424 protein-coding genes, 5 tRNA genes, 1 pseudogene and 1 riboswitch (2 of these 431 only partly in view) are annotated in these 457,219 nt (G+C 60.9%); of the genes and pseudogenes, 168 read left to right on the forward strand and 262 right to left on the reverse strand.

All coding sequences use genetic code 11. The features are described from left to right. Positions 1-428, forward strand: partial view of a DUF2336 domain-containing protein gene (locus ACN0SY_RS03835; RefSeq protein ID WP_417684605.1) — the end only. Its footprint begins 568 nt before the window's first position; only the last 428 of its 996 coding nucleotides appear in the window; its start codon lies off the left edge, out of view; the stop codon is at positions 426-428. Positions 429-458: 30 nt separating this feature from the next. Here the strand turns inward: ACN0SY_RS03835 and ACN0SY_RS03840 are convergent, their stop codons facing one another. The 18 genes from ACN0SY_RS03840 to ACN0SY_RS03925 form a co-directional block, all read right to left on the reverse strand. Continuing rightward, a complete protein-coding gene (locus ACN0SY_RS03840) occupies positions 459-896 on the reverse strand; it encodes a cytochrome c-type biogenesis protein (protein WP_417685869.1) in 438 nt (145 codons plus the stop codon). Between the two features lie 55 nt (positions 897-951). Next, the gene (locus ACN0SY_RS03845) at positions 952-2,940 is read right to left on the reverse strand and encodes a heme lyase CcmF/NrfE family subunit (RefSeq protein WP_417684607.1); all 1,989 of its coding nucleotides are present in this window, start codon (positions 2,938-2,940) and stop codon (positions 952-954) included. Between the two features lie 48 nt (positions 2,941-2,988). Continuing rightward, positions 2,989-3,423, reverse strand: coding sequence for a cytochrome c maturation protein CcmE (gene ccmE / locus ACN0SY_RS03850; RefSeq protein ID WP_417684609.1), 435 nt, complete (start codon positions 3,421-3,423; stop codon positions 2,989-2,991). Positions 3,424-3,461: 38 nt separating this feature from the next. Beyond that, entirely contained in the window at positions 3,462-4,628 is a 1,167-nt protein-coding gene (gene ccmI, locus ACN0SY_RS03855) for a c-type cytochrome biogenesis protein CcmI (protein WP_417684611.1), read from the reverse strand. 108 nt (positions 4,629-4,736) lie between these two features. Further along, positions 4,737-6,224: a hypothetical protein gene (locus ACN0SY_RS03860; protein ID WP_417684613.1), complete on the reverse strand. Its 1,488-nt coding sequence runs from the start codon at positions 6,222-6,224 to the stop codon at positions 4,737-4,739. 241 nt (positions 6,225-6,465) lie between these two features. After that, positions 6,466-6,903: an RT0821/Lpp0805 family surface protein gene (locus ACN0SY_RS03865; RefSeq protein ID WP_417684615.1), complete on the reverse strand. Its 438-nt coding sequence runs from the start codon at positions 6,901-6,903 to the stop codon at positions 6,466-6,468. A gap of 136 nt (positions 6,904-7,039) precedes the next feature. Further along, entirely contained in the window at positions 7,040-8,467 is a 1,428-nt protein-coding gene (locus tag ACN0SY_RS03870) for an ATP-binding protein (RefSeq protein ID WP_417684617.1), read from the reverse strand. Continuing rightward, positions 8,457-9,125, reverse strand: a complete 669-nt coding sequence (locus ACN0SY_RS03875) for a response regulator transcription factor (RefSeq protein WP_417684619.1) — start codon at positions 9,123-9,125, stop codon at positions 8,457-8,459. Before ACN0SY_RS03875 ends, ACN0SY_RS03870 begins: the two co-directional genes overlap by 11 nt. A gap of 68 nt (positions 9,126-9,193) precedes the next feature. After that, the gene (locus ACN0SY_RS03880) at positions 9,194-9,451 is read right to left on the reverse strand and encodes a hypothetical protein (protein ID WP_417684621.1); all 258 of its coding nucleotides are present in this window, start codon (positions 9,449-9,451) and stop codon (positions 9,194-9,196) included. 154 nt (positions 9,452-9,605) lie between these two features. Further along, on the reverse strand, positions 9,606-10,298 hold the full coding sequence (locus tag ACN0SY_RS03885) for a helix-turn-helix transcriptional regulator (protein WP_417685871.1): 693 nt from the start codon (positions 10,296-10,298) through the stop codon (positions 9,606-9,608). 11 nt (positions 10,299-10,309) lie between these two features. Continuing rightward, complete coding sequence (locus tag ACN0SY_RS03890; RefSeq protein WP_417684623.1) at positions 10,310-10,681, reverse strand: VOC family protein; 372 nt, start codon at positions 10,679-10,681, stop codon at positions 10,310-10,312. Positions 10,682-10,786: 105 nt separating this feature from the next. Further along, positions 10,787-10,990, reverse strand: coding sequence for a hypothetical protein (locus ACN0SY_RS03895; RefSeq protein WP_417684625.1), 204 nt, complete (start codon positions 10,988-10,990; stop codon positions 10,787-10,789). Positions 10,991-11,001: 11 nt separating this feature from the next. Beyond that, the gene (locus ACN0SY_RS03900) at positions 11,002-11,928 is read right to left on the reverse strand and encodes a glycoside hydrolase family protein (protein WP_417684627.1); all 927 of its coding nucleotides are present in this window, start codon (positions 11,926-11,928) and stop codon (positions 11,002-11,004) included. Positions 11,929-11,997: 69 nt separating this feature from the next. After that, positions 11,998-12,723, reverse strand: coding sequence for a DUF2793 domain-containing protein (locus tag ACN0SY_RS03905; RefSeq protein ID WP_417684629.1), 726 nt, complete (start codon positions 12,721-12,723; stop codon positions 11,998-12,000). After that, a complete protein-coding gene (locus tag ACN0SY_RS03910; RefSeq protein ID WP_417684631.1) occupies positions 12,716-16,621 on the reverse strand; it encodes a baseplate multidomain protein megatron in 3,906 nt (1,301 codons plus the stop codon). Before ACN0SY_RS03910 ends, ACN0SY_RS03905 begins: the two co-directional genes overlap by 8 nt. Beyond that, complete coding sequence (locus tag ACN0SY_RS03915) at positions 16,609-17,085, reverse strand: NlpC/P60 family protein (RefSeq protein WP_417684632.1); 477 nt, start codon at positions 17,083-17,085, stop codon at positions 16,609-16,611. The genes ACN0SY_RS03910 and ACN0SY_RS03915 overlap by 13 nt, the downstream gene beginning before the upstream one ends. Further along, positions 17,063-17,956, reverse strand: a complete 894-nt coding sequence (locus tag ACN0SY_RS03920) for a DUF2163 domain-containing protein (protein ID WP_417684634.1) — start codon at positions 17,954-17,956, stop codon at positions 17,063-17,065. Before ACN0SY_RS03920 ends, ACN0SY_RS03915 begins: the two co-directional genes overlap by 23 nt. Before the next feature lie 22 nt (positions 17,957-17,978). Then, positions 17,979-18,614, reverse strand: coding sequence for a TIGR02217 family protein (locus ACN0SY_RS03925; RefSeq protein ID WP_417684636.1), 636 nt, complete (start codon positions 18,612-18,614; stop codon positions 17,979-17,981). Positions 18,615-18,706: 92 nt separating this feature from the next. Here ACN0SY_RS03925 and ACN0SY_RS03930 point away from each other — a divergent pair, with 92 nt between their 5' ends. Next, positions 18,707-18,961: a YdcH family protein gene (locus tag ACN0SY_RS03930; RefSeq protein WP_417684638.1), complete on the forward strand. Its 255-nt coding sequence runs from the start codon at positions 18,707-18,709 to the stop codon at positions 18,959-18,961. A 22-nt stretch (positions 18,962-18,983) separates the two neighbouring features. On the opposite strand, the gene ACN0SY_RS03935 is transcribed toward ACN0SY_RS03930, so the two are convergent. From ACN0SY_RS03935 to ACN0SY_RS04000, 14 genes are all read right to left on the reverse strand, one after another. Next, on the reverse strand, positions 18,984-19,589 hold the full coding sequence (locus ACN0SY_RS03935) for a phage tail tape measure protein (RefSeq protein WP_417684640.1): 606 nt from the start codon (positions 19,587-19,589) through the stop codon (positions 18,984-18,986). A gap of 46 nt (positions 19,590-19,635) precedes the next feature. After that, a complete protein-coding gene (locus ACN0SY_RS03940; RefSeq protein WP_417684642.1) occupies positions 19,636-19,794 on the reverse strand; it encodes a phage tail assembly chaperone in 159 nt (52 codons plus the stop codon). Next, on the reverse strand, positions 19,788-20,192 hold the full coding sequence (locus ACN0SY_RS03945; RefSeq protein ID WP_417684644.1) for a gene transfer agent family protein: 405 nt from the start codon (positions 20,190-20,192) through the stop codon (positions 19,788-19,790). Before ACN0SY_RS03945 ends, ACN0SY_RS03940 begins: the two co-directional genes overlap by 7 nt. A gap of 10 nt (positions 20,193-20,202) precedes the next feature. Then, on the reverse strand, positions 20,203-20,616 hold the full coding sequence (locus ACN0SY_RS03950) for a phage major tail protein, TP901-1 family (protein WP_417684645.1): 414 nt from the start codon (positions 20,614-20,616) through the stop codon (positions 20,203-20,205). Between the two features lie 34 nt (positions 20,617-20,650). Then, on the reverse strand, positions 20,651-21,064 hold the full coding sequence (locus ACN0SY_RS03955; protein ID WP_417684646.1) for a DUF3168 domain-containing protein: 414 nt from the start codon (positions 21,062-21,064) through the stop codon (positions 20,651-20,653). Next, entirely contained in the window at positions 21,061-21,381 is a 321-nt protein-coding gene (locus tag ACN0SY_RS03960) for a head-tail adaptor protein (protein WP_417684648.1), read from the reverse strand. Before ACN0SY_RS03960 ends, ACN0SY_RS03955 begins: the two co-directional genes overlap by 4 nt. Then, positions 21,378-21,947 carry a head-tail connector protein gene (locus ACN0SY_RS03965; RefSeq protein ID WP_417684649.1) on the reverse strand — a complete coding sequence of 190 codons (570 nt, stop codon included), beginning with the start codon at positions 21,945-21,947 and terminating at the stop codon, positions 21,378-21,380. Before ACN0SY_RS03965 ends, ACN0SY_RS03960 begins: the two co-directional genes overlap by 4 nt. Positions 21,948-22,029: 82 nt before the next feature. Beyond that, positions 22,030-23,337 carry a phage major capsid protein gene (locus ACN0SY_RS03970; RefSeq protein WP_417684651.1) on the reverse strand — a complete coding sequence of 436 codons (1,308 nt, stop codon included), beginning with the start codon at positions 23,335-23,337 and terminating at the stop codon, positions 22,030-22,032. A gap of 28 nt (positions 23,338-23,365) precedes the next feature. Next, positions 23,366-23,818: an HK97 family phage prohead protease gene (locus ACN0SY_RS03975; RefSeq protein ID WP_417684653.1), complete on the reverse strand. Its 453-nt coding sequence runs from the start codon at positions 23,816-23,818 to the stop codon at positions 23,366-23,368. Beyond that, the gene (locus tag ACN0SY_RS03980; protein WP_417684655.1) at positions 23,815-24,036 is read right to left on the reverse strand and encodes a hypothetical protein; all 222 of its coding nucleotides are present in this window, start codon (positions 24,034-24,036) and stop codon (positions 23,815-23,817) included. Before ACN0SY_RS03980 ends, ACN0SY_RS03975 begins: the two co-directional genes overlap by 4 nt. 130 nt (positions 24,037-24,166) lie before the next feature. After that, positions 24,167-24,439 carry a hypothetical protein gene (locus ACN0SY_RS03985; protein WP_417684657.1) on the reverse strand — a complete coding sequence of 91 codons (273 nt, stop codon included), beginning with the start codon at positions 24,437-24,439 and terminating at the stop codon, positions 24,167-24,169. Beyond that, positions 24,436-25,698, reverse strand: a complete 1,263-nt coding sequence (locus ACN0SY_RS03990) for a phage portal protein (RefSeq protein ID WP_417684659.1) — start codon at positions 25,696-25,698, stop codon at positions 24,436-24,438. The genes ACN0SY_RS03985 and ACN0SY_RS03990 overlap by 4 nt, the downstream gene beginning before the upstream one ends. Positions 25,699-26,007: 309 nt before the next feature. Beyond that, entirely contained in the window at positions 26,008-27,384 is a 1,377-nt protein-coding gene (locus ACN0SY_RS03995; RefSeq protein ID WP_417684661.1) for a DNA-packaging protein, read from the reverse strand. After that, positions 27,305-27,877 carry a hypothetical protein gene (locus ACN0SY_RS04000; protein ID WP_417684662.1) on the reverse strand — a complete coding sequence of 191 codons (573 nt, stop codon included), beginning with the start codon at positions 27,875-27,877 and terminating at the stop codon, positions 27,305-27,307. The genes ACN0SY_RS03995 and ACN0SY_RS04000 overlap by 80 nt, the downstream gene beginning before the upstream one ends. Before the next feature lie 426 nt (positions 27,878-28,303). Here ACN0SY_RS04000 and ACN0SY_RS04005 point away from each other — a divergent pair, with 426 nt between their 5' ends. Then, complete coding sequence (locus ACN0SY_RS04005) at positions 28,304-29,056, forward strand: SDR family NAD(P)-dependent oxidoreductase (RefSeq protein WP_417684664.1); 753 nt, start codon at positions 28,304-28,306, stop codon at positions 29,054-29,056. A gap of 7 nt (positions 29,057-29,063) precedes the next feature. Here the strand turns inward: ACN0SY_RS04005 and ACN0SY_RS04010 are convergent, their stop codons facing one another. Further along, positions 29,064-29,375, reverse strand: coding sequence for a hypothetical protein (locus tag ACN0SY_RS04010; RefSeq protein ID WP_417684666.1), 312 nt, complete (start codon positions 29,373-29,375; stop codon positions 29,064-29,066). A 270-nt stretch (positions 29,376-29,645) separates the two neighbouring features. On the opposite strand from ACN0SY_RS04010, the gene ACN0SY_RS04015 reads away from it, so the two are divergent. The 3 genes from ACN0SY_RS04015 to ACN0SY_RS04025 all read left to right on the forward strand — a co-directional run bounded on the left by ACN0SY_RS04015 (position 29,646) and on the right by ACN0SY_RS04025 (position 33,550). Next, on the forward strand, positions 29,646-31,316 hold the full coding sequence (locus ACN0SY_RS04015; RefSeq protein WP_417684667.1) for an FMN-binding glutamate synthase family protein: 1,671 nt from the start codon (positions 29,646-29,648) through the stop codon (positions 31,314-31,316). A gap of 76 nt (positions 31,317-31,392) precedes the next feature. Beyond that, positions 31,393-31,923: a DUF3833 family protein gene (locus ACN0SY_RS04020; protein ID WP_417684669.1), complete on the forward strand. Its 531-nt coding sequence runs from the start codon at positions 31,393-31,395 to the stop codon at positions 31,921-31,923. Positions 31,924-32,038: 115 nt separating this feature from the next. Then, on the forward strand, positions 32,039-33,550 hold the full coding sequence (locus ACN0SY_RS04025; protein WP_417684671.1) for a transglycosylase SLT domain-containing protein: 1,512 nt from the start codon (positions 32,039-32,041) through the stop codon (positions 33,548-33,550). A 40-nt stretch (positions 33,551-33,590) separates the two neighbouring features. On the opposite strand, the gene ACN0SY_RS04030 is transcribed toward ACN0SY_RS04025, so the two are convergent. Further along, complete coding sequence (locus tag ACN0SY_RS04030; protein WP_417684673.1) at positions 33,591-34,175, reverse strand: NAD(P)H-dependent oxidoreductase; 585 nt, start codon at positions 34,173-34,175, stop codon at positions 33,591-33,593. A 157-nt stretch (positions 34,176-34,332) separates the two neighbouring features. Between ACN0SY_RS04030 and ACN0SY_RS04035 the strand changes: the two genes are divergently transcribed. Beyond that, entirely contained in the window at positions 34,333-34,977 is a 645-nt protein-coding gene (locus ACN0SY_RS04035; RefSeq protein WP_417684674.1) for a TetR/AcrR family transcriptional regulator, read from the forward strand. A 399-nt stretch (positions 34,978-35,376) separates the two neighbouring features. Then, positions 35,377-35,598, forward strand: coding sequence for a hypothetical protein (locus ACN0SY_RS04040; protein ID WP_417684676.1), 222 nt, complete (start codon positions 35,377-35,379; stop codon positions 35,596-35,598). Between the two features lie 105 nt (positions 35,599-35,703). On the opposite strand, the gene ACN0SY_RS04045 is transcribed toward ACN0SY_RS04040, so the two are convergent. After that, complete coding sequence (locus tag ACN0SY_RS04045) at positions 35,704-37,173, reverse strand: methyl-accepting chemotaxis protein (RefSeq protein ID WP_417684678.1); 1,470 nt, start codon at positions 37,171-37,173, stop codon at positions 35,704-35,706. 437 nt (positions 37,174-37,610) lie between these two features. Between ACN0SY_RS04045 and ACN0SY_RS04050 the strand changes: the two genes are divergently transcribed. Continuing rightward, complete coding sequence (locus tag ACN0SY_RS04050) at positions 37,611-39,089, forward strand: methyl-accepting chemotaxis protein (RefSeq protein WP_417684680.1); 1,479 nt, start codon at positions 37,611-37,613, stop codon at positions 39,087-39,089. Positions 39,090-39,131: 42 nt separating this feature from the next. Here ACN0SY_RS04050 and ACN0SY_RS04055 read toward each other — a convergent pair whose 3' ends face one another. Continuing rightward, complete coding sequence (locus ACN0SY_RS04055) at positions 39,132-39,635, reverse strand: YcgN family cysteine cluster protein (protein ID WP_417684681.1); 504 nt, start codon at positions 39,633-39,635, stop codon at positions 39,132-39,134. Between the two features lie 102 nt (positions 39,636-39,737). Between ACN0SY_RS04055 and ACN0SY_RS04060 the strand changes: the two genes are divergently transcribed. The 3 genes from ACN0SY_RS04060 to ACN0SY_RS04070 are packed head-to-tail and all read left to right on the forward strand — an operon-like array spanning position 39,738 to position 43,263. Continuing rightward, the gene (locus tag ACN0SY_RS04060; RefSeq protein ID WP_417684683.1) at positions 39,738-41,966 is read left to right on the forward strand and encodes a transglycosylase domain-containing protein; all 2,229 of its coding nucleotides are present in this window, start codon (positions 39,738-39,740) and stop codon (positions 41,964-41,966) included. Continuing rightward, the gene (locus tag ACN0SY_RS04065; protein ID WP_417684685.1) at positions 41,963-42,706 is read left to right on the forward strand and encodes a DUF1214 domain-containing protein; all 744 of its coding nucleotides are present in this window, start codon (positions 41,963-41,965) and stop codon (positions 42,704-42,706) included. Before ACN0SY_RS04060 ends, ACN0SY_RS04065 begins: the two co-directional genes overlap by 4 nt. Next, positions 42,703-43,263, forward strand: coding sequence for a DUF1254 domain-containing protein (locus tag ACN0SY_RS04070; RefSeq protein WP_417684687.1), 561 nt, complete (start codon positions 42,703-42,705; stop codon positions 43,261-43,263). The genes ACN0SY_RS04065 and ACN0SY_RS04070 overlap by 4 nt, the downstream gene beginning before the upstream one ends. Positions 43,264-43,299: 36 nt before the next feature. On the opposite strand, the gene ACN0SY_RS04075 is transcribed toward ACN0SY_RS04070, so the two are convergent. Beyond that, positions 43,300-44,172 (reverse strand): hypothetical protein, encoded by an 873-nt coding sequence (locus ACN0SY_RS04075; protein ID WP_417684689.1) that lies wholly within the window; start codon positions 44,170-44,172, stop codon positions 43,300-43,302. Positions 44,173-44,288: 116 nt separating this feature from the next. Continuing rightward, a complete protein-coding gene (locus tag ACN0SY_RS04080; RefSeq protein WP_417684690.1) occupies positions 44,289-44,498 on the reverse strand; it encodes a hypothetical protein in 210 nt (69 codons plus the stop codon). A gap of 222 nt (positions 44,499-44,720) precedes the next feature. Here ACN0SY_RS04080 and ACN0SY_RS04085 point away from each other — a divergent pair, with 222 nt between their 5' ends. Continuing rightward, positions 44,721-45,839, forward strand: a complete 1,119-nt coding sequence (locus tag ACN0SY_RS04085) for a DUF2336 domain-containing protein (protein ID WP_417684692.1) — start codon at positions 44,721-44,723, stop codon at positions 45,837-45,839. Between the two features lie 21 nt (positions 45,840-45,860). Here ACN0SY_RS04085 and ACN0SY_RS04090 read toward each other — a convergent pair whose 3' ends face one another. From ACN0SY_RS04090 to ACN0SY_RS04100, 3 genes are all read right to left on the reverse strand, one after another. After that, positions 45,861-46,247 carry a DUF1491 family protein gene (locus tag ACN0SY_RS04090; RefSeq protein WP_417684694.1) on the reverse strand — a complete coding sequence of 129 codons (387 nt, stop codon included), beginning with the start codon at positions 46,245-46,247 and terminating at the stop codon, positions 45,861-45,863. A 63-nt stretch (positions 46,248-46,310) separates the two neighbouring features. Further along, positions 46,311-47,120 (reverse strand): peptidoglycan-binding protein, encoded by an 810-nt coding sequence (locus tag ACN0SY_RS04095; protein WP_417684696.1) that lies wholly within the window; start codon positions 47,118-47,120, stop codon positions 46,311-46,313. A 13-nt stretch (positions 47,121-47,133) separates the two neighbouring features. Then, a complete protein-coding gene (locus tag ACN0SY_RS04100; RefSeq protein WP_417684698.1) occupies positions 47,134-48,957 on the reverse strand; it encodes a sensor histidine kinase in 1,824 nt (607 codons plus the stop codon). 331 nt (positions 48,958-49,288) lie between these two features. On the opposite strand from ACN0SY_RS04100, the gene ACN0SY_RS04105 reads away from it, so the two are divergent. Together ACN0SY_RS04105 and ACN0SY_RS04110 are read left to right on the forward strand one after the other, a co-directional pair. Next, on the forward strand, positions 49,289-49,747 hold the full coding sequence (locus ACN0SY_RS04105; protein WP_417684700.1) for a DUF5330 domain-containing protein: 459 nt from the start codon (positions 49,289-49,291) through the stop codon (positions 49,745-49,747). A 269-nt stretch (positions 49,748-50,016) separates the two neighbouring features. Next, positions 50,017-50,448 carry a SufE family protein gene (locus tag ACN0SY_RS04110; RefSeq protein ID WP_417684701.1) on the forward strand — a complete coding sequence of 144 codons (432 nt, stop codon included), beginning with the start codon at positions 50,017-50,019 and terminating at the stop codon, positions 50,446-50,448. A gap of 19 nt (positions 50,449-50,467) precedes the next feature. Here ACN0SY_RS04110 and ACN0SY_RS04115 read toward each other — a convergent pair whose 3' ends face one another. The 10 genes from ACN0SY_RS04115 to ACN0SY_RS04160 all read right to left on the reverse strand — a co-directional run bounded on the left by ACN0SY_RS04115 (position 50,468) and on the right by ACN0SY_RS04160 (position 58,712). Further along, entirely contained in the window at positions 50,468-51,289 is an 822-nt protein-coding gene (locus ACN0SY_RS04115; RefSeq protein ID WP_417684703.1) for a DUF6456 domain-containing protein, read from the reverse strand. Further along, positions 51,286-51,699, reverse strand: a complete 414-nt coding sequence (locus ACN0SY_RS04120; protein ID WP_417684705.1) for a helix-turn-helix domain-containing protein — start codon at positions 51,697-51,699, stop codon at positions 51,286-51,288. Before ACN0SY_RS04120 ends, ACN0SY_RS04115 begins: the two co-directional genes overlap by 4 nt. Positions 51,700-51,998: 299 nt before the next feature. Then, positions 51,999-52,415: a MucR family transcriptional regulator gene (locus tag ACN0SY_RS04125; protein ID WP_417684707.1), complete on the reverse strand. Its 417-nt coding sequence runs from the start codon at positions 52,413-52,415 to the stop codon at positions 51,999-52,001. A 360-nt stretch (positions 52,416-52,775) separates the two neighbouring features. Continuing rightward, on the reverse strand, positions 52,776-53,120 hold the full coding sequence (mnhG, locus tag ACN0SY_RS04130; RefSeq protein WP_417684709.1) for a monovalent cation/H(+) antiporter subunit G: 345 nt from the start codon (positions 53,118-53,120) through the stop codon (positions 52,776-52,778). After that, the gene (locus ACN0SY_RS04135) at positions 53,117-53,473 is read right to left on the reverse strand and encodes a cation:proton antiporter (RefSeq protein WP_417684711.1); all 357 of its coding nucleotides are present in this window, start codon (positions 53,471-53,473) and stop codon (positions 53,117-53,119) included. The genes mnhG and ACN0SY_RS04135 overlap by 4 nt, the downstream gene beginning before the upstream one ends. Further along, a complete protein-coding gene (locus tag ACN0SY_RS04140; RefSeq protein ID WP_417684713.1) occupies positions 53,470-53,946 on the reverse strand; it encodes a Na+/H+ antiporter subunit E in 477 nt (158 codons plus the stop codon). The genes ACN0SY_RS04135 and ACN0SY_RS04140 overlap by 4 nt, the downstream gene beginning before the upstream one ends. Continuing rightward, the gene (locus tag ACN0SY_RS04145) at positions 53,946-55,529 is read right to left on the reverse strand and encodes a Na+/H+ antiporter subunit D (protein ID WP_417684714.1); all 1,584 of its coding nucleotides are present in this window, start codon (positions 55,527-55,529) and stop codon (positions 53,946-53,948) included. Before ACN0SY_RS04145 ends, ACN0SY_RS04140 begins: the two co-directional genes overlap by 1 nt. Before the next feature lie 5 nt (positions 55,530-55,534). Continuing rightward, entirely contained in the window at positions 55,535-55,912 is a 378-nt protein-coding gene (locus tag ACN0SY_RS04150) for a Na+/H+ antiporter subunit C (RefSeq protein ID WP_417684716.1), read from the reverse strand. Further along, positions 55,912-56,331, reverse strand: coding sequence for a Na(+)/H(+) antiporter subunit B (locus ACN0SY_RS04155; RefSeq protein WP_417684718.1), 420 nt, complete (start codon positions 56,329-56,331; stop codon positions 55,912-55,914). Before ACN0SY_RS04155 ends, ACN0SY_RS04150 begins: the two co-directional genes overlap by 1 nt. Beyond that, the gene (locus ACN0SY_RS04160; RefSeq protein ID WP_417684719.1) at positions 56,331-58,712 is read right to left on the reverse strand and encodes a putative monovalent cation/H+ antiporter subunit A; all 2,382 of its coding nucleotides are present in this window, start codon (positions 58,710-58,712) and stop codon (positions 56,331-56,333) included. The genes ACN0SY_RS04155 and ACN0SY_RS04160 overlap by 1 nt, the downstream gene beginning before the upstream one ends. A gap of 467 nt (positions 58,713-59,179) precedes the next feature. Here ACN0SY_RS04160 and ACN0SY_RS04165 point away from each other — a divergent pair, with 467 nt between their 5' ends. After that, the gene (locus ACN0SY_RS04165) at positions 59,180-60,151 is read left to right on the forward strand and encodes a GGDEF domain-containing protein (protein ID WP_417684721.1); all 972 of its coding nucleotides are present in this window, start codon (positions 59,180-59,182) and stop codon (positions 60,149-60,151) included. Between the two features lie 98 nt (positions 60,152-60,249). Then, complete coding sequence (gene msrB, locus ACN0SY_RS04170; protein WP_417684723.1) at positions 60,250-60,654, forward strand: peptide-methionine (R)-S-oxide reductase MsrB; 405 nt, start codon at positions 60,250-60,252, stop codon at positions 60,652-60,654. 43 nt (positions 60,655-60,697) lie between these two features. On the opposite strand, the gene ACN0SY_RS04175 is transcribed toward msrB, so the two are convergent. Next, entirely contained in the window at positions 60,698-61,090 is a 393-nt protein-coding gene (locus ACN0SY_RS04175; protein WP_417684724.1) for an MAPEG family protein, read from the reverse strand. 109 nt (positions 61,091-61,199) lie between these two features. Here ACN0SY_RS04175 and ACN0SY_RS04180 point away from each other — a divergent pair, with 109 nt between their 5' ends. Then, positions 61,200-62,030 (forward strand): helix-turn-helix domain-containing protein, encoded by an 831-nt coding sequence (locus tag ACN0SY_RS04180; RefSeq protein ID WP_417684725.1) that lies wholly within the window; start codon positions 61,200-61,202, stop codon positions 62,028-62,030. A gap of 128 nt (positions 62,031-62,158) precedes the next feature. Then, the gene (locus ACN0SY_RS04185; protein ID WP_417684727.1) at positions 62,159-63,382 is read left to right on the forward strand and encodes an MFS transporter; all 1,224 of its coding nucleotides are present in this window, start codon (positions 62,159-62,161) and stop codon (positions 63,380-63,382) included. Between the two features lie 24 nt (positions 63,383-63,406). On the opposite strand, the gene ACN0SY_RS04190 is transcribed toward ACN0SY_RS04185, so the two are convergent. Further along, positions 63,407-63,640: a hypothetical protein gene (locus tag ACN0SY_RS04190; protein WP_417684729.1), complete on the reverse strand. Its 234-nt coding sequence runs from the start codon at positions 63,638-63,640 to the stop codon at positions 63,407-63,409. Positions 63,641-63,739: 99 nt separating this feature from the next. Here ACN0SY_RS04190 and ACN0SY_RS04195 point away from each other — a divergent pair, with 99 nt between their 5' ends. The 3 genes from ACN0SY_RS04195 to ACN0SY_RS04205 all read left to right on the forward strand — a co-directional run bounded on the left by ACN0SY_RS04195 (position 63,740) and on the right by ACN0SY_RS04205 (position 67,047). Beyond that, the gene (locus tag ACN0SY_RS04195) at positions 63,740-64,372 is read left to right on the forward strand and encodes a TetR/AcrR family transcriptional regulator (protein WP_417684730.1); all 633 of its coding nucleotides are present in this window, start codon (positions 63,740-63,742) and stop codon (positions 64,370-64,372) included. Positions 64,373-64,430: 58 nt separating this feature from the next. Continuing rightward, the gene (locus tag ACN0SY_RS04200; RefSeq protein WP_417684732.1) at positions 64,431-66,515 is read left to right on the forward strand and encodes a S9 family peptidase; all 2,085 of its coding nucleotides are present in this window, start codon (positions 64,431-64,433) and stop codon (positions 66,513-66,515) included. A 172-nt stretch (positions 66,516-66,687) separates the two neighbouring features. Next, positions 66,688-67,047, forward strand: a complete 360-nt coding sequence (locus tag ACN0SY_RS04205; protein WP_417684734.1) for a hypothetical protein — start codon at positions 66,688-66,690, stop codon at positions 67,045-67,047. A gap of 28 nt (positions 67,048-67,075) precedes the next feature. Here the strand turns inward: ACN0SY_RS04205 and ACN0SY_RS04210 are convergent, their stop codons facing one another. After that, entirely contained in the window at positions 67,076-67,987 is a 912-nt protein-coding gene (locus tag ACN0SY_RS04210; RefSeq protein ID WP_417684736.1) for a LysR family transcriptional regulator, read from the reverse strand. 103 nt (positions 67,988-68,090) lie between these two features. Between ACN0SY_RS04210 and ACN0SY_RS04215 the strand changes: the two genes are divergently transcribed. From ACN0SY_RS04215 to ACN0SY_RS04225, 3 genes are read left to right on the forward strand one after another with little or no spacing between them, the layout of a single operon-like run. Next, entirely contained in the window at positions 68,091-68,405 is a 315-nt protein-coding gene (locus ACN0SY_RS04215) for a putative quinol monooxygenase (protein WP_417684738.1), read from the forward strand. 9 nt (positions 68,406-68,414) lie between these two features. Further along, positions 68,415-68,630 carry a DUF2798 domain-containing protein gene (locus ACN0SY_RS04220; protein ID WP_417684740.1) on the forward strand — a complete coding sequence of 72 codons (216 nt, stop codon included), beginning with the start codon at positions 68,415-68,417 and terminating at the stop codon, positions 68,628-68,630. Between the two features lie 22 nt (positions 68,631-68,652). Further along, positions 68,653-69,027 (forward strand): RidA family protein, encoded by a 375-nt coding sequence (locus ACN0SY_RS04225; RefSeq protein ID WP_417684742.1) that lies wholly within the window; start codon positions 68,653-68,655, stop codon positions 69,025-69,027. Between the two features lie 43 nt (positions 69,028-69,070). On the opposite strand, the gene ACN0SY_RS04230 is transcribed toward ACN0SY_RS04225, so the two are convergent. From ACN0SY_RS04230 to ACN0SY_RS04240, 3 genes are all read right to left on the reverse strand, one after another. Further along, positions 69,071-69,982: a c-type cytochrome gene (locus tag ACN0SY_RS04230; protein ID WP_417684743.1), complete on the reverse strand. Its 912-nt coding sequence runs from the start codon at positions 69,980-69,982 to the stop codon at positions 69,071-69,073. A 17-nt stretch (positions 69,983-69,999) separates the two neighbouring features. Further along, a complete protein-coding gene (locus ACN0SY_RS04235; protein WP_417684745.1) occupies positions 70,000-70,455 on the reverse strand; it encodes a c-type cytochrome in 456 nt (151 codons plus the stop codon). Between the two features lie 276 nt (positions 70,456-70,731). Further along, positions 70,732-71,331 (reverse strand): superoxide dismutase, encoded by a 600-nt coding sequence (locus tag ACN0SY_RS04240; protein ID WP_417684747.1) that lies wholly within the window; start codon positions 71,329-71,331, stop codon positions 70,732-70,734. A gap of 387 nt (positions 71,332-71,718) precedes the next feature. Here ACN0SY_RS04240 and ACN0SY_RS04245 point away from each other — a divergent pair, with 387 nt between their 5' ends. Continuing rightward, positions 71,719-72,336, forward strand: a complete 618-nt coding sequence (locus ACN0SY_RS04245; RefSeq protein WP_417684748.1) for a thermonuclease family protein — start codon at positions 71,719-71,721, stop codon at positions 72,334-72,336. Between the two features lie 43 nt (positions 72,337-72,379). Here the strand turns inward: ACN0SY_RS04245 and ACN0SY_RS04250 are convergent, their stop codons facing one another. Next, entirely contained in the window at positions 72,380-73,063 is a 684-nt protein-coding gene (locus ACN0SY_RS04250) for a hypothetical protein (protein ID WP_417684750.1), read from the reverse strand. A 478-nt stretch (positions 73,064-73,541) separates the two neighbouring features. On the opposite strand from ACN0SY_RS04250, the gene ACN0SY_RS04255 reads away from it, so the two are divergent. Then, entirely contained in the window at positions 73,542-74,960 is a 1,419-nt protein-coding gene (locus tag ACN0SY_RS04255; RefSeq protein WP_417684752.1) for a YbfB/YjiJ family MFS transporter, read from the forward strand. A 5-nt stretch (positions 74,961-74,965) separates the two neighbouring features. On the opposite strand, the gene ACN0SY_RS04260 is transcribed toward ACN0SY_RS04255, so the two are convergent. After that, positions 74,966-75,826: a branched-chain amino acid aminotransferase gene (locus tag ACN0SY_RS04260; RefSeq protein WP_417684754.1), complete on the reverse strand. Its 861-nt coding sequence runs from the start codon at positions 75,824-75,826 to the stop codon at positions 74,966-74,968. 227 nt (positions 75,827-76,053) lie between these two features. Between ACN0SY_RS04260 and ACN0SY_RS04265 the strand changes: the two genes are divergently transcribed. The 4 genes from ACN0SY_RS04265 (at position 76,054) to ACN0SY_RS04280 (ending at position 79,251) form a co-directional block, all read left to right on the forward strand. Then, positions 76,054-77,319: a SulP family inorganic anion transporter gene (locus ACN0SY_RS04265; RefSeq protein WP_417684755.1), complete on the forward strand. Its 1,266-nt coding sequence runs from the start codon at positions 76,054-76,056 to the stop codon at positions 77,317-77,319. Positions 77,320-77,400: 81 nt separating this feature from the next. Continuing rightward, positions 77,401-77,829 carry a VOC family protein gene (locus ACN0SY_RS04270; RefSeq protein WP_417684757.1) on the forward strand — a complete coding sequence of 143 codons (429 nt, stop codon included), beginning with the start codon at positions 77,401-77,403 and terminating at the stop codon, positions 77,827-77,829. 122 nt (positions 77,830-77,951) lie between these two features. Continuing rightward, the gene (locus ACN0SY_RS04275) at positions 77,952-78,614 is read left to right on the forward strand and encodes a haloacid dehalogenase type II (protein WP_417684759.1); all 663 of its coding nucleotides are present in this window, start codon (positions 77,952-77,954) and stop codon (positions 78,612-78,614) included. Between the two features lie 97 nt (positions 78,615-78,711). Next, positions 78,712-79,251: a hypothetical protein gene (locus ACN0SY_RS04280; protein WP_417684760.1), complete on the forward strand. Its 540-nt coding sequence runs from the start codon at positions 78,712-78,714 to the stop codon at positions 79,249-79,251. A 79-nt stretch (positions 79,252-79,330) separates the two neighbouring features. Here the strand turns inward: ACN0SY_RS04280 and ACN0SY_RS04285 are convergent, their stop codons facing one another. From ACN0SY_RS04285 to ACN0SY_RS04295, 3 genes are all read right to left on the reverse strand, one after another. Then, the gene (locus ACN0SY_RS04285; RefSeq protein WP_417684762.1) at positions 79,331-80,089 is read right to left on the reverse strand and encodes a helix-turn-helix transcriptional regulator; all 759 of its coding nucleotides are present in this window, start codon (positions 80,087-80,089) and stop codon (positions 79,331-79,333) included. Positions 80,090-80,490: 401 nt separating this feature from the next. Beyond that, positions 80,491-82,656 carry a methylmalonyl-CoA mutase gene (gene scpA, locus ACN0SY_RS04290; RefSeq protein ID WP_417684764.1) on the reverse strand — a complete coding sequence of 722 codons (2,166 nt, stop codon included), beginning with the start codon at positions 82,654-82,656 and terminating at the stop codon, positions 80,491-80,493. Next, positions 82,653-84,635: a methylmalonyl-CoA mutase subunit beta gene (locus tag ACN0SY_RS04295; RefSeq protein ID WP_417684766.1), complete on the reverse strand. Its 1,983-nt coding sequence runs from the start codon at positions 84,633-84,635 to the stop codon at positions 82,653-82,655. Before ACN0SY_RS04295 ends, scpA begins: the two co-directional genes overlap by 4 nt. A gap of 572 nt (positions 84,636-85,207) precedes the next feature. Here ACN0SY_RS04295 and ACN0SY_RS04300 point away from each other — a divergent pair. Beyond that, a complete protein-coding gene (locus ACN0SY_RS04300) occupies positions 85,208-85,909 on the forward strand; it encodes a LuxR C-terminal-related transcriptional regulator (protein WP_417684768.1) in 702 nt (233 codons plus the stop codon). Positions 85,910-86,420: 511 nt separating this feature from the next. On the opposite strand, the gene ACN0SY_RS04305 is transcribed toward ACN0SY_RS04300, so the two are convergent. Both ACN0SY_RS04305 and ACN0SY_RS04310 read right to left on the reverse strand, forming a co-directional pair. After that, entirely contained in the window at positions 86,421-86,828 is a 408-nt protein-coding gene (locus ACN0SY_RS04305) for a DUF4332 domain-containing protein (RefSeq protein WP_417684770.1), read from the reverse strand. A 45-nt stretch (positions 86,829-86,873) separates the two neighbouring features. Then, the gene (locus tag ACN0SY_RS04310) at positions 86,874-87,263 is read right to left on the reverse strand and encodes a DUF2267 domain-containing protein (RefSeq protein WP_417684772.1); all 390 of its coding nucleotides are present in this window, start codon (positions 87,261-87,263) and stop codon (positions 86,874-86,876) included. A 160-nt stretch (positions 87,264-87,423) separates the two neighbouring features. Between ACN0SY_RS04310 and ACN0SY_RS04315 the strand changes: the two genes are divergently transcribed. The 3 genes from ACN0SY_RS04315 to ACN0SY_RS04325 all read left to right on the forward strand — a co-directional run bounded on the left by ACN0SY_RS04315 (position 87,424) and on the right by ACN0SY_RS04325 (position 91,260). After that, positions 87,424-88,983, forward strand: coding sequence for a helicase HerA-like domain-containing protein (locus tag ACN0SY_RS04315; protein ID WP_417684773.1), 1,560 nt, complete (start codon positions 87,424-87,426; stop codon positions 88,981-88,983). A gap of 203 nt (positions 88,984-89,186) precedes the next feature. Continuing rightward, the gene (locus ACN0SY_RS04320; protein WP_417684775.1) at positions 89,187-90,575 is read left to right on the forward strand and encodes a dipeptidase; all 1,389 of its coding nucleotides are present in this window, start codon (positions 89,187-89,189) and stop codon (positions 90,573-90,575) included. 103 nt (positions 90,576-90,678) lie between these two features. Further along, positions 90,679-91,260, forward strand: coding sequence for a TIGR00730 family Rossman fold protein (locus ACN0SY_RS04325; RefSeq protein ID WP_417684777.1), 582 nt, complete (start codon positions 90,679-90,681; stop codon positions 91,258-91,260). Positions 91,261-91,300: 40 nt separating this feature from the next. Here the strand turns inward: ACN0SY_RS04325 and ACN0SY_RS04330 are convergent, their stop codons facing one another. After that, positions 91,301-91,915: an EF-hand domain-containing protein gene (locus ACN0SY_RS04330; RefSeq protein WP_417684779.1), complete on the reverse strand. Its 615-nt coding sequence runs from the start codon at positions 91,913-91,915 to the stop codon at positions 91,301-91,303. Between the two features lie 306 nt (positions 91,916-92,221). On the opposite strand from ACN0SY_RS04330, the gene ACN0SY_RS04335 reads away from it, so the two are divergent. From ACN0SY_RS04335 to ACN0SY_RS04345, 3 genes are all read left to right on the forward strand, one after another. Continuing rightward, positions 92,222-92,809 (forward strand): DUF1131 family protein, encoded by a 588-nt coding sequence (locus ACN0SY_RS04335; RefSeq protein WP_417684780.1) that lies wholly within the window; start codon positions 92,222-92,224, stop codon positions 92,807-92,809. A 129-nt stretch (positions 92,810-92,938) separates the two neighbouring features. Continuing rightward, on the forward strand, positions 92,939-93,937 hold the full coding sequence (gene meaB / locus ACN0SY_RS04340) for a methylmalonyl Co-A mutase-associated GTPase MeaB (RefSeq protein ID WP_417684782.1): 999 nt from the start codon (positions 92,939-92,941) through the stop codon (positions 93,935-93,937). A gap of 209 nt (positions 93,938-94,146) precedes the next feature. Next, positions 94,147-94,626 (forward strand): YHS domain-containing (seleno)protein, encoded by a 480-nt coding sequence (locus ACN0SY_RS04345; RefSeq protein WP_417684783.1) that lies wholly within the window; start codon positions 94,147-94,149, stop codon positions 94,624-94,626. A gap of 85 nt (positions 94,627-94,711) precedes the next feature. Here the strand turns inward: ACN0SY_RS04345 and ACN0SY_RS04350 are convergent, their stop codons facing one another. Continuing rightward, entirely contained in the window at positions 94,712-95,296 is a 585-nt protein-coding gene (locus ACN0SY_RS04350) for a TetR/AcrR family transcriptional regulator (RefSeq protein WP_417684785.1), read from the reverse strand. A 214-nt stretch (positions 95,297-95,510) separates the two neighbouring features. Here ACN0SY_RS04350 and ACN0SY_RS04355 point away from each other — a divergent pair, with 214 nt between their 5' ends. After that, on the forward strand, positions 95,511-95,981 hold the full coding sequence (locus ACN0SY_RS04355) for a YHS domain-containing (seleno)protein (protein ID WP_417684787.1): 471 nt from the start codon (positions 95,511-95,513) through the stop codon (positions 95,979-95,981). A gap of 185 nt (positions 95,982-96,166) precedes the next feature. Next, complete coding sequence (locus ACN0SY_RS04360; RefSeq protein ID WP_417684788.1) at positions 96,167-96,757, forward strand: peptidase C15; 591 nt, start codon at positions 96,167-96,169, stop codon at positions 96,755-96,757. A 21-nt stretch (positions 96,758-96,778) separates the two neighbouring features. Here the strand turns inward: ACN0SY_RS04360 and ACN0SY_RS04365 are convergent, their stop codons facing one another. After that, positions 96,779-97,045 carry a hypothetical protein gene (locus ACN0SY_RS04365; protein WP_417684790.1) on the reverse strand — a complete coding sequence of 89 codons (267 nt, stop codon included), beginning with the start codon at positions 97,043-97,045 and terminating at the stop codon, positions 96,779-96,781. Between the two features lie 119 nt (positions 97,046-97,164). On the opposite strand from ACN0SY_RS04365, the gene ACN0SY_RS04370 reads away from it, so the two are divergent. Beyond that, a complete protein-coding gene (locus tag ACN0SY_RS04370; protein ID WP_417684791.1) occupies positions 97,165-98,580 on the forward strand; it encodes a TIGR03808 family TAT-translocated repetitive protein in 1,416 nt (471 codons plus the stop codon). 21 nt (positions 98,581-98,601) lie between these two features. Here ACN0SY_RS04370 and ACN0SY_RS04375 read toward each other — a convergent pair whose 3' ends face one another. The 3 genes from ACN0SY_RS04375 to ACN0SY_RS04385 are packed head-to-tail and all read right to left on the reverse strand — an operon-like array spanning position 98,602 to position 101,681. Then, the gene (locus ACN0SY_RS04375) at positions 98,602-99,402 is read right to left on the reverse strand and encodes a dimethylarginine dimethylaminohydrolase family protein (RefSeq protein WP_417684792.1); all 801 of its coding nucleotides are present in this window, start codon (positions 99,400-99,402) and stop codon (positions 98,602-98,604) included. A 27-nt stretch (positions 99,403-99,429) separates the two neighbouring features. After that, positions 99,430-100,470 (reverse strand): asparaginase, encoded by a 1,041-nt coding sequence (locus ACN0SY_RS04380; RefSeq protein ID WP_417684794.1) that lies wholly within the window; start codon positions 100,468-100,470, stop codon positions 99,430-99,432. 35 nt (positions 100,471-100,505) lie between these two features. Beyond that, a complete protein-coding gene (locus ACN0SY_RS04385) occupies positions 100,506-101,681 on the reverse strand; it encodes an aminotransferase (RefSeq protein WP_417684795.1) in 1,176 nt (391 codons plus the stop codon). A gap of 267 nt (positions 101,682-101,948) precedes the next feature. On the opposite strand from ACN0SY_RS04385, the gene ACN0SY_RS04390 reads away from it, so the two are divergent. Further along, a complete protein-coding gene (locus tag ACN0SY_RS04390; protein WP_417684797.1) occupies positions 101,949-102,248 on the forward strand; it encodes a tyrosyl-tRNA synthetase in 300 nt (99 codons plus the stop codon). 456 nt (positions 102,249-102,704) lie between these two features. On the opposite strand, the gene ACN0SY_RS04395 is transcribed toward ACN0SY_RS04390, so the two are convergent. Beyond that, positions 102,705-103,835 (reverse strand): helix-turn-helix transcriptional regulator, encoded by a 1,131-nt coding sequence (locus tag ACN0SY_RS04395; RefSeq protein ID WP_417684798.1) that lies wholly within the window; start codon positions 103,833-103,835, stop codon positions 102,705-102,707. 214 nt (positions 103,836-104,049) lie between these two features. On the opposite strand from ACN0SY_RS04395, the gene ACN0SY_RS04400 reads away from it, so the two are divergent. Further along, a complete protein-coding gene (locus tag ACN0SY_RS04400; RefSeq protein ID WP_417684799.1) occupies positions 104,050-104,826 on the forward strand; it encodes an SDR family oxidoreductase in 777 nt (258 codons plus the stop codon). A gap of 224 nt (positions 104,827-105,050) precedes the next feature. Then, complete coding sequence (locus tag ACN0SY_RS04405) at positions 105,051-106,649, forward strand: SulP family inorganic anion transporter (protein WP_417684801.1); 1,599 nt, start codon at positions 105,051-105,053, stop codon at positions 106,647-106,649. Between the two features lie 76 nt (positions 106,650-106,725). Here the strand turns inward: ACN0SY_RS04405 and ACN0SY_RS04410 are convergent, their stop codons facing one another. The 3 genes from ACN0SY_RS04410 to ACN0SY_RS04420 form a co-directional block, all read right to left on the reverse strand. Continuing rightward, the gene (locus ACN0SY_RS04410) at positions 106,726-107,466 is read right to left on the reverse strand and encodes a DUF5765 domain-containing protein (RefSeq protein ID WP_417684803.1); all 741 of its coding nucleotides are present in this window, start codon (positions 107,464-107,466) and stop codon (positions 106,726-106,728) included. 127 nt (positions 107,467-107,593) lie between these two features. Beyond that, complete coding sequence (locus ACN0SY_RS04415) at positions 107,594-108,223, reverse strand: GNAT family N-acetyltransferase (RefSeq protein WP_417684805.1); 630 nt, start codon at positions 108,221-108,223, stop codon at positions 107,594-107,596. A 551-nt stretch (positions 108,224-108,774) separates the two neighbouring features. Next, on the reverse strand, positions 108,775-109,830 hold the full coding sequence (locus ACN0SY_RS04420) for an EF-hand domain-containing protein (RefSeq protein WP_417684807.1): 1,056 nt from the start codon (positions 109,828-109,830) through the stop codon (positions 108,775-108,777). A 236-nt stretch (positions 109,831-110,066) separates the two neighbouring features. Between ACN0SY_RS04420 and ACN0SY_RS04425 the strand changes: the two genes are divergently transcribed. Both ACN0SY_RS04425 and ACN0SY_RS04430 read left to right on the forward strand, forming a co-directional pair. Next, positions 110,067-110,795 carry a response regulator gene (locus tag ACN0SY_RS04425; protein ID WP_417684808.1) on the forward strand — a complete coding sequence of 243 codons (729 nt, stop codon included), beginning with the start codon at positions 110,067-110,069 and terminating at the stop codon, positions 110,793-110,795. Further along, positions 110,792-112,234 carry an ATP-binding protein gene (locus tag ACN0SY_RS04430; RefSeq protein ID WP_417684810.1) on the forward strand — a complete coding sequence of 481 codons (1,443 nt, stop codon included), beginning with the start codon at positions 110,792-110,794 and terminating at the stop codon, positions 112,232-112,234. Before ACN0SY_RS04425 ends, ACN0SY_RS04430 begins: the two co-directional genes overlap by 4 nt. Before the next feature lie 5 nt (positions 112,235-112,239). On the opposite strand, the gene ACN0SY_RS04435 is transcribed toward ACN0SY_RS04430, so the two are convergent. From ACN0SY_RS04435 to ACN0SY_RS04450, 4 genes are all read right to left on the reverse strand, one after another. After that, positions 112,240-112,959 carry a methyltransferase family protein gene (locus tag ACN0SY_RS04435; protein WP_417684812.1) on the reverse strand — a complete coding sequence of 240 codons (720 nt, stop codon included), beginning with the start codon at positions 112,957-112,959 and terminating at the stop codon, positions 112,240-112,242. A 68-nt stretch (positions 112,960-113,027) separates the two neighbouring features. After that, a complete protein-coding gene (locus ACN0SY_RS04440) occupies positions 113,028-113,378 on the reverse strand; it encodes an antibiotic biosynthesis monooxygenase family protein (protein ID WP_417684814.1) in 351 nt (116 codons plus the stop codon). 2 nt (positions 113,379-113,380) lie between these two features. After that, positions 113,381-114,211 (reverse strand): hypothetical protein, encoded by an 831-nt coding sequence (locus ACN0SY_RS04445; RefSeq protein WP_417684816.1) that lies wholly within the window; start codon positions 114,209-114,211, stop codon positions 113,381-113,383. Between the two features lie 186 nt (positions 114,212-114,397). Continuing rightward, positions 114,398-115,303 (reverse strand): LysR substrate-binding domain-containing protein, encoded by a 906-nt coding sequence (locus ACN0SY_RS04450; protein ID WP_417684818.1) that lies wholly within the window; start codon positions 115,301-115,303, stop codon positions 114,398-114,400. Between the two features lie 87 nt (positions 115,304-115,390). Here ACN0SY_RS04450 and ACN0SY_RS04455 point away from each other — a divergent pair, with 87 nt between their 5' ends. Continuing rightward, positions 115,391-116,317, forward strand: a complete 927-nt coding sequence (locus ACN0SY_RS04455) for a PhzF family phenazine biosynthesis protein (RefSeq protein WP_417684820.1) — start codon at positions 115,391-115,393, stop codon at positions 116,315-116,317. 78 nt (positions 116,318-116,395) lie between these two features. Here the strand turns inward: ACN0SY_RS04455 and ACN0SY_RS04460 are convergent, their stop codons facing one another. Beyond that, positions 116,396-118,558, reverse strand: a complete 2,163-nt coding sequence (locus tag ACN0SY_RS04460; protein ID WP_417684822.1) for a malate synthase G — start codon at positions 118,556-118,558, stop codon at positions 116,396-116,398. Between the two features lie 360 nt (positions 118,559-118,918). Between ACN0SY_RS04460 and ACN0SY_RS04465 the strand changes: the two genes are divergently transcribed. Together ACN0SY_RS04465 and ACN0SY_RS04470 are read left to right on the forward strand one after the other, a co-directional pair. Further along, on the forward strand, positions 118,919-119,839 hold the full coding sequence (locus tag ACN0SY_RS04465) for a DMT family transporter (RefSeq protein ID WP_417684823.1): 921 nt from the start codon (positions 118,919-118,921) through the stop codon (positions 119,837-119,839). A 112-nt stretch (positions 119,840-119,951) separates the two neighbouring features. Continuing rightward, a complete protein-coding gene (locus ACN0SY_RS04470; RefSeq protein ID WP_417684825.1) occupies positions 119,952-122,453 on the forward strand; it encodes a cation:proton antiporter in 2,502 nt (833 codons plus the stop codon). Between the two features lie 41 nt (positions 122,454-122,494). On the opposite strand, the gene ACN0SY_RS04475 is transcribed toward ACN0SY_RS04470, so the two are convergent. The 9 genes from ACN0SY_RS04475 to ACN0SY_RS04515 form a co-directional block, all read right to left on the reverse strand. Then, positions 122,495-122,680 (reverse strand): hypothetical protein, encoded by a 186-nt coding sequence (locus ACN0SY_RS04475; protein ID WP_417684826.1) that lies wholly within the window; start codon positions 122,678-122,680, stop codon positions 122,495-122,497. Positions 122,681-122,750: 70 nt separating this feature from the next. After that, entirely contained in the window at positions 122,751-123,293 is a 543-nt protein-coding gene (locus ACN0SY_RS04480) for an SRPBCC family protein (protein WP_417684828.1), read from the reverse strand. Between the two features lie 33 nt (positions 123,294-123,326). Beyond that, positions 123,327-124,172 carry an XdhC family protein gene (locus ACN0SY_RS04485; RefSeq protein WP_417684830.1) on the reverse strand — a complete coding sequence of 282 codons (846 nt, stop codon included), beginning with the start codon at positions 124,170-124,172 and terminating at the stop codon, positions 123,327-123,329. A 34-nt stretch (positions 124,173-124,206) separates the two neighbouring features. After that, entirely contained in the window at positions 124,207-125,409 is a 1,203-nt protein-coding gene (locus ACN0SY_RS04490; RefSeq protein ID WP_417684832.1) for a vWA domain-containing protein, read from the reverse strand. A 4-nt stretch (positions 125,410-125,413) separates the two neighbouring features. Next, positions 125,414-126,295 carry an AAA family ATPase gene (locus tag ACN0SY_RS04495; protein WP_417684834.1) on the reverse strand — a complete coding sequence of 294 codons (882 nt, stop codon included), beginning with the start codon at positions 126,293-126,295 and terminating at the stop codon, positions 125,414-125,416. 222 nt (positions 126,296-126,517) lie between these two features. Next, complete coding sequence (locus ACN0SY_RS04500) at positions 126,518-128,938, reverse strand: aerobic carbon-monoxide dehydrogenase large subunit (protein WP_417684836.1); 2,421 nt, start codon at positions 128,936-128,938, stop codon at positions 126,518-126,520. Beyond that, positions 128,935-129,444, reverse strand: coding sequence for a (2Fe-2S)-binding protein (locus ACN0SY_RS04505; protein WP_417684837.1), 510 nt, complete (start codon positions 129,442-129,444; stop codon positions 128,935-128,937). The genes ACN0SY_RS04500 and ACN0SY_RS04505 overlap by 4 nt, the downstream gene beginning before the upstream one ends. Before the next feature lie 26 nt (positions 129,445-129,470). Continuing rightward, on the reverse strand, positions 129,471-130,337 hold the full coding sequence (locus ACN0SY_RS04510; protein WP_417684838.1) for an FAD binding domain-containing protein: 867 nt from the start codon (positions 130,335-130,337) through the stop codon (positions 129,471-129,473). 657 nt (positions 130,338-130,994) lie between these two features. Next, on the reverse strand, positions 130,995-132,278 hold the full coding sequence (locus ACN0SY_RS04515) for an MHYT domain-containing protein (RefSeq protein WP_417684840.1): 1,284 nt from the start codon (positions 132,276-132,278) through the stop codon (positions 130,995-130,997). 360 nt (positions 132,279-132,638) lie between these two features. Between ACN0SY_RS04515 and ACN0SY_RS04520 the strand changes: the two genes are divergently transcribed. Continuing rightward, positions 132,639-133,388, forward strand: a complete 750-nt coding sequence (locus tag ACN0SY_RS04520; RefSeq protein ID WP_417684841.1) for an SDR family oxidoreductase — start codon at positions 132,639-132,641, stop codon at positions 133,386-133,388. Between the two features lie 88 nt (positions 133,389-133,476). On the opposite strand, the gene mnmD is transcribed toward ACN0SY_RS04520, so the two are convergent. Beyond that, positions 133,477-134,244 (reverse strand): tRNA (5-methylaminomethyl-2-thiouridine)(34)-methyltransferase MnmD, encoded by a 768-nt coding sequence (gene mnmD, locus ACN0SY_RS04525; protein ID WP_417684843.1) that lies wholly within the window; start codon positions 134,242-134,244, stop codon positions 133,477-133,479. Positions 134,245-134,360: 116 nt separating this feature from the next. Between mnmD and ACN0SY_RS04530 the strand changes: the two genes are divergently transcribed. Next, complete coding sequence (locus tag ACN0SY_RS04530; protein ID WP_417684845.1) at positions 134,361-135,500, forward strand: NAD(P)/FAD-dependent oxidoreductase; 1,140 nt, start codon at positions 134,361-134,363, stop codon at positions 135,498-135,500. 104 nt (positions 135,501-135,604) lie between these two features. Here the strand turns inward: ACN0SY_RS04530 and ACN0SY_RS04535 are convergent, their stop codons facing one another. After that, positions 135,605-135,745, reverse strand: a complete 141-nt coding sequence (locus tag ACN0SY_RS04535; protein WP_417684846.1) for a hypothetical protein — start codon at positions 135,743-135,745, stop codon at positions 135,605-135,607. A gap of 227 nt (positions 135,746-135,972) precedes the next feature. Here ACN0SY_RS04535 and ACN0SY_RS04540 point away from each other — a divergent pair, with 227 nt between their 5' ends. Then, a complete protein-coding gene (locus ACN0SY_RS04540; protein WP_417684848.1) occupies positions 135,973-136,452 on the forward strand; it encodes a YbaK/EbsC family protein in 480 nt (159 codons plus the stop codon). Between the two features lie 4 nt (positions 136,453-136,456). On the opposite strand, the gene ACN0SY_RS04545 is transcribed toward ACN0SY_RS04540, so the two are convergent. The 4 genes from ACN0SY_RS04545 to ACN0SY_RS04560 form a co-directional block, all read right to left on the reverse strand. Continuing rightward, entirely contained in the window at positions 136,457-136,909 is a 453-nt protein-coding gene (locus ACN0SY_RS04545) for a GlcG/HbpS family heme-binding protein (RefSeq protein ID WP_417684849.1), read from the reverse strand. Further along, positions 136,906-137,706, reverse strand: coding sequence for a dioxygenase (locus ACN0SY_RS04550; RefSeq protein WP_417684851.1), 801 nt, complete (start codon positions 137,704-137,706; stop codon positions 136,906-136,908). The genes ACN0SY_RS04545 and ACN0SY_RS04550 overlap by 4 nt, the downstream gene beginning before the upstream one ends. Continuing rightward, positions 137,703-138,683 (reverse strand): glutathione S-transferase family protein, encoded by a 981-nt coding sequence (locus ACN0SY_RS04555; protein ID WP_417684853.1) that lies wholly within the window; start codon positions 138,681-138,683, stop codon positions 137,703-137,705. The genes ACN0SY_RS04550 and ACN0SY_RS04555 overlap by 4 nt, the downstream gene beginning before the upstream one ends. Positions 138,684-138,888: 205 nt before the next feature. After that, positions 138,889-139,560, reverse strand: a complete 672-nt coding sequence (locus tag ACN0SY_RS04560; RefSeq protein ID WP_417684855.1) for a YitT family protein — start codon at positions 139,558-139,560, stop codon at positions 138,889-138,891. A gap of 190 nt (positions 139,561-139,750) precedes the next feature. Between ACN0SY_RS04560 and ACN0SY_RS04565 the strand changes: the two genes are divergently transcribed. Next, entirely contained in the window at positions 139,751-141,148 is a 1,398-nt protein-coding gene (locus ACN0SY_RS04565; protein ID WP_417684857.1) for a multicopper oxidase family protein, read from the forward strand. A 4-nt stretch (positions 141,149-141,152) separates the two neighbouring features. Here ACN0SY_RS04565 and ACN0SY_RS04570 read toward each other — a convergent pair whose 3' ends face one another. The 5 genes from ACN0SY_RS04570 to ACN0SY_RS04590 all read right to left on the reverse strand — a co-directional run bounded on the left by ACN0SY_RS04570 (position 141,153) and on the right by ACN0SY_RS04590 (position 147,872). Further along, on the reverse strand, positions 141,153-141,884 hold the full coding sequence (locus tag ACN0SY_RS04570) for a transporter substrate-binding domain-containing protein (protein WP_417684859.1): 732 nt from the start codon (positions 141,882-141,884) through the stop codon (positions 141,153-141,155). Between the two features lie 37 nt (positions 141,885-141,921). Beyond that, a complete protein-coding gene (locus tag ACN0SY_RS04575; protein ID WP_417684860.1) occupies positions 141,922-143,589 on the reverse strand; it encodes a thiamine pyrophosphate-binding protein in 1,668 nt (555 codons plus the stop codon). Continuing rightward, entirely contained in the window at positions 143,586-144,698 is a 1,113-nt protein-coding gene (locus tag ACN0SY_RS04580; RefSeq protein WP_417684861.1) for a 4-oxalomesaconate tautomerase, read from the reverse strand. The genes ACN0SY_RS04575 and ACN0SY_RS04580 overlap by 4 nt, the downstream gene beginning before the upstream one ends. Continuing rightward, a complete protein-coding gene (locus ACN0SY_RS04585) occupies positions 144,695-146,710 on the reverse strand; it encodes a tripartite tricarboxylate transporter permease (RefSeq protein ID WP_417684863.1) in 2,016 nt (671 codons plus the stop codon). Before ACN0SY_RS04585 ends, ACN0SY_RS04580 begins: the two co-directional genes overlap by 4 nt. A gap of 61 nt (positions 146,711-146,771) precedes the next feature. Continuing rightward, positions 146,772-147,872: a tricarboxylate transporter gene (locus ACN0SY_RS04590; RefSeq protein WP_417684865.1), complete on the reverse strand. Its 1,101-nt coding sequence runs from the start codon at positions 147,870-147,872 to the stop codon at positions 146,772-146,774. Between the two features lie 148 nt (positions 147,873-148,020). On the opposite strand from ACN0SY_RS04590, the gene ACN0SY_RS04595 reads away from it, so the two are divergent. From ACN0SY_RS04595 to ACN0SY_RS04605, 3 genes are all read left to right on the forward strand, one after another. Beyond that, the gene (locus ACN0SY_RS04595; RefSeq protein WP_417684866.1) at positions 148,021-148,689 is read left to right on the forward strand and encodes a response regulator transcription factor; all 669 of its coding nucleotides are present in this window, start codon (positions 148,021-148,023) and stop codon (positions 148,687-148,689) included. Continuing rightward, a complete protein-coding gene (locus ACN0SY_RS04600; protein WP_417684867.1) occupies positions 148,686-150,074 on the forward strand; it encodes a sensor histidine kinase N-terminal domain-containing protein in 1,389 nt (462 codons plus the stop codon). Before ACN0SY_RS04595 ends, ACN0SY_RS04600 begins: the two co-directional genes overlap by 4 nt. Before the next feature lie 146 nt (positions 150,075-150,220). Beyond that, the gene (locus ACN0SY_RS04605) at positions 150,221-151,198 is read left to right on the forward strand and encodes a D-2-hydroxyacid dehydrogenase family protein (protein WP_417684869.1); all 978 of its coding nucleotides are present in this window, start codon (positions 150,221-150,223) and stop codon (positions 151,196-151,198) included. A gap of 12 nt (positions 151,199-151,210) precedes the next feature. Here the strand turns inward: ACN0SY_RS04605 and ACN0SY_RS04610 are convergent, their stop codons facing one another. Then, positions 151,211-152,287 carry an AbrB family transcriptional regulator gene (locus tag ACN0SY_RS04610; protein ID WP_417684871.1) on the reverse strand — a complete coding sequence of 359 codons (1,077 nt, stop codon included), beginning with the start codon at positions 152,285-152,287 and terminating at the stop codon, positions 151,211-151,213. A gap of 367 nt (positions 152,288-152,654) precedes the next feature. Continuing rightward, positions 152,655-152,729: transfer RNA gene (locus ACN0SY_RS04615), tRNA-Gln, on the reverse strand. A 443-nt stretch (positions 152,730-153,172) separates the two neighbouring features. Between ACN0SY_RS04615 and ACN0SY_RS04620 the strand changes: the two genes are divergently transcribed. Then, positions 153,173-153,249, forward strand: a tRNA-Pro gene (locus ACN0SY_RS04620). Positions 153,250-153,612: 363 nt separating this feature from the next. Here ACN0SY_RS04620 and cysG read toward each other — a convergent pair. From cysG to ACN0SY_RS04680, 12 genes are all read right to left on the reverse strand, one after another. After that, positions 153,613-155,142, reverse strand: coding sequence for a siroheme synthase CysG (cysG, locus tag ACN0SY_RS04625; protein WP_417684873.1), 1,530 nt, complete (start codon positions 155,140-155,142; stop codon positions 153,613-153,615). Continuing rightward, positions 155,117-157,807, reverse strand: a complete 2,691-nt coding sequence (locus ACN0SY_RS04630; RefSeq protein ID WP_417684875.1) for a molybdopterin-dependent oxidoreductase — start codon at positions 157,805-157,807, stop codon at positions 155,117-155,119. The genes cysG and ACN0SY_RS04630 overlap by 26 nt, the downstream gene beginning before the upstream one ends. A gap of 86 nt (positions 157,808-157,893) precedes the next feature. After that, positions 157,894-158,337, reverse strand: coding sequence for a cyanase (cynS, locus tag ACN0SY_RS04635; RefSeq protein WP_417684876.1), 444 nt, complete (start codon positions 158,335-158,337; stop codon positions 157,894-157,896). Positions 158,338-158,371: 34 nt separating this feature from the next. Beyond that, on the reverse strand, positions 158,372-160,108 hold the full coding sequence (locus ACN0SY_RS04640) for a protein kinase domain-containing protein (RefSeq protein WP_417684877.1): 1,737 nt from the start codon (positions 160,106-160,108) through the stop codon (positions 158,372-158,374). 60 nt (positions 160,109-160,168) lie between these two features. Then, a complete protein-coding gene (locus ACN0SY_RS04645) occupies positions 160,169-161,014 on the reverse strand; it encodes a formate/nitrite transporter family protein (protein WP_417684879.1) in 846 nt (281 codons plus the stop codon). Between the two features lie 138 nt (positions 161,015-161,152). Further along, positions 161,153-161,479, reverse strand: coding sequence for a nitrite reductase small subunit NirD (nirD, locus tag ACN0SY_RS04650; protein ID WP_417684881.1), 327 nt, complete (start codon positions 161,477-161,479; stop codon positions 161,153-161,155). Further along, on the reverse strand, positions 161,476-163,929 hold the full coding sequence (nirB, locus tag ACN0SY_RS04655) for a nitrite reductase large subunit NirB (RefSeq protein ID WP_417684882.1): 2,454 nt from the start codon (positions 163,927-163,929) through the stop codon (positions 161,476-161,478). The genes nirD and nirB overlap by 4 nt, the downstream gene beginning before the upstream one ends. Before the next feature lie 26 nt (positions 163,930-163,955). Next, entirely contained in the window at positions 163,956-165,719 is a 1,764-nt protein-coding gene (locus ACN0SY_RS04660) for an ABC transporter ATP-binding protein (protein ID WP_417684884.1), read from the reverse strand. A gap of 10 nt (positions 165,720-165,729) precedes the next feature. Next, a complete protein-coding gene (locus ACN0SY_RS04665; RefSeq protein WP_417684886.1) occupies positions 165,730-166,812 on the reverse strand; it encodes an ABC transporter permease in 1,083 nt (360 codons plus the stop codon). Between the two features lie 91 nt (positions 166,813-166,903). Then, the gene (locus tag ACN0SY_RS04670) at positions 166,904-168,271 is read right to left on the reverse strand and encodes a CmpA/NrtA family ABC transporter substrate-binding protein (RefSeq protein ID WP_417685873.1); all 1,368 of its coding nucleotides are present in this window, start codon (positions 168,269-168,271) and stop codon (positions 166,904-166,906) included. A 396-nt stretch (positions 168,272-168,667) separates the two neighbouring features. Continuing rightward, on the reverse strand, positions 168,668-169,828 hold the full coding sequence (locus ACN0SY_RS04675) for a CmpA/NrtA family ABC transporter substrate-binding protein (RefSeq protein WP_417684888.1): 1,161 nt from the start codon (positions 169,826-169,828) through the stop codon (positions 168,668-168,670). A 59-nt stretch (positions 169,829-169,887) separates the two neighbouring features. Next, on the reverse strand, positions 169,888-170,475 hold the full coding sequence (locus ACN0SY_RS04680; protein ID WP_417684890.1) for an ANTAR domain-containing response regulator: 588 nt from the start codon (positions 170,473-170,475) through the stop codon (positions 169,888-169,890). A gap of 267 nt (positions 170,476-170,742) precedes the next feature. On the opposite strand from ACN0SY_RS04680, the gene ACN0SY_RS04685 reads away from it, so the two are divergent. Both ACN0SY_RS04685 and ACN0SY_RS04690 read left to right on the forward strand, forming a co-directional pair. Continuing rightward, positions 170,743-171,690, forward strand: a complete 948-nt coding sequence (locus tag ACN0SY_RS04685; RefSeq protein ID WP_417684892.1) for a 3-hydroxyacyl-CoA dehydrogenase — start codon at positions 170,743-170,745, stop codon at positions 171,688-171,690. Continuing rightward, positions 171,687-172,649 (forward strand): 3-keto-5-aminohexanoate cleavage protein, encoded by a 963-nt coding sequence (locus ACN0SY_RS04690; protein ID WP_417684894.1) that lies wholly within the window; start codon positions 171,687-171,689, stop codon positions 172,647-172,649. The genes ACN0SY_RS04685 and ACN0SY_RS04690 overlap by 4 nt, the downstream gene beginning before the upstream one ends. A gap of 202 nt (positions 172,650-172,851) precedes the next feature. On the opposite strand, the gene ACN0SY_RS04695 is transcribed toward ACN0SY_RS04690, so the two are convergent. The 7 genes from ACN0SY_RS04695 to hmgA form a co-directional block, all read right to left on the reverse strand. Further along, positions 172,852-175,098, reverse strand: coding sequence for an EAL domain-containing protein (locus ACN0SY_RS04695; protein ID WP_417684895.1), 2,247 nt, complete (start codon positions 175,096-175,098; stop codon positions 172,852-172,854). Between the two features lie 189 nt (positions 175,099-175,287). Beyond that, complete coding sequence (locus ACN0SY_RS04700; protein WP_417684897.1) at positions 175,288-175,482, reverse strand: DUF2783 domain-containing protein; 195 nt, start codon at positions 175,480-175,482, stop codon at positions 175,288-175,290. After that, the gene (locus tag ACN0SY_RS04705) at positions 175,479-177,092 is read right to left on the reverse strand and encodes an FAD-dependent oxidoreductase (protein WP_417684898.1); all 1,614 of its coding nucleotides are present in this window, start codon (positions 177,090-177,092) and stop codon (positions 175,479-175,481) included. Before ACN0SY_RS04705 ends, ACN0SY_RS04700 begins: the two co-directional genes overlap by 4 nt. A 62-nt stretch (positions 177,093-177,154) precedes the next feature. Further along, a complete protein-coding gene (locus ACN0SY_RS04710) occupies positions 177,155-178,114 on the reverse strand; it encodes an MBL fold metallo-hydrolase (RefSeq protein WP_417684900.1) in 960 nt (319 codons plus the stop codon). A gap of 61 nt (positions 178,115-178,175) precedes the next feature. After that, positions 178,176-179,192: a fumarylacetoacetate hydrolase family protein gene (locus tag ACN0SY_RS04715; RefSeq protein ID WP_417684902.1), complete on the reverse strand. Its 1,017-nt coding sequence runs from the start codon at positions 179,190-179,192 to the stop codon at positions 178,176-178,178. Continuing rightward, positions 179,189-180,091, reverse strand: a complete 903-nt coding sequence (locus tag ACN0SY_RS04720; RefSeq protein ID WP_417684904.1) for an MBL fold metallo-hydrolase — start codon at positions 180,089-180,091, stop codon at positions 179,189-179,191. The genes ACN0SY_RS04715 and ACN0SY_RS04720 overlap by 4 nt, the downstream gene beginning before the upstream one ends. Beyond that, positions 180,091-181,440 carry a homogentisate 1,2-dioxygenase gene (gene hmgA / locus ACN0SY_RS04725; protein ID WP_417684906.1) on the reverse strand — a complete coding sequence of 450 codons (1,350 nt, stop codon included), beginning with the start codon at positions 181,438-181,440 and terminating at the stop codon, positions 180,091-180,093. Before hmgA ends, ACN0SY_RS04720 begins: the two co-directional genes overlap by 1 nt. Before the next feature lie 219 nt (positions 181,441-181,659). Between hmgA and ACN0SY_RS04730 the strand changes: the two genes are divergently transcribed. Then, on the forward strand, positions 181,660-182,013 hold the full coding sequence (locus ACN0SY_RS04730; RefSeq protein ID WP_417684908.1) for a hypothetical protein: 354 nt from the start codon (positions 181,660-181,662) through the stop codon (positions 182,011-182,013). A gap of 70 nt (positions 182,014-182,083) precedes the next feature. Here the strand turns inward: ACN0SY_RS04730 and ACN0SY_RS04735 are convergent, their stop codons facing one another. Next, a complete protein-coding gene (locus tag ACN0SY_RS04735) occupies positions 182,084-182,554 on the reverse strand; it encodes a DM13 domain-containing protein (RefSeq protein ID WP_417684910.1) in 471 nt (156 codons plus the stop codon). A gap of 132 nt (positions 182,555-182,686) precedes the next feature. Continuing rightward, entirely contained in the window at positions 182,687-184,162 is a 1,476-nt protein-coding gene (locus tag ACN0SY_RS04740; RefSeq protein ID WP_417684912.1) for a helicase HerA domain-containing protein, read from the reverse strand. Between the two features lie 700 nt (positions 184,163-184,862). Here ACN0SY_RS04740 and ACN0SY_RS04745 point away from each other — a divergent pair. Continuing rightward, positions 184,863-186,104, forward strand: a complete 1,242-nt coding sequence (locus ACN0SY_RS04745) for a hypothetical protein (RefSeq protein WP_417684914.1) — start codon at positions 184,863-184,865, stop codon at positions 186,102-186,104. 145 nt (positions 186,105-186,249) lie between these two features. Further along, positions 186,250-186,864: a rhodanese-like domain-containing protein gene (locus ACN0SY_RS04750; RefSeq protein ID WP_417684916.1), complete on the forward strand. Its 615-nt coding sequence runs from the start codon at positions 186,250-186,252 to the stop codon at positions 186,862-186,864. Positions 186,865-186,956: 92 nt separating this feature from the next. Here ACN0SY_RS04750 and ACN0SY_RS04755 read toward each other — a convergent pair whose 3' ends face one another. From ACN0SY_RS04755 to dctP, 7 genes are all read right to left on the reverse strand, one after another. Then, complete coding sequence (locus ACN0SY_RS04755; protein ID WP_417684918.1) at positions 186,957-187,577, reverse strand: nitroreductase family protein; 621 nt, start codon at positions 187,575-187,577, stop codon at positions 186,957-186,959. A gap of 169 nt (positions 187,578-187,746) precedes the next feature. Next, positions 187,747-188,328, reverse strand: a complete 582-nt coding sequence (locus tag ACN0SY_RS04760) for a hypothetical protein (protein WP_417684920.1) — start codon at positions 188,326-188,328, stop codon at positions 187,747-187,749. 117 nt (positions 188,329-188,445) lie between these two features. After that, complete coding sequence (locus ACN0SY_RS04765; protein WP_417684922.1) at positions 188,446-189,957, reverse strand: malonate--CoA ligase; 1,512 nt, start codon at positions 189,955-189,957, stop codon at positions 188,446-188,448. A gap of 2 nt (positions 189,958-189,959) precedes the next feature. After that, positions 189,960-191,318, reverse strand: coding sequence for a malonyl-CoA decarboxylase (locus ACN0SY_RS04770; RefSeq protein WP_417684924.1), 1,359 nt, complete (start codon positions 191,316-191,318; stop codon positions 189,960-189,962). Beyond that, positions 191,315-192,631: a TRAP transporter large permease gene (locus tag ACN0SY_RS04775; RefSeq protein ID WP_417684925.1), complete on the reverse strand. Its 1,317-nt coding sequence runs from the start codon at positions 192,629-192,631 to the stop codon at positions 191,315-191,317. Before ACN0SY_RS04775 ends, ACN0SY_RS04770 begins: the two co-directional genes overlap by 4 nt. Then, complete coding sequence (locus ACN0SY_RS04780) at positions 192,628-193,116, reverse strand: TRAP transporter small permease subunit (RefSeq protein ID WP_417684927.1); 489 nt, start codon at positions 193,114-193,116, stop codon at positions 192,628-192,630. Before ACN0SY_RS04780 ends, ACN0SY_RS04775 begins: the two co-directional genes overlap by 4 nt. Positions 193,117-193,244: 128 nt before the next feature. Continuing rightward, a complete protein-coding gene (gene dctP, locus ACN0SY_RS04785; RefSeq protein ID WP_417684929.1) occupies positions 193,245-194,243 on the reverse strand; it encodes a TRAP transporter substrate-binding protein DctP in 999 nt (332 codons plus the stop codon). A 148-nt stretch (positions 194,244-194,391) separates the two neighbouring features. On the opposite strand from dctP, the gene ACN0SY_RS04790 reads away from it, so the two are divergent. Both ACN0SY_RS04790 and ACN0SY_RS04795 read left to right on the forward strand, forming a co-directional pair. Continuing rightward, complete coding sequence (locus ACN0SY_RS04790) at positions 194,392-195,102, forward strand: GntR family transcriptional regulator (protein ID WP_417684931.1); 711 nt, start codon at positions 194,392-194,394, stop codon at positions 195,100-195,102. Between the two features lie 230 nt (positions 195,103-195,332). Then, positions 195,333-195,818: a hypothetical protein gene (locus ACN0SY_RS04795; protein ID WP_417684933.1), complete on the forward strand. Its 486-nt coding sequence runs from the start codon at positions 195,333-195,335 to the stop codon at positions 195,816-195,818. A 94-nt stretch (positions 195,819-195,912) separates the two neighbouring features. Here the strand turns inward: ACN0SY_RS04795 and ACN0SY_RS04800 are convergent. After that, positions 195,913-196,026, reverse strand: a pseudogene (locus tag ACN0SY_RS04800) (hypothetical protein); the annotation flags it as partial. A 90-nt stretch (positions 196,027-196,116) separates the two neighbouring features. Continuing rightward, complete coding sequence (locus tag ACN0SY_RS04805; protein WP_417684935.1) at positions 196,117-197,109, reverse strand: hypothetical protein; 993 nt, start codon at positions 197,107-197,109, stop codon at positions 196,117-196,119. A gap of 338 nt (positions 197,110-197,447) precedes the next feature. On the opposite strand from ACN0SY_RS04805, the gene trhA reads away from it, so the two are divergent. Beyond that, the gene (trhA, locus tag ACN0SY_RS04810; RefSeq protein ID WP_417684936.1) at positions 197,448-198,101 is read left to right on the forward strand and encodes a PAQR family membrane homeostasis protein TrhA; all 654 of its coding nucleotides are present in this window, start codon (positions 197,448-197,450) and stop codon (positions 198,099-198,101) included. An 82-nt stretch (positions 198,102-198,183) separates the two neighbouring features. Here the strand turns inward: trhA and ACN0SY_RS04815 are convergent, their stop codons facing one another. Next, positions 198,184-198,924: a L,D-transpeptidase gene (locus tag ACN0SY_RS04815; RefSeq protein ID WP_417684938.1), complete on the reverse strand. Its 741-nt coding sequence runs from the start codon at positions 198,922-198,924 to the stop codon at positions 198,184-198,186. A 166-nt stretch (positions 198,925-199,090) separates the two neighbouring features. On the opposite strand from ACN0SY_RS04815, the gene ACN0SY_RS04820 reads away from it, so the two are divergent. Together ACN0SY_RS04820 and ACN0SY_RS04825 are read left to right on the forward strand one after the other, a co-directional pair. Continuing rightward, positions 199,091-200,152: a dipeptidase gene (locus ACN0SY_RS04820; RefSeq protein ID WP_417684940.1), complete on the forward strand. Its 1,062-nt coding sequence runs from the start codon at positions 199,091-199,093 to the stop codon at positions 200,150-200,152. A gap of 558 nt (positions 200,153-200,710) precedes the next feature. After that, on the forward strand, positions 200,711-201,442 hold the full coding sequence (locus ACN0SY_RS04825) for a GntR family transcriptional regulator (protein ID WP_417684942.1): 732 nt from the start codon (positions 200,711-200,713) through the stop codon (positions 201,440-201,442). 105 nt (positions 201,443-201,547) lie between these two features. Here ACN0SY_RS04825 and ACN0SY_RS04830 read toward each other — a convergent pair whose 3' ends face one another. The 5 genes from ACN0SY_RS04830 to ACN0SY_RS04850 all read right to left on the reverse strand — a co-directional run bounded on the left by ACN0SY_RS04830 (position 201,548) and on the right by ACN0SY_RS04850 (position 207,637). Further along, positions 201,548-203,167: an ABC transporter ATP-binding protein gene (locus ACN0SY_RS04830; RefSeq protein WP_417684943.1), complete on the reverse strand. Its 1,620-nt coding sequence runs from the start codon at positions 203,165-203,167 to the stop codon at positions 201,548-201,550. Between the two features lie 10 nt (positions 203,168-203,177). Next, positions 203,178-204,299, reverse strand: coding sequence for an ABC transporter permease subunit (locus tag ACN0SY_RS04835; RefSeq protein WP_417685875.1), 1,122 nt, complete (start codon positions 204,297-204,299; stop codon positions 203,178-203,180). 17 nt (positions 204,300-204,316) lie between these two features. Further along, on the reverse strand, positions 204,317-205,240 hold the full coding sequence (oppB, locus tag ACN0SY_RS04840) for an oligopeptide ABC transporter permease OppB (RefSeq protein ID WP_417684944.1): 924 nt from the start codon (positions 205,238-205,240) through the stop codon (positions 204,317-204,319). A gap of 100 nt (positions 205,241-205,340) precedes the next feature. Next, complete coding sequence (locus ACN0SY_RS04845) at positions 205,341-206,927, reverse strand: peptide ABC transporter substrate-binding protein (protein ID WP_417684946.1); 1,587 nt, start codon at positions 206,925-206,927, stop codon at positions 205,341-205,343. 212 nt (positions 206,928-207,139) lie between these two features. After that, a complete protein-coding gene (locus ACN0SY_RS04850; protein WP_417684948.1) occupies positions 207,140-207,637 on the reverse strand; it encodes a BA14K family protein in 498 nt (165 codons plus the stop codon). Between the two features lie 169 nt (positions 207,638-207,806). Between ACN0SY_RS04850 and ACN0SY_RS04855 the strand changes: the two genes are divergently transcribed. Next, positions 207,807-209,618, forward strand: coding sequence for an ABC-F family ATP-binding cassette domain-containing protein (locus ACN0SY_RS04855; RefSeq protein WP_417684950.1), 1,812 nt, complete (start codon positions 207,807-207,809; stop codon positions 209,616-209,618). A gap of 96 nt (positions 209,619-209,714) precedes the next feature. Then, positions 209,715-210,377 carry a flavodoxin reductase gene (locus tag ACN0SY_RS04860; RefSeq protein ID WP_417684952.1) on the forward strand — a complete coding sequence of 221 codons (663 nt, stop codon included), beginning with the start codon at positions 209,715-209,717 and terminating at the stop codon, positions 210,375-210,377. 24 nt (positions 210,378-210,401) lie between these two features. Here the strand turns inward: ACN0SY_RS04860 and ACN0SY_RS04865 are convergent, their stop codons facing one another. Both ACN0SY_RS04865 and ACN0SY_RS04870 read right to left on the reverse strand, forming a co-directional pair. Further along, entirely contained in the window at positions 210,402-210,935 is a 534-nt protein-coding gene (locus tag ACN0SY_RS04865; protein WP_417684954.1) for an isoprenylcysteine carboxyl methyltransferase family protein, read from the reverse strand. Between the two features lie 112 nt (positions 210,936-211,047). Beyond that, a complete protein-coding gene (locus ACN0SY_RS04870) occupies positions 211,048-212,298 on the reverse strand; it encodes an MFS transporter (protein WP_417684956.1) in 1,251 nt (416 codons plus the stop codon). A gap of 96 nt (positions 212,299-212,394) precedes the next feature. Here ACN0SY_RS04870 and ACN0SY_RS04875 point away from each other — a divergent pair, with 96 nt between their 5' ends. Then, complete coding sequence (locus tag ACN0SY_RS04875; protein WP_417684958.1) at positions 212,395-213,315, forward strand: LysR family transcriptional regulator; 921 nt, start codon at positions 212,395-212,397, stop codon at positions 213,313-213,315. Positions 213,316-213,330: 15 nt separating this feature from the next. On the opposite strand, the gene ACN0SY_RS04880 is transcribed toward ACN0SY_RS04875, so the two are convergent. The 3 genes from ACN0SY_RS04880 to ACN0SY_RS04890 form a co-directional block, all read right to left on the reverse strand. Next, on the reverse strand, positions 213,331-214,926 hold the full coding sequence (locus tag ACN0SY_RS04880) for a peptide chain release factor 3 (protein ID WP_417684960.1): 1,596 nt from the start codon (positions 214,924-214,926) through the stop codon (positions 213,331-213,333). 206 nt (positions 214,927-215,132) lie between these two features. Continuing rightward, the gene (locus tag ACN0SY_RS04885; RefSeq protein ID WP_417684962.1) at positions 215,133-216,827 is read right to left on the reverse strand and encodes an alpha/beta hydrolase; all 1,695 of its coding nucleotides are present in this window, start codon (positions 216,825-216,827) and stop codon (positions 215,133-215,135) included. Between the two features lie 122 nt (positions 216,828-216,949). Then, on the reverse strand, positions 216,950-217,681 hold the full coding sequence (locus ACN0SY_RS04890) for an MBL fold metallo-hydrolase (protein ID WP_417684964.1): 732 nt from the start codon (positions 217,679-217,681) through the stop codon (positions 216,950-216,952). A gap of 98 nt (positions 217,682-217,779) precedes the next feature. On the opposite strand from ACN0SY_RS04890, the gene ACN0SY_RS04895 reads away from it, so the two are divergent. Then, complete coding sequence (locus tag ACN0SY_RS04895; protein WP_417684966.1) at positions 217,780-218,139, forward strand: winged helix-turn-helix transcriptional regulator; 360 nt, start codon at positions 217,780-217,782, stop codon at positions 218,137-218,139. Between the two features lie 62 nt (positions 218,140-218,201). Here the strand turns inward: ACN0SY_RS04895 and ACN0SY_RS04900 are convergent, their stop codons facing one another. Then, positions 218,202-218,906, reverse strand: coding sequence for an AAA family ATPase (locus ACN0SY_RS04900; RefSeq protein WP_417684968.1), 705 nt, complete (start codon positions 218,904-218,906; stop codon positions 218,202-218,204). A 289-nt stretch (positions 218,907-219,195) separates the two neighbouring features. Between ACN0SY_RS04900 and ACN0SY_RS04905 the strand changes: the two genes are divergently transcribed. Next, the gene (locus tag ACN0SY_RS04905) at positions 219,196-220,128 is read left to right on the forward strand and encodes an alpha/beta hydrolase (RefSeq protein WP_417684970.1); all 933 of its coding nucleotides are present in this window, start codon (positions 219,196-219,198) and stop codon (positions 220,126-220,128) included. Between the two features lie 58 nt (positions 220,129-220,186). Here ACN0SY_RS04905 and ACN0SY_RS04910 read toward each other — a convergent pair whose 3' ends face one another. The 5 genes from ACN0SY_RS04910 to ACN0SY_RS04930 all read right to left on the reverse strand — a co-directional run bounded on the left by ACN0SY_RS04910 (position 220,187) and on the right by ACN0SY_RS04930 (position 226,273). Then, on the reverse strand, positions 220,187-220,954 hold the full coding sequence (locus ACN0SY_RS04910) for an ABC transporter permease (protein ID WP_417684972.1): 768 nt from the start codon (positions 220,952-220,954) through the stop codon (positions 220,187-220,189). Continuing rightward, positions 220,951-221,742 carry an ABC transporter ATP-binding protein gene (locus ACN0SY_RS04915; RefSeq protein ID WP_417684974.1) on the reverse strand — a complete coding sequence of 264 codons (792 nt, stop codon included), beginning with the start codon at positions 221,740-221,742 and terminating at the stop codon, positions 220,951-220,953. The genes ACN0SY_RS04910 and ACN0SY_RS04915 overlap by 4 nt, the downstream gene beginning before the upstream one ends. Before the next feature lie 184 nt (positions 221,743-221,926). Then, complete coding sequence (locus ACN0SY_RS04920) at positions 221,927-222,937, reverse strand: ABC transporter substrate-binding protein (RefSeq protein WP_417684976.1); 1,011 nt, start codon at positions 222,935-222,937, stop codon at positions 221,927-221,929. A 347-nt stretch (positions 222,938-223,284) separates the two neighbouring features. After that, positions 223,285-224,409 carry an NADH:flavin oxidoreductase/NADH oxidase gene (locus ACN0SY_RS04925; protein ID WP_417684978.1) on the reverse strand — a complete coding sequence of 375 codons (1,125 nt, stop codon included), beginning with the start codon at positions 224,407-224,409 and terminating at the stop codon, positions 223,285-223,287. 526 nt (positions 224,410-224,935) lie between these two features. Continuing rightward, a complete protein-coding gene (locus tag ACN0SY_RS04930; RefSeq protein ID WP_417671993.1) occupies positions 224,936-226,273 on the reverse strand; it encodes an NAD(P)H-dependent oxidoreductase in 1,338 nt (445 codons plus the stop codon). A gap of 2 nt (positions 226,274-226,275) precedes the next feature. Between ACN0SY_RS04930 and ACN0SY_RS04935 the strand changes: the two genes are divergently transcribed. From ACN0SY_RS04935 to ACN0SY_RS04950, 4 genes are all read left to right on the forward strand, one after another. Continuing rightward, complete coding sequence (locus ACN0SY_RS04935) at positions 226,276-227,763, forward strand: DUF2157 domain-containing protein (RefSeq protein ID WP_417684980.1); 1,488 nt, start codon at positions 226,276-226,278, stop codon at positions 227,761-227,763. Further along, on the forward strand, positions 227,760-228,323 hold the full coding sequence (locus ACN0SY_RS04940; protein WP_417684982.1) for a GDYXXLXY domain-containing protein: 564 nt from the start codon (positions 227,760-227,762) through the stop codon (positions 228,321-228,323). Before ACN0SY_RS04935 ends, ACN0SY_RS04940 begins: the two co-directional genes overlap by 4 nt. Positions 228,324-228,430: 107 nt before the next feature. After that, positions 228,431-229,471 carry a methyltransferase gene (locus ACN0SY_RS04945; protein WP_417684984.1) on the forward strand — a complete coding sequence of 347 codons (1,041 nt, stop codon included), beginning with the start codon at positions 228,431-228,433 and terminating at the stop codon, positions 229,469-229,471. Position 229,472: 1 nt separating this feature from the next. Continuing rightward, the gene (locus ACN0SY_RS04950; RefSeq protein WP_417684986.1) at positions 229,473-230,171 is read left to right on the forward strand and encodes a pseudouridine synthase; all 699 of its coding nucleotides are present in this window, start codon (positions 229,473-229,475) and stop codon (positions 230,169-230,171) included. Between the two features lie 203 nt (positions 230,172-230,374). Here the strand turns inward: ACN0SY_RS04950 and minE are convergent, their stop codons facing one another. From minE to minC, 3 genes are all read right to left on the reverse strand, one after another. Beyond that, positions 230,375-230,647 carry a cell division topological specificity factor MinE gene (minE, locus tag ACN0SY_RS04955; protein ID WP_417684988.1) on the reverse strand — a complete coding sequence of 91 codons (273 nt, stop codon included), beginning with the start codon at positions 230,645-230,647 and terminating at the stop codon, positions 230,375-230,377. Continuing rightward, a complete protein-coding gene (gene minD, locus ACN0SY_RS04960) occupies positions 230,644-231,465 on the reverse strand; it encodes a septum site-determining protein MinD (RefSeq protein WP_417684990.1) in 822 nt (273 codons plus the stop codon). Before minD ends, minE begins: the two co-directional genes overlap by 4 nt. Positions 231,466-231,530: 65 nt before the next feature. Beyond that, a complete protein-coding gene (minC, locus tag ACN0SY_RS04965) occupies positions 231,531-232,271 on the reverse strand; it encodes a septum site-determining protein MinC (RefSeq protein ID WP_417684992.1) in 741 nt (246 codons plus the stop codon). 287 nt (positions 232,272-232,558) lie between these two features. On the opposite strand from minC, the gene ACN0SY_RS04970 reads away from it, so the two are divergent. Beyond that, positions 232,559-233,371 carry an IclR family transcriptional regulator gene (locus tag ACN0SY_RS04970; protein WP_417684994.1) on the forward strand — a complete coding sequence of 271 codons (813 nt, stop codon included), beginning with the start codon at positions 232,559-232,561 and terminating at the stop codon, positions 233,369-233,371. A 21-nt stretch (positions 233,372-233,392) separates the two neighbouring features. Here ACN0SY_RS04970 and ACN0SY_RS04975 read toward each other — a convergent pair whose 3' ends face one another. Then, complete coding sequence (locus tag ACN0SY_RS04975) at positions 233,393-234,136, reverse strand: GntR family transcriptional regulator (protein ID WP_417684996.1); 744 nt, start codon at positions 234,134-234,136, stop codon at positions 233,393-233,395. Between the two features lie 202 nt (positions 234,137-234,338). Between ACN0SY_RS04975 and ACN0SY_RS04980 the strand changes: the two genes are divergently transcribed. From ACN0SY_RS04980 to ACN0SY_RS05020, 9 genes are all read left to right on the forward strand, one after another. Further along, entirely contained in the window at positions 234,339-235,550 is a 1,212-nt protein-coding gene (locus ACN0SY_RS04980; RefSeq protein WP_417684998.1) for an amino acid ABC transporter substrate-binding protein, read from the forward strand. Between the two features lie 76 nt (positions 235,551-235,626). Next, a complete protein-coding gene (locus ACN0SY_RS04985) occupies positions 235,627-236,490 on the forward strand; it encodes a branched-chain amino acid ABC transporter permease (RefSeq protein ID WP_417685000.1) in 864 nt (287 codons plus the stop codon). Beyond that, entirely contained in the window at positions 236,487-237,413 is a 927-nt protein-coding gene (locus ACN0SY_RS04990) for a branched-chain amino acid ABC transporter permease (protein ID WP_417685002.1), read from the forward strand. Before ACN0SY_RS04985 ends, ACN0SY_RS04990 begins: the two co-directional genes overlap by 4 nt. Further along, positions 237,410-238,144, forward strand: a complete 735-nt coding sequence (locus ACN0SY_RS04995) for an ABC transporter ATP-binding protein (protein ID WP_417685004.1) — start codon at positions 237,410-237,412, stop codon at positions 238,142-238,144. The genes ACN0SY_RS04990 and ACN0SY_RS04995 overlap by 4 nt, the downstream gene beginning before the upstream one ends. Next, on the forward strand, positions 238,141-239,337 hold the full coding sequence (locus tag ACN0SY_RS05000; RefSeq protein WP_417685005.1) for an ABC transporter ATP-binding protein: 1,197 nt from the start codon (positions 238,141-238,143) through the stop codon (positions 239,335-239,337). Before ACN0SY_RS04995 ends, ACN0SY_RS05000 begins: the two co-directional genes overlap by 4 nt. A 1-nt stretch (position 239,338) precedes the next feature. Beyond that, a complete protein-coding gene (locus ACN0SY_RS05005; RefSeq protein ID WP_417685007.1) occupies positions 239,339-240,799 on the forward strand; it encodes an aldehyde dehydrogenase family protein in 1,461 nt (486 codons plus the stop codon). 45 nt (positions 240,800-240,844) lie between these two features. Then, positions 240,845-241,654: a coniferyl-alcohol dehydrogenase gene (locus tag ACN0SY_RS05010; RefSeq protein ID WP_417685009.1), complete on the forward strand. Its 810-nt coding sequence runs from the start codon at positions 240,845-240,847 to the stop codon at positions 241,652-241,654. 12 nt (positions 241,655-241,666) lie between these two features. Continuing rightward, positions 241,667-243,280 carry a flotillin family protein gene (locus ACN0SY_RS05015; protein WP_417685011.1) on the forward strand — a complete coding sequence of 538 codons (1,614 nt, stop codon included), beginning with the start codon at positions 241,667-241,669 and terminating at the stop codon, positions 243,278-243,280. 265 nt (positions 243,281-243,545) lie between these two features. Then, a complete protein-coding gene (locus ACN0SY_RS05020; protein WP_417685013.1) occupies positions 243,546-243,890 on the forward strand; it encodes a hypothetical protein in 345 nt (114 codons plus the stop codon). 144 nt (positions 243,891-244,034) lie between these two features. Here ACN0SY_RS05020 and ACN0SY_RS05025 read toward each other — a convergent pair. From ACN0SY_RS05025 to ACN0SY_RS05085, 13 genes are all read right to left on the reverse strand, one after another. Further along, positions 244,035-244,110: transfer RNA gene (locus tag ACN0SY_RS05025), tRNA-Phe, on the reverse strand. Between the two features lie 581 nt (positions 244,111-244,691). Continuing rightward, positions 244,692-245,630, reverse strand: coding sequence for a FecR family protein (locus ACN0SY_RS05030; RefSeq protein WP_417685015.1), 939 nt, complete (start codon positions 245,628-245,630; stop codon positions 244,692-244,694). An 11-nt stretch (positions 245,631-245,641) separates the two neighbouring features. Next, entirely contained in the window at positions 245,642-247,003 is a 1,362-nt protein-coding gene (locus tag ACN0SY_RS05035; protein ID WP_417685016.1) for a hypothetical protein, read from the reverse strand. 199 nt (positions 247,004-247,202) lie between these two features. After that, positions 247,203-248,798 (reverse strand): bifunctional metallophosphatase/5'-nucleotidase, encoded by a 1,596-nt coding sequence (locus ACN0SY_RS05040; protein WP_417685018.1) that lies wholly within the window; start codon positions 248,796-248,798, stop codon positions 247,203-247,205. 372 nt (positions 248,799-249,170) lie between these two features. Beyond that, on the reverse strand, positions 249,171-249,359 hold the full coding sequence (yacG, locus tag ACN0SY_RS05045; RefSeq protein ID WP_417685020.1) for a DNA gyrase inhibitor YacG: 189 nt from the start codon (positions 249,357-249,359) through the stop codon (positions 249,171-249,173). Positions 249,360-249,395: 36 nt separating this feature from the next. After that, positions 249,396-250,022, reverse strand: coding sequence for a Maf-like protein (locus tag ACN0SY_RS05050; protein ID WP_417685022.1), 627 nt, complete (start codon positions 250,020-250,022; stop codon positions 249,396-249,398). Positions 250,023-250,063: 41 nt separating this feature from the next. Then, positions 250,064-250,282, reverse strand: coding sequence for a translation initiation factor IF-1 (gene infA, locus ACN0SY_RS05055; protein WP_006939340.1), 219 nt, complete (start codon positions 250,280-250,282; stop codon positions 250,064-250,066). A 148-nt stretch (positions 250,283-250,430) separates the two neighbouring features. Then, on the reverse strand, positions 250,431-250,883 hold the full coding sequence (locus ACN0SY_RS05060; protein ID WP_417685024.1) for a low molecular weight phosphatase family protein: 453 nt from the start codon (positions 250,881-250,883) through the stop codon (positions 250,431-250,433). A gap of 5 nt (positions 250,884-250,888) precedes the next feature. Further along, a complete protein-coding gene (locus ACN0SY_RS05065) occupies positions 250,889-251,359 on the reverse strand; it encodes a UPF0262 family protein (protein WP_417685025.1) in 471 nt (156 codons plus the stop codon). 41 nt (positions 251,360-251,400) lie between these two features. Next, a complete protein-coding gene (hisD, locus tag ACN0SY_RS05070) occupies positions 251,401-252,696 on the reverse strand; it encodes a histidinol dehydrogenase (protein ID WP_417685027.1) in 1,296 nt (431 codons plus the stop codon). Between the two features lie 46 nt (positions 252,697-252,742). Then, positions 252,743-253,180 carry a DUF2948 family protein gene (locus ACN0SY_RS05075; RefSeq protein WP_417685029.1) on the reverse strand — a complete coding sequence of 146 codons (438 nt, stop codon included), beginning with the start codon at positions 253,178-253,180 and terminating at the stop codon, positions 252,743-252,745. Between the two features lie 144 nt (positions 253,181-253,324). Further along, positions 253,325-254,614, reverse strand: a complete 1,290-nt coding sequence (murA, locus tag ACN0SY_RS05080; RefSeq protein ID WP_417685030.1) for a UDP-N-acetylglucosamine 1-carboxyvinyltransferase — start codon at positions 254,612-254,614, stop codon at positions 253,325-253,327. A 186-nt stretch (positions 254,615-254,800) separates the two neighbouring features. Further along, positions 254,801-254,974, reverse strand: coding sequence for a hypothetical protein (locus ACN0SY_RS05085; RefSeq protein ID WP_417685032.1), 174 nt, complete (start codon positions 254,972-254,974; stop codon positions 254,801-254,803). 434 nt (positions 254,975-255,408) lie between these two features. Here ACN0SY_RS05085 and ACN0SY_RS05090 point away from each other — a divergent pair. The 4 genes from ACN0SY_RS05090 to ACN0SY_RS05105 all read left to right on the forward strand — a co-directional run bounded on the left by ACN0SY_RS05090 (position 255,409) and on the right by ACN0SY_RS05105 (position 260,965). Beyond that, positions 255,409-255,483: transfer RNA gene (locus ACN0SY_RS05090), tRNA-Thr, on the forward strand. A gap of 267 nt (positions 255,484-255,750) precedes the next feature. Further along, on the forward strand, positions 255,751-256,635 hold the full coding sequence (locus tag ACN0SY_RS05095) for a helix-turn-helix domain-containing protein (protein ID WP_417685034.1): 885 nt from the start codon (positions 255,751-255,753) through the stop codon (positions 256,633-256,635). Between the two features lie 196 nt (positions 256,636-256,831). Beyond that, positions 256,832-258,967: a TonB-dependent siderophore receptor gene (locus tag ACN0SY_RS05100; RefSeq protein WP_417685036.1), complete on the forward strand. Its 2,136-nt coding sequence runs from the start codon at positions 256,832-256,834 to the stop codon at positions 258,965-258,967. Between the two features lie 270 nt (positions 258,968-259,237). Then, positions 259,238-260,965, forward strand: coding sequence for an ABC transporter ATP-binding protein (locus ACN0SY_RS05105; protein WP_417685037.1), 1,728 nt, complete (start codon positions 259,238-259,240; stop codon positions 260,963-260,965). A 29-nt stretch (positions 260,966-260,994) separates the two neighbouring features. Here ACN0SY_RS05105 and ACN0SY_RS05110 read toward each other — a convergent pair whose 3' ends face one another. The 4 genes from ACN0SY_RS05110 to ACN0SY_RS05125 are packed head-to-tail and all read right to left on the reverse strand — an operon-like array spanning position 260,995 to position 264,494. Continuing rightward, a complete protein-coding gene (locus tag ACN0SY_RS05110; protein ID WP_417685039.1) occupies positions 260,995-261,834 on the reverse strand; it encodes a metal ABC transporter permease in 840 nt (279 codons plus the stop codon). Further along, the gene (locus ACN0SY_RS05115; RefSeq protein WP_417685041.1) at positions 261,834-262,706 is read right to left on the reverse strand and encodes a metal ABC transporter permease; all 873 of its coding nucleotides are present in this window, start codon (positions 262,704-262,706) and stop codon (positions 261,834-261,836) included. The genes ACN0SY_RS05110 and ACN0SY_RS05115 overlap by 1 nt, the downstream gene beginning before the upstream one ends. Continuing rightward, a complete protein-coding gene (locus ACN0SY_RS05120) occupies positions 262,706-263,581 on the reverse strand; it encodes a manganese/iron ABC transporter ATP-binding protein (protein WP_417685877.1) in 876 nt (291 codons plus the stop codon). The genes ACN0SY_RS05115 and ACN0SY_RS05120 overlap by 1 nt, the downstream gene beginning before the upstream one ends. Before the next feature lie 58 nt (positions 263,582-263,639). After that, positions 263,640-264,494 carry a metal ABC transporter substrate-binding protein gene (locus ACN0SY_RS05125; RefSeq protein WP_417685879.1) on the reverse strand — a complete coding sequence of 285 codons (855 nt, stop codon included), beginning with the start codon at positions 264,492-264,494 and terminating at the stop codon, positions 263,640-263,642. 326 nt (positions 264,495-264,820) lie between these two features. On the opposite strand from ACN0SY_RS05125, the gene ACN0SY_RS05130 reads away from it, so the two are divergent. Both ACN0SY_RS05130 and ACN0SY_RS05135 read left to right on the forward strand, forming a co-directional pair. Further along, a complete protein-coding gene (locus ACN0SY_RS05130) occupies positions 264,821-266,128 on the forward strand; it encodes a UDP-glucose dehydrogenase family protein (RefSeq protein ID WP_417685043.1) in 1,308 nt (435 codons plus the stop codon). Between the two features lie 109 nt (positions 266,129-266,237). Beyond that, positions 266,238-266,930: a sugar transferase gene (locus ACN0SY_RS05135; protein WP_417685044.1), complete on the forward strand. Its 693-nt coding sequence runs from the start codon at positions 266,238-266,240 to the stop codon at positions 266,928-266,930. Positions 266,931-266,972: 42 nt separating this feature from the next. On the opposite strand, the gene aroQ is transcribed toward ACN0SY_RS05135, so the two are convergent. After that, positions 266,973-267,428 carry a type II 3-dehydroquinate dehydratase gene (gene aroQ, locus ACN0SY_RS05140; protein WP_417685046.1) on the reverse strand — a complete coding sequence of 152 codons (456 nt, stop codon included), beginning with the start codon at positions 267,426-267,428 and terminating at the stop codon, positions 266,973-266,975. A 247-nt stretch (positions 267,429-267,675) separates the two neighbouring features. Here aroQ and ACN0SY_RS05145 point away from each other — a divergent pair, with 247 nt between their 5' ends. After that, entirely contained in the window at positions 267,676-268,341 is a 666-nt protein-coding gene (locus ACN0SY_RS05145; protein WP_417685047.1) for a GntR family transcriptional regulator, read from the forward strand. A gap of 108 nt (positions 268,342-268,449) precedes the next feature. Here the strand turns inward: ACN0SY_RS05145 and ACN0SY_RS05150 are convergent, their stop codons facing one another. Then, positions 268,450-268,638, reverse strand: a complete 189-nt coding sequence (locus tag ACN0SY_RS05150) for a hypothetical protein (protein WP_417685049.1) — start codon at positions 268,636-268,638, stop codon at positions 268,450-268,452. Positions 268,639-268,731: 93 nt separating this feature from the next. Further along, positions 268,732-269,268, reverse strand: coding sequence for a response regulator (locus tag ACN0SY_RS05155; protein WP_417685051.1), 537 nt, complete (start codon positions 269,266-269,268; stop codon positions 268,732-268,734). A 330-nt stretch (positions 269,269-269,598) separates the two neighbouring features. Between ACN0SY_RS05155 and hemA the strand changes: the two genes are divergently transcribed. Continuing rightward, the gene (gene hemA, locus ACN0SY_RS05160; protein ID WP_417685053.1) at positions 269,599-270,885 is read left to right on the forward strand and encodes a 5-aminolevulinate synthase; all 1,287 of its coding nucleotides are present in this window, start codon (positions 269,599-269,601) and stop codon (positions 270,883-270,885) included. 178 nt (positions 270,886-271,063) lie between these two features. Then, complete coding sequence (locus tag ACN0SY_RS05165; RefSeq protein WP_417685055.1) at positions 271,064-271,234, forward strand: hypothetical protein; 171 nt, start codon at positions 271,064-271,066, stop codon at positions 271,232-271,234. A gap of 21 nt (positions 271,235-271,255) precedes the next feature. Here the strand turns inward: ACN0SY_RS05165 and ccoS are convergent, their stop codons facing one another. The 9 genes from ccoS to ACN0SY_RS05210 form a co-directional block, all read right to left on the reverse strand. After that, on the reverse strand, positions 271,256-271,444 hold the full coding sequence (ccoS, locus tag ACN0SY_RS05170) for a cbb3-type cytochrome oxidase assembly protein CcoS (RefSeq protein ID WP_417685057.1): 189 nt from the start codon (positions 271,442-271,444) through the stop codon (positions 271,256-271,258). After that, entirely contained in the window at positions 271,445-273,658 is a 2,214-nt protein-coding gene (locus ACN0SY_RS05175; protein WP_417685058.1) for a cation-translocating P-type ATPase, read from the reverse strand. A gap of 27 nt (positions 273,659-273,685) precedes the next feature. Continuing rightward, complete coding sequence (locus tag ACN0SY_RS05180) at positions 273,686-274,198, reverse strand: FixH family protein (RefSeq protein WP_417685060.1); 513 nt, start codon at positions 274,196-274,198, stop codon at positions 273,686-273,688. A 14-nt stretch (positions 274,199-274,212) separates the two neighbouring features. Further along, entirely contained in the window at positions 274,213-275,592 is a 1,380-nt protein-coding gene (ccoG, locus tag ACN0SY_RS05185; RefSeq protein WP_417685881.1) for a cytochrome c oxidase accessory protein CcoG, read from the reverse strand. Positions 275,593-275,813: 221 nt separating this feature from the next. Further along, positions 275,814-276,692 (reverse strand): cytochrome-c oxidase, cbb3-type subunit III, encoded by an 879-nt coding sequence (gene ccoP / locus ACN0SY_RS05190; protein WP_417685062.1) that lies wholly within the window; start codon positions 276,690-276,692, stop codon positions 275,814-275,816. Between the two features lie 3 nt (positions 276,693-276,695). Continuing rightward, positions 276,696-276,851, reverse strand: a complete 156-nt coding sequence (locus ACN0SY_RS05195) for a cbb3-type cytochrome c oxidase subunit 3 (protein ID WP_417685063.1) — start codon at positions 276,849-276,851, stop codon at positions 276,696-276,698. Between the two features lie 4 nt (positions 276,852-276,855). Continuing rightward, complete coding sequence (ccoO, locus tag ACN0SY_RS05200; protein ID WP_417685065.1) at positions 276,856-277,590, reverse strand: cytochrome-c oxidase, cbb3-type subunit II; 735 nt, start codon at positions 277,588-277,590, stop codon at positions 276,856-276,858. 14 nt (positions 277,591-277,604) lie between these two features. Continuing rightward, positions 277,605-279,260 carry a cytochrome-c oxidase, cbb3-type subunit I gene (gene ccoN / locus ACN0SY_RS05205; protein WP_417685067.1) on the reverse strand — a complete coding sequence of 552 codons (1,656 nt, stop codon included), beginning with the start codon at positions 279,258-279,260 and terminating at the stop codon, positions 277,605-277,607. A 209-nt stretch (positions 279,261-279,469) separates the two neighbouring features. Further along, positions 279,470-280,531 (reverse strand): AbrB family transcriptional regulator, encoded by a 1,062-nt coding sequence (locus ACN0SY_RS05210; protein ID WP_417685068.1) that lies wholly within the window; start codon positions 280,529-280,531, stop codon positions 279,470-279,472. Between the two features lie 234 nt (positions 280,532-280,765). On the opposite strand from ACN0SY_RS05210, the gene hemN reads away from it, so the two are divergent. Continuing rightward, positions 280,766-282,124 (forward strand): oxygen-independent coproporphyrinogen III oxidase, encoded by a 1,359-nt coding sequence (gene hemN / locus ACN0SY_RS05215; protein WP_417685070.1) that lies wholly within the window; start codon positions 280,766-280,768, stop codon positions 282,122-282,124. Between the two features lie 147 nt (positions 282,125-282,271). On the opposite strand, the gene ACN0SY_RS05220 is transcribed toward hemN, so the two are convergent. From ACN0SY_RS05220 to mscL, 6 genes are all read right to left on the reverse strand, one after another. Then, the gene (locus ACN0SY_RS05220) at positions 282,272-282,991 is read right to left on the reverse strand and encodes a Crp/Fnr family transcriptional regulator (RefSeq protein WP_417685071.1); all 720 of its coding nucleotides are present in this window, start codon (positions 282,989-282,991) and stop codon (positions 282,272-282,274) included. Positions 282,992-283,288: 297 nt separating this feature from the next. After that, entirely contained in the window at positions 283,289-283,630 is a 342-nt protein-coding gene (locus ACN0SY_RS05225) for a response regulator (protein ID WP_417685073.1), read from the reverse strand. A 132-nt stretch (positions 283,631-283,762) separates the two neighbouring features. Continuing rightward, complete coding sequence (locus tag ACN0SY_RS05230) at positions 283,763-284,365, reverse strand: response regulator transcription factor (protein ID WP_417685075.1); 603 nt, start codon at positions 284,363-284,365, stop codon at positions 283,763-283,765. A gap of 66 nt (positions 284,366-284,431) precedes the next feature. Further along, a complete protein-coding gene (locus tag ACN0SY_RS05235) occupies positions 284,432-285,589 on the reverse strand; it encodes a two-component system sensor histidine kinase NtrB (protein ID WP_417685076.1) in 1,158 nt (385 codons plus the stop codon). Between the two features lie 83 nt (positions 285,590-285,672). Then, positions 285,673-286,845 carry a pyridoxal phosphate-dependent aminotransferase gene (locus ACN0SY_RS05240; protein WP_417685078.1) on the reverse strand — a complete coding sequence of 391 codons (1,173 nt, stop codon included), beginning with the start codon at positions 286,843-286,845 and terminating at the stop codon, positions 285,673-285,675. 160 nt (positions 286,846-287,005) lie between these two features. Beyond that, entirely contained in the window at positions 287,006-287,431 is a 426-nt protein-coding gene (mscL, locus tag ACN0SY_RS05245; RefSeq protein WP_417685883.1) for a large conductance mechanosensitive channel protein MscL, read from the reverse strand. Between the two features lie 244 nt (positions 287,432-287,675). Here mscL and ACN0SY_RS05250 point away from each other — a divergent pair, with 244 nt between their 5' ends. Beyond that, positions 287,676-291,203: a NahK/ErcS family hybrid sensor histidine kinase/response regulator gene (locus ACN0SY_RS05250; RefSeq protein WP_417685080.1), complete on the forward strand. Its 3,528-nt coding sequence runs from the start codon at positions 287,676-287,678 to the stop codon at positions 291,201-291,203. Between the two features lie 106 nt (positions 291,204-291,309). Here the strand turns inward: ACN0SY_RS05250 and ACN0SY_RS05255 are convergent, their stop codons facing one another. Next, positions 291,310-291,993, reverse strand: coding sequence for a response regulator (locus ACN0SY_RS05255; protein WP_417685082.1), 684 nt, complete (start codon positions 291,991-291,993; stop codon positions 291,310-291,312). A 594-nt stretch (positions 291,994-292,587) separates the two neighbouring features. On the opposite strand from ACN0SY_RS05255, the gene ACN0SY_RS05260 reads away from it, so the two are divergent. After that, positions 292,588-292,734, forward strand: a complete 147-nt coding sequence (locus tag ACN0SY_RS05260) for a hypothetical protein (RefSeq protein WP_417685084.1) — start codon at positions 292,588-292,590, stop codon at positions 292,732-292,734. 62 nt (positions 292,735-292,796) lie between these two features. On the opposite strand, the gene ACN0SY_RS05265 is transcribed toward ACN0SY_RS05260, so the two are convergent. Then, positions 292,797-293,264 (reverse strand): secondary thiamine-phosphate synthase enzyme YjbQ, encoded by a 468-nt coding sequence (locus ACN0SY_RS05265; RefSeq protein WP_417685086.1) that lies wholly within the window; start codon positions 293,262-293,264, stop codon positions 292,797-292,799. Positions 293,265-293,643: 379 nt separating this feature from the next. On the opposite strand from ACN0SY_RS05265, the gene ACN0SY_RS05270 reads away from it, so the two are divergent. Then, positions 293,644-294,513, forward strand: coding sequence for an acyl-CoA thioesterase (locus tag ACN0SY_RS05270; RefSeq protein ID WP_417685088.1), 870 nt, complete (start codon positions 293,644-293,646; stop codon positions 294,511-294,513). A 52-nt stretch (positions 294,514-294,565) separates the two neighbouring features. Here ACN0SY_RS05270 and ACN0SY_RS05275 read toward each other — a convergent pair whose 3' ends face one another. The 3 genes from ACN0SY_RS05275 to ACN0SY_RS05285 form a co-directional block, all read right to left on the reverse strand. Further along, positions 294,566-295,357 (reverse strand): hypothetical protein, encoded by a 792-nt coding sequence (locus ACN0SY_RS05275; RefSeq protein ID WP_417685090.1) that lies wholly within the window; start codon positions 295,355-295,357, stop codon positions 294,566-294,568. 162 nt (positions 295,358-295,519) lie between these two features. Continuing rightward, positions 295,520-296,140, reverse strand: a complete 621-nt coding sequence (locus ACN0SY_RS05280; protein WP_417685092.1) for a 2-hydroxychromene-2-carboxylate isomerase — start codon at positions 296,138-296,140, stop codon at positions 295,520-295,522. Positions 296,141-296,195: 55 nt separating this feature from the next. After that, a complete protein-coding gene (locus ACN0SY_RS05285) occupies positions 296,196-297,845 on the reverse strand; it encodes a cisplatin damage response ATP-dependent DNA ligase (protein WP_417685094.1) in 1,650 nt (549 codons plus the stop codon). 265 nt (positions 297,846-298,110) lie between these two features. On the opposite strand from ACN0SY_RS05285, the gene ACN0SY_RS05290 reads away from it, so the two are divergent. Next, a complete protein-coding gene (locus ACN0SY_RS05290; protein WP_417685096.1) occupies positions 298,111-300,216 on the forward strand; it encodes a DEAD/DEAH box helicase in 2,106 nt (701 codons plus the stop codon). A 92-nt stretch (positions 300,217-300,308) separates the two neighbouring features. On the opposite strand, the gene ACN0SY_RS05295 is transcribed toward ACN0SY_RS05290, so the two are convergent. From ACN0SY_RS05295 to ACN0SY_RS05305, 3 genes are read right to left on the reverse strand one after another with little or no spacing between them, the layout of a single operon-like run. Next, positions 300,309-300,737 carry a DUF4440 domain-containing protein gene (locus ACN0SY_RS05295; RefSeq protein WP_417685098.1) on the reverse strand — a complete coding sequence of 143 codons (429 nt, stop codon included), beginning with the start codon at positions 300,735-300,737 and terminating at the stop codon, positions 300,309-300,311. Between the two features lie 26 nt (positions 300,738-300,763). Next, positions 300,764-301,804: a ligase-associated DNA damage response exonuclease gene (locus ACN0SY_RS05300; protein ID WP_417685100.1), complete on the reverse strand. Its 1,041-nt coding sequence runs from the start codon at positions 301,802-301,804 to the stop codon at positions 300,764-300,766. A 58-nt stretch (positions 301,805-301,862) separates the two neighbouring features. Beyond that, a complete protein-coding gene (locus tag ACN0SY_RS05305) occupies positions 301,863-302,795 on the reverse strand; it encodes a DUF4189 domain-containing protein (RefSeq protein WP_417685102.1) in 933 nt (310 codons plus the stop codon). Positions 302,796-302,926: 131 nt separating this feature from the next. On the opposite strand from ACN0SY_RS05305, the gene ACN0SY_RS05310 reads away from it, so the two are divergent. Both ACN0SY_RS05310 and pdeM read left to right on the forward strand, forming a co-directional pair. After that, on the forward strand, positions 302,927-305,437 hold the full coding sequence (locus ACN0SY_RS05310) for a ligase-associated DNA damage response DEXH box helicase (RefSeq protein ID WP_417685104.1): 2,511 nt from the start codon (positions 302,927-302,929) through the stop codon (positions 305,435-305,437). After that, positions 305,434-306,168, forward strand: a complete 735-nt coding sequence (gene pdeM / locus ACN0SY_RS05315) for a ligase-associated DNA damage response endonuclease PdeM (protein ID WP_417685106.1) — start codon at positions 305,434-305,436, stop codon at positions 306,166-306,168. The genes ACN0SY_RS05310 and pdeM overlap by 4 nt, the downstream gene beginning before the upstream one ends. Positions 306,169-306,190: 22 nt before the next feature. Here the strand turns inward: pdeM and ACN0SY_RS05320 are convergent, their stop codons facing one another. The 3 genes from ACN0SY_RS05320 to ACN0SY_RS05330 all read right to left on the reverse strand — a co-directional run bounded on the left by ACN0SY_RS05320 (position 306,191) and on the right by ACN0SY_RS05330 (position 312,128). Continuing rightward, complete coding sequence (locus ACN0SY_RS05320; protein ID WP_417685107.1) at positions 306,191-306,967, reverse strand: TIGR02186 family protein; 777 nt, start codon at positions 306,965-306,967, stop codon at positions 306,191-306,193. Then, a complete protein-coding gene (locus ACN0SY_RS05325) occupies positions 306,964-307,893 on the reverse strand; it encodes a sulfite exporter TauE/SafE family protein (RefSeq protein WP_417685108.1) in 930 nt (309 codons plus the stop codon). Before ACN0SY_RS05325 ends, ACN0SY_RS05320 begins: the two co-directional genes overlap by 4 nt. A gap of 185 nt (positions 307,894-308,078) precedes the next feature. Beyond that, complete coding sequence (locus ACN0SY_RS05330; RefSeq protein WP_417685110.1) at positions 308,079-312,128, reverse strand: peptidoglycan-binding protein; 4,050 nt, start codon at positions 312,126-312,128, stop codon at positions 308,079-308,081. 420 nt (positions 312,129-312,548) lie between these two features. Here ACN0SY_RS05330 and ACN0SY_RS05335 point away from each other — a divergent pair, with 420 nt between their 5' ends. The 9 genes from ACN0SY_RS05335 to ACN0SY_RS05375 all read left to right on the forward strand — a co-directional run bounded on the left by ACN0SY_RS05335 (position 312,549) and on the right by ACN0SY_RS05375 (position 324,678). Beyond that, positions 312,549-313,013 (forward strand): MerR family transcriptional regulator, encoded by a 465-nt coding sequence (locus ACN0SY_RS05335; protein WP_417685112.1) that lies wholly within the window; start codon positions 312,549-312,551, stop codon positions 313,011-313,013. Positions 313,014-313,356: 343 nt separating this feature from the next. Further along, positions 313,357-315,153: an acyl-CoA dehydrogenase C-terminal domain-containing protein gene (locus ACN0SY_RS05340; protein WP_417685113.1), complete on the forward strand. Its 1,797-nt coding sequence runs from the start codon at positions 313,357-313,359 to the stop codon at positions 315,151-315,153. A gap of 137 nt (positions 315,154-315,290) precedes the next feature. Next, on the forward strand, positions 315,291-316,499 hold the full coding sequence (locus ACN0SY_RS05345) for an acetyl-CoA C-acetyltransferase (RefSeq protein ID WP_417685115.1): 1,209 nt from the start codon (positions 315,291-315,293) through the stop codon (positions 316,497-316,499). A 24-nt stretch (positions 316,500-316,523) separates the two neighbouring features. Next, on the forward strand, positions 316,524-318,740 hold the full coding sequence (locus ACN0SY_RS05350; RefSeq protein WP_417685117.1) for a 3-hydroxyacyl-CoA dehydrogenase NAD-binding domain-containing protein: 2,217 nt from the start codon (positions 316,524-316,526) through the stop codon (positions 318,738-318,740). Positions 318,741-318,915: 175 nt separating this feature from the next. Next, positions 318,916-319,929: a helix-turn-helix domain-containing protein gene (locus ACN0SY_RS05355; RefSeq protein WP_417685119.1), complete on the forward strand. Its 1,014-nt coding sequence runs from the start codon at positions 318,916-318,918 to the stop codon at positions 319,927-319,929. Positions 319,930-320,136: 207 nt separating this feature from the next. Next, complete coding sequence (locus ACN0SY_RS05360; RefSeq protein ID WP_417685121.1) at positions 320,137-321,165, forward strand: helix-turn-helix domain-containing protein; 1,029 nt, start codon at positions 320,137-320,139, stop codon at positions 321,163-321,165. A gap of 95 nt (positions 321,166-321,260) precedes the next feature. Next, positions 321,261-322,298, forward strand: coding sequence for a helix-turn-helix domain-containing protein (locus ACN0SY_RS05365; RefSeq protein ID WP_417685123.1), 1,038 nt, complete (start codon positions 321,261-321,263; stop codon positions 322,296-322,298). Between the two features lie 131 nt (positions 322,299-322,429). Beyond that, entirely contained in the window at positions 322,430-323,479 is a 1,050-nt protein-coding gene (locus ACN0SY_RS05370) for an AraC family transcriptional regulator ligand-binding domain-containing protein (protein ID WP_417685124.1), read from the forward strand. A gap of 923 nt (positions 323,480-324,402) precedes the next feature. Then, complete coding sequence (locus ACN0SY_RS05375) at positions 324,403-324,678, forward strand: DUF6460 domain-containing protein (RefSeq protein ID WP_417685126.1); 276 nt, start codon at positions 324,403-324,405, stop codon at positions 324,676-324,678. A 9-nt stretch (positions 324,679-324,687) separates the two neighbouring features. Here ACN0SY_RS05375 and ACN0SY_RS05380 read toward each other — a convergent pair whose 3' ends face one another. Continuing rightward, positions 324,688-325,614, reverse strand: a complete 927-nt coding sequence (locus ACN0SY_RS05380) for a histone deacetylase (RefSeq protein WP_417685128.1) — start codon at positions 325,612-325,614, stop codon at positions 324,688-324,690. A gap of 120 nt (positions 325,615-325,734) precedes the next feature. Here ACN0SY_RS05380 and ACN0SY_RS05385 point away from each other — a divergent pair, with 120 nt between their 5' ends. Continuing rightward, complete coding sequence (locus ACN0SY_RS05385) at positions 325,735-327,063, forward strand: MATE family efflux transporter (RefSeq protein ID WP_417685130.1); 1,329 nt, start codon at positions 325,735-325,737, stop codon at positions 327,061-327,063. A gap of 25 nt (positions 327,064-327,088) precedes the next feature. Here the strand turns inward: ACN0SY_RS05385 and ACN0SY_RS05390 are convergent, their stop codons facing one another. Further along, positions 327,089-328,186: a quinone-dependent dihydroorotate dehydrogenase gene (locus ACN0SY_RS05390; protein WP_417685885.1), complete on the reverse strand. Its 1,098-nt coding sequence runs from the start codon at positions 328,184-328,186 to the stop codon at positions 327,089-327,091. Beyond that, entirely contained in the window at positions 328,186-328,527 is a 342-nt protein-coding gene (locus ACN0SY_RS05395) for a DUF952 domain-containing protein (protein ID WP_417685131.1), read from the reverse strand. Before ACN0SY_RS05395 ends, ACN0SY_RS05390 begins: the two co-directional genes overlap by 1 nt. 219 nt (positions 328,528-328,746) lie before the next feature. Here ACN0SY_RS05395 and ACN0SY_RS05400 point away from each other — a divergent pair, with 219 nt between their 5' ends. Both ACN0SY_RS05400 and ACN0SY_RS05405 read left to right on the forward strand, forming a co-directional pair. Next, on the forward strand, positions 328,747-329,379 hold the full coding sequence (locus tag ACN0SY_RS05400) for a S24 family peptidase (RefSeq protein ID WP_417685133.1): 633 nt from the start codon (positions 328,747-328,749) through the stop codon (positions 329,377-329,379). A gap of 20 nt (positions 329,380-329,399) precedes the next feature. Beyond that, complete coding sequence (locus tag ACN0SY_RS05405) at positions 329,400-330,359, forward strand: thermonuclease family protein (RefSeq protein WP_417685135.1); 960 nt, start codon at positions 329,400-329,402, stop codon at positions 330,357-330,359. Here the strand turns inward: ACN0SY_RS05405 and ACN0SY_RS05410 are convergent. The 3 genes from ACN0SY_RS05410 to ACN0SY_RS05420 are packed head-to-tail and all read right to left on the reverse strand — an operon-like array spanning position 330,313 to position 332,676. Further along, positions 330,313-330,867, reverse strand: a complete 555-nt coding sequence (locus ACN0SY_RS05410) for a YigZ family protein (protein WP_417685137.1) — start codon at positions 330,865-330,867, stop codon at positions 330,313-330,315. The genes ACN0SY_RS05405 and ACN0SY_RS05410 overlap by 47 nt on opposite strands. 9 nt (positions 330,868-330,876) lie before the next feature. After that, positions 330,877-331,563, reverse strand: coding sequence for a DUF2161 domain-containing phosphodiesterase (locus tag ACN0SY_RS05415; protein ID WP_417685139.1), 687 nt, complete (start codon positions 331,561-331,563; stop codon positions 330,877-330,879). Between the two features lie 12 nt (positions 331,564-331,575). Continuing rightward, on the reverse strand, positions 331,576-332,676 hold the full coding sequence (locus tag ACN0SY_RS05420; RefSeq protein WP_417685140.1) for a 2'-deoxycytidine 5'-triphosphate deaminase: 1,101 nt from the start codon (positions 332,674-332,676) through the stop codon (positions 331,576-331,578). A 119-nt stretch (positions 332,677-332,795) separates the two neighbouring features. Next, positions 332,796-332,875: riboswitch (SAM riboswitch) on the forward strand. A 41-nt stretch (positions 332,876-332,916) separates the two neighbouring features. Between ACN0SY_RS05420 and ACN0SY_RS05425 the strand changes: the two genes are divergently transcribed. Next, positions 332,917-334,107, forward strand: coding sequence for an O-succinylhomoserine sulfhydrylase (locus tag ACN0SY_RS05425; protein ID WP_417685142.1), 1,191 nt, complete (start codon positions 332,917-332,919; stop codon positions 334,105-334,107). Between the two features lie 27 nt (positions 334,108-334,134). Here the strand turns inward: ACN0SY_RS05425 and ACN0SY_RS05430 are convergent, their stop codons facing one another. Beyond that, positions 334,135-334,752: a CDP-alcohol phosphatidyltransferase family protein gene (locus ACN0SY_RS05430; protein WP_417685144.1), complete on the reverse strand. Its 618-nt coding sequence runs from the start codon at positions 334,750-334,752 to the stop codon at positions 334,135-334,137. A gap of 158 nt (positions 334,753-334,910) precedes the next feature. On the opposite strand from ACN0SY_RS05430, the gene apaG reads away from it, so the two are divergent. Then, entirely contained in the window at positions 334,911-335,312 is a 402-nt protein-coding gene (gene apaG / locus ACN0SY_RS05435) for a Co2+/Mg2+ efflux protein ApaG (RefSeq protein ID WP_417685146.1), read from the forward strand. Between the two features lie 24 nt (positions 335,313-335,336). On the opposite strand, the gene ACN0SY_RS05440 is transcribed toward apaG, so the two are convergent. Then, complete coding sequence (locus ACN0SY_RS05440; protein ID WP_417685148.1) at positions 335,337-335,750, reverse strand: tellurite resistance TerB family protein; 414 nt, start codon at positions 335,748-335,750, stop codon at positions 335,337-335,339. A gap of 218 nt (positions 335,751-335,968) precedes the next feature. Here ACN0SY_RS05440 and ACN0SY_RS05445 point away from each other — a divergent pair, with 218 nt between their 5' ends. Next, on the forward strand, positions 335,969-337,627 hold the full coding sequence (locus ACN0SY_RS05445; protein WP_417685149.1) for a lysine--tRNA ligase: 1,659 nt from the start codon (positions 335,969-335,971) through the stop codon (positions 337,625-337,627). A gap of 78 nt (positions 337,628-337,705) precedes the next feature. On the opposite strand, the gene ACN0SY_RS05450 is transcribed toward ACN0SY_RS05445, so the two are convergent. Both ACN0SY_RS05450 and ACN0SY_RS05455 read right to left on the reverse strand, forming a co-directional pair. Next, positions 337,706-338,578 (reverse strand): ion transporter, encoded by an 873-nt coding sequence (locus ACN0SY_RS05450; protein ID WP_417685151.1) that lies wholly within the window; start codon positions 338,576-338,578, stop codon positions 337,706-337,708. Between the two features lie 67 nt (positions 338,579-338,645). Further along, a complete protein-coding gene (locus tag ACN0SY_RS05455) occupies positions 338,646-339,440 on the reverse strand; it encodes an ion transporter (protein ID WP_417685887.1) in 795 nt (264 codons plus the stop codon). Between the two features lie 180 nt (positions 339,441-339,620). Between ACN0SY_RS05455 and ACN0SY_RS05460 the strand changes: the two genes are divergently transcribed. Then, positions 339,621-339,694, forward strand: a tRNA-Gly gene (locus tag ACN0SY_RS05460). A gap of 126 nt (positions 339,695-339,820) precedes the next feature. Here the strand turns inward: ACN0SY_RS05460 and ACN0SY_RS05465 are convergent. Further along, the gene (locus ACN0SY_RS05465; RefSeq protein WP_417685153.1) at positions 339,821-341,644 is read right to left on the reverse strand and encodes a glycosyltransferase family 2 protein; all 1,824 of its coding nucleotides are present in this window, start codon (positions 341,642-341,644) and stop codon (positions 339,821-339,823) included. Between the two features lie 158 nt (positions 341,645-341,802). Between ACN0SY_RS05465 and ACN0SY_RS05470 the strand changes: the two genes are divergently transcribed. Then, on the forward strand, positions 341,803-342,606 hold the full coding sequence (locus ACN0SY_RS05470) for a transporter substrate-binding domain-containing protein (protein WP_417685155.1): 804 nt from the start codon (positions 341,803-341,805) through the stop codon (positions 342,604-342,606). On the opposite strand, the gene ACN0SY_RS05475 is transcribed toward ACN0SY_RS05470, so the two are convergent. After that, entirely contained in the window at positions 342,600-343,439 is an 840-nt protein-coding gene (locus tag ACN0SY_RS05475) for a sterol desaturase family protein (RefSeq protein ID WP_417685157.1), read from the reverse strand. The genes ACN0SY_RS05470 and ACN0SY_RS05475 overlap by 7 nt on opposite strands. 119 nt (positions 343,440-343,558) lie before the next feature. Here ACN0SY_RS05475 and ACN0SY_RS05480 point away from each other — a divergent pair, with 119 nt between their 5' ends. Then, entirely contained in the window at positions 343,559-344,203 is a 645-nt protein-coding gene (locus ACN0SY_RS05480) for an alpha/beta family hydrolase (RefSeq protein WP_417685158.1), read from the forward strand. A gap of 24 nt (positions 344,204-344,227) precedes the next feature. Here ACN0SY_RS05480 and ACN0SY_RS05485 read toward each other — a convergent pair whose 3' ends face one another. From ACN0SY_RS05485 to ACN0SY_RS05505, 5 genes are all read right to left on the reverse strand, one after another. Then, positions 344,228-347,626 carry an efflux RND transporter permease subunit gene (locus ACN0SY_RS05485; protein WP_417685160.1) on the reverse strand — a complete coding sequence of 1,133 codons (3,399 nt, stop codon included), beginning with the start codon at positions 347,624-347,626 and terminating at the stop codon, positions 344,228-344,230. Positions 347,627-347,629: 3 nt separating this feature from the next. Beyond that, positions 347,630-349,045, reverse strand: a complete 1,416-nt coding sequence (locus ACN0SY_RS05490; protein WP_417685162.1) for an efflux RND transporter periplasmic adaptor subunit — start codon at positions 349,043-349,045, stop codon at positions 347,630-347,632. Positions 349,046-349,258: 213 nt separating this feature from the next. Continuing rightward, positions 349,259-350,236, reverse strand: coding sequence for an Hsp33 family molecular chaperone (locus ACN0SY_RS05495; RefSeq protein ID WP_417685164.1), 978 nt, complete (start codon positions 350,234-350,236; stop codon positions 349,259-349,261). A 13-nt stretch (positions 350,237-350,249) separates the two neighbouring features. Next, positions 350,250-351,164 (reverse strand): ornithine carbamoyltransferase, encoded by a 915-nt coding sequence (gene argF, locus ACN0SY_RS05500; protein ID WP_417685889.1) that lies wholly within the window; start codon positions 351,162-351,164, stop codon positions 350,250-350,252. A gap of 11 nt (positions 351,165-351,175) precedes the next feature. Next, positions 351,176-352,378: an aspartate aminotransferase family protein gene (locus ACN0SY_RS05505; RefSeq protein ID WP_417685165.1), complete on the reverse strand. Its 1,203-nt coding sequence runs from the start codon at positions 352,376-352,378 to the stop codon at positions 351,176-351,178. A gap of 426 nt (positions 352,379-352,804) precedes the next feature. Here ACN0SY_RS05505 and ACN0SY_RS05510 point away from each other — a divergent pair, with 426 nt between their 5' ends. After that, positions 352,805-353,365 carry a GcrA family cell cycle regulator gene (locus ACN0SY_RS05510; protein WP_417685167.1) on the forward strand — a complete coding sequence of 187 codons (561 nt, stop codon included), beginning with the start codon at positions 352,805-352,807 and terminating at the stop codon, positions 353,363-353,365. 111 nt (positions 353,366-353,476) lie between these two features. Here the strand turns inward: ACN0SY_RS05510 and phoB are convergent, their stop codons facing one another. From phoB to ACN0SY_RS05555, 9 genes are all read right to left on the reverse strand, one after another. Next, on the reverse strand, positions 353,477-354,172 hold the full coding sequence (phoB, locus tag ACN0SY_RS05515; RefSeq protein WP_417685169.1) for a phosphate regulon transcriptional regulator PhoB: 696 nt from the start codon (positions 354,170-354,172) through the stop codon (positions 353,477-353,479). A gap of 43 nt (positions 354,173-354,215) precedes the next feature. Beyond that, positions 354,216-354,926 carry a phosphate signaling complex protein PhoU gene (phoU, locus tag ACN0SY_RS05520; RefSeq protein ID WP_417685171.1) on the reverse strand — a complete coding sequence of 237 codons (711 nt, stop codon included), beginning with the start codon at positions 354,924-354,926 and terminating at the stop codon, positions 354,216-354,218. A gap of 31 nt (positions 354,927-354,957) precedes the next feature. Beyond that, complete coding sequence (gene pstB / locus ACN0SY_RS05525) at positions 354,958-355,746, reverse strand: phosphate ABC transporter ATP-binding protein PstB (protein WP_417685891.1); 789 nt, start codon at positions 355,744-355,746, stop codon at positions 354,958-354,960. 25 nt (positions 355,747-355,771) lie between these two features. Further along, positions 355,772-357,115: a phosphate ABC transporter permease PstA gene (pstA, locus tag ACN0SY_RS05530; RefSeq protein ID WP_417685173.1), complete on the reverse strand. Its 1,344-nt coding sequence runs from the start codon at positions 357,113-357,115 to the stop codon at positions 355,772-355,774. Beyond that, positions 357,115-358,584, reverse strand: coding sequence for a phosphate ABC transporter permease subunit PstC (gene pstC / locus ACN0SY_RS05535; RefSeq protein ID WP_417685175.1), 1,470 nt, complete (start codon positions 358,582-358,584; stop codon positions 357,115-357,117). Before pstC ends, pstA begins: the two co-directional genes overlap by 1 nt. Positions 358,585-358,654: 70 nt before the next feature. Beyond that, a complete protein-coding gene (locus ACN0SY_RS05540) occupies positions 358,655-359,695 on the reverse strand; it encodes a substrate-binding domain-containing protein (RefSeq protein ID WP_417685177.1) in 1,041 nt (346 codons plus the stop codon). A 304-nt stretch (positions 359,696-359,999) separates the two neighbouring features. Beyond that, entirely contained in the window at positions 360,000-360,995 is a 996-nt protein-coding gene (locus ACN0SY_RS05545) for a substrate-binding domain-containing protein (protein WP_417685178.1), read from the reverse strand. A gap of 129 nt (positions 360,996-361,124) precedes the next feature. Further along, entirely contained in the window at positions 361,125-362,438 is a 1,314-nt protein-coding gene (locus ACN0SY_RS05550; RefSeq protein WP_417685180.1) for an ATP-binding protein, read from the reverse strand. A 206-nt stretch (positions 362,439-362,644) separates the two neighbouring features. Beyond that, positions 362,645-363,118, reverse strand: a complete 474-nt coding sequence (locus tag ACN0SY_RS05555; protein ID WP_417685182.1) for an SRPBCC domain-containing protein — start codon at positions 363,116-363,118, stop codon at positions 362,645-362,647. Between the two features lie 266 nt (positions 363,119-363,384). Here ACN0SY_RS05555 and ACN0SY_RS05560 point away from each other — a divergent pair, with 266 nt between their 5' ends. Continuing rightward, positions 363,385-364,290, forward strand: coding sequence for an MBL fold metallo-hydrolase (locus ACN0SY_RS05560; protein WP_417685184.1), 906 nt, complete (start codon positions 363,385-363,387; stop codon positions 364,288-364,290). 24 nt (positions 364,291-364,314) lie between these two features. On the opposite strand, the gene ACN0SY_RS05565 is transcribed toward ACN0SY_RS05560, so the two are convergent. Beyond that, a complete protein-coding gene (locus ACN0SY_RS05565) occupies positions 364,315-365,265 on the reverse strand; it encodes a DUF1499 domain-containing protein (RefSeq protein WP_417685186.1) in 951 nt (316 codons plus the stop codon). A gap of 281 nt (positions 365,266-365,546) precedes the next feature. Here ACN0SY_RS05565 and ACN0SY_RS05570 point away from each other — a divergent pair, with 281 nt between their 5' ends. Further along, positions 365,547-365,681: a hypothetical protein gene (locus ACN0SY_RS05570; RefSeq protein ID WP_417685188.1), complete on the forward strand. Its 135-nt coding sequence runs from the start codon at positions 365,547-365,549 to the stop codon at positions 365,679-365,681. Between the two features lie 148 nt (positions 365,682-365,829). After that, positions 365,830-366,804 (forward strand): magnesium transporter CorA family protein, encoded by a 975-nt coding sequence (locus tag ACN0SY_RS05575; RefSeq protein WP_417685190.1) that lies wholly within the window; start codon positions 365,830-365,832, stop codon positions 366,802-366,804. Positions 366,805-366,814: 10 nt separating this feature from the next. On the opposite strand, the gene ACN0SY_RS05580 is transcribed toward ACN0SY_RS05575, so the two are convergent. The 3 genes from ACN0SY_RS05580 to pdxH form a co-directional block, all read right to left on the reverse strand. Continuing rightward, positions 366,815-367,849: a GlxA family transcriptional regulator gene (locus ACN0SY_RS05580; RefSeq protein WP_417685192.1), complete on the reverse strand. Its 1,035-nt coding sequence runs from the start codon at positions 367,847-367,849 to the stop codon at positions 366,815-366,817. Beyond that, positions 367,846-368,409 carry an isochorismatase family protein gene (locus ACN0SY_RS05585; protein ID WP_417685193.1) on the reverse strand — a complete coding sequence of 188 codons (564 nt, stop codon included), beginning with the start codon at positions 368,407-368,409 and terminating at the stop codon, positions 367,846-367,848. The genes ACN0SY_RS05580 and ACN0SY_RS05585 overlap by 4 nt, the downstream gene beginning before the upstream one ends. Positions 368,410-368,559: 150 nt before the next feature. After that, positions 368,560-369,195 (reverse strand): pyridoxamine 5'-phosphate oxidase, encoded by a 636-nt coding sequence (gene pdxH / locus ACN0SY_RS05590; RefSeq protein WP_417685195.1) that lies wholly within the window; start codon positions 369,193-369,195, stop codon positions 368,560-368,562. An 86-nt stretch (positions 369,196-369,281) separates the two neighbouring features. On the opposite strand from pdxH, the gene ACN0SY_RS05595 reads away from it, so the two are divergent. Then, positions 369,282-369,779: an RT0821/Lpp0805 family surface protein gene (locus tag ACN0SY_RS05595; RefSeq protein ID WP_417685197.1), complete on the forward strand. Its 498-nt coding sequence runs from the start codon at positions 369,282-369,284 to the stop codon at positions 369,777-369,779. Positions 369,780-369,950: 171 nt separating this feature from the next. Continuing rightward, positions 369,951-370,958 (forward strand): DnaJ C-terminal domain-containing protein, encoded by a 1,008-nt coding sequence (locus ACN0SY_RS05600; RefSeq protein WP_417685199.1) that lies wholly within the window; start codon positions 369,951-369,953, stop codon positions 370,956-370,958. 1,572 nt (positions 370,959-372,530) lie between these two features. On the opposite strand, the gene ACN0SY_RS05605 is transcribed toward ACN0SY_RS05600, so the two are convergent. From ACN0SY_RS05605 to ACN0SY_RS05615, 3 genes are read right to left on the reverse strand one after another with little or no spacing between them, the layout of a single operon-like run. After that, positions 372,531-373,394: an SDR family oxidoreductase gene (locus tag ACN0SY_RS05605; protein WP_417685201.1), complete on the reverse strand. Its 864-nt coding sequence runs from the start codon at positions 373,392-373,394 to the stop codon at positions 372,531-372,533. A 21-nt stretch (positions 373,395-373,415) separates the two neighbouring features. Then, positions 373,416-374,159, reverse strand: coding sequence for a crotonase/enoyl-CoA hydratase family protein (locus ACN0SY_RS05610; protein WP_417685203.1), 744 nt, complete (start codon positions 374,157-374,159; stop codon positions 373,416-373,418). 23 nt (positions 374,160-374,182) lie between these two features. Further along, positions 374,183-375,964, reverse strand: coding sequence for an acyl-CoA dehydrogenase (locus tag ACN0SY_RS05615; protein ID WP_417685205.1), 1,782 nt, complete (start codon positions 375,962-375,964; stop codon positions 374,183-374,185). A gap of 212 nt (positions 375,965-376,176) precedes the next feature. On the opposite strand from ACN0SY_RS05615, the gene ACN0SY_RS05620 reads away from it, so the two are divergent. The 18 genes from ACN0SY_RS05620 to ACN0SY_RS05705 all read left to right on the forward strand — a co-directional run bounded on the left by ACN0SY_RS05620 (position 376,177) and on the right by ACN0SY_RS05705 (position 395,735). After that, a complete protein-coding gene (locus ACN0SY_RS05620) occupies positions 376,177-377,172 on the forward strand; it encodes an L-threonylcarbamoyladenylate synthase (RefSeq protein ID WP_417685207.1) in 996 nt (331 codons plus the stop codon). Between the two features lie 437 nt (positions 377,173-377,609). After that, positions 377,610-378,539 (forward strand): histone deacetylase family protein, encoded by a 930-nt coding sequence (locus tag ACN0SY_RS05625; protein ID WP_417685209.1) that lies wholly within the window; start codon positions 377,610-377,612, stop codon positions 378,537-378,539. 117 nt (positions 378,540-378,656) lie between these two features. Further along, the gene (locus ACN0SY_RS05630; protein ID WP_417685211.1) at positions 378,657-378,914 is read left to right on the forward strand and encodes an exodeoxyribonuclease VII small subunit; all 258 of its coding nucleotides are present in this window, start codon (positions 378,657-378,659) and stop codon (positions 378,912-378,914) included. Between the two features lie 122 nt (positions 378,915-379,036). Beyond that, a complete protein-coding gene (locus ACN0SY_RS05635; protein WP_417685213.1) occupies positions 379,037-380,200 on the forward strand; it encodes a helix-turn-helix transcriptional regulator in 1,164 nt (387 codons plus the stop codon). Positions 380,201-380,679: 479 nt separating this feature from the next. Continuing rightward, on the forward strand, positions 380,680-382,599 hold the full coding sequence (gene dxs, locus ACN0SY_RS05640) for a 1-deoxy-D-xylulose-5-phosphate synthase (protein ID WP_417685215.1): 1,920 nt from the start codon (positions 380,680-380,682) through the stop codon (positions 382,597-382,599). Positions 382,600-382,801: 202 nt separating this feature from the next. After that, the gene (locus ACN0SY_RS05645; RefSeq protein ID WP_417685217.1) at positions 382,802-384,190 is read left to right on the forward strand and encodes an MFS transporter; all 1,389 of its coding nucleotides are present in this window, start codon (positions 382,802-382,804) and stop codon (positions 384,188-384,190) included. 55 nt (positions 384,191-384,245) lie between these two features. Further along, entirely contained in the window at positions 384,246-384,644 is a 399-nt protein-coding gene (locus ACN0SY_RS05650; protein ID WP_417685219.1) for a hypothetical protein, read from the forward strand. 56 nt (positions 384,645-384,700) lie between these two features. Then, positions 384,701-385,195 (forward strand): copper chaperone PCu(A)C, encoded by a 495-nt coding sequence (locus ACN0SY_RS05655; protein ID WP_417685220.1) that lies wholly within the window; start codon positions 384,701-384,703, stop codon positions 385,193-385,195. Positions 385,196-385,203: 8 nt separating this feature from the next. After that, a complete protein-coding gene (locus ACN0SY_RS05660; RefSeq protein ID WP_417685221.1) occupies positions 385,204-385,830 on the forward strand; it encodes an SCO family protein in 627 nt (208 codons plus the stop codon). A 25-nt stretch (positions 385,831-385,855) separates the two neighbouring features. After that, a complete protein-coding gene (locus ACN0SY_RS05665) occupies positions 385,856-386,017 on the forward strand; it encodes a hypothetical protein (protein ID WP_417685223.1) in 162 nt (53 codons plus the stop codon). A 45-nt stretch (positions 386,018-386,062) separates the two neighbouring features. Beyond that, entirely contained in the window at positions 386,063-386,803 is a 741-nt protein-coding gene (locus tag ACN0SY_RS05670; RefSeq protein WP_417685225.1) for a TlyA family RNA methyltransferase, read from the forward strand. 90 nt (positions 386,804-386,893) lie between these two features. After that, the gene (locus tag ACN0SY_RS05675) at positions 386,894-388,126 is read left to right on the forward strand and encodes a class I SAM-dependent RNA methyltransferase (protein ID WP_417685227.1); all 1,233 of its coding nucleotides are present in this window, start codon (positions 386,894-386,896) and stop codon (positions 388,124-388,126) included. 3 nt (positions 388,127-388,129) lie between these two features. Further along, positions 388,130-389,260, forward strand: coding sequence for a class I SAM-dependent methyltransferase (locus ACN0SY_RS05680; RefSeq protein WP_417685229.1), 1,131 nt, complete (start codon positions 388,130-388,132; stop codon positions 389,258-389,260). A gap of 66 nt (positions 389,261-389,326) precedes the next feature. Further along, positions 389,327-390,646, forward strand: a complete 1,320-nt coding sequence (ribB, locus tag ACN0SY_RS05685) for a 3,4-dihydroxy-2-butanone-4-phosphate synthase (RefSeq protein ID WP_417685231.1) — start codon at positions 389,327-389,329, stop codon at positions 390,644-390,646. Between the two features lie 182 nt (positions 390,647-390,828). Then, positions 390,829-392,034 carry a multidrug effflux MFS transporter gene (locus tag ACN0SY_RS05690; protein WP_417685233.1) on the forward strand — a complete coding sequence of 402 codons (1,206 nt, stop codon included), beginning with the start codon at positions 390,829-390,831 and terminating at the stop codon, positions 392,032-392,034. A 103-nt stretch (positions 392,035-392,137) separates the two neighbouring features. Next, positions 392,138-392,701, forward strand: coding sequence for a hypothetical protein (locus tag ACN0SY_RS05695; RefSeq protein WP_417685234.1), 564 nt, complete (start codon positions 392,138-392,140; stop codon positions 392,699-392,701). Between the two features lie 179 nt (positions 392,702-392,880). Continuing rightward, a complete protein-coding gene (locus tag ACN0SY_RS05700; protein ID WP_417685236.1) occupies positions 392,881-393,840 on the forward strand; it encodes a TAXI family TRAP transporter solute-binding subunit in 960 nt (319 codons plus the stop codon). Positions 393,841-393,941: 101 nt separating this feature from the next. Beyond that, entirely contained in the window at positions 393,942-395,735 is a 1,794-nt protein-coding gene (locus ACN0SY_RS05705) for a TRAP transporter permease (protein WP_417685238.1), read from the forward strand. A gap of 18 nt (positions 395,736-395,753) precedes the next feature. Here the strand turns inward: ACN0SY_RS05705 and yghX are convergent, their stop codons facing one another. The 5 genes from yghX to fabI form a co-directional block, all read right to left on the reverse strand. Then, complete coding sequence (gene yghX, locus ACN0SY_RS05710; RefSeq protein ID WP_417685240.1) at positions 395,754-396,659, reverse strand: YghX family hydrolase; 906 nt, start codon at positions 396,657-396,659, stop codon at positions 395,754-395,756. A gap of 170 nt (positions 396,660-396,829) precedes the next feature. Next, entirely contained in the window at positions 396,830-397,915 is a 1,086-nt protein-coding gene (gene aroC, locus ACN0SY_RS05715) for a chorismate synthase (RefSeq protein ID WP_417685242.1), read from the reverse strand. Positions 397,916-398,135: 220 nt separating this feature from the next. Further along, complete coding sequence (locus ACN0SY_RS05720; protein ID WP_417685244.1) at positions 398,136-399,323, reverse strand: DUF3095 domain-containing protein; 1,188 nt, start codon at positions 399,321-399,323, stop codon at positions 398,136-398,138. A 117-nt stretch (positions 399,324-399,440) separates the two neighbouring features. Beyond that, complete coding sequence (locus ACN0SY_RS05725; RefSeq protein ID WP_417685245.1) at positions 399,441-400,061, reverse strand: histidine phosphatase family protein; 621 nt, start codon at positions 400,059-400,061, stop codon at positions 399,441-399,443. 153 nt (positions 400,062-400,214) lie between these two features. Further along, positions 400,215-401,033: an enoyl-ACP reductase FabI gene (gene fabI, locus ACN0SY_RS05730; RefSeq protein WP_417685247.1), complete on the reverse strand. Its 819-nt coding sequence runs from the start codon at positions 401,031-401,033 to the stop codon at positions 400,215-400,217. A gap of 172 nt (positions 401,034-401,205) precedes the next feature. Between fabI and ACN0SY_RS05735 the strand changes: the two genes are divergently transcribed. The 3 genes from ACN0SY_RS05735 to dnaA all read left to right on the forward strand — a co-directional run bounded on the left by ACN0SY_RS05735 (position 401,206) and on the right by dnaA (position 405,491). Further along, positions 401,206-402,618 (forward strand): FAD-binding oxidoreductase, encoded by a 1,413-nt coding sequence (locus ACN0SY_RS05735; protein WP_417685249.1) that lies wholly within the window; start codon positions 401,206-401,208, stop codon positions 402,616-402,618. 239 nt (positions 402,619-402,857) lie between these two features. Further along, complete coding sequence (locus ACN0SY_RS05740) at positions 402,858-403,292, forward strand: glyoxalase superfamily protein (RefSeq protein ID WP_417685251.1); 435 nt, start codon at positions 402,858-402,860, stop codon at positions 403,290-403,292. A gap of 723 nt (positions 403,293-404,015) precedes the next feature. Further along, the gene (gene dnaA, locus ACN0SY_RS05745) at positions 404,016-405,491 is read left to right on the forward strand and encodes a chromosomal replication initiator protein DnaA (protein WP_417685253.1); all 1,476 of its coding nucleotides are present in this window, start codon (positions 404,016-404,018) and stop codon (positions 405,489-405,491) included. A 165-nt stretch (positions 405,492-405,656) separates the two neighbouring features. Here dnaA and ACN0SY_RS05750 read toward each other — a convergent pair whose 3' ends face one another. Both ACN0SY_RS05750 and ACN0SY_RS05755 read right to left on the reverse strand, forming a co-directional pair. After that, positions 405,657-406,505: a methyltransferase domain-containing protein gene (locus tag ACN0SY_RS05750; RefSeq protein ID WP_417685255.1), complete on the reverse strand. Its 849-nt coding sequence runs from the start codon at positions 406,503-406,505 to the stop codon at positions 405,657-405,659. Between the two features lie 80 nt (positions 406,506-406,585). Then, positions 406,586-407,323 (reverse strand): SOS response-associated peptidase, encoded by a 738-nt coding sequence (locus ACN0SY_RS05755; protein WP_417685257.1) that lies wholly within the window; start codon positions 407,321-407,323, stop codon positions 406,586-406,588. Between the two features lie 82 nt (positions 407,324-407,405). Here ACN0SY_RS05755 and ACN0SY_RS05760 point away from each other — a divergent pair, with 82 nt between their 5' ends. The 4 genes from ACN0SY_RS05760 (at position 407,406) to ACN0SY_RS05775 (ending at position 409,372) form a co-directional block, all read left to right on the forward strand. After that, the gene (locus tag ACN0SY_RS05760) at positions 407,406-407,915 is read left to right on the forward strand and encodes a hypothetical protein (protein ID WP_417685259.1); all 510 of its coding nucleotides are present in this window, start codon (positions 407,406-407,408) and stop codon (positions 407,913-407,915) included. A 45-nt stretch (positions 407,916-407,960) separates the two neighbouring features. Further along, positions 407,961-408,392 carry an NUDIX hydrolase gene (locus ACN0SY_RS05765; protein ID WP_417685260.1) on the forward strand — a complete coding sequence of 144 codons (432 nt, stop codon included), beginning with the start codon at positions 407,961-407,963 and terminating at the stop codon, positions 408,390-408,392. Positions 408,393-408,462: 70 nt separating this feature from the next. Further along, on the forward strand, positions 408,463-408,882 hold the full coding sequence (locus ACN0SY_RS05770; RefSeq protein WP_417685262.1) for a TIGR02301 family protein: 420 nt from the start codon (positions 408,463-408,465) through the stop codon (positions 408,880-408,882). A gap of 217 nt (positions 408,883-409,099) precedes the next feature. After that, complete coding sequence (locus ACN0SY_RS05775; RefSeq protein ID WP_417685264.1) at positions 409,100-409,372, forward strand: hypothetical protein; 273 nt, start codon at positions 409,100-409,102, stop codon at positions 409,370-409,372. Between the two features lie 42 nt (positions 409,373-409,414). On the opposite strand, the gene ACN0SY_RS05780 is transcribed toward ACN0SY_RS05775, so the two are convergent. Further along, positions 409,415-410,047, reverse strand: coding sequence for a LysE family translocator (locus tag ACN0SY_RS05780; RefSeq protein ID WP_417685266.1), 633 nt, complete (start codon positions 410,045-410,047; stop codon positions 409,415-409,417). Between the two features lie 166 nt (positions 410,048-410,213). On the opposite strand from ACN0SY_RS05780, the gene ACN0SY_RS05785 reads away from it, so the two are divergent. Further along, positions 410,214-410,912, forward strand: coding sequence for a hypothetical protein (locus ACN0SY_RS05785; RefSeq protein ID WP_417685267.1), 699 nt, complete (start codon positions 410,214-410,216; stop codon positions 410,910-410,912). Here the strand turns inward: ACN0SY_RS05785 and ACN0SY_RS05790 are convergent. The 4 genes from ACN0SY_RS05790 to ACN0SY_RS05805 all read right to left on the reverse strand — a co-directional run bounded on the left by ACN0SY_RS05790 (position 410,891) and on the right by ACN0SY_RS05805 (position 415,278). Beyond that, on the reverse strand, positions 410,891-411,574 hold the full coding sequence (locus ACN0SY_RS05790) for a class I SAM-dependent methyltransferase (protein WP_417685268.1): 684 nt from the start codon (positions 411,572-411,574) through the stop codon (positions 410,891-410,893). The genes ACN0SY_RS05785 and ACN0SY_RS05790 overlap by 22 nt on opposite strands. 4 nt (positions 411,575-411,578) lie before the next feature. Next, positions 411,579-412,853, reverse strand: a complete 1,275-nt coding sequence (locus ACN0SY_RS05795; RefSeq protein WP_417685270.1) for a DUF3419 family protein — start codon at positions 412,851-412,853, stop codon at positions 411,579-411,581. A 154-nt stretch (positions 412,854-413,007) separates the two neighbouring features. After that, positions 413,008-414,285: a L,D-transpeptidase gene (locus ACN0SY_RS05800; protein ID WP_417685272.1), complete on the reverse strand. Its 1,278-nt coding sequence runs from the start codon at positions 414,283-414,285 to the stop codon at positions 413,008-413,010. A gap of 195 nt (positions 414,286-414,480) precedes the next feature. Then, the gene (locus tag ACN0SY_RS05805) at positions 414,481-415,278 is read right to left on the reverse strand and encodes a helix-turn-helix domain-containing protein (protein ID WP_417685274.1); all 798 of its coding nucleotides are present in this window, start codon (positions 415,276-415,278) and stop codon (positions 414,481-414,483) included. Positions 415,279-415,463: 185 nt separating this feature from the next. On the opposite strand from ACN0SY_RS05805, the gene ACN0SY_RS05810 reads away from it, so the two are divergent. Further along, positions 415,464-415,667 (forward strand): DUF2061 domain-containing protein, encoded by a 204-nt coding sequence (locus ACN0SY_RS05810; protein ID WP_417685276.1) that lies wholly within the window; start codon positions 415,464-415,466, stop codon positions 415,665-415,667. Positions 415,668-415,736: 69 nt separating this feature from the next. Here ACN0SY_RS05810 and ACN0SY_RS05815 read toward each other — a convergent pair whose 3' ends face one another. Both ACN0SY_RS05815 and ACN0SY_RS05820 read right to left on the reverse strand, forming a co-directional pair. Then, positions 415,737-416,159, reverse strand: a complete 423-nt coding sequence (locus ACN0SY_RS05815) for a VOC family protein (protein WP_417685278.1) — start codon at positions 416,157-416,159, stop codon at positions 415,737-415,739. Between the two features lie 183 nt (positions 416,160-416,342). After that, a complete protein-coding gene (locus tag ACN0SY_RS05820; RefSeq protein WP_417685280.1) occupies positions 416,343-417,677 on the reverse strand; it encodes a dihydroorotase in 1,335 nt (444 codons plus the stop codon). A gap of 197 nt (positions 417,678-417,874) precedes the next feature. Here ACN0SY_RS05820 and ACN0SY_RS05825 point away from each other — a divergent pair, with 197 nt between their 5' ends. From ACN0SY_RS05825 to ACN0SY_RS05850, 6 genes are all read left to right on the forward strand, one after another. Beyond that, positions 417,875-418,774: a YgfZ/GcvT domain-containing protein gene (locus tag ACN0SY_RS05825; RefSeq protein WP_417685282.1), complete on the forward strand. Its 900-nt coding sequence runs from the start codon at positions 417,875-417,877 to the stop codon at positions 418,772-418,774. 32 nt (positions 418,775-418,806) lie between these two features. Then, complete coding sequence (locus ACN0SY_RS05830) at positions 418,807-419,463, forward strand: HD domain-containing protein (protein ID WP_417685284.1); 657 nt, start codon at positions 418,807-418,809, stop codon at positions 419,461-419,463. Positions 419,464-419,539: 76 nt separating this feature from the next. After that, positions 419,540-420,046, forward strand: a complete 507-nt coding sequence (locus tag ACN0SY_RS05835) for a tyrosine phosphatase family protein (protein WP_417685285.1) — start codon at positions 419,540-419,542, stop codon at positions 420,044-420,046. Between the two features lie 27 nt (positions 420,047-420,073). After that, entirely contained in the window at positions 420,074-421,060 is a 987-nt protein-coding gene (locus tag ACN0SY_RS05840; RefSeq protein ID WP_417685286.1) for an NUDIX hydrolase, read from the forward strand. Positions 421,061-421,296: 236 nt separating this feature from the next. Further along, positions 421,297-422,514 (forward strand): cell wall hydrolase, encoded by a 1,218-nt coding sequence (locus tag ACN0SY_RS05845; protein ID WP_417685287.1) that lies wholly within the window; start codon positions 421,297-421,299, stop codon positions 422,512-422,514. Positions 422,515-422,731: 217 nt separating this feature from the next. Continuing rightward, positions 422,732-423,325, forward strand: coding sequence for a HupE/UreJ family protein (locus tag ACN0SY_RS05850; RefSeq protein WP_417685289.1), 594 nt, complete (start codon positions 422,732-422,734; stop codon positions 423,323-423,325). 318 nt (positions 423,326-423,643) lie between these two features. Here the strand turns inward: ACN0SY_RS05850 and nadC are convergent, their stop codons facing one another. The 4 genes from nadC to nadA are packed head-to-tail and all read right to left on the reverse strand — an operon-like array spanning position 423,644 to position 428,062. Then, positions 423,644-424,504, reverse strand: coding sequence for a carboxylating nicotinate-nucleotide diphosphorylase (gene nadC, locus ACN0SY_RS05855; RefSeq protein WP_417685291.1), 861 nt, complete (start codon positions 424,502-424,504; stop codon positions 423,644-423,646). Positions 424,505-424,508: 4 nt separating this feature from the next. Then, the gene (locus ACN0SY_RS05860; protein ID WP_417685293.1) at positions 424,509-426,119 is read right to left on the reverse strand and encodes an L-aspartate oxidase; all 1,611 of its coding nucleotides are present in this window, start codon (positions 426,117-426,119) and stop codon (positions 424,509-424,511) included. Between the two features lie 12 nt (positions 426,120-426,131). Next, positions 426,132-426,962, reverse strand: a complete 831-nt coding sequence (locus tag ACN0SY_RS05865) for a hypothetical protein (protein WP_417685295.1) — start codon at positions 426,960-426,962, stop codon at positions 426,132-426,134. 14 nt (positions 426,963-426,976) lie between these two features. Continuing rightward, positions 426,977-428,062: a quinolinate synthase NadA gene (gene nadA, locus ACN0SY_RS05870; protein WP_417685297.1), complete on the reverse strand. Its 1,086-nt coding sequence runs from the start codon at positions 428,060-428,062 to the stop codon at positions 426,977-426,979. A gap of 379 nt (positions 428,063-428,441) precedes the next feature. Here nadA and ACN0SY_RS05875 point away from each other — a divergent pair, with 379 nt between their 5' ends. From ACN0SY_RS05875 to chrA, 3 genes are all read left to right on the forward strand, one after another. Continuing rightward, positions 428,442-429,680, forward strand: a complete 1,239-nt coding sequence (locus ACN0SY_RS05875) for an MFS transporter (RefSeq protein WP_417685299.1) — start codon at positions 428,442-428,444, stop codon at positions 429,678-429,680. A 136-nt stretch (positions 429,681-429,816) separates the two neighbouring features. After that, complete coding sequence (locus tag ACN0SY_RS05880) at positions 429,817-430,662, forward strand: chromate resistance protein ChrB domain-containing protein (protein WP_417685301.1); 846 nt, start codon at positions 429,817-429,819, stop codon at positions 430,660-430,662. Between the two features lie 23 nt (positions 430,663-430,685). Then, positions 430,686-431,942, forward strand: a complete 1,257-nt coding sequence (gene chrA, locus ACN0SY_RS05885) for a chromate efflux transporter (RefSeq protein ID WP_417685302.1) — start codon at positions 430,686-430,688, stop codon at positions 431,940-431,942. 3 nt (positions 431,943-431,945) lie between these two features. Here chrA and ACN0SY_RS05890 read toward each other — a convergent pair whose 3' ends face one another. Both ACN0SY_RS05890 and glyS read right to left on the reverse strand, forming a co-directional pair. Further along, the gene (locus ACN0SY_RS05890) at positions 431,946-433,190 is read right to left on the reverse strand and encodes an MFS transporter (RefSeq protein ID WP_417685304.1); all 1,245 of its coding nucleotides are present in this window, start codon (positions 433,188-433,190) and stop codon (positions 431,946-431,948) included. Positions 433,191-433,339: 149 nt separating this feature from the next. Next, entirely contained in the window at positions 433,340-435,640 is a 2,301-nt protein-coding gene (gene glyS / locus ACN0SY_RS05895) for a glycine--tRNA ligase subunit beta (protein ID WP_417685306.1), read from the reverse strand. 299 nt (positions 435,641-435,939) lie between these two features. On the opposite strand from glyS, the gene ACN0SY_RS05900 reads away from it, so the two are divergent. Further along, complete coding sequence (locus ACN0SY_RS05900; protein ID WP_417685308.1) at positions 435,940-437,541, forward strand: putative bifunctional diguanylate cyclase/phosphodiesterase; 1,602 nt, start codon at positions 435,940-435,942, stop codon at positions 437,539-437,541. A gap of 20 nt (positions 437,542-437,561) precedes the next feature. On the opposite strand, the gene gltS is transcribed toward ACN0SY_RS05900, so the two are convergent. The 3 genes from gltS to ACN0SY_RS05915 all read right to left on the reverse strand — a co-directional run bounded on the left by gltS (position 437,562) and on the right by ACN0SY_RS05915 (position 440,745). Then, positions 437,562-438,779, reverse strand: coding sequence for a sodium/glutamate symporter (gene gltS, locus ACN0SY_RS05905; RefSeq protein ID WP_417685310.1), 1,218 nt, complete (start codon positions 438,777-438,779; stop codon positions 437,562-437,564). 96 nt (positions 438,780-438,875) lie between these two features. Further along, complete coding sequence (locus ACN0SY_RS05910; protein WP_417685312.1) at positions 438,876-439,829, reverse strand: glycine--tRNA ligase subunit alpha; 954 nt, start codon at positions 439,827-439,829, stop codon at positions 438,876-438,878. A gap of 211 nt (positions 439,830-440,040) precedes the next feature. Beyond that, a complete protein-coding gene (locus ACN0SY_RS05915; protein WP_417685314.1) occupies positions 440,041-440,745 on the reverse strand; it encodes an NIPSNAP family protein in 705 nt (234 codons plus the stop codon). Between the two features lie 100 nt (positions 440,746-440,845). Here ACN0SY_RS05915 and ACN0SY_RS05920 point away from each other — a divergent pair, with 100 nt between their 5' ends. Both ACN0SY_RS05920 and ACN0SY_RS05925 read left to right on the forward strand, forming a co-directional pair. Continuing rightward, entirely contained in the window at positions 440,846-441,454 is a 609-nt protein-coding gene (locus ACN0SY_RS05920; protein WP_417685316.1) for a TetR family transcriptional regulator, read from the forward strand. Between the two features lie 322 nt (positions 441,455-441,776). Further along, entirely contained in the window at positions 441,777-442,859 is a 1,083-nt protein-coding gene (locus ACN0SY_RS05925) for a DUF2778 domain-containing protein (protein ID WP_417685318.1), read from the forward strand. A 102-nt stretch (positions 442,860-442,961) separates the two neighbouring features. Here the strand turns inward: ACN0SY_RS05925 and ACN0SY_RS05930 are convergent, their stop codons facing one another. The 4 genes from ACN0SY_RS05930 to ACN0SY_RS05945 all read right to left on the reverse strand — a co-directional run bounded on the left by ACN0SY_RS05930 (position 442,962) and on the right by ACN0SY_RS05945 (position 445,940). Beyond that, the gene (locus ACN0SY_RS05930; protein ID WP_417685319.1) at positions 442,962-443,147 is read right to left on the reverse strand and encodes a hypothetical protein; all 186 of its coding nucleotides are present in this window, start codon (positions 443,145-443,147) and stop codon (positions 442,962-442,964) included. 79 nt (positions 443,148-443,226) lie between these two features. Further along, complete coding sequence (locus ACN0SY_RS05935; RefSeq protein ID WP_417685321.1) at positions 443,227-444,081, reverse strand: S49 family peptidase; 855 nt, start codon at positions 444,079-444,081, stop codon at positions 443,227-443,229. 103 nt (positions 444,082-444,184) lie between these two features. Further along, the gene (locus ACN0SY_RS05940) at positions 444,185-444,808 is read right to left on the reverse strand and encodes a PilZ domain-containing protein (protein ID WP_417685323.1); all 624 of its coding nucleotides are present in this window, start codon (positions 444,806-444,808) and stop codon (positions 444,185-444,187) included. 187 nt (positions 444,809-444,995) lie between these two features. After that, positions 444,996-445,940 carry a uracil-DNA glycosylase gene (locus tag ACN0SY_RS05945; protein WP_417685325.1) on the reverse strand — a complete coding sequence of 315 codons (945 nt, stop codon included), beginning with the start codon at positions 445,938-445,940 and terminating at the stop codon, positions 444,996-444,998. A 347-nt stretch (positions 445,941-446,287) separates the two neighbouring features. Here ACN0SY_RS05945 and ACN0SY_RS05950 point away from each other — a divergent pair, with 347 nt between their 5' ends. Next, on the forward strand, positions 446,288-447,964 hold the full coding sequence (locus tag ACN0SY_RS05950) for an electron transfer flavoprotein-ubiquinone oxidoreductase (protein ID WP_417685327.1): 1,677 nt from the start codon (positions 446,288-446,290) through the stop codon (positions 447,962-447,964). A 755-nt stretch (positions 447,965-448,719) separates the two neighbouring features. Here ACN0SY_RS05950 and ACN0SY_RS05955 read toward each other — a convergent pair. The 3 genes from ACN0SY_RS05955 to ACN0SY_RS05965 all read right to left on the reverse strand — a co-directional run bounded on the left by ACN0SY_RS05955 (position 448,720) and on the right by ACN0SY_RS05965 (position 454,174). Further along, positions 448,720-450,048, reverse strand: coding sequence for a DEAD/DEAH box helicase (locus ACN0SY_RS05955; RefSeq protein WP_417685329.1), 1,329 nt, complete (start codon positions 450,046-450,048; stop codon positions 448,720-448,722). 356 nt (positions 450,049-450,404) lie between these two features. Further along, complete coding sequence (locus ACN0SY_RS05960; protein WP_417685331.1) at positions 450,405-452,702, reverse strand: NADP-dependent malic enzyme; 2,298 nt, start codon at positions 452,700-452,702, stop codon at positions 450,405-450,407. Between the two features lie 263 nt (positions 452,703-452,965). Further along, positions 452,966-454,174 (reverse strand): PLP-dependent aminotransferase family protein, encoded by a 1,209-nt coding sequence (locus ACN0SY_RS05965; protein ID WP_417685333.1) that lies wholly within the window; start codon positions 454,172-454,174, stop codon positions 452,966-452,968. 279 nt (positions 454,175-454,453) lie between these two features. On the opposite strand from ACN0SY_RS05965, the gene moaB reads away from it, so the two are divergent. Together moaB and ACN0SY_RS05975 are read left to right on the forward strand one after the other, a co-directional pair. After that, the gene (moaB, locus tag ACN0SY_RS05970) at positions 454,454-455,011 is read left to right on the forward strand and encodes a molybdenum cofactor biosynthesis protein B (RefSeq protein WP_417685335.1); all 558 of its coding nucleotides are present in this window, start codon (positions 454,454-454,456) and stop codon (positions 455,009-455,011) included. 129 nt (positions 455,012-455,140) lie between these two features. Next, positions 455,141-456,064, forward strand: a complete 924-nt coding sequence (locus tag ACN0SY_RS05975; RefSeq protein WP_417685337.1) for an MYG1 family protein — start codon at positions 455,141-455,143, stop codon at positions 456,062-456,064. Between the two features lie 12 nt (positions 456,065-456,076). On the opposite strand, the gene ACN0SY_RS05980 is transcribed toward ACN0SY_RS05975, so the two are convergent. After that, on the reverse strand, positions 456,077-457,219 hold the 3' portion of the coding sequence (locus ACN0SY_RS05980; protein ID WP_417685339.1) for a mechanosensitive ion channel family protein. It continues 165 nt past the right edge of the window; 1,143 of the gene's 1,308 nt are visible here — the last part of the coding sequence; its start codon lies off the right edge, out of view — the gene reads right to left on this strand; the stop codon is at positions 456,077-456,079.

Genomic DNA, 457,219 nt, shown 5'->3' on the forward strand with positions numbered 1-457,219 from the left:
CGGACGAGGTGATGACCGGCGAAGAACTGGTCAAGCGGGAGTCGCGCATCGACGTGCGCCAGTGGCTGACCGGAATTCGCCAGGGACATGTCACGCTGAACAAGGCGGTTTCGCAGCTTTGCTTCGAGAAGAACCTCTACGACGTGGTCAGCATTCTTGCTGTCGTGGTCGGGCTTGAGCGGAAGCACGTCGCCAACATGATGATCCGGTACGACTCGACCTGCATCGCCGTCCTTTGCCGTTCGATCGGGATCGCCGACGGCGAATACTCGAGTGTCTGCAAGGCCCGCTGCATGCACCTAAAGTTCCCGACATCGACCGGCAACAAGTGGGTGACCAACTACCACCTTCTTGATCCCAAGGATGCCCAGCGGATGCTCGCCCTGTTCAAGGCGAAGATGAGCGCCCAGGACGCCGACGCAGCCTGATCGTCGGCTGCCCCATCGCCCTTTCCGAGATCAGTTTTCCTTGCCCGACAGCAAGGCATCAAGACGCGCCTGTTCCTCGGCACTGAGCGGCTGCGGCTTGTCCTGCGCCCGTGACAAGGTCGATTGACGACGGCGCAAGGCCGCCATCAGGGCAAAGACGCCGGCAATCAAGGCCACCGGACCTGCGGCCCAGAGAATGATCGTGTGCCAGGCAAACCGCGGTTTCAGAAGTACGAACTCACCGTAGCGGGAGACCAGGTAGTCGATCACCTGCGCATCACTGTCACCGGCGACAAGGCGCTCGCGTACCAGAACACGCAAATCCTTGGCCAAAGGCGCATCGCTGTCATCGATCGACTGGTTCTGACAAACCATGCAGCGCAGGTTGGCAGACAGCTGGCGCGCCCGCTCCTCAAGGACGGGATCATCGAGGATCTCGTCCGGTGCGACGGCCATCGCCGGCGCCATCAAGCCTACGAGAAGAACAAGAAACGCAAAGGCAGTTCTCACGGTCAGATCCCCCCTATTCCGCTGCAGGCGCCGGGGCGTTGCTCCGGCGTGCGGCGGGACGCGGCGCACCGACGCGCAGGCGACGGTCGGCGATCGAGACAAGCCCACCGAAAGCCATGATCATGCAGCCGATCCAGATCAGGGTGACCAGCGGCTTGAAGTAGACGCGCACGTCGATGGCGCCGTCGTCTCGCCCCTCACCGAGGGACAGATACAGCTGCGAGAAGCCGACCGTCATGATACCGGCTTCGGTCGTCGGCATCTGCCTCGCTGTGTAGAGCCGCTTGGACGGCTGCAGTCTGGCGATCACGTTGCCACCTTCGCGCACCGTGAAGTGCCCGACATCCTCGCGGTAGTTGGGTCCCTGCCGGGGAGCCGCACCCTCGAAGGTCATCTCGTATCCGGCGAGTTCGATAACCTCGCCAGCTTTCATGGTCAGCACGCGCTCCTCCTGGAAGGCGGAGGCGGTGACGATGCCGAGAACCGTGACACCGATGCCGAAATGGCCGATGGCAGTTCCCCAGGCCGAACCCGGCAGGCCCTTGAGACGAGACAAGCCCCTGACCAGGCCGACCTCGAACAGCTTGACCCGCGTTGTAAGCTCGGCAAGCGCTCCGGCCATGACCCAGACCGCAAGACCAACCCCGAGCGGGGCCAGGACGCGCTGGTAACCCCAGAGCCAGAAGGTGAAAAGAACGGCAAGGATGGCAAGACCGAAGGCGGCGTAAAGACGCTGGGATGCAGCCAGAAGATCACCGCGCTTCCACGCCAGAACCGGACCGAAGGGTACCGCGATCAGGAGCGGGATCATCAACGGACCGAAGGTCAGGTTGAAGAACGGAGCGCCGACAGAAATCTTGTCTCCGGTCACCGCGTCAAGCGCCAGCGGGTACAGCGTTCCGACAAAGACGGCGGATGCGGCAGCCGTCAGGAAAAGGTTGTTCAGAACCAGCGCACCTTCGCGGCTGATGGGAGCGAACAATCCCCCCTGCTTCAGGGTCGGGGCGCGCCAGGCGTAGAGCGTCAACGAGCCGCCGATGAAGAGACAGAGCAGTACCAGAATGAAGACACCGCGCTCGGGATCCGTCGCAAAGGCATGGACGGAAGTCAGCACCCCCGAGCGCACCAGGAAGGTTCCCAGAAGCGACAATGAGAAAGTGAAGATCGCGAGCAGAACGGTCCAGACCTTCAGCGCGTCACGCTTTTCCATGACGATCGCGGAGTGCAATAGAGCAGTGCCTGCCAGCCAGGGCATGAAGGACGCGTTCTCGACCGGATCCCAGAACCACCAGCCGCCCCAGCCAAGCTCGTAGTAGGCCCAGTAGGATCCCATCGCGATGCCGGCCGTCAGGAACACCCAGGCCAGAAGGGTCCAGGGCCGGACCCAGCGCGCCCATGCCGCATCGATACGCCCGAGAATGAGCGCGGCGACGGCAAATGAGAAGGTGATGGAGAAGCCGACGTAGCCCACATATAGGAGCGGGGGATGGATCGCGAGGCCGATGTCCTGAAGGATCGGGTTGAGGTCATTGCCCTCCATCGGCGCCTGAACGATACGCTCGAAGGGATTGGAGGTGGCAAGAATGAAAAGCACGAAGCCGGCAGTGACCCAGCTCTGGACGGATAGCGTCGCAGCCCGCAGGGAAGCAGGGATGTTCGTTCCGAAAAAGCCGACCAGCGCACCGAAGAAGACAAGTATCAGGACCCAAAGCAGGACCGAGCCCTCATGGTTCCCCCACACGCCGGATATCTTGTAGATCATCGGCTTGGCGGAGTGGGAGTTCTCCCAGACGTTGACGACTGAGAAGTCGGAGGTGACATAGGCGACCGTCAGCGCTGCGAAGGAGATCGCGACCAGAAAGAACATGGCGACGGAAACCGGCGGCGCGATGGCCATCAGCCGGCTGTCTTCCCTGACAGCGCCTACCAGCGGAACAACGGACTGGATGAGCGAGAGCGCGAAGGCCAAAACCAGCGCATAGTGTCCGAGCTCGATGATCATGGTCTCTCCCTGAATTGCTTCCGACGGCGCCGCATCAGCGGGCCCAGGTCAGTTGCCCTGCCAGACGCCCTGCTGCTTGAGTGCCTCGGCCACTTCCTTGGGCACGTAGTTTTCGTCGTGCTTGGCAAGGACGCTGTCCGCCACGAACACCCCGTCCGGCGATATCATGCCCTCGGTCACCACGCCCTGCCCTTCCCGGAACAGGTCGGGCAGGATGCCCTTGTAGGTAACGGCAACAGAGTTGACCGTGTCGGTGACCCGGAATGCGACATTCGCATCGTCAGAGCGGACAACCGTTCCCTCTTCCACAAGACCTCCCAGCCGGATGCGCTGGCCCGGGGGAATCGTTTTTTCGACCACATCGGTCGGACTTTGGAAGAATACGATCTGGTCGTTGAGGGCGTAGAGGATCAAGCCGATCGCCAGGGCAAGCACCGCTCCGGCCGATCCGATCAGGGTCAGGCGACGTTGTTTTCTAGTCATTCTACTCGCGTCCAGCTCCTGTTGCCAAAGAGCCCCCTCTAAGACCCCTTGAGCCCTGCCTGTTCGGCAAGTTGGTCGATCTGCCCCATCGCCTCTGCATCATTTGCATGAATGTCACGTGCCTTGGCAATGGCTGCAATTGCCGCATCCCGCTTGCCGAGGACGGCATAGGCGCGGATCAGTCGAAGCCATTCCTCAAGCGAACCGCCGTTCGCCTCCAGCCGCTCGGCCAGTCCCTTGACCATGCCCTCGATCATCGCTGTACGATCGTCTGCGCTCATGTCGCGGGCAGCGGCAATGTCGTCAGCGCTCGGGCCCGGCGCAGCCGCCTGTCCGGCCGCACCGTCGCCGAGCCGACCTGCCATCTGCCCTCCGCCGAGTTTGCTCAGTTCTGCCTGGGCAACCGGAACCCATGGTTCCGCCGGGTCGGCACCGTCGAGCAAAGACGTCCAGGCCGCAATGGCTTCCCCGGCCTTGCCTTCCTGCCCCAGCGCAAGAGCCAGGAAGAACCGCGGCTTCACGGCCTGCGGATCCATCTGTACCGCGCGTTCGAAGGCTGCGTGAGCATTGGCTGTGACGATGCCGTCATTGGCGACCGTCAGGGCCTCACCGTAGTCGGTCACCAGCTTCACCGACGGCCCGAGAATGCGAATGGCGTTGGCATAGGCATCCGCCGCCGCGGCCGGGTTTCCAACTCTCATGTAGACCGGAGCAAGGACGCTCCAACCCTGGCCGTCCTGCGGATTGTCGGCAAGGTGGCGCTCGACGCGCGCGATGAGTTCGCCAACGGACTGGTTCTCGGGCGGCGCGCTGAGACGGGCCTGCAATGGCGTGTCCGGAAGATCGGGCGATCCGAGATAGAGATAGAGACCAAAGGTTCCGGCCGGCAATGCGAGAACGGCAAGCAGAGTGACCAGGCGAAGCGAAACGCGGCTGCCGCCACGTTCATGCGCCTCGGTTTTGCGTTCGTCAGTCGCAAGAAGTCTGCGGGCGACTTCGGTGCGGGCAGCTTCTGCAGCGTCTTCATCGATCAGGCCTCGATCGAGATCGCGGCTGATTTCGTCGAGCTGTTGACGATAGACGGCGGCATCGGCAAGCCGTTCATCCAGCTGGGTGTCATTGCCTGCCTGGCGACGATTCAGGGGCACGAGCACAGACAAAGCAGCAGCGGCGGTCAAAACCGCAGTAAGGATCCAGAACATCATGGGGCCACTATAGAGCCTTTCGGACTCGGAATGGCAAGCATGACTCGCTGTGACGAGCGGTCGCGGAAAGGTCTGACCGGATGCTCCGGTTCATGGGTTTTTCAGCTGTTACTGGCGCCGGTGCTGCATACGGCCCTTTGCGCCGCCAACCGGGCGAACGGAAGGATCCGGCTCGGTCTCGCCATTGGCGAAGACTTCGGCGATAGCGCTCTGGCGGCTGCGACGCAGTTGCTGCGCATATTCGGTGCCGTAGTAGATTTCACACAACATAATCGCGACATCCACCGCGGCAAGGTGGGCTTCTCGTGGCCTGCCCATCGTCTTGGGCAGATCGGTGATCAGGGACCGCGTCACGATTTCAAGGGTTTGCTCGACTGCCTGACGTGTCCGCTTTCCAATATCGTTGACTGCAAAGGTCCGCGGAGCATTTCGGACCATCACGACAACGCGCAGCGCGCGCACGGCCTCGTCGATGGCCAGGCGATCGTGTTCCAGATTGCCGTCGACATCGAAGGTTGGCACCTGCAGGGATCGGCGCACGGCCCCGTGGGCGTTGCGCAGCTCTCTGTCGACGATCTCCGAGATGTCTTTCTTCGTTTCCGAAAGGCGCTTGTGCCAACGACCGGCATGCGAGAGGTCGAGATCGACTTCGATGCCGTGTACCAGCGAATGATATTCGGCCAGCGCCTGGGAAAAGGCGACCGGGTCCGGATTGTTATTGCGGTGATCGTGGGCCAGCACATTGAGGCGTTCCGCCTCGCTCAGCACAATGTCGACGAACGGTGCGAAGCGGGAGCCGCTGAGGCTCTTGGCGTCATTGGTGCCGGCGAGACGGCCGGCAAAGCCACACAGGGCCGCAGGCGATGTCGCCCGGTCCAGAAGAGCGGCCGCGACCACCGGAACGTGGTCGGGAAACCTGGAAGCGGCCTTTTCGACCATCTTCAGGACGCCCTGACCGGTCATCAGGCGCTCCTCGTCCAGCGCATCGGGAACGGCATCGAGAAAAGGCCTCAGCCAACCCTCGGCCTCGAAAATCTTGTAGATATCCTTCAGGTCGGCAATACCGCGCTCGCCGCCCACCTCCATGGACAAGCGCCGGCGCTCCTTGTCGGAGCTTTCGATCTTGTGCAGGACGCCGCCAAGCGCATCAACCGAGCGCTTGCGCAGGTTGTTGATGAGCGATTCCATCCGCTCTTCGCTGACATTCATATCGTCGGCAGAGTTGAGAACACGCTTTACGTCGCTCGCCAGAACGTCGCGGCCAATCCAGGTCCAGACACGATTGAGAATTACGCGCTCGACACGGCCCTCCTGCTTTTGCGGCAGGTGCTCGTTGATCAGGAATTCATCGAGCGGTGTGAAGAACTTCCGCTGAACCTGGTTGCGTCGAACCAGACCACGGGGCATTTCCTCCGGGAAGGAACCGGTCTTGCGCAAGAGGTCGAGCGAGGCAGCCAGAATCAGCTCGACGTGGTCGTCCGCCGTACCGTCCTCCCGAGCCTTTTCGAGATTGCGGACCAGACTTTCAACCGCGCGAGGAGACAGCTCCTGCAAGTAGTTTCGTATCTTACTTGTTACGATCTTGGTTTCAGCCATTTTCTGCAAACACAACTGCGCAGCCTTAGCCTCGGAAACTAAAGGGATACCTTTAAGCAAAGGTTGAGAAACTCGGGTCTGTTTTAAGAAGCCCGACCGGAAAGGCTTTTTCCCGCATAGGCTTAGTGCAACGCACGCTTGCTACCACGTTGCATCGGCCACACCCCCTGACAATTGAACGGATGTACCCGGAAATTATGACCTGAGGCGCTGCCCTGCCACCATGAAAGGCATCGACACGTCAGCCCAGTGTCTTCCAGCTACCGTCATCCTGGCGGCATGCCGTCCCGCGCGAGCTGAGCGAGTGGCCGTCGAGCACCATGACGTGGGTAAATTCTCGGCAGGCCGTATCGTTGACCTGATAGACAGGGCCGGGCTGGACCTGGCCACTGCGCCCGGTCTTCTCATTCTGCCAAGCCACTGCAACACCTACACCATTTGCCCGCAGAGCACGTTTTTGCGCCTCTGCAACGGCACGGTGATCGGATGCCTCAAGCGCCTGGCCGAAGTCGTTGTCGAGCAGCACGGCAATTGCAGTACTCGCCTCATCCTCGGCAACCGAGCCCGAGCTTGCACCGAACTGGTTGTTCCATGCTCCCGAGGTGCCGCCGGATACGGCAGAGCAACCGCTCAAGGCGGCGCCAAGGACAAGCAGACAGGTCAGTTCCGCCAAGCGCATGGGTTACTCCCGAAAACTTCGGACCGCAGGGTTTACAGTGTTAGCCCTGACGAATCGAATAAACACTATTTGTGGCCGAACTACGCCCCGGCGCTCAAGTTTTTAGTGATGCAGATCACAGTATCGTTAGGGCATGTCAAACGGATGGCAGAACGAGTCTTGCCTTGAGCCCGCCGAGTTCGCTGCGACCGAGTTCCAGCTGCCCGCCGTATACCCCGGCCAGATCTGCAACGATCGACAGGCCAAGGCCTGTCCCGGGTACCGTTTCATCGAGGCGGCGGCCGCGCTTGACGGCTTCAGTGCATTCCTTCTCCGACAGTCCGGGGCCGTCGTCCTCGACCAGAATCTCGAAAAGCGCACGCGCCTGTTCGCCTTGCTGGAGAGGCCCTACCTCGACCCTCACAGCCGAACGGGCCCATTTGCAGGCATTGTCGATCAGGTTGCCGGTCAATTCCTCCAGGTCCTGCTGTTCGCCGCGGAAACGGAGGTCGGCCGGGATATCACCGGCAAATCCGACTGTGCGTTCCCGGTAGATCTTGGACATGGCACGTACGAGACGGCCAAGCACCGGTTCGACCTCGCAGGAGACACCGATCACCCGCCGCTGTGCCGCCATGCGCGCACGCTCAAGGTGATGCTGGATCTGGGTCTGCATGATGGCGGCCTGCTCGGAAACCTTATCGGCCAGAGGCCCCGATGCGGACCGTGCTTCGTTGGAAATGACGCTCAGTGGGGTCTTCAGACCGTGAGCGAGATTGCCGACATGAGTTCTCGAACGCTCGACGATCTCTCGGTTCGAATGAATGAGAGCGTTCAACTCGACCGCAAGCGGCGCGATCTCCACGGGGAGATCCTCATCGATTGCCTCGCTCTCGCCGCGCCGGACCATGCCAAGCGATCGCCGGAGACGCATGAGGGGCCGCAGACCGACACGCACCTGCAGGAAGACCGCACCGACAAGCCCGGCACCGAAGATCAGCAGGGTCATGGCGACCTGCCCGGCAAAGCTTCGGATGTCGGCCCTGAACCCGGCGGTTTCGGCGGCAACGGAGACGACATAGGCACTGCCAGCGATGTCGAAACGCTGCTGGCGCACCCGGATTTCCTCATTGCCGGGGCCCATGGCGAAGGTGCTCCGTTCAGCCTCGGCGTCCCTTTCGAGCGTTCCCTCCACGATCAGCGGATCACCGACAAGCGAGGGAGATGCAAAGAGGACTTCGCCGTCCTCTTGCCTCGCGACCGTCCAGTACCATCCGGACAGCGGCAGGGCAAAACGGGGTTCGCTCAATCCCTTCGGCGCACGAACCGTCTCGTCCGTGCCATTCGCCTCGGGGACCATTTCGGCCAGGATCGACTTTCCGTAAACGTCGAGCTGCGCATCGAAGGCCCGCTCGCTGGCCGCCCGGTAGAGGCCGACGAGGATGAACCCCGCGACAGCCAGGGCAAGAACAGACCAGACCGCGGCAACCGCGACGAGGCGTCCGGCCAGCGATGTCTTTCGCCAGCGCGCCTTTCCGGCTCGCGCCGCCTGTTGGATCTCGACGGGTGCGCTGTCACTCGTCAACGGGATCTCCAAGCCGGTAGCCGAGCCCGCGAATGGTTTCGATCAGGTCGGAGCCGATCTTCTTGCGCAGCCGGCCGACAAAAACCTCGACCGTATTGGAATCACGATCGAAGTCCTGGTCATAAAGGTGCTCGGTCAGTTCCGTGCGGGAAATCACCTTGCCCTGGTGATGCATGAGGTAGGACAGCAGGCGGTACTCGTGCGAGGTCAGCTTGATCGGTGTGCCGTCGTTCGTGACACGGCCGGCACGCAGGTCAAGGCGGATCGGGCCGCAGGTGATCTCGTTCGATGCATGGCCGGCGGCTCTGCGCACCAGCGCACGAACGCGGGCAAGCACCTCCTCCATGTGGAAAGGCTTGGCAACGTAGTCGTCGGCTCCGGCATCGATGCCCGCCACCTTGTCGGACCAGCGGTCGCGCGCCGTCAGGATCAGGACGGGCATGGTGCGGCCGTCGCGGCGCCAGTTTTCCAGGACCGAAAGACCGTCCAGCTTTGGCAGCCCGAGATCGAGAATCACGGCATCGTATGGCTCGGTGTCGCCCAGAAAGTGCCCTTCCTCACCGTCGAGTGCCTTGTCGACAGCATATCCCGCCTCCTCCAGCGCGGCCACGAGCTGGCGGTTCAGGTCGACATCATCTTCAACAACAAGCACGCGCATGGGATTTTCCGAAATGGTTTATCTGGTCATTCGTTGAAGTCAGGCGGGAGCAGTCAGGCATGCAAGATCTAACGACTGGCGTCGAGAACCTTTGTTTGCACCTGACCGCCCACGAGAACGGACAGGCGGTAGACATAACGTCCGCCCTCGATACAGAGCTGCGCCTTGACGATCTCGCCGCCAGCGGCACCTTTCATCGAGCCGAGCGGCGCTGCCTTGCCGCTCGCCACCGCATCGCGCGCCTCTGCCTGCGACAGGCATTGGGCAGCGGCGGGCAAAGGCGCCAAGGCAAGCATCACGATCAGAACCTGGTAAATCCGTTTCACGTCCGTTTGTCCCACTCTCGTCCGGCAAGCCGGACCCCTTCGAACACCGTCAAGGTGCCACGACAATCTGCATGTTGGAACAGGGTTTAGGGGAATTGACCTGAATGGAAGCTGAACCGGACTTTCATCAACGCCTCATTTGGCGGCAGCGCTGTCAGCGATGGTGCCCGCTGTCTTCCATAGTGCGGTAGAAATCCTTGAGCGTGCGTCCGGGTTCAGGCCGGAAAACGGACCCTTCATGCGCAAGATCCTTGACGCGGTCGAGCCGGAACATTCGGAAGTCTTCGCGAAGCTCGCACCAGGCAACCAGGGTCCAGACCTTGCCCCAGAACCACAGACCGAGTGGCCGAATCGTGCGTTCCGATGGGTCTCCGTCCGCATCGCGGTAGGAAATGGTCAGGCGATTGTGCTTGTCGGCCGCCTTTTCCAGAAAGTCGATGCGCTGGCGGATTTCCGGCGTCATTTCCGGGGCTATCGCATGGATCTCGACGCCGCCCATGCGCTCGCGCAGGGGATCGGGCAGCACGGCATCGATCTTGATCAGCGCCTCTTCAGCTGCTCTCGCCATCTCCGCCCCGCCCCAGGCGCGGATGAGCCTTGCGCCGGCGATGAGGGCAACGATCTCGTCGCGCGAGAACATCAGCGGCGGCATGTCGTAGCCCGAACGCAGAATGTAGCCGACCCCGGCCGCTCCATCGATGGGAACGCCCGAGGCCTGGAGGTCCGCGACGTCGCGATAGATCGTGCGCTCGGACACTTCCAGCCATTCGGCCAGTTGCCGCGCGCGGACGAGCCGGCCACCCCGCAAATGCTGTACGATCTGGAAAAGGCGGTCGGCGCGTCGCATCATTCATCTCCTCAGGCGGAGAAAAGTCCGACGGAATTACCGTCCGGGTCAAGGCAGTAGGCAAAGCGGCCGGCCGGAATGGCGATCGGGTCGGAAACCACTTCGCCGCCAGCGCGGGCGAATCGTTCCATCGTGGTTTCCAGCCCATCGGGACAGGCCAGGTGAACGGTAGGCCCGGTGCCGCGTGCGGGCGGTTTGCCCGGATAGATATGACCAGCAACACCGTTCTCGCTTGCCGGGAACATTGCCATAGGATTCGGCCCCATGTCCTCAACCTTGGTCAGGCTGATCTGGAACACTTCGTTATAGAAAGCGATGGCGGCATCGATATCCGTCACCGGAAGCTCGAACCAGACCGCGAAATTGTCAGGCTTGAATGTCATTTCCACTCTCCTCGCAGGAATTCCGACGAGGAGAGTTCTCGCACACCCCTCCTGACAGCATTCTGTCAGGAGGGGTGTCAGGGATTGGAATTTCTCCGGATGGACCTAAGACCGCACCCATCCGGCCGGTCCACGCGTGACATGACGCAGGAGGATATTGGCGGCGCCCATTGCGAGAACCGCAAGGGGGCCACCACTTGCCGTCACCACCGTTCCCGGTTCGACGAGCGACAGGTTTTCCGCGACCTCTGCGCCGAGGGCGAGAAGACCTATGGCGGTGTTGAACAAAAGGGTTTTCCAGCCGGTCATGGCAGCTCCTTTCAGGTTGGGGATCGGGAATGTGTGGGGGCGATGCGCCCGGCGATTTCCGCAAGGGCGGTAGCTACAACGAACCGGATCCTGCCGCGGTGGCGCCAGGCCACCGCCAATGCCAGAAACGCTGCGATCACGAGCACGCCCACCAGCAGCACATGCTGCCAGTCGAAGCCGCTCAGGTGCGCCGTTCCGGAGGCCGCAATGCCGCTGCAGGCAGACAGTCGGTTCGCCTTCACCCTTGAGAGAGCACGGTCGAGTTCCGCCCTTGTGGCAGGACCAGCGATACCGTCGGTGAGCAATGGCGGATGGTTCTTCTGGAATGCAAGGACAGCCTGGCGGGTTCTGGGGCCGAGAATGCCGTCGATCCCGCCCGGCCGGTAGCCGAGGGCGGACAGGCCGGACTGAAGGTCCCGCACCATGCGTTCGCTCAAGCTCGGACCGTGGCCGAAGGACCCGTAGTCTCCGCTGAGCAGCAGCTCCGCCTCTTCCCGGCGGCGGCGGACGAGTCCGGCAAGCCGCTTGCCGCCTGCGGTCACGCCGGTCTTTGCCAGCAGCGCGGCGGCCGCATCGAGATCACCCGCCTTCAGTGCCTTCGCCCAGCGCCAGGACAGCGCCCTCGGCCCCAGATTGTAGACGACGGAGACGCAGGCATCGAAGGCGGCTTGGGGCAAACCGGGCAAGGCCTGCGCAACATAGGGAGCATATTCCTCGTCAAGCAGCTTGAGGAGCAGCCGGTTCGCCGCTTCCCGCGAGATGGTGTCACCGAGTGCCAGCGCTCCGCCATGATGCGCCCGCCACCAGCTTGCGAACATGCGCGAGCCCATGGTGAAGCCGTAGCCGATGGTCAGGACGCCGGCCGGATCTAGATAGGCTCTGGACACGAACCCCTCGTGGGCGGCGATGAACGCCAACCCCTTTTCGCTGATTTGCATGAGATTGCTCCTCATCCGTTCCGGAAAAAGGACGGGAAAGGCGGCAGACTGTGAGAAATTGGGCTGCGCCTACGACGCCGGCACCACCGGGATCAGGCAATGGACGGCAAGCCGGACCGAGCCACCGGTGAAGCTGCCTCCGTTGGCACTCACGCGCACGGGGGTATCAGCATAGAAGGCCGTTGGGCCAATGATTCCCGCGTTTGTTGCTCCGGCCGAAACCCCGAGCGAGCCGCCGAACTTCGAGGGCTCGCCAGCCAGTCCGCAGTCGTACGACGACGCGCCGGTCACCTCCGTGGTGGTGCGGCAGGAGACGCCGAAGACAATGGCCCGATCGGGAATGAGCGCACTGGTTTCGGCATAAGTTCCGGCAAGGGCGGTCAGTTCCTCTTCAAGAACCGCAAGGCGGTTTCCCGCGCCGTGTTCCGAGCGGGCCATCAACCGGTCCGGCGCCATGAGCGGTGCAACCTCGCGCCAGCCACTGTCTGTTGCGACAATCAGGGCCTCCTCGTCGGCGACAAAGGCGACAAGACCGGCGAAGGCGGCGTGGAAGTGCCAGATCCCGTCGCGCCAGAGCGCGATCTGGCCCTCGCGGCCCGACCAGTCGCCGCTCGCCCCTGATGCGACCAGAAAGGCATCGCCCTCGACCGGGATCGGCGCTGCCGCAAGTGATCTCGATTTCAGATGCAGATGCGCCAGAGCGTCGAGGGTCAAAAGCGCCTCATTGTGGGTGACGTGCTTTTGAGCCTGGGCAGCTGCTAGAAGCGGCAGGGCGAACCGGAGGGTGTCAGACATGTCGTGTCGCCTTTCTTTCAAAGCCCCGGCCGGAGGTGGCCGAAAGCTGGCAGACCGAGAAACTGAGGGAGGGAACCTGCGCCCCGAAATCGGCGATCTCATCTGCCGCCGGATAGAGCACCTCGGGCGTTGTCGCTGACAGTGTGCGCAGCACCTCATCGCCCGGCCCCAGGATGTCGATTTCGTAGGCCTCGCTCTCCTCGCCGAGCGGCACCTCGACCTGCTCCCAGCTGTCGCCGCTCCGCCGTGTCTGGCGGGTAAAGCTGATGCGGATGCCCAAGGCCGTCCGCCTCGCCTTCAGATGAACCGGAGCCAGCGCTCTTTCTCCGCGTCCTGAGGCGGCATGGGTGAGCGCAAGGGCCAGCGGGTCATCAACGGCAAGGCCCGCGGGCACCAGACGATAGTGATAAGCACGGCCAAGCTGGTCCCGGCCGACCGGCACCAGGGGAACGGTCTCGGGGTCAAGAAGCACCACGTCCGCCCCAGTCTCGGCGCTGACAAGTCCACCGGCCCTCATCTCCGGCTCCGTTCCCATCTGCGCGCGCAAGAGCGTGGAAAGCCGGTAGGCATTGCTGCCGATCAGCTCTGCATCGCGGAACTGCAGAATTTCATGCCCCCCGCCCTTGCAGCGCACGGCAAGAACGTTGCGGCCGCTCAACACCTCCAGCTCCGGGCGCGACTGCAGCAGGCCGCCGTGAAGCTGTACCTCCAGACAATTCGCCCGGTCCCAGACGGCGACCGGCCCGGCGCCAAGATCGGCAAGCAACTGCCCCATGGTGGCTGGCCGCTCAATCGTTGCCACCGGTTCGAAGCCCGCCCCGGTCACCGATCTGAGCAGCGACAGGGTTCCGGGCCAGGGCTTTGCAAAGCAAGCCATGCGCAAAGGGGCGTCCGGATCTCCTTCGGCCATCGGAGGCAGATCGAGGAAAATGCCATGTGGCAGGCCCGGATCGCTGCCCTGATAGGTCTCCGTGACGGGTTCGGGCACCACCGTGACAGGGGCTTTCGTCGTGCTGACACGTACCGCCTCGACGCGCCGCACTTCCGTGTCCTCGATGCTTTCGACCCGCAGGCGCAGCGGCGGCTCGAACCGCTTGCCGGGGACGCCGGAGAGCGCAAGAACGTCACCCGGCTCGACATCGATACAGCGCGGCGACAGAGAGAATTCCGCGCGCTCGCGTTCGCCCCAGATGCGCGCCAGACGGCGGTCGGCTGCCTGCTGAAGGGCGTGCGGCGACGTTACGATGGCCAGATCCAGCGTTTCGATCTGGCGGCTACCGACCTCCAGACGGCGCGAGGCAGCTACCCGGCGGCGATAATCACTTGCCGCATCCTCGGCCCCAAGGCGTACCTCCGAGGCGAGTTCGGCTTCCTGTGCCCGGGTCCGCGACAGGATCGGGACCTGCACGTCGTCCGGATCGACCAGGTCTGCCGGACCAAGCAGGCGGTCCGGCGTCGTGCTTGCGCTCTCAAGCCTAATCCGGGTTCCAAGATCCGACGCCGTGCCGCCAAAGGCGGTCAGAAGCGGTTCGATCACGTCACGGGCGGCAACCGGTCCGGCAACCGCCATCCCCTCGAGGGAGCCGGAGAGCGACCCGACCGCGACATCGCTCTGCGAGATACCGAAGTCGTCCAGGAGCTGGCGCAGCAGGCCGGACACGGACAGACCGCCCAGCCTGCCATTCAGCCAGTGGCCGAGCCGCCAGTTCGCCCCATCGGCCCAGACGTCCAGATGCCGGGGAAACGCGGGATACGGCCGGGCATCCCAGGTCCAGAGGAACATCCCGGCAGGGTCGACCATGCGCCCGCTGAAGGCCGCCGACCACGGATTGACGCTTTCGACAAAGTCCGGATCCGTATCATCGAAGGCATCCAGCCAGGCTTCGAGACCCCGGCGCTGGATCAGGTCGTCCCTGGTTCCGTCGGAAAAATGGGGAAGTGCGCTTTCGGCGGATTTCAGGTCGATGAAGACGTTCGGCTGATTGCTGCCCTTGTCGACCGCGGGCACACCGAGTTCGGTGAAGCGGATCGGTTTTGATCCGGGCACCCAGGACGTCGCAACGCTCTCCTCCTCACCGCCCACTCGTTCGTGATGATCGTTCGACCACCAGCCGGCAAGATCCCGGGCACGGTAGACCCACGGCTTGCCATAGGCGCCATCCGTGATCGGCGTGCGCTGCCCTGCCCTGCGGTCGGCATCGGAGGCATAGTACCAGTCGAAATACTCGCCGCTCGTGATCGCTGCGCGCAGGAGCTCCGGGTCATGAGGGTCCGTGTTGCCATCCGGATCTCCGGTGCCTCGCATATCCGTCAGGGGCAGGTAGTTGTCGATGCCGACAAAGTCGACAGATGACGACGCCCACAACGGGTCGAGCGGAAACCGCAGCTCGGAAGCCGAAACCTGATGGGCTCCATATTCGGACCAGTCTGCGGCGTAGGAAACGGCGGATGCGCTGCCGAGTACGCTTTTGGCGTCTTCGGCCAGTGCGACGAGTTCGTCCACGAAGGGATAGTCCCCACCTGCCCCTTGCGCCTGGGTCAGTCCGCGAAGCTCCGACCCGATCAGGAAACTGTCGACCCCGCCCGCGGCCAGTGCCAGATGCGCCATATGCAGCACATGGCGGCGGTAGCGCCATTCGGAAGGACCCGAATAGACCACGCTTTCGCCCGAGACCGAGAAACTGGACGGCTCAGCACTGCCGAAGAAGCTTGCCGCTTCGGCATCGGTATCAAGATGCGGAACAATGCGCCCACGCCAGGGATAGGCCGCCTGTTCGCTCCCGCCATGGGGATCGGGAAGCCCGTTTCCTGCCGGAATATCCAGCAGAAGGAAGGGGTAGAGCATCACCTTCAGGCCACGGGCCTTGAGATCCTTGATTGCGGCAATCACGCTGGCATCGGACGGCGTACCGCCATAGGCAGGCTTGCCGTCGACCCGAGACACTTCGGTCGCCGCGGACCGCGCAAGCCCCGCCACCGACCAGGTCGCCCCGCTTGTCGGCTTCTGCCGTTCCTCCACCAGTGGCCGGATGGTGCAGGCACCTGCGCGCAGGTCATCGCCGAACCAGGCTACCACGAGCGCGACGCTTTCGAGGTTCGGACAAAGGGCTTGAAGCTCGTCGAGCGATGCCGCCCAGTCGCTGGCGGCATCCTGCACATGGCGGTTGAGGCTTTGTGTGACGCCCGGTGACGGCGTCGCGCTGACCGCGGTTGGCTGGTAGACGAATTCGCCAGCGCCCGGAATGATCGTCACGGACCGGATCTTGGTCTCAAGCGTCTCAACGGAGCGAAGAACCTCGAAGGTGAGCTGCGGCAGGCGGTTGCCGAAACTCTCCAGAGCGAGATGCTCGAAGACAGCATAGGCAACGCCGCGATAGGCCGGTGCGTCCCCCTGAAGCCCGGCGATCAGCGGATCGGGCAACTGGTCGAGGGCGCCGGTGTAGAGGCGCATGTTGAGACGGGAGGTGTCCAGAAGCTTGCCGTCGGCCCAGATGCGGCCAATTTTCGTGACCGGTCCCTCGCAGAGAGCCACGGCGAAATTCGCGTAATAAGCGTAGGAGCGCACGGTGGTCGTTTGCCCGCCGCCACCCTTGCCGCCCTGGCGCTCCTCGGTAACTTCCTCTTCGAAACGGGTCGCCCAGATCACCTGCCCCGCAAGGCGCACGCGGCCATAGACCCTGGGAAGTGCGGCTCCCTCGTTGGACGCCTGGACCGATAGGTCGGCAAGGCGGCCGGTCTCGAGGGTGCGCGAGGACCCGAAGAGCGACTTGTCGAGCGTGTTGCCCGCGATGGCCCCGGCTGCCTTGCCGAGGATGCCGCCAAGACTGCCGAGGCCGAAGATGCCACCGGCCGCGCCACCCAGCGCCTGCCCGGCAGCCGTCAGGATCAAGGTTGCCATGGACCGGACTCCGGAAAGGAAAAGACATGGGAGATGCGCCGGCGCCAGGCCGGTACAAGCGGACTTTCAACGGTTCCGACCCGCTCGTAGGCGTGGATCAGATGACCGGTACCGGACAGGATCCCGACGTGGCGGGCGGGCAGACCATCGCGCCAGCGGAACAGCAGAACGTCGCCGGGCCGCTCATTGCCTATCGCTCCGGGAACCAGCCACCTGCGGCCGGCCGCAGCAAGGCTGTCCTCCTTGTCCGCGGCCATCCAGTCGGGATGATAGGGCGGCACCTTTTCCGGTTCGGCGCCATAAAGCGCCCGCCAGATCCCGCGCAGCAAGCCGAGGCAATCGCACCCGGCGCCTTGAACGCTGGCCTGATGACGATAGGGCGTACCGAGCCAGAGGCGGGCTTCGTCGAGCACGGCGCAGCGCAACGGCGAAAGCTGCCCGTCACGAAACAAGGGTACCGCCATCGTTCACTCCCGTGTTGCGCGAGGGGTAGGACAGCACGAAGTCGGTGCCGGGCATGTGTGGAAAGCCCTGGAAGTTGAGACTGTTCGAAAACTTGTGGCGGCAGGTGCCGAAGCCTTTGTCGCAGCCTGCCGTCAGGCGAACCGGCGTTCCCGGCTCCAGCCGGCCGGGCGGTTCCTGCCAAAGGCTCACGACAGCATCTGGCGCTTGGCTTCGATGGCCGGAGATCTCGGAGCGAAAACCTTCGTATTCTCCGCCAAGGACTTCGAAACGGCCCCCGGAGAACCAACCCGCATCGAAGCCGGAAAGGCCGTCGAGGAACACCTCTCCCTCACCGGCTGCACCTACAACGGTTCCCGTGCTGTGGTACGCAGGATCGTCAAGGTCTATGCCGCAGCGGGCGTCACCGAAATCTGCATCACAGGAGCGGGAGAACACCCGGCCGCGGCGCACTTCCAGAAGATGGGCAAGACCTCGAAGTTCGGCCTGGAAGGCCTCGCCCTTGCGGCTGACCTCACCGATCCTGGCCCGGCGCAGGAGGAGATGCTGCGTTGGTGCCTGCCAGTTGACAAGGTAGACCTCGACCTCGGCCCCGTCCCAACGTCCTGCCTCCAGATCGTCGTCGGTCAGGCCTTGCGAGGCGAGTACCCCGCTGAGCTCGCCGCCGCCTGTTGCGAGACCCGGCCCGCTCACGTCGCTCGTCGCCGTCACGCCGTTCTCCGGCCGGCAGGCGGCACCGCCGACGGACAGGGTCCGGTCGTGGTCGGTGAACCCGAGCTTCGCGCCATCGGCACGGACGACGATCCAGCAGCGCGCAAGCGTCGTCGCCCCGCCGTCCAGATGGGCGGCGAGTTCTGGACTGAGGGTTTTCATAAACGGTATCCTTTCCGGCGGGTCAGATCCGGATTTCGATCAGGGGAATGGAGGGAATGTCGCCGGCCTCGAAATGGGTCAGGCTGACCTCCATCCGGTCGGTATCGAAACGCACGGGAACATCGAACAGGAAGCCAGCAGTCACCGCAGCGCCATCAGACGGAGCAGCAGCGAAGACGAGCTCACCCGTGACAGGATCGACGGAGACCTCAGGGCCCAGGGCTTGCTCCACGCCGCCGACCGCGGCCTTCAGGGTCAAGGGATCGGGCAGGCGGATCTCGCGGTCATAGGCCTCGGCTCCTGAACCGTAGGTCTTGATCAGAGTAAAACGCGTGCGAATCCCGTCGCCGTGGCCAAGCAGCTGGTCTTCCGCTCCCGGAAGAACGTTGTCGTTCCGGGTCGAATGGTCGAACGGGTCGCGAAAGCGAAAGCCGTAAAGCCTGCCCCTCGCCTTTTCGAACAGTGCAAGGACCGCGCGCAGATCCTGCAGGGACCGGATGCCGGTCGATGCATCATAACGTCGACGGCTGTCGGCCCATCGCGCGTTCCGAGCTTCTCCTCCCGAGGCCAGCAGCACGACATCCGTCCGCCGCTCCGGTCCGCCGAGCGCCCCGAAGGCAACGGCTGCGGGAAAACGGTCATCCAGAAAAGAAGCCATGGAAATTCCTTCCCGATTATCGACCGATTGATCTGCCTCAAGGTGTCTGGAGGCCCCGGTCGCCATGTTGGGTGCATGAAAAGGAGGGACCAATGAGTCACGTACCCCACGAACTGCACGAAGAATTTCCGGACGCCGCAGCGGCCTTGCATGCGCTGAAGACCAGCGACGCTCATTTCGCCAAGCTTTCCGAGGAATATCACGTCATCAATCGCGAAATTCACCGCATCGAGACCGAGATCGAGCCAGCCTCCGACCAGACGCTGGAAGATCTCAAGAAGAAGCGGCTGTCCTTGAAGGACCAGATCGCTGCCATGTTGGCGGCGTGCGAGAGCACCGGCTCCTGAGCCCCTCCTTTTCAGGCCGGTGTTAGAGCCCGCGCCGTCCCCGTCCGACGGCGCGGGCCACCATTGCAGAGACCTGCGCTTCCGAGCGGCGGAAGCTTTCCGCGTCCCGCGTGGTGATATTGAGGTGGACCTGCGGCTGCCCGGCTGATGGTCCGTTTTGCACGCCCAATCGGCCGTCACTGCCGCGCACCAGCGGCAGGATGGCCTCGGCTCCGGCCTCCCCGGCCAGGCCGTAGCCGCCACTGAGTGCCCCCGATCCGCCCGCACCATTGCCGCCAAGACCAAAATAGGTTGGCGAAGCGATGACCCCGCCCTTGGCAAAGGGCGTGACGGAAGCAGATCCGGCCATACCATTCGAGAACGCGGACCCCAGCCCGCCGAAGATCGAACCGACTGCATTACTGGCCAGCGCCTCCAGAGGTTTGAGCGCGGAACCCAGAACCCGCGACGATGTCGTCAGCGCGATTTGGCGGAACACCGTTTCCAGCGATTTGCCGTCGACGAGCGCTGCCTTCAGTCCCCCCGCCAGTGCCGAAGAGAACTGTCCTGCCGAGCGCGTGATTTCCTGCATGCGTGCGGAAAAGGCCTCCAGATCCGCCAGCGGCACGTCAATCCTGTCGTCAGTCATGAGAGGTCCTCTCGATCAATGTAAGGGGCGCATGGAACGCCGCCCATCAGTCGGGAAAGGCATCCATAAGGCGGATCAGTCCCGATCTCGTCAGGCGACTCCTTTGTGCGGAAAGGCCGAGAGCGGAGGCGAGTTCGAAAGGGGTCGCTGCCCAGAATACAGGCGGTGTCCAACCGAGCTGACGGAAGGCCGCCTGCATCAGCATGCGCCATGGAAAGGGGCGGCGGTCGACTTGCCTGCCTCCGCGCGCCCCAAGTCATCTGCCTGTTGCTCCGTATGGTCTTCTTCGTCTTCCCCCACGCCGAAGGTGACCTGTAGCAGATCGGCAGCAATTGCGGCGAAGCCACCTGCACCGCCCACGGAGGTCATGCGTGCGACCTGCTCGTCGGAGACGTCATTGCCAGCTCCGCGCAGGCCCGCGCCAATCACCCTGATCAGATCCAATGCTGCCAGACGTCCAGACGAGAATCTCTCGACGAGGCTCTGCAGGTCGGAACAGGCAAAGGCCGCCTCGAGTTCTGCCAGGGCGCCGAGGGTCAGCACCAGTGTCCACTTGCGCCCGTCGAGGCAGGCGCTGATCTCACCGCGCAAACGGTTTGCCATGGGTGTTCTCCTAGATCGCCGTGAAGGTCAGTTCGCCGGCCGATTCCAGCGCAATCTCGTAGGTCACCTCGCCATCGTGGCGACCGGCGTATTCCAGCGCGGTGATCTGGAACGGCCCTTCCAGGATGCCGAAGTCGGGGACGACCACCTGCCAGGGACGGATGCTTCCTGCGAAGAAGATCTGGCGGACGGCGGCATCGCTTGCCTGATCCCGGAACAGGCCGGATCCGGCAAGCGATGCAGAGCGGGTTCCGGCTGCGGCCAGCAACTCGCGCCATCGCCCGGTGCTGTCGGCATTGGTGATGTCGACGCTCGCAGCGTTGAGTGCAAGGCGCCGGGTGCGGAGCCCGGCAACAGTCTGAAAGCTGCCCGAGGATGCCTCGTCCAGCTTCAACAAAAGGTCACGTCCGGCCTGAGCGGTCATCCCGGCCTCCTTTGCTTGATGTTCAGTGTCAGGATCAGCCCGCCGGTTCGGTCACGGCCCGCAGCGTCAACTCGGCGCGGAAGGTGCGGCCATCGCGCAGGATCTGCGAGGCGACGCCCGAGATCTGCAGGCCGACAAGATGGTGCCCGGGGACAACGGGCGTGTTTTCCATAAGCGCCCTGCCCGCGGTTTCGGCGATGGTCAGCGCCTCGTCCCGGCTTTCGGTTCGCGACAGGGCGACAAGGCGCAGCTCGTGGGCAAGGCCCTCGTCCGGATCGGACAGAAGCGGCTCGGCGCTGATGCCTTCCAGCACGAGAAACGGAAAGCCTTGGCCGCGCGGAGGCTTGTCGAAGATCCGTCCAGGGCCAAGCAATGCCGTCAGCGCGGCACTTGCGGCCAGATGATCGAACAGCCCCTTGCGCAGGGCCAGTTGCGGGGTATCGCTCATGTGCCCTCCTCCTCGGCGAGACAGAAGAGCTCTGTGCCGCGGTCGTCTCCCTGGGCGACGCTGAGCAAGCGGTAGCGCCGCAAACCGGCACTCATGCGCCAGCCGCCGGTGATGTCGTCGCGGTGACGCAGGCGGATCTCGTGGGTCACGACGCCTTCGAGCCTTTCGCCGCGCAGCTCCTCGCGCAGGCGGCTCGGTCGGATCGCGGCGAAATCAGCGCCTGCCGAGAGATAGACAAGCGACGCGGTGCCATCGGCGCCGTGAGTCACCACCGGCTGTTCCAGCGTGACCGGCGTGCGGTATCGCCCGGCGCTCACAGCTTCAGCACCTTGTTGACGGCAAGCAGCCGGTCGAGGCCATGAGGCAAGGAGCCTTGAACGGCCTGTGTTCCGGCCTCGCGGTTTTCGAACCAATGGGCGGCAAGCAGCCGGATCGCCTGTTTCAACGTTACCGGAACATCTTCCGCCGTTTCGCCATAGCCGGCGGTGAAGTCCACCTCCAGCCCGTTGAGGGAGGACGAGGACACGCCTGCTCCGACCTTGACCCGCACCCTCGCCGGGGTGACCGACCTGTCGAGCGCATAGTCGCCGGCGTCGAGCACATGGGCGTTGCCGTCGTGGTCGTAGGCGGTGATCTCGGTGACCGCGATGACCGGTGCGACGGGCAGCTGGATGATCCGCCCGACAGGCCAATGCTCAAGATAGAGCCGCCAGCCTTGCGCGATCAGCGCCCGGCCGGTTTCCCGCTCCACCTGCTGGCGCGCGGCAACGACCAGTTCGCTCAAGAGCGCATCTTCCTGGGGGCCGGTCAGGCGCAGATGGGCGCGCATGTCGGCCACCGTCACCGGCTCCACTCCCGGCGGTGCAATCAGGGTGGAAGTCATCGGATTTCCCTCGCTTTGAAAAGAAAACGCCGGCTCCACGGGGAAGCCGGCGCAAGTTGGGGAGGAAGGCTGGAAGCTGCCCTTAGGCGGAGAAGGTCATCAGCTTGATGGCATCAAAGTCCTGCACCCCGCCGCCGACGCGCTTGGTGGTGTAGAAGAGGACGTAGGGCTTGGCCGAATAAGGATCGCGCAGGATGCGCACGCCCATGCGGTCGACAACGAGGTAGCCGCGACGGAAGTCGCCAAAGGCAATCGCCGGTGCGTCGACGCCGATGTCCGGCATGTCCTCTGCCTCGGTCACGGGGAAGTTCATCAGCGTCGCGGAAGCGCCCGCCCCTGCCGGCGGCTGCCAGAGATAGTTGCCGTCGCCGTCCTTCAGCTTGCGCAGGGCCCCTTGCGTACGCCGGTTCATGACGAAACGGGCGTTCTGGCGATAGCCGCTCTTGAGCGCGTAGATCAGGTCGAGCAGCCTGTCGCCCGGATCGAGCGCCGGGAAGCCGCCCGCCTCGCCGGTCGAAACCGTGCCGAGCGAACCCCACGACCAGCTCGCCTCGGCGACAAGCGGCACGTTCAGGAAGCCGGTCGGCTTGTTCACCCCGTCGCCATTGACGAAGGCTGCGCCCTCCTGTTCGGCAAAGGCGGTTTCCACTTCCTCTGCGATCCAGGCGTCCATGTCGACGGCAGCATCGTCCAGAAGGCTCGCAGACGCCGCAGGCATGGCGTAGAGCTCCATGGCCGGGAAATTCAGCTCGGCCAGGGTCGGGGCGGTGGTCTCGGGCCGCACGGCCGTCTCGCCGACCCAGCCGGTCTGCGGCCCGGCGATGGAGAAGGGCTTCTTGTAGGTCGCGGCAGAGACCTGGCGCACGCCTGCAATCGCGCGGATCGGAGACACCTCAGACAGGCGGCGCATGATCCCCGTCTCGGTTTCCTCCGGCACCAGGTAGCCGCCATCCGGATCCGAAGAGGCACTCATCGCCTTCATCTCGAGCGGCCTGAGCGTCTGTTCGCGGCCGGTGCGCACATAGGCCTCGAAGGCCGCCTTGTGTTCGATGGCCTGGGACGACTGGCCGCGCTCGGGCGTGCCGCTGCGCTGCGGACGGCGGGCCTTCAGGGCAAGGTCGTCGAGACGGCGCTGGGTCTGGTCTAGGGCAGCGTCGAGCCGGTCGAGCTTTTCGAGCGTCAGCACATCGGCGCTGCCGCGTTCCTCGATCTCGGCAAGTCTGGCGTCGTTGACATCCCGGTAGGTCTCGAAGGCACGGAAGAACTCGTCGAAGGTACGGGCGACATCGTCCCCGCCCGCAGACCCCGCCGCGGCAACCGGCGGAGCGCCTGTTCCTGCCTTGGTCTCGAGCGGCGCGCTTTCAAAATGGATCTCGTTGGAAGTGGTCATGAAGATCTCCAGTGTGAGGAAGGCGAATTCAGGACGGACGGCCGGACGGGCCGGTCAGAAGGCGCACCCTTGCGCCGTCCACTTGCGGGAAGGTGACCAGCGACACCTCCCAAAGGTCGATGTCGAAGAGGATGCGGCTATGCCCGCCCCTGCCCCGGCCATCGCTCTGGCGGCGGGCCTTGAGGGCGCGAAAGCCGATGGACAGGCCGGTCAGCGCCCCGGCAGCGACAAGGGCTGCCGCCTCACGTCCGCGCGCGACACCGGGCAGGAGGCGTCCGCGGACTTTCAGGCCGCGCCGGTCTTCGGCCATGTGGGTCCAGATGCCGATCGGAGCCGAGGGGTCGTGCTGCCACAGCATGGCAATGCCCCTGGCCCCCCGGCGCGCGAGCGACCCCTTGAAGGCGCCCGGACGGATGATGTCCCCGGCTCCGTCGCGCTGGCCGAACAGGCTGGCATAGCCCGACAGGAAGAGGCCGCTCATGGTGCCTGCTCCGGGCCTTGTCCGCCTTCACTCACCAGCGTGAGCAGCGTTGCCGAGAAGTCGCTGAAGGTGCGCGTGTGCGGCAGATCGGCTGAGGGGCCGCCCAGCCGGTATCGCCGTCCGGCCGATACGCCCGGGAAGGTTCTCAACCCGTTTTTAAAGCTGAGACCGAACGGACCGGCAAAGTGTCCGGCGGTCGGTGATTGCTCAAATGCCATGACAACTCCTGATGGTTTTTACAATGCGACGCAACTGAGAGAAAAAGCCTCTGACACAGGTGCTTAGGGCGCGGAGTTCAGACCCGTTCAGCCAACTTGAGAGCGTGCTTCCAGGCCTTGAGACGCTGAGTCAGCTTTTCGGGTTTTCCTGAATCTTCTGAATCGCTTGGCCGGAGACGTTGAAAGCCTGCTCAACCGGGTTCACAGTCTGATTCAACTTTGCGCCCAGAAGTCTGTTCAGCCGGGCTACCTCGGCGACGAAATCGGAGAAGCGACGGTTCGAGTGGGTCAGCTCACGCAGGAGCAAGGCCGCCAGCGTGCTGGTGGCAACGGCCCACAGGAACAGCGCCAGATGGGCCAGGTCGCCGCGCTCGATGATCGAGCGGGTGATCTCCTCACTCATCGGCTTGCATCCCGGTTCGTGGGCGCCTCGTCATCGGCCCGTACTCCGTAACCGACAGCCTGGCGCTTTTCGTCTTCGCTCAGGAAGCTGGCCCCATCGACCCGCCGCCACAGCGCTTCGCGCTCGCTCGACAGGGCCTCGATGGCGTCCGCGTCCGGCCGGAGGCTCAGCATCTCGCTCGCGCCGTCCCCGTACGTCGGGCCATAGGCAGGACCGAGCCATGCCGCCAGGCCAGCGGCGGTGCGCTGGACCAGAGGAAGGACGGCGGAGCGCCAGAACGCCCGGTTGGCTTCCTGGAAGTTGGAATAGGTGTTGTCGCCGGGGATGGCGAGCAGCATGGGCGGCACGCCGAAGGCCAGCGCGATCTCGCGCGCCGCCTGGTTCTTGGCCTCAATGAAGTCCATGTCCTTGGGCGTCAGGCCCATGGGCTTCCAGTCGAGCCCGCCCTCAAGCAGCAGGGGCCGGCCCGCATTGCGCGCGCCCTGATAGCCGCTCTCCAGTTCGTTCTTCAGGCGCTCGAACTGGTCTGCCGAAAGATTGACCGCATCGCCCGCGCCATAGACCAGCGCACCGGACGGGCGGGCCGCATTGTCCAGCAGCGCCTTGTTCCAGCTGGCCGCCGCATTATGGATGTCGAGGCTCATCTGCGCCGCCTCAAGCGGAGCAAAGCCATAGTGGTCGTTGAGCGGGTGGAACAGCTTCAGATGCCGGACCGGTGCGATGCCGCCCTCACCCGGATCCGGTTCGGCGGACATTCTTACAGTGCGCCCGCCAACCGTATAGTCAAAGGCCTCGGGCCAGCCTGTGGGACCCGGTACGACCTTGACCCGGTCGGGCCGGAGCGCATGCAGTTCACGCGGGACCGCGTCAACGCTCACCTGTTCCACATAGGCGTTGCCGGCGACCAGCAGGTAGCCGTAGAGGCTTTCCAGAAAGTCGCCTCCAGCCTCAAGCCGGTTTGGCCGTGCGAGCAGCTCCAGAAGCGGATGGGTATCCAGTTCACGCTCGCCCTCGAACAGGGTCAGCGGCACGGAAGCGGCGGCTTCGGATATCATCCTGACGGCCCGGTGAACCACCGGATTGCGGCCATAGCCTTCCCGGGCCAGCGCGCCGTAATCGCGCGGGCTCCAGACCGGCTGGGACGCGCCCTGGATGGCCAGAAGCGCGCCCGTCCGCGACGCTTTTACCTCATTGGGTCCATCGGCCCCGCGCCGTTCAGGCGCGGCCCACAGTGATTCAAGTACCTGCATCAAGCCCATGATCTTTCTCGCCTTTCCGGCTGCCTTCAAAGATTGATTCAAGTGGTCGCGAGAATGCCGCCCCTCACCCTTTGCGGCGCTCCGCCTTCTCCCCCCTTGAGGGGGAGATGCCCCCACACGGGGGCAGAGGGGGGGGGTATAGGCACACCGGAGAACAGCAGCCATCGCCGAATACGAACGGACGCTCCCCCCTCTGTCAGCGATCGCTGACATCTCCCCCTCAAGGGGGGAGAGGGGAGATCGCCGAAAGGGCCACACGAACTTCGTTGCCCCTCTCCCGCCTTGCCTGCAGGAACGTTGAAGCCCCCCTCAGAGCCGCCTGACTTTCGGCACCGCTCTTGGTCCGAGCAGCAGTTCGGACACTGCCCAGACGAGCGCGTCGAGCCGGTCGGGAGAGCGGCCACCGGAAAGACCCGAGGGTCCGAAGTCGACCATCTCGTCCTCCAGTTCCGGCAGGGCGCCGACATGGCGGATGCGGTCCTGGTCGTAGAGCATGGCGACCGGTTCGGCGCGGGAGAACTTGCCACGCGTCGCCCTCACCTGTTTCACCGGCACGGCCGGATCGGCCCCGCGAATGACCTCTGCGACCATCTCGCCGCCCTGGTTGACCTCGGCCACCAGACAGTCGGCGGACAGCCCGTGCCACAGGCCTGTCACCACCGCCGCCCAGTCGGATGGCCTTGCGCGCTCGACAGAGCGGTCTGCCAGCACATAGGCCGTGCCGTCCTCGCCAAGACCGACGGCGACGATGCCGCAAGCGTCGGACTTGCGGCCCGAGGTCGCCGGCGGGTCAATGGCAATGACGATGCGGCTCAGGTGTTCGGGCGCCCTGGTCACGCGCAAGGCCTCCAGCTTCTGCCGGGACCAGAGCGCGTCGGGCCGGTCGTCGATCAGCTCGCCGTCCAGCTCCTGTCGCCCGAGGCGGGTGCCGGCATAGCGCGCCACCACCGCCTCCAGGAACCCCGGTGCCAGGAACGGTGCGTTGGCGCTCGTCGGCGCGTGGGTCACCGCTGTCTCGCCAAGACCGAGCAACCGCTTGAGGAGCGGCGTCGGCTTCGGTGTTGTCGTCACCAGCTGGCGCGGCTCGGTGCCGAGCCTCAGACCGAATTGCAGCATGTCGAAGGTCTCCTGCGCGTAGCGCCACTTGGCCAGCTCGTCGCACCAGGCAATGTCGAATTGCGGTCCGCGCAGGGCCTCCGGATCCTCTGAGGAAAAGGCCTGCGCCACAGCTCCGTTGGGCCATTCCAGCCGCCGCCGGGTCGGGGTCCAGGTGGGCCGTTCGCCCCTTGAGTGCAGGGCCAGCAGTCCGGAGACGCCCTCCACCATGACCTCGCGCACATCGGAGAAGGTCTCGCCGACAAGGGCGATGCGCCCGGCAAATCCCTTCGACGCGCCTGATCCGTTCAGCCAGCCATGGCCCAGCGCCATGGCCTTGATCCATTCGGCCCCGGCCCGCGTCTTGCCCGCGCCGCGCCCGCCCATCAACAGCCAGATGCGCCAGTTGCCATCCGGGGGAAGCTGATGCTCATGGGCGAAGGTCGGCCAATCGGACAAGATGAAGCGCATTTCGGCAGGCGACAGCCCGTCCAGCGCCGTCTCCAGAAGGTCATGGCGGGCACAGTCGGCCAAGGCGCTCCGCAAGCGCCTTGCGCAGCTCGTCGGCGGAAAGCTGTTGGTGGTCGTCATCCTCGCTCCCCGTGTCGCTGCCGGTTTCCGCTGCCTGCGCCTCTGCCTCCGTTTTCAGATCCAGAAGCAAGGTCAAGGTCCGGGCAAGGCTTGCGAGCGTCTTGGCCGTGCGGTCTATATCGGCAAGGCTCGACGCCCCGGCCTCCGCCGTCAGGTCCTTCAGCCGGACCTCCATGCTTTCCACCTGGGCCTCGAAGGCCCGGTAAAGACGGCCGATCATGGCCGCGCGCTCCGCCTGCGGTGTTTCAAGAAGAAGCCTCGGGATCTCGGCAGGGTCGAGACCCCGTTCCTCTCCCGCTGTCGCCACCGGCTCCATCGAAGTGACCGCTTCCAGACCCGGCGCCATATCGATCGCCGGTTCGCGGCCGCGCGCCTCGACATCCCGTTCCAGCGCATCGTAGCTCGGCGGCAGGCCACGCTTTTCGCGTTCGCGCATGGCCCTCGACGCCAACACCATGGATCGCCGGTGGTCGGAAACGGATGGCCGCTTCATGGATCGCCTCCCCGAGAATTAGGTCTCAAGCCCCACAACTTCGCGCCGCGCCGTTCGATGGTGGCTAGCCACCCGCCGGACACGCAAAAGCGCCACAGCCGGGCTATCCCCGGTGCGCCGTCAGAGCACTGCAATGATTTCAGTAACTTGCCGACATGGGGGCAATTTTATGCCCACTGCCTTCGGCCCGTGAGACAATCGTCATTGGGCTCCAGCGGGATCTGCCGGCCATCGCAGCCGACATCCCGTCAGCCGCAGTTTTCCGATCATGGCAAAACCCTACCAGATCAGCGTCACGCTGTCAAGAATAAATTCCTATTTTCTTTAAAAGGTCTTCGAAGCCGGCGTATCATGCCATTGTACCACCCCTTTCCGCCTGCTAGCGTTGCGGCAATTCGGGACGACAAAACAAGCAGTTGGTGGGATATGAGCGAAAAAGTGGCTCTCGTCACCGGTGCCGCGCGCGGGATCGGTCTGGCAACGACGAAACTTCTGATCGAACAGGGCTGGAAGGTCGCCATGGTCGACCGGGACGGCGAGGAACTGAGCCGCGCGGCCACCGGCATCAATGCGGCTGCCCCCTTCGTCTTCGACGTTTCGCACGAGGATCAGGTCGACGAGATGACGGCCGCTGTGGTCGAGCAATTCGGCCGCCTCGACGCCGTGGTCAACAATGCCGGCGTGGCAGATTTCGGCCCGATCGAGGAAACCGATTTCAGGCGCTGGCGCACGATCATGGACACCAACCTCGACGGGGTATTTCTCGTTTCGCAGGCAGCCATACCGCATCTGAAGAAGACCCGCGGCTCGCTGGTCAACATCGGCTCGATCTCGGGACTGAGGGCCTCCACCTTGCGCGTTGCCTACGGCACATCGAAGGCGGCGGTGATCCACCTCACCAAGCAGCAGGCCGCGGAACTTGGAGAATACGGCGTGCGCGCCAATTGCGTCTGTCCCGGCCCGGTGCGCACCAAGCTTGCCATGGCCGTGCATACGCAGGACATCATTGACGCCTATCACGATGCCATACCGCTCAACCGCTACGGCTCCGAACGGGAGATCGCCTCTGTCATCGCCTTCCTGTGTTCGGAGGACGCGAGCTATGTCACCGGACAGGTGATCGCCTCCGACGGCGGCTTCGATTCCACCGGCGTCGGCCTGCCGTCCTTGCGGAAATAGCGGCGCATCAATTGCCTTTCCTGCTCGCAAATAGGCTGTCCCAACTACGAACATCGCCTGCGAGTAGCGTCAAATCCCCCCGTTCCGGTGGAGGCGTCTCTTCCGCAGAGTACTGGTCTAGCATAGCGCCAAATATTTGCACTGCTGCTGGAGAAAAATAGCAGTTGTACAAATTGTCTTGGATGCTTGAATGAACAAACATCGCCGCATCTATAGGCCCACCAGAAACAACTAAAGTATCTGCAAAAGAATTTTGGAGAGCTTCGCTTTCATGAATTTTTTCCGTGTTGCACGGAAACGGGACCATTTTCCAACCCATCGCAACCTCCAAGAAATATGATTGAAGTACACACGTTAAGGGCACAGCAAGTCAACTCACCCACAACATTTCCTGGTTGCCGCCGACGGCAGCGTCGACACCACGGGCAGCTTCGTTCACCAGCCCTCGCCTCAACCGCCATCCACCGGTTTGTGAGGCAACGTGAGGGCCTGAACCCTTTTCGGCTGGCCAAAGTCCTGCGATGACTGGAAGATCTGAAGCCTGTTGCGTTTCCACCAACTGCCAGCCTGCCGGAGCCCGTCCCGCCCGATGCCGCCAGCCCGCTATTTCGTCTTTGGCCTCTGCCTTGCCCTCACCGCGCTTGCCCTGATCCTGACCCTTTCCGTCAGTGGACATTTCCTGCTGCCGTTCCTCGCGCTGTTCGGCTTCTCGGTGGTCGGCATCCGTGACCTGATCCAGAAGCGCCATTCTGTGCTGCGCAACTATCCGCTGATCGGCCATTTCCGCTTCATGTTCGAGGCGATCCGGCCGGAAATGCGGCAGTATTTCTTCGAGAGCAACCAGGACGGCGTTCCCTTTGCCCGCGAGAAGCGCTCGCTGGTCTACGACCGGGCCAAGAACATCGAGGGCAACAAGCCTTTCGGCACGGAATACAACGTCTATGCCAACGACTATGCCTGGGTGAATCACTCCATGGCGCCCAAGGGCGGACCGGGCAAGCCCCATGCGGACCCGCTGTCGGACCAGCGCCTAAGGGTCACCATCGGCGGTCCGGACTGCCTGCAGCCCTATTCCGCTTCGATCTTCAACATCTCGGCCATGAGCTTCGGCTCCCTATCGGCGAATGCCGTTCTGGCGCTGAACACCGGCGCAAAGCGGGGCAACTTTGCCCATGACACGGGCGAAGGCAGCGTGTCACGCTACCACAAGAGGGGCGGCGGCGACCTGATCTGGGAAATCGGCTCGGGCTATTTCGGCTGCCGCGCCGAGGATGGCGGGTTCGATCCGGCCAAGTTCGAAAAGCAGGCCGCCGACCCGCAGGTCAGGATGATCGAGGTGAAGCTGAGCCAGGGCGCAAAGCCCGGACATGGCGGCGTCCTGCCGGCGGCCAAGGTGACCGCGGAAATCGCCGAAGCGCGCGGCATTCCCATGGGCAAGGACTGCATCTCGCCCTCGGCCCATCCGGCCTTTTCCACGCCGACGGAGCTGATGGTCTTCATCGGCGATCTCCGGCGCTTGTCGAAAGGCAAGCCGGTCGGTTTCAAGCTGTGCCTCGGCCACAAGTGGGAGTTCATGGCCATCGTCAAGGCGATGCTGGAGACCCGCATCGTGCCGGATTTCATCGTCGTTGACGGAGCCGAAGGCGGCACCGGTGCGGCGCCGCTGGAATTCACCAACCGGCTCGGCACACCGCTGCGCCAGGGGCTTGCCTTCGTGCACAACACGCTGGTCGGCGCGGGCCTGCGCGATCATGTGAAGATCGGGGCCAGCGGCAAGCTGATCAGCGCCTTCGACATTTCAGAAGCCCTGTGCCTTGGCGCCGATTGGGCAAATTCCGCGCGGGGCTTCATGTTCGCCCTCGGCTGCATCCAGTCGCAGAGCTGCCACACCAATCGCTGCCCGGTCGGGGTCGCGACACAGGACCCTCAACGCCAAAAGGCGCTCGATGTGCCCGACAAGGCAACGCGCGTTGCCAACTTCCACCGCAACACGGTGAAGGCTCTGATGGAATTTGCCGAAGCCTCGGGCCTCGACACGCCAAAGAACTTCCGGCCCGAACACGTCTACCTGCGCGAAGGGCACCGGGCGGTGCTGCCCGCCAGCGCCGCGCTTGACTGGCTCAAACCCGGCGACCTCCTGACCGGCGCCGATATTCCCGGCTTTTCCACCTATTGGGCGATGGCCGATGCAAGGAGTTTTGCCCCGGTCAAGAGCGTCGAGGAAGCCCGCGACGAGCGCCACGGCGTTGCTGGGCGCTAGGCAAGTCTCACCCCGCAGCAGATCCGATTGCCGGCGCTGAGCGTATTCCAGCCAACCGAACAGCTGGAGATGCCCCATGTTCACCCGTCTTGTCCGCCGTCCCCTCGCAGCCCTTGCCATAGCCTTCCCGCTTGCAGCCGGTGCATCCGCTGAAGCCTTCGCCAAGCCATTGGTGCTCGAGGATTTCTTCCGTGGCACGACCATCGGCAAGGGCGTTTTCGAGAGCAAGATCGCCAAGGTCTACCGGCCATTCACGGTCAAGCTCACCGGCACCTGGAACCCGCATACCTTCACGCTGCGCCTGCGCGAGGATTTCTTCTACGAAGACGGTGAACGCGACACCAAGACATGGTTCTTCCAGAAGGTCGCGGAGGACCGCTATATCGGTCAACGAGCCGATGTGCGCGGCCCGGCGATCGTCCGGCGTGATGGCGATGGCGCATTGCGGTTCACCTATGTGGCGGATGTGGAAACCTCCGACGGCTCCATTGCCCTCAGGTTCAACGACACGCTGGAACAGGTGGACGCACGAACCGTTCGCAACCGGGCCGACGTGGTCAAACTTGGTTTTCCGGTCGGAACGGTCGAGCTGACTTTCACCAAGTGAAACTCCCGGAATCGCCCGGCAGCGGCAGAACACCCGCTTGATCCCGTAACGGAAACTGGTCACCATCCCCACGCAGGCCGACAACGCCAGCCGGTGCCTCACGGGGGATAGTGCGATGGTTCAAGCAGCAACGGGAACTGGAATTCGGCCCGGCATCAAGATCGTTCGCACTCTGTCGCTGCGCGCCGTTCCCGCACTGCTGGCGCTTGTGGTCATCGGCTTTTCACTTCCTGCCCTGGCCCTGGACACACGTCAGGCCGACGAATTCGCCGAGGCCCTGAAGAAGCCGTTCTTCGGCGATTTCGACGACATCGCCAAGCGTGGATATGTCCGGGTCCTGGTTCCATTCTCCAAGACCTTCTATTTCATCGACGCGGGCGTTCAGCGCGGGGCGAGCGTCGACCTGATGCGGGAATTCGGAAAGTTCCTGCTGGACCGCCACGGCAAGTCCGTGCGCGACGGCCATATCGTCTTTATTCCGACCTCGCGCGACCGGCTGTTCACCGATCTGGCCGAGGGCCGCGGCGACATTGCGCTTGGCAACCTGACGATCACGGAGGAGCGGCTGAAACTGGCCGAGTTTTCCTTGCCCGTGTTCACGGGCGTGCGCGAGGTTCCCGTCACACGGACCGATACCGAAGCAATCGTCTCACCCGAAGGTCTGTCGGGCAAACGCGTTCACGTGCGCCCCTCCTCCAGCTACTACCAGAGCCTTGAGGCCCTGAACGAAAAGCTTGAAGCCGACGGCAAGGATCCGGTCGAACTCGTCACCGTCAGCGACGTGCTCGAGGACGAAGACCTGCTGGAGCTTCTGGCGGCGGGCGGGATCGACCTCATCATCATGGACGAGCACAAGGCGGACTTCTGGCTTCAGATCCTTGACGGTCTCAAGACCCATGCTGAGGCGGCCGTTCGCAAGGATGGCGAGATCGCCATTGCGGTGCGCAAGAATGCACCGAAGCTTCTTGAGGAAGTCAGCGGTTTTGCCAAGACCGTGAAGAAGGGCACGCTGCTCGGCAACATCATCCTGAAGCGCTACCTCAAGGACACCAAATACATAGAGAAGCTTCAGGCGGAGGATCGCAACGCGAAGTTCGAACAACTCTCCAGCCTTTTCCGGACCTACGGCGAGCAATATGCGATCGACTGGCTGCTGATCTCGGCCCAGTCATTCCAGGAATCGAAGTTCGACCAGTCGGTTCGCAGCAAGGCCGGGGCGGTCGGTCTCATGCAGATCAAACCGTCGACCGCCGCTGACAGGAATATCGGCATCAAGGGCGTCGCCGAGGATGCGGAGAAGAATGTTCATGCCGGAGTGAAGTACCTGCGGTTCCTTGCAGATACCTATTTCAACGACCTGAAGGACGATCCGGCCAACCAGACCTTCTTTGCGCTGGCGGCCTATAACGCAGGACCAAGCCGCTTCGATCGGTTCCGCAAGGAGGCGGAAGAAAAGGGCTACGATCCCAACCTCTGGTTCGGCAACGTGGAGTGGATCGTGGGCGCCCGTGTCAGCCGTGAGCCGGTCCGCTATGTCGGCAACATCTTCAAGTACTACCTCGTCTTTTCGGAAGACCTGAAGCGGGACGACATTGCCGCAGAAGCGGCGCGATCCGTCGCCAGATAGGCAACGGATCGGTGCGTCGTGACTTCAACCTGCAACAGCGTCAGGCGGCTTTGCGGCCCATCGCCTCGACATCGTTCAGCCATCTGGCACGCTGCTCCGGCGTCGACTTGACCATCGAGGCAAATTCCGAATAGCGGTTCGGCGCGATGCCGCAGAACTTCAGGATCTGCCGGTCGGTCTGTTTCTTCACGCCATAGCCATAGAGCCACTTCAGGAAGACGGTCGGGGTATCCGAGGTCAAGAGAACGCGGGAGGAGCGGCCCTTCAGCATCGGCTGCGGCAGATCCTTGCCCGAGACATACTTGAACGCCTTGCCCGGCAGCAGCGCGCGGTCGAACAGGCCCTTAAGCCGTGCCGGCAGTCCTCCCCACCACAGCGGATGGGCCAGAACGAAATGGTCGGACCACACAAGGTCGTCCCAGAACCGCTGCAGGTCCGGTTCCAGCGGCGGTGCCTTCTTGAAGTCCTGGGTCCCGAAATCAGGATCGAAGGACATCTCGGCAAGGCGATGCAGGCGGACTTCGTGGCCTCCGGCGTCGGCTCCCCGGGCATAGCTGCGGATCAGGGCTTCACAAAAACTGCTGTCGGCCGGATGGCCGTCGAGGACAAGGATTTTACGGGACATGTCGTTTCTCCGATTTAAAATTGACCGTGGTCATTTTTTAGTTTCGAAATTCCACCCGTCAAGAAAAAATTGACTTCGGTCAATTTTTATTGATCTCTCTTCCCTTTCGAAGGTGGGCAAGCCATGGCATGACAAGCTGTTCGAACGAGACAGGCGAATGACACGCAAACCGCAACAAAGAACCCTGGTTACCCGTGCGCGCATTCTCAGTGCCGCCGAGAGCCTTTCTGGCGACAACGGCCTTGAGGGCGTCACAGCGGAAGCGATTGCGGAGAAAGCCGGCGTTGCCAAGGGCACCATCTTCGCCCATTTCGGCGACATGGACGGGCTGCAATCCTATCTGCTGCTGGATCGCCTAAGAGACCTGCAGGCCCGTTCGGAAGCGGACGGCGCACCGGCCGAAGTTCTGTCGCCCGACCCGGTTGCGGCACTGATGGAACGGATGATGGCGCTTGTGTCGGTCATCAGCGAAAGCCAGACCATGCTGCGCGTGTTCATGGAGAATATCGGCGTCACAAAGGGCCACTGCGCACCCGACTTCGTCGAGGCGCTCGACGCCCTCGACGGCAAACTGAAGACGCTGCTGGAATTCTGGCAGGCGTCCGAAGATCTCAAACCGGCGCTTCGCCGCGACCGCTCGCCGGAGGAAATGGTCGACGGCCTGATCGCCTTCATGCTCCACGGCGCGATCCTCTACCATTCCCATCAGATCGAGGACCTGTCGATTACGGGCCAGCGCCTGCAGCGCCATGTCGAGGCGTTCTTGCTTGAGCAAGGCCCGAACGCCGGCAAGCAGTCCTGACCTTTCGGAGAGGCAGGTTTGCGGCAGCAAAAGGCACTGCACCACCCTTTGAGCGATGAACGCTGTCTGCACACACCTGAAGCATGCCTCTACGTCACAATTTCAACAGAAACGTTCAGGCTGCCAGAAAACCGATAGTCCACACCGATGGCCTTCTATCAAGCTTTTGAAATTCAAGGTCTAACAGCCCGCCATACCTTGAGATCTTAATGGATTATCAAACGGTTTTATTTGCATTCAATTCATCAGACCGCGTTTTTCGGCCCGATGGGAACACATACCAATCGACAGGTAGACAATTTTAAGTAACTATCTTGGTTGCAAGTTCCCGCTCCTCCCAAGCGTTTCTTGCCCGATCGCCCGTCACATGGCGGGCACCAGAAGAGAAGCAGACCAGACATGATGTACACTGCCTTCGTGGCCGTGTGCCTTGCATCAGTCTCGGTCCAGGACTGCAATAGGGATACCGCGCTCAACTGGATGGTTGCGCCCGGACAATATCATCTTGCCTATTGCATGGCCCATGGACAGAAGTTCGCATCGTCTTCGGGCGTCGTCCGCAAGGGCGAATATGTGAAAGTCTACTGCAAGGCGCCTGACCAGTTCAGGACGGCCGGCTGATCCTCCCCTCCCGGAGGCTCGGCTCCAAGAAAAAAGCCGCCTGACGGGAATGTCAGGCGGCTTTGCTGGTTTTTGAGCATCAGCCAGGGAATTCCCCGGCTTGCATCATGCCAGTTTCGCGGACACCTCACGCACGCGCAGCACCGCATCCTCGACGCTGCTCGTGGATCTGGAAATATCAGCCAGATTACCGGCAATGTTGGAGACGCCGTCCGAAGCCATCTGCATGTTCGACGAGATCTCACGCGTCACCGAGGATTGTTCCTCGACCGCACTGGAGATACTGGAAGAGATGTCGCTCAGCTGGCGAATGATCTCCATGATCGACCCGATTGCCTCTTCCGACTGGTTGGTAGAGTTCTGGACCGACTCGATCTGACCGCGGATATCTTCTGTCGCCTTGCTGGTCTGGGAGGCCAGGCTCTTCACTTCTGAGGCGACCACGGCGAAGCCCTTGCCGGCCTCTCCGGCTCGCGCGGCCTCGATGGTGGCATTGAGGGCAAGCAGGTTCGTCTGGTTGGCAATGCTCTCGATCAGTTCGATGACCTCTCCGATCTTCTGGGAGTCCGAGGCAAGCTGCGCCATGATCTTGCCCGACGCATCCGCCTTTGCCACTGCGGACGACGAAATCTCCATGGCCTGCGACACCTGACGGCTGATTTCACCAATCGATGCGACCAGTTCCTCGGATGCTGCCGCAACCGTCTGCACGCTGTCGGAGGCACTGGCGGATGCCGTGGTGGCGCCTTCCGCCTGATTGTTGGCCCGCACGATCGTGTCGGCCATCTTCGTCAGTTCATCATTGATTTCGCGCTGAATCTGCGTCCTCTGGAGACGGCGCTGAACCTGCTCGGTGATATCGACCGCAAACTTGACGACCTTCGTCACCTTGCCGTTGGCATCAAAGACCGGATTGTAGGTTGCCTGGATCCAGATGACCTTGCCACCCTTGCCGATACGCTTGTACTCGCTGGATTCGAACTGGCCGCCGCCGAGCCGCTTCCAAAAGGCGCTGTACTCTGCGGTGCCGGCCTCTTCGGGGTCCATGAAGATACGGTGATGCTTGCCGCGGATCTCGGCCAGGGAATAGCCGACGGCTCCGAGAAAATTCTCGTTTGCCGTGAGGATCGTCCCATCAGGGGTGAACTCGATCACGGCCTGCGAGCGGTTGATCGCATCCAGCTTGCCCTGGATTTCGGCATCCGTGCGTTTCTGGTCACTGATATCGACTGCGAGCTTGACCACGCCGACGACCTTGCCGCCTGCGCCGATGATCGGGTTATAGGCGCCGCGGATCCAGACATCCTCACCGGACTTCTTGAACCGGCGGAATTCGGCCGATGCCGGATTGCCTGCGCGCAGCGATGCCCAGAAGTCAGCATACTCAGCGCTGTCGCGGTAGGACGGTTCGACGAACATGCCGTGCTTCTTGCCTTTGATCTCATCAAGGGAATACTGCATCAGCTCGAGGAAGTTCTTGTTGGCATCGACGATCGTGCCGTCGGGCTTGAACCGGATCACGGCGAAGGACCGACCGACCGCGTCCCACTGAGCTTCCAGATCGCCGCTAAACATTGAGCTGATTTTCACGTTCGCACCCCACAATGCACAGGTTAGCGGCGAGCGAGAACGCCGCCGCAGCGCGCATCGTAGAACTACGTACTTTACGAGTAATTAATCCGGGAAAACAAAACAGACCGAATACTCTAAAAGCCAAATGACGCTAGCGTTACTTTTTACTACAGTTAAAAATACCTTTTAATTTTACAACTCATCAAATTAACACCGAGATACGACTACAACCCAACGCAATTTCACATGGCAGGCACTCGCAAAAACAACACTGTCAAACAAGTCGATACCGATAAATAAATTCGACAATTTACTCATCCCGTGTCATTTTTTACAGTATTTCAGCAGTCAATACACTGATTCAGATACCTCTGTTTTCATTTATATTTAATTTATGGACGCGAATGATGGTTCCCTAGCGAATCTTTGGAGCCTCCTCCATGTCTTTCTTCAAATCCAGCTCGACGTCGAGCAAGGAAATAATCGACGCCTTGAACCTTTCCCAGGCAGTCATCGAGTTTCTGCCCGACGGGACGATACTGAACGCCAACGACAATTTCCTGACGGCGATGGGCTACACACTTGAGCAAATCAGGGGCAAACACCACCGTTTGTTCATGCCCGACAACGAGAAGGGCAGCTCAGCCTATGCGGCCTTCTGGCAGGACCTGGCACGAGGAAAATTCAAATCCGGACAATTCAAGCGCATCGGGGCGCAGGGCAAGGAAGTCTGGATCGAGGCAACCTACAATCCGATCCTGAATTCCAAGGGCCATGCGTACAAGGTCATCAAGTTCGCGTCAGACGTCACCAAGCAAGTGGCCGAAGCAGCTGAGATGCGCGGCCAGGTCGACGCCATCAACAAGGTGAGTGCTGTCATCTCGTTCGACCTGACTGGCCAAATCCTGGATGCGAACAAGAATTTTCTCGACGCGATGGGATACCGGCTGGAAGACATCAAGGGCAAACATCACGCCATGTTCGTCGATCCCGATTACGCCAAGAGCAACGATTACAAGGCGTTCTGGAAAGATCTCGCAAAGGGGAATTTCAACGCCGGCCAGTTCAAACGGCGCGCCAAGGGCGGACGGGAGGTCTGGATCGAAGCCTCCTACAACCCGATCCTGACGCCCGATGGCGTTCCCTACAAGGTGGTGAAGTTCGCGACCGACATCACCCAGCAGGTTCAGCTGCTGAAGGAACTGGAGCACATCATCGCGAACAACTTCGGCGAGATCGACGGAGCCATCCACACGTCCGAAGAACAGACGCTGTCGGTCGTCAGCGCGGCCGAGCAGACCAGTGGCAATGTGCAGACGATCGCCTCGGCAACAGAAGAGCTCGCGTCTTCGATCAAGGAAATCGCCGAGACCATGTCACGCTCGCGAAAGGCCACAGATGACGCCTCGGAGCGTACCAATGTGGCCGGCGACGCGACCCAGCGACTGACCGGAGCCACTCAGGCCATGACCGGCATCGTCAAGTTGATCCAGGACATCGCCGGCGAGATCAACCTTTTGGCACTCAACGCGACGATCGAGTCGGCGCGTGCCGGCGAGGCGGGCCGAGGCTTTGCCGTTGTCGCAAACGAGGTCAAGAACCTCGCCGGTCAGGCTGCCAAGGCAACGGAGCAGATCACCAACGAGATCGAGAGCATCCAGACGATTTCGGGTGATGTTTCCGAAGCGCTGGAAACGATCGAGCTGGCAGTGGAGACGGTTCGCCAGCAGGTCGCTGCCGCCGCGGCGGCGGTCGAGGAGCAGAGCGTCGTCACCAACAGCATGGCCCATAACATGCACGAAGCGGCAACCTCCGTCGGAACGATTTCCGAGGCGGTTACGAACATCAAGCATTCGGTCGAAGACATCGGCTCGGCGGTCTCCAAGACCCGCGACGCCACTGCAGTTCTCGCCCGCTAAAAGGCCCTGGGACCGGGGCGCCTCCCCGGTTCCGCGGCGCAGTCAGCGCGGCGGTTGACCCGAGCCCGGCGGAACTTCGCCGGGCCACGTTACCACATGGTTCTCGTAGTCCTCGATCTCGATCCCGACCTCCGAGACGGTCCGGTCCTTCACGGAGATACCGGCCTGATGCACGGTATCCGCGTCGCCCGAGACCAATGGGTGCCACCAATAGAGATCCTCGCCATCGCGAACGAGACGATAGGCGCAGGTGGGCGGCAGCCAGGTGAGCGTCTTTACTTCGCCGACCGTGAGCTGGATGCAGTCCGGCACGGTAGCCGCGCGGTTTTCGTAGTCCTTGCAGCGGCAGGAGCTTCCGTCCAGGAGCTCGCAGGCGACATCCGTCCAGACGATATCCCCCGTGTCCCAGTCCTCAAGCTTGTTCAGACAGCAGCGCGCACAGCCGTCGCAAAGGGATTCCCATTCGGTTCTGGACATTTGTTCCAGGGTTTTCACCTTCCAAAAGGGACTAGCTTCTGGATTTTCCGGCGGCACGATTGATTTCATCGGCACTTTCGAGTTCCTTTGGGACATGGGAATGGCGCGGCCTATCACGGTTCCGCGCCCGGCAGCAAGCGGGACCGACCTGTGACGGGCCACGAAGACAGCATGGATCAAGACAAAACGCCGGAGGAAGGCCCTTCCGCGAAGACGTCGGGTCATGCCTCGAATACCCCCTCCCCGCCTTCGACACACGCCATTCCAGCGCGTCCCCGCAGGCGCAGCTTCGGCCAGTTCATGCTCGCGATCGATGCCGGTCTCGACACGATCCTTTGGCGAAGCGGCAGCGCGATCCGGCGCACTCTGGAGGGCTATGACGGTTTTCTGCGGCGCTTTCGCGCCCGTGGCATCTGGCGCGGGCTGTCAGAGCTTTCGTCAGAGGCCTGCACCTGGGGCCTCGTCGGCTTCGTCATCCTTCTCGCCTTTGCACAGCCTGCCATGGAGGCGACCCGCTATTCGGACTGGCGTACCACCGACGACTTTGCGGTCACCTTTGTCGATCGCTTCGGCAAGGAAATCGGCAAGCGCGGCATCGTCCTGAACGACTCGGTGCCGCTGGAGGAAATTCCCGACAGCCTGGTCAAGGCGACGCTGGCGACCGAGGACCGCAGGTTCTTCGTCCACTTCGGCATCGACTTTCTCGGAACCTTCCGCGCCATGGTCGAGAACGCCCGGGCCGGCGGCGTCGTTCAGGGCGGTTCCTCGATCACCCAGCAGCTGGCCAAGAACCTGTTCCTGTCCAACGAGCGTACCCTGGGCCGCAAGATCAAGGAGGCCTATCTCGCGTTCTGGCTGGAAGCGAACCTGACGAAGCAGGAAATCCTGAAGCTCTATCTCGACCGGGCCTATATGGGCGGCGGCGTCTTCGGTGTGACCGCGGCATCGGAATTCTATTTCAACAAGAGCGTTCGCGAACTGACGCTGGCGGAAAGCGCCATGCTGGCCGGGCTCTACAAGGCGCCGACCAAATACGCCCCCCACGTCAATCTTCCCGCCGCCCGTGCACGCGCCAACGAGGTGCTGACCAACATGGTTCAGGCGGGTCTTCTGACAGAAGGCCAGGTGATTGGCGCAAGACGCAATCCGGCCATCGCCGTCGACCGTTCGCAGGACGCGCTGCCAGAATATTTCCTCGACTGGGCGCTGGACGAAGTGAAGAAGCTGGCCCGGCGCATCCCGGCCCTGGCGCGCGACCGCATCGTTACTGTCAGAACAACCCTGGAGCCCGCGCTTCAGCGGCAGGCGGAACAGGCGATTTCGACCACCTTGCGCGACAACGCCCGCGACCGGGATACCAAGGAAGCTGCTTTGACTGCGGTCGCTTCCGACGGTGCCGTTGTCGCAATGGTTGGCGGCAGCTCCTACGGCGAGAGCCAGTTCAACCGCGCCGTCAATGCCTTGCGCCAGCCGGGATCATCGTTCAAGCCCTTCGTCTACATGGCAGCCTTCATGAACGGCTATTCCAAGGACAGTGTCGTTCCGGACCGGCCGCTGTGCATCGGCAACTGGTGCCCGCGCAACTACGGCCGCAGCTACGCCGGTGCGGTCAACCTGAAGCTTGCCCTGACCAAGTCTATCAACACGGTGCCGGTGCGATTGTCCCAGGCGATCGGGCGCAAGGCGATCATCGAGACGGCCCAGGCCATGGGCCTGACCCATGAGCTGGAAGACGTGGTGACCCTGCCGATCGGCTCCTCGGAAGTCTCCGTCATCGACATGGCAGCTTCCTACGCCACCTTTTCCAATGGCGGAATGAAGGCAGCGCCCTACACAATCCTGGAAGTGAAAAACACCAGGGGCGACGTCCTCTACGATCGCGACCGCGACGAGCCGCCGGCTCAGCGGGTGCTCCCAGCCGACAAGGTCGCCGAGATGAACGACATCCTCGTCAACGTCGTCGAGGCTGGCACCGGCCGGCGCGCCCGGATAGATGGCGTGATCGCAGCCGGCAAGACCGGCACCACTTCCGCCTATCGCGATGCCTGGTTCGTCGGCTACACGGGCAATTTCACGGCGGCGGTCTGGTTCGGCAATGACGACTTTTCCTCCACCCGCCGCGTCACCGGAGGCAGCCTGCCCGCCATGGCCTGGCAAAGCTTCATGGACTATGCGCACAAGGATATCGAACTGAAGCCGATGCCCGGGGTCGACGCTTCGGCCGTGCCGCGGCTTGCCAGCCTCAAGGTCGCTGAGGCAACGACAGCCACCGCGCAACCCCGTGTCCTGAAGCAGCAGACAAACGCCGTTCTCAATTCGATCGGTGAGGCCCTTGCCAGACTGTCTCCGCAAGCCTCGCTTGAAACCGGCAGCAGCACCGACGTGGCGGCCGCCCAATGAACGCGGATGCAAACATCAATCGTTCACGGACAACGCCACTGATCAAGCTGGAAACGGTCAGGGAAGGCATGGCAACGGATCTGCCTGTCAGCGAAGCCGACTTCAAGGATTCCGCCCTGCCCCCGATCCTGCGGCCTCAACGGCCCTTGCCCGTGCGCAACATGATCACGGCCGTGGCAGTGCTGTTTGCCGGAGCGCTTCTGGGCATTGCCACCGCCTATGTCGCGATCGAACGGGAAAGGCCGTTTCTGGCCGTCAATATCGGCCCGTGGTCAAGCTACCCAAAGGCAGGCACAGCCGACGCCGATCCCTATTCGGTTGCGATCTACACCCGCAGCGCGCGCGTGCCGCTGGCCAGCGGCGAAGGCCTTGCCCTGTCTGCCCGTTTCGACAGCTCCGGACGCGATCTCGACCCTGGCTGCAGCTACCGGATTTCCGGAACAACGCCAACGGCACGGCTCTGGACCCTGACTGCAAGCGATATCCATGGCCGGTTGCAGAAAAGCGTGGCCGGGCGCGTTCACATTTCAAGCGACACCCTTCTTCGCCGGGATGACGGCAGCTTTTCGGTCACCGCCTCGCGCACCCCTCACTCGGGGAACTGGCTCCCGCTTGGCCAACAGATGGACGGCGATGCGGGGCTCATGTTCACATTCCGCCTCTATGACGCTCCGGTTACAACCGGCTCGGCCCTCGACGGAGCGGTGATGCCTGCCATCGAAAGACTGTCCTGCCCATGAGCCTCTCCCCGCGCCTTGCCTGGACAACCGGCCTTCTGGCGACGCTGTCGATCGCGGTGATCGTGCATGTGCTCGTGGTTCTGACCGTGCCGAAGAATGTCAGCCATTCCGCCTACGGCGATATCGGCGATTTCGGACCGGACAGGGCCTTCAACCTGCTGCCGGAGATCCTGCCCGGCGCCGAGCCCTTGCCCTGGCTCGACCCGGCCATGGCCCATTCCGCGTGCCGTTTCAGCCTCAAGGACGGGCCGGTGCTTTTCACCGCGTCGATCCCCGTGTCCTTCTGGTCCATCGGTCTTTTCAACGCAGCCGGAGAAGCAGTCTACAGCCTCAACAACCGTACCGCCGGATCCGACGTCCTGTCCCTCTTGATGCTGACCCCCGAGCAGCTGTCGATCCTGCGCGAGAACCCGCCACCGGATCTGGAAGACCTGATCGTCATAGAGCTTCCCGAGACGGACGGCTTTGCATTGCTGCGCGCCTTCGTTCCGCAGGAGTGGCAGAAGGGCGAGGTGAACGCAGCGTTGAAGTCAGCCTATTGCGGCGGATTGGGCTAACAACGGCGTAAATTCCCGGAAAAATGAGGCGCTGGCCTATTTCTTCGGTGCCGGCCGCTCGGTTCCCCATCCAGTGAAGATGCGCGACCGCTTGGTCTCCGGCGAACTATCCTGGGTGAAGTCGCCCGTGCAGCCATTTTCCGCGCGCCGCACTTCCTTCTCCAGTGTCTGGATTGCGTTGTTCGCCTTCCAGAGCCGGTCCCCGGACGGGGTCTCGATCTCGAGGCTCTCCAGCGCTTTTTCATAAGCGCGGATGCGGTAACGCAGCGCCTGACCGACCCAGGTGATCATGGTCCGGTTTTCCCACACACGCGCCTTGGCGCCCTCGTACATTTCCTCGGTGGTCAGCGACTTGGCCGACAGGGCACGCAACCGTTCCTTGTCCGCTTCCTGGACCCGGTGGGCGACTTCGCAGAAGGGCCAGACAAGCTTGGCATCGCCTTCCGCATCGCTGGCGACACGGTCGTAGCGGGCATCACTGGACTTGAACCTGTCGGTGCTCAGGAAGATGTAATAGAGATCGACCGGGACACGGCCCTCGACCTCGGGAAGGATACGGGTGCGCGACAGTTCAACCACCGTTCCGCCGATCCAGTCTTTCGCCCAGGGCGGACGGATAAGGCCCCAGCCACGGTCTCGCAGCAGTTCCTCGTCATTTGTCTTGTTGAACTTCGACACCGGGTCGCCGCGGTACCGTGCGGCCAGCTCGCCGGCCGCCGGCATGGCCTGGTCATGAATGACGCTGGGACGGGCCCTGTCGAAATCACCGGTCGGGCGGGTACAGGCGGCAAGACCAGCCGCCATGACGGCAAGGGTGACCGCCTGGCAAAGACGGCCACGCGACCTAAACGAGGCCTGCCTGCTCTCCGGCTGACTCTGACGGACTGTCGGCAATGTCATGCGGCCCATGGGGCGATCCCCGCATCTTGGCACGCAGACCCGGCATCAGGATCGCCTGGTCCGGGCGCACCGGTTACGATGCCGGGCGGCTTTCGAGCAGCAACGATTGCCTCAGTGAGGCAGGCTCAGTCGCACTCGGTCGCGGTCGTCCCGGCTGATCTGCCGATGGTCCCGATTCGTGCGGCCAGATCAAGGCCTTCACGCTCGTATCGCACGCCAGGAAAGAGGATAACCTCGCCTTTGGCGCTGCGGGCACTGCCGCGTTTCTCGGATGCAACTCGCTTCAAGCGGGACATGGGTCTCGGGGCGGATGAAAAATCCAGCAAAGTGCCCATCGTCTCCTCCTTCGTTTCATCTCTGCCGTTTACGCAGGGATGGGACAAACAGGTGACGCAATACTCTTGATGAAATTCAATTAGGGCCGGTCAGGGTTAACAGTTGGCTAACGCTTTGCCTCTAATTTGACCGAAAGAACCGTATTCGTTCGCTCTTATGTAAGTTCTGCGTAGTCGAGAGCCATGATCCCGTTGTTCGTTGCCAGCACGTCCGAGGCCGATATGGCCAAAACTCCCAAGAACAGCCGTGATCATACGCGGGACGAAGTCCTTCTGAGCGCGACCGAGCTGTTTGTCAGCCGGGAATTCCACGACGAGCGGGATGTGACCCTCTACCGCGAGCTGGCACTCAACCTCTTGCCGCAGACAGGCGAAACTGATCGCAGGAAAATTGCCTGCCATCTGGTGCGCCACCCCGACGCGCCCATTGAGGTGTTGAAGGTTCTGGGCCACGACGAAGATCCGCTGACCGCCTATCCGGTGTTGCGCAACACGGCCGATCTGGGTCCGGATATCCTCAAGTGCCAAGCCGAGCGCGGCCCGGACAGCCTTCGCAAGGCCATTGCCGACCGTGCGGACCTGACGGCCGGAATCGCAATCGCCATCGCCCGCAACGGCGGCATCGACGTCATCGAACAATTGCTTTCCCGCCCCGACGTCTTGCTGGACGAGGCCATGGTTTCCGCCCTGTGCGAACGTCCGGAAACGTTGCAGCACTTCGGCGACGAGTTGATTGCCCGCAAGGTGTTGAAAGGCGAACATCTGCTGAATCACTTCCCGCGCCTGGGCAAGGGCCTGCGCCGCGAGGCCATTGCGTCAGCCGAACTTGCCAGCCTGATCCAGATGACCCGGACAGGCACACACAAGGCGGCACGCCCGGTTTTCAAGCAGGATGTCCTGGCAAAGATCGAAACCTGTGCCCTTGCCGATGGAGCGGAAGCGTTTTCCGGTGCCCTGAGCTATGCGCTCGGCTTGCCTGAAGATCTCGTTCGCCGTGCCGTCGAGATCGACACGGGCGAGACGCTGGTCATCTGTCTCAAAGCGCTCGGCGTCACCGAGGCAGTTGCCGGCCGGATCCTGATCCGGCTCATCGGCGCACACACACCGCTCGCACAGATCAGGGATCTTCTCGACATCTTCGTCAATATCTCCCATGGCGCGGCGCTGGTGCTGGTCAACCGCTGGATCGGCGGCAGCAGCGAACGGCAGGCAGACCGGGCGGCCACGGCTGCCCACCTGCCCCTGCATCAGGAAACAGTCTCGCCGCGCCGCACAGGCGGCTTGTCAGGCAATTGGCAGGAAATCGAAGAAATCGAGGAGCTGCTGCGTTTCTCCCGATAAACGCGCGCTGCAGACGGTGTGTCAGAACCTGAAAAGGCTGGCCGCAGGATCGTCCGGCTTGTCCGCCGGCTCGTCCGTTGCCAGCGGCAGGTCGACCGTGCCGTCGCGCGCTTCGATCTCCACCACCCAGTAATCGGGATCCATCCTGGCCTCACGCTCGAGTTTCTGCGTGATCGCATCGCGTTGCGCCTTCGCGAGAACCTGCTCGAACAACCTGCCTTGCGGCTGTTCCATGAACATGGCTTGCGGCGCAGGACCGTAGAAGTCGAAGCTGCCGTCAAGACGATCTACCACGACGAAGATGGCCCCCGCCTCAGGAGCTCCCTTGCGCGAAATCGCGGCAAAGCCGTTTTCCGAGAAGATACGGCGCACAAGTGCGGTGACGAAGAAATCCGATGTAATGCGCATGGAAGCGGGTCCGGGCCGGTCAACGGCGGTGTACGGCGTTGAGCAATAAATCCTGGCTGGAGCCTAGTCGATTTTCTGGCCGCTGACCATTTCCAGGCGCTCGATCACTGCGGGCGACAACTCGCCCGTGATCGGCAGCCCCCTGTCCAGCTGGAAGCGCTGGATGGCCGACGAGGTGTTCGCCCCCATGACGCCGTCAGCACTCAGGGGGCCATAGCCCAGATCGGACAGAAGCTGCTGGATCCGCGCAAGGCGGGTATCGACGGGCTGGGACGGCGGCGTATCGATGGCGGCCGGCGGAATGGGAGCTGTCGAACGCAGACTGCGATCATAGCTGCCGGGCTTCGGCCGGGGCACGACCATTGTCGCCGACGCGCTCTGCGCTTCGGAGCCAGCCTCTGACGGCGCGTAGGTGCCTGTCTCGGTGCCCTGCAACGTCAGCAGCGCAAGGAGACCTTCCGTGGCCTCACCGGTCTCTAGCTGCCCCTGAAGGCGCTCGTAGTGGCGAATTGCTCTCTCGGTCGCCGGTCCCATCAATCCATCGAGCGGACCTTCGTAAAGGCCGTGGCGGCGCAATCCCTTCTGCAGATCCAGCACAAGGGTCGAGATCTGCTGGACCTCGATGCCCCGGCGATCTTCAGGTTCGACGGCAACGGGCCGGTCGCGGGTGGTGAACAGCGGAGCGGGATGACGGCCAGGCTGCAGGCTGACGGCATTGGCGATGATCAGGCAACCGGTGAGCGCCATCACGACGGCGCCGCCGGCCGCGACGGGATTGTCGCGTGCAACACCACCGGCGCGGGCCATCATGCCCTCCGGGTGATCCTCAACCGATGTTTTCCTGCCGCGCGCCATTCGCTTCCTTTCCGTCATTGGCGGGTTCAACTCATGCAGACCGGGCCAGGGCCGAACGCTCCGTGCGCACAGGCGGGCGAGCAGCTACGCCGCGCAAGCCCTCGAGAGCCTCCGCCATTCCGGCCTCTTTCAGCGAACCGGCGGGAAGGCGAACCGACACGGTCGTCCCCTTGCCTGCTTCGCTTTCGACGCTCATCGCACCACCATGCAGCTCGGCAAGACCATTGACGATGGAAAGGCCAAGGCCGCTGCCCTGCAGACCTTGCGCGGAGGCCGTTTCTTCCATGGCATGAACGCGGGTGAAAGGCTGTCCAAGACGGTCGATCATGGCCTCGGGAATACCCTTGCCCTCATCCTTGACTTCCAGAACCTGGAAACAGCCGTCCCTCTTCACGCCAACGCGCACCGTGCTGCCTTCGCTGCTGAACTTGATGGCATTGGAAACCAGATTGATAACGATCTGCTTCAACGCGCGCCGGTCGGCGGGAAGCATCGGCAGTCCAGCCGGATCCGGGAAGGAAAGTGCGACGCCTGCGGCATCGGCAATCGGCACCATCATCGCGCGGCAGCTTTCAAGGCAGGCGCCCAGGTCCACCGGTTCAATCGAAAGATCCATGTGGCCCGTTTCGATGCGAGAAGTGTCGAGAATGTCGTCGACCACCTGCAGAAGATGCTGGCCGGACTGGTGAATGAGCTCGGCATACTCGCGGCTGCGGGCCGGGGTCATGCCGTCTTCCGGGGCTGCGCGCATCATGTCCGAAAAGCCGATGATCGCATTCAGAGGCGTCCGCAGTTCGTGGCTTGCGCTGGCAATGAAACGCGTCTTGGACAGGGAGGCCTCTTCCGCCGTCGCCCTTGCACGGTCAAGCGCTTCGTCCCGGCGCTTGCGGGCTGAGATATCCTGGATGGTCAGATTGATCTGTGCATCGCCGTGACGGAACTGCAGTTCCGCCCAGATGAATTCGGCAGAGCCCTGATCACCGGGCGCATTGGGTCCCTTGCGCAGGCGGACTTCAAAAGCCTCGACGGCCGCCCCGCTGCGCGCATCGGCGAGGCGGGTGAGATAAAGCGGGCGGTCTGCAACATGAACGCGCTGGAACAGCCAGTTTCCACGGGCCTGTCGCGGCGAAACACCGAGGATCCCCTCGCAAGAGCCGCCAATCGCGCGCAACGAACCGTCTTCCTCCATCACGCACAGAAGCGAGGTCGCAGCCTCATTGAGAAGTTTCACCCGGGCATTGCTATCGCGAAGCGCCGCGCGGGCACGCTTCTGGTCAATGGCCAGCCGCCATGCCAGCACCGCCATATAGATGCAAGCGGTGAAGGCTGCAAAGAACGTCGCAGCCGACATGGGAGCAGCAAAGAAACTAGTGAGCGGGCCGACCGCGGCCAGAGCCACGAGCACAGCGGCCACCAGGCCAATTGCACCGACAATGACCTTTCGCGATCCGGACAGGGCCGCTTCCATCGGAACGACCGCGAGCCAGATCAGCGCAAATGACCCAAGACCACCGGTCAGGAGGCAGATTCCACCGAGAAACAGGGCAAATACGGCTGCCGAAAGTGCGTGTGCCGTTTCCAGTTTGCCCGTCTGGGAAAGGAACAGGGCAAGAGGCAACTGGGCCAGCATCCAGGCAAGCGCCAGCGCGACCGGCAGACTGGTCGGGCCGATCAATGCCAGATGCAACGGCAGGACAAGAAGAGCCGTGGCTCCGCTGGCAAAACACCCTGCCAGAAAGGACTTGTGACGCGGCTCGCTCAAGGGGCAGCCGAGCGCCTGCGGGTGCACGAGCTCAGCGAGCTGGGACTGCAGGCCATGAACGAGGCCGCGGATGTTCAACAGGTGGTTACGCACTACACACTTCCAGGTCCGCTTGACGGACGTATGGATCCAACTGATTTGAACTTATTTTGGCGGCGGACCACTTAAGGAACGATAAAGGATAAAATCAAAAGCCCCGGCCACGCGAAAAAATCATGACCGTGCAAGGGCTTGCCGGGAAATCGATAAAATTTGAATCAATCTTTCTGCAAATTCGACTTAAACTTCTGTTTTATTTGACGAAAATCCTCGCAGCGGACTCAACGCGGCCTTCGCATGTCCCTGCTACGGTGCCCTTCATAACAAAAGCAAACCCGCCTGGCGCGGCGAGGTTCGCACTGAAATTGGACTGAAGGGTAGCGACATGTTCTTTCTCTTGAGGACGGCATTCTGGCTAACGCTCGTGCTGGTTCTGATTCCGATCGGATCCGGCAATCAAAGCACTTCAAATGAATCAATCGATCCGGTTGCTGCCTATTTTGCGGCACAGGCGACCGTGAGCGATCTCGGCGGTTTCTGCAGCCGAAATCCGGCTGCATGCGAGACCGGCAGCGAAGCCCTGTCTGCGATCGGGGCCCGCGCACGTGACGGCGCAAGGGTCGTTTACGAGTTTCTGGATACCCAAATCGCAGAGCGCCCGGAGAACGACCTTGCGGCCGCTCCTTCCACCGGCGATCGCGAACTGATTACCGGATCCACTTCCGCGGCCGGCACGCTGACGCCCGGCGACCTGGCGCTGCCATGGAACGGATCGACACAGCCGGCCTTCGCCCCGGCACACGAGATTGGGCCTCTTCCGAAGCCCAACCCTCGCGCAGGCTAGTCCTGGACGAGGGGCCGACCACCGGAAAACGAGACCTCCTTTTCCGACGTGTCGGTTGTTTGCGCCCCGCTTTTCCGCGATTGCACGGCTCCCCGCCAATGCGAAGACGGAATGACGGCAAACACCTGAGCGGATCTTACCGCTACGCCGCGAATGGATAGCTGCCCAATCCATTTGCGGCGTTTCTTTATTCTGCACCGATTTGCAAGTCGGGCTCCGAAGGCTATATCTCTGCGCAAGATCTTTCTTGCATTACCCATCGGGGCCACATGACCACCACGCTCGACGACATCATCGAAACCTTCGAATTCCTCGATGATTGGGAAGACCGCTACAAATACGTCATCGATCTGGGCAAGGAATTGCCTGGTCTGGGCGATACGGAAAAGAACGAGGCGAACAAGGTTCGCGGCTGTGTCTCCCAAGTCTGGCTGGTCACGGAGATCTCAAGTGATGATGCCGGTGAACCCGTCATCACCTACCGCGGTGACAGCGACGCCTTGATCGTTCAGGGCCTTGTCGCCATCGTTCTTGCTCTTTTCTCCGGCAAGACCGCACGGGACATCCTCGCCACGGACGTCGACGGGCTTTTCAAGAAGCTCGGCCTGCAGGAGCATCTGACCCCGCAGCGCTCGAACGGCCTGAAGTCCATGGTCGCGCGCATTCGCGCCGATGCCGAGGCGGCGCTCGCCGCCGCCTGAAACCGGAACCAAATCCTCATCAGACCTGACGCTGTGCCCTGATACGGCCCTGCCCGTCCGGAGCAACCGTGCGCATGCCGTAGCGATCGGCCAGGCTGGATAGAGCGATCTGCAGGACCACCTTGCCAGAGCGCGCAGGCCAGCCCCTCTCCGCCTCGACCTTTTCCAACCCCTTCAGATGACAACAGACATCGACAACGACCGAGGCCAGAACCGGCTCCATCTCAGTCAGGGTGCGGGTGACACGCTGACGCGCCGCAATGACGTCGTCGCCGAGATCTGTGGCGGGGCAAAGTCCGCCGCCCCTTGCCGCGCCGTTTGGCTCGACCCGCCAGCCTCCCGCCAGAGCGGGTTGCAGACGGGCGAAATCATAGTCGGCCCGCAGTCGCTCGCCTGCCTCCACCTGCGCCTTGTCAAGCAGCGCCTTGCCCTTTCGGTCCTTGCGGCTCGCAAGCCATCCGAGCGGGCTCTCCTTCAGATTCACAGCCGAATACACCGCCTCGCCTGCCCCGTCCGCAGGAAAAGGCCGCGCGACGACCTCACGGTGCTGGTCATGGAACCCTTCTCCTGCGCTAAGAAGACGGCGGAGCGCCAACCTGCCTTCACCGCTGAGGACCAGACCATCCCCCTGCTGCCGGACACGCCCGCTTGAGAGCAGATCTCTCACCTCGTCCGCCGCAACCGACCTTCCAAGCTGCTTTCCGCCTCGAACCAGATACCACTCATCAGACCGGCGGCCTTCGGTAATCGACATCAGCATAGTGCCCGGAACCGCCAGCGCCTTCAGCAGGGCCTTCCCGCCGACCACCGGCAAATTCGCGTCCTGATTTGCCGCGCTCATAGCCAGGCTCCGGAAAATGGCATGAAGAAATAGTCGTCCCGCAGGGTGACAAGCTGTTCGATCTCGCAAACCATCAGGTCGTAGATGGGATCCTCCCGCAGCTCCTCGACAGTGCGGCAGGCAAGGGCAACTGTGGTCCGGTCCCGCCGGTAACGCCGGCTGACATCGCCGACGCTCATCCCAAGCTCGACACGTGCCAGATACATCACCAGCCTACGGGCATCGACCACGTGACCGGGAGCACGGTTGGGGGCGTAGAGTTCCTGTGGCTCTATGCCGTAGATCCGAGAGACATAACCTTCTGCCAGATGAAGATGAGCGGCCATCTGGTTGGCCGTCATACGGTCCGGAATTTCCCCCGCGGCCACCACCGCGATGTGATGAACGACCACTTCACGACATTGCCTCATCGCATTCCTCCCACGCTGCAGGAATAAGCCACCAAGTCCCTAGGCTTATTTTCCTACATTGTAGCAATGCAATTTTTAGTAGGGCATAAAATGCAAAACAACCTTAAGAGGGCGCATGCACCTTCACCCAGCATGGAGAGGTAATCGTCTGAACCACAAGGGTTTTTGCGCATCGCGACAAGGCAGCTCTGCCCTTGGGCTGCGTCAGGCAATGTTGCATAAGCAAAAAGGCCACCCGGACGGGTGGCCTTTCAGATTGTAGTGCACCGGCTGCGACAAGCGCGCCAAGAGCAGATGACTTACTTCGAGCGCTTACGCTGCTGGCCGAGGCCCATCTTCTTGGCCAGTTCCGAACGCGCTGCTGCGTAGTTCGGAGCGACCATCGGATAGTCTGTAGGCAGGTCCCACTTTTCCCGGTACTCTTCCGGGGTCATGTCGTAGTGGGTGCGCAGGTGACGCTTGAGCGACTTGAACTTCTTGCCGTCTTCCAGGCAGATGATGTAATCGGCCATGACCGACTTCTTCACAGGAACGGCCGGCTTCAGCGGCTCCGGCTCCGGCTCATGTGCAACCGACGCAGTACGCTGCAGGGCGCCATAAACCTCGTTGATGAGGTTCGGAAGGTCGTTTGACGCCACTGTATTGTTGCTCACATAAGCAGAGACAATATCAGCGGTCAGGTCGATCAGATTGGAATCCACCGGACTGTCGGTCATATTACACCTGTTCTTTATCCTGTTCAGGACACTAGATTGAGTTCGCCTTGCAAGCTGCTTATCACAAATAGCATCGCAAATAACGGATACTTGATCTTGGCACTAATCAAAAATGATTCTACTTGGAAGGCAACGATGCGGACCTTATATCGTTACACTGAGCGGTCCACAACCCCCTCGTCATAACAATTACAGTAAATTTGGCAAATAATGGCCAGTCGGGGAAATATTCTATCTGGTCATGACAACCAGACACTTAATAATGAACTCAATGAATACCACTGCTCCGGCATCTTCGGGCAAGTGACGGGTTAAAGAAGGGGCACCGGCCACCCTGACCGACGCCCCTTTTAAGTGGTTTTACTTAGACGGGCCGAGCACGCCCTTGAGCGCATCGATCTTGGTGTCGGCGCAGGGCCGATATCCCACCGCATAGGCCGCCTTTGCCAGAAGATGTGCAGAAATCGGCGCGGTCAAAAGGAAGAACACCACCCCTGCAACGGCACGGGTGACGACGCCAAGATCTCCGGCATAGACCGCAAGGGCCAGCAGCATGAGCCCCGAGCCGAGCGTGCCTGCCTTGGAGGCCGCATGCATGCGCATGTAGACGTCCTTCAGGCGCAACAGGCCGACAGATGCAACCAGGGCAAAAAGCGCCCCGATGACAAGCATCAGGCCGACAACGATATCCAGAACCGCGCTCATAGGCCTGCCTCCTGGCGTTCGATGCTTTCCTTGACTTCCTGCATGACCGTTTCGTCGCCTGCCGTTCCACGGTTGAGAACGAAGCGGGCAAAGGCGACAGTCGCCAGGAAGCCGACAAGGCCGAGCGTGATGGCGATGTCGATATAGAGGTAATAGTGGGTCAGCACGCCGATGGCGGCGATGAAGCCGATGCCGACTGCGACGAGCATGTCCAGGGCCACAATCCTGTCCGGCAGCGTCGGTCCCTTCACCGTCCGGAAGACGATCAGAAGGAAGGACACGGTCAGGATCGCCAAAGAGACGTGGACGCAAACGTCCAGAAAGTCCTGTGCGAATGCTGCAATGGGGCTCATCGGAACACCTCCAGGATCTTGCGCTCGAAGCCGTTCTTGATGTCGTCGATGGTGGCCTGCGGATCCGGAACATCGATGCAGTGGACGTAGAGGGTCTTGCGATCCTCGGAAACATCGACCGACAGCGTCCCCGGGGTCAGGGTAATCAGGTTGGCAAGCATGGTGATCTCGAAATCCCGGTCAACCGTCAGCGGATAGGCGATGATACCCGGCTGCAGGTTGATCTTCGGCTGGATGACGATCATGGCAACGCGCCAGGCCGACAGAACCAGTTCGTAGATGAACATAAGCGCCAGACCGATGGCGCGACCGGAACGGGTGAAATAGGACCCGGTGCCGACCTGCTCGCGGATCAGGTAGAGCGCCCCCGTCGACAGCACGAAGCCGAACGCCAGGTTCAGGACGGTGAAACTTCCTGTAACCGCGCCCCAGGAGAGCGCCATCAGGATGTTGATGAGAAATAGGCCGGTCATCACATGCCTCCGAAGACAGAACGCAGGTAGCCGAGAGGCTCGATAACGCCGCTTGCGCCGCGCGAGGCGAGCTGAAGCATCCATTCCGGCTGCAGGCCGAAGAAGACGACGAGCGCGGTAAGCACACCGAGCGGCAGCCAGAGTGCCGGAGAGCCGGCGCTCGCGGATGCCACCACCCGCGCGGTCGCAGTGCCGTCGGCCGTTCCTTCCGGACCTCCCCGCCAGAAGGCGTAGATCCAGACACGGCCCATTGCCAGCGTGGTCAGGAAGCCGGACAACAGGATCGCGGAAGCCAGCCAGACGCGGCCATCACCGAAGGCGGCATCCACCAGCATGATCTTCGGCCAGAAACCGGAGAACGGCGGCAAGCCGGAGACGGCGAAGCCGAGCACCAGGAACAGGGCCGCGAATGCCGGGCTGGCAGCATAAAGACCGCCAAGCTCGCGCAGCTGGTAGGAACCTCCGAGAAGTCCCATCAGCCCTGCGGCCATGTAGAGAGCGGTCATGACGATGATTGAATGGACGGCGTAGAAGATCGCGCCTGAAATCGCCAGCGTCGAGCCGACCGCGACGCCGGCCAGCATGGAGCCGATGCCTGCGATCACGAGGTAGCCGAGCAGGCGGCGTACTTCCGACTGTGCCAGCGCGCCCATGGCTCCGGTGATCATGGTTGCAATGGCAATGACCGAGATCAGTTCGGCCATGTAGGCACGCGCCCCAGGAAGCAGCAGGACAAAGACGCGGATCAGCGCGTAGACACCCACCTTGGTCAGAAGGCCGGCAAAGACCGCGGAAACCACCACATTCGGTGTGTGGTAGGACGCCGGCAGCCAGAAATTCACCGGGAAGGCTGCCGCCTTCATGGCAAAGGCCAGCAGGTAGAGCGCGGCGATTGTCGCCAGAGTGCCGGACGCTCCGCCGTTCAATTCGGCGACCTTGCCAGCGATGTCGGCCATGTTCAGAGTGCCGAAGACACCGTAGAGAAGACCGGTCGCGATCAGGAACAGGTTGGTGCCGATCAGGTTCAAGATGCCGTATTTCACCGAACCGTCGAGCTGGATGCGATCGTTGCCGAGCACAAGCAGGCCGTAGGACGAGATCAGCAGCACCTCGAACCAGACGTAGAGGTTGAAGATGTCGCCGGTCAGGAACGCACCGGAAACACCGGTCATCAGCAGCAGCAGGAACGGGTAGAAGCCGTAGCGGCGTCCGGTCTTGCCGACCGTGGCGCTGCCGTAGATGCCCGCGCAGAGCGCAACGATCGAGGCAATCAGCGACAGGGTCGCGCCCATCGCATCGACCGTGAAGGCGATACCGAAGGGAGGCAACCAGTTGCCCATCACCATTGTGATGACGCCCTGGTCGAGGACGCGCGCCAGCAGGCCGATGTTGGCCAGGACGAGAAGCAGAAGGAAGATCAGCCCTACCTTCGGCTGGGCGTCGGTGTTCTTGCGCGTCATCAGGCACAGGGAACCGCCCAGCAGGGTCAGGATCGAGGGAGCGACGACGAGCCAGTCTGCTGCGGAGACCGGAGTGACGGTCATCGCCTGCGACAGGTCGACGGAAACGGAGGAACCGGCCATGGAGATCAGTATCCTTGCGGGGGTGCTTGTTCGTCTTGAGGTTCGGCAACGCGCATTTCATTGGCGTCATCCGTTCCCAGTTCCTGATAGGTGCGGAAGGTCAGCACCAGCAGGTAGGCGAAGAAGGAGAAGGAAATCACGATTGCCGTCAGCACGAGGGCCTGCGGCAGTGGATTGGCGGTCGCGACGGCCGGAGTGTAAAGCTCCTCCGGGATCAGCGGCGGAACCTGCCGTGTCAGGCGGCCGGCCGTGAAGATCATCAGGTTGACCGCATTGCCGAGGATCGCGATGCCGAGGAGCATGCGGACCAGCTGTCTGGACAGCATCAGGTAGACCGAGACGGCGAAGAAAACGCCGATCAGTACGGAAAGACCGGTTTCCATCAGTCGCTCTCCCTTTCTTCCAGCGCAAGGGCAATGGATGCGATGGCTCCCACCACGACGAAATAGACGCCAAGGTCGAAGAGCATGGGCGTCAGCAGATCGACCTGGGTTCCAAACACGTTGAGCGCTGCGAACTGGGTCGTCATGTAGGACTGCTTGAAGATCAGCGACGGCAGACCGGCAAGCGTACCGATGAACAGCCCGAACGCAGCCAGCGACATGGGATGCACGACGATGGCGCGGCGCACGGCCGCGACGCCGCAGGCAATGCCGTAGATGGCCAGCGCGGAGGCGGCGATCAGGCCACCGATGAAACCGCCACCGGGCTCGTTATGTCCGCGCAGCAGAACGAAGATCGAGAACAGGATCATCAGCGCCGCCAGATACGGCGCGATGGTGCGAAAGATGATCGTGCGCATCAGCGTGCCTCCACCGGTTTGGCCAGCGCTTCGTCACCGGCGTTTTCATCCTTTTTCACCTCCGGCTTGGTGCGCACGCGGATCAGCGCAAGCACACAAAGTCCGGCAAGCACCACGACCGAGATTTCGCCCAGCGTATCGAAGCCGCGGAAGTCGACGATGATCACGTTGACGATATTGCGGCCGTGGGCGATTGCCCGGCTGTAGGTGGCGAAGAAGTCGGACAGGCGACTGTCGAACGGCTGCTGGGTGATTGCCATCAGCGTCAGGGCGATGCCCGAGCCGACCGCCGCTGCAATGATGCCCGTGAAGAGGGCAGCACCGCCCGAGCGGTGATCGCGCGGAGCAAGGTTCAGGCGGGTCATGACCAGCGCGAGGATCACGACCGACAGCGTTTCCACCATGAACTGGGTGAAGCTGAGGTCCGGCGCGCCGAAGAGCATGAAGATAACCGCAACTGCAAAGCCCTGGATGCCGAGCGACACGATGGCCGTGAGGCGGGTCTTGGCAATCAGCACGGCGACAAGGCCCAGGAGCGCGATGACCAGAATGCCCCATTCATAGAAGGTGTAGTCGGGCACCGACGGCATGGCCGGGAGGCCGTCCGCTAGGAAGGCCGGGACCAGGACAGCAGCGGCGGTCGCGCCGAAGGTCAGCACCATGTAGGTCTGCATCTTGCCGCCCTGAACGAAGCGGGTAACTGCAGTCGAGAGCCTGACGATGCCGGCGACGAACTGGTCGAACCCTTTGTCCGGACCCCATCCGATGGCCGTCAGGGCACCCGCAATGGCTCCGCGCAGGCGCGCCAGGTTCAGGTAGAGAACGATGCCGAGCGCAACGGTGATGAGCGACAGGATCAGCGGCGCGCTGATGTATCCCGGGATCAGATGCAGTTCGACAGCGGCCGAATGCCCGGTCAGCGAGGACAGCATCGGCGCGATGAACAGCTCTCCGGTGCTGTGCGCCATGAGCGCTGCGGCAAGACCGGCCAGCGACAGGACGACAGGACCTGCAAATAGCAGGACCGGGCCTTCGTGGGCATGCTTCGGCGTTTCCACCTTCGGCCCAAGGAACGGCTTGAGGGCAACCGCCGCAGCAATGACCAGCATCAGGGCGTTACCGACAACAGCGGTCAGGGTCAGAGCAAGCGCTGCGCCCCCTGCCCCCCAGGTACCTTCGTAAAGCACTTCCTTGGCGATGAAGCCGATGAAGGGCGGCAGACCGGACATGGACAGCGCCGCGAGGCAGGCGGCGGCGAAGGTGATCGGCATGGCGCCCTTGAGGCCGCCAAGCTTGGTCACATCGCGGGTACCGGCCTCGTGATCGATCGTTCCGGCGACCATGAAGAGCGCGCCCTTGAACAGGGAGTGTGCCAGAAGATAGAGCACCGCGCCTTCCAGGGCCTTTTCCCAGGATGTGCCCACCAGCATGACGAGGAGGCCCAGCGAGGCGACCGTCGTATAGGCGAGCATAAGCTTCAGATCGGTCTGGCGAACGGCCAGGATGGTGCCGACGATCAGGGTCGTACCGCCGAAGATCGGCAGGACAGTGGTCCAGAGCTCCGTATCGCCAAGGAGCGGATGCATGCGCATCAGGAGATAGACACCAGCCTTTACCATGGTGGCCGAATGCAGGAACGCGGAGACCGGCGTCGGCGCTTCCATGGCGTTGGGAAGCCAGAAATGGAACGGGAACTGGGCCGACTTCGTAAAGGCTCCGCCGAGGACTAGCAGGAAGATCGGCAGAAAAAGCCCGGAGTTCTTGATGATGTCCGGGTTCGCCAAGAGAACCGACATCTCGATCTCGTTGGTCGCACCGATGATCAGGATGAAACCGGCCAGCAGCAGGAGGCCGCCACCGCCGGTAACCACCAGAGCCTGAAGCGCGGCGCGGCGCGAGGCTGCGCGCAGGTGGTCGAAGCCGATCAGCAGGAACGACGTGATCGAGGTCAGTTCCCAGAAAATGAACAGCGTGATCAGATTGTTGCCGGTGACGAGCCCGAGCATCGCGCCCATGAACAGGAACAGGAACGAGAAGAACCTGCCCTGCTGCGGATGGCCTTTCAGGTACCCGCCGGCGTAGAGGATGATGAACGTGCCGATGCCCGAGATCAGCAGCGCAAACAGTGTCGACAGCCCGTCGATATAGAAAGACAGGTTGATGCCGTAGCTCGGCGCCCACTCCCGGAACGGGGTAAAGGTCTGCCCTTCGGAGACGGCGCCGACGTATCCGGCGAAATGAAAGAAGATCCACGCAGGCACCAGCGCAAGCAGCCAGGCCGCGTTGTGCTTCAGATACTTCGTGGCAACAGGCGCGATCGCTGCCGCCGCGAAGGGCGCCAGGACGGCCAGTATTGTTGTGTCTATCGCTTCAGGCGTCATGCTGTCTCGATCGCTTTTTCCGAAATGAACACGTCGGGCGATTTCGGGTAGAATCGGCATAGCAACGCCGATTGGTTAACGGGCTTGTCTTACGTGCCAGACCTTTGACGCGCAAGACCTACTACTTTCAGCTGATGACTGGTACGGCTTGAAGTCTAAAAAAAGCCTTTCCGATGAAGATTTTCCGCTTATCTGAACAGATAGAGACAGCGGCTTGCCTGTCAGCCAGCCAAGGAGCGGGTACGGGTAATCTTGCTGCAAGGGGGAACCCCGTCATGAAAGGAATGAGTCTGCACGCAATGCTTGTTCACTTTCTCAATGCAATCGGAATTCCCAAAAGCTCCACTTGCACCGTTATGATATAGTGTTGGTTATACGAACCTCACGGATTGCCCTCTACGAAACAGCATTACTTTTTCTTTCCTTTTTCCGACTACGGTTGACCAAAGTCTTTTTCGGGATGTGACATGGCACAACGTCAAAGCTACGAGGATGGGGCGAAACAGTCGCCGGATGTGGACTTCCGCGCCCTGATTGAATGCAGCTCGGATGTCATCCTCCAATTTTCGCGCGAGCTGCAGCTTGTCTATGTTTCTCCCTCGGTCACGGACATGCTGGGCTGGTCGCAGAGCGAGGTCTATGACAACTGGATCGACGTCATTTGCGATGCGGACCGGGAGAAACTGTTCGCATCCGGCAGGAAGCTTGCGAACGGGGTCAGCGGCTCGGATCGTCTCAGCTTCCAGGTTACCCGGAAAGACGGCGCGCTCGTGTGGGTCGAAGGCGCATCCCACGTTTTGCAGAACGGCGACGAGGCAATCCGCGGCATCGTCGTGACCCTGCGCGACATATCGGTACAAAAGGACCTTGAGGAGAAACTCGAGGAACTGGCAAGAACCGACAGCCTGACCGGCCTGGCGAACCGGCGCACCTTCGACGAGATCCTTCAGCGCGAATGGGCAATCGCACGGCGCGAAGGACACCCGCTTTCGCTGATCAAGGCCGATCTCGACCATTTCAAGAAACTGAACGACCAGTATGGCCACCATTCGGGCGATGAATGCCTGCAGGCGATAGGACAACTCCTGAGCACCACCGCAAGGCGCCCGGCGGACGTCGTCGCCCGCTATGGCGGCGAGGAGTTCGCGCTCGTGTTGCCGAACACCCATGCCCAAGGGGCACAGACGCTGGCGGCATATCTGCAAAAGGCAGTCGAGGACCTGAACATCCCGAACGAGGGAAATCCTGACCACGGCGCACGTGTAACGGCCTCTTTCGGGGTTGCGACCATCCGCTGGCCGAGCGACCGGACGGCGATCGACTACGACAGGAATCACTCCGACCTGCTGAAAGCCGCCGACTCGGCGCTGTATGCCGCGAAGTCCTCCGGCCGCAACACCTGTTGCAGCACATTGCTCCAGATCAGCACGACCGCGTGATCTCGACCGGACCGCTCAACGCCAAGTGACTTGCCGGACCGGCTCCGGGCTTCTATCTGCTGGGAAGACAATCTCGGCAACGAACCGGAGGAACCCCCATGAGCGCCAGCGGCGACAAGGTGCACAAGAGCCTGAGCGAATGGCATGACCAGCTGACCACCGAACAGTTCTACGTCACGCGGCAGAGCGGGACCGAGCGACCGTTCACCGGCCCCTACTGGAACAGTTTCGAGCACGGCCGCTACGATTGCGTGTGCTGCGGGCAGCCACTGTTTCTTTCCGACACGAAGTTCGATGCAGGGTGCGGCTGGCCGAGTTTTTTCAAGGCCGCCACCCCCGATGCGATCACCGAGATCGAGGACCGGTCCCACGGCATGGTACGCACGGAAATCCGCTGCTCCAAATGTGATGCCCATCTGGGCCATGTCTTCCCGGACGGCCCGCCGCCGACCGGCCTGCGCTACTGCCTGAACGGCCACGCAATGACCTTCACCGCCGAATAGCCGGCGGTGAATAGCGCGCCCTCGCCTTTGACCTGTGAACGGTTCATCCGGCTGCGGTGAGCACCAGCCACATGCAATAGAGGTTCGAGGCGAGACCCAGGGCGAAGAACGGCGAGCGGGCCCATGGCAAGCCGGTCAGGTAGATCCCGACAAAGGCGAGCCTTGCCCAGAAGAAGACCTGCACACTCATCGCCGCTGCTTCCAGATCAACGCCCTCGACCAGATAGGCGAGGACGGAGGGGACGATGAAGAAGGGAAGGTTTTCCTTCATGTTCACGAGCGCGCGTTCCGCCCGGCCCGCAATACGCCCGCGGTCCGGCAGCGTGTCGCGCGACCCGAAGGCGGTTGCAACGCCAATCGCCGGCAACATCGCCAGGGCCGACAGATAAATCTGTAGGAGATAGAGAAGCAGCACGGCGCTGATCCAGAACAGCATTAGGGTTTCCTCCTTCATTCGTGATTTGCACGTGGATGCCCCGAACCCTAGCCTTGCGCGGGTTTCAGGCAATTCCCTCGCAGGGAATGCAATGCGGGGGAGAAACGGCATGACCATCGTGTCTGGCGGCTTCGGCCAAGTCCTGAAGGCCTTGCGGCGCGAACGGGGCCTCAGCCAGGCGGATCTCGCCGACCGGCTCGAGTCGACACAGCGCCACATCTCCTTTCTGGAAACGGGACGCACACAGCCCAGCCGCTTCATGCTGCAACGGATCGAACGATCGCTCGCCCTACCGGTCGCAAAGCGCCTCGTTCTCTACGAGGCGGCCGGTTTCACCAGCCCCTACAGACGGCGGGAGGAAGCCTCTGCGGAAGTGGAGGCAGCGCTTGACCTGATCGAGCGGCAGCTGCTTCGCCATTGGCCGTTTCCCGCTTATGTGCTCAACAAGCGCTGGACGGTGCTGCGCGCCAACACGGCGGGCACGACCTTCCTGTCTGCCATTGCGCCCGACCAGCCCCACCCGGCCAATCTCTTCGAGGTGTTTCTCGATCCGGACTTCCGGCACCGAATTCTCAATTGGGAGCAGACCGCTCCGATCTTCGCAGCCCGGCTGTTCCGGGCGGCCGCGGATGACCCGGATCTGGCAGACCTTCTGGATCAGGCAACCCAGGCGGGCCTGCTTGCCGGATTGCCCGAACACCTTCCCGACGAAATCCCGATCTTCGTTCCGATGCACTTCGAGGGACCTGACGGATCGCGCCTCCAGATGACCTCGATGCTCGGTCAGCTCGCCTCCGTTCAGGATGCGGTTATCGAGGGAATGACGATCGAGCTGGTGGTTCCAATGGACACGGCAACCGAAGCCTGCCTGACAGCGACCCTGGCACAGGCCCCGGAACAGGCCCCTAAACAGGCCGTGGCACTCAGCGCTGCCGAATAGGACCGCACGCATCATGGCGGCGGAAGGAAGCACCCATTCCAACCCTTGATCGGTCGGATCAGCAAGTTTGCTTGGACCGATGACATCGCCGCTGTTAGGTGTGGATCTGTAGCCCCCGGATTCCCGCCATGTCGCCGTCCCGTTCCACCGAAATCATCGACGGTCCCTACGCCTGGTTCCGTCTCGCGATATCGATCCTGCTGTCCACCCTCGGCGGGGCGGGCATGTGGGCGGTCGTGGTGGTGCTGCCGGCGGTTCAGGCGGACTATGGTGTCGACCGGTCGGATGCCTCCATCCCCTACACGCTGACCATGCTGGGCTTTGCCGCGGGCAACGTCCTGATCGGCCGCTGGGTCGACCGTTCGGGCATCTTCAGACCGGTGATCGGATCTGCGCTGGCCCTTGGAGCGGGATTTTCGCTTGCGGCTCTTTCCGCCGACATCCGGACATTCTCGCTGGCGCAGGGGTTTCTCGTCGGCATCGGCACAGCGGCCACCTTCGGGCCGCTGCTTGCCGACCTGTCCCACTTCTTCGAAAAGCGGCGCGGGATTGCCGTGGCGGCCGCGGCCTGCGGCAACTATCTTGCCGGAGTGCTCTGGCCGTCGTTCATCCAGTGGAGTTTCACCTTCACCGACTGGCGCAGCACCTATTTCATGATCGCCGCAATCTGCGTCGCGACAATGGTGCCGCTGAGTTTCTTCCTGAGGCGTCCGCCGCCGATCCGATCGGACCCAGCCCACGGCGCGTCAGCTTCCTTCGGGCTGCGCCAAGCGAATATGTCGCCGCGCGCCTTGCAGGGACTTCTTGTGCTTGCAGGACTCGGCTGCTGCGTCGCGATGTCGATGCCGCAGGTTCACATCGTCGCCTATTGCGTCGATCTGGGCTATGGCGTCGCGCGCGGCGCGGACATGCTTGCGATCATGCTCGGCGCCGGGATTTTCAGCCGCCTTGCCTCGGGACTGCTCGCCGACAGGATCGGCGGGGTGAAGACGCTGCTTGTCGGCTCCGTCGGCCAGTGCCTTGCCCTGTTCCTCTACCTGCCGTTCGACGGGCTTGCCTCGCTCTATCTCGTCTCGCTGATCTTCGGCCTGGCGCAGGGCGGCATCGTGCCCTCCTACGCGGTGATCGTACGCGAATACCTGCCTGCCCGCGAAGCCGGACAGCGGGTCGGCTTCGTCATCATGGCAACGGTTCTGGGGATGGCGCTCGGCGGCTGGATGTCCGGCTGGATCTATGACCTGACAGGCTCTTATGAAGCCGCCTTCGTCAACGGCATCGCCTGGAACTTCCTCAACATCGGCGTGATGGTGCTGATCATGATGCGAGGGCGTGAACGGGCAGCGGCAGCTTGAACTGCCCCCACCCGCACCAAGCGATCAGGCGGCGATAAAGACAAATCGGCCGAAGAACCGGTAAATGACCGGAATGACCATCCAGACCATTGCGACAACAATGATCGGGCACAGGATGGCAGTCCGCTGCCAAACCTCGAATCCGGCGGTCAGCGGCGTCAGAATGTAAAGAACCACGGTCACGAGCGGATAAACGCCAAGGAGCACAAGAGCGGCAAAGCGGAGGCGGGAGAGCCTGGGAGAAGAGGAGGCAGACATGTTCATACCTTTTTGGATCAAATTAATGAAACGGATCGTTTCGTTTAATTAATATGTATCCCTTTCGAACTCGTCAAGTCCCATGATACGTTCCCCTCCATGACCGAAGATTTCCGCCCGCAAGCCGACGCGCCGAGTAAGACGCGCACAAGGCCCCAACGCCGCTCGATCGGTGCACAGCGCAATCCAAGCAGCGCCAGGGCCATCCTCGACGCCGCCGCCGAAATCCTGCGCGAGGACGGCTATCGAGGGTTCTCCATCGAGAAAGTCGCCAAACGTGCCCGCGCCGGGAAGCCGACAGTCTACCGTTGGTGGCCAAGCAAGGCTGCACTGCTGCTGGAGGTCTATCTCTCCCAAAAGGCGGTCGACTACCCGGACACCGGCAACCTTGAGCAGGACATCGTCCAGTTCATACAGGATGTCTTTCGGGTCTGGCGGGAGACCAGAACCGGTGAGATCTTCCGCTCGATGATCGCCGAAGCCCAATCGGATCCGGACGCCAGCAAGGTGCTGGCCGGATACGCAGAAGACCGGCGAAAGACCTTCGGGGCCTTGATCAAGCGGGCCCAGGAACGCGGCGAAGCAGATCCCGATCTAAGCCCTGAAACCGTCGCCGACTGGGTTGCTTCGTGGCTCTGGTCGCACTTGCTGACCAATCGCCTGGACGACACGGAAGAGCAGACCCGCCATGCCGTGCGCGTTCTGATACGCGGGATCTTGAGGCCGGAATAACAGCTCATATTGCTCCCCCCTTGCCTCCTGCCCGCAAAAATCCTACCTCGGTCAGATGATGACAAAACCATTGCCCCCGCGCGCCGAAGCGCGCCCCATCACCCTTGAGACCCATGGCATCACGCGTCAGGACGATTATGCCTGGCTGAGAGCCGAGAACTGGCAGGACGTCATGCGCGATGGCCGCGCCTCGCTTGCCAACGACATCGAGGCCTACCTTGACGCGGAAAACGCCTACCAGGAAGCCATAATGGCGCCGACCAGGGAGCTTCAGGAAAAGCTCTTCGCCGAGATGCGTGGGCGGATCAAGGAAGACGACAGCTCGGTACCCTCCCCCGACGGGCCTTACGCCTATGGCATCAAATATGTGACCGGCGGCCAGCATCCGAAGTACCTGCGCACCAAGCGCGACGGCTCGGATGAGGAGATCATCCTGGACGGCGACAAGGAAGCCGAGGGCAAGGCCTATTTCAAGTTCGGCGGCGCCAGCCATTCGGACGACCACAAGCTGCTGGCCTGGGCCTATGACGACAAGGGCTCGGAGTTCTACAGCCTGCAGATCCGCGATCTGGAGACCGGAAAGGACACGGAGACCGTCATCGAGGACACGGCTGGCGGCGGCATCTTTTCCGCCGACGGCAAGTACCTCTTCTATGTCCGTCTCGACCCGAACCACCGGCCGTCCAAGCTGTTCCGCCACGAGATCGGCACGGACCCCGCGAAGGACGTTCTGGTCTATGAGGAAGAGGACGCGGGCTTTTTCATGGGCGTCGGCCGGACCCAGTCGGGCGACACCATCGTGATCGACATCCACGACCACGAGACGTCCGAAGTGCGCGTGATCCCGGCGCATTCGCCGCTCGATCCGCCGCAGCTGATTGCCGCCCGCGACACGGGCGTCGAATATTCCATCGAGGACAATGGCGACACCTATTACATCCTGACCAACCTTGGCGATGCGGAAGACTTCAAGATCGTAACCGCGCCAAAGGCTACGCCGGGCCGGGAATTCTGGTCCGACCTCGTGCCGCACAAGCCGGGCCGCCTGATCCTCAGCCATGAAGTCTTCAAGACCTTCATGGTGCGGCTCGAGCGGGAAAACAGCCTGCCGCGCATCGTCATCCGGCGTCTGGCGGATAACGTCGAGCACGAGATTTCCTTTGACGAGGAGGCCTATTCGCTCGGCCTCTCCGGAGGCTACGAGTTCGACACCACGGAAATCCGCTTCTCCTATTCGTCCATGACGACGCCGAGCCGGGTCTACGACTACAACGTGGAAACCCGTGAGCGCGTTCTGCGCAAGGAGCAGGAAGTCCCCTCCGGCCACGATCCGGAGCACTATGTCACCCGCCGTCTGCTCGCCAAGGCGGAAGACGGCGAAATGGTGCCGGTGTCCCTGCTCTATCACAAGGACACGCCGCTCGACGGTTCGGCGCCCTGCCTTCTCTATGGCTACGGCTCCTACGGCATTTCGATCCCGGCCAGCTTCAACACCAACGCCCTGTCGCTGGTGGATCGCGGCTTCGTCTATGCCATTGCCCATATCCGTGGCGGCAAGGACAAGGGCTTCGCCTGGTACAAGAAGGGCCGCCGGGAGCAGAAGAAGAACACCTTCACCGACTTCATCGCAGCAGCCCGTCATCTCGACGCCGAGAACTTCACATCTCACGACCGCATCGTGGCGCAGGGTGGCTCGGCCGGTGGCATGCTGATGGGCGCGGTCTCCAACATGGCACCGGACGCCTTTGCCGGCATCATTGCCGAGGTGCCCTTCGTCGACGTGCTTGCAACGATGATGGACGCAACCCTGCCGCTGACCCCGCCGGAATGGCCGGAATGGGGCAACCCCATCGAGGACAGCGAAGCATACAACTACATCGCAAGCTACTCGCCTTACGACAATGTGGAGGCCAAGGCCTATCCGGCGATCTTCGCGGTGGCAGGCCTGACCGATCCGCGAGTGACCTATTGGGAGCCGGCCAAGTGGGTTGCCAAGCTGCGCGCCACCAAGACCTGCGACAACCTCCTCATGCTGAAAACCAACATGGAGGCGGGTCATGGCGGTGCTTCCGGACGCTTCGATCGTCTGAAGGAAGTCGCCTTGGTGCAGGCCTTCGCCCTGAAGGTTGCGGGCAAGGCATAACCCGGCTTGTCTTTTCTGCTGCAAACGAACCCGCGCCCATTGGCGCGGGTTTTTTTGTCGCCTTTGATGCAGCCCCTTGGCAAGACGGCCGAACAGAGCTAGGCCTTGGGACGACCTTAAGGCATTTTGACATGAGCGCGTCGCAGGACGAGCCGTATTTCGGAGACCGACCATGGATTCGAGCACGATCAGCAAGTCCGGCCTCGCGAGGCTCGCTTTTGCAGGCGCCGCCCTGTTGACCCTGACCGCCTGCCAGATCCAGACGCCTGCCGACCTTCTGCTGGCACCGACCTATGACAGCCGGTACGTCCCCGAAACCTACGGAACGAAGTACGCATGCAAGGCCTACCGGGCATCTGGCAAGACGTCCGGATGGCGCGGGATCGTCGGCGGCAAGAAGTATGACTTCGACAAGACGTTGAACGTTTCGCGCGAAGGCTGCTTCGAGACCCAGGCCGAATGCCGGGCGTTCCTGACCTACATGTCGGGCTATGTCGACTTCCCGATCTACAGCCGCTGCCAGCCGATCTGACGTCCCGGACCATTCCGGACCGGCCGCGTCATGCCCTGCCCGGTATGGCTCCCTGCAGGATCGGCTCGCCGGCGACAAACCGTTGCGCGAAATCCCTCAGACATTTCGCGCGGGCATTCAAAAGGCGGCCTGACGGCCAGACCGCATAAAAGATGCGCTCCTGCCCGCGCCAGTTCCTCAACACGCGATGAAGCGCTCCCGAGCGCAGGTCATCGGCCACCTCGCTGACGGGAAGCAGAGAGACCCCGTGCCCGTCCCTCGCCAGCTGGCGGGCCATGCCGATGTCGTCGACGAAAACGGACGGCTGCGGCCGCAGGACCGCTTTGGCACCCGTTTCCTGTTCGCTCATCGTCCAGACCGGCAAGGCGGTTGCCGCGATTGTGCGCAAGGTCTCGAGATCGGCGAGAGACTCCGGAACACCCGCTTCGTCGAGGTAGCCGGGAGCTGCAACAAGGACGGTCGCGACAGTGCCGAGACGCATCTGTGTCAGGCTTGAATCGGGCTGTGGGCCGACCCTCAGCGCGATATCGACCTGACCGTCCAGAATATCCTTGGTCTCGTTGCTAAGCCGAAGGTCCAGCCTGATCTGCGGATAGATGCGCAGGAATTGCGACCACATGGGCTGGAGGATGCCGACCGAGGCGTTGGTGGGCGCAAGCACCGTGAGACGGCCGCCAAGCTGATGCACTTCTTCAGACAGGCTTCGGCTGGTGTCTTCGAATTGGGCAACAAGATCGGCATAGGCGGCATAATACGCCTCTCCCTCGGCCGTCAGGCTGAACTTGCGGGCAGAACGGTGGATCAGGCGGCTTCCGAGGTTCTGCTCGAGTTTCTGCAGACGGCGGGTAACGGTCGCCGGTGGCAGGTTCGTCTTCTCGGCCGCAGCCGACAGCCCCTGGGCACGGACAATCTGAACGAAGAGGCAGATATCGTCGAGCATGATTCCATTTTCGCAATTTTATTATGCGATATACATTATATATTTCAATTTCAGAAATTCATAGCTTCGTCCTCGTTCAAATTGATCTAACGAGGAACAACCAATGGCTAAACTATGGGTCAGCGCGGGCATTGAACTCGCCGAGGGCGCGGATCTTGCGGCAACCGAGGCAGCGCTCGCACGCCTTGCAGAAGAGACCGAACGCAAGGAATCCGGCTGTCTGAAATTCGAAGTGCGCCAGAACCGTGACGAACCGCACAGGTTCGTGCTCTGGGAGTGCTGGGTCGATGACAGCGCCCTGAGCCTGCACTTCGAGATGCCGCACACACAGGCCTATCTTGCCGGCAACCACACCAAGCTGCGTTACATCGAAAAACTTCAGCCCGTCACCGCCCCGGCGGATGCGGAACCTGCCTGAGGTCCGGCAATGAAATACCGGATCGTGTTCTCGGGCCTGATGGCCTTCGTGCTGTCGTTTCTCATGTCCGGCTGGGTCACATGGGTCAATCTCGGCCTCAGTCCGGACTTTCCGGGCCAGTGGCTCGCAGCCTTCCGACTTGCCTGGCCTGCGGCTGCGCTGATCGCCTTTCTGCTCGGCCCCACCATCCAGGGCCTGTCGGCCGCCATCACCAAACGTCTGTAATTGTCACTCACGGAGAAGCTTCATGGCTCCAACACGCATAAACCTTCCCGAACTGGGCCTGCCGGTTGGTCCCTACTCCCACGCGGTGCGCCACGGCGACACGCTCTACACGTCGGGCTTCACGGCCTTCGGCACACCCGCGCAAGGCAGGGACGCAGGCGCGCAGGCAATGGCCATCTTCGATCAGCTCGAAACCATCGCGAAAAGCCAGTCGTCCTCGATGGAAAACCTCGTCAAGGTCACGGTCTTCATCACCGGACCGGAGGTAATCGGCGGCCTGCGTGAGGCGGTCTCCAGGCGCTATGGCGCTCACGTTCCGGCCAGCTCCATGGTGATCGTCAAGGGGTTGTTCTCGCCGGACCTGGCCCTTGAGGTCGAGGCCATCTTCGCGCTTTGACGCAGCGGTGCTGCCCGGTCGCCGGCCGGTCGGCCGGGCACACCTATCGCGGCAGCGCCTTCAGGTAGGTGGCGATTGCTTCCCGGTGCGTTGCGGACAATCTGGCCATGTTCTCCTGGACCGGAACCATCTCGCCGCCGACGCTGTCGTATTCCGGCGTGAAACCACTTTCCAGGTAATAGGCTATGTCGGCAAGGGACCAGCCACCAACGTCGGACGCCGCATCAAGGCCGGGGACTTTGCCCTCCCCCGTCGCTGCGGGTGCACCGGCAAGCCACCGGCTCTTGTCGAGCCCGCCCAGCGCATCGCGCGGGGTGTGGCACTCGCTGCAATGGCCCGGTCCTTCGACCAGATAACGGCCAAGCTGCCAGACCTCCGGATCAACATCCGGTCCGCTGGCGGGAGCCGCGACGACCGGATCGGCGCTGAAGTTCAGGAGCTTCCAGACACCGAGGCCGTGGCGGATGTTGAACGGAAAGCCGAGTTCATGCCCCGGCGCCTTGCCGGCGACTTCCGGAACGGTCTGCAGGAACGCGAAGAGATCGCTCACGTCCTCGGGCTTCATCCGCGCATAGGAGGTATAGGGAAAGGCCGGGTAGTAGTGGCTTCCCTCCGGCGACACGCCTGTCAGCATGGCATTGGCGAAATCCGCCTTCGACCAGCCGCCGATGCCATCATCCCGGTGGCTGGAAATATTGGGCGCGACAAACGTTCCGAACGGCGTTTCAAGCTTTAGTCCGCCGGACAGGCGCAGCTTGTCCTCGCCCTTGGCGCCCGGAGCTGCATGACATGAGGCGCAGCCTCCGGCCCAGAACATGACCTCTCCGCGCTCCGCATCGCCCTCCGGCAGAGCGGTGATTGCCGCATCCGACAGGGGGCGCGGCGCGGTCACGAACCAGCCTGCAGCCGCTCCGGCAAATACCAGGACGCCAAGAGTGGCTGCAAGCTTGTTCACGTCTCTCTTCCCTTTTTCTATTTCTTCACGCGGAAGGCTTCATGGCAGGACTTGCAGTTGCCCATGATCGGGCCAGCCACCGCCTTGAAGGCATCAAGGTCGGCAGGGCCATCCTTGCCCGATGCCGCCATGGCCGCGCCGGTCGCTTCCGCGAACTTCGCAAGCGCAGCCTCGAAACCGGCCGCGTCCGACCAGATCGCCGGCGCAGCGGTCGTGTCTCCCGCATCGGAACCTTCCGGGAAGAAGGCGCCGAAAGAGTGAGCCGCTGCGTTCATGGACGCGATCACAGCCTTTCCAGCCGCCGGCGAATAGGCGATCTCACCCTTCATCATGCCACCGGCGAGGCCTGCGGAAGCCCCTACGGACTGCATGATAGCCTTGCGATGCTCGATGGGGCCACCGGCCGCGATGACGGACGTCGCTGCCAGACCGGCAGCACCGGCCAGTACAAGCGTCAGAACCTGTTTGCGCATTTGTCTCTCCTCTCACTGTCGCCTCAAAAAGCCGACGTTTCAATTGAGACCGATCAGAGAGGTGATTGAAAATCACGGCAGCGTGATGTGCCAAGTGGATCAGTTGACGTACCGTCAATACTCATTGAACAGTGTCTCGTGATTTGTACTGCTCCCGTGCCTTCGGTTGCAATCAGCGCGCAGGCGTTCCGGCCCTGAGTTTCCGGACGCAGGAAAGCAAGAACCCCGGGCCTTCCGGACCGGGGTTCTGCAGCAGATCAGCCGTGAAGCGCGCTATCAGGAAGCGGCTTCGTAGAGCTCCAGGACGTAGTCCCAGTTGATCATGTTGTCGACAAAGGCTTCCAGGTACTTCGGACGCGCGTTGCGATAGTCGATGTAGTAGGAGTGTTCCCAGACGTCGCAGCCGAGGAGCGGCGTTGCGCCGTGGACGAGCGGGTTTTCGCCGTTCGGGGTCTTCATGATCTCCAGCTTGCCATCCTTGAGGGCGAGCCATGCCCAACCGGAGCCGAACTGGGTTGCGCCGGCGTTCAGGAAGTCGGCGCGAAACTTGTCATAGCCGCCCAGGTCGCTGTCGATCTTGGAAGCAAGTGCGCCCGGCAGCTTGTTGCCGCCGCCGTCCTTCTTCATCCACTTCCAGAAATGGACGTGGTTGTAGTGCTGGGCAGCGTTGTTGAAGAGGCCTGCGTTCTTGCCGAAGCTTTCCTTTACGACTTCTTCCAGCGTCTTGCCTTCAAGGCCGCTGTCCTTCAGCAGGTTGTTGCCGTTGGTGACATAGGCCTGATGGTGCTTGTCGTGGTGGTACTCGAGAGTCTCGGCCGACATGTACGGGGCCAGGGCATCATAGGCGTAGGGCAGTTCGGGCAATTCGAAAGACATGGCAAACTCCTTTGGGTCCATTGACCGGCGGTGATCCCGGACACGATAGGTCCTTTTGACGATCTTCCGCTTCGACGCGCAATTTAGGAGCCTCTGCTCCGGACGGCAATGTCCCACGGCCAAAATAAAAAAATATTTTTGTTGTTTTTTTCCGGAACGAATTTCCGGCCGCCGCGTTGGTCGCGTCACACACTCTTCCTGCAAACGTCCATCCACAGACAATGCCGCGAGCGCGCCGGCTTGCGGGGCGACATGGCTTGTCCCCCAAAGGACGGGCCTCCACGCTTGATGGCACCCTGAAGCCCGATTCGAGCCCGTTGCATGCAAAGACGTATTACGCCTTTCAGGCGCAGCCTTTGTGCTGCCGCCGCCTTGATAGCCGTCCATATGGCTTTACCGACCGAACTGGCCGCCGAGGGCAAGGCTGTCCGCGTGATCGACGGTGACACAATCGAGCTGCGCGGAGAAAAAATCCGGCTCGACGGCATCGATGCGCCCGAGCTGGCCCAGACCTGCCTGACGTCCTCAGGCCGGAAATGGCCTTGCGGCAAGGCGGCCCGCGATTATCTCAAACGTCTTGCAGCCACTGGCAAGGTCATCTGCGAGGGCAACGAGACGGACGCCTACGACCGCCGGATCGCAACCTGCCGCGCAGGCGGGCAGAACCTCAACGCGGAGATGATCCGTTCCGGCCACGCCCTTGCCTTCCGCCGCTACTCCACCGCCTATGTCATGGAAGAACAGGCCGCCCGCCTTGCCGGCAAGGGGCTATGGGCCGGTCTTTTCGAGATGCCATGGGACTACCGGGCGCAGAAGTGGCAGGTGGCGGCGCAGAGCGGCCCGGAGAACTGCCCGATCAAGGGCAACATCACCGGCCGCGGCAAGATCTATCACACGCCCTGGTCACCGCACTATGAGCGCACCCGCATCGATGAGAACGCCGGCGAACGCTGGTTCTGCTCGGAGGCCGAGGCCCTGGCTGCCGGTTGGCGCGCGGCGCGGTAATCGTAGATCGAGATATACGTCGGAGAAAAATCATTCCGTGATGCTATTGCATCCCAAACACAGCCGAAAAGTCGCTTATGAAACCAGAAAGCTCACTCTCGACACAGCTTCTGTAAAGAGGGTCCGTGCCGCAGGCACGAGACGCCAGAGCGTAAATCAGTGCATACATGAGATAATATTGAGTACTTTCAGGGGTTGTACTCAAACTCAGCCCGAAGGACTTTCCAACCCCCACGACAGAACAATTCACCTTCACATGAAACGGAGTTGAACCATCAATAATCGTTATTGAGGAAGCAATATATCCTGAATTATTGACATACAAATATGTCCCACACCCCGACGCCCAAGTATCCGAGGATTGCAATTCGGTTACCACCTCATCCGAGAGGCCGAATGATCGTACTTTCTCCCCGTCCAAAACACCATTTGCAACAAGGCCTTCCGATTCAAGAATTATGAGGTTGGCCAATCCTCCAGCGGAGACATTACTTTCATGAAAAGTAGTTATTATATTAAAATACGACTTTATATAGTTACCCAACTTACGATCTTCGATTTCAAATCGTATTGAAATATCTTCGGATCGTTTGAAGAACTCACTTCTCGCGGAGGCATAATCGGTAGCAATAAACAATAACATGGCACTATATACAGCAATAAGCTTACGCATCAGAATAGAACACCCCATTTCCAGTACAAAGCACTTACCTCCAACCGTCGTCATTCCGCGTTTCCGGAAGATGCGGTTGGCCTCGGCAGCGTTTTCACTTTTTGTGACGTAGCGCAGAATCTGTCTCTAAAACCCTAGCAACATTGGGCAATTCAGCAAGCAACCGGAGCACCCGCGAAACGCGAAGAGGGGCGGACGCGTTGCAGGGCTTTTGACGTTTCAGCGTCCCAGACAGGCAAACCCGGAAGCGGATTGCAACCCCAAGCCATTGTCATCCCGGACGAAGGCAAAGCCTGAGAGCCGGGATCGGTGAGCCAAGGTGTTTGAGTAGACCTGACTGGAGCCGAGACTCTCCCGGCGCCCCGGTCCCGGGTCGCGCTTCCCTTGCCCGGGATGGCGAACGAAAGACAAGCGCCGGTTCCATCCATCTGCGGGTTTCCCGGGAGAAACCAGGAAATCCTGCCGAGGACTCGCAATCCGGTTCCGCAAAGCCGTCACCTGTGGCAGACATGGGGTTCCGATCTCTTCCGAGATGCAGCAGGACCCCGCCTTGCCGACCGATCGCTCTTGCCCACCCTTGTCCCTTGCCGTTGGAGGCGCCCTTGCTCTTGCCGCGGCGATGGGGATCGGCCGCTTCGTCTATACGCCGATCCTGCCCGCCATGGCCGGAGCGCTGTCGCTACCGGCATCCGAGGCGGGGCTGATCGCCTCGGCCAATTTCCTCGGCTACCTGGTCGGCGCGCTTGCGGCCTCCGCCGGCGGCCTGCCCGGCAGCCAGAGAAGCTGGTTTCTGGGCGCCCTTACCTTCAGCGCCGCGACCACCTTCGCCATGGGACTGACCGATAGTCTGCCCCTGTTTCTGGTCCTGCGCTTCCTTGGCGGCGCGGCGAGCGCCTTCACGCTGGTCTTTGCCTCCGCCCTTGTGCTGGAGCGGCTGACGGCTAGTGGGCGGTCCGGGCTCTCCGCCCTGCATTTTGCCGGTGTCGGCAGCGGCATTGCCGGATCGGCCATCCTGATTGCGGTTCTGAGCTCCCGCGGCGCTTCCTGGCAGAGCCTCTGGTTCGCCTCTGCCGGGGCCACCGTCGCCCTGTTGGCCGGGGCGGCCCTCCTGATCCCGGGCAAGTCCGGCAAGGAGACAGCGCAGCCAGCCCAGAAGCCGGTGAAACCGGCCGCTTCCCGCGGTACGCCGGTCAATGTTCCCCTTCTCCGCCTGATCCTCGCCTATGGCCTTTTCGGCTTCGGCTACGTGGTGACTGCAACCTTCATCTCGGTCATCGCCAAGTCGGATCCGGCCTTGAGCGGTCTCGCCCAATGGGTCTGGCTGATCGTCGGACTGACAGCCGCTCCCTCGGTCTACCTGTGGAACCGGGTCGCGGTGCGCATTGGCACCTCGGCCGCCTTCTCTCTTGCCTGCATCGTGGAAGCGGCGGGCGTTGCCATGAGCGTCAGCGGCGGGCTCTGGCCCCTCGTTGCCGGGGCAGCGCTCCTTGGCGCCACCTTTATGGGCATCACGGCCCTGGGGCTGACAGAGGCGCGCGCGCTGACGAGAGGCGATCCGCGGCGCATGCTTGCGGTGATGACCGCGAGCTTCGGCCTCGGACAGATGATCGGCCCATGGCTCGCCGGAATTCTCCACGACCGGACAGGCGACTTTGCCGCTGCGTCATATGCTGCGGCGGCGGCCCTCGTATTTGCCGCATTCCTGGGCTATCAAGGACGGAAGACAGTCGCTATCGCCGAAGGAAAAACAGTGTCGGAAGACAACAAGGACAAGGTCGAGAGCTGGCCGCAACTGCGCGAGCAGCTGCTGGCGGAAGGCAAGGGTGAGCTGGTCGAGGCAATCGACACGCTGATCCGCGACAGCCGCCGCGTCGAGGCCGCCGAGGTCTTGCGCCAGCTGGCGAGCGAGCCGGGCCTGACGAAAGGCCCGGACACAAGCACGGTCCACTGACGGCGCTAGCCCTTGTGGGAGTAATCCCAGTAGAGTTCGCGGGCCTTTGCGGCAATCGGACCGGGCTGGATGTCGCGGGTCTCGATGCGGTTCACCGGGACGACCTTGTTGTAGTTCCCGGTCGAGAAGATCTCATCGGCATTCAGGAAATCGGAATAGCCGAGGGTGCGTTCGTGCACCTTGTAACCGGCATTTCGCAGCAGCGCGATGACCCGCTGGCGGGTGATCCCGTTCAGGAAGGTGCCGTTGGGCACCGGAGTATGGACCTCGCCATCCTTGGCCATGAAAAGATTGGCCGAGGTCAGCTCCGCCACGTTGCCGAGCATGTCGCATACAACGGCATTGTCGAAGCCGCGGCCCTTGGCCTCCAGCATCGCGCGGGCGTTGTTCGGGTATAGGCAGCCGGCCTTGGCGTTGACCGGCATGCATTCCATGGTCGGGCGCCGGAACGGCGAGAGGGTTATCGAGTTGGCAGCCCCCTTCGCCGCCATCGGCGCGTCGAACAGGCACATGCAGAAGCGAGTGCTGTCCGGATCGCCGGCAATCACGCCCGGACCGTCGCCTTCCGCCCAGTACATCGGCTTGATGTAGAGCTGCTTGTCGGATGAGAACTTGGCCGCCCCTTCTGTGCAAAGCTCCATCATTTCGCCCACCTGCATGGTCGGCTTCAAGCCCAGCGCAACTGCGGAATCATTGACACGCTGGCAGTGAAGGTCGAGGTCCGGCATGACGCCTTCGAAAAAACGCGCACCGTCGAAAACGCTGGAACCGAGCCAGGCAGCATGCGAGCGCGGCCCCATCATCGGCGGATTTCCCTCGTGCCATGTACCGTCGATCCAGGTCCAGGTCTCGCTCCAGCCGCTCATCGTTTTCTTTTCCTCGCCAGTGATTTGCTGACCGGAGGAAACGCCCTGAGCCCCCGCGCGTCAACACCTGTTCTCGGTTCGACTGAAGTTCGGTCGAAAAATTCCTCCTGCGACTGACCGGTGGAAATCTCTACGCCATATCCCGCTCATTCGTGGAAAAACCTATGCGACAGCACTGCGCAAGATCTTGCTCGTCGGCGCGGGCAAAGACATGGTAACAATTTCCAATGCGCCAGCCCAAGTTGCTCACCACGCTGAAAACCTATTCGACGCAACTGTTTCTCGCCGACCTTCAGGCCGGGGCAACGGTCGCGATGGTGGCCATTCCCCTGAGCCTTGCCATTGCCATCGCCTCCGGGGCCGATCCGGCAACCGGGTTGTTCACTGCCATCGTCGGCGGCTTTTTCATATCCTTGCTCGGCGGCAGCAGGGTACAGATCGGCGGTCCGACCGGTGCCTTCATCGTGGTCGTCTACGGCGTGATCGCCGAGCATGGCTTTGACGGCCTGGTTCTCGCCACCCTGATGGCCGGCGTTCTCCTGGTCATCGGCGGCTACTTCCGGGCGGGAAGCCTGATCGCCTTCGTTCCCGAAGCCGTCGTCAACGGCTTCACCATCGGCATCGGCATCATCATCGGCACCAGCCAGCTGAAGGATTTCCTCGGGCTTTCCGCAGAACGTGTTCCCGCCGAGCTGATCGAAAAGCTCGGGGTTCTCTGGGAAGCAAGGGATACGCTCAACCCGGCCGCCCTTTGCATCGCGCTTGCGACAATGGTGCTGATCATCTCCCTGCGCCGACTTGCCCCGCGCTTCCCCGGGCTGATCGTTGCCGTCGCCGCCGGATCTGCCCTCGTGGCCATGTTCGCTCTGCCGGTCGATACGGTCGGCTCTCGTTTCGGCACCTTGCCCAGCGCCCTTCCCGTCCCCTCGCTCCCGGACATTTCCTGGCCCCGCATGGTGGAACTCTTTCCCTCTGCCCTCGTGATCGCCTTCCTTGCCGGGGTCGAGTCGTTGCTCTCCGCCATGGTGGCGGACCGGATGATCCAGGGGCATCACCGGCCCAACGCGGAACTGACCGCGCAGGGAGTTGCCAACATGGCCTGCGCCCTGTTCGGTGGCCTCCCTGCCACCGGTGCGATTGCGCGCACGGCGACCAATATTCGCGCCGGAGGTCAGACACCGGTCGCCGGGGTCGTTCATGCCCTGGTGATCCTTGCCGTGCTCATGCTGGCAGCGCCCCTTGCCAGCTACCTCGCCATGCCGGCCCTGGCTGCGCTCCTCGTCCTGACGGCCTGGAACATGAGCGAGCCGCACAAATGGCGCGAATATGCCAGTGCGCCCATGGAAGACCGGATGCTGCTGCTTCTGACCCTTGTGCTGACGGTCCTTGTCGACCTGACCGTCGCCATCGGGGTTGGCGTTTCCATCGGACTGGCCTTGCGGCTGCGACAGAAAAAGACCGCGGGAAGCGACTGGACGCCGCCGGAGCGATGATCCTGAACTGCAGACTTGCAGCTGAGGCGTTCTGCGGGCACTCTCCGAGAACAAAACAGGATCATAACTTGGGAGCACAGCGTGGAACAGCGCATCACCATGACGACGCTCGCCGTCGCCGACCTTGCCGAAACCCGCCGTTTCTTCGAGGAGGGACTTGGCGGGAGGCCCGCAGTGGGCGGCAACGAACACGTTGCCTTCTACCAGTTGCCCGGTGCAATTCTCGGGCTCTACGACCGGGCCCATCTGGAAAAGGATCTGGGGCGCTCCCTTCCGAAAGAAACCCTCGGCGGCATGACACTGGCCTGGAACGGGCGCAGCGAAGCCGATGTGGACGAAGTCTACGAACAGGCCGTCAAGGCAGGCGCAGGTCCTCTGACGCGGCCGGAAAAGGTCTTTTGGGGCGGCTACTCTGGCTATCTGGAGATCCCGGGCGGGCATCTGCTTGAGGTGGCCTACAATCCGTTCTGGACGCTCAAGGACGACGGCACGGTGGAACTGCCGTCCTGATCGCTGAGCTTGTGTACACAATTGCCTGATTGCGACCATTGTGCAACGCATCACAGCTTGACGGCGCCGATCCGGCGCTGTCATCTGCTTGCCATGTAAATTCTACCAAGCGGAGACTTCCGATGGCTTACGCCGCTTATGTGTTTGACGCTTATGGCACCTTGTTCGACGTGCACGCGGCGGTACGCAAGCACAGCGAGAAACTCGGTCCCGATGCCAATGAATTCTCCATGGTCTGGCGGCAGAAACAGCTGGAATACTCCTGGGTCCGTGCGCTCATGCATCGGTACAAGGACTTCTGGGAGCTGACAGAGCAGGCGCTCGATACCGCTTATGCGCTCTACCCTTCCGCCGACAAGGCGCTGCGCGACGACCTTCTCAACGCCTACTGGACGCTGGACTGCTATCCGGAAGTGCCCGAGGTCCTGACGCGCCTGAAGTCGACCGGGGCAAAACTGGCCATCCTGTCGAACGGGTCGCCAGCGATGCTGGAAGCGGCGATCAAGGGTGCAGGTCTGACAGACGTCTTTGACGAGGTGTTCTCGGTCGACGACCTGAAGACCTACAAGACGGACGAACGGGTCTACGAGCTGGTCACAACACATTTCCGGATCTATCCGGAGGCCGTGTCCTTCCAGTCGTCCAACCGCTGGGACATTGCCGGTGCGACCGCCTTCGGGTTCCGCACGGTCTGGATGAACCGCGCCGGACTGCCCGACGAATATCCGGATCTGGCACCCGCTGCCGTCCTCAACGACCTGACCGGCCTTCAGGCACTCGGCTAAACGGCCGCCGGGCAGGATTGCGCAAGGTCAATTACGGCGCTGCGCAAATCGGCAACTGTTCCTGAAGATGGGGTGTCCCGTCTTCAGGAGCCTTGCCATGCCGTTCCGCCACACCGGACCCATACGTACGCTGACGACATTCCTGTCCAAGGTCTTCGTATCTCTGATACTGCTTGGACTGTCGGAGCTGCCTGCATCAGCCCAGGGTCCGGATCCGCATCAGATCTACGAGCGCAAATGCGCAGGCTGCCATGAAGCCCACGCGGGCGATTTCGTCCATGACAACGTGACAACCGGGGATGGGAAGGTCATCGGCCGCAGATCCGGGCGCCCGGTTGCCGCGTTCCTGGCACGGGGTCACGGCAAGTTGGCACCGCCGGAGCGGGCCGTGCTGATCGAACACCTTGAGCAGATCGCCAGGTCGGGGGCCCTGTTTCACGACAAGTGTCTTGTCTGCCATGATCGTGCGGTCGTTTTCGCACGGTCCCGTCTGATTGGGCGCCAGGGCAAACTCGTCGGGCGCTACAGTGGCCGCGACGTGCGCGCATTCCTGAGCAATCATGGCCGGGTGACGGCTGAGGAAGCCGACACGCTGACAGCCATACTGGCGTACCAGTTACGAGGCAGCCAGTTCTGAGCAGAACGGAACCGGCCCCTTGAATGAAGTCTTCGGTTCAACGCCCTGCCAAAGTGGCCTTCGGCCCTTCCCCCGGTTGTCAGAACACGACTGAACGCTGCAGGGGAACGAGATTGAGCCGCATGGCCCTGGTCGTCGCCATCAGGCGGTTGGTGACCCCGAGCTTCTTGAAAATATTGGACCAGTGGAAGCGAACGGCTGCCTCCGAGATCTTCAACCGATCCGAGATGTCGACATCCGTCTGCCCCTCGACAGCCCAGCACAGGACTTCGCGTTCCCGGCCTGTCAGGATCGGGATGGCCTCGGCCTTGTGAAAACTCAGGAACCGCTCCTGAAAGATACTGGCCAACAGGTTGAGTTCCGCCAGATCGCTATAGTTCTTGTCCTTGATCGGCTCGGAGCTGGACAGTCCGATACCTGATATTTCGCCGGAACGGCTGATGAACGGAATACCAATCCCGTCGGCCAACCCGGCATCGGCAGCCAGGTTCATCATCGTCAGAACGTTCTCGCCCACATCCGGAGATACGGCTTTGTCGGCAATCATGTGCCGGGTTGCTTCATCCCAGTAGAACGGAGCCCACTTCCGGGTCAGGTAATAGACGACCGGATCAATGTCGAAATACCCCTGCTCTCCGTAGAACTTCATCCAGTCCTCGGGGTAGTTCGTGGTGAAGCCGTGCATCGCCGCATGGTCGATGGAAGGATGATCGGTGATCAGCGTGAAACAGGCATTGTCGTACCCGTAGGTCTGGACAGCCGCGTAGAAAAGTTCAAAGGCCTCTTTACCGGACTGTGACCGCTGTATCGCTTCGAAATGTGTGCCGAGATCGCTCATTCAGCCCCCACCTATCGAATTTGATAGCTATCTTGTCACAACCTACGATGTTAACAAAGAGGTGTATTCGCCGATGGGGCAAAAATCATTTCAGTTTTGTCGATGCGGTCAGTTTTCTGACCGCATCTTTTTTATAAACTTTCGCCGCGAATCACGCAGCGTCCGCCTGGCTCGACGCAGGACCTACGACGCCATCTGCGACATTTTAGGTCGAGCAAATCGCGGCGGGCACTGCCCTTCCCTCGCATAGCCGACCTCGATCAACGCATGCATCGTTGCCATTGCCTCGCGATGACCCGTCACGACCGTGGAACCGGTCTGACTTGCGGGTAGAAATTCTCGCCAACCACCCGACCTAAACAAAGAACCCGGGACCATCGGCGCCGGGTTCTCTTTTCAGACTATTCTGCTGCCTGTGGCGCCTCATACCCCAGCGCCGCATTCAGCTTGGCGATGAGGTCGACAGCGGCTTCCGCAATGACCGTTCCGGGCGGGAAGATTGCCGCAGCGCCGGAGGCATATAGCTCGTCATAGTCCTGCGGCGGCACGACACCACCGACGACGATCATGATATCCGCCCGGCCTTCATCCGCCAGCGCCTTCTTGAGGGCGGGGACAAGCGTCAGATGGCCAGCGGCCAATGACGACACGCCGACGACGTGGACGTCGTTCTCTACCGCCTGGCGTGCCGCTTCTTCGGGTGTCTGGAACAGCGGACCGATGTCGACATCGAAACCAAGGTCGGCGAAGGCGGAGGCAATAACCTTCTGGCCGCGGTCGTGACCGTCCTGGCCCATTTTCGCAACGAGGATACGTGGCCGGCGGCCGTCGTTCTCCTCGAACGCCTCGACCAGTTTCTGAACCTTCTCGATGGATTCGGACATGGCTCCGGCCTCCCGCTTGTAGACGCCGGAAATGGACTTGATCTCTGCCTTGTGTCGGCCGAAGACCTTTTCCATCGCCAGCGAGATCTCACCCACAGTCGCCTTGGCGCGTGCCGCCTTGACCGACAGGTCCAGAAGGTTGCCATCGCCCGTCTCGGCGCATTTGGTCAAAGCGTCGAGAGCTGCCTGGGTTTCGGTCTCGTTGCGTTCGGCTTTCAAACGCTCCAGCTTGGCCAGCTGCTGCGCCCGAACCTCGGCATTGTCCACCTTCAGAACCTCGATCGGCTCTTCATGGCTGGGCTTGAACTTGTTGACGCCGACCACCGTCTGAGCGCCACTGTCGATACGGGCCTGGGTCTTGGCAGCCGCTTCCTCGATGCGAAGCTTCGGAATGCCCTTCTCGATGGCCTTGGCCATGCCGCCGAGCTCTTCCACTTCGCGGATATGGGCCATGGCCTTTTCCGCCAGATCGTTGGTCAGTTTCTCGACATAGAAGGACCCGCCCCAGATATCGATCGGCGCGGTGGTGCCACTCTCCTGCTGCAGAAACAGCTGGGTGTTGCGGGCAATGCGTGCGGAGAAGTCCGTTGGCAAGGCCAGGGCCTCGTCCAGTGCGTTGGTATGCAGCGACTGGGTATGCCCCTGTGTTGCCGCCATGGCCTCCACGCAGGTGCGCACCACGTTGTTGAAGACGTCCTGTGCGGTCAGCGACCATCCGGAAGTCTGCGAGTGGGTGCGCAGCGACAGGGATTTAGGGTTCTTCGGCTGAAAGTTTTCCTGCATCAGCGTCGCCCAGATCAGGCGCGCTGCACGCAGCTTGGCGACTTCCATGAAGAAGTTCATCCCGATAGCCCAGAAGAACGACAGGCGCGGTGCAAACTTGTCGATATCCATGCCTGCGGCCACACCGGCGCGGGCATACTCGATGCCATCGGCAATGGTGTAGGCCAGCTCCAGATCCGCCGTCGCGCCAGCTTCCTGCATGTGGTAGCCGGAGATCGAGATGGAGTTGAAGCGCGGCATGTTCTGGGATGTGTACGAGAAGATATCGGAGATGATCTTCATCGATGACTTGGGCGGGTAGATATAGGTATTGCGGACCATGAACTCCTTCAGAATGTCATTCTGAATGGTGCCCGACAGATCCGCCTGAGCCACGCCCTGTTCTTCCGCCGCCACGATGTAAAGCGCCAGAACGGGCAGAACCGCACCGTTCATGGTCATGGAGACGCTCATCTTGTCCAGCGGGATGCCGGAGAAGAGCGTGCGCATGTCATAGATCGAGTCGATCGCCACGCCCGCCATGCCCACATCGCCGGACACGCGCGGATGATCGCTGTCGTAGCCGCGGTGAGTTGCAAGGTCGAAAGCGACCGATAGCCCCTTCTGCCCGGCCGCCAGGTTGCGACGGTAAAAGGCGTTTGATTCTTCGGCCGTCGAGAAACCCGCATACTGGCGAACGGTCCAGGGCTGCTGGACGTACATGGTCGGGTATGGGCCGCGCAGGAATGGCGGCAGGCCCGGCCAGGTGTCGAGATGCTTCAGATCCGCGATGTCAGCGGCACCGAAGACACCGGGCACCTCTATGCCTTCCGGCGTCATCCAGGGCACGTCGGCACTGGCCTCGGCCTTCGGCATCACGTCCTTGAACGGAACCTTTGCGAAATTCGGGATGCGCGTCATACCGAGACCCCCTCAACCGTTCCAACCCCGGTGCGTGAGTGCGCCTCGCGCAGAAGGTCCAGCAGGTTGCAGCCTGCATATATAAATGTGTCGACACCCGCCTCGCGCAGCGCCGCCTCCTTGTCACCCGGCTTGCCGGCCAGATAAAGATGGTCGGCACCCACTTCCTTGAGGGACCGTGCTGCAGCTTCCGCCTGCTCGGCATAGATCGCATCGGACGAAACAAGACAGGCAGAACGGGCGCCGGAGGCCTTGAATGCCTCGACCAGCGCAGTCAGGTCGGCGACCGCCTCGCCGCCAAGGCTGGAAATGCCGCCGGCAGCAAAGGCGTTGGATGTCCATGTTGCCCTTGCCGTGAATTGGGACAAGCTGCCGAGGCAGGCAAGGAAAATGCCTGGCATGCCACCCACGGCCGTATTGGCCGCTTCGCGAAGCGCCTCGTAGGGCTCCGCGAGACGACTGCAATGCAGCGGCGTCACCACGAGTGCGGGTTCGCTTGCCATGGCGTGCGGCAGCAGGCGGGCAATGTCCTCCCCCTCGGTGAAAGCCTTCTTGAACGCATTGAAACGCTCACCTTCACCCGGAGCACATACTTCCAATGCTTCTCGCAGGCTCTCGATATCGTCCGACGATCGTGAAAGTGTCGCGACCGTCTTTTCGGTGAGCGAAGGAAATTCGCTGACGCCGGTGATCGGGCGCTTGCGCGTTGCGATGTCCTTTTCCCTTGCCGATTGGGTGGCCCGGATGCGCGCTTGAATGGAGCCGGCCTCCAGCGACTTCAAAATGCCGCCGTCAGCTTCCATTTCCTGCAGCAGGGCCCAGGCCTGCTCGGTCATCTGGTCCGTACGCGCTTCAATTGCGCCCGAACCTGCCGACGGGTCGGCAACCATATGCAGACGGCTTTCCTCGACAAGGATCGACTGGGTATTGCGGGCAAGGCGGCGAGCAAATCCGTCGGGCAGACCGATCGAGCCGGTGTGCGGCAGCACCGTCAGGCTATCGGCGCCGCCAACACCGGCGGCGAAGGTGGCAACCGTGTTCCGCAGCAGATTCACCCAAGGATCCACATTCGTCAGCATCCGGAAGGAGGTCTGCATGTGGACCGGCAACGGCGTCTGTTCCAGGCCGCAGGCATCCAGGATGGCGGCCCAGATACGCCGGGCGGCGCGAACCTTTGCGATCGTTCCGACCTGATCGGCTTCGGCGACCAGTGTCACACCCAGATGACGTGTCCAGACGTCCGCGGGCAGGTTGCTGTCGGCCAGCACTCTCAGGATTTCCAGAGCGGAGGCCATGACACAGGCAAGCTCTTCTGACTGCCCGGCGCCTCCCTGGTGCCAGATCCGGCCGTCCCCCGAGAAGAAGCATGAGCGAATACCGCTGTTCTCCAGGGCCCAGATACCGTCGACCCCACGCTTCCACCAGGTGTCAATCGGCACGTTGAAACGGCCGCGGAATGCAAGCGTGGCGACCGGGTCCGCTCCAAGTGCCACGTCAACGCTGGAGGGATCGACCCCCTTTTTTTCAATCAACGCGACAAGCATTGCCAGAAAGGCCGGCCCTGCGTACGCCCCATCTACCCGAATCTTGACCAGGTCCAGAAAGACGCCATCGAGAAGAGCTTCCATGTCTGCCAGCGTCTCGATCTTGAGACCCTGGCCTTCCTGGGCCACATGAGATGTCCCGAAGACGAGGTCGAGCCCCCCTGCTCCGCCGTTCAGGTCTTCCAGAATCTGCTGGTTCGCCTCGCGAGGGTCGGGCACATCGATCCGCTGGAAAATGGTCCAGGGAGCCTGCGCCGCACGAGCCTTTTGCGCAAGAACATCGGGGCGTCCAGGATAAAGTGGCGCGACGGGCAGACCCTCCTCGGTCTTGCGCGTCAGTCGCTCGATCGGAGCGCCCTTCAGCGCCTTTTCTACTGCTGCGTTCCAGTCAGCTTCGCTATTGGACAAAAAGTCCCGCGGTACATTTAGAGTCATATAGACCTCCCGATGGCACGTATTTAGTCCCTTGGACAAAGGCAAGGCAACTCAGCAGATCGGGTAAGAGGGGGGCAATTGAACGCACAGGTTGGTGCGCTTCAATCTCATAGGCGCGAAGAGGTGGATGGTTTGCTCCGATTGCTTCGGACCCGCCGGCGATTTTGCATGAAACCCGCGCTTGCCAGGATCCCGCCCTTGGAATCAGGCCCTGAACCGGCGACGCAATCAGGGCGCGAACACCGCTCGATCATGCCCCGAAGGCAGCGTGAATATTCCCAATGGTATCTTTTGGAAGATTTTGTCCAGTTTATGGCGCCTGATGCCAACTTTCAGGCATAAAAAGAATAGAGCCGGATAATCTTCTAATGTAACTTATACATATTGCCGCATGGGAAACTGACGATGACAGTCAGCACATTCTCGAAATCGGCATTGTAACTTGAGGAGAGGAGGCAAGTTTAATTCAATTTAAAATCCCATCTGCGAGACGGCGTTAACAAGTCATTAAACACAGACGAAGCCTGATCGCCCAATAAGCAATCAAAGATTGCAGATAATGGATGTGCACTATGCTAGATCAAGTTGAACTGAAGAACAAACTGCGCGCAATTGCAGAAGCCAATGCCTCGCACCACGTGCTGGACATTTTGGAATCCAACCTGCGCCGCATGGGCGCGACCCACGTCCTCGTGACCGGGCTCCCCATGCCGAACCGTCCGATCGACAGTCTCGTCCATCGCTTCCGCTGGCCCGACCAGCGCAATGACGGCATCGAAAGCGCCTCCCTCTCCGCAAACGACAGCGCCCTGATGCTGGGTCTTGCCTCCAACCGGGCAAAGGTCTGGACCATCACTGCTGGCGACATGGAGCATTCCGATCTGCTCGCTGCAGCAGGCGAAGGCAGCGAGATCCTGATAGTTCCGGTCACCGAGCTGCATCCCTTCCAGGCATTCGTCTTCGCTGCCGGTCCGTCCATTCAGGCGACCAAGTGGGAACTGAGCGCCCTTGAAGTTCTGTCCGCGGCTGCCTTCTCCCGCCTGCGGGATCTCGGCATCGTATCCGGTCAGCGCCCTGGCGCCCTGTCGACCCGCGAACGTCGCGTTCTTGAACTGACGGCCTTCGGAAAGACGGCAGGCGAGATTGCAGACCTGCTCGATATTTCCCAGCGGACCGTTCATGCACACTTGCAGAACGCAAGCGTGAAGCTCAATGCCTCCAACAAGACCCATACTGTGGTCGAGGCACTGCGCTACGGCCAGATCCGGGTCTGATCCGCGTTAGAAACGGATCGAAAACGCCCTTTCCCAAGGGCGGCACCACGGAAGACTGAACGAACGCCAGATTCGCAAGGACTTCCGATTGGGGGGAAACGATATGCGCCGACGGTTTCGTCGGCGTCAAAAGCCGGGGCCGATCCGGCGAGTTTTCGCGTCCCCATTTGAAGACTTTGGGAGCGCGCCCGGAACACCCCCTCGTTCCGCGGCCGCTTTTCTTCTGGCAGGTTCCATCTCTTCATTTTCCGAGATCTTTATTGGACCGAGAGGTCGGCTGGGCGTGACGTCAGTCAACGAGCGGCCTATCCGTTCACGCAATTTCGCAATTTCCCGCGTGCCGTCAGCCCAGCCAAGTCCAAGTCCTGCGCAGGATGACGGTCCTGCACCGACACAGTAATCTAGTCCCCTCGCGACTTGGCAACGCCAAGCCAAAGAAAAAGCGAGGCCCGAGGACCCCGCTTTGTCATAAGATCTTGCCCGCCGGTAAATCGGCGAGAGTTGCTACTCGTCAGTAGCTCATCATGGGTGGCAGTTCCTTGGCCTGGTCGACCCACTTGGTGACCTGGCTTTCGCTCGGAACCTGACGCACGAGCTTCTTTTCCTCGTTCACTTCAGCCATCTTGGCCGCAAGATTGGCGGCATTGCGATGCTTGAGTTCCTTGACCGTATCGACGCCGGCAGCTTCCAGAAGCTCGGAATATTCCTCGCCGACGCCGCTGATGCGCATAAGGTCGGCCATGTTGGCCCACTTCAGGATGCGGCTTGCGTCAATTCCGGTTTCCTCGGCAAGAGCCTTGCGTCCCTTCGGGTCCTTCGCACGCTCCAGGTAGGCTTCGGTCGTCTTGATGCCGGCAGCGCCAAGCTTTTCGGTGTACGCCGGCCCGATACCTTCAATTTCACTGATCGAATACGCCATGTTCGATGCAACTCCCTAGATTTCCCATAAATCCATTAGGGACAATCAGACGATCTGGCTCAATCCCGGAATTCTGGAAATCACATCGTCCACTACGTCATCCCCTGCTTTTTCTTTAGCATATCCAACAAGCTGACGAACAACACCTTGCACCTGGCCCATTTCGAGCCCGGCCGAGGTCAGTTCGTTCAATGCTGCCATGGCTCCCATGCCGGGAATCATGCCGCCGAGCCCACCCAGGAAACCGCCTTTTCCGGTCTGCGCCTGACGTTCTGCAACGAGTTCCTCTGCACCTGGAAGCGCGTCAAAGATCATGCGCATCTGGTCAGCAGGAGCATCCTTGTTCAGAAAATTGAGGATGATGCCGATCGCCTGGCGGGCAACATCCTCTCCGATACCCGTTGCCGACGCGATACGATTGACAAGCTCGTTCATGAACCACTCCGAATTTCTCACTGGCCGTTGCACCAAGCTTCGACCAAAAATATTACAGGGGCTATACACCTATGGGGGAATTGCGTCGACGGTGACTTGACGTAATGGGAAGCGTCTTGCTTCATCCCGAATTCGAACAAGGACGGGGGCCGGGAAGACATTGGCGAAAACGGACAGCATCTACATCGGCGGCAGCGGCAAAGACGAAACCCTGCTTCTCAAGCTCGCCAACAGGCACGGGCTGATCACCGGTGCCACGGGCACAGGCAAGACAGTGTCCCTGCAGATCCTGGCCGAAGGCTTCTCAAGCGCAGGCGTTCCGGTTTTCTGCGCCGACATCAAGGGCGACCTGTCGGGCATTGCCAAGGCAGGCGTCGAGAAGGACTTCCTCGAAAAACGCGCCAGGGACATCGGGTTTTCGGACAAATACAGTTACGATGCCTTTCCCACGGTATTCTGGGACCTTTACGGCGAACAGGGCCATCCGGTGCGCACGACCATTTCGGAAGTCGGCCCACTTCTTCTGGCGCGGCTGCTTGAACTGAACGACACGCAGGAAGGCGTCCTCAACATCCTGTTCGAACTGGCGGACGACGAAGGCCTCCTGCTGTTGGACCTGAAAGACCTGCGCGCCATGCTGGCCCACGTTTCGGACCGGGCACAGGAGCTTTCCCGCCTTTATGGCAACGTTTCCAAGACGTCCATCGGCGCGATTCAGCGCCGCCTTCTGGTTCTGGAGCGGCAGGGCGGCGACAATCTCTTCGGCGAACCGGCGCTCGACATTCGCGACTTCATGCGCACCACCCAGGACGGTCGCGGCATGATCAACGTGCTCGCCGCCGACAAGCTGATGAACTCGCCAAAGCTTTATGCGGTCTTCCTGCTTTGGCTCCTGTCCGAGTTGTTCGAAGAACTGCCGGAAGTCGGGGACCCGGAAAAGCCCAAGCTCGTGTTCTTCTTCGATGAAGCCCATCTGCTCTTCAACGATGCCCCGAAGGCGCTCGTTGAAAAGGTCGAACAGGTTGTCCGGCTGATCCGTTCCAAGGGCGTCGGCGTCTATTTCGTTACCCAGAACCCGATGGATGTGCCGGAAACGATCCTCGCGCAGCTCGGCAACCGGGTGCAGCACGCACTGCGCGCTTTCACGCCCCGAGACCAGAAAGCGGTTCGGGCGGCGGCCCAAACCTTCCGCCCAAACCCGGACCTCGATACCGAGCGGGTAATCACCGAGCTCGGGGTCGGCGAGGCGCTGGTCTCGACCCTCGAAGGCAAAGGCATCCCGTCCATCGTTCAGCGCACACTGGTGCGCCCGCCCTCGTCCCGCCTTGGCCCGGTGACAGAGGCAGAGCGGCGCGAGCTGATCCAGGCCAGCCCGATCTTCGGCGTCTATGACCGAACTCGCGACCGTCATTCGGCTTGTGAGATGCTGGCCGAACGCGCGGAAAGGGAGCTGCGCAAGGAGGAGCGCCAGCGGGAGGAAGAGGAGCGCCACGCAGAGCAATATGGCGAGCCGCGCCGCACGCGTTCAGGGTTCCAGCTGCCCGATTTCGGCCGTGACGATCGACCGAGACGCGAAAGCCGGAAGACGACCACGAAACGGCGGCAGTCACGCGACACTGTCCTGGAAGCCGGCATGAAATCCGCGGCGCGAAGCCTTGGCTCCTCGCTCGGACGAGCGTTGGTACGCGGACTTCTCGGGTCGCTCAAGCGCGGATTCTAGGCCGTACGGCCCTCTACGGCATCGACTTCCGGCCGGGCGCAGGCGCATCCTGTGTCCGGCCCATCCATGTCCTCCACCGGCGTGCGTTTGGCGCATAGCTTATTGCCCGATTTGCATTTGCACACGGGCGACGGATATGGACAATGACCGCATCTAGCGGGCGGCCAGCCCGAATCCCGAATTTCCAACCTCAAGGATGAGCGATGAGCACCATCGAGAAGGTTCTCTCCCGGATCGACACCGATCTGGACAACAGCCTGTCACGTCTGTTCGACCTGTTGAAGATCAAGAGCATTTCAACCGATCCGGCCTTCAAGGCAGACTGCCAGACCGCCGCGGAGTGGCTGGCAAAGGAACTGACCTCCATCGGCATCGAAGCGTCGGTTCGCGCGACCGCAGGGCATCCGATGGTTGTCGGTCATCGCAAGTCCGGCAAGCCCGGTCCGCACGTGCTGTTCTATGGCCACTATGACGTCCAGCCGGTCGACCCGCTGGATCTTTGGGACACCGACCCGTTCGAGCCGCGTATCGCGACCCGTGCGGACGGCACCAAGATGATCGTTGCCCGCGGCTCCGCGGACGACAAGGGCCAGTTGATGACCTTCGTCGAAGCAGCGCGCGCCTTCATCGCCGAGACCGGCGACCTTCCCGTCGACGTCACGGTGCTGTTCGAGGGTGAGGAAGAATCCGGCTCGCCGTCCCTGCATCCTTTCCTGGAAGCCAACAGGGACGAACTCTCCTGTGACCTCGCGCTCGTCTGCGACACCGGCATGTGGGATGCCGAAACGCCGGCCATCTCCGTGATGCTGCGCGGCATGGTCGGTGACGAGATCGTCGTCAAGGCCGCCGACCGGGATCTGCATTCGGGCAGCTATGGCGGTGCAGCTCAGAACCCTAACCACATCGTCGCCAGCATCATCGCCGGGCTTCACGACGAAAACGGCAGGATCACCCTGCCCGGCTTCTATGACGGCGTTGTCGACATGCCGGAAGAGATCACCGCGATGTGGGACAAGCTGGGCTTCTCCGCGGAGGAATTCCTCGGTGAGATCGGCCTGAAATACATGCGCGGCGAGAAGGGCCGCCAGGCGCTCGAACACATCTGGACGCGTCCGACGGCGGAAGTGAACGGCATGTGGGGTGGCTACCAGGGTGCCGGTTCCAAGACAGTCATCCCGGCCGAGGCACATGCCAAGTTCACTTTCCGCCTCGTCGGCGATCAGGACCCGGACAAGATTCGCGAGGCCTTCCGTGCCTATGTTCGCTCCAAGATTCCGGCCGACTGTACCGTCGACTTCATCGCCAAGGACGGCAGCCCGGCGCTGCGTCTCGACTTCGACATGCCGGCTCTGGAAAAAGGCAAGGCTGCGCTCAAGGCCGAGTGGGGCAAGGATGCTGCGCTCATCGGCATGGGCGGCTCGATCCCGATCGTCGGCGACTTCAAGCGCATGCTCGGCATGGATTCCATGCTGATCGGCTTCGGTCTGGACGACGACCAGATCCATTCACCGAACGAGAAGTACAATCTGACCAGCTTCCACAAGGGCATCCGCTCCTGGGCGCGCGTTCTCGACGAGCTGGCCAAGGACTGAGCAGCAAGCGCATCAGCAAACGACCACTGCCGGGCAGCTCTGACTTGAAAGAGCCGCCGGGCAAATTTCTCATCAGCCACCGGCGTCTTAAAGGACCTTTGGAATGAAATCCGTCTGCGTTTTCTGCGGCTCCAGTTTCGGGACATCGCCCATCTATGCCGATGCGGCGCGCGAAACCGGCCACGCCATCGCCAGCCAGGGTCTCACGCTCGTCTATGGCGGCGCAAAGGTTGGACTGATGGGAACGGTGGCAGATGCGGCCCTGGAAGCGGGCGGCAAGGTCATCGGAGTGCTTCCGACCTCGCTGCAGGAGAAAGAGCTCGCACATGAAGGGCTGAGCGAACTTTACGTCGTCGGGTCAATGCACGAGCGCAAGGCGCTGATGGCCGAAAAATCAGACGCCTTCCTGACGCTTCCCGGCGGGGCGGGAACGATGGAAGAACTGTTCGAAGTCTGGACCTGGGGCCAGCTTGGCCTCCATAGAAAGCCCTGCGGCTTTCTCAATACAGGCGGCTTCTACGATCAGCTCCTGACGTTCCTGGACTTCCAGACCAATGAAGGCTTCATGAAGCCTGTCATGAGGGCGATGGTCCAATCCGCGGCAACACCGGCCGAGCTGCTCGACCTTTTCCGCGCATATCAGCCACCATCGACGCCGAAGTGGATCAAGAAGGAAGAGTCCTGAAATAGAGTCTTCTTCCCATCAGGCGCGTTGACCAGACAGGTCAGTTCCAATTGCGGGACCGGTGTTCCCACGGGCTGACCTGACCATCACCGTTGGTATCGGCCGCCTCATGGTGCGCTTTCGCCCCGGCCAGGAACTCTTCCTTTGAGACCTTGCCGTCGCCATCCTCGTCTATGGCCGCGAACCGGTCGGACTTTTCCTTTTGACGTGCTTCCTGACGCGCCTGGTTCCAGCCATCGCCAGGACCCATGCGGACATACAGGTACTCGTCCAGCGTCAACGCGCCATCATCGTCATAATCCATGGCCGAGAACACGTCGTCGGCGGCGGAGGCCGCTTCCTCGGCGCTGACCATGCCGTCCTCGTTGGCGTCGATCATGGCAAACCGGCCACGGCCGGGAATACCGGCCATCGGACCGCGGGCATGCCATGGCATCATCATGCCGGACCACATGCCATACCCTGGGCCCATCATGCCGTAACCAGGCCCCATCATTCCGTAGCCCGGGGACATCATGCCGTAGCCAGGGCCATAGCCGCGCGGTTGCGCCTGTACCGGGCCATTGCCGGTGCCGCTTTCCTGTGCCTGACCAGTTACGGCCCCAGCCAGGAAGATGATTGCCGTGCCAAAGGCGATGCGTTTGCCGATACCCATCTTCCGCTCCCGAATATGAAGTGACTGCCAACTAAGTGCCCGGCATTCCCTATCCGCGCCATGATCCCGATCAATCGCCGGACTGAAGCTGCCTGACCGAACGGATGCGACGCCATCAGCGGGTCTGAAGGCGCCGAGCAACAGGGCGACGGCAAGCGCAAGAATGCAAAAGACTGTAGCCGCTGCGGAAGGCCCAAGATCCTGTCGACAAACTCGGCCACTGCTTTGCACGTGTTGGAAGCAACTGGTAAGAGCGAGCCCTGTTAACACTGACAGTCCGTTTTCGCTCCCGGAGTTTTCCGTTTCATGCGTTCTTCAATTTCCGGTCTCGTTTGCGCGCTTGCACTTGTCCTTGGCGCCTGTTCTCCGACAGTCGATTATGAAGGTCCCGTCCAGATCGCCCGGACCTCGACGGTCACGCTGGTCGAAATCACCAACAGCGGCGTTGGGGGTGTTACCCCGGAAACGTCCTATGGTGCCAAGTCGATCGAAGCCGCACTCCCGGGCTTCAGCACCGAGAGCATCCAGACCGCGGAAGAGACGACGACCGAGTGGGCACTGGGAGCCTTCAACTCGGACGGTTTTCAGGTTCTCCAGATTTTCAAGGGCGGCAACGGCAAGGTCCGGGCAGTGCACGGCGTGACGCATCACCTGCAGGGCCCCAACGGCGAACGCATTGGCAACACCTTCTACGAGGTCGGCCTCAGCCGGAATGAATGCCGTGTCGGCCGCAACCTCTGGCGCGGAATGGCCATCTGCAAGGCGAAGAATGCGCCGAATGTGGAACTGGTCTTCGCAATACCGCAGTTCCAGGGCCCGTTCGACGAACTGGCGCCGGACATCGCCCTTCAGGACGCGACGCTGCAGCGGATCGTGTGGACGGCCCGCGGCTAAGAGCAGCCTCCGCTCCCTGCCTGGCTTTGGCAGGGTTCTGCTGTTCGAAATGACGGCTGGCAAGTCTAGCCTTCGCCTCAGACAAAGTTCCACCGTGACGGGGGCTGATTCCTTCGCTAAGCCTTGGGCATGACGCAGACAGTTTCCCGACGCCCCCTCGACCCTATTGCCCTTGCGGATGGTATTCGCTCAGGCAACCGCGCCAGCCTTGCTCGTGCGATCACCCTGGTTGAATCGCGAAAGGCGGACCATCGCGCCATCGCACGCCAGCTGGTCCAGGACCTACTGCCGCTCACCGGCAAAGCGCTGAGAGTCGGCATCACGGGGGTTCCAGGTGTCGGAAAGTCGACAACGATCGACCAGTTGGGCTCCAACCTGACCGCTCAGGGCCACAAGGTTGCCGTCCTCGCGGTTGACCCGTCCTCGACCCGGACCGGGGGATCAATTCTGGGCGACAAGACGCGCATGGCGCAGCTTGCCGTCGACTCCAACGCCTTCATTCGCCCCTCACCGTCCGCGGGCACACTTGGCGGGGTCGCTGCAAAGACCCGCGAGACAATGCTCCTGTGCGAGGCGGCCGGGTTCGACGTGATCCTGGTGGAGACCGTCGGCATCGGTCAGTCGGAAACCACGGTCGCCGACATGGTGGATTTCTTTCTCGTGCTCATGCTCCCCGGCGCTGGTGACGAACTGCAAGGCATCAAGAAGGGCGTTCTCGAAATCGCCGACATGATCGCGGTCAACAAGGCGGATGGAGAAGGCGCATTGCGGGCCAGGGCGGCCGCGTCCGACTATCGCGCCGCGCTTCACATCCTGGCGCCGCGTTCCCTGACGTGGAGTCCGCCGGTCGTGACAATTTCCGGGCTCGCCAACGAAGGCCTGCAGGAGATGTGGGCCCAGGTGGAATTGCACCGCGACAAGATGAGCGCAACGGGAGAGTTTCAGAAGCGGCGCGCAGATCAGCAGGTCGCCTGGATGTGGGACCTGTTGCAGCAGCGGATGATGGAGGCCCTGACCGGCAACGCATCAACAGCGGGCAGACTGAAGCAGCTGGAGGCGCAAGTTCGCAACGGCGACACCGCCGTTTCCGTCGCCGTCGAGGAAATCGCGTCGATTATTGGCGTCTGATCCGTCTTTTTTCTTCAACGATTTCAATGCAGTTAACGCCATTCAAGGCGAACTCACTCCAACGTTACCATCAAGTTATTTGTACCGATCTGTTCACCAACCTAGATGAGCACTGCAGGGAAATGCAGCGTGCCCCGGATCCGGCCGGCCGGCGCACCTTCAGCTACCGGCGCAACTTTGTGCAACTTCAGGAATTGAGGACAAATCACATGATCCGTAGCAACTTCATCCGCAATGGACTGGCCGCAATCGCAGTGGCTGCAACGCTCACCACCTCCGCTCTGGCAGCAGGCGTCGACGTCAACGCAACGACCACCGGTCTTGCCCTTCGCGGTTTCGATCCGGTCACCTACTTCAACGGCGGCGCACCGAAGGCCGGCGACTTCACCATCACCGCAGAGTACAAGGGCGCGACCTACCGCTTTACCTCTGAAGCCAACCGCGATGCGTTCAAGGCCGATCCGGCAAAATACGCTCCGCAGTATGGCGGCTACTGCGCAATGGGCACGGCCATGGGCCTGAAGCTGGACGGTGACCCGCATGTCTACAAGATCGTTGACGGCAAGCTCTACCTGAACCTGAGCAAGCAGATTGCCCAGCGCTGGAATGACGACGTTCCGGGCAACATCAAGACTGCCGACACCACCTGGACCAAGATCGAGCACACCGCTCCGGAAGATCTGGACTAAGCGGACTCCAGTCTCCTCTCGGGAGGAAGGCGGGCGCGGCATGTCCACGTCCGTCTCCTTTCGTTTAAGCGAGGGTCCGCTCCGGCTACTTGCCGCTTATCACGCTCCGGATCTGGTTCACGCAGTCATCAGACATGTCCTTCGACAGTCCGGCACGCCCCAAAACCCTAAGCCCGATATAGCTCGACAGGACCCCGCGAGCCGTCCTTTGCGTCCAGTCCGCGTCACGCGAGGGGTCGCTTTCCGCCAACGCCCCGCGAAACGCGGTTTCCAATCGCAGCACCATGCGCTGGAGCTTTTCCTCGGCAGCTGGATCCTCGACTGCCCGATCGACAAGCGCATTGCACAGAAAGCATCCCGTTCTGTCGCCATTGGAAGCGGCAGCCTTCGCGACGTTCTCAAACAGGGCGACGATCCGATCACACCCGGAACCAAGAGACGGATCGGCGAGCCGCTGGACCGTCGGCGTGATTGCGTTCTTGTCGTAGAGATCAAGTGCCTGCAGGTAGACCGAATTCTTGTCTGCGAACGCCTTGTAGAACGATCCCTTCGTGATCTTCATGGCCTTCAGAAGCTCGGCCAGAGACGCTTCCTCATAGCCCTTGCTCCAGAACAGCCGCATCGCTCCGGTCATCGCCTCGTCCAGGTCAAATTCGCGCGGTCGCGCCATCTTCCAAGAACCTCCGCTTCAACCTGCGGCCTATCACAAGGCCCTCACTCGAATGTGTTTTGTACCGATTGGTTCCTAATTTTATACTCCCAATGTCGCCGATGCAACCGCAGGGCTCCGCCCATTTAGGAACCAATCGGTTCCACGCCCTTATGCCTCCACAGCCTTGCATTGGCGACGTCCGCTTTCCAACCCGAACCATTTGGGAGACATCATGAAGAACGTTGTTCGCAGCAGCCTTGCCGCCATCGCCCTGATCGCGGCCTCCATCACCAGCGCATTTGCCGTCGGCCCGGACGTCAACGCCACCACGACGGGTCTTGCGATCCGCGGCGTGGATCCGGTTTCGTATTTCACCGCCGGCGAACCCCAGGAAGGCAAGGTCAATATCACCGCCATTCATAACGGTGCGACATACCGCTTCACCTCGGAAGCAAACCGCGACGCTTTCAAGGCAAATCCGGCCAAGTATGCCCCGCAGTTCGGCGGCTTCTGCGCCTACGGCACGGCAAAAGGCGTGAAAGTCGACGGCAATCCGGAGCTCTGGAAGATCGTCGATGACAAGCTGTACCTGAACCTGTCGAAGGAAGTGGTGAAGCTCTGGAACGAAGACGTCAATGGCTACATTCACGAGGCCAACGACAACTGGACCAAGATCAAGGACGTCGATCCGTCGAAGCTCTGAGATCTCGGTCCTGCAGAATGGCCGGGTGCCCCTCCCGGCCATTCTTGCATCGTCGCGCTGAGGCTTTTCGGCGGACAAGGCGGTCACAGCCGTGAAGTTGTCGTGTCCGGATCTTGCGTTCGAAGTGAAACACGCCCAGTTTGCCTTTCAGCTGACCTCCTTCCGAGCACTCCGGGATCTTTCCTTTGAAGACACTTCTCGTGACCGGCTTCGAGCCCTTTCCCGGCATGCCGGTCAATCCGACGTCCCTGCTTGTCGAGCGCCTGCCCAAGCGCCTTCCCTCCGTAAGGGACGTCGAGTTCCGGTTTGCCCTGTTGCCGACCACATGGTCCGGACGCAAAGAGGTAACCGATGCGCTGCGGAGCACGCTTGCGCCAGCGGCTATCGTGCATCTGGGAGTGGACGGAAGACGCCGGACCATCAATGTGGAGACCCGCGCCGTGAACCGGGCCACGCGAATCCGCCCGGATGCAGATGGCCAGCATGCCGAAACGCCGTTTCTGGATCGGACCGGACCGTCGCAGCGCCAATCCACATTGCCTGCCCGCGCGCTGCAGCAAGCAGCCCTTCGCACCGGAGTTCCGGCACGGTTGTCAGTCGATGCGGGCGATTATCTCTGCAATGCGACGCTCTGGGACAGCATCGCCAGCGGCATTCCCAGCATCTTCATCCATGTTCCGAGCCTCCCCAGGGGCCGGTTCGAGCGACGGCCTTCCCTACAGCGGGTCGAAGCGGGCGTTGCCGCGATCCTCATTGAAACGGCCAGGCGGATCTGAGTTTCAAACACCCGAGTTCACTCAATCGAGCTGATCGCGATGCTCGTGCAGGAAGTGGCGCAAGGCCATGAAGAGCTCGCGCGCGTGCTCTCTGTCGCCCCTTTTCAGGGCTTCGCGAATGTCGTCCTCGATCATCTGACGGATCCGCGCGGGCCCCTTTGCCTGGTGCAGAAGATAATCCCCCAGCGCAATCGCTGCCATTTCCGGGATATGTTCATGCTCGGCGAGTGCCAGAATCTCGCCCTCGTCAAGGCCGCTCATGCCGATGCAGTCGTCTATGGTGATCATCACGCGCCTCCCTGCTGCGTTCGCGAACAATATGACGCAAGGGAAGTAAGATCATTGATCCGGCTCAATAACAGACGCAGGTTTCTGCCGTCCGGCACGGTGTTTGCTCCGTTTCCGCCATGATCAAGCTTCTTTCCAGATACGGGACACACGATCCCCTCTCCACCGCCAAATTGAGCCGCCGAGCGTTCCTTGGCGGGACAGTTGCGGGGTCTGCACTGTTTCTATCCGGGACACCGGGTCAGACCGCGATCCAGCTCGCGGACCTGCGAGGCTCCATGGATGCCAGCGAACTTGGCCTCGTCCCGAATGCTGGCGATGACCAGACCGCAGTCTTCCAGCGAGCGATCAATCGGGCCGTCGAGAACGGCCGTGCACTGTTTCTGCCTGCCGGCAACTACCCGGTCGCCAATCTCCGGTTTCCGTCCGGTACCCTGATCGTCGGCGTTCCCGGGCGTACACGCCTGATCTATCAGGGCGGCGGGGGGCTGCTGGCAACGGCGGAAGGCGTCTCCAACGTCTCGCTGTCAGGCCTCACCTTCGACGGTGCCAACCAGACCATCGGCGATCACACGGAAGGACTGCTTCATTTCGTCGGCGTGCGCGAGATCTCCCTCACCGACTGCGCGGTCTCCGGTTCGTCCAAGAGCGGCATCGTGCTGGATCGTTGCTCCGGCCGCGTCTCGCAATGCTCGGTCACCGGCGCTGCCGAAGCGGCGATCCGGTCGAACGAGGCCATGGGGCTCCAGATCGCAGACAACGTCATCGCTGACTGCGCCAATGGCGGCATCTGGGTACATCGCTGGAAGGAAGGCGAGGACGGTACCATCGTTACCGGCAACCGGATCGAGCGGATCGGGGCGAAATACGGCGGCACTGGCCAATGGGGCAACGGTATCAACGTCTTCCGGGCTCATGGCGTCGTCATCTCCAACAATCGCGTTGCCGATTGCGCCTTTTCTGCCATCCGGTCGAATACCGGTTCGAACGTGCAGATTATCGGCAACTCCTGCCTGAGGTCCGGAGAGGCGGCGATCTATTCCGAATTCGCCTTTCAAGGGGCGCTGATCGCCAACAACATTGTCGACGGCGCGACCACTGGCATTTCCATGGCGAATTTCATGGATGGCGGCCGGCTGGCAATCTGTTCGGGCAACCTGATCCGCAACCTGTCGGCTGAAGGCCCCTACCCGCCGCAGGTGTCCGGCTTCGGCATCGGCATTGCCGCGGAAGCCGATACGACCATCACCGGAAACGTTATCGAGGGAGCGCCGCGTTTCGGCATGCTGCTCGGCTGGGGGCCGTACATGCGCAACATTGTCGCCTCGCAGAACGTACTGCGCGCCTGCGGTACCGGGATTGCCGTGACGGTCGTCGAAGGTGCGGGCTCGGCCGTAATCAGCCAGAACATCGTCCAGGCCTCGCAGAAGGATGCCATCGTCGGCTACCGCTGGCTCGACAAGGCAACGCGCGAGCTTGACGGCACCCGCGACTGGTCGCATCTGCAGGTATCAGACAATCAGGTCTCGGCCTGAGGCGCCTGACCCGCTTTCGGGTCAGGCAAGCGCAAAGCGCAGCGACAGGCAACTGAGGCCACCGTCGACCTTGCGTGCTTCGTGGGTCGGCAGGACAACCGTCCGGAACCCGGCACCCTCGATGGCGCTCAAGGTCTTCGGATAGCCTTCAGGCACAAGAACCACGTCATTCACCCGGATGACATTGGCGGCATACTCCTCGCCTTCCTGCACCACGACGACCTTCCGGTCGCCGAAAAAGCCGCTGTCGACCATGGCCTGCGTCGCCAGGATCACTCCGTCGCCGAGTGTCGAGCAGGCGGTCTTGAAATGCAGAACACCTTCGGGCGTATCAGCCACGCGGGCATTGTAGCCCCAGTCGCCGAGGAGCATGGCAAAGGCCATGGCACCCTCGCGGTCCGTGCGGGCCGACAGACCGATCAGGATCTCGTCATCAAGCATCAGCACATCGCCGCCATCGACGTGGCCGGTCCCCGGTAATTCGACGACCCGATCGAAACGCGCTTCCAGTGCGGAACGGATTTCACTCACCTCGCCTTTGCGGCTGTCGGCGCCCGGACGCAGCAGGATCGCACCATTGGGCAGGCAGAAGGCCGGGTCCTCGACGAAACAGCTGTCCGGATAGTCTTCCAGCGGCGGCAACACGTCGACGGTCAGGCCGGCAGCCCGCAAGGCTTCGACGTAGGCGGCATGTTCAGCGCGAAAAGCCTCTCCACTCGGGTTGCCGGCATCAACCGCCCTCAGGCCATTAGCCACGCTATCGGACGGTGTCCGGGTGATGGCATGGGTGAAGGTCCAGGAAAGACCGTCGCGGTGCGCCATGTCCGGCTCCTTTCGCGCAAGTTCGGATCAGGAAAGAGCGGCCTTGAGGGCGTCGAGGAACTCTGTCGATGGCCGGATCTCCCCAGCCTCGAAGCCGACCCGCGTCTTGACCGGCGGATTGACGAAATCGTCGAGAACCTTGGCCTGCTCGTCGTCCGTCTCCAGCATCACTTCCAAAACCGATGCCATCATGCATTCCGAGCCTCGGGTAGCACCATCATCGCACTTGAGGGCAATACCGACGCCCATCTCCGGGATCGTCGCGCAGAACACGCCCTCGGCACCGGTCTTGACGAAGACCCGGCCCTTGAAGGCCTCCATGACCCTCGTGCAGAAGCGATCCGTTCCGGCGACCATGAAGGGCTCGTTGACGCAGGCCTCGTAAAGGCGTTCGCAGGCTTCTGCGCGAACCGGATCCAGCCCTTCGCCGGTCCCGAATACTGCAAAGGCCCTGGCAAGGCCGGTCAGCGAAACGCCGTAGGTTGGGATCGAACAACCATCAGTGCCGCAGACATCTTCCGTGAGTTCTTCGCCGGTGAAGGCTTCGACCACTGCCTTGATTTCCTGCTGGACCGGATGCGAGGCATCGACATAGCCCTTGGTCTGCGCGCCCAGCACCTTGGCAAGGCCAAGGAAGCCCGCGTGCTTGCCCGAGCAATTGTTGTAGAGCGCGCCGGGTGTCTCGTCGGCACGGATCAGTTCTGCGATGTCCTCGAGCCTTTGCGGCCACTGCGAGCCGCATTCCAGATCGTCCTCGGTCAGGCCAGCCTTCATCAGCATGACCCGTGCCGATTTGACATGAACGGATTCGCCACTGTGCGAGGCGCAGCAAAGCGCCAGTTCGGCATCGTCAAAATCGAGCGCATCGGCCGCGCCGCTCTCGACCAGCGGAATTGCCTGCAGAACCTTGATGGCCGAGCGGGGGAAGACCGGACGGGCGAGATCGCCGATGGCGCAGATTGTCTTGCCCGTTTCGTCGACGACTGCGAGCGCGCCACGATGGCGGCTTTCGACCAGCTGTCCACGCGTGACTTCAACGGTCACCGGGTTGGAAACGGTTTGGCTCATTCGGGGCGCTCCATCGGCACAGGTATGTTCTTTGTTCAGCTGGCAATAGCGGCCGGCCGCATCCACTTGGTGAGCCGGTTCATGGCTTCCTCGATCACGTGATCCTGCTTACAGAAGCAGAAGCGGATGAAATTGGTAGGTGCATCGCCGCCATAGAAAGCAGAGACGGGAACGGCGGCAACGCCTGCTTCCTCGACCATACGCTGGCAGGCCTCGACATCCGTCTCGCCAATGCCAAGTCCAGTGATGTCGCAGGTCAGGAAGTAGGTGGCCGCGCAGGGCAGAACCGTGAAGCCAAGGGCTTCGAGCCCATTGGCCATGAGATCGCGCTTGGCGGCAAGGTCTCCGGCCAGACCGGTGTAATAGTCGTCGTCCTTGGCGAGACCGAAAGCGACCGCCTTCTGCAGGTTCGGCGGTGTCGTGAAGGTCACATACTGGTGCGCCTTGGCGATCGGGTCGATCAGCTTTGGAGCGCCTGTAATGTAGCCGACCTTCCATCCGGTCAACGAGAAGGTCTTGCCCGCCGAACCGATGCGCAGCGTGCGCTCGGCCATGCCGGGATAGGTCATCAGCGGGCGATGGACCTCGCCCTCGAACACCAGATGCTCGTAGACCTCGTCGCAGATCGCATAGACGTCATGCTCAACGCAGAGCCGCGCAATCGCCGAGAGTTCCTCGTCCGAGAAGACCTTGGCCGCCGGGTTCATCGGGTTGTTGATCAAGAGCGCCTTTGTCTTCGGCGAAAAGGCAGCGGCAAGGACGTCCAGATCGAGTGACCACGCCGGCGGCGTCACCCGAAGGCGTACCGGAACACCACCGGCGCGTTTTACCAGCGGCAGGTAGCAGTCATAGAGCGGCTCGATCAGTATGACCTCGTCGCCCTGCTCGACCAGCGCCATGATGCAATCGGTCAAGGCTTCCGTCGCACCCGAAGTGACGACGATCTGGGTCTGCCAGTCGACATCAAGGCCGTAGAAGCGCTTGTTGGCAGTGGCAACCGCCTGCCGCAATTCGGGGAGGCCGAGCATCGGCGGATACTGGTTCGGTCCGTCTACGAGCGCCTTTGCGGCAGCTTCGCGAATGTCCAGCGGTCCGTCGACGTCCGGGAATCCCTGCCCCAGATTGACCGCACCATGGGCCATTGCCAGACGCGACATGGTCTCGAAAATGGTGGTCTCAAGCCCGGTAAAGACAGGATTGGTGGGTTTCATTGAGAGGCTCCCCCGCCGGATCGCTTTCAGTGCATCGCATGCTGCCGATAGATGCACCTGTTCGGATGTCGGGTTTTATCGCCAAGGCCGGGAGGCGTCGAGACGAAAAACGGCTCCCCCCTGCTTCAAGCACGTAAAGACCATACCGTGATGGCCATCACAGTCCGGGAAAGCAAGTCGCCCTAAGGTCAACTCATCGGCGCAGACATCCACACACAAACGCCGAGCGCCCCGCCGAACGGGGCACCAACAGAGAGGACCAGAACCATGTTCAAGAAGATCGCAGCAGCCACCTTGGCCATTGCCGTCATTTCCACCGCAGCCGTTGCAACAACAACCGCACAGGCGGAAGCCAAGAACGGAAAGACTGCGGGAGCTTTCGCTGCAGGCGCCGTAATAGGCCTTGCAGCCGGTGCCATCGTCGGATCACAGGCACAGCCGCGTTACTACAGCCCGCAACCGGTCTATGGTCAGCCACGGCGCGATTGCTACCGTGAGCCCGTCCAACGCTGGAACCCCTACCGGGGCCGCTACGAGGTCGTCAGCTATCGCAAGGTCTGCTACTGATCGCCTTGAATGGCCTTCACAAGACCCCGGCACAATTGCCGGGGTTTTTGCTTCTGCGGATTGAGCACCGGAAGAGTGGCCAGGCTCGGCGCCCCATGACCCAGCCTCAATCATGAAAAAGGAGCGGTCTTTCGACCGCTCCTGATGAAAAAATAATATGTATCAAAGTAACGACTTAAAAGGTCTTGCTTGATGCGGTTCGGCATCCGGACTTCCGCTGAAAATCGGCAGCTACCAGATCCCATGTGGCGGACCGCTTCACCTGCCCCCAACGAGACAAGTCTTGCCAAGGATTTCAGACCGGGCATGGCCCTTACCCCCCTGACAATTCAACTTAGCCGAGCTTTTACTTCTCCGGCATCCCCCAAATGGGGGATGCCGGCCGGAAAAATGCCAAATGGGTTCCTCGATTGCAGGCGAGAAGGGCCATGATGGCTCAAAGCCTTCCGGCGCGAATCAGGCGCCTGAGAGAAAGCAGAAGCGCTCTAGACGAGAAACAAAGGCCTTCTGATTGGCGACCCCAGCCTTGGCCATGGCGGACTTGAGCTGCTTTCGAGCCGTGTCCAGCGCGATCCCGGCCATGAGTGCATGCTGGTCGAGGCTTATACCGCTCGCGATGGATGCAACTACTCGAGATTCCGCGGCGGTGATGCCGAAAAGCTCGCAGAACCGGCTCACTTCATTTTCTCCGATCACCGCGCCATCAGAGAGCGGCGTGATCAGCATGACGATTGCCGGTGCCTTAAGGATGGAGAAACAGGACAGCGCGGCGCGGGCGGTCGTCAGGCGAACGCCATAGGTCTCAAGGGTTACTGGATCGACCGCCAGGAATTCGGTGCTGGTCCGAACGTCTTCACGCATCAGCCGTGCCAACGCCTCCTGCCACCGCGCCTGGGATGCGCGATCCCGAAACACCAGCCCATCCTTTCCGTGACGGAGGAGGCCATCGCGCAGGTAGTTTTCGGAGGTTTCGTTGGCAAAGAGCAGCTTGCGCTGGTCGTTGAGAATCACCACGCCCTTGCCGCTCCGCGACCACAGGTCACCCAGGGCATTTCGCTGGATCTGCAGATCAAGATTGCCCGAATATAGCCTAACGGCGTGTCTCAGATGCGGAAGGAGACGCCGCAACCGTGCCAGCTGGTCGGCGTCGAAGGGATTGGCGTCGTTGCGCGGAGCGACCCCGAAGCCGGCGTAGAGGGTGTCCCCCGACAACAATGAGATTGCCTGGTTGCGCATGCCGCTGACCGACAGCAGCTCGTTATAGATCGCGCCATTCTTCTTTTCGTCCGCTGTCAGCACGTCGTCTTCGAGAAGAATGGTGTTGATCGGCGCCTTGATGATGCGCTCGATCCGCGGATCAACGGCAATGTAGTCGGTTACGTAGCTTGTGTAGGCGAACTCGTCGACGCATTCGTAGTGCATGTCGACCGGAATGGATCCGGGCTTGTCGATCATGATCAGGTTGATTGCGGCCCCGCCGACAAAATCCGAGAGCTTTGCGAGATTTTCTGCCCAAAGGTCGGGGTTCAGGGCAGCGTCAAAGAAGCCGTCAACGATCTCGTCTTCCGTATAAGTGCTGCCAAGCATATGCTCTCCCCGCCGGCTCACTTAACACCTGAAACAACTCCCTACTCAATCATTAGGTCACATTGCATACATCGTCCAGCACAAGTTGAGGAGACTTCCGCCACCTCTACGCTCATCCGCTAGATGGACAAGGCGCGCGGCAGGCTCCAAAAGATAAGCGCTTGGGGCATCACATGACCCGATTCTGTATTAAATGACTTCTTGGGAGGAAGATTTGGATCTTGGTTTAAACGGCCTGCGGGTTCTGGTGACCGCGGGAGCATCAGGAATTGGCCTGCACACCGCACGAGCCTTTGCGCGCGAAGGTGCGCGCGTGCATGTGTGCGACATCGACGGACACGCGCTTGAGGCCTTGCGCGCCAGTGACCCGGCTATCAGCACCAGTGTTTGCGACGTTTCGGATCGCGGACAGGTCGACGCGCTTTTCGCCGATGCGCTATCGGCGCTCGGGGGGCTCGATTGCCTCGTCAACAATGCCGGCATCGCGGGGCCGACCGGCGCGGTTCAGGACATAGCGCCCGAGGATTGGGACCGGTGTATCTCCGTCACCCTTACCGGCCAGTACAACTGCACCCGCCTCGCGGTCGATCACCTCAAGGCCTCGTCCAATCCCTCGATCGTCAACCTGTCCTCGGCGGCAGGCAAGCAGGGCTTCCCCCTGCGCAGCCCCTATTCCGCAGCGAAATGGGGCATTATCGGGTTCACCAAGACTCTCGCTCGTGAGCTCGGCCCGTTCGGCATTCGGTGCAATGCCATCCTGCCTGGCGTTGTTGACGGCGAACGCATGCGCCAGGTGATTTCCGCAAAGGCGGGGGCCGCAGGCAAAACCTTTGAACAGGTCGAGGGCGAGTTCCTGGCCGCCGCCTCGATCAAGGAAATGATCGATCCGGACCAGCTGGCCGACATGATCGTCTTCCTGGCTTCCAACCGCTCGAGAACCACCTCCGGGCAGGCAATCAGCATTGACGCCGACCTGCAGATGCTTGCCTGACATTATCCTTGCCTGCGGCATCTTCAGACTGCCGCAGGTAACGGAAAACCGCGCTTTTCCTGACCCAACCTTGCTGCAATGCGAAACTTTCGGTAGAAGGGCTGAAATTTGATTTGGGTCAAATCCGCGAGCCCCTCCCATATTCGCTTGCGCCGATCCGAAGTCTCGCCAGACAGAAAGACCGACGCCGGAAATCGGCGCAACTGACAAGATTGGAGTTGTCCTTGACCGCACGCGCCGAGGCACTTGCCCCCGTTACATCCACCAAACTGACACCGTCGCGGATCAAGATCGAACTGCTGGCAGGTCTGACGGTCGCCCTCGCCCTCGTACCCGAAGCGGTGGCCTTTGCTTTCGTGGCAGGCGTCAATCCACTGGTCGGTCTCTACGCAGCGTTCTTCATCGGCATCATAACGGCCTGTTTCGGCGGCCGTCCGGGCATGATCTCCGGCGCCACCGGAGCGCTCGCGGTCGTCATGGTCACCCTGGTCGCCCAGCATGGCGTGGAATATCTCTTCGCGACAGTCGTTCTCATGGGTGTGATCCAGGTGGTGGTTGGCCTCATGCGCTGGGGCAAGTTCATCCGGATGGTTCCGCATCCGGTGATGCTCGGCTTCGTCAACGGCCTCGCGATCGTGATCTTCCTGGCGCAGCTCGGCCAGTTCAAGGTTCCTGACGGCGCAGGCGGCCTGACCTGGATGACCGGTTCCGACCTTTACCTGATGCTCGGCCTCGTCGCGTTGACCATGGCAGTCATCTGGTTCCTGCCGCGCCTGACCGGCGCCTTTCCGGCGCCGCTGGCAGGAATTCTTGTCGTTTCGGCCATCGTGCTCACCTTTGGACTCGAGACACGCTCGGTCGGAGACCTGGCCTCGATCGCCGGTGGCCTGCCGGCGTTCCACATTCCGATGGTGCCTCTGACCTGGGAAACCTTCGAGATCATCCTGCCCTACGCCGTCATCCTGTCGGCAATCGGCCTGATCGAATCCCTGCTGACGCTAAATCTCGTTGCCGACCTCACCAACACCAAGGGTGGTGCGTCGCGTGAATGCCTTGCCCAGGGCGCGGCCAATGTAGTGACCGGCTTCTTCGGCGGCATGGGCGGCTGCGCCATGATTGGCCAGTCGATGATCAACGTGAAGTCCGGCGCGCGGACCCGCCTTTCGGGCATTTCCGCAGCTCTCTTCCTGTTGTCCTTCATCCTGTTCGCAGCGCCTCTGATCGAGCAGATCCCGGTCGCCGCACTCGTCGGTGTGATGTTCATGGTGGTGATCGGCACCTTCGCCTGGGCATCGCTGAAGATCATGCACAAGATCCCGCTCACCGATGCACTGGTGATCGTCATCGTCACCTGCGTGACGGTCTATGCCGATCTGGCGGTTGCGGTCGTGGTTGGCGTGATCATCTCCGCCCTCGCCTATGCCTGGAATGCAGCCAGCCGCATCAGCGCCCGTACCGGCATTTCAAAGGAAGGCTGGAAGGTCTACCGCCTCTCCGGCCCCCTGTTCTTCGGCTCCACCACCGGTTTCCAGGATCTGTTCGACATCCAGAACGATCCGGACGACGTCGTCATCGACTTCATCGACAGCCGGGTGGTCGACCACTCCGGCCTGGAGGTCATCGATGCCGTGGCATCGAAGTACGAGGCAGCCGGCAAGCGCCTCCATCTTCGTCACCTGTCAAAGGACTGCCAGCGCCTCCTGGAAAAGGCCGGGAACCTTGTCGAGGTGTCGGTGCTGGAAGATCCGGATTACGAAGTAGCCGTCGACTACGGCAACAAGTTCGACAAGAACGCCGATCCGAAGGCCTCCCCAGCGTCATAATCAGGGACGGTCTCCGAACCGAAAAATCCGGCCGGTGCCCTGCACCGGCCATTTTCGTTTCTTGTATGGCGATAACTCAGGAAGCGGCTTTCCACTTCGCCGGCCAGGCGAACCAGTTCGACACGCTGACAAGATCAAACATCTTCGGCACCAGGGCGATCACCAGGATCCCGATCGAAAAGAGGCACCAGACTGCCGGCATTTCATTGAGGTTGCCGGTCAGGTGGTAGGCGAGGAATGGTCCGACAAGAGTGTGAAAGATGACAAACCGCCAAGAGCCATAGAGCAGCGGCAGGACGAAGGCCGTGGCCAGATAGGTCGGGAAACCGACATTCATGCCGACAAGGTCATCAAAGGGGATGCTGATGCCGTTGAAGGGAATTTCCCAGCCGATATGCCAGCTGCCGGAGACGAGGCAAAGTACCGGCCCGCACAAGGGTTGCCCATCCCGGCACAGGCCCGCCCAGTCCATGGGGTAAAGCTGAACCAGCATGAAGATCGTCGACACAAAGCAGGCGCCGAAAACCCATCCACGCACATTCCGCCTCACTTCATGGGGCACCAGTTCCATGGCCAAGGCGTTTATGAAGAAGGGCTGGAAGGCTATGTGCAGGTAGGATAGCAGCGTCACCGTCTGGTTGACCGGGCTGCCGCAGGCATCCGCATACGAGTAGCCGATTGCCTGTAGCCCCTCCATCACGGTGAAATAGCCGAGCGTCGCGGAGATGGCGGACGGCATGCGCTTGTGCATGGCGTAGAGCGTTGCCGCCGAACCGCTGGCAACCATCGCGAATGTGACGCTCTCGCTCCAGCACATGCCTCAATTCTCCTCCCGCACCGTCCATGTCATACCAGCCATAGCAAACAGTGCCACGAGGCGGAAATGATCTGGCCCAAACAAAAGGACCGGCGAAATGACCGCCGGTCCTTGACTGAGCCTGAGCTCAGGCAACGCGCTTGTAGAGGGGCCGCGAGGCTTTGCGCCCCCGGGCTGTGGCAAGATCCGGCTCGCCAGTGGCGACCAGACAACCGGCAAATCCGGAGAGATAGCCTTCCTGCAGTTCGATCGCCAGAAACCGGTCGCGTTCCAGCGTTCCGGGCATGGTGACGTCTTCGAGCAGGCCGCGGGCAAACCCGAAGCGCTGGTAGTAGGCGTAGTCGCCGACCAGAATGACGGCGCCATGGCCCGCCATTGCTGCCTGGTTGAGCGCATGGCGCATCAGGCGTCCACCAACCTGCTGGCTGCGGCACTCGGTTTCGACGGCGAGCGGGCCGAGCAGGAGCGCGCCCCACCCGTTGCCGTCTTCCACGTTCCACAGACGGACGGTACCGACGAGCTCTTCGTCCTCGTTCAGCGCCGTGAAGGCGAAGGCAGGCAAACGGCCTTCGCGCAGACGCTCTGACGTCTTGGTGAAACGGTCCGGGCCGAAGCTGCGGTCAAGCAGGGCCTCACGGGCACCCACGTGGGCCGGGATTTCAGAAACGATGTCGATGCTGCCGCCGGTCTGACCGGACGGGACACACTGGCCCTCGGCATCGCGCCGTCCGAGAGAATCAAGGTTGCGTTCGCTCATCGGGGGGGGGTCCCCTTCCATTCCAATCACGTCGCAGGGTGCCAGATGCGGATCCGCTGCCACACCGGGATGGAACCGGAGAGCGCGGAGCTTCATATGGCGACGGTTGGGCACAGGGACCGTTGAACTGACGGATTTCCCGGGCTTTCCCGCGTGTGATGCCGTTGATTGGATCGGGAGACCGAACCGCACGTCGGGCAATGATGTAATAAGTGCCTCATCAGTGACCCCGGGGGTTGGAACCCCGGCAGAGACTACAAGGCCCTCTTACGTCGTTGCTTTAAGCCGTCCGGTTTGCTGCGATCCGCCTTGGCGGCGGAGGTGTTTGCAGCGGCCCCTTTTTCAAGTGGACGACCACGGGCACGTGCGAATTTGGGCAAGACGTAGATGCGCCCAATCGCTCTGCGTTTCAAGAAGAAATTGACCTGGACCAGATTTTTTTCGTGCAGTGGTGAATTGCAGCTTTCGCATGGCTTGCGCCTGCAACGGAAAAGAGAAAAGGCCGCCTCGGGCAAAGCGGCCTTTTCCGTCAACTGCCGGTCATGGACCGGTCAGCTGCGTGGACCCCGGTGATGGTCGTTGTCCCTGTGGTGCCGGCCTTCGCCGCCGTGCTTTCCCTTGTCGGCATGACGGCCGCGCCGGAAGTCGGCCTTGGTAATGACGCCATCGCCATTACGGTCCATGCGACTCAGCATGTCGGCGGTATGGGCTGCATGCTCTTCAGCGGTGATCGACAGATCTCCATCCACATCGAGCCGCTGGAACATGCGTACGGCCTGCTTGTCATGCAGCGTCATCCAGATATTGGAGAAGTCGGTCAGCTCGAAACCTCCGGAGTTGTTCGTGTCGGCGGACGCAAAGAGCTGTCCACGCACGCTGTCGAACTCTTCACGAGTGATCTTGCCGTTGTTGTCGGTGTCGAAATGCTCAAACAGGCTGAGCATCATGCCACCGCGCGGACCGCCACCGAAGCCGGGACCACGATGTTCGCCGCGCTCACCGCGCTCCTTGCCGTAGCGACGCTCCCCGCGATCATCATCGTCATCGCCGCGTCGCTTGCCTCCACGCCGGTCGTCATCGTCATCATCGTCGTCAGACATGGAACCTGGTCCCCGGTCGTCGCGCATCGGGCGGCTCAGCCGCTCCAGCTCTCCATTGCCGTCGCGGTCGAGTCGGGAAAAGACCCGATCGCTGAAACCATCGAACTCCGCCGTCGTCACGGTGCCGTCGCCATCTGCATCGAGACGCTGGAAGGCGCGTACCTGACGATCCTTGCTGTTTTCCGCAAAGGCAGCCTTGAATTCGGAGAGGTCAACTGCTCCGCTGCCGTCCTTGTCGTGTTCCGCAAATCGTGTTGAGGCGGCTTCATCGATCTCGGACTGAGTGATGCTGCCGTCGCTGTTGAGGTCGAAGCGCTCGAACATCTTTTTCGCGCCCTTGCGTCCGCCCTTTCCTGCCGGACCGAAACCGGGACCGAAGTCGCCGCCCATTCGATCCGCGTGATGCCCCTTGCCCCAGCCGAATCCATCGGCCTGGGCCGCCGTCACCGCGACGGTTCCGACACTTGCCGCCAAGGCTGCGATAGCAATCGTCTTAAAGGGTTTCATCTTCTGTCAGCTCCTTTGTTGCTGCGTTGACGAGCTGAACATAGGAACCAGTTGTCGCAGAAATACGTGCCAAATCCGGTGCAAGTGTCACCGAATGTGGCGGCGGCGCCTCCAGATACACCTTGATACAAGTTGCCTGCACCGAAGCTGGCGACGCACACTAGCTTTGGTACAGGCCCTTGCGCGATATAGTGGAAACAAGGCGCGCACACGCGAGAACAACATCGGAGATCCGAGTGAACGATCCCAGCCCCCATATCCTTGTCGTCGACGATCACCGCGATATTCGCGAGACGCTTGCACGCTATCTGGTGAAGAACGGTCTGCGCGCGACGAGCGCAGAGAGTGCTGCGCAGGCGAGAAAGGTGCTCAAGGCCGCGTCGATCGACCTTGTCGTCCTGGACATCATGATGCCAGGTGAAGATGGGCTGTCGCTCTGCCGTCACCTGGTGGAGGCCGGCAACCTGCCGGTGATCCTGCTGACCGCGATGGCCGAAGACACCGACCGCGTCATCGGCCTGGAGATCGGTGCGGACGATTATGTCACCAAGCCATTCAACCCGAGGGAACTCCTGGCCCGTATCCGCGCAGTGCTGCGGCGGACCACCGCCGTACCGAAGGAGCGCGATCCGCTGGAGCAGGAAACGCTGCAGTTTGAAGGCTGGACGCTTCAGGTCACAAAGCGGCAGCTGCTCGATCCGGAGGGCATCAGCGTGCCGCTCTCCAGTGGAGAGTTCCAGCTTCTCTGCGCCTTCCTGAAACGGCCGAAGATGGTTCTCAACCGCGACCAGTTGCTGGACCTGACGAGCGGGCGCACTCCCAACGTGTTTGACCGGTCCATCGACAATCAGGTCTCGCGGCTGCGCAGAAAAATAGAGAAGGACCCCAAGAACCCGGAACTCATCAAGACCGTCTGGGGCGGCGGGTACATGTTCAGCGCCGGTGTGGAAGGTTCCGCTGAATGAGCGACATGATCAGAAAGCTGATCAATCGTCTGTCCGCTGCGAGCCTCGGTGCGCAGCTCGTCGGCCTATTGCTTGTGGCGGTGATAGCGGCGCAGACGATCAGCATCTGGGTCTTCCACGATGAGCGACGGTTGGCGATCATCGAGGTCGCCCGCGATAGCATTCTCCAGCGATCCGTTTCGATGGTGCAGCTCCTGGAAGAGACACCTGAAACCTATCACGCCAGGATCCTACAGGCCTCCAGCAGCCATTTCAGCAAGTTCTGGGTCAGCCCCGAACCTGCCGTCGCCACTCCGCCCGGTTCGAAGGGTGAAGAGAAAATGAGCCGATATCTCGGTGCTCAATTTGAACCGCCCCGCGAAGCGCGCGTGGACATCCAGAAGGTCTGGCGGCCAAAGATCAGGGACGACGATGGTGAGCGCCGCCGTCGATGGGACGACGATGATGACGACGAGCAGCTGCGCCCCTGGGAGCGCGAGAAGCTGAAACGGCCATCTCGCGGCAAACTCGAGTTGACCATGTCGATCAGGCTTGCCGACGGGAAATGGCTGAACCTTGCGACCGACTATCGTCCGCCCCCCCGCTCGCTCATTCCGTTGATGACCCAGATGGGCATGACGATCATCGCCATCGTCGTCATCGTCGGTCTGGCGGTCCGGCGCCTTGCCAAGCCGTTGCGCAACCTTGCTGCCGCCGCCGACCGCCTGGGCCGCGGCGAGGATCTGCCGCCCCTTTCGGTGGAGGGCCCTCGCGAGGTGCGCGCCGTCACGACTGCTTTCAACGACATGCAGGCGCGCCTCACCCGGTTCGTCAACGACCGGACCCGGATGCTGGCGGCAATCAGTCATGACCTGAGGACACCCATAACGTCGCTGCGGCTGCGCGCGGAATTCATCGACGATGACGAGAACCGCAACAAGATCATCGAGACCCTCGACGAGATGGCTCAGATGACCGAGGCTACCCTTGCCTTCGCGCGGGACGAGGCGACCCGGGAGGCGGCGGTTCCAACCGACCTTACGAGCCTTGTGGAGAGCATCGCCGCGGACCAGCAGGATCTCGGCCACACCGTGTCCGTAACCGATGGCGACCGGATCGTGCTGACCTGCCGATCCATGTCGTTGAAGCGGGCCTTGCGGAACCTGATCGAGAACGGCATCCGGTATGGCGAGGCGGTCGATGTGCGCCTGCGACAGGACGGGGGCGAGGCGCAGATCCTGATCTCGGACAGGGGGCCGGGCATTCCGGAGGACCGGCTGTCGGACGTCTTTGAACCTTTCGTCCGTCTCGAGGAATCGAGGTCGGAAGAAACCGGCGGCATCGGTCTCGGACTGGCGATCACCCGCTCGATCATCCACGCCCACGGCGGCACTATCGAGCTGAAGAATGGCGCGGACGAGGGCCTGACTGTCGAGGTGCGCCTGCCGCTTGGCAGGTGAGGTTCTCAGTAGATCCCTGGAAACAACCGGTATCTCACAGCATCGGCATAGGAACGGTAACCGGGCAGTTCTTCCTGCAGCGTCCTGTCTTCAAGTTCCGTGCGGACGACGGCGACAAGCAGCGCGACGCCGGCGGGAATGAGCGTCCATGAGGATTCGAGAGCCAGAACAAGGCCCGGGAGCGCCAGAAGGTTTCCGGCGTAGCCCGGATGACGGACGATCCGGTACGGCCCGGTGTCGCAGACGACATGGCCCCGGTCTGTCTGGATGCGCATCATGGTGGAGAAGAAGCGGTTCTCGGCAAAAGCCCACGTTGCAAAGCCGTATCCAAGCGCAATCAGGCAGAGTCCGGCCACCTGGAGCCAGACGGAAAACGAAGGCGACCAGCCGAAGCGGTGATCGAGCCCCGCAACGACGACCAGCGGATAGGAAAGCGTTACCGCCATCAGCGGCGCAAGAACCCGATCCCAGGCTTTGACATCCGGCGACTTGGCGACCTTGGTCCGTTCGGCCATCAGACCCGGGTGACGCCCTTCCGCCCAGATGCGCCCGCCAAGGCCCGCGACGACGATAAGGATGGAAAAGACCCAGGCCTGCCACCAGCCTAGATCGCCGCCGCAAACCAACAGCACCAGCGGGATGGAAAGATAGGCAATGACCGATCCCAGCCATTGGTGGGGCGACGCCCGCTGGTCCGATACCTGGTTTTCGGCCCGCGTTTCCATGATCTGCCTCCTTAGTGACTGCCATGCGGACCGGTGCCGCTGGACCTGAAGGTGCAGATTTCCGCCCTTCAGTCCCTGACGTGAACCGCCAGACTGTCCTTCGGGGCCTCATCCCGCTCGTTCATGCCGTAGTCGCGCATGACGCTTGCTACCCGCAATCGGTAGTCCTTGAAAAAGCTGTTGCGGCCCGCGGTCTGCGCCTTGCGGTGTTCCATCACATTGCGCCACTCATTGAGAGCAGCTTCGTCGCGGAAAAACGAGAGCGACAGCAGTTTTTCCGGGTTGGTCAGGCTTTGAAACCGCTCGACGGAGATGAAGCCGTCGATCTGCTCAACGATCTTGCGCATCTCCGCCGCCATGTCGAGATAGGGCTGCTTTTTGTCCTCGTGGGGAACGACTTCGAAAATCACGGCGATCAAGGTCAGGCCTCCGGCTCGTAGCGCACATATGCGAATTCTGTCCCGTCCGGCGACCAGGACGGCACGTTGATCGTGCCCTGCCCGCCAAACAATTCCATAAGGACGCGGATGTTTCCGCCGTCCATGTCCATTTCCCGAAGCTCCACATCAAGGTCGCGCGGATGCCCTTCGACCCCAGGCGCATAGGACAGGTAGACAATCCTGTCACCCGCCGGCGAGGGATGCGGGAACCAGTTGACGCGTTCATCGGAGGTAATCTGTGTCAGCTCGGCGCCGTCGGTCTCCATGCGCCAGATCTGCATGGACCCGCCCCGGCTGGAATTGAAATAGATCCATCTGCCGCAGGGCGAATAGTCCGGTCCGTCGCTGTGTCCCTTGCCATCGGTCAACCTTCGCTCGGCACCACCGGTGACAGCGATGGTGTAGATGTCGAATGTCCCTTCGCGCTGCGCGCAATAAGCCAACTCCTTTCCGTCTGGCGACCAGCCGTGCCAGTAGGATGGCTCCAGTTCGGTGACACGTTCCGGTGCACCGCCTTCGAACGGAAGGGTGTAGATGGTCGACTTGCCGGAGCGGGACTGGTCGGAGATGACTATCCGCGTCCCGTCCGGAGAGATCCCGTGATCGTTGTTGCAACGGATCGCGTGGCCGGTGTCGATCTCTTCTGGAGCACCCGTGCCATCGACGGGAAGCCGGTAGAGGCGGCCATTGCCATTGATCACAAGCCACCTGCCGTCGGGCGACCAGTTGGGAGCCTCGACCAGATCGTTTGTCTGGTGGACGACACGGCTTTCCCTCGTGCCGATGGTCATGATCTCGACCGAACTTCGCATTTTCCCCTCCCCGCCGCCTTGCGGCAGAGTTCCGGACCAAGCGGCCGGAACGTCCTCTCCTTTGGCAAGTGGTAGAACAAAACCGCAGCGAGATGCCAGGGTTTATGTGTTTGTCGATGTCAGGCCTGGGTCGCGACGTTCAGCGTCAAGTACAGGCTCAGGGCATGACGGAGGCGCTTCGGTTCCTCACGACCGCTTCATCTGGCTCTTGAGCCATCTGGACAGGGCCTGAAACCCTTGTGTTTGTGCCAGCTCCGAGGTCGCAACCAGCCAGTAGCCGGCACGGCTCTTCACCCGCTCTCCAACCTCGACCAGGAAACCGGCGGCCAGGTCATCCTCCACCAGAAGAGTTCGTCCCAACGCCACGCCCATGCCGCTTATGGCCGCCTGAAGTACCAGATCGGTGCGATCGAAGGTTGCCGCTATCTCCGGCTCGGCTTCCTGCCAGCCTCGTGCCCGGAAGTAGCTCTGCCAGTCAAACTCGGTTCCGTCCGCTGCCGCCCGGCGGTCTGCCAAAAAGGCGCAGCCTCCGGGCACGCACATCTCCTGCGACAAAGGTGCATTCAGAAAGCCGGGCCTGGCGACAGGAATGAGCTCGGCCGTGTCCAATCTGACGGAATGAAGCCCCGGGTATGGCCCAACGCCAAACCGGACAGCCGCCTGCGCACTTCCGCTGCGCAGATCGCTTACCGCGTCATCGACGTCCAGCACGAGTTCGAGACCGGCCGCCTCAGCCTGCGCCAATCGGGGTAGAAGCCATTTCATCGCGAGCGAGGACGAAACCGAAAGCCGCAAGGAGCGCGACCGTTGCAAATCCTCCAATTCCCGCAATGCCGCCTCGAAAACCTCAAGGGATCTGGTGGCCGCGGAGCAAAGCACGCTTCCTGTTGCCGTCAAATCCAGACGCCGAGTTGTGCGTTCGAACAGCGGCGCTCCGACCACCTCCTCCAGGGCGCGCACCCGGTGGCTGACAGCGGACTGTTGCAAGCCGAGACGCCCAGCTGCGCGCGTAAAGCTCATCTCCTGGGAAATGACTGCAAGGAGCTCCGCATCCTTGAACAGGCGATGAAGCAGATCGCGATGGTCACTCATGAATTTTTCTCATTCATATATCATTCGAAAAAGCCGACTTAGTCGCCATATCAAGCCAACAAGTTGAAACAATCATTGCAGGTAATCATGACACAGGCTCAAAAAAATATCACCACCCGCGTCGTCAGCAGCTTCATTCCAAGCACACACGCAGCTGGCTCGAATTCGGCTCAAGGAAACCCCGCGGGTGTGGTGCTGGATGCGGACGGGCTGACAGACGGCGAAATGCTGGAAATTGCCGCGAAGATCGGACTTTCGGAAACCGCATTCGTTTCAGCGTCTCGCACGGAAGGCTTCAAGCTCGATTTCTTTACCCCGACGCGCCGTATCGCCCACTGCGGACACGCCACGATCGCGGCCTTCAGCATTCTGGCCGATCTGGGAAAGGTCGAAGACGGATTGACCTCGAAGGAAACAGTTGATGGCCCGCGCAAGATCATCATCCGGAACGGCGAAGCCTTCATGGAACAGCTTGCCCCCAGATACGAGACTTCGGAGGCCTGGTCAGCGCGGAATGTCTCGACGGCAGATGTACTGAACTCTCTTGGATTAGCGGAAGCGGACCTTGCGCCGGGGGCTGCACCGATCGTGGTCAACACGGGAAACCGCTTCATGATCATCGGCGTCAATTCGACCGCCGCCTTGAGGGGACTGCAACCCGACCAGCAGGCGATTGAAAGCATCAGCGAGGCGCTGGACCTGATTGGCTATTATGTCTTCACGCAGGGCGATGCCGCCGCCGGGCACGACGCCGCGACGCGCATGTTCGCACCTCGCTACGGAATTGAGGAGGAATCCGGCACCGGCATGGCCGCCGGCCCACTCGCCTGCTTCCTTCACGACAAGCTCGGCATGGAAAAAGCCGAATTCCTGATCAGTCAGGGCGCTTTCATGACGCCGTCGTCACCTAGCGAGATCAAGGTTTCTCTCGATCTGGATGCCGGTGGGGCCATTGGTGGATTGATGGCAGGCGGCCGCGGCAGGGTGAGCGAGGAAAGGGTCATATCCATCTGACCGGAGAGATGGGCTGGAACGAAAAACACCCCCGCAAATGCTTGCGGGGGTGTTTCCATTTTCTGAGGACGTATACCGTCAGGCGGCATTCTTGGCCTTGAACTCGATGCGGCGGCGATGCAGCACCGGCTCGGTATACCCGTTCGGTTGTTCGGTGCCCTTGAACACCAGATCGCAGGCCGCCTGGAAGCCGACGGAGGCGTCATAGTCCGTAGACATCGGACGATACAGCGGATCTCCGGCATTCTGCTCGTCCACAAGCTTGGCCATGCGCTTCATCGTCTCCATGACCTGTTCCTCGGTGCAAACACCGTGGCGCAGCCAGTTGGCGATGTGCTGGGAGGAAATGCGCAAGGTGGCACGGTCTTCCATCAGGCCGACATTGTTGATGTCCGGAACCTTGGAGCAGCCGACGCCCTGCTCGACCCAGCGCACGACGTAGCCGAGGATACCTTGCGCGTTGTTGTCGAGTTCCGCCTGGATATCGTCCGGGGCCCAGTTCGGACGCTGTGCGACCGGGATCGACAGGATGTCTTCAAGCTTGGCCTTCTCGCGGGACTTCAGCTCACCCTGGCGCTCTGCCACATTGACCTTGTGGTAGTGCAGCGCGTGCAAGGTTGCTGCCGTCGGGGACGGAACCCAGGCCGTGTTGGCGCCGGACATCGGGTGGCCGATCTTCTGCTCCAGCATGGCTTCCATGAGGTCCGGCATGGCCCACATGCCCTTGCCGATCTGGGCATGGCCCGGCAGACCGCAGGCAAGGCCGACGTCAACGTTGTTGTTCTCGTAGGCACCGATCCAGGTGGCGGCCTTCATGTCGCCCTTGCGGATCATCGGACCTGCTTCCATGGAGGTGTGCATCTCGTCGCCGGTGCGATCCAGGAAACCGGTATTGATGAAGAACACCCGGTCCTTTGCGGCACGGATGCACTCCTTGAGGTTGACCGTGGTGCGGCGTTCCTCGTCCATGATGCCCATCTTCAAAGTGTTGCGGGTCATACCAAGCGCGTCCTCGACGCGGTCGAAGAGTTCGACTGCGAAGGCGACTTCTTCGGGCCCGTGCATCTTCGGCTTGACGATATAGACCGAACCGGCGCGGGAGTTTGCCCGGCGACCATTCGGGCCGATGTCATGCAGCGCGATCAGCGACGTGACCATGCCGTCGAGAATACCCTCCGGCACCTCGTTGCCGTCCTTGTCCAGGACCGCGTCGATGGTCATCAGGTGACCGACATTGCGCACCAGCAGGAGCGAACGGCCATGCAGCGTCAGCTGGGAGCCGTCGGGTGCGGTATAGCCACGGTCGCCGTTCATGCGGCGCGTCATCATCTTGCCGCCCTTCTCGAAGCTTTCCTCGAGATCGCCCTTCATCAGGCCCAGCCAGTTGCTGTAGACGACAACCTTGTCCTCGGCATCGACAGCGGCAACAGAATCCTCGCAATCCATGATGGTGGACATTGCGGATTCCAGGATGACGTCGGCGATGTGGGCCTTATCGGTCTTGCCGATCGGATGATTGGCGTCGATGACGACTTCCAGATGAAGGCCGTTTTTGGTCAGGAGGACTTTGGACGGGGAAGCAGCGTCGCCGTCATAGCCTGCCAACTGGGCTGCATCCTTCAACGCGGAGGCGCCGCCGGCGGTCGCAACCTTCAGCGCGCCGCTCTCAACAGACAGGCCCGTTGCGTCGGACCAGGAGCCGCTGGCCAGAGGCGCGGCCTCGTCCAGAACCTTGCGGGCATAGGCAATGACTTCTGCGCCGCGCGCGGGATCGAACCCGCCGCCTGCAGGCTTGGAGCCCATGGCGTCGGTGCCGTAAAGTGCATCGTAGAGCGAGCCCCAGCGTGCGTTGGCAGCGTTGAGCGCATAGCGGGCGTTCATCACCGGAACGACGAGCTGGGCACCGGCGACCTGGCCGATTTCCGGGTCGACATTTGCCGTGCCGACCGAGAAGGCATCGCCTTCCGGGATAAGATAGCCGATTTCAGTGAGAAAGGCCTTGTAGGCGGCCATGTCCGGAGTGCCGGGATTGGCGCGGTGCCAAGCGTCGATCTTCGCCTGGAGGTCGTCGCGCTTTGCAACAAGTGCACGGTTCTTGGGGGCGAGGTCGTGCACAATCGCCGACAGGCCCTTCCAGAAGGCATTCTGGTCAATACCGGTGCCCGGCAGTGCCTTTGTGTTGACGAACTCATAGAGTTCACGGGCAACCTTCAGACCTTCTGCGTCAATCCGCGCCGTCATCTGCGTATCCCCCTCGTGGTGTTCTCGTTTCTGATCGCAGGTTCGAATGCAGCCCCGTGGAGCCTGGACTCCTGGCCGCATTTTTCAAAGTCCCTGTTTTCGCGGCAAGCGACCGTCACGTCAATTCCGAACCCACCTCAATTACTTTTTCCTTAGTGGAAATAATCAAAATTATTTTGTCCTCGAAATATAGTTCGAGTGCCTTATTGTTTGACCTTGCAACTTAAACCGAATTTTGCGAAAGCCGAGGATACACCCATGACGGCGCGCCATTTTCCTTGAAATGTTGCGCCAGACTGGCCTCACCAGCCCCCACTGCAATCTGCCAGATAATCGTTTTTCCGTCTGAAGAGGAAACCCATGTCCACCGTGAAGGCACTTTTTCTTGGCCGGGTCTTCGGAAATCCGTTCTTGCTGCTCACGCTGACCACCTTGATGTGGGGCGGAAATACCGTGGCCGGCCGGCTTGCGATCGGTGAAGTGTCCCCGATGGTCGTGGTGTTCCTGCGATGGCTGATCGTAAGTGTGGTGCTCGTCGCCCTTACCCATCGACAGATCGCAGCCGAGTGGAAAGAAATCCGGCCGAACCTTCGCAAGATGGTCGTGATGGCGACCTTCGGCTTCACCGGTTTCAACATGCTGTTCTACATCGCCGCGCACCAGACGACCGCGGTCAACCTCGGCATCATTCAGGGCTCCATGCCGGTGCTTGTCCTGATCGGCGCCGTGTTCGCATTCGGCGTGCGCGTTCGTTTCCTCCAGATCTGCGGCATCCTGCTGACCCTTGCCGGTGTCGCCACCGTTGCCGCGCAGGGCGATCTCGACATTCTCCTGGCCTTCTCGGTCAACCCCGGCGACGGCATCATGCTGATCGCCAGCCTGTTTTACGCCGGCTATACCCTGTCCCTGCGCAACAGGCCGAAGGTGTCCGGCATCGTATTCTTCACGGTGCTTTCGGTGGCCGCGGCGATCATGACCCTGCCCGGCCTTGCGTTCGAGATCAGCCGGGAGACCGAACAATGGCCAACCACCTTCGGCTGGGGCGTCGTTTTCTATATTGCGCTCTTCCCATCCTGCCTGGCGCAAATCTTCTTCATGCGCGGTGTCGAAATCATCGGGCCAGCCCGTGCAGGCGTCTTTCTCAATCTCGTGCCGATCTTCGCGGCCGTGCTGGCCATCCTGATCCTCGGAGAGCCGTTCCACATCCACCATGCTGTCGCACTGGCGCTGGTCCTTGGCGGCATCTGGCTGTCCGAGAGGAAGAGCACTCCGCGGCCCTGATCTGATAACGTTGAGGCAAGGTTCCGGCAGATCCCGAATTTGCCGGAATTGAGCTGCGAATGAGCCTCTTTGCGGCCTTGGCAAGGCCTCGGCGACACGGCAGATTGGTGTCATGGAAACGCCGATCATCGTGGCAGCCTTCGCCGGGCTGCTCGTCACCATTTCACTTCTGCAACCCCTGGCGCGGCGCTTCGGCGTCGCGCCGAGCGTGTTGCTTGCGTTGGTCGGCACCCTGATCGGCATTGCAGCGACCTACCTGCTCTACACACCGCGCACCGACGTCTTCAACACGATCGCTCTTGTCTTCGTCGATCCACCGATCGATTCGGAAAAGATCCTCTATATTTTCCTTCCGATCCTGCTGTTCCAGACGACACTGACCCTCGATGTCCGCCGGATCTTGGAGGACATCGGGCCAATCCTCGTCATGGCGGTGGTGGCCGTCTTCGTGGCGACATTCTTCATCGGGCTCGCTCTCTATCCGCTGGCCGGGGTGCCCCTGGTTGCCTGCCTGCTGCTTGGTGCCATCGTCGCGACAACGGACCCGGTTGCGGTTGTTGCGATCTTCCGCGACATCGGGGCTCCGGCCCGTCTGGGCCGTATCGTCGAGGGCGAAAGCCTGCTCAACGATGCCGCTGCCATCGTTCTGTTCGTCATCCTTCTCGGGATCCTGACAGGTGACCAATCACCCGACGCGATGAAAGCGGTCTTCGCCTTTCTCAGATCCTTCGCTGGTGGCGTCGTCGTCGGCGTCCTGATGGCACGCGCTTTCGTTATGGTATTGCCGCTCCTGCGCGATCTTCCGCTGGCCCAGGTCACGCTCAGCCTGGCCATGCCCTATCTAGTCTATGTGACCTGCGACCAGTTCGCCGATGTGTCGGCCGTCGTTGCCGTCGTTGTTGCCGGCATCGTCTTCAACCTGCTTGGCCCCTCACGCATCGCGCCGGCACACTGGACCTTCCTGCACGATGTCTGGGAACAGATCGCATTCTGGGCCTCCTCGCTCATCTTCGTGCTTGCCTCGATCCTCATCCCCCGTCTGGTTCAGGGCTTCGCGCCGATAGATTTGCTGCACCTTCTGGTGCTCGTGGTTGCCGCCCTTGTCGCCCGGGCCGTGGTGATCTTTGGCTTGCTACCGGTGCTGTCCACCCTGCGGATGGGGGAAGCTGTCAACAACCGCTACAAGACAGTGATCCTTTGGGGAGGTATGCGCGGCGCCGTCACTCTGACGCTTGCGCTTAGCGTCTCCGAGCACATGGCCCTGTCACCCGAAGTCTCGTCCTTCGTGACAAAGCTCGCGACAGGCTTCGTGCTGTTCACCCTGATGGTCTACGGCACAAGCCTGAAGCCACTTATCCGTCTGCTCAAGCTGAACCAGCTTTCCGCCCGCGATACCGCTCTGCGCAGCCAGTTCCTAGCCCTTGTCCTGTCTGACGTCCGGCTGGAAGTCGAGCACGCTGCCCGGGACTACAAGATCGACAGTGACGTTGCGGGCAAGGTATCTCAGCGGTACCGGGATCGCGCGAAGGCAGCAGCGGAGGCCTCCGGTTCCGTTGATGAGCTGAAAGACAAGGAGAGGGTCATCCTCGGGCTTGTCGCCCTGGCGGATCAGGAGCGGGCTCTCGTGCTTCGGCACTTTCACGAAAAGACACTGTCCAGTCGGTCGGTCTCCCGGCATCTTGCCGCAGCGGGCCGGATCAGCGACCTGACCCGCTCAGAGGGCCGCGCCGGCTACAACAGGGCAGCGCGCCAACCCATGAGGTTCGGACCGGGCTTCCGCCTGGCCCAGTGGCTGCACAGACGCCTGAAGATCGGCAGATTCCTGGCCACGGCTCTTGCCGACCGGTTCGAGTATCTGCTGGTCAGCCGGATCATCTCCGAGGAACTGGTTGCCTTCAACATTCGCCGCATCCGGCCTTTGGTCGGCGAGCGCGTTGGAAGCATCCTCAACGACACCCTCTGTGCACGTCGCGACGAGATTACCCGAGCGATCGAGGCTTTGCGTCTCCAATACCCCGACTATGCCGAGGCTCAGGAAACCCTGTTCCTGACCAAGACCGGCTATCGGCTGGAAGAGACGGCCTATACCGAAGCCCATGCGCATGCGCTTGTCGGGCCTGAACTCTACAACGACCTGATCGGCGAACTTGCCCGCACCCGGGCGCAGGTTTTCGAACGCCCCAAGCTCGACCTGGGTCTCGACACGCTCGACCTTCTCGGCAAGCACAGGCTGTTCAGGGATCTCGATGACAAGCGGATGCGCGCGCTGGAAAAGCTGATGCGGCCACGCTTTGCCACACCGGGAGAGAAGTTGATCACCAAGGGTGAGAAGGGCGACACCGCCTACTTCATTTCGTCAGGTGCTGTCGAGGTGAAAACAGAGACGGACACGTTCCGGCTCGGCCGTGGCGAAATGTTCGGTGAAATTGCCCTGGTAACCGGGCAGCCGCGTAGCGCGGACGTGATCGCCCTTGGCTATTGCCGGCTGCTCGCCCTTTCGGCCTCCGACTACAAGCAGCTACTCGGGAAGGCTCCCCAGATCAAGGAGCACATCGATACGCTGTCCGCCGAGCGGCAGTCGGTCAACGCTGGAAACCAGCATTCAACCGACTGACCAAGGCCGGTATTCCGGAAAAGCTTGCCTGAATTTCCGCCTCACCCTGCGGAGGAACAAATCACCGACAGCGACTTCAGCATGGCCGCGTCTGCTCCAAAGCAGCATGCATGGGCAATGAAGAATGCCGCGGTCATGAGCGAGCCCGTACCAAGAGCTGCTATCAGCCAGGGGTCCGAACGCAGTTCGCTCCAAAGATCCGCCGTTTGAGCGTTCGCAAATGCCATTGTATTTTCCTCCCTCACCATTTGGTGGCGGCCGGCCTCACGGATAGGGAGGCCAGCCTGGTTGTTCCCTTCAGGCGCTTTCTGCCTTCGCGTCCTTCTTGCCGAACATGCCGCCAAGCCAACCTTTCTTTTCCCCGGCGGCAGCGTCTTCGGCAGCTTCATCCGGCTGGCTCGGGGCAACGGTTTCGCCGAAGGTCTTGAAGAACTCACCCGCAAGGCGCTTTGCGGTCGAGTCGATCAGACGCGAGCCAAGCTGGGCAAGCTTGCCGCCGATCTGGGCGTCCACGTCGTAGTAGAGGATGGTGGCATCGGGACCGTCTTCTTCAAGGCGAACCGTCGCTCCACCCTTTGCAAAGCCTGCAACACCACCGGAGCCTTCGCCGACGATCCGGTAGCTCTCGGGCGGGTTGAGATCCTCAAGGGTCACCTTGCCGCCGAACGTTGCCTTTACGGGGCCGACCTTGAGCTTGACCTTGGCCTCCATATCCGTGTCGGAATGCTTGGTCAGTTCCTCGCACCCCGGAATGCACGCCTTGAGGACTTCCGCATCGTTCAGCGCGGCCCAGACGGTTTCACGCGGTGCCTCGATACGTTGGCTGTCTGCCATCTTCATGGGATTGTTCTCCAGTTTTGTTCTGTTTGGTCTTCAGACATAGACGGTTTCGCTTGGGGCGCCGCGTTGTCCCTTGCGGCGCAGACGCAGAATCTCGGCCAGAATGGACAGGGCGATTTCCTCCGGCGTTATCGCACCAAGGTCAAGCCCGGCCGGTGCTTTCACACGGTCCAGATCCACTTCGGACACCCCCTCTGCGATCAGCTTCTCGCGCAGGGTTGCAGCCTTGCGACGGCTGCCGACGAAGGCGACATGCTCGGCGCCGACCGAGACAGCAGCCTTCAGTGCAACCTGGTCTCCCCGGCCCTGCGTCGCGACGATCAGAAACCGCTGCGCGCTCGCCTCGACCGGCAGCGCATAGCCTTCGATCCGCTCATTGGCCTCGGCGAAGGCCCCCTGATCCTCGGCAGGCGCGCAGACAGTCACGTCAAAACCGACGCGCGGCCCCAGATCGGCGAGCGCCACCGCTACAGGGCTCGCACCGAGAATGACAAGGTTCGGGCGTGGCAGAACCGGCTCGATGAAGATGTCCATTGTTCCCTTGCTCGGGCACATGTTCCGCGCGAAGCGGACGCCGTCCTTTTCCTCTCCCGGAGCAACACCGAGATCCTTGAGAAGGTCTTCCGGCTGAATGGAGACAAGCCGGGTCTCGCCATCTTCAAGGGATTCGCGCGCTGCCTTCAGGGTCGCGCCACGTGCGCAGCCTCCACCGATCCAGCCTCCTGCAATCGAGCCGTCCGCGCGGATCACCGCCTTGGCGCCGGCCTTTGCCGCAGTCACTGAAATGGTGCGGACAACCGTCGCCAGCGCGAAGGGTTCCCCTGCCCTGCGCAACCGGTTCATCAGCTCATGCAGGTCTTCCTTTTTCGGATCGGACATTCTTGTGGTTCCAGGCCGGTTCAACATGTCGTCCTCACAGGTTCGCCAGATACGGCTCGAGGGCCGCCAGGCTGTCGAGATTGTGGGCAGGGGCAAAGAGATCGACGTGTGGCAGCGCTGCTGCCATACCACCGGCGGTCGGCTCGTAGCCCTGCCAGCCGATGAGCGGGTTCAGCCAGACAATGCGTTTGCACCGCCGTCGCAACGCCGCCATTTCCTGACCGAGTCTTTCCGGATCGCCAGTGTCATAACCGTCCGACAAGATCATCACGCAGGTGCGCGAATGGATCACGCGCGCCGCATGCCAGCGATTGAACTCGGCCAGCGCCTCGCCGATCTTGGTTCCGCCGCCGACACCTTGCGCCATCAGTCCCATTCGGTCGAGAGCACGTGCAGGGTCCCGTTCGGCCAGCGCGGACGACACATGCACCAGCCGTGTGTGAAACAGGAAGGCCTCTGCCTCGCGGAAATTGTCCAGCATGCCATGGACGAAGCGGGTGAAGACGCCGGTGTAATTGCTCATGGAGCCGGACGCATCGAGCAGGATGACAAGGCGCAGCTGACGTTCGCGCGGGCCCTTTCGCACCAGATCGATCGGTGTGCCGCCATGAGCTATGGAATGGCGAATGGTCCGGCGAAGGTCCAGCCGCGGCCCCTTTCGCTTTTGCCGGTCGCGCCGGGTGAGGCGCACGCGCATGGAATGGGCGAGCTTCTCCGCAAGCTCATGCGCCCGTTCCATGGCATCAGGATCGTTGATCTTGCGAAAGTCTACCTGACCGAGATTCTCGGCAATGCTTGCCCCTTCCCGGCGGGCCTCGGTTTCCTCGTCGCTGTCCTCGTCTTCCTCCGATCCGGGCTTGCGCTCTACGTCCCCGACCATGCCGTCCTGCTTCTGGCCGGCAGCATCCATCAGATCGCGGATCGTCCTGGTGCCCTTCTTCGGGCTCGAGCCGGACGCCTTGATCGCGCCCTTGATGCCTTTGGCGAACCAATAGGCGTCGAAAATCTCGTCAAAGCGCTGCCAATCGGATCGGCGACCGCAGAAAAGCGCCCGCATCGCGCCCTTCAGTTCATGCGGCCGATGAGCCAGCGGTGATTGCAACAGGCGGACCGCATCGTTGGTCTCCGCCAATCCGACCTTGAACCCGCTGTCGCGCAGGGAGCGCACGAAACCGGCAAGACGCATGCGCAGCGCCGCACCGATATCGCTCCGGGTTTCAAGGACAAGCGCCGCCATGATGTCAGGCTACCTTGCCGAGCAGCCTGTCGGTGACTTCGCGGGTCACCTTCGACTGGTCTTCACGTGTCTTGAGGACGCAGGCGAGCGTTTCGAACACAAGCTCGCGCTCGTCATGCAGGTTCTTCGCACCGAGCCCCAGCAGCGCAGCGGCCCAGTCGATTGCCTCCGCTACTCCCGGGACCTTTGCAAGGTCCTCCTTGCGCAGACGACCCATCAGTTCGGCGATCTGCAGCGCCAGTTTTGCATCCAGTCCGTCGACACGGCTGAGCAGGATACGCGCTTCCCGGTCCGGGGTCGGGTAATCGACATAGTGATAGAGGCAGCGGCGGCGCAGGGCATCGGACAGTTCACGCGTTCCGTTCGATGTCAGCACCACACGCGGGATACTGGTCGCCTCGACTGTCCCCAGTTCCGGGATGGAGACCTGATAGTCGGAGAGGATTTCGAGCAGAAATGCTTCGAATTCCTCGTCGGCTCGATCGATTTCATCGATCAGGAGCACCGGCGCCTTGTCCTGACGGATCGCGGCCAGCAACGGGCGCTCCAGCAAATATTTCTCGGAAAACACCGCTTCCTCGATGGCATGGGCACTCTCGCCCGATCCCTCGTGAGCCTTGATGGCCAGAAGCTGGCGCTGATAGTTCCACTCGTAGATCGCATCGGAGCGATCCAGACCTTCATAGCACTGCAGCCGGATCAGGTCGGTGTCGTGCAGTTTGGCGAGGGCCTTTGCTACCTCGGTCTTGCCAACACCCGCTTCCCCTTCCAGAAGAAGAGGCCGCTGTAGCATGTCGGTCAGGACAAGCGCTGTTGCGAGGCCGTCGTCGGCAACATAGCCGGTCTCGGCAAGGGCTTTCGCCAGCGCGTTCTTGTCCAGGGCCATGAGGCGCCCTCCTTGGAAAATCGGATGGTTTGATCTGACCCGCAGGCAAAAGGCCGCATTGGGTTCAGAAGGCCGGGCAGCGTCTGGCGCCGCCCATGCCGACTGTTATTCTTCTATCACGAGCATCAGGGGAAGCTGCTTGTCGACCTGTCCAGCTGCCAGACGGTTTCGACAAGCAGTTCCACTACCGGGTCGTGGGAACCCGGATCTCGCAGCTCGCGATCAGCCGTGAGCGCCCAGTTCCTTGGCTGCCTGCCAGACGCGCCATGCATCATGCGGCATCTGGATGTGCGTCGAACCGAGGAAGCCGAAGGCATCGTTTACCGCGTTGGAGAACGCCGGTACGCCGCCAACGTTCGGGCTTTCACCCACGCCCTTTGCTCCGATCGGGTGATGCGGGCTCGGGGTGACTGTGTAGTCGGTTTCCCAGTGCGGGGTTTCAACCGCGGTCGGCAGGAAGAAGTCCATGAAGGACGCTCCCATGACGTTGCCCATCTCGTCGTAGCGGATCTCCTGACCCATCGCGATGGCGAAGGCTTCCGTCAGACCGCCATGGACCTGACCCTCGATGATCATCGGGTTGATCCGGGTGCCGCAGTCATCCAGCGCATAGAAGCGGCGGATCTTGGACACGCCAGTGTCGACGTCGATGTCCATGACGCAGAAGTAGGCGCCGAACGGATAGGTCATGTTGGGCGGATCGTAGTAGGACACGGCCTCAAGACCCGGCTCCATGTTCGGAGGCGGAGCGTTGTAGGCGGCCCACGCGATTTCCTTCATGGACTTGCGCCGTTCCGGATTGCCCTTCACCTGGAAACCGTCAACGTCCCACTCGAGGTCGTACTCGGACACTTCCAGCATGTGAGCTGCGATCATCTGAGCCTTGTTGCGGATCTTGCGAGCCGCGAGCGCGATGGCCGCACCGGCAACCGGGGTCGAACGGGACCCATAGGTACCAAGACCGTATGGAGCCGTGTCGGTATCGCCTTCCTCGACCATGATGTCATCGGCAGGGATGCCGATTTCCGTCGCGATGATCTGCGCCCACGTCGTTTCGTGCCCCTGGCCCTGGCTCTTGGAGCCCATGCGGGAGATAACCGAGCCCGTCGGATGAACCCGGATTTCCGCGCTGTCGAACATGGCAACACCGAGGATGTCGCAGTTCTTGGACGGACCGGCACCGACGATTTCGGTGAAGAAGCAGACACCGATACCCATGACCTCACGGGTTTCACCGCGCTTGAAGGCTTCCTGTCTGGCCTTCTGCTCTTCACGCAGGCCGCGGTAGTCGATGGCATCCATCGCCTTCTGCATGGCCGTGTGATAGTCGCCGCTGTCGTATTCCCAGCCGAGGGCCGACTGATACGGGAACTGCTCCGGCTTGACGAAGTTCTTCATGCGAAGATCCGCCGGATCCATGCCGAGCTTCTGGGCCAGGATGTCCATGGCTCGCTCGATACAGTAGGCCGCTTCCGTCACACGGAAGGAACAGCGATAGGCGACACCGCCCGGGGCCTTGTTGGTGTAGACGCCGTCGACCGACAGATGGGCGGTCGGGAAGTCGTACGACCCCGTGACGATGTTCATGAAGCCTGCCGGCCACTTGGATGGGTCGGCGCAGGCGTCGAAGCCGCCGTGGTCGGCGAGCACGTGCACTTTCAGTCCTGTGACGGTGCCGTCTTTCTTCGCGGCAATTTCCGTCGTCATGTGATAGTCGCGGGCAAATGACGTGGTGGAGAGGTTCTCCATGCGGTCCTCGACCCATTTCACCGGCTGACCGGTGACGATGGAGGCCACGATGGAACAGATGTAGCCCGGATAAGCTCCAACCTTGTTGCCGAAGCCACCGCCGACATCCGGAGCGATCACATGGATCTTGTGTTCCGGGATGGTGGAGAGCAGCGATGCCACCGTACGGATAACATGTGGTGCCTGGAAGGTGCCATATAGCGTCAGTTCGCCCTTCACCTTGTCCATGGACGCAAGGCACTGGCAGGTTTCCAGCGGCGACGGATGCGTGCGGTGATAGGAGATCATCTCCTTGATCGTCACCTCGGCGTTGTCGAACGCGGACTTGGTGGCATCCTCATCGCCAACAGACCAGTTGAAGATGTGGTTATGGTGCTTGCGCGGACCATGGGCACCTTCGGTCTTGCCTTCAAGGTCCTCACGAAGAACCGGAGCGTCCGGATCCATTGCCTTGAACGGATCGACGAGGACCGGCAGCTCTTCGTATTCGACTTCGACCAGCTGGATCGCATCGTCGGCGATGTAGCGGTCTTCGGCGACTACGAAGGCAACTTCCTGGTTTTGGTAGAGAACCTTGCCGTCGGCGAGAACCATCTGGACGTCGCCTGCGAGCGTCGGCATCCAGGCGAGGTTCACGCCCTTGAGGTCTTCAGCTGTCAGGACCGCAATCACGCCCGGGACCTTGAGAGCCTCGGTCGCGTCGATCTTGACGACCCTGGCATGGGCATAGGGCGAACGGACGAAGTCGCCGTGCAGCATGCCCGGCATCTTGATGTCGTCGACGTATTTGCCCTTGCCCTGAGTGAAGCGGATGTCTTCAACGCGCTTGCGCTTGCAGCCCATACCTTCGAGGGCTGCCTCACGCTGTTCCCGTGTCGGGGTCATGTCATTCATTCTGCAGCCTCCTGGAATTCACGGCCGTTCAGCTTTGCTGCGGCGTACTGGATGGCTTTCACGATGTTCTGGTAGCCGGTGCAGCGGCACAGGTTGCCGGCAATACCGAAGCGGATTTCCTCTTCGGTCGGATCCGGATTTTCCTTCAGAAGCGTGTGCGCGCGGGTGATCATTCCCGGCGTGCAAAAGCCGCACTGGAGGCCATGCATCTGGCGGAAGCCTTCCTGGAGGGCGGAGAGTGTGCCGTCCGGGTTGGCCATGCCTTCAATCGTGGTCAGTTCGGCACCGTTGGCCTGGACCGCGAACAGGGTGCAGGACTTGACGGACATGCCGTTCATTTCAACCGTACACGCACCGCAATGGCTGGTTTCGCAGCCGATATGCGGACCGGTGAGATTCAGGTCCTCGCGCAGGAAATGGATCAGAAGCGTGCGCGGCTCGACAAAGCGCTGCACCTTCTTGCCGTTGACGGTCATCGTCACCGGGACTTGTTCAACTTCACTCATCTCGTTCTGTCTCCCTCGGTCCCGGTTTATTTCTGGGCGCGTTCGGCGGCGCGCGTGAGCGCCCGCTGCATCATGATACCTGCCATCTTGGTCCGGTATTCGGCTGGGCCGCGGCCATCGGAGGCCGGCATGGTGATGGCTTCAGCAGCCGCGACAGCCCTCTTGACCGTCTCCGCATCAAGCGTCGAACCAGTCAGGATGCCGCTCGCCTCTTCCGCGTAGAGCGGCGTGTCGGCAACGTTGGTCAGCGCCACGGAGCAGCTTGCCACCGTGTTGCCGTTCATTGTCAGGACGACAGCAGCTGCAGCGGTGGCGTAGTCGCCTACCTTGCGCTTCAGCTTCTCATAGGCAAAGCCATGACCCGCAGCAGGCGTCGGGATCTTGACGGCAACGACCAACTCTTCCGGCGCGAGCGCCGTGAAATAGGCCGCCTCATAGAATTCGCGGGCCGGAATTTCGCGCTCACCATCGGGCCCTGCGACCAGGTAAGCCGCATCGAGGCACTGCATCAGCGCCGGCATGTCATTGCCGGGATCGCCGTTGGCGACGTTGCCGCCCATTGTGCCCATGTAACGGATCTGTGGATCGGCGATCAGCCGAGAGGTCTCCCGGATAATCGGAAGCTTCGAGGAAAGCAGATCCGAAGCGATCAAATCGGCCTGTGTGGTCATGGCACCGATGACGATGTGAGCGCCGTCTTCGCGGATGCCTTTCAAATCGGCGATGCCGCCAAGGTCGATAAGGTGCTCGGGCGCGGCCATGCGCAACTTCATCATCGGAATGATGCTGTGACCGCCAGCAAGCGGGCGGGCCTCGTCGCCATGTTCGACCAGAAGCGCAACGACTTCCGACACAGACGACGGCCTGTGATAGGTAAATTCTCCGGGGATCATGTGTTCCCTCCCTCACTGCATGCACGTATCGACCAGCGACGCGCGCAAGACTCTCCAAGGTGGTCATCACACATCTTCACAGCCCGAGGCTCACCGGCGCATGAGGATCGGCTCGCGTTTCGATCCGGCGGGTGGGCACTGGGACGGCATTCAACTCCCGGTGCGATAACCGACTCTAGGGTGCAAACCTTTGCATCGCACAAACAACGTCACCTGCACCGAATGTCGGTAGATTTACACGGATCACCGGTTTGATCGCACGAAATGCGTCAATAATATTGACGCATTTCATTGCCGAGATCGACAGCAATCACAGACAAAAATACTAACCATTTCAAATAGCTATAAGCCCATGAAAATGGACTTCGTTCCTAAATCGGGGCAGTTCACGACGGATCAGGCCGCCCTGCACGAATTGTCGCAGCCAACTCGCTTGGACGCACTGCACACACACTCAATAGGTGTAGCGGCAGACAGGAGGCAAATGTTCGAAAGCTGTCGCCGACCGCCAGAAAACCACGGTCCTGCCATCAGGACCGCAGCCAACGGAGAGCGATTCCAAAACCTGGATAGCGGCTGCCAGAATGAGAACATTGCGCCCCGAAGCAACCACAGTGGCGTGCTCTCAGAAACTGCCTGTGTCCCTGCCTGAAGCGACTACTGAGCTGCGACTGCGCCCGAACCCGTAACAATCCGATCGCTACGTTCCGCGAGGCGTCCCTTGATGCGGCTCCAGCGCGATCGACTGACCGGCACATGGTGCGGCTCCATTCCGTCCATAACCAGTAAGCCACTATCGCCCGAGCGCTTGTAGCTGCTGACACGCTGCAGGTTGACGATATGGCTTCTATGAACGCGACTGAACAGCTTGGGGTCCAGTGCCCGCTCGACTTCGCTGATGGCCAACGGGCAGAACAGTGTCCGGTTGCCGTCGAACAGGCGTGTGTAATGCGCGTCTGCCTGCACGGCCACGACATCCGCCGTCGGGATCTGGCATTTCACGCCGTCCCGCTCAACCGGCAGCGTGCGCTTGAAACTTCCTGCAACGCCCTTCTGCCCAGGCGCGGCCTGAAGCCCTTCCGGTGGTCGCTTGTGCGAAGGGACTGCGCCCTCTTCCCCCCACACCGCATCAGCAGGCCCCTCAGCGTCAAGAGAAGTGATCTCCTCACCGGATACACCCATTTCCGCAATTGCGACCTCCGGGACGGCATCATCATTGCCTTCGGCATGGTCTGCAGATCCGGCCGGAACAAGCGTCAAAAGGAAGAGGCCGGAGACGAGGAACGCGACGCACGCCACGACGATTGCGAGCGTTCCCGGAGACACGGACGGTGAATCCGGTGGTCCGGCAACTTCGCGCGGGGTCAGGCCCATACCAGCCATGGCGATGTAATGCATGGCCGAGATCGCAAGCGCCAGGACGATAGCGGAGACAACCATGGGCGGTTGGCGCCCGGAACCGAAACAGAGCCAGAGCGCAAGGCCGGAGGCATTGAAGGCAACGAGAAAGCTCGCCGTTACGTAGACCGGGTCATGGGTCATCACGGACGAGGCATGAAGCGCATACATGCCAAGGTAATGCATGATGCAGATCCCCGCCCCCATGACGAGCGAGGACAATCCGAGACGCAAGGACGAAAGCGCACCGCTGCTGGCGGCAAAAACTGCAATGCCGACCACGAGAACGCTGACGAGAAATGACAAAAGCGTCGGCAAGACAAGGAAGTCGACCGCCACCGGCAACCGCGCCGCCAGCATTCCGACGAAATGCATGGCCCAGATCGCAAGAGCAAGCGTCAACGCGCTGCCGGCCAACAGGAAGCGTCGGCGCGGATCTCTCGCGCGCGCAACCTGAACCGACAGGCTCAGTCCGACGAAACTTCCCTGGAACGCGACCACCAGGGAAAGCGCGACGAGCCATGGCTCGTGCGAAACGGACATGCAGGCTCTCCTCCCTCAGGCAGCTGCATAATGACTGGATCTTAGTGATCAGATCGAGAATAGACGATCGACACGCCAATACCAAGAGACTGCGAAGAAACGGGATTGCTTTCAAGGCGATCGCAATATTTCAGCAAGCCGTTCGGCAAATGCCAGTGGATTGCAGCCATGGTTGGAGAGCACTTGGCTGAACCACGCGATTTCGCCGTTTCGGCGCAATTGATTTTCACCAAACGGTGCTTGCCCAACTTGCAACCGGTGCCTAAGCTCGCGCCCGAAAGTCATATTTCGCTGCTCGTAACCCTCACTTTTCAGGGCGTGACTCGCGACCAGACAGTTCAAATATCAATGGGAGGAACCATGTCAGTCACCGGACAAACCGTTCTCGTGACCGGGGCCAGCTCGGGTATCGGCCGCGCAACGGCTCAAGCATTCCTGAAGGCAGGTGCGAAGGTCGTTCTGACCGGACGGCGCGCCGATCGCCTGGAAGAAGCGGCGAAGGCAGCCGGTGGGGATTCGCTCTGCGTTCCTTGCGATGTGTCGGACGCTGGCCAGGTCGACGCACTCTTCGCCGCGATCAAGGAGCGCTATGGCCGCCTCGATACCTGCTTCAACAATGCAGGCAACAACGTTCCGGCAAAACCGATCGATGAACTCAGCATCGAAGAATGGCAGACCGTTCTGAACGTCAACCTGCACGGCGCCTTCCTGATCGCTCGTGGCGCCTTCGGAATGATGCGCCATCAAAGCCCTCAGGGCGGTCGCATCATCAACAACGGCTCGATCTCTGCACATGCGCCGCGTCCCGGTTCTGTGCCCTACACCACGACGAAACACGCCATAACCGGCCTTACCAAGACGCTGTCGCTCGATGGCCGTGCCTTCGACATTGCCTGTGGTCAGATCGACATCGGCAATGCGGCCTCGGAAATGACAGAACATTTCCAGAAGGGCCTGCCTCAGGCGAATGGCACCATGATGCCCGAGCCTGTCATGGACGTGTCCCACATTGCGGATGCGGTTCTGCACATGGCTGGGCTGCCGCTCTCCGCCAATGTCCAGTTCATGACTATCATGGCAACAAAGATGCCCTTCATTGCGCGCGGGTGAACCCTGCCGCTTTGTTCGCATCCAAATTCCTCACGGACCGTTCCGGTTTTCCAACCGGGACGGTAGCTCGCCGGTAGGCGTTAGGCGCCTAAGCCTTCCACCCAACCACCATCTCGCGCTTGCCGGCAAAGCCCTTTCGCTTCTCGATGTTGAACCCGGCGCCCGAGAGGTTCCGGCGCACCCACCCGGCCGCGGTATAGGTCGCGAGCGTTCCGCCGTTTGCCGTCGAGCGATAGACTTCGACCAGAAGCTCTTCGCCCCAGAGCTCAGGGTTCTTGGAGGGACTGAAACCGTCGAGGAACCAGGCATCAACTCCCTTCCCGGCAGGCAACTGGCGACCGGCATCTGCAAGCAAGGTCCTTGCATCGCCGACACCAATGACAAGATCGACGTCTTGGACGCACCATCTGTTCCAGCCAGGTTCCGGCGACCAGGCACGGAGCAAGGCTTCGGCTTGCGTTTCCAGTTCCGGAAAGGCGCCAAGTGCCCGCGAGAGCTGCTCGGCAGTCATCGGAAAAAGCTCGAAGGACAGAAAGGTCAGCTTCGGCGGTTGCGGCATCTGCTGCATGGCATGCAGCGTGGTCAGAAAATTTAGCCCGGTTCCGAAGCCCAGTTCCGCTATGATGAAATCATCCCCGGCCTGCCACCGCTCGGGCAATCCGTTTCCGGCGAGGAACACGTGCCGCGTCTCGGCGAGGCCTCCTGCACGTGAGAAGTAGGTATCTCCAAATGCAGGCGCTCGTGGAACACCATCCGACAGCCACTCCAATTCCGGAGCACTGACAGCGTTTTCTCCCGCCGACGGCTGCAGGGAAGAAGTAGCCGAGGCGATAATCTCGTCTTGCTTGCGGGACATTGCGGCGATCAGCGCTCTTGATGTTGGTGGCTCATCCTTTTATGCGGGCGCAGGGTCGAGATAAAGAGCGCTCTGCCTGCTTGCCATGCTCACCGGTATTTGCTGAAAGGCCATCCATGCCAGACGCGTTCTCCAATCGTCATGACCTTGCCGTGGTGGGCGGCGGCATCTTCGGATTGTCCATTGCCTATCGTGCACTGAAGGAAGGACTTTCAGTCGTGGTTCTGGAGAAGGACCATATCGGCGCTGGCGCGAGCGGGGGGGTACTCGGTGCCTTGATGCCGCATATGCCAGCCCGGTGGAACCCGAAGAAGGAGTTTCAGTTCCAGTCCCTGATGCGTCTTGAGGCGTTTATTCAGGGCCTTGAAGCGGAAACGGGTCTGTCCACGGGCTACGGGCGTTGTGGCAGAATCCTGCCCCTGACCACGCAGGACAAGTTCGACCATCATCTGGAACGGGCGGCTGAGGCGGATGAGCGGTGGCAGCCTTTAAAGACGGGTTTCACCTATCAGGTCGAGGCGCAGGGAAGCCGTGCTGACTGGCTCAGTCCGAAGGCCGCACCATTCGGCATTGTCTATGAAACTCTTGCCGGACGTGTCGCGCCGCGGGCCTACCTTGCGGCCCTCGCTGCCTTTGTGCGCGAGCATGGGACGCTGATCGAGGGTGCTTGCTTCGAGGCTTTCGACGAAGCGACGGGTGCAATAACGGGCAAGGGCATCGCGTCCGCACTTGCGGCCGGGCGGCTGGTTCTCGCCAGTGGGCCCGAGAGCTTTGATCACCTCAAGAGCCTGACAGGTGAAATGATCGGCCGCGGTGAAAAGGGGCAGGCCCTGATCATGGAAGGTGCCGGGCTTGAAGACCTGCCGGCAATCTATTGCGACGGGCTTTACGTTGTTCCCCATGACGATGGCACGGTCGCGATCGGCAGCACGTCCGATCGCGATTTCGTGGACAGCGCGGTCGATCCTGTGAGAACGGAGGAATTGATCCGCCGGGCGACGGCATTTTGCCCCCGCCTGGAAGGCCGCAAGGTCTTGAGCGTATGGGCGGGCATCCGGCCCAGATGCAACAAGCGCGATGCTCTAGTCGGCAATGTTCCCGGCCACGAACGGGTCTTCGTCGCTACGGGTGGCTTCAAGATTTCCTACGGTATCGCACATCTGATCGCAGACGCTCTCGTCGCGGAGTTGACCGGCAGCACCCCTGCCGTCGATCTGCCGCCAAGCTACCGCCCCGGCTTTCATTTCAAACGGTGAATTGAAGGCTGACCAGGCTCGCGTGGATTTCTTGGGGCCCAGGAATCAGAAAGGCGCCTGATGGGCGCCTGTATCCTGGCCTGACTTGATGCACTGCAAGACCGTCAGAGGGTCGCGACCGCGTAGAGGGCATAGCCGGTCAGAGCGATAGATCCCCAGAACAGCACGTTCTTCACAATCATGAAGCCCGCGCCAGACGTGGACTTACGATCATTCCGGCTCAAATTTTCTGCAATAAACGCCATGAAAACCTCCGGCAGAGACTCAAATCACCACGTCTCTGCTACACGTACCGACACGGTAGGCTCGAAGCGGTTAATTGTCTCTGAACGAGTATGGTTAACCATCTCCTAATCAAAGGGAATTGCCAGAAGCTGCAAGAATGGGGATAACTTGGACTGCCGGAGCGGTTCTTCTGCGGGTCACGCCAGCATGTCCCTTCTCTCCACCACTATTGTCACCGGAGCCACGAATGAGCCTTGAAAGCGTCCGCCGCCACCTCGCAGAAGCTGCCCCTGAGCTTGAGGTGATCGAAACGGCTGACAGCAGCGCTACCGTGGAACTGGCGGCGCAGGCACACGACGTTCGGCCGGCCCAGATCGCCAAGACCCTGTCGTTCCGCCTCAAGGAAGAGGTCTTTCTTGTCGTCGCCCGCGGAGATGCGCGTCTTGACAACAAGAAGGCCAAGACGACTTTCGGCGGAAAGGTGAAAATGCTCGCGCTGGAAGAGGTGCAGGACATCACCGGGCACCCGGTCGGTGGCGTCTGCCCATTCGGTCTCGCAACGCCTCTCAAGGTCTATCTGGATGAAAGCCTGAAGGCTTTCGACGAAGTCATCCCGGCCGCCGGAGCGACCAATGCCGCGGTCCGCATATCGCCTCAGCGCCTGTTCGAGGTCACCGGGGGCACGTGGGTCGACGTCTGTCAGGATCCGGAGACCGTCCCAGCCTGATCCTTCATGGAACGGGTTTGCAGCCGGCTGCCTTGATGGCTGACACGGCGACCGCTTCATCTGCATCGGATGATGACCCGGAAACTCCAACCGCTCCTGCCACCTCGCCGTCGATCATGACCAAAACGCCGCCGGGCTGAGGAATGAACCCGCTTGTTGCCGATGCGGAAATCGCCGCGGCAAAGCGGTCCGGCAGCACTCCGGTTTCAAACAACTGAAACAGTTTTCGGGTCCCGATGCCCATGCCTAATGCCGCTGTGGCCTTCCCCTGTGCGATCTCATGACGGAGCGTTCCGGCTCCGTCATCGACCTGAACCAGCCGGACATTGGCGCCGGCATCCAGGACCACAACCGCCAACGGCCCCAGTCCGAGCCGTCGTCCCTCGGACGCCGCCGCGTCGCAGATCTTGCGAGCGAGGGAGAGTGACACTCCTCGGAACGCGGTCGCAACGGTCATTGCTCTTCGCCTCCGAAAGCCCAGGCGGACATGCCGATGGATCCGTAACTGAAACTTTCGTGCAACTTGCGCGCCGCGTTCCCCGTGCCACCTGCACCGGCCGCAACGAAGAGCGGCAGGAAGTGCTCTGTCGTCGGGTGTGCCTGACGCGCAGCTGGGGCTTCGGCCTCGAAGTCGGCAAGCGTCGCGACATCACCGCTGTCCAGCGTGTCACTCACCCAATCGTCAAAGGATCGTGCCCATTCAGGCACGGAGCTGCCCTCGGGCGCGATCCGCCGCAGGTTATGAACGCTCGCGCCGGACCCTATGATGAGAATGTTCCTTTCCCTCAACGGTTCGAGAGCGTGGCCGAGTGCCACGAGTTCCCTTGCCGACCGCGTTGCATCAAGGGAAATCTGGACAACCGGAATGTCAGCTTCCGGGTAGACCATCAGAAGCGGAACCCAGGCACCGTGGTCCAGCCCCCGCCCCTGGACTTGCGCGATCTCCTGGCCCGCCTCCGCGAGTACCTCTTGAACCTGAGCACTCAGGTCAGCAGTCCCTCTCGCATTGTAGGTCAGGCGGTAGAGTTCGGGTGAGAAGCCGCCAAAATCATGGATCGTTTCCAGCGGGCCGGGAGCCGTCATCCCCAGACCACGGATCATCCAGTGTGCGGAAATGATGACGATCCCGTCTGGGCGCTGGGGAAGCTGCGAAGAAAGCCTCCTGAGAAAATCGGCGGCCGGAATACTGGTCAACGGGAGGTCTGGCGCTCCGTGCGGCAGGAACAGGCTCGGTTGCGGCTTCAGTTCGCTCATGCTTCCGGCTCCAGAACGTGGGTGAGGTAGGAAAGATCCGGCCCTTGCGGAACAATGCCGCTCGGGTTCAGGGCCTTGACTGAATAGTACCCTGCCTTGATGTGGTCGAAGCGCGTTGCGCTCCGGAAAGCAGGCATTGCATAGAGACGCCTGAGATAGGCGGATACAGCGGGGTAGTCCCGGACTTCACGCAAATTGCATTTGAACAAGCCGACGTAGGCCGCATCGAACCGGATGAGGGTCACATAGGCCCGAATATCGACTTCCGTCAGTTGCGCCCCCATCAGGTAGGCACGTCCGTCGGAAAGACGGCGCTCGAGCATAGCCAGAGCGGCGAAGACGTCGTGGACGGCTTCTTCATAAGCCTTCTGGCTTGAGGCGAACCCGGCTCTGTAGACGCCATTGTTGAACGAGCCATAAAGCTTGTCCGAAAGCTCTTCCATTTCTTGGAGAAGCTCATTGGGCCGAAGGTCGACGGAGCTGGTAGCGAGGGCGCCAAAGCCTTCGTTGAGGATGCGCAGGATATCGGCAGATTCGTTATTGACGATCGTCCGCGCCTTCCGATCCCAAAGCACCGGTACAGTTGCCCGGCCGGTGTAGATGGGATCTGCCTCCGTGTAGATGCCATGGATGTGCGACGCACCGACTTCCCTGTCAGGGCCCGTGGCTCCTGGAAAGTCGCCAAACCGCCAGCCTTCGTCCGAGAGCACAGGCTCGACGACAGAGACCGATATGACGTCCTCAAGGCCCTTCAACGATCGGGCGATCAGAGTCCGGCATGCCCATGGACAGATATAGGCGACATAGAGATGGTATCGCCCCATCTCTGCCGCGGTTGCAGGCTGAGCGTCGGGGCCCGGAGAACCATCAGGCGTAATCCAGTGCCGGAAGCTCGATACTTGCCTGACAAAGCGGCCGTCCGCGTCCTTTTTCTGAACCGGATGCCAGTCCGCGCTCCACTTTCCGTCAACGAGCATCGATGCCTCCTCCAGACAGAAGCGACCCGCTCGGGGCCGTTCATTGTCATCTTTGAGAGGAATATGATCGTTTCACCTGACTGCGTAAATATCAGTAAATTGCGACTTATCGTTCATTTATATCGAACAATGACCATGAAATCTTCGCCTGCGGCCCTGAACAGGACCCGCCCTGCCGGTTCCAAACCACGTAGCAGCGCCGGTCTCAATGGGCGACATACCAATCCTTGCGGTGATTGAAGGCGATCAACGCATTCATGACCAGGGCACCAAGCAGGGACGCCAGTAGGGCCACGCTGTCGATGACTAGGAAACTGACAGCGAAAATGACGAGGTCGGCACCAAGCTGAAACCAGCCAGCGCGCAGACCGAACCGGTCCTGAACGTAGAGGGCGAGCATCCCGAGCCCGCCAGCGCTCGCTCCATGACGGAACAGCGCAATCAGGCCGACCCCATTGACGCAACCGGCGAGCGCGGCCGCGGCAAACGGATCCAGGGAGGCAAAGGAAATCACGTTCGGCAGGAGATCCGCGAGCAAGGATATTGCGGTTGCGGAAATAAATGAGCGAATGGCAAATCGAGCGCCCATTCGCCTGAAGGCAAAGACATAAAACGGCAAATTGACCAGGAAGAAGACAGCACCAAAGCTCCACCCGCTCGCATAGGCAATCAGCAACGCAAGACCTGCAGTCTGACCCGTCACCAGCCCCGCCGCGCGCAACAACGACACGCCGAAGGACGTCAGGACAATACCGAACACCTGGCCCTGCAGATTGTCCCATGTCGAATGCAGGACAGAAGAATGGCCGGCTGCCGCCAAGGCTGCCGTTCCAGAGCCGGGTGCCGATGTGGAGTGGGAGTTGGCATGATCGGTCATTTGCCGCGTTGCCTCAGTCGTTTCAATTTGCCTCCCTTCGACAAAGGTAAGCAATACTGCCATATTTGTCCAGTCAATCCCTCATCTGATTCAAAGGTGCGGCAATTCGCATGAATGCCATGGCTGCCGGCAAAACCGGAACCTGATAGTCTTGATTTCAATGACCGACTTCGATTTGAGAGGCGCATATATGGCTGACCAGGCATTTGGCCTTTCCCGCCGGGAATTCATACTGGGCGGAACCGCCGTGGCCGCCTCGTTCGGGCTGGGCGGGGCGCTCGGGCACAAGGCCCGGGCTGCCGATCTCGTTTTGCCGATCAACCGTTTCGACCATGAACTTGTTCCGGGCCGTGTCACCAGGGCCATGATGGGGTTCGGCTTGGGGGGACCAGCCCCAGTATTGCGTCTTCGCCAGGGCAAACCCTTCACTGTTGATGTGGTCAACAACCTCGACGAGGCGAGCATCGTGCATTGGCACGGTCTGCGCATTGCCAATGAAATGGACGGTGTGCCTTATCTCACTCAAAACCCGATCGAGCCGGGAGAGAGCTTCCGCTATACCTTCACGCCGCCGGACGCAGGCACGTTCTGGTACCATCCCCATTGCAACACCCTGGAACAGATGGCCCGTGGCCTGACCGGGATCATGGTCGTCGAGGAAGCCGAAGATCCGGGCTTCGATTCCGACCTGGCGTTCAACATCCGGGATTTCCGCCTTGGCGGAGACGGCCAGTTCACACAGCTTTTCAAGCCGAGGCAGGCAGCGCGCGGCGGAACTCTCGGTACCGTCTCGACGGTCAACTGGGATACGGAGCCGTCCTACGACGTGGAAGCAGGCACGCTGGTCCGTCTGCGCCTTGCCGTGACCGACGTCACGCGCGTGGCGTCCTATTCTGTGCAGGGGGGCGAGAGCAAGGTGATTGCGCTTGATTCAAACCCGCTCGCCGAGCCTCTGCCTGCGAGCGACATTCTCCTGTCGCCGGGCCAGCGGGCGGATATCGCCCTGCGCGTACCGGACCAGGAAGGTGACATCGTTGCCCTTACACGGCAGACGGCCAAGGGACCAAAGGTTCTCGCGCGCCTGCGCGTCGCCGGAACGAGCGCTAAGCGCAGCTTGAGTGAACTGAAACCTCTCGCGGCCAATCCGGTACCCGAGCCTGATCTTCAAAATGCCGAAGTGCTTGAGTTTGTCTTTGGCTGGACACCGGAGGGCGGACCACCGATTCAAAGCATTTGCGGCACGCTCGGCTATACATTCTGGTCGATCAACCGTGTCGCCTGGGAAGGCGACACGCCTGACCCGATAGCTCCGCTGGCCGTCATGAAACGCGGGCGGTCTTATATCCTGAGGCTAAGAAACGAGACCCCGAACGCCCATCCAATTCATCTGCACGGGCTATCGTTCAAGCTGCTTCGCTCCAACAAGCGTGCGCTGCCGCCGCTTGTGACCGACACTGCCCTTCTGCTTGAGGAAGAAACCATGGATGTGGCGCTGGTTGCCGACAATCCCGGCGACTGGGCCTTCCATTGCCATGTCATCGAGCATCAGAAGACAGGCCTCACCGGCTACCTCCGGGTCGAGGCTTGAGCTGTTAAGCCGTCTGCGACGCCACGCTCAGTCCCTCGACCTGATAGGTTTCGATGAGACGTTGGACCGTGCCCTGGGCGATCAGCGTCGCGACCGTCGTCTCGAGCCACTCGAACGCCGCCGCGTTCTTCACCGGCGTTCCCACTGCCTGCTGGACGGCAGTAAACCGTCCGTCCAGTACACGCGCGCCGGTCATTCGGCCAAGATCCTTCGCAAGCCCGGTTCGAAGCCCTGCGAGAGCGTCGCAAGTACCGTCGGCGAAGACCTGGAACGTGTCCTGGTCGGGCGGAACCAGAACCAGTTCGGCATGGCGCACATTGCGTTCAAGCCAAAGACCGTATGCCGAGCGCGCCTTCACCGCGATCCGCCTCCCCGGCGCATCGACTTCGGCAACCGAGCTTAGATCCGAGGCTTCCCGCACAAGGTATGTCGCCTCGATCTCGCTGTAGGCCCGGGTGAAAAGAATGGTCTTCGCCCGCTCCGGCTCCGCGCCGATATTGCCGATATCCCATTCGCCAAGAGCCGCAGCGTCGGCAACATCGCCGGGGCCCTTGTATTTCACCAGTTTGAGCGGAACGCCGAGCCGAGCGGCGATCTCCGCCGCCACGCCCGGAGAGACGCCCACCGGGTCACCGTTTTCGTCCGTGCCGCTGACAAGCAGACGGTTGGACATGTTGATCCCTGCCCGCAAGGCGCCGGTCGGTGCCAACAGATGCCGGATAAGATCCAGGTCCATACCGTCTGTTCCTTTTGTTTCTGCCTAACTGCCCGATCTACTTGCCGGGATGCGCACGCCGGATCACCGGCGAGACGACCTTGTCCGACACGGGAACATCCCAAACAGCTGTAACGCCCGTCTTCGTGAACTGTTCGACCAATTCCGGCAGCTGTGCCAGGTCCGTCACCGTTTCTCCCTGAACGCCGAAGCCTCTCGCGATGGCCGCAAAATCCGGCTTGCCAAAGACTGCACCTGCATCGTCCAGCCCATCGGCACGCATCTTGTGGATCTCGGAGCCATAGGCGCCATCGTTGAACACGACAATGAGGATGTTGAGACCATGGCGTTTCATGGTCTCCAGCTCCTGGATGTGCATGAGCACGCTGCCATCCCCATCGAACATGACAACGGTGCTGTCCGGTCGTGCAGCGGCAACACCCAGCGCAAACGACGTGCCGTTGCCAATGGCGCCGAACTCGCGGATCGTCAGGAATTTTTCCTGCGGGCGCGAGGGCATGTGCGCGAAGAAATAGGAGCAATGGCCCGATGAGTTGACCATTTCCCAGTCGGCTGGAAGCGCCGCTTCCAGTTGCCGGACGGCTTCGCGGGGATCGTGGACACCCGGCTCGATGTCGAAGGCATGGTCGTCGGCTGGTGTCACACGGATACGTTCCGCCAACTCTGCGGTTCGCCACTCAGGCGTCCTATGTGGCAGCCTCGCGGCCAGCGCCTCGACACCCAGCCTGGCGTCAGCGCGCATGTGGTGATCTGCGGCTTTCCGGCCCTGGGAAACAACCACAGGCTCCACGTCGATCTGCAGAACCTTGGCGTTGGGCCAAAGCTTGCCGCCGGCCGCATTATGGTGGGTCAGCGACGCTCCGACGGCGATCACCAGATCCGCCTCGCCGAAGCATTCGAAGGCAACGGTGGACGAAAAGCCCCCAGCGACATTTAGCGAGAACGGGTCATCATGAAAGATACCCCGTGCCGGAAGCGTTGCAGCCAGCAGACCGTCACATTTCTCGGCGAGATCGCGGCAGATCTGACCCGCTCCGGCCTCCACGGCACCAAGGCCGGCCATTATGATGATCCGCCTGGCGTTCTTGATCAGTTCAGCTGCTCTGGCGAGATCGTCGGGATTGGCCGGGATGGGAGAGAGCGTCGGCAGCAGCTCGTGCGAAGGCGCAGGCATCCTGATTTCACCCGGCCACAATTCATTCTGCAGGTCGAAGGGAACGCCGACGACAACCGGACGGCGCTCACGCCGCGCCTGAAGAAAGGCATCCCGGATCTGGGCGGGCATCCGCACAGGCGCATGCAGTGAATGATATGCCGATCCTGTTGCCTCGACGAACGGCTTCTGGTCGATGCCCTGATTGTACCAGGCACTCTTCAAGGGAGCCTCTCCGGCGAAGATCACCAGCGGCAACCGGGCACGAACCGCAGCCGGCAATGCTGTCATCAGCTGGGTCAAGCCAGGCCCGCAGGTCACGGTGGCAACACCGACCTCGCCGCTCTTGCGCGCATAGGCCATTGCCGCCGCTGCTGCGCAGTGCTCGTGCCGGACGTAGATCATCCGGCAGCCTGCCTCAGCCAGACGGGTCGCCCAATTCATGTTGGCGTCACCAAGCAGTGCGAAGCAGGTGTCCACGCCTTCGTTGCGGAACACCTGCGCAAGGACATCGAAAACCCTTGGCTCGTCCTTGTTGAATACGGTGCTCACGTGCCGGCCACCGCAAGTTTGGGGGCACTCAGAACCGCCTCCGGCACCATGACGTCACCGCGTGAGATCAGGCGTGCGGTTCGGATGAGGCCGGCCGCAATAAAGCGCAGGGTGTCGCCCTGGCGTTCATAGGTTACCGTCACCTCCATATCGCCGATTGGGTGTTCGAGAACCACGACGGCCGGGGAAGGAGCGATCGGCCGGGAGATGCCATCCGCCACCGTTCCGGGTGTCAGGGCACAAGCTGCAATACACTGAGACCCGGTGACCGCGAGGCTCGGATGACATTTCCACGGCATGAAGTAGCGGACATTCAGGTGTCCGGCTCCACGCGCCTCGCTGATCAGGCCGAACTTCGGCACGACAGACTTGGTCACGTCACCCAGTCCCATGCGGCGACCGGCTTCCAGGCGAACCGCCTCCATACGGGCAAACAGCGCCTCATTGGCGTTCAGTTCGTCCGCACTTTCATAGCCGGTGATCCCGAAATCCTTGGCCCGTCCAATCACCATCGGCATGGCAACATCGATACATGTGACGTCGTAGCCCTGGATCTGCTCAATGGCCACGCCGGTCGGCAGCATTCCGTCGCAGCGGGACCCGACAACATCGAGGAAATTGAGAGCGACCGGCGCGGACGTGCCGGGCACCCCATCAATCGCTGCCTCACCTTCATAATTCACCCTGCCGTCGGGCGTCTCGACGATTGCCTCGACAAGGGCGCCGGTGTTGACCGCATGGATCTTCACCGAGGTCTTGTCACCTGAAACGGGAACCAGCCCCATCTCAATGGCAGCCGGTCCGACGCCGACCAGGATGTTGCCGCAGGTTGGAGCAAAGTCCACAAGCCGATCCTCGACACTTACCTGCGCGAAGAAATAGTCGATATCTGCATCGGCGCGGGACGAGGGCGAAAGCATCGCGACCTTCGTGGTGACCGCTGTACCGCCGCCGACACCATCGACATTGGTGGCACAGCCTGAGCCTACGACGGCGACCAGAACATTGGACAACTGGTCGAGGTCCTCCGGAAGATCGGAGCGGCGGAAGTATGGGCCACGGGACGTGCCCCCACGCATCAGGAGAAAGGGAATGGCAAGCTGGGTCATGTCAAAGGCCACGGTAGGTTGACGAATTCTTGGAGAAGCCCCGGGGGGAAGTCGCGTCCGATAAGTCCCGCAAGGAAGCAGATGAAGCCGATGCCGCAGGCCGACAGGGCCAGCGACCGGAACCAGGACACGCCGGCCCTGATTTTCAGGAAGGTGACGAAGAAGATGCTCAGCGCGAGGATGAAGCCGATCAGGCTCGACATGACGAGCAGGAAGCCGAACCACGCGAGCGTCGACCAGAGCCCATGAGGTGCACCGCCTTCATCATCGCCGTTCTCATGATCGACGAAGAGGTGATCGGTTTCCGGAACAAGCATCATCCGCACAAGCAGTGCCAGGCATCCGGCAAGGGACACGAGACCGACCGTCACCGGGAAAATCTTGTCACTGACGAGGTCGATAGAGAGGGCATCCACCAGTGCCACTGCCAGATAGGCAGTGATGCACAGGAGAAAGGTCATCGGCGCCCGCTTTGAACCGGCCGGCGTCGCCGAGTTGCCCAGGATATGCTTGCTCTGGCGAATGCCGATCACGACCGATACGACAGTCAGAACAAGAATGATCAGGACGATGGGAGACGCGATATATTCAAGGCCGTTCAGGAAGCCCTGACGGAAACGCGCACCCGCGATCTGGTTCGCCATGTTGGCAAAGTTCTCCGCCTGGTGCGACAGAACGAAGCCGATCAGGAATGCCGGGCGCGACCAATCGAAGCGCCGCAGGAGAATACCGATCACACCCACGCCCATCAGGGTCACCAGATCGCCCAGCGACTGACGCGACTGAAACGCCGCGAAGGCAATCACCATGAACAGGAACGGCGCGATCAGAGTGAAACGGATGGTGGTGAGACGTGCGATCGGGCCTGAGAGCAGGATGCACAGGCCTGCGCCGAAGACGTTTGCAAGGGCCAGCGACCAGACGATGGTATAGGTCACATCCAGTTCGTAGCGGACCATGTGCGGGCCCGCGTCATAGCCCAGAAGCGCCAGTCCACCGAGGAAGACCGCCATACTGCCCGAGCCCGGAATACCGAAGATCAGGGTCGGAACCAGACCGCCGCCTTCCTTGGCATTGTTTGAAGACTCCGGCCCGATCACGCCGCGAATGTCGCCGCTGCCGAACTTGGTCTTGTCCTTCGAGGACTGGACGGTGAAGCCGTAGGCAATCCAGTCGACGACCGACCCGCCGAGACCGGGAATGACGCCCACGAGCACACCGACAACCGAACAGCGGACCGATAGCCAGATATTTGCCGCCCAGTCGCGAACGCCGTCCATCCAGCCCTTTCCGAGGCCGCCGGATTTCGAGATCGCCCGGTCCTGACGCAGCAGGGCAACGATTTCCGGAATTGCGAAGATGCCCAGACCAACGATGACGAGGGAAAAGCCGTCGATCAGATAGGGAATGTCGTATGTCGCCATACGCAGGCTGCCGCCCGCACCCGCCTCGCCGATGGTTCCGACCATGAGACCGAGCCCAGCCGCAACGACGCCCTTGAGCGGGATGCGGCCTGCCAGGATCGCCACCATCGACAGACCAAGCAGCGTGATCATCAGCATTTCGGGAAGACCGAATGCAAGAATGAGCGGACGGGCCACCAGAATGAAGAAGGTCAGGACGAGCGCGCCGAGCAAACCGCCGAAAAGGGACGACGCGAAGGCCGCAGAAAGGGCGCGTGCCGCCTCGCCTTTCTTTGCAAGCGGAAAACCGTCCAAAACCGTTGCCTGGCTGGCGGTAGATCCGGGAATGCCAAGCAGAACCGAGGCAAATGTGTCCGAGGTCGGAACGACAGCAATCAGGCCGACCATCAAGGCAAGACCCGAGACCGGGTCCATGCCGAACATGAAGGGAAGCACGAGGCTGAGCCCCGCGATTCCGCCCAGTCCTGGGAAAACGCCTACCGAGAGCCCGAGTAGTACGCCGAGGACAAGGAACATCAGCTGTTCTGGCTGAAAGATAAGCGAAAGCGCATCGCCGAGAGCCGGCAACGCAGTTGCGAGTAAATCCATGATGGTCCTGCTGGGATAGAAGCTGAGTGGCCCCGCTACGGGAAGCGGGGCCGAGGCCGACTTATTTCAGCGTTACGCCGTAGTCGTCCTTGAGCCAATTAATGACGTAGGTCTTGGCTTCTTTCGGCACGTTGGTCGCGAGGCTCTTGGCCTTTTCCGCGGCCGCGCCGGTCTTTTGCGGGTATGCCCCGAGGGTCGTTGCAGACAGTTCCTTGAAGTCCGGCCGGGACAGGATCTTCTTAAAGGCTGCTTCGTAGGTTTTCACGACTTCATCCGAGGCCGTTCCGGGCAGGAAGACCATCTTCTGAGCCGGGAAACCTGCAATGAAGAAGGCTTTCCAGGCATCCCAGGCGTCACCGGACGTCTCACAGCCGGCAGTTGCTTCGCAAACTTCCTTGAAGGTCGGAATTTCCGGGAAGGTTGGGTCGCGAACGATATTGCCATCGTCGTCCAGGCTGCCCCAGGTCATCATCGGAACGGCGCGCCCGGCCTCGACCATCGGCACGACACTCTTCAGATAGGCCGGAGAGGTCTGGTAGTCGATGTTGGCCTCGCCGCGTTCGAACATGAGGCGTCCCGCGCCACGACCCTCGATCCCGAAAACCGGCTCGACCTTCATGCCAAGCATTTTCCAGGCAAGGTTCGGCACCAGATCAAGCCGGGTAGCGCCCTGGCTGCCCCAGATGAAATCGATTTCCTTCAGGTCATCGGCATCGCCGTCGAATTTGGCTCCGATTTCCGGCGGCAGGTACGCAACACCGCCGACACCCGAGGCAAGAACGACTTTCCAGTCGTTGTATTCGTAGCTTACACGCGGATCATCGAGCAGATACGGAAACTGAGTCGACCCCGACGAACCGAAGATCAGCGTGCCGTCGCCATTGTCCTGACGCTGGAACCAGTTGGCTCCTTTTGTGGAGCCGGCACCCGGCCGGTAGCGGACCACAACCGTTGGATTACCGGGAAGCGCCTCACTCAAAAGAGGAGCGAAGAAGTTCGCCCAGCTGGCCGATCCACCAGATTCGGAGAACGGGATAACGAACTCGACAGTTTTCCCGGAAAGATCGACTTCAGCGCTAGCTGCAGAATTCAGGGAAACCGCCGCGACGCCAGCAAGTAGCCCCGCAGCAACTCGCGTTGCGAATTTCGGAAATACAGGCATTAAATCCTCCCAATGCCTTGGTATTATTATTAATGTTGCAGCACAAAGGCCGAACATCATATGTTGTGCAGCAGTTCCTCAATCCTGTTGCGCCTCCTTCTCTAGCAGCCCAAGCTTTCAGCAGCCTTTCATCGAAAGACAGAAATCCATGCGGATCGTGATCATAGAGGACAACAAGACCCTCGCGCGGGGGTTGAGCCATCGACTCAAGGACGCCGGCCACGCGGTCGAGATGCTACACGATGGCGAGGATGCGAACACTTTCCTGCTGGAAGAGGATGCCGATCTTGTCATCCTGGACATCAATCTGCCGGGTCAAGACGGCTTCGAGGTCTTGAAGAAAATGCGCGCGCGGGGAGACAATACACCGGTACTTCTGCTCAGCGCGCGGGGAGAAACAAAGGACCGGGTGAAAGGGCTGGATCTCGGGGCAGACGACTATCTCGTCAAACCGTTCGAGGCAGACGAACTGGAGGCAAGGGTGCGCGCCCTCTCCCGGCGGCGCAAGTCCTGCGACGCTGTCTTCAGCAGCATTGGCCGTCTTCAGTTCGACAAGGGTGCGCGGCGCCTGTTCCACGACGGTATCGCTCTCGAGTTGCCACGCCGCGAACTGGCAGTCTTCGAGTGTCTTCTGGATCGGCGTGGCCAGCTGGTCCCCAAGAGCATGCTGCTTGACCACGTCTACGGTCTCGACGCGGAGGTGGAGGAAAAGGTCGTCGAGATCTACATCTCACGGCTGCGCAAGCGCCTTGAAGGCTTCGGAGTCACCATCCGCACCGCACGGGGTCTCGGCTACTATCTCGAAGAAGCCAAATGACCACACAGGCCACTTCGCTACGGATACGACTGCTGGTTCTCATCCTGGTCCCCCTTGTCCTGATCTCCACCATTGCGGGATACTGGCGCTTCGAGGTTGCCCGCGGCACCTCCGAATATCTGTTCGACAGGACCCTTGTCGCCGTGACCATGGCGATCTCGCGCGACGTGATCATCAAGGAGGGCGACGCCTTGACGCCGGCGACACTGGACCTGCTGCGCAGCTCCAGTGGCGGCGGCAAGCTCTTCTACCACGTCAACGGTCCAGACGGTGTCTTCGTGACAGGATATGCCTATCCTCCGACCCCGCCGCCCGACGTCAGAGGGCAGGCAAATACGCCGGTTCTCTTCGAGGCGACCTACCGGTCCGAAGGAGTTCGTGTCGCCCGCCTGACCGAATATTTGACGCTCGGCGGCGTGTCGGGCTTTGCCACGGTGACGGTCTGGCAAAACATGGCGGCTCGTGAGGCCTTTGCCCGCAACCTTGCCATCCGTGCAGCGCTCTTGATGGGATCGCTGATCCTGACCGTGGCGGCAGTCGTCTGGTTTGGCATCAGTCTCGGCCTCAGGCCCCTGCAGAACCTCGAGCAGGCCATTTCCATTCGCTCGCCCAGCGACATGGACGTCATCCGCAGGCCGGTGCCGCCTGAAGTTTCAGGGATCGTGAAGACGCTGAACGCCTTGTTCGGGCAGGTTGCGAGCGCCATCGCGTCCCGTGACGTCTTCATATCCAATGCGGCGCATCAACTTCGCAACCCCATCGCGTCGATCCTCACCATGGCAACGGCCGCGCGCGATGCGCACACCGATGAAGACCGCAAGCTCAGGAGCGAGGAGCTGGTGGAGGCGGCGCGGCACGCCAGCCGCCTGACCGAACAGCTTCTGTCCTACGAGCGCGCACGGGGCCCGGTCGGTTCGCGCAAGTTCGTCCCAACTGTTGCCGCCGACCTCGCACGCGATGTCTGCACCCGTAGCGCCAAGGCGGTTCTCGAACGGGATGTCGACTTCACCTTCAAGGACACCTCGGAGGGTGCCCATGTTCTTGCCGATCCCGTCATGCTCGAGGAAGCCCTGCAAAACCTGATCGACAATGCCCTTGCCCATGCGGGACCGAGCCTCAGCTGGATCGAGGTTGTGATCGAGACTGGAGAGAACACGGTTGCAATTCGGGTCACGAACAACGGCGTCAGCCTGAGCGCCGCCGATCTGCAAATCGCATTCGAACGGTTCGGTCAGGTGACGACAAGCGAGGGCACCGGCCTGGGCCTCCCGATCGTGCGCGAAATCATGACACAGCATGGAGGCAGCGTCGAAACGCCCGCAATGGAGAACGGCGCCTGCTTCCGTCTTGTCCTTCCCCGCCATGAATCCCAGGCGCCAGCATGAGCGGCGACTGAGGCTCGCGTGATCAAGGCAAAACCAATCACCCCATCCGGCAATTTATGAGCGTCGGCCGCGAACCGACCTATGCTCCGAACACATCTGAGGCGTACGGCCAACCGCCTACGCGCTCCACCAAAGGGAGGACCCCGGTGAAACTGGCAATTCTGGACGATTTCTTCGACACGCTGCGGACCCTGCCCTGCTTTGACAAGCTGAAGGACCAGGACGTTACGGTGTTCACCGACAATGTGAAGGACGTCAACCTTCTCGCCGAACGGCTGCGCCCGTTCGACGGCGTGGTTCTCTTCCGCGAGCGGACCAAGGTGACGGGCGAACTTCTCGACCAGCTGCCCAACCTGAAGCTTTTGAGCCAGCGCGGTGCATACCCTCACGTCGATGTGGAGGCCTGCACCCGCAATGGAGTGCTCCTGTGTTCCAATCAGCATGGCGGAACGCCCTCCTATGCGGCGGCCGAACATACCTTCGCACTGATTTTGGCCAGTGCCCGGCAGATCCCGGCCCAGATGGCGTCGCTGCGCGCCGGAAACTGGCAGATGGGCATAGGCAAGACACTTCAGGGCCGCAAGATCGGCATCTACGGCTATGGCCGCATCGGCAAGGCCGTTGCCGGCTATGCCAAGGCCTTCGGCATGCAGGTTTCGTTCTGGGCCTCGGAAGCTTCACGAGAACGTGCAAGGCAGGATGGCGAAGCCGTTGCGGAAAGCCGTGAGGCCTTCTTTGCGGAAAATGACGTGGTCACGGTGCACGTGCGGCTGACGCCGACAACCCGCGACCTGATCACCGGGAAAGACCTTGCCCTCATGCGCAACGATGCGATCTTCGTCAACACGTCGCGCGCAGGGCTGGTCGAAAAAGGCGCTCTGCTCGCCGGCCTGAATTCAGGCCGCCCCGGATTTGCCGCTGTCGATGTTTTCGACAGCGAGCCGGTCACCGATCCGAACGACCCGCTGGTGCATCACCCGAACATGGTCGCGACGCCGCATATCGGCTTCGTCACGGAAGACGAATTCGAACTGCAGTTTGCCGACATCTTCGATCAGGTGGTTGCCTACGATCGGGGGGCGCCGATCCACATGATCAACCCGGAAGTCTGGTCCGCGAAATAGCACCCACCCCGCTTACGATCGGTCAGACGAACCTTTATTGGAGCTGGCACCTGCCTTGCCGGCTCCAAGATATCCGGCGAAAATCGGCGCGCAGGTGATCACCAACACCAGCCGTGTCAGGTGGTGCAGAACGACGTAGCCAAGATCCGCACCCGCAATAATCGCCAGAACGGTCATTTCCGCCTGCCCGCCCGGAGAAAACGCCAGAAAGCCTTCCATCGTCGGCGCAAGACCCGACTGGACGACAATCTCGGAAAAGATCACTGCAAGCACCGCAAGCAGCAGGACATAGACCACCCCGGAAACGACGAAGCGCCGGAGTTCTGCCAGTGTCACGCCGACGTAGCCAACACCTATCCCTGTGCCGATGAAGAACTGCGCGAAGAGGATCGCCTCTGCGGGCGGGCGCGCATGGATGAGCCCGGTCAAGGAGCAGATCAGCGCCGCAATCAGGGGGCCGAGAATGCTCGCCCCGAAAAGGCCGATGCGTTCGGCGATCTTCCAGCCTGCGATAGCCGCAACAAGCATGATCGCCAGTTCGTGGATCGGGATGCCGGCGGCCGGCTCGCCGACCGGATTGTCGAGCGAGACCCCCATGGCACCTGACAGGATGACCGGCGCGACACTGACGATCACCAGTACACGTGTTGCATGAACCAGCGACAACGCCCGGATGTCTCCACCGGCCTCCTGGCCGAAAATGACCATGTCCTGCAGGCCGCCCGGCATGGCCGAGTAATAGGCCGTCACCCGGTCGAACCCGCAAAGCCTGTGGAAGTACGGAACGCCGACGGCAGCAATCGCGATCAGGTAGACCGGCACAAGCGCAATCGAGAGCATCATCTGCGGCACCTGGGCAATGACTGCGGGCGTGATGGACGCGCCGACCGCTACTCCAAGGATCGTTCGAGCACCCACGGAAATCTGCCCTGCTCCGCGCAGCCGGAAACCTGCAAGGGCCGCCAGAAGACTTGCAAACATCGGACCGAACAGGAACGGCAGCGGCAAATCGAGCAACCAGAACCCCGCAGCCCCCAGTGCCGAAATGGCAATCGTGATCAATGTTCTTGCAAGAGGTTTTTCAAACATGCCCGGATCGATGCATTGGAGGGTCTGGTTACTCTCGAGCGAGAGTCAAGATTGTGTACTATTGTATACTAATTGCAGCTTTTGTCTAAACCGGATTTGAGCATCGGCCCGCGAATGCGTACTCAGCGCGGGCCAAATCGTTATGCGACCATCGGAAAAATGTGAGCGCGAGCGGCATTCCGGTTGAGGACGAAGCCGGGAAGAGTGGACCATCTCAAATCATTTCGAATAGGCACGACGCGCGGCTTATGACGCGTTTATTGAATATGCCCGGGCCTCGGTCGGTTCGGAGCCTCACGCAGCAAGAACCACTGGCGCGCTCACTGTGCTCGCGGAAACCTATGAACGCAATGTGGGAGGGAGAAACTGGCTGGGGTGGAAGGATTCGAACCTTCGCATGGCGGTACCAAAAACCGCTGCCTTACCGCTTGGCTACACCCCAATGCCGTGGGGACGGTGTATAGCTTTGTGGTCAGGCTTGTGCAAGAGGTCCATCGACTTCAATTGCGCAGGCGCGTGTCTGTTTTCCCCAGCCAAGCGCGTGTCTGCGCAAGACAGCTTTTTGCGGAAACCGCTCCAAGGGAGTTTTTCTCTATCGGTCAGCGGGAGACAGAGTGCCCTTTGTCGAGCTGAAGGTGCTTTGCCGGGCCATACGCGGCCTGATCGACGAGAGAACACAGCCTGCCCGGCGAGGAGCTTCCCAAGCGTGCTCCCATGAATTTCCTGGCGAAATCCGGCTGTGATCCACAGGCATGAAAAAGCTCAAGCTTTTTTCCAAGCGGCCTCTTGCGGGGTGAAAAAAGCGGTGCTACATAGCCGCCACATCAGCGGTGGCACTGCCTCGCTGTTCCCGACAAGCTGAATTGACGCTTGAAAATTTTGGATCGGAGTGTAGCGCAGCCTGGTAGCGCACCTCGTTCGGGACGAGGGGGTCGGAGGTTCGAATCCTCTCACTCCGACCATTCTTTCTTCTCATTTCCTGAACATGTGCCCAAGCAGAAGCCACGGTTTCAATTTGCTCACGTCCTTGCGCATCCGGAGCACCGGTCGGGCGTTTCACGCCCAATGACGGCGAAGTGCACGCGCTCCTTCGAGCGCCAGTCTCCACGTCCAGCCGTCTCCCACGTGCCACTCACCGTCGAGGCTCAAGCACACCTCTACCCCACGGCGAAGTTCACCAAGGCTGCTCCGGACCGTGCAGGCTCCAGCAACAGTGCATCCCATCCTGACACAAGATTGAGCTCTATCTGTGTAGTGCATGGATGGGCGATCCCACTCGCACGGCGCGCTGCCTTTACCTGCCGATCAACCGGAATTGAAACACGTCACGAGTTCGCGGCGAGGGGAACCGGCGCGGTGGTATCCTGCCAATCGGCGCTTTCGACGATTGCGCGCATTTGTGCAGCCGAGACTTGCGCAAACACCTCGCCAATCCCGATCAGGACCGGTTCCGAGGTTTTCAGGCTTTGAACGCCATCCGCAAGGTCTCCAAGCTGTCCCGCCCAACGTTTCTCGCCGGCGCGCGTGATCCCCGCCATGACGACGACCGGCGTCTGGGGAGAACGTCCCTCGCCAATCAGACGTTCGGCAATGCGAGCAGACATGCGCCCACCCATGTAGAAAACGGTGGTCGTTGCCGGATCCGCCAGTGCGCGCCAGTCGACGGCATCCGGCAGATCGCCCCTTCTGGAGTGGCCGGTCACGAAGCGAACGGCCTGGGCATGATCACGGTGGGTCAGGGACACTCCGAGGGAAGCTGCCATGGCGGACGCCGAGGTGATGCCTGGTACCACAGCGACCGGGATACCTTCCGACTTCAGGCGTGCAATCTCCTCACCCGCCCGTCCGAAGACCATCGGATCGCCGGACTTCAGCCGAACGACATTCTTGCCCTTGTGAGCGAGATCCACCATCAGGTTGTTGATGTCTTCCTGGAGGCAGCTCTCGCGCCCTCCCCGCTTGCCGACAAGCATGCGCTTTGCCTCGCGGCGGGCAAGTTCCAGCACTTCATCGGCCACCAGATCGTCAAAGAGAATGACGTCCGCAGCCTGCAGGGCCCGTACAGCCTTGAGCGTCAGATGCTCCGCACCGCCCGGGCCTGCGCCGACAAGCGTGACCTTGCCCTCACCACGCCCTTCCGGTGCGACCGAGGCCTCGATCAGCGATAGCATGTCGCCCTCTGCCTCGGGTGCTTCCCGTTCGGAGAAGGCAAACTCGGTGAAGCGCTCCCAGAAGCGGCGGCGCTGTGGCCCCGGTGCCAGACGTTCCAGCACATGTTCGCGGATCCTTCCGGCAAGACCGGCCCAGCCGGTGAGGCTCAGCGGCAGAAGCGTCTCGATGCGGCGGCGGATTGCCTGACCGAGGATCGGAGCGACGCCGTTTGTCGAGATCCCGATGACCACCGGAGAGCGATTGACGATAGAGCCGAACTGAAACTCGCAGAATGGCGGATTGTCGATAACGTTGACCGGAACACCCGCGGCCCTGGCGGAGCAATAGAACGCCTGTGCCTCGCCGTCGCTGGCCGCATCGCAAATGGCGAGGGCCTTTCCTTCGAAGGCTTTCGCCGACCAGGGATCATCGTGGCGGACAAAACTGCCTTTGACGCTGCCAGACTCAAGCAGCTTTTCCATGGCCGGGTCCAGATCACCTGCGGCGTAGACATGGACCTCGGCGCCGGTTGCCGCCAGAAGCTCTGCTTTCCAGGCAGCGGCATCTGTTCCTCCCGCCAGAAGGACCTTTCGGCCTTCAAGCTGAAAGAAGACCGGCAAACTGGCCAAGGCACCCATTCGAGCCGGACGCGAACGAGTGCGGACAGGAGCCTTGACCTCAACCGGCTTTCGCGATGTCGACATTCTCGATCTCCTTGTCATTTAACGACGCCAGAAGGCTTTTGATTTCTGACCGGCAGGACCCGCAGTTTGTCCCGGCTTTAAGGGTCTGGCCGATTGCCTCGACTGTCACTGCTCCGCCGCGGGCCGCCTCGGCGATCTGGTTGACGCCGATCTGGAAGCATGAACAGACGATTGCGCCGGGGTCCGGCATATCTGCGGGCGGTCGACCGGCGAGAACGCGATATCGGTCAATCGCCGTCTCGGCCTTTGCATCCAGAAGACTGCAAGCCCACTGGCGGGATACTTCCACAGGCGCCGGACCGAAGAAGAATGCTGCTTCGAGGCTGTCGCCGTCCCAGACGGCGTAGCGGCTGATGTTCGAAGCGGCGTCTTCATAGCTGAGAAGGTTGCCCTCGATACCCTCCGCCGCAATCAGGCGCTGCACGAGGCCGGCGAACTCGGCCTCATCGCAACCAGCGAATTCAACCCGCCAGCCACCTGGAGCCGGAGCGATTGCCCAATAGTCGGCCTGAAGGCTCTCAGGCTTTTTCCTGAGAACCGCGAAGCCGAACCAGGCCGTCGAAATCCGTGTCAGGGCGACAGGTGTAAACTTGGATCCCGGCTGCCCCGAGATCAGGTCGATTTCCGGCGCAACGACCGCATCCACTCGGCCCTTGGAGGCAAACTGGTCGGTCCAGTGCATCGGCACGAAGACCGAGCCTTCCTGTGCCTTGTCGGTGACCATGGCGCGCACGACGACACGGCCGTGGGGGCTTTTCACTTCGACCAGTTCCGCATCGTTCAGCCCGATCACGCTCGCATCCTTCGAGTGGATTTCGGCGTAGGGCTCTGCCATGTGGGCAGACAGCCGCGGGGTCTTTCCCGTTCGGGTCATGGTGTGCCAATGGTCGCGGACGCGGCCGGTGTTGAGAACGAAGGGGTACTGGCGTTCACGCTTGCGCGGGGGAACGGCCTCTACCGCCACGAAGCTGGCCTTGCCATCCGGGGTAAAAAAGCCCCCCTCGGCGAAGAAGCGACTTTCAGTGCGCGCTGATGCGGAAACGACCGGCCACTGGACTGGCGGCATGGCATCATAGGAAGCCTCGTCCTGACCACCCAGACCGCCGATGTCGAAGTCGCGCGTTCCATCATTTTCGAAAGCCGAGAGCGCTGCGTGCTCGGCAAAAACCTCTGCAGCGTTGTTGAACTCAAAACCGTTTGCAAAGCCCATACGCTTCGCAACTTCGCACAGGGCCCACCAGTCCGGCCGCGCCTCACCCGGCAGATCGAGAAAGTCTCTCTGACGTGAAATGCGACGCTCGGAGTTTGTGACGGTGCCGTTCTTTTCACCCCAAGCCGCGCCCGGCAGGGCAACATGGGCATAGGGTAGCGTATCGACGGCAGTGGACACGTCAGAGACCACGACAAACGGACAGTGCTTCAGGGCAAGCGCCACTTCGTCTGCGTCGGGAAGGCTGTCGACCGGGTTGGTGGCCATGATCCAGATCGCCTTGATCCGTCCGTCGCGCACGGCACCGAACATGTCTACGGCCTTCAGTCCCTGCCGCTGTGGAATTTCCGGGCTGTCCCAGAAGCGCTGGACAATGCCCCGGTGCTCCGGATTTTCGATGGCCATATGGGCTGCGAGCATATTGGCGAGCCCGCCGACCTCACGCCCGCCCATGGCATTGGGCTGGCCGGTGATGGAAAACGGCCCCATGCCCGGACGGCCAATGCGACCGGTGGCAAGGTGCGTGTTCAAAATAGAATTGACCTTGTCGGTGCCGACGACCGACTGGTTGACGCCCTGGCTATAGACCGTGACCGTCTTCTCGGTGCGTGCAACCATCGAATAGAAGAGAGCAATGTCCTGCGGCGCAAGGCCTGTCTGCTCCGCGATCCTTGTGAAGTTCGGAGCGCCGACCTCCTCGAGAGCTTCCTCGAAACCCTTCGTATGACGCGTGATGTAGCCTCTATCCAGGCAACCGGCCTCCGCAAGGTAGGCCAGCAATCCGTTGAAAAGAGCCACATCCGTATCGGCTCGGAGCGCAAGATGCAGGTCTGCGATTTCGCAGGTAGCCGTCCGGCGCGGATCGACCACCACGACCCGCAGCGCCGGGTTCTTCAGCTTGGCTGCCTCGATGCGCTGGAAGATCACCGGATGGCACCAGGCAAGATTCGACCCGACAAGAATGATCAGGTCTGCCAGTTCCAGGTCTTCGTAGGAACCGGGCACGGTATCCGTCCCGAATGCGCGGCGGTGGCCAGCGACCGACGAGGCCATGCACAGGCGGGAATTGGTATCGATATTGGCCGAGCCGATGTAGCCCTTCATCAGTTTGTTGGCGACATAATAATCCTCGGTCAGGATCTGACCGGAGACGTAGAAGGCGACACTGTCCGGACCGTGCTCGCGGATCGCGTTGGAGAACTTTTCCGCCACAAGGTCCAGCGCCTCATCCCAACCCGCACGCTGCCCGCCGATTTGCGGGAACAGAAGGCGGTCATCGAGGGAAAGCGTCTCGGCCAGGGCCGATCCCTTGGAACACAGACGTCCGAAGTTCGCCGGATGCTCCGGGTCTCCCTTGACCGACACCGAGCCATCCGGCGCAACGGTCGCCAAAACGCCACATCCGACACCGCAGTAGGGACAGGTCGTTCGGGTCACTTTGGCTTGGCTTTCCATCGATCTTCATCCTTCCTGCGTCTTTTCGACGTCATTCGTTGTGCGGTGATGGGTATTTTGCGGTGACGGGGCGGTGCGGGTGCGTCTTACCAGGCGTTGTAGGCGAGGAACTTTCCGCTCATCTTGATCTCGATCCGATCGCCCTTGTCGTACGGCACCTTGTCGACGGACATGTCGAAATCGATCGCGCTCATGATGCCGTCGCCGCCCTTTTCCTGAATCAGTTCCTTGAGCGTCTGCCCATAGACGCCGATGATCTCGTAGAAACGGTAGATGCAAGGGTCGGTCGGGATCGACTGTGAGAAGATCTTGTTCGGGCACTCGGCCAGAACGATCGCAGCTTCCTGCGGCAGCCCCAGATTCAGTGTCAGCGCCTCGGCCTTTTCCTTCGGCAGCGTGTTCATGCCAAGGCAGGCGGATGTCACGAAGACCTCGCTCATGCCGATATCGTCTGCGATCTTCGCCCAGCTCACGCCGGCTGCACGCTTCTTTTCGTAGATCATCTCGGTTACGTCAGCTTTGCTCAGCATTCCCGAAAGCTCCTTATGGCTTTGAATGGCCTTCTCAACCCTGTGTCTGTCGATAGAGAAGGAAGATGATGACGGCGATGAGGACGACGCACACGCTCTGCCAGAAGCGAACCGGGTCGCGCCGGGCAAACGGCGTCATCCGATCGGGGCGCAGCGCCGCATTCGGACGCCGGATGTCCTGCAAGAATTCGCTCAAGGCCTCGTAGCGCTGACCCGGGTCGATGTGGGTCAGGCGTGCAAGGGCGCCGTCGACCCAATCGTGCACACGCGGGGTCAGCGACGACGCTGAGACATAGGTGAGCGCCATCTGCGCCTTGTGGCTTTGCGCCCTGGAGACCGCGCTGCCGTAAGGCAGCTTTCCGGTCAGCATCTCGTAGGCGATGACCCCGAGGGCGAAATAGTCGGACCGTTCCGTTCCGCGATAGCCGAGGAAATACTCCGGAGCCGTGTACTGATGCGTGCCCAGGATTTCTGCATCGTTCAGGCCCGGTGCAACTTCAAGAACGCCCTCGATCAGGACCGAGCCGAAGTCGATGATCTTCACGACCCCGTCGTTGCAGATCATGATGTTTTCCGGGCGCAGATCCTGATGCAGCATTCCGTGGCGGTGGAAGGCGCGCAGACCCTTGGCAACCTGCTCGAGAATGCCGCGAACCATTTCGAGATCCGGCCGGGGGTTGTCGATCATCCACTGGCGAAGCGTGATGCCCTCGACGAACTCGGTCACAACAAACAGGGTCTGACGCTCCCGAGGCGCACTCGCTGCCTTGAGGACATGCGGCGAATTCAGGCGTCGCGCGACCCACTCTTCCATGGCGAAACGGCGCAGGTATTCCGCTTCACCGCGAAGGTCCATCGAAGGAACTTTCAGGGCAACCGTCTCACCCGTTTCCTCGTCGCAGGCCAGGTAGATGTGGCTGCGGCTGCTGGAATGAAGCTCACGCAGGATCTTGTAGCCCTCGAAGACGGACGGAGCCTTCAGGACCGGAGCCGGCGGCAACATGGTTTCGTCTTCAAGGATGCAGGTCGCTTCCGGCTCGGGGAGCTTTTCCACCCGAACGATCTGGATGGTCAGATTGTCATCGCTTCCGGCCTCCAATGCGGCCTCGACAATCTGCTTTGCGGCCTGATCAAGGTTCTCGGCACTCCGGATCAGGCCGACGATGTCGCGCGTCGGGAGAAATTCGTGAACTCCGTCGGAGGTCAGGACGAAGACATCCCCGACCGACAGATCGACCTCCCGGTGGTCTATGTCGAGCGTATGGCCAAGACCCATGGCGCGGCCGAGGTAGCTCTCCGACGCCGAGAAATGAACGCGGTGATCGGTTGTCAGCTGTTCGAGCGCATCACCCGCCACACGCCAGATCCGCGCGTCACCGACGTGAAAAAGATAGGCACGGCGCCCCTTTAAAACCACCGCATCGAATGTGCATACATGCCCACGGTTGGCATCGGAGCCCGGTGCGTTCTGGGCGTGTAGCCAGGAATTGCTGGCGGAAATGACACGATATCCGGCTGTCTTCGCTGTCCAGGCATCGGACGTACAGAAGTAATCGGCCAGGAAGGATTTCACCGCTGTCTCGGCGGCAATGTGGCTGACGTCGCTGGAGGAAATACCGTCGGCCAGAGCCAGGGCGACACCCTTGACAACCAGAGCCTGTCCTTCGGGAACCAAGGCACCATGGAAGTCCTGGTTCTGCGGCTTGCGCCCGGCCGATGAATATTGGCCGATGCTAACGGACAGTCTGGCTTTATGGGGCGTCTTCAGCACTTCGCGTCTCTCCAGCGGTGCGGCCCCGCCCTGATCGGGCGAGGCCAACGGATGTTGCGCTTATTCCGCCGGAACAGCAGCCTTGCCAGCTTCGTAGCCAGCGTTGCGCTTCGGAGAAGTGCGGAAGTGCGTGGCGTAGATCATGCCGCCAACGAAGGTCAGGCCGCCAACGAGGTTGCCGAGGATGACCGGGAACTCGTTGTAGGCGAGATAGTCGAACCAGGTGAACTGGCCGCCGAGCATGATGCCGGACGGGAACAGGAACATGTTCACGATCGAGTGCTCGAAGCCGAGGTAGAAGAACACGAGGATCGGCATCCACATGGCGATGACCTTGCCGGAAACCGACGTGGACATCATGGCCGCGACCACACCGGTGGAGACCATCCAGTTGCACATGACGGCGCGGATGAAGACGGTCAGCATGCCTGCGGCACCTGCCGCTGCATAGCCGATCGTCCGGGATTCACCGATGACGCCGATCTTCTGACCAACAGCATTCGGTTCCTCGCTGAACCCCATTGTGAAGATGATGGCCATAAAGACCGCGGTCGTCATGGCGCCTGCAAAGTTGCCGACGAAAACGAGGCCCCAGTTGCGAAAAACGCCGCCCCAGGTGCAGCCCGGGCGTTTGGCGATGACCGCAAGCGGAGCGAGGGTGAACACGCCGGTCAGGAGGTCGAAACCCAGCAGGTAAAGCATGCAGAAGCCGACCGGGAACAGGAGCGACGCAACAAGGAAGTTGCCTGTATTGACTGCGATGGTGACGGCAAAAGCCGCTGCGAGCGCAAGGATGGCGCCGGCCATATAGGCACGGATCAACGTATCCTTGGTTGCCATGAAGATCTTGGATTCACCGGCATCGATCATCTTGGCCGCGAATTCCTGTGGTGCCACGTATGACATGCTATTCCCCTCTGTTGTGCTCGCCGTGGGCGGCAATTGATCCCCAAGATCCCCGGGCGCTTCCTCGTTCCATGCGGACCGCGTCCTGCTCCTTCTGGAGGTCTTGCGCGCGGTCCGGCAGTAGTTGTTGGCTTGGCCTCAACGAAGCCCAAGCAGAACGGTGTCGCCGTCGAGTTTGACCGGGAATTTCCGGGTGGCGCCTTCGTCGGCGCCTTGCGCCTCGCCCGTTTCGAGGCTGATGACCCAATTGTGCAGCGGACAGGTGACGCAGCCGTCGTGAACGATGCCCTGAGACAAGGGGCCGTTCTTGTGCGGGCACTTGTCCTCAAGGGCGAAGACCTGGTCTTCGACCGTGCGGAAGATCGCGACGGTCATCTCGCCCCATTTGACACAACGCGCGCCCTGGCGAGGGATATCGGTGATCGATCCGATCGGGACCCAGTCCTGAATGGAAACCATGTTCATTCTGCAGCCTCCATCGGCAGCGTCGCCATCGGGTTGAACTCGTGCTTGTCCTTGCCGGACACGCGTTCGGACCAGGGGTCGACCTGTGCAAATTTCTGGGAGAAGACGAAGCGGTCGTAGTAGGCCTTGCGCTTTTCCGCGTCGTCCATGATCTGGCGGCGCACCTCGTCATAGCCGATGCGCTTGGCCCACTTGTAGATGCGCTCCAGGTAGTGCCCCTGTTCGCGGTACATCTGGATGAGGGCGGTGATGTATTCCATCGCCTCCTCTTCCGTCTTCACAAGGCCAAGGACCTCGGTGCCCTTGATGTCGAGACCGGCCGCCCCGGCAAAGTGGATCTCGAACCCGCTGTCGACGCAGATCACGCCTACGTCCTTGCAGGTGGCTTCAGCGCAGTTGCGCGGGCAGCCGGAGACGGCCAACTTGACCTTTGCCGGTGTCCACGAGCCCCACAGGAACCTTTCGAGCTTGATGCCGAGACCCGTGGAGTCCTGGGTGCCGAACCGGCACCAGTCGGACCCGACGCAGGTCTTCACCGTGCGAAGGCCCTTGGCGTAGGCATGGCCCGAGACAAAGCCCGCCTTGCCGAGATCTTCCCAAACACCCGGCAGGTCTTCTTTCTTGATGCCCAGCATGTCGATACGCTGACCGCCCGTGCACTTGACCGAAGGGATGTTGTACTTGTCGACCACATCGGCGATCGCGCGCAGCTCCGTCGAAGAGGTCATGCCACCCCACATGCGTGGGACGACGGAATATGTGCCGTCCTTCTGAATGTTGGCGTGAACGCGCTCGTTGATGAAACGGGACTGATAGTCGTCCGCATATTCATCGGGCCAGTCGCTGACGAGGTAGTAGTTCAGAGCCGGGCGGCACTTGGCGCAGCCGCCGGAGGTCGTCCATTCCAGCGCCTGCATGACGGCCGGAATGGTTTTCAGCTCCTTGGCCTTGATCAGACGACGAACATCGTCGTGGCTGTGATGGGTACAGCCGCACATGGGCTTGACCGCATTCGGGTTGAAGGCATCGCCCAGGGTGACAGCCATCAACTGCTCGACAAGTCCGGTACAGGTGCCACAGGACGCGGAGGCCTTGGTATGCGCCCGCACGTCATCAAGCGACGTCAGCCCCTTTTCCGTGATCGCGGAAACGATCTTGCCCTTGCATACGCCGTTACAGCCACAGATTTCCGCATCATCCGGCAAGGCTGCAACGGCCGCCGTAGGGTCCAGGGGGGCGCCCCCCTGATAGGCTTGGCCGAAAATCAGTGTTTCGCGCATTTCGGAGACATCCGTCCCCTTCTTGAGCAGGTCAAAGAACCACGGACCATCGGCGGTTTCGCCATAAAGGACGGCGCCGATGATCTTGTTGTCCTTCAAAACGAGGCGCTTGTAGACGCCGGCTGCGGCATCGCGCAGAACGATTTCCTCTCGTTCCTCGCCCTCGCCGAAGTCACCGGCCGAGTAGAGGTCGACGCCGGTCACCTTGAGCTTGGTCGCCGTCACGGAACCGGTGTAGGTGGATGCACCGCCGAGAAGATTGTCGGCAATCACACCGGCCATTTCGTAGAGCGGAGCGACCAGACCGTAGCAGGAGCCACGGTGCTCGACGCATTCGCCGAGTGCGAATACATCCGGGTCAGAGGTGCGCATCTCATCCGAGACGAGGATGCCGCGGTTGACGTCGAGGCCGACCTGCTTGGCAAGATCCGCGGACGGGCGGATGCCGACCGCCATGACCACGATGGAGGCCTCGATTTCCGAACCGTCATCGAGGCGGATTGCCTTGACGTTTCCGGCGCCGTCATCAACGATTTCATGGCTGTTCGCCTTGGTGCGAACGTCAATGCCGCGACGCTCGAACTCGGATTCCAGAAGATAACCGGCAGCCGGATCGAGCTGACGTTCCATCAGGGTCGGCATCAGGTGGAGAACGGTGACATCCATGCCCTGCATCTTGAGGCCGGCTGCGGCTTCCAAGCCGAGCAGACCGCCACCGATGACCACCGCGCGGCCGCCCTTCTTGGCGGCTTCCAGCATCTTGTCGACATCGTCGAGATCGCGATAGGTGAGGACGCCATTGAGGTCCTTGCCCGGCAGCGGAATGATGAACGGATTGGAACCGGTCGCGATCACCAGTTGATCATAGTTCGCGGTGATGCCGTTTTCCGATGTGACGGTTTTGGCTTTGCGGTCGATTTCAGCCACGCGAGCAGACTTGTGCAGCGTCACACCGTTCTGCGCATACCAGTCATCGTTGTGCGTGATGATGTCTTCATAGCTCTTTTCTCCGGACAGAACCGGCGACAGCATGAGACGGTTGTAGTTCACCCGCGGCTCTGCATTGAAGATCGTCACGTCATAGGCGTTCGGATCCTTTTCAAACAGGAACTCCAGCATCCGCCCCGGAGCCATGCCGTTTCCGACAATGACGAGTTTTTTCTTTGTCATGGTCCTCTCCCTCTCGGGTCCTTCGCCTACTCGGCGGCCTCAATGGCCGCCTTCTGGCGGGCAAGACGCGCAGCGCGCTTCTCTTGAATGGATTTCAGTTGTTCTTCACTCGGGTCCGCGCCGCCCTCGTAGGCTTCGAGGAAGTCGAGCAGCTCTTCGCGGTAGGCGTAGTAGTCCGGGTGGGCCAGCAGCTCCTTGCGCGAACGCGGCCGCGGCAGGTCCACTTCCATGATGTTGCCGATGCGGGCATTGGGACCGTTCGACATCATCACCACGCGGTCGGCCAGGAGAATGGCTTCGTCCACGTCGTGCGTGACGCAAACAGCCGTAACCTGGGTGCGTTTCCAGACGTCCATCAGAACGTCCTGCAGCTCCCAGCGTGTCAGGCTGTCCAGCATGCCGAATGGCTCGTCGAGCAGGAGAAGCTTCGGCGACAAGGCAAAGGCACGTGCAATGCCGACACGCTGCTTCATGCCGTTTGACATGTCAGCGGCAGAGCGATGCATGGCGTCGCCGAGACCGACCTTGGACAGGTAGTACTCGATGATGTCGCGCTTTTCCTGGCGGCTCGCGTCCGGGTAGACCTTGTCCACGCCGAGCTCGACGTTTTCATAGGCGCTCAGCCAGGGCATCAGGCTCGGGGCCTGAAAGACCACCGCCCGGTCGGGTCCCGCCTGCAAAACGTGCGTGCCATCGAGAACGATCGCGCCCTCGGTGATCGGGTTAAGGCCGGCGACCATCGACAGAACCGTCGACTTGCCGCAGCCGGAATGTCCGATCAGCGTGACGAACTCGCCTTTCTTCATCTTCAGGTCAAAGCCGTCGACGACCGTCAGGGGGCCCGTCGGCGTCGGGTAGACCTTCTTGAGCTGGCTGAAGTCGAGGTAGCGTTCCTCGATGGGAGATTCGGCCGCGCGCAGATAGGCCTCGGGAAGCTTGTCTTCCTTGGCCGAAGGACGCTGGGTGATCGGAACGATATTCGGCAGGATGATGTCCCGCTCCATGTCGGAACCGCGTTCGGCGCCGACCGTCATCAGATACTCGGTAACTTCCCCGCGCAGCTTGATGAAGTCGTCATCGTGGTTGAGTTCGCCGCGGTCGCGCGGGCGGCTGAAATCCACCTTGAACTCCGGGCCGAGCGTTGCCTTGGCGCCGGGCTTCAGCGGAATGATCCGGTCTGCGAGCAGGATCGCCTCATCCACGTCGTTGGTGATGAGGACGATGGTTTTCTTCTCCTGTTCGCAGATCGCAGCGAACTCGTCCTGCAGCTTGGAACGAGTCAAAGCGTCGAGCGCGGAGAGCGGTTCGTCCAGCAGGAGAAGCTCAGGCTGCATCGCGAGGGCGCGGGCAACGGCGACGCGCTGGCGCATGCCGCCGGACAATTCCGCCGGCTTGCGGTCCTTGGCATGGCCGAGCCCGACCATCTCGATGTACTTGTCGGCAATGGCCTTGCGCTCGGCCGCAGGCTTGCCCTTGAAGACGCTGTCCACCGCCAGGGCAACGTTGCCAGACACAGTCAGCCACGGCATCAGGGAATAGGACTGGAAGACGACGCCCCGGTCGGAGCTGGGGCCGTCGATTTCCTTGCCCTTGAATACGATGCCGCCGGTATCGGGTTCGATCAGACCGGCAAGCAGGGAAATCAGCGTCGTCTTGCCGGTGCCGGAGAAGCCGACGATGGCGATGAACTCGCCCTCCTCGACCTTCAGGTTGATATTGTCCAGAACGTCGGTGCGGGTCGCACCTTCGCCGTAGGATTTTGAGACGTTGGAGATCTCAAGAAACGACATGAGCCTCTCCTTACCGGTTCGCCGAGAAGGTGAATGCGCGCTGCAGGGCGAACATCAGGCGGTCAAGGGCGAAACCGATGATGCCGATGGTGAAGACAGCGACCATGATCTTGGCGAGCGACTGGGATGAGCCGTTCTGGAATTCATCCCAGACAAACTTTCCAAGACCCGGGTTCTGGGCCAGCATCTCTGCCGCAATCAGAACCATCCAGCCCACACCCAGGGACAGACGCAGCCCGGTGAAGATGAGCGGCAGGGAAGACGGCAGAACCAGCTTGGTGACGGTCTTCCAGGTCGGCAGCTGGAGCACGCGGCCAACGTTCATCAGATCCTTGTCGACCGACGCAACGCCCAGCGCCGTGTTGATCAGCGTCGGCCACATGGAGCAGAGCGTGACGGTCACCGCGGAAATGAGCAGCGATTTCGTGAGCCATTCCCACGGATCCACATAGGTGGCGGAGATGATCATGGTGACGATGGGGAGCCACGCGAGTGGGGATACCGGCTTGAAGATCTGGATCAGCGGATTGATGGCACCGTTGAACGTGCGGGACAGACCGGACGCAATTCCGAGCGGCACTGCAATCGCGGTTGCGATCAGGAAACCGAGGCCAACCGTGATCAGGGACGTCCCGATCTGGTCGATATAGGTCGGCTTGCCGGTGTATGCGCGCCACTTGACCTTGTCGGTCTTTCCGGCCGCCTCGAGCTTGGCGTTACGCTCGTCCTGGCGCTGGTAGAAGTCCGCCGCCTTTTCACGTTCACGGACATGATCTTCCCAAAGGTTGACCGTCTGGGCCCAGACCTGTGCCGGACCCGGCACGGCACCAAGCGACGTCTGCACCTGCGGCGCGAGAATGCCCCAGGCCAGAAGGAACGCGGCAATACCGATCAACGGAATGATCAGCACCCGCTTCAACTCTCCCATCTGCTCCTTCGGGCTGTCGCCGGCCGCTATCTTCAGGAGGGGAACGAGCCAGGAAAACCCGAGTGCATCGAGCCAGCCGGACGCTTTGTTGATCCGCGTGAACAGGCGTTCGCGCCGGGCGGCACGGGCCATGTCTGCTGAGGCTGCAGTATCGGCATTGGCCATCAATGAATTCCTTCAGTCTGGAAACTTGTTCTTCTTGGACCGTTTCGAGAGTGGCAGCGAAGATTGCCGCCACTCTCGGTGGGACTGCGGCTTAGCCGCCGACCACCTCATTGCCGTCGACGATCTGCTTGCCCTTCAGGCCGATCGGCAGGCTGTCGATGTAGGCGTTGGGAGTACGTCCGTCGTAGGAAATGCCATCGATGATGTCGGTCGCCGGTGTCGGAGCGCGGTAGCCGTCGGTCTCCCAGGGGAAGTCGGCTTCGGCCACGTGACCTTCCTCGACCAGCATCTTCGCGGCCTGAAGATAGATGTCCGGGCGATAGACCGACTTGGCGACTTCGTCATACCAGCTGTCCGGCTGGTACTCTGCGATCTGGCCCCAGCGGCGCATCTGGGTCAGGTACCAGACCGCATCGGAGTAGTATGGATAGGTCGCGAAGTAACGGTAGAAGACGTTGAAGTCGGGGACCTCACGCTTGTCACCCTTCTCGTATTCGAAGGTGCCGGTCATGGAGTTGGCGATGACTTCCTTGTCCGCTCCGACATATTCAGAACGGGACAGGATTTCGACAGCTTCCATGCGGTTGGCGTTGTCGTTCTCGTCCAGCCACTTGGCCGCGCGGATCAGGGCCTTGGTGATGGCAAGCGTCGTGTTCGGATACTGTTCGGTGAACTCCTTGGTCAGGCCGAAGACCTTTTCCGGGTTGTTCTTCCAGATTTCGTAGTCCGTGATGACGGGAACGCCGATACCCTTGAAAACCGCCTGCTGGTTCCACGGCTCACCGACGCAGTAGCCATAGATGGTGCCGGCTTCCAGGGTTGCCGGCATCTGCGGCGGCGGGGTTACCGACAGCAGCGCATCGCCCATGATCTGGCCGGAGATGTCGGTCTTGGAATAGAAGCCCGGATGAATGTCACCGGAGGCCAGCCAGTAGCGCAGTTCGTAGTTGTGCGTGGAGACCGGGAAGACCATGCCCATATTGAAGGGCTTGCCTTCGGATTTGAACTTGTCGACGACCGGCTTCAGTGCAGTCGCCTTGACCGGATGAACCGGCTTGCCGTCGGCCTGCATTTCGAGATGCGGCTTCATCATCTCCCAGATCTCGTTGGAAACGGTAATGCCGTTGCCGTTGAGGTCCATGGAGAACGGGGTAACGATATGTGCCTTGGTGCCGAACCCGATGGTCGCCGCTAGCGGTTGACCGGCGAGCATGTGCGCCCCGTCCAGCTCACCGGTGATCACCCGGTCCAGCAGAACCTTCCAGTTCGCCTGGGGCTCGATCGTGACAAACAGGCCCTCGTCCTCGAAGTAACCCTTCTCGTAAGCAATCGCGAGCGGCGCCATATCCGTCAGCTTGATGAAGCCGAACTTCAGTTCGTCCTTTTCGACGTCCAGCATCTCGGCATGCGCCGGGACAAGCGCTGCGGTGAGGCCGGCGGCAAACATGGTGCCGAGCATCAGGCGGCGTGCGAGATTTACATCAGGTGTTTTCATGGTCACTTGCTGATCCCTCATTCTGGCAAGACCCCGGAGAGGTGGGCCAAGACCGTCTCGTGAAACAAAAAAGCCGCCGAGAAACCGAACCCCGCGGGAGGAGCGAGGGAGGGTTTCATCGGCGGCTTTGCCGTAACGCCCGTCATCGGACGTATTCTCTGGAAGGCCTTCGTTGGCTTTGCGTTCTACATAGCAGGCTTCGTGCCAGTTTGAATGTCTTCTTCTTTCTCTTTTCTTTTCATATATTTACGCCGGTTTCGACATTCTTAAACCCTTCGCATCTGCAGCATTTTCCGGCCCGTTTTATTTGCATTTGCACATGTTTTGGGCTGCTAGACGCGTCGCCCATTTCGTCAGCACTCAACATTTCAGAGAGAAGGCCGAAACATATGCCTCGATGTCACTTGGATCGAAATAGGCATGATCAAAGAAGCGGGCGCGTTCGGGCGCTAGCGGCAATGCCGACAACCCGAGCGCTCGGCGATACAAGTCGGCATCAAAGGTACGACGGACAATGCCCAGATGAGCCGGATCGAAATGCACCTGCCCCCAACGTACCATCTGAGAATAGAACCAGAGACCGTGTTCGGGTTGAGGGCTATGGGCGTGCTCTCCGGAAAAGGTCAGGAACGGCACCGAAATGGGAAGCGCCCCTTGCTCGAGACACAACTCGCCTGTCAACGCCGGCATGCAGAAATCGGGAGGACAGTCGAGCACGTCGGATGCGGACAGCAGATTGGCCAGCTTTTGTGCATTTGCAGGAGCACCGCACCAGGCCGCAGACCTGACAAGGGCGCGAATGAGCCGGTCAAGCAAATCGGGATGGGCATCGGCCCATCGTTCGGAGACACCAAGCACCTTCTCGGGGCTCGCAGGCCAGATCGCCTCCTTGAAGGTCACGATCCTCCCCGCCCCCGATGCCACTGAGACCGTGTTCCACGGCTCACCGACGCAATAGCCGTCGATCTGACCGACAGCCAAAGCATCGGGCATGAGCGGCGGAGGCAGCACGGTAATCTCCACGTCCAGATCCGGGTGTATCCCTGCCGCGGCAAGCCAGTACCTCAGTTCGTAAGCATGGCCCGAAAATGGATGCACAACACCGAACCGCAGCGGAGGCCTTACCTCTGCAGAGCGCGCTTCAATCACCCTCTTGAGTGCGTCCCCGGTGGTTGCCGGATCCCCCTCCTGCCCTGCCCCGGCATCAACCATGGCCCGCCAGATCTCGGTCGATACGGTGATGGCATTGCCACCAAGTCCCAGAGCCATCGGAGCACGCATGGGGACCGCGAGGGAGGTTATGTTCAGCGAGGCCGCGATCGGCATAGGTCCCAGCATATGAGCCACGTCGAAATGTCCGACGGATATGCGGTCGCGAATATTGGCCCAGGAGGTTTCGCGGACAAGCTTCAGCTCGATCCCCTCGGCCTCGGCAAAGCCAAGCTGCGCCGCCGCAATCAGAAGCGCACTGTCGAGGAGCGGGATATATCCGGCAATCACGGTTTCTCGTGCATTCGGCATGGCAGTCAGATCCCGGTCAGGTTCTTGTCTTGAGTCGCTCGGCAATCCTGAAACACATCTCAATCCTCCAGCAGGCCGGCAGCAAGAATGAGCCCCTGCGCGACATCTATGATTTTCCGGCTCTGGTTCATCGCCGTCTTGCGCAACAGGCGATAGGCCTCATCCTCGGTAATGCCTCTCGATTTCATCAGGATCCCCTTCGCCCGGTCGATTGTCTTGCGTTCGGCCAGCTCCATGCGCACCTCCTGCAATTCCCGATTAAGCCGCGAATAGGCCCGGAACCGGCTTATCGCCATGTCGAGGATGGGCTTGACCCGCTCCTTCTTCAGACCGTCGACTACGTAGGCCGATACTCCGGCATCAACTGCCGCCTCGATCGAGCCGCTCTCGGACTTATCGACGAACATGGCAATCGGACGCTGGACAGCCCTGGTAACCTGAAAGATATGCTCGAGCTGATCGCGATTCGGATTTTCCAGATCAATGACGATGACGTCAGGCTCGATTTCCGTAATTCGACGGACAAGACCATCCATCTGGGCGATCACGATCACCTTGTCATGACCGGCGTCACGCAACCCCTGCTCGATAATCGAGGCGCGGATGCGATTGTCGTCGATGACAAGGATTGAAAGTGCTGGTGCCATGGCGTCATTATGGCGTTGCGCTATTTTTGTGCAACGCACATAAATAGGCATGAAGTGCACAGAGAATAGTCAAAATGGTAGGCTGTGCAAATCAACCCGATCTGCGGCCTGAGCTGTTAGAACAAAGCAGATATTTCATCCCTCAAACACATAACTCTTTCATTTTGGAATGAATTTTGGTTCACTTGCTAGAGAGTATTATTGCTGCGCCGTCGAGACGGGGTTTCAACCCGGCCATGACAGGGCAGAATTGGGAGGAATTTTGCGATGCCAAAGATCGCCATTGTGGGCTCGGGCTTTATCGGCCGGGGCTGGGCAATCAGTTATGCGCGGGCAGGCTATGACGTCAGCCTGTGGGATCGGGAAACGAGCGCCCCGGAGGCGGCCATCGGCTATATCGCGGAAGTGCTCGGCGATCTGGCCGCGAACGATTTGCTGAATGGGCAGACGCCGGACGAGGTTCTGCCCCGCCTGTCGGCCGAGGGAGATCTGGCAGCGGCGCTGGACGGTGCGGTGCACGTGCAGGAAAACGTCCCGGAGATCCTTGAGGTCAAACGCGACCTTTATACCCGCCTTGACGATCTGGCGGCACCTACAACCGTTCTCGCAAGCTCCACCTCGGCGCTGCTGCCATCGCGCTTCACCGATCATCTGAAGCACCGCGAACGCTGCCTCGTCGCACACCCGATCAATCCGCCCTACCTGATCAAGGCGGTCGAAGTTGTGCCCGCGCCATGGACCTCCGCTGCGGCAATGGAACAGACCCGCCTGTTGATGCTTGAGGCGGGTCAATCGCCGATCATGATGACCAAGGAGATCGACGGCTTCATCATGAACCGCATGCAAGGGGCCCTGCTGGAGGAGGCATTCCGCCTCGTTGCGGGCGGATATGCCAGCGCTGAGGACGTCGACATCGGCATTCGCGAAGGCCTTGCCGCCCGTTGGGCGTTCATGGGGCCGTTCGAGACGATCGACCTCAATGCCCCTTCCGGTGTGCGTGATTATGTCGGCCGCTACGATGGCATGTTCGCCAACATGTTCGAGCAGATGAAGACCCGCGCCGACTGGTCCGGCGAGGTGCTCGACCGGATCGAGGAAGACAGGCGCCAGCGGCTTCCGGCAGACAAACTGGAAGAGAGACAGAAATGGCGCGACCGCCGCCTGATGGCCCTGGCCGCGCACAAACGTTCAGAGGAGGAGAAAACCGGCAAATGAGCACACAAGCTGAGACAGGTTCCGCCAACACAGTGAAGGGCAAGGTCGTCATTACCTGTGCCATTACCGGCGCAATCCATACGCCGACCATGTCGCCGCACCTGCCGATTACACCGGACGAGATTGTCGATGAGGCTATCAAGGCCGCAGAAGCAGGCGCAGCGGTCCTTCACCTGCATGCGCGAGACCCGGAAACGGGCAAGCCGGACCAAAGCATCGAAGGGTTCGCCAAGTTCCTGCCGCGGATCAAGCAAGCGACGAATGCCGCGCTGAACCTGACCACCGGCGGCAGCCCCTTCATGACCGTGGAGGAGCGGGTGCGGCCGGCGGCGACGTTCAAGCCGGAAGTGGCCTCTCTCAACATGGGCTCGATGAATTTCGGCCTGTTCCACATGGCTGCGAAATACGAGACCTTCAAGTTCGATTGGGAAAAGCCCTTTCTGGAAGCATCGCGGGACCTGGTTTTCCGTAATTCCTTCAAGGATATCGAGTACGTTCTGTCGACCTGCTACGAGAACGGCACCCGCTTCGAGTTCGAATGCTACGACATCTCGCACCTCTACAACCTGGCGCATTTCGTCGACCGCGGGCTGGTGAAGCCGCCCTTCTTCGTCCAGTCGGTCTTCGGACTGCTCGGCGGGATAGGCACACACCCGGAAGACGTACAGCACATGAAGCGGACGGCCGATCGCCTGTTCGGCGATGCCTACCGCTGGTCGGTGCTGGGTGCCGGCTCCGCGCAGCTGCGGATCGCGGCGCAGGCCGCTGCCCTCGGGGGCAATGTGCGCGTCGGCCTGGAAGACAGCCTGTGGGCCGGCAAGGGCAAACTGGCGGAATCGAGTGCCGATCAGGTGAAGATGGTTCGGAAGGTCATCGAGGGCCTAGGCCTTGAGGTCGCCACGCCGGACGAGGCCAGACAGATCCTGTCTCTCAAGGGTGGCGATCAGGTCGCGTTCTGATACCGGATCCATTCGCCGCGCCAAAGCGGATGACTGGCACTCAGGTCATGCAAAAACCCCGGCGCATACGCACCGGGGTTTTCACGTTTGAGAGGACGTGGCGGGTGAGTGAACCTCTAGTCCGGTTCAGCTTGAACCGGTCGCATGCTTGACGTTCCGGTTCTGCGTATCGCGGAGGGCGCGTGCAGTGTTGTCAAAAAGGTCAGATCACGAATGAAATCAGCTCGTCCGAAGCTGCCGACTTGACGAGGCTGTCGTGCAGCTTTGCAGCCTCGACGGCAGAGCCGAAAAGCGAACCCTGCGCCTGGTCACAGCCGATCGCCCGCAGATACTCCGCCTGCCCCACGGTCTCAACACCTGCAGCGATCACGGTCAGATCGAAATTGCGGGACAGTTCGACTATGGAGCGCACGATGAGGGTACTCTGCTGAGAACTCTCCAGCCCCTTGATGAAAGACCGGTCAATCTTGATCGAGTCGATCGGGTAGTCCCGCAAGTGTGTCAGTGACGCAAAGCCGGCACCGAAGTCATCAAGAGCGATCGACACGCCCGCCTCCCGCAGTTCCAGCAGGATCCGGCTGACGCTTTCGGTCTCTTCGTTCAGGAGAACGCTCTCCGTGACCTCCAGACGGATCACACCCGGAGAAATCTTGTGCTCATCAAGTAGCGTCAGGAACCCTGTTGCGAAGTCCTCTGTCTGGAACCAGTACTTGGACGCGTTGATGCTCACACAGCCAGGATCGACTTTCTCGGCTTTCCACTTCGCAAGATCATCGAGCACCAGTTGGAAGACACTGCTATCGACGATGCGGGCACTTTCCGGATCCTTGAAGGCCTCCCAGAAGTCGTCCGGACCAAGCAGCGTATTGTTCGGGGAACTTATGCGCACCAGAGCCTCTGCTCCGCGCAACTGCCTGTTCGTCAGGTCGACGATAGGTTGATAATGCGCCCGGATGCGGTCGGAGCGATAGGCCGACCTTACGACGTCGATGGCCTTCTGACGCGCCCCGAAGATCCGCTTCAGTTCCTGCGTGTAGACCCCGACCCTGCCACGTCCCGAGCGCTTCACGCGGTAAAGCGCCATGTCGGCAAACTTCATCAAGTCTTCAGGCGTCTTGGCATCCATCGGAGCAAAGGCGATCCCGATCGACGCGCTGACATAGGCCGCGGTTTTCTCGAAGGGAATGGCCTCCTTGATCCGCGAGATGATCATGGACCCCAGCTGACGCGGAAGCATGACCTTGTTGCAGCAAACGATGATCGCGAATTCGTCGCCCCCAATGCGGGCGCAGATCGCATCCTCACCTGCAACATCGCGGATGCGGCGCGAAACGACCCGAATGACCTCATCGCCCGCCTGGTGTCCGAGGCTGTCATTGGCCAGCTTGAAGCCGTCCAGATCAATCAGCATCAGGGCGTAGTACGACCCTTCCTCCTTGACCTGCTTCAGGACCCGATCAAGTTCGTTATGGAACCAGTGCCGGTTCCCAAGCCCCGACAGAGCATCGATGTTGGCAGTGCGCCATAGGCCTTGCTCCTGCTCGTATCGCTCGGTGATGTCGTCCATCACACCGATGACCACGCTATCATTGTCGGATCCCGTGTCCACTTCGCCCATGAAGCGAATGCGCCGCCTGTCGCCTTTGGCGGTCATGAAGTCAGCGTCAACGAGAAAACTACCCTTGGACGCAAGGTCGCGCTCGACTGTCTGCAGAACACGGAGACGTTCGTCCTCGGGAAAATACTCCAGAGCCTCGTCGAGTGACGGAGATTTATCAGAGACCGGCAGGCCATGGAGCGCGAAGATCTGGTCCGACCAAACCGTCTCTCGTGTCGCCAGATTGACCCTGAACGCGCCTATTTCCGCCAGAGTCTCGACCTGCTTCAAAAGCCGGTTCTTTCGCGCAACCTCAACGCTGCGTTCCTGCGCCAGCCAGCTTGACTCGTGAGCTACCGACACCGCCTGATAGGATCTCATGAGGCCTTCGACGATATTGGCGAGGGATTTGAGCTGCTCGAGCTGGCTTTGCGTCGGCATCCGCGGCTTCCGGTCAATGACGCACAAGGCGCCCAGAAAGCGCTCACCATCAAGACTGATCGGACATCCTGCGTAAAACCGTATCCACGGGGCTCTGTTGACGAGGGGATTGTCGCAAAAGCGCTGGTCGTACAGTGCATCTTCAACGACCAGAACATCTCCTGAGGCGACAGCGTGGGTGCAGAAGGAAACATTGCGCGACGTGCATTCCGCATCGAGACCCACCGAGGATTTGAACCACTGGTAGTTTTCTTCGACGAGAGAAATCAGCGCGATCGGGCATTCAAAAATTGCCGCGGCAAGCTTTGTTACCGCGTCGAAAGCAGGTTCGCGCTTGGTGTCGATGATATTCAGTGACCGCAGTTCGGCCAACCGCTCCATTTCATTGTCCGGAACCGGAAATTTGCTCATGCACCGAAACGCCCTAGCCTGCCTCAACCAGAAGCCTGACCATACGTAATAATCGATAACAAAAAACAAATTCAGATATTAATATTTATAACACTGCAATTTTTGACGATATCTACTTCAGAAATATATAGTATCCAATCAAAACCACACGATCAGCACTTGATTTCAGACCAGAAAATCTTGAACCCATCAATCCTGGGCGGCTAGCGAGAGGGCCTCCTTGAGGCGAGAATGGTCTCCAACCATATTGGCGAGCACCAGTATCAGCCGGGCGTTGAAGGCATCGCTTTCCTCCTTCGAAAGCCCGTCATGGGCTGAAAGAAGGTCAGCATAGAAATCGTCCGGGCGTTCCAGTCCCTTTGGGGCTTCTTTCGTCATCGTCATTCTGCCGTCTTGCCGATTGCCGTCATGAGCGCGTCTCTCACCGCGCTCTCGTCATAGTCCACCCACCGTGCAGCGACATGCTGGTCCGGGCGCAGGAGATAGACCGCGCCGTCTGCATCGCCAAGGTAGCGCTCGCGCAGGGCATCTGACATTTCGTCTCTGCGCACCGAGATGCCCCGAATTTCGACCCCTTCGATCATGAAAATATCCGGGATATCGCGCCCCAAACCAAGAAGCGTGAAGTCACCGCCCAGGCTCTTCAAAAGCCAATCCTCTCCAAGAGGCGCGTCGGACGCCGGTGCGCCCGGCCGGGTGCGGGAGGGAAGGCCCTTCGCATCAGGTCCGTTCAGCGCCGACCCGTCATAGGTGCTCGGCAAGGAAAGGCGGCCCGAGTTCACTAGCGGCCTTGCAAAGGCATGGTGCTCCGCAAGGTCCAGGACCGCGTTCCGAAAGATGCGGCTCATCTCGGATTTCGGCGTAATGAAATCGGTAGAACGGCTGGAATTCAGAATGTTCTCGTCGGCTGCGAACACACGCTCGGCGTCATAGGTATCAAGCAGGCTTTCGTGTGCCTTGCCGCCGAGAACCAGCTTCAGCTTCCAGGCAAGATTCTCCGCGTCCTGGAAGCCGGAGTTTGCGCCGCGTGCGCCGAAGGGTGAGACCTGGTGGGCGCTGTCGCCGGCAAAGAGAACGCGGCCATGGCGGAACTTCTCCATCCGGCGGCACTGGAACGTGTAGATAGAAACCCACTCAAGATCGAACTCCACCTCCTCGCCCAGCATCTGCCTGAGCCGAGGAATGACTTTCTCCGGTTTCTTCTCGTCTTCCTTGTCGATGTCCCAGCCGAGCTGGAGATCGATCCGCCAGACGCCGTCGGGCTGCTTGTGAAGAAGGGCCGACTGCCCCTTGTTGAAGGGCGGGTCGAACCAGAACCAGCGCTCCGTCGGGAAGTCGGCCTTCATGGTGACGTCAGCGATGAGGAAGTTGTCCTCAAAGACGCGACCGACGAAATCGAGGCCCATCATGCGGCGTGTGGGCGAGCCGGCCCCGTCGCAGGCTATCAGCCAGTCGCAGGTGAGATCATAAGGGCCGTCCGGGGTCTCGACGGTCAGACGATTGCAGCGCTCGACCGCTTCCAAAGCGGTGACCTTGCTGTTGCCACGGATCTCGATGGGCTTGCCTTCGGCCTGCAGTTCCCGGACCCGGTCGACCAGATAGAGCTCGCAATAGTACTGCTGCAGATTGATGAAGGCCGGACGCTTGTGGCCATCCTCGGGCAACAGGTTGAAGTCATAGACCTTGCGGTCGCCAAAGAAGACTTTGCCGAGGTTCCAGACGACGCCCTTGTCGGCATAGGCATCGCCGCAGCCGAGCCGGTCCATGATTTCGAGAGACCGCTTGGAAAAACAGATGGCACGGGAGCCGAAACTGACCTTGTCGTTTTCGTCCAGAACGACCACCGGCACATCCTGCTGTGCCAGATCGATGGCAGCCGCAAGCCCCACGGGCCCGGCGCCAATGACAATCACCGGATGATTGACCGGCGAGACCGCGTCCTGATCGCTCGAGCGCTCATAGGGGTAGAGCGGCGTTTCAAAGATTTTAGACATGGTTCCTCCCGGACAGGCGGCTTCATGCCGCCCGGTCCATCTGTCTTTGCGGCCTCGGGCGTTTAGTCCTGAAGCTTTGCCCACATGTCGGCGTCGCGCTCGGCGGTCCAGATGCGCGGCGTGTCGATGCCCAGCGCCTCGTCGTATGCACGGGCAACGTTGAACGGCAGGCAGTGCTCGTAGATCGCATAGTCCTTGAACTTCGGATCGCATTCGGCGCGGCAGGCATCCCAGGCTTCCTTGAGAGAACCGCCGCCTTGCGCGACACGGGCGACCGGCTTGTAGGTGGAGGTGACGAAGTCGGCAGTGTTGGTCAGAGCCTTGCCGACCATTTCCTTGCCGACCAAGGCATCACCGCGGCCCGGTGCAATCGCCTCGACATCGAAGGAGCGGATCGCTTCCAGCGTCGCCGGCCAGTCGGTGAAATGGCCATCGCCGCAGTAGCAGGCGGAGTGGTATTCGACGATGTCGCCGGTGAACATGACGTTTTCGTCCGGCACGTGGATGACGATGTCACCGGCGGTGTGGGCACGACCAAGGAAGCGCAGGTCGACGCGGCGCTTGCCGAGATAGACGGTCATGCGATCGTTGAAGGTCGTGGTTGGCCAGGTCAGCGGCGGGATCTTGGCGACATCGTCGTAGCCCATGAACAGACGCGGGAAACGCATGAACTCGGACTCGCGGTCTTCCGCACCGCGTTCCACCACCATGGAGCGGGCCTTCTGGCTCATGATGATGTTGGGCGCCTGATAGGCGGCTGCGCCCAGAACACGCACGGCGTGATAATGGGTCAGGACCAGATGGCTGATCGGCTTGTCGGTGACGGAGCGAACTTTCTCGATCACCTTGTTCGCCAGTTCCGGGGTCGCCTGGGCTTCCACGATCATGACGCTGTCATCGCCAATGATGACGCCGGTGTTCGGATCGCCTTCGGCTGTAAAGGCCCAGAGATCCTTGCCGATTTCCTCGAAAGTGATCTTCTTTTCTTCCATGTCGCCCTGGGAGGCGAATTTCTTGCTCATTTGGTGTTCCGTCCAATTTGTCAGGCCTGCCGGCCAATTCAGAGTAGGTTTCAGAGGAGGCTCAAGCTCCCTCGTATTTCTCCACGGCCTGTTCGATCGCACCGAAGATGGAATGGCCGGACTGGTCCATCATCTCGATGCGGACTGTGTCGCCGAACTTCATGAACGGCGTTTTCGGCTCGCCATCGTTGATGGTCTCGATCATGCGGATCTCGGCAATACACGAGTAGCCGACACCGCCCTCAGACACCGGCTTGCCCGGGCCGCCCTCCAGCTTGTTGGAGACGGTGCCGGAACCGATGATCGCACCGGCCCCGAGCGGGCGGGTCTTCGCGGCATGGGCAATCAGCGTCGGGAAGTCGAAAGTCATGTCCACGCCTGCTTCAGCACGGCCAAAGGCCTCTCCGTTGTAATCGACGCGAAGCGGCAGGCTGACCTTGCCGCCGTCCCAGGCATCCCCCAGCTCATCCGGGGTCACCGCCACGGGTGAGAAAGCCGACGATGGCTTGGACTGGAAGAAGCCGAAGCCCTTGCCAAGTTCCGCCGGGATCAGACCGCGCAGGGAAACGTCGTTGACCAGCATGATCATACGGATGGCATCGCGCGCTTGTTCAACGGTCGCGCCCATGGGCACATCGCCCGTGATGACGGCGATCTCGCCTTCCATGTCGATGCCCCAGGCCTCGTCGCCCATGAGGATCGGGTCGCGGGGCGCAAGGAAGCTGTCCGACCCGCCCTGGTACATCAGCGGGTCGGTCCAGAAGCTCGCGGGCATTTCCGCGTTGCGGGCCTTACGGACCAGCTCGACATGATTGACGTACGCAGAGCCGTCGGCCCACTGGTAGGCGCGCGGCAGAGGCGACATGGCGTCATGCTCGTGAAAGCGCAGCGACGGCACCGCGTCGTGACTGAGGCTTTCGGCCAAAACTTCCAGCTTCGGCGCGACCTTCTCCCAGTTGTCTAGAGCTGCCTGCAACGTCGGGGCAATATGGGTTGCCTCGGTGCAACGGGTCAGTTCGCGGTTGACGATGACCAGCTTGCCGTCGCGGCTGCCGTCCTTGAGCGTAGCGAGTTTCATGAGTGTTTCCTCGGTATCGTCAGGCCGTCCTTGCCGACCGTCGTTTGTCCGGCGAACTGCGGCGCACAAGCGTCCAGCCAGTCCTGCTCTGCAAAGCCCGGCAGGTCCGCCGGGATCAGATGATTGAGTACGAGATGACGGGCCCCGGCCAGCGCTGCAATCCTTGCCGCGTCGGGAGCGATTGTATGGCTTGCCATCAGGTGCTGGCGCAGCCTGTCGCCGTTGCCTGTGATTTCCACGATCCGGTCGACCCCGTGCTCCAGCATCGCCTCGTGAACAAGGATGTCGCAGTCCCCGGCGAACTCGGCGAGCGGCGGGAAAAAGGCCGTGTCGGCTCCGAACACGACCGACCAGTTGCCGCTGTCGTCGGACGCATTAAACCGCAGGGCGAAGCAGTCAACGACAGGCGGATGGTCGACCCTGAGAGCCGATACCTTGAGCGCCGCATCGCCAAGCTCGATGTCCCCTTCCCTGATCGACCGGATCTCGACCAGGCCGCGCAGGTCCGGCCTGCCCTCATCCGCAATGCGCAAGTCGATGTCGTAGCGCATGGAGGCAAGGAAACCGTCCCAGTACTCCTGAAGATCAGCCGGTCCGAAGACCGTCACTTTTTTGGAAAGGCCCGTGGTCCAGGCCGTATGGATCAGCGGCCCCAGCTCCAGCACATGATCGGAATGCATGTGCGTGATGAAGATGAGATCCATCTCCTTCAGGCTGACGCCGGCCTCGACGAGGCCTCGGGTCACACCGAGACCGCAGTCGATGACGCACCGCCGCCCCGCAATTTCCAGCAGGGAACTGGTTGGAGACGGGCCGCCCGGCCGGATCGCGGGACCTCCCTTGGATCCGAGGATGACAAGGCGGTCCTGCGTTCCCTCCTGCGCAGATCGATCGCTCATCACTTGTCCCAGTTGCCTTCGAGAGTGCCGTCGAATTTCTTCTCAAGGCTCTCCCAGCAGTCGATGTAATCGTCCTGGAGCAAGGCTTCCTGTGCGGCGAATTTGGTCAGATGCTGCGGAAAGCGGGTCTCGAACATGAAGGACATGGTGTTGTCCAGCTTCTCCGCCTTGAGGTCGGCGTTGGACGCGCCTTCATAGGCGTTCTTGTCCGGGCCGTGGGGCAGCATCATGTTGTGCAGGCTCATGCCGCCCGGCACGAAGCCCTGCGGCTTGGCATCATACTGACCGTAGATGTTGCCCATCAGCTCGGACATGATGTTCTTGTGGTACCAGGGTGGACGGAAGGTGTCCTCGGCCACCATCCAGCGCTCGCGGAAGAGCACGAAGTCGATGTTCGCCGTGCCCGGAACGCCGGAAGGCGCGGTCAGAACGGTGAAGATCGACGGGTCCGGGTGATCGAACAGCACTGCCCCGACCGGGCAGTAGGTTCTCAGATCGTATTTCACCGGCGCGTAGTTGCCGTGCCAGGCGACGATATCAAGCGGCGAATGTCCGATCTTCGTTTCATGAAACTGGCCACACCACTTGATGGTGATCTTGGAGGGGGCTTCGCGCTCCTCGAACCAGGCGACCGGGGTCTTGAAGTCGCGCCGGTTGGCCATGCAGTTGGCGCCGATCGGACCACGGCCCGGCAGTTCGAACTTCTGGCCGTAGTTCTCGCAGACGAACCCACGAGCCGGACCATCGATCAGCTCCACCCGGTAGACAAGGCCGCGCGGGATGATCGCGATTTCCTTCGGCTCCAGATCAATGATGCCGAGTTCGGTGCAGAACCGCAGTCGTCCTTCCTGGGGAACGATGAGCAACTCGCTGTCAGCGGAATAGAAATACTCATCCACCATGGACTGCGTCACCAGGTAGATATGGCTCGCCATGCCGACCTGGGTGTTCACGTCGCCTGCCGTGGTCATGGTGCGCATGCCGGTCAGCCAGGTGAGCGCCTGATCCGTATGCGGCACCGGATCCCAGCGGTACTGGCCGAGGGAAATGACATCCGGATCCACATGCGGCGCAGACTTCCAATAGGGAAGATCAATCTTGGTATAGCGTGTGGAGTGCTTCACCGACGGGCGGATGCGGTAGCACCAGGTCCGCTCGTTCTGATGGCTCGGAGCAGTGAAGGCGGTGCCTGAAAGTTGCTCGGCATAAAGGCCATAAGCGCATTTCTGTGGGCTGTTCATGCCCTGCGGCAGCGCTCCTGGCAGCGCCTCGGTTTCGAAGTCATTGCCGAAACCGGGCATGTATTCGAGCGTATTTTGCCCGGCAATCTGGCTGGCATCCTGGCGCATCTTGTCTCCTCCCGAAACGGGCTACCTGCAAATTAGTTACGTATGTAACTTTCTGTTTGCAACTGGTCAAGCTGGCAATGCGGGCCCGCGTCACTCCGTCTGCGGGCATGGTAACCCATCCCCTTCCCGTCCGCTCAAATTTGGGCGGCGAGCCCACGCACTTGTGAATCGGTACGGGCACTGTTATAAGAACAAAGCAAGAACAAATGAGGTGACGCAATGCTGCCGGCTTCCAGTGAACTCCCTGCTTCCATTGAAGCACCCGCCGTGGGCGAAACGGGTTGCGGCTTCACCCGTATCGGCAGACACGTCCCTCCGTATCTGTTGCATAAGGCGATCTCGGTCCGCTCCGATGATATCGATGACCTGCTGCTGTTCCTGGGCAAGACCAGGGACAAGGCCGAAAGAATTCGGGAAAATGCTCCGGCCGGGAGTTATCTCGACAGTGTCCTGGAGCGTACCATTCATGGAATCGAGCAGGAAATTGCGCAGCTACGGTATCTTCTGGGTAACAAGGATCCCGCAGCCAAGGCCGTAGCTGGGACCGCGCAACGCATGCGGCCGGCAGACTGAGCCTACCCCGCCCGTACCGCGTGCCACCGGGGCTTGGAGCCTGGGCAGACATTTACTGCACCGGCGCGCACTACCGGTATTTCGCCGCCGTGATGAATTCGCCGAAGGCCTCGCACCAGATCACAACAGTCGTGTACCCCTCGATACGGATGCCGTTCGGCACGTCCAGAATAAATCCGTCGAAGGACTTCACATCCCCGATGCGCACGGAGCGGTCTCTCAGCTTCTCGAACTGAGCCTCGTCCTCTACAAAGTCCTCGACGAGATAAAGCTTGTAATCCGGTCCGGGGGCAAGCCGGCCTTCATGCACGATGCGTTCGTTTGAAACGCTGACAGTGCCTTCACCCCAATGCAGGAAATCGCTGCCCTTGAGGTTGCGTGTGAACTCGGCGGCAAACTCGGCCGACTGCGCCGCGCTCCGAAGGGTTGCCTGGTCCGGTGCCTGGGGGGCGGTCAGGATCGGCAGCAGATAGACCCCAAGCGCGAAACCGATGCCGAGCATGGCGCCGTGAGAAACCAGAAGTGCTATGATCCGAAGCATGCGATCCCCCGTGAAGATCTGCCTCCCTCACCGGAGGAAAACAGATGTCTCGCTTCGCATGTCGATCATTGCAAATCAATACATGGTTGACGAGGCCTGAGCCGCTGACTTGCTTGCTTCCTGCGTCAAGCCTCAGGCCGCCGCTTCGTCGCCCGGAGCTGTTTGCCATCCAAGGTCAGTCAACGTCACGATCCGATTGCCGCGCAGATCCGTCGCACAGACAAGGAAACCGCGCTCCTCCATGTGGCTTAGCAGCCATCGCGCCCGGCCCGGGGACCGGGTGCCATAGGCTGTCGCGATCTCGATGTTGCCCGGACATGGTGCCTTGGCGAGCGCTGCCTTGGCCAGCAGCAGGTAGACACCGCGCATGTCCTCGGGAAGTTCGGACGCGATAAGCTCTGCCTTCTGCCATTCGTTGTCGTCGATATCGCCCTTCTCGACGCCCGCGCGGGCAACCGACAGCTTCTCGCGGAAGACCTGAAGGTCCGGCGCACCACCGGGAAGCTTGGAAATGCGGCAACGTACCTGGAAATCCTGATAGAGCGAGGCAATCGGCTGGAAGGCCGCATCAGGCTCATCGAGGATCTCGCCGATGATCCGGTCGATTGTCTCCTCCCGCTCGCCATAGTCCAGAAGGCTGGCGGCCGGTTCCACTGCGGCATCCGCGGCGTGCTCGGCACTGGACAACTGACTCAGCACGTCGGAGGTGGAAAGGACCGGCTCCGGACTGCGCGGCCGCATTGGAATGGCTTCCCCCGGCGCGGGTGTGAAGATGAGATCCTTTGCCTCTTCCACGGGCTTTTCGGGAAGCGGCATCAACTTCGGGCTTCCGCCACGACCGGAGGTCTCCACCGGGCCGATCTTCACCGGAATCGGGCGCCGAGACAAAGCGGGCCCCAGGGCAATGAAATGACCTCGATCCAGATTGCGGAAGGATTCTGCCTGGCGCCGCTCCATGCCGAGGAGATCTGCAGCACGGGCCATGTCGATATCGAGGAAGGTACGCCCCATCAGAAAATTGGAGGCTTCCGCCGCCACGTTCTTGGCAAGCTTTGCCAGGCGTTGTGTCGCGATGATGCCGGCAAGGCCGCGCTTGCGCCCGCGGCACATGAGGTTGGTCATGGCACCCAAGGACCGGCGCCGCGCCTCTTCGCTGACTTCGCCGGCCGCCGCCGGTGCAAATAGCTGCGCCTCGTCCACGACCACCAGCATCGGATACCAGAGGTCCCGGTCCGCATCGAAGAGACCGTCAAGGAATGTGGCTGCCGCCTTCATCTGGCGGTCAGCGTCCAACCCTTCCAGGTTCAGGACAACCGATACCCGGTGCTGACGCACCCGGCCCGCGATCATCTGAAGGTCTTTCTCGGTCCCCACGGCGTCGACGACCACATGACCGTATTTTTCGGCAAGGGAAACGAAGTCGCCTTCCGGATCGATGATCGCTTGCTGGACCCATGGCGCGGATTGTTCCAGAAGCCGGCGCAGAAGATGCGACTTACCGGAACCGGAATTGCCCTGAACCAGCAACCGGGTCGCCAGCAGTTCTTCCAGATCCATTCCAGCGCGCGAACCGCTCGCAACTTCGCCGATATCGATGCTAACCGTCATTCACCAATCCAGAAGACATGTTCAATGTCGAATGTCCTGCGCGCGGATGCATTCGCTCCATTCATTGCACGGAAAAAAGCATGATTCCCGGCTGGCAGCCAAAATTCGAGCGCGAACCGGTGGCCTTTTCCCCCTCATCACAAGGGTTTTCAACAGACCGCCAACTCCTTTGACCGATCTATAGAGCAATATTGCCAAGGGCAAGGGATGTGCGGCAGGAATACAGACCGATGACCCCCGGACGGTTCCATAAAAGAAAAATCCCCACCGCCCGGGGGCAGTGAGGATCTGGGGTCGAATACCTCTCGCAAGAGGCAGGATGGGGCCACGTATTCGACCGTACCGGGATACTGCCTGCATTTTTGCTTTCAGGCTTGGCATCCCCCGCAAGCCGGACCCGCGTTTTCGCGTTTGTGATCCGCTGCGAAAGCATCGTCCTGTGAACTGCCGCCCAAAGGAACGATTGCAACTTTTGATCGTTTCATCTGCAGCGACCTTGGCCTAATGTCATACGTGAAATGGAGTATTTCACGGTATAAACGCCGTGTTTCACCAATCCAACGTCCTGATTTCAAAAGACTTTCCGGACTTTCGGCCTATGAGCAAAAATACGGACATTGATAAGGCACCAAAACCATCGCGGGAATCCGTTGACCAAATCATTGCAAGAATTCGCGAGTCGGCGGAGTTCTCCGGGTCCGTGAGACTGCAGAATTTCCTCACATATATTGTGGATGAGACACTCGCCGGGCGCGGCGAAAAACTGCTCGGCAAAACAATCGCCGCGGATGTCTATAACCGCCTGCCCTCGCAAGATGGCGATCCATCGAACCTCGTGCGGGTGGACGCAAGACGGCTGCGACAGGCGCTTTCTTCCTACTATAAAAGCGTTGGCGTGGACGACCCAATCTGGATCCATGTGGATCCGGGCCAGTATGCCGTCCGCTTCGAAGTCCGACCGGAGAGAGCGGATCCAGGAGGTGCGGCCATAAAATCGCGTTATGGCGCCAGGATTGCCATTTCCCTCGTCGCCTTGGCCGTTGCAGGCGGTTTGGCCCTGTTGGTGATCGATCAACGACCATGGACTGAATCGGACCTCGATTTGTCTCCCCCGAGCCGCTCAGGCGAAGCTGAGCGCGAAGCTCTCATGCTCAAGTCCCCTGCCGCGCTGCAGGCCAGCAATCTCGCAGAACAGGCGCGCGATCTCATCTTCCCCGCGATCGACCCGATCCGGCTACGGGCGACCCGGGACATGTTCGAGCACGCGGTCCGGCTCGACCCACTGCAATTCCGTGCGCATGCTGGCCTGGCACAGGTCATCGGCCTGCAGGCGTTCCGGTTCCCGCCCGGAGAGGAAAAAGCGGCACTGCTGGAACTTGGAATGGAGCACGCAAATCAGGCCCTGCAACTGAACCCGTCTGCTGCGTGGACGCAGTCGGCTCTCGCCTGGATGGCATTCGCGCGCGGTGATGTCGACGAGGCCCGAAGCTATTCGGCCAGGGCGCTTGCGATTGCCCCTGAGGATCTGAGCGTTGTCGACTTCGACTCCCTCATCGCCTTCTTCGGAGGCGATTTCGAGCGCGTGATTTCGGTCGCCAACCCGGCCAACTACTCGGTCAACTCCCCCGGAAGGCACGTGTTCCGGATTTCATATGCGACCGCCAAGTTTCACCTCGGCGATTTTCAGGGCTGCATTTCGGAGTTGAAGCGTGCGGCGGCGGCTGGCAGTCCCGTAGGCCCGATCAGCCATGCCTACCTGATAGCTGCGCACCAGAGGGCCGGACAATCAGCCGATGCCAGACGACTGCTTGAAGAGTTCGAGAAATCCTGGCCAGACAGCAGGTTTCACCTTGCATTGAAGCTTTTGTTCGTGGACGACAATGATCTTGAGGCGCTGCTGTCCGCGCTTCGCGAGGCCGGTTGGAAAGCCCCGGAAAACTGACCCTTTGCGTGTCAGGCGTGTGGGCCAGCATCATGAGCAGACTGTTTCTTTAACCGCGGGCGCTGAAACAATCTTGCCGAAAGACATATTCAATCATATGAATATTGATATTGATTGAGGTCTCATGCTTCACGGGAGGACGCAGATGACACGTTTTCTTTCAGATCTTCGCGAATTTTCGGGTTTCGATCGCTTTCGGATGACGGGCGTCGGCGTCATGGCGCTCGCACTTGCCGTAATCTGTGGACCGGCCCTTGCCGAGGAAGGTTTGAAAATTCAGGGCGATGACACGGTGGTGACCGTCGAAACGGAAGACGGCGCGATCGACATCACGCGCAAGAAAACCGAGGCGGCGCTGATCGGCGGCGTCCTTCAGCCGATGGTGCCTGTTCCGGGAGTGACACCCGTGGGCGAGCTGGAGGTGCTGGAGGCCCTGAAGGCCAAGAGCGCAAAAGTCGTCGACATGCGCACGACGGAATGGCGCACCCAGGCGACCATCCCGGGCAGCATCCATATCCCCTATACCGAGGTTGCCATGCGTCTGGATGAACTGGGCTGCACAGGCGGCCAGGGCGCATGGGAGTGTTCGGCAGCGGACGACATGATCGCCTTCTGCAACGGCCCTGCCTGTCCGCAAAGCCCGACGGCGATCAAGGCGATGGTCCGCGAAGGCTATCCGGTTGAGAAGATCTTCTATTACCGCGGCGGCATGCAGGACTGGATTGTGCTGGGCCTCACGACCGCCGAGGACATGTTCTGAGCCAGTCTTGGCAAATGGTCTTTTGACCCTGACATGCAGAAGGCGCCGTTTCGGCGCCTTCCGTGTATTTGATGCTCTCAATCCCGGCCAGGTCAGCCGGCCTTGAAGCCTCCAGCAAACGCCGTTTTTGAAAGCGGCAGGCGCGGGCTCGGAAGGTCACGCTCCTGCAGGGCTTCTGGCAGCACAGACACATCGCCCCGACGACCCACCGCGAAAGCGATTTCGATCTTGTAGCGCTCCGGCACGTTCAGGGCTGCCGGAATATCGTCATGCATCAGGCCTGCCATGGCATGGGCGTGATACCCGAGGGCCGTTGCCTGGAGAGCCGCCTGGGCCCAGGCAGCGCCTGCGTCGAAGGAGTGGGTCCCGGAAACCAGCGGTTCGGCCCCTTCCTGGTCAACGAGCTTGTCGGAGAACAGGAACACCAGTGCGGATGCGCGCTGCGCCCAATCCTTGTTGAACGGGTTCAGCAGGTCCAGCAGCTTGTCCCAGTTTGCGTCGCCGCGCAGGGCATAGACGAAACGCCAGGGCTGAACGTTGTAGGCGGACGGAGCCCAACGGGCGGCCTCAAGAATGGTCATCAGGTCCGCCTGGGGCATCTGTGAGCCATCATAGGCGCGTGGCGACCAACGCCCGACGAAAAGCGGCTCCACGGGATGCTCGGCGTTACGGTACTCGTCAAGCTTGATGTCATTTGCGACGTGAATGGTCATGGCACTCTCCAATAGCGCGGGAGGCTCGATGCCCCGCTTGTCTCTGTCGTGGTGCCAATGTGATCCTTTTTATCTTGATATCAAGATAGTCCTTCGCGCGTTTCCATGACTACAGTGTTCGCCAATGATGAACAATTACGTACCTCTATCCACCATCTCGCACCGCTGGTCATGGCTTCGGCAAAACGACCTCGTCGTTGCGATCAAAGGTGACGTTCATCTCGATTACCTGCCCGCTCATTTCGGTTGTCACCGAGCGCTTAATGGGTAAGTCGCTGTCGACGGGCAACCAGGTGATCACCGTGGAGACCGCGGGAGGGTCGGTGGTTTCCTGAATATAGGTGAACTTGCGGAGCGTGACGCCGTCCAGGTCTTCCGTTTCGCAAGCGATGTCCTTGATCGTCTCCCTGGTGGCCGCATTTGCAGCCAGGCGGTCTTCCAACCAGTCCGGGGCCCGTGTCCGTGATGGCGACCAGGTCATACCGTCACGCGAGACATATTCCTGATTTCCCAGAACCAACCAATGAACCCCGGTCTCCTTCACCACCTGATAAAAATGGCTGTAATCCTGGTAGAACTGGGTCGAATGCTGGACAACCTGCCCGCCGATAAGCGTCTGCGTTTCCTCACGGTAATTCGACGCCGTTTCCCCGGCCTTCATCATCGCCTGAATGTCGTTCTTGCAGTCTGCGAGCGCAGCTGGGCCTGAAAGGAGCACCGAACCTAAAGCGGCAAAATATAGTCTGATCATCACTTCCCCCATTAACGTAAGGGAAGCCTAGCGCAAATCACGTGCGGCCCGCCATAGTCTCGCGGAGCCGCATCTGACGACGGCATGGTTCATGCCGTCGTCAGAGGGTCTTGGAGGTCAGGCGAAGTCGCCCTTGAATTCGTCGCGCAGGACGTTCTTCTGGATCTTGCCCATGGTATTGCGCGGCAGAGCGTCCAGAACATGCACCTTCTTCGGCTGCTTGAACTTCGCCAGCTTGTCAGCGAGTTCGGAGACAATGCTGTCCTTGTCGAGCTTGGCTCCGCTCTTCGGTGCGACCACTGCCACGACACCCTCGCCGAAGTCCGGATGCGGCACGCCGATGACGGCGCTTTCCGCCACTCCGTCGATCTCGTCCAGAAGCGCTTCCACCTCTGCGGGATAGACGTTGAAGCCGCCCGAGATGATCAGGTCCTTGGAGCGTCCGACGATGGAGATATAGCCCTCGTTGTCGATACGGCCCATGTCGCCTGTGATGAAGTAGAAGTCCGCGCGGAATTCCTCGGCGGTCTTCTCCGGCATGCGCCAGTAACCCCGGAAGACGTTCGGTCCCTTTACCTCGATGATACCGACATCGCCCTGCGGCACCTCGCGACCGGTTTCAGGATCGGCAATGCGCACGCTGACACCCGGCAGCGGATAGCCGACGGTGCCCGGACGGCGGTCGCCGTCATAGGGGTTCGAGGTGTTCATGTTGGTTTCGGTCATGCCGTAACGCTCGAGGATCGCGTGACCGGTTCGCGCGCTGAACTCCTTGTGGGTCTCGGCCGACAGGGGCGCAGAGCCCGAAATGAACAGGCGCATGTGAGCGACCAGCTCACGCGTGAAGGCATCCGACCCGAGCAGACGCGTATAGAAGGTCGGGACACCCATCATTGCCGTTGCCCTCGGCAGCAGCGAAAGGACCGCGTCGAGATCGAATTTCGGAAGGAACAGCATCGACCCGCCGGCCATGAGCAGGCAATTTGTCGCCACGAACAGCCCATGGGTGTGGAAGATCGGAAGGGCGTGCAGGAGCACGTCCTCTGACGTGAAGCGCCAGTAATCGACGAGGGTGCGGGCGTTGGATGCCAGGTTCTCGTGGCTCAGCATCGCGCCCTTGGAACGGCCCGTAGTCCCGGAGGTATAGAGAATGGCGGCAAGATCGTCATCGAGGCGCGGCACATCCTCGAAACTCTTTGCAGCCTTTTCCGCCAGATCCCGCAACGTGCCCTTGGCTTGGGCATCGAGGGTCTGCAGGCTGGCACCCACCTTCTTCGCCGTCTCCGCAAGCGCATCGGCACGCGAAGGGTCACAGACGAACACCGACGGTTCGGCGTCGGTGACGAAATAGTCGATTTCCGCCGGAGTGTAGGCCGTGTTGAGGGGGAGGAAAACGCCCCCTGCCCGTACGGTCGCCAGATAAAGCAGCAGCGCATCGGGCGTCTTTTCCACCTGAACGGCAACGCGGTCACCCGGCTCGACGCCCAGATCGACAAGGGCGTTGGCGTAGCGAGCCGACCAGTCGAGAACATCCGCATAGGTAAAGACCGTGCCGTCCTGCGTTTCCAGGAATGGCTTTTGAAGGTCCGGCATCCTCGACCGGATCTCGGAGAAAAGGTGGTTGGTCATCGTTAACTCGCGGGCGTCAGGTGTTGGGTATCGGGAATAGTCTTGGAAAGCCGGGCGACGGTCGAGCTGGTCGCGACAGTGCCCTGCGCTGCATAAGCTTCGTGATTACGTTCGATGTACTTCAGGTCATAAAGGTAGTTGACCATCATGCCATGGGCCTGGTTCAAACCGTTGGCAGAGAGGTCGCCCTGCCAGTTGACCCGTTCCAGCCGAGCGCCGTTGCCGATATGAAAGCGGGCAACCGGGTCCACGGGCCGGCCTTTCCGGTCCTTCACCTTCGTCAGGTAATGGGCGCAAAGCCCGGGCATGACCTCGGCCAGACGGTCTGCCGTGTCGGTATTCATCGGCCAATCCGGCTGTTTCAACTCCGCAAAGAGTTCGTCCGGCAGCACATCGCGCGCCGGGTTGCTGTCCTCACCCATCGCCTGTCCAAGCCAGCGGGCAAAACCGGGAACCGGGGACAGGGTGACGAAGGTCTTCAGCGAGGGCAACTCACGCCGCAGCTCCTCGACAACCTGCTTGATCAGGAAATTGCCAAAGGAAATGCCGCGCAGGCCCTTCTGGCAATTGGAGATGGAATAGAAAACCGCCGTGGTTGCCTCCCCCGCCGGAAGTTCGTTGCGATCCTCTGCCAGGATCGGGCCGATGGCGCCGGGTATCTCCCGGGTCAGGGCCACTTCGACGAAGATGAGCAAATCATCGACAAGAGCGGGATGGAAGAAGGCGTAGAGCCGGCGGTCTTCCAGGCCGATACGACGGCGCAGGTCGTCCCAGCCGGTGATTTCGTGCACCGCCTCATACTCGATGATCTTTTCCAGGATATTTGCCGGAGTTTGCCAGTCGATGCGGCGCATGACGAGGAAGCCGCGATTGAACCACGACGAGAACAGGTGTTCGAAGTCGCGGTCGACATCGCGAAGGTCCGGGTGCTCCCGCATGAAATCGAGCAGGTCTGATCGCATGGCCACCAGCGCCTTGGTGCCGCCTGCGGCAAGGTTCAGTCGCCTGATCAGCTCCTGCCGCTTCGGTTCCGAGACCGCGTGCAGGCGGCGTAGCAGCATCTGGTCATCGGGGTCCGCGTTGAGAGCTGCGGCCGCCTGGCGGACCTGCTCCACGTCAGCTCCGAAGCTGTCCCGCAGGGTCTGGAAGAACTTAAGCTTCGCGGTCTTGTCCAGCTGCTGATAGCCGGACAGGACTTCTCCGGCGAGCGCAACACCGGACGCCTCGCCGCGCCCCGACAAAAGGGCGTCGCAAAGCTCGGCTATCGGCTTTTCGCCGGGCCGTCCACGGCGGGCCTCTATCAAGGCCCGCCCCTGTTCGGTGATTGACGTCAGAAGTTCGCCGAAGAAGCTCGAGTTCATATGGCCCTGCCCATCAGGAGTTCGGGAAGCCATGTGGCGATGCCCGGGATGAAGCACAGCAACAGGATCCCGACCACCATGCACAGGACGTAAGGGATCGACCCGCGCAGGATCTCGGCCAGCGTGATCTTCGGGGCAATCCCGTTGATCACATATAGGTTCAAACCGACAGGAGGCGTAATCAGACCAATTTCCATGTTGATCGTCAGAACCACGGCAAACCAGTAGGGATCGAACCCGGCCTGCAGGATGATCGGCAGAAGGATGGGCGCGGTCATCAGGATCACGGCAACCGGCGGCAGGAAGAAGCCCGCGAACAGCAGGAACACGTTGATGATGCCCATCAACACCCAGCGGTTGACGTCAAGAGCTGCGATCCACTCCGCAATCGACTGGGTGATGAACAGCGACGACAGGGTGAAGGAAAACAGCTCCGAGGCGCCGATGATCATCATGATCATCACGCTTTCCTTCAAGGTGTCCCGGAACATGGAGGTGACCTTGGTCACGCTCCACATGCGGTAGATCACCACGACCAGGACGATGCAGAACAGCGCACCGACACCGGCAGCTTCGGAGGGCGTCGCCACGCCGCCGTAGAGCACGTAGAGAATGCCGACGATGATCGCCAGGAAGGGAAGAACGCGCGGCAGGGCCTCGAAGCGCTCCTTCATGGTGAAGCGCTCGGTCAGGGCGGACAGGCCGATGCCGCGGCGGTGGCAATCGTAGATCGTCCAGGCCATGAACAGCATGGTCAGCATCAGCCCCGGCAGAAGGCCGGCCAGGAACAGGCGGCCGATCGAGGTTTCCGTGGCGATGCCGTAGACGATCATGGTGATCGACGGCGGGATCAGGATCCCGAGCGTTCCGCCGGCCGCGATGGATCCGGCCGCGATCTCGTTCGGATAACCGCGCTTGGTCATTTCCGGAATGCCCATCTTGCCGATGGCCGCGCAAGTCGCAGGGGACGAGCCGGAAAGAGCGGCGAAGATGGAACAGGCGCCGATGTTTGACAGGACGAGCCCGCCGGGCACCCGGTTCAGCCAGCGGTCGAGGGCCTCGTAGAGGTCCTTGCCGGCCGGCGAAGAGGCAACGGCTGCGCCCATGAGGATGAACATGGGGATCGAAACGAGCCCGAAGGACGCCAGACCGCCGAAAAAGGTCTCGCCGAGGATGGCAAGGCTTCCCGAGCCCTCAACGATGATCAGCGCCATGATGGAGACGAAGCCGAGTGCGAAGGCGATCGGCGTGCCGATGCCCAGAAGCGCAAGCAGGGCCAGAAGGACAACAAGTCCGGTAAACAGCGGGCTCATCGTTCGTCCACTCCCCAGATTTTCATGAGTTCGGCGATATATTGCAGGGTCATCAGGCCGACGCCGACCGGCAGCGGCAGCAACGGGATCCAGAGCGGAAGCGCCCAGACCGTGTCAGTGGTCCAGCCGTAGGACCAGGCTTCCTCGAAATAGGTCCAGCCCGACCACGCGAGCATGGCGCAGAAGACCAGTCCGACCAGGCCGGCCAGGGACTGCATGATCTGCCGCATCGTGCCGTAAAGACGCAGATACAGAAGGTCGACATTCACATGTCCCTTCTCGATCAGCACGAAGGGCGATGCGAGGAAGGTCATGGCGACCAGCGCATAGATGACGAATTCCGTCTGCCAGACCGTCGAGGCGTTCAGGAAGTACCGCATGACCACCATCTGGGTAACAACCAGGATGGCCGAGGCGAGGAGAAGGAGCGAGAGCACCGCAGCAGCGCGGGACAGGGCCGAAACCCAGCGAATATAAGCAGTCATTCAGGAGGTCCGAGATCGGGCGCCCTCAGGCGCGCATGTGCGCCCGGACTTTTATTGTGAAGTCTGGCGGAGATGGTTCGGGCGGCAGCTTCGGCCGCCGCCCTCAACCACATTCGCCAAAGCGGGGATTACTCGACGGCGAGAGCCTTTTCGATCAGCTCCTGGCCGCCCGGAACCTTTTCCGCGAACATCTTGTAGGACGTCTCCTTGGCGATCGCGAGCCAGGCGTCATAGTCCTCGGCAGACATCTCGGCGACTTCGACACCAGCGTTGGAGAAGGCTTCGACCAGCTTGTCGTCAAGGCCCTTCGCCTCACCGGCAAAGTAGTCTTCAGCCACCTTGGCGGCGGCCATCAGGGCGCTCTTCTGGTCGTCGGACAGCTTGTCCCAGCTGCGCTTGGACATGAGGATCGGCTCGTACATGAACCACAGGGCGTTTGCGCCCGGCTTCGTCAGACAGGTGGTCTGTTCGAAGATGCGGTAGGAGACGAAGGAGCCGGACGAGGTGTTGGCTGCATCCAGAACGCCGGTCTGCAGACCGGTGTAGATTTCGGACGACGGCATGGAGGCAATGGAGCCGCCTGCACCGACCAGCATCTGCTCGAATGCCGGACCGGCAGCACGGGTCACCTGACCCTTCATGCTTTCCGGGCTGGTGATGCACTGCTTCTTGGAGGCGAAACCGCCCGCGAGCCATGCGTCGGCCAGAACGACAACACCGGCCTTTTCGATCTCGGCCTTGATGTCATCCATGAACGGCGACTTGTTGAGGCGCGTGGCGCGGTCGTGGTTCCGAACGAGGCCCGGCATCAGGGTCGCGGAGAACATCGGATGACGGCCCGAAGCATAGTCGAGCGGGAATGCGGAGATGTCCAGAACGCCCTTGGTCATGGCGCCCCACTGCTCCTTGGCCTTGAACAGGGACTGACCCGGATAGACCTGGATCTTCAGATCGACGCCGGCCTTTTCGACTTCACGCGCCAGAATCTGGACCATTTCGTCACGGACGTCGCCTTTTCCGCCCGGCCACTGGTGAGAAGCCTTGAGGACGGTTTCGGCCTGCGCCGTCGGAATTGCGGCAGCAAAAGCCACGCCCAGTGCGAGCGCTGTCTTGGCAAAGTAGTTCATGTGTTCCTCCCATGCGCACCTTGTCCCGACTCCCTTCGGGGCGTGCGCTGTGATGGCGTTGGTCGCCTGATGCTAGGCAATCACAGCGCGTGGATGCGAGTCAACGATTTTTGTATACAAGAAAAAGCTTTTTGCATAATTTGATGAAATGACCCAAGGCCAGACAAGAACCCGCAGGGCCCATGCCCTTAAAGAAGAACTGGAAAACGACATTGCCACGGGGCGTTATCCGGCCGGCACCCGGCTGGACGAGGTGACCCTTGCGACACGCTTCGGGGTTTCGCGCACGCCGATCCGTGAGGCATTGATCGAATTGTCAGTGGCCGGACTGGTCGATATCCGGCCCCGGCGCGGGGCCTTCGTCAAGGACACCGGAATCGAGCGCCTGATCGAGATGTTCGAGGTCATGGCCGACCTTGAGGCCATGTGCGGACGGCTTGCGGCGCGCCGGATCACGACCGCCGAGCTTCTCAACCTCAAGCGCGCGCATGACGAGTGCTGCCGCGCCCATGAGGGCGGGGACCCGGACGCGTACTACCAGGCCAACCACACCTTCCACCAGGCGATCTATCGCGCCAGCCACAACACCTTCCTGATCGAGCAGGTGAACCAGCTGCACAACCGGCTGAAGGTCTACCGCCGCCTGCAGCTGCGCGTCCCGAACCGGGTCGCGGGCTCTTTGTCCGAGCACGAACGCATCGTGGCCGCAATCGAGGAGGGCAATGCCGCCGAGGCTGCGGAGCAGCTGCGCCAGCACGTGCTGATCCAGGGCGAACGCTTCAACGACTTCGTCGCCTCGGTCTCCTCGCACCGCCAGGAAAGAGAAGACATCCCACGGCACATCAGCGCTGCTGAGTGAGGGGGCATGGGGGATTGGGCGGCGGGTACCCGCTAGCAAGATTGGGGAAGCGGAGTTCTTGAAGCGGACGTTCGCCATGCGCCGTCTCAATGTTGTTTTCGGTACTGAGCTGCGTTGCGCGACACCGGACAGTCAACGTTCCACCAGATTTCGGCAACCCTACCTTGCAGAAGACACCTCCAAATACAATATGAAATCGGTACGAGGATTGGTCGAGTAGAGGCGGGGCAATGGACGGCTTTTTAAGTTTAATTAGCGATCGCTTTTTCGAAGGATTTTCTCTGCTAATCGCAGTCAGCGCGCTCATTTACGCAGCACTCGCACATCGTGTCGCCAAACAAGCACTAGCAACAGCCAAAACATCTGCCCTGGCAACGCTAAAGTTTAAAGCACATGAGGGACGTGAACGGGCCGAACAGAGTTTTCATTCTCTGCAATCAGCCTGTCACGATACGCGTAGCCAATGGGATCTTCATCATCATCGCCACTCCCCCAAGCTGGGGAGCCTACATTCTCCCCAAGACGATACGCATCACATCTCGGAAATCGAAAGACAAGGACACACGCTGCTAAGGCCACTTGACCTAAGTTTGTCTGAACTGGGGACTATGGACGCTACAGAACTGGAAGACTACATTCAACGGGCGCATCGTATAGCTGCGAGGATTGACCAGCTTCGATTTGAGCTGTCCCCTCCAAAACAGCTGTTTGCGTGATCGGCCTAAAGCAAACCTTCGGAAACTGACTGCAATGTCGCTGCCGTGCTACCCAGCCTCCCCCCCGGGACGGGCTAGAGTGTTCCGAACCGAATCAGGAACACGGGCTGGCTGCGTGTTCTGATTTCATCAGGTCCACCGACACCTTGTTGCCGATGGCACCGTGACGTCTGTGTTCGTTGTAGTCCTTGCGCCAATCCTCTAATTTTCTCCTGCGTCTGCAAGGGTCAGAAATCAGTGCGCATTTCCCAAAACGGATGCAGGTCAACTGCTGGATTGGGCGCGGGTGCCTGATAGGCTAGAGAATTAGTGGATCTGTTACCCATGGCAGAACCTTTCCGTCACCACAAACCAAGCCGGCGTGCCGTTCCCTCGTGTCAATACTAGGAACATAGAAGGTCGTCGGATCGGGATCGATCAGCGAGACGGAAAAAAGTTGCTTGAAGTGTGACGAAGTGATGCTAGATCCCTCAACGAGGGAGAACGGGCTAAACCTTACAGAAAAAAGAATAATCGTAGCACAAACCGCCTCAATACATCGCTCAAGGGATGCCTCGCGAAAATGCGTTTCCCTATCATGTTTGGTTTTATTGTAAGCGTCATACCACAAAAGAGATTGGGTGGGATTTTGCGCTGACCACGTTGCAAACGGGCGTATTGGTGCAACTGTCGGATAAGGTTTTAGGGTCACCTCGTATTCAGAAAGGAAGAGTATATCCTTTAGACTGACATAGTCGGTGGTATTCAGACTTCGACCTCGATTGCCTACCAGTCCCGCATCCCGTGCGTGACGCTGCCAATAATTCTCCACCTCGGTTGCTGCCAAAATTAAAAGCTCTCGAGTCTTGTGGCCGAAACTCCGCAAACCATGTGCATTCGGTTCTACATACAAAAAAAGATCATAAAGGCGCTCGATGAGCAACTGGAGGGCCTGCTCAGCGGAGAGCCTTTCCGGGTCGGTGACACCTAACGCCTCATTCGCATGTGCGGCAAAATAGATTCCTGGCCGCCAAACTCCACGAACAGCGTGACCTGGGTCGCGTCTCATTGGGCGTACATTCTCTGCTGCGAAAGTTGTTCCTGCCCAATCCTCTAAGCCGGTGCTCGTTCTTTGCGAAACAGTCAACCCGCTACTAAGGACGAACAGCCCAGTGTCGCGGCCGTACAGCGAGATTACAAATTCGCCTGCGCGATAAGCATAGCTGCGGGGCTGTTCACGATGAACGGTCGGCACCCACCCTGGTAGATTCGTTGCCCGATTTACAAAAGTAATACTCAATGTGGCGCCCAATCTATTTGTCTCAATCGTTACTCTAACACATACTATTTTGCCTCTAGCATCCTAAACGGCGACTTCTCTAAATTTGAAACAAACAACTTTGATTGACAAAATCCGCACACCTGCCGACGTTGTTCCGACACGCAACACAGTTCCGCTCCCCGCCCCATCAGCGCATTCGCTGCGGCTGCACTGAATGTCGGATAGGGAATGCGTTTCAGGCCGTGGAACGTCCGTCATTCTGAGGGGAACAACGCAGCCCTCTTTCAAAAAGTCTCCCGCCCGCCCTCTTGCTCTTGCCCCGAACGTCAGGCACGATTACATGACCTTGACGTAAGAGGGAGATTGAAGTGGAGCGCGTTCATTCGCTGGCTGAAAAGATCGCTGACGGAACGATTCATGTCATCGGTATCGGACTGGGCATCGCGGCCCTGATCACCCTGATCGCCGTGCAATGGGGCAGCGGCGATGTCGGGCGGCAGGTCTCTGTCTATATCTATGCCGGCTGCCTTTTGACGATGCTGATCTGCTCGGCGCTCTACAACATGCTGGCCAAGGAGAACAAGACCGGCATCCTGCGCCGTCTCGACCATGCGGCCATCTTCCTCATGATTGCCGGCACCTATACGCCGCTTGCCGCCATGATCATCGGCGGCTGGACCGGCGGCATCCTGCTTGCCGTGATCTGGACCGGGGCGCTGACCGGCGCGATCCTCAAGCTGACGCACCTGCAGGGGCTGGAACGCGTCACCGTTCCGCTGTGCCTTGCGCTCGGGTGGGTGGTCGTCTTTGCCTTCAAGCCGCTGATGGACAACGCATCCGATTTCGGTTTCTGGATGATCATCGCCGGCGGGCTGCTCTATACGGCCGGGACGGCTTTTTATGCCTGGAAGCGGCTGCCGTTTCACAACGCCATCTGGCATGCCTTCGTGCTTGCCGCCGCGATCTGCCATTTCTCTGCGGTTCTCAACGACGTGGCTCTCGGCCCGGTCTCGCTTAGCTGATCCCCGCCGAGTGCCACGAATGAAAACGGGCGCCCTTCGGCGCCCGTGTCTTTTTGGCAGAGGCTGCGAAGCTTCAGGCCTGCTACCCGTCCTTGGTCAGAACGATCACCTTGGTATGGAGCGGAACGCGCTTGAACAGGTCGATGACGTCCTGGTGCCACATGCGGATACAGCCGGACGACACGCTCTTGCCGATGCTGCTTGGGTCGTTGGTGCCGTGGATGCGGTAGAGCGTATCCGTCGACCCCTGCCACAGGTCCATGGCACGCGCGCCAAGCGGGTTCTTCAGTCCCGGGGGAAAGCCCTTTTCCCAGTAGCGGCCGAGCGACGGCTTGCGGTCGATCATCTCGCGCGGAGGGCGCCAGAGCGGGTGTTCGCGCTTGACCCGGATCTTGGCCTCGCCCGACCAGGCAAAGCCGGCCTGGCCGACGCCGATGCCGTAGCGCAGGGCCTTGTTGCCGCCAAGCGTCCAGTAGAGAAAATTGTGATAGGGATCGACGATGATCGTCCCCGCATGCTCCCGGGTCTTGTAGTCGACCACCTGCCGCAGGAACTTCGGATCAAAGGCCTTGTAGTTGATCGCCGGCCAGGTGAACTCGCCGTCGGGCAAGGCCGCATAGGCCTTAGCATAGTCGAAATCCGCCGCCGGCAAGGGGTCCTGCCCCGCCAGGCCCGGCATGCCGAGGGTGTTGCAACCGGCGAGGGATACGGCAAGAAGGCAGGCGGATCCGGTCAGGAAGGAGCGCCGCGACAGGACGGACGTCGCGCGCTCTCGCTGGAAGAAGAACTGAGTATCGCCCTGCGGCGGCGAACTGATCGGCATGAAAACTCCGATGAACTGGTGTGAGCCCCGACACGACAGTCATGAGCCATCCGGCCTTGCCTTGGCAAGGGAGTTTCTATCCAATTGACGAAACGCCCCTTCCCTTCATGCGCGTCGTCACGCCAGTGTGGCCCGCGCGCATCAACAAGCCCGAGTATCACAACGAATGACTTCCCCCCTGCCCCGCGTTCCGGTTTTCGACGGCCACAACGACACTTTGCTCAGGCGCGTCATCAATCGCGGGACCGACAAGGACACAAGCTTCTTCGAGCGCTCGGAGCACGGCCATATCGACTTGCCCCGGGCGATCGAAGGCGGATTGGCAGGCGGCCTCTTCGCCATGTTCGTGCCCTCGGACCTGGATCAGGACTTCACCAAGCCCTTCAACCCCAACGACCCGAAGAACTATGCGCCGATCGGGCAGAGCGAAGCGCTCGGGTTCACGATGAAGATGGCCGCAGAAGCCTATCGTCTGGAGCGAGCCTCGGGCGGCAAGATGAAGATCTGCCGGAACGCCGGCGAAATCGAGGACTGCATCGAGACCGGCACACTGGCCGTCTCGCTGCACATTGAAGGCGCAGAGGCGATCGACACCGACTTCGAAGCCCTGGAGGTGCTCCATGGCGCAGGGCTCAGATCCCTTGGCCCGGTCTGGAGCCGCAAGAACGCCTTCGCCGAGGGAGTGCCAATGCACTTCCCGGCCTCGCCCGATATCGGCGACGGCCTGAGCGATGCAGGAGTTGCGCTGGTGCGCGCATGCAATGACCTCGGGATCGTCATCGACCTGTCGCATCTCAACGAGAAGGGTTTCTGGGATGTTGCACGAACCAGCAGCCACCCGCTCGTTGCCAGCCATTCCAACGCCCACGCGATCTGCCCGAATGCGCGCAACCTGACCGACAGGCAACTGGATGCCATTCGCGAGAGCGGCGGCCTCGTCGGCCTGAATTTCCACGTCGCATTCCTGCGCGAAGACGGCCGTCACACGCGCGACACGCCGCTCGACACCCTGATCCGGCATCTGGACCACCTTGTCGAAAAGCTGGGCGAAGACGGGGTGGCGCTGGGATCCGACTTCGACGGCTGCATGACGCCGAAGGCCGTCGCGGATGCCTCCTGCCTCCCGGCGCTTGTGGAGGCGATGACCGCTGCCGGTTTCGGTACGGAACTTGTAAGTAATATCACGCACAGGAACTGGCTGAGACTTATGCGTCACACGCAGATGTGATCACACATTGTCAAAACTCGCGTATTTGTGATTGCATTCATTGGCAGTTTCGGAAAGTTTCGCGTTCGACACGACGCAAAAGTGTTAAACTTCTTCGTGTTGACGCGTTCGCACCAAGTGCGCTCGAAACCATGCCGAATGTTCTTTATCGCAAGGTGGACCGGACCAGGGGCACCTTACGAACCGAAAGGCGAATATCATTGGCGGGTTGTGAGTTCGGGTGTCTTGGGGTGACGCAAAAGTTGTTTGCCGCACCACCGGACAAAGCCGGCCGGAGGCAGGGACCAGGCCCGTATCAGGGATACGGTGAACGGATGGTCCGGCCTAACAAGATGCCGTCACACGGGTAGGACGCGGCCGTTGAGAGGAGACGGCACGGCCCCATCGACATTCAGGAACCTGAAACGTTGCAGCGCGTCCTTCAAGGTTTTCGCGCTTTTGGCGATGTGAGGATCTGACTGGTTTCCGGCAAGCGGCGGCGCTGGCGAGCAATCGCGCGAGCTTCTTCGTATCGGAACCCATCGTTGGGAAGTCGTGCCAGGTTGGGGCAGCTTGCACATGACATTGGCCGAAGTTGAGGGGAATCCGCTCAAGCCACCGAAGGGCGCACGAAAGTCCTGGACCGTTTATCAGGCGTTGAAGCGGCGCATCGTCATCGGCGACATGACGCACAACAGTCCGATGACCGAACAGGCGCTGGCCGGGGACTTTGCCTGTTCGCAAGGAACAATCCGTGAGGCGCTCCTGCAACTCCAGGAAGACGGTCTGGTCGATCGGCGCGGATATCAGGGAACATTCGTGACACGGACCACCGACGAGGAAGCGATCGTCCTCGTGCGTCTGCGCCTGAGCCTGGAATGCGCCGGTATGGAGCGCGCCGTTCCGCTGATGAACGACGAGGGCGAGACACATCTTCGCAGTCTTTCCAACCTCTATCTGGAGTGCCGCGCCCAGCGCGACATCTTCGCATGTGCGGAGGTCGACCGGGCATTCCACATGGCAATCTTTCATATTGCCGACATGCCGATGCTCGAACCGATCCTGAAGCGGACGCTGATCCAGCTGCACAGGTTCACCGTGTCGCGCAATCGTGGCAACATTCTCTGGCGGCCGCTCCAAACCGACCCGCACATGGAGATTGTCGACGCCATGGCTCGACGGAACGCCGAGGAGGCCAAAGCCATCCTCGGCCGCCATATCGGCCTGTCGCTGTCGAACCTTGCCCCGGAAGTGCACAACACCGTCTTCGCCACTTCCCAGCCGGAAGAGCTTTACCGCCAGCTCGCCTGACGCAGTTTCAGCAACTGCGGCTCGATGCTGCGGGCTGCGGGCTGCGAAAAGCCGGTCGATCTTGCTCAAATGCGACGACCGGCTTTCCTCCACTCCCGGACCGGCTCAGGCCATCTGGCGCTGTGTCATGAGCGCCGCCCCGATCAGCTCCCTGGTATAGGAGCTCTGGGGGGCCTCGAAGATGGCCTCCGTCGGGCCTGCCTCCACCACCTTGCCCCTCTGCATCACCATCACCGTGTCGGCAATCGCACGAACGACGGCCAGATCGTGGCTGATGAAGAGATAGGTCAGGCCATGTGCGCTCTGAAGATCGCGCAGGAGATCGACGATCTGCTTCTGGATCGTCCGGTCGAGCGCCGAGGTCGGCTCGTCCAGCACCACCAGGTCAGGCTTCAGCACCATGGTGCGCGCAATGGCGATGCGCTGGCGCTGACCTCCGGAGAATTCGTGTGGATACCGGTTGCGCATGGCAGGGTCGAGGGAGACCTCCTCAAGCGCCTGGCAAGCACGCTGGTCCCGATCCTTCGCGTTCAAGGAGGGCTCATGGACCAGGAGACCTTCGGAAATGATCTGGCCGACGGTCATGCGCGGACTGAGAGACCCAAAGGGATCCTGAAAGACAAGCTGCATGTGGCGTCGAAGCCCGCGCATGGCGGACCGGCCGAAGCCTGAAATATCCTTGCCGTGAAAGACGACACGTCCCGAGGAGGGAAGCAGGTTGAGCACGGCGCGGCCGAGTGTCGACTTGCCCGAGCCGCTTTCCCCGACGATGCCCAGCGTCTGGCCCTGTTTCAGCGAGAAAGTCACATCATCCACCGCCCGAAGGATATGCGGGGCGCTGAACAGTCCGCCGCCCAGGGCGAACTCCACGCGGATCCGCTGAGCTTCCAGCACCATCTTGGAACCATCGCCGACGGCGTCTTTCGAGCCGGTCGGCTCCGCATCGAGCAGCATGCGGGTATAGGGGTGGTCGGGGCTCTCGAAGATCTTTTTCGTCTTGCCGGTTTCGACGACCTCCCCTTCCTTCATCACGTACACCCGGTCGGCGATCTTGCGCACGATTCCCAGGTCATGGGTGATGAAGATGACAGCCATGCCGATGCGCTTCTGGAGGTCTGCCAGCAGATCGAGGATCTGCGCCTGGGTCGTGACGTCGAGCGCAGTGGTTGGTTCGTCCGCGATCAGCACATCCGGGTCATTGGCCAGCGCCATGGCGATCATGACACGCTGACGCTGACCGCCGGAAAGCTCGTAAGGGTAGGATTTGATCTTGCGTTCGGGCTCGGGAATGTTGACGAGTTGAAGCAGCTCCAGCGCCCTCGCCTCGGCCTGTCTCCAGCTCATCCCGCCATGCTCGACCATCGGCTCGGCAAGCTGGCGGCCAATGGTGTAGAGCGGATCCAGCGAAGTCATCGGTTCCTGGAAGATCATGGTGATCTTCTTTCCCCGGACCTTGTTCAGTTGCGACACGCCAAGACCGAGGATGTTGCGACCGCCATAGGTCACTTCCCCGGAAGTGCGGCCGTTGGATGCAAGCAGCCCCATGGCCGCCATCATGGTCTGGCTCTTGCCCGAACCGCTCTCGCCGACGATTGCGACTGTCTCGCCCGGACCGACGCTGATATCGACGCCGCGCACGGCCTTGACCGTACCCGTCGGTGTCTTGAAGTCGACCGTGAGCCCCTTGATATCCAGAACCGGGGCGGTGCTTTCAGTAATGCTCATGTCCATCACCTCACCTGTCCTTGGGGTCCAGTGCATCGCGCAATCCGTCGCCGATGAAATTCAGCGCGAACAGGGTCGACGTCAGGAAAATGGACGGGAAGATGAGCATCCAGGATGCGCCCTGCATGTTTCGCGCACCCTCGGAGATCAGGACGCCCCAGCTGGTCATCGGTTCCTGGACACCCAGTCCGAGGAAGGACAGGAAGCTTTCGAGCAGGATCACCTTTGGGACCAGCAGGGTCATGTAGACCACGACAGGTCCGAGAGTGTTCGGAATGACATGGCGCTTCAGAATGCCGCCGTCGCTGATCCCCATGGCCTCGGCAGCCTGAACGTATTCCTGCCGCTTTATGGTCAGCGTCTGGCCTCGCACGATGCGGGCCATGTCCAGCCACTCGACCGCGCCGACGGCGATGAACATCAGGACGAAGTTCCGGCCAAAGAACACCACGAGCATGATGACGAAGAAGATGAAGGGCAGCGAATAGAGAATGTCGACGACACGCATCATCATCTGGTCGACCCGTCCGCCGAGATATCCCGACGTCGCGCCGTAGATAACGCCGATTGTGATCGCGACGACCGTCGCCAGCAGGCCGATGGTCAGCGACACGCGGCCGGCAATGAAGGTCCGGGTCATCATGTCCCGGCCATTGGCATCGGTGCCGAAATAGAAATGCACGAAGTTGATATCGGCCCTCAGGACGGCCGACTTCTTGTCCTCGGAGAAGTTCTCGATAACTGCGTTCTTGAACATGTCGCCCCGGTCGACATAACGAACGGTCCGCGGATCGATTTCCCGGCCCGACGAGATGTTCGCAATGACGCTGTCACCTTCGCGAACGTAGTCATCGATGGTGACGCGGGCACGCTTGAGCAGACTGCGGAATGCCGGCTCGACCTCGTCTGCGCGTGGATAGGCCTCGAAGCTGGCGGGAACCTTGACGTAATCTCGGTAGACCTTGTCGAAGGGATGCGGTGAGAGCATCGGCCCAAGGATCGAGATCAGCGTGATTGCGGCAAGCACGATCATGCTGGCAACTGCCGCCCGGTTGGCAAGCAGGCGATCGCGCGCATCGTCCCAAAGCGAACGGCCCTTGACCGCGGCGCCGGTTGAAGAAGTGGTCGTCATGGTCATCGCGCGTCTCCTCAATCGTAACGAACCCGCGGATCGAGCACGGCATAAAGCAGATCCACGACGAGGTTGAACAGGATGACGAAACAGGCGACGACGACGACTGTGCCCATGACAAGCGTGTAGTCGCGGTTCAACGCGCCTTGAACGAAGTAGCGGCCAATGCCCGGAATACCGAAGATCGTTTCAACGACAACGGACCCGGTCAAAAGCGCGGCAGCCGCAGGGCCGAGATAGGAAACGACCGGCAGGATCGCTCCGCGCAGCGCATGCACGACAATGACCGTATAGCCCGAAAGCCCATAGGCCCTGGCAGTGCGGACATGGTTGGACCTCAGGGCCTCGATCATGGAACCGCGCGTCAGGCGTGCGACGACGGCGACCTGCGGCAGCGCCAGCGTGACAACAGGCAGAATGACATTGACGAAAGCCCCGCCGTTCCAGCCGCCGACCGGCAACCAGCCGAGCCAGATACCGAAGATGAGGGTCAGGACAGGTGCGACCACGAAGTTCGGAATGGTCACGCCCAGGGTGGCAGCTGCCATCACCGAATAATCGGTTGCCTGGTTCTGGCGAAGCGCTGCGACCACGCCGAGCGTTCCGCCTGCGACAAGGGCCAGGCAGAGCGCGGTCAAACCGAGCTGCATTGAGATCGGCAGGCTTTGGGCGAAGAGCTCATTGATCGAAAAGTCGCGGAAATAGAAGCTCGGACCGAAATCCAGAACGGCAACGCTCTTCAGGTAGATCAGGTACTGGCTCCAGAGAGGCTCGTCCAGATGATAGATCCGGTTGAGGTTTTCCATCACCTTTGCTTCCAGCGGACGCTCAAGGTCGAACGGCCCGCCCGGCGCGATGCGGATCAGGAAGAAGGAAATCGTCACAATGAGGAAGAGGGTCGGGATTGCTCCCAACAATCGCCCGAGCACATAGCGGTGCATGGCCTTGCCCTTGTTCTTACACGGCGGTCTTTCGCCGCCTTGCCTGTCGGTCAAGCAGAAAGACCGGCGATGAGTGCCACCGCCGGTCTTAGTGACTGGGTTATTCGGAAATGCTCATCCAGCGGGTCGGGTGGATGTTGAGGAGGTTGTCCTCAAAGCCCGCGACCTTGTCGGAGACGAGGTTCATGGAACCGTAGTACATGAGCGGGATGAACGGCAGGTCGCGCATGAAGAGGGTTTCGGCCTCTTTCAGGAGCGCTGCACGTTTCTCCAGATCGACAGTGGCTGCTGCATCGTCCATCAGCTTGTCGTATTCCGGGTTGTTGTAGCGGGCGTAGTTGAAGCCCGTATTGTCGCTCTCGACCATGAACAGGAAATTCTGCGGATCGGAATAGTCGCCGATCCAGCCGGCGCGGGCGACGTCGAAGTCCTGACGGTCGCGCAGCATGGCGTAATGGGTCTTGGTGTCGGTGTTGACCAGCGCCACTTCAACACCGAGCGGCTTCCACATGTCGGCGATCGCGACCGCCGTGTTCTTGTGGTTTTCCGAGGTGTTGTAATTGATGGTCAGCTTGAGCGGATTGCTTTCACTGTAGCCGGCGGCCTCGAGGATCTCGCGAGCCTTGTCCTCGCGGTCGATGGCGGACATGTCCTTGTAGTCGGCATAAGCCGGGTCGCCGTAGTTGCCGATGCCCGGCGGGACGAAGGAATAGGCCGCAACCATGGTCGAGCCCCAGATCTCATCGGCGAGGAATTCACGATCGATGGACATGGACAGGGCCTGGCGCACGTCCGGATTGGACAGACCTTCATCCTCGTGGTTCAGCGCGTAATAATAGGTGCCGAGATAAGGCGCCACGCGGAACTGATCGCCCAGCTCCTTGCGCATGAACTCGACCTGCTCGGTCGGTGCATCGTTGTTGGTGTGCAGCTCGCCTGCCTGGAAGCGGCGAAGGGCGGCGCCGCGATCTTCAGTCGGGTAGAAGTAGATCGTGTCGATGCCGACGTTCGCAGCATCATGGAAATTCGGGTTTTTCGTCGCCTTGATGTGCGCATTCGGCACAAACTCGGCCAGCGTGAACGGGCCGTTGGTGACGATGTTCTCGGCCTTGACGAAATCGGTGCCGAATTTTTCGACCGATGCCGGGTGAACAGGAAGACCGGTCTGGTGGCCGAGAAGATCGATGAAATAGGGCGTCGCTGCGGCGAGCGTGATTTCGAGCGTCTTGTCGTCGATGGCCTTGACGCCAAGCTCGTCAACCGGCTTTTCGCCCTTGTTGATCGCTTCGGCGTTCAGGATCGGATAGAGCACGGTCGCATATTTCGCGCCGGTTTCCGGGTTCATGATCCGCTTCAGGGAATAGACGAAGTCACCGGCGACGACCGGATCGCCATTGGACCACTTTGCGTTGTCGCGCAGGGTGAAGGTGTAGACGGTGCCGTCCTCGGAAACCTTCCACTCAGTCGCAACACCGGGAATGATCTTGCCCTCGGCGCTGTAGGCGACCAGGCCTTCATATAGGTCGCGCAGGATGTGCGCTTCGTAGGTGGTGGATGTCTTGTGCTGATCCAGGGTTTCCGGATCTGCGGTGTTGCCGCGATGGTAGACGACTTCCGCCATGGCGGCGACGGATGTGGTCGCGAGAAGCGCTGCAGCAAGCGCGGACATGCGCAAGGATTTCATCATTTCGATCTCCCCTCTTGGTTATTGGTATCGGAAACGATGAGGCACGATTCCACGCTCCTTTTGACTAATCAAGCCTGACGTAACGGCCCCTTCCACAATTAGAGAGAATATCACGATTATTGTGCAATTTACGTCACGACAGCGGGAGGAACTTGCCCAAACCAAGCAAACCGAGAATTTTTATTCCGATTTACTCAACCTGCCATACAACCCTAGCGGCACATCCGCACCCTTCCGCTGTAGGCCAGGTACGTGCCGGTGCGCGGATTGAAAGACTTGTACTTGCGGGCGCAGTAGGCAATCCACTCCGGCGAGAACGGAGCCCCGATGCCGGCGTGGCGTGGCACGACGTATGCGCGCGAGCGATAGGGATAGGGCGGAGGTGCGTAGACGACGGGCGGTGCAGGGTACGGCGGGGGAGCATAGCTGTAGGGTGGCGGATCGTAGTAGACGGGACCACCGTTGTAGCGCGGGCTTGCAAGTGTCGCGCCCAGAAGCGCCGCGGCAGCCAGTCCGACGACACCTGCAACGGCTGCGCCATCTCCGACCCAGACGCCGCCATGGTAGCCGCGATAATGGTGGCGGCCGCCCGCCTCGGCTTCTGCGGTTGCGGCTGCGAGTGAAATCAAGGCGGCACAGGCAATCACGAGAGAGCGCAAGCCAGCTTTTGCCTTCAGGCGTGGAAGGTGTTCAGTCACGATCCCGGTCATAAATTCCCGCTCCCGTATGCCGCTCCCCAGCGCAGGAAAAAGACATTAACGCGAAATCAGGTCGAAATCTGGACCGCCTGCAACGAAAGCGCTTGCACTTGGCCGCCGGATCGTTTTCCTGACGCCAATCGCCCTTCGGCATTCCATCAAGAAGACATATCCGCTTTCCATGGCCCCACCGCTTCTGACCCTTCGCGACATTCACCTGACCTTCGGCGGCACGCCCCTCCTGAGAGGCGCGGAGCTTTCCGTTTCCGAAGGCGAACGCCTGTGCCTTGTCGGGCGCAACGGCTCGGGCAAGTCGACGCTTCTAAAGATCGCGGCCGGGACCGTCGAGCCGGATAGCGGCGAGCGTTTTTTCCAGCCTGGCCGCACGATCCGGTATCTGCCGCAGGAACCGGACCTGTCCGCCTACGCGACGACGCTCGATTATGTCAACGAAGGCCTTGCCCCCGGCGATGATCCCTACAGGGGTCAGTATCTCCTGGACGTGCTTGGCCTCACCGGCAAGGAAGATCCGAAAGCGCTTTCCGGCGGCGAAGCGCGCCGCGCCGCCCTTGCCCGCACGCTTGCCCCCGAGCCGGACATCCTGCTTCTGGACGAGCCGACCAACCACCTCGACCTTCCGGCCATCGAATGGCTTGAAAGCGAGCTCAAGAGCCTCAAGTCCGCCATCGTGCTGATTTCCCACGACCGGCGTTTCCTGGAAAACCTGTCCCGTGCGACGGTCTGGATCGATCGAGGCACCTCGCGGCGCCTAGACAAGGGTTTTGGCCACTTCGAGGCCTGGCGTGACGAGGTCTTTGAACAGGAAGAGATCGACCAGCAGAAGCTTGCCGCGAAGATCAAGCGCGAAGAGCACTGGATGACCTATGGCGTGACGGCGCGGCGCAAGCGCAACATGCGCCGGGTGCGGGAGCTTGCAGATCTGCGCAAGCAGAAGAAGGACCATCGGGGTCCACAAGGCACCGCCAAGCTGGCCGCGACCGATGCAGATGTGTCGGGCAAGCTGGTGATCGAGGCCAAGAATATTGCCAAGAGCTTCGGCGAGCGGGTGATCGTCCGCGACTTTTCCACCCGGATCCAGCGCGGCGACCGGATCGGCCTCGTTGGCGCCAACGGCGCGGGCAAGACGACGCTGTTGAAGATGCTGACCGGCGAACTGACCCCGGACAGCGGCAGCGTCAAGCTCGGTACCAATCTGGAAATGGTCACCCTCGACCAGAAGCGCGAGAACCTCGACCCGAACGACACACTCTCCTCCGTCCTCACCGGTGGACGCGGCGACACGGTCGTCATCGGCGACGAGACCAAGCACGTCATCGGCTACATGAAGGATTTCCTGTTCTCCCCCGAACAGGCGCGCACCCCGGTCGGCGTTCTGTCGGGCGGCGAGCGGGCCCGCGTCATGCTGGCAAGGGCGCTGGCCAACCGCTCCAACCTGATGGTGCTCGACGAGCCGACCAACGACCTGGACCTTGAAACCCTCGACCTGCTTCAGGAACTGCTGGCGGACTATCAGGGCACGGCGCTGATCGTTTCCCACGACCGTGACTTCCTCGACCGGGTCTGCACCTCGGTCATCATGTCGGAGGGCAACGGCAACTGGCAGGAATATGCCGGCGGCTATTCCGACATGCTCGCCCAGCGCGGCGAGGGCGTCACCGCACGCAAGTCCGAGAAACAGTCAGCCGCGCCGAAGAAGGACAAACCTGCCGCGGAAAAGCCCAAACCTTCAGCGAAGTCGAAGCTCTCCTTCACCCAGCAGCATCTCCTCAAGACGCTGCCGGATACGATTGCCGATCTGGAAAAGAAGCTTGCAAAGCTGCAGGGCGAGATGAACGACCCGAAGCTCTATTCCGCCAATCCGGACAAATTCGCCAAACTGACGGCGAAGATCACTGAACTCTCCGAAGAAAAGGACAAGGCCGAGGAGCAGTGGCTGGAGCTGGAAATGCTCAAGGAAGAGATGGAAGGTTAATCGCAGGGTCCAGGACGCCTTGACCTGGACCCTGCATCAAATCGGAACCACGCCGGACCCGAACCGTTTCCTTCGCAAGAAAAGAAGGAGACATACATGCACAAGACGAAGATCCTCGTCATCGAACCGGTCACCCACGACGTCAAGCGTATCCGTCTGGAGCGCCCTGAAGGTTTCGACTACCAGGTTGGCGATGCAACGGAGCTTGCGCTGGACGTCGACGGCTGGCGCGATGAAAAGCGCCCCTTCACCATGACATCACTGCCGGAAGACCCGTATCTGGAATTCACCATCAAGGAATATCCGGACCACGACGGCGTCACCACGCGGCTGCATGACATGAAGCCCGGCGAGACGGTGCTCATCGACGATCCGTTCAAGACCTTCCGGAATAAGGGCAAGGGTGTCTTCATCGCCGGCGGCGCCGGGATCACGCCGTTTCTCGCCATCTTGCGCAAGGAGCGCGAGAAGCACTCTCTCGATGGCTACACGCTGATCTTTGCCAACAAGCGCACCGAGGACATCATCTGCCGGGACGAACTGGCCGGGATGCCCGAGTTGAAGGTTGTCCACGTCCTGTCCGAGGACAAAGAACCCGGCATGCACCATGGCGAGGTCGACGCCGATCTCATTCGCGGCGAGGTGGAGGACTTCGACCAGCGCTTCTATCTCTGCGGCCCGCCGCCCATGATGGAGGCGGTTCAAAAGTCGCTCGACAAGCTTGGCGTGAAGGCCGATGCGGTTGACTTGAGCGACTGAGAGGGACCTACGGGTGAGGCGGGGTCAATCCACCACACCATAGGCAGGAAAATGCTCTCGCATCGCTGCCTCTTCCTGGCGAATGCGCAGGATCAGGACGACGAGATAGACGGGTAGACCGACGATCAACGTTCCCAAGGCCTGTAGAGCGAGGGCAAAGCCGATCAGTTCCGGAATGATATTGAGGAAATAGTTCGGGTGCCGGATGGCGTTGAAGACGCGGTTCGTGACCAGCTGATGGTCCTGCGCGACAATGACCTTAACGGTCCAGAAGCGCCCGAGCACACTGATCACCCAGACGAGCGCCAGCATCGCCAAGGCATAGAGCACCATGCCGAAATAGGTCAGGCCCGTGACGGGAGCACCCTGCCAGACGCTCTCTCCGATCGCGGCCAGATAAAAAGCGATGTGGGTCAGTGCAAGAAGTGTGCTGGTACCAGCGCAATACTCGACCGCGCCGTTGGCCTTCATCCGCTTTTCGTTGCGGATGGACACGAAGAGTGTGAGGAAGCGGAGAACGACTGCAGCGACTATGAAGGCGATCATAAAACTCGGCATTAAAAACCCTTAGGTCCGAGGTGCGGTGTGAATACCTGGCAGGCTGAGCACCCCGTCATCGTTGAGTTTTCATAAAGAAGGGTTCAGCGAACCGCAACCGCGACGCGTAGGATCACGCGTTGCGTGACGCGGTTCCCATGCTCAGAGCCAGGCCGCCAACGGCACACATGGCCGTCAGCGCCGCGACCGCATCCCATCCGCCATGGATCCAGAACCAGCCACCGACCCAGCCCGTGATGCTGGCACCGGCGTAATAGAACAGCAGGTAGAGCGCGGTGGCATGGCTCTTGGCCCGGCTGGCTGCCGCCCCGACGCCGCTGCTTGCCGCAGCGTGACCAATGAAGAAGCCGATGGTGATCAGTGAAACGCCAAGACCGAGGCCCCACAGGGTTTCGATCAGGGTTGCCGCAAGGCCCATCAGCGTAATGGCAAAGCCGGCAATCAGCATGGTCTGCCGGCCCAGACGATCGATCAGCGCGCCGCCATAGGCCGAGGCGAAAATCCCCAGCGCATAGGTGACGAACAACAGGCTGACGCCGATACGGCCAAGCGAATAAGGCGGCTCGACCAGTCGGAAGGTCGAGTAGTTGAAGACCGTCGTGAAGACGCTGGTGAGCATCGTGCCGATCAGATAGAGCCGCAGCAACGCCGGATTGCGCAGATGGCTCATCCAGATGGCAAGGTGCTCGGACAGGCGCGACCGGCTCGGCCGGAAATTGCGCGAGGGCGGCAGCAGGAGCAGAAAACCGACGGAGGTCGCGACGCACAGGATGCCGAGCAGCACCATTGCCGTCTGCCAGGACGAATAGGCCGAGACCAGGCCCATGCCGACCCGCCCGACCATGGCGCCGAACGCCGTGCCCCCGACATAAAGCCCGACCGCGCGGCCAAGGCTTTTCGGGTCGATCTCCTCGGCCAGATAGGTGATCGCGATCGCCGGAACACCGCCAAGAACGAACCCTTCAGCAGCGCGTGCAGCCAGGAGCCAGCCCCAGCCGGCATCGCTTGCTGCGAGGATGTTGAACACGGAGGCCATGACCATGGAGCCAAACATCAGCTTGCGCCGGCTGACGGACTGGGCCAGCGCGCCGCTGATCAGGATGGAGACGGCAAGCATGCCGGTTGTCAGTGACAGGGCGAGCGAAGCGGTGGCGGCATTGACGCCATACTGGGCCGGAAACTCCGGCAGCAAAGGCTGCACGCAATAGATCAGCGAAAAGCTGGCAAAACCGGCAAGGAACAGAGCGATCTTTGCCCTGGTGTAGTCGCGAGAGCCCTGCGTGATCCAGACGTCTTCGCCCGGCGCAAGATCGCGCGGTGCGGGAGGGCAGTTTTCCAGTTCGGCAGGATTGAGCGCGCGCATGCTGAGAGTTTCCTTTCAGCGAGAGAGATAGCGGGCGCGTCTCAATTAATCTAATATATGGATTGATCAAACTTCATATCCAATGAGTATGACGAGATGGAACTGCGCCACATCCGCTATTTTCTCGCCGTGGCCGACGAGGGAAATTTCACTCGCGCGGCGGAAATCCTGGGCATTGCCCAGCCGCCCCTCAGCCAGCAGATCAAGGCGCTGGAGACGGAAATCGGCACCCAATTGTTCCGACGCGTACCGCACGGGGCGGAGCTGACGGAAGCCGGGCGGGCATTCGAGCGCATTGCGCGCACCCTGCCCGGACAGGCAAGCGAGGCGGTTCGGCAGGCGCGCAAGGCAGCGGCAGGCGAGACCGGCCTTCTGCGGCTCGGCTATACCGGAACGGCAGCGCTCAACGGCATCGTGCCCGCCTGTATCCGCGCCTATCGCACAGGCTTTCCGGACGTCGAACTGCAAGTGACGGAGGCGAACTCCCTGGCGCTGGTGCAAGCTCTTCTGGACGACCGGATCGACATGGCGATCCTGCGCCCGTCCACCTCGGACCCCAAGGAACTGACGGAGGAATTCCTCACCGACGAGCCGCTTGTCGCCGCCCTGCCCGGCTCACACCCTCTGGCGCAGAAGGAAGCGCCGATCGACCTGTCCGGGCTTTCCGAAGACCCTTTCATCCTGACACCACACAGCGTCGGCATCGGCCTTCTTGATGCAGTCGTTGACGCCTGCCGGGCAGCGGGCTTTGCCCCTCGCCCGGGTCAGATGGCGTCCCAGATCGTGTCGATCGTGTCGCTGGTGGCCGCGGGGCTCGGCGTTTCGCTGGTGCCGAGGTCCATCGCCCAGGTCAAGGTGGCAGGGGTCGCCTTCCGGCCGCTGACAGGTGCGCCGCGGCTGGTCTCTCTGGCTCTGGCCTATCGCAAGGGCCGTCTCGTGCCCCCGGCCCGCAACTTCCTGCACCTGGCGCGCAAGCAGATCGGCACTGGTATCCAGACCGTCAGCGACAGTGACTGAGGCGGGAGCACCGCCTCACGCGTCGTAGACGATCTCGCGGGTCTCGCGGAATTTCACGTTCGGGTATTTCTCGGTGATGTAGCCGACTTCCCATGCGTTCTTGAACAGGAACACCGGACGGTCGTCGCGGTCCTCGGCGATCGACATGCGGTGGTTCTCGATCATCTTCTGCAAGGTGGCCTGGTCGGTCTCGATCCAGCGGGCGGTGGAGACGTTGACCGGCTCGAAGTCGATCTCCGCTCCGTATTCGGCCTTCAGACGATCGACAACCACGTCGAGCTGCAGGATGCCGACGACGCCCACGATCCAGTTGGAGCCGATGTCCGGCTTGAAGATCTGCACGAGGCCTTCCTCGGCGAGATCCTGCAGACCCTGGCGCATCTGCTTGACCTTCATGGTGTCGCCGAGGCGCACCCGGCGCAGGATTTCCGGCGCGAAGGCCGGCAGGCCGGTGACGTGGATTTCCTCGCCCTCGGTCAGGGTGTCGCCAACGCGCAGCTGGCCGTGGTTCGGTACGCCGATTACGTCGCCCGGGAAGGCTTCCTCTGCAATCTCGCGTTCCTCGGCGAAGAAGAAGATCGGAGCGGTCACGGCGATCTGCTTGCCGGCGCGCACATGCTTCAGCTTCATGCCGCGCTTGAACGTGCCCGAGCACAGGCGCACGAAGGCGATGCGGTCACGGTGCTTCGGATCCATGTTGGCCTGCACCTTGAAGACAAAGCCTGTGACCTTGTCCTCGTCCGGCGAAATGACGCGGCCGCCCGTTGCGTTCTGGGAATGGGGCGGCGGGGCGAAGTCGGCGATGAAGTCGAGCAGTTCCTCGATACCGTAGTCGCGCAGGGCCGAGCCGAAGAAGACCGGCGTCAGATGGCCTTCCAGAAAGCTCTCCTTGTCGAAGGCGGCATAGCCCTCAGCGCCCAGTTCGACGTTTTCGGTGAGTTCGTCCATGATCCGGTCAAAGACCACGTCTGTCAGTTGCGGATCATCGAGGCCGGAGACCTTTTTGGTCTGGCGGAACGGACCGCCGCGCTCGCCCTCAGAGGTGTGAAAAGCCTGCTTTTGCCAGTCGTAGACGCCGAAGAAGTCGGAGCCCATGCCGACCGGCCAGGTCTGCGGGGAAACATCCAGAGCGAGGGCTTCCTGAACCTCGTCGAGGATCTCCAGGGCATGGCGGCCCTCGCGGTCGATCTTGTTGACGAAGGTGATGATCGGAATGTCACGCAGGCGGCAGACCTCGAACAGCTTGCGGGTCTGGGTTTCGATGCCCTTGGCGGCGTCGATGACCATGATGGCCGCATCGACGGCGGTCAGCGTGCGGTAGGTGTCTTCCGAGAAATCCTCGTGGCCCGGCGTGTCGAGCAGGTTGTAGATGATGCCCTTGCGCTCGAACGTCATGACCGAGGACGACACGGAGATGCCGCGTTCCTGCTCGATTTTCATCCAGTCGGATCGGGCGCGGCGGCGCTCGCCGCGGGCACGCACCTGGCCGGCGGCCCGGATCGCGCCGCCCGACAGGAGCAGCTTCTCGGTCAGGGTCGTCTTACCGGCATCCGGGTGCGAAATGATCGCGAAGGTGCGGCGGTTCTTGTAGCTGGCGCCATTGGCGGACATGGATAACTCCTGGATCCATTACGGAACCCGGCGGGCAAAGGGCCTTCAGGCGCAGGCTTCCGTCTTGCTTGCAGCAACTGCCTCGCAAGAGGGGCGCGCCAGATCCATTCTCCCGGGATCGGATGTTTCGTCGTTGGCGCAAGGTTCTAGAGAATGCGTCGTCAAATTGCCAGTGTTTTCCGCCTCTGACGACGGTCCGCGTACCCCTACTTGCCTTCGGCCGCCTTCAAGGCTGCAGAGAGGCTGCAGCCCGCGCCGGGCACGCCTTCACATAGGGTTTTCAGGGCCATTGCCTTTTTTGCATTCCAGGCCTCAGGCTGCGAGACGGCGGCCCAGGCCTCGATATAGTCGCCGGCGGCATAGTTGTGACCGAAGCCGTCCGGCACATGTGTCGCCAGCAGCATGTCGAGCCCGAGCTGCAGCTGGGTGACGACCGGCATGAAGCGCAGCTCGGGCGACACGTCCGGCGCAAGAGGTTCGCGCATCCAGACCGGAGGGCGCCAGAAGGAGTTGGGGTCGAAGAAGACAATGGCATCGGATGCATATTGCAGGAAAGCGATGCGCATCCGCCCCCATGTCTCGCCCTGTTCCTTCGGCGTGACGTATTGCGAGGCAAAGCGGATCACCTCGCCCTCCTCCACCTTGGGCAGGACGTAGGGCGAACCGTCGTTGCGGGCAGCCGTCACCCGCCCCCAGAGATAGGACGGAAAGGGGGAACCGGTCCAAAGGGCTCCGGATATGGGCTCGTTGATCATCTGAAAGATGTCAAAGGCATACATGGACGACCATGCACCGAGGCTAAGGCCATGCATGTAGAGCCGAGGTCGCCCATCCTGCGGCAGGCTGCGCCAGTGACGGTAAATGGTGCGCATGGTGGCGGTTGCCTGATCGAGACCGGTGCGGGTTTCAAAGATCAGCGCCATGGGCGACTGCATGTAGGAATACTGGACGGCAACGGTCGCGATATCGCCATCATGCATGAATTCGAGCGTGTCGTGACCACCGGGATCCAGCCATCCGGTTCCGGTCGGACTTGCGACGACCAGAATCTTCCGGTCAAAGGCGTTCAGGCGCTTGAGTTCCTGAAGCGCAAGCTCGGCGCGCGCCTCTGCGCTGTCGTCTTGCGAGCGGCCGACATAGACGCGGATGGGATCCGTCGCCGGGCGGCCGGTAAACGTGGAGATTTCGGCGGCGCTCGGCGCACGGGTGACGAAGTTGCGCCCCGGCTGACCCATTTTCTCCCAACTGACAAGAGAACCGGGACCGCCGGGCACCCTGCCGTTTCCAGGCGGCGGCGGTGCCGTGTCAAAAAGGTTCTGCGCGGTCTCATAGGTGTTGTCGAGCCCCTGGAGGACCGCCGGAAGAACCCAGTCACGCGATACGATGAAGGCAATGCCAACCAGCAGCACGAGGCCAAGTGTCCCGGCCGCTCGCGGCGCCATGTAGCGGTAGAGGCGGAACCGCAGCCGATCGAAAAGCCACTGGATGACGAAACCCAGCAGATAGAGCACAGTGAAGACGCCCGCCATCAGCAGGACGATGCCGGCCATGGTGACGTCCTCGGCCGGCTCCATTCCGACATGCGCCCGCACCGAATTCTGCCAGTCGGTCACGCGCAGGAGATTGTGAACGAGCAGGACCAATGCCGGGACGAAAATGGCAACGCGAAAGACGAAAAGCCAGGTCCCGCGGGCTTCGGGAAATTCAACCGCTCGCCAGAGGGTCTGGACAAGGCGCCCGAGCATGTAGCCAATGGCAAGAACCAGGCCGGCCAGAAGACCCAGCAGAGCCCATTCACGCGGGACGAGAGACGGCGTGAGCGATGCTGCGGCAAAGACCATTCCCAGCGCCAACGGAAGAGCTGCAGGCTGCGACAGATGTGCAAGGACCGGCACTTTCATTCTCGATCCCCTGACGACATGCCCCTCTGGCTCCCTTTCGTCCCCGGTCAAACTGTTGGTCTTTTCAATGCCTCGCCGTTTTTACGAAGGACCTCGCCTGAACACCAGAAAATTCAGGGGATTCAGGCTCCCGGGCTGGAAAGCCGCCGCAGCCGGGCAATGTGCCCCCGAACCGGGTCGACGCCCAAAGGGCCGCCATGGCCAAGCAGAAACCGTTTAGCTCCAAGGTCGATAAGCCGTCGAAGGGAAGCTGCCACCTGCGCGTGATCTTCCTCGAACGGTGGGCGTTTTGGCCGGTTTCGCAGAACAACGCCGCCAAGCAAGATGCCCGACGCAACGAGGTCGCCGGCAAAGACCGTTCCGTCATCAAGAAGCACAGAAAGGGATCCGGGGGTATGGCCCGGGGTATGGAGAATACGGCCTGCCAATCCGTAGGGGCGCAGGTCCAGCATTTCATCGCCGCTCAGAAGCGTGTCGGCCTCGAACGTTTGGAACGGACTTTCTATGGCCCCGGTCTTGCGGAACAGTCGACCGAAGGTTCCTGTCGGCCTGAGGAGGGGCGGCTTGCCCTGGCAGTACTCCGCGTCGGCCGCATGCAGAACGATCGGGGCACCGGACAATTCCCGGATCCTGACAGCCGCACCGGCATGATCGATATGCCCATGGGTGATGATGGTCAGGCTCACGTCCTTCCAGCTTAGCCCGTTTCGAGCCAACGCTCTTTCGACCTGCACTTCGGCGCCCGGCAGGCCCGTATCGACCAGGACGGCTACGGTTCCGGCGATGATCAGGAACGCATTGACCATGCCGAACGGCATGACGGGAATGACATCGATTGTCGGTGTTACGGGCATTGCAGCAGCTCCAGGCGCATCATAGGGTGTGCCCAGCCCTAACGGCCGAATTGCGGCTGCTCAATTAGGCACTTTTCGGTAACCTGTTGGAGGAGCACATGAAACCAGAGGTTCACGAGCCTTGGGTCATTGATGGCGACCTGGACAGATGCCCAGTGGCCGACACATTGAAGAGCATAAGCGGCAAGCACACGCCGAAGATCATCAACTGCCTTGCCATTCAGCCACAGCACTTCCTGGAACTGACGAGGGTATTTCCCGGCATCAGCCGAAAGGTTCTGACCGAAAGACTTCGGGAGCTGGAGGATGCCGGCCTCGTATCACGTTCGGAAGTCGGAGATGCGCTCAGCCGTGTGCGATACAGCCTGACGCCACGGGGACAAGGCCTCGCACGCATATTGGAACAAATCTACGACTGGGCGCTTCAAGCAGAGGATGGGCAGAGCGAGCACGCATGAAAAAGGCGCGGAGGATCCGCGCCTTTCAAGTCTGTGGTTTTATGGGCTTCGCTGTGGGGAGATCAGGAAGCCTTCTTGAAAACGTCGTACCAGCGCCGCCGCGGCTCGACGCGCACCTTTTCCAGAACCTCGGCCGCAAACAGCGCCGCGTTTTCCTGAGCCTTGTCGAGGTTTGCGATGGTTTTGGAATCCTGGGACCGCAGGCTTCCGCCGAATTCGAACAGATCCCGATAGGCAGCACGTTCGACAATCGGCGTCATCAGGACATCGATGCCCTTGACCGCCAGGAACTCCTGGACCGCCTTGAGAGCGCGCGTGGTCACCGCCGCATTGGTGCGCGTCAGCGCCACGCAATGACTGATGTCGCGTTTGACGATCTTTTCCAGCTTGGAGATCAGAGTCAGGATCTTGGCGCCGCCGCGTGCATCCATGCTTGAGCCCTGGATCGGCACGACCACGAGATCCGACATGGACAGCGCATTCGCGACGACGAGGTTTTCGGTGCCTTCCAGATCGACGATGACATAGTCGCTCTGACCGCTCGCATCCTGAATCTGCTCGACAATCGAGGTCGGCGTGACCTGGCTGATGACCTCGATGTTCTGATGCCGGCCGGGCAGGTCCGCCCAGGTCGAGATCCATTTCTGCGGGTCCGCATCGAAGATGGTCACGGTTTTTCCGCGATCGGCAATTTCGGTCGCCAGCAAAAGAGCTGCAGTTGTCTTTCCCGCCCCGCCCTTGGCATTCGCGAAAGAAATCACTGGCATTACGGTTCTCCTGATCCGGTTATCCGGCCCCTTCTGGACCGTTTATTTGTTAGGATTGTCCGCAGTTTATGGTTACCAATTGATTAACTGGAATTGCAGATTGCGTTTTGCATCAATCGCTTATGGTTTCTCCACGATTTGGCGAAACGCCATGGTTGTTTTTTACGAGCTATGGGCGAGCGCGGAGGCAAGCCAGAGAATTGCCGCGAAACCGGCGGATAGTTCCCCTCGTAATGCGTGGCCCAGATTGCGACGGCCAGTCGGCGGCGTTAGGCTCGGCACAAATGAAATGGACGGTGGAGACATGATGCGTCTGGCGCTAGGGCAGAGGATGATGACGGGAAAACGGGAACTTCTGGCTGCCGGACTGGCCGTACTGATCGGTGCAGGAGTGACGAACAGCGCTCATGCGAACCTGCTGGCTCCCTACAAGGACAACCTGTTCCGCTATCCGAAGATCACCGAAACGCTTTTCGGCGGCGATTTCATCGTTGTCGAATATTCAAAGCAGCGCGACTTGCGCGACCGCGACAAGGTCGACGAGCGCGAGGTCTACGGTCACTATGTCTCCTACAAGCCGCGGCGCAGCCAGAACGACTACGAGCTGAAGGCCAACGGCCGTACGGTGCGCTACATGGGCGTCGGCAAGGCCAAGGGCGGCGCCAATGCGGTCGTCATTTACATCCACGGCCAGGGCGGCAACCGCTTCCAGGGAATGAACGACGTTTCCTTTGGCGGCAACTTCAACCGCATCAAGAACCTGATGGTACGAAACGGCGGCACCTTCCTGTCCGCAGAGTTCGCAGACTTCGGCGTCAAGGGCACGCAGGACATCGCGGCCCTCATCCAGCACCAGAAGCAGCTGTCCCCGCGTGCGAAGGTGGTCGTCGCCTGCGGCTCCATGGGCGGCATAATCTGCTGGAACCTTTTGAAGAACGGTGGCTACGCTTCGATGCTGGACGGCATCATGCTGCTCGGCTCGCCGAAGGATCCCGGCTTCCTGTCGTCCGGAGCCCCCGCCCGCCGCGTCCCGATCTACATGGGCTACGGCAGCGACGACACGGTCTACAACTGGGAAACCCAGGCCAACTTCTTCAAGCAAATCCGGGGGTCGGTATCCGGCTATCCGATCAAGTTCACCCTGTTCGACACAGGCACCCACGGCACCCCGATCCGAATGACCGACTGGCGACTGGTGCTGAACTGGATGTTCTCGCAGTAGGCGGGAACAGCAAAAGGGCGGCTCGGAGCCGCCCTTTCAGTTTCAACATTTTCCTACGTCACGGCCGGTTGGCGCCGCGATGCGCCCAGCCGGTCATGCGCATTTCGAGCCAGGCCATGATCGCGTACATGGCTATGCCGAGCACTGCCAGAGCAACAAGACCGGCCCAGACGAGCGGCACGTTGAACTGCGACTGGGCCGCCAGCATCATGTGGCCGATGCCGGAATTGGCCGCGACCGTTTCGGAAATCACCGAGCCGACGAAGGCCAGCGTGATCGCAACCTTCAACGAGCCGAAGAAGTAGGGCATCGACCGGGGGATCCCGACCTTCAGCATGATGTCCATCTTCTTCGCGCCAAGCGCTCTCAACACGTCCTCCATCTCCGGTTCGATGGTGGCAAGGCCGGTTGCCACGTTCACCACGATCGGGAAGAAGGCGATCAGGAAGGCGGTGAGGACGGCCGGAATGGTGCCGATGCCGAACCAGATCACGAGGATCGGCACAACGGCGACCTTCGGGACCGAGTTGAAGCCGATCATCAGCGGATAAAGACCGGCGTAGATCGCCCGGCTCCAGCCGATGGCAAGGCCCAGTGCCAGACCGCCGACGACGGCCAGCAGGAAGCCCAGGACGGTCGTGAACATGGTCTGGAGAGAGTTCTTCCAGATCGGCGACCAGTATTTGACGATGGCCGCCCAGATATCCGTTGGCGCCGGCAGGATATAGACCGGAAACTCGAAGATCCGGACCGCCAGTTCCCAGATGACAAACAGGCCGATCGACCACAGCCAGGGCGCTGCCTTGATCCATTTTTCGCTGGTCATGCCACTGCCCTCGCATCTGCAATCTGGCCACGCAGGTCGTGGACGATGTCGTTGAACTCTGCCTCATAGGTCAGGTCGATCGGGCGTGGACGCGCAAATTCGATATGCCGTTCGCTGATGATCTTGCCAGGGCGTGCACTCATGACAAAGACCCGGTCGGCGAGATAGACCGCCTCGCGCAGATCATGGGTGACGAGGATCACGGTAAAGCCCTTCTCACCGTGCAGGTCGCGCATCACCTGCCAGAGTTCCTCGCGGGTGAAGGCGTCGAGTGCGCCAAAGGGTTCGTCCAGCATCAGGAGCGCCGGGTCATGAACGAGCGCCCGGCAGAGGTTCGCGCGCTGCTGCATGCCGCCGGAGAGCTGCCAGGGAAACTTGTCGCCGAAGCCCTTGAGCCCGACGAGCTCCAGGAGCGCCTCGGCCTTGTCGATATAGGCGGCCTTTTCGGCTTTCAGTTTCGAGCGGTGCGGCTGGACGATTTCCAGCGGCAGCATGACGTTCTCAAGCGTCGTGCGCCAGGGCAGCATGGAGGGGTTCTGGAACGCCATGCCAGCGATCGAGACCGGTCCGGAGACCTCCTTGCCTGCGACTTCGACGGTGCCGGCCTGCGGGTTGATCAGACCCGTTGCAAGCTTCATCAAGGTGGACTTGCCACAGCCTGACGGTCCCACCACCGCGGCGAATTCGCCCTTCTTGACGCTCATATCGAGGCCATCAAGGGCGAGCGTTCCATCGGCCTTCCCACCATAGGTCAGCCGTACGTCTCTCAGTTCGACAAATCCTGTCACGTGCTATTTCCCATGGCGGATGCCCCACCTTTTCTCGCAATCAGCCACCTCCCTCATCCTGAGGAGCGGTTCGTCAGAACCGCGTCTCGAAGGATGGGCAGATGGCTGAGATTTCTGGCCCATGCTTCGAGAAGGGTCTTTTGCCCCTCCGCGAAACATGGGTTCGCAATTGGAGGTTCTCCGCTTACTTGACCATCCGCTCTTCTACCGGCGGCAGGAAGCTGGCATCAAAGACCTTGTCCGGCGCCGGAGGCGTGTCGCTGACGCCCATGGAAACCTTCAGGAATTCCATGGTCTTGGCGAGCTTGTCCATGTCGACGCCGCCAAAGCCATTGGCCTTGACCGCCGGGGTGGCGATGGAGTCATTGACGGCCATGGTCAGACGCTCGATCTCGATGTCCTTGTCGAGAACTTCGTTGCGCTCCATGACGTGCGGAATGGCTGCTGCCGGGTCGGCAATCGCGTCGAGATAGCCCTTGATCAGAGCCTTGACGAAGCCCTTGACCGCTTCCGGGTTCTCGGCGGCAAAGTCCGAGTTCACCATGACGACGTTGCCGTACATGTCGAGGCCGTTTTCGGCCATCATGATCGGCACGATGTCGTCTTCGGCAACGCCCTGGGCCTTGAGGTTCAGGACGGACGAGAAGGAGAAGCCGAAGATGGCGTCAACCTGGCCCTGGGCGAGCATCGGCTCGCGCACCGGGAAGCCCACGTTTTCGATCTTGATCGTGGAGGTATCAAGACCGGCTTCCTGAGCAAAGGCCGGCCATTGGCCAAAGGCGGCATCTGGCGGTGGCGCACCGAGCGTCTTGCCTTCCAGCGACTTCGGATCTCCGGTGATGCCAAGGCTCTTGCGGCCGATCACGGCAAACGGCGGGCGCTCGTAGGCCATCATCACGGCCTTGACCTTCAGGTCCGGCTGTTCGTCGATCAGCTTGATCAGGGCGTTCACGTCACCGAAGCCCATCTGGTAGGTACCGGTGGCAACGCGCGGAATGGACTCGCGCGAGCCGGCGCCGGAATCGATGGTGACATTCAGGCCTTCAGCCTCGAAGTAGCCCTTGTCGATTGCAATGAAGAACGGCGCGGACGGGCCCTCGAATTTCCAGTCCAGCGTGAACTTGATGTCGGTGGCCGCAAAGGCCGAAGTTGCCGACATGGCGATGGCCGCAGCCATGCCCAGAATGTGACGCATGATAGTCCCCTCTGTTAGGTGATCGTTTGATCACAATTCTTGAGAGGCAACTGCACAAGAAGCAAGCACGATTTAAGTCTGATCAATTCCGTATCATGAAGCTGGCGCAGATTTCATCAGGGCGCCTATGGAGAAGGAATTCCCTTTTCCTTTCAGATCATTGACCCCCAAACACCCTCCTCACCCGGAACAGCTAAAGCGTTTGAACTCCAAATTTTTTTGACCATGAAGCCAAAAATTCGAGCATGGGACAATTGAGCTCGATGCCGCCACAAGTAGCACCAACAGTCGCGGGCACCCGGAAATCGGGCATTTCCGAGTGCATTCCTGTCGGAAAAGGCTAAAGCCTAGTAGCGGCCGGTGCTCTGGCGGCGCTTGTCGAGCCACCAGCCATATTGCGCTGGCCAGGTGGCAAAAGCCTTGTCGTGACCGAGCGCGTCGGCGGCATGCAACGGCCAGTTCGGATCGGACAGGGCTTCGCGGCCAATGGCGACGATATCCGCCTTGCCGCTGGCGACGATCTCCTCGGCCTGTTCGGCGCGGGTGATCAGACCGACGGCTTGGGTCATGATACCGGTCTCGGCCTTGATCCGGTCCGCATAGGGCACCTGGAAGCCGTCGGGCGGCGGAGTGCGCGGTGCAGCCGGTCCGGAAATCCCGCCTGCCGAGCAATCGACCACATCGACGCCGCGTTTCTTCAATTCCCCGGCGAGCCAGACGCTGTCATCCAGGTCCCAGCCGTCCTCGCGGCCATCGACGGACGAAATGCGCACGAACAGCGGCTTGTCGTCGGGCCATGCGGCACGCACTGCATCTGTCACCTCGAACAGGGCCCGCGCCCGGTTCTCCCGGCTGCCGCCATAATCGTCGGTCCGCTTGTTGGCGTGGGGCGACAGGAAGCTGGCCAGCAGATAGCCGTGAGCGGCATGGATTTCGGCAACATCAAAGCCTGCGACGTGAGCGCGGCGCGCCGCGGCGGCAAAGTCGGCGACGGTTTCGGCAATCTCGGCATGGGTCATTTCGGCAGGCACCGGCCAGCCGTCGGCCAGCGGCAAAGCGGACGGTGCAACGATGCGCCACTGGGTCTCGCCCTTGCGCACCTGCTCATCGGTCAGCACCGCATTGCCCTCCCACGGGCGCTGCATCGAGGCCTTGCGACCGGCATGACCAAGCTGGATTGCGGGAACCGAGCCATGAGCGCGCAGAAAGGCGGTGATGCGCGCCAGATGCGCCGCCTGCTCGTCGGACCAGATGCCCAGGCAGCCATGGGTGATGCGTCCGATGCGATTGACGGCAACGGCCTCGGTGAAGATCATCCCGGCGCCTCCTTGCGCATATTTGCCGAGGTGAACCAGATGCCAGTCATTGGCGAAGCCCTCGCCAGCCGAATACTGGCACATGGGCGAAATGGCGATGCGGTTGGGAAGCGTGACACCGCGCAGGGTGAGCGGCGAGAACAGCTGAGAGGTCATGCGGGTTTCCGGTCGATCAGAGGTGCCGGGACGGCGAACTATCGCCGTCCATATCATGCCGTTTTCATTACCAGAGCAGCACGTCCGGGGAAAAGGGCGAAACAGTTTGCCGTGATACGGTCTTGAGGCCACATGCAAAGCGCTGGCGGCCCGCCAATTCCTTCTCCCATCGGGAGAAGCTGGCCTATCAGGCCGGATGAGGGGAGCAAGTGCCTGCGATCCCGCCGGCTTCGCCCCCTCACCCTAAACCCTCTCCCCAAGGGAGAGGGAACCACTTCAAACAAGGCGGGCTCAGTGCCCTCGACGCCTTCCCGGACGGAGCGATAGCGAAGATCCAGGAACCGGCACACCGCAGTCCCGTTCTAGCCGCAGATGTCAGAGGTTCCAGGTCCCGGCTCAAGGCCGGGACGGCATGGATCCCATGGTCAAGCCGTGGGAGGACGATAGAGCCGGTATAGCATTGCCGCCCGCACAAGGCGGGGATGACCGCTGAATATGCCGAAAGGCTCGGCGCTCTATTGCCCCCTCACCCGAAGGCCTTTTCCATGTCGCGGCGGAAGAGGTAGGCCTCTTCGGTCGTGTCGATGGCGACATCGTCCCAGATCAGCATCTGACCCTCAACGACATCGCGCAGGAGCTTGACGTTGTGCGACAGGCCGAGCGGCAGATAGCCGGCGGCAAGTGAGGTGGTCGCCGGGCACTGCTTGCCCCAGACGGTGAAGCCTCCTTCCCCGTCGAGCATCTCGCCGGCCTTCATGGCCTTCTTGGTGGTCGCCACCACATCGGAGTGGAAACCGATCGCCGAACCGGTCGGCTCACCGCGCAGCGCCGCAGAGGCGACCGACAGGCCGAGCTCCATGCCGATCATGTGGGTCGGGCGATAGAGCGAAGCGAACTGGCCGGTATCATCCTCCAGCATGTGATACTCGTTGAAGCACTGGCGGGCATAGTCCGTCTCGGCCTCGATCACCACATAGGTGCCCATGGCAAGATGATGCTCGACGTCGCTGCCATCGCGGTAGAGCGAGGACGTGACTTCCGTCGTGCCGGTCCGGCTCAAGGTGCCGCCGTTCTCCCGCGGCTTGCAGACCGTCGACAGTTCGAACCGGCTGGCCGGGGGGAAGGACAGGCCATCGTCCTGCGGGACCAGACCCGTGGCGTTGCAGACCGCCGTCATCTCGATGCCCGACTTGGTGCCGTCGAGGAAGGAATTGAACATCTTCAGATTGATCTGCTCGGGATGTTCCAGCGCCAGATAGGTGCGCAGCGTGTCCCAGACCGTGTCGGGGGTGAGCTGGTGATAGGACGGCAGGTAGCGCGTACCCTTGCCCGCGCAGACAACCTTGAAGCCGCAGGTGCGCGCCCAGTCCACATGCTCGGCGACAAGAGCCGGCTGATCGCCCCAGGCGAGCGAATAGACCAGCCCGGCCTTCTCCGCCTGCCGCGCGAGCAGCGGCCCGGCGAGGGCGTCTGCCTCCACATTGACCATGACGATGTGGCGGCCGTTGCGGATCGCCGCCTGGCAGTGGCGAATGCCGGCTGCGGGATCGCCCGTGGCATCGATCAGGACGTCCAGCCCATCGGCCTCGATCAGGTCCATGGCATTGTCGGTGATGAAGGTCCGGCCCGACTGGAGCGCGGCGGCAAAGGAGCCCGTGTCGCTCTGCTCTTCCGGCCAGCCGCAGCGCTTCAGCGTTTCACGCAGCCGGTCCGGATTAAGGTCCGCAATGCCCAGCACATGGATGCCGGTCGTCAGGCGGGCCTGTGTCAGGTACATTGAGCCAAACTTGCCCCCGCCGATCAGCCCGACGCGAACGGGACGGCCAGCGTCGGCCCTTTGGCCGAGCATGCGCGATAAATTCATGAATGTCCTCCCAAGGCACCCGGGCGAAAACCCGGAGCGTTGCCACCATCGAACCGGCAACGATTACGGCTGTCAACACGCCATTACCTGCGGTATGTCTGAAGCTGTATCTACGGACGGGAAACGGCCTTAGCCTCGGAATGCTGGATTACTTTTACCACAAACGCCTGCGCCAGGATCTCGAGACCTGGAACGCCAAGGGCTGGGTGACCACCGACGGAGCCTCGCGCATTCTGGCCACGCTCGAGGAGGGCGACGGCCGCTCGCGAATCCCCATGGTGCTGGGCGGAATCGGCGTTGTCTGCATCGCGCTGGCGATCGCCGCCTTCATCGCTGCAAACTGGGACGGCATTCCACGCGTGGCAAAGCTGATCGGCATCGCGCTGTGCGTCGGCGGTGCCCATATGCTGGCCGCCCGGGCCGCCTCCACGGGACGCAGGGGGATCGCCGATCTTGCGACTGCCTTCGCCACCCTGGTCTTCGTCGGCGGCATGGCACTGGTCGGGCAGATCTTCCACCTTCCCTCGGATTGGTCCGGCGGCGCGTTTCTCGTCTGCCTCGGCGCGCTCGCCTCTGCCTGGGTCGCGGGATCAAGGGCTTCGCTTATGGTCGCCGCCTGTGCCGCAATCGCCTGGCAGACCGGGCGCGTAGAATTCGGCGACGCGGTTGCAGCGGAAAGCCTGATCGGCGCTGCCATCACCGCGGTGATCCTTTTGCATCCCGTCGCCTATCCGCATCGGCTCGGCCGCTGGGCTGCCATTGCCCTGCTGCTCGTCACCTATGGCCGCTGGCTGGCGGATACGACACGCACGATTGACCCTGCGGGTGACATCAGCTTTGCCGCCGTCATTCTCGGATATGGCGGCCTTGCGGCCTGCATGGTTCAGGTCGGACAGCTCTGCGATCTCTATGTCAAATGGTCCAGTTCCTACCCGCAGCGTTCTCAAGGCAACTGGTTGATGATGAGCGCGGCGCAGGCCGCCGGCTTTGCGATCCTGGCAACGCTGCTGACAGTGCAACTGGTCGCTGGTGAGGAATTCACCACCTCCCCGCTAGGCGCTGCGCTCCTGACCCCGCCGGTCGCCATCGCGTTTGCGCTGGCACTGGCCATGGCCGCAACGGGCTTGCTGCTCGCGTTCCAGACGCCGAAATCGCGCTGGTTGTTCATTGCGGTGCTGGTTGCCCTTGGTGCGATCGCGCTGTCCCTCGCCTTCAAGAGCATCCTTCTGACGGCGGTCCTGTCGCTTGCCGGGCTGATCGCGATCAGCCTGCTCGGCACGCTCTACAACGTGCCGCTCTGGACCCTTTGCGGCTATGCCGGATTGACGGCGACAATCCTCTACCTTCTCGATGTGACGGTCGGGAGCCTGCTTGGCCAGTCGCTGTTCTTCCTGATCGCGGGCCTGGTTCTTCTGGCCCTTGCCTGGGGCGTGACGCGGCTGATGAAACGCAGCCGGACCCTGAGGGCGCAGGCAGGAGGCAAGACATGACCCGCGGTCCTCTGCTTCGCTCACCCTGGGCCAGATGGGGCCTGCTCGCCGTGATCCAGCTCGGTCTCATCGCCGTGCCGTTTGCTGACCGGCTGGAAGTCCAGATGACGGGGGAAGAGATCCCTCTGGCGACCCGTCCCGTCGATCCGCGAGATCTTCTGCGCGGCGACTATGTCGTCATCAACCTTGATATTCGCCAAATTCCCGAAGCGGCCGCAGCGAGCTTCGGCAAGCCTGTCGCGGGTGAAACCGTCTTCGTTGGCCTGAGGGCCGATGCAGATGGTGTCTACCGTGCAGTGTCAGTCGCAAAAACGCGGGATCTTGCCGGAGAGACGGCGATCAAGGGAACTATCACCTCAGTCGCCTCAACACCGGACGCAGTGCTCACGGTCGACTACGGCATCGATGCCTTCTACCTGGCGGAAGGTAAAGGCAAGGAGATCGAGCGCCTGGATGCCTCACGGGTGCAGCTTGTCGTCTCTCTCGCCCCGGACGGACGGTCCGTGCCGCTGCGCCTCCTGATCGACGGAAAACCTTTCAAATCCGACGCCGCCTTTTGACCTTGGCCGGTGCCGGGTTTAAGAGGGCCAACACCTGAAGCCGGGGCACGATCTCCGGCAGTCCAAACGGCCGGGCGACATCGCTTGGGCCACACGAGAAGATCACCATGGCCGACCCCGTTCTGAAGACCCTTCTGCTGCCCCTCGAGACCGGGACGATCGAGCTTCCCGCCGGCGCGAAGACGCTTTTTCTGCGTGCGCGCATGGACCAGAGCCTGAAAGACGCTGCCTTCGAAATGCTTACCTGCGAACAGAGCTTTGCGCCGGACAGGGATGCGCTGGAGCGCGCGGGTTTCTCAGTCAAACCCGAAGTGACAGACGGCGACTTCGACCTGGTCCTGATCCTTCCGACCCGTCAGAAACAGGAGGCACGGGCCCTTCTGGCGCGGGCCGTGCAAAAGGCGAAGCCCGGCGGCATCGTACTTGCCTGCGCCGCCAACACGGAAGGTGCCAAAACCGCTGAATCCGACCTGAAAAAACTGGCGGGCCTCGAAGGCAACATGTCGAAGAACAAGTGCCGTGTGTTCTGGACCGTGGTGCAGCCGGAAGCAGTGGATGGCGAACTGCTGTCGGAGTGGAGCGCCCTCGATGCGGAGCGCGATGTGCTGGATGGTGCCTACCGCAGCCGTCCCGGCGTCTTCGCCTGGGACCGGATCGACCCGGCCTCGCAGCTCCTGGCGGATCGACTTCCCGAAACACTGTCGGGCAAGGGCGCCGACCTTGGCGCCGGTTTCGGCTTCCTGTCCCGCACCGTCCTCCAGCGCTGCCCGAAGGTGACGGGCATGGACCTTTACGAAGCGGAAAAGCGGGCACTGGACCTGGCGGAAAAGAACCTTGCCGAGTTCAGGGGCAAGCGCCAGCTGAACGGCATCTGGTCCGACGTGACCCGCGGCATTGAAGGGCCATACGACTTCATCGTTTCCAACCCGCCTTTCCATCAGGGCGGCAAGGCCGACCGGGCCGATGTCGGCCAGGGGTTCATACGTGCCGCCGCCTCGGGGCTTCGTTCCGGCGGTTTGTTCTACATGGTCGCCAACCGGCACCTTCCCTACGAACAGACCCTGCGGGACGTTTTCGACCACGTAGAGATGATTGCCGACGAGGGCGGCTACAAGGTCATCAAGGCCATCAAGCGCAAGGGGAAATGACATGCGCCTGGTGAAGCTGATCGCCAATCTCGGCTATGGCAGCCGCAAGGAAATCCAGACCGCGATCCGCCACGGCTGGGTGACGGACCGGGAGGGCAACCGGCTGAAGGCCGACGCGAAGACGGCGCACGAGGACATTCTGTTCGACGACGAGCCGCTCGATCCGGCACCGGGCATGGTCATCCTGATGAACAAGCCGCTCGGCTATACCTGCTCGACCAAGGACCAGGGCCGGCTGGTCTATGACCTGCTGCCGGACCGCTACCGGATGCGCAAGCCGGTGCTGTCCACCATCGGGCGGCTTGACAAGGAAACCTCAGGCGCCCTTCTTCTCACGGACGATGGGACCTTCCTGCACAAGGTTATCTCGCCGAAGTCCGAAGTGCCGAAGATCTACGAGGCCGAGCTCGACCGCCCCCTGACCGGCAAGGAGGCCGAGATTTTCGCCTCCGGCGAGATGATGCTGGAGAACGAAACCAAGCCCCTAAAGCCGGCTGAACTTGAGGTTCTGGACGAAAAGCACGCGCGTCTCACCCTGCACGAGGGCCGCTATCACCAGGTCCGCCGCATGTTCGCCGCGGTTGGCAACCACGTCACCACCCTCACCCGCACCCATGTCGGCGGCCTCGGCCTGCACGGCCTTGGCGAGGGCGAATGGAAGCATCTGACGGAAGAGGAAAAGGCGAAGATTTTCGGGTGAGGCTGGCCCGTCTCACTCCGTCATATCCGAACTTGATCCGGGCATCCAACCCGTGAACTCGGTTCAAGACCGGAGCCAGTCCTGAACGTCATTGAAACGGAAGGAACCCCATGGTCAAGCCATGGGAGAACGACGGCAAGTTCATGTGCCCCTCGCGATGGCACGATCGGCGCCATCGCTTAGATTGATCCGACCATCGGCTGTCAGGCGCTCTTGCGGCTGTCGCTGTCGGGCAGCTCGATGTCGATACCGAGCGTCGTGATATCGCCGGAGCGATCCATCTCGAGGCGAACCGCCTCAGGATCCACGTTGATGTGCTTGGCCACCACGGCGAGGATATCCTCGCGAAGGGACGAGATCAGTTTCGCATCATAGACCGTGTCGCCGCTGCGCTCATGAGCCAGGAGAATCTGCAGCCTGTTCTTGGCAACCGAAGCGCTCTGGCCCCGCTTGCCGAAGAAACTCATGATGTTCATGCAGCCCTCCCCTTGAAGAGCTTGCCGAACAGGCCCTTCTTCTCGGAAGGAATGGTAACGGGAATGTCTTCGCCGAGCAGACGCTGTGTGGCTTCCGAATAGGCCTTTGCCGCCGGAGAATTCTCGTCCGACAGGGTGACGGGAAGACCGACGTTCGAGGCCTTGAGCACGTCCTTGCTCTCCGGGATGACGCCGATCAGCGGCACGGAGAGAATGTCGACCACGTCGTCCACCGACAGCATGTCGCCGAGCTTTGCACGCTCCGCATCGTAGCGGGTGATGAGCAAATGCTTGGGCATGCGGCCGCCGCTTTCCGCAACAACGGTCTTGGCATCGAGCAGGCCGATGATGCGGTCACAGTCACGGACCGAAGACACTTCCGGGTTGGAGACGATGATCGCCTCGTCCGCATAGCGCATGGCTAGGGTCGCGCCGCGTTCGATTCCGGCCGGGCTGTCGCAGACGACCCAGTCGAAATACATGCGCAGCTCGTTGATTACCGAGGCAACGCCCTCGTCGGTCAACGCGTCCTTGTCGCGGGTCTGGGAGGCAGGAAGCAGGTAGAGGTTTTCAAGCTTCTTGTCCCGCACCAGAGCCTGCTTGATCGAGGCCTCGCCGCGCACGACGTTGACCAGGTCGAAGACGACCCGGCGCTCTGCGCCCATGATCAGGTCGAGGTTGCGCAGACCTACGTCGAAATCCACCGCGCAGACCTTGTATCCCTGCTTGGCCAGGGCCGATGCAATGGCGGCGGTGGAAGTCGTCTTGCCGACCCCGCCCTTGCCCGACGTGACCACGATGACAGTGGCTTTGCTCATATGTGCTTTCCTGTTTTCCAAACTTCCGGTGCGACCCCGGAAAACTCAAAGACAGCAGTTGTTGTTCAAGTCAGAGGCTCGAAAATCAGCTTCTCGTTCTCGAAGCGGATCTGGGCCGGCTTGTTCAGAACGTCGCCGGTGAAGTCGTCGGCGATCTGGTAAAGGCCGTTGATGGAGACGAGTTCCGCATCCAGCTTCGTACAGAAGATGCGGGCATTGTCGTCACCCGCCACGCCAGCCAGTGCCCGGCCGCGCAGTGCGCCATAGACATGGATGGAACCGCCGGCAATGACCTCCGCGCCGGACGACACCGAGCCGAGAATGGTCACGTCGCCTTCCGGGTGCATCACGCTCTGGCCAGAGCGGACAGGCTCGGAGATGACGATCGACTGCCCGTCGCGCGGCACCGGCGCTTCGGCGACGTCGTCCGAAGTGATGGTTGCCTCGGGTTCGGTCTTTGCGGCGGCTGGTTTGGGCTGGGTGTCCGCAGCGCCAACAGGCTCGGGAACCTCGACATCGGCGGTCAACCGGCCGCCACCGAAGCTCGGCGGCATACCGGGTTTCAGGCGCGTCCCGGCAATGCCGTCGATACCCATGACGCGAATCGAGCGTTCGTTCAGGCCGGCCAACAGGACTTCCAGATCCTCGATGGGCATCTTCGTGCCACGCACATCCAGAATGATCGGCCGATCAATGAAGAACCCTGGCGACCGGGAGATGATCCGATCAAGCTCGGCAAACCAGTCTTCTGCCGGGATTTCCGGCTTCAGGACGATGGCGATAAAGGACTTACCCTTGAACTTCATGAAGGGGCTCGTGGCGCTTTCGAGGCTGGGGACGACGCGGAACGTTACAGTAGCGCGACAGGTAGCACTCCTGAGGTCGAACATTAGGGCAAACCGCCGTTTTCCACTGATATTGACCGCAAAAACACGGAGGGACATATCAAGAACCTGCAAGGCATCGACGTCGTGCCACTCGGCGGCACACGGAGAAGACGAGCAGGCTCAAGGGCCTAGCCCGGCAAATCGGGACGAGCTAGGCTGTACCGGTGAGCGGCACGCACGATGCGGCTCCGCACGCAGGAAATCCGATGCCCGAACTTTCGAATCGCTCCCTGGACCGGGGAATCGACGTGCTGGAGACACTGGCGCAAAAAGGTGCCTGTTCGCTAGCCGACCTCCACCGCCATACAGGGCTTGCAAAGTCGACCCTGCGCCGGCTTCTCGGCACCTTGATGGAACGGCACATCGTGCGCCAATCCCTGACGGACAAGATGTTCCGTTCCAACGTCATCTTTCCGCCCGGCAGCGACGCACCGCAGGCGCTTGAGCTGGCGATGCTGATAGACCGGGCCATGCCTATCCTCAGCGACCTCACGGCAAGGGTCGGATGGCCGTCGGACATTCACATCCTGTCAGGGTCGCGAATGCGCATCATCGACTCGACCCGCCCGCTCAGCCCGTACCGGCTGAACCATGGCTTCGTGAACCGGGTCATCAATGTCTTCGGCTCCGCCACCGGCTCCGCGTGCCTTGCCGCAATGTCCGACGAGACCGTGGCCGAGCATCACAAGAACACGGCGAACGATGCCACCTGGGGCCTTAAACGGTTCGAAACGGACCTGCAGACCTATCTCAAGCGTCTGCAGGAGGTTCGCAAGACAGGTTACGGTACCCGGCTGTCCAACTATCTCGGCGAGACCGTTCTGGATGACGGCCTGGCTGCGATCGCCGTGCCCATTTTCGTCAACGACTGGCCATCGGGCGCGATCACGCTCATATGGCCAAGGGCGTACAAATCGACAGCAGAGTTCGCGGCCCTCCACCTTGGCGACCTGAAACGGACAGCCGAGCGAATTACCGAGGCCTTCGCCGGAAAGGGCGAACCGCTACCGAAGGGCTGAGAGGCAAGACTGCCCGGGCAACTAGCCGGAGAAAAGCATGGAATAGGTGATGGTCGCGTGGGAATGCTCGCGCATCATCGCTTCGGCGCGTGCTGCATCGCCCTTGCGAATGGCATCGTAAACGACGAGATGCTGTGCGTGACCGATGGTCAGGCGCTGGACTTCCGTGTCGTAGGCATCGCAATTGAAGACCAGGACGCCGAGCTTCAGCAGAGGCAGGCTTTCGAGGCGGTTGTAGGTAAAGGGAATGAAGGAGTTTCCACACTCCTGCATGATGGTTTCGTGAAACAGCCTGTTGCCTTCCTGGTAAAGGTCCACGCCTGTTTCGCACCGTGCAGTCAGGCGCTCGAGGGCCTCGCCGGTGAGACGGAGTGAGCTGCGCAGGATTTCATCGACGCGCGGCTCCAGACCTTTTTGGGCAAGCGAGCGCGCAGCAAGCCCCTCGAGAACACCGCGCACCTCATAGGCTTTCGATGCATCCTCGAAATCGAAGTCGACGACATTATAGCCACGACCCGAACGCTTCTCGATCAGGCCCTCCACTTCAAGGGCGCGCAATGCCAGGCGAACGGGGGTCCGTGACACCTTGAGCAGGCCAGATAAGCCCACCTCGGTGATTTTCTCACCAGCCGGGATTGATCCGTCCATGATCAGACGCCGTAACGTCATCAGCACCCGCTCGTCGGAGCTGGCATTTTCGCCATCAGGTCCTTCCAGGACATCCAGCCCGGAAACGGCCAAAGCATCGGTTTCATTACTTTTCATACTCGAACTATAATTTTTGGATCCATTAAATGTCAACAAATGGATCCACGATTCACCAAAAGCCCTACGTAGTTCGTTAAATTCAGTTTTTTCGGACTTTCGCGGCTTGCCATTCTGGATCCAAAGTGCATTATTCATGGCAGACGCGGCTCCAGTTTTGGGAGACGGAGAGCGCGTCCCGACACACTCAGGGAGGAGTGACATGAACAGACGTAAGATGCTTGCCCGCCTGTCCACGGGCATCGCGGCCGTTAGCACGGCCAGCCTTCTCACCTTTTCCGCTCTGGCCGCCGATGTTGTGAAGATCGGCTCTGTCGCACCGAAGACCGGCCCTCTGGCCGGTGGTTCGACCGTGACCCAGTGGCCGAACGTGGAACTGTGGGTGAAGCAGGTCAACGCCCGCGGCGGCCTGAAGCTCAAGGACGGCCAGAAGAAGATCGAACTTGTCGAATATGACGACAAGACCAACCCGGGCGAGCACATCAAGGCGGTTCAGCGCCTGGCGACCCAGGATGAAGTCGATTTCATCGTCGCACCCTATGGCACCGGCTTCAACATCGCCGCAGCTCCGATCTACGCCAAGTACGGCTACCCGCAGATCGCAGTCAGCGCCATCACCGACAAGATCGGCGAACTGACGGAGCGCTACCCGTCGCTGTTCTTCACGCTCGGCTCCACCACTGCCTTCGTCCAAGGCGTGCGTGACGTTCTGGTCGACCTGCGAGACAAGGGTGAGATCGGCAACAAGGTTGCCATGGTCAACGTCGCCGACGCCTTCGGCATCGAACTTGCCGACGTTGCCCGTCCGCTCCTGACCGAAGCCGGTTTCGAACTCGTCTATGACAAGTCCTACCCGCTCGGCACCCCGGACCTGTCCCCGATCATCAAGGGCGCCAAGGCAGCCAACCCGGATGCCTTCGTTGCTTGGTCCTACCCGCCGGACACGTTCGGCCTTACCGAACAGGCGATCATCGAAGACCTGAACGTCAAGGCCTTCTACACAGCCGTTGCGACCAGCTTCCCGGCCTATGGCGGCAAGTTCGGCTCCAAGATCAACAACAACCTTGGTGCTGGCGGCGTCAACCCCGACACACCGGCCATGAAAACCTACCGCGAGCAGCACAAGGAAATCACCGGCAAGGATGCCGACTACTGGGCATCCGCGAACACCTATGTCTCGCTCCAGATCCTGGAGCAGGCAATCGAGGGCGTCGGTGAACTCGATCGCGCCAAGGTGACCCAGTATATCAAGGACAACACCTTCGATACGATCATGGGCGATATCAAGTTCGAGAACCAGAACTCCGAAAAGTACTGGACCGTGGGTCAGTGGCAGGATGGCGTCTTCCGCGGCGTCGCATCGGTCAACGTCGACGGTGCAGTTCCGGTTCGCCTGAAGGACGGCTGGAAATAAGCCTTCCCGATGCGCAGAAACGAGGCCGGGAGTTCAACTCCCGGCCTCATCCCAATGCTCGAATAGACAGACCCCGATGGATATTCTGATTTCCGGCCTCCTGCTGGGCGGTACCTACGCGCTCGTCGCAATGGGACTGAACCTCCAGTACGGCGTTGCCCGCATCATGAATCTGGCCAATGGCGAGACGCTGGTTCTCGGCGCCCTTGCCGCGTTCTGGATGTTTACGGCCGCCCAGCTCAGCCCTCTTCTGACCATGATCGTGGTCGCCCCCCTCGCCTTCCTGGGCAACTGGCTCATCTACCAGCTCTTGTTGCGCCCGCTGGTCAAGCGCGCCAAGAACCAGGGCCAGCTGGAAGTGGACTCCATCCTGGCGACCTTCGGCATGAGTTTCGCCCTCGTCGGCATCATGGTGTCGATCCACGGCGAGTATTTCACCTATTCCTACCTGGCGAACCCGTTCGATCTCCTCGGCACGACCGTTGCCGTCAACAGGGTCGTCGCCTTTGTAGTCGCTGCCGTCATCGGTGTCGGTCTCGTACTCTGGCTGAATTTCACCCGCCCCGGTACTGCCGTTCGAGCCGTCTCGGTGAGCACGGAAGCAGCCAAGCTCGTCGGCATCAACGTCCCGCGCGTTTCGGCCCTCGCGTTCGCCCTTGGCGGCGCGGTAACCGCAGTCGGCGGAACCCTGATCTCGACCTTCATCACGCTGGATGCCTCCATCGGCGTCATCTTCACCATGAAAGCGCTGATCATCGTCATCATGGGCGGTGTCGGTGACATTCGCGGCTCGATCATTGCCGCTGTCCTGCTCGGTCTGGTGGAGACTGCCGTCGCAACCCTGATCGACCCCGGCCTCACCCTCGTTGCGGCCTACGTGATCTTCCTCGGCATCCTCCTGTTCCGCCCACAGGGCCTGTTCGGAAAGCGTACAACATGACCAACAAAGGCTGGAAAGAGATCGGCCTCATCGCCTGTCTCGTGGTGCTTGCGGCCTTCGTTCCCTTCGTCACGAACGGCTACTGGCTGTCCATCGCCGTAACCGCGATGATGTATATCGCGCTGGCAACCGCATGGACGCTGTTCTCGGGGCCCACCCACTACATTTCCCTGGCAACAGGCGCATTCTTCGGTGTCGGCGGCTATCTCGTCGCCACGGGCATGAGCGACTATGACATCAACTTCTGGGTCATGGCCGCGGTCGCCCCGCTGGTCGCGGTCGTCCTCGCAGCGCTCGTGGGCGCGGCAACCCTTCGCCTTAGCGGCATCTACTTCGTGATCTTCACGCTCGGCCTGGCGGAGATGATCCGCGGCCTGATCTCCTGGATCCAGAACAACTTCCTCGGCTCGCGCGGACTTTACGTCCTCACCGATTTCTCCGAAGAACATATCTACTGGATGCTGCTGGCGGTCGCCGCGGTCGTCTACCTGATCGGCTGGCTGATCGAACGCTCGAAACTGGGCTTTGCCCTGAAGATCATCGGCAACGATGAAGGCGTTGCGAAGCACCTGGGCATCAACACCGCTGCCGCCAAAGTGGTTCTGTTCATGATCACCGGGTATTTCACCGCGCTTGTCGGCGTGATCATGGCGCCGCGCTACTCCTATATCGAGCCGAACCTGGTGTTCTCGCCCGAACTCAGCTTCCTGGTTGTCATCATGGCGCTTCTGGGCGGCACCCAGCGGCTCTGGGGCCCCATCATCGGCGTCATCCCCTTCACGCTCATCTGGGAGGCCATCACCGTGTCCTTTCCCAATGCAACGACGCTCTATCTCGGCCTGTCGTTCCTCCTGATCGTCTATTTCATCCCGAACGGCGTCGTCGGTCTGGTTGAGAAATTCGCAAAGCTGGGGGACGCATGAGCCAGCCCGGACGCACTCTCCTCAAGGTTCAGGGCCTGACCAAGCGCTTTGGCGGCCTGGTTGCGGTCAACAACATGACCTTCGACGTGCATGAGCACGAAGTCATGGGGATCATCGGACCGAATGGTTCAGGGAAAACCACGACCATGAACATGATCTCGGGAGCCTTTGCGCCTTCGAGTGGCTCGATCACTATGAACGGGCAACGGCTTTCGGGCCTTCCCGCGCACAAGATCGCCCATCAGGGCGTGTCGCGCACGTTCCAGCTGGTGCGCGTACTGCCCGGTCTCAGCCTCATCGACAATGTGGTCGCGGGCGCAGCCTTCGGCCATCGCCGCCGCTGGGGTTCTGATGCGGAACATTTCGCGCGCGGCCTCCTGGAACGCATCGGGCTCGGCGAGCACATCCACCTGCCGGTGAATTCGCTGACCTATATCGACCAGAAGCGGCTGGAACTTGCCCGCGCGCTCGCCAGCGAACCTGAAGTGCTGCTGCTGGATGAATGGCTCGCAGGATTGAACCCGACGGAACTGCAGGAAGGCATTGACCTGATTGCAGAGCTGCGCCGGGAAGGCCGTACAATCATCCTCGTCGAACACGTGATGGACGCCATCCGGTCGCTCTGCGACCGCTGCGTCGTCATGAATTCGGGTACCAAGATCGCCGAGGGAACGCCGGCAGACGTCCTGTCCGACCCGGAAGTGATCCGGGCCTATCTGGGAGACGAATGATGCTCGATATCCGCAATCTCTCGGCGGCCTACGGCATGCACCGGGCCCTTGCCGGTGTCTCGATCAATGTCGAGGAAGGCGAGATCGTCGTCATTCTCGGCGCGAATGGCGCGGGAAAGAGTACGCTCCTGCGCGCCATTGCCGGCATGTGTGAAGGACAGGTGGGCGGCGATGTTCTGCTCGATGGCGCGCCTCTGGCAGGTGTGCCGGCTGACGAAATCGTAGAGCGCGGCATCGCCTTCGTTCCGGAAGGGCGCGGCATCTTCGGCGACCTGACCGTGTCGGAAAACCTGATACTCGGCGCCTATTCCAAGCACGCGCGGGCGCGGCAGGACGAAAACCTTGCCCGGGTCTATGAGCTGTTCCCGAAGCTGAGGGAACGCGGCAGTCAGATCGCCCGCACGATGTCCGGCGGCGAACAGCAGATGGTCGCCATCGGCCGCGCCATGATGGCCGACCCGAAGATCCTGATGCTGGACGAGCCGTCGCTCGGCCTGTCTCCCCTGCTTTGCAAGGAACTGTTCCAGAACCTTGCAAAGATTTCGGCGACCGGACTTGGCGTTCTCCTTGTGGAGCAGAATGCCAAGCAGAGCCTTGCCATCGCCGATCGCGGCTACCTGCTGGAAAATGGCGAGATCACCGGCCAGGACAACGCCAAGACACTGCTCAACGATCCGGCGGTGCAGGCCGCCTATCTTGGCGGTGCAGGCGGCGAGACCAAACGCGCAGCCAAACCGGCATCCGAGCCCAAGGGCATTACGGCTGCAAGTTCGGAGAAGGCCTTCGTACGTCCGCGCAGCGGCACGGCGGCCAAGACCTCTTCCGACAGCCTGGCAGGTGAGTCGATCAACGCCCTCGTGGCACGAGCATCTACGGCGCCGCGCCCGGCGACGGCCGCCGCCCCGGCAAAACCCGCGGCGCAAGCTAGTCCTGCGACAGCCTCCGTTCGTTTTACACCCGGAAGCAGCCGCGAACCCTACAGGACGGCGGATGATCCGGAGATCCGGCGCCTGCTGGAAAGCATGGAAGAGGCAGCGAAGTCTGCAAGGAGCGGCGGGTCCGGTTCCTCTTTGCCGCGCACAAGGTCTCATCCGGTGAGCGAGACGCTCCCGGAAATCGAAGTCTACAGGAAGAACCCGCTGGAACATTACCGGCGTGGAGCCTCCGGCAATTTGGAAAAAGTGGAGAAATAAGATGGCCCGCGTATTTGAAGGCTTTTATGCCGGCGGTAGCTGGAAACGTACCGCCAAGACCTTTCAGGATCTGAACCCGGCCAACGATCAGGTCTGGGCCGATGTTGCCGATGCCGACGTGAACGATGTGCGCGCGACGATCCAATCCGCACAGGACGCCTTCCCGGCATGGGCCGAGCTGCCGTTCACCGAGCGCGCCGCCTACATGCTGAAGATCGCCGACGAGATCGAGAAGCGCCAGGGCGACCTGGTCGCCGCCATCCAGGGCGAAGGCGGTGGCTGGTTCGGCAAGGGCATGTTCGAGGCAGGCTATGTCGCCGGTGTCTTCCGTGCCGCCGCCGCGCTCTCCTACGCTCCGATCGGTGAAGTCATGCCGTCCGAACACGGCAAGGTTTCCATGGCCGTCCGTCGTCCGATGGGCGTCGTCACGGTCATCTCTCCGTGGAATTTCCCGGCGCTGCTGACCGCCCGTGGCTTTGCCTTCCCGCTGGTCGCCGGCAACACGATCGTCCTGAAGCCGTCCGAAGAAACCCCCTACTCCGGAGGGATCTTCTTCGCCGAGGTGATGGAGGCCGTCGGCCTGCCGGCCGGCGTCTTCAACGTCGTCACCTGCTCGCGCGAGAACATTGCCGCAATCGGCGACGAGCTGATCGAGAACCCGCTGGTCAAGGGAATCTCCTTCACCGGCTCCACTGCCGTCGGCCGGATGGTCGCCGCGAAGGCGGGCGCACACCTGAAGAAGTGCTGTGTGGAACTGGGCGGCAAGGACAGCCTGATCGTCTGCGAGGACGCGGATCTGGACAAGGCAGCACAGGCAGCCAACTTCGGTTCCTTCATGCACCAGGGCCAGATCTGCATGAGCGTCGAGAAGGTCCTCGTCAACGAGAAGATCTACGACACCTTCCTGGCCAAGTTCGTTGAGCGTGCCGCCAAGCTGAAAATGGGCGACCCGACCACGGACAAGTCCAACATCATCGGCCCGCTGATCAACAACAAGCAGGCAGCCCAGGTGAAGGCGCAGCTCGAAGATGCACTTGCCAAGGGCGCGAAGGCGGTTCTGGGCGGCAACATCAACGGCCGTTTCGTCGAGCCGACGATCCTGACCGGGGTAACACCGGACATGCTGATCTACCAGAACGAGACCTTCGGTCCAGTCGTTCCGGTGATTCCGTTCCGCACCGACGACGAAGCCGTCGCAATCGCCAACGACACCGAATACGGTCTGTCCTCCGGCGTCATGACCGGCGACGAGAAGCGTGGCCTTGAAATCGCTTCGAAGCTGGAAACCGGCATCAGCCACGTGAACTGTTCGTCAGTCAACGACGAGCCACACATCCCGTTCGGCGGTTCCAAGGCGTCCGGCGTCGGCCGTCACGGTGGCCGCTGGTCGATGGAAACCTTCACCGAGACCCGCTGGATCACCCTTGATCGCGGTGGCCGCCACTTCCCGCCGATGTTCTAAGGCGGGAAACTGGAGACAACAGACAGCCGGTTCTGGGAGGACACGATGGCTGAATTGAATTGGACCGGCGGCAAGCTGCTTCAGGACAAGACGATTGTCGTGACCGGCTGTGCCTCCGGGATCGGGTGGGAAACGGCCCGGCTGGTCAAGGCCCTGGGTGGCGATGTGATCGGCATCGACGTGCGCAAGACCGAAGACCATGTCGACGAGCTCTATATTGCCGATTTGTCAGACCGCATGTCGATCAAGGCGCTCATCAATGCCCTGCCGTCCGGGATCGACGGGCTTGCCAATATCGCAGGCCTGCCGCCGACGGCCCCGGCCGAAAAGGTTCTGAAGGTCAATCTCGTAGGCCTGAAGTTCTTCACCGAAGGCCTGATCGGCAAGCTGAACGACGGGGCGTCCATCGTGAACCTTGCCTCTCTGGCCGGCTTCGGCTGGCCCCAGGCGGTGGAAACGATCAAGGCTTCCGAAGATCTGGCTTTCGAGGACGTTGCGGCCTTCATCGCGACCCACAAGGTCGGCAACGAGGGCGGACGCAGCTATTTCTTTTCCAAGGAGGCGTTGATCGCCTGGACCTTGAAGAACCGCTGGACCTGGCGTGAGCGGGATATCCGCATGAACTGCGTCTCGCCAGGACCGGTGGACACACCTATCCTCAAGGATTTCGTCGAAACGCTCGGCGCGCGCGCCGAGGAGGACATGAGGGTCATGGATCGGCCCGGTCGCGCGGAGGATATCGCGCCCGTGGTCGCCTTCCTCCTGTCCGACATGACACACTGGATCAGGGGCACGAACATTCCCGTCGACGGCGGAATGTCCTCGCATGTCCTAACCAATATGCACCGGCTCTGAGGGAGGAGCGCCATGACAACCCTAATCTCTGTCATCATTCTGGCGGCGATTGTCGTTGCTGCCGTGGTGGTGGTCTTCGCAGTCTTCTACCAGCGCTCCACCCGTGAGGTCAGCCTGATCCGCACCGGTATCGGCGGACGCAAGGTGGTGATGGACGGCGGCACGATCGTCCTGCCCTATTTCCACGACATCGCCCGGGTCAACATGCAGACCCTCCGGCTGGAAGTGCACCGCAGCGGCGAAAGCGCACTGATCACCAACGATCGCCTGCGCGTCGATGTGGGCGTGGAATTCTACGTTTCCGTTTCCCCGACCGAGGACGCCATTGCACGGGCTTCCCAGACGCTTGGAACCCGCACATTCAGCGCCGACAAGCTTCGCGACCTGATCGAGGGCAAGCTGATCGACACGCTTCGTGCCGTCGCGGCCCGCATGACCATGGACGAGCTGCATGAAAAACGCGCCGAGTTCGTGCGCGAAGTGACCGCGATGCTCGAAGAGCCGCTTGCGCGCAACGGCCTTGCCCTGGAAAGCGTTTCGCTCACCGCCATGGACCAGACACCGTTCTCGGCGCTGGATGAAAACAACGCCTTCAACGCGGTCGGCATGCGAAAGCTTGCCGAAGTCATTGCGAAGTCGAAGAAGGAACGCGCCGAGATCGACGCGGAGTCCGATGTCGCCGTGCACCGCTCTGCCATGGAAGCCTCCAAGCGCCGTCTTGAAATCGACCTGGAGGAGCAGCAGGCGCAGATCGCACAGGTCCAGGAACTGGAACGTCTGCGCGCGGCCCAGCTTGCCGAGATCGCAGAGCGCAAGGCCGACAGCGAGCGCGCCGTCAACGCTGCCCGTATCAGGATGGAGCAGGATATCCGTTCTGCGGACATCGCCCGCGAGGAAGCCATCCGCGCCGCCGAAATCAAGCAGGCGCAGGCGCTGGAAATGGCCGAGCAGGACCGTGCTATCGCCATTGCCAAGAAGACCCAGGAAGAGAGCAAGGCGGTGACCGCCGCCGATCAGGCCAAGGCCGAAGCCGTGAAGGCTGCTGAAGCCATCGCGACGGCACGCGCTCTTTCCGAAGCTCAGCGCCGCAAGGACGTCGCCGTGCTCGCCGCCCAGCAGGACAGCGAAGTTGCCGGCCAGAAACTCGTCGCGCAGGCCAAGGCCGAGGCCGAAGCGTCTGTTGCGCGGGCCAAGTCCACGCTGGAAGACGCAAAGGCGGAAGCGGAAGCCGCCAAGCTGCGCATCGCCAGCCTGAAGGCTGAAATGGCGGCCAAGGCCGAAGGCCAGAAGGCACTGAATGAGGCGGAGAACGCCTTCAGCGCGGAGATCATCGCGCTCAAGGCCGAGATCGCCAAGCTGGAGGCTTTCCCGAAGATCGTCGAGCAGATGGTCAAGCCTGCAGAAAAGATCGACAGCATCCGCATCAACCACATAACCGGTCTTCCCGGCGTCGGCACCGCATCGGGCGGTTCGGAAGGTGGCTCGTCAAAGACAGCAATCAACCAGGCGCTGGATTCCATCCTCGACATGGCGGTGCAGCTTCCAGCTCTGAAAAAGGTCGGCGAGGAACTCGGTCTTTCGCTCGACCAGAGCTTCAAGGATGTGACCGGCAAACCGAAGTCCTGAGGTCAGAGGCAGCTGGGAAGCGGTTCGCCGCTTCCCTCCCGTCGCTCTCCCCTGGGCACGCCCCCAACCAAAGCGACGGGAAACTGACGCGCGGCACGGTTCTCCCTGCCGCGCTTTTTTTGTTTTGCCCGATCAGAAGCCCCTTTGCCGGGGAACAACTTAACCACAGATGCGTTGATTGCTCGACAACCGACATATTGCAGTGCAAAATATCTTCCAATCCGCCGCCACAGACGCGAGTGGATGCCGCCGGTGAGTAGGTATTATGAGCAATTTCAAGGCAATTCTGGATCTGTTCGGGCTTTCGATCGACGATGCCGCTGCCTATCTGAACGTATCTGCCTCGGATATTGTTCGCTGGTGCGATACGAACGACAGCCCACCCATTGAGGTCTGGCAGTCACTGGTCAAACTGTTCGACAGCATCCGTTTCGCGGCCGAGGACGCTGCGAAGGCCGCCGATCTTGATCATCTTCAGGCGGTCGACCTCAACCGCATATCCTTCGCCGTTCCCGACCAGCTCTCGTCCGAGGCAGGCGCTGTGATGAAGGGTCCGCAACGGGCCATTACCGCCATGGCAGTCGCCTCTCTGGCACGCGTGTTCGTGTAGCCGGGAAATCTTTCCCGAACGATTTCATGCCGCGAGCGCGTGTGTCTTGAAGAAGGATGCAGCAGATCGATATCGACAAAGCGATTGTTTACCGACGGACTTTGCCAACAGTTGAAGCACATCATAAACATGTTCAGGAAAGAGTGGTGCCCGGAGGCGGATTCGAACCACCGACACGCGGATTTTCAATCCGCTGCTCTACCAACTGAGCTATCCGGGCATCAGGCGCTGACCGGAGTGTTCCGTGCGCCGAAAGCTCGGGTCTTATAGAAGCTGGAAACGGGCTTGTCCAGCGCCCCGGCAAAGTTTTTCACCGGGATATCGCAGCTTTTTTCAAGGTAATTGACAGGCGTTGAAAACTCCAGGTTTTCCCTGCTTTTTCAGCCCCCTAGCCTTGGGGACAAGGTCTCCTGAACTGGCCTTTGCCGCCAGAGCAGAAAGCGGACCTGACGCCGGTTCGGTTTTTCCGCCCGGCACGATACCGGTCGCTGTCCAGCTGCCATCACGAATGTTGAAATTTCAGACTACGGAATGCGATCAGCTGGCCGACCCGGTCGAATGAACGCATCGCCAGCCGTTTCCATCAAGGTTCCGGCCCAAGATAGCTCCTCACAGATGTATTGGAACCGTTGTGGGACAGGTTGCCTCCGACCCGGATTGGCACCGTCCCTGAACCTGCCCCAACCAAAGGAGAATGCCTCTCCAGCTTCAGAAATCGGAACTGGAGGCGCTGCAAGACCTTTCGACGCGATCACGCCCGCTTTTCGCTATCGGATGCTCTGCCGGATCTGCAGACGACACTCATTCCTCTGCTTCGCCCGCGTCCATCGTCAGTTTATTCGCTTCGATCACGTCGGTGTTTCTTTCCTGGTTCATCTGCTGAATCTGCAGGAGAGTACTGTCAGTTTCGCCGAATTCGGTTGACCGTACCACGTTGGGGTCGGGCGGTGGCTGAGTGTTGAAAGTCCCGAGCCCGGAATTCGAGCTGCCGAAGCCCGACTGCTGAACTGTTCCGTCTCCCGGCGGGCTGGATTGCCCCCCCGACTGTCCGGGCCTGCTCGAAAGGCTCTGCTGAACGCTGCCCAGATCTGACTGCGTCGTGCGACGGACATTACCACCCGTCGGATCACCGTTGCCGACCTGCAAGGAATAGCCAGGCTGATAGACGCGGTTCGTGGAGCCGTCTGTGCCGGTAAACGTCAGTTCGTCGCCGAAGATCAGGGAAAAAGTTCCACCATTCCCACCGACATTGAGATTTGCGATACCACCGCGAATCCCAATGGTCCCGACAGGCGTATTGATACTGACACCACCGTCCTGCTTTGACAGCCGACCTCCAATGAAGCGGGCAACGCCCTTGCCGAGGGTCGCCACAAGCTTGCCGTTGCCGGCATTGGGGTCATAGACAAACTCATCGATCACGAGGTTCGAGTTGGCGCCCACCGTAAAGGTCGAGCCGTCAACGAGAAGAACCTGGACCAGCCCGGTCGCCTCGGTTTCGATCCGATGCCGGTAAATCACATTGTCGCCCAGAACAAGGGTCTTGCGATTCCCGCCCGGTGGCGTTCCGAAGGCCGAACTGTTTACAGCAGCTGCCACGCCGACCTTTGGCGTCGCTTGCCCGGTTGCCTCTGCATCGACCGGAACGAGGGACAGCAGAAGAGCGGCGCACACGAGGCTTTTTACCGGCCAACTGCGCATCGGCTGCCTCATGAAACGGCTATGGGAAGATCTGGTCATCTTGTCTTCCTTCAAAAACTCTTCATCAGAGAGACCATTGCGGACGCATTGTTGTAGGTCGCAAGGTCATAGTTCGAGGCTTGTCGGCGCAATTCTCCGGTCAGGCCAAGAGCAAGGTCGCCTCTGAACGGAACCTGCAGTGTCACCCGGCCCCACCCTTCGTGATCATGCTGGGCCTGTGTGGCGCTGACGACCGGGTCCGGACCATCGTAGAGGCGGCGGATATATCCGGCTTCCACATCAATCGACCAGGGATATTGCAGCTTCTTGATCGGTGATGCGAACCGGTAGGTGGTTCCGATCCCGCCACCGACCTCCCAGCTCTGTGCCCAGGCGACCTTTGCCTCCTCATAGTCACCAAAGACAAGCACGCGCGCGGTCATCGAGGCCGAGAGCTTGCGCGTGAAAGTCAGAGCCCCGCGCGTGAAATGCCCACTGCGGCCCGAGACATTCGGATGGGAGGCTGTATCGTTGTACCAACGCCGACGAATCTCCAGTTTGGCATTGACAGCTGTGATGGGGTCGATCTGCAGAGCAAAGCGCGCTCCGGCCCCGAGGGCACCTGAATAATTGGCATGGTTCAGGCGGATCCCGTTGGCGATTGCATAAAGACCCAGGCGGGCGTTATCGATCTCAAACCTCTCCAGGTTGATCGACGGTCCTACCGTCAATTCCGCCAGCGCTGTGTCAAGACGACTGACTTCCTTGTAGCGAGCGCCGTAAAAGACGAGATCGGCCTCGAGAAGATCGCCCTGGGTTCCAAGGTCATAGGCCCCATGGACGTTTCCGGCGACAAAGGCACTGGCGTCCTTGCGGCCTGTCGATGTCTCATCCAGAACGAAGGTACTTCCATTCAGTGAAACCTGCCGTGCTCCTGGACCGGCATTAGCATTCGACTGGACGCGAAGACCGGTCACGAGCGTGGCGCTGAAGTCTGCCGGGTTTTCGGCATCGCCAATTGCAGCCAGATAGGTCTGGACCCTGGCTTCGACTTCAGGCGGCACGTCAGGACCTGCCAGTGCCGACGCAAAATAAGTCCGGGCGACATCCGTCGCCCCAAGCCGGAAATAGAGTACCCCCAGCTCAAGCTGCACCCGGGCAAGACCCGGGGAGTAGATCAGTATTCGTTCCAATGTACCGATCGCAGCTTCGTAATCGCCGATCTTGGTCGAAACCAGCGCGTATTCGAACGCGATATCAAGGTTTTCGGGATCGGCAAGCATGACGGTCAGGAGTTGGGCCTGGCGAACACGCAGATCCGTTGGCGAAAACTGTGCAGCACCTTGAGCCAGAGCCGTCGTCGATCCCCCGCCGGTGACGACAATTAGCAACAGGCAAACCAAATGCAGCAGATGGCGAAAAGGCCGTCCCATGCCTTTCTCCAAATCGATTATTTAATAAATAGCACCGCGCGAACGAATTACAGTCTGCCCGACATGGTTAATCGTGGCAAGTCTGGAACCAATGCAGCTCGAGAAGTACAGGTACTATAAACAAACGAAAAACGCACTGCCGAAGCAGCGCGTTTTCCTAAGACTCCTTTGAAACCGACGCGCCTGGACGCCGGATCTCCTAGTTCTCGGAGATGCGGCCGTCGGTGTAGGCAGTGTAACCGCTTGATGCCGCGAGATATTCGGCAACGACATCGGCCAGATCCGGTCCGAAGTCGTAAGCGTTCATGCCGGCAGATGCGAAGATCTTGTATCCGTCGCCGCCGCCACGCATGTAGTTGTTGGACACGACACCGTAGACTTTCTCGGCATCGATCGGCGCCCAGGCGCCGTTTTCCATGACTTCCACGTTGCTGACGCGCTCACCGGCTGGCTTCGACTTCGAGAAGGAGAACTTCAGACCTGCAACCTGCGGAAACCGCCCGCCGCCTTCTTCGACCTGAGAAACACCGTTCTCGAGTGCAGCAATGACGTCCGCCCCCTTGAGCTGGAAGGTCGAGAGCGTGTTCTGGAATGGCAGAACAGTCAGGACCTCACCCATGGTGACTTCACCGGCGTCGATCGATGCACGCAGGCCGCCGCCGTTCTGGATCGCAATCTGGATACCCTGATCCTTTACGCGGGCAAGCATTGCATCGGCAACAAGATTGCCCATCTGGCACTCGGCGGCACGACAGGTACCCCGGTCGCCATCAATAGCGTCAGTGGACTGGGCAACGACCTTCTGACGGATCTCTTCAAGCGGCTCTGCCATCTGCTTGATACGCGCCTTGAGGTCCGCGTTCTCGGCAATGGCGCCGTCGACGATGATCGGTTCGCCGACCGCTTCGGTCACGACACCGTTGTCATCGAAGGTGACATTCAGTTCGCCAAGGAACTTGCCGTAGGCATAGGCCTGCACGATTGCGGTCTTGTTGCCATCCGGCGCGTCAACCCAGGTCGGATACGGTCCCTTTGCCTTGTCCGACGTGTTGGACAAGTAGGTGTTGGAGTGACCGCCGACAATCACGTCGATGCCCGAGACCTTCGAGGCGAGATCCATGTCGACGCCGTATCCGGAATGGCTCAGCACGATGATCTTGTTGATGCCTTCAGCCTCGTATTTCGCAACTTCCGCCTTCACCGCGGCGACCGGATCGGAGAAGCTGATGTTCGGCCCCGGGCTGGACAGTTCATGCGTGTCTGCGGGTGTCAGGCCGATAAGTGCAATCTTCTCACCGCCGCGCTCGATCACGACGGAGGGCTTGAGCACATCTGCCAGCTGCGGCTCCTTGGAGACATCCGCATTCGAAAGCAGGATCGGGAAGCCGACCGCGTCCATGAAGCCGCGCAGGACTTCCGGACCGTCGTCGAACTCGTGGTTGCCGACGGTCATCGCGTCGTAGCCGAGCTGGTTCATCATCTCGGCGGCAGCCTTGCCCTTGTAATAGGTGTAGAAGAGCGAGCCCTGGAACTGATCACCGCCATCGACGAGAATTGCGTTGTTGAACGCTGCCTTGCGCTCCTTGACGATCGTGTCGAGGCGCGCAGAACCGCCGAAACACTTGCCTTCCGCGTTGTCTTCTTCGCTGCAGCCGGAATCGTACTTGTTGATCGGCTCGATACGGCTGTGGAAGTCGTTGGTGTGCAGAATGGTAATCGAATAGTCGGCCAGTGCCGCGCCGGACAGCGCGGTTCCCATGGCCAGCGCCGTCGCGCCAAACAGGAACTTCTTCATCAGTGCCTCGCCTTTGATGCCGGAACGACCGGTTCCGTCTTCGCCCCACCGAATAAGCACATGCGTGCTACGGTTTTTCGTCATTCCAAGAGACGACGCGGCACGGGTCGGACACTTTCGTCACTCGCCGTCTTTCCCGCGCGGACCTTGCCTGACGGTTGTTGCGGAAGCCATTATGACAGTGGAATTTTTTTCATCACAAGCGAAATTTTTTAAATTACTGCATAAACGAGTGGCAGCCGCGCACTCACTCTGCATGAATTGCGCGCGGATGAATTTCCCCACTTTGACTGTGATGAGGCCCTGACCATCAATGCCTCAGATGCGATGGCAACACCGACGACGTTTGAAGCGGCAGCAGGTGGAATCCGGCTACTCGTGATAGCTGTCGCCGTCGGGGTCTTCGATGTCATCGGTTTCGACGACCGGGATCGAATAGCTCTCTGAAAGCCAACGGTTCAGATCGACCTTGGCGCAACGCTCACTGCAGAAGGGGTAGTCCGCCTCTGTGGACAGCTTTGAACAGATGGGACAGGGACGCATAGGGCGTTTGCCGGTCATGTCGGCCTCACTTGTCGATATAGCGCCGTAGCAAGATCAGTTGTCGGCGCGCGCCCAGTTGGCATGCACCGGATAGCCGGCCGCGGACAATAGAGCCACCGTCTCGCTCAAGGGCAGACCGACCACGTTGGGATAGGACCCGACCAGCTTCACGACAAAGCTTCCGGCAAGCCCCTGGATGGCATAGCCTCCGGCCTTTCCCCGCCATTCGCCAGAGGCGATGTAATCGTCGATATCGCGCCGGGTCAGACGCTTGAAGCGAACCCGGGTTTCGACCACCTTCGAGCGCACCCTGCCGTCTGCCGAAACCACTGCGACACCGGTAAACACCCGATGGCCACGGCCCGACAGGAGTGACAGGCAAGCGACCGCCTGGTCCGTCATTTCCGCCTTTGGCAGGCAGCGCCGCCCTACGGCAACGACGGTGTCGGCAGCGATCACGATTGCATCGGTCAGGTCTTCGGACGCCGTGACCAGATCACGAACGGCTGCGGCCTTCGACTTCGCCAGGCGCAAAGCCAGCGATCTTGGCGTTTCCAGCTTGTTGGGAGTTTCGTCCACATCTGCCGGCATCAGGTGATCGGGATCGATCCCGATCTGCTGAAGCAGGGCAAGACGACGCGGTGACGCGGATGCGAGGATCAGTTTGGGAGCCATCGTCATGCCAACCGTGCTCTGCCTGGCCACCTTGCGCCGAAGCCGTATTACTTGAAGCGGTAGGTGATCCGACCCTTGGTCAGATCGTAAGGGGTCATTTCGACCAAAACCTTGTCACCTGCGAGAACACGAATGCGGTTCTTGCGCATGCGCCCTGCAGTGTGGGCAATGATTTCGTGGTCGTTTTCAAGTTTCACGCGGAATGTCGCGTTCGGCAGCAGTTCCGTGACGACGCCCGGAAACTCCAGAGCTTCTTCCTTGGCCATATGGTATCCTGATTAAGGCGTTCAGATGAGCGGCGAACCTAACGGATCACGACACGAAAGTGAACCGTTGTTTGACAGTGATTTCAAACAATCCTGCAACCAATGCAAACGGCGGTATTTCACCGCGCGAAATCGGCGCGCCGGCGGTCTACCCGCTGGGCGGAGCATTCCAGCCGAGGCGCTTCTTTATCCGCATCAAGAGCTGGTCGCGAATACCTCGATAGGCATCCATGATCTGGTCTCGGCTTCCCGTCGCCAGCGTCGGATCCATGGTCGGCCAATATTCGACATCGACCGCCTCGGTGCGTGTCAGCTCGAGTGCCTTGTGGTGCGCTTCGGGCGCAAGGGTGACCACCAGATCAAAACCGGATTCCTGCAGATCCTCGAAGGTCTTTGGCTGATGCTTGCTGGTGTCCATTCCGATTTCGGCCATGACCGCATCGACGAAGGGGTCCGGCTCGCCCTGACGAACGCCGCAGGAGCGGACATAGATCTGGTTAGGGAAAAGACTTCGCGCGATCGCAGCGGCCATGGGAGACCGTACCGCGTTCATACCGCAGGCAAACAATACCGCAGTCGGACGTGCGCCCGGCCCGGTCATTCACCCTATCCTTTCCAATGCAGCGCGTAGACCAGCGTAAAGAGCCGACGCGCCGTTTGCATGTCGACCTCGATCTTGCCTTCCAGACGCTCCATCAGGATAGAGGATCCCTCGTTGTGTACACCACGACGCCCCATGTCGATCGCCTCGATCTGGCTCGGCGTGGCGTGACGGATCGCCTCGTAATAGCTTTCGCAGATAAGGTCGTAGTCCTTTACAATCTTGCGCAGCGGGGTAAGCGAAAGGACGTGGGTCACGACCGTCTCGCCGTTTTCCAGAAGGATCTGAAAGACGAGTTTCTTTTCGACAACCGAGAGGCGCAACACGTATTGACCGGCAGGATGTCCGACCGGCTGGAACCTGTTTTCCTCGATCAGGTCATAGATCGCGACTGCCCGGTCATGCTCGACATCCGGTGTCGAGCGGGCAATGGACGCCTCATCGAGAACCACGTCGACAAGTCGGCTCACGCTCATGTCCCTGTCCTCGACTTCACCCATGCGCCCTGCCCCGATGATTACAGATTAAGTCGTATGGCAACCGAGCGCGCATGACCAGCCAAACCTTCGGCCTCCCCGAGAGCAATTGCCGCCGGCCCGATCTGGCGCAGGTTATCTGCGTTGCATTTGAGGATCGACGTGCGCTTGACGAAGTCCAGTACCGAAAGCCCTGAGGAAAAACGTGCCGAACGTGCCGTCGGCAGGACATGGTTCGAACCGCCGACATAGTCGCCGACCGCTTCCGGCGTATAGCGCCCCAGGAAGACTGCGCCGGCATTGCGGACCTTTTCCAGCATCGCCTCTGGATCGGCAACAGCCAGCTCCAGATGCTCCGCAGCAATACGATTGACCAGCGGCATTGCCCCGTCCAGGTCCTCGACAACGATCACGGCACCGAAATCGCGCCAGCTGGCACCGGCGATCTCTGCTTTAGGCAAGGTCTTGAGCTGGGCCTCGACCGCTTTCTCCACCGCACCTGCAAGCTCGTCGCTATCCGTGATCAGGATCGACTGGGCCACCGCATCGTGTTCGGCTTGGGCAAGGAGATCGGCCGCCAGCCAGTCGGGATCGTTTTCTGCGTCGGCGACGACCAGCACTTCTGACGGGCCAGCGATCATGTCGATCCCGACCGTACCGAAGACACGGCGCTTTGCGGCCGCCACGAAGGCATTTCCAGGCCCGACGATCTTGCTGACCGGAGCAATCGTTTCAGTGCCGTAGGCCAGCGCCGCGACGGCCTGCGCACCGCCGATCTTGTAGATTTCGGATACGCCAGCCAGATGCGCGGCGGCAAGAACCTGCGGGTTCAACTTGCCTTCCGGGCTCGGCACGACCATTGCGATGCGTTCGACACCGGCAACCTTGGCCGGAACCGCATTCATCAGGACCGAGCTCGGGTAGGACGCCAAGCCACCGGGCACATAGAGACCGACCGCTTCCACAGCAGTCCAGCGCGAGCCGAGTTCGACGCCGATCGGGTCGGTGTAGCGGTCATCCTTCGGCATCTGCCGGGCATGATGGGATTCGATGCGATCGCGCGCGAGCTTCAGGGCATCCAGCGTCTTTTGCGGAACCTGTTCCATGGCCGCAGCGATTTCTGCTTCGGTGACGCGCAGCTCAGCCATCGAGGCAACATGCAGCCGGTCGAACCTGGCGGTATATTCCAGAACAGCCGCATCGCCGCGCTTTTGCACATCAGACAGAATATCACGGACGATCACGTCGACATCTTCGGAGACCTCGCGCTTTCCGGACAGCAATGCCTGGAACCGCGCTTCGAAATCCGCATCATTCATCGACAGACGTATGGCCACGCCTTAACTCCTCAACTTCGGATGGCGGCCGTGCCGCCGAGCGCCTTCAATCCAGATCGTGGGACGGCAGGTTCGGTGTGCCCCAGGCAGCACCGAGATCGGCCAGCTGCACTTCGATGCAGTCGACTTCGAGAACGAGCGCGCCGCCACCAGCGAAATCCAGCCTGATCCGGCCGGCAGGCGCAACGTCTTCCTCGAAAGTCACTGCCAGCAAAGACAGAACCGCCCCCTTGGCATCCTGCGTGATGCCTACGGACTTCATGGCGCGCACCTGGGAAACGGCAAGTGCGGCACGCCGACGCTCGTGCTGGCGCGTGCGCTTGTCTGCCAGCTTGTCCCAGACGAACCGGTTCATGGCGAAAACCGCCTTCTGCTCCTTCGGCAGATAGCGGATATCACCCACTGTCAGCACGGCATCCTGCACATGGGCCGAGACAACCTGAAGATCCTCGGCATCCAGAGCTGCAAGTTTCAACTGATCCATCGTGAAAGAATTTTCCCTGTTCGGCAGGCCGGTCGCAGGCGGGAAGCAGGCAAAAATGCGACCCGCGCTTGTTGACCTAACGACTTATCCGGCTTTTGACAATCCGCCAAAGGTGAATTCCGGGATCGACAGCGCTGCGAGAACCTAGCCGGAAATCCGTTCGATCTGGGCGCCGCAGCGGGTCAGCTTGTCTTCCAGGCGCTCGAAACCGCGGTCCAGATGATAGACGCGGCTTACCATCGTCTCACCCTGAGCCGCCAGACCGGCGATCACCAGCGACACGGAAGCGCGCAAGTCGGTCGCCATGACCGGTGCCCCGCGCAGGGTCGAGACGCCATCCACAATGGCGGTGCGCCCATCGATATGGATCTGCGCACCAAGACGCGCCAGCTCCTGCACGTGCATGAAACGGTTCTCGAAAATCGTCTCCGTAATGCGGCTCTGTCCCCCGGCCTTTGTCATCAGAGCCATGAACTGGGCCTGAAGATCGGTCGGGAAGCCCGGAAACGGTTCGGTCGTGATATCGACCGGCTGAATGCCGTTGCCATTCCGGTACACCCGGAGACCTTCCGGCGTCTCGGTAATGTCGGCACCAGTCTGACGCAGCACGCCAAGTGCGCTTTCCAGAAGATCCGCCTTGGCGCCATGAAGCAGGACGTCGCCGCCGGTCATCGCAACGGCCATGGCATAGGTGCCTGTCTCGATGCGGTCTGCCACAACGGCATGATGGGCACCGTGCAGACGCTTGACGCCCTGGATCCGGATCGTCGGCGTTCCAGCCCCCTCGATCCGGGCACCCATCGCAATCAGGCAATTGGCAAGGTCGACGACTTCCGGCTCGCACGCGGCATTGACGATTTCCGTTTCGCCTTCTGCAAGGGTGGCAGCCATCATGATGGTGTGGGTGGCGCCGACCGAAACCTTCGGAAATTCGACCCGGTTGCCCTTGAGCCCACCCGGCGCCCTGACGACCACATAGCCGCCCTCGATTTCGATATTCGCTCCAAGCGCCGTCAGGCCGTCGATGAAGAAATCCACCGGGCGCGTTCCGATCGCGCAGCCGCCGGGGAGCGACACGCGGGCCTCATGCATGCGCGCGACGAGCGGGCCGATGACCCAGAAACTGGCGCGCATCTTGGAGACCAGCTCATAGGGCGCTGTCGTGTCGACGATCTCGCGTGCCGTCAGGTTCAACGTCTGGCCTTCCAGATCGTCCTGGCCGCTGCGCTTGCCGTTGACCGAATAGTCGACGCCATGATTGGAGAGAATCTGTGTCAGCTGAGCCACGTCGCGAAGGCGCGGCACGTTGGAGAGTGTCAGGGTCTCGTCGGTCAGCAGCGATGCGATCATCAACGGCAGGGCTGCGTTTTTCGCGCCCGAGATCGGAATGATGCCGTTGAGCTGGTTGCCCCCGACGACCTTGATGCTATCCATGAAACCCACCCTGACGGTCGACATGGCCGCGCCGATCACATCCCCGGATCATCATCGCACGGCAATCTTCACAAAATCCAAGCCTCGCCATCTACACTCTAGATGTGGCCCATGCAAGGCAGCAGCCCGGCATCACTTGGGCATTTCAGTCCCGCGCCCCCCCTTGCTCTTGCAAAAGGCAGACTGTCACTCGCCAGCCTTGCGCGCCTTGGCAGCGCTCTTGCGCCGGCGAAGATTGGCCCTGAGCGCCTCTGCAAGCCGCTCTTCCTTCGCCCTGCGCCCGTCGTCCGGCTTGGAAACCCGCGCCTGGCGCGCTCCATCAGGCTCATTTGGCCCCTCATCTGGATCCTTGTCGCTCATGGAAACCCTCAAACCTGCTTTTCTGACTCCAGCACCGCCCTTTGCTTTATGACTTGCGGGGAACAATGACAACAGGACGAAATCCGGTTGCGGATACAGTTCAAAGCCGGGAACGCCACAGACTCCCCTACCCTGCTCGGCGTCACCTTTCCACAGCCGGAGCGGATGATTACAGCGACGCTCAAAAGGGCGGAATTGCAAGAGCAGCAAGGCCACTTGTGCCCCACATGCGCAGGCATGAACGGACGTGAAAAATCAGTTTTGAAAAAACAGCAACTTGCCGCTTGCGTGCTCCGGCCAACTATGGCAAAAGCGCCGCATTCCGGTTGGCACCGCCGCCGGAGACACGGCGTCTCGCCGGAAGAAGATCGCTCCTTATGAAGGATCGAACGGTTGCAAGACAACCCGCTTCCGCGCCGCAGACTTCGCCAAGCGCTGCCGTAGCTCAGGGGTAGAGCACTCCCTTGGTAAGGGAGAGGTCGAGAGTTCAAATCTCTCCGGCAGCACCATTTCACAATCATTAGACACTCCCATTCTCATGAAACCGCCGCGTCGGCCCGATGCTTTGTGCCCGTTTGGGCGCAAGTGTATCTGGTGATGGTGCGGCAAGGACCTCTCCTCCCAGGCACGCAAAGTCAGCTCCTGAGTGGCGATTAACCACAGAGTCAGCCTGCACGCATATTTCTTGACTATTTAATTCATGTTTTATAGTGCCTGAGATCTACCTTCCACCATCTAAGGCGCGGCGGCGCAGAGCTTCGATCCGAAACTGCCTCATGAGTTTTCATCCAAAGATGACGAGCCACGTCCACGGCGTGAAGCCCCTGCAGGAGCTCAGCTGGCGCGCATGGCCTGGTGTGCTTGCAGATGTGTGGAACGTGGAGTGCGCCGCAGGTGCCCACGGCAACTATGTCTCCAGGGCGCCACGGCTGTTCGTGCTGCTCGAAACCGATGACCGCGCCTCCATCGAGCTGACAGTCGACCCCGGATCCGGGGACCGAGTGCTGGTTGGACCTGACAATCCGATGTGCTTCATTCCCGCCGGCGTTCCGCTCTGGTCGACCATGGCACGCAAGGGCCGCCTGCGGCATCTCGATCTTCATCTTGATGTCGATGTCTTGAGCGACCGCTTTAAGGATCGGCTAGACCTGTCGGCCCTTCAGGAACCGCAACTGACATTCCAGGATGAGCGCGTGATGATGCTCGCCCGGCTGCTCGCCCTTGAATGCACCTCGCCCAGCGCCCTCGATGAACTTTATGCCGATAGCCTCGTGACCGCGATGCTGACCGTTCTGGGCAATGTTGTCCGCATGCCGAAGCTCGAAAACAGCGGCCTTTCACCAAGGGCCCTGAAACGGGTGCTCGCCCATATCGACGCCAATTGCACCCGCAATATTTCCCTGCAGGAACTTGCCGATCTCGCCGGCCTGTCACCTTCCTATTTTTCGCAGGCCTTCAAGAAGTCCGTCGGCATGCCGCCGCACCGATGGCAGATGAGCCGGCGGGTGGAGACCGTGAAATCGCTTCTGGAGGCAGGCGCGACCAGTCTCCCGGACGCCGCCATTGCCGCCGGTTTTTCGGACCAGTCGCATCTGACCCGTGTGTTCAGGCAGTTCGAGGGCACGACGCCAGCCGCCTGGCAGCGGCGCAGGGACACTTGAACGCAGGCCTCCTGAGCAAACCGGGTGGGCGTGCTGCAAGCGGAAGCCCCAAATCGACCAACGTTTCGTTCAATTGAGCGAAAGATCAGACAATCCCGAGAAAAATACCTGAGATATTGACTCCAATTAATTACTTCGCCGCAAGGTCTTCTCCCGGATCCCAGCGACGACCGTCATATCTCACGAGGAAAACAAGATGAAACGGGGCGTTCTCCACGCCGGCCTTCTTGCCGGCACAGCCATGACATTGGTGTTCGTAACCAGCGCGCTCGCCGAGGAAGCTGCTGACGCGACCAGACTAGAGAAAATCGCGGTCCAGGGCGCGGCGCAGTCGGACAGTCCGACCGGAGCGGTCGACGGGTTCGTTGCCGGAACGACCTATACGGGCGCCAAGACGGCAACTCCGATCACCGAGGTTCCGCAGGCGATTTCCGTCGTCGGCACGAAGGAATTGAGCGTCCGCGGCGCTACCAAGACCGATGAAGCCATGCGCTATACAGCCGGCGTCTTCTCCCAGCCCTACGGCTCGGACAGCGACACCGACTGGTTCTATATTCGCGGCTTCAACGCGACGCAGACCGGGGTCTACCTTGATGGCATGCCGCTGTTTGCCAACGGCTACGGCTCCACGCTCGTTGATCCTTTCACGCTTGAACGCATCGAGGTGCTCAAGGGTGCCGCATCCGTTCTTTATGGCGGCTCCAATCCCGGTGGTCTTGCGAACTATGTTTCCAAGGTTGCCAATGGCGAGCGTATCCGCTTCGTGGAAACCGGTGTCAGCACCAACGCAAACGGTACCGGCTTCCTCGCCTTCGACATTGGTGATGCAATCAACGACAAATACGCCTATCGCGTCACGGGCCGCCTTGAGGGAAGCCGCGAAGACGATGGCTTCGATCCGGGCTTCAAGGGCGTCATCTCGCCCAGCCTGCGCGTCGATCTGACGGATTCGACCCGTTTGACCCTTCTGGCCAATTACACGGCGGTTGACGAGACCCATATCCCGGGGACCTGGCTTCCCTACGAGGGGACAGTTGTCGACGCTCCTTTCGGCCGGATTGATCCCGACTTCAACGCAAGCGAACCGGCGTACGATTATTACACCCGCACCCAGGCCTATTTCGGCTACGAATTCGAGCATGCCTTCGACAACGACTGGACGCTTCGCCACAAGGCCCGTTATGCCCATGTGAATGTCGGTGAACAGCAGGTTCTGGGATACGGAAGCTACGCAAGTACCGGAGTGCTGAACCGTGGCGCGTTCAAGGAGCGCACAAGTGCGGACACTTTCGTCGCCGACACCAGTCTGACAGGTACCTTGCGTACAGGCGCCTTCGAACATGAGCTGCTTGCGGGAACCGATTACAGGTTCTATCGCAACGCCTCGGCCAGCGCCTTTGGTACAGCAGGCACGATCAATGTAGTCAATCCGGTTTACGGAGCCACGACGCCAAGCGCGACACTGGGCGCGGACAAGGTTCTGACCCAGCAGCAGCTCGGGTTCTATGCACAGGACCAGATCCGCTTCGGTGACGGATGGATAACCACCCTCAACGCACGATATGACCGGGTGTGGTCTGAAAACGGGTCGGACAGCGGCTCCGACGGTGCCCTCTCCGGCCGCGCCGGACTTGCCTATGGCTTCGACTTCGGCCTGACCCCTTACGCCAGCATCGCGACCTTCTTCAACCCGGTGATCGGAACAGTCTCCGGAGGCAAGTTTGCCGAGCCGGAAACAGGTACCCAGTATGAAGTCGGGTTGAAGTACCAGCCCAATTTCGTCAATGCCCTGTTCACCGTGGCCCTGTTTGACCTCACCCGCCAGAACGTCACGACCACCCACCCGACCACGAGCGTTGTTTCGCAGACCGGCGAAGTTCGCTCGCGCGGCTTCGAACTGGAAGCAAAGGGCGAAGTGCTGGACAATCTGACGGCGACCGCAGCATTCACTGCATACAACCTCGAGATCACCAAGGATGCAGACAGCTCGCTGATCGGCAAGCGTCCGAAAATCGCCCCGGAAATGCAAGCGTCCTTCTGGCTGGAATATGCCTTTGACGATGCCGTCTTCGCAGGTTCCCTTGAAGGTCTCTCCATCGGCGGCGGTGTTCGCCATGTCGGCGAGACCTACGCCGAGAACGCCAATACCAACAAGGTCAAATCCTCAACGCTGTTCGACGCGCATGTGGGCTACGCCAAGGACAACTGGGGCCTGGACCTCAATGTGAACAACCTCCTCGACACCACCTACGTGGCGGGCTGTGATACCCAGTACTATTGCTACTACGGCGAAGGCCGCACTGTTATGTTGCGGGCTCACGCCACCTGGTAGGTCTTCAAGAACCTGCCGTATCAACGCTGCCAGGCGTAACGGTTCACTCGCAGGGGCGGAGCAAAAAGCTCTGCCCTTGTCGTTGTTTCAATGCGTCCTTCCAGGAAAGCGTTTGCGGCAACGCTGCATTGACACGTCCGGTACACGCGACCAGCATAGAATATTGTCTAAAAGCTTTTGACCACCGCAGCCCTCCGACACCCCACAGAACCTCTCCTGCCGGTAGCAGGCAAGATAGCACCATGCCATTCCTGATCGGATAGCCCGTCGATGTTACGCCGTTTCGCCACCTACTATGCGCCCTATCGCGGGTTGTTCCTGCTCGACTTCGGCTGCGCCATACTCGCAGGCCTTCTTGAGCTTGCCTTTCCGATGGCGGTGAAACTGTTCGTCGACGACCTGCTGCCAACGCAGAGCTGGAGCCTCATAATCCTTGCCGCCGTTGCCCTTCTGGCAATGTATTTCGCGAATACCGCACTGACCGCCGTTGTCGTCTACTGGGGGCACATGCTCGGGATCAATATCGAGACCGATATGCGGCGCAAAGCGTTCGAGCACCTGCAGAAGCTTTCCTTCAGCTTTTTCGACAACCAGAAGACAGGTCACCTGATCGCGCGCGTCACCAAGGACCTGGAGGAGATCGGCGAGGTTGCCCATCACGGGCCCGAGGATCTCTTCATCGCGGTGATGACCTTCCTCGGGGCCTTCGCGCTGATGATGATGGTCAATGTGGAACTGGCTCTCATCACGGCCGTCATCGTACCGATCGTCGCCTGGGTCACGAGCCGTTACGGCGGACGGATGACGCAGAACTGGCGGGCGCTCTACGGCCGCGTCGGAGACTTCAACGTCCGTATCGAGGAAAATGTCGGCGGAATGCGCGTCGTTCAGGCCTTCGCCAACGAAGACCATGAGCGCGGCCTGTTCGCAAAGGACAACGCAAGCTACCGGCAGACCAAGCTTGAGGCCTACAAGATCATGGCAGCCTCCACATCCCTCAGCTACATGAGCATGCGGCTTGTCCAGCTCGTCGTGATGCTTGCGGGCAGCTACATGGTTCTGAACCAGGACCTGAGCTATGGCGGTTTTGTCGGTTTCCTGCTGCTCGTCACGGTTTTCTTTCGCCCGGTGGAAAAGATCAACGCGGTGATCGAGACATATCCAAAGGGCATCGCCGGCTTCCGTCGTTACAGCGACCTTCTTGCCACAGAGCCGGATGTCAAGGATGCGCCAAGTGCTCGTGGCGTGCAGACCTTGCGAGGAGAGATCCGGTATGAAGGCGTCGGGTTCGGCTACTCAAAGGACCGGCCCATTCTCGAGAATGTCAGTCTCGAGATCCCGGCCGGTGCGACCATCGCCTTTGTCGGACCCTCCGGGGCCGGGAAGACGACGCTGTGCTCGCTCCTGCCACGCTTTTATGACGTCACGGGCGGGCGGATCACGATTGACGGCATCGACATTCGCGACATGACACTCGCCTCGCTGCGCCGCCATATCGGAATTGTCCAACAGGATGTCTTTCTTTTCGGCGGGACGCTGCGCGAGAACGTTGCCTATGGCCGCATTGGCGCCAGCGATGAAGAGATCCTGGAGGCGATCCGCCGGGCACGGCTCGACACCGTGGTCTCTGCCCTGCCCGAGGGGCTCGACACGGTTATCGGCGAGCGCGGCGTCAAGCTATCAGGCGGCCAAAAGCAGCGCCTTGCAATCGCGCGCATCTTTCTGAAAGATCCGCCGATCCTCATTCTGGACGAGGCGACATCTGCGCTCGATACACAGACCGAGCGCGAGATCCAGTGCTCGCTTGAAGCCCTGTCGCGGGAGCGCACAACGCTCGTCATCGCACACCGGCTCGCAACGATCCGCAAGGCCGATCGGATCGTGGTCATAGACGAAAAGGGCATCGCGGAAGAAGGAACCCATGAAGACCTTCTGAAGGCCGGGTCCAGGTACCGGCGCATGCATGAAGTGCAGTTTGCCGACGAGCTGTCAGCCTGAGCGATCAGGGCCGGCAACGGCGAGCATTCTTAGCCCGATGCCGGTGCGCCGGAACGCTCTGCATTCCTGATCTGCCGCCAGACGAAGGCTGCAACGAAGGCACCCGTCAGGAGGAGGATGATCGTCGGTGCCGGTGCGCTGTCGATCCAGAAACTTAGATAGACACCGCCAAACATGGCGAACCAGGTGATCAGGACCGCCGTGGCCATCATCGGCAGGAAGCGCCGCGTGATCAGGAACGCTATGGCGCCCGGCGCGATCAGAAGACCAATCGCGAGAATGAGGCCCACGGCCTTGAGGGTTGCGACTATGGTCAGCGACAGGATGGCCAGCAGGCCGTAATGGAGAACCTTGACCGGCAGTCCGATCGCCTTGGCCTGCGCCGGATCGAAGGCGTGAAGGAGAAGGTCCTTCCATTTGGCCGCCAGGATGGCGGCAACCAGGCCGCCGACAATGCCCGCGGTCCAGAGATCTTCAGCCCCGACACCAAGCATGTTGCCGAAGAGAATGTGATCCAGATGCACATTCGTTTCGATCTTGGTGTAGAGCACCATGCCGAAACCGAACATGCCCGAGAACACCACTCCCATGACCGTGTCCTGCTTCACGCGGCTGTTGTCCTTCAGATAGCCGGTCGCAAGGGCGCAGGTCATGCCGGCAGCGAAGGCCCCAACGACCAGCGGTATGTTCAGGATGTAGGCGAGCACCACACCTGGCAGCACGGCATGGCTGACCGCGTCGCCCATGAGCGACCATCCCTTCAGAACCAGGAAACAGGAAAGGATCGCGGTTGCGGGCGCCAGCAGCAGGCCGATCAGAAAGGCGTTCTGCATAAACGGAAACACGAAGGGCAGAAGCAGGTCTTCCATCAGACGCGCCCTTCCCTGGAGTGGCGAATGGCCTCCGCCGCCTTTCGCTTGGCAGCCAGAAGGCCGTGCTTCGGAGCAACGACGAAGACGACCAGGAAGATGGCGGTCTGCAGGCTGATGATGATCCCGCCGGTGGCTCCGTCCAGGAAGAACGACAGGTACGCCCCAGCGAAACTCGTCACCGCGCCGATCGTCACACTGAGCATCAGCAGCTTGGGAAAGCGATCGGTGAGCAGATAGGCCGTCGCCCCCGGCGTCACGACAAGCGCTATGACGAGGAAGGCGCCAACGGTCTGAAGAGCTGCAACGCAGGACGCCGACAGAAGGACGAAAAAGATGAAGCGCAGCCGGTCCGGCTTCAACCCGATGGATCGGGCGTGGCTTTCATCGAAAAAGGCAACCATCAGGTCCTTCCACTTCGCCAGAAGCACTGCCAGTGAGACGAAGCCGATGACGGCCAGCTGCAACGTATCCTCAGGCGTCACGGCGAGAATGTTGCCCATGATGATCGTATTGACGTCGACCGGAACGGGCGACACAGACACCATGAAAAGTCCCAGGCCGAAGAAACTGGTGAAGATGATGCCGATGATCGCATCTTCCTTCAGGCCCGTTCTCTGGTTCAGGAACAGCATGGCGCCCGCAGCAAGACCGCCTGACAGAAACGCCCCGAGAGCGAATGGCAGTCCCAGCATGTAAGCCCCTGCAACGCCCGGCACGATCGAGTGACTGAGCGCGTCGCCAATCAGGGACCAGCCCTTCAGCATAAGATAGGCGGAGAGGAAAGCGCAGACGCCGCCAACGAGAGCGCTGACCCACATGGCATTGGTCATGTATCCGTAGCTGAAGGGCAGCAGAAGTATTTCGAGCATCACTCGTTCGCCTCTGCGGTTTCCCGGTTCTGAGTGCGCGTCATGTCGTCATACATAACCACCGGGCGTTCGTCGTCGGTCAGGATCGTAACCGTGCGTGCGTCGTCGTCATCATGAAGATCCGCCCCACCGAGCACGAAGTGACGGAGCACACCACCGAAGGCATGTTCCAGGTTTTCCTTGGTGAAGGTCGTTTCGGTCGGGCCGTAGTGGAGCACCGTTCCCTTGACGAGAACAGTCTGGTCGCAAAATTCGGGGACGGATCCCAGGTTGTGGGTCGACACCAGCATGACCCGGCCTTCATCGCGCAGCTCCCGCAGAAGCTTGATGATCGCCTCTTCCGTTTGTACGTCGACCCCGGTGAACGGTTCGTCGAGCAGAATGACCTTCCCGTCCTGGGCGAGCGCCCGCGCCAGGAACACGCGCTTGCGCTGGCCGCCGGACAATTCTCCGATCTGGCGTTTGCGAAACTGCGCCATGCCAACGCGTTCCAATGCCCGCCGAACGGCTTCCTTGTCCTTTTGCGAAGGAATGCGGAAGAAGCCCATGTGACCGTATCGGCCCATCATGACGACATCCTCGACCAGCACGGGGAAGGACCAATCGACCTCTTCGGCCTGGGGAACATAGGCAACAATGCCGTCGGCGAGCGCCGCCTTCACCGACTTTCCGAGGATCCTGATGTCACCGGTGGCGAGGGGGAGAAAACCCATGATCGCCTTGAACAAGGTCGACTTTCCGGCACCGTTGACGCCGACCAGCGCGGCAATGGAACCGCGAGGCACAACAAAACTTGCATCGGTCAACGCCGTCACACCATTGCGATAGGTGACCGTAACGTTCGTCGCCAGAAGACCGGCATTTTCAGCATCCATGGTCGCGTCGAGCGTCACGGTCTCAGATCCACTTCAAACTTGTGCGGCACACATACATCTAGTTGCCCTTGGCGGCGGTCAAACCGTCGACAACAGTCTGGGAGGTAACCCGCAGGAGGTCGAGATAGGTCGGAACGGGACCATCCTCCTCCGACAAGCTATCCACGTAGAGGACGCCACCGAACGCGGCTCCTGTTTCACGCGCGACCTGATGAGCCGGATCGTTGTTGACCGTGCTTTCGCAAAAAACGGCGGGAATCCCATTGTTCCGGACCGCGTCTATCACCTTGCGGACCTGTTGCGGCGTCCCTGTCTGGTCGGCATTCATCGGCCAAAGATAGACTTCCTTCAAGCCAAAGTCCCTCGCGAGATAGGAAAATGCGCCTTCACAGCTCGCGAGCCAACGCTGGTCTTCTGGAACCGATGCAACCTTTGCCTTAAGCGGCTCGATCGTATCACGGATACGCTTTTTGTAAGCTTCCGCATTCGACCTGTAGATCTCGGCATTCGCAGGATCCTGCGAGGCCATCGCCGTCGCTATGTTGTCGACGTAGATCAACGCATTTTCCAGCGACATCCATGCATGAGGATTGGGCTTCCCCTCGTAGCTGCCCTCCCGGATGGAAATCGGCTCTACGCCATCCGAAACCGTCGCGGAGGGCACATTGCGGAGATTGCGCAGGAACTGCTCGAACCAAAGCTCGAGATTCATGCCATTCCAGAGCACCAGATCTGCATCACTCGCCCGAATGAGATCCCTTGGCGTCGGCTGGTAGCCATGGATCTCTGCGCCAGGACGCGTCACCGAAACAACCTCCGCCGCATCTCCGGCAACGTTTTGCGCCATATCCGCCAGGACCGTGAACGTCGTCACGACCTTCAGGCGGTCATCGGCGTTGCTAGTTCCCGACATCAAAACGGCGGTCGTGATCACACCTGCTGCAATGGCAACTCTTACACTGCGCATGATTGGCAGAACCTTCTTCACATCCACATACCCGACAATAGACCTATCGGAACTGCTGCAGCGCGTCAATGCAATTAAGAATGATTTGCAACTAGACCATTTACGGCGCTGACCGGAGCACAGATCACGGCAAAATCGCTGATTGAGGGATACGCCCTATGGCATTCGTGCGACGTCATGCTAAAGCAACATCCAACTGTTAGCTGGTGAAATGACCTGAACCCCTTACCTCTGCTCACCTCGTCGAGCCGATAGAATTTGGAATTGATCTCATGCGCGTTGCGATGATTGGAACCGGGTATGTCGGACTTGTGTCCGGCGCCTGCTTTGCGGACTTTGGTCATGTGGTGACCTGCATCGACAAGGATGCCTCCAAGATCGATGCCCTCAATGACGGCCGCATTCCGATCTATGAACCGGGCCTGCAGGAACTGGTTGCAAAGAACGTGGAGGAAGAACGCCTGTTCTTCACCACCGATCCGAGCCAGGCCATCGCCGAAGCCGATGCAGTGTTCATCGCCGTCGGAACGCCGACCCGCCGCGGCGACGGCCATGCCGATCTGTCGTATGTCTACGCGGCTTCCGAAGAGATCGCCGGACTGATCAAGGGCTTCACCGTTATCGTCACCAAGTCCACCGTTCCGGTCGGAACCGGCGACGAGGTCGAGGCCATCATCGCCAAGACCAACCCGGATGCCCAGTTTGCTGTCGTCTCCAATCCTGAGTTTCTGCGCGAAGGCGCGGCCATCAGCGACTTCAAGCGCCCGGACCGGGTCGTCGTCGGCACCGACAACGACAAGGCCGTCGAGGTCATGCGCGAGCTCTACCGTCCGCTCTATCTCAACGAGACGCCGATCATCGTAACGAAGCGCCGCACGTCCGAGCTGATCAAATACGCCGCCAATGCCTTCCTCGCGGTGAAGATCACCTTCATCAACGAGATCGCGGATCTGTGCGAGAAGGTCGGTGCGAACGTCCAGGAAGTCTCCCGCGGCATCGGCCTCGACAACCGCATCGGCTCCAAGTTCCTGCATGCCGGCCCCGGCTACGGCGGATCGTGCTTCCCGAAGGATACGCTTGCGCTGTCAAAGATCGGCCACGACGCCGACGCGACGCTGAAGATCGTCGACAGCGTCATCGAGGTGAATAACGCGCGCAAGAAGAAGATGGCCGACAAGGTGATCGACTTCATGGGGGGCGATGTGAAGGACAAGACCATCGCCCTGCTCGGTCTGGCCTTCAAGCCGAACACTGACGACATGCGTGAGGCGCCGTCCATCGATATCGTCGCCAAGCTGCAGCAGGCGGGTGCGAAGATCCGTGCCTATGACCCGGCCTCCATGGAAGAAGCCTCCCATGTCATGTCGGACGTACTCTTCTGCGACGGCCCTTATCACGCCATCGAGAATGCCGACGCCGTTGTGATCGTCACCGAGTGGGACCAGTTCCGCGCGCTCGATCTGGACCGGGTCAAGACCTTGGTCAAGGCACCGAAGGTCATCGACCTGCGCAACATCTACAAGCCCGACTACATGATCAATCGCGGCTTCGACTACACAAGCGTCGGGCGGGCATACTGACGTTAAGGCATCTTTCTGTCGCCGGTTAACCATCGTTCCAACTTAACCTTTGGTTAACCACCCGAAATCGCTAGAGTTCCGGAAATCTTACAATGTTTCGGAACTCGAGATGTCTCTTGAAAATGATTCCTTCCATGACCGGGTGCACCGGTCTGCAAGAATTGCCGAAACTGCCGACATTCTGCTGCTGCAGGCGCCTCGGCGCCTGACCTTCAAGCGGGGTTTCGATGTCACCGCATCTCTTGCAGCCCTTGCAGCGCTTGGGCCGCTACTGATCGGCATTGCACTCGCGGTGAAATTCACGACACGGGGACCCGTGCTCTTCCGCCAAGACCGTCACGGGCAAGGCGGGAAACTGTTCTCGATCTACAAATTCCGGACAATGTATGCAGACAGATGCGACCAGTCCGGAGTGAACCAGACGGTTTCGTCCGATCCACGGATTACCCCAATCGGGCGCTTCCTGCGCCGGAGCAACTTCGACGAATTACCGCAGCTGCTCAACGTCCTGAAGGGTGACATGTCGCTTGTCGGACCGCGTCCGCACGTGCCGGGGATGTTGGCGGCCGGCGTTCCATACGAGAAGTTCGACCCGCGCTACCAGTCACGCCACAGGGTCAAGCCAGGAATCACCGGGCTTGCCCAGGTGAACGGGTATCGCGGAGAGACGCGCGATCCTCATGCTGCCCGCCAGAGGCTGAATTACGACCTTCGCTACATCGAGACGCAATCCACCCTGCTCGACATCAAGATCATGGGCGGCACTATCGTCCGTGAATTTTTCAACGGCAACGGACACTAGCTGGCAGGACATGCGCGAATAATTTTCGCGCCCTGACCAGGATCAGCCCTGAACGAGCCGAAGGAGCCGATGCAGGGCGAGTTCGTACCCCTGCGTTCCGCAGCCTGCAATGACTCCAGTCGCCGCCAGCGAGACGTAAGAATGGTGACGGAAGCTCTCGCGCTGGTGCACATTGGAGATGTGGACCTCGAAGATCGGCATTTCGCAGGTCTTCAGAGCATCGAGAAGCGCGACAGAAGTATGTGTGTAGGCTGCCGGATTGATGATGATCCCGACCGCCTCTTCGCGCGCCTCGTGGATCCAGTCAATCAGTTGGTACTCGGCATTGCTCTGCAGGAACTTCAGTGTCAGCCCGGCTGCGTCAGTAATCTGGAGGCAGCGCGTCTCGACATCCGCAAGCGTCTCATGGCCGTAGATTTCCGGCTGCCTCTTCCCAAGAAGATTCAGGTTCGGACCATTAAGAATGTAGACCGTCTGCACGTGTACCCCCACCGTCATTTGCGGCCCCTCAAGACCTTCGTCAGCGGTACATCATGCAGGGCAGGAATTCCAGTCCAGCCACTCGAATGAAGCAACGAACAAAAGAATGGGCCCCATCTGGCGCCTGTCTTGTTTTTCGCGCTTCAGATTGGGACCCAAGCGATGGGGTCAAATGCAGTTTTTCATCGTATATTATGCCTTTTATCATATGATCGACGAAATATGTCAAGTTGACACTACCATTTAGTATTAATAAGAATCACGTATGCTGAAAACGCCAGAAAGCGGTTCGGTTGGCGACAAGGTTCTCCGCCGCATCAAGAACGACATCATTTTCGGTCTGCTCAAGCCGGGTCAGAAACTGCGGCTTGAGGCCCTGCGCCAACAGTACGGCGTCAGCGTCACGACCTTGCGTGAAATCCTGAACGGACTGGCGGCAATTGGATTTGTACATGCTGAAGGCCAAAAGGGCTTCGAGGTCGCACCCGTCTCCGTTTCCGATCTCAAGGAAATCGCGGATCTGCGCCTGCTTCTTGAAACTCACGCACTCAAGCTGTCCTTTGCCCATGGAGACATTGACTGGGAAGCGGGCGTCGTCGGTGCCCACTACAAGTTACGTGCAGCGGAAACTCGTCGCCTCACCGGCGACAAGACCATTCAGGAAGATTGGAAACGTGCCGACTGGGAGTTTCACAGGGCTCTGATCCAGGCATGCGGCTCGGCAACCCTGCTTGAAACCCATGCCACGATTTTCGGCAAATTCCTTCGCTACCAGATGCAGACCGACGCGATCCGTGGAAAGGCTGCGGCGGAGGAGCACCTCGCATTGCTCGAGGCGGCCAAGACGCGAGACTTTGAGACTGCCGACAAGCTGCTGAGACAGCACATCATGGCAGGTGTCGAGCATAATCTTTCCACGATGGGAAGCTAGTCTCTTCTCCAGACGAATTCCGGGCGAAACCTACGTCGGGGATTAGGAAAAATTAACCATGTTTCCGTCACCATAGGGTTGAGAGACGGGAGCCGACAGATGAGTGAGCTAAAGCCGATACTGGAAACGCATGATCAGGTGGAGAGCGTGATTTCCGGCCTGCGTCATCTGTCCAATGATATGCTCACCAAGCTGCTTCTTGCCCATTACACCGTCGATCTGGATATGCTGGGCGAGGTCCTTCACGCGCCCTGCTTCGACGATAGCCAGCCTTCGTTCGAAGAAACCTTTGTTCATTCGGTGCTCGAGCCTATAACTGGACGCACAGCCGCGGCGTAAAGCGACCCGCTCCGAAGCGACCGAAAAATTCCGATTGGCCTTTATTTCGGCTTAGCCGATAGAGACAGAACCCGAGTTCTCTCCGCCGCCTTGCTGACCCTGCTGCCCGCCTCCAGGCGCGCCCTGCCAGATTTTCTGACGGTTGCGGATTTCACGTGGCGCCGGGCCGAAATAGGTCGCCGTCTTGATGAAATCACGCGGATGCAGGATCACACTTGAAACGCGCTGGTAAAGTGCCTTGGCCGAAATCGGCTTGGACAGGAGTTCGTGCACGCCCAGGCGCCGGGCCTCGACGATGCGGCTACGCTCGGTGTGAGCCGTGACCATGATGATCGGGATGTAGGCGAACGGATTGTTTGGACTGCGGATCATGCGCACCATGTCAGCGCCATCGAGGATCGGCATGACCCAGTCAAGGATCAGGATATCCGGGTTTGCACGGTCCATGGCCTCCAGCCCCGATGCGCCGTCTTCGGCCTCGACAATACGCCGTGCACCGAAGCCCTGCAGCATGGTGCGCAGGATCGTCCGCATATAGGCACTGTCCTCAACCAGCAAAAAAGTCAGTGAGGCAAGATCAAGACTCACGTGCAAACCTCCATTTCCGGACTAGTCGTGCCATGAAAGTCTGAAAAGAGAGTTATTAGCGCCAAGGTTCTGCCACGCGACACACGACTGGAAACGCTGGTTGGAGGCGTATATATTCAATAAACGACATGTTTTTGGGCCCAACAACGAAAAGGCTTCGGCTTGCGCTTGATCAATTATGATGCAATCCCAAGCTAGTAGCTTGATGCTGACGGAGGCCAAACCCGATCTCGTTTGCGCAGATGACCTGAAACGCGTCAATCTGCCGTTAGACTTTCGGTAGCTTAATGACTAGTGTCCGCCGACAACGCCAGAAACAAGGTTCATGAGATGAACTACGAAGAAACCTTTGAACGCGCCATTGACGCTCTTCGGGACGAAAAGCGCTATCGGGTTTTTGCAGATCTTGAACGTATTGCCGGTAACTTTCCGAAGGCCATCTGGCGCGCAGACAACGGTCTTGAGCGCGAGATCACGGTCTGGTGCTCGAACGACTATCTTGGCATGGGGCAAAACCCTACGGTTATTTCCGCCCTTACCGAAGCCGCTGAGAAGATGGGCGCGGGTGCCGGCGGCACCCGCAATATCTCCGGCACCAACCATCCGCTTGTGCTTCTGGAAAAGGAACTCGCCGACCTTCACGGCAAGGACGCGGCACTGGTCTTCACGTCAGGCTTTGTCTCCAATGAGGCCGCCATCTCGACAATTGCGAAGCTGCTCCCCGACTGTCTTCTGCTGTCCGATCAGCTGAACCACGCATCGATGATCGCTGGCGTGCGCGGTTCGGGTGCAGCCAAGCAGGTCTGGCGGCACAATGATCTTGAACACCTTGAAGATCTTCTGAAGGCTGCAGGCAACGAGCGCGCCAAGCTTATCGTCTTCGAATCCGTCTACTCGATGGACGGCGACGTGGCGCCGATCGAGCGCATCGCCGACCTGGCGGACAAGTATAACGCCATGACCTATATCGACGAGGTCCATGCAGTTGGAATGTACGGCGATCGCGGCGCAGGCATCTGTGAACGCGACGGCGTCATGGACCGCATCGATGTGATCGAAGGCACCATGGCAAAGGCTTTCGGCGTAATGGGCGGCTACATCACTTCCAGCCAGGCCATTATCGACGCCGTGCGCTCCTATGCACCGGGCTTCATCTTCACGACAGCCCTGCCACCGAGCCTTGCGGCAGCGGCCTGCACGTCGATTCGACACCTGAAGACGTCACAGGTCGAACGCCAAGCGCATCAGCGCCAGGCTCAGCGGACCAAGGAAGCGCTCAGCGCCGCCGGACTGCCGGTCATGCCGTCGGAGACGCATATCGTGCCGGTGCTCGTGGCCAATCCGGACCTTTGCAAAAAGGCCAGCGACATGCTGCTCGAGCGTCACGGTATCTATATCCAGCCGATCAACTATCCGACCGTTCCCCGGGGCACGGAGCGTCTGCGCATAACACCGACGCCGCTCCACGACGACGGTCTGATCGATGCGCTTTGTGCAGCACTCGTCGATGTCTGGGACACTCTCGGTCTCCCGAAGGGTACGGTCGATGCCGATTGCAATATCATTGACGCAAACGGCAACATCAGCCAGGCGATTTATCCCGCCGCTGGTGGTTAAGCCATCGGCCTCAATTGCGGCCCATAAGTTCATACAATGGTAAAGTTGCGGCGGATTAACAGAATCCGCCGTTGTTGTTTAACGCCAGTTTCAAGGGTTGCTGTCATTGTGTCGGGATGAAATGCGTTGAAGGCAATGAAGCCTTCCGCCTTCCTCTCACACGAACTCAGACAGATCCATGCAACCGCGACACCTTGCACAGACTAAGGAAGAGCCGATACGGCTTGGCAAGCTTGCGGCAGAGCGCGGGCTGTCACCTTCAATCAAGCGGGAAAACGCGCTTTTGTTTACCGGCCTCGCATTGCTGATCGTCGCAGCCAGCATGGTCGCCGGGACATTGATCGGCTGAGAGGCCCCTCAGGCTCAAGATCTAACGGATTTCCGGGCGTTCGGATCGGTCCGCCGTCTTATGTTCAGGAAGGTCGTCATCTTCCAGAATTCGCCATTTCGCGCCTTCCAGATCGTCGTACTGACCACTCTTGAGTGACCAGAGAAATCCGATCAATCCAAGCAGTCCCAGGAAGAGCGCAATCGGGATGAGGTAGATCAGGACGTCCATTCAACCCTCCTGCTTCAATGCCGTCGCATCGCCTACACGCAATCTGAGAGCATTCGCTGTGACTGCGATTGATGAAGCGGACATGGCAACGGCTGCCATCAGGGGCGTCACAAACCCCGCGACAGCAACAGGGACGGCGATGACATTATAGAGAGCGGAAATCCAGAGGTTTTGCTCGATGGCCCTGCGGGCACGGCCTGCAATTGCAAGCGAGTCGGCGACTGGAGCCAGCTTGTCTCCAAGGAAAACCGCGTCAGAGGCAGCTTGCGAGAGATGCACTGCCGTGACCGGAGACAGCGAGACATGTGCCCGTGCAAGCGCGGGCGCATCGTTCAGGCCGTCCCCCACCATCAGCACCTTCCGGCCATCAGCTGTCAAAGCTTCCAGGTGAGCGATCTTGTCGGCAGGCCTCATACCCGCCTTCCAATGGGTGATGGCAAGTTCCTCGGCGACGTTCCGCACCGCCCCTTCCCTGTCACCCGACAGGATTTCAAGCTGAAAACCGCGTGCCTTCAGTGTCTCGATCACCTTGGCGGCATCCGAACGCAACGTCTGGCGCAAGGGCAGAAGCGCCGCCTTGTTGCTTCCGTACCGCACAGCCATGATCGACGACCCGGGATACCACCTTAGCAAAGCCTCGACATCATTCTCCGGCACGCCGCAGAAGGCCGGACTGCCAAGTTGAAGGCGCTGCCCTTCATGAATTGTCTCGACGCCGGCTCCCGGAGTTTCCCGGACTTCTTCGAAAGGCACGATAGCGCCGCTTGCCTTGACCAGCGCCATCGAAAGCGGGTGACGGCTCGACAGCGCTAGGCGGCCAGCAAGTGCCAGAAGGTCCGCTGCTACGCCCGCCTGGTCAACCAGCATGGGCTCTGCTGTCGTCAGGGTGCCCGTCTTGTCGAAGACAATCGTATCGACGTCCGACAATCGCTCGATGGCGTCTCCGGAATTGAGAAGGATACCGGAGCGAAACAACTGGCCGGATGCCACGACTTGAACCGCGGGAACCGCGAGGCCCAGCGCACAGGGGCAGGTGATGATCAGGACGGAGATCGCGATCACCAGGGCGGGCTGCCACTCGAGCCCCAGCAAAAGCCACGCGAAAAATGTCAGTGCCGCAGCGCCATGGACCAGGGGCGCATATAGTTGGGCAGCTCGGTCTGCGATCCTCACGTATAGAGATTTCGCTTGTGAGGCAGCTTCCAGAAGCCGGTTGACCTCATCCAGCAGCGTCGCACCAGAGGCGACCGTCACCCTCACCGTCAACGTGCCCTCGCCGTTCAACGTGCCTGCGTAGACACGAGTACCGGCGCAAACCGGGTGAAGCACTGTTTCGCCGGTGACCAGGCTCTGGTCGATCTCCGACTTTCCCTCTTCCACAACACCGTCGACCGGAACGCGGTCGCCGGACATGACCAGCACCTTGTCCCCCGGCTGGATCTTCGAGAGGGGCACCTCGCGGACAGAGCCGTCGTCGTTGATACGAGCGGCGACCTCCGCCTTCAGCGCCGCAATATTCTCGGCAAACGACCTCGTGCGGCCACGCATGTTGTGGTCGAGATAGCGTCCGACCAGCAGAAAGAAGAGCAGCATCACCGCGGATTCGAAATAGGCGTGATGGTGATGCTGGATCGTCTGTACCAGCGACAGGGCAACAGCCAGGGTGACCCCGATGACGATCGGGACGTCCATATTCAGCCGACCAGCCTGAAGCGCCCTGAATGCGCTGGCGAAAAACGGTCGTCCGGCGTAGGCGACGGTCGGCAAGGCGATCAGCGCCGACAGCCAATGAAAGAAATCCCGTGTCTCAGGCGTGATGTCGGTGGCATTTCCGGACCAAACCGAAATCGACAGCAGCATGATATTCATGCCCGCAAAGCCTGCCACGGCCATGGCCCTCAAGAGGGTCTTGCCCGTGCGGTCCTGGCGATCCTTTTGGCTCGCAGGATCGAACGGGTGCGCCGTATATCCCAGCCGCGTCAGTTCGGCAACGATCTTGTCAGCATCGGTGGTTTGCTGGTCCCAGTCCACCGCCAGACGCTGGCTGGTCAGGTTGACGCGCGCCTTCACAATGCCGGGAACCCGCGCCAGACCACGTTCGATTTCCCCCATGCATGCCGCACAGGTGATGCCTTCGACGGCAAGATCCATGTGCACCTTGCCGTCGTCCGACGGAGTTACGAAGGCCTCCCAATCGCGGGCGTGTACGCTCACTCTTTCCAATCCCTTTGCCGCAGGCGCCTAGTCTTTCAGGAAGATCCGGTTTTCGGACCGAAACACGCGCTTGTCGCCGCGCTCGGCCTCGATCACGACGTTCCAGTTGCCGGGTTTCAGCCCGCCAGCAGAGCCGGAATAGACCCCACTTTGCCCTTCGTTCAGTTCGACGATCACATCCTCGCCCTCATGAGTGGGATGATTGAGCAACGCCTTGAACGCAAGGCCAGTCAACGGAGCCCCGCCCTTGTCGCGGGCATCGACCTTCACGAAGGCTGTTCCGTCCGCCCCGCGTTCGAGATCCGCTCCGACCTGCCAACCGCGTTCGCTCTGCGCCCTGGCATCGGCAATCTCCTGATTGTAGGCCTGACCGGCCTTATAGGAGCTTTCCACGACAACGCCCGGGAACGAGCCGATGGCAAGCCAGATGAAGATGGCATTTGCCGTGAAGATCACTGCAAAAAACCCGAGCAACCAGAATAGCACCGTCCTGCCGGTGAAGGGCTTCTGCCCGGAATTGGTCATGCCAGAATTCATCATAGTCCCGTCCATAATCATGGCGCCTTGAAATAGTCGTCGGTGGTGACGACTTCGCCCATCACGGATTCCGTCAGGCGGAAGGTGATCTCCGTGCTCTTCGGCATTGTGACACCTGCCGGTGAGGTGACAAGCACCCGGATTTCCCGCGTCGTGTCGGGCCCTACTTCGACTATGGGCCGGCCTGCAAACATGCTGTCGATACCAACAGCCTCGACGGTGGTATCAAGCGGCATGCCTTCGACATGCAGCATGAAGTGCCGTGTGTGCGTACGCTTGTTGAGAAGGCGAACCGTGTAGCCATTGCGGATCGACCCATCGCTCTGAGTCACGAAGATCGGATTGCGGTCGTGAATGACGTTGATGCCTGCGAAATCACGCGTCAGGAGCGCAAAGAGCATGATCGCGCCGACGACCGCGATCACGGCAGCATAGATTACCGTTCGAACACGGACGATTTCGTAGACCGGCTCCTTGCCCTCGATACGACGTTCAATGTTCTCGTCGGTGTCATAGGCAATCAGGCCCTTCGGCTTGCCCACCTTTTCCATGATGTTGTCACAGGCATCGATGCACAGACCGCACTGGATACAGTCGAGCTGCGTGCCCTTGCGGATATCGACCCCCGTCGGGCAAACTTGGAAACACTGATGACAGTCGACGCAGTCCCCGGCGGGCAGGCCCTGAAGTTCCAGCGCCTTGTTCTGCTTGAGCGACCCGCGCGGCTCGCCCCGGTCCCAGCGATAAGTGACGTTGAGCGCCTTTTCGTCGGTAAGCGCAGCCTGGATCCGCGGCCAGGGGCACATGTAGATGCAGACCTGCTCGCGCATGTGCCCGGCAAGAAGGTAGGTCGTCGCGGTCAGGATACCGATCCACATGTATGCGGAAACCGGAGCCTGGAAGGTGGCCAGGTCATAGACCAGCGTCGGAGCGTCGGCGAAATAGAGCACCCAGGCACCGCCGGTCCACCACGCAATCATCAGCCAGAGGAAGTGCTTGAGCGCGCGGCGCGCGACCTTCCCGGCGGTCCAGGGAGCCTTGTCGAGCAGGATTCGGTCGCGCCTGTCTCCTTCGACCTTTCGTTCCACCCAGAGGAAGAGATCGGTCCAGACCGTCTGCGGGCAAAGATAACCGCACCAGATGCGGCCCGCGACAGCGTTCATCAGAAACAGCGCAACGGCTGCAATGATCAGAAGGCCGGTGAGGTAGTAAACCTCCTGCGGCCAGATCTCGATGAAGAAGAAATATCCGCGCCGTCCGGCCAGATCAACAAGGACTGCCTGATCAGGTGCGTTGGGCCCGCGATCATATCGGATGAAAGGCAGGAAGTAGTAGACACCGAGGGTGAGGAAGAGAAGTGTCCACTTGATCTTCCGGAAGGTCCCCTTGACGGCCATCGGATAGATCTTCTTGGCAGAGGCGAACCACTCTTCCGGGTGGTCGGCCTTTTCGGCTTCGGCAACCATGCCGTCCGTCCTTCTTTTAAAGATCCTGCCCCAATAGGATCGAATGCTTTCAAGCGGGCCGAAAGTCTCCACCGGCCCGGCGTGTTTTCAAATTGATCCGGCGCGTGGCTGTTGGCATTGCGCCGGATCAAACCGGAAGATAATTCCGTTGGTTACTGACCGCCCCCGAAGGAGTGGACATAGACCGTCAGCGACTTGATCGTCGCCTCGTCGAGACGGTCGACCCAGGCCGGCATGACGCCGTTCCGAGCGCCATGAACCTGTGCCTTGATGGCGTCGACCGACTTGCCATACAGGTAGGTCGACGCAGTCAGGTTCGGTGCTCCGACTTCCTGGATACCCTTCAGGTCATCGCCGTGACAGGCCGCGCAGTTGTCGGCGTAGATGGTCTCGCCAGCAGCCAGGTCGACATCGGCCTCCGGCTCGAGCCCGGCCTTGGACGCAACGAAGCTTGCAACCTGGGAGATTTCCTCCCGGGTCAGGAGTTCGTCGGTTCCGAATGCCGGCATGTCTCCGATGCGGGCGTCGTCATGACCCGAGCGGATGCCGTAGAGCAACGTCGCATGAATGTCATCGACGGTACCGCCCCAGATCCAGTTGTCGTCCTGAAGGTTCGGATAGCCCGGAGAGCCGATAGCACCCGAACCGTGGCACGGTGCGCAGTTGTCACCGAATGCCGCACGGCCGCTGGCGGTTGCGAACTCCAGAAGTTCCGGCGTCGTCCGGATTTCCTCGAACGAGGCTGCGACCAACTTGTTACCCAGTCCAGAGCGGGCAGCGATGCCCTCTTCGTAAGCGGCAATCGCGTTGGCCCGCTGGCTGTCACCCATCACGCCGGCAGTGTAGCTGGAGATAAGCGGCCATGACGGGTAAACTACCCAGTAGCCTATCGCCCAGACGATACAGGCGTAGAAACTGTAGAGCCACCAGCGCGGAAGCGGGTTGTTCAGCTCCTTGAGGCCGTCCCACTCGTGACCAGTGGTCTCGACGCCCGAGATCTGGTCGATTTCCTTTTTGTGCGTATCCGACATGGATCAATCCTCCCGGAACGGGATCTGGGCAGCATCTTCGAACCCTTTGCGGTTCTTCGGCCAAAGCACATAGGCCAGTACGATGCCAAACAGGATCATGAAGTAGAGCAGGCCCCAAGTCTGAGCGAAGCCTGCGAAGGCGGAATAGGTCTCGTTCATCGCATCACCTCAGGTTTGCCTTGTCGTCATAGATCGAGAAATCGACCATGGTACCGAGCATCTGTAGGTATGCGACAAGAGCATCCATCTCCGTCACCGCCTTGGGATTGCCGTCATAGTCGCGCACGACCGCAGACGGGTACCGTTCCATGAAGGCATCCGCTGCATCCGTGTCAGGCATGGCCTGTCCTAGAATGTCGGCAGAAGCGGAGGCGATCTGCTCTTCGGTGTAAGGCACGCCAACGATGGAATTCGCCGTGAGGTGGTCCCCCATGCCTCTTGTATCGAGCCGGGTTTCGGCCAGAAATGGATAACCGGGCATGATGGAGGTCGGAACGACTGCACGCGGGTCGATCAGGTGTTCCACATGCCAGTCGTCGGAGTACTTTCCGCCGACACGGGCGAGATCCGGACCCGTCCGCTTGGATCCCCACTGGAACGGGTGGTCGTACATGGACTCAGCCGCCAGCGAGAAATGACCGTAGCGCTCCATCTCATCGCGCATCGGGCGGACCATCTGCGAGTGACACAGATAGCAGCCTTCGCGGATGTAGATGTTACGTCCGGCAAGTTCCAGCGGCGTATAGGGACGGACGCCCTCCGTCTCCTCGATGGTGCTCTTCAGATAGAAGAGCGGTGCTATCTCGACCAGGCCGCCGATGGAGACCATGACGAGAATGCCGATCAGGAGAACGAAGGAGTTCTTTTCGAAAATTTGGTGCTTTGACCATAAAGACATTGTCTCTCCTCCCCTTATTCGGCTGCAGCCAGGGAACCGGCAGGCGCGGCTTGGGCTTCTTCAGCCTCGCCGTGGCGTACGGTCATCCAGAGATTGTAGGCCATGATCAGGGCACCGACGACGAACAGGGCGCCGCCCAGAGCACGGATCACATAGAAGGGGTACATCGCTTCAACGGTCTCGATGAACGAGTATTCCAGGAAGCCCAGCGCATCGTAAGCGCGCCACATCAGGCCCTGCATGATCCCAGACACCCACATGGAGGTGATGTAGAGAACGATGCCAAGCGTGGACAGCCAGAAGTGCCAGTTCACCAGCTTGAGCGAGTAGAGGCTCTTCTTGTTCCACAGCCACGGAACCAGGCAGTACAGCGCTCCGAAGGAGATGTAACCGACCCAGCCCAGCGCACCGGAATGCACGTGACCAATGGTCCAGTCTGTGTAGTGGGACAACGAGTTCACCGAACGCAGGCTCATCAGCGGGCCTTCGAAGGTGGACATGCCGTAGAAGGCAACGGACACGACCATCATGCGAAGGACCGGGTCCGTACGCAGCTTGTCCCACGCGCCCGAGAGCGTCATCAGGCCGTTGATCATGCCGCCCCACGAGGGCATCCACAGGATGATCGAGAAGGTTGCACCCAGCGTCGAGGCCCACTGTGGCAAAGCCGTGTAGTGGAGATGGTGGGGACCTGCCCAGATGTAGATGAAGATCAGCGCCCAGAAGTGAACGATGGAGAGGCGGTAGGAATAGACCGGCCGCTCAGCCCTCTTCGGCACGAAGTAGTACATGATGGCAAGGAAGCCGGCAGTCAGGAAGAAGCCCACCGCGTTGTGGCCGTACCACCACTGCACCATCGCATCCTGCACACCGGACCAGACGATGTAGGACTTGGTTCCGAAAACGGAGACCGGAATCGCTAGGTTGTTGGTGATATGCAGCAGCGCGATCGTGACGATGAACGCCAGATAGAACCAGTTCGCCACATAGATATGCGGCTCCTTGCGCTTCCAGATCGTGCCCAGGAACAACAGGAGATAGGCGACCCAAACGATGGTCAGCCACAGGTCGGCGTACCACTCAGGCTCGGCATATTCCTTCGACTGCGTCGCGCCGAGCAGATAGCCCGTGCCTGCAATCAGGATGAAGACGTTGTAACCGATCATCACAAACCAAGGCAGAACCGTGCCCGGCATGCGCACGCGGCAGGTGCGCTGAACGACGTACATCGAGGTCGCCAGCAGAACGTTGCCGCCAAACGCGAAAATCACCGCCGAGGTGTGGAGCGGCCGCAGGCGCCCGAAATTGGTCCAGGGAAGGTCGAAGTTCAGGGCCGGAAATGCCAGCTGAAGCGCGATGATGAGACCGACCGTGAAGCCGGCGATTCCCCAGAACATGGCAGCTATGGAACCGAATTTGACCGGTGCCATGTTGTAGTTGGGCTTGCCATCGATCTCCTGCGGAGACACGACGCCGTCGCCGTCGAAGTAGCTCTTGAAGATGACAAACACACTTCCGGCGGCAATGAATGCGCCGAGCAATGCATGGAATGCCATCACTTGATCGTAGGTTTTGCCTGCTACGATCAGGCAGGCGAATGCCAATAACACGAGGAAGGTGGCGAATAGCCCCTCCTCGAGCGAAATCAATCTGGCCTTGGATTGTGCCATTTTTCGCGCCCCAGTCTTCTCAATCGTTACAAAGTGCCAACGATAAGGGCGACCATGCGCATGACGTCCCCGCGCTGACGTTGATTCAGATCAAGCTATGCCGCCTCCCCCTCCGAAAGATCGTCGACATGAAGCCGCTGCGGCAATTCGCGCAGCAAAAACAGACTGGGATAAAAATTACGCAAGGTCACGTAAAATAGGCAACTTGCTCAATCGTCATCAGTGCGATCAGTCCGACCGAGCAGCAGGCCCGTGACAAAGGGCAGTAGCAGAACCATCCCGATATATCGCGCCAACTGGTGCGCAGCGACGAAGGCCGGATCGAGATCCATCATGAAAGCCAGAAGGGTCATGACCTCAAGTCCGCCTGGTGCATAAGCGAGAAGCACCTGGCCAAACGGGAGGCCGAGAACAGAAGAGAGCAAAAAAGCCAATCCGACAGAAACGGCAAGGCCGACGGAAACCGCGCCGAGGCCGACAAGCAACACTTTCAGGAACACAATGAGTGGCATGGCGGCAAAACGGCTACCAATGAGACAGCCGAGCCCGATGTAACATGGAACGAGCACGGCATCCGGCAATGCCACGGTGACGAGGTTCGTTGCGTTCAGGATCGAACTCATGAAAAACGCACCGGTCATCCAGCCTCCGGGCAACCCGATCCTCACCGCAACAACGCTTGCCACCGTGCATAGGACTGCAAGGACGATTGCCATTGGCAACGGGGTCAGGACCTGCGGCGTGACATCAGCGAGGGGCTGTTGCGCCCCGGACGTAAGGACAAGCGGCAAGATCGCAACGAGAATCAGAAGTCGTGTCGACTGGGCTCCGGCGATTCGCGGCAGATCGGCCCGACGTTCGGATGCCATCGCCATGACGAAGGAAAGCGCCCCGGGGATCGCACCGAAATAGGCCGTCATGCGACTCCAGCCCATGACACTGTGCAGAAAGATGTAGGTGGCCCCGGTCACCATAGCTACCGCACCGATCAAACCCGCCATGGTCCAGGGCCATTGACCAATCCGGTCAACGACCTCCGGCGTCACCCCCGCTCCCATCGATAGGCCCAGTGCGATGAAAAGAGCGTTTCGCACCATGTCGGGCATGCCGACCGGTATCCTCGCAAGCGCCGCAATGGCGACGGCGATCATCGCACCAGACATCCATCCTGCGGGAAAGCCGAACCATTCGAATACGGCCCCGCCAGCTGCTCCTATCAACGCGGTGGCAGCAACAGAGGGCCATTGTGCAGCAAGCTTTGTGACAGGCACTACCGGTTCGCCTCCGCAACGCTCAGGCTGAGGTCCATCTGCCTTGACGGAAGGATGCCACGACAGGCGCCCTCTTCGCAGGAGCGAACTGGAATCCAAATGCCTGGTGACATGTCTCAGCCTCGGAGGGATGGCGGCAGGAGGACAATGCCCACAACGGCGCAAGGAAGGACAAACTTGCGTGTGTTGACATTGCTCAAGGACAGCAGTGATCCGCTCTGACAGAAATCCTGCATGACCGAGAGATCCCTATCCTATGCCATGCGGAACGTTCCGCGCTACACGAGTTATCCGACCGCTCCGCATTTCAATGCCGGGGTCGACGGAAAAACATACGCGGAATGGCTGAGCAAACTCGCCTCGACCGATAGTTTGTCGCTTTACCTCCACGTCCCCTTCTGCAGGGAGCTCTGCCATTATTGCGGCTGCCACACCAAGGCGACGCGGCAGGATGCTCCGCTACAGGAATACGCCAGGACCCTGCTAAAGGAGCTTGAGCTCGTTGGCGATCATCTGCAGTCGCCGGGGCCGGTCAGGCACATTCACTGGGGGGGCGGAACACCAAGTCTCCTTCCCGAGCAAAGCCTCATCGATATTACCGGCATGCTGCGGGTCATCTTCGACTTCGCCCCGGACCTGGAACACGCAATCGAACTGGATCCGCGCTACGTATCCAAGTCGCTCGTCAAGACGTTAGCGTCCATGGGCGTGAATCGGGCGAGCCTCGGAATTCAAGATCTCGACGAGGCGGTTCAGCAGGCAATCGGCCGCGTACAACCCTATTCCGTCGTCAAGACCGCCGTGTCATACCTCAGGAGTGTGGGGCTAACCGACCTGAACTTCGACCTGATGTACGGGCTTCCCCGCCAGACCCTGCAAACCATCCGCGAGACTGTTGCCAGGACCGTCGAATTGCGGCCGCGCAGAATCGCTCTCTTCGGATATGCGCATGTTCCCTGGATGAAGAAGCACCAACGCCTCATCCCCGAACACCAACTTCCGGGCTCATCCGAGCGCATGGAGCTCGCTGCGGCTGCGCGGGAGGACTTGTTGACCGCTGGATATCAGGCGATTGGCCTCGATCATTTCGCACTGCCGGAAGACAGCATGGCAATCGCTTCTTCAAATGGCAGTCTGCGCCGTAACTTCCAGGGTTACACAACCGACCAAGGCGAGCAGCTGATTGGCTTCGGCGTCTCGTCGATCGGCAAACTCAGCCAGGGTTACGTCCAGAACATGTCAGACGTCGGCCATTGGAGGCGGGCGATCGACGCCGGACAACTGCCCGTGGCAAAAGGCATGGCCCTCAGCACCGACGACCTCCTGCGGGGACGTATCATCGAAGTGCTGATGACGGACTACGAGTGCGATCTGGCACAGGTCGCCGCAGCGTTTGGAACAGACCCGGCCGACCTGTCTGGCTCAATCGGCCGTCTGGGTGAGCTGGCTGACGACGGATTGGTCACGGTCGACGGCTGGAAGGTATCGATGACGGAAAAAGGTTTGCCCTTCGTTCGCCTCGCCGCCGCAGCGTTCGATGCTTACCTCGAAGGCAACTCGACCGGAGAAAAACGTCACTCCCTTGCGGTTTGACCGTCTCTCTCGTCGTTCCAGAATTCGTCTGCAAGCCGCAAGTGCGGCACTCACCTCGACAAAGAAAAGCCGGCGCATCTGACATGCGCCGGTTTCCGGGTGAGATGGGATATTGTGCGTTGATCACCCGAAGGAAATGTCCCGCGATCAGTGAACGCCGGTCATCTGGCAAAGGGAACAGATGCGATTGAGGTGGATCTTGTCGGAACGGTCGATCCGGATGACACCCCGGCGCTTGAGATCCGACATGACCCGGCTCACGGTCTCGATGGTCAGGCCAAGAAAATCCGCAATCTCCTGACGCGTCATATGAAGCTGCAAGTCACAGCTGTCGTTATCGCGGCTCGGATCCGGCCCCATGCATGCGACTCCGCCACCACGGTTGGGCACGAGATACATCAGGAAGGACGCAACGCGTTCCAGAGCCGACTTGCGTCCGAGGAGCACAGCATGCTCATGCAGAACCCTCATCTGATGAGTCAGGCAGGATGCCAGACGGCACTGAAGTTCTGCAGACGTTTCGACCTGCTTCAGGTCGACCTCGTGGGTTTCGACGTCGGTCAGCGTCTCTGCCGTGCAGTCATGCTCCTCGGCATATGCCAGACCGAAGATATCACCCGGCCGGAGCACTTCCACAACCTGGCGCCGTCCATCCGGCAGCAGCTTGAACAGCATCACCGTACCGGTTTTCAGCTGGTACAGCCGCTTTGCCTCATCGCCCTCATAGTAGATTACGTCATGCGGCTTGTAGGAAGCATTGCGTGCACCGAGCGGACCGAAGCTTGCGCGGCCCGCAATCGTCGCTTCAATGCCGGACGCCGGCATGTTGCCGAAATGGGAATTGCTGTTGTGTTCGATGTAAGCCATTTGCCCCTCCTTCATCATCGAGGGCGCCAAGGCGAGGACATCCTCACCCTTTCCTGCAGCATGGCTATGTCCCGTCCGACTGCCATCCCCTTGATGTTGATCAAACGCTATCTGGAAGTTTGGCCGCGCAAAATTCGGTCGACTGCGTAAGGCCTACTACATAGTTTCAATGAAAATACGTAAGTACCCGTAGGGGGTTATGACGACCCGCCCAGCAACCAACCTGCTTCGGGCGGCCGGTTTCCATTGGCATTGAGGTAAAGAAAAAAGATCGTGCCCGGCAACGGACTGCCCGTATCAGGACAGATGTTCTGTCAGTGCAGGCAGGGACAGGGGCTTGCGAAGCACCGTCAGGGCAGGCATGTCTGCGATCGTGTGCCGGATGCTTGTCTGCGATCGTCCCGAGATCACAATGACCCTGGGTGGGACAGTCCGCGCCTTCAACATACGGACGATCTCGTCCCCCCCCACTCCGGGGAGGCCCAAATCCACGATGACGGTTTCATCTGAACTTGGCAACGGCGCGTCAAGGAAGGACTCGGCATCAGGATAGCATATCACCTCATACCCCAGCTCACCGAGAACGAGGGCAAGGGCATCCGATACTGCCAGGTCATCTTCAATGATGTGCAAACGCACTGTGACTGTCCGATCTGTAGGTCTTCTCAAACCGGAAAATAACGAAAACCGCGGGCGAATTCTGTACGCAGAAACACCACATCACCAGCCAAGGTTAAGTGGATCGCAGGCGTCCGCCCGGAGTTTGAAGCGTCAGGGCCGTCCCAGAACTATGCGAACCAGGTCGGCGGCATTGCGCGCGCCAAGCTTCTCCATGATCCGCGCGCGGTGAACCTCCACGGTGCGCGGGCTGATTCCAAGTATGCGTCCCGCTTCCTTGTTCGAGGCACCACCAGTAATCTCGTTCAGAACTTCCCGTTCGCGCCGTGTCAAAAGCTCCGCACCCTCGAAGTTCGACGGATCACTTTGCTCCTGGCGCTTCTTCATGGCGTCAATGCCGTCGTTGATCCTCGAAACAACGGTTTCGGCATTGAACGGCTTTTCGATGAAATCAAACGCGCCGTTGCGGATCGCCTCCACCGCCATCGGAATGTCGCCCTGGCCGGAGATGATGAAGATCGGCGCCGGGTACTCCTCGCCGTTCAAAGCCTTGAGGATTTCAATCCCCGAGCGCCCCGGCATGTGGACATCAAGAATGACACAGGCCGGGTGTGTCTTGCTGGCCGACCTGACAAATGCGTCACCGTCGGAAAATGTCTCGACCACGAAGTCTTCCATGCTGAACACCACCGACAAGGCATCGCGGACCGCCGGATCGTCATCGACAATGTAGATGGCTTTAACGTCGCTGGTCATTCTTCAAATCCTCGTTTGGTATTCTTCTGCCCCGTTCGGCATTGTCGTTCAATTATTCGGACCGCGTCAGGATCGCGCACCTGTCTTTGCCGTGGTCTCGACCGGTAATTTCAAAACAAAGGTAGCCCCGCGTTCCTCTCCAGAGGTGTCCAGATAAAGGTCGCCGCCGTGGTTCTGGGCAATCGATCTCGAAATCGCCAGCCCCAGACCCAGCCCCTTCTGTTTTTGGCCGGAGAAGGCCTTGAACAGTTCCGGAACGACTTCCGGCGGAACTCCCGGGCCGGAATCGCTGACACGGAACTCGATAAAGTCTCCGTTGTGGCGAGCCGACAGCGTTACCCTTCGGATCTTCATACCGCTAACGGCCTCACGTGCATTGCGCAGCAAGTTGACCAGAACCTGCCTGATCTGAACGGGATCGACCCCGAGCGTGGGCAAGTCCGGCTCAATGACACAAGCGAACAGCGAATTCCGTTCATTTGTGCCCATTTCGACCAATCCGATGCATGCGTGGGCAAACTCGGCGATGTCGATCTGCTCGCGCTCCGGTTCCTTCTTTTCGACGAGCTGCCGCATGCGCTGGATGATGTCACCGGCGCGCTCAGCTTCCTTGACGGCCTTCTCGATGACGCTCAGCGTCATTTCATCAAGCGCTTCGGTTCGAGCGGCCTTGCGTGAGACTGACTGCAGGTAAAGCAGGATCGCGGTCAGCGGCTGATTGAGCTCGTGCGCAATTGCGGCCCCCATTTCGTCCATCGCGCTGATACGGGTCATATGAACCAACTGCGCCTGGGCCTGGGCGAGACGGTCTTCCACGGACTTGCGCGGCCTGAGATCACGGAGAATGCCGATGAACTGGCGCCCTTCACTCGTCGACGCGTCGCCAACGGACAACTCAACCGGAAACTCGGTGCCGTCCTTGTGACGTCCACGCACCTCGCGGCCGATCCCGATGATCTTTTTGACGCCAGTGTCGAGATAGTGCTGAACGTATCCGTCGTGGGCGACGGCAAAGTCCGCAGGCATTATCTTTGAAACGTTGTTGCCGATGAGCTCTGCGGCCGAATAGCCAAAAAGGGTTTCCGAGGCCTTGTTGAAGGCAAGAACCGTACAATTCTCGTCGATTACAACAATTCCATCGGCCGCAGTGTCGAAGACGCTGGCAAGCCGCGCCTCCGAAACGGTCGATTGTGCCTTGCCTAGTTCATCGACCAATTGGTCCATTCCCCCGCCCGTTGCCCAGCTGGCTGATCATCCTGACTGTCAGGTTTAAGGATTAGTACTTAAAGCGGCAAGAGAGTGTCGCACTATTTGGCGCCTATCCATTGAACAATTCGTCCTATGGCAGCTTCGATGTGGCCCGCATTCCTGGCAAAGCAGAGACGAACATGCTCTGCGCCAGCGACGCCAAAGGCACTGCCCGGAGCAAGGCCGACACCGGTTTCACGAACGAGATCGAGAGCCAGTTGACGTGAGTCGGAAACACCTTCGACGGCAAAGAAGGCGTAGAACGCACCGGAAGGGGCACCAAGGGTGATCCTCGGGCTCTTTCGCAATCCCTCGACCACGATATGACGGCCATGCGCAGCCCGGTCAATCTGCTGGCGCAAGAACGCCTCGCCATGTTCGAGTGCGGCAGTTGCAGCACGCTGACTTGAAACGGGCACACCCGACGTCGAATACTGAATAAGATTTTCCAGCACCTGCCCCATTTCTGGTGGGGCCGATATCCAGCCGATCCGCCAGCCCGTCATCGCCCAATTCTTGGAAAAGGTGTTTACGAAGATGATCCGGTCGGTCTCATCGGCAATGTCATGGAAGGACGGCGCAAGCTTTCCCTCCCCGTAAAAGAAATGACCGTAGACCTCGTCTGCGATGATCCAGATATCGCGTTTGCGGCATTCATCGAGGATCGCCGACAACTCTTCACGTGTCGCCGTCCATCCAGTCGGATTGCAAGGAGAGTTCAATCCGATAGCACGTGTTCTCGGTCCGATCGCATCGAAGAGGGCGTCCAGATCGAGGCGCCAGCTGTCTCCCGAATTGGTCATTGCGACCGGAACGGCTCTTGCACCCAGAACGCCAGCTGCGGCCTCAAGGTTTGGCCAGGCGGGCGCGGGATAAAGAAGTTCATCACCCTCTCCCACCAAGCATTGCAGCGCTATCTGGATGGCCTGCATTCCCGAACCGGTCACGAAGAACTCTTCTGACGAATACGCCCGTCCGAACATCTTGGTGTGGTAGGACGCAAGCGCGTGACGCAGTTCCGGAACGCCTCGCTGGTAGGTGTAGAAGGTTTCACCCCGGTCGAGCGACTGCTTCGCTGCCTCGCAGATGAAGCCCGGCGTCGGCAGATCCCCTTCTCCCGCCCATAGAGGAATCAGGTCCGGATGCTCACGTCCGGCGTTGATGATTTCGACGATTCCGCTTTCCGGGGCAAGGCGTGCCTGCGGACGCAGACTGTCAAGGATCGATGACACGAAGGTCGCTCCGTTGTTCGAGAATTCCGGTGTGCAAGACTATTTCGGCACCAATGGGAAATCAGCCGCCCAGCCGCACAATTCACCGGGTTATGTCTTAGAAAAGCGAAAGGCCGACCAAGCATGTCGCAGGGTCGGCCTTCGATAGAGCGATTTCCGATTACTTTTTGAGAAGGTCCCGGATTTCCTGGAGAAGAACAACCTCCTGCGGCGGCGCGGCCGGAGCCTTCGGGGCTTCTTCCTGCTTCCGGCGCAGATTGTTGACGCCCTTGACGATCATGAACAGTGCGAAGGCGACAATCAGGAACTTGACGACGGCGTTGATGAACAGGCCGATATTCCAGGTGACCGCACCGGCTTCCTTTGCAGCTTCAACCGTCGCATACGGCCCCTCCGGGGTGCCCTGCTTCAGGATCAGAAAGATCTGGGAGAAATCGATATTGCCGAGGATGAGCCCGATCGGCGGCATGATGATGTCGTCCACCATGGACGAAACAATTGCACTGAAGGCGGCACCGATTACGATACCAACGGCCATGTCGACCATGTTGCCTTTGACGGCAAATTCCCTGAATTCCTTGAGCATAGCGATTTCCCCTTTTTCAAGCACCTGAAATGACTTCACGGATACTTCCCGCCAAGCTTTCTTTGCGTCAATCTGCGAGAATGCGCAACTGCAAAGTCTCAGTTCTCTGCCTTGTTCACCGCAAGACCAATAGACAGCTTCAGCCACATGTGATCCGATCTGCCCCATGTAGTCCGAAGACCTTTTCTTGGGACGAGAGCGTCATCCGCCACTCATAAGGCGGTAGGGAGGAAGCTGCGAAGCCATGTTGCACGGATGGCTCGTGATCTTGTCCGCAGTCGGGTACATCCTGCTGCTGTTCGCCATCGCCAGCTATGGCGACCGGATGCCGCGCAAGTTCATGCCCGGCCGCCGTGGCAGGCCTTTCATCTATGCGCTGTCGCTGTCGGTCTACTGCACTTCCTGGACCTTCTATGGGTCAGTCGGCGGCGCAAGCCGTAACGGTATCGAGTTCCTGACGATCTACATTGGCCCGATGATCGTCTTCGCGCTCGGCTATCCGATCCTCCGGCGCATCATCAGACTTGCAAAGGCAGAGCGCATCACATCGATCGCCGACTTCATCGGCGCCAGATACGGAAAGAGCCAGTCCGTCGCGGCAGTGGTCACGATCATCGCAGTCATCGGCATCATCCCCTACATCGCATTGCAGCTGAAGGCTGTCGCCCTTTCGGTGACAACCATGATCGGCCCGATGATGCGGCTGGAAAGTTCAACCTATTTCCCGGTTTTCGATGACATCACGCTTCTGATCGCGATCGGCATGGCGGTGTTCACGTGGCTGTTCGGCACACGCCATATCGATGCCACCGAGCACCAGGAAGGCCTCATGCTGGCCATTGCGGCGGAAGCGATCGTCAAGCTCGTCGCATTTCTTGCAGTGGGTTTCTGGGTCACCTACGCGCTATACGACGGACCGTTCGATCTGGTACGGGCGATCACGGGTGCCCCGGAGGTCTCAGCGGTCTTCGAACAGCCGATGAATTACGGCAACTGGCTCGTCATGACAGTCCTGTCGACGTTCGCGGTCATCCTTCTTCCACGCCAGTTCCATGTAACCGTCACCGAAAACAACTCGGAATCCGAACTGCGCCGCGCTGCCTGGCTCTTCCCTCTTTATCTCGTGCTGATCAACCTGTTCGTGGTTCCCATCGCGGCAGCTGGTCTCCTGCGCTTCGGACAGGACGTTAATCCGGATACCTTTGTTCTTGCACTGCCGATCGACACCGGCCACCCATGGCTTGCGCTCTTTGCCTTCATTGGCGGCCTTTCGGCAGCAACCGCGATGGTCATCGTGGCAACGGTTGCCCTTGCGATCATGATTTCAAACGACATTGTCGTTCCGTTGATCCTGCGCCGGCGCAGCGAGGACGAAATCGTCGCCGTTGGCGGCAAGGACATGAGCCGCCTGCTGCTCAACATCCGTCGAACGGCAATCTTCGCCATCCTTCTCCTGGCCTATGCCTACTACCGAACAGCCGGTGATACAGCGGCACTGGTCTCGATCGGGCTGCTGTCCTTTGCCGCGATAGGCCAGTTCGCGCCAGCCTTCGTTGGTGCGCTTGTGTGGAGACGCGCCACTGCCCGCGGTGCCATTGCAGGCCTCGTGGTCGGTTTCGCTCTTTGGCTCTATACGCTGCTGCTGCCGACCTTCGCCCAGTCGGGCCTCATTTCCAGCGACATTCTCGCCACCGGGCCATTTGGCCTCGAAATGCTGAAACCCCAGTCCTTGCTGGGTATCCAGACCGATCCCTTCATTCACGGGGTGGCATGGAGCCTTCTCAGCAACGTCTTCTTCTTCGTCCTGTTCTCGTTGACACGCCAGCCGGAGCCGGCAGAAAAGCTCCAGGCGAACATCTTCGTGCCTGCGGATCTTGCCCCCGCGCCAAGCCTGCGCCTGTGGCGAACATCGGTGACCGGCGGAGATCTGCAAGCGACCATCGCGCGCTATCTGGGAGAAGAGCGGACCGGCCGGTCGTTCAATCGTTATGCCCGTGAACGCGGGCTGAAGCTTGATCCTGACGCAACGGCGGATGCAAGCCTGCTGCGCTTTTCCGAACAGCTCCTTGCCAGTGCGATCGGCGCGGCATCGTCGCGACTGGTCCTCTCGCTCATGCTCAAGCGGCACGACCCTTCAACGAAGGGAGCGGTAAAGCTCCTGGACGATGCCTCCGCTGCGATCCAGTACAACCGCGACCTGCTGCAAACGGCCCTCGATCAGGTCCGGCAAGGCATCGGGGTGTTCGACCGCGACCTGCGGCTCATATGCTGGAACAGACAGTTTCGCGACCTATTGGGCCTGCCCTCGGAATACGGCCAGGTCGGAACAACCCTCGATGCCATCATCCGCTACAATGCGGAGCGCGGCGAACATGGCGACGGACCGGTCGAAGCTATCGTCTCTGATCGGATCGAACGGCTCGCGGTAACACAGGAAACCTTCCAGGAGCGGCTGGCGTCATCGGGATCGGTTTTGGAGGTGCGCATCAGCCCGATGCCCGACGGCGGCATCGTGACGACGTTCACCGACATCACCGAACGTGTGATGGCGGAAGACGCCCTTGCGCGCGCCAACGAAACGCTCGAAAGGCGCGTGCGTGAGCGTACGGAAGAACTGACACATGTGAACAAACGCCTGGTTCAGGCAACCCATGCCGCTGAAGAGGCGAATATCGGCAAGACGCGTTTTCTGGCTGCGGCCGGTCACGACATTCTGCAACCGCTCAATGCTGCCCGGCTCTACTCCTCCGTGCTCGTCGACAGGCTGAAGGATGGCGAGGCAGGCGGACTGGTCCGCAATGTCGAGGCAGCGCTTGAATCCGTCGAGGACATCATCGGTGCGGTCCTGGATATTTCTCGCCTCGACACCGGCGCGCTCAAACCTGAGCTGACCGTCTTCAGACTGGATGTCCTGCTGAAGGCGCTGGAGACGGAATTCGAACCGGTGGCGCAGGAAAAAGGCCTTCAGCTGCGCTTCGTCCCCACAAGCGCGTCGATCCGATCCGACCGGCGCCTTTTGCGGCGCCTGCTGCAGAACCTCGTATCGAACGCTCTCAAGTACACCACCGACGGCAAGGTGCTCATCGGGTGCCGGAAAAGGAACGGCAACATCATCGTCGAGATCCACGACACCGGGATGGGAATTCCGCCGACAAAACAGAAGTCGATCTTTGAAGAGTTTCACAGGCTCGACGACGGAATGCGCGTTGCAAAAGGACTGGGACTGGGCCTGTCCATCGTCGAACGCATCTCGCACGTTCTGGATCACCCGGTTGAACTTACATCACAGGTAGGTTCGGGATCCTGCTTCCGTGTCGAACTGCCACTGTCGGCGGCCGTTCCGGTCGAGGTCAGCGCTCCGATAGCACCGCCCTCCGCAGGGCAGCTCGACGGCCTGTGCGTTCTTGCGATCGACAATGAGCCCGACATTCTGAACGGCATGCGTCATCTGCTGGAAAACTGGCACTGCGATGTGGTCACCGCCAGGGACGACGTGGAGGCAACCCATAAGCTCACAGAAGCTGGAAAAACCCCTGATGTCGTCGTGATCGACTATCACCTGGACGAAGGTACCGGCATCGACGCCGTCGTGCGCTTGAGATGGAAGTTCGGCGCGAGACTGCCCGCAATTCTCGTGACCGCGGACAGAAGCCGTAGCGTACGTGCGGAGGCGGCCTCGAAATCCATCGACATGTTCAACAAGCCGGTCAAACCAGCCGCACTCCGGGCACATCTGGCGCGCTGCCGGGCAGAACTGTCAGCTGCTGAATAAGCAGCATTTCCCCCAGGCGACACGCCAGCGACCTATCCGCTCTCTTAAAAGCAGAAAAGCCGACCCGCGAGGGCCGGCTTCGAACACCATCGTGAGAGCGCTGACGTCAAGAGGCTGCTTGCTGCTCCCCATCCGAACCGAGCTGCCACTGCCCGGACTCGATCTTGGAAGCCGCGATCACGGCCTGTGTGCGGCTCTCAACGCCGAGCTTCTGCAGGATCGCGGAGACGTGGGCCTTTACCGTTGCCTCGGATACAGACAGCTCATAAGCGATCTGCTTGTTCAGAAGACCTTCCGAAAGCATCATCAGGACGCGCACCTGCTGCGGCGTCAGCGTCGCCAGCCTTTGAACGAGATCGGCACTGCCGTCGTCGGCTCCAAGATCGACTTCCGGCGGCGTCCACATGTTGCCATCCATTACCGCCGAGATTGCCTGACGGATCACGTCGATCCCGTGTGACTTGGGAATGAAACCGGATGCTCCGAATTCGATACAGCGACGAATGGCCTGCGGCTCCTCGTTCGCCGAAACGATCACGACCGGCACCCCGGCATACTGAGCTCTCAAGTACATCAGACCCGAAAAACCACGCATGCCCGGCATGGTAAGATCGAGCAGGATGAGATCGACATCGCCATCTTCCTCGAGCTTCGCCGTTACGTCTTCCAGCGCTCCGGCTTCCTCGATCGAAGCGTCAGGATATTGCATTTCGAGTGTTTGCTTCAGCGCTCCTCGGAAGAGCGGATGATCATCTGCAATGATAAAGCGGAATGCTGTTGAATCCGGCACGCCGGTCTCCTCCCTCTTTGGCCCGCGCCATGGGCCTGCATTTGTCATGCACCTGTCCATCATGACAAGTTTGTCTACACTCTGACAAGACCGGCACACTTGCGAATGCATTATGGCGTTGGGACGCCTACGGTCGTCATGTCACAGTCCATCCCACGGCAGCGCCGATCGTGCAGGCCCGTTTTCGTTCAGAATCGGAGCGACTTTCACAGCTCGAATTCAGTTTTATGAAGAAATTTGTTTGCACTGCAACGACAACATAAGTCAAACCCGCCATTTGGCTAAAGAGGCCTTCATTCTGCCGCTGGCAAATCAATGGCTTCATTCTGAATCCTTGGTCTTGCTGCCGGATCCGTCATTCTTTCTCCAAAAGTGCCGCTGTTATTCTTTCCGTCTGCCAGGATCGAAAGATCCAGAAATCAGCGCCTTCAATCCGCACGACAGTGCAATGCAAAATCAGTAAGAGCACCTCTCAGTTGCAATGTCTTATTCAAAAGTATAATATCTACTAAAGTCGAATTCTCAATAAGCGAGTTTCAATAACGCAGAATTTGCACAAAGGGCCCCATCCCTCAGTCTCGGAGGACCACGGATATGAATATCTGGAGCTTTGCACTGGTTGCCCTGATCCTGGCCGGCGCCACCGCCGGAAAATATGCGAACCCCGGCTTCGCATTTGAAGACAAGTCAACGCTATCCGGTCTGCCGATCACCACGCTGCACACCCCGCCAACGCCCTAGCGATCCAGCGTTACCGGACAGCCGCACTTGCTGGCTTTGTGCTCAGATGCCTTCGTCTGAGGTCACGCCCCGATATAGTGCATCGTGATCGAGCGCTGATGCGGACCAAGGCGGTGCTCTATCATGTAGACCGCCTGCCAGGTCCCGAGATCCATCCGGCCTCCAACGACCGGGATCTGCAAGCTGACGCCCGTAAGCACAGCCTTGATATGTGCAGGCATGTCGTCGCGCCCCTCAAGGTGATGCCGATAGCCAAGATCTTCCGGCGCCAAGCGGCGCAAGGCGTCAATCAGATCCGCCTGAACATCGGGATCGGTATTCTCCTGAACCGTGAGAGAAGCGGACGTGTGACGCACGAAGAGCGTGAGCAGCCCGTCGCCCGCGCCGTTTTCGTGCAGCCAGTCATTGACAGGATCGGTCAACGGCTGGAACCCCTGCCCCGACGTCGAGATCACCAGACGTCCCATCAGTTGACGCAACTGCCCTACGTCGCCGTCGAGCGTCCAGATTCCAACCGGTAGTGTCGCCATGTCGTGGTCGCACTCCCCACAACCTTGCCAGCAATCCTGGCAGCCATAGATCTCGTTCGAACGACCGTGATCGTAAGATCTGACCGGGAGACACACAAGTCGTTCGGCGATTGGGGCCAGGGTCGGATCCGTTTGAACGAACCCGCAGCCTGCAGGCTGCCCGCACCTCCCCCTGCGATCGATGCCGTTAAGGAAAATATGAAGCCAGAGGTAATATTTCCGACCACCTCAATATTAATCATAATATCAAGCAAGATTAGTATGATCGAATCGAGTATATACGAGCAACGATTGGATCTATATCTCGACCGAACGAGCGCTGTGATCTGTTGGATCATTTATACAAACGACATAACGAAAATTACGAGAACGATAAGAAATGACCACTGACACCACACTCTACTCGTTCGTGAACGAATGGGAGTGCGATGAGAACGATCACCTGAATGTGCAGTTCTATTTCGGCCGCTTCGAAGAGGCGGACCGCCAGTTCCAGCTTCTGAGTGGCCTGAGCGAGGCCATTGTCGGGGCGCGCCGTGTGCGGCATGTCCGCTACCACAATGAATTGCGCGCCGGCGATCTGCTGACCGTCAGCTCTTATGCCGCTCTGGATGGCCCGCACATGTTCACAGTTGTGCACGAGATGCGCAACGCAACGACCGGAACACTCGCCGCCACCGCGATCGACGGCTACACGCCTCCGGCGGCGGCTGCAAAGGAAATTCGGCCGCGTTTCAAGAATGTCCTAAGCGACATGAGCGAGGACGCAGCACCTCGCGGACTTCCCGCGAGCCCCGCCAATGCCAAGTTGACCATCGGCAATGTCCTCGCCTCAGGTGCGGAAATCTGCTTTCGCGGTACCGTTCTGCCGCGCCACCTCGGCCCGGATGGACGCGCCGATGACGGCTTCGTACTGGGTGCCTTCACCGATGCAGTGCCCCATGTCTGGCAGCGTACTCCCATGAACCATGCATTCCTCACGGAAAATGGTTATGGGCGGGTCGCGGTCGAAATGAAATTGACGTGGTCAAGCCCGCTCAAGACCGGCGACATGTTCGTGATCGCCAGCGCACCCGTATCGGTCGCGGGCAAGACATTCACCCTGCGCCACCATATGTTCGAGAGCCGCACCCAGCGTCTGGTTGCCATTCTCGATGTGGTCGCCCTCGTAATGGACCTGACCACCCGCAAGGCAGTGGCCCTGCCTGAAGTCGCAATCGGTGAGATCGCCAAGATCTCCATGGGCTAGTCCGAAACCTGTCAGGGCGAATGCCCTGACACAACCCCGGATCAGGACCGGGTTACTTGCCTTCTACCCGATCCATCTCTTCCTTCAGGTCTTTCATCAGGCCAAAGAACCTGCGCATCGCCCGCTCGGAGAACTCCAGCATCTGTTCGAGCTTCTGTTCATCTTCCTCGGTCAAAGCTGCGTCATCGTCCCCGTCAGCTTTCGGACCTGGAAGCTCTGCAAGATCTTCCTGTTTTTCACGCTCGACGGCATCAGGTATCGTCTGCCCGACCGGCGCTTCAGCACTGTCCGGACCACTCCCCGTATCAGTTCCCTGCGCATCGCCTGATCGGGATCGGGTCTGAAGATCGTCGGTAGAGTCGGGAGCTGCCTGATCAGTCGTCCGCTTCTCAGGTGAAGTCGCAGCCCCGTTCTCTGGTTCTTGGTTCACCGAGCCTTTGGTCTGCACATCCGGAGACACTGTGCTCTCCGCCTCCGCTTCCGGCTTGGCGGGATCCTTGCCATCAGCGGGCGCCTGGCGAAGAGCTCCAAGTTCGGACTTCAGGCGTTGCACCTCGTCGGCAAGAGCCGCAATTTCCGCCTGGTAGGCCTCTTCGGCCAGTGGTGCCGGCATGCAGCGCCATATGTCGTTGGTCTTGCGGCAAAAGCTGACGCTGCCGGCCTGCCGGTCGATCCTGAGGATTTCATCGCCCGATTTCACGAGGGCATACCGCTTGTTCTCGGCTGCTGTGGGGTCATCATCCTGTGCAAGTGCTGGCGTTGCCGCCATCGTCGACAATACCAGAACGGCAGCAAAAGCACTTTTGCTCGGCAGCCAGTGGCTCGACCCTCTGTTCTGGATCATGGTACCCATCCTCTTGCTCTGCTCCGCGCGCAACTATCGAGAATTCGCGCGGCTCCGATTAGGGCAAACCTTAGCAGAACCGCTCGGCGAAGATATGTCGAGGACGGCATGAACCGGGTCAAAAGTCTGGATAAACTCGCCAAACCCGGTCCATCAGCTTGCTCACAGCGGCAGGTACGGCTCGCGCCCGCTCGCCAGTGCATCGGCCAGCAGATCTAGCCGGTCCTGCCCCCAGAACGGCTCTCCCTTCAGAACGTAGCAAGGTGAACCGATAACGCCCAGTTCGATCGCGTCGGACTGATCGGAGGAATAAAGCGCGCCGACTTCGTCACCCTTCGCTGCCGTCATTATCGTTTCGGCATCAGCCCCAATCCGGTTCAGAAGATCACGAACCACTTCCGTATCGGCAATATCCAGGTCTTCGACCCAGACCGCCTTGAAGGCCTCGTTTGAGAACCCCAGCGCATTGCCTCCGGCCTCCTGAAGGGCAATCGTGCAGCAATCGGCCAGGCCCGGGTTTGTGGGAAAGAATTTCGGCTTGAAGGTCAGGGGAACCGCGCGCTTGTCTTTCCACCGCTGGAGCTCAATGAAACGATAGGCTTGGCGCGCAGGATGCCGCTTCCCAAGCGGAACGCCGCCCGAAGCGTCAAAAACGCCGCCAAGGTTCACCGGCCGGGCCCGGATCTGAGCTCCATGCTGCTCGGCAATCTCCTGAAACGCCCGGTGCCCGAGGTAGGCCCATGGCGAGATGTGCGTGTAGAAATAGTCGATTACCAGCGTCATTGCCGCTCTCCCAGGATTTTCCAGTGGCCAACGCTTACCTAGTTTGCCTGTCTATTCAAGCGCTTGTGGAGTTCAAAAGAACTTGAAGCGTCTCCAGTCGATCCGCTTCGGAGGGAGGCTTGTCCCAGCGCAGACGGGAAATTCGGGGAAATCGCATGGCAACACCGGACTTGTGCCGGGTCGACCTGTTCAGCCCCTCGAAGGCAATCTCGAGCACGAGGCCGTTGCCTGCCTCGTGCACGACTTCGCGTACCGGACCGAAGCGATTGATCGTGTTGTTTCGCACGAAGCGGTCGATTTCCTTCAGCTCATCATCGGTGAAACCGAAATAGGCCTTGCCGACGGGCACCAACACGTCGCCCTCACCCTCTTCACGCCAGACACCGAATGTGTAGTCGGAGTAAAAGGACGAGCGTTTTCCATGTCCGCGCTGTGCGTAGAGCAGGACAGCGTCGATGAGGAAAGGCTCCCGCTTCCACTTGAACCAAAGGCCCTTCGGTCTGCCAGGAACATACGGCGCATCGCGGCGTTTCAGCATCAAGCCTTCCACGGCTGCGGCATCGCTTTCCGGCAAATGGTCCTGTGGCTTGCTGCGTGCCCCGGCTATCGCCTTCCAGGTCTGGACGGGCACCTGCGGGGACAAGGAGATTTCCGGCTTCGCCAATTGCTCTACGAATGTTTCAAGCCGTGCCCGCCTTTCCATGAAGGGCATGTCACGCAGATCCTCCCCGTCGAGGCTGAGAAGATCATACGCGCGGATGGCGGCAGGCAGTTCCGCAAGCAGTTTCGGCCCGGCGGACTTTCGATTGAGGCGCCGCTGAAGATCCGAGAAGGGCCGGACTTCACCGTCGCAGACCACCAGCAATTCACCGTCGAGCGTGGCGTCGAAATCGAGAAGCCGCGTGACATCGGGAAAGGCCTGTGAAATGTCGTCTCCGGTTCGGGAGTAAAGTCTTGCGACCCGTCTTCCGGCATCGTCAGAACCACTGGCCGCCTGGACCCTGATGCCGTCCCATTTCCATTCAACGAAAAGATCATCCGCGTTTAGGGAGCCGATGTCCTTCTCCTCATCAAGCGGATGAGCGAGCATAGGTGGACGAAATGGCGCCGGGTCGCTGTGCTCGGGGCGTGGCAGACGTCCTTCCGCCCAACCAAGCAACTCAACATAGGGCGGAGACTGGCCATGCCAGACCTCTTCGACGTCATTGGCACTGATGGTTCCGAGACCCGCGACGGCAGATTTTGCCAGACGGGCCGAAACACCGACCCTCAGGCCGCCCGTTACAAGCTTCAGCAAGGCCCAGCGCCCAGTCTCGTCGAGACGATCGAGCCAACCCGAAAGATACCCCACGACGGACACCTTCGATGCCTGCTGCAGCGTTTCCACCACTTCTGCAAACGGGAGATCGACCGTTGCATCCATTGCCTTCGGCCCGGACGGCCACATGAGGGCCACGGTTTCCGACAAGTCACCGACGAAGTCGTACGAGAGTTCGAAGAGATGCGGATCGCACCGTTCGGAGATCATCGCGCGCAAGACTGCCGGTTTGGCATGCCGAAAGCTCAGATCTCCGGTCAGTGCTGCAAGTGCGTAACCGCGACCAGGGTCCGGGGTTCTCGCAAGGTAGTCGCGAACCAGTTGTTCCTTGACACTCCGCCTGCTTTCGAAGGCAAGCCGATCAAGCAATGTCGAAAATGATCGCATTCAGAATTGCCTGTCTCACGGTCCCGGGAAATGATCGCATACTTCCTATATCTGGTTCGCCGCAAACACTGGACAAGTGATGGGCATGCAACCGACAAGCAGTTGAGGCCCAGTTGCAGGGCCAGCTTTAACCCAAGATGAACCGATGTCACGGTTTCGGTGGACCTTGGGAGCGTTCCCGCATATACACGGGGCAAATAGATATGCGCCCGTCGCAAGGCACGAGATGCCTGCCGCGCTGCGTTGTTTCCTTTGAAAGACCTAGATGACCGAATTTACGAACGTCCCTGCGGCGTTGGCTTCCGCTTTAGCTGATCGTGGCTATGAATCGCTCACTCCCGTTCAGGAAGCCGTCCTGAACGATGCGCCCTCCGATGCAGACCTCTTGGTCTCGGCACAGACCGGGTCGGGCAAGACAGTAGCGTTCGGCCTCGCGCTGGCGCCGACGATCCTGGGCGACGAACCCGCACTTGGCCAGGCCGGGGCTCCGATTGCCCTCGCCATCGCACCCACCCGCGAACTGGCCCTGCAGGTCAAGGAAGAGCTGACCTGGCTTTACAAGCAGGCCGGTGCCCAGACAACGTCCTGTGTCGGCGGCATGGATCCGCGGACGGAACGCCGTGCCCTTGAACGCGGCGCGCATATCGTAGTCGGCACGCCGGGCCGCCTGCGCGATCACATCGAGCGCGGCGCACTGGACCTGTCCGAGCTGAAGGCCGTCGTTCTCGATGAAGCCGATGAAATGCTCGACATGGGCTTCCGGGAAGATCTCGAATTCATTCTCGATGCAGCGCCGGCCAGCCGCCGCACGCTGATGTTCTCCGCGACGGTTCCCAAGCCGATCGCCGATCTCGCCAAGCGGTTCCAGAAAGACGCGGTCCGCCTGTCGACCATCAACACCCATGAGCAGCACGGCGACATCGACTATATCGCCCATCCGGTCGCTCCGAATGAGCGCGAGAATGCGATCATCAACGTCCTGCGCCTGCATGAGGCGGAAAAGGCGATCCTGTTCTGCTCGACGCGCGAGGCCGTGAAGCGGCTGACCAGCCGCCTTGCCAACCGCGGCTTTTCCATCGTTTCGCTATCCGGGGAGCTCAGCCAGGAGCAGCGCTCCGCAGCCCTGACGGCCATGAAGAACGGTTCGGCCCGCGTTTGCGTGGCAACCGATGTCGCGGCTCGCGGTATCGACTTGCCGAACCTCGATCTCGTCATTCACGCAGACCTTCCGACGGGCAAGGCTGCGCTGCTGCACCGCTCCGGCCGGACAGGCCGCGCAGGCCGCAAGGGCACCTGCGTGCTGATGGTTCCCTATCCGCGCAGACGTGCTGCCGAACGCACGCTGCACTTCGCCGGCATCAAGGCAACCTGGATTGGTGCGCCCACTGCCGACGACATTCGCGCCAAAGACAAGGAGCGCCTGCTCGCCGATCCGTCCCTGAGTGCCGAATTCGAACCGGAAGAGACCGCAATCGCAGCCGAACTTCTGGAGAAGCATGGCGCCGAGCGCATCGCGGCGGCTTTCGTCAAGTTGCACCAGTCGCGCCTGCCGGCACCGGAAGATGTTTCGGAAGCAACGGAAGACAACATCCGCGGCCGCGGCCCGGGTGAACGCGGAGGCCGTTCGGCCGAGATCCAGGGCAAGTTCGAGAATGGCATCTGGTTCCGGCTGTCGCTCGGACACAAGCACCGTGCCGATCCGCGCTGGCTCCTGCCGATGATCTGCCGCGCCGGACATGTGACCAAGCGCGAAGTCGGTGCGATCAAGATCTTCCAGAACGAGACCCGCTTCGAGATCGACGGTGCCCATGGCGAGCGCTATGCCGAAGTGATTCGCCGCGAGGGATCGGGCGAGAACAACGTCACCATCGAAGTGCTGGATGCTCGTGGCGGCAAGACGCCGCCGCCGCCGTCCTTCAATCGTGAGCGTGGACGGGACAGGGATCGTGAAGGCTTCCGCGAGCGCAAGCCGCGCAGGTCCGCCGATGCAGCGCCTGACTACGAGACGATGGGCGCTGAAGACCGCATCGAAGGCGAAGACACCCGCCGCGGCCCTCGCCGGGACCGCGCACCCCGCGACTTTGCTCCAAAGGGGAAGAAGCGCCGCCGTTTCGACGATGACGAGGCAGCCCCGCATCATCCGGCTTTCGAGCCGCTCGACATGCGAGCGCTCGCCCGTGATCGCAATGGCGAGGACGCTGGTCCGCGCCGCGCGCCGGCAGAGCGCCGCGACGACGACCGCGGCCCGCGTAGCGGCCCAAAGGGAAAGAAGCCGGGCTTTGGCAAGAAGCCGGCCGGCCCGAAAAAGGGCAAGGGCGGAAAGAACAAGCCGTCGCGCGCCGAACGCAAAGCCACGAAAACCAAGGGCTGATTGAAGTCCGCTCGTTGATCAAACGTCAAACAACGCAAAGGAGCGGGGACCCCGGGGTCTCCGCTTCTTTTCTTTCCAGATGTCAGATCAGGCTACTCGTTGATGATCATGGCGATCATCCACTGATCACCATCAAGAAGAAGCTGGTAATGGCAGGTGAACTCGAGCGCCGTTTCGGCGTCTGACGTTTCCTGTGTCCAGTCGAGCGTCACAAGTGCGGCCGAGCCGCTGATATGACTTGAGACGACATGGAAGTCGGAACTGGTCACCCCTTCCTTGTCGAGTGCGGCAAGAAGCGCTTCGATATTCTCCAGCAACTCCTCGTCGTCGCTGAAGACATGCCCCTTGTCATGCTGCCAGATCGTCGCCGGCATGGCGAAGCAGTCGCAAATGCGGTCAGCGTCGAAATCATTGAAACCTGCGAGATAGTCTTCGAAGAGTTGCGCGATCTCTTCCTCGGCAGCACTCTGGCCATTGTCCATGACGACTTCTCCGCCGCCGCTCCGGTTCCCATCAGACATGGCTTGCCCCTTTTTCCAGTCTCGCCCTACGGCGCGCTGACGGCGTCAGCATCTTGCAGTTCCGCAGGTTCCGCGTCCTCGCCGTCATCATAGCCGATCATATTGAGAGGACGCGCCTTTCGTCCATTCATTTGGCACCAATGCACAAGAGCTTCCTCCGCGCCGTGGGTGACCCAGATCTGCTCAGCACCAGTCTGCGCGACAGTAAGACAGAGATCGTCCCAATCGGCATGATCCGACATGATCAAGGGCAACTCGACACCGCGCTGACGGGCTCTTGCACGAACGCGCATCCAGCCGGAGGCCATGGAGGTGACAGTTTCGCCGAACCGGCGCGCCCAGCGGTCGGCCAATTGTCCGGGAGGGCAAAGAACGATCTCTCCGGCCAGCTCGCGACCCCTCGCTCCGACGGCTTCCACCGGGCCGAGGCCGACACCTTCTTCCTGATAATATTCCGTCAGCTTAACGAGTGCGCCGTGGAGATAGATTGTCTTGTCGTAGCCGGCTGCGCGCAGTTCACCGATCACCCGTTGCGCCTTTCCCAGGGCATAGGCGCCGACAAGATGCACCTTGTCCGGAAACAGCAAGAGAGACGCCAGCAGCTTCTTCGCTTCCTCGATCGCGGGGGGATGCTTGAACACCGGCAGGCCGAAGGTCGCTTCGGTGACGAAGGTATCGCACCTGACCAACTCGAAGGGACTGCAGGTCGGATCGCCCTGCCGCTTGTAGTCCCCTGAGACAACGGTTCGCCCGTGGCCATCCTCAAGCAGCACCTGGGCTGAACCGAGCACGTGGCCAGCAGGATGCAGCGACACGTTTATCCCGGAAAGGGAGACGATCTCTCCATAGTCGATCGTCTGGCGTTGCCCGCAGAAATCAGCGCCGTAGCGCAAGGCCATGATGTCCAGCGTTTGCCGGGTGGCCAGGACGGCGCCGTGACCCGACCTTGCATGATCCGCATGACCATGAGTGATAATCGCACGTGCCACCGGTCGCACGGGATCGATGAAGGTGTCGATATCGGGGCAATAGAGGCCTTCCGGGCGAAGGGTCAGCAGATCAGACATGGCCAGAAGTTAAGTAGGCGGGCTGAAAAATCCAGCCCGCCCCGAAACGCTCGTCGTTTTACTGACAGTAGGTGTACTCGATCCGGCAGCCGCGAGCACCAGCATTGGAACAAAAGCCCATGGCGAAGTTCTGTGCCGCCTGCCGGCTTTGGCCAGCACCGAACCAGTTGGCACCCGGCACCACCGCCATCGCGTGGCACTGCGCGTCGGTTACATCCATGATCGAGCATCCTGCACCGCCGCAATACTGTAGCGCAAAGCGCTCCGCCTCACGACGTGTCGGCCCCGCGCCATGACCATAGGCTCCGTTCCGGCCCACCGCGAAGGCCATGAAACCGCGTCCACCTGTCGAGGCTACCGGTTGGGGCGCAGGCGCAGCTGGACGAGCTGTCTGACAGGAACTGTAGATGCCTTGGATCCTTGGACCGTTGGAACACATGATCCCGCCCCACTGATACCCCCGAGCACCATTGTCGAAGACGACTTCGAACCAGTCATAGCCGTCGTAGTGAACGCCGGTGTTGTTCAGGATCGTCAACCAGGTACCTTCGGAAACGCTTCCCGTCTGACGGTAGTTCATGCCCGGGCCGCTGCGTAGCTTGCCTCCCAGGGACTGCCCCACAACGTTGATCTGTTGTCCCTGACCGTAGCCGCCCGCTTGCTGAGCCTGCCCGGAAGCCGGGACCACCTGTTCGCAGGAAAACGACCTGTTGCCCATCTGGAGAGTACCGTAGCCCTGCCTGCGCTGCTCATCGAAGGAAACCCGCTCGCGGTCGTTGCCGTAGAAACCGCCGGGCTTGGCGTCGAGGTAAAATCGGCTTCCAGCGCTTTCGAATTTCGCTCGCCCTTCTTCCGGGATCGTCTCGATGAAAGAGAAAAGTCCGTCTACCTGACAACGGTAGTTCAGGCTCTCTGAAGCAGACGCTGCGGACATGCTGAAAAAGGACGCGACAGCGGCGACAACGGCCGCATTAGCATAGTGAAATCTCAAAGTTCCCTCCAAAGCCGTAAAGGAAGTACGACGTGATGACCGGACAATATGCTGACCCTACGACACTGAATGTGACCGGCAACACATTTCGGAGGCTCGCCAAAAGAAGTTGACCGCCTTAGAACGGATCCATGACGTCAGATCTCCTTCCCTTACGATTCCGGAACTGGTTCGCCGCCCGAGGTTGGAGCGCTCGGCCACACCAGATCGCCTTGCTGGAACATCTCAGGGATGATCGCTCGACACTTCTGATCGCCCCGACCGGCGCAGGCAAGACGCTCGCAGGTTTCCTGCCGAGCCTGGTCGAACTTTCCCTGCGGGAACGACCCAAGCCCGGCACGCCGGGACCGAAGGGAATTCACACGCTCTACATCTCGCCCCTGAAGGCCCTTGCCGTCGACATTGCCCGCAATCTCGACGCACCGGTGAACGAGATGGGCCTCGATATCCGGATCGAGACACGCACCGGCGACACGCCATCGCACAAGCGCCAGCGGCAGAAGTCCGATCCACCGGAAATGTTGCTGACAACGCCGGAACAGATTGCCCTTCTGCTTTCCGACCCGGCGTCCGAGAAGATCTTTTCCTCGTTGCGGACCATCATCCTCGACGAACTGCATGCGCTGGTGACGTCCAAGCGCGGTGACCTGCTCGCCCTTGGTCTTGCCAGGCTCAGGCGCCTGTCGCCGAACCTGCGCATCATCGGGCTCTCGGCGACGGTCGCCGAACCCGATGACCTCAGAGCCTATCTTGTGGACCAGCCCGACCCCACCGCCCGGGCACTCTCCAGTGTGGTGCAGGTTGCCGGCGGCGCGGAACCCGACATCTCGATCCTCGACTCGGATGAAAGACTGCCGTGGTCCGGACACTCCGCCCGCTATGCCCTTGGCGACATGTACCGTCTGATAAAGGAGCACCGGGTGACGCTCCTTTTCGTCAACACGCGATCCCAGGCGGAAGCGATCTTCCAGGATCTGTGGCGGATCAACGAGGACACGCTGCCGATCGCCCTTCATCATGGCTCGCTCGATGTCGGCCAACGACGCAAGGTTGAGGCGGCCATGTCCAGCGGAGAATTGCGGGCCGTCGTTGCTACCTCGTCCCTCGACCTCGGCATCGACTGGGGGGACATCGACCTTGTCGTCAACATAGGGGCTCCGAAGGGCGCAAGCCGGCTTGCCCAGCGCATCGGCCGCGCCAATCACCGCATGGACGAACCCTCCAAGGCGGTTCTGGTACCGGCCAACAGGTTCGAGGTGCTGGAGTGTCAGGCGGCTCTGGCGGCCTCAAAGCGCGGCGATCAGGACACTCCGCCCTTGCGCAAGGGATCACTTGATGTCCTCGCCCAGCATCTCTTGGGCCTGGCATGCGCCAATCCTCTGAATGCGGACGAAACATTCAATGAAATCCGCGCCAGCGAAACGTACCGCCATCTCGACCGGGAGACCTTCGATCGCGTCCTCGATTTCGTTGCGACCGGCGGCTATGCGCTGAAGACCTATGAGCGTTACGCAAGACTGAAGCAGGACAAGGAAGGCAACTGGCGGATCGCAAATCCCAAGGTCGCCCAGCAATACCGCCTGAATGTCGGCACCATTGTCGAAGCCCCCATGTTGAAGGTTCGCCTCGTAAAGTCGAAGGCACAGGGACGGCGAACACCTGTCGGCCGCGGAGGGCGTGTGCTGGGTGAAATCGAGGAGTGGTTTGTCGAGCAGCTCGAAAGCGGCGACACATTCATCTTCGGCGGCGAGATCCTGCGGTTCGAGGCCATCCGGGAGAACGAAGCCTATGTCTCGCGCACCAGGGCGGAGACCCCGATGATCCCGTCCTACATGGGCGGCAAGTTTCCCCTGTCGACCTATCTTGCCAAGAGTGTGCGTCGTTTGCTGGCCACCCCGTCGAGCTGGAAGTTCCTGCCCGACCAGGTTTCCGAGTGGCTGCAACTCCAGGAGCTCAAGTCCCGACTGCCGGCCGAAGACGGCCTTCTCGTCGAGACCTTTCCACGGGCCGGCAAAAACTACATGGTCTGCTACCCGTTCGAAGGGCGGCTGGCGCACCAGACACTCGGTATGCTGCTGACCAAGCGGCTGGAGCGGCTCGGTGCGCGCCCACTCGGTTTTGTTGCCAACGATTACGCCCTGAGCATCTGGGGACTCGGAGACCTGTCGCAGCTGTTCGACAGCGGGCGCATATCTCTGGATGCACTGTTTGAGGAAGACATTCTCGGCGACGACCTCGACGCCTGGCTGGCGGAGTCCAGCCTGATGAAACGGACATTCCGGAACTGCGCCGTCATCGCCGGACTGATCGAACGCCGCCACCCCGGACAGGAAAAAACCGGCAGACAGGTCACGGTCTCATCCGACCTCATTTACGACGTATTGCGGACGCATGAACCCGACCACATCCTTTTGCGCGCCACATGGAACGATGCCGCCGAAGGACTTTTGGATATCTCGCGTCTTGGCGAACTTCTTTCCCGTATCAAGGGTCGAATCACGCATACTCGCCTTAGCCGCGTATCCCCTCTTGCAGTGCCGATCCTTCTGGAGATCGGCCGTGAACCGATTTATGGCGAGGCCATGGAAAGCATCCTAGAAGACGCCGCAGACGACCTGGTGACGGAGGCCCTTGGACAATGAGCCTTCTGCCCCGGCATATGCGCGATTTCATGGTGGTTCCGGTCTGTCACGACATTCAGATCAACGGGCAGACTGTCGGTTTGCATGACAGTGGCGTTCTCTGGTGGCCGGAAGAATCGACGTTAGTGGTGGCCGACCTGCACCTGGAGAAGGGCTCGTCCTACGCAAGACGTGGCGTCATGCTGCCGCCCTACGACACAGGTGCGACGCTGGAGAAACTCGCGGCGGTTATCGACGCGTTCGATCCGGCTCGCGTTATTGCGCTTGGCGACAGTTTTCACGACCGCGACGGCTCAGACCGCCTGCCTCCTGCCTATCGCGCCCTGCTGACGACGCTTCAGCTGAACCGTGACTGGATCTGGATCACCGGCAATCACGACCCGATCGCGCCAGTGCGCCTGTGCGGCGAAGCGATGGACGAAATCACAATCGGCTCGCTGACATTCCGGCATGAACCGTGCGAAGACAGCCGCAAGAGAGCACTTGGAGAGATCTGCGGTCACCTGCATCCGGCCGCAAAGGTTCGTCGCTACGGCCGCTCGATCCGGCGTCCCTGTTTTGCAACCGATGGAACGCGTCTTGTCCTGCCCGCATTCGGCGCACTGACGGGCGGGCTGAATGTGATGGACCGCGCGTTCTCGCCACTGTTCAGCGGCAAACGGTTTTCCACCTTCCTTCTGGGCGACAACCGGCTTTACCCGTTCACCGCCTCGAAGCTGATTGGCGACTGATCCGCGCCTTTCGACCGAACACTCAATCCTTCCGGAAGATCACGCCTGCCAGCCAACCGGTGAAGATTGCCAGCGCGACGGCAATCAATCCGTAGAGAGCCGGGAAGCTGTGCGCCAGATTGTAGGTGAACTGCTCGAAGCCGATCTTGGCAACGGCAAGGTCCGCTTCCTTGAAGCTGAGCACACCACCATCCTGAAACAGATAGCTCTTCACCTTGTAGTTTCCGACCGGGATGTTTGCCGGAAGCGGAACGGTCGTGCGGAACATGGTGTCGGTCAGGAACTCGATCGACTCGGGACGTTCGGAATAAAGACCCTGCTGCTGCCGCAAACGGAGAAATGCCCGGCGGAAATCATCCCGCTCGGACAGGGGAACGCCCGAACGGCCGGACACCGCAAGGTTCAGGTGATGAAGTCCGATTCCGAATTCATCGAGCAGGTCGCGGTCGCCAATCGATCCGACGCTTTTCGTGCTCGCAAGGGCATAGAATGATGGAATCTGCTGAAAGGTCTCATATTCCCGGTTCACCCAGACGCCAAGGAACCGCCCCTTTCGGCGTGTCGTGATGTCCTGAACCGGTCCTTCCACCGTGATAACCAGGTCGTAGGCGCCGGGGCGGGCTATCGTGTTCAGATCGCGCCCGATCTGCCCGAAGACCACGATCTCGGTACCGGTGAAGTTGGACTTGATCGACACCATTTCCGACGACAATGCGGTCACCAAATCCTCGGCCTGTGCCGAACGCCCCGCCAACATCGAGATGATGATCATGCCAAAGAGGGTCAGCAACCGGGTCATGCGCCTGCTCCCTTCATGATCGCGATCGAATAAAGATCATCCGGCGTCAGCAACAGGTCGACGGCAAATCGCAGGCCGACAAGCAGAACGAGGAGGGCAAGCAACAGACGAAGCTGGTCACCGCGCAGGTTCTGGCCCATGCGTGCTCCGAACTGCGCCCCAATCACGCCCCCGACCATCAGCGTGATGGCAAGCACGATATCCACCGTCTGCGACCCGATGGAATGGAAGATCGTCGCGGCCGCCATCGTGAAAAGGATCTGCAGCAAAGAGGTGCCGATCACGACGCTGGTCGGCACACGCAGAAGATAGATCAGCGCCGGCACCATCATGAAGCCACCACCGATGCCCAGCACGGTTCCCAGAAAGCCGATAATGCCTCCGAGCGCCAGAACCGGGATGACGCTGACGTAGAGCCTGGACTGACGGAAGCGCATTTTCAGCGGCAAGCCATGGATCCAGTTATGCTGTCCGGGACGTTTTGCAGTGACGGCAGCCCCTGTCCTTCGCCGGCGAATGGCGCGCAGGGATTCAAACAGCATCAAGCTGCCGATGGCGCCGAGAAAGGTCACGTAGGAGAGCGAAATGACAAGGTCGAGCTGCCCGATGGACTGAAGCACATCGAACAGAATGACGCCGACAAGCGATCCTGTTACGCCGCCGATGAGCAGCATGAAGGCCAGTTTGAAGTCGATCGCCTTTCGCCGCCAGTAGGTCACGACCGCAGAGGCGGAGGAGGCGACGACCTGCGTCGTCACTGTTGCAACCGAAACTGCCGGAGGAATGCCGGAGAAGATCAGCAGAGGCGTAAGAAGAAACCCGCCTCCGATGCCGAAAAGCCCCGAGAGGAAACCCACGGCGCCACCCATTCCGAAGATGACGAACATGTTGACCGGGATTTCGGCTATGGGCAGGTATAATTGCACAGGCAGCGACCGGAGTTGGAGCGCTCTCACAAGCGCCCGCGGATTGCATACTAACGTGGTTTAAGCGCCTCTGGTGAGGGCCTGTCAACCAAAGACACCCTCATCCTCTCAGGGTGACGAAAAACCGCTGCTCCTGCACCAGACGGCAACGCGAAAGCCTGAGTTCCGTCCTCGCCGTCCTGGTATCAGATCGACTGGCTTTCCAGATCCTTTATCAGGCCCGCATCGACCTCACCGGTCTCTGCCCGGCCGAGGCTTCTTTGAAATGCCCTAATGGCGCTGCGTGTACGCGGCCCCATCTGGCCATCCGGTGTGCCGGTCTCAAAACCCAGTTCGTTGAGCTTGGCCTGCGCTTCACGGACCATCGCCTCATAGTCGACGACGTCATCCAGGATGGCCGAAGCATTGGTCGACATACCCGTTGCAGACGCCCAGCCCGGCTCGGTGGCAACCTTGTTGGCAGCCGGATCCGGCGTCTTCAGCTGGAAGCTCTCCACTGCGAGCCGTGCAGCCGCCAGGGTGTCCTGGTCCATCATGTTGGCCACGTCGTCACGCTTCTTGGCGGCATCCCGATCGCCCTGCTCGGCGGCGATCGCAAACCATTTGTAGCTCGCGACGAGATCCTTCTCGACGCCAAGGCCGCGCGCATAAAGGATTCCCAGGTTGAAGAGACTGTCCTTGACACCGAAATTCGCGGCGCTCTCGAACCACTTTGCGGCCTGCGTGAAATCGGGGGCGCCCTCGGCACCTTCGGCATGAAGCACTGCCAGATTGTGCATGGCCTTGGTGTTTCCGGCTTCCGCGGCCTTGGTATACCACTCGCGCGCCAACTGCGGGTCGCGCTCGACGCCCCTGCCCTTTTCGTAAAGGCTTGCCAGACGATACTGCGCCGGAGCCAGGCCCTGTTCCGCGGCCTTCTGGTACCATTTTGCGGCTTCCGAAAGGTTGGCCGGAATGCCCGCACCCTCGGTGAATCTCACGCCAACCAGAAAGGCGGCGGCCGGATTACCGCTGGCTGCTGCGGAGCGAAGGGCCATTGTTCCGACTTCCTCGGGAGGAAGGTTGGCAACAACGCTTGCCGGCATCGCGTCAGGCAATGGCTGAAGATCGCCGCTCTCCGGCGAGGGGACGCCCTCCCCGAAGGAGCTGCTCACGCCGCTGGGCGGGGCAAACGCAAGTGCATCGGTGGCGCCTTCTTCCGGGCCGGTCGCAACCGTCGGGACGCTGGGTCCTTCGGCCAGGTCGCCCAGTCCGGGCTCATCGGTAGATGCTTCGGCCACCAGTTCCCCGGCTTCGTCCGGAGACAGCAAAGGCGTGTCCTCAACCTGCGGCGTCCCGAGATCGGTCAGGGAAATCGCTTCATCTGCCGTCTGGGCGTCTATTGCACTGTCATTTCCACCGTCAGCCAGAACCGGTGCCTGCGGAGCAACCATGACGTTGTCACCGACGCTGTCCGGCATGCTCATGGCAGTCTGTTCAGGCTCGTTCGGAGATGTTCCGACGAGCTTGAAGACCTGCAGCGCGCCGATGGTCAGAACCACTGCTGCGGCCGCAAAAAGCAAGGCGCGGCGACGGCCACCGCCGCCGGTGGCCTGGTCTTCGGGAACCACCGGGCGGTCGCCGGCCAGCAATTCCTCTGCATCTTCCGGGGCGTTCGCGGAGACCTTATCCTCGTCGTGCAAGACGTCGTCGGCATCTTCACCGCGTTGCTTGCCACGCTTGAGAACGCTACGAAGCCAACCGGCGCGCTCTGCGCTGCTGCTTTCCGGATCACGCGGGCGATCTGAAGGCGCCTCGGCCGCAACATCCAGCATCGCGGCTTCCTGGGAAGCTGCCTGCGCTGCGCGGCGCGCTGCGGCGATGAAGTCGGCCTTGCGATCGCGACCCCGTTCAGAGGCACGGTCATCCTCTGCATCGGCCTGGCGCGACCGGCCTAATCCCTTGCCGAAGAAGCCCGCCTCACGCGGCGCGGTGACTTCAGCTGCAGCGCCCGAAACAGGCCTGGAGCCTATCTTTTCAAGCCGCTCAAGACGATCGGTCAGGGACGTCAGGACAGCCTGGACGCCATTGAACGTGTTGACGGTACGCTCTTCTGCGCCCTCTGCGGCGTCGAGAAGCCGACGCAGATCGGACTGCAACCCGTCGATCGCCGCGTCGTAATCGGGGCTGCGACCACCCGGCTTGCCGACGACAGCCTCCTTAGCCGCCTTCTGGGCGATTTCGACAACATCTGCGCGCGTGCTCTTGAGACCATCCTCGATCCTGGCAAGGGCCGTCGTGACGCGTTCCAGTTCATCGCTGCGGCTGGAGGTATTTTCCAGCTGTTCGGCAAGCGCTGCAACCTTCGAACCAAGTTGATCGAGGCGGCTGTCGTCAATGCCCTCGCCGCCACGCGCAACTGCTTCCGCAAGATCGCTGATCCGCTTTTCCAGAGCCTGCGTCGACGCAGGAACGTCGACCGACTTGCGCATTTCCCCGATTTCGACGCGAAGCGCATCGAGGTCTGCCGTTGTCACGCTGTTGGAAGGACGCTCGAGCAGCTTGCTGAGGTCGGAGATACGGGTCTGCAACTCGGCAAAGGCCTTGGCGTCTCCACCGGCCGCCATGGCGGACGCTGCATCAAGCACAGGCGTCGGACGGCTTGCCTTCTTCTCCATGGAGTCAATCTTGGAGGAGATGGACGTAAGCCGCTCCTCGAGCATCGCGAAGGCTTCGTTGTCCGCCTGCGGCTGGATCTTCTCCATCCGGTCGAGGCGTCCGACAATTTCTTCCAGCTTGCTGCCGACGGCACCGTATTTTTCCGGGTTCAGCGGCGAAGCGCGTTCATCGGACATCATGCCGACGATGTCTTCCAGACGCCCCTGAAGACGGTTCAGCATTTCCGCGTCAGGCAGACGCTCTTCCATTGCGGTGATGCGCGTATCAAGACCGCGCTGCTCACGCGCCAGGATTTCCAGATCGTCCAGACGTCCTGAAACGAACTTCATCCGGTCATCGATGCTTTCGACAAGACCGCCGATGTCGATCTGCTCGACAAACGAGCGAACATCGCGCAGCTCGGAACGCAAGGGCTCGATATCGCTGTGATCGCTGCGACCCAGAAGCTCTTCCATCCGATCCGAAATATCGGAAATACGGTCTTCAAGCGCCAGCATGTGCTCGCCGCGCGGCAACGAGGCGAATGCATCCTCGATCTCGTTCAGGCGTGCAGTCACTCCGCGCAGAACCCGCGGGTCGATGGACGCGCGGGTCAACTCATCGAGACGCTGGAGAATGTGGGCGTAGCCATGTTCGAGCGTCTTCAGCGTTCCATCGACATTCGTTCTGCCGACAAGCGACTTGAGTTCGGCGACTTCCTTGCGGATTTCCTTGGCAAGGCGGTCGTCCTTCTGCTCAACGCGCAGTCGCTCGACCATATTCGCCAGCCGGCGCAGTTCCGCATTCTGCTTGCCGACGCGCTCGTGGGTTACCGCCGAATAGCCGCCAATTGCCTCGCGCAGGGAACCCAGTTCATGGCGGAACCTGTCGAAGGCTTCCGCCTGGGGCTTGCGAAGAGCATCAATCCGGCGACCGATATCCTTGTAGGGTGATGGCTGTGCATCTGCGTATGCGGACCGCTCTACCGAAGAGCGTGCGCGACCCGGGGCAGGTTCTGCATAGGCGTAAGCGCCATTGTCGTCGGAATAGTCGTACGCCCGATCATCGCGAGGAGCTTCGTAGCTGTCCTCGTAATGATCGTCATAGCCGGCATACTCGTCCATCGCATCCGGCAGAGCGTCGTAGTTGTCATCATGACCGGTCACTTCCGGCTCAAGCGGACGGGAGACCAGTCCCTCGACTTTTCGGTCCAGGCGCTCAAGTGCCCCCATGACGTCATCGAGGCGGCCCCGATCGGCCACTCCCTTGTCGCGGTCCACACGTGTGACATCCCGAGCAGGCCTTTCGACACGCCGCTCGCGGACGCGGGCGCCGCGTTCTTCACGCGCGCTCAAGAGACGGTCGAGTTCGCTTGCCACCGCTTCCAGCTCGCTGCTGTTGCCGGGGTGCGACTGACGACCACCTAAAGAGGTGGCGGTTCGGGTCAGGCGCTCGATTCTGTCGTCCGGACGCTCACGCCCCAGACCCGAAGACGCACGGCTTCTGCGCGGGGCGGCATCATCAGGATGCTGCTCATCAAGAGGCTGATTGATTCTGCGTCCGCGGCGTCCTGCTTCGCGGTTCTTCCAAGCCGGCATATCTTGACCCTGGCAAAACGATCTTCTGACCGCTGTTCATCAAAGGGCTGCGCCTAGCCAACAAAAAGATACACATAGCGCCGCAGCATTTGCAGAATCTTTGTCCAGTCAGGGTAAACAGCACGTTAATCGGGATTGCCAAATGCGAGACGGGTGAACGTCACCGCCATGAAACCCGGCTGGAACCTTGCGGCAGTTTCGGCCCGCCATTAACGATTTTCCCGAGATATGGCCGCACCGGACTGGACCTTTACCCAAGCGTAAGGTACATGTCCGCAAACGTTTCCCGCCGTCATTAAACTGCGGGTTATCCACATCAACCCTCGCAGAGCGTTCCCCAATGCGCACCGATGCGCGTGCCATGCCCTGTGCAAGAACAGAAAAAGCTGCCCGGTCAAAGGCCGCAGACAAGGTAAACTGATGAGCGAAGCACTCACCATTTTGAACCACGACGAAGTCATCGACGTCGTCAGCGCGAATGACGACACAACGAAGAAGACGCAGTTTTCCATTGGAGATCTGGCCAAGGAATTCAAATGCACTCTTCGCACCCTGCGCTTTTATGAAGACAAAGGCCTCCTGAATCCAAAGCGCGACGGCATGAACCGCGTCTATACCCGCCGTGATCGCGCCCGCCTCAAGCTGGTCCTGATGGGCAAGCGCGTCGGGTTCTCGCTCTCCGAGATCCGGGACATGCTTGATCTTTACGACCTGCGTGACGGGCAGGTAACCCAGCTCCGGGTCGCCCTGTCCCGCTTTAACGGCCAGATCGCGGTCCTGGAAGAACAGCGCCGCGATATCGAACAGGCGATCGAGGAGCTCTCACGCACCGTCGAGATCGTATCCGGCATGCTGAAGCACAAGGAGGCGGAAGGCGAAAGCTGACCGGCCTCGCGGCAATTCGTCTGCCTGCAGTAGAGATAACCTTTTAGCCCGTAGCGGTCAGCTCAGCCGTTGCGGGCTTTTTCGTGCTCCGGCCCTACACTCGGCGCACGGCTTCTGGCTTCAAAACCGGCAAAAATGCCCAAAAAGACCGACTCCGGATCACATTTCGTAACGCTGAAGTACGAAAAACACGCCGAAACGTGGAAAGTTTGCAATTTTTCGGTCACCCTTCCCCTAGGACACTACTTGCCCGCGCTCCGACACGGGCGTATATAGCGCTCAAGGTGACGTTTACGGAAACGTCACGTCAATTAAAGCAAGGCGATCCTTTGGGAGGAATTCCATGCCGAGTTACAGCGCCCCCGTCGAAGACACCCTGTTTCTCCTGAACGACGTTCTGGGATACGAAAAATATTCCGAGCTGCCCGGTTTTGCCGATGCGGCCCCTGACCTCGTTGAAGCGATCCTGCGCGAAGGCGGCAAGTTTGCCGAGGAGGTCGCCCAGCCGATCAATCTCAGCGGCGACCAGGAAGGGTGCAAGCGTTCCGAAGATGGCACGGTTACCCCTCCGAAGGGATTCAAGGAAGCGTATGACGCCTTCTGCGAAAGCGGTTGGGGCACGCTCTCCGCAGATCCGGACTTCGGCGGCCAGGGCCTGCCGCACTCACTTGCTGTTGCATTCAACGAGTATCTGTCTTCGGCAAACATGGCCTTCGCCATGTATCCGGGTCTTACCGCCGGCGCGGTTGCCGCACTCACCCTGCACGGAACCGACGAGCAGAAGCAGACCTACCTGCCCAACATGATTGCCGGCACCTGGACCGGTACCATGAACCTGACCGAGCCCCATTGCGGCACGGACCTTGGCCTCATCCGTTCCAAGGCGGTTCCGCAGGCAGACGGAAGCTACAAGATCTCGGGTACGAAGATCTTCATCTCCGCCGGCGACCACGAGATGTCCGAGAACATCATTCACCTGGTGCTCGCCCGCATCGAGGGCGCGCCGGACGGCACCAAGGGCATTTCGCTCTTTGTTGTCCCGAAGAAGCTGGTCGGCGAAGACGGCTCTGTCGGTGAGCGCAACGGCGTTTCCTGCGGCTCGCTGGAGCACAAGATGGGCATTCACGGAAACGCCACCTGCGTGATGAACTATGACAACGCCACCGGCTGGCTCGTCGGCGAGGAGAACAAGGGCCTGCGCGCCATGTTCACCATGATGAACGAAGCCCGCCTCGGCGTGGCAGTTCAAGGTCTGGCCCAGTCGGAAGTCGCATATCAGAACGCGGTTGCCTACACCAAGGACCGCATCCAGGGCCGCGCCCTGACCGGTCCGAAGGCCGCAGACAAGGCAGCCGACCCGATCATCGTCCATCCGGACGTGCGCCGCACCCTGATGCAGATCCGCTCTTTCAACGAAGCGGCCCGCGCGCTGGTCCTTTGGACCGCTCTGCATGGAGACGTATCCCACCGCTCGCCGGACGAGAAGGCTCGCACTGCCTCCGACGACATGATGGGCCTCATGACGCCGGTCCTTAAGGGCGTGCTGACCGATACCGGCTTTGCAAATGCAGTCAACGCACAGCAGATGTTCGGCGGCCACGGTTACATCGCCGAATGGGGCATGGAGCAATTCGTGCGCGATGCCCGCATCGCCATGATCTATGAAGGCGCCAACGGCATCCAGGCCCTTGACCTGGTGGGCCGCAAGCTGCCGGCAAACGGCGGCCGGGCCGTCATGAGCTTCTTCAACGAAGTCGGGTCCTTCATCAAGGAACATGGCGAAAACGAAGCCATGCAGCCCTATGTCGGACCGCTGAAGACGGGCCTCGACCATCTGCAGCAGGCGACCATGTGGTTCATGAACAACGCCATGAAGAACCCGGACCATGCGGGTGCGGGCTCGGTCGACTACATGCACCTCTTCGGCCTGGTGTCGATGGGCTACATGTGGGCGAAGATCGCAGACACGGTGAACAGCAAGCTTGAGGCAGGCGCCGGAGACAAGGAAGAGTGGCTCAAGACCAAGCTGACCTTCGGCAAGTTCTTCATGGAGCGCACCATGCCGGAGACCGCTGCGCACCTGGCCCGCATCACAAGCGGCGCCGACACCATCATGGCTCTCGACGCGGAAGCGTTTTAACGCGCAGGCCGGCCCGGCGACCGGGCCGGTCAACAACAGCTTTTGAGATAGCATCCGTGGCCTCTTCGACAGGGCCACCCGGTTCAGAGCGCCACAGCGAGCGCACGAAGCGGACAAGAACATTCGAGGAGGACATCATGCCAGAAGCATTTATCTACGATCACGTGCGCACGCCGCGCGGCCGCGGCAAGAAGGACGGCGCACTGCATGAAGTGCCGTCCGTCCGGCTCGCCGCAACTGCTCTTTCCGCCATCCGCGACCGCAACAACCTGGACACCGCACGTGTCGACGACGTTGTTCTGGGCTGCGTCGATCCGGTTGGCGAAGCCGGTGGCGACATCGGGCGCGCAGCGGTCTTTGCCGCAGGTTACGACACTTCCGTTCCGGGCATGCAGATCAACCGCTTCTGCGCCTCCGGCCTCGACGCCGTGAACATGGCCTCCGCTCAGGTCATGTCCGGCCAGCACGGTCTTGTGATTGCCGGCGGCGTGGAAAGCATGAGCCGCGTCGGTCTCGGCGCATCTGGCGGTGCATGGCCGATCGAGCCGCAGGTCGCCATCCCCTCCTACTTCATGCCCCAGGGCGTATCCGCCGACCTGATTGCGTCCAAATACGGTTTCAGCCGTGACGACTGCGACGCCTATGCGGTTGAAAGCCAGAAGCGCGCTGCCAAGTCCTGGGCGGAGGGCCGGTTCAAGAATTCGGTCGTTCCGGTGAAGGACATCAACGGCGTCACCATTCTGGATCGCGACGAGCACATGCGCCCGGAAACGGACATGCAGTCCCTGGCTTCCCTGAATCCGTCGTTCGAGCTGATGGGTGGCATGGGCGGATTCGATGCCGTCGCCGTTCAGGCGCATCCGGAACTTGAGAAGATCACTCACGTCCACCACGCCGGCAATTCTTCCGGCATCGTCGATGGTGCCGCCGCCGTCCTGATCGGTTCGCGCGCGGCCGGGCGCTCCGCCGGTCTCAAGGCCCGCGCCCGCATCAAAGCCTTTGCCAATATCGGCTCCGAGCCGGCACTGATGCTGACCGGTCCGGTGGATGTTACCCAGAAGCTGCTCAAGAACGCCAAGATGGACCTCAAGGACATCGACCTCTTCGAGATCAACGAGGCCTTCGCCTCCGTGGTCCTGCGTTACCAGCAGGCTTTCGACCTCGACCCTGAGACCGTCAACGTCAACGGCGGCGCAATTGCCATGGGGCATCCGCTCGGGGCAACCGGCGCCATGATCCTCGGCACTGTTCTTGACGAACTGGAACGCCGCGACCTCAACACCGCCCTGGTCACTCTTTGCATTGGCGCCGGCATGGGCACGGCGACGATCATCGAGCGCGTCTGAGGCTGAGCGGAGGAGACAGGAAAAATGACTTACAAGAACTTCACCATCGAAACCGACGCCGACGGCATTGCGCTCATCACCTGGGACATGCCGGAAAAGTCGATGAATGTCATCGATCTGTCCGTCATGGAAGATCTCGACAAGCTCGTTGACGATGTCGCAGCTGACAGCGAGATCAAGGGCGCGATCATCACATCCGGCAAGTCCGCCTTTTCGGGTGGCGCAGATCTGACCATGCTGGAAGGCCTGCTTCAGGACTTCCACAAGCAGAAGGCGAAGGATCCGGAAGCTGCCGCAAAGGCGCTGTTCGAGGGCTCGCGCAAACTGTCGCTGATCTACCGGAAGCTGGAGACCTGCGGAAAGCCTTTCGTCGCGACGCTGACAGGTGCCTGCATGGGCGGTGGCACGGAACTCGCGCTCGCCTGTCATGCCCGCGTGGCAGCTGACGACGACGGCTTCAAGATGGGCCTGCCGGAAGTCAAGGTCGGCCTGTTCCCGGGCGCTGGCGGCACTCAGCGCGTCATGCGCATGACCGACGGCCAGCAGGGCATGCAGTTCCTGCTTCAGGGGCGCACCCTGCGCGCGGCACAGGCCAAGTCCATGAAGCTGATAGACGAAGTCGCGTCGCCGAAGAAGCTCGTCGAAGCCGCCAAGAAGCTGCTCGCCGCCGGCGTCGATCCTGTCAAGCCATGGGACAAGAAGGGCTTCAAGCTTCCGAACGGCCAGATCTATTCTCCGGCCGGCTTCCAGTTCTGGCCTGCCGCGAACGCCATCTACCGCCGCGAGACCTTCGACAACTACCCCGGCCCCCGCTACCTGCTGCATGCGGTCGTTGAAGGCCTTCAGCTGCCGATGGACCTCGCCCTTCAGGTAGAGAGCCGCTACTTCGCAAAGGTCCTGCAGACCCCGGAGGCGGCAAACATGATCCGCTCCCTGTTCGTTTCCATGCAGGAGCTGAACAAGGGTGCCCGTCGGCCGGCCGACCAGCGTCCGAACAAGATCAAGAAAGTCGGCATCCTCGGAGCGGGTTTCATGGGCGCAGGCATTGCCTATGTCACCGCCATGGCCGGTATCGACGTCGTTTTGATCGACCAGACCCAGGAAGCCGCCGACAAGGGCAAGGGCTACTCCGACGGCCTTCTGTCGAAGGCAATCCAGCGTGGCCGCTCGACCGAAGACCAGAAGGCAGAGGTTCTGGACCGGATCACCGCGACCACCGAATATGAAGCATTGGGCGACTGCGACCTTGTCATCGAAGCCGTGTTCGAGGACCGCGCGATCAAGAAGACCGTGACGGAGAAGGCCGAAGCGGTGATGAAGCCGCGCGCCATCTACGCCTCGAACACGTCGACGCTGCCGATCACCTCCCTGGCCGAGGCTTCCTCGCGTCCGAAGAACTTCATCGGCATCCACTTCTTCTCGCCGGTCGACAAGATGATGCTGGTCGAAGTGATCATGGGCAAGAAGACGTCGGACCGTGCCCTTGCAATGGCTCTGGACTACATCAAGGCCATCAAGAAGACCCCGATCGTCGTCAACGACAGCCGCGGCTTCTACACCTCGCGGGTCGTGATGACCTATATCCGCGAAGGCCTGATGATGCTCGCAGACGGCGTTCCGGCGGCGATGATCGAGAATGCGGGCAAGATGGCCGGCATGCCCGTCGGCCCGCTGTCACTCGGCGACGAAGTGGCGCTCGACCTTGCCTGGAAGATCGTCTCGGCAACCCGCAAGGACCTTGGCGTCAACTACGTCGAGGGCCCGTTGGACAACATCCTGGAAGAGATGGTCGTCAAGCGGGAACGCTTCGGCCGCAAGAACGCGAAGGGCTTCTACGACTACAAGGGCAAGGAAAAGAGCCTGTGGCCGGGAATTCCGGAAGTGGTCGGAAAGCCGAAGGCCGCCGAGAGCTTCAACATCGACGAGTTGCAGCAGCGCCTTCTCGTGATGCAGGCGCTCGAAACCGCCCGCATCTTCGAGGAAAAGTGCCTGACGGACGTACGTGAGGCAGATGTCGGTTCGATCCTCGGCTTCGGTTTTGCGCCCTATACAGGCGGTACGCTCAGCTACATCGACATGATGGGCACCACCGAATTCGTGGATCTCTGCAAGAAGTTCACGAAAAAGTGGGGACCGCGCTTCAAGCCGAACAAGCTCCTGCGCGACATGGCGAAGACAGGAGAAACCTTCTACGGCAAGTTCCCGCCGAAGGCGGAGGAAGCCAAGGATCAGGCTGCCTGAGCCAGCCCGGCTTGCCGGAAAACTGCAATGCGATGGGTGGTGGTATGATGCCACCACCTGTAAACACATCTTTAACGAGCATTTATTTGCATGACATCCGTCATTCTTGACACTACCCGCCACTTCTGATCACTCTATAATATGAACTGAGAGATCATCGTCAGAGGAGGTGTCGATGAAGCCAGTCAAAGAGTGGGCCCGCGCCGATGCACTGCGAATGTTTCGTGACAGTGCGCCACGCGATCTGCTTGACTGGAATAGCCTCGCGTCCGAGTTCGGCATATCGCCAAGTCTCCTTGATGACCCGGAAGCCATAGTGCCGATAGACCTGCTTTACGCGCTCTTCGACCGCGCCGCCCAGATCATGGATAACGACGCCATCCTGTTCGATCTGTTCCACATGATGGATCTCGGCAACATCAGTTCCTTCGACTATCTCTTTGTCTGCGCTGCAACTATTCGGGATGGATGCATCGCATGGGAACGTTTCAACCAGATCCGCTCGAATGCCTATCACCTTAGCTATTCGGAGGATGATGGCTTCGGAATCCTCGAGTGGAAATACCAGGATCGCCATGGGCCCTGGCGCCAAAACATGTTCGCGAGAATGGGATGGGCCGTGAAGCGGATAGAAATAGCGTTGGACACGCCTCTACCGCCGATCTCGGTGGAGATGAACAGCGCCCCACCCTTCAAGACTTCCGACTTGCAGCGGCGATACGGCAACCGGCTCAAGTTCGACCGGGAACGCAACGCGATTCTCATTCCGAAGACCATGCTCTCGGTCCAGCCGGTCAAGAATGACAACAATCTCTATGCCATCATCCAGCGCTCTGCTCTGGAGGAGCAGGAAAACCTGTCTCACAGAGATTCACCAAGTTCACTTATCGCAAACGCGATAGCTGAATCGTTGAAGACAGGAACCTGCACTCTGGACGAGGTTGCTCAAACCCTTGGAATGTCGTCCCGCACCGTTCAAAGGATACTTGAAGAAGACGGGACATCATTCCGCAGACTGACAGAGGAAATCCGCAGATCTGCCGCAACCCGCTATCTTCGAGACACGCGCCTACCGATCAAGGAAATCGCGTTCCTCTTGGGATTTTCAGAAATCAGCACATTCTCGCGCGCGGTGAAGAACTGGTTCGGGCAATCCCCAAAGGAGTATCGACGCACCTCGGAAGCTTAGTAATTCAACGAGGACTAACCCCAATTTTCATTGCTTTTCGAAATTCTCGAAGCGCAAGGATCGCTGATGCAACATATTGAATACATTAAGCACCTGAATAAACGGTGCATTTTACCCTTTCGCCTACAAACCTCATTTGACGCAATGCTCCCGAACTGAGAGTATTTTCTTCTGATTTGCAAATATTCGCGATCGAAGGGGGAAAGAATGACCGCTGCGCAACGCTGGAGCCGTGCGGACGTCCTTGGCTATCTTCGAAAAATCCTTCCGGATCCCCGCCTGAATTGGCCGAAAATGGCAGCGGACATAGGCTTTGACCTGGAGCAGCTCGACCAGCCTGACGGCAGGATCGAAATGCGTGCACTCAATGCAGTCTTCGAGAAGATTGCGGTGCTTGTCGAAAACGACGCCATGCTTTTCGACCTGTTCTACGACACACCAGCTGCGGAGCTGTCGCTCTACGACTATCTGTTCATCTGCGCCCCGACAATTGGCGATGGGTGCCAGGCATGGCAGCGCTTCATCGGCCTTAGATGCAATGGCGTCCAGCTGAGCTTCACCGAGCTTGACAATGGTGACGGTTGGCTCGACTGGTCGCAAGCGCCCGAAGACGGACCGGAAACCCAGGTCATGTTTTCACGGATGGGCTGGGCGCTCAAGCGTATCGAGCTTGCTCTTGGAGAAACACCCGCTCCTGTGGCGGTTGAATTGGCATCACCCGCACCAAGGCACACATCCAAGCTTCAGGAACGCTACGAAGGCAAGCTTGCGTTCGATGGAACGCGCAATGGGATACTTTTTCCGTCAGCAATCCTGAAGTCGCGCCCAGTCCGAAGCGAGGCAAACCTTTACGCGATAATCCAGAATCGCGCGCATGATGAGATGCGCTTTCAGTCCAACCAGGCTTCCACGGCTGCAAAGGTGGCAGATGCAATCGCCGAGACCATGAAGACCGGAAACAGCACATTGGCCAAGGTTGCATCACAGATCGGAATGTCAGAACGCTCCGTGCAACGCGCACTGGAGGAAGAGGGCACCACGTTTCGCGCACTCACCGAAGAAATCCGCAGATCCGCGGCGGAGCGCTACTTGAAGGAAACGGATCTGCCCATGAAGGAGATCGCGTTTCTTCTCGGCTTCTCCGAGATCAGCACCTTTTCACGAGCGGTAAAAGGCTGGTTCGGAGTCCCGCCCAAGGCGTATCGAAAGACTGGAGACCTGCACGAACCAGCCTAGATTTTTTGCGTATAGGAACGGTCGAAACACCGCCCGCCAAGATTTGACATTTTACGCCAAGTTATTGACCTGAACACACTCCCCCCTAAGATCGAATGGGTCACGAGGAGGGGTGTGTGAAGACATTAGAGGCCGAGCGCTTACGCGCCGATCCGGTTCTGGCGATCGAGAACCGCATCTTGCGGCACGGAAATAGTTGGGACGCGGTTGCCAGGACGATTGGCTTCGAACCCGATCTGCACCGTAGAAAAAACGCACTGTTCCGTTTCGACAAACTCATTGCGCTTTTGAATCATGCGGCCGAGCTTTGTGGCGATGACGCCGAGATTTTTGACGAGACCAGCAATCTGAGCATCGGTACATTTTCGCTACTCGACTACGTGACGATTTGCGCGCCCTCGGTTCGAAGCAGCCTGAAGAACTGGGCACGTTTTCAGAAGGTTCTCAACAGTGCCCTTTCGACGACGTACCATGAAAAAGACGGGTGGGCGTGCGTGGAGTTCAGTCCCTTTTCCCATCTTGGCGCACACGCGCAATTTTCTTACGCGGTGGCAGCAGGCTCGGCTTCCAGATTCATGAGCCTTTCGCCGGCAATCGCGCCGTGCCTTCGGATTGATGTGGATGCGCCACGCCCGGCGAGTGGATCAGCTTTTGTTTCGGCGCTGGGGCCTCGGATCCGCTTTGATTGCGACCGGCTTCGGCTCTACGTTCCCGACACTGTTCTGGACGAACGACCACCACGCGCGGAGCGAAATCTTTATGAGCTGGTTGAGGACGCGGCCATCAAGAGCCTTGCAAGCCAGCAGGGAAGAAACAGTTCGCTCATGCACATATCTGAATTGATCCGACATCACCTGAAAACCGGCACCGCGTCCGTGCAGACCATTGCTGCTCAGCTGAACATGTCAGAGCGATCATTCCAGCGTACCATCACTGCGCATGGAACGACCTTTCGTAAATTGGTCGAGGAAACCCGCAGGGCCCTGGCGGATCACTACCTTACCGAAACCGACTTGCAGATGAAGGAGATTGCATTCCTCCTCGGGTTTTCCGAGATGAGCGCATTTTCCCGCGCGGCGAAGGGGTGGTTCGGGATTGCGCCGAAGTCCTACCGAACCAGGACAGCTCACTGACCTTACAGGATTTGCAAACAGTTTCACTTTGCCGTGACTTCGGCTTTTGGCTCGCATGGAGATGCTAGGCTACCTCGACTGCAATTGTAGAAGGGGCTCAGGTTTCATGAAGCGTTGCGATTGGAACAACGATGCCCTTTGCGTATGAACACGACTGGATCATCGCAAGACCACTGATCCTGTTTGCAGGAGCGGTAACCCGGCGGGGCATAGACTTCGGCCCGGAGTTGACCCAGCTCGGCGTCACCAAGACCGATCTCGGAGATCCTGAGCGGAGATTGCCGGTCCGAACGGTTTTTGCCGCATATGAACGGTTGGCTGAGGCTATCTCGGATGACAGCGCGACATTCGATATATTCGATCATGCTCCCGTCGGGCACGGAAGCCTGATCGACTATGTCTTTCTTTGTGCGGCCAACCTCGAAGAAGGGCTGAAAAACTGGGAACGCTTCTGGCAGGTTCGCAGTAGCTGCGTCCAGATCGGATATGATCGCGCCAATGGGTTCGCGAACGTAGAGATCGTTGTGCCGGACCATTTCGGTCCGAGCAGTCAATTTGCGTTCGGTTTTATCGCCCTGCTCTGCAGCCGCATCGAAGACATCGTCAGCGACACGTACCCGCGCTTCCATGTCGAGACCTCAAGCAAGGCGCCTCAACAAACATCGCATTTCCAGGAAAAGTTGGGCAGCAGGCTACGTTTCGAATGCGAGCGCAACAGGATCCGGATCCCTGAACAGCACCTGCAGCTGATATCGAGTCGTGCGGACCCTTCCCTCTTTAAAATCATCGAGGACGCTGCGCTGGCGCAACTGATCGATTTGCGCGGACGTCACTCACAGGCAAGTCAGATCGCCGCAACGATTAGCCAGGGCCTCAGAACAGGAAATTGCTCGATTGATTACGTCGCCGGCACGCTTGGAATGTCACCTCGCGGACTGCAAAGAAATCTCGAACGCGAAGGAACGAACTACCGTTCGGTTCTGGATGAGGTGAGACGTTCGATCGCGCAACGATATCTGGTCGATACCAACCGACCTATCAATGAGATAGCCCAGCTTCTTGGCTTTTCGGATGTCAGCACCTTCTCTCGAGCCGTCCGGAACTGGTTCGGGATCCCGCCGACTGGCTTTCGTCATCGCCTTCAAACGGCCCCCGGGGCGGGCGGTCTGCGACACCGGTAATGTCCGATTTTCCTGTGGGATGGGGCCCGTGCATATTTTTCGATCCACCCACCGATGTCATTTTCCGTCCCGCCACCGTCTCTGTAGCAACCACATTGAAGGGGCGGCATATTCCTCAAGGCACCTAACAACCTTCGAGGGAACAAATTCGATGTGACACTTGTATTATGTAAAATCCCGTAGGATTGAAAATGTTTCCAGATCTCTAATCATTGACAATTTCCGCCATAGCAGCACTAAACCGCATCCACATGACAAAATGCATTAGCGCCCAGACAGAACAAAAGCTCTGTCCCGGTGCAGTGCTGATATGGAAGAGTATCCTGGAAAGAAAAACGGTACGGGATCGCCGGATTTGGCCTCACTGACGATCCCGCACCTAAAATTTACCTGACGGATCAGCGCGGTGGAGGGAGGAAACCGCCGCCGAACCCTTCGGGCAGGAAACTGGAACGCACGGTCCGCCAACCACGTTCTCCATTCCACGTGCCCGCACCAGGCATTATCCGAACCTTGTGACGCTCTTTTCAGACGTCGGTCGCAGGGATGAATCAGTTACATACGATGGGGCGCGTGCACCTGATTCTTTTCGTTGTGCCCTGCCGCGTCTGACGGCGGCTCGGATCAAAGGCGCTGCGTACAAACCCCGGGAGGAGGGTTTGAAGGTTGCCAGCCCCTTCTTGACGCTAAGTAATAAGCCATTACGACCGTCGTGTAATTGGCATGAGAAAACTCACATTTAACCATTTATGCCAATTTTCCGATTTTTCGTTTGCCTTCGGAATGCCACCTGACCACGCGCGCATCGCGCCTGATTCGAAACCCACTCACTGAGTCATCGCCATTGTATCTGCGCGTGCAAACGCCTAGATACGAACTTGTGACGGACGTCCCGTCGGCCACCCAAGATTTCAGGTGCATGAATGACCGACCAAAGACTTTACCGCTTTCTTGGTGGCTCGCCCGGGCAGGTGATTCTTCGTCTGGTCTTCCTGTCCTTTGTCGTCGGCGTCATCCTGTCCGCTCTCGATCTCGAGCCTCTTCAGATCGTCGACATGGCTGTACGGTTCGTGCAGCGGCTCTGGGAAATGGGCTTCGATGCGCTCGGCAACATCCTGCGCTATTTCGTGATCGGTGCCGTAATCGTGGTACCGATCTGGCTGGTGTCGCGCGTTCTCCAGATGGGTCGGCGCGGTTAGCGCAGAGTTTTACCCTGCCTTTGCCAGTGCACCGGCCTGGAATGCCGTTGCCACTCGATGAAGTGTGACGTGCCTGTCCGCGAGTTCGGCGATATCTTCCGAATAGCCACCACCGATCACGGCTGCGAGTGGCAGCCCTGCGTCTCGCACGCTACGTATGACCAGCTCGTCGCGCCGTCTGAGACCGCCCCGTGACAGGGAAAGCCGCCCGAGCCGATCTCCCTGATATGGGTCGACACCAGCATTGAAGAAGACGATGTCATATCGCGCGGCATCGAGAAGACTCGGCAGGATCTTGGAAAGTCTCTCGAGATAGGCCTCATCTTCCAACGCATCCTCCAGCCCCACATCCAGATCCGACGCGACCTTGCGAACCGGATAGTTCTTCTGGGCATGCATTGAGAAGGTGAAAACCGTGTCATCGCCTGCAAAGATGTCGGCGGTGCCGTCGCCCTGGTGCACGTCAAGATCAATCACCAAAGCCCGCTCGATAACGCCATCGGCCTGCATCACGCGAATCGCAACGGCAACGTCATTGAAGACGCAGAAGCCTGCTCCGTGCGCCTTGCGTGCATGGTGGCTTCCGCCCGCCGTATTACAGGCCATTCCGTGTTTCAGGGCAAGATAGCCTGCGAGGACCGTTCCGCCGGTGGCGCATCTTGCCCGCAAGGCGATGTCCTCCTTCATGGGAAACCCGATTTCCCGGGCGATCCTGTCGGGAACCTGACACGAAAGAACCTGCTCGACATAGGTCGCGTCATGAGCCAGCGCGAGCCATTCGAAAGGCGCCGGCCGCGGTTTATGAAAGCGGCCGCCATCAAGAAGCCCTTCCTCCCGGATCAGGTCGGCAACAGCCCGGAACTTGTCCATCGGGAACCGGTGGCTCTTGTCAAGCTCGGCGCAATAGGCAGGGTGATGAACGATCGGAAGTGTCATGGCCTACAATTATAGAAGAAGGCCAGCCGTCGGCCAGTGTTCCGGTCCCACGGCAATAGCGTTTGACCTTGCGTCGTGAGTGCGCGAAGAAGGCTGACGTCCTTCCGAGCCAGCTCCCCCATGACCGCCAGCACAACTTCCCAGCCATTCTCCGTCACCCATCGCGGCGTTCTTGCCATCGCCGTGCCGATGACCCTCGCCTATCTTTCGACACCGCTCCTCGGGGTCGTCGATACGGCCGTGATCGGGCGTCTGGGCGATGCGGCACTGGTGGGCGGTATCGCAATCGGCGGGGTGATCTTCGACCTCGTCTTCACCACCTTCAATTTCCTGCGCTCGGGAACGACTGGTCTGACGGCCCAGGCGTTCGGCGCAGGCGACCAGTCCGAAATCCGGGCAACCTTCCTGCGGGCCATGATCATCGCGATCGTAGCCGGTCTTGCCGTCGTCCTGTTGCAGGCTCCGCTCCTCGAGATTGGCCTTGCCTTCCTGGGCGGCAGCGAAGAGGTACAAAACGCGACACGGCGGTACTTCGAGATCCGCATCATCAGTGCGCCGCTGCTTCTGGCCAACTACGCGATCCTCGGCTGGTTCCTGGGGCTCGGACGCGCCACGACGGGCTTGATGCTTCAGCTCATACTCAACGGCATCAACATCGTTTTGTCGATCCTCTTCGTCGTCGGCCTCGACTGGAGCATCGAGGGGGTCGCACTGGCCACGGTGCTCAGCGAGCTCGTCGCCGTTATTTGCGGCGTGGGCCTTGTCCTTCATGCGACCAGAGGCACTCCCTGGCCGGCGATGGATGTGGTTCTGGACCGGCGCCTGCTGATGCGGATGATGGCGGTCAATCGCGACATCATGATCCGCTCCTTCTCGCTGCTCTTCGCCTTTGCCTTCTTCACAGCCCGCTCGGCGGACCAGGGCGATGTCATGCTCGCGACAAACGCGATCCTGGAGAAGTTCTTCATCGTCGGCGGCTACTTTCTCGACGGCCTGGCGACCGCCGCAGAACAGCTTTCCGGACGCGCGATCGGTGCGCGATACCGTCCGGCTTTCGACCGGACAATCCACCTCACGGCGATCTGGAGCTTCGTCCTCGCCGGGCTGCTCGCTCTCTTCTACCTCCTGCTCGGGCCATATCTGTTCGATCTCATGACCGTCTCGCCTGACGTGCGCGAGATGGGCCGGATCTACCTGCCCTGGGCCGCGGTCACGCCGCTGTTCGGCGTTCTCGCTTTCCTGATGGATGGTGTTTTCATAGGTGCGACCTGGTCGCGGGACATGCGCAACATGATGCTGTTGTCTCTCGCGGTCTTCATCGCTGCCTACTACGTCCTGTTCCCGCTTATGGGGAACCACGGCCTTTGGCTGGCACTGGAGATCTTCCTCGGCCTCAGAGGCATCAGCCTCGGCCTGATTTGCCGGCGCCGGGCAGACACTGCCTTTTAAGCAGCCCTGCCCGCAGTTCAGCGCGTCAGTCTATGGACGCTGACGCCCAGGCATCCGCATTCATGCCGCGCGCTTCGTCAAGGCTCGACAGGCCATGCTTGTCCAGTTCTCGCGACAGGCCATTCAGGATCTCGCCGATCAGCCCCATGCCCTTGTAGGTGAGCGAGGAATAGAGCTGGATCAGGTTTGCCCCCGCCGTGATCTTGGTCCAGGCGGTCTCCGCGCTGTCGATGCCGCCGACACCGACAATCGGCAGGTCGGGCCCGGCGAGCTTGCGGGCCTTGGCAAGGGCAATGGTCGAACGTCGGAACAGGGGTTTTCCGGAAAGGCCACCCGCCTCGTCGCGGCGCGGATCCGGCTTCAGGCCGGTGCGGGCAATGGTGGTGTTGGACACGATCAACCCGTCGACACCCTTGGCCAGCACTTCCTCGACGATCTCCGCCATCTCCTGATCGCTGACATCGGGCGCGATCTTCAAGAGCACCGGCACCTTGCGGCCCAGGGTCCGGGTCTTCTCATCGCGCGCGGAGATAACGCCGGTCAGCAGCTCCGCCAGCGCATCGCGTGCCTGCAGGTTCCGCAGACCCGGTGTGTTGGGAGAGGAAATGTTGACCGCGAAATAGGACGCCAGATCGGCGAACATCTCGATGCCGGCAACATAGTCGGCGACCCGGTCGGTCGCATCCTTGTTGGCGCCGACATTGATACCAACGATGCCCGTTTGACGGTGGCGGCCTTCGAGACGGGCACGCAAGGCGGCATGGCCCTCATTGTTGAAGCCATAACGATTGATGACGCCCTCGTCGGACGGAAGACGGAAAACGCGCGGCTTCGGATTACCGGGCTGCGCCTTCGGCGTGACGGAGCCTACCTCCGTATAGCCAAAGCCGAGCTTCAGGAGCGCGTCAGGCACTTCGCCGTTCTTGTCGAAACCGGCGGCCATGCCGACCGGATTGGGGAAGTCGAGGTCCCACAGCTTGACCCGCAAGCGCGGATCCTGCCGCACCCGGCAAGCCGGTACGAGGCCGCTCTTCAGGGCCTTGATCGTCACACCATGCGCGGTTTCCGCGTCCATGGCATGCAATCCGGCAATGGCCAGTTTGTCCAGAAGAGGAAAGACCATCATCCGAGCTCCGGAAATCTATGTGCACCGTCCGCATCGAGCGGCAGTTCCCGGACCCAAACAGCCACCTTGGGGTCGAGTGAACCGTAAAGGTGCGGAAACAGGGCCCCGCCGCGCGAGGGTTCCCACTTCATGGTGTCACCGAAGGCATCGGCGTCGAAGGCGGCCAGAAGCAGGTCGGACTGGCCGGCGAAATGCTTGGCTGCCGTTTCGCGCACCTGCTCGGCGGTGGAGAAATGGATGTAGCCATCGGCGAGATCCACCGGGGCGCCCCTGAAGCAGCCTTGTGCTTCGGCTTCCTGCCAGAGCGACCGGGGAAGGATCTTGTAGATCAGTGCCATGAGCCTTCGGTTCTTTCCTGAAATGATGCTGTCGGGTCCCCCGCCGAGGCGGGAAATTTCGGCGGACCCTACTGCCAAGCCCCGGGACCGACAAGGGATCTTCACCGGTCGCATGCGCTCGGCGGCGCAAAACATAGACTTTGACAGAGATTCCTCTGCCGAACATAATCCGCGAGAGGGATTTATTCCTGTCGCCTCACACGAAACGGGAGACAGACCATGCTGTCGCACGCGCAAGTCTGGGCAGCCATTGACGGGCTGGCGCAGCGTAACGGCCTTTCCCCCTCTGGTCTGGCAAAGCGTGCCGGTCTCGATCCAACGACATTCAACCCGTCGAAGCGCTTTGCCTCGGATGGGCGCCCCCGATGGCCGTCCACAGAATCACTGGCAAAGATCCTCGAAGCAACCGGCGAAGCACTCGGACAGTTCGTCGCCGGTATGGGCGCACATGCTGGATCTGAAATGCACCGCGAGCTGCCGATGACAGGCCTCTCGGAAGCCGCCAGCGAAGACACGTTCGACCCCAAGGGCCTGCCCGCGGGCAAATTATGGTCGCAGATGGCCTTCCCTGACCCGTCCATTCGCGGCCAGTTTGCGCTCAAGGTCTCGGGAGACGAGATGCTGCCGCTCTATCGCGACGGCGACGTCATCATCGTCGCAAGAGACATGCCGTTGCGCCGGGGCGACAGGGTCGTCGTCAAGGTCAGACATCGCGCCCTCACCGTCCTGCTCCTCGATCGGCGAACGGAGAGCGGCATGGAGTTCGCAGGCCTCGACCACGATGGGAGGGTAACGCACGTTTCCCATGAGGATATCGACTGGATCGGCCGCATCCTCTGGGCCAGCCAGTAGGGATCCAGAAAGGTCTGCCAATGGCACTCAACCTTCGCCCATTCGCTGTGCCAGCGCTTCTCATCGGCCTTTCAGGCGCAGCCGTTGCATGGCTTCTCATCGCGGAGCCACCTGCGGCACCAGAAGCGGAGCCGAGCGTGCCTGCCGGATCCTTTTCGCTGCGCAGCGGGACAGAAACCTTTTCCGACGCCTCGGGAAACAGCAGCCGCGAAGACACAGTCTCTGCCAACGACGCCGGAGCGGTCCCCCTGCCGAGCGACATTCGCAATGTCTCGCCGGAAGGCATCAGCGCGCCCGTTGTGACAGCGCCGCTGACCCGGATCGAACCATCCGAGCGCTACCTGGAACTGAAGGATCCGCCAGTCGAACCGCTTCCGCCCGGGCCGATCGAACTGAAGCGCCCGCAGGTCGTCGATGCCGGGACGCTGCGCACGAAGGATCTCACGGTTCGGATCGCCCACATTACGGCGCCTTCAGCCGAGGAGACCTGCGTCTCGCGTCGCGGCGGAACGTGGCCGTGCGGCGCGCGCGCCAGAACATCCCTGCGCGGTCTGATCCGGATCTTCACCGTCACCTGTGAAAAGGTTGCGGATCTTGGTCCGCGGGAAATTTCGGCTCTCTGCAGCCGCCGCAACACCGATATCGGGGCGTGGCTGGTTGAATATGGCTGGGCAGACCCTGCCGAAGGCGCTCCTGAAAGTTATAAAGAACTGGCTGCAGCCGCACAGGACAAGAAGATCGGCAAATGGCAAGCGGAGTGGCTGGAAATCCCGCTCAGTGCTGCGGACGGACCCGAAACGCCAGAGGTCGATCTCGAAGGCCTTCTGCCAGAGGGAAGCGACCCTGAGAGCTGGCTGGGATCCGAGACAACCGGCAACCCCTTTGACCTTCCCTCGGACGCCGCCGGCAGCACCGGATCAGATGCCGGAGCGCCTATAGTCGGGCAAGGTCTTCTTCAGCCCCTTCCACCGCCAGACTGACGCCGTCTTCCGTGTAGGTGCGGTCGATCACGTCTAGCCCGAGGTCGGCGATGCGCCGCTCAAGGTCCGAACTGTCGGCAAATGTCGCCGACAGGGTCCGTCTGCCGCGTTTGACGAAGGGAATGAGATTGGCGTTGGCAATCGCGTCGGCCGCCGCGCCCGAGTAGGCCCGCGCAAGCCCTCCGCCGCCAAGCTTCACCCCACCGAAGTAGCGCACCACGATGACGCCCGCCTCGATGAGCCTAGCGCCCTGCAGAACCTTGAGCGTCGGCATGCCCGAGGTGCCGGACGGCTCGCCGTCGTCCTTGCCGCTTTCCTCTATCCTGCCGTCCTCCAGAAGGTGCCGGTGAGCGGTAACGAAGTGGTTCGCCTTGCGGTGTTCCTTTCGCAGCTCCTCCAATCGTGTCTCGAAGGCAGCAAGCGGCACGAGGAACGCCAGAAACCGGGACTTCCGGTCTTCCAGAAAGCCCTGATACTCGGAGGCGATTGTCATGAAAGTCGAGGCCATGGCGCTTGCCTAGCCCTCACCCGGGGCGGGTGGTGCGCCAGCCTGGGCGAAGGCTGCGGCCCCCTTCGGCGTGAGGGCATAGACGCCGCGTTCCACCCGTTCGAACCAACCGTAGTGGTCATCCGCCATCAGCCGTGTGGCCGTACTGACCCCCGTCGACCGCGCCACCTCCGCCCCCTTGCTTGGACCATTTGCATCAAGATGGGCAGCACAGCGCAGCGCGTCCTGACGATAGGCGGTCACAAGTGTCACCCGCGTCGAGCCGCCTGTGTTCGGGTCGCCGACCCGGCGCGCAAATTCGCGCAGCAAGCGGATCTTGCGCGGTTTCATCTTGCGTGGCTTAAAGGTCGCAGGATCCTGATGCACTTCGACCAGCCCGTCTTCAAGGCGTACGGTTATAAGCCCGAGCCCCAGCCGACGAGCCAGCTTCAGATTGTTCTTGAGGGCCGCCTGAAAGCGTTTGCCCTTGTTGCGCGGCACGGCGACATAGACCGCATCGGTGATCGACTGGCGCGCGATGGCCTGGTGAAACAGTCCAAGACTGAACCCGGTCTTGAGTTCCACGATCACCGGATCTTCCGTGCCTTTGCAGGCGACGACATCCGCTGACCCGACTTCCGCCTTCACCTCATAGCCCTGGGCACAGAGATAGGCCTTGATCGGCGGGTAGAGATCGGTTTCGAGGATGTCGGCCACGGGCCTTGCTCCCTAGGCGGAAGCCCGGAAATGCTTGGAGAGCTTCAGCGCCTGCCCCTGGTAGTTGGAGCCGATGCCCTCGCCATAGAGGGTCTTCGGACGCTCGGCCATTTTTTCATAGACGAGACGACCGACCGTCTGGCCGTGTTCGAGGATGAACGGCACGTCATGTGAGCGCACCTCCAGAACCGCACGGGACCCGACACCCCCTGCACCGGAGTGACCGAAACCCGGATCGAAGAACCCGGCATAGTGGACGCGGAATTCACCGACCAGGGCATCGAACGGGACCATCTCGGCAGCAAATTCAGGCGGCACGTGAACAGCTTCCTGGCTGACGAGAATGTAGAATTCGTTGGGATCCAGGATGAGTTCGGCAGCGCCGCGGCGATAAATCGGCTCCCAGAAGTCGAGCGGCTCCTGCGCTCCGGGCTTGTCGACGTCGATCAGTCCGGAGTGGTGCTTGGCGCGATAGCCGACGAGACTCCCCTGCCCCGCGCCCTCAAGGTCAATGGAGAGCTGGACGCCGCCGCCAATGCGCTCGTTGCCACCGCTCATCAAAGTATGAACCTTGTGCACCTCTTCCAGTGCCTCGTCGGAGATGAGAGACACGCCACGGCGAAAGCGGATCTGGCTGAGACGGGATCCGGTGCGCGCCAGAATCGGGAAGGTCAGCGGCGAGATCTCGGCATAGAGAGGGCCGTTGTAGCCGGCCGGCACCGTATCGAAAGCAAGGCCGTGGTCGGTGATGACGCGGGTGAAGACATCAAGACGCCCTGTCGAGCTCTTCGGGTTAGCCGTGGCCGAGATGTCCTGCGGCAAGGCCAGATTTTCGAGCAACGGAACGATGTAAACGCAGCCGGTTTCAAGCACCGCTCCGTCGGTCAGATCCACCCTGTGCAATTTGAGGGTCTCAAGCCGGTCCATGACAGTGCTTTCCGGGCCGGTCAGGAAACTTGCCCGCACACGGTAAGCGGAATGGCCGAGGCGCAGGTCGAGGCTGGCCGGCTGGATCTGCCCGTCAAGCGGCGGTGCCTCGGCGAAGATCGTGCCATCTGCGAACATCTGCTCGATCGTGTGCGCCGGCAAAATGCCTGTCGGTGCTTGCGTCATGACCCATCCCGCGACATGTGTCTTATTTCCTTTGTTTACCGTGCTTAACGGATTGAACCAACGAGGCCAACAGCTTTCCTTGGCGAGATTGACGCATTTGGTTTTTTATCCTATGGACAGGCCGAACTCGTGGTGATTTGGGCCGGCCGGCTTGCAGCCACGTTAAACAAGTAGCTAAAGAGGCCGGGTTGCAAAACCCCGGTCTTGAGGCCGGGTTTTTTGCATTTGGAGCAGCTTTCGATGACCAACGACACCCAGAAGACATGGCGCCCTGCCACCCAGCTCGTGCATGGCGGCACCACCCGCTCGCAGCATGGCGAAACGTCGGAAGCCATGTTCCTGACGCAAGGGTTCGTCTATGACAGTGCCGAGGCCGCCGAGTCCCGCTTCAACGGCGAAAATCCGGGGTTCGTCTATTCCCGCTACGCCAATCCGACCGTGTCCATGTTCGAGGACCGGATCAAGATGCTCGAAGGGGCGGAAGCTGCGCGCGCGACGGCCTCCGGCATGGCAGCGGTCAACCTTGCACTGATGGCCTCGGTCAAGGCAGGTGACCATGTGGTTGCCGCCAAGGCGCTGTTCGGCTCCTGCCGTTACATCTGCGAAACCCTGCTGCCGCGCTTCGGCGTTGAAAGCACACTCGTCGACGGCACCGACATCGAGCAGTGGAAGGCCGCCATTCGCCCGAACACCAAGGCCCTTTTCCTGGAAAGCCCGACCAACCCGACGCTGGAAATCATCGACATTGCCGCGGTCGCAGAGATCGCGCACTCCGTCGGTGCAAGGCTGATCGTCGACAACGTCTTCGCAACGCCGCTGTTCCAATCGCCCCTGGCGCTGGGAGCCGACGTCGTGGTCTACTCCGCAACCAAGCATATCGATGGCCAGGGCCGCTGCCTTGGCGGTGTCGTGCTGTCCGACGAGAAATGGATCGTCGATGAGGTGATGCCCTTCGTCAAGCACACCGGTCCACACATGAGCCCGTTCAGCGCCTGGGTGCTGTTGAAGGGGCTTGAAACCCTGCCGCTCCGGGTTGCCCAGCAGACGTCGAGCGCAGCCAAGATTGCCGATTTCCTTGCCGGTCAGTCCAACGTCACGCGCCTGATCTATCCGGGCCGGAACGACCACCCGCAGGCCGAGATCGCGAAGAAGCAGATGACCGGCGGCTCCACCATGCTGGCCTTCGAGGTTGCCGGCGGCAAGGAAGCGGCATTCCGCGTTCTGAACGCACTTGAGATCGTCAAGATCTCCAACAACCTCGGCGACGCCAAGAGCCTGATCACCCACCCGGCGACCACGACCCACCAGTCGATCGGCGAGGAAGCCCGCGCCGAACTCGACATTTCCGGCGGTCTTCTGCGCCTGTCCGTGGGCCTTGAAGACGCCGACGACCTGATCGAGGACATCGCAAAGGCCCTCAAGGCCGTCTGATCAGCGAACAAACATCCGGGAGGGGTTCTATCGCTTCTCCCGGCTCAGCAACCGCGACACCATCACGACGCGCGCTGCCGCCGAGACGACACACACGGCGGCAAAGCCATAGGCGAGAAGCGCAAAACCTGATGGCCAAAGGCACATGAGGCAGAACAGCGCGATCGTCTCCGCACCTTCAGCAATGCCACTCAGGTAGAACAGCGACTTCTGCCCCTGTGCCGTGGTGACAAACCCGCGCTTCTCGGCAATGACCGCGAAAGCCAGGAAAGCCGATCCGTTGGCATAGAAGCTGAAAAGCAGCACGGCAGCCGCCAGAGCGTTGCCGGCCGGATCCTGAACGGCAAAGGCAAGCGGTATTCCGCCGTAGAAGATAAAATCCAGAACGATGTCGAGATAGCCGCCGAGATCGGTCTTGCCCGTGACACGGGCGACGGCTCCGTCCAGTCCGTCACAAAGGCGGTTCAGAATAACAAAGATCAGGGCCAGATCACTGCGCCCGGCACCGATCAGAGCGCCGGCGACGAGGGCAAATCCAAAGCCCGTGAGGGTGATCTGATTGGCGGATGCACCGCGCGCGGCGAGCCATCGACCGGCCCTGTTCAGCGGCGGGTCGATCAGGGGGCGCAGGCGGGCATCGAACATTAAACGCGAATCCGATCTGGAAAAGCAGGCGGGTCTGCATTAAATGCGGGATCTTGCGGCCAGCTGCAACCACGCGGGTTTCACGCTTGCGTCATGCGCTCTATAAGAACCACGCACATGAACGCCACGCCGCTCAACAACCAACGGGTGATTTGGAATTGTCAGGAACGTATCGCGCCACGACCAACGGCATCGAGGTTTCGGTGGAGCCATACTATCTGGACGACGAATCCGAACCCGATCACGGTCACTTCGTCTGGGCCTATATGGTCGAGATCCATAACGGATCGGATGTGCCCGTCCAGCTTCGAACCCGCTACTGGAAGATCGTCGACGGGCTCGGCCGTGTCGAGGAAGTGCGCGGTACCGGTGTCGTCGGGGAAGAGCCCTGGATCGAGCCGGGCGACACGTTTGACTATTCGTCCTGGTGCCCGCTGAAGACCAACTCCGGCATCATGCAGGGCAGCTACGGCATGGAGCGCGAAGACGGCAGCAGCTTCGATGCCGACATCCCGGCGTTTTCTCTCGACCTTCCGGACGACATTCGCAGCCTGAACTGAGAAAGCCCAGGCCGCAGATCAGCGTCAGCCGCGCTTGAAGCGGGCGATTGCGCCGCGCTCGATGGCGGCGGTGGTCAGCTTGTCGAGGTTGAAGCGGTCACGCAGCAGCTGAAGCACGCGAAGTTCTTCCGGAGAAACTCCCAGATCGGCGGCAGCAACCTCGACGCCAAGCGCATAGGCCGTGTCGTAAAGATGAACCGGAAGAACATCGGCGATCAGCGCGAGAACGTCGCTAAGGCCGGTTTCCGACTGCAGGCGTTCGCCGCACCGCTGCGCCGCCGGCAGAACATTCGCCGCGTCGTAATTGGCAAAGACCGGCAGGCTCTTGGCGATATCGCCGATCTTGGCCAATTCGCTGTCGGTCATGGAATTGTCCGATGCCGACATGATGACCATGACGTAGACGAGTGCTTCCTGAATGCTGATTGTCGTGTCCATACCCAGTATGTGCCCCTTCCCGGCCCGTGATGCTTGGTTTTCATCGTCGCAGCGACAGGTAGACCTTCCAGTCTTTACCTTCAAGGCGCAAGAACGCCATATCTTCGTTGACGCAAGCCCTGACCTTTTCTAGTGTCGCCGCGCTTCCCGCAGGTCGAAGCCGACCTTGCGCGCGAGAAGCTTTCGAATTTCCAAACAAGCAGAACGAACCTCACATCATGACAGACCGATCCCTGCCACCGCTTGACCTTTCGCCAGAACTCGTCGAGGCGGCCCGGACTTCCAAAGCCTGGCCGTTCGAGGAAGCGCGAAAACTGGTCAAACGTGTCGAGAAGCGGGATCCGTCTCGTCCGGTTCTGTTCGAAACCGGCTACGGTCCGTCCGGCCTGCCGCATATCGGTACCTTCGGCGAGGTTGCCCGTACGACCATGGTGCGCACCGCGTTCCGTCTTCTGACAGAGGACAAGATCCCGACACGGCTCTTGTGCTTCTCGGACGACATGGACGGCATGCGCAAGATCCCGGACAACGTTCCGGACAAGGCCGCGCTTGAACCCTACCTGCAGATGCCGCTGACCGTCGTGCCGAACCCGTTTGGCGGCGACTACAAGAGCTTCGGCGATCACAACAACGCCATGCTGCGCCGGTTCCTCGACACCTTCGGCTTCGACTACGAGTTCGCCAGCGCGACCGAGTACTACAAGTCGGGCAAGTTCGACGAGATCCTGCTGACGGCAGTTGAGCGTTACCAGAAGCTCATGGACGTGATGCTGCCGACGCTCGGAGAAGAGCGCCAGGCGACCTACAGCCCGTTCCTGCCGATTTCGCCGATCTCCGGCCGCGTGCTCTATGTTCCGATGAAGGACGTGAACGCCAAGGACGGCACGATCACCTTCGAGGATGAGGACGGCACGGACGTTACCCTGTCCGTCACCGGCGGCAACGTGAAGCTGCAGTGGAAGCCGGACTTCGGTGCCCGCTGGGCAGCTCTCGATGTCGACTTCGAGATGTTCGGCAAGGACCACGGTCCGAACATGGGCCTCTACGACAAGATCTGTAAGGTTCTTGGCGGCACTCCGCCGGAGCACTTCGTCTACGAACTGTTCCTGGCCGACGACGGCTCGAAGATCTCCAAGTCCAAGGGCAACGGCCTGACCATCGACGAGTGGCTGACCTACGCGCCGACCGAGAGCCTGGCGCTCTACATGTTCCAGAAGCCGAAGACCGCGAAGAAGCTCTATTTCGACGTGATCCCGAAGGCGGTCGACGAGTATTTCACCTTCGCTCAGAAATACGCCTCGATGCCGGTGGAGCAGCAGCTGCAGAACCCGGCGTGGCACATCCATTCCGGCAAGGTTCCGGACATTGACCTGCCGGTGCCCTTCGCCATGCTGCTGAACCTCGTGTCCGCATCGAACGCGGAAAACAAGGACGTGCTCTGGGCCTTCATTACCCGCTACGCTCCGGGCGTGACGGCTGAGACCCACCCGCACCTGGACCAGCTCGTCGGCTACGCGATCCGTTACTTCGACGACTTCGTCAAGCCGAACAAGTCGTTCAAGACTCCGGATGATGTGGAACGCGATGCGCTTCAGCAGGTGGACGCAGCGCTTGCCGCCATGCCCGCCGATGCGGACGGTGCCGTCATCCAGAACGCAATCCTCGATGTTGGGCGCAAGATCGAGCGCTATCAGGACCAGAAGAAGAAGAGCCCGGACGGTGGCCCCGGCGTTTCCGTCCTGTGGTTCCAGGCGCTCTACGAAGTCCTGCTCGGTCAGGAAAAGGGCCCTCGCTTCGGCTCCTTCGTGGCACTCTACGGCATTGCCGAGACCCGCGCCCTGATCGCCAAGGCGCTTGCCGGTGAACTGACCGTCTAAGGCACCCGGCGGTGAAGAAACATGAGGAGCGGCGCATTGCGCCGCTCTTTTCATTTCCGCGCCCCCGAATGTCTCAGCTTACCGGCGATAACGATGGCGATAGGAACTCATCTCGTCCTTGAGCCTGCCGATCTCCTTCAGGATCCTGTTCGTTTCCGCGCGAATGAGCAGCCGCTCGGCTTCGGCCTCCACCGCGATTTCCTTCTGCACCATTTCCGTTTCGAGCTGCATAAGGCGCATTTCCGACAGGGCCTCCGCAGCAACCTCTGCCTCGTCCTCAATGGCGATAGCCTCATCGACAAACGGGGCAGTCAGGAGCATGAGAGCGAGAAAAAGGACGAGCAGCCAGGGTAGAACCAGGAATATCCAGATCAACGGATAGTCCCCTGCCAGATGAACCAGCTTCGAAAGCGTCTCCAGGTCGGCGATGACAATCCGGATCAGCGTCTCCATCGCCTTGAGGGGTGTACCGAACTCATTGGCAAGAAGGTCGGCCAGAAGTTCTCCAGCAAGCAGAGACAGGGCCAATAAACCCGCCAGAAGGACAACGGCAGCTCTGGCCAAATCGCGAAAGATACGCTGCCCAAATCGGCCCACGCGAATGACCATGCGGATCCGCTCATGGAACGGGAAGATCCTGATGACGAAGACCAGCCGGATCACCACAAGAACCGGGGTCTGGGTGAGCGCCGCGACGAGCACGACCACCGCGTCGAACACGTTCCAAAGACGGCGCGTGGCCTCAATCCCCTCCAGGGAGAAGCGGAAGGTGATTTCCAGGGCCATCACCGCAAGGATGGTCCAACCCAGAAGGTCCCGCAGATCGGCTAGCTCCCGTGCCACCGCGTCCTGTCGCATCACCGCAAATGCAAACGCGGCCAGAACGACGACAAGATGGCCGACCCGGTCGAGCCGCCGTCTCAGCGGCTCGGGAATCTCGCGGTGCTCCATATATTTGCTCCCCTGACGTCGTTGCCATCAGGGACGCAGTAACCGCGATTTCATGACGCCTGGCGTGTCAGCTCTTTTCCTGGCTGCTGCGGAACTCCGCCAGCTCCGCTCTCAGCGCACGAACTTCGGCCAGGATATGCTCGGCCTCGGTATGGATCGCCTTCCTGTCCTCGTCGGCGGTGTGTTCATGCTCCTCCTGCATCGCCGAGACGATGATACCGATGAAGAGGTTCAGCACCGTGAAGGCCGTCGACAGGATGAAGGGCACGAAGAACAGCCAGGCGTTCGGATAGACTTCCATCACCGGGCGCACGATGCCCATGGACCAGCTTTCCAGGGTCATGACCTGGAACAGCGTGTAGACCGAATGCGCGAGCGTTCCGAACCATTCGGGGAAGGCTTCGCCGTAAAGCTTGGTCGCCATGACGCCAAAGACGTAGAAGACCAGCGCCATCAGGACGACGATAGAGCCCATGCCCGGCAGGGCCGAGATCAGTCCACCGATCACGCGGCGAAGAGAGGGCACAACGGAAATGAGGCGCAAGACGCGCAGGATCCTGAGCGCACGCAGGACTGCGAAAGGACCGCTCGCCGGGACCAGCGCGATCGACACGATGGCGAAGTCGAACAGGCTCCATGGGTCCTTGAAGAAGCGCAACCCGTAGGCGTAGATCCTGAGGGCGATCTCGACCGCAAAAATGGCAAGGATCACGCTGTCGATGGTGGTCAGCAGTCCGCCGGCATAGGCCATGGCGGTCTGCGACGTTTCGAGCCCCAGTGTGATCGCATTGACGACAATGATCGCGACGATGACCATTTCCCACTGCCGCGATGAAATGAGCGTCCTGAGCCTGTCCCGCATGATCCTCTCGTATGCTGCCTTGGGATAGAAATCGAGGGCGAAGTGTTTGCCCGGCCGGAAGATGGCAACTTGGGCGTCCCAGCGCAAGAGCACGGCAGGTGAGGAGAACACGGCGGGCGCAGTATATCGCGCTTGACAGCCGCTGCCGCCGGGCGCAGAAAAGTCGCGTTGCGCGCCTCGGCGGGTGTAGCTCAATGGTAGAGCAGAAGCTTCCCAAGCTTAAGACGAGGGTTCGATTCCCTTCACCCGCTCCAGTATGACTGCTTGCTGGCGCTATCGCCCTTTGGGCTGCTTGAGCGCTTGATGTTTCTTTGCGCTATCGCCCTTCGGGCTGCTTGAGCGCAGTACCCTTTCTCTTGTTCGGCTGAAGCCAGTCAGCCTCAACGCGAACGCCTGTGGCGTGACAGACCGTGCTCCGTCTTGTTCCAGGCATAGGGCGTGAAGATGAATTCCCGCACAGCCCGGTAGAACGCGATGCTCGTGCAGATCCAGTAGACGGGCAGCAGAGCGATGTCGAGGATGCCGGGCCTGTAGCCCCTCCGTCGCCCGGCGATGACTGTCGCAAAGGCAGTGCCGACATAGCCGACCAGCGCGGCCAAGAGGCAGCCCCCCAGAAAAAGGTCGTCGGCGATGCCGGGATCGACGCGCCAGGGCCAAAGGCCCGCAAGATAGCCGGCCGCTGCAAGCATGATGAAAGGATGCAGCGCCATCATGAAGAAGCTGCCCATGATCATCAAGAGCACAGCCGCCATTCGTGCAGCTCCAACCTCGCGGAATGTCCGCCCCGGGTTGCGCATATGGACAAAGAGCGTCTGCAGCCAGCCCTTGTACCACCGCGCTCTCTGGGACACCCAGGCAGGCCATGTGATCGGCGCCTCTTCATAGGTCGAGCTTGGCAGCACTCCGGCAAGGTAGCCGAACCGGGCCAGGCGAATGCCCAGGTCCGCGTCCTCCGTGACATTGTACTTGTCCCAGCCGCCGATACGCTCAAGCACCGAGCGCTTGAAGTGGTTCGAGGTTCCGCCGAGCGGAAACGGCCAGCTTTTCAGGTGGAACCAGGGGATCATCTGATCGAACAGGCAGGCATATTCGAGGGCGAACTGCCGGGAAAAGAAGCTCTCCTGGCAATTGTCGATGGCAAGCCGGGCCTGCAGGCAGGCAAGGTTTTCAGGTCCGAGCGTGAAGAACAGCGCCGCTTTCTTCAACTGGTCCGGTTGCGGCAGGTCTTCTGCATCGAAGACCGTGACGTATTTGCCCTTGGCGGCCTGAAGGCCAAAGGCAAGGGCCCGGGGCTTGGTCTTGGGAAACCCATCCGGGACGATGACGACTTCCATATGGCTGTCGAGCCGGCCCATGAATGCCTGGCGGGTTTCAACATCATCCCGTTCCAGCAGGAACCGGATTTCCAGCCTGTCGCGCGGATAGTCGATCGAGCGCATCGCCGCCAGCAGGTCCGGGACAATTCGGGCCTCGCGATAGAGCGGCACCAATACCGTGTAGGCCGGCCAGAGGATCTCCGCCGATCCAAGCGCATCGGGCAGTTTCATGTCGATCGCTTCGGTTCGGGTCTGCCGCGTGCTTTCAAGACGCGCGAGACCACTGACCAGACAAGCCGCGGCAAAGACGAGGAACAGTCCATACAGCAACCAGGCCCCCGGGATCAGAAAGCCGGCGAAAAAGGCGAGCGCCACGCCCGCCATCGTCGCGAGTTGCACCCGCGACAGTCGCTGGCGGGCGCTGAACTCGGGAAAGCGGGATTCCAGATCCCCTGCCGGCGACTTGAGAACCGTGACCGCCTGACGGATGGCACTGGGTGTTGCAATCCTGATCTGGCCTGCGAGCGAGGGAAAGCGGGCAAGATGCGCCTTAACCGAGGCAAACTGACCGTACTCGGGCGCAATCACGTAGTGAGGCCTGGAGGCGCTGACGCCGACCAGCAACGGACCATTCGCGAGGCTGCCGAAGCCAAGCGGGATATTGTTGACGCTCTGGGGCCTGAAACCCATCTCCGGGACGAAGGGAACACTGCAATGTTCGGCAAGGGCGCTGTAGACCGTTGCCTCACTGACGATCGCCTCGGAAACAAGGTATTCCGATACCGGGACCCCCATTCTGGCGGCTTCATCAATGGCGCACTGCAGGACGCTGGATGCGATGCCGCGCTGGCGCAAAATCTCCAACTCGCCTGGATAGGACTCTTGCACTACCATACCCCCCGAGTCGACAGGTGGCAGCGCATGCACAAGCGAGTACCTAGCCAAGAATGCACTTGAGTACGCGCCTGCCCCCATATCCCCGCGGAGCATTTGGTCACATCGCGATTATGCAATCAACAGTTTTATATATTGCAGCAATCATACTCATGATTGCATTTCCGCACCCCTCCCGTTCGCAGGACGCAACGGCCACGCCGGTGATCCCGAATTTCTGGGATCAGAAAGCCGTCAGCGATCGGCCGGGAAATTTTCCGGAGAAGATCCAGTTTCTGGCGACGGACGGCTTTCCGCCCTTCGTGTTTCGCGACCCCAGCGGCCGCCTGACCGGCTTCAACGTCGACCTTTCACGCGCAATCTGCGTCGAGCTTGGCAGCTCGTGTTCGCTCCGGATCAAGGATTTCGAGGCGCTCGTTCCTGCGCTGATCGAAGAAGAGGGCGATGCCATCATCTCCGGCCTGGCTCCGTCGAAAGACCTGAATGAAAGCCTGCGTTTTTCAGACGACTACCTGAAGCTTCCGGCCCGTTTCGTGGTTCGCCGTGATAACGGCTTCACGTTCAACGAGAACGCATTGTCCGGCGTGCGGGTCGCCGTGGAAGCCGGCTCGCGTCACGAGGCCTTTGCCATGACCTTCTGGCCTGAAGCGCTTCTCCTGACCTACCCGTCGGCCAGCGAAGCGAGAGCGGCGTTGATGAATGGCAATGCCGACGCCCACTTCGGCGACGGCATGTCCTTGTCCTTCTTTCTGAGTGGCGAAGCCGCAAATGGCTGCTGCGAATTTGCCGGCGGCCCCTGGCTGGAGCCGGGTTATTTCGGCACGGGCCTGTCGATCGCGTTCCGCAAGCAGGACACAGACCGGGCGGAAGCCATCGACTATGCGCTGCGCTCGCTTGCCCAGAAAGGCACGTTCAAGGAACTGTACCTGCGCTACTTCCCGATCAGTTTCTATTGATCGGCATCGGACGCGGGGCCACGCCGCGTGGCAAGTGGGCGGAAGGGCAGGACAAGGCTCCAGGACAATCTGCGCGCGCCGCGGGACATGTCTTCGGATAGACCTATTGTCATGCCGAGATGCCCCTTCTCGGGCTGAGCCGTATAGGTTCGGAAGATGCGGTCCCAGATGGCAAGATTGAAGCCATAGTTGCTGTCGGTTTCAGAAGGCTTGGCCGAGTGGTGTACCCGGTGCATGTCCGGCGTCACGATCACGAGCCTCAAGCCCCGATCCAGCCATTGCGGCAGAGCGGCATTGGCATGATTGAACATGGCAGCGCCGTTGAGCACGATTTCGAACACGAGGACCGCCTCCACCGGAGCACCGAGACCGAGGATCACCAGCCCTTTCCAGAGAAACGACAGCAGGATTTCGATGGGATGAAACCTCAGTGCCGTCGTGACATCCACGTCGCCATCGGCGTGGTGGACCTGGTGGATGCGCCAGAGGACGGGGATCTTGTGCGCGGCAAGGTGCTGAAACCAGACGGCAAAATCCAGTACGAGGAAGGCTGCGACACCGGCAAGCGCCCCGGTCCAGTTCTGCCAGTCCAGCAGGTTGAGGAGACCGAAGCCGTTCTCACTCGCCCACAAGGCCAGTCCGACACCGCCGATCGGGAACAGAAGCCGGACCAGCAGCGCATCCAGAATGACAATCGCCCAGTTGGTCGGCCAGCGCGACAGGCGACCGACCGACAGATCCCGGCGCGGTAGAAGAAGTTCGATGGCCGCCATCGTCACGAAGATGCCGCCGAAGAAAAGCAGCCGAAGCGTACCCGGATCAATGTCGTTCATGCGTTGCGTCTCCACCGGCACCATTGCGGTCGGACGCAAAACATATTACGTCCGGCAACCTTGCAGACAGAATGTATGCCAGTTTTCCTTCAAGCCAAGTTGAGACGGATCACCGCACCATGACAGACTTCCTCTGGAGTAAACCGGAGACGCCAGCCGTCGCGACGCTGCTTTTGGCCCATGGCGCGGGAGCTGCCATGGACTCTACCTTCATGAACAAGCTCGCTGCCGCACTTTGCGCGCAAGGGATACAGGTCGCTCGCTTCGAGTTCGCTTATATGGCTGGCCGCCGCACCGGCGGACCGAAGAAACCGCCACCGAAGGCCGACAAGCTGATTGGGGAATTCCAGACCGCCCTGCAGAAAGTCATGAAAGACTGTGACGGGCCGCTTCTGATCGGCGGCAAGTCGATGGGCGGGCGTATCGCGGCGATGCTGGCGGGTGGCTCTTCCCTGCCCTCACGGGTAAAGGGCGTTGCCTGTTTCGGTTACCCGTTCCATCCGACCGGCAAGCCGGAAGCCGAATGGCGCATGGAACCCCTTCTGGAGGCAAAGCGTCCCGTGCAGATCCTGCAGGGCGACCGGGATCCCTTCGGTTTCCAGGCCGAACTCGACGCCATCTCCCTGCCCTCTCATGTTGCCCTTCATTATCTTGAAGACGGCAACCATGACTTCGGGCCACGCGGCAAGTCGCCCGCGACCCTCGACGGAAACATTTCCGAAGCGGCAAAGACCGTCGCTGAATTCGCCTCGAGACTGGCCTGACAATCAACCGCTGCCGCCGAAATGTTATTCGGCGGCAGTCAGGTCCGTTGAGGTCCGGTGGTCCGGCTCTGGCGGACGACGACGCAAGAGGATCAGCCCCGAAATATCGTCGCCGATCTTCAAAAGCGCGGGCACCATCATCAGGACCAGCACGGTTGCCGTTCCCAGACCGAACACGATGGTGATCGCCATCGGCAGCAGAAACTGGGCCTGAAGACTGCTTTCGAACATCAGCGGCAGAAGGCCGCCGATGGTCGTCAGCGACGTCAGGAACACGGCGCGCAGGCGGTCACAGCTCGCCAGGATCGCCGAGGAAGTGACATCCTTGCCTTCCTGCCGCCGCTCCTCGAAACGGGCGACGAGAATGATGGAGTTGTTGACCAGGATACCGGCGAGCCCCAGCAGGCCGATCAGGCTCAGGATCGTGATGTTGAAGCCCATCACATAGTGACCGGTGATCGCCCCGACGATGCCGAAGGGGATGATCGACATGACGATGATCGGACGCGAGTAGCTCGCGAAGATTGCCGCCAGGATGATGTAGATCCCGGCGACTGCCATGGCGACGCCGGTCATAAGGTCACTGAAGGCATTCGACTGTTCCTCCGCCTTGCCCGCGAAGGAATAGGTCAGGCCGTATTTGTCCGCCAATGCCGGCAGATAGGCCTTGCTCAGCTCCTGGATGATCTCGTTGTTGGACGTGACGGTGCTGTCCACGTCGGCGACAACCGTAACCACAGTCTTGCCGTCGCGGCGCAGGATCACCGAGAAGCCCTGCGTATCCGTGAGATCGACAACCTCGGTCAGAGGCACGAATTCTCCCGCATTTGTGCGCAGGCTCATGCGGCGGAGAATTTCGCTGCCACCGTCCTCGAGTTGCTGGCGCACACGCAGGGTGACTTCCTCGTCGCCTTCGGCAAATCGGCGGGCGATCTTGCCCTCGAAGGCGTTACGGATCTGGCGCGCGGCGCTTTCAACGGTGAAGCCCAGCGCCCGCCCGCGCGGTGTCAGTTCGATCAGAAGTTCCGGCTTGCCATAGGGAAGATCATCCGTAACACCGCTGGTGCCCGGGAAGCCCGAGAGTTCTTCCTGCAATTCGAGAGCTGCCGCCTTCATGTCCTGCAGCGAGGCCCCGGTCAGGCGGATATCAAGGTCGCGGCCCGGAGGTCCGCGCCGGGATTCCGCGATGGCGATGCGGGATGCGCCTGCGATCTCCGGCACTTCCTTGCGCCATGCGCGAACGACTTCCGGCGTACGGATGGTGCGTTCTTCTGATGGTGTCAGCTGCACGCTGATCTCGGCGACGTTATCGCCGCGGTTGTTGCCGCTGCGACCCAGGGTGACGTAGCTCGCGACGGTCAGCTTCTGATCCAGGCCTTCGGTCAGTTTCGCTTCTGCCGTCCTCAGAGCAGCCTCGATCTTCCGGACACCTTCGATGGCATCTGCTTCGGGTATCCCGGCATGGAAGAAGATGGAAGCCGACAGGTTCTCAGCTTCCGGAGAGGGGAAGAAGGTGAAGCCGACCCGGCCGCCGCGCATCAGGCCTGTCGCAAGGATGAGACAGGCGATCGCAAGAGCGAAGGTCACATAGCGCCAGCTTACCGCTATGCCGACCAGCCCCTTGAAAGGGTTGTCGCGGATCCAGTCGAAACCGGTATCGAAGCCCCTGCGGAACCAGCCCGGACGATTGTCGGGATTGCGCCGCTGACCACGCATGCGCAGAAGCTGCAGCAGAGCTTCAATGAAGACCGCCACGGCAAAACAGCCAAGGATCAGGACGATCTCGAAACGGAAAACGCCAAGCGTCCCGTGCAGACCGCGCATCGGAACCGCAAGAAAATCGAGATAGGGCGGCACCGCCAGATCCGGCTGGCTCGCCAGACCCGACAGGAACAGCGCCGGGGCTCCGGCAAGGACGACGACCCGCCACCATGTCCAGCCCGGTTTGCTGCCGAGCGAATGCGCCAGGTGTCCGGGCAGGATGAAAAAACACTCCACCAGCGACGCGATCACCACAGAGACGACGACCACCGGCAAGGTGCCCATGATCTGGCCGAGCACATCTCCGACCAGCAGGATCGGCAGGAAGGCGGCAACCGTTGTGGCGCCGGCGGCAAGCACAGGCGCCAGCATGGAATTTGCACCATTGATCGCGGCCTCGTCCGGGCTGTCGCCCATGGACAGGCGGGTCGCCGTATGTTCGCCGACAACGATGGCGTCGTCGACAATCACGCCAAGCATCATGATCAGGGCAAAGAGCGAGATCATGTTGATGCTCTCGCCCGCGAGCCACATGATGCCCAGGGTCGCCATCATCGCCACGGGAATGCCCATTGCCACCCACAGCGCAATACGGGCATTGAGGAACAGGAACAGGATCGCGACGACAAGCACGAGGCCCGAGAGGCCGTTGTCCAGCAACAGGGTGATACGGCCCTTCACGGCATCCGCGCGCACATCGTATTTCAGGATTTCGAGCGTTGGCGGAAGCTGCGGCGTGATCTCGTCAAGATAGGCATCGAGGATCGCGGCCGCCTTGAGGGTATCGGTCGCCTCGACGCGCTTGACCTGGATTTCGATGGCACGGTCGCCGTCGGAAAAGCCTTGCAGGGCGCTACTGTCGTAGTCGCGGAAGACCCGGCCGATATCGGCAATGGTCGTCTTCTCGCCCGACGCAAGGGATTTGACCTCGATATTGCCGAGGTTGTCGGCGGAGCGGCTCTCGGCCATGGCGCGGATCTGGCGCTCGACCGACCCGTCGAGGCTGCCGGCCGGAACGTCTGCCGTGTTCTCATCGACGAGATCGGAGATCTGGCTGACAGTCAGATCCAGCCGGCGCAGTTCACGCTCGGGGATCTCGACGACATATTCCGGGGCCCGGTAACCGCCAAGTTCGACCTTGTCGATGCCGCGCGCCAGCAGGTCGTCACGGATCTGACGGGCGAAGGTCTTCAGGGCCCGTTCGGAAAAGGGGCCGCGAATGGCGAGCGTTGCAACGCTGTCGGTAAAGGCGGAGGCCGTGATGACCGGCGTCTCGGCGTCCTGGGGCAAGGTCGTCACGCCGGAGACGGCCTTTTCGACGTCCGACAATGCGGTCTGCATGTCGGTGCCTTCGAGGAACTCCATCATGATCGTGGCCGCGCCCTCGCGGCCATAGGACACGATCTCGTCCAGTCCGTCGATGAACCGCAGCTCCGGTTCCAGAACCTCCAGGACGTTGGAGACAACGTCCTCCGCACTGGCACCAGACCAGCTCACAGAGACCGTGATGCGGTCGCTCTTTACCGTCGGGAAGAACTGGGTGTTGAGCTTGGACAGGCCGAAGGCGCCGAAGAGCACCATGATGACCATGATCAGGTTGGCCGCATTGGGATGGCGGACGACCGTCTGGAGGAACCCTCTGGGTTCGGCGCGCAGCGGCATGGCTTATTCCTTCCCGCCTGATACGGCCGCCGGAGCATTCCCGGCAGGTTGTGCAGGCTCCTCCGCAGGCTGGCCTATCGGGCGGATCAGCAGGCCGCTACCAGCTTCGGGAATGCGGGTGGACAGGACGCTGTCGCCATCGTTGAGGCCACCTTCCACGATGATCGACCCGGCATCGAAAGCAAGCGCCTTGACCTCACGTTCCTCAAGACGGTTTTCGGCGGTGACCACATAGACACGGCCTTCGCCATAAAACGCGGTTTCGGGAATGCTGAAGCTGTTCGCGTAGGTGCGGTCCGGCACGCGGACCTCGACAAAGGCACCGGGACGCAGCGGCGTCTCGCTGGGCGACGTCTCGATGCGGGCATAGACATCGACACCGCCGCGCGTGCTTGCCACATCTGCGCCGACACGGTCGATCACCGCGGAATAGACAATGGGCTGATTACCGAGATACCAGAGGATCTCCACTTCACGTCCGACTACGCTGCCGCTTTCTGCAACGAGGCGGCCATACTGGTTGTCGGAGAGGGTGAAGCGCGCTTCCAGTTCATCGCGGCTGTAGATCGAGGCAACCACGTCATTGGCGTTGATCAGGCGGCCAACCTGGGCGGCTTCGGAGCGCACGACTGCGTCGAAGGGCGCCTTCAGAACCGTATTGGAGAGTTGGCGCCGCGCATCTTCCTCCCGCCACTCCAGGCGCTTGATGACAGCGTCCTGCTGAACGACTTTCGCCTCTTCGAGGGCAAGGTTGTTGCGGGCCTGTTCCAGGGTCTGCTGGCGCTGTGAGACAAGCAGCTTGCGCTCGTCCACCGTGCGTTCGGTGACCGAACCTCGCGTGAGAAGGTCCTGCGCGCGCTCCAGATCCTTCTGGGCAAAGTCCAACTGCTCCTGGGCGCGGGTGACATTCGCGCTCTGAAGTTCGACACGGCCCCGGCTTTCCACGAGGGCGGCACGAGCCTCTGCCAAGTTGGCGGTCGCCTCGGTCACCGCGCCTTCATACTCGAACCGGTCGATGGCGATCAGCTCGTCGCCCTTGGCGACAATTCCCCCGGCCTTGAGCTCGGGATTGACCGAAACGACCTCACCGGCAACCAGCGCCCTCAGATCGACCTGGCGGCCTGCGGTGACTTCACCATAGACGTTGATGACCGGGGTGTTGTCGCCGATCGTGACTGTCACGATGTCGGCGGCATAGGACTTTTCCGTCACCGGGCGTTTGGGAACGTCCGGCTTGGTGCTGATCAGGTAGTTCATGCCCTTGAAGGCACCGAAGAGCACGATGAGTGCGAGGACGGTTTGAAGGATGACCTTGGCGAGCAGCTTGGCGCGTCCGACGGTCGTCTTGCGTTCGCGCGGCGGCACGAACTCGACTGGAACGGATTTCTCGCTCTCGGGCTTATCGACAGACTGCAACATGAGGATCCTTCGGGACGCACCAATTTGCGCGCATCGCCTCAGGCCGGAGCCGCGGATGTGCTCCTATCCCGGTTTTGCGCGCTGCAACACTACTCAGTATACTCCTAAGCATGCGCGCAAGATCATTGGCAAGTGCCGTTTTGTGTCGTCACGTCGCAGACTTAATGTCCTGCAACATTCAGATACATTTCGGACTACCGGATGTGCTGCTGGTCAGTCAGCGTCGAACTCGTAGGCCGTGCTGCAGAACTCGCATTTGACGACGATCTTGTCGTCGACCTTCATGTCCTCGACTTCCTCGGCCTTGAAGGTGGTGAGGATGCCCTCGACCTTTGCACGCGAGCAGCGGCACTGGTCCTTGATCGGCTGCGGGTCGAACAGACGCACGCCGCGCTCATGGAAGAGGCGGAACAACAGACGCTCGACCGTCACGTCCGGATCGATCAGCTCGTCGTCCTTGACGGTTTCGACCAGAGCCTTGGCCTCGACCCAGGCATCATCCTCGTCAACATGATGGCCGGAGGTGCCTTCCGGGGCATCGCCCGGATGCAGGTCGGCCTGACGCATGCGGTCGGGCGCCTCGGGAAGGAATTGCACCAGCACGCCGCCCGCAGTCCAGCGGTGGCTCGGGCCATCGCCTTCGGATCGGGTCAGAACTTCACCAACGGCCAGGCGTACCTCGGTCGGGATCTGCTCGGAACGGGCAAAGTAGCGCCGCGCGACTTCCTCAAACGAGATGCCATCCAGCTCGACAAGGCCCTGGTACCGCTGCATGTGCCGACCTTGGTCGACGGTCATCGCCAGGTGGCCGCGGCCGAGCAGTTTTTCTGGCGTTGCCTCACCAGCTTCGCTCAATGCATTGACCTGATCGGCGTCGAAGCTGGCACAGGCACGGATCGCATCCGGCGAGGTGAAATCCACCACCAGCATGGAAACCGGACCGTCGCTCTGTGTCTGCAGGGTGAAGCGGCCGTCGAACTTCAGCGAAGTGCCCAGAAGGCTGGTCAGCGCAATAGCTTCGGCCAGAAGACGCGAAACGGGTTCGGGATAGTCATGACGCTCCAGAATGCGGTCGACGACAGGGCCGAGCGCAATCGCCCGGCCGCGTACGTCGAGCCCTTCCACAGCGAAGGGGCGCACGGCGTCCTGCCCTGCGGGGGCAACGCCGTAATCCTCGATATTGAATGCCACGCTTTTAAGCCTTTCACACCGCGCCGAAACACCAGGCAAGAATGCCTTTCTGGGCGTGCAGGCGGTTTTCCGCCTCGTCGAAGACCACCGAGTTCGGGCCGTCCATGACTTCGGAAGTGACTTCCTCGCCGCGGTGGGCGGGCAGGCAGTGCATGAACAGCGCGTCGCCGTTGGCTTCCGACATCAGACGCTTGTTGACCTGATAGGCAGCCAAGAGGTTGTGACGCTGCTCCTCGTCGTCGTCTCCCATGGAGACCCAGCAGTCCGTCACCACGCAATCGGTGCCCTTTACCGCTTCATATGGGTCGTCGGTGACGATAATCGAGCCCCCGTCTGCGCGGGCCTTCTCGATCAGCTCCTTCGGCGGTGCCAGTTCGCCCGGCGTCGCGATGCGGAGTTCGAAGTCGAAGCGCGGAGCTGCATGGACCCAGGACGCCAGAACGTTGTTGCTGTCGCCGGTCCAGGCAACTGACTTGCCCTTGATCGAGCCGCGATGCTCTTCGAAGGTCAAAAGGTCCGCCATGATCTGGCAGGGATGCGAGACCTTGGTCAGCCCATTGATCACGGGAACCGTGGCATTGGCCGCAAGTTCCGTCAGATCCTCGTGGCTGAGGATACGGATCATGACCGCGTCGACGAAACGGGACAGCACCTTTGCGGTGTCGCCAATGGTCTCGCCGCGGCCAAGCTGCATCTCGGCGCCGGTGAGCATCAGCGTCTCGCCGCCGAGTTCGCGCATGCCGACGTCGAAGGAAATGCGGGTACGGGTCGAGGGCTGCTCGAAGATCATCGCCAGCACCTTGCCGGCGAGCGGGCCCTCGCCGCGGCGCACGCCGTTGCGCTCACCCTTCAGACGCTTTGCAGCACCGAGGATGTGGCGCAGCTCGTCGCCTTCGAAGTCGGTAAGGTCGAGAAAATGCCGCGACATGCCGTTGCTGGTCACTCTGCCGCTCCTTCAAGTGTCAATTTCTGTTCAAGCGACAGCGCTGCCGTTTCCAGGCGCGCAACCGCTTCGGAGATTTCCTCTTCGGAAATCGTCAGCGGCGGCATGACGCGCATCACGTTGTCGCCGGCCGGCACGGCCAGAAGGCCGGCTTCACGGGCTGCGCCGACGAATTCGGCGACAGGAACGACGCATTTAAGGCCCAGCATCAGACCGGTTCCGCGCACACTGTCCAGGATCTTCGGATGACTGTCCGCGAGACCGGCCAGCTTCTGCTTGAAGCTGAGGCCCTTCTTCTGGACATCAGCGAGGAAGTCTTCGCCGAGGATCACGTCGAGCACCGCATTGCCGACGGCCATGGCGAGCGGATTGCCGCCGAAGGTCGTGCCATGGGTTCCTGGAACCATTCCGGCAGCCGCCTCTTCGGTGGCAAGGCAGGCGCCCATCGGGAACCCGCCGCCAATACCCTTGGCGATTGCCATGATATCCGGCGTGACACCCGACCATTCATGGGCAAAGAGCTTGCCCGTGCGGCCAACACCCGTCTGGATCTCGTCAAAGATCAGCAGCATGCCTTCATCGTCACAGAGCTTGCGCAGCGCGCGCAGGAATTCCGTCGGGATCTCGCGGATACCGCCCTCGCCCTGCACCGGCTCGATGGCAATGGCTGCGGTCTGCGGCCCGATCACCTTCTTGAGCGCATCCAGATCGCCGGCCGGCACCTGGTCGAACCCGGGAGCCTTGGGGCCGAAGCCTTCAAGATACTTGGCCTGACCACCGGCTGCGATGGTTGCGATCGTGCGGCCATGGAAGGCACCCTCAAAGGTGACGATGTGGAACCGCTCGGGATGGCCACGGTCATACTGATAGCGGCGTGCGGTCTTGATTGCCGCCTCCATCGCCTCCGCACCGGAATTGGTGAAGAACACCTTGTCCGCGAAGGTCGCCGCGCACAGGCGCTCGCCCAGCCGTTCCTGTCCCGGCACCTTGTGCAGGTTGGAAACGTGCCAGAGCTTTTCGGCCTGAGCCTTCAGTTCGGAAACGAGGTGCGGATGGCTGTGGCCGAGAGAATTGACGGCGATGCCGGAACCGCAGTCGAGGAATCGTCGGCCGTCCTTCGTGACGAGCCAGACACCTTCCCCGTGATCGAACTCCAGGCCCGATCTTGCGTATGTTCCAAACAGCGCAGACGCCGACATTTCCTATACTCCTGAAGGAGATCCTTCTCCGTTGAGACCGACACGCGAGGCCGTTTCCGAGGCGGTTGCACCGTGCTCCAAAACGAAACATGCCGCCCGGAGAGGCGGCACGCGCGTATCATTGAGGCTTATACACCCTCTACCCGGTTTGCTGTCAATGCAATTGGCCGGTTTCAGCCAATTCCGCCAACGTTCCCAAGGGGGTGGCTATTCTGGGGAAAAGTGAGTTCATCCCCATCTGAATGCCCCGCCAATCTTGCTTCGACTTTTTCCGATATTGTAGGCTTCAAGCCGTCGGATACGACATCTCGTGCGACAAATCACCTACTGGCACTAGATATGCCACGACTGGCGCGCCTGCGCGTGCCTTAACACCAGGTTAATGCCTCGTGGCTATCGGGCCACAGATAATACGGGGTGCGGCAAATGAGTTGGACGAACGAACGCGTGGAGCTCTTGAAGAAGCTCTGGACCGAAGGCCACAGCGCAAGTCAGATTGCGAACGAGCTTGGCGGCGTCACGCGCAATGCAGTTATCGGCAAGGTGCACCGCCTTGGCCTGTCCGGACGGGCGAAGGCCCCGGCTCCGGCTGCCAAGCCCCGCCGCAGCCGCTCGAGCACCAGCTCTTCGTCCAGCACCCCCAGGGCAGCGGCACAGCCGCAGAGCCAGGGTGCCACGGCACTGAAGATGGAAGCCGCACCGGCACCGGTGGCACAGATCAAGCCCCAGGCCGAACCTGTTGCTGAACTCGTCCCGATGTCCGAGCGTGCGACGATCCTGTCGCTGACCGAGCGCACCTGCAAGTGGCCGATCGGCGATCCGGGCAGCGAAGACTTCTACTTCTGCGGCCGTAACTCCGATCCGGGTGTCCCCTACTGCGCCCATCACTGCAAGATCGCCTACCAGCCGGTCAGCGACCGCCGCCGGGACCGCCGGGCGGCCAACACCGGAACGCTTCCGGCAGCTGCAAGGGTTGCTGCTTCCTGATCGGGAGCAGTCAGAGGCACAAAGACAAAAACCCGCCATTTGGCGGGTTTTTTATTGCGCTGATCCACAAGAGGTAAGCCTCGTCAGCAACCGCGTGGCCATCTTTGGCGATCAGGCGACGGCGAACTGGTCGTTGAACGCGTAGCCGGACCCGCGGACAGTGCGGATCGGATCCTTCGCCTTGCCGCGGTTCAGCGCCTTGCGCAGGCGCCCGACGTGAACGTCGACCGTACGCTCGTCCACATAGACATCATGCCCCCAGACCCCGTCGAGCAACTGCTCGCGGGAGAAGACGCGCCCCGGAGAGGTCATCAGGAACTCCAGCAGGCGAAACTCCGTGGGTCCGAGATGGATTTCCTTGGCGTTTCGACGAACCCGGTGGGTTTCCTTGTCGAGTTCGATATCGCCGGAACGCAGCAGCGAGGATACGACCTCGGGGCTTGCCCGGCGAAGGATGGCCCGCACGCGCGCCATGAGTTCGGGAACGGAGAACGGCTTGACGACATAGTCGTCCGCGCCGGTTGACAGCCCGCGAATGCGCTCGGCCTCTTCACCGCGTGCCGTCAGCATGATCACCGGCAGGCGTTCTGTTTCCTCACGCTGGCGAAGGCGCCGGCACAATTCGATGCCGGACAGGCCCGGCAGCATCCAGTCCAGAAGCAGCAGATCGGGAACGCTTTCCCGCAGGCGGATTTCGGCATCATCGCCGCGGTCGCAAACGTCGACCGTATAGCCTTCGGCTTCCAGATTGTATCTCAGCAGCATGCTGATCGGTTCTTCGTCCTCGACGATCAGGACCTTCGGCATTCCAGTATTCTCCGAGATCTTCCAGGCGTAGCTTCTATTGAGCTCAGCCCTCTTCCGTGTCCGCCACGCCGGTCTCATCCATGCGCGGGCGCTCGTCCATGAGGCGCTCGCCGGTGACCATGTAGTAGACGTTTTCAGCGATGTTGGTGGCGTGATCGCCAATGCGTTCGATGTTCTTCGCGCAGAAGAGCAAATGGGCGCACTGGGTGATGTTGCGCGGATCTTCCATCATGTAGGTCAGCAACTCGCGAAACAGCGACGTGTAGATGGCGTCGACTTCACTGTCGCGGTCACGAACCTTGCGTGCCTCCTCGGCATCGCGGCGGGTATAGGCGTCCAGCACGTCCTTGAGCTGGCTCAGGGCAAGCTCGGTCATGTGCTCGACGCCGATTGCCAGCTTCTTCGACTTCAGATCGCTGTCGATGGCGATGACGCGCTTGGCAACGTTCTTGGCCATGTCGCCGACACGTTCCAGGTCATTTGCGATGCGGCCGGCCGCCATGATCTCGCGCAGGTCCTGGCCCATGGGCTGGCGGCGGGCAATGACGTTGACATTGCGCATCTCGATGTCGAGCAGCAGTTCGTCCAGGCGTGCATCCTTGAGGATCGTGGCCTGTGCCAGTTCCAGGTCCTGGCTGATCAGTGCCGACACCGCATTGGTCACGATGTCCTCGGCGATTCCGCCCATTTCCGCAATCCGGCCGGCAATCGCCGTCAGTTCCTCGTCGTATGCGGATACCGTGTGTTCGCTCATGTGCGTTTCCTTTCCAGCCCCCCGATGGCCATCAGCCGAAGCGGCCCGTGATGTAGTCCTGGGTGCGCTTGTCGTGCGGGTTGGTGAAGATATCCTGCGTGTCGCCCACTTCAACGATGTTGCCGAGGTGGAAGAACGCCGTGCGCTGCGACACGCGTGCCGCCTGCTGCATGGAGTGGGTGACGATCACGATGGTGTAGTTGGCGCGCAGTTCGTCGATCAGTTCCTCGACCTTCGCGGTCGCGATCGGATCGAGCGCCGAACACGGCTCGTCCATCAGGATCACTTCCGGGCTGACCGCGATTGCGCGTGCAATGCAAAGGCGCTGCTGCTGTCCGCCCGAAAGGCCCGTGCCCGGATCATCAAGACGATCCTTGACCTCGTTCCAAAGCCCGGCCTTTTGCAGCGAGGAAGCGACGATCTCGTCGAGTTCGGACTTCTTGCGCGCCAGACCATGGATACGCGGACCATAGGCGATGTTGTCGTAGATCGACTTCGGGAACGGGTTCGGCTTCTGGAACACCATGCCGACCTTTGCGCGCAGCTGCACCGGGTCAACCTTCGGATCGTAGATATCCTCACCGTCGATCAGGATGTCGCCTTCGACGCGGCAGATGTCGATCGTGTCGTTCATGCGGTTGAGGCAGCGCAGGAACGTGGACTTGCCACAGCCCGACGGTCCGATGAACGCCGTTACGGCGCGTGCCTCGACCTCAATGGACACGCCCTTGATGGCGTGGGTGTCACCGTAATAGACGTGGACGTCCTTGGCGGCGATCTTGGTTTCGTTCACGGCTGCGGCCTGGAGACCTGCGGGCATCTGGCTCATTGGTTCGTTTCTTTCCTTACCAGCGGCGCTCGAAGCGGCGGCGTAGCAAAATGGCAATGATGTTCATGGTCATGAGGAACACAAGCAGGATGATGATCCCGCCCCATGCCCGCTCGTAGAAGGCCGGGTCGGCGCGCTTTGCCCATTCATAGATCTGGGCAGGCATGGCCGAGTTCGGTGACATGAAGCCCGCCGCCAATCCGTCCGGGAACTCAGAAGCGATGAAGCCAACCATGCCGATCAGAAGCAGTGGGGCGGTTTCGCCAAGCGCCTGCGCAAGGCCGATGATCGTACCGGTCAGGATGCCAGGCATGGCCAGCGGCAGGACGTGGTGAAACACGGACTGCATCTTCGAGGCACCAATCCCGAGAGCCGCATCACGGATGCTCGGCGGCACCGCCTTCAGCGACGCGCGCGTCGAAATGATGATCGTAGGCAGGGTCATCAGCGTCAGCACCAGGCCACCGACCAGCGGTGCGGACTGAGGCAGATGGGCGAACTGGATGAAAGCCGAAAGACCCAGGATACCGAACACGATGGACGGCACCGCGGCAAGGTTCGAGATATTCACCTCGATCAGGTCGGTAAACCGGTTCTTCGGCGCGAACTCTTCCAGGTAGATCGAGGCGGCAACGCCGATCGGGAGCGACAGGAACAGCACCACCAGCATCATGAAGAAGGAGCCGACCATCGACACGCCGATACCGGCCTGTTCCGGGCGGGAGTCCGAGGCATCGGATCCGAAGACGAAGTCCCAGTTGAAGCGTTTTTCGATCATGCCGCTGTCGCGCAGGCGGTCAACAATATCCAGATGGGCGACATCCAGGTTCTTGTCGTTGACAAGATCCTCGCGCTTCACGCGGCCCTTGAAGTAGCCATCGACACGCGACGAGGCGACGAGATTGAAGGTGGTGTTGCCACCCATGTCCTGCGGATTTGCCAGAACGAAATCGCGCACGGTCGCAGGAGCGCCGGACGACATCATCTTCATCAGATCCTTGTCGTTCATCTCCGTCGCGACGCCATGCGTTGCCATTTCAGCGCGCAAGGCTTCTGTGATCATGTCGCGGTACTTGGACGTCTTGACGATCGACTTTTCCGCCGCCTCGATCTTCGCCTGATCCAGCGGGATCGTGACGGAGACAAAGGTCTGCGAGAAACCGCTCAACCCGTTCGACAGGATCGCGTAGAGAAGTGCGACCAGGAAGAACAGGCCGATGGCGATGGCCGTGACGCCATACATCTTGAAGCGCCACTCGGCCGCATTGCGCTTCTTGGTCAGAGAATCGATCTCCAGAAGCGATTTGGACTTTTTCACCGGGAAACCCTCGGTCTTCGATGTCGCGATAACGTCGGTCATCAGTCGTACTGCTCCCGGTACTTGCGCACGATGTAGAGGGCAAAGACATTCAGGCCCAGCGTGATGATGAAGAGCGTCATGCCGAGCGCGAAGGCAACCAGCGCTTCGGGAGAGGCGAAGTCGGCATCGCCCGTGAGCTGGGAGACGATCTTGGCCGTGACTGTGGTCATCGCCTCGAACGGGTTGAGACTGAGGCGTGCGGCCGCCCCTGCCCCCAGAACCACGATCATCGTTTCACCGATTGCGCGCGAGGCGGCCAACAGGATGGCGCCGACGATGCCCGGCAGTGCTGCGGGAAGAATGACCTGCTTGACCGTTTCGGAATGGGTCGCACCCAGACCGAGGGAGCCGTCGCGCATCGCCTGCGGCACCGCGTTGATGATGTCGTCGGACAGCGAACTTACGAAGGGGATAAGCATGATGCCCATGACGAGGCCCGCGGTCATGACCGCCGTGCCGCCCTTCATCCAGCCAAGCCCCAGCAGGCCGCCCTGTCCGAAGATATCGACCAGCAGCGGTCCGACGGTAAGCAGAGCGAACAGACCGTAGACGATGGTCGGGATGCCGGCGAGAACCTCAAGCAGCGGCTTTGCAACAGCGCGGACCGCCGAACCGGCGTATTCCGACAGGTAGATCGCGGCGAACAGGCCGACCGGAACGGCAACGGCCAGCGCGATCAGCGAAATGTAGAGGGTCGCCCAGATCAGCGGCACGATGCCAAGCTCGGAACCGCCGCCGAAGCTCGGGCTCCAGGTCAGACCGAAGAAGAAGTCTGCCGCCGGGTAGACCTTGAAGAACTCGACTGTGTTGAAGATCAGCGAAAGGGCGATCCCCAGCGTGGTCAGGATGGCAATGGATGCCGCGGCGATGAGAATGCCGAGAACGACCCGCTCGACCGTGTTGCGGGCGCGGAAATCCTTGTGCGAGGCACGAAAGCCGATGACAAAGCCACCGATACCGACAGCCAGAACGAGAACGCTGCGCAGGATCGCGCCGTAGGAAGACATGCCGCGGTAGCGCTGTGCCGCATCCAGCGTTTCTTCCGAAACATCTGAACCGAGGGCGACACCGACCGATCCGAGCAGCGCCCGCACATCCGTTCCGGTGCTGGTCAGAGACCGTGCATCGGCGGCGGACAGGGCGCCTGTCTCGACGGCCATATCAAGACCATCGGCAACACGGCGCACGTCGCTCAGAACCAGGTCGAGGGAGCTTTCGGCAACCGACTCTTCGGAAATGAGCGCCGAGACCGAATTGTTGATCACGACCGGCTGGATGGAGATCCAGAGAAGGAGAACGACGAGGGCCGGGAGCAAGACGCTCAGCGCGGCATTCCAGCCGTAATAGGCCGGGAGGGAATGAAGCTGACGAATATCGCCGCTGGCCGTTCGAAAGGCCCGGCCGCGCCCGGTGACATAGGCAATGGCGGCAAGAGCCAGGATGACAAGAAGAAGAACAGGCAGGGACATCCGACGCTTTTCCGATAAACGGTAAATGGTCGAAGGGGCGGCAAGGCCGCCCCCTCTTGATCACTTTAGCTTAGTTGCTGAGCGTGACTTCGTTTGCAACCGCTTCCTGGGTAGCAGCCAGTTCCGGATCGGAAACCAGGCCGTACTGGGCAAGCGGGCCGTCCGGGCCGGCGAGTTCTTCAGAGACGAAGAACTGAGCGTATTCCTTCAGGCCCGGGATGACACCGATGTGTGCCTTCTTGATGTAGAAGAACAGCGGACGGGAAACCGGATACTCGCCCTTGGCGATGCTCTCGGTGGACGGAACGACGCCAGACATGGTGGCGACCTTCAGCTTGTCGGTGTTGTTCTCGTAGAACGCCAGACCGAAGACGCCGACACCGTTGCTGTTCGCGTCGATGCGAGCCAGGGTCTCGGTGTAGTCGCCGTCAATGTCGACAGACTTGCCGTCGGTACGCACAGCCATACAAGCCTTTTCAGCGTCCTTTTCGGACATGCCGCCGTCGACCATTGCCTTCAGGGCGCCGGTGTCTTCACAGCCCTGAGCCAGGACCTTCTCTTCGAAGACTTCACGGGTGCCGTGCTTGGTGCCCGGGATGAAAGCTGCGATTTCGACAGCCGGAAGTTCGCCGTTGGCGTCAGCCCAGGTGGTGTTCGGGTTGTCAACGAGCTGGCCGTCCTTCAGGACCTTTGCGCCCAGAGCGTTGAACCAATCGGAAGGCGTGAAGGCGTTGAATGCCGGGCCGTCCTTCTGGGAAGCGAAGACGATGCCGTCATAGCCGATGCGGACTTCGATGATGTCCTTGACGCCGGCTTCGGCACAGGCTGCGATTTCCTTGTCCTTGATCTTGCGCGAAGCATTCGCGACGTCGATCGTGTTCTCGCCGACGCCGGCGCAGAACTTCTTCAGGCCAGCAGAAGAACCGCCGGACTCAACGACCGGGGTCGGGAAGTCGGTGTTTTCGCCGAAGGCTTCAGCAACGATGGAAGCGTAGGGCAGAACCGTGGAGGAGCCTGCAACCTGGATCTGGTCGCGAGCCTGAGCGGAACCGGCAACGGCGGTGGCGGCAACTGCCAGAGCAGCGGCGGAAACGAGGGTCTTGAATTTCACTTGACCACTCCCTTTGAATGTCAAGGTTTGTTGTACAGCCGCCCGGCCGTCTTGCCTCGGCGACGGGGCGAACCTAGATCCGATGCATGTGACTTCTATGAAGGTTTCTTATCAGTTTTATGACACTTTAAGGTATTGATTTATATGAATAACATTTACCCGTATCATGCAATCGTGACATTCGCCCCGGCGGATATGTCAAGAAGAATGCGGAATCGGGTTGCTTCCGAACTGCAACCGAGCCCTGTTTGAAGGGCTTGGGGGAAGCCCGCAAACACGCCTTGTCCTTTTCGCGCTTCGCCGCTCAGTTGGTCCCGGTAATATGGGTCTCAAGCTTTGAACGGATGCCGGTGCGGGTTTGCGCGTCCAGAGGGATCAACCCGCGCTGCGCCAGGTAGCCGCCGTCACCCCAGGTCGCTTCGTTTGTAAATTCGCGGAGATAGCCCTCCAGCGCAGGGATCTGAGCGAGGTGCTCTTTCTTGACGTAGAAATAGAGGGGCCTGGAGACAGGATAGGCACCCGAGGCGATGTTGATGAAACTGGGTTCAACACCCTCGATAGATGCCCCTTGAATCTGCGTGGAATTCTGATCGAGGAACGAGTATCCGAAAATGCCAACCGTCATGGGGTTTGCTTCCAGCTTGCCGACGATCAGGTCGTCGTTCTCGCCGGCCTCGATATAGGCGCCGTCCTGACGCAGGTCCGAACAGGAACTGCCGGCAGCCATTGCTGCGCTGGCGCAGCCGACATCCATGACCAGCTCGACAAAGGCATCTCGCGTTCCGGAAGTGGGCGGGGGACCGAACACTTCGATCGGCTCATCGGGCAGATCGGCGGAAATGTCGGACCAGCTCTCGTAGCCGTTTTCAACCATACCCCCGTCAGCCGGAACAATGCGGGACAGGGCAAGAAACAGCTGCTCTCGCGTCAGGTTGAACACGGGGCCGGAACGCGAATTCGCCAGAACGATGCCGTCATAACCGATGATGACCTCGATCGGTGTCACGCCGTTTGCCGTACAGACCTCGCGTTCTTCGGTTTTCATCGGCCGCGAGGCGTTCGTGATATCGGGCGTTGAAGGGCCGGTACCGGCGCAGAACATCCGTATGCCGCCGCCTGTTCCAGTCGATTCCACGACAGGTGTCTTGGCTCCGCTGGCCGCGCCAAAGGTTTCGGCGACCGCAGAGGAAAACGGAAACACGGTCGATGAGCCAACGATCAGGATGCGGTCCCGTGCCTGGCTGGGGAAAGCTGCGAGGCCTGCAAGCGCCAGGACGGAGACGAACAGCTTTGGTTTCATGGCCGGAAGCCTCTCGAATTTCTGAAGTCAACGAAACTGCGAACCTGCTTGGAAGTTCGTAGTTGACCTATTCGTAAAGCGCCATCGCTTCACTTTTGTGACTGAGCGGAACTTTGACCAGACGCCGGTTCAAGCCCGGATCTTCTTCGGAAAATGGACCGTGAAGGTGGCGCCTTCACCTGGAGTGCTTTCGATCTCGAGACGAGCCCGGTGACGATTGAGGATATGCTTGACGATGGCCAATCCGAGGCCTGTCCCCTTCATCGCGCGGCTGGAATCCGCATTGACACGGTAAAAGCGTTCGGTCAGGCGCGGCAGGTGCTCGGCAGGAATACCCTCGCCATAGTCACGGACGGAGAGGTCCCACTGCCCGTTGTCCGCGCCACCGGCTGTCGCATGAACGCCAAGGGTTACCTTGCCGCCGCTGCCGCCATATTTGAGCGCGTTCTCGATCAGGTTTTCGGCGACCTGGATCAGCTCGTCGCGTTCCCCGGTGATGATCGCGCCTGTCTCGGGCATGTCGGTCTCGATGGTGACCCCCATTTCGCGGGCAACCGGGTCAAGCGCATCGCGTGCGTGACCGATGATGTCGACAAGGTCGACCTCGCCAGAGGGTTTCACGTGGGCCTTCAGCTCGATCCGTGACAGGGACAGGATGTCGTCGATCAGGCGGCGCATGCGTCCGGCCTGTTCCTGCATGATTGCAAGGAACCGCTCACGGGCAACCACATCGTCCTTCGCCGGTCCCTGCAGCGTTTCGATGAAGCCTGAAAGGGAGGCAAGTGGCGTGCGCAATTCGTGGCTGGCGTTGGCGACAAAGTCGGTGCGCATACGTTCCAGGCGCCGCTGTTCACTTTGATCCTGAATGACGACCAGCACGAAATCGGGCCGTGTGGCGCTCCCGGGCTCACGCGCAGTACCGGGCATGAAAACCGGAGAAACATAAGCCTCGAACCAGGCTTCGGTCGGAACCTTCTCGGTCCAGCTGATGCGCTCGGCCGTTCCGGACGAACAGACCCGGTCGAACGCTTCCAGAAGCGAGGGAGCCCGCAGGGAAAAGGACAGCGGATCGCCCGGTGTGAGATCTCCGTAGACCTTCAGCGCCGCCTTGTTGATGTAACGGGTGATGCCACGTCCATCGGCCACGAAACAGGGCGAAGGCAACGCATCGACTGTCACCTTCATTCCCGTACCGGGCCACATCCGACGCAATTCGCGCTGCTTGACGACCTCCAGGCGGCGCGAGCGGGTGCGCCGGGGGAAGAGGGCGGCGATAAAAACCATCGACGCGAAGGCTGATCCAGCGACAACGCCGGGAACCGCATAGAAAGCCCAGGCACCGCATGTCAGCACAGCAGCGGCAGCCACCAGCCACCGCGCCTCTCTCAGCCGGCCAAGCGGAGAGCTGGAGGGAAAGGTCGAAGCTTGATGGAGGTCTGTCATGGGCGGGGCGTTTCACACCTTGTAGTCGTTGCGTCTACAACCGTCTGGTTCGACGGCTTACCAATCGCACAAGTCTGCCGCGCACCTTGATAAGTCGGTCGCGGGAGAAGATCAAACGATTGAAGCCGAAGCAGATAGCACATCGACTATGTCAGATAGACGACAGGTCCGCCGGTAGCCCATGTCCGGCAGGATGATGAACGAAGTCAGATGGATTTCGCCGCTTCTTCCAGACGTTTCATGATTGACGGCCAGCCCTCCGGCGAGCACATGAGGTCGTGACAGGCCTGCGCATCATCGCCGTGACGGATGAAATCGGAATGGACGATCTCCACCCGGGTTCCCTCGCCTGCATCGCGCAAGGTGATCATGACCCGGCTGCAGGCGGCGGAATCCATGATCGGCGCGCACCTTGAGGTCAGCTGCCAGGCGAGCCGAACATAGAGCGGTCGCTCAATGGACAGGATCGTGCCCCAGACCTTGCGCTTGCCGGACTGCGAGGTCTCTTCGCAAACGCCACCGGGATGCGGAGCGATGGCTGCCGTTTCGATGACATCGCCGACCGCAGCTGCCGCAATCGGCTGCCACCAGCGCTCGGGGTGGTCCACCAGCAAGGTAAAGACCTTGTCGCGCGGCTTTGGCAGGTAGCATTCGAAGCGGCAAGGTTGGTCGACCGACATGGCAATTCAGTTCCAGATTCTCTCGTTCAACGACGGTGGCGCGGCGACCCGGAACACACATACCGCCCAGTCCCGAATCATAGCCTAAATCCTTTTAATTCGATGAAATCCAATAAACCATGCCCACATCCCTGTGATGGTACTGGAATTTCAGTGACTTTTCCGCCGATCGAATGCACGGCAGGCGACGATGGCCGGACACACGTGCTATGCGAAGGGACGTCACGTCCTCGCGCAGCCCCTGACTGCCGCCAGTGGAGAGAGCCTTGGAGCATAACCGCCAGTTCGATCCGTCCTACGGGATCGCCGTCGAGATTGCCGACGGAATTCGCAGGCTGACCGCGCCCAATCCCGGCCCATTCACCTTCCACGGCACCAATACCTATCTCATAGGCACATCGAAGGTCGCCGTTCTTGATCCCGGTCCTGCGAACGAGGCGCATATCGATACCATCCTCGACGCCTGTGATGGCGCGGCCATCGAGGCAATTCTCGTCAGCCACACACATATGGACCACTCACCGGGCGCAGCTCTCCTGAAAAGGCGGACCGGAGCGCCGGTCATCGGTTGCGGTCCCTATCGCATGGCGCGGGATCTTGGCATTGGCGAGAGCAATCCGATGGATGCAAGCTCCGATCACGCCTATGCGCCGGACCGGCAGCTCGGCGATGGCGAAACCGCCAGCTTGTCCGCAGCGAACTTTCAGGCGATCGAGACACCCGGGCACACGGACAACCATCTCTGTTTTGCGATCGAAGGGTCAGAAATCCTTTTCTCTGCCGACCATGTCATGGCCTGGTCGACATCCATCGTTGCCCCTCCGGACGGCAGCATGCGGGCCTACATGGCCTCGCTCGAGACACTTATGGGGCGCAGCGAGACAACCTATCTGCCCGGACACGGAGCCGAGGTTCGCGATGCCCATGGCTACATGGCCGAATTGAAGGCACACCGGTTGAAGCGTGAAGCCTCTATCCTGTCAGCCCTTGGCCCCACTCCGGCGGCCATACCAGACCTCGTCCTGCGGATCTACGAGGGCCTGGACCCGGTGCTGAGGCCGGCCGCTGCTCTTTCGGTCTTCGCGCACCTTGAAGATCTGGCCGAACGTGGGCTGGTCATGGCAGAGCCAATGACACGGCTCGATGCGCTCTATCGTCTGCCCGGCAGGTGATTGCCGCGCCGATCGGCCTCGCGTCTATTCCTCGATGACGCTGAGGTCTTCGGCGACCGGTTCGTCGGAGCCCTCGACATAGGGCTTGAAGGCTGGCACCGGGATTACAGGAACCTCTTCGAGCGGCTCCGCAGGCTGCAGGCCCGCGGCTTCGATCTCCGTTTCTTCCTCCAGCACTGTCAGGCTTTCGACGTCGCCATAGGTTTGCAGCAGGACTTCGTCCATTTCCCGGTAGAAGGCCCGGATGCGCCCGGCATTGCTGCCAAGATCCTGAAGCGGGTAGCGCGACACCGACCTGATGTCGAAGAGAGCGCCGACCGGATCGGGCCGGATGCGAACGGCGACATCATCAACGAGCCCAAGAATGGGCGAGCGCACCTCGCCCTGGAAACTTGTCGGCGCATCAAGCAGATCGGGCGGCACTTCGGCAACGACCTTCCAGCCGCTGCGGCTGGCGGCGGCAAGTGCGGCAACATGCAGGACTGCCGGCTGGATACGGTACCGGCGCGAGACGATGTCGGAGTTGTCGTGCTCGGGTGCAACCGTTGCCAGACGCTCCATCAGCGGAAGCACCGGCATGTCCTGGCGGCCCGGCGCCCCGGGCGCGGCGATTGCGACGATGCTCGGGGGATCGACAGGATCCGTCGTGACGTCCAGTGCGTTGCCCTGCAGAACCTGGCTGGCGCCGAGCGCGCCTACCGGCAAAAGTGCGACCAGCCCGTAGAACGTTCCGACCACGGCATCGAGCGTTCCCCGCCCGCCCCGCTTCCAGAGATGAACAAGGGCCGTACCGGCGAGCAGGATGGCGGCCAATCCGATCGCCGTTGCGGTCAGGATGGCGAGAATCATCTGGTCGGCTGTCAGGCCGCCGATCCTGTGAAACAGGACGGCCATCAACGCCACAGGCAGGGCAATCGCCCCAACCCTGCGGCTGACCCTGGCAGCTTTCGACCTGTAGAGCGGATAGCGCTTCATGCCTGTTCCGTCCGTCCTCCTTGTCCTCATGCATAGCATCGCACCTAACGGCCCGGAACAAAAAATGCATTCTCTGCCGCATCCACACCGCCGAACGAGCTTCCCAAACGTAACATTCCGTTATCCAATATGATTGGTGCTCGCCCGGTTTGCGGCGCATCATGAACCTGCGTTAACCATGCCTTGCATTCGACGGACGTTGACAAAGACACATGCTGCCAAAGGAAAGTCACAATCAGGATGCATGGGGCGCGAGTAAATTGTCATGATGGACGAAGACAATGTCTAACAAAGCCGCAAGCCCTGCTCCTGCAAAGCCAGCCGCCGCAGCCCTGATCAACCATTACAAGCCTGTCGGCATTGCTGCACTTTCAGCAGCGGCCCTTTGTCTGAAGACGAAGACGGCACGGAAGTAACTCCGGCAACCTGCCCGACCGGCCGCTCCCAACGCTTTCTTGGCAGCGTGCGCAAGGCGGGAAGGATTGCGAAAAAGGCTGCGCCCGCATCCTCGATGTGGCACCGTCGGCATGCGTTGACTTGCATCGTTCGGCCGGAGCCATCTTCATGATCATTGCCTACTGCTCGAGTGCACGAGGTCTCGAGCGCCGGGAGCTTTCCGGCGACGACCAGATCCCGTCGACAGCGGTCTGGATCGACCTTCTGCGCCCGACCGATGAAGAGCTGCACTCGGCCGAGGCATTGATGGGCGCCGAAATTCCGACGCGCGCGGAAATCGCCTCCATCGAGACGTCTGCGCGCCTCTACGATGAACCCGGCGCGATCGTGATGACGGCTCTCCTGCCCATGGCAGTGAAGATGGTCGATCCCGAACTGTCCTCCATGACCTTTGTCCTGTCGGCCAAGAGGCTCGTTACGGTTCGTTATGGCGAACCGCAGTCCGTTGCCCAGTTCGTCAGGCGCCTGAAGAACGACACCGAACTGGACCATGCGGGCCCGTCGATGGCCCTCGGACTGATCGAACAGATCATCGACCGGGCCGCCGATGTCATGGAAGAAGCCTCACGCGGCTTCGACCGCATTTCGGTCAGGGTGTTCGAGGAGGGCATCAGCGCCCGCGGAAAGTCCGTCTACCAGGAAGCGATCCGCGAACAGGGGCGTCTTGGACTTCAGGTGGCCAAGATGCACGACGTTTGCACCAGTCTTGCACGCCTGCTGCTCTATCTGGAAAACCACGGCCGCAAGGTTTCCTTGAGCGACGACCAGGTTGTCGCCTGTCAGAGCTACGGCCGGGATATTCACTCCATCAAGGAGCACGGCGATGCGCTCGACAACAAGCTTTCGTTCCTGCTCGACGCGACGGTCGGCCTCGTCACGCTCGAGCAGAACCAGATCTTCAAGATCTTCTCCGTGCTCGGCGTGATCTTCCTGCCACCGACCCTGATCGCCTCGATTTACGGCATGAACTTCGTCAACATGCCGGAACTGCAATGGCAGGCGGGCTTTCTGTTCTCGATCGGCCTGATGGCCACTTCGATCGTGCTGACCTATGTCTTCCTGCGCTGGAAGCGGCTTCTCTGATCCTTGCCGGTCAGGCCACGTCGCCACGATCCAGTTCCCTGCGCAGGTGCGCGGGCGGCAGCGTGTGCAGGCGGTTCCAGGCCCTGCGGAACTGACGGGTCGAGGAGAACCCTGCCTTTTGGGCGATGTTCTCCATGTCCAGCCGCGATCCCGCCACGAGATCATGTGCCAGTGCGATGCGCATGCGGTTGACATAGTCGGTCACGCTGAGCCCCGTCTGCTGGTTGAATAGACGCGACAGGCTGCGCGGGCTCATGGCGGAAAGATCGGCCAGCGTCGCGACCTGCCAGTCGCGGGAGGGATCGGCCGCGACAGCGTCCTGAACCCGGTGTATGACCGGGTGGATATGGTTGCGCCCTTCCAGCCAGGGCGACAATTGCGGGTCCGCCCCTCCCCGTCTCATGTAGACCACCATGTAGCGAGCGACCGCCAGCGCCACCCCGTGGCCGGTATCGCGCGACACCATGGCCAGCATGAGGTCAATTCCGGCGGTGATTCCCGCGCTCGTCAGGCGTTCGCCATCTTCCACAAAGAGCCGGTTGTCGAGAACACGTGCCCGCGGGGCGCTATCGCGCAGTTTCCCGATCGTGCCGTGATGGGTCGTGCAGTCATGACCATCGAGCAACCCCGCCCGTCCGGCGAGGACAGCGCCAGAACAAATGGTCACGAGCCGGATGCCCGGCCGAATACTGCGCGCCAGCCAATCGACGATTTCCGTCTCAAGGCGTGCATCATCCTTCGGTTCGACGGCCACCGGACCGACATCTGACAGACGCGGCAGCGGCTCATCGGCAGAGCCGGAGATCACCACCACCGCGTCGTCGGGCAATGTCTCCGGAAGAGGCTGCATTCCGGTGACATCGAGGCCGATGGAGCTGCACAGACGCAAAGACGGACTGACATAGCGGACGGCATATTGCAGGTCCGCCTGCTCCATGTTCGCCTTCCGCAGGACCTCGATCGGGCCTGCGACATCGAGCAGAAGCACACGCGGCGGCACGACCACATAGACCGGTACGATGCGTGGACGTGCCGCTCGGGTCATGCCGCGGCCTGTCCGGCAAGCTCGGCGAGGACTTCATCGGCTGCAAGGATCCGGGCGAACCGGCCGGCCAGCACCAGCTGGGTACGCTCGGTGATCTCCGCAGCGCTCCAGGTACGGCCCGAGGCATCGGTCATGGGGAAGGTAAGCGTCGCATCCAGGACAAAGTCGACGGCATAGCCAAGGTCGGAGGCATGGCGGGTCGTGGTCTCGCAGCATTGCTCCGTGCGGATCCCCGAGATGATCAGGCGACGGATGCCGTTCGAAACGAGCCAGAAGTCGAGGCCACTGCCGACGAGGGCACTGTGTCGGCGCTTTCGGAACACGGCATCGGGTTCGAAGTTAAGCGGCGCCATCGTCCTGACGTTGCCCGAGGCTTCGGAAAACGGCCCGGAGTCCTCGACGTGGAAGATCTGCACAACCGGGATCCCGGCGGCCTTCGCGCCATCGATCAGGACTTGCTGGCGCTCAAGATATGCCGCCAGGCCGTCCTCGACGAAATAGGGACGGTGACGGAAGGATTCCTGGACGTCTATGACAATCAGTGCGGTATCAGCGGACATTTTCAGACACTCCGAATGGACTTGACGCGCCCATTCTACGTGCCGGATCATAAGCCGAAATGCCGCTCCAGGACAGATAGGGGACACTTCACGCCAAACGATGCTTCGGCCCTGCCAGACCGGATCGTGCGGGCCAGCCCTCCCCCGCTTTTACGGATAGAGCCGTTCCTTCGACCAGTCCTCGCCGTCCGAACCCCGGGTAAAGACAACCCGGTCGTGCAGACGGAACGGACGGTCGTGCCAGAACTCGATGGAGGTCGGGACCAGGCGCATGCCGGACCAGTGGGCCGGACGCGGGATCTCGCCAATGGCGAACTTGGCGGTGAACTTGGCGACTTCCTTTTCCAGCGCGAACCGGCTTTCGAGCGGACGTGACTGTTTCGACGCCCATGCTCCGATACGGCTGCCGCGGGCGCGCGACTGGTAATACTCGTCCGCTTCCTCATCCGACACCTGGACGATCGGCCCGCGAATGCGGACCTGTCGGCGGAGCGACTTCCAGTGGAAGCACATGGCCGCCTTTCCGGCCGACAGGAGCTCGCGCCCCTTGGCGCTTTCGAAATTTGTGTAAAACACAAAGCCGCGCTCATCGAAGTCCTTGAGCAGGACCATCCGCACATTTGGCAGGCCGTCAGGGTCGACAGTGGCCAAAGCCAGCGCATTCGGATCGTTCAGTTCGCTCGCGGCCGCATCCTCAAACCATTCACGAAACAGCTCGAACGGCTTTGCTGCTTCTGTAAAGTCACCATTTGTTAACTCTTTTGGCGAAGTGTCGGACTTGGTCATCTGTTACCTGTCGAGCGTTCAGAAGGCAGCCTGGCTGCAGAAGTGGTCGGATCGCAATTAGCCTCGGCAATTCGGGATCGCACCACATGTTTCATCGCCACACATATACAGCCCGTCTGACAAAGATCCAGAGCCTTGCCGCGCCTGCCCTGTCGCTGGTCCTGCTTGCTGGCGGTTGTGGTCAGATCAGCATGCCGCTCGGCAGCGCCGACGTCGAGACGCCCCTGGTGCTGACCGGCTCCATTCCCTCGGCAAGCGATGTCGCCTTTGCCGATGTCGGCGAGGACGACCGCAAGATCATCGCGATGACGCTTGATGCCGTGACGGCGGCGGATGGGCCGGAGCCCGCCGCATACAGCGAGAGCGCGGCCGACGAGAACAGTCGCCTGGCCTGGACCAATCAGGAAAGCGGCAACTCGGGCCGCATCAGTGAGATCGACAAGACGGGTCTGGCGGAGACAGGTTGCGTGGCGTTCAAGACAACCGCAAACACCATTGCAGGGCTTAAGATCTATTCCGGTTCGGCCTGCCGCGACATCTCGAGCCGCATGACGATCACGAGCCTCGCGGCGGGCGACGCTTGAACCGCGCTCCAATCCCGGTAAAACAGGCCTGACGGATCCTGACCACTCGGGCAGGCCAGCCCGGGCAAGGGCTTCGGCACTGGAATTTTTTCCTAGCAGCCCCGATATATCGGTCAAGACATGAATTCGCGAGACGGTCCGCCCGTGACCGTCCTGTACTGGTGACAACAAATGCGTGATCCCTATAGCGTCCTCGGTGTTGCGAAGAACGCTTCCGAGACGGACATCAAGAAGGCCTTCCGCAAGCTGGCCAAGAAGTACCATCCGGATCAGAACAAGGATGATCCGAAGGCACAGGCGCAGTTTGCCGAGGTCAACCAGGCCTATGAGATCGTGGGCGACAAGGAAAAGCGCGGCAAGTTCGATCGCGGCGAGATCGACGGACAGGGCAAGCCCCGCTTCCAGTCGCACGGTTTCGAAGGTTTTTCCGACTTCCAGGATTTCGGCAATGCGGGCGGCGCGCGCGGTTTCCGCGGCCAGACCGGCGGTGGCGGCGGCTTCGGTGGCGGCGGCTTCGACGACATCCTGAACGATATCCTGGGTGGTTTCGGCGGTGGCAGGCGTGGCCGTACTGCCGGTGCGGGTGCGGGCGCAGGTCCGCGGCCGGGCGCAGGAGCCGGGGCGAGCGCTGGCCGTGCGACGCCCACCAAGGGCAAGAACGCCGATCTCGTTGCCATGGTCTCGCTTGAAGACCTGATCAACTCGGGCAAGGCGCAGGTGACGTTGCCGAGCGGCAAGACGGTCAACGTCACGATTCCTCCCGGCACGCGTGAGGGCGAGAGCATTCGCCTACGCGGTCAGGGCTTTCCGGGCGAAAACGGCGGCACTGCCGGCGATGCCATGGTGGAAATCCGGTTCAGGAAGCACCCGCTGTTCGAAGTGCGCGGCAACGACCTGGTCCTCGAACTGCCCCTGACGCTCTATGAAGCCGTGCTCGGCGCCAAGGTGCGCACGCCGACCCTGGGCGGCGCCGTCAACCTCAACATTCCCGCCGGTTCTTCCGGCGACAAGACCATGCGCCTGAAGGGCAAGGGACTTCCGACCAAGACCGGCCACGGCGACCTTCTGGTCAAGCTGCAGATCGTTCTGCCGCCGAATGCCGATGGCGAGCTCGAGACCCTGATGAAGGCCTGGCGCGACGTCACACCCTACAAGGCACGCGGCCCGGAATTCGACTGACGCCAAGTATGCCAAAGGCCGCTCCATCGAGCGGCCTTTTTTGTTTTGCCGCTTCATTCGGGAAGGCGCAGGGCAACGCCGCTCCCTCTCCCGTCATCCCGGACGAAGCAAAGCGGAGATCCGGGACCCACTTGCAGGCCCGCTTGCCGAAGCGGCGGGAACGGGTCGGGCACCTGCCGAACGGACATTGCTGACCTGATCCGCTCTGCAAACGAGTAGGCCCCGGATCTCCGGCTGGGCCTTCGTCCGGGGTGACGGTGATAATGCGGAGTATAGCCCCGGCCACACGCTAGGTGCCGTCCCGGACCTGATCCGGGACCAGGAAATTCGGCGGGGCACGCAAAACGAAAAGGTTGCGGCGTAAGGGTTTCCGGATCTCCGGATGTGCCTGCGTCCGGGGAGACGGTGAGAGGAGGCGGAGCGGTGGACGGAAACGCTGCTATCCCCGCTGTTTCTTCGGCAAGCCGTTGAAATCATTACCTCGAAAATCGTTTATCCCCCACACCTCGGAGCTGCCGTTTCATGAATGCCGTTCCTGCCCGCACGGGGCCGACAACGGACCGACCGTTCGTGGGTGGCAGGAACCGGAGATCAGGCGGGCTTGCGGCCTAACGGACCGCAACGCGCGCCAGGGATCGGTGAGACTGCCGCTGGACGCCGGGCTCGGGCGCGCTTCCAGTCGCGGGTCAGGCCTGACATCTGGCAAGGCGGGTGCCCCAAGTCACATCCGCGGCGCAGCAAAGGTGCAGGCCGGTTTGCCGGTTCTTCGGGACAGGTCTTCGGGCAGGCACTCGGCCTTGTCACTTCCCACTTCACTTTCAGCCCCGGCAAGCGCCGGGTGCCTGCCATCCCGTTCGGATCGAGCGGAGCCACACTGCCGGAACGCCGGAGGCAAGCCTCGCGGCGCTATTTGTGCTGGCGTCAGGTCCCCAGCCCCGTGTCTGGAACAAGAGACGGAAGAAACGAGGTTGATGACAAACCTTTCCGGCCTGCCTTCCCGGACGCAGCGAAGCGAAGATCCGGGATCCTCACTCAGCTCAATGCATTGGAAACCAGCATCTATCGATGGGGTCCCGGCTCAAGGCCGGGACTGCGCGGGATAAAGTTTGGAGAGATCTAGGCTTGTCATCATCCTCGAAAGGGTGTTTTCGAGCCTTTGGGGTTGTTCGATAAGAACGCCGTTGCCGAATACGCCCCTCTCCCCCCTTTGAGGGGGAGATGTCAGCGAAAGCTGACAGAGGGGGGGAGACAGTGCCTCTAAAATGAACCGTCCTTCAATACGGAGAGGTCCATACCCCCCTCTGTCTCCTGACGGAGACATCTCCCCCTCAAGGGGGGAGAGGAGAACAAGCGAAACTGCATGGATCACCCACCGATCAAGTCGGGGATGACAGGTACCGGATTGGGCCAACGCTATCCTTCTCCCGCCGGGAGAAGGTGCCCGACGGGCGGACGAGGGGAACGAACAGAAGCCCAGAGATGGGCCTGCCCCTCACCCTCAGGGAGGGGCGACAGAGACGGGGTGAAAACGACCGACCGTCGTAGACAGTAGCCCCCTCTCCTATTTTCTCGTCAGCCCTTCACCGGACCCATGTCGCAGGGCGGGACGCTGTCTTCCGGCACGAAGAAATCGGGTGCCAGCGAAACGCTCGGATCGACCCGGTAGTGGTCGAAGTTGGAGACGCCGCGCGAGGCAAGGAAGGTGTCGTCGATAAGGAACTCACCGGTCAGCTCGCGGGACGGCGTGGAGAAGATCGCGTGGGCGGCATCGGCCAGGATGTCCGGCGTACGGCTCTGCTGCATCATCTGGTCGCCGCCGAGGAGGTTCTTCACCGCCGCTGTCGCGATGGTCGTACGCGGCCACAGCGCATTGACCGCAATGCCCTTCTTGCGCAGTTCGCCGGCAAGGCCGAGCACCACGAGGCTCATGCCGTATTTGGCGATGGAATAGGGCGTATGACCGGCGAACCACTTTTCCTTCATGTCGAGCGGAGGCGACAGCATCAGGATATGCGGGTTATCGGACTTCTCCAGATGCGGGATCGCATGCTTGGAGCAGGCCAGCGTGCCGCGCGTGTTGATCTGGTGCATCAGGTCGAAGCGCTTCATGTCGGTCTGGGAGACCGGCGTCAGCTGGATGGCGCTGGCGTTGTTGACGACGATGTCGAGCCCGCCGAAGGTCTCCGCGGTCTTGTCGATCGCGGCCTTGACCGCCTCGTCGTCGCGCACGTCCAGAACCAGCGGCAACGCCTTGCCGCCGGCGGCCTCGATTTCTTCCGCCGCACTGAAGATCGTGCCTTCAAGCTTCGGATGCGGCTCGGCGGTCTTGGCGGCGATGGCGATGTTGGCGCCGTCGCGGGCTGCACGAAGGGCAATCGCCTTGCCGATGCCGCGCGATGCGCCGGTGATGAAAAGTGTCTTGCCGGACAGGCTCATGGGAAGTCTCCGAAGTATCCGTCAGCCCTTGGGCTTTTTCGACATGAAGGCCTGGAAGGCCGCAATGGTTTCCGGTGAGGACAGGCGCTCGCCGAAGATGCGCGCCTCCTCCTCGATCGTGTCGTTGAGGGCCGTGCGGTCGCCGCGCAGCAGCCGGCGGGAGATGGCCATGGCCTGTGGCGGCTTGGCGGCAATCGCCCTGGCGCATTCCATGGCCGCTGCATCAACGTCCTCGACGACCCAGTTGACGAGGCCAGCCTGCTCGGCCCGCTCCGCGTCGAAGGTCTCGCCGAGGCAAAGAAGTTCGAACGCACGCGCATGGCCCATGATCTGCGGTCCAAGGACGGAGGACCCGGCTTCCGGAACCAGTCCCAGATCGACAAAGGGCGTCTTGAAGATCGCGGACGGGCTGGCAAAGACCATGTCGCAATGCATCAGCAGGGTGGTGCCCACCCCGATGGCCAGACCGTCAACGGCGGCAACGAGCGGCTTCTCGTTGCGGGCGATTGCGCGCAGGAACCGCAGGACCGGCGTGTTGGAAAGGTCGCCGCCGCCTGCGTATTTGAGGAAGTCGGCAATGTCGTTGCCGGCGGTGAAGACGCCGGGCTGACCGCAGATGACATGGCATCGCACGGCATCGTCAGTATTGCCGGTCTCCAGTGCTTCGGCCATGACGGTGTACATGTCGCCGGTCAGGGCGTTCTTCTTGTCGGCACGATCCATCCGGAGGATGGAAACACCCCCCTCCAATGATTTCTGAATCATCGTCGCTCTCCGTTATGGCCCGGTCAGGAGGCCAGGGCTTCCGGGTCGAAAGCCTGAATGGCTTCGGCCGACGTGGTGATGTCCAGCCCGAGGCCCGCGGTCTCGCCCAGGGTCGTCTCGGCGAAGTTGCGGGCCAGAAGTGTCCGTTCCTTCAGGGCGGCAGCGTTATCCGGACCTGAACGCAGAGCACCCTTGGCCAGAAGGGCAGCGCCATAGGTCAGGCCGGAAAGGCGCAAGTAGGGCGTTGCTCCGGCAAGAACATCGGCGACGCGGCCTTCTGCCTGCGCGGTCATGATCCAGGTGGTCACGCGTTCCATCTCGTCGATGGCCATTTTCAGGCGGACGGCGGTTGCACCGAAGTCAGGGCGGTTGGAGGCAGCCACCTCGTCTGCAATCTGGCGCAGTTCGGCAATGAAGCCCTTGACGTGCTCGCCGCCTGAAAGCGGCAGCTTGCGCATGACGAGGTCCATCGACTGGATGGCATTGGTGCCCTCGTAGATGGTCGCAATCCGGCTGTCGCGCAGATGCTGGGCAGCGCCGGTCTCCTCGATGTAGCCCATGCCGCCATGGACCTGGACACCCATCGATGTGACCTCGACACCGAAGTCGGTCGAAATGGCCTTCGCGAACGGCGTCAGCAGGCCGGCGCGTTCGGCCCAGAATGTCTTGTCCTCGGCGCTTTCGGCGACATGGGACATGTCGATTGCATGGGCGCAGGCATAGCAGATCGCACGAGCGACCTGGGTGCGGCTCTTCATGGCCAGCAGCGTGCGCTTGATGTCCGGGTGACGGGCAATCGGGCTCATGCCCTCCTGCGTTTCCCCCGGGGCTCGGCCCTGGCGGCGATCAAGAGCGTAGGCCAATGCCTGCTGATAGGCGCGTTCGGCAACGCCGAGCCCCTGGATGCCGACCGCGAGGCGGGCGTTGTTCATCATCGTGAACATGCAGGCCAGACCGCGGTTTTCCTCGCCGATCAGCCAACCGGCGGCACCGCCTTCGTCGCCATAGACCATGGTGCAGGTCGGCGAACCGTGAATGCCCATCTTGTGCTCGACACCGGCGCAGCGCACATCGTTGCGCGCACCCAGCGAGCCGTCGTCGTTGACGAAGAACTTCGGCACCAGGAACAGTGAAATGCCGCGGGTACCGGCCGGAGCGTCCGGCAGGCGGGCGAGAACCAGATGGACGATGTTGTCCGTCATGTCGTGCTCGCCGTACGTGATGAAAATCTTCTGGCCGGAAATCCTGTAGGTGCCGTCGCCAACCGGCTCGGCCTTGGCCTTCAGGGCGTTCAGGTCTGACCCTGCCTGCGGCTCAGTCAGGTTCATCGTGCCCATCCACTCGCCGGAGACGAGCTTTTCAAGGTATTTGGACTTAAGCTCCTCGGAAGCATGCTTTTCCAGGGCCTCGATGGCACCGATGGTCAGGGTCGGACCGATGGCAAAGGCCATCGACCCGGAGTTCCACATCTCCATTGCAGCCGCGCTGAGCATGGTCGGAAGCCCCTGCCCCCCGGCGTCGACCGGAGCGCTCAGCCCATTCCATCCGCCCTCGATCCAGCTGTGATAGAGTTCCTTCCAGCCCGGAGGGGTTGTGACTGTTCCGTCCTTGAAGGGCGTGCCATGCTTGTCGGCGACCGCATTCATGGGAGCGATTTCCTCGGCCGCGAAACGCCCCGCTTCGCTCAGGATGGCGGAAACGAGATCATCACCGAGATCGGCATGCGCATCGGTTTTCTGCAGGTCGGACAGACCGCAAACCTCTTTCAAGGTGAAGGCGATCTCGTCGGTAGGCGCACGGTACATTCAGGGGCTCCCTCTCGTGTTTCCTCCCTGCCACCTTGACGGGGCAGCGCCGGGGCCGCAAAAGGCCCTGACATATCTTGTTGAGGCGACAATACCGACGTTGACGTTAACGTCAAGCCGTGTCGCAGCGGCATGTGACTGCATTGAAGCGGACCGGTTCAAAGCCCGCCCGCAATGTGGCAGCAGTTGATCAGGGAACGATGGATCTTTCCATGCAACGTTGGACGGTAGATCTGGATCAAGAAGACTGGCGCGACGACCCGCAGGCGCGCGGCGTTGTCGCTGCGATCCTGGCCGGTGAACTGGTGGCAATCCCGACCGAAACGGTCTACGGCCTCGCTGCCGATGCAACGAATGGTCTTGCCTGCGCGAAGATCTATGAAGCCAAGGGCCGCCCGCAGTTCAACCCGCTGATCTCGCACCTGCCGTCCTTCGAGGCGGCCCAGCAACACGGCATATTCGACGAGGATGCCTGCAGGCTTGCCGAAGCGTTCTGGCCCGGCCCGTTGACGATCGTGGTTCCCAAGCAGGCCGGGTCGACGATTTCGGACCTGGCGACTGCTGGTCTCGACACGGTTGCGCTGCGTGTGCCCTCCGGTCCGGTCATGCGCTTTCTGTCAGAGACCAGCGGCGTTCCCCTTGCCGCGCCCAGCGCCAATATCTCGGGCCGCGTCAGCACGACAACGGCCGATGAGGTCGCCCGCGATCTCGAAGGAGCCCTGAGTTTCATCGTCGATGCGGGCCCCTGTCCGGTCGGGATCGAGTCCACGATCGTTGCCTGCGTCGACGGAACACCGCGGCTCTTGCGTCCCGGCGGGTTGGCTCGCGAGGAGATTGAACGGGTGCTAGGACGAGCACTTGAAGGCGCCTCTCCGGCTGCGAACCCGGAAGCCCCACAGGCCCCCGGAATGCTCACGTCCCACTACGCGCCCAACGCCCGGATGCGGCTCAACGCAGATGAAGTTCGCGACGCAGAAGCGCTCCTGTCTTTCGGCGCTCATCCGGTCGGCGCTGCAGAAACGGCTGTGGCAGAGATAAACCTGAGCCCCTCGGGCGATCTGGCCGAAGCCGCGGCAAGGTTGTTCTCGGCCATGCGTGAGCTTGACCGGACGGGCGCGGAAACCATCTGCGTTCAGTCGATCCCAATGACGGGGCTTGGGGAAGCGATCAACGATCGTCTTCAACGAGCCGCTGCTCCGCGTCCGTAAAAGACAACACCGCCAATTTTACTTAGTCCTACTGTCTGCATCTGTCGCAGCTTCATTCGCATTTCGAAGTAGACGCCTCTGGATACGCGTTGAAATCACGTAACTAATGAGCTTTTACACAGATAGATCGGCAACTTTATTGCTCGACGGTCGATCCAAGGCGTCCGAATCGCGTAAGTTAAGATACAGAAATTGAGATGCAGCGGACCTCCCCTCGAGCGCTTTTGCGTTCGCACCTTTCGGGGCCAGATCCAAGAGCGGGTCGGCCCCGTTTCTTTGCCCGGACAGCAATCTTCCCGCTTCAGCAGCTGCCCCTTTTCACCCTCCGTGACCGGGACAACACGTAGCCTGATTGTTTCATTGACACTGCGCACCTGTGCCGCTCTGATGGGCGCAACTTCCCGCCGTGTTCGCGGCAATTCTCCCTGGTGCCTGTCTTGTCCACGCTGCTTCTTCATCATCCGACATACCTCGACCACCTGACTCCGGTGGGTCATCCGGAACGTCCGGACCGCGTCAGGGCCATCGACAGGATTCTTGAACACGAGCGGTTCCAGGCCCTTGAACGGGAGGCAGCCCCCATCGGCCGGCGCGAGGACATCGCCCGCGCCCATCCGATGTCCTATATCGACATGCTGCATAACCTGGCCCCTGACGAAGGCCTGGCCAGGATTGACGCGGACACGACGCTCTCGCCCGGATCCTGGGAAGCGATCCTGCGCGGCGTCGGCGGCGCTTGCCAGGCTGTTGAAGAGGTCATGACCGGCAAGGTAACCAACGCCTTCTCCGCCTCCCGCCCGCCCGGACACCATGCGGAAAAGGACCGGGCCATGGGTTTCTGTTTCTTCAACAATGTCGCGGTCGCCGCGCGCTACGCCCAGCACGTGCACGGCGCCGAACGTGTCGCGATCGTCGATTTCGACGTGCATCATGGCAACGGCACCCAGGATATCTTCTGGGACGACCCGACCGTCATGTATTGCTCGACTCACCAGATGCCGCTTTACCCGGGATCGGGGGCGGCGAACGAAACGGGTTCGGCCAACACGATCGTCAATGTTCCCCTTGCTGCCGGCGACGGCGGCCCGATCTTCATGGAAGCGGTCGAAACGGCAATCCTGCCGCGCCTGGACGCCTTTGCACCCGACCTTGTCATCATTTCCGCGGGCTTCGATGCCCACATGCGCGATCCGCTGGGATCCCTCAATCTTGTCGAGGCCGACTTTGCCTGGGCCACGAAATCCCTGATGGACGTTGCGGACAAGCATTGCAACGGACGTGTCGTTTCGGTTCTGGAAGGCGGGTACGATCTGGAAGGACTCGCCCGGTCCACGGCAGCACACGTGCTGACGCTCATGACGGGCTGACGCGAGCCGCAACATCTGAGGAAAGTCGGCCTCATCGACGCCCTACGGCTTGACCTCGGGGAGAGGGGCCGTAACTGTTGGCACGATATCAAGCCGCCAACCAACCGGGTTTCAACGATGACCAGCTCCGCACCAGCAACAGATGTTTCCGCCCTCTCCTTCGAAGAGGCATTGAAGCAGCTGGAGACGATCGTGCGCGAGCTCGAGCATGGCAATGTGCCCCTGGAGCGCAGCATCGAGATGTACGAGCGAGGAGCCGTCCTGCGCACCCATTGCGACGGCCTTCTGAAAGCTGCGGAAGCCAAGGTCGAGAAGATCCAGCTCGGACAGGACGGACAGCCGAGCGGAGTTTCCGCGCTGGATCCGGAGAGCTGAGGCGGCGGCTGACGCAAATTTCGTCGAATACACCCGATAAAATTAGTTAAAATTACTCATTTCGTTACGGCACCCAGCGTTCTTCGCTTGCATTACGGCGATTTCGGGAAAATCATGCGCGCATGATCAAAATATCGGCCGAGGACGAGTTCAGATTAATTGAACGCGTGCACGAATGTGCGGGCAATCCGTCACTATGGCCAGAGACCTTACGCTGCGCCCACCGAACCTTATGCTGCGATGTGCGCCTGATCGAGGTTGAGCGCGACGGAGAGCATACCGGCAGATATTGCAGTTTCGAGGACGCCGACCTGACCCTGGACTTTCTCAGGGAGCTGCACACCGAGGCCAACCGAACCGCCCTGAACTTCCTGTTGAACGATGCGGCCCTCAACTACCCCTATTGCAAGGTGCAACTGGTCCTGAACAACCCGGACGGTTTTCCATGGCCGAGCGGCGAGGAACCTGAGATCGCGAAATGGCCGGGGCTGATCGCGCCGGTACACCGTACGCCGGACGCGACCATCCTGCTTGCCTGTTTCTGGACGACGGTGGCTATCAACGAAATGAATCCGGACTGGGTCATGAGCCCGTTCCGGCGCTTTGCAAAAGCCGTGTCTTCAGCGCTCGAGATCTCCATCCAAACGGCTATCAGGCAAGACCGGAACAATGCGCTCGAACTGATGATGGATCATCAGAGCGACGCCATGTGCCTCTTGGATGAGGACCTCTCTATCCATTACTCGACACCGTCGTGCCGGGCGATCCTGACTGACGGAGACATCTTCACGGTTGCCGACAATCGCCTGGTTCCCGTGCGCCGTGACCTTGAGGCCGCACTCCAATCGGTTTCTCGATACGTGATGCAACAGCGGCACGGCCAAGACGGATCGCAGCTTCTGAATTCACACCCCCTGCCCGAGCAATCGGTACTCGTTGCCGACAGCGAGAATTCACTGTGCCGAGTGTCCATCCGCGGGCTTACCAATGCGCAGAACGTGCAGGGAATGGGCAACCCCGGCTACATTCTTGTAGAGGTCAAGAAGCCGACCCGCCTCTCGAAGGAAATGCCCCCTCTGCTGCAATCCGCCTTCGGCCTGTCGAAAAGCGAGGCGCGTCTCGCTCTCGATCTTGCGTCGAGCGGCTCCATCACCGACACGCTCGACAATCTTCAAATTACTCGTAATACGGCAAAGACGCACTTGCGCCGGATCTACGAAAAGACCTCTACCCAATCGCAGGTCGAGCTGATCCAGCTGATCCAGAGCCTGAACGGTTTGTTCTAGAGCGTCCGAAAACAGCAGCCCGGCCGTTGTCAGCAGGCTTTCTTTGCTGTGTTCCCTGAAAAGAAAAACGGAAGTTATTTCCGACGCTTGTCCGAATGTCCGGACCATCAACGGAATTCGCCCAAGCCCGCATGATCAAATTGACGGCATGCCCTTGAAACCGGCACACGTTCACAAGACGGATTTATCCAAAAAAAAGGGGCCGTCGAAACGGCCCCAGTTGATCACTGTGCACGTGGCCCCATCGACCACGGTGAAGAATTTATTCCACTTGCAGTTTAAATGCATCACCCAAATGGGTGACTGATATGGTAATTCGGCTGAATTTCGTTATTTTTGACAATGTTTTCCCTTCATATTTCATTAACTTCCGGGATTTCAGACCAGCCCCGGGTGGTTTAATTCCTGCATTTGCACCCTACCTCTGCTTGGTGTAAGCCTGCCCGCCAAACCATGTGATCACTGGAGCTGATTTCCGCGTGACTTCCAAGCCGTCCACCCCTCTTCTCGACCGGATCAATGCTCCGGCCGATCTTCGCATGTTCGAGGAGCAGGATCTGAGGCAGGTCGCCGACGAACTGCGCGCGGAGATGATCGACGCGGTTTCCGTTACGGGCGGTCATCTTGGTGCCGGCCTCGGCGTGGTCGAGCTGACGGTCGCGTTGCATTATGTCTTCAACACTCCGGACGACCGGCTGATCTGGGATGTCGGGCACCAGTGCTACCCGCACAAGATCCTGACCGAGCGGCGTGATCGCATCCGTACCCTGCGCCAGGGCAACGGCCTGTCCGGCTTCACCAAGCGCTCGGAAAGCGTCTACGATCCGTTCGGTGCGGCGCATTCGTCGACGTCGATATCGGCGGGTCTGGGCATGGCGGTCGGCCGTGACCTTGCCGGACGCGACAACAATGTCATTGCGGTGATCGGCGATGGTGCCATGTCCGCCGGCATGGCCTATGAAGCCATGAACAATGCCGGACATCTGGGCTCGCGCCTGATCGTCATCCTCAATGACAACGACATGTCCATTGCGCCACCGGTTGGCGCAATGTCCGCCTATCTGGCCAAGCTGGTGTCGGGCCCGACCTATCAGTCATTGCGCGATGCAGCCAAGAACATCGCCAAGAACCTCCCCAAGCCCTTGCAGGAAAAGGCGGCGCGCGCCGAGGAATTCGCCCGGGGCTTCTGGACCGGCGGCACCTTGTTCGAAGAGCTCGGCTTCTATTATGTCGGCCCGGTCGACGGTCACAATCTCGACCACCTGCTGCCGATCCTGAAGAACGTCCGCGATACCCATCACGGACCGGTCCTGATCCATGCTGTCACCCAGAAGGGCAAGGGATACGCGCCGGCGGAAGGCGCCAAGGACAAGTATCACGGCGTCGCCAAGTTCGACGTTGTCACGGGCAAGCAGGCCAAACCGAAGGCAAACGCCCCAAGCTACACGAATGTCTTCGCCACGTCGCTCGTGCGCGAAGCCCAGGATGACGACAAGGTCGTTGCCATCACCGCCGCCATGCCGGACGGAACGGGCATCGACCTGTTTCAGGAAGCCTATCCGACGCGCACCTTCGATGTCGGCATTGCCGAACAGCACGCAGTGACCTTCGCGGCCGGTCTGGCAACGGAAGGCTACAAGCCCTTCACCGCGATCTATTCGACTTTCCTGCAGCGCGCCTATGACCAGGTGGTGCATGACGTCGCGATCCAGGGTCTGCCGGTGCGTTTCCCGATCGACAGGGCCGGTCTCGTGGGCGCCGATGGCGCGACACACGCAGGTGCTTTCGACACCGCCTACCTTGCCTGCCTTCCCGGCTTTGTGGTGATGGCAGCAGCCGACGAGGTGGAGCTGCGGCACATGGTGGCGACCGCTGTAGCCTATGACGAAGGCCCGATCTCGTTCCGTTATCCGCGCGGAGAAGGCGTTGGGCTGGAACTCCCCGAACGCGGCTCGATCCTCGAAATCGGCAAGGGCAAGATCCGGCGCGAGGGCACCAAGATCGCCCTGCTCTCGTTTGGTGGCCGAATGGCCGAATGCCTGCAGGCAGCCGATGAACTGGACGCCGCCGGCCTGTCCACCACGGTCGCGGACGCACGCTTCGCCAAGCCGCTGGACACAGATCTCCTGACACGGCTTGCCCGCGAGCATGAGGTCCTGATCACGGTCGAGGAAGGCTCTATCGGCGGCTTCGGCAGCCATGTGTTGAGCAAGCTGGCAGAGCTTGGCCTTCTGGACAACGGCCTGAAGGTGCGCACGATGACCCTGCCTGACATTTACCAGGACCAGGACAAGCCGGACGTCATGTACCAGCAGGCCAATCTGACCTGCGATGGCATCATGAAGCAGGTATTCCAGGCTCTCGGCTCGGATGGCGTTACCGGCGTCCAGCGCGCCTGACACCTTTTACCCCTCCTCTCAGGTGCGACATCTACGCGCTCATATGCGACAGTCATGTGCTGGAGGCATGGGGATCTGCACAACCTGGCAAGGTTAGACAATTGACATCGCCTGCCCGGACTGGAAAAGGTGATTTTTGAGCAAGACAGGCGCCGGTCGTTTCCGGCGCTTTTTCTTTCCACCCATGCTGCCGAGGTGCTCGATGGCACAGATGCTGGCCTCCGTATCGGCCCTGCTAATCTCAGTCGCCTTCCTGGTTCTTGGACACGGCTTGCAGTCGACCCTGCTGCCGCTGGTGGCCGAACAGGCGAATTTCAGCAATCTGGCGATCGGTGCCATCTCATCGGCCTATTACATCGGCATGGTGCTGGGCTGCCTCGGATCACCGCATGTGATCATGCGCGCAGGGCACATACGCGCCTTCGCCGCGCTTGTTTCGCTCATGTCTGCCGCGGCGATCCTCCACCCGATCATGACCGACCCTATTTCCTGGTTCGTCATCCGCGCGATTTCCGGCTTCTGCCTCGCCGGCTTCTACATGATCGTGGAGAGCTGGCTGAACGAAAGCGCCACCAACGAAACGCGCGGCGCTGTGATGTCCATCTACGTCGTGGTCCTGTTCGCCTTCCTGATGGTCGGCCAGGTTTCGATTTCGGCAATGGACATCAACTCCTTCATTCCGTTCGCGGTCGCCTCGGTCACGGTAAGCCTTGCGGTCATCCCCGTTGCGCTGACCACCGCCAACCAGCCCGCTCCGATCACCCTGGTCCGCTTTCGCCCGATCAAGCTCTACCAGAACTCCCCTGCAGCGCTCGTCGGCGCTCTCCTCATCGGCGTCGCGAACGGTGCGCTCTGGTCGCTCACCCCGCTCTATGGCTCGGCCATCGGCCTGAGCACCAATGAGTCCGCCTTCTATGCAGCCGCCGTCATTGCAGGCGGGGTTCTTTCGCAATGGCCAGTCGGGCGCCTGTCCGACCGGATCGACCGCCGCCTCGTGATGATGATGCTTGCCAGCAGCACCGCCGTCGTTTCCCTGGTCATCGCCATTCTCGCGCCGCAGGATTTCGGACCCGCCGTCGCCTTCGCCCTGCTGGTGGGGATCTGTTCGCAGCCCGGCTACGCGATCGCCGTCTCCCACGCCTTCGACTATGCCGACCCGGAAGATTTCGTCGAGACCTCCTCGGGCCTGCTTCTGGCCTTCGGCATCGGCTCTGTCGTCGGCCCCTTCATCGCGTCGGTGCTTATGGGACCGGCAGGCCCCTCCGGCCTCTATTACCTTGTAACCGTCGTCAATGTCCTCCTGGTCGCCTTCCTGGTGACGCGCGTGTTTGCTCGCGCAGCGATCTCGCAGGAAGACAAGATGGACTTCGAATATGCGGCAACCGCGCAGGTCGGTACGGTCATTTCTCCCGAGCCTCTCGATGTCGATGCGCCCAACGTCATCCCGCCGGAAGAATTCCCGGCCTATGAGGACGAGATCTACAATCCGGAGGTGGCCGTGGTGACGGAGGAAGTCGTCCAGAGCGACGGTTCCGGCAGCGAGGCTGCGGAAGAACAACCCGCGGCTCCGGATGGCAAATCCGGCGATTGATCCCTGTGGCAAAAGATCCCTCGACCTTGCAGCCGTTTGCCACCATATTCCGGCCATGACTTCGCGCCCGACCCTTTTCGGCATTCTGCGCCACGAACGCCATCCGCTGGCGCTCCTGGCAATGCTGGCGCTTGTCCTGCGGGTCACCGTCATCATGGTCGGCCTGTCGGTCACGCCTGGAGTGGCCGGAGAAGGTCTCGGCATCCTGTGCCAGCCCTCTGTCGAGGAAGGCCAGTCGATCCCGCGCGGCGGCCAGCACGATCCCGCGCATTGCATCTGCGGCCCGGCGTGCCATCACGTCGGCCCCGCATTGGGCACGTGGCCCGTCGAAGATCTTCCGGTCTCCGGTCTTGCGCCCAACGCTATCATCGGCACAGCGGATGACAGCCAGATCCGCTATTCCTGGCTCAAGACAACCGGTCCGATAAGGGCCCCGCCGCGCACATTGACCTGACGCATACCCACGGCCGGACAGACCGGCTGATCGAATACAACAGGATCAATGTACCAATGAAACTTCTGAAGACCCTGGCCGCCGCGGCCATGATGAGCCTTGTCGCTTCCAGCTCCTTCGCATCCGACGTCGCGAAGGGCGACATCACGGTCTCCAAGACCTGGACCCGCGCGACGCCTCCAAAGGCGATGGCAGGCGGCGGCTTTGCCGAAATCACCAATTCCGGCTCTGAAGACGACCGCCTTGTTGCGGCAAGCTCGCCTGCCGCAGGCCGCGTCGAACTGCACGAGATGGCGGTGAACGACGGCGTCATGAAGATGCGCCAGCTGGAAAACGGCATCGAGGTCCCCGCCGGCCAGACGGTTGCCCTGCAGCCAGGCGGTCTCCACATCATGTTCATGGCACTCAACGGCCCGTTCAAGGAAGGCGAAACCGTCCCGGTGACGCTGACGTTCGAAAAGGCCGGCGAGGTTGAAATCGACCTCAAGGTCGAGAAAATCGGCGCCAAGGGCATGGCCCACGGCCAGATGCACCAACACGGCAAGAACTGAGGACGGAAATGTCTGCTCTCAAACTCATTCGATACGGAGCATGGGCGGCAGTTGCCGCCCTTGCCATCGCTGCGGGCGTCATCGTCTCGCTGCAGATGACAAGCAACGACAACGGCGGCTCGCTGATCGAGCCTCTGAGCGCAATTGGCGGCCCCTTCGAGCTGACCAACGGCAACGGCGAGGTCGTCACCGACAAAGACATGACCGGCAAGCCGTCCATCTATCTCTTCGGCTTCACCTTCTGCCCTGACGTCTGTCCGACAACCCTGTCGGAAATGCAGGGCTGGATCATGTCGCTGGGCGAAGATGCAGGCAAACTGAACTATGCCTTCGTTTCCGTCGATCCGGAGCGCGACACTCCGGACGTCATGCGCGACTACGTGGCCGCCTTCGACGAGCGGATCGTCCCGCTGACGGGTTCGCGCGACCAGGTCGACGCCATGCTGAAGGCCTACCGGGTCTATTCCAAGAAGGTACCGCTTGACGATGGCGGCTACACGATGGACCATTCCGCTGCCGTCTACTTGATGGACGCGGACAACAGGTTCGTCGGAACCATCGCTTACGGCGAGGCCGAGGAAAGCGCCCTGAAGAAGCTGAAGCGGCTGATCGAAAAGGCACCGGCATCGAGCTGAGGCCAACGCAAGGAAAGACAGGGCATTGGACGCCGATACGCAACAGCAACCGGTTTCAAACCTTCTCGTCGCGGGCGTCGCCCTCGGCGGGCTCTTGGTGCTTTCGCTGTCGGTCCTGCTCTGGCTTCGCTTCGGCGAGCGGATCTATTTCGACAAGATTGCAGCCGGCATCGCCGGCTGTGTCTGATCCGGCCGCTTTTCAGAACCGGCCGGCTCGGATAAGAGGCGGATCATGAGCAAGCAACGCCTCGACCAGCACCTCGTCGACATCTGTCTTTTCCCAAGCCGCGCACGGGCCCGCGATGCGATCCTGCGCGGAACGGTCAGTGTCAACGGTGCGCCCTGCCTGAAACCGGCGCAGAAGGTCGCGGACGACGCGAAGATCGAGGTTGCCGATCCGGCCGCTGCCTATGTTTCCCGCGCTGCGCTGAAGCTGATCGCAGGGCTCGACGCCTATGGCATTGATGTCTCCGGCAAGACCTGCCTCGACATCGGCGCGTCGACCGGCGGCTTCACACAGGTCCTGCTGGAGCGCGGCGCCGCAAAGGTGCATGCCATCGACGTCGGACATGACCAGCTGCACGAGACCCTTTCCAACGATCCGCGCGTCTATCGCCGCGATGGCCTCAATGCCCGCGAGCTGACCGTTGAGGATCTAAACGGCGATCACCCGCAGGTGCTTGTCTCGGACGTCAGCTTCATATCGCTGAAGCTGGCCCTGCCGCCTGCGCTCGACCTTGCAGCACCCGGCGCGGTTGGAGTGTTCCTGGTCAAGCCGCAGTTCGAGGCGGGCCGCGACAACATCGGCAAGGGCGGTCTGGTGGATCCGGAGATCGCCGAGGCAACGGCTGGCGGCCTCAAGGATTGGCTGGACAGCATCCCGGGCTGGAGCGCGGGAGACCTTGTGCCCTCGCCGGTCAAGGGCGGCGATGGCAATGCCGAATGGCTGCTGCTGGGCCGCAAGGACGGCTGATCGCCGTTCGGGAAACCCTTTCGACAGGATTAGGCGCAATCCTTGCGTCAATTGCTTGCGGTCAAACCCCATCGAGGCTATCGCACTGCCATGAGTGAGACGCGACTTAAGATTTCCGAGCTCGGCCACCGGGGAGATGGCATAGCTTTCACCGATGATGGCCAGGTCTTCGTGCCGGCTGCGCTTCCGGGCGAAGAGGTTCTGGCGCAGGTCGACAGGGGCCGTGCGCAGGACGTGACGATCGTCACCGCCAGCCCCGACCGCATCGAGCCGATCTGCCGGCACTTCGAAGCCTGCGGCGGCTGCACGGTTCAACATCTGGCCGAGACGCCCTATCTGGAATGGAAACGCCAGATGGTGGTGAAGGCTCTTGCCGACCGGGGCATCGAGACCACCGTTCATCCCGTCATCGCCAGCAAGCCCGGAAGCCGCCGCCGCGCCGTGCTGACGGCTGTGCGTGCCGGACGCCACGTCCTTCTCGGCTACCATGAAAAGGCCAGCCACCGGCTCGTCAACATCGCCGAGTGCCCCGTGCTGGTTCCCGAAATCGTGTCTGCCCTGCCCGGCCTGCGCAAGCTGTCCGCGGAGCTGATGCCCAAGAAGGGCGAACTCAGGGTCAACGTCCTGTCGACCACGAACGGCCTTGATGTCGCCTTCGACAATGCCGACCGCAAATACGAGACACGGTTTGCGTCCCTGACCCAGCTTGCCGTGGAGCAGGATCTGGCGCGGCTCACGATCAATGGCGAGACCCTGTTCCAGGTACGCCCGCCCGCGCTCGACATGGGCGGTCTTGCGGTCGTGCCGCCACCGGCCGGTTTCACCCAGGCAACGCTGGAGGCCGAAGAGGCGCTGTCCAGGCTGGTTCTGGACGGCATCGGCAAGGTGAAAAAGGTCGCCGATCTTTTCGCCGGTATCGGAACCTTCGCGCTCAGGATCGCCCGCAGCGCTTCGGTTCATGCGGTCGAAGGCGACGCGGCTGCCATACAGTCGCTCGATCAGGCCTTGCGCGTGCCCAAGGGCCTCAAGAAGGTCACCCACGAACGCCGCGACCTATTTCGCCGCCCGCTGATCAAGGCGGAAATGGAAGGCTATGACGCGGTGGTGTTCGATCCGCCGCGCGCCGGTGCACAGGCCCAGGCCGAACAGATCGCCGCCTCCAAGGTCAAGACGGTCGTTGCTGTGTCCTGCAATCCGGCAACGCTCGCCCGCGACCTCAGGATCCTGATCGACGGCGGCTACACGCTGCAATCGGTCACGCCGGTGGACCAGTTCCTGTTCTCGTCCCATATTGAGTGCGTTGCCACCTTGAAACGGGAGTGAGCCATGCCACAGGCAAGCGCCACGACGGACCGAAGCGAAGATCCCGCCTCCGAGGGCAGGACCAGACGCCGGCGACCGTCCTTGCGACAGCTTGCCGGGCGGGCCGATTACATCTGGCGGCAGGGCAACCGGCTCGCTCTCTACACGCTGCACTCCGAAGCCATGCGGCGCATGAATGCGCAGCTGCAGAAAGATCTGCCCGAGACGCCCAAGCCGGTTCCCGATGGTCCGGTGCCGAGCCAGCGGCGGATGCTCGCCGACATCGCGGCCCTCTTGGCCGCGGATCTGAAGGCGGTCGAGGACGGACTTTACCCGGCCCCGCGCGACGGCAGGATGAGCGTTCGCGAACTGATCGCCACCAGCCGCGCCTTCTTCCGCGATGTCCCGGAAGTTGCCCGCAGACGCGCGACAGGCGCGCACCAGGAGGTGTTCGAGGACCGCGACCGCTTCGGCGACACACTGCCGCGCTACTATCGCCAGAATTTCCATTTCCAGAGTGACGGCTGGCTGTCGGAGGAAAGTGCAAGGCTCTACGACTTCCAGGTCGACGTGCTGTTCTCCGGGGCGACCGCAGCCATGCGACGCCGCGCTCTTGTTCCCTTCGCCGAGATCCTCAAGCGCAAGGACCAGCGCAAACTCGCCTATGCGGATCTTGCCTGCGGCACGGGCGGCCTGCTCGCCCCGGCCCTGGCCGCCTTTCCGCGACTGAAAGGCATCGGCGTGGACCTGTCCGAGCCTTATCTGTCGGTCGCACGCGAAAGGATCGACTGCCGCCGCGCCAGCTTCGTCAACGCCATGGCCGAGCGCCTGCCCTTTGCCGACAACAGCCTCGACGTCCTGTCCTGTGTGTTCCTGTTCCACGAGCTGCCGCCAAAAGTGCGGCGCCAAGTGATCGCGGAAGCGGCCCGGGTCCTGAAGCCCGGAGGCAGCTTCCTCTTTGTCGACAGCCTGCAGAGCGGTGATGTTTCGGACTACGACGGCCTCCTGTCCCTGTTCCCGCAGCTCTTCCACGAGCCCTATTACACGTCCTATCTGACGGAAGACCTCGAGGGGCTCTTTGCGAAAGCCGGCATGACCCGGAGCTATTTCACCCCGGCCTTCGTGTCCCGGGTCGCGGCCTACACGTTGGGTTGAGCTACCTTTTCAGTAATACTGAAATTTGACCTTGTCTCGCGTCCCCATCGGGTCTACATGGGCTTCATGAGACTCGATCATTGGCTTCAGGAGAATGGCGAGAGCCGGAGCGCATTCGCGCGCCGGGCAAATCTGTCTGCTGCCTCCGTCACCGCCCTGTGCAACGACCCCAACGTCTGGGTATCGCGCGACATGGCCCGCAAGATCGCGGAAGCCACCGGTGGTGCCGTCACGCCCAATGATTTTCTAGGTCTGTCCACCACCAAGGAGCATCCTGTGTCCCAGGCACGTGTCGCAGAAGCCATTCGCGCATTCGAGCGCGGTGAAGTCGTGGTCGTCACCGATGACGATGATCGCGAGAACGAAGGCGATCTGATCGTCGCCGCCTCCAAGGTCACGCCCGAGCAGATGGCCTTCATCGTCCGCCACACCTCAGGCATCGTCTGTGCGCCGATGACCGTCGAGGCGGCCCGCCGCCTGCGCCTGGACCCCATGGTCTCGCAGAACGACGCACCGCTCGCCACCGCCTTCACCATCTCAGTCGATTACCGTCACGGACTGACCACGGGCATTTCGGCGGAAGAGCGCTGCTCCACCGTGCGCGGACTTGCAAACCCGAATGCCGGTGCCGACGACTTCGTGCGTCCGGGCCACATCTTCCCGCTGGTCGCCAAGGAAGGCGGCGTCCTGATGCGCTCCGGTCATACGGAAGCCGCCGTGGACCTCTGCCGTCTGGCGGGGCTTGAGGAAGTCGGCGTGATCAGCGAACTGGTCAACGACAACGGCACGGTCAAGCGCGGCGAGGAAGTCGCCGCATTCGCCGCCGAACACGGCCTGAAGATGGTTTCCGTCGCCGACCTGATCGCCTGGCGCCAGCGCACCGAGCGCCTGATCGAGCGGATCAACGAACAGCCGATCGACACCATCGCCGGTCCGGCCTATGCCATGACCTACGCAACGCCCTATGACCCGATGCACCATGTCGCCGTGGTCTATGGCGATATCCTCGACGGCCGGAACGTGCCGGTGCGCCTGCAGCTGGAATCGGTTCTGGACGATGTCTTCGGCCAGACCCAGCCGCTGGATGCGACCATGAAGCTCTTCGCAGAGCGAGGCCGCGGCGTCGTCGTCTACCTGCGCGAAGGCTCGGTTGGCGTCGCCCGCCAGTCCAAGCGCCCGCGTACCGATCTGGAAGCGGCGGAGACCGAAGAACACGGCTCGGCGCAGAACCGGCAGGAACAGTGGCGCGAGATCGGTCTCGGCGCGCAGATCCTGAAGGACCTCGGCGTTACCTCGATCCGGCTTCTGGCCTCGCGCGAGCGCCACTACGTCGGCCTCGAAGGCTTCGACATCAAGATCGAGGCAACCGAGATCCTCGATCACTAAAGGCCGATCCGGCTTATCGTCCGGATCTTCCCGCCCCTTTTTCAGCCCTCGGCATCTCCAATGCCGGGGGCTTTTGCAATCTTGTGCCAGCGCCCTTCTGGGCCTATTCTGAAAGCCCACACCGATTGTTTTCAGGCCACGGTACTTTCGGCCTCCAAACGTCTTTTTTTCAGGAAATCATCATGACCGGCGGATTGTTCAGATCTGCAGCGGTGCTCGGCCTTTTGTCCGCCGTCGGCCCGCTTGCCATCGATATCTATCTCCCTGCCCTGCCCCAGATCGAAGCCGACCTGAACGCCGGCATCGCAGCAACGCAGATGACGCTGACCGCGTTCTTCCTGAGTTTCGGCGTATCGCAGATGGTCTATGGTCCGCTCTCGGATCAGGTCGGACGACGCCTGCCGCTGTTTGCCGGACTGCTGCTGTTCCTTGCCGGATCGCTGAGCTGCGCCTTCGCCGAAACCATCGAGATGCTGATCGCCTCCCGTTTCCTGCAAGGGCTGGGCGCGGCTGCGGTCATGGTCATTCCGCGCGCCATCATTCGCGACATGTTCACCGGATACGAGGCAACCCGGCTGATGGCACTGGTCATGCTGGTGATCAGCGTCTCTCCGATGCTGGCGCCGCTCCTGGGCACCGGGCTGATCGCCATCGGCGGCTGGCATTCGATATTCTTCTTCCTGGCCGCCGCTGCGATCGTCTCGATGCTGCTGACCGGCTTCGCCTTACCGGAAACGCTCAGTCAGGAGCACCGGGTGCGCGTCAACCCGCGCAACATGGCGCATGGGCTGAAGGTCCTGCTGCGCGACCCGACCTTCATGGGCCTGACCCTGATCGGCGGTTGCGGCATGGCCAGCTTCTTCGTCTTCATTGCCAATGCCTCGTTCGTCTACACAGGGCATTTCGGCCTGTCGCTGACCGGCTTCAGCCTCGCCTTTGCCGTCAATGCCATCGGTTTCTTCGCATCCTCTCAGATCGCCGCCCAGCTTGGCCGCCGCTTCGGCATGACACGGGTGGTGGTTCTCGCGGTCATCGGCTTCGCGCTGGTCGAACTGATGCTGCTGACCCTTACCCTTGCCGGCTTCGGCACTCTCACCGTCGTGATGGGGTTCCTGTTCATGGGCAACGCCTGCCTCGGCCTCGTCATCCCGACGACCATGGTCCTGGCGCTCGACCAGCATGGCGACATCGCGGGCCTTGCCTCGTCGCTCGGCGGCACGCTGCAAATGGTGGTCGGCGGCCTGATGATCGCGGCATCGGGCCCATTCTTCGACGGCACGGTAACACCGCTGGTCGGCACGATTGCCTTTTGCGCGGTTTCCGCCTTCGTCCTGATGAAGCTGCTTGGCATCGGGCGGCAGACCCAGGCGGACCCCACCGGGGTCTGAGATCAGGTCTGACACAGCCGTCCCTACCTCCCGGTTTTGACAAATCGGCCAGCACTTGAAACAAGGGACGGGACCGAGACACGACGAGCCCGCATGAGGTTGCATGAGCGACTCCGATCCGAACACCGCCGCTGATCCGTTTTCAGATCTGGAAGCGAAAGGCCCGGCACCTTTCGCAATCGGCTACATCAAGAGCTCCGGCGAGGCCCTTGTCTTCGGCGGAATTCTCTTCGGTGTCGGGTTCCTTGTTCTTGGCCTCTTCGGAGACATGAGGCCGCTGGTCTTCCTCTCCATTGTGCCGCTGGCAGTGTCCTTCTGGCACTATCCAATGATCGATACGAAGGATCCGCAGCTCGGCGCCAATGACGACGGGCTGTTCGTGGAACGGCTCGGGTTCATCGACTGGGCCAGCATCCGCCACATGGAGCTGTCGCGCACCGCAGTGCGCAGCATCGAACTGGTGGCGCTGGAGGTGGACCTCACGCGGCCACTGGCGGAAGCGGTTCACAAGAAGCAGATGTTCCCACTCTGGAAGTCGGCAATGACCCGCAACTGGCGGGCATCGCGGCAGGCCGATGGCACCGACCACCTGACGATCCAACTCAATACGCTGGCCGGAAAGCCGGAACACATTCTCGCCCGGCTGCGGGCCTATCGCCAGGTCTGACCTTGCGCCCTGTGCGGCCTGGCTGCGGCTGAGCAAAATTTACGGCGTTGGCAAGGCCGGTTGCGGTTGAAAATGCAGTTGTGCTGCGTCGGTCTTGGGTGCAACGTACCTCCCATAACTGACATCTCGGTCACGCGAGAGCCCGCCAGACTTTCTTGAAGACACATTGGGAGGAACATATGCTCACCTCGGCACTTCGCCTTGGCATCGCAGCCATTGCAGGCCTTGCTGTCGCCCTGCCGGCAGCTGCGGAAACCCGCATCACTTACAAGTCGGCCAAGTCCGGATCGTCCTACTACCAGATGGGCGTCCAGATCGCCGAGGCCATGAAGGCCGGTACCGACGGCGGTATCATCGTCACCGTCGAGGAAAGCCAGGGCTCGGTCCAGAACGTCATGGAAACCCGCGCCCGCGGTGGCGACTATGTCTTCACCACACCACCGGCCCTTGTCGGTCTCGCCCAGGCAGGCAAGGCCATGTTCGAGGGCAAGTCGAGCCCGAAGTTCGATGAGATCCGGGCGCTCTTCCCGATCCCGTCCCTGACCATGCACTTCGTCATGTCCAAGAGCAGCGGCGTGACGGACTTTGCGGGCATGGAAGGCAAGACGATCCTGCTCGGCAAAGGGTCTTTCGGCGCCACGGAAGGTGAAAAGTACCTCAAGCTCTTCGGCCTTGAAGGCAAGGTGACCCTGGCCGAGGTCGAACTGTCCAACGCGGTGCCCGCCCTGAAGAACGGCCAGATCGACGGCTTCGTCACCGCCGGGTCCTATCCGGCTCCGAACGTCATCGAGGCGGCCGCGTCCACCGACGTCACGGTCCTGTCCCTGAGCGACGACCAGATCACCCAGTCCAAGCGCTCGAAGCTCGTGATCCCGGCCGGCACCTACGCCGGACAGGATGCCGACATCACCACCACGTCCCTGCCGGTTGTCGCCTATACGACCACGGACATGGATGAGGACACGGCCTACACGCTGACCAAGACCTTTTGGGAAACCAAGGTGAAGATGAGCGAGGATGCTCCCTGGTGGAAGGGCGTCGACGAGGCCCTGATGGCGACCATCAGCGGCAAGATCCATCCAGGTGCCCAGCGCTACTACAGCGAAATCGGCTTCACCCTGACCGAAGCCCAGAAGTAACCCGGACCATTTCCGGCCATGATACCCCGGGCATGTTCGTGCCCGGGGTCTTTGTTTCAATGCCCAGCTTCCCGCTCCGCCGCTGACAGATGAGCCAGATCATGACTTCGCCCGAACATAAGCCGGCTCCCTTGTCCCGCGCATTTCTTGCCGCGCTGGCCGCGGTGCTTGTCGTCTTTCATCTGGCGCTGATCTTCTCAGGCCTGGTTCCCAATCTCGTCAGCCGCCCGTTGCACATGGCGCTGGCCCTGCCCTGGATCTTCGTCTTCGGAACGGCGGGTGGAGTGTTCAGCCGCGTTACAGGATATGTCCTTGCTGCCCTTGGAATTGCAGCCTGCGGCTGGATCGCCTGGAATGCCGATCTCCTGATCGACCAATACGGCTTCCTTGAAGGCGATTTCCAGATCGCCGTCGCTGCCATCCTTATCATCACCACCCTTGAAGCGGCCCGGCGCGCGATCAACTGGCCCCTGCCGCTTGTTGCAGCGCTCGCGCTCGCCTACGGACTGTTGGGACAACACATTCCCGGCGAGTTCGGCCATGCGGGAACACCGCTTGCCAGCTTCCTGGGGACCCTGACCGTGGCGGAGGGCGGCCTTTGGGGAAGCCTGACCGGCGTGTCGGTCTCGGTCGTGGCGATCTTCGTCATTTTCGGCGCCGTCCTCAATGCAGGCGAAGCCGGACAGGGCTTCATGAACGTGGCTGCGACCGCTGCCGGCCGCCTGAACGGTGGGGCAGCGAAGGTATCGGTCATTTCCTCCGCGCTGTTCGGATCCATCTCGGGTTCGGCTTCCGCCAACGTGGCTTCAACGGGCGCGATCACCCTGCCCGCGATGACAAGGCTCGGATACCCGAAGCGGCTCGCGGCAGCCGTGGAGGCCGTTGCCTCGTCAGGCGGCCAGATCATGCCGCCCCTGATGGGAGCCGGCGCCTTCGTCATGGTTGAGCTGACCGGCGTTCCCTACACATCGATCATGGCAGCGGCCATTCTTCCCGCCGTACTCTACTTCCTGGCCGTATGGGTCGGGATCAACGCCTATGCCAGCAAGCTGGACCTGAAGGGAATCGAGGACAAGGATCGCCCCGACGCGCGGGCGACGCTGATCACGACCGCCTTTTTCCTGGTGCCCTTCACGGTTCTTCTGTGGGGCATGTTCGGTGCAGGCTACACGCCACAATATGCAGCCTGCCTCGCGATCGTCGCAGGCTTCATCCTTCTCTTCACCAACGCCCGGCTGGGCTTCGACCTCAAGGCAACCGTCTTGCGGATCGAAGAGGCTCTCATCACGGCCGCACGTCAGGTATCGATGATCGCCGCGATCATCCTGTGCGCGTCGCTGATCATCGGGGTGCTGTCGATCACCGGCCTTGGGGTCAAGATCACGTCGCTGATCCTGTCCGCCTCCGGCGGGATGCTCTGGCCGTCGCTGCTTCTCACGGCACTTGCCTGCCTCATCCTGGGCATGGAGGTTCCAACGACGGCAGCCTATGTCATCTGCGTATCGGTGGCAGGACCTGCCCTGACCCAGCTGGGCCTTGCGCCCCTGCAGGCGCATCTCTTCGTCTTCTGGTTCGCGCTTCTGTCGACCATCACGCCGCCTGTCTGCGGCGCGGTCTTCATCGCGTCCGGCATGATCGGGGAGAACTGGCTGAAGGTCGCGGGCACGGCCATGGCTCTCGGGATCGGCCTCTACATCATCCCACTCGGCATGATCGCCAATCCCGCGCTGCTGTCGCTCGCCAGCGAGCCGCTGCCGGCACTTGTTGCCTTCGCACAGGTCGGACTGGGGCTCGGCCTGCTATCCTTCGGCATGATCGGCAAGGGTGGTGCAATGAAAAAGGCCGCCCTCGTGGCGGGCGGCCTTTGCACGGTGTTCCTGCGCCTGGCATTCTAGGCGCCAGGAGCGAAAGCGTCAGCCGAGGTATTTCTTGAACCAGGCGATGGTGCGCTCTTCGGCGAGCCTGGCCATCTTCTCATCGTAGCGCGGCGTCGTGTCGTTATGGAAGCCGTGGTTGGCCTGCTCATAGATATAGGCCTCGTAGGTCTTGCCATTGGCCTTCAGAGCTTCCTCGAAGGCGGGCCAGCCGGCGTTGATGCGTTCATCCAGCTCGCCGAGCTGAATGAGCAGCGGGGCCTGGATCGAGGCGACGTCTTCGGCCTTGGGCTGGCGGCCGTAGAAGGGCACACCCGCGCTCAGCTCCGGATAGGCGACCGCGATCGCATTGACCACGCCGCCGCCGTAGCAAAAACCGACGGCCCCGACCTTGCCGGTCGAACCTTCATGCTTGAGCAGGAACTCAAAGGCTGCGAAGAAGTCGTTCATCAGCTTCTCGCCGTCAACGGTCTTCTGCAGCTCGCGTCCCTGATCGTCATTGCCCGGATAGCCGCCGACTGAGGTCAGGCCGTCGGGGGCCAAGGCGAGAAAGCCTGCCTTTGCCATACGGCGGGCAACATCCTCAATGTAGGGGTTCAGGCCCCGGTTCTCGTGAATGACGAGTACCGCGGGAAGCTTCCCGGTCGCACCCGCCGGCTTGACCAGATAGCCGTTGACCTCGCCATGGCCGTTCGGTGAGGGGTAGGTGATGCGCGCCGTTTCGATGGACGGATCGTCAGGCTGAACTTGCTGGGCAAGGGCATAGTTCGGCGCAAGCTGGTTCAAAAGCATCGCAGCCGTTACACCGCCGACGGCAAACTTGCCGGCACGATCGAGAAACTCGCGGCGGCTGATCTTGCCGTGAGCGTAGAAGTCGTAGAGATCAAGAAGTTCTTGCGGAAAGTCCTTGGCCGTCTTGCGGCGGACCGGAGTCATCTCGTTCATCGTTACCCTCCATCAACGAGGCCTGGAAAATGCCTCGGCGGAGATACTAGAGGGCGGCGTGCAACAATCCAGTGAGGCTGCATGCAAACTTGTAACGAGCTGTAACGAAACGGGCGTCAGGCGCCTGACCTCGCAAAAACGTGATCAGGCGCAGCACCCGTCTGAGGGCGTCAGCCGATCTGACCGCGATGACGCAGGAAATGGTCCGCCAGCACACAGGCGACCATGGCTTCGCCGACCGGCACGGCACGAATGCCGACACAAGGATCATGACGGCCCTTGGTCATGATGTCGACTTCCTCGCCCTTTCGCGTGACCGACTTGCGCTCGGTCAGGATCGACGAGGTCGGCTTGACCGCAAAGCGCGCGACGACCGGATCGCCGTTGGCGATGCCGCCCAGGATGCCGCCCGCATTGTTGGACAGGAACACCGGCTTGCCATCCGCGCCCATGCGCATCTCGTCGGCGTTTTCCTCGCCGGTCAGTTCAGCGGCCTCGAAGCCGTTGCCGATCTCCACGCCCTTGACCGCGTTGATCGACATCAGTGCGGCTGAGATATCCGTGTCGAGCTTGCCGTAGATCGGCGCGCCAAGACCGACAGGCACACCCTCGGCCACGACCTCGATCACGGCACCGACGGACGAGCCGGACTTGCGGATGCCGTCGAGATATTCGGCCCAGAAAGCTGCCGCTTCCTTGTCCGGACAGAAGAACGGGTTGTTGTCGACTTCCGCCCAGTCCCAGTTCTCGCGGTTGATCTTGTGCGGTCCGATCTGCACCAGGGCAGCGCGGATCGTGACGCCGGGGATCACCTTGCGGGCAACCGCACCGGCGGCGACGCGCATGGCCGTCTCACGGGCAGACGAGCGTCCGCCGCCGCGATAGTCGCGGATGCCGTATTTGGCGTCATAGGTGTAGTCGGCATGGCCTGGGCGGTAGCGGTCCTTGATCTCGGAATAGTCCTTGGAACGCTGGTCGGTGTTTTCGACCATGAGCGAGATCGGCGTGCCGGTGGTCTTCTGCACCCCGTCCTCATCGACCATGACGCCGGACAGGATCTTCACCTCGTCCGGCTCGCGCCGCTGGGTGGTGTATTTCGACTGGCCCGGCTTGCGCTTGTCCATGAAGCCCTGGATGTCGGCCTCGGTCAGCGGAATGAGCGGCGGGCAGCCGTCGACGACACATCCGATGGCCGGCCCATGGCTTTCGCCCCAAGTGGTGACGCGAAACAGATGGCCAAAGGAATTGTCTGACATGGTGTGCCTTCCGCTGAGGGCCCGAGCCGGTACCTGGGCATTCTTTAAACTCGGCGCAAGCGATACGGCATGACGCCGCTCTACTCAAGCCCCGACATGGCCTCAAGCGGAGGGTGCGGCCGCGCTTCCCCCTTTACGGCAGACAATTGCCACGCCGACCGGCAAGGACCGGACACCGGTCGCATTCTCGGTCCTCGCAGACAGCAGTGTCAGAACACTGTCAGGCAGCACCCTTCAGGGCCTGACGGTCCTTGAAGTCCTGTGCCGCGAGCGCAAAGCCGCCATTGGCGCCATCAATGAAATGAAGGTGCCGGCTGTCGGAAATGTCGGAGACGAAGCAGGTCATCAGCGCGCTGTCGCTTTCATGCAGACCGAACACCAGTTCGCCTGAGCGATAGGAGCTCTCCAGATAGGCCTTCAGGGCTTCCAACTGTTGCTCGCTGACATCGAGCACCATGCGAAGGCTGTCGTCCAGCTTTCGGTGATCGGTGTTGCGGCACAGCTCGGCAAAATAGCGTTTGGGTTCAAGCGGGCCGATCCGTATCCCTGTCGTCGCCGCCACGATAACCGCCAGAGATTCCAGGAGAGTACGCAGGCCAAACCGGAGCCGATTTCCAGCCTTTGCGACCAAACGGGTTTCAAGCGAAAGGTTTCGGGGCGGAAAGCGGAAACGCAAACGGCTACGTGTTACATGCTGGGCCGCATCGGCTTCGCTGCCAAAGGGATCGAAGCCGACAATTTTCTGGATCTGCTGCCCGACCCTTGCAAGACCTTCCGCTCCGGGCGGTTGAGGCTGCATGATCAGCGCCACGACGCGTCCCCGTTCCGAAGGCAAGGGTTCCCACCTGCAGGACAGGCCGGAAAGGTCGGGCCGGGGCACGGCGGCGGCCTCGATCACGAACGGGCGGCACAGGGTCTCGTCCTTCAGGATCTGGTCGGCCAGTTCCAGACCACCACCGATGACCATGGCGAGATAATTGCCACGCGACAGTTCGTATTTACGGACGAGTACGTCCTTTCCGGCGCTCCTGAGACGGGCGACCGGGATTGCGGCGCCCCGAAGTTGCAGACCGGTTTCATCGGCGGCGATCTGCTGCAACCCTGACAAGGCCTGACGACCGGCTGCGACGGCGCTTGCCGGGACCATCAGCATGGCACCGTCGCCGCCGAATACGAATGGCACATCATCCTTGCCGACAACATTGAGCACCGCCGATATCACCGCGGCGCCAACGAAATTCACGTCCTTGTAGCGACCGGCCGCAATGGCATCGCGAGAGCGCACGATGTCGGCACAAAGAACGACCCAATCTTCCGGCAACGGCTTGTAGTCGCGCAGGGTTCCGACTTCGGCGAAGTCCGAAAAAGCAGCAAGGTCGCGGTAAAATGCGTCACTGGAAATTGTCATGAGTGCGTCCCGATCATGCCCATGCTTACGAAAAGGCAGGACAAATCGATGACGCCCGGCAGCAATACGCCGTTCACGTTCATGTGTCCGGTGCCGATTACATCCGGAAGATGTCCGTCAAATCCAGCTAAATCCGCCCTGACGCCAGATGAAGACCTTGTCCTGCGGAACGTCGAGCTTGGGAACACGAGCGATCTCCATCCCTTCGAGCAGTCCACGCAGAGCCCGGAAGACACCGCCATGGGCGACGACGATGCTGGGGGAAACGACAGTGATCAGCCATTTCCCGATGCGTTCGGTGAGCATCTCGTAGCTCTCACCTGCGGGAGGGGCGAAACCCCATTTGTCTTCGCGGCGTGCCTGGACCAGATCCGGCGCGGTATCGGCCAGTTCTTCAAGCGTGCTGCCTTCCCAGTGACCGAAGGTAATTTCCTTGAGCTGGTCGTCGAGGCGATATCTTCCGGCATCCAGGCCCATGGCAGAGCGAACAAGCTCCATGGTTCTGCGGGTCCGGCCCAGAGGCGAGGATACGAAATCAAAATCTGCCGCGTCGAGACCTTCTGCTGCCAGGAAGCCGCCGAGCCGCTCGCCATTGCCGCGGGCCTGCCCCTCTCCGGTCGCATTCAGCGGAATGTCCTTTTGCCCCTGCATGCGGCCTTCCGCATTCCAGTCGGTCTGGCCGTGGCGAATGAAGATCAGGAATTCGGGATCATGAAGCTTGGGCAGGGAACGGGTCATTGGCATTCGGTGAGCTTTTGGCAGGACACATGTGGTGCTTGTCGCGGGTGCAGCCAAGACTGAAGCCTAGGCGTCAACAAATGATGACGGCCAGCATGGAGGACAACGGCGCTGCAAAAGAAAAGGCCGGCAGAGCGCCGGCCTTTGAATGGATCAGTCCTTGACCACCGATATGTCCGGCGCATCGACCGCCTTCATGCCGACGATGTTGTAGCCGCAGTCGACATGCTGGATCTCGCCGGTGACACCGCGGCCCATGTCGGAAAGAAGGAACAGGGCGCTGTCGCCAACTTCCTCGATGGTGACCGTGCGGCGCAGCGGAGCGTTGTACTCGTTCCACTTCAGAATGTAGCGGAAGTCGCCGATGCCGGAGGCAGCAAGCGTCTTGATCGGGCCGGCGGAAATCGCGTTTACGCGGATCTGCTTCGGGCCGAGGTCCATGGCGAGGTACTTGACGCTGGCTTCAAGCGCCGCCTTGGCAACACCCATGACGTTGTAGTGCGGCATGACCTTTTCCGCGCCGTAGTAGGTCAGCGTCAGGATGGAGCCGCCGTCGTCCATGAGCTTTTCGGCGCGCTGGGTGACAGCGGTCAGCGAATAGACGGAGATGTCCATGGTGCGGTTGAAGTTGTCGGACGTGGTGTCGACATAACGGCCGGTGAGTTCGTCCTTGTCGGAGAAGGCAACGGCGTGGACAAGGAAATCGATCTTGCCCCACTTGTCTTCCAGCGCCTTGAACACCGCGTCGATGCTGGCGGGATCGGTGACATCGCAGTGGCCGGCAACGAACGCACCCAGCTGATCGGCGAGCGGCTCGACGCGCTTCTTCAAGGCGTCTCCCTGATAGGTCAGGGCCAACTCGGCACCTGCATCGCTCAATGCCTTGGCAATGCCCCAGGCGATAGACCGATTGTTTGCCACGCCCATGATCAGTCCGCGTTTGCCGTTCATCAGTCCACGCGTATCCGCCATCTTCATCTCCAGAAGGATTTCAGTAACCACCCTGCACCGGGCTGGCCTCCTATGGCACAGTGCCCAATTTCCTTCAAGACGCCGGGGACGGTAATGAAGCGTCGACGGGAGCAAATCTTGCCACTATGTTACCGGCCAAAATCACCCCCTTCGAAGACGAGGAAATGCGCTCATGGAGCGAAATCCCCATGCCGACCGCTTTGCCGAAATCATCGGCGCCGCGAATGTCCTGACCGCACCGGAAGACAAGGCCCCCTACCTCCGGGAATGGCGCGATCTCTATCAGGGTGTGACTCCGATGGTGCTTCGCCCGGGGTCGACCGGTGAAGTCAGCGCCGTGATGAAATATGCCTACGACAATGACATCAAGATCATTCCGCAGGGCGGCAACACAGGTCTGGTCGGGGGACAGATTCCCTTGGAAACCGGGGACGAAATCGTTCTCTCGCTCGGCCGGATGAACAAGGTCCGGGCCGTCGATCCGGACGGTTTCACCATCACGGTCGACAGCGGCGTCGTGCTCGAAACGCTCCAGAATGAAGCCGAAAAGGTGGATCGTCTTTTCCCGCTCGCCCTCGGTGCGCAGGGCTCCTGTCAGATCGGCGGCAACATTTCCACCAATGCCGGCGGCACCGCCGTCCTGGCCTATGGCAACACCCGCGACCTGGTTCTCGGCCTCGAAGTGGTCATGCCCAACGGCGACATCTGGAACGGCCTGCGAACCCTTCGCAAGGACAATACCGGTTATGATTTGAAACAATTGTTTATCGGTGGCGAGGGTACCCTGGGGATTATTACGGCCGCTGCGCTGAAGCTTTTCCCCAAGCCGAAGAAGCTGGAAGCGGCTTTCATCGGACTGAGCGATCCGCATGCGGCGCTGAAGCTGTTCTCGGCTGCCAAGGCACAAGCCGGCCCCGTACTGACCGGCTTCGAGATCATGCCGCGCGTCGGGCTCGAGTTCTGCGTCTCCCACCTTCAGGGCGCCCGCGACCCGCTGGAAGGGGAGCACGCCTGGTATGTCCTGATGGAACTGTCGAGCGGCTCGGAAGCCTTCCCGGTGCGCGACCTGATGGAATCGATCCTCGGTGAAGCCTTCGAGGCAGGCCTCGTGGAAGACGCGGCTTTCGCACAGGCGATGCAGCAGGTCGCGGACTTCTGGCACATCCGCCATGGGATGTCGGAAGTGCAGAAGGAAGAAGGCGGCTCGATCAAGCACGACGTTTCCGTGCCGGTCGCACTGATCCCGGACTTTCTCGACAAGGCCATTGCCGCCGTTCAGGACTTCGTTCCGGGCTGCCGCCCTGTGCCCTTCGGCCACCTTGGCGACGGCAACATCCATTTCAACGTCAGCCAGCCGATCGGCGCCGACAAGGAAGAGTACCTTGCGAAGTGGGATGCCATGAACGAGATCGTGCACGGCATCGTCCACGAGTTCGGCGGATCGATCTCCGCTGAGCACGGCATTGGCCGCCTGAAACGCGACCTTCTGAAGGGCGTCAAGAGCGAGCTGGAACTGGATCTGATGCGCCGGATCAAGGACGCCTTCGATCCCAAGGGCCTGCTCAATCCGGACCGCGTCCTCTGAACAGGACGCAAGCACGTGGCAATGAAGGACGGGCGGTCTTGACGAAAGGCCGCCCGTTTTCTATTCCACGTCCCGGGTCGAAGGTCCCTGCCGCTCGCGGGCATGATGCTCTTGGTGAATTCCTTTGCTCCCCGCGCATTCGCACAGGGAGGACTGAACTTCAGCCTTTGCTTTTTGCAGGCCGATGGCAATGCGAGCCCCATCCCGGAACGCCTGCATGACAGCGAAAGGCTCGTTCCATGACTGGTTCCTCACAGCTCCCCTCAATCGAGGATCTGAAAGCGCAGGCCAAACGGCTTCGCTCCGCTCTTTCCGACGCCGACAGCCCTCCTCCCAGCCACGGCCAGTCGCTTGACCTGATCGCGCGCCAATACGGTTTTCGCGACTGGAATACGCTGTTTGCCGCTAAGGGCAACAGAGCCGAAAAGACCCTGTCTCTCGGCGCCAGGGTCAAGGGCACCTACCTGCGCCAGGCTTTCAGCGGGCAGATCATTTCGGCAACTGCCCTTGCTCAGAGCAGAACCAGGGTGACAATCCTGTTCGATGAGCCGGTCGATGTCGTCACCTTCGACAGTTTCTCAGCCTTCAGGCACCGGGTCACGGTGACACTCGATGCGGATGGACGCACAAGCGAGACGACGTCGGATGGGCGGCCGCACATGACCATCGCCTAGGCACCTCGGCGAGAGTGAAAAGCACGCGCTGGTTGCGACGGCAGCCAGCGCGCACATGGCTGCCGAACACAGAACGGCCGTTAACCCTCACAGCGCAAAAAAGCAAATCACCGTCATATCTTACGAGGGATTTCCAACCTTGCCGATTCCTCAAAAGAGTTAACGAAGGCAAGGGCAAATCGTCGCTTTTTTCTGCGGTACGCCCCTCAATCACCTTCATACACACCCGGCTTTGGGTGAAAATACCGCAACGTCATGCGTCATTTGTGACAAGGCATGAGCCGCCATGGCTGGCGCATGCTCGTAAATTGTTCGGATATTTAACTTTTTTTTTGATTTCGTGAAAAAACCTGTTCAATACTTAGAAATCGTAAACAACAATGGTTGACAGGATAAGTTAACGAAAGAGGAGCCAGCACCGGAATTTATATCAAGGCGAAAAACTGACAGGGATAAATCCAAACAACCTTACCCTGTCGGCATTTCATCAAAGGTTGCATCGGGAACCAACAAGACCAATCACGGCAACCTTGCGATGAACCTGCGAATACCATGTGCACGTGGAAAAAGACGGCTTGCGCTCAGGATGGCGCCGGGAACGTCGGTAACTCAAGACTGCGGATAACCGCAAGAACCGGGAGGCTCCCAACGGCGCAGAAGCCGATGCCTCTCAAATAACAACAAGCGGGTGAGTTGGGCCGCTTTCCTTTTCAGGAGGCGAGTATGCAAGTTCAAGGCATCAATGGGACCGATCGCTGGGATCGGGTAAAAACAAAACTCAGAGCCGAACTTGGCGATGACGCGTATTTCAACTGGTTCGGTCGCGTCATTCTCGAGGAAAATACAGGAGATATCGTACGGCTTTCCGTACCGACGCGTTTCCTGAAGAACTGGATCAAGTCACATTACGAAGACCAGCTGGTCGACCTCTGGCAAACAGAATGCGAGGACGTTAGCGGCATTGAGCTGATCGTCCGCGGGGCGTTGCGTCCACGCCACCATTCGACGGCGCAACCCCGCATGCATACCGGCGCCCGTCCCGTTCCCTCCCTCCCGGGGACGGGCCGCGCCGGTTACGTGAACACGCATCTTCCCGAGGCAATCCGGTACCCGCAGGTGCCGATCGCCCTTGGCGATGCGGATGAAAACACGCTGATGGAGTTCCTTCAGGGCGCTCCGGTCAATCCGCGCAACACCTTCGACACATTCGTCGAAGGCGATTCCAACGGGCTTGCTTTCGAGGCAGCGCGCAAGATCGCCGGCGGCCAGGCGTCAGATCTGGACCTGCTCTACATCCACGCATCCGTCGGCTTCGGCAAGACGCACCTCCTGCACGCGGTTGCACGGACCGCGCGCGCAAACGGGCTGACCGTCTCCTACCTGACGGCAGAGTACTTCATGTATCACCTGGTGCCGGCGCTGAAGTCGCGCTCCTTCCCGGCGCTGAAGAAGATGTTGTCGAGGATCGACATCCTCCTGGTCGATGACATGCAGTTCCTGCACGGCAAGCAGGCTCAGGAAGAGTTCTGCGACACGCTGAACATGCTCATGGAACCGGTCCGGCACGTCATCGTGGCTGCGGATCGTCCGCCTCAGGCCCTGGACACGGTCGAAAGCAGGCTGCGCCAGCGTCTGTGCGACGGGGTCGTGGCAAACGTTCAGGCACCTGACTTCGCGCTCCGCAAGGGCATCCTGCTGAGCAGGATCGCGGCGGCACGCAAGGCCATGCCGACCTTCGACATTCCCCGCGAGGTCGTCGACTACATTGCCTGCCACGTGACCGCCTGCGGGCGTGACCTGGAAGGGGCCATCAACCGCCTGTTCGCACATCACCAGCTGACGTCGCAGGCAATCACGCCCTATCTGGCGGACAAGATCCTCAATGATCTGGTGCGCTCCGGTGAAAAGCGCAACATCAAGATCGAGGACATCCAACAGGCTGTTTGCAAGCACTACAACATCAGCAAGAACGACCTGCTGTCGTCGTGCCGGGCCCGCAATCTGGTGCGTCCGAGACAGATCGCCATGTACCTGTCGAAAATCATGACCCCGCGTTCTTTGCCGGAGATCGGCAAACGCTTCGGCGGCCGGGATCACACGACGGTGCTGCATGCGGTTCGCAAGATCGACGCGCAGTCGAAGAAGGACACCGCCCTGGCACAGGAACTGGCGTTGCTGAAGCGCCTGTCACAGGGCTGAGCCACCCCGAACCAGGCTCCGGACGCAATTGACCTCCAGCGTCTGGGGAGCCTAGAGGCGGCGACCGGTCCGGGGGCTGTCAGGCCGGTCACGACGGGCGGAGACACTGTCTTCGCCCGTTTTCCCTTTTTGCCTGCCAGGTTCAGCCTCGTTGGGGCAAAGGCCTCAGGACAGCTTGCGGGCAATGATCATGTGGCCGGGAACCGGCTCACCATCCTCCAGACGCACGGTAATCGGGTCGAGCGACAGGATTGCGAAGCCCTCGGCGCCTAGCACGCGTCTCAAATATGACTCAGATTGGGCAAAGCGTTGCTTGCGGCCGACCATGTAGTCGCGCCCGCTGAGAACATCTTCAGGCAGAGTTTCGGTCGAAAACGCGAAAAAGCCCCTTGGTTCAAGTCGTGCGGCGGCAGCGGTGACCATAGGCTCGATCGCGCCGAGATACGGGAAGACATCCGTTGCTGCAATGAAGTCCCACAGCGGCGTCGACCCGTCTTCTTCCTCGAACTCTTCCAGGAACGAGACTGCCTCACCGACATAGAGATCCTCGTAGACCTCGCGGTCATAGGCCACCTCGACGATCTGCTCCGACAGGTCGACGCCGGTCATGTGGTTAGTGCAGTCCGAAAAGGAAATACCGGTCAGGCCAGTGCCGCAGCCCAGATCGAGAAGCCGGTCGAAAGGACCGAGCCCAAGTTCGCGCACCTTCTCGCGCAACAGGATCGGCACGCAATATCCGAGCTGATCCACCAAAATGTCGTCGAACACGTCGGCGTGCTGGTCGAAAAGCGTTGCCACATAGGCTTCCGGCATGCGTTCGGGCGCAGCTTCGCGGCCCATCGCCGCCAGACGGATGCTGACACCGCCGGGGTCGGACGGATCCAACGCCAAGGCCTTGCGGTATTCGGCCTCCGCTCCATCAAGATCACCGCTTTTTTCCAGCTCCAGGCCCTTCTTGTAGGCCTCGGCCAGGGCGTCCTCGTCGATATCGGTCATGTCTTGCTCGCTGCGCATGTCATGCGCCCTCTTAACCGCCACCGGGCGCCAATGCCAACACCCAGGCGACGGGTTTTACGATTGCGGCCGGAGAAAGATCAGAACAGGTCAAGCTGATCGGTGGACGGCGGAGTTTTCTTCCCGGGCTTGACCGCAGGGAGCGGTTCGCTCTCGCTGGTTTCTACCGTCAGGTCGGCATCGTCATTAGCGACGGAATTGACCCGCCTGGACACCGGGGTCGCCTTGAGGAAGTCCTCCGGCGCAGGACGCAGGAGCTTGGCCGCGTCCCGCACCATGATATTGCCGGTGTCGAGCCATGCGTCGAAATCCTCCGGCATCAGGATCGCAGGCATGCGATTGTGGATGCGGGAGATGGACCGGTTGGCCTCGGTCGTCAGGATCGCGCCGGTGTCCATGTCGCCGCCGTCGGGATCCGACCAGGTCTCCCACAAACCGGCGAAGGCCATGAGCCCGCCATCGGCCGGTGTCATGTAGAAGGGCTGCTTGCCCTCCGGCGTACGGCACCATTCATAGAAACCGGAAGCGGGGATGAGGCAACGGTGATGCTTCATCGGGTTCCGGAATGACGGCTTTGTCGCCGCAGTTTCGGAGCGGGCATTGATCAGCAGGGTAAAGTTGGCCGGATCCTTCACCCAGGAAGGAATCAGCCCCCAGCGGACAAGCGCGAAATGGCGGCCGCCATGTTCATTCCGGACCGTCGCGATGGGCTGTGTCGGGGCAATATTGTAGCGCGGCGGGAAGTTCGGCTGCTCGAGGTAGCGACAGAGCGCCCGAACGTCTTCGGGTGTAGCTTCCAATGTAAAACGACCGCACATCATTTGTTCCTGTCATGAAGTTAGGCAATTGGCAACAAAGACAGTTTAGCTTGACCTTGAATTCATTCTCCGGGGGTAAGATATGGACAGCGGTGATCCAGTTCTAGGCGTCGGGCCGCTCGCCGCCGATAAACTGGAACAAGCCAATATCAACTCGAAGACCGGCCTCGCAACAGACTACCTCAATCATTTCAATGAGGTCGTGATGTTGCTCGAGATGCTGCCGGCAATGCCGGATTGCGCCGCTGACGTTCTCGACTGGGAACCGGCCGACTACGAGACCCATTTCGAGAACTCCACCTTCTCCGAGAAACAGCTTGCCATCCAGGCATTTCATGCAGCGCCCGTCCAGTTACGGACCCATCTTGAGCGCCGCGTCGCGGAAATCGATGCCGCCGTTCTGGAAGCCCAGAACCTTCTGAAGGTAACCCCCGAACCGGCAATGGTTGCCATGCAGATTGCCGACCTTGCGACCAACAAGATCAAGCCACTAATCTCGCTCGCCAGCGGTGTCATTCACGGACACGTCAAACCGGACCTCCAGCTGGAAGGCGACAAGGCCCAGGCCGAAATCGACGCGATGTTCGCTTAGCGCTAAGCTGTCGCGAAAATCACCCGATCAGCACCAACGGCTTGCATGGACATACCCCGCCTTTACCCCCCGATTCCGTTGCTTGGCGTCAGCGTACTGTGCCACCGGCAGGACGAGTTCATTCTCATCCGGCGCAGCAAGCCGCCTTATGAGGGGCACTGGAGCTTGCCGGGCGGCCTCGTCGACGTCGGCGAGCATCTTCATGAGGCCGCCGCCCGCGAACTGATGGAAGAAACCGGCGTGCGGGCCTGCTTCACAACTCCGGCGGAAACATTCGACAGCATTCAGCGAGATCCAGACGGCCGTGTGCGCAGCCACTTCGTTCTTGCCGTGTTTTGCGCCGAATTTGACGGCGGGACACTTCAGGCAGGAGACGATGCGGGCGATGCCCGGTGGATGGGCATGACCGAACTGGACCAGCTCTTGACCACGCCGGGCACTCCGGAACGGATCAGGCGACTGCTGCAAAGGCGCTGACCGGGGATTTCCCCGACTGAGCCCGTTCCCGCTCTTGCGCAGCCCCCCTCCTGATGCGCATGATCCGGCCATGAGCGATTTCTTAACAAGGCGTTACCGCATCCGTTTCGCTGCCCTGCTTGCCGGCACTGCGGCACTCATGGCAGTGACCCTTGTTACGTCCGCCAAGGCTCAGGAATTGCCTGACGCGCCCCCTTACGAAGAGTCGCTCATGCGCCTGTCGGAAGTCCTCGGCGCATTGCATTTCCTGCGCCCGCTTTGCGACCACGCCGATATCCCCAGCTGGCGAGACCAGATGGCGACATTCCTTGATGCCGAGACCGTCGACGAGAACCGGCGACGCCGTTTCATCGAGCGTTTCAACCAGGGACATCGTGGTTTTTCATCGGTTTACCGCACCTGCACAGCGTCGGCCCGTCTCGCAATGGAACAGTATGTGAGCGAGGGCCAGACCCTCATTCGCGACGTCACCAGCCGCTACGGACGATAATCCGCAGAACCCCGGCGTTACTTCTTACCGATTGGTTAACCTTTTTAATCAATTTTGTGGGTGGCCATTAAGTTTGTGTTCACGGTTGGTTATCCGCACGGTTCGCCGTGTTAGGATTTTTATCAAGAGATTCGGAAAGCAACCCAGAGGTGATTCCGGAACGCAGGGTGTCCTGAAATGGCCGTCTTGCGGAAGCTCAAGACCGGTAAGGGAACGAATGACACACGACGACTTCTCAGATGCGGCAATGGAAGCTGAGTTCGCTGAAGACGAGGACATCCGGCGCGCTGCGCTCGGCTTCATTTCCGATGCTTGGGCCGAAGCGATCGCCTGCGGCGTTGACGCCGATGCAGTCGCTCATGCGGCGATGTTCACCGCCCTTGCCGACCTTGTTGCCACATATGGCGAAGATGCAGTTGCGAAGCTGGCCGAAGGTCTGCCGGAACGCATCCAGCGCGGCGATTACACTGTCAACCGTATCCTGCAATAACGACCGGACGGGTTATCCCGCCCCTTCGTTCCCCATCACGTTCTAGTTCAGGATTGCCAGGGCCAGGTCTGCAAAGACAAGTAGGCCGAAGAGGACCAAAAGAGTTCCGGCAATACGGTTTGCCTTTTCCAGCCAGCGATCGTCCAGCCGTGCACTGAAACGGCTGACCAGCGACGAGATAAGCGCCCACCACGCCGTTGCCCCAAGGGCGACGCCCGCGACCATGGCAGCGGCTCCGAAATGATCTGCTGCGGCCGGACGCCACGACCCAAGCCCGCCAATGATCGCGATGAAACCGAGCACCGCGCCAGGATTGGTGAGCGTGAGGAAGAACGCGCCCGTGGCATCGCTCCACAAGTCAGCGGCGCTTGTCTCCTTTTCCAGGTGCGGGTGCGAGGTGAATACCCTTGCCCCGAACACGACGAGAAGCGCCCCGCCGAGCAGCTTGATGATGTCGACCTGGCCCTCGATGAAACCTGTCACGACCGAGACGCCGAATATGGCGACAGTGGCATAGATCACGTCGGCAATCACCGCACCGAACCCGACCAAGAGCCCCTCGCGGGCTCCACGCTGGATGGCATGGCGCATGGCCATGACGTTCACCGGGCCGACCGGTGCACTTGTGATGATGCCTATGACCATCCCAAGCAGCAGGAACTGAAACAAACTCACGCCGTGAAAATCCTCAAGCTGGCCGGAATGTCCAAGGGACACATGAAAAGGTGCAGGCTTCGCGAATACTGGTCACGCGCCGCCGACATGCTCTGGAGCCTGTGGCCAACGGGCTGTCTTGCGTATATTCAAGACCTGCCGATTCCGGCAAGAAGGGAAACAGCTTATGTCCAGACGATTGCTTGCGCTCATTGCCATGACCTGCCTTGCGGGAGTGCCTGCAATGGCGAAGACAGTTCGCACGGACACAATCCTGATCACGCCAATGGAAGCCCCGGCAAGTGGCGGTATTTCGGCAGATGAAATGCTGCAGCCGGGCCCGGACCCCTTGTCTGAGGGCGAAGCGGGAGAAGAAACGGCACCGAGGGAAACCGAGACTGCTGTGGCCGAGAACCTTCCGGTTCCCGACGTTCTTTACGACGCGGGCCTGCTGCCGCCACCCGTCGCCCGCATGCGCGCACAGCTTCGCGATGCTGCCCTTTCCGGCGAGGTCGAACGCCTGCGTATGGTGTTCGAGGCCAACGAGGTACCGCCGACCCTTTCTCTCACGGAAATCGGCGACCCTATCGAATTCCTGAAGGAAAGCTCCGGCGACGAGCACGGCCTCGAAATCCTTGCCATCCTTGCCGACACGCTGGACGCGGGTTTCATTCACACCGATGTCGGCACCGCGCAGGAAATGTATATCTGGCCCTATTTCGCCCGCTATCCGTTCTCGGAACTGAGCAAGGAACAGAAGGTCGAGATGTACCGGATCGTCACTGCTGCGGACTTTGCCGAGATGGAGGCTTTCGGCACCTGGCTGTTCTACCGGGTCGGTATCGGCAAGGACGGCACGCTGCACTATTTCGTCGCGGGCGAATAGAGCCCCTGGCCTTGCGGGCCTACTTCCGCATAGACGGCATAGCCGCGGTAAAGCGGGGTCAGGGAAAGGACCCGGTTGCGATCTGCGGCAAGGCTGGCAAGCCGGTCGCCAAGGTCCTGGCGCGGCGTCACATGGAATTGACGCAACCAGGCATGCAACAGGCCCCTGAACGCTGAGGGAAGCCGATCCTGCTGGCCGAAGTCGACGACCGACAAGCGCCCGCCGGCTGCAAGGCGCGACGCGCCCGCCTCCAGCGCCTCGCGCCACACCGGGATCATCGACAGGGTGTAGGAATAGAACACGCGGTCGAACGCCCGAACTCCGAAGACATCGGCCGCCCCAGGATCAGACGCATCGCCCTTTGCCAGCAGGATGCGACCGGAGAGCCCCGCACGCGCGATATTGGCCCGCGCGGTTTCCAGCATGTGGCTTGAAATATCGACACCGTAAAAACGGGCGGACGGGTAACGCCGTGCAGCAGCGATAAGATTGCGCCCGGTGCCGCAACCGAGTTCCAGGACATGCGCGTCCTGTCCCGGCGCAAGCCTGTCGACGAGCAGGTCCCGCCCGAGCAGGTAATACTTGCGGGTCACATCGTAGATGTGACGCTGGTTCCGGTACACGGCGTCCATCAGCCGTGCGGTCTCCGTGCTCGCAGACATGGGCCTATCCGCGCTTCACATAAAGATGGAAGCCGCCGTAGATGGACGAGCGGTCCTTGCGTCCAAGACGGAGGCTTTCTTCCGCCTCGTAGGTCCAGTGATCGAGCGTCTCGTCGCGGACCCGGCCGGGAAGAAGCGTCGGTTCGGCAGCCGTGCGGAAGATCACGCGGGCACCCGGCCGCGCCGTTCTAGTGATCTCGGACCACAGGGCGTTGAGCTGGACATCCGTCATCCAGTCCTGCGCATCCAGCAGCACGTAGGCATCAAGGCTCTCGTCGGCTTCACCTTCCAGATGCTCGGTGAAATTCCGGTTGAGCACCCGAACCCGGCCGGCACGCTCCTTGATCGCCTGGAAGTGCTCGCGCTTCAGGTAGGGCGGCAACGGTCCGGCCTCCCCAGTCCCCTCTGCGGCTCCGGTTCCGGCTCCCGGGGCATATCCCCGGCTGAAGGCCTGCCAGGCGAAGTAGTTGTCATTGATCGAGAAATCACAGGCCAGCTTCTCAAGCCGCTGGCGCAGCACTGCGGACATGTCGCCCTCGGCATTGCCCGAAACGAGAGCCTCATACTGTGCCGGAGGGATACCCAGGCCGTAGAGAGACATCTTCTTCGAGGTCGCCCAGCGTACCAGACGCTTGTCGAACAGCGGCGCGAGAGCCGTCTCGAAGAAGCTGCGCTGTTCGTCGAGGGAACGCGCACGAACCATGTGCTTCGGGTCGATGCCGTAGAGGCGTGCCACAAAATGGCCAAGGCCAATGCAGTATCCGAGCAGACCATGGTGATAGAGATCTCGCGAAAACAACGTGATCCGCTTACGGCCCCAGCCGGCAAGATCCCGGCCTTCCCAGTATGCCCGGCTTTCCGGATCAAGCGCATCGCGCAGGAACCGCTCGTAGGCGGCAATGTTTGCCTTTTCATCAGCCGCGCCGAAGAAACGGTAGAAGACGTCATAGGTCGGCAGGCGCTTTGCGGCCAGAAGCTTCAGCCGGCCGAGCGCCACATGGGCACGGTTCAGATCAACGGCGGTGATCTCCGCCGGATCCGCCGTCAGGTAGGACATGACGTTGCAGCCTCCCGAGGCGATCGTGACCATGCGGCTGTCACCCGTGAGTTTGAGCGCTTCCATGTCGACATCCGGATCTTCCCAGATCTGCGGATAGACCAGTCCCTTGAATGCGAATGTGAACAGGCGCTCCAGGAAGCCCTCGCGCGAGGTCGCGCTGGAGCGATGCACTGCCTTTTTCAAACGGGTCTTGGAAGCATTCAGTGTCTTGGACGGCATGGGCCTCTCCCGAATCTCACCCGCCACGTGGCGTTCGGCTCGAGATATGAGACTTGCGCGACAGTTTGGTGACGAAGCGTCAATCGCCCCGCCGGTTTCGCAACGAAAAAGCCCCCGCCTGCTGGCGGGGGCTTCGTTGATCAGATTGTCCGGTTCAGCGCGTCACGACGACGAAGTCTGTTCCCAGCCCCGTGTTCCGGGTGAAGCTCCGGTCGGTGATGATCAGGGAAGTTCCCGGCGTCAGCATTGCGGAAAGGTCCTTGCGCACGTCATCGGACATGACCAGGCGGTCGAGCGCCTCGCGCGGGGTGCCGTCTTCATCGCCCTCGGCGGCAACTGCCATCCAGTCGACCTTGCCGGCACCTTCCTCAAAGCCCAACGCCGTGAAGACATGGGTACCGATCGGTCGGTCTTCACCGGCAAGCGTCACAGGCGCCTCGTAAATGTCCTTGAACTTGCGGCGAATGCGAAGCGTTGCGTTCTGCGGCTTCTCGTAACCAGCTGCCGCGTGGATCTCGCGGACCAGCCCGTCCGTTACCTTGCCCGTAACCGGCAGGTCGGTGCCCTCCTGGAACAGTGCGATCGCCGCGCGGGTCTTCCTGCCGATGACGCCATCGACGGGACCTGCATCAAAACCCATCTGGTTCAACAGGCGTTGCAGGGTGCGAAATGCGTTCTCCGGCTCATTCGGTGTGACGATCATGCGCAGCGGCTGCTCGAATGCCGGGTTCGGCTCGGGCAGAAGACCTGCCTCCGGCCGGATGGAGCCCGTTACATCGCCTTCAGAGGTCAAAGACCCGCGCAGGGCGTTGTCGCCCGCGATCGTTTCGGAGGACAGGCTGGCCACCTTTCGCGTGAAGGAGACCGGCTGTGGCAGCGCATCGTGACGAATAAGCTGCGGGATCTCGGCGGCGCGGGTCACCACCACGTGCATGCCCCGATCCGTGATACCGAACAGGTTCTTGGCAAAATCATGCGGCAGGCGAATGCAGCCGTGGGATGCCGGATAGCCCGGAAGTTTGCCCTGATGGAGCGCAATTCCCGACCAGGTCAGGCGCTGCATGAAAGGCATCGGTGCATTGTTGTAAAGATTGGAGAAGTGGCGGCGGCGCTTTTCGAGGATCGAGAAGACACCGGTAGGTGTGCTGTTTCCACGCTTGCCGGAGGAAATGGGTGACGTCGTCACAAGTTCGGTACCACGGAAGACGCTGATCTTCTGCTCGTCCAGCGAGACAAGCATCTGCAGCGGCGCTTCCTTTACCGGCGGCAAGCTCTCTGCCTGCTGGTTGTCACGGGCGACGGCAAAGTCGGCCGAAACGGAGAGAATGGACAGCGCCATGCATGCGGCCGCAATGGACCTGCCTGCAGTCGCTCGCGACGACGACCCGGAAACGGTCGTGAAATCCGTGTTTCTAAAAATGCTGGTAGCCATGGTGAGCCCCTTACGCAAAACCAATAAAAGCCCAAACAGTGTCTTAAAGCGAACCCGTATATTTTACGTTATTGAACAAGGTTACCGAAAGCTTTGAGCCAAGCAGGCCCATATTTAGCGACCATAGCCGATCCGGTCTGTGTTCGGCATCACAGTTTCATGAATGGCCGGAACAGGCCTGATCAAGGTCTGTGGTCAGTCCTTGAGGTCGAGCATCGCCTCAATGGTCGCTGCCGCGGAACGGGCATCGGTATCGGAGTCGCGGACCAACTGGTCGAAATGATCGGTCAAGGCGCGGATCTGGTGACTTTCGCGAAATACCATGTAATGGCCACCGATATAGATGACCGCGAGCAAGGGCCCGAAAATGGTCAGCGGCGACGAAAACACGACCTTGGTGTCGTAGAGATATAGCCGGAGCGAGGGATAGAGATCCCGACAGGCCTTGGCCATATGCAGGATCTGCTCTTCGCAGGCCTCCCTCGGCAGGCCCCGCCAATAGCCCTCGCCGCGTGCGAGAGACTCCACCAGCTCGCGCGAGCAGCAGATCTCGTAATCCGAACCGGGCCTTCGCAACCAATTGGCCTTCTCACGCATCGATGAGATCGCCTGATCGGGCGTCTTGTCCCGGAAGGCAGCGTATTCGAATTCGAAAACAGCGTCTGTCTTCAGGATGTCGGGAAGGCTCGCGGGGACGTGCCTGATCTTGTAACCGGCGGCCTCGCGATGCCATTCATCGATCTTGGTATCGGCGAAAGTGCGTTCCGCCTCGGTGACGCGGAAGGAGGATTCGAGAAGATCCGCCGCGGTCTCGCTGCGCTCCGACAGGCCGAGAAGCCAATCCGAACTGACGCTCAGAGCCTCTGCGCAGGCAGCTGCCAGGTGCGCATTCGGCAGGCGCGCTTCCCCGTCGGACAAAAGCTGCGCAATTGTCGACCTGTCCACGCCGCAGGCACGTGCCATTGCCGATCGGCTCAGGGAGCGACTCGTCATCGCTTCCGTCAGGCGGGATCGAAAAACGTCGGCACGGTCTCGTTTGTCCATTTGATGATTTTTGTCATCATTGCTTATTTAAATCAACATCCATGACTTTATGGCGCGCAAATCCAGAATTCCCGCAGATGCTCTCCTTGCAGTATCAGAGGCAGAACCTGTTGAAAGCAATGGACAAACAACCCGTGGACAGCACGCCCCGCACTCTCGCAAAATCCCTGAGCTGGCAACTTACCGGCATTGTAACCGTGACAGCGCTCAGCTATCCGCACACTGGATCCCTGATCGGAGCCCTGTCGCTTGCGCTCAGCGCTTCCCTTACCGGCTTCGTCTGCTTCTTTCTGCACGAAAAGGTCTGGAACCGGGTGCGTTGGGGGCGGCAGGGCTGAAGGCGGGCTGGCAGCAGAGGAAGAGGCCCGCGGCCTCTTCCAGGTTCACGAAAGGTCAGACCCAGAAGATCAAACCCCGAAGGTCACCCGACCGTCATCATCGATCGACCAGGCCGGATTCCAGGCAATTTCCCACGCATGGCCGTCCGGATCCTCGACATAGCCTCTGAAGCCCCCGTGAAGAGGTGCATCCGCCGTCCTGAGAAGGCGACCGCCAGCCCTGATCAGGTCTTCCATCAGCGGGACAACCATCTCCTTGTCAGCCACGTTGTGCGCCAGCGCATAGGCGCCGGGTGAGTTGCCGGGCGTCCGGCTCATGTCTTCGGCCAGGGCGTCTTTGAGAAAGGTGCCGAGAACAAGCCCGTTCATTTGGTAGAAGGCGATCTCGTCGTTTTCGAAAACCGCCTGCCAGCCGAAGCCCGTCTGGTAGAACCGCTTCGAACGCGCAAGATCGGCAATGCCGAGTGTGATGACAGAGATTTGCTGTTTCATTCCCAAACCTTTCATGTTCGCCGGCACAGATGTGTGACGGCGTTGAAGGTCAGGGGACTCAAGGACTTGCCGGAACGGCCGAGACCGGGGTCAGGACCCACGCTTGCGGGGGGCGGGCTAACCGCACCGCCCTTTCCTTTTTAGACCCGGCCACAATGCCCCAGCCGGACCGCGTAAGCAAGGTCAACCGCGCGGCAGACCGTCCTGGAAGAGGACCGTCTCGCCTCTCGAAGGCGCCGTCAGCTCGGCTTCCCACATAACCTTTTGGCCGCGCACGATTGTGCCGACGGGCCAGCCGGTGACTTCCTTGCCATCGTAGGGTGTCCATCCGCACTTGGAGGCAATCCACTCGTTGCGGATGGTTTCCTTGCGCTTCATGTCGACAATGGTGAAGTCGGCGTCATATCCGGCAGCAATACGTCCCTTGCGAGCCGTCTGGAACAGGCGTGCCGGACCGGCTGAGGTCATGTCGACAAAACGGGCCAGCGACAGGCGGCCTGCGTTGACGTGGTCGAGCATGATCGGAACCAGCGTCTGGACGCCTGTCATACCGGACGGAGACGCCGGATAGGGCTTCTGCTTCTCTTCCAGGAGGTGCGGCGCATGATCGGACCCGAAGATATCCAGAATGCCCTGTTCCAGACCCCACCAAAGGCGTTCGGAATGACGGGCCTCGCGCACCGGCGGGTTCATCTGCACCAGTGTGCCCAGACGCTCATAGGCCTCGGCGGTCAGCGTCAGGTGATGCGGGGTTACCTCGATGGAGGCGACATCCTTGTGGTCGATGAGGAAGTCGACTTCCTCGGCCGTCGACAGGTGCAGGATGTGGATCTTGGCACCGACTTCGCGGGCGATGCCGACAAGGCGCCGGGTGCACTGGAGAGCGGCGATCTCGTCGCGCCAGACCGGATGGGAGCGCGGATCGTTCTCGATGCGCTCTCCCTGCCGTTCGCGCAGTCGGAACTCGTCCTCGGAATGGAACGCAGCGCGGCGGCGCGTGGTCGACAGGATATCGCGAACACCCTGGTCGTCTTCCACGAGCAGATCACCGGTGGAGGAACCCATGAAGACCTTGATGCCGGCGGCGCCCGGAAGGCGCTCCAGCTCCGGAATGTCCCTGACGTTGTCGCGGGTACCACCGACCCAGAAGGCAAAGTCGCAGTGCATGCGATGATGACCGCGACTGACCTTGTCGGCGAGTGTTTCCGCAGTGGTCGTCAGCGGGTTGGTGTTCGGCATTTCGAAGACTGCCGTCACGCCGCCCATGACAGCAGCGCGCGAGCCAGATTCGAGGTCTTCCTTGTGGTCGAGCCCAGGCTCGCGGAAATGCACCTGGGTGTCCATGACGCCAGGCAGGATGTGCAAGCCCGTGCAGTCAATGGTCTCACCGGCCTGCGCACTGTCAAAGGAGCCGAGTTCGACGATCCGGCCGCCGCGAATGGCGACATCCCGCAGGCCCTCACCGTCCTGATTGACAACGGTTCCACCCTTCAGGATCACATCAAAGGTCTGGCTCAAGGCATCGCTCCCGCTTGTCACACATATTCGTTGTCGGGCTTATACGCGGATGACCGGCGAAGGGCCAGACTTGCGTGCGGTCTTCCTGGACTTCCTGATGTTGGTGCCCTTGCCTGCCCTGCCAAAGCCGCCTATGTCGCAGGAGAGGATTGATTGCCGAACCCGACCTCTGACCGGAAGCCCGAAGAGACCTCGAAATGAGACACCCGACTTTCGCCCTGCTCGAGAACCGCGGCCTGATCCGGATCGCCGGACCGGAAGCGACCCATTTCCTGCAGAATCTCGTGACCTGCGATATCGACAAGGTCGATGCCAGTGGGGCCGGCTTCGGCGCGCTGCTCACGCCTCAGGGGAAGATCCTTTTCGACTTCCTTATCTTCAAGACGGCCGACGGCTACCTGCTCGACAGCCCGCGTGATACGCTTGCTGACCTTGCCAAGCGGCTGACCTTCTACCGGCTTCGTGCAAAGGTCGAGATCGAGGCACTGAGCGAGGATCAGGGGATCGTCGCGTCCTGGGGCGGTGACCTTACCTCTGGCATTCCGGGCCAGACCATCACCGATCCGCGGCTTGCAGCCCTCGGCAATCGTCATGCAGGCCCCGTCCACGACATTTGCAAGGCACTCGAGGCAGCCGGTGCGCTACCCGCTTCCCGCGAAGACTATGCGTCCCATCGTATTGGCTTTGCCGTGCCGGAAAGCCTTTCGGACTACGCCTATTCGGATATTTTTCCGCACGATGCGGACATGGATCAGCTGAACGGCGTCTCCTTCACCAAGGGCTGCTATGTTGGACAGGAAGTGGTGTCGCGCATGCAGCATCGTGCCACGGCAAGAAAACGGATGATCTCGGTTCGCGCCGCGGATCCGCTGCCCGCCGCAGGCACCGAGATCCTGGCTGACGGCAAGCCGGTCGGCACACTCGGATCATCGACAGACGTCGGCGACAGCCACCTGGGGATTGCCCTCGTGCGTCTTGACAAGGCCAAGGCGGCTCGTGACAAAGGCGCTGATTTCGTCTGCGCGGACGTTCCCGTCGATCTCGTCCTGCCCGACTGGGCCGGATTCGGCTGGCCGGAAAGTGCGGACACCGACTGACACCCCTTTCCCTCTCACGCTTTCGAGCTGCCATGCCCGCCGACCAGTCAAAATCCTCGTCCCGCGCCTGGCAGCGGATGCTTTCCGGCCGTAGGCTCGACCTGCTGGATCCCTCGCCGCTGGATGTGGAGATTTCGGACATCGCCCACGGCCTTGCCCGTGTTGCCCGCTGGAACGGTCAGACCAGCGGCGATCATGCCTTCTCCGTTGCCGAGCATTCCCTAATCGTCGAGGACATCGCCCTGGCATTGAAGCCGGACCTGCCGCCGCACTGGCGCCTGGCAGTGCTGCTGCACGATGCGCCCGAATATGTCATCGGCGACATGATCTCCCCGTTCAAGGCGGTCATGGGCGGCGATTACAAGGTGGTCGAGAACCGCCTTCAGGGAGCAATCCACCTGCGTTTCGGACTGCCGGCGGAACTGCCCCAGACGATCAAGAAGCTGGCGAAGCGGGCGGACATCATCTGCGCCTACTACGAGGCCGTGGAGCTGGCCGGCTTCGACGAGGTGGAAGCTGCAAAGATCTTCGGAGCGCCGCGCGGCTTCAAGCCCGATGGAGAGACGCCCAAGCGCCTCGGCCTGACACCGTTGCCGGCCTCGGAAGCCCAATCCGCCTTCCTTCAGCGCTTCGAGGAAATCGAAAACCTCATTCAACTTGTCAAAAACGGTAAAAAGGTCGCGCGCTGACTGGTGACGCCGGGTGGCAGCGGGGGTACGATTCGGCAAAAGACCAAATCAACGGCTCGCCGGAAAACCGATCACCATGCTCTATGTCTGCTCCCTGTCGCGACTGAATGAGACCGTATCACGCGTGGGCGCCACGCACGTTGTCACCCTGATCAATGCGGAAGCAGATGTTCCCACACCTGCCGGCGTCGACACCGACAATCACCTGTTTCTGGGCTTCAACGATATCGTCAGTCCGGTTGCCGGTCTGACGCCTCCCGCCGAGGCCCATGTCGAGCGCCTCCTGTCCTTCGTGCGCTCATGGGAGCGGGCGTCGCCGCTGGTGGTCCATTGCTGGGCCGGCATCAGCCGGTCAACCGCCGGCGCCTATATTACGGCCTGTGCCTTGAACCCGGAGCGCAACGAGCACGATCTTGCTCAGGAACTGCGCCGGAGAGCGCCTTCGGCCACGCCGAACGGCCGGCTTGTCGCCATGGCCGACAAGATCCTGCAACGGGACGGGCGCATGATCGATGCGGTCCGTGAAATCGGACGGGGTGCGACCGCCTTTGAGGGCACCCCCTTCGAAATGCCGCTGGACTGACCGATACTGCCGAACCGGGGAACCTGAATGAGCACCACAGCGACGACAATCGAGATCGGGCTCAATGCCGTGATCGTCGCTGTTTCCGGCGGCATGCCGCTGATCGTCCAGGTCGGCCACAGGCAGGTGCACGAGCCCGACAGTCTCCCCTTCGGTCCATTCGACCCGCTGCATCACCGCACTTTCGAGATCGGCCTTCGGTCCTGGGTGGAAGAACAAACCGCGCTTCGTCTCGGTTATGTCGAGCAGCTCTATACCTTCGGCGATCGGGGGCGGCACCGCACAAAGGATGATGCGGATCCGCATGTGGTCTCGGTCGGATATCTGGCGCTGACCCGGCAATCGCCGGATTCCGACGACGTTCTGGCGAAACACAATTCCGCCTGGCGCTGCTGGTACGATTATTTTCCCTGGGAGGACTGGCGAGAGGGTCGGCCACCCCTCCTCGACAAGGAGATGCTGCCCGCCCTTCAGGCCTGGGCCGAAGTGCCGCCGCCGCCCGGAACGCCGGCAAGGGCGCTCAGCCGCATGGAGCGGCTGAATATCGCCTTCGGCCTCGGCTCAAGCGACTGGGACGAGGAGCGCGCGCTGGAACGCTACGAGATGCTGTACGAGGCAAGCCTTGTCGAAGAAGCGGTCCGGGATGGCCGTCCTGCCGCCCTCAAGCGGGCACATCTGCCGAAATTCGGCCGCGCCATGCAATTCGATCACAGACGGGTGCTGGCAACGGCGATCTCGCGCCTGCGGGCGAAACTGAAGTACCGCCCTGTTGTCTTCGAGCTGATGCCGGAAACCTTCACCCTGACCGAGCTGCAGACATCGGTTGAGGCGATTTCCGGCCGTCATCTGCACAAGCAGAACTTCCGCCGCCTGGTCGAGAACGCAGATCTGGTCGAGCCGACCGGCGCGACCTCAACCGCCACGGGCGGGCGCCCCGCCGCCCTGTTCCGATTCCGTCACGAGCTTCTCAAGGAACGCCCGGCACCGGGTCTGAAGTTCGGCGGGCGCCAGTAACACCCGTAGTCTTAACCATGATTTTCGCAAACAGCCTCTGCTTCCGCCAGGTTTTTCGCGGAAATCCGCGTCATTAACTCTCTTTCAAGGTTAAGGCCGCACCATCAATTCGAACAAGTGGAACAAGATCACGTTGAGGATCTTGCGCCCGGCTGTCCCGGGCACGCGTATCGAGTTGGAGTTGGCTGCGTATGTCTGGCCCAAGCAAGAAGTCGCCCTCCCGGCAAAATGCACCTGTGAGAAGCCGTTCCCGCGCACCGCGCAGGGCACCGTCGCGAACCTTCACCAAGCTCAAACGCATTGCCCTGACAACTCCGTTCGCCTTCATGTTGCTGACCGGTTCGATCGGGCAGCAGGACATCCTCTCGCTGCTGGCTGAAAAGAAGCCCGAGGCGCCGCGCTGGATGATGGCGCTGGAGCCGGCCAGCTTCGCCACGCAGATCACGCCCACGCTTGCGCTGGCCAGCGCTCCGCCGACAGCCGCCGACCCGATGAAGGCGCCGCATCTGGCCCTTACCTCCGCCGCGAAGGGCGCCGATGCCACCATGATCGCGGGCCTTGCCGATCTTGCCCGTGAGGTTGCCCCGACCGTGGTGCCGGAAGAAATAGAGGTCAACCGCTCGACCAAGGGCGACCGCTTCATCTCCATGGCGCCTGACCGCCAGATGGTCGACATGTCGGCCGGCGCTGTCTACGCGATGTCGAGCATGATCTCCAACGAGAAGAAGCAGAAAGACCTTCCGCGCGTCGCTTTCGTCAAGCCGGAGCCGCTGGACAAGGACCACTCGCGCCGTCTCAAGGGCGGAGCGTCCGCCAGCAAGGATGAAGGTCCGCTGGATCTGCAGAAGGTCATGATGGCGCGCAATGCCGCCGCTGCCAGCTTCTCCCTCGTCTCGGCCTATGCGCCTGAATCCGTCGAGGATACCAAGGAGCCGTTCCGAGCGTTGTTTGGCGCGGCGAAATACGAGCAGGACATGCCGCCGCCGGAAGATCCGGAAAACCCGCACTGGTGGGCCCAGAAGCCACTGCCACTTTCCGTCGCGACAAAGAAAGAACAGCGCTGCCTGGCCGAAGCGATCTACTTCGAGGCCCGTGGCGAGAGCGAGGAAGGCCAGATCGCGGTGGCCCAGGTGGTTCTGAACCGGGTCAAGAACCCGTCCTACCCGGACAGCATCTGCGGCGTCGTCTATCAGAACAAGCACAAGCGCAACCGCTGCCAGTTCTCCTTCGCCTGCGACGGCATCCCCGACCGCATCGCCCAGCCGAACAGCTGGAAGACGGCCGAGCGCCTCGCCAAGGAAGTCATTGGCGGCAAGCAATACCTGAAGATGGTCGATGCCTCGACCCACTATCACGCGAACTATGTCGCGCCGCGCTGGCGCAAGGCCATGGTCAAGCGTGGTCAGGTCGGCCTGCATATCTTCTACAAGACCCGGGCCGGCGGCTGGAACTGATCCCCTCAACCGGGTGGAAGCTGGTCGCCCCGCATCAGTCGAGACACCCACGAAATGCCCGGGCATCTCCCGGGCATTTTGTGTTAGCACCCTGCCTCTTCGTGATCCTCAACAGGCATTTCCTCCGCAGGTTTGACAGGGGAACCGTTTGCCTGTTCCTTGGACGGGGCACGACCCATCCCGGGGTGCCGGTCGACTCACACAGAGGATCAATTTCATGACACGTCGCGGGCTTTTCTCCGCTGCAGCCCTCATGCTGCTGGCAACACCTGCCTCCGCCCACCTGGACCCTGCCTCGCACGGCTCCTTCGCCGCGGGCTTCACCCATCCGGTCTTCGGCCTTGACCACGTTCTGGCCATGATTGCGGTCGGCCTTTGGGCCGCGCTTCTGGGCAAGAAGGCCATCTGGTCGCTCCCGACTGCCTTTGTCAGCTTCATGATTGCCGGTTTCGTCAACGCCCTTTTCGGACTTCATCTGCCCTTGGTGGAGCCGATGATCCTGGCCTCCGTCGTCGCGCTTGGCGCACTCGTCGCCCTGGCCGCGCGGTTTCCGCTCACGCCCAGCTTCCTGCTGGTCGGTCTCTTCGGCTTCTTTCACGGCCATGCCCATGGCGGGGAAATCGGCAGTGCGGGCGAACTCGGCTATGCAAGCGGCTTTGTTCTCGCAACCGTCCTGCTCCATGCCGCCGGTGTGCTGATCGGCTATGGCGCCAAGGTCGGCCTTGGCCCTGAAACCCGCCGCGGCGAACTTGCCACCCGCTTCCTCGGCGGCGTCACAGCCCTTTGTGGGCTGGTCCTGATGGCGGGCTAGTCTCGCAGGCAAAGCCCTCTCCAACTATCATCCCGGGCAAGGGCAAAGCCGGAGAACCCGCAACGTCTCTGGGAGCCCCCTTGAGGCCCAGACAATAGCACGGGGCTCACCGGTGCCGGCTCGGCGCTATCGCTTGGCCGGGATGACGATGGAGAGGTGCTCATCATTGCGCCAAGGTGCCGCCCCGGCCCTGAGCCGGGGCCGTCCAAAGTCAAGTCCCCAGGGGATTAACAGGTCGAATTGCCGGCAGGCCCCGGGCCTTCGCTCCGCTGCGTCCGGGGCGACGTGGTGAAAAAGCGCCGCCTCATTTGCACTGCCCTACCCGATCTCGATATCGAGCCCGAGATCCAGAACGGGAGCGGAGTGGGTGATCCAGCCGGAGGAGATGAGGTCAACGCCTGCTTCGGCGATGGCCTTGATGGTGTCGGCCTCGATGCCGCCGGAGGCTTCAAGAAGAACCTGACCGCCTGCGATCCCGACCCCCTCGGCGAGAAGATCGGGGCCCATGTTGTCGAGCATGACGACATCGGGCTTGCACGGCAGCGCCTCGCGCAGCTGGTCGAGCGTGTCGACCTCGACCTCGATCTTGACGAGATGACCTGCGAATGCCTTGGCCGCCTCGATTGCCTCGCGCACGCCGCCGGCAACGGCGATATGGTTGTCCTTGATCAGGATGGCATCGTCGAGACCGAAACGATGGTTGGAGCCACCACCGCAGCGCACGGCGTATTTCTCGAATGCCCTGAGGCCCGGCGTGGTCTTGCGGGTGCAGACGATGTCGGCCTTCGTGTGGGCGATAAGATCGGCAAAGCGCGCGGTTGCGCTGGCGATGCCGGACAGGTGCCCGAGATAGTTGAGAGCGACACGTTCGGCCGACAGGATTGCCCTTGCCGGTCCGGACATGCGCGCAACCAGAGTGCCCTTCTCAAGACGGGCGCCGTCCTCGGCCAGCACCTCGAAACGCACGGCCTCGTCGGTCAGGCGGAAGGCACTTTCGGCCAGCGCGATACCGGCAAGAACGCCGGGTCTTCGCGACGCGATCACCGCCGTTGCCTGCCTGTCCGCCGGGATGGTCGACTGGCTGGTGATATCACCGGCACGGCCCCAGTCCTCAAGCAGCGCGGCCTTTGCAGCTTCATCGACCATGAGCTTGGGCAGGATCGGCAGGTTGGCGGTCATAGGCTCAGGCTCCGGTCTTGGTGGCGACGGCTTCGGCGGCGATCCGATCGACCTCGGCCAGCGTTGTGTAGGAGCGCTTTGCCTGCGCCGGATCGGCTTCAGGGAAGTCGGAGCGGAAGTGACCGCCGCGGCTCTCGGTCCGCTTGAGAGCAGCAGCCGCAATGATGCGCCCGGAGATCATCATGTTGCGGATGGAGACACGCTGGCAGCTGGCTTCGGCCCGGGCGATATCGGCAAGCGCCTGGCGCAGGCTGTCCGCGTCGCGCTCGACGCCGACGTTGCGGCTGAGGGTCTCGCGCAGGATGGTAATCGCCTCGCGCTCTTCCGTATTGCGCTGGCTCGGCAGGCCCGGTTCGCTGTCCAGCTCGTTCCAGTAGGCACTGCGCGGGGTCGGCATCAGGCCCTGGATGTCCTCGGCAATGCGAGCCGCGAAGACCACGGCTTCGAGAAGCGAGTTCGAGGCAAGGCGGTTGGCGCCGTGAGCGCCCGTCGAGGCAACTTCGCCTGCCGCCCATAGGCCATCGAGCGATGTGCGGCCGTTGGCGTCGGTCAGAACGCCGCCCATGTGGTAATGCTCGGCGGGAGCGACAGGGATCGGCTGGGTCGCCGGATCGATACCAGCCTCCTGGCAAGCGGCGAAGACCGTCGGGTAACGCTCGGCAAAGCTCGCGCCGATGGCTTCGCGGCAATCGAGAAACGCGCCCCGGCCGGCGGTGACTTCCCGGTGGATCGCACGGGCGACGATGTCGCGCGGGGCAAGTTCCGCCAGTTCATGGATCTTTTCCATGAAGCGCTCTCCGGCGGAGTTGATCAGGAGAGCGCCATCGCCGCGAAGGGCCTCGGTCGCCAGCGGGGCCGGGTCCTTGCCGACGTTCAGCGCCGTCGGGTGAAACTGGACGAACTCGGCATCGGCAATGACCGCACCGGCGCGGGCGGCCATGGCAAGGCCGTGGCCATTGGCTTCGCCCGGGTTGGTGGTGACGCCGTAAAGGTGGCCGATTCCGCCCGAGGCCAGGACCACCGCATGAGCCGGGAAGGCCATGCGCTCCAGCCCGCCGCGCTTGCGCGCCATGACGCCGGTTACATAACGCCCCTCACCGATCAGGCTTTCGCCCATGAAGCCTTCCAGGACCCGGATCGACGGGGTCTTGCGGACCGCTGCGATCAAAGCATCCATGATGGCCCGTCCGGCCATGTCGCCACGCACGCGAACGACACGGTTTTCAGAGTGTGCCGCCTCGCGGGAAAGCTGCAGGCGGCCTTCCAGATCCTGATCGAAGGGAACGCCGTAGGACAGGAGATCGCGCACCCGGTCGCCCGCCTCGCGGGTCATTTGCTCGACGATCTTTTCCTCGCAGATGCCAGCGCCCGCTGCCAGCGTGTCATCGCGGTGCTTTTCGAAGGTGTCATGCTCGGAAACGGCTGCCGCAATGCCTCCCTGCGCCCAGGCGGAGGATGCCCCCTGCCCGATCGGTGCGTTGGAGATGACCGTCACCGGCCGCGGCGCCAGCTTCAGCGCACAGAACAGGCCGGCCAGACCGCCGCCCAGAATGACGACGTCATCGACGTCCTTGCCCGCAAGCGCGGGGGCGAAATCCTCGATCGATAAGCCCATATCTATGTCCAGCTATTGTTTTTCAAGCTTCTCGATGAATTGATCGCGAAGCGAAAGCGTATCTTCGTCGTTAGTGTGCGTGAAGGCTTCACCGTCTCTTTTGAAACGACTGAAAACTTTGCCTTCTCGATTCATAATTTCGAGAATGCCATTCTGTATGGACCAGGTCGTCTCATTGTCATTCCCACCCTTTGCGAAGGTTCCATCGGGGGAAAATTTCACTATTTTTGAGGCTTCCTTAGTTCGTTGTGGGGAAAAATAAAACCGCCAACTCCCACTAACCAGTTCGTCAAAAAGAATTCGCTCTTCGGAATTCCGTAACTGGACACGCAATAAAAATATTTTGCGCACACCTGCCACAGAAAATAGCAAAGTGCTTAGCGCCAGAGCTAGATAAATTAGCTGAGCAATTACACTTGCGGAAATAAAACCATCCGAAATATCAATTAATTTAGATATGAATCTGGTAAGGTCATCAACAAGATTCGTCGTCGACGAAATTAATTTAAACGCACAGAGAACAACAACGCCCAACGAGACAACATAATGCGCTGTAAAGTCCGCCTTAATGAAGGGATCATTTTTCACAACTGAATTCTGGACCCCCCAGCAGAATATCAAATTGTAAAGCATGTAAATTGAAACAAAAAACACAAGAAATGGCACAAGATTATCATCAGAAATTTTCAACCCAAGGAACTTAAAATCCTTGATTGAAGTCTGATCGACACCGCCTAATAGATAAACAAAACAGACAATCCAAAAAATCGCAGACCATCTTTTGACCTTCAAATAAACGTCAGTAGGTGATCTGCTATCTCTATCTTTGGTTGCGCCATCCACGTTGGTAATTCCTATTAGTCACTAGGAAGATTAATCATCCGCTCGACCGCAATGCGGGCCTTTTCGGCGATGACCGGATCGACAACCACTTCTTCCTTCATCTCGACCAGGGAGTCGAGGATCTTTCCGAGCGTGATCCGCTTCATGTGCGGACACAGATTGCACGGACGGATGTAGTCCACGCCCGGCGTCTCGCTGGCAACGTTGTCGGCCATGGAGCACTCGGTGATCATCATCACCTTTTCAGGGCGCTTGGTCTTCACCCAGTCGATCATGTGCGCGGTGGAACCGGCAAAGTCGGCTTCCGCGACGACTTCCGGCGGGCACTCGGGGTGCGCAATGATCTTCACGTTCGGTTCGATCTTGCGGTAGTCGCGCAGTTCCTGGGCGGTGAAGCGCTCATGCACTTCGCATGCGCCGTCCCAGACCAGGACTTCCACGTCGGTCTTGTTGCCGACATTGGCCGCCAGATACTTGTCCGGGATCAGAAACACCTTGTCGACGCCGAAGCTCTCGACCACCTGCAGCGCGTTGGAAGAAGTGCAGCAGATGTCACACTCGGCCTTCACGTCGGCGGACGTGTTCACATAGGTGATGATCGGGATGCCCGGGTTGCGTTCACGCAGGGCGCGTACATCGGCCCCGGTGATACTCTCCGCCAGCGAACAGCCTGCCTTCATGTCCGGGATCAGCACGGTCTTCTCCGGGCTGAGGATCTTGGAGGTCTCGGCCATGAAGTGCACGCCGCACTGGACGATGACATCCGCATCGGTGCGCGTTGCCTCGATGGCAAGCTGCAGGCTGTCGCCGACGATGTCGGCAACACCGTGGTAGATGTCCGGCGTCATGTAGTTATGGGCCAGGATCACCGCGTTGCGCTCTTTCTTGAGCTTGTTGATCGCGTGGATCGTCGGCGCCAGTGCAGGCCATTCGATGGCCGGAATGATGTGCTTCACCTTCTCGTAGATCGGCGCGGTCGCCTCGGCCACTTCGGGCGTATAGGCGAGATCCGGACGCTCGACCGGACCGAAACGGTCCAGTGCGACGGTGGCAGTCGGCGTGGCGCCCTTGAAGGCGTCGGGGGTACTGGTGATGGTCATGGCGACCTCCCTCAGGACATTATGCTCAACTTGAGCATATTATTCGCAAAAGAAAACGGGCCATAAGCCCATGCACATCTCTTTTGCTCGTTCGGAGCTTATATAGGCGGTTTAAACGTTTAAATCCATAGTCTTTCTCGCTGCACGCGGTATGGGCAAAAATACCATTTTAGTTTCAATGATTTAAACATACGGAAATCGTAAATTTTTCCGAAGACGGCTCACGAACCCGCATGTGTGTCGGCCAGCTCATCACCAAGCCGCAAGTCCCGGCGAACCCATTCACAATGCTTATACGTTATTCAAAAGAAATCGCTTTTTAAGATGCGACCCACGGCGTATCGTCTCGCTTCTTGCCTCACCGATCCGGAGACAACGCATGGCCACGTCCACGACAGCGACACATCGCGACGGCCCGAATATCCCCCTCATCATCGTGTGCGGCTGTCTGATCGCGCTAATCTCCTTCGGCCCTCGCTCGGCCATGGGCTTGTTCTTCCAGCCGATGACCGAGGCCCGGGACTGGAGCCGCGAGATCTTCGCGCTCGCCATCGCCATCCAGAACCTGATCTGGGGCGCAGCGCAGCCCATCTCCGGCATGATGTCCGACCGCTTCGGCACCTGGCGCACCCTTACTCTCGGCGCAGTGTTCTACGCTGTCGGCCTTGTGATGATGACATCGGCGGAAACGGCGGTTGCGCTGCATGTCTCCGCTGGCGTGATGATCGGTCTCGGCATTGCCTTTTCCTCTTTCTCGCTGGTGCTGGCCGCCTTCGGACGGCGCGTCTCAGCGGCGCAGCGTTCGCTGGCATTCGGCGTCGGCACGGCCTCGGGCTCCCTGGGCCAGTTCATCTTCGCCCCGCTCGGCAATGGTCTGATCGAGGCGCTTGGCTGGCAGCAAACGCTGATCATCTTCTCCGGCATCGTCATGCTGATACCGCTGCTGGCCGTCGTTCTGCGCGGCAAGGCAGAAGCAGGCCCGGCGGCAGGCACTGCCGGTGCCCAGAGCCTTCCCCAGGCCATTTCTGAGGCCTTCGGCACCCGCGGCTTCGTGCTGCTGACGATCGGCTTCTTCGTCTGCGGCTTCCACGTCGCCTTCATTACCGTTCACCTGCCTCCCTATATCGCCGACCTCGGCCTCGATCCCAAGTGGGGTGCGACCGCGCTCGCGCTCATCGGCCTTTGCAATGTTGTCGGTGCGCTTGCCTCCGGGTACATCGGCGGGCGCTATTCGAAATCCATCTTCCTGTCGCTCATCTATCTCGGCCGCGCGATTGCGATCACCGTCTTCCTGCTTGTCCCGGCTTCGCCGCTCTCGGTATTGCTGTTCGCAGGCGCCATGGGCTTCCTGTGGCTGTCGACGGTCCCGCCGACATCAGGGCTGATCGCGGTCATGTTCGGTCCGCGCTACATGGCGACCCTGTTCGGCTTCGTCTTCTTCTCGCACCAGGTCGGCTCGTTCCTCGGTGTCTGGCTGGGCGGCAAGCTCTATGACGAGACCGGGTCCTATGACGCGATCTGGTATGTCGGCATCGCGCTCGGAATCTTCGCGGCCATCGTTCACTGGCCGATCAAGGAGCAGCCGGTCCCGCGTCTGGCCAATGTCCCGGCCGAATAAAACCAAGCACGCGGCGGCTTGACCAACGCCGCGTGCCCGTCCATATTCCTGCCCAAGGGGTTCACCGCGACATCCCCGTGAGGCGTCAGCCCAAAGTTCGCGTCCTTATATCCCGTTTAACCGCGAGGAGGACGCCATGGCTGCGCCTACAGAAATTACCATATCCCAACTCCAGCGCCTTATCGGAACACCGGATTGTCCCGCCCTTGTTGACGTGCGCGACATCGACGATTTCGAGGCTGACCCTTTCCTCATTCCGGGTACCTTCAGACCGCCGGCAGAGAGCCTCTGCGCCCCGGATTTCACTGCCAGACTGCACGCGGCTTTCCCAGACCGAAAGATCGTGATCATATGCAAGAAGGGCCTGAAAATCAGCCAATATCATGCCGCCTTGCTGCGTCACCTGGGCGCCAGCGCGGAAAGCCTGGAGGGTGGAACGGAAGCCTGGTCGGCGGCCTCGCTTCCACGCGTACCGTTTAGCGCCATTCCACGTCGGGTCGCGCAAGGGCCACTTGGGTCGACGCTATGGGTGACCCGTCAGCGCCCAAAGATCGACCGGATCGCCTGCCCTTGGCTTATCCGCAGGTTCATCGACCCTCATGCGGTCTTTCTGTTCGTTTCTCCGCAAGATGTACTCTCCGTCTCGGAGCGTTACGGTGCAGTGCCGTTCGATGTCGAAGGCGTTGCGCTCAGTCATCAGGGAGAAGAATGTAGCTTCGACACTCTGATCCGTGTTTTCGGGCTTGAGACACCTGCCCTGAGCCGACTGGCGACCATCGTGCGCGGGGCGGACACGGCAAGGCTTGACCTTGCTCCCGAGTGCGCGGGACTTCTAGCAGCTTCTCTGGGCCTCTCGCGGCTTCACAAGGATGACCTGCGTCAACTCGATGCCGGCCTTGGCCTTTACGATGCGTTCTATCGCTGGGCAAGGGATGCGGCGGATGAAACCCACAATTGGCCAAGCAACGGAGCTGCGGCGTGATCAGACCGGAAAGCACCCGAGACATGCCTTCGATCGGCCAAGCCGCGCGGGTTTGGCTAAAAATCGGCCTGTTGTCTTTTGGCGGACCAGCCGCCCAGATCGCCCTGATGCACCGGGTGCTGGTCGACGAGAAGAAGTGGCTCGACGAGAAGACCTATCTCAACGCCCTGAGCTTCTGCATGCTGTTACCCGGACCGGAGGCCATGCAACTGGCCGCCTGGTCCGGCTGGCGGCTGCATGGCGTCGCCGGCGGGCTGATTGCCGGCCTCAGCTTCATCCTGCCCGGCGCCATGGTCGTGCTGTTGCTTGCCGGTCTTTACGCCGAGTTTGGCGCAGCGCCGCTTGTGCAGGCACTGTTTCTCGGCATCAAGGCTGCAGTGATCATCATCGTCATCGAAGCTCTCTTGCGCATTTCCAGACGCGCCCCGCACCGGAGGGATCACTGGGTATTTGCAGGCCTTGCCTTTGCAGCGATCTTCTTCTTCGACGTACCCTTCCCGGTCATCATCGCAGTGGCGGCGATCTACGGTTTTGCGACCAGCCGGGGTGATCACGAAGCGACGTCCCCGATACCGTCAGGAACACTCCGGCGCACCGTTCAAACCGCTCTGGTCTGGCTCGCCCTATGGCTGGTGCCGCTGGCAGCGCTCTGGTTCGCCCTCGGCCGGGGCGACATTCTGGTCGAGATCGGCCTGCTCTTTTCCAAGCTCGCGGTGGTGACGTTCGGCGGCGCCTACGCGGTGCTTGCCTATCTTGGTCAGGAGGTTGCCGTCAATCGCGACTGGCTGAGCGCAAACGAGATGATCGACGCACTCGGCCTTGCCGAAACGACGCCGGGACCACTGATCCTGGTGACGGAGTTCGTCGCCTATCTAGCCGGTGAAAAAGCCGGTGGCATCGCGCTCGGATTTGCAGCTGCAGCGGTCGGGCTGTGGGTCACCTTTACCCCGTGCTTCCTCTGGGTCTTCACCGGTGCCCCGTTCATAGACCGGCTGGACAAGGCTCCCAAGCTGCGCGGTGCGCTTGCCGCCATCACCGCTGCCGTCGTCGGCGTGATCCTCAATCTTGGCCTCTGGTTCGCGTTGCATACCATGTTTGGCGAGGTGACCCGGCATCCGATGGGGCCGCTGGCACTTTGGCTGCCGGATGCCGCAACGTTCGACTGGCGCGCAGCGGTGCTGACCGTGATAGCGGCGGTCCTGCTGCTCAGGCTGCATCTGGGGCTCGGCAAGGTGCTTGTCGCGATGGCGGCATGCGGCTGGGCGATCAGCCAGATGTAGCGGTCAGGTGCCGCTCGTCTTGTCTCGCTTCGGTCCGTTGACGGCCTTGCTGATCAACAGCGGCAGCCCGATGAGCGAAAGAGTGGCAAGCGCACCGCCGGCCAGGAACGTGCCCGAGGGACCGACCTGATCCCACAGAATGCCTGCAATCAGGCTGGCCAGCAGCAGCCCCGCACCATTGACCAGGTTGAACAGGCCGAAGGCCGTGCCGCGCAGATGCCTGGGCGCATGGTCCGACACAAGCGCATCCAGAACGCCGCTGGTGAAACCGAGATGGAAGCCCCAGAGGATGGTGCCAAGCGCAAGGCCCGCGAGGCCGGGCACCAGCGCCAGCGCCAGGTCCGCGGCGATCAGAAAGCCGAGCCCGACTGCGAGCAGGCCCTTGCGCCCGGCGGTGTCCGACAGGGAGCCCGCCGGATAGGCCGAGATTGCGTAGGCAATGTTCATGACCACGTAGACCATTGGAACGAACATCACCGCGAGCCCGAGGTCCTGCCCTTTCAGAACGAGAAAGGCCTCGGAAAAGCGAGACAAGGCAATAACGAAGGCCAATACCAGGGCGCCCCAATACGCCGGTGTCAGCTGCGCGAGTTCTCGCCGGCTGATCGGATTGGTTCGGCGAGACTGCTTGTCAAAGCCATCCTCGGGCTCTCGCACGGCAAACACGATCAGCGCGACGGCCAGGAACGCCGGGATGACGGCGATCCAGAACACCGCCTCGTAGCTGCCTGCGAAGGCGATCATGAGGAGCATGACCAGGATCGGTCCGACGAATGCGCCGATGGTGTCGAGCGACTGGCGCAGGCCGAAACTTGCACCGCGAAGATCAGGAGGGGCTATATCGGCGATCAGCGCGTTGCGTGGTGCCCCGCGTATCCCCTTCCCGATGCGGTCGACGAAGCGGGCTCCGATGATCCAGTCAACAGACTGGGCGAGCGGGAAGATCGGCTTTGTGATGGCCGCCAGCGAGTATCCGATCAAAACAAGGGACTTGCGCTTGCGCAGCCAGTCACTCAAGCCACCTGAAAAGACCTTGGTAAAGGAAGCGGTCGCCTCGGCCATACCCTCGATGAAGCCGACCGTCACGGCGGAGGCCCCGAGGACCGATACAAGGTAGACCGGCAGCAGCACGTGGATCATTTCCGAGGAAATATCCATGAGCATGGACACGAAGCCCAGAACCCAGATGCTGCGCGGGATCCGGCGCCAGGCTTTTTTCGGTTCCACGTCCGGTTCCAGCTCGGTCATTCGCTGTGCGTCCTCAAGTGGCTGCCGGAAAAAGTACCGGACAGTCGCTACGACGGCGATCCTGCTTGGAACGGGACAGGCCCCTCCTGGCTAGCGCCACAAAAGCCCGGGAGCGGACTGGCCGCTCCCGGAAATGGTTCTGTCCGTTCCTAGCCGGCGATCTTGGAGAAGTCCGCAACGACATGCGCTGCGTCCCGGATTTCGGCCAGAAGGCGAAGACGGTTCATGCGAATGTCGGCCTCATCGGCGTTGACCAGGATATCCTCGAAGAACTTGTCGACCGGCGCACGAAGTCTAGACAGTGCAGTCATTGCACCTTCGAAGTCCTCGGCCTTGACGGCATCGGCGGCATCGGCACGCGCGGTGTCGATGGCGGAGGCCAGATCGATCTCGGCCTGCTCGCGGAAGTGATCGGCATGCGGGCGGCCCTCGACCGACGCACCATCCTTCTTTTCTTCCGCCTTCAGGATATTGACCGCACGCTTGTAGCCGGCGGCAAGGTTCGCACCATCGTCGGAAGCAACGAACTTGCCCAGAGCCTCGACGCGCTTGACCACCATCAGAAGATCGTCCTGACCGCCCAGGGCAAAGACCGCGTCGATCAGGTCGTGGCGTGCGCCCTCGTCCTTCAGGTGGACCTTCAGACGATCAGCGAAGAAGGACAGGAGGTCTTCGCCATATTTAAGCCCTCGCAGGGCCAAAACCGGTTCAGCACCATTCGTCAACTCAGCATATGGCGGTGTCCCATCAAAATCATAGACGTCAACTGGGTAGATAACTTTATCGTCAGATCCGTCATATGCTTCAATCAGAGAGCTAAGTGTGAAGTCTCTGCCTTCGTATGCCTGACTACCCTGCGAAGGATCAGTCACGAAATCGAGCCTATCTGACGCAATAAGATTCTGGAGTTTCTGCACTTCCATATTTTTATGCGCCGCCAAAATCAGGGTTGCCAGCGGCAGACGCAGATTGTTTTCCAGAGCGATCCGGATCACGCCGAGGGCAGCGCGGCGCAGCGCGAAGGGATCCTTCGAGCCGGTCGGCTTTTCATCGATGGCCCAGAAACCGGCGAGAAGGTCCAGCTTGTCGGCAAGGGCGACGGCAATGGCGACCGGGTCGGTCGGCACCTTGTCGCTCGGACCCTGCGGGCGGTAATGATCCTCGATGGCGATGGCGACGGAGGCGTCCTCGCCCTGCTTTTCGGCATAGGTACGGCCCATCTGGCCCTGGAGTTCCGGGAACTCGTAGACCATGGAAGAAACGAGGTCCGCCTTGGCGAGCTGCGCACCGCGCTTTGCCTTTGCGACATCGGCTCCGACGAGCGGTGCGATCTCGGCAGCAAGGGCCTCAAGGCGCTTCACGCGCTCTCCTTGCGTTCCAAGCTTCTCGTGGAACACGATGCTGTCGAGCTTCGGCAGGTTGTCGGCCAGCCTGGTCTTGAGGTCCGTTTCCCAGAAGAAGCGGGCGTCGGACAGGCGGGCGCGAATGACCTTCTCGTTGCCGGCAACGATGACCTTTCCGCCGTCCGCCGCCTCGATGTTCGAGGTCAGAACGAAACGATTGGCAAGACGGCCGGTCTTCGGGTCCTTCAGCACGAAGCATTTCTGGTTCGCGCGAATGGTCAGGCGGATGCATTCATCCGGGATCTCGAGAAACTCCTGCTCGAAGGTTCCGGTCAGGACCACCGGCCATTCGACCAGCCCGGCGACTTCTTCCAGAAGACCCTCGTCCTCGACCAGCTCCAGGCCCAGCGCCAGCGCCCGGTCGCGGGCATCGTGCAGGATCATGTCCTTGCGCCGGTCGGCATCCAGGACAACCTTGTGCTTTTCAAGCGCCGGCGCGTAGTCGTCAAAGCGGCGCACGTCGAAAGCCTTGTCCGCAAGGAAACGGTGGCCGCGTGTTGTCTTGCCCGCCTTGATGCCTTCGACCTCGAACGCGACAACGTCCGGCTCTTCGGTTTCCGGGCCGAAGGTGGCCACGATGGAATGCAGCGGACGCACCCAGCGCATGGAGCCTTCGCCCCAGCGCATGGACTTCGGCCAGGGGAAGCCCTTGATCAGGCCCGGCATGACTTCGGCAATGACGTCGATCGCCTGACGGCCCGGCTTCTCGATGACGGCGACGTAGAACTCGCCCTTCTTCGGATCGCTCTGGATCGTCGCTTCGTCAATGGACGAAAGTCCGGCACCCCGCAGAAAGCCCTCGACCGCCTTTTCCGGAGACCCGACACGGGGGCCCTTGCGCTCTTCGCGGGTGGCGGCGGATGCGACGGGAACACCTGCAACATGAAGGGCGAGACGGCGCGGCGTCGCAAATGCCTTCGCACCCTCATAGGGAAGCCCCGCATCAACCAGGGCATTGGTCACAAGCGACTTCAGGTCTTCAGCTGCGCGGCGCTGCATGCGCGCGGGGATTTCCTCGCTGAAAAGTTCAAGCAGGAGATCGGGCATAGAGGTCAGGGCCTTCGGTAAACGGCCAGCGAAACGCCAGCGGAAACAGTGGCCTGTCCGTTACCAATTCATCGCCGTTTTGTCACCCCCTCGCAGCGCCGATGTTCCCTGAAGGGCATGCCCTGCCACAACCAGGAACGAAACAACAGAGTGACTACAACCTAGAATTTATAACAACACTATTTTGCCGAGTGAGAATAATGAGCATGATATTTTTATCAGTCACAACAATTCACCCTTCCTCAACAAATAATCGTCATTTCTGTAGCTTGGGATTGTTCTTCAAGAGTTCGCAAACAGTGGATCTGTTCAAGCCGTTCAAAATACGCACCGTCAAGAAGGCCGTCTGGCTGACGGTCGTCATTCTGCCTTGTGGCTACTTGATCGCGCGGCTTAGTCCTCATGATTTCATCATGCACAACAGTACGCCCTGGATGTTCAGGGCGTTCGACCTGTTCGCCGGTTACTCCATCGCAACCGCTATTGTCGGCTTCATTTTTGGAATGTATCGCCTCGTGCGACTGAAACGGGAAGTATCGACCCGAAGCGCCGCCGAGCAGGAGGCGCGGCAACTTGCCCAGCACGACGCCCTTACCGGCCTTCCCAATCGCCGCAAGTTCCACGAGGATTTCGAGAAACTGACGTCGAGCGTTCCCTATGGCAATTACCGGGCAGTCATGATGCTCGACGTTGACGGGTTCAAGCCGATCAACGATGTCTACGGCCACGGTTTTGGCGACATTCTGCTTCGTGAGTTTGCGGGCAGGCTGAAGGAGGTCGTGGGCCCTGACGGGTTCGTTGCCCGTCTTGGCGGCGACGAGTTTGCCATTCTGTCGCCCGAACTGGAGGAGAAGGCCAACGCTGCAAGTCTGGCCCGACGTCTGCTTGCTGCAATCCAGGAGCCGTTCCTTCTGGATAACCGTCAGGTTCAGGTTGGAACCGGCATCGGCATCGCACTGTTCCCTGACGATGGCTATTCGGTCACAGAACTTCTGCGCAGGGCCGACATTGCACTCTACCGTGCCAAGACCTCAGGCCGCTCCGTGTTCCGCTTTTTCGAACTGGAGATGGATGCTGCGATCCTGCACCGGACGCTCCTGGAGCAAAGACTGCGCTCGGCACTCGCGGCACGGGAAATCGAAGTACATTATCAGCCGATCCTGACACTGGCCGACAAGCGCGTGATGGGTTTCGAGGCGCTGGCCCGTTGGGTGGACCGGGATTTCGGCCATGTGCCGCCCGAGCAGTTTATCTCGATCGCGGAAGATTGCGGCCTGATCACGGAGCTTACCGACCAACTGCTGCGAGAGGCCTGCCGGGTCGCGATGAACTGGCCGAGCGACACGTTCCTGAGCTTCAACGTTTCTCCGCTGCAGCTTCATGATCACACGCTGCCGCTGAAAATCATGACGATCCTGGGAGAAACGGGGCTCGCGCCGGAGCGGCTCATTCTCGAAATCACAGAGACGTCGCTGATGAAGAACCCGCGCTCGGCTCGCTCGATTCTCGATCAGCTTGCGGAAGCGCGCATCCGCATCGCGCTGGACGATTTCGGCACCGGACAGTCAAGCCTTGGCTATCTGCGGAGCTTCCCGATCCACAAGGTCAAGATCGACAAGTCCTTCACCATGCAGATGGGCGAGAGTGCCGAATGTGACGCCATCATCGATGCGATCCTCGTGCTCGCCAAGGGACTGGGGATCGAAACCGTCGCCGAAGGCATTGAACAACAGGACGTCGTCGAACGGCTCGTTGCCAGCGGCTGTACCTTTGGCCAGGGCTTCCTGTTCGCGCCGGCCAGATCGGCAAGCAGGCTTGGAGCCCAGTTGGACCATCAAGCGGGCGCTGAATTGGCGAACGTCGATGAGCCGCCCTTGCACCGGGCTGCGGTGGGCGATTAACACCTGCCCTCGAACGACGATCAACCGCCAAGAAACAGCCAGATAATCGCAGCATTGGCGAGATCCACGAAGAAAGCGGACAAGAGCGGCAGGATCAGGAAAGCTCGCGTTGCCGCGCCATATTGCTTGGTCACCGCTGTCATGTTTGCGATCGCCGTCGGCGTCGCGCCCAGCGCAAACCCCGCGAAACCCGCTCCAAGGACGGCTGACTCATAGCCACGCCCCATGACCGGATAGAGCACGAAGATGATAAACAGCGCGGCTCCCGCCAACTGGGCGGCGAGGATCGCCATCATGGGCCCTGCCAGTCCCGCGATGGTCCATAGCTGCAAACTCATCAAGGACATGGTCAGGAAGACACCGAGTGCCAGATCGGAGATGACGGCAAGGGAGCGGGACCGCGCCGGCCACACCAGCTTGGGAAGGAGCCAGGGCACGATGTTGGACAAGAGAATTCCGCAAAACAGACAGACGACAAAGAGCGGAAGGTCCAGACCAACACCCGCGCTCAACGCTTCGCGCAGGACCGCGCCCAGAGCAATGGCGATGTTCAGCCACAAAAGAGCGCGCATGACGCCGTGGTGCGTCACTGTCGCGGTCGCCTCACTCTCATGTTCGAGGCCGATCACCGGCGTCTGCTGGTGAACTTCCGCTCCCGGCTTGCCGCCACGCCGGTTGATCAGGATGTCGGCTACCGGCCCGCCAAGCAGTGACGCCGCGATAAGTCCCAGCGTTGCCGTTGCCGCTCCAAGTTCAACTGCTCCGGCAACTCCATAGTCCTGCGCCAACGTCGGCCCCCAGGCGATTGCTGTTCCGTGCCCGCCGACGAGCGAGATGGTGCCCCCCAGCAGACCGAAACCAACCGGAAGTCCCATGGCCGTGGCAAGCCCCGTGGCAATCCCGTTCTGAAGGCACATGTAACCGACAGTCAGCACCAGCAGGACCAGCAGCGGCTTTCCGCCCCTCACAAGATCCGAAAAGCGCGCATTGAGGCCGATCGTGGTGAAGAAATACAGCAGCAGGAAATCACGAATTTCGAGCGAGAAACCGATCTGATCGCCGGTAAAGAGATAGACAAGCAGGGACAAAAGCGCGACGAGCAACCCGCCCGAAACCGGCTCGGGAATGTTGTACCGGTTGAGAAAGGGAATGACGCTGTTCAGGTGGACGCCAAGGAAATAGACCACGATCGCGATGTTGAAGCTCGTGAACTCGCTCAGCGTGATCGCACCATCCATCCCCGGGCCGCTCCGTGTCTTCCTGTTCCTCCGAAGCTAACGGGGTGGCTTCGCCTTGTCACCCCGCCGTCAGCACTGGTCGTGCGGAGGGCAAGGTCAGGCCTGGTAGCCGATGCCGCCTGCTTCCGTCTCCAGAAATGCAGCGCCGCACGCCTTGGCAAGTTCACGTACCCGCAGAATGTAGCTCTGGCGCTCGGTCACGGAGATAACACCGCGCGCATCGAGCAGATTGAAGGCGTGGGAGGCCTTGATGCACTGGTCGTAGGCCGGCAACACGACCTGGTGAACCCTTGCACCGGACTCTTCGCGGGCCTTGGCACCTGCGGCCAGAAGGGCGCGGCACTCGTTCTCGGCATCCTTGAAGTGACGGAACAGCATCTCGGTGTCCGCGTGCTCGAAGTTGTGCCGGGAGTATTCCTGTTCGGCCTGGAGGAACACGTCGCCGTAACTGATCTTCTGATCGCCTTCCATGCCGTTGTAGTTCAGGTCGTAGACGTTATCGACGCCCTGAACGTACATGGCGATGCGCTCAAGACCGTAGGTCAGCTCGCCGGAAACCGGTGAACACTCGAAGCCTGCGACCTGCTGGAAGTAGGTGAACTGCGAGACTTCCATCCCGTCACACCAGCATTCCCAGCCAAGCCCCCAGGCACCCAGGGTCGGGCTTTCCCAATCGTCCTCGACGAAGCGGATATCGTGCACGGAGGAATCCAGCCCGATCGCCTTGAGCGAGTCCAGATAGAGCTGCTGCAGGTTTTCCGGCGACGGCTTCAGGATCACCTGAAACTGGTAATAGTGCTGCAGGCGGTTCGGGTTTTCGCCGTACCGCCCGTCGGTCGGTCGGCGGGACGGCTGAACATAGGCTGCCTTCCACGGGCGCGGACCAAGCGAGCGCAGCGTGGTCGCCGGATGGAACGTGCCGGCGCCGACTTCCATATCGTATGGCTGAAGCACCACGCAGCCCTGATCGGCCCAGAAGCGCTGCAGGGCAAGGATCAGCCCCTGGAAAGAATTCTCGGGGCGCATATGTGCGGGAAGTTCGCTCGACATGGTGTTCAGTTTTCCGTCGGAACCAGAGGACACGAAAGGGGCGCAAACTCAGGCCGCGCCGTCGGGGCGACTGGTGCCACGGAGAGGCGGGAAGGTCAAGCGCCAGCAGCAAAAGGCCCGGTCATGTCCCTGCATGCCTCGGCCACACCTTGGCCTGGTCTGGTCTGGCCTGGTCTGGCGTCGTTCGGGCTGCGATTGCGCCGAAGTCCCGCTACCAACCGTGGCGGGATCGTGACGTCGGTGACAAGTACACGCGCTCAAGCGGCCTCCATATCTGGCGGTCCAGCCAGGGAAAAGCCTGATCCTGCCAGGTCGCCGATACCGCGAGAAGGCGCTCGTGGTTGGCGCATTCCGCCTCATTCTCAAAGGCCGAAACCCAGACGAACACGGTCTCGCCTTCCCGAACAGGCAGACGCGGAAATGTGTTCGCGCGCGCTTCGGTGACAAACGCCGCATCGATGCGAGCTCCGGATCGCAGGAGTTCGGGCGCAACCGCCTTCTGCCACTCCTTCGCAAAGCTCGCAGCTGTCCCGGGCGCAAGGGCGCAGGTCGAAATGGTTACAACACCACCGCTCGCAGCAGAGCGGCCGAAGTCCACGGCCTTTCCGACGGACTGCAGCAAGAGCACGTTATCGGAATTCAGCATGGTGGCATTGGCATCCGCGCCCCATCTGGCCCAGACGGGCCCGCCGTAAAATGCAGCCAGCGCCCGCGCCCTGTGCTCCATGTCCGGAAAGCTTCTGAACCACACAAAGGCATCAGGATCGTCGGCGTCCCGGTAGATCCCGTGGACAGACATGCCCGTCAACTCCTGCGTTTCGATGAACTCCCGCTCGAAGAGTTCAATCAGGGTTTCACGCTTGCCGCATTGAAGCCTGTAGCGTCGCAATTCGTAGACCGTGCCTGACGGCATCATGATTTCTCCAAACGGATCATTTGACCTGTTTTAAAACAGATTAATTGACCTGTTTTGTCAAGCTGGTATTTTGCAACTCTCGAGACAATAGGAAATGAGCATGTCGGGCAGAACGAACGATCCAAGAGGAATGCGTCGGAAGATCACCCGCGCAGCATTCGAACTGTTTGCCCGAGACGGCTACAACGCCACTGCCATGCAGTCGGTTCGCAACCATGCCGGCGTATCCAGTGGCGCATTTGCCCACCACTTCCCGACCAAGCATGAGCTCGGCCTGGCCGTAATCCAGGAAGATGTAACGGCCGCCATTGCATCCACCTGGATCGCTCCGATCGAACGTGCCGCCACTGCCCGGGAAGGTGTCGAAATCGTGTTCCGGTCGATAATCGGCGATATAGAGGCCGCCGGGGGCTCCGAAGGGTGCCCGCTTGGCAACCTGGCGGCGGAACTTTCGACGCAGGACGCAGCTTTCCGATCCGCCCTCCAGGAGATATTCGAGAGCTGGACGAGTGCCATCACCCGCAAGCTTCGCAGCGATGCAAAAGGCACTTCGCTGACAGACGAGGAGCTTGCCTCCCTTGCCGATTTCGTCGTTGCGGCATTCACGGGCGGCATCATCATGGCAAAGGCGAGCCGTAGCGCGGCTGCTCTCAGAGCCAGCTTGAAACCGGTATTGCGATCGCTACAGGTCTCCCAGATCCAGCACTAATCGCTAGCCGTCATCCCCCTGTCAAAACCTGAAACCGTTGAACCCCAAGTGTTGAAACGGGCTCGTAATTCTTGCTGATCCGGCACTAAAGACTTCGTTTACCTTTGAACCGGCAATTGGTTCACCAAACGAAAAGTGCCGCAAAATGGCCGTGTTTGGGTGGTCTTGGCCCAATTCTGCAAGGCGTAAACAACTTGGTTACCAAGTTTTTCCATAGTCGACTGACAGTGGTGACGCATCGAACTGCTTCGATGACGCAGCAGAGCTGAACTGAATGCCGGCACATGAAGTGCGGGCGGGTTACGCGTAGTCTGGACCCTTTATGTCTTTGAGTAAAAAGCCCTCCGAACGCCCCGGAGCGGCCACGGCAGTCGATTGTGCCCGTGGCTACCGCAAGGCGCTTCTCGTCGCCTTCTCCCTTCTGGCGGTGGCTATTGTCGCTGCAGCAACGATCCTTCCCGGGTTGCAGCGCGACGTCGCCTCCACCTTCACCCCTTCCCCCTCGCTCCAGAAACGCGTCGCTGAGCTGCCGCCATCGGCTGCCGAACGCGCCATGCAGCTTGCCAGGGCCATTGCCCCGCGGCTGGACGGTATCGAGGCCGAGACAACGCGCGAGCGTGAACAGCTTGAAGCCGATATCAAGGCGGCCAAGGACAAGCTGGCAGCGACCCTGTCTGCAGCCGAGGATCGCCACCGCAAGGCACTCGAGCGCGCAGCTGCACGACTTGCCGCCAACGAAACGCTGGAAACAGCCGGAAGGACCTCAGCCAGCTTCAGGTTCGCAGCCCCTGAAGACCGTATGGCTGTCGCCTCCCTGACCACTCCTGTGCCTGCCAGCCATCCGCTGAGCAAGCGGCAACGCGGCGTCGCGGCGAGCCCAGCGCCGACAATGGCTCTTGGCTATGCGGCTGCTGGTGATCCCACCGCGGACGACAACAGCACCTACGGCGGTCTGTCGAAGATCTTCAGCAAGGGCAAGGTCAGCCTGCCGGCACGCGGCAGCGGCATTGCCGTCTACGATATCAGCGCCGCCACTGTGCACATGCCCGACGGCACGAAGCTTGAGGCCCATTCCGGGATCGGCAAGATGCTCGACAACCCGAAATACGTGAAGGTGCGCAACAAGGGCCCCACGCCTCCGAACATCTATAATCTGCGTATGCGCGAGCGCCGGTTCCACGGCGTCGAGGCAATCCGGATGCTTCCGGTCGATCAGGCCGCCATGTTCGGCCGCGACGGCATGCTCACGCACACCAATCTTCTGCGCGGACGGATCGGATCGCATGGCTGCGTCGCCTTCAAGGACTACAACAAGTTCCTGAATGCGTTCAAAGCCGGCAAGGTGACCAAGCTGATTGTCGTGAAGGAAATGGCAGACCTTCCGGTCTACATGGCCGCACTCTGATCGGGAGGCCGCGTCCGAGAAACGCGAACTCTTCAACGCCGGCAGCCGTTCTGCCGGCGTTTTTCATGGCGTTTCGAGAAAGCCGCAGGGGTCCAGCTGCAGCTATTGCGGCCTGTACTTGCCCGTCTTCGGATCGCGGATGAGCGTCCCGGCGAGCTTGGGTTCGCCTGTCGCCCTGGCCGTCATCTCAGAGAACTGCTTTTCCATTTCGGCCATTTTCTTCTTGACCCGCTTGACGACCCAATAGCCGCCGACTGCAAGGGCAGCCACACCGAACAGTTCCGTCATACCCCGTACCCCTTCCCTGATCCTGCCATCGCCCGCAGGCGGGGCGGGCAACGGTTCAAGCGAACTCGCCTAAGCAATTTCAAAGGCCAAAACGTGACCAGAGGCTGCGCTCCTCGGCGGCCGAAATCAAGTCGCGTCCGGCGTCTCCCAGACCTACGGACCCGAAAATACCGCCGACACCGGAGCGTCGTCCGAACAGTCCGCGCGGCGCTGCAATGAGCTTGGGTTCTGTTTCCTTGCCGTAGCGATCCTTCAAGGTGCTCCGCAGGTCTCCCAGTGCATCGACGAGGCCGAGGTCACGCGCCGATCGGCCTGTCCAGAACTTGCCGGAGAAGAGATCCGGATCGTCGCTCAGAACGTCGCCGCGGCTTTCCTTGACCATGTCGATGAAGATCTCGTGGATCTCGAGCTGCAACCCCTTCAGGTACTCGATGTCTTCGGCGTTCTCTTCCTGGAAGGGATCGAGAATGACCTTCTTCTCGCCGGCCGTGTAGACCCGGCGCTCGACGCCGATCTTCTTGAGAAGATCGGGGAAGCCGAAGCCGGCTGCCACCACCCCGATGGACCCGACGATGGACGACGGATCGGCTATGATCTCGTCTCCCGCAAGGGCGATCATGTAGCCGCCGCTGGCCGCGACATCCTCAACGAAGACGAGCACTTCCTTCTCGTTCTCCTTCGCCAGGTCCTTGATGCGCTGGAAGATCAGGCGCGACTGGACGGGAGAGCCACCCGGGGAGTTGACGATCAGCGCAACGGCCGGTGCCTTTTTCATCGAGAAGGCCTTTTCCAGCGGCAGCGCGACCGACGCCAGACACAAACCCGGGCGCAACGGCGTCGCCATCCCGATGGGCCCTTGCAGGCGAACGACCGGAACGACCTTGCCGTCCTTGCGGAATTTCTTGGGAAGAAGCTTGCGGAGTTTGTCGAACACTAAAATGGATCCCGTTTGAATGCTAAGATGCATATAGGTCCGGGAAAACCAGGATAAAAGAGCAGCTCACGGGCCCTGAACCACCGCGAGGTTCAAAAAACTGTCAGTTCAGCTCCGGCTTCCTGCGTCCGACCCCGAAAGCGCCGCCAGTCCTGCGTTTCGTCCGCGCATCTTCCTCAGCACCACCGGGCCCACCCGCATCGCCGCCATGTCCGGCACCGTTTTGATGTGGGGTTTTGAATTCGTGGCTCTTGGTGAACTGCCAGAGGAGTTCCACCCCGGCGCATCCGGGAGAGCGCCACGCAATCCGTCCATTTACCGGAAGATCCAGACCGACGATGTGCAACAGCACGTCATCGGGCAAGAGGTCGAGATCGCGCGCGTCCAGGCGGCAGCCGGACTTGCTGGCATCGACGATGATGCAGCGGATTACGATACCTCCGCGCCGGTCAGAAACCTGCGCCGGGATACGCACCTGCCGACGATTTTCCTTGCGTTTTTCTTTCGGCTTTTCGTCTTCGAATTCGAAAGTTACCTGTGCGTCGCCGTTGGAGACGGAGGTGATCCGGCCCCGGATCATCTTCTCGAGACCGTTGACCCGCAGACCGATGGTTTCACGCAACTCACCGACGCGGTCAGTGAGGATGCGGCAACCGGACCTGTTGAAACCGGAAGCGGAAGCTTCAATGCAGCTCAGGCCCTCCAAATCTACGATGAGGACCGACACAACCGCATTCTCCGGTATGTTGGCTGGCAAAATGTTCAAAGCAATACCCTCTTGGATGAGGAAAAATTAACATGAGAACCCACAACCGGACGTTAACGACACTGTAAAAAATGTCAGGAAATTGGCAGATTTCTGGGGTTTGCGAGGGGTCTATTCGAAAAACACCCTGCGGAATCAGTACAATGGATCAGATTTGACCCAATGTTGAAATTTTCTGCCTGAGCGATAAAAAATCGCGCCAGGACAGCCGTTTTTCGATTGGATTGCGCAGGAGATATGCCGGGTGGTAGGTCGCTAGGCACTCGATGGAGCGCTCTCCCGCCTCGAATGTCATCCAGCGGCCTCGGAGCCGGCGAATTCCATCCTGCACGTCGAGCAGGCTCTTGGCGGAAGCCGCACCAAGGAAAACCAGCACATCCGGCTGGGCCAGTTCGATCTGCCGTCTGATGAAGGGCTTGCAGATTTCTGTTTCCTGGGGCGTCGGCGTGCGGTTGCCCGGCGGTCGCCAGGGAACGACATTCGCGATGTAGACCGAAGAGCGATCCAGTCCTATCGCCCCCAACATCTTGTCCAACAGCTGGCCCGACCGTCCCACGAAGGGCTTGCCCTGAAGGTCCTCGTCACGCCCCGGCGCCTCGCCGATCAGCATGACCCGGGCGTTGGGGTTGCCGTCGGCAAACACCAGGTTCTTTGCGGTCAGGCGCAGGTTGCAGCCGTTGAACCGCAGAAGGCAGTCTTTCAGCTCATCGAGCGATTTCGCCTCACGCGCCGCTTCGCGAGCAGAGGCGACGGCTTCCTTGTCCGGCATGACCGCATCGGCAAAGGAGCCTCCGGCCACAGGCGCCGTCAGCGGATTTTGCCGCTGAGCACCAGCGCCTTGCGCAAGAGGCTGCGGGCGTTCAAAGGAAGCGCTCGCAACAGGCCTGCCCAGGTCAGCCGGCCCCTTTGACGAGGGTGGCGAGAAAGCACCGGACTGCGCGGCAGAGCGCATTGCCTGTTGCTGGCGGAGCAACTCTTCAGACAAGACAAAGCTGTCCACCGCCTCCTCGCCGATGAAGCAGTCGACCCCAGATTCAGTGTAGAACTCGATAAGGGATTCCAGTTCCCGCCGTGCGTTGTCGCTTGTCTGCAATATGGGCCTCCGATGCGCAATCTATCGCCTCGGCGCGCAAAAACAAAGGCCGCCCGGAGACCGCACAGACGTTGCTCGAGGTTGTCCAATGGTTGTATGGCCAGGACGGATACGACGGGAGACCTTCACATTCTCGCAGGGATGACATAATTTCCGCTTACGTAAAGGTTAGCTCATCTCTTGACGAGGAGATGAAAAAAGGGCCTATGTCCGGACAATTCAGGATCGGCACGGCCTTCCAAACCTGTTTGCACCGATGCAGCGTCATTTAGTGCGTGTTTCGGTGACAGGTTGATGCGAAAACGGACGAGGGCCGGCCACGACCGGTGTGCATGAGGGAGAACCGTATGTCGGAACAGGACGCATTGGGCGAACGCGAGAGCATGGACGTTGACGTTGTCATCGTCGGCGCCGGACCGGCCGGTCTGGCAGCGGCCATTCGTCTGAAACAGATCGCGGCCGAAAAAGGCGAAGAGATCAGTGTCGTCGTTCTGGAAAAGGGCTCCGAAGTCGGCGCTCACATTCTCTCAGGCGCCGTGATCGATCCGGTCGCCCTGGACAAGTTGCTGCCCGAATGGCGCGACGAGGACACTCCGATCAAGACGGAAGTCAACGCCGATCATTTCCTCGTTCTTGGGCCGGCGGGCTCCATGCGGCTTCCGAACATGTTCATGCCCAAGCTCATGAACAACCATGGCAACTACATCGTCTCTCTGGGGAATGTCTGCCGCTGGCTCGCCGAAAAAGCCGAGGCCCTCGGCGTGGAAATCTATCCGGGTTTTGCAGCAGCCGAAATCCTGTATGACGATCAGGGCCGCGTCGTAGGTGTCGCGACCGGGGACATGGGCATTGGCCGTGATGGCCAGCCCAATGCGATGTTCACCCGCGGCATGGAGCTGCGGGGCAAGTACGTTCTGATCGGCGAAGGTGCCAGAGGCTCTCTTGCAAAGCAGCTGATCGAGAAATACGACCTGGATGCCAACTCGGACACGCCGAAATTCGGCATCGGCATCAAAGAATTGTGGCAGATCGATCCGGCGAAGCACCAGCTCGGCCTGGTGCAGCATTCCTTCGGCTGGCCGCTCGACGGCAAGACCGGCGGCGGATCGTTCCTATATCACCTTGAGGACAACCAGGTCGCTGTCGGCTTCGTCCTGCATCTGAACTATCAGAATCCGTGGCTTTCCCCGTTCGACGAGTTCCAGCGCTTCAAGACCCATCCGGCCATTCGTGACGTATTCGAGGGCGGCAAGCGCATCTCCTATGGCGCGCGCGCGATCACCGAGGGCGGCTTCCAGTCGGTGCCGAAACTGTCCTTCCCCGGCGGACTGATCATGGGCTGCTCGGCAGGCTTCGTGAACGTTCCCCGGATCAAGGGTTCGCACAATGCCATGCTCTCCGGCATGCTGGCAGCGGAAGAGGTGATGTCCGCCATCGGCCGCGGCGAAGCCAACACCGAGCTTGGCTCATACGATACGGCATGGCGCGAAAGCGAGATCGGCAAGGACCTCAAGGCGGTGCGCAACGTCAAGCCGCTATGGTCGAAGTTCGGCACGGTACTCGGCATTGCGCTCGGCGGTCTGGACATGTGGACCAACGAGCTGTTCGGCTTCTCCTTCTTCGGCACGCTCAGCCATGGCAAAAGTGACGCGGAGAGCCTGAAGCCGGCCAAGGACTGCAAGAAGATCGACTATCCCAAGCCGGACGGGGTGATTTCCTTCGACAAGCTTTCCTCCGTGTTCCTGTCGAACACCAACCACGAGGAAGACCAGCCGATCCACCTTAAGGTCGAGGACATGGAGCTGCAGAAGCGGTCCGAGCACGATGTCTATGCCGGCCCGTCCAACCGCTACTGCCCTGCCGGCGTCTACGAGTGGATCGAGGAAGGCGAGGATGCTCCACGCTTCCAGATCAACGCGCAGAACTGCGTCCACTGCAAGACCTGCGACATCAAGGATCCGAACGGCAACATCACCTGGACGGTTCCAGAGGGCTCTGGCGGCCCGAACTATCCGAATATGTAAAGCCGATAACGATTGTCAGAGGGGACCTGCCGGGTCCCCTTTTTCGTGCCTGGCATCCGTCCTGACACAAAAAAGCGGCGCCGGATTGTGGGATCCGGCGCCGTTAGCTCACGGTCGATGGGTATTATCCGGTGGCGGACGGTGTGGGCCATCCGAAACCGGTGCGGTTATCCCGTCATGCGTTCCCCGCAGGCCTTTTGACCTGTCTCTGCGGACCACACGACTTCTCCCGCGGCACAACTGTCCGCGCGCGCTTGTCACCAGTGCGGCCCGCCGCGACCGCGCAAAAACCCGACGCCGGACACAGGTACCCGCAGGTCCGAACGTGAGTGTGCACGCCGGATTCCTTCCTGACAGGAGGCTCTCCGGCTGCAACCACCGGACGTCTCCGCCCGATGTGTGACTGATGATTTTCAAGCGCTGGCGCGCTGGGCGTCGGCTACCCCTGCGCCCTTCCGGTTTGGAGGGGCGTGAACGAGAAGTCTCGTCCGGGGCGGATTACCGCGCCGCCGATGGGGACTATGTATGTTACCTTAAGGTAATTTGCAAGATTTTTTTCAATTGCTGAAATTATTTTCACTATCTTAAATTTATAAGTATTTTCAACAATTTACCCAAGGTAATGCTTGATTTTCGGCATCTTGCAACCTTGGTATGCACGGTGCGCATAGCTCTATATGACGTAAACGTAATGAAAAACCGGCCGCACCCAGAGGTGCGGCCGGTTAGGGTTAGCTCGAGAATCTGGTTAGCGATCAGGCCGCCTGGGTACGCGGGCCCGGACCACGGCGACGGCGCTGCCTGCGCTGGCGCTTTGCGTTCTCGTTATCATTGGCGTTGGAGCCGGATGCGGACTTTGAGAAGGAGCGCTGTCCACGCGACTGGCCGGACGGGGCACGGCCTCCGCCGCGATTGCCGCCCTTGCCCTTGCGAGTCGATGCCGCCCTGCTGTCGGCAGGCACCTCACCGCTTGCCACCTCGATCGAAATGCCGGTCAGCTTTTCGATCTGACGCAGGAGGCCAATTTCCTCCGGTGCACAGAGCGCTATCGCGTCACCGTCCGCACCGGCACGGGCCGTACGGCCGATCCGGTGCACATAGGCTTCCGGTACTTCCGGCAGTTCGAAATTGTAGACATGGCTGACACCGGGAATATCGATCCCGCGTGCGGCTACATCCGTTGCGACGAGCACATTGATATTGCCTTCGCGCAGGCCCTTGATCGCCCGGTCGCGCTGGTTCTGGCTCTTGTTGCCGTGGATGGAACCTGCATCGATACCGGCAGCGACAAGCTTCTTCATAAGCCGTTCTGCGCCGTGTTTTGTGCGGCAGAAGACCAGGGACATGTCGTCCGGCCGTTCGCACATCAGGTCGATGAGGAAATCCGTCTTGGCCTTCTGGTCCATGAAGTGCACTGACTGGGAGATCTTGTCAGCAGTTTTGCCGGCAGGCGCAACCTCGACACGGACCGGATCGGTCAGATAGGAGGCGGCGAGATCGGAGATCTGCTTCGGCATCGTCGCCGAGAACAGAAGCGTCTGGCGCTTCCTGGCAACGAGAGCCGCGATCTTCTTCAAGGCGTGGATGAAGCCAAGATCCAGCATCTGGTCTGCTTCGTCGAGCACGAGGAAGGACGCGGTATCGAGCCGCACCGCTTCGCGATCAACAAGGTCAAGCAACCGGCCCGGGGTGGCGACGAGAATGTCGGTGCCCTTGGAAAGCCGCTTGATCTGGGCGTTGATCGAAACACCGCCCACAACGGAGGTGACGCGCAAGGGGGTCTTACGCAGGAAGGATACAAGGTTTTGTGCGATCTGGTTCACCAGTTCGCGGGTCGGCGCCAGGATGAGCGCCCGTGCGCCCTTGGGCGCCGGCTTTGATGCATCGGCCAGAAGCCGTTCGATCAGCGGCAGGCCAAAGGCCGCGGTCTTGCCGGTGCCGGTCTGCGCCAAACCCATCAGGTCCTCACCCTTGAGGATATAGGGAATGGCATCGCGCTGAATCGGGGTTGCCTGTGTGTAGCCGTTTTCCTCGATGGCCTTGAGCAACTGCTCGGAAAGGCCAAGCGATCTGAAATCTGTCAAGTGACTGCCTTTTGGTCTTTACCCATTCTTCCGGAATGGAGAACAGGTCAGTCGAAACGGGCCGGGCATCATGAGGCCGCCTGTTTCGCTATCGGTTGCTGCAGGACTGACCTCACATGCTTCGATGCCTGCGAACGCAACCTGCCTTCAGACGCCCTCACGCACGCTATGCATGTCCAGGCCGCGCTCTCGGGAGGGAGAACGGTCCTGACCAGGCACGCTGTCACGGGATGTCTGCGCCGTGCATATCGGCCTTATGGGAGGCGAAGTCAAGGGAATTCACCTGCGGGGCGCCTGCGGCCCTGCAGTCCCGGCCGCCTTGGATGCGGCCGGAAACCTGTCGCCCCTGCACCCTGTCAGGCGCCGGAACTGCGCTTCTGCGCCTCTACGCTGGCCAGAGCGGACATGTTGACAACGCCGCGCGAGGTCACGGACGGGGTCAGGATGTGAGCCGGCTTGGCGGTGCCAAGCAGGATCGGCCCGACGTGAAGCGCGGAAGTCGAGACCTTGAGAAGGTTGAGCGCGATGTTGGCAGAATCGAGGTTCGGGAACAGCAACAGATTGGCCTCCCCCGTCAGCCTGCTGTCCGGCATCACCCGCTGGCGAAGTGCTTCGCTCAGCGCCGAGTCGCCATGCATTTCACCGTCGACCTCCAGCTCCGGATAGGAATCCCAGAGAATCTGAAGCGCGTCTCGCATCTTGCGCGAGGAAGCCGTCTCGCGGGATCCGAAGTTCGACATGGACAGGAGCGCTGCCTTTGGCTCGATACCGAAGCGCCGGATCTCCTGAGAGGCCAGGATTGCCATTTCCGCAACTTCCTCGGCCGTCGGCTCTTCGGAAACGAAGGTGTCGGTCAAGAACAATGCGCCGCGGCTGTTGATCAGGAGCGAAAGTGCGGAGAGATCACGCACGCCCTCGCCGACGCCGATAATCTGGCGAATGTCGCGCAGGTGCTTGATGAACCGGCCTTCCAGACCGCAGATGACCGCATCGGCTTCACCGCGGCGAACCGCCAGGGCCGAGATGATGGTCTGATTGGTACGCACCGCCGTACGCGCCGCGTCGGGCGGAAGCCCCTTGCGGCCGACACAGGTGAAATACTCGTCGACATAATCGCGGTAGCGCGGGTCGTCCTGAGGGTTGATGAACTCGAAGTCCTCGCCCGGGCGGATCTTCAGGCCGAAGCGTTCACAACGGCTCTTGAGAACGTCGGGACGGCCGACGAGGATCGGAATGGCGACCTTGTCTTCAAGAAGAACCTGGGCCGCACGCAGAACGCGCTCGTCTTCGCCTTCGGCGTAGATGATGCGCTTGGGATCCTGCGAGGCCGCCTGGATGATCGGCTTCATCACCAGGCCGGAACGGAACACGAAGCGGTTCAGGCGATCGTGATAGGCCTCGAAGTCCTCGATCGGCCGGGTCGCGACGCCTGTTTCCATGGCAGCCTTGGCAACGGCCGGGGCAATGCGCAGGATCAGGCGCTGGTCGAAGGGCGACGGGATCAGGTATTTCGGGCCGAAGGTCTCGGTCACACCGCCATAGGCGCGGGCAGCTACGTCTGACGGCTCCTCCTTGGCGAGGCCGGCGATGGCTTCGACCGCAGCGTGCTTCATTTCCTCGTTGATGGTCGTCGCGCCGACATCCAGCGCACCGCGGAAGATGTAAGGGAAGCACAGGACATTGTTGACCTGGTTCGGATAGTCCGACCGGCCCGTACACATGACGACGTCCGGGCGCACCGCCAGCGCATCTTCCGGCATGATTTCCGGACGCGGGTTGGCGAGCGCGAGGATGAGAGGCCCTGCGCCCATCTTGGCAACCATTTCAGGCTTCAGGACACCGGCTGCCGACAGGCCGAGGAAGACATCCGCACCTTCGATGACCTCGGCAAGCGTGCGCTTGTCCGTCTTCTGGGCGAACTTCGCCTTCCATTCGTCCATCAGGGTTTCGCGGCCTTCATAGACCACGCCCTCGATGTCGGTGACGAAGATATTTTCGAGCCTGGCGCCGAGCGAGACAAGCATGTTGAGGCAGGCGAGCGCTGCGGCCCCTGCCCCAGATGCCACGATCTTGGCTTCGGAGATGTCCTTGCCCGCCAGTTCCAGACCGTTGCGCACGGCTGCGCCAACGATGATCGCGGTGCCGTGCTGGTCATCGTGGAAGACCGGGATATTCATCTTCTCGCGCAGCCTGGCTTCGATCTGGAAGCACTCGGGCGCCTTGATGTCTTCTAGGTTGATCCCGCCAAAGGTCGGCTCCAGCACCGAGACCGCATGGACGAAGCGGTCCACGTCGGTCTCGTCCACCTCGATGTCGAAAACGTCGATGCCGGCGAACTTCTTGAACAGAACCGCCTTGCCTTCCATCACCGGCTTGGACGCCAGCGGTCCGATCGCTCCAAGGCCGAGAACTGCAGTGCCGTTAGAGATGACGGCGACGAGATTGCCGCGCGCGGTGTAGTCTGCCGCCTTGGAGGGGTCAGCTGCAATTTCCTCGCAGGGCGCAGCAACGCCCGGGGAATAGGCAAGCGCCAGATCGCGCTGGTTGCCCAGCGGCTTGGTCGCCTGGATTTCCAGCTTTCCCGGCCGGGGGTACTGGTGGAAGAAGAGAGCTGCCTCGGTCAGATCCTTGCCGGAGTTCTTGTTGTCGCTCATGTATCTCCGCGGCCTTTCGTGTCCGTGTGGAGCACCTTCCCTTTAGGTCCCGTTCTGAAGCATATGCTTGCCGCTTGAAGGGACGGAGAGGCACTGGCATTAGACGAATGTTGCATGGGTGTAACCGGCACGCCTTCAAATGAGAAGCCACAGAACCGAAAACAGAGTTCTTCCGGCCCGAATATGTCACAGAAAATGCGTATTTCGCCCGCTTTCGATGATCTACCCGCGTTTGCGCACGGCTTGGCTTGATCTGGTGCCGATCAGGCTGCGGCCCGGATCTCTTCGGACAGGACTTCCCCCAGCCGGCGGATACCCTCCTCGATCTTGTCGGGACCACAAACAGTGAAGCTCAGGCGCATGGTGTTGCGAACCGACCCGTCGGCGAAAAAGGCATGACCGGGGACGAAGGCAACGCGGGCCGAGGTCACGGCCCGTTGCAGGAGCTGACCGGCGTCGAAGCCTGCCGGCAACTCCAGCCAGAGGAACATGCCACCTTCCGGTCTGTTCCATGTGACGCCTGCCGGCATGTGCCGTTCCAGCGCGGTCAACATGGCATCGCGGCGTGTCTTGTAGACATCTCGGATCATTGCGACCTGATCGGCGTAGCAGGTCTCGGCGACCGTTGCCATGACCATCTGGTTGATGGTCGAGGTGTTGAGGTCGGCGGCCTGCTTGGTCAGGACAAGCTGCTGGATGACCGGCTTGGGCGCACAGATCCAGCCGAGCCGCATTCCCGGCGACAGCGTCTTAGAGAAACTGCCACAGAAGATGGTCCGCGCGTCCTCGATGCTGCCACAGCGGGCAATGTCGAGCGCCAGCAGCGACGGCAGGACCTCACCTTCATAGCGCAGCGCCTCGTATGGGGCATCCTCGATAACCGCCAGTCCGCGTGCCTCGGCCTGATCCAGAAGGGCGTTGCGCTCGGCAAGGGTCAGGCTTTCGCCGGAGGGATTGGCGAAGTCTGCAGTGGCGTAGATAAACTTGATCTTCGGATCCGACGGCCATCCGGCCGTTGCCCCCCTTGAAAGATCGAGCCGCTCATAGGCCGGTTCATAGGCGTTGAAGGCCTGAAGCGCACCAAGATAGGTCGGCCATCCGACAACGGCGGTATCGCCCGGAGACAGGAACAGCTTGCCGAGATAATCCAGACCCTGCTGGGCACCAGAGGTGATGACGATGTTGTCTTCATCGCAGGGAATGCCGAGCGACGCCATGTGGCGCACGATCCAGCTTCGCAGCGGCTTGTAGCCTTCGCTGACGGAATACTGCAGGGCGTTTCGGTGCTGGCCGCTGGCGAAAAGATCCTTGAAGGCCGCCTCGAAGGCTGCAGCCGGAAACAGCGAGGGATCGGGAATGCCGCCGGCAAAGGAAATCATGTCCGGCTGATCCAGAAGCTTCAGAAGTTCACGGATTTCCGAAGCGGTCATTCTCCGGGCGCGGCTGGCAAAGAGGGTCTTCCAATCCTGCATGATCTGTTCCTGGCGGCGTTTCCTGTGAGCGGATCTGCCGAGCGCCTCGGGTCCGCTTTTTAAAATGGGCTGCAGCCCTTTTCTCATCTGCCTACAGAATGCCCACAAATGAAATTAAAGGTCAACAATGCTGCCATATAATTATCAATTATTTCAAAAAAGTGATCTCTTCCGCAACGAACGGCAAGCGCGCCGCCGCCGACACCATTGACCTTGCGACCGCCTTCCCCACTGGCACTCACGGCCCGCGTCGACTATCTGTGAGGCGAGGAGAATTTCATGACACGCATCGACGACAGCCGCCCGTTCATTCCGCTGAACATCGCAGTTCTCACGGTTTCCGATACACGCTCACTGGATGAGGACAGGTCCGGCAAGACGCTGGCCGACCGGATCGAGGCCGCAGGACACAAGCTTGCCGACCGCAAGATCGTCACCGACGACGTGCCGGCCATCCAGGAGATCGTCCGCGGCTGGATCTCCGACAACGGTGTCGACGTGATCATCTCCACCGGAGGGACGGGTTTCACCGGCAGGGACGTGACCCCGGAAGCGATGGAACCCCTGTTCGAGAAGAAGATGGACGGCTTTTCGGAAGTCTTTCACCGCATCTCCTACGACAAGATCGGCACCTCGACGATCCAGTCGCGGGCGACCGGTGGCGTTGCCGGTGCGACCTATATCTTCGTGCTGCCCGGCTCACCCGGAGCCTGCAAGGATGCCTGGGACGGGATCCTGAAATGGCAGCTCGATTACCGGCACATGCCCTGCAATTTCGTGGAAATCATGCCCCGGCTCGATGAACACCTGAAACGGGGCAAACTGCAGGAAGCCTGAGGACAGTTTAAGGCGATAGGGCAAAAACCGGTTGATCCGGTTGCAATTTGTTGGGACATGCAGGGGCAAGATCCTGCCTCTGGTTCCGCGCGAGCCTATCCCGTTAGCCCAAAGCCTTCTGGACCTCACATGGCGATTGCCCATCTCATCACTCATTCCGGCGGTTTTCACGCGGACGAACTTCTCTCCACCGCGATCCTGTCCCGGCTGTTTCCGGACGCAGAATTGAAGCGAACGCGGGACAAGTCCTGGCTGACCCCGGCCGATGACCGGATCATCTATGACGTCGGCGGCGCCTATGATGCGAGTGCGCAGATCTTCGACCATCACCAGCGTCCGGGTCCGGCACGCGAGAACGAGCAGCCCTACAGCTCCTTCGGCTTGATCTGGCTGCACTACGGCAAGCTCTACCTGAAAGAGCTTGGTGTGCCGGATGCCCATCTCGACGAGATCCACGAGGCCTTCGACGACAAGTTCGTACTGCCGGTCGACCTGCTGGACAACGGCGCGATCGATCCATCTGTTGCCGGACCACTCACCGCGCTCAGCCTGCCGACACTGCTCGGGGCGTTGAAGCCGGTCTTCGACGATGTCTCGCCGACCGCAGAAGATGACGCGTTTGCACAGGCCCTTCCCATCGCCCGCAGTTTCGTCGAAGGCGTGATCCGCAACATGGCTGCGAAAAGACGTGCCCATGGCCTCGTCATGGACGCGATCGCAAAGGCAGGTTCGTCGCCGATCCTCGAGTTGCCAGTCGGAATGCCCTTCATCTCGGCTCTCGAGGAAGCAGGGGCCGACCACATCCTCTTCATGGTGACGCCGCGCGGCAGCGACTGGACCCTCAACGGCATCAAACTGTCCGCAGATACCTTCGATCAGCGCGCCGACCTGCCCGCCGCATGGGCCGGCCTGAGTGACAGCGCACTGGAGCAAGCCTGCGGCGTCAAGGGAGCGAAGTTCTGTCACGCGGCCCGGTTCATCGCCGTCGCCAACTCCCGCGAGGCCATCATGGAAATGGCCGAGATCGCGGTGCGGGAAGCGCAAAAGGCATAAGGCTACGAGACACTACTCCTTTGCAGCATCGCCCTGCTCCGGGAATGGTGTCTTCAGGATCACCTCCCGGTGCGGATAGGGAATGCCGACACCGTTCTCCTTGAACGTGTCCCAAAGGGCCAGGAGCACCTTGCCGCGGACATTGGTCAGGCCCTGTTGCGGGTCGGAAATCCAGAAGCGCAGGACAAAGTCGAGCGAGGAGTCGCCGAAGCCGGTCAGCCAGCAGACCGGCCTGCGGTCGGCGACAACCCGTCCCACGGTCATGGCAGCATCAATGGCAAGACGAGAGACTTCGTGGGGGTCCGCATCGTAGGACACGCCGAAGTTCACATCCAGGCGCACCAGTTCGTCGCTGAAGGACCAGTTGATTACGCGGCCCGTGATGAAGTCCTCGTTCGGGATGAGATATTCCCGCCCGTCGCGGGTGACGACCGAGACGAAGCGCGCCCGCAATTCCCGGATCCAACCGAAGGTTCCCTCCAGCGAGATCGTGTCCCCCGGCTTGATCGACCTGTCCAGCAGGATGATGATCCCGGAAATGAAGTTGGAGATGACCTTCTGCAGACCGAAGCCCAGACCGAGACCGATGGCACCGGAAAAGACCGTAAAGACGGTCAGGTCGATGCCGACGGCCGAGAGCGCTCCGAAGCCTGCAATCAGCACGAGGCCGATCTTCGCGACCTTGCCGATGAGCACCCGTAAGGCAGGCGTAAGCTCCTCGGTTTTCTGCACCCGTTCATCGACATAGCGACCGACGATGACCGCCAGCCAAAGCGTCGTGATCAGAAGGAGCGTTCCCTTGAGCAGGGTCAGGACCGAGAAGTGGACTTCGCCAAGTGGAAGCGCGAGGCTGTCGAGAAACGTGCCGACCTTTTGGTCGATGCCGAGAATAACCAGCGCGGCATAGATCCAGGCCAGCCAGCTGATCGTCTTGGCGACCAATCTGTTCCGGACGATCCGCGACAGGACGGAAACGAACAGCCAGACCACCGCGAGCGACAAGGCAACCGAAATCAGATAGCTGCGACTTGGCCATGTGAGGCTGCGCATGACGGCGAGCGCGACAAGGGTCAGACCGATGAAGATGACCCATTCCAGACGGCGCAGGAAGGCAACCACCACACGCAGAAGGCCGGGATGACCACGAATTGACCG

This window comes from Roseibium sp., assembly GCF_048261595.1.
Taxonomy (GTDB): Bacteria; Pseudomonadota; Alphaproteobacteria; order Rhizobiales; family Stappiaceae; genus Roseibium.

Coding starts and splice junctions, on each gene's coding strand:
- ACN0SY_RS03840 (WP_417685869.1), bottom strand. CDS start 896: ATGGCGCCGGCGATGGCCGTCGCACCGGACGAGATCCTCGATGATCCC.
- ACN0SY_RS03845 (WP_417684607.1), bottom strand. CDS start 2,940: ATGATCATCGAGCTCGGACACTATGCGCTGGTTTTGGCCTTCGCGCTC.
- ccmE (WP_417684609.1), bottom strand. CDS start 3,423: ATGACTAGAAAACAACGTCGCCTGACCCTGATCGGATCGGCCGGAGCG.
- ccmI (WP_417684611.1), bottom strand. CDS start 4,628: ATGATGTTCTGGATCCTTACTGCGGTTTTGACCGCCGCTGCTGCTTTG.
- ACN0SY_RS03860 (WP_417684613.1), bottom strand. CDS start 6,224: ATGGCTGAAACCAAGATCGTAACAAGTAAGATACGAAACTACTTGCAG.
- ACN0SY_RS03865 (WP_417684615.1), bottom strand. CDS start 6,903: ATGCGCTTGGCGGAACTGACCTGTCTGCTTGTCCTTGGCGCCGCCTTG.
- ACN0SY_RS03875 (WP_417684619.1), bottom strand. CDS start 9,125: ATGCGCGTGCTTGTTGTTGAAGATGATGTCGACCTGAACCGCCAGCTC.
- ACN0SY_RS03885 (WP_417685871.1), bottom strand. CDS start 10,298: ATGCGACGCGCCGACCGCCTTTTCCAGATCGTACAGCATTTGCGGGGT.
- ACN0SY_RS03890 (WP_417684623.1), bottom strand. CDS start 10,681: ATGACATTCAAGCCTGACAATTTCGCGGTCTGGTTCGAGCTTCCGGTG.
- ACN0SY_RS03895 (WP_417684625.1), bottom strand. CDS start 10,990: ATGACCGGCTGGAAAACCCTTTTGTTCAACACCGCCATAGGTCTTCTC.
- ACN0SY_RS03900 (WP_417684627.1), bottom strand. CDS start 11,928: ATGCAAATCAGCGAAAAGGGGTTGGCGTTCATCGCCGCCCACGAGGGG.
- ACN0SY_RS03905 (WP_417684629.1), bottom strand. CDS start 12,723: ATGTCTGACACCCTCCGGTTCGCCCTGCCGCTTCTAGCAGCTGCCCAG.
- ACN0SY_RS03910 (WP_417684631.1), bottom strand. CDS start 16,621: ATGGCAACCTTGATCCTGACGGCTGCCGGGCAGGCGCTGGGTGGCGCG.
- ACN0SY_RS03915 (WP_417684632.1), bottom strand. CDS start 17,085: ATGGCGGTACCCTTGTTTCGTGACGGGCAGCTTTCGCCGTTGCGCTGC.
- ACN0SY_RS03920 (WP_417684634.1), bottom strand. CDS start 17,956: ATGAAAACCCTCAGTCCAGAACTCGCCGCCCATCTGGACGGCGGGGCG.
- ACN0SY_RS03925 (WP_417684636.1), bottom strand. CDS start 18,614: ATGGCTTCTTTTCTGGATGACCGTTTTCCCGCAGCCGTTGCCTTCGGG.
- ACN0SY_RS03930 (WP_417684638.1), top strand. CDS start 18,707: ATGAGTCACGTACCCCACGAACTGCACGAAGAATTTCCGGACGCCGCA.
- ACN0SY_RS03935 (WP_417684640.1), bottom strand. CDS start 19,589: ATGACTGACGACAGGATTGACGTGCCGCTGGCGGATCTGGAGGCCTTT.
- ACN0SY_RS03940 (WP_417684642.1), bottom strand. CDS start 19,794: ATGCTGATGCAGGCGGCCTTCCGTCAGCTCGGTTGGACACCGCCTGTA.
- ACN0SY_RS03945 (WP_417684644.1), bottom strand. CDS start 20,192: ATGGCAAACCGTTTGCGCGGTGAGATCAGCGCCTGCCTCGACGGGCGC.
- ACN0SY_RS03950 (WP_417684645.1), bottom strand. CDS start 20,616: ATGACCGCTCAGGCCGGACGTGACCTTTTGTTGAAGCTGGACGAGGCA.
- ACN0SY_RS03955 (WP_417684646.1), bottom strand. CDS start 21,064: ATGAGCGATACCCCGCAACTGGCCCTGCGCAAGGGGCTGTTCGATCAT.
- ACN0SY_RS03965 (WP_417684649.1), bottom strand. CDS start 21,947: ATGACTTCCACCCTGATTGCACCGCCGGGAGTGGAGCCGGTGACGGTG.
- ACN0SY_RS03970 (WP_417684651.1), bottom strand. CDS start 23,337: ATGACCACTTCCAACGAGATCCATTTTGAAAGCGCGCCGCTCGAGACC.
- ACN0SY_RS03975 (WP_417684653.1), bottom strand. CDS start 23,818: ATGAGCGGCCTCTTCCTGTCGGGCTATGCCAGCCTGTTCGGCCAGCGC.
- ACN0SY_RS03980 (WP_417684655.1), bottom strand. CDS start 24,036: ATGGCATTTGAGCAATCACCGACCGCCGGACACTTTGCCGGTCCGTTC.
- ACN0SY_RS03985 (WP_417684657.1), bottom strand. CDS start 24,439: ATGAGTGAGGAGATCACCCGCTCGATCATCGAGCGCGGCGACCTGGCC.
- ACN0SY_RS03990 (WP_417684659.1), bottom strand. CDS start 25,698: ATGGGCTTGATGCAGGTACTTGAATCACTGTGGGCCGCGCCTGAACGG.
- ACN0SY_RS03995 (WP_417684661.1), bottom strand. CDS start 27,384: ATGACGACCACCAACAGCTTTCCGCCGACGAGCTGCGCAAGGCGCTTG.
- ACN0SY_RS04000 (WP_417684662.1), bottom strand. CDS start 27,877: ATGAAGCGGCCATCCGTTTCCGACCACCGGCGATCCATGGTGTTGGCG.
- ACN0SY_RS04005 (WP_417684664.1), top strand. CDS start 28,304: ATGAGCGAAAAAGTGGCTCTCGTCACCGGTGCCGCGCGCGGGATCGGT.
- ACN0SY_RS04010 (WP_417684666.1), bottom strand. CDS start 29,375: ATGGGTTGGAAAATGGTCCCGTTTCCGTGCAACACGGAAAAAATTCAT.
- ACN0SY_RS04015 (WP_417684667.1), top strand. CDS start 29,646: ATGCCGCCAGCCCGCTATTTCGTCTTTGGCCTCTGCCTTGCCCTCACC.
- ACN0SY_RS04020 (WP_417684669.1), top strand. CDS start 31,393: ATGTTCACCCGTCTTGTCCGCCGTCCCCTCGCAGCCCTTGCCATAGCC.
- ACN0SY_RS04025 (WP_417684671.1), top strand. CDS start 32,039: ATGGTTCAAGCAGCAACGGGAACTGGAATTCGGCCCGGCATCAAGATC.
- ACN0SY_RS04030 (WP_417684673.1), bottom strand. CDS start 34,175: ATGTCCCGTAAAATCCTTGTCCTCGACGGCCATCCGGCCGACAGCAGT.
- ACN0SY_RS04035 (WP_417684674.1), top strand. CDS start 34,333: ATGACACGCAAACCGCAACAAAGAACCCTGGTTACCCGTGCGCGCATT.
- ACN0SY_RS04040 (WP_417684676.1), top strand. CDS start 35,377: ATGATGTACACTGCCTTCGTGGCCGTGTGCCTTGCATCAGTCTCGGTC.
- ACN0SY_RS04045 (WP_417684678.1), bottom strand. CDS start 37,173: ATGTTTAGCGGCGATCTGGAAGCTCAGTGGGACGCGGTCGGTCGGTCC.
- ACN0SY_RS04050 (WP_417684680.1), top strand. CDS start 37,611: ATGTCTTTCTTCAAATCCAGCTCGACGTCGAGCAAGGAAATAATCGAC.
- ACN0SY_RS04055 (WP_417684681.1), bottom strand. CDS start 39,635: ATGAAATCAATCGTGCCGCCGGAAAATCCAGAAGCTAGTCCCTTTTGG.
- ACN0SY_RS04060 (WP_417684683.1), top strand. CDS start 39,738: ATGGATCAAGACAAAACGCCGGAGGAAGGCCCTTCCGCGAAGACGTCG.
- ACN0SY_RS04065 (WP_417684685.1), top strand. CDS start 41,963: ATGAACGCGGATGCAAACATCAATCGTTCACGGACAACGCCACTGATC.
- ACN0SY_RS04070 (WP_417684687.1), top strand. CDS start 42,703: ATGAGCCTCTCCCCGCGCCTTGCCTGGACAACCGGCCTTCTGGCGACG.
- ACN0SY_RS04075 (WP_417684689.1), bottom strand. CDS start 44,172: ATGGGCCGCATGACATTGCCGACAGTCCGTCAGAGTCAGCCGGAGAGC.
- ACN0SY_RS04080 (WP_417684690.1), bottom strand. CDS start 44,498: ATGGGCACTTTGCTGGATTTTTCATCCGCCCCGAGACCCATGTCCCGC.
- ACN0SY_RS04085 (WP_417684692.1), top strand. CDS start 44,721: ATGGCCAAAACTCCCAAGAACAGCCGTGATCATACGCGGGACGAAGTC.
- ACN0SY_RS04090 (WP_417684694.1), bottom strand. CDS start 46,247: ATGCGCATTACATCGGATTTCTTCGTCACCGCACTTGTGCGCCGTATC.
- ACN0SY_RS04095 (WP_417684696.1), bottom strand. CDS start 47,120: ATGACGGAAAGGAAGCGAATGGCGCGCGGCAGGAAAACATCGGTTGAG.
- ACN0SY_RS04105 (WP_417684700.1), top strand. CDS start 49,289: ATGTTCTTTCTCTTGAGGACGGCATTCTGGCTAACGCTCGTGCTGGTT.
- ACN0SY_RS04110 (WP_417684701.1), top strand. CDS start 50,017: ATGACCACCACGCTCGACGACATCATCGAAACCTTCGAATTCCTCGAT.
- ACN0SY_RS04115 (WP_417684703.1), bottom strand. CDS start 51,289: ATGAGCGCGGCAAATCAGGACGCGAATTTGCCGGTGGTCGGCGGGAAG.
- ACN0SY_RS04120 (WP_417684705.1), bottom strand. CDS start 51,699: ATGAGGCAATGTCGTGAAGTGGTCGTTCATCACATCGCGGTGGTGGCC.
- ACN0SY_RS04125 (WP_417684707.1), bottom strand. CDS start 52,415: ATGACCGACAGTCCGGTGGATTCCAATCTGATCGACCTGACCGCTGAT.
- mnhG (WP_417684709.1), bottom strand. CDS start 53,120: ATGAGCGCGGTTCTGGATATCGTTGTCGGCCTGATGCTTGTCATCGGG.
- ACN0SY_RS04135 (WP_417684711.1), bottom strand. CDS start 53,473: ATGAGCCCCATTGCAGCATTCGCACAGGACTTTCTGGACGTTTGCGTC.
- ACN0SY_RS04140 (WP_417684713.1), bottom strand. CDS start 53,946: ATGACCGGCCTATTTCTCATCAACATCCTGATGGCGCTCTCCTGGGGC.
- ACN0SY_RS04145 (WP_417684714.1), bottom strand. CDS start 55,529: ATGGCCGGTTCCTCCGTTTCCGTCGACCTGTCGCAGGCGATGACCGTC.
- ACN0SY_RS04150 (WP_417684716.1), bottom strand. CDS start 55,912: ATGGAAACCGGTCTTTCCGTACTGATCGGCGTTTTCTTCGCCGTCTCG.
- ACN0SY_RS04155 (WP_417684718.1), bottom strand. CDS start 56,331: ATGCGCACGATCATCTTTCGCACCATCGCGCCGTATCTGGCGGCGCTG.
- ACN0SY_RS04160 (WP_417684719.1), bottom strand. CDS start 58,712: ATGACGCCTGAAGCGATAGACACAACAATACTGGCCGTCCTGGCGCCC.
- ACN0SY_RS04165 (WP_417684721.1), top strand. CDS start 59,180: ATGGCACAACGTCAAAGCTACGAGGATGGGGCGAAACAGTCGCCGGAT.
- msrB (WP_417684723.1), top strand. CDS start 60,250: ATGAGCGCCAGCGGCGACAAGGTGCACAAGAGCCTGAGCGAATGGCAT.
- ACN0SY_RS04175 (WP_417684724.1), bottom strand. CDS start 61,090: ATGCTGTTCTGGATCAGCGCCGTGCTGCTTCTCTATCTCCTACAGATT.
- ACN0SY_RS04180 (WP_417684725.1), top strand. CDS start 61,200: ATGACCATCGTGTCTGGCGGCTTCGGCCAAGTCCTGAAGGCCTTGCGG.
- ACN0SY_RS04185 (WP_417684727.1), top strand. CDS start 62,159: ATGTCGCCGTCCCGTTCCACCGAAATCATCGACGGTCCCTACGCCTGG.
- ACN0SY_RS04190 (WP_417684729.1), bottom strand. CDS start 63,640: ATGTCTGCCTCCTCTTCTCCCAGGCTCTCCCGCCTCCGCTTTGCCGCT.
- ACN0SY_RS04195 (WP_417684730.1), top strand. CDS start 63,740: ATGACCGAAGATTTCCGCCCGCAAGCCGACGCGCCGAGTAAGACGCGC.
- ACN0SY_RS04200 (WP_417684732.1), top strand. CDS start 64,431: ATGACAAAACCATTGCCCCCGCGCGCCGAAGCGCGCCCCATCACCCTT.
- ACN0SY_RS04205 (WP_417684734.1), top strand. CDS start 66,688: ATGGATTCGAGCACGATCAGCAAGTCCGGCCTCGCGAGGCTCGCTTTT.
- ACN0SY_RS04210 (WP_417684736.1), bottom strand. CDS start 67,987: ATGCTCGACGATATCTGCCTCTTCGTTCAGATTGTCCGTGCCCAGGGG.
- ACN0SY_RS04215 (WP_417684738.1), top strand. CDS start 68,091: ATGGCTAAACTATGGGTCAGCGCGGGCATTGAACTCGCCGAGGGCGCG.
- ACN0SY_RS04220 (WP_417684740.1), top strand. CDS start 68,415: ATGAAATACCGGATCGTGTTCTCGGGCCTGATGGCCTTCGTGCTGTCG.
- ACN0SY_RS04225 (WP_417684742.1), top strand. CDS start 68,653: ATGGCTCCAACACGCATAAACCTTCCCGAACTGGGCCTGCCGGTTGGT.
- ACN0SY_RS04235 (WP_417684745.1), bottom strand. CDS start 70,455: ATGCGCAAACAGGTTCTGACGCTTGTACTGGCCGGTGCTGCCGGTCTG.
- ACN0SY_RS04240 (WP_417684747.1), bottom strand. CDS start 71,331: ATGTCTTTCGAATTGCCCGAACTGCCCTACGCCTATGATGCCCTGGCC.
- ACN0SY_RS04245 (WP_417684748.1), top strand. CDS start 71,719: ATGGCTTTACCGACCGAACTGGCCGCCGAGGGCAAGGCTGTCCGCGTG.
- ACN0SY_RS04250 (WP_417684750.1), bottom strand. CDS start 73,063: ATGACGACGGTTGGAGGTAAGTGCTTTGTACTGGAAATGGGGTGTTCT.
- ACN0SY_RS04255 (WP_417684752.1), top strand. CDS start 73,542: ATGCAGCAGGACCCCGCCTTGCCGACCGATCGCTCTTGCCCACCCTTG.
- ACN0SY_RS04260 (WP_417684754.1), bottom strand. CDS start 75,826: ATGAGCGGCTGGAGCGAGACCTGGACCTGGATCGACGGTACATGGCAC.
- ACN0SY_RS04265 (WP_417684755.1), top strand. CDS start 76,054: ATGCGCCAGCCCAAGTTGCTCACCACGCTGAAAACCTATTCGACGCAA.
- ACN0SY_RS04275 (WP_417684759.1), top strand. CDS start 77,952: ATGGCTTACGCCGCTTATGTGTTTGACGCTTATGGCACCTTGTTCGAC.
- ACN0SY_RS04280 (WP_417684760.1), top strand. CDS start 78,712: ATGCCGTTCCGCCACACCGGACCCATACGTACGCTGACGACATTCCTG.
- ACN0SY_RS04285 (WP_417684762.1), bottom strand. CDS start 80,089: ATGAGCGATCTCGGCACACATTTCGAAGCGATACAGCGGTCACAGTCC.
- scpA (WP_417684764.1), bottom strand. CDS start 82,656: ATGACGCGCATCCCGAATTTCGCAAAGGTTCCGTTCAAGGACGTGATG.
- ACN0SY_RS04295 (WP_417684766.1), bottom strand. CDS start 84,635: ATGACTCTAAATGTACCGCGGGACTTTTTGTCCAATAGCGAAGCTGAC.
- ACN0SY_RS04300 (WP_417684768.1), top strand. CDS start 85,208: ATGCTAGATCAAGTTGAACTGAAGAACAAACTGCGCGCAATTGCAGAA.
- ACN0SY_RS04305 (WP_417684770.1), bottom strand. CDS start 86,828: ATGGCGTATTCGATCAGTGAAATTGAAGGTATCGGGCCGGCGTACACC.
- ACN0SY_RS04310 (WP_417684772.1), bottom strand. CDS start 87,263: ATGAACGAGCTTGTCAATCGTATCGCGTCGGCAACGGGTATCGGAGAG.
- ACN0SY_RS04320 (WP_417684775.1), top strand. CDS start 89,187: ATGAGCACCATCGAGAAGGTTCTCTCCCGGATCGACACCGATCTGGAC.
- ACN0SY_RS04325 (WP_417684777.1), top strand. CDS start 90,679: ATGAAATCCGTCTGCGTTTTCTGCGGCTCCAGTTTCGGGACATCGCCC.
- ACN0SY_RS04330 (WP_417684779.1), bottom strand. CDS start 91,915: ATGGGTATCGGCAAACGCATCGCCTTTGGCACGGCAATCATCTTCCTG.
- ACN0SY_RS04335 (WP_417684780.1), top strand. CDS start 92,222: ATGCGTTCTTCAATTTCCGGTCTCGTTTGCGCGCTTGCACTTGTCCTT.
- meaB (WP_417684782.1), top strand. CDS start 92,939: ATGACGCAGACAGTTTCCCGACGCCCCCTCGACCCTATTGCCCTTGCG.
- ACN0SY_RS04345 (WP_417684783.1), top strand. CDS start 94,147: ATGATCCGTAGCAACTTCATCCGCAATGGACTGGCCGCAATCGCAGTG.
- ACN0SY_RS04350 (WP_417684785.1), bottom strand. CDS start 95,296: ATGGCGCGACCGCGCGAATTTGACCTGGACGAGGCGATGACCGGAGCG.
- ACN0SY_RS04355 (WP_417684787.1), top strand. CDS start 95,511: ATGAAGAACGTTGTTCGCAGCAGCCTTGCCGCCATCGCCCTGATCGCG.
- ACN0SY_RS04365 (WP_417684790.1), bottom strand. CDS start 97,045: ATGATCACCATAGACGACTGCATCGGCATGAGCGGCCTTGACGAGGGC.
- ACN0SY_RS04370 (WP_417684791.1), top strand. CDS start 97,165: ATGATCAAGCTTCTTTCCAGATACGGGACACACGATCCCCTCTCCACC.
- ACN0SY_RS04375 (WP_417684792.1), bottom strand. CDS start 99,402: ATGGCGCACCGCGACGGTCTTTCCTGGACCTTCACCCATGCCATCACC.
- ACN0SY_RS04380 (WP_417684794.1), bottom strand. CDS start 100,470: ATGAGCCAAACCGTTTCCAACCCGGTGACCGTTGAAGTCACGCGTGGA.
- ACN0SY_RS04385 (WP_417684795.1), bottom strand. CDS start 101,681: ATGAAACCCACCAATCCTGTCTTTACCGGGCTTGAGACCACCATTTTC.
- ACN0SY_RS04390 (WP_417684797.1), top strand. CDS start 101,949: ATGTTCAAGAAGATCGCAGCAGCCACCTTGGCCATTGCCGTCATTTCC.
- ACN0SY_RS04395 (WP_417684798.1), bottom strand. CDS start 103,835: ATGCTTGGCAGCACTTATACGGAAGACGAGATCGTTGACGGCTTCTTT.
- ACN0SY_RS04410 (WP_417684803.1), bottom strand. CDS start 107,466: ATGTGCTGGAGCGAGAGCGTCACATTCGCGATGGTTGCCAGCGGTTCG.
- ACN0SY_RS04415 (WP_417684805.1), bottom strand. CDS start 108,223: ATGAGCGAACGCAACCTTGATTCTCTCGGACGGCGCGATGCCGAGGGC.
- ACN0SY_RS04420 (WP_417684807.1), bottom strand. CDS start 109,830: ATGAAACCCTTTAAGACGATTGCTATCGCAGCCTTGGCGGCAAGTGTC.
- ACN0SY_RS04430 (WP_417684810.1), top strand. CDS start 110,792: ATGAGCGACATGATCAGAAAGCTGATCAATCGTCTGTCCGCTGCGAGC.
- ACN0SY_RS04435 (WP_417684812.1), bottom strand. CDS start 112,959: ATGGAAACGCGGGCCGAAAACCAGGTATCGGACCAGCGGGCGTCGCCC.
- ACN0SY_RS04445 (WP_417684816.1), bottom strand. CDS start 114,211: ATGCGAAGTTCGGTCGAGATCATGACCATCGGCACGAGGGAAAGCCGT.
- ACN0SY_RS04450 (WP_417684818.1), bottom strand. CDS start 115,303: ATGAGTGACCATCGCGATCTGCTTCATCGCCTGTTCAAGGATGCGGAG.
- ACN0SY_RS04455 (WP_417684820.1), top strand. CDS start 115,391: ATGACACAGGCTCAAAAAAATATCACCACCCGCGTCGTCAGCAGCTTC.
- ACN0SY_RS04460 (WP_417684822.1), bottom strand. CDS start 118,558: ATGACGGCGCGGATTGACGCAGAAGGTCTGAAGGTTGCCCGTGAACTC.
- ACN0SY_RS04465 (WP_417684823.1), top strand. CDS start 118,919: ATGTCCACCGTGAAGGCACTTTTTCTTGGCCGGGTCTTCGGAAATCCG.
- ACN0SY_RS04470 (WP_417684825.1), top strand. CDS start 119,952: ATGGAAACGCCGATCATCGTGGCAGCCTTCGCCGGGCTGCTCGTCACC.
- ACN0SY_RS04475 (WP_417684826.1), bottom strand. CDS start 122,680: ATGGCATTTGCGAACGCTCAAACGGCGGATCTTTGGAGCGAACTGCGT.
- ACN0SY_RS04480 (WP_417684828.1), bottom strand. CDS start 123,293: ATGAAGATGGCAGACAGCCAACGTATCGAGGCACCGCGTGAAACCGTC.
- ACN0SY_RS04485 (WP_417684830.1), bottom strand. CDS start 124,172: ATGTCCGATCCGAAAAAGGAAGACCTGCATGAGCTGATGAACCGGTTG.
- ACN0SY_RS04490 (WP_417684832.1), bottom strand. CDS start 125,409: ATGGCGGCGCTTGTCCTTGAAACCCGGAGCGATATCGGTGCGGCGCTG.
- ACN0SY_RS04495 (WP_417684834.1), bottom strand. CDS start 126,295: ATGGCCCTGGACAAGAACGCGCTGGCGAAAGCCCTTGCCGAGACCGGC.
- ACN0SY_RS04500 (WP_417684836.1), bottom strand. CDS start 128,938: ATGAATGACATGACCCCGACACGGGAACAGCGTGAGGCAGCCCTCGAA.
- ACN0SY_RS04505 (WP_417684837.1), bottom strand. CDS start 129,444: ATGAGTGAAGTTGAACAAGTCCCGGTGACGATGACCGTCAACGGCAAG.
- ACN0SY_RS04510 (WP_417684838.1), bottom strand. CDS start 130,337: ATGATCCCCGGAGAATTTACCTATCACAGGCCGTCGTCTGTGTCGGAA.
- ACN0SY_RS04515 (WP_417684840.1), bottom strand. CDS start 132,278: ATGTCCGTTTCGCACGAGCCATGGCTCGTCGCGCTTTCCCTGGTGGTC.
- ACN0SY_RS04520 (WP_417684841.1), top strand. CDS start 132,639: ATGTCAGTCACCGGACAAACCGTTCTCGTGACCGGGGCCAGCTCGGGT.
- mnmD (WP_417684843.1), bottom strand. CDS start 134,244: ATGTCCCGCAAGCAAGACGAGATTATCGCCTCGGCTACTTCTTCCCTG.
- ACN0SY_RS04530 (WP_417684845.1), top strand. CDS start 134,361: ATGCCAGACGCGTTCTCCAATCGTCATGACCTTGCCGTGGTGGGCGGC.
- ACN0SY_RS04535 (WP_417684846.1), bottom strand. CDS start 135,745: ATGGCGTTTATTGCAGAAAATTTGAGCCGGAATGATCGTAAGTCCACG.
- ACN0SY_RS04540 (WP_417684848.1), top strand. CDS start 135,973: ATGAGCCTTGAAAGCGTCCGCCGCCACCTCGCAGAAGCTGCCCCTGAG.
- ACN0SY_RS04545 (WP_417684849.1), bottom strand. CDS start 136,909: ATGACCGTTGCGACCGCGTTCCGAGGAGTGTCACTCTCCCTCGCTCGC.
- ACN0SY_RS04550 (WP_417684851.1), bottom strand. CDS start 137,706: ATGAGCGAACTGAAGCCGCAACCGAGCCTGTTCCTGCCGCACGGAGCG.
- ACN0SY_RS04555 (WP_417684853.1), bottom strand. CDS start 138,683: ATGCTCGTTGACGGAAAGTGGAGCGCGGACTGGCATCCGGTTCAGAAA.
- ACN0SY_RS04560 (WP_417684855.1), bottom strand. CDS start 139,560: ATGACCGATCATGCCAACTCCCACTCCACATCGGCACCCGGCTCTGGA.
- ACN0SY_RS04565 (WP_417684857.1), top strand. CDS start 139,751: ATGGCTGACCAGGCATTTGGCCTTTCCCGCCGGGAATTCATACTGGGC.
- ACN0SY_RS04570 (WP_417684859.1), bottom strand. CDS start 141,884: ATGGACCTGGATCTTATCCGGCATCTGTTGGCACCGACCGGCGCCTTG.
- ACN0SY_RS04580 (WP_417684861.1), bottom strand. CDS start 144,698: ATGACCCAGCTTGCCATTCCCTTTCTCCTGATGCGTGGGGGCACGTCC.
- ACN0SY_RS04585 (WP_417684863.1), bottom strand. CDS start 146,710: ATGGATTTACTCGCAACTGCGTTGCCGGCTCTCGGCGATGCGCTTTCG.
- ACN0SY_RS04590 (WP_417684865.1), bottom strand. CDS start 147,872: ATGCCTGTATTTCCGAAATTCGCAACGCGAGTTGCTGCGGGGCTACTT.
- ACN0SY_RS04595 (WP_417684866.1), top strand. CDS start 148,021: ATGCGGATCGTGATCATAGAGGACAACAAGACCCTCGCGCGGGGGTTG.
- ACN0SY_RS04600 (WP_417684867.1), top strand. CDS start 148,686: ATGACCACACAGGCCACTTCGCTACGGATACGACTGCTGGTTCTCATC.
- ACN0SY_RS04610 (WP_417684871.1), bottom strand. CDS start 152,287: ATGTTTGAAAAACCTCTTGCAAGAACATTGATCACGATTGCCATTTCG.
- cysG (WP_417684873.1), bottom strand. CDS start 155,142: ATGTCGACATCGCGAAAGCCGGTTGAGGTCAAGGCTCCTGTCCGCACT.
- ACN0SY_RS04630 (WP_417684875.1), bottom strand. CDS start 157,807: ATGGAAAGCCAAGCCAAAGTGACCCGAACGACCTGTCCCTACTGCGGT.
- cynS (WP_417684876.1), bottom strand. CDS start 158,337: ATGCTGAGCAAAGCTGACGTAACCGAGATGATCTACGAAAAGAAGCGT.
- ACN0SY_RS04645 (WP_417684879.1), bottom strand. CDS start 161,014: ATGTCATACGTGGCACCACAGGAATTCGCGGCCAAGATGATCGATGCC.
- nirD (WP_417684881.1), bottom strand. CDS start 161,479: ATGAACATGGTTTCCATTCAGGACTGGGTCCCGATCGGATCGATCACC.
- nirB (WP_417684882.1), bottom strand. CDS start 163,929: ATGACAAAGAAAAAACTCGTCATTGTCGGAAACGGCATGGCTCCGGGG.
- ACN0SY_RS04660 (WP_417684884.1), bottom strand. CDS start 165,719: ATGTCGTTTCTTGAGATCTCCAACGTCTCAAAATCCTACGGCGAAGGT.
- ACN0SY_RS04665 (WP_417684886.1), bottom strand. CDS start 166,812: ATGGCCAATGCCGATACTGCAGCCTCAGCAGACATGGCCCGTGCCGCC.
- ACN0SY_RS04670 (WP_417685873.1), bottom strand. CDS start 168,271: ATGCTCGGCACCATGTTTGCCGCCGGCCTCACCGCAGCGCTTGTCCCG.
- ACN0SY_RS04675 (WP_417684888.1), bottom strand. CDS start 169,828: ATGCCGAATGCACGAGAAACCGTGATTGCCGGATATATCCCGCTCCTC.
- ACN0SY_RS04680 (WP_417684890.1), bottom strand. CDS start 170,475: ATGGCACCAGCACTTTCAATCCTTGTCATCGACGACAATCGCATCCGC.
- ACN0SY_RS04685 (WP_417684892.1), top strand. CDS start 170,743: ATGCCAAAGATCGCCATTGTGGGCTCGGGCTTTATCGGCCGGGGCTGG.
- ACN0SY_RS04690 (WP_417684894.1), top strand. CDS start 171,687: ATGAGCACACAAGCTGAGACAGGTTCCGCCAACACAGTGAAGGGCAAG.
- ACN0SY_RS04695 (WP_417684895.1), bottom strand. CDS start 175,098: ATGAGCAAATTTCCGGTTCCGGACAATGAAATGGAGCGGTTGGCCGAA.
- ACN0SY_RS04700 (WP_417684897.1), bottom strand. CDS start 175,482: ATGACGATGACGAAAGAAGCCCCAAAGGGACTGGAACGCCCGGACGAT.
- ACN0SY_RS04705 (WP_417684898.1), bottom strand. CDS start 177,092: ATGTCTAAAATCTTTGAAACGCCGCTCTACCCCTATGAGCGCTCGAGC.
- ACN0SY_RS04710 (WP_417684900.1), bottom strand. CDS start 178,114: ATGAGCAAGAAATTCGCCTCCCAGGGCGACATGGAAGAAAAGAAGATC.
- ACN0SY_RS04715 (WP_417684902.1), bottom strand. CDS start 179,192: ATGAAACTCGCTACGCTCAAGGACGGCAGCCGCGACGGCAAGCTGGTC.
- ACN0SY_RS04720 (WP_417684904.1), bottom strand. CDS start 180,091: ATGAGCGATCGATCTGCGCAGGAGGGAACGCAGGACCGCCTTGTCATC.
- hmgA (WP_417684906.1), bottom strand. CDS start 181,440: ATGCGCCAGGATGCCAGCCAGATTGCCGGGCAAAATACGCTCGAATAC.
- ACN0SY_RS04730 (WP_417684908.1), top strand. CDS start 181,660: ATGCTGCCGGCTTCCAGTGAACTCCCTGCTTCCATTGAAGCACCCGCC.
- ACN0SY_RS04735 (WP_417684910.1), bottom strand. CDS start 182,554: ATGCTTCGGATCATAGCACTTCTGGTTTCTCACGGCGCCATGCTCGGC.
- ACN0SY_RS04740 (WP_417684912.1), bottom strand. CDS start 184,162: ATGACGGTTAGCATCGATATCGGCGAAGTTGCGAGCGGTTCGCGCGCT.
- ACN0SY_RS04750 (WP_417684916.1), top strand. CDS start 186,250: ATGACACGTTTTCTTTCAGATCTTCGCGAATTTTCGGGTTTCGATCGC.
- ACN0SY_RS04755 (WP_417684918.1), bottom strand. CDS start 187,577: ATGACCATTCACGTCGCAAATGACATCAAGCTTGACGAGTACCGTAAC.
- ACN0SY_RS04760 (WP_417684920.1), bottom strand. CDS start 188,328: ATGATCAGACTATATTTTGCCGCTTTAGGTTCGGTGCTCCTTTCAGGC.
- ACN0SY_RS04765 (WP_417684922.1), bottom strand. CDS start 189,957: ATGACCAACCACCTTTTCTCCGAGATCCGGTCGAGGATGCCGGACCTT.
- ACN0SY_RS04770 (WP_417684924.1), bottom strand. CDS start 191,318: ATGAACTCGAGCTTCTTCGGCGAACTTCTGACGTCAATCACCGAACAG.
- ACN0SY_RS04775 (WP_417684925.1), bottom strand. CDS start 192,631: ATGAGCCCGCTGTTTACCGGACTTGTTGTCCTTCTGGCCCTGCTTGCG.
- ACN0SY_RS04780 (WP_417684927.1), bottom strand. CDS start 193,116: ATGACTGCTTATATTCGCTGGGTTTCGGCCCTGTCCCGCGCTGCTGCG.
- dctP (WP_417684929.1), bottom strand. CDS start 194,243: ATGAACTACTTTGCCAAGACAGCGCTCGCACTGGGCGTGGCTTTTGCT.
- ACN0SY_RS04790 (WP_417684931.1), top strand. CDS start 194,392: ATGACCCAAGGCCAGACAAGAACCCGCAGGGCCCATGCCCTTAAAGAA.
- ACN0SY_RS04795 (WP_417684933.1), top strand. CDS start 195,333: ATGGACGGCTTTTTAAGTTTAATTAGCGATCGCTTTTTCGAAGGATTT.
- ACN0SY_RS04815 (WP_417684938.1), bottom strand. CDS start 198,924: ATGCCGATCAGTTCGCCGCCGCAGGGCGATACTCAGTTCTTCTTCCAG.
- ACN0SY_RS04820 (WP_417684940.1), top strand. CDS start 199,091: ATGACTTCCCCCCTGCCCCGCGTTCCGGTTTTCGACGGCCACAACGAC.
- ACN0SY_RS04825 (WP_417684942.1), top strand. CDS start 200,711: ATGACATTGGCCGAAGTTGAGGGGAATCCGCTCAAGCCACCGAAGGGC.
- ACN0SY_RS04830 (WP_417684943.1), bottom strand. CDS start 203,167: ATGAGCATTACTGAAAGCACCGCCCCGGTTCTGGATATCAAGGGGCTC.
- ACN0SY_RS04835 (WP_417685875.1), bottom strand. CDS start 204,299: ATGACGACCACTTCTTCAACCGGCGCCGCGGTCAAGGGCCGTTCGCTT.
- oppB (WP_417684944.1), bottom strand. CDS start 205,240: ATGCACCGCTATGTGCTCGGGCGATTGTTGGGAGCAATCCCGACCCTC.
- ACN0SY_RS04845 (WP_417684946.1), bottom strand. CDS start 206,927: ATGATGAAATCCTTGCGCATGTCCGCGCTTGCTGCAGCGCTTCTCGCG.
- ACN0SY_RS04850 (WP_417684948.1), bottom strand. CDS start 207,637: ATGACCGGGATCGTGACTGAACACCTTCCACGCCTGAAGGCAAAAGCT.
- ACN0SY_RS04855 (WP_417684950.1), top strand. CDS start 207,807: ATGGCCCCACCGCTTCTGACCCTTCGCGACATTCACCTGACCTTCGGC.
- ACN0SY_RS04860 (WP_417684952.1), top strand. CDS start 209,715: ATGCACAAGACGAAGATCCTCGTCATCGAACCGGTCACCCACGACGTC.
- ACN0SY_RS04865 (WP_417684954.1), bottom strand. CDS start 210,935: ATGCCGAGTTTTATGATCGCCTTCATAGTCGCTGCAGTCGTTCTCCGC.
- ACN0SY_RS04870 (WP_417684956.1), bottom strand. CDS start 212,298: ATGCGCGCGCTCAATCCTGCCGAACTGGAAAACTGCCCTCCCGCACCG.
- ACN0SY_RS04875 (WP_417684958.1), top strand. CDS start 212,395: ATGGAACTGCGCCACATCCGCTATTTTCTCGCCGTGGCCGACGAGGGA.
- ACN0SY_RS04880 (WP_417684960.1), bottom strand. CDS start 214,926: ATGTCCGCCAATGGCGCCAGCTACAAGAACCGCCGCACCTTCGCGATC.
- ACN0SY_RS04885 (WP_417684962.1), bottom strand. CDS start 216,827: ATGAAAGTGCCGGTCCTTGCACATCTGTCGCAGCCTGCAGCTCTTCCG.
- ACN0SY_RS04890 (WP_417684964.1), bottom strand. CDS start 217,681: ATGCCCGTAACACCGACAATCGATGTCATTCCCGTCATGCCGTTCGGC.
- ACN0SY_RS04895 (WP_417684966.1), top strand. CDS start 217,780: ATGAAACCAGAGGTTCACGAGCCTTGGGTCATTGATGGCGACCTGGAC.
- ACN0SY_RS04900 (WP_417684968.1), bottom strand. CDS start 218,906: ATGCCAGTGATTTCTTTCGCGAATGCCAAGGGCGGGGCGGGAAAGACA.
- ACN0SY_RS04905 (WP_417684970.1), top strand. CDS start 219,196: ATGGACGGTGGAGACATGATGCGTCTGGCGCTAGGGCAGAGGATGATG.
- ACN0SY_RS04910 (WP_417684972.1), bottom strand. CDS start 220,954: ATGACCAGCGAAAAATGGATCAAGGCAGCGCCCTGGCTGTGGTCGATC.
- ACN0SY_RS04920 (WP_417684976.1), bottom strand. CDS start 222,937: ATGCGTCACATTCTGGGCATGGCTGCGGCCATCGCCATGTCGGCAACT.
- ACN0SY_RS04925 (WP_417684978.1), bottom strand. CDS start 224,409: ATGACCTCTCAGCTGTTCTCGCCGCTCACCCTGCGCGGTGTCACGCTT.
- ACN0SY_RS04930 (WP_417671993.1), bottom strand. CDS start 226,273: ATGAATTTATCGCGCATGCTCGGCCAAAGGGCCGACGCTGGCCGTCCC.
- ACN0SY_RS04935 (WP_417684980.1), top strand. CDS start 226,276: ATGTCCTCCCAAGGCACCCGGGCGAAAACCCGGAGCGTTGCCACCATC.
- ACN0SY_RS04940 (WP_417684982.1), top strand. CDS start 227,760: ATGACCCGCGGTCCTCTGCTTCGCTCACCCTGGGCCAGATGGGGCCTG.
- ACN0SY_RS04945 (WP_417684984.1), top strand. CDS start 228,431: ATGGCCGACCCCGTTCTGAAGACCCTTCTGCTGCCCCTCGAGACCGGG.
- ACN0SY_RS04950 (WP_417684986.1), top strand. CDS start 229,473: ATGCGCCTGGTGAAGCTGATCGCCAATCTCGGCTATGGCAGCCGCAAG.
- minE (WP_417684988.1), bottom strand. CDS start 230,647: ATGAACATCATGAGTTTCTTCGGCAAGCGGGGCCAGAGCGCTTCGGTT.
- minD (WP_417684990.1), bottom strand. CDS start 231,465: ATGAGCAAAGCCACTGTCATCGTGGTCACGTCGGGCAAGGGCGGGGTC.
- minC (WP_417684992.1), bottom strand. CDS start 232,271: ATGAAGTTCAAGGGTAAGTCCTTTATCGCCATCGTCCTGAAGCCGGAA.
- ACN0SY_RS04970 (WP_417684994.1), top strand. CDS start 232,559: ATGCCCGAACTTTCGAATCGCTCCCTGGACCGGGGAATCGACGTGCTG.
- ACN0SY_RS04975 (WP_417684996.1), bottom strand. CDS start 234,136: ATGAAAAGTAATGAAACCGATGCTTTGGCCGTTTCCGGGCTGGATGTC.
- ACN0SY_RS04980 (WP_417684998.1), top strand. CDS start 234,339: ATGAACAGACGTAAGATGCTTGCCCGCCTGTCCACGGGCATCGCGGCC.
- ACN0SY_RS04985 (WP_417685000.1), top strand. CDS start 235,627: ATGGATATTCTGATTTCCGGCCTCCTGCTGGGCGGTACCTACGCGCTC.
- ACN0SY_RS04990 (WP_417685002.1), top strand. CDS start 236,487: ATGACCAACAAAGGCTGGAAAGAGATCGGCCTCATCGCCTGTCTCGTG.
- ACN0SY_RS04995 (WP_417685004.1), top strand. CDS start 237,410: ATGAGCCAGCCCGGACGCACTCTCCTCAAGGTTCAGGGCCTGACCAAG.
- ACN0SY_RS05000 (WP_417685005.1), top strand. CDS start 238,141: ATGATGCTCGATATCCGCAATCTCTCGGCGGCCTACGGCATGCACCGG.
- ACN0SY_RS05005 (WP_417685007.1), top strand. CDS start 239,339: ATGGCCCGCGTATTTGAAGGCTTTTATGCCGGCGGTAGCTGGAAACGT.
- ACN0SY_RS05010 (WP_417685009.1), top strand. CDS start 240,845: ATGGCTGAATTGAATTGGACCGGCGGCAAGCTGCTTCAGGACAAGACG.
- ACN0SY_RS05015 (WP_417685011.1), top strand. CDS start 241,667: ATGACAACCCTAATCTCTGTCATCATTCTGGCGGCGATTGTCGTTGCT.
- ACN0SY_RS05020 (WP_417685013.1), top strand. CDS start 243,546: ATGAGCAATTTCAAGGCAATTCTGGATCTGTTCGGGCTTTCGATCGAC.
- ACN0SY_RS05030 (WP_417685015.1), bottom strand. CDS start 245,630: ATGACCAGATCTTCCCATAGCCGTTTCATGAGGCAGCCGATGCGCAGT.
- ACN0SY_RS05035 (WP_417685016.1), bottom strand. CDS start 247,003: ATGGGACGGCCTTTTCGCCATCTGCTGCATTTGGTTTGCCTGTTGCTA.
- ACN0SY_RS05040 (WP_417685018.1), bottom strand. CDS start 248,798: ATGAAGAAGTTCCTGTTTGGCGCGACGGCGCTGGCCATGGGAACCGCG.
- yacG (WP_417685020.1), bottom strand. CDS start 249,359: ATGACCGGCAAACGCCCTATGCGTCCCTGTCCCATCTGTTCAAAGCTG.
- ACN0SY_RS05050 (WP_417685022.1), bottom strand. CDS start 250,022: ATGACGATGGCTCCCAAACTGATCCTCGCATCCGCGTCACCGCGTCGT.
- infA (WP_006939340.1), bottom strand. CDS start 250,282: ATGGCCAAGGAAGAAGCTCTGGAGTTTCCGGGCGTCGTCACGGAACTG.
- ACN0SY_RS05060 (WP_417685024.1), bottom strand. CDS start 250,883: ATGACCGGGCCGGGCGCACGTCCGACTGCGGTATTGTTTGCCTGCGGT.
- ACN0SY_RS05065 (WP_417685025.1), bottom strand. CDS start 251,359: ATGAGCGTGAGCCGACTTGTCGACGTGGTTCTCGATGAGGCGTCCATT.
- ACN0SY_RS05075 (WP_417685029.1), bottom strand. CDS start 253,180: ATGGATCAGTTGAAACTTGCAGCTCTGGATGCCGAGGATCTTCAGGTT.
- murA (WP_417685030.1), bottom strand. CDS start 254,614: ATGGATAGCATCAAGGTCGTCGGGGGCAACCAGCTCAACGGCATCATT.
- ACN0SY_RS05085 (WP_417685032.1), bottom strand. CDS start 254,974: ATGAGCGACAAGGATCCAGATGAGGGGCCAAATGAGCCTGATGGAGCG.
- ACN0SY_RS05095 (WP_417685034.1), top strand. CDS start 255,751: ATGAGTTTTCATCCAAAGATGACGAGCCACGTCCACGGCGTGAAGCCC.
- ACN0SY_RS05100 (WP_417685036.1), top strand. CDS start 256,832: ATGAAACGGGGCGTTCTCCACGCCGGCCTTCTTGCCGGCACAGCCATG.
- ACN0SY_RS05105 (WP_417685037.1), top strand. CDS start 259,238: ATGTTACGCCGTTTCGCCACCTACTATGCGCCCTATCGCGGGTTGTTC.
- ACN0SY_RS05110 (WP_417685039.1), bottom strand. CDS start 261,834: ATGGAAGACCTGCTTCTGCCCTTCGTGTTTCCGTTTATGCAGAACGCC.
- ACN0SY_RS05115 (WP_417685041.1), bottom strand. CDS start 262,706: ATGCTCGAAATACTTCTGCTGCCCTTCAGCTACGGATACATGACCAAT.
- ACN0SY_RS05120 (WP_417685877.1), bottom strand. CDS start 263,581: ATGGATGCTGAAAATGCCGGTCTTCTGGCGACGAACGTTACGGTCACC.
- ACN0SY_RS05125 (WP_417685879.1), bottom strand. CDS start 264,494: ATGTCGGGAACTAGCAACGCCGATGACCGCCTGAAGGTCGTGACGACG.
- ACN0SY_RS05130 (WP_417685043.1), top strand. CDS start 264,821: ATGCGCGTTGCGATGATTGGAACCGGGTATGTCGGACTTGTGTCCGGC.
- ACN0SY_RS05135 (WP_417685044.1), top strand. CDS start 266,238: ATGTCTCTTGAAAATGATTCCTTCCATGACCGGGTGCACCGGTCTGCA.
- aroQ (WP_417685046.1), bottom strand. CDS start 267,428: ATGACGGTGGGGGTACACGTGCAGACGGTCTACATTCTTAATGGTCCG.
- ACN0SY_RS05145 (WP_417685047.1), top strand. CDS start 267,676: ATGCTGAAAACGCCAGAAAGCGGTTCGGTTGGCGACAAGGTTCTCCGC.
- ACN0SY_RS05150 (WP_417685049.1), bottom strand. CDS start 268,638: ATGAACAAAGGTTTCTTCGAACGAAGGCTGGCTATCGTCGAAGCAGGG.
- hemA (WP_417685053.1), top strand. CDS start 269,599: ATGAACTACGAAGAAACCTTTGAACGCGCCATTGACGCTCTTCGGGAC.
- ACN0SY_RS05165 (WP_417685055.1), top strand. CDS start 271,064: ATGCAACCGCGACACCTTGCACAGACTAAGGAAGAGCCGATACGGCTT.
- ccoS (WP_417685057.1), bottom strand. CDS start 271,444: ATGGACGTCCTGATCTACCTCATCCCGATTGCGCTCTTCCTGGGACTG.
- ACN0SY_RS05180 (WP_417685060.1), bottom strand. CDS start 274,198: ATGATGAATTCTGGCATGACCAATTCCGGGCAGAAGCCCTTCACCGGC.
- ccoG (WP_417685881.1), bottom strand. CDS start 275,592: ATGGCCGTCAAGGGGACCTTCCGGAAGATCAAGTGGACACTTCTCTTC.
- ccoP (WP_417685062.1), bottom strand. CDS start 276,692: ATGTCGGATACGCACAAAAAGGAAATCGACCAGATCTCGGGCGTCGAG.
- ACN0SY_RS05195 (WP_417685063.1), bottom strand. CDS start 276,851: ATGAACGAGACCTATTCCGCCTTCGCAGGCTTCGCTCAGACTTGGGGC.
- ccoO (WP_417685065.1), bottom strand. CDS start 277,590: ATGTCTTTATGGTCAAAGCACCAAATTTTCGAAAAGAACTCCTTCGTT.
- ccoN (WP_417685067.1), bottom strand. CDS start 279,260: ATGGCACAATCCAAGGCCAGATTGATTTCGCTCGAGGAGGGGCTATTC.
- hemN (WP_417685070.1), top strand. CDS start 280,766: ATGACCGAGAGATCCCTATCCTATGCCATGCGGAACGTTCCGCGCTAC.
- ACN0SY_RS05220 (WP_417685071.1), bottom strand. CDS start 282,991: ATGGCTTACATCGAACACAACAGCAATTCCCATTTCGGCAACATGCCG.
- ACN0SY_RS05230 (WP_417685075.1), bottom strand. CDS start 284,365: ATGACCAGCGACGTTAAAGCCATCTACATTGTCGATGACGATCCGGCG.
- ACN0SY_RS05235 (WP_417685076.1), bottom strand. CDS start 285,589: ATGGACCAATTGGTCGATGAACTAGGCAAGGCACAATCGACCGTTTCG.
- mscL (WP_417685883.1), bottom strand. CDS start 287,431: ATGCTCAAGGAATTCAGGGAATTTGCCGTCAAAGGCAACATGGTCGAC.
- ACN0SY_RS05250 (WP_417685080.1), top strand. CDS start 287,676: ATGTTGCACGGATGGCTCGTGATCTTGTCCGCAGTCGGGTACATCCTG.
- ACN0SY_RS05260 (WP_417685084.1), top strand. CDS start 292,588: ATGAATATCTGGAGCTTTGCACTGGTTGCCCTGATCCTGGCCGGCGCC.
- ACN0SY_RS05265 (WP_417685086.1), bottom strand. CDS start 293,264: ATGGCGACACTACCGGTTGGAATCTGGACGCTCGACGGCGACGTAGGG.
- ACN0SY_RS05270 (WP_417685088.1), top strand. CDS start 293,644: ATGACCACTGACACCACACTCTACTCGTTCGTGAACGAATGGGAGTGC.
- ACN0SY_RS05275 (WP_417685090.1), bottom strand. CDS start 295,357: ATGATCCAGAACAGAGGGTCGAGCCACTGGCTGCCGAGCAAAAGTGCT.
- ACN0SY_RS05280 (WP_417685092.1), bottom strand. CDS start 296,140: ATGACGCTGGTAATCGACTATTTCTACACGCACATCTCGCCATGGGCC.
- ACN0SY_RS05285 (WP_417685094.1), bottom strand. CDS start 297,845: ATGCGATCATTTTCGACATTGCTTGATCGGCTTGCCTTCGAAAGCAGG.
- ACN0SY_RS05290 (WP_417685096.1), top strand. CDS start 298,111: ATGACCGAATTTACGAACGTCCCTGCGGCGTTGGCTTCCGCTTTAGCT.
- ACN0SY_RS05295 (WP_417685098.1), bottom strand. CDS start 300,737: ATGTCTGATGGGAACCGGAGCGGCGGCGGAGAAGTCGTCATGGACAAT.
- ACN0SY_RS05300 (WP_417685100.1), bottom strand. CDS start 301,804: ATGTCTGATCTGCTGACCCTTCGCCCGGAAGGCCTCTATTGCCCCGAT.
- ACN0SY_RS05310 (WP_417685104.1), top strand. CDS start 302,927: ATGACGTCAGATCTCCTTCCCTTACGATTCCGGAACTGGTTCGCCGCC.
- pdeM (WP_417685106.1), top strand. CDS start 305,434: ATGAGCCTTCTGCCCCGGCATATGCGCGATTTCATGGTGGTTCCGGTC.
- ACN0SY_RS05320 (WP_417685107.1), bottom strand. CDS start 306,967: ATGACCCGGTTGCTGACCCTCTTTGGCATGATCATCATCTCGATGTTG.
- ACN0SY_RS05330 (WP_417685110.1), bottom strand. CDS start 312,128: ATGCCGGCTTGGAAGAACCGCGAAGCAGGACGCCGCGGACGCAGAATC.
- ACN0SY_RS05335 (WP_417685112.1), top strand. CDS start 312,549: ATGAGCGAAGCACTCACCATTTTGAACCACGACGAAGTCATCGACGTC.
- ACN0SY_RS05340 (WP_417685113.1), top strand. CDS start 313,357: ATGCCGAGTTACAGCGCCCCCGTCGAAGACACCCTGTTTCTCCTGAAC.
- ACN0SY_RS05345 (WP_417685115.1), top strand. CDS start 315,291: ATGCCAGAAGCATTTATCTACGATCACGTGCGCACGCCGCGCGGCCGC.
- ACN0SY_RS05350 (WP_417685117.1), top strand. CDS start 316,524: ATGACTTACAAGAACTTCACCATCGAAACCGACGCCGACGGCATTGCG.
- ACN0SY_RS05355 (WP_417685119.1), top strand. CDS start 318,916: ATGAAGCCAGTCAAAGAGTGGGCCCGCGCCGATGCACTGCGAATGTTT.
- ACN0SY_RS05360 (WP_417685121.1), top strand. CDS start 320,137: ATGACCGCTGCGCAACGCTGGAGCCGTGCGGACGTCCTTGGCTATCTT.
- ACN0SY_RS05365 (WP_417685123.1), top strand. CDS start 321,261: ATGGGTCACGAGGAGGGGTGTGTGAAGACATTAGAGGCCGAGCGCTTA.
- ACN0SY_RS05370 (WP_417685124.1), top strand. CDS start 322,430: ATGCCCTTTGCGTATGAACACGACTGGATCATCGCAAGACCACTGATC.
- ACN0SY_RS05375 (WP_417685126.1), top strand. CDS start 324,403: ATGACCGACCAAAGACTTTACCGCTTTCTTGGTGGCTCGCCCGGGCAG.
- ACN0SY_RS05380 (WP_417685128.1), bottom strand. CDS start 325,614: ATGACACTTCCGATCGTTCATCACCCTGCCTATTGCGCCGAGCTTGAC.
- ACN0SY_RS05385 (WP_417685130.1), top strand. CDS start 325,735: ATGACCGCCAGCACAACTTCCCAGCCATTCTCCGTCACCCATCGCGGC.
- ACN0SY_RS05390 (WP_417685885.1), bottom strand. CDS start 328,186: ATGGTCTTTCCTCTTCTGGACAAACTGGCCATTGCCGGATTGCATGCC.
- ACN0SY_RS05395 (WP_417685131.1), bottom strand. CDS start 328,527: ATGGCACTGATCTACAAGATCCTTCCCCGGTCGCTCTGGCAGGAAGCC.
- ACN0SY_RS05400 (WP_417685133.1), top strand. CDS start 328,747: ATGCTGTCGCACGCGCAAGTCTGGGCAGCCATTGACGGGCTGGCGCAG.
- ACN0SY_RS05405 (WP_417685135.1), top strand. CDS start 329,400: ATGGCACTCAACCTTCGCCCATTCGCTGTGCCAGCGCTTCTCATCGGC.
- ACN0SY_RS05410 (WP_417685137.1), bottom strand. CDS start 330,867: ATGGCCTCGACTTTCATGACAATCGCCTCCGAGTATCAGGGCTTTCTG.
- ACN0SY_RS05420 (WP_417685140.1), bottom strand. CDS start 332,676: ATGACGCAAGCACCGACAGGCATTTTGCCGGCGCACACGATCGAGCAG.
- ACN0SY_RS05425 (WP_417685142.1), top strand. CDS start 332,917: ATGACCAACGACACCCAGAAGACATGGCGCCCTGCCACCCAGCTCGTG.
- ACN0SY_RS05430 (WP_417685144.1), bottom strand. CDS start 334,752: ATGTTCGATGCCCGCCTGCGCCCCCTGATCGACCCGCCGCTGAACAGG.
- ACN0SY_RS05440 (WP_417685148.1), bottom strand. CDS start 335,750: ATGGACACGACAATCAGCATTCAGGAAGCACTCGTCTACGTCATGGTC.
- ACN0SY_RS05445 (WP_417685149.1), top strand. CDS start 335,969: ATGACAGACCGATCCCTGCCACCGCTTGACCTTTCGCCAGAACTCGTC.
- ACN0SY_RS05450 (WP_417685151.1), bottom strand. CDS start 338,578: ATGGAGCACCGCGAGATTCCCGAGCCGCTGAGACGGCGGCTCGACCGG.
- ACN0SY_RS05455 (WP_417685887.1), bottom strand. CDS start 339,440: ATGCGGGACAGGCTCAGGACGCTCATTTCATCGCGGCAGTGGGAAATG.
- ACN0SY_RS05470 (WP_417685155.1), top strand. CDS start 341,803: ATGATTGCATTTCCGCACCCCTCCCGTTCGCAGGACGCAACGGCCACG.
- ACN0SY_RS05475 (WP_417685157.1), bottom strand. CDS start 343,439: ATGAACGACATTGATCCGGGTACGCTTCGGCTGCTTTTCTTCGGCGGC.
- ACN0SY_RS05480 (WP_417685158.1), top strand. CDS start 343,559: ATGACAGACTTCCTCTGGAGTAAACCGGAGACGCCAGCCGTCGCGACG.
- ACN0SY_RS05485 (WP_417685160.1), bottom strand. CDS start 347,626: ATGCCGCTGCGCGCCGAACCCAGAGGGTTCCTCCAGACGGTCGTCCGC.
- ACN0SY_RS05490 (WP_417685162.1), bottom strand. CDS start 349,045: ATGTTGCAGTCTGTCGATAAGCCCGAGAGCGAGAAATCCGTTCCAGTC.
- argF (WP_417685889.1), bottom strand. CDS start 351,164: ATGTCGCGGCATTTTCTCGACCTTACCGACTTCGAAGGCGACGAGCTG.
- ACN0SY_RS05505 (WP_417685165.1), bottom strand. CDS start 352,378: ATGTCGGCGTCTGCGCTGTTTGGAACATACGCAAGATCGGGCCTGGAG.
- ACN0SY_RS05510 (WP_417685167.1), top strand. CDS start 352,805: ATGAGTTGGACGAACGAACGCGTGGAGCTCTTGAAGAAGCTCTGGACC.
- phoB (WP_417685169.1), bottom strand. CDS start 354,172: ATGCCGAAGGTCCTGATCGTCGAGGACGAAGAACCGATCAGCATGCTG.
- phoU (WP_417685171.1), bottom strand. CDS start 354,926: ATGAGCGAACACACGGTATCCGCATACGACGAGGAACTGACGGCGATT.
- pstB (WP_417685891.1), bottom strand. CDS start 355,746: ATGCCCGCAGGTCTCCAGGCCGCAGCCGTGAACGAAACCAAGATCGCC.
- pstA (WP_417685173.1), bottom strand. CDS start 357,115: ATGACCGACGTTATCGCGACATCGAAGACCGAGGGTTTCCCGGTGAAA.
- pstC (WP_417685175.1), bottom strand. CDS start 358,584: ATGTCCCTGCCTGTTCTTCTTCTTGTCATCCTGGCTCTTGCCGCCATT.
- ACN0SY_RS05545 (WP_417685178.1), bottom strand. CDS start 360,995: ATGAAACCAAAGCTGTTCGTCTCCGTCCTGGCGCTTGCAGGCCTCGCA.
- ACN0SY_RS05550 (WP_417685180.1), bottom strand. CDS start 362,438: ATGACAGACCTCCATCAAGCTTCGACCTTTCCCTCCAGCTCTCCGCTT.
- ACN0SY_RS05555 (WP_417685182.1), bottom strand. CDS start 363,118: ATGTCGGTCGACCAACCTTGCCGCTTCGAATGCTACCTGCCAAAGCCG.
- ACN0SY_RS05565 (WP_417685186.1), bottom strand. CDS start 365,265: ATGAAGCGCTATCCGCTCTACAGGTCGAAAGCTGCCAGGGTCAGCCGC.
- ACN0SY_RS05570 (WP_417685188.1), top strand. CDS start 365,547: ATGTCTAACAAAGCCGCAAGCCCTGCTCCTGCAAAGCCAGCCGCCGCA.
- ACN0SY_RS05575 (WP_417685190.1), top strand. CDS start 365,830: ATGATCATTGCCTACTGCTCGAGTGCACGAGGTCTCGAGCGCCGGGAG.
- ACN0SY_RS05580 (WP_417685192.1), bottom strand. CDS start 367,849: ATGACCCGAGCGGCACGTCCACGCATCGTACCGGTCTATGTGGTCGTG.
- ACN0SY_RS05585 (WP_417685193.1), bottom strand. CDS start 368,409: ATGTCCGCTGATACCGCACTGATTGTCATAGACGTCCAGGAATCCTTC.
- pdxH (WP_417685195.1), bottom strand. CDS start 369,195: ATGACCAAGTCCGACACTTCGCCAAAAGAGTTAACAAATGGTGACTTT.
- ACN0SY_RS05595 (WP_417685197.1), top strand. CDS start 369,282: ATGTTTCATCGCCACACATATACAGCCCGTCTGACAAAGATCCAGAGC.
- ACN0SY_RS05600 (WP_417685199.1), top strand. CDS start 369,951: ATGCGTGATCCCTATAGCGTCCTCGGTGTTGCGAAGAACGCTTCCGAG.
- ACN0SY_RS05605 (WP_417685201.1), bottom strand. CDS start 373,394: ATGAGCCTGTCCGGCAAGACACTTTTCATCACCGGCGCATCGCGCGGC.
- ACN0SY_RS05610 (WP_417685203.1), bottom strand. CDS start 374,159: ATGATTCAGAAATCATTGGAGGGGGGTGTTTCCATCCTCCGGATGGAT.
- ACN0SY_RS05615 (WP_417685205.1), bottom strand. CDS start 375,964: ATGTACCGTGCGCCTACCGACGAGATCGCCTTCACCTTGAAAGAGGTT.
- ACN0SY_RS05620 (WP_417685207.1), top strand. CDS start 376,177: ATGCAACGTTGGACGGTAGATCTGGATCAAGAAGACTGGCGCGACGAC.
- ACN0SY_RS05630 (WP_417685211.1), top strand. CDS start 378,657: ATGACCAGCTCCGCACCAGCAACAGATGTTTCCGCCCTCTCCTTCGAA.
- ACN0SY_RS05635 (WP_417685213.1), top strand. CDS start 379,037: ATGATCAAAATATCGGCCGAGGACGAGTTCAGATTAATTGAACGCGTG.
- ACN0SY_RS05645 (WP_417685217.1), top strand. CDS start 382,802: ATGGCACAGATGCTGGCCTCCGTATCGGCCCTGCTAATCTCAGTCGCC.
- ACN0SY_RS05650 (WP_417685219.1), top strand. CDS start 384,246: ATGACTTCGCGCCCGACCCTTTTCGGCATTCTGCGCCACGAACGCCAT.
- ACN0SY_RS05655 (WP_417685220.1), top strand. CDS start 384,701: ATGAAACTTCTGAAGACCCTGGCCGCCGCGGCCATGATGAGCCTTGTC.
- ACN0SY_RS05660 (WP_417685221.1), top strand. CDS start 385,204: ATGTCTGCTCTCAAACTCATTCGATACGGAGCATGGGCGGCAGTTGCC.
- ACN0SY_RS05670 (WP_417685225.1), top strand. CDS start 386,063: ATGAGCAAGCAACGCCTCGACCAGCACCTCGTCGACATCTGTCTTTTC.
- ACN0SY_RS05675 (WP_417685227.1), top strand. CDS start 386,894: ATGAGTGAGACGCGACTTAAGATTTCCGAGCTCGGCCACCGGGGAGAT.
- ACN0SY_RS05680 (WP_417685229.1), top strand. CDS start 388,130: ATGCCACAGGCAAGCGCCACGACGGACCGAAGCGAAGATCCCGCCTCC.
- ribB (WP_417685231.1), top strand. CDS start 389,327: ATGAGACTCGATCATTGGCTTCAGGAGAATGGCGAGAGCCGGAGCGCA.
- ACN0SY_RS05690 (WP_417685233.1), top strand. CDS start 390,829: ATGACCGGCGGATTGTTCAGATCTGCAGCGGTGCTCGGCCTTTTGTCC.
- ACN0SY_RS05695 (WP_417685234.1), top strand. CDS start 392,138: ATGAGCGACTCCGATCCGAACACCGCCGCTGATCCGTTTTCAGATCTG.
- ACN0SY_RS05700 (WP_417685236.1), top strand. CDS start 392,881: ATGCTCACCTCGGCACTTCGCCTTGGCATCGCAGCCATTGCAGGCCTT.
- ACN0SY_RS05705 (WP_417685238.1), top strand. CDS start 393,942: ATGACTTCGCCCGAACATAAGCCGGCTCCCTTGTCCCGCGCATTTCTT.
- yghX (WP_417685240.1), bottom strand. CDS start 396,659: ATGAACGAGATGACTCCGGTCCGCCGCAAGACGGCCAAGGACTTTCCG.
- aroC (WP_417685242.1), bottom strand. CDS start 397,915: ATGTCAGACAATTCCTTTGGCCATCTGTTTCGCGTCACCACTTGGGGC.
- ACN0SY_RS05720 (WP_417685244.1), bottom strand. CDS start 399,323: ATGACAATTTCCAGTGACGCATTTTACCGCGACCTTGCTGCTTTTTCG.
- ACN0SY_RS05725 (WP_417685245.1), bottom strand. CDS start 400,061: ATGACCCGTTCCCTGCCCAAGCTTCATGATCCCGAATTCCTGATCTTC.
- fabI (WP_417685247.1), bottom strand. CDS start 401,033: ATGGCGGATACGCGTGGACTGATGAACGGCAAACGCGGACTGATCATG.
- ACN0SY_RS05735 (WP_417685249.1), top strand. CDS start 401,206: ATGGAGCGAAATCCCCATGCCGACCGCTTTGCCGAAATCATCGGCGCC.
- ACN0SY_RS05740 (WP_417685251.1), top strand. CDS start 402,858: ATGACTGGTTCCTCACAGCTCCCCTCAATCGAGGATCTGAAAGCGCAG.
- dnaA (WP_417685253.1), top strand. CDS start 404,016: ATGCAAGTTCAAGGCATCAATGGGACCGATCGCTGGGATCGGGTAAAA.
- ACN0SY_RS05750 (WP_417685255.1), bottom strand. CDS start 406,505: ATGCGCAGCGAGCAAGACATGACCGATATCGACGAGGACGCCCTGGCC.
- ACN0SY_RS05755 (WP_417685257.1), bottom strand. CDS start 407,323: ATGTGCGGTCGTTTTACATTGGAAGCTACACCCGAAGACGTTCGGGCG.
- ACN0SY_RS05760 (WP_417685259.1), top strand. CDS start 407,406: ATGGACAGCGGTGATCCAGTTCTAGGCGTCGGGCCGCTCGCCGCCGAT.
- ACN0SY_RS05765 (WP_417685260.1), top strand. CDS start 407,961: ATGGACATACCCCGCCTTTACCCCCCGATTCCGTTGCTTGGCGTCAGC.
- ACN0SY_RS05770 (WP_417685262.1), top strand. CDS start 408,463: ATGAGCGATTTCTTAACAAGGCGTTACCGCATCCGTTTCGCTGCCCTG.
- ACN0SY_RS05775 (WP_417685264.1), top strand. CDS start 409,100: ATGACACACGACGACTTCTCAGATGCGGCAATGGAAGCTGAGTTCGCT.
- ACN0SY_RS05785 (WP_417685267.1), top strand. CDS start 410,214: ATGTCCAGACGATTGCTTGCGCTCATTGCCATGACCTGCCTTGCGGGA.
- ACN0SY_RS05790 (WP_417685268.1), bottom strand. CDS start 411,574: ATGTCTGCGAGCACGGAGACCGCACGGCTGATGGACGCCGTGTACCGG.
- ACN0SY_RS05795 (WP_417685270.1), bottom strand. CDS start 412,853: ATGCCGTCCAAGACACTGAATGCTTCCAAGACCCGTTTGAAAAAGGCA.
- ACN0SY_RS05800 (WP_417685272.1), bottom strand. CDS start 414,285: ATGGCTACCAGCATTTTTAGAAACACGGATTTCACGACCGTTTCCGGG.
- ACN0SY_RS05805 (WP_417685274.1), bottom strand. CDS start 415,278: ATGACGAGTCGCTCCCTGAGCCGATCGGCAATGGCACGTGCCTGCGGC.
- ACN0SY_RS05815 (WP_417685278.1), bottom strand. CDS start 416,159: ATGAAACAGCAAATCTCTGTCATCACACTCGGCATTGCCGATCTTGCG.
- ACN0SY_RS05825 (WP_417685282.1), top strand. CDS start 417,875: ATGAGACACCCGACTTTCGCCCTGCTCGAGAACCGCGGCCTGATCCGG.
- ACN0SY_RS05830 (WP_417685284.1), top strand. CDS start 418,807: ATGCCCGCCGACCAGTCAAAATCCTCGTCCCGCGCCTGGCAGCGGATG.
- ACN0SY_RS05835 (WP_417685285.1), top strand. CDS start 419,540: ATGCTCTATGTCTGCTCCCTGTCGCGACTGAATGAGACCGTATCACGC.
- ACN0SY_RS05840 (WP_417685286.1), top strand. CDS start 420,074: ATGAGCACCACAGCGACGACAATCGAGATCGGGCTCAATGCCGTGATC.
- ACN0SY_RS05850 (WP_417685289.1), top strand. CDS start 422,732: ATGACACGTCGCGGGCTTTTCTCCGCTGCAGCCCTCATGCTGCTGGCA.
- nadC (WP_417685291.1), bottom strand. CDS start 424,504: ATGACCGCCAACCTGCCGATCCTGCCCAAGCTCATGGTCGATGAAGCT.
- ACN0SY_RS05860 (WP_417685293.1), bottom strand. CDS start 426,119: ATGGGCTTATCGATCGAGGATTTCGCCCCCGCGCTTGCGGGCAAGGAC.
- nadA (WP_417685297.1), bottom strand. CDS start 428,062: ATGACCATCACCAGTACCCCCGACGCCTTCAAGGGCGCCACGCCGACT.
- ACN0SY_RS05875 (WP_417685299.1), top strand. CDS start 428,442: ATGGCCACGTCCACGACAGCGACACATCGCGACGGCCCGAATATCCCC.
- ACN0SY_RS05880 (WP_417685301.1), top strand. CDS start 429,817: ATGGCTGCGCCTACAGAAATTACCATATCCCAACTCCAGCGCCTTATC.
- chrA (WP_417685302.1), top strand. CDS start 430,686: ATGCCTTCGATCGGCCAAGCCGCGCGGGTTTGGCTAAAAATCGGCCTG.
- ACN0SY_RS05890 (WP_417685304.1), bottom strand. CDS start 433,190: ATGACCGAGCTGGAACCGGACGTGGAACCGAAAAAAGCCTGGCGCCGG.
- glyS (WP_417685306.1), bottom strand. CDS start 435,640: ATGCCCGATCTCCTGCTTGAACTTTTCAGCGAGGAAATCCCCGCGCGC.
- gltS (WP_417685310.1), bottom strand. CDS start 438,779: ATGGATGGTGCGATCACGCTGAGCGAGTTCACGAGCTTCAACATCGCG.
- ACN0SY_RS05910 (WP_417685312.1), bottom strand. CDS start 439,829: ATGTCGAGCGAACTTCCCGCACATATGCGCCCCGAGAATTCTTTCCAG.
- ACN0SY_RS05915 (WP_417685314.1), bottom strand. CDS start 440,745: ATGATGCCGTCAGGCACGGTCTACGAATTGCGACGCTACAGGCTTCAA.
- ACN0SY_RS05920 (WP_417685316.1), top strand. CDS start 440,846: ATGTCGGGCAGAACGAACGATCCAAGAGGAATGCGTCGGAAGATCACC.
- ACN0SY_RS05925 (WP_417685318.1), top strand. CDS start 441,777: ATGTCTTTGAGTAAAAAGCCCTCCGAACGCCCCGGAGCGGCCACGGCA.
- ACN0SY_RS05930 (WP_417685319.1), bottom strand. CDS start 443,147: ATGACGGAACTGTTCGGTGTGGCTGCCCTTGCAGTCGGCGGCTATTGG.
- ACN0SY_RS05950 (WP_417685327.1), top strand. CDS start 446,288: ATGTCGGAACAGGACGCATTGGGCGAACGCGAGAGCATGGACGTTGAC.
- ACN0SY_RS05960 (WP_417685331.1), bottom strand. CDS start 452,702: ATGAGCGACAACAAGAACTCCGGCAAGGATCTGACCGAGGCAGCTCTC.
- ACN0SY_RS05965 (WP_417685333.1), bottom strand. CDS start 454,174: ATGCAGGATTGGAAGACCCTCTTTGCCAGCCGCGCCCGGAGAATGACC.
- moaB (WP_417685335.1), top strand. CDS start 454,454: ATGACACGCATCGACGACAGCCGCCCGTTCATTCCGCTGAACATCGCA.
- ACN0SY_RS05975 (WP_417685337.1), top strand. CDS start 455,141: ATGGCGATTGCCCATCTCATCACTCATTCCGGCGGTTTTCACGCGGAC.